Source organism: Sphingopyxis sp. EG6 (assembly GCF_003609815.1).
Classification (GTDB): Bacteria; Pseudomonadota; Alphaproteobacteria; order Sphingomonadales; family Sphingomonadaceae; genus Sphingopyxis.
In genome coordinates, this window is the sequence record NZ_AP017603.1 from 1356482 (window position 1) to 1814762 (window position 458281).

The following is a 458281-nucleotide window of genomic DNA, read 5'->3' on the forward strand; positions in this document are numbered from 1 at the left end:
GCCCGCCGATGGCGAGACGATCAACGAGCGCCGCAAGCTGGCGCTGCACGGGCATATCACCGTCGCGGTGATCTTTACCGGCAAGCGCTTCACCGACGTTGCGGTGAGCTATCGCGGCGTCCCGGTCGAGGATGAACGCGAGGCGTTCATCGACGAAATGCGCGAAGCGGCCGAACAGGCGGCACTGGCCCCCGCCAAGGAACAGGAAAAAATGCGCGAAGCGATCCGGCTGAGCGTGCGCCGCGTCGCGACCGACTGGACGAGCAAAAAGCCGGTCGTCGATGTCATGCTCTTGCAGCTCTGAATGGACGTAAAGCGATGAAATGGACCTCGGCGCTCGCTATCTATCTGCTCTTCCTCGCGCTCAGCGCCTTTTTTGTGTTGCCCTTCCACGGCCGCAAGGCGAGCGACGACGAAGCGCCGCTAGTCAAGGGACAGGACCGCGGCGCGCCTGCGGTGTTTCGGCCCGCGCGTATCTTGCTCCAGATGACGATCGTCGCGACGGTCGGCTTCGTCATCTACTACGTCGCTTATGTGAACGGCTGGGTCGATCCCGACGTGGTGAGCGGACGGGCCTGACCCACGGGGGATTAACAATCCCAAAGTTCAGGAAAGTTCAGTCTATTGCATTCGCCTATTTGGGCGTCTCGGCGTGTCGGACGCGTCATACAAGCATCGCCTTAGCCGCACCCGCAAACCGAGCCGTGACCGCTATTTGCCTACCAGATGAAAGAGCCGAATGAAGGCTGGCACAGCCCGAAAATGTAGGAAAGACTTATTTTGAAGGCTTCGTCTGCTTGGGGGTGGTGAGCTGCTCTCAGGTCGTCGTCACCCCGGACTTGATCCGGGGTCCATGCGGCCTCGCACCGCGCTATGCTGAGAGGGCGGATGGATCCCGGATCAAGTCCGGGATGACGAGAATGTAGGCCAGCTTCCGGTCGAAACGCCGCGCCGACCTGTTAACGCCCCTACCGCCTAGAGTCTTTCTGGCTTAGATTGAGGCATATCCGGCTCCACGGATGTAGTTGGCGCACTCGTTGGGCGGGAAGTGATCGAGCAGTTTTCCGATGCGCCGCCATGTGGTTTCGACGGTGCGCTCGTTGGCCTTTCGGAGCAGGCGTTTGAGCTTGGCGAACATTTCCTCGATGGGGTTCAGATCGGGCGAGTAGGGCGGCAGGAAGAACAGCCTGATGCCCGCCGTCTTGAGCAGTTTGCGCACCTGGCTGCCTTTGTGGCTGCCGAGGTTGTCGACCACGACGATGCAGCCCGGCTCCAGCTCGGGGATCAGGAACTGCTCGACCCAGGCGGTGAAGCTCTCGCCGTTGATCGGGCCGTCGATAACGCAAGGAGCGACGATGCCGTCATGGCGCAGCCCGGCAATGAAGGTCAGCGTCTTCCAATGCCCGTGCGGCACCTTGTCGATCAGCGCCTCACCCTTGGTATGCCAGCCATGGGTGCGAGTCATGTTGGTCTTCGCCCAGGTCTCGTCGATGAAGACCATCCGCTTGGGGTCTACCCAGCGCTGGACCCAGCGCCAGCGGGCACGGCGGCGAACGACGTCGGGCCGGTCTTGCTCCTTGGCGAAGAGCGTCTTTTTTTAAACGTCTTGCCGCACCGCCTGAGGAACCGCCACAGCGTGTCGCAGCACACCGTAACTCCCCGCTCGTCACGCAGCTCGGCCAGCAACTCGTGCAGGGTCAGATCCTTCTTCTGTTCGATCCGAGCCAGCAGCCACTCGCGCTCACCCGCCAGCAACGGCCGCATGTGACCGCCGACCTTGCCCGGCTCAACCGAACCTCGCGTCCGCCATGCCTGTGCCCAGCGAACCCCCGTGGCCGGGCTCACCTCCAGCAACCGGGCCGCCGCCCGCGCCGACATGCCCCGATCCAGAGCACGGCAAAATCGAACCCGCAAATCCTGCGATAATGGCCTCATCCATGCTGGCCTCCTCACCAGTGGCCAGCTTGAATCACACTTCTGAGCCCCTGGGAATCCCCCGCGATTCATTCAACATCGGAAAGACTCTAGCCCCGCAAGCGGTCGATCGCCTGCGCCAGCGCCACGTACAGCTTGCCGATGTCCGACGACAGCAAGGTCACACTGATCGCCGATCCGTCGCGCGCGCCGATCAGCAGGCGGAGCATCGCTTCGAAATCATGGATGAACTGGTTTACCGACGCGTGGAAGCCGTCGTCATTCTGGTAAAGCCGCAGGATTTCCTTGGCCTCGCTGTTTTCGATCAGCTTGACCGCGCGCCGCGCGAACACGCCGCGGTCGCCCTTCAGATACGCGTCCCAGGCGGTGTCGCTGACTTCGGTCGACAGGATCTTGGTGACGTCGATCGCGGTCGATTTCAGCGCTTCGGTGAGTAGCCCGACCTGTTTGGCAAGCGAATCGCGGCCCGATGTGGCGATTGCCTGTTCGGCCTCGGCTACACGCTGTTCGACGCTGGCGCTGGTGTCCATGATCGTGATGAGCTGGCGCATCAGGCGGTCGGCGGCGCCGTTCGCCGCCGCCACCGCGCGTGCGGAGGCTTCTTCGATTGCGGTCAGCTGGGCCATGATCTCGTTCTTGAACGCCGCGTCGATCGCCTCGGTCGCGGTGGCCTGCATCGCTTCGCGTGCGCCCGACACCAGCTTTTCGAGCGTCTCACGCGCCTCCTCGGCCGCTGAATCGGCGGTGGCGCGCACCTCGCCCAGCGTTGCGATCATCCGCGCGCCGCCCTGTTCGGCAAATTCATCGGCGCCGTCGCGCAGTTTCGCCAGCGCGGCCTCGGCGTCGGCGAGCGATCCGTTGATCCGGTCGACGAGCGCCTGCTGGCTGGTCGCATGCCCGGCCATCTGTTCCTCGTTCGACTTGAGCGTCGCCTGCACCGCATTGACGTGCGACATCGTCGATTGCGCGACAAGTTCGGACGCCTCGAGCATCGGGCGCAATTGCGCCAGCGCGGTTTGCGTTGCCTTGCCGTGCGATGCCATGCGGTCGAGCGCATGCGGCAGCGTTTCGTCGAGTTCGCGGGTCACCGCGTCGAGCGCCAGCAGCAGTGATTCGGCGTGCGTGATCAGCTGATGCGCCGACGCATTGCCGCTCTGCACTTCCTGCATGAAGGCGCTGAGCTGGGTCTTAGTGTCGTCGATCGAGCGACCGATGACCCCGGTGCTGGCCGTCACGCTGACATCGAGCACGTCGAGCTGCTGCGCGACTTCGGCGACATGCGCGGTGATCCGCATCGCAAGCGCGTCGCTGGCATCGGCGTGGGCGGACAATTGCGCGCCCATCGCATCGCCCGCATCGCGCGCGGCAACGAGCTTGGCATCCATTTGCGCGGCGGCTGCATCGACACCATCGCGGAACCGGCGCCAGCTTTCGTCGATCTGCGCGGTGATCGTGGCGACGGTCGATGCCATGTCGTCGCGCGCGGTAGCGCCGGCGCTGGTGATCCGCGCGAGCGCGGCGTCGTGCGCGCTGCTGACCTGGGTGGAGGCAGCGAGCAGGCCGGTTTCGGTCTCCTTGCTCTGTTCTTGGAGCGCGACGATCGCTTCTAGGACGCTGGCGGTCGCGCTTTCGCCGGTTTGGGCGGTTCTTGCGGCTGCTTCGCCAAGTTCGGCGAGCTTGGCCTCGAGGCTCGCGCCCTGTTGATGCGCGACGAGGCCCGCTTCGCGGAAATTGACCGCGAGCCGCTGCGCCACATCGTCGATCCGCGGCAGGCCAGCGAGCAGCCCGTCCATCCGCTGCAAGGCGACATCACCCGAACGCGCGAGCTGATCATGTGCATTGGCAATCACCGACGCGTTGCTGGCCAGCTTGTCGCTGCTTTCGCCCAGCCGCATCACGGTGTCGAGGCCGAGTTGCTGGACGATCTTCGCCTGTTCGCCGAGCTGCTTCTGGGCGTCGGCCAGGTGCAGGCCGAGCGAGTGCATCGATTGATTGAGCGCCAGATTTTCCTCGCGCAGCGCGGCAGCGACGCGCGCGAAACGCGCCTGTTCCGAACGACCCGACCGCAGCAGCACCATCCACAGCACCGCGAGCAGGGTCAGCGGCATGGCGATCGTCGCGATCAGCGTCGGCAGGGTAGCGAGCGCCGGTGTGCGCGCAAAATTGTCGGTCGCGACGGCCAGCGCGAATCCGGTCCAGCCAATCGCCAGCAGAACAAGCAGGGCAGGGGCAACTCGGTCGCGCCACGCCGACGCCGGCTGCGCCGCATCGTCAGCGGAGTCGTCAAGGTCGTCGTCCGCATCAAGCACCGACATGTCGAGCCATTCGCGTTCGATCGGGGCAGCCGCTTCGGGCGCGGGCACCGTTTCCGGCGGCGCGGCATCGGCCTGCGCTGTGCTGTCGGCTTCCTGGATTTTGGCGGAATCCCGCCATAATCCGACGATTTTCTTGTCCCCCGTCATCCCGCCATCTTAGCATCAAATGACCGTCTTGAAACGGAAACTTAACTACAAGCTGCCAACCCTGTGGAATGTCGTTCGATAGTGGCCCCCTTGACCGTTACCTCAGCGCCGCGATCGGTGACGATCCGGCGATCGCGATGGACCTGCGCACGGCCTTTGCCAGCAGCGCGCGCGACCTCGCCGACCTGATGCGCCGGGCGCGCTGCGACGCCAATTGGGAGGTTGCGGCGCTCCGCCTGAAAGGGCTGGCGGCGACCTTTGGCATCATCTCGCTCATCGAACTGGCCGAGCAGGCGATGGCCGGCGCGCCCGGCGACCCGCTGGTGCTGCGCCAGATCAACGCGGCGATCGACGAGCTCGGTTGACCGACGGGGCGCGGGCTGGGCGGGGTTCAATCGCCGTTCAGCCGCTTTCTTCCAAATAATATCGGTACGGGCCGTCTTGCCTTGGCAACGCGACGGGTTTAGCCGCGTTATGAACGCGCGCCGGAACCCTGTTTGCGTTGCCTGTTTTCGTTGGGCGAGCCGGCCGATTCTGAGGAGAGATTTCGATGTTCACCCGTTTCCGCTCGATGCCCGCGACGGCCATGGCCGCCGTGCTGGGCTGCGCGCTGATGGCGACCGCTACCCCGGCTGCCGCTCAGAAGAAGGAAAAGCCGAAAAAGGAAGAAGCCGCCAAGGGCAAGCAGCTGACCGCAAGCAAAGGTTTTGCGCCTGCGCTCAAGAAGATGACCGACGCCAACTCGGCCAAGGATGCCGCGGCCCTGCAGGCGGCGCTGACCGAGGCGCAGGCCAGCGCATCGACCCCCGATGACAAATACCTCGTCGGCTTTTACCAGCTCCAGCTTGGCATCCTGGGCAAGGACCAGGCGTTGCAGGGGCAGGGGCTGGACGTGATGCTCGAGTCGGGGCTGACCCCGGCGGAGAACATCGGCGTCTATAATTTCTATTCGGGCAACTTCGCCTATGGCGCGAAAAACTACACCAAGGCGATTCAGCGGCTGGAAGCGGCAAAGGCCGCGGGCTCGACCGAAGCCGCGCTGGCACCGATGCTGATGGACAGCTATCTGAATGCCGGTCAGATCGACAAGGGCTGGGAAATTGCACAGGCGGGGATCGCGAGCGCGCGCGCAGCCGGCACAAAGCCGTCTGAAGAGCTGTTCGTGCGCCCCGCGCAGGCTTTTCAGAAAGCCAACCGGACCAACGAGATGCTCGACGTGCTGACGATGCGCGTTCAGGATTATCCGACCCCGGCGACGTGGCGCAACACGCTGTACATCCTGTTGCAGCAGTCGGGCGGTGACAAGGAGCTCAACCTCGACATCCTGCGCTTGATGCGCGCGACCAATTCGATGACCCAGCGCCCCGAATATCTGGAATATGCGGGCTTGGCGACCGAAGCGGGTTATCCGGGCGAGGTTGTCGCGCTGATCAAGCATGGCCAGAACAGCGGCGCCATTCCCAAGACTGACGCGCATTTCGGCGGCATCCTCGAATCGCAGACCCCGCGCGCCACGGCTGACGCCGCGGCGGTTGCGGCCGATGCGACCAAGCCCGCCACGCTGAGCAACCCGAAGGCGGCGCGTGCGACCGCCGACGCGCTGGTCGGTAATGGCGACGCCGCAAAGGCGATTCCGCTGTATCAGGCCGCGCTGGCGGCCAGCCCGACCGATGCGGTCATCCAGTATCGCCTGGGCGTGGCGCAGGCGCTCGCCGGGCAGAGCGATGCGGCGGTGGCGAGTTTCGCGAAGGTGCAGGGCAATCGCCAGCGGTTGGCGCAGCTGTGGACCGTGCGTGCCAAGGCTGGCGCAGCGCCTGCTGCGGCTCCGGCGGCTACGCCTGCGAGCTGAGGCGCGGCTTCACGACATAAAAAAGGGCGCCGTTCCGATGGGAGCGGCGCCCTTTTTGATGGGCGGTCAGGCGTCGATAACGGTCACGAGTCGACCGGAATGCCCGCCAACTGCTTCGCGGTGCGGATGGTCAGCGACGTCTTGACGCTGGTGACATTGGGGGCCGAGGTCAGATGCGCGGTCAGGAACGACTGGAAACTCTGCAAATCGCGCGCGACGACTTTCAGCAGAAAATCGATTTCACCGTTGAGCATGTAGCATTCGCGCACTTCGGCAAGGCCGCCGATGTAATCCTCGAAGGCTTTCAAATCGGCTTCGGCCTGGCTGCGCAGGCTGACCATCGCGAACACGGTGATGCCATAACCCAGCTTCGCCGCGTCTAGATCGGCATGATAGGACCGGATGACCCCCGATTCCTCCAGGGCACGAACCCGGCGCAGGCACGGCGGCGCGGTGAGCCCAACCATTTGCGCCAGTTCGACGTTCGTCATCCGGCCATTTTTTTGCAGCTCACCCAATATCTGAAGGTCGATTTGATCGAATTTCTGACTCGCCATCGTTGAAACATCCGCTTTCCAAAACTGCGGTGACCATAATATTATTTCAGGCGATTGCAATTGTCCCACAATGTGACGAGCCCGGTTAAGGCACTTTCATGACCAAGGGATTCACGCTAGCCGGTAAGCGTAGGGTAACCAACGATAGAAGCTGTGGGGTTCGGTTCGCGTGATGGCTGACTCGATGATCGCGACCATCCTGCGCCAAGCGCCTTCGGACACGCGCGCGAGCATCGCGGCGTGGCGGCAACTGTCGGATATTCTGGCTCAGCGCGGCAATCAACTGGGTGATGACGATATTCGTCGCAGCCTGCATGCGCTCGCGGTTTTGCGGCCACGCGTCCCGGAGGCGGTACGTCGCGATTGTGCGCGAGCGATCGCGAAACATGGCAGATTCGCGCCGCTCGTTGCGCTTTACGCCAATGATGTCCCGGCGGTTGCCGCGATCATGCTCAGCAGCGCTCAGCTGCCCGAGGCGGATTGGCTGGCGATGCTGCCCGCGACCAGCGCGATGGCGCGATCGGTGCTGGCGGGGCGGAGCGATTTGCCGCGCGGCGTTTATCGCGCCCTGGCCAGCCTCGGCAGCGCCGCGGTAGCCTTGCCGCAACCGGCGGTATCGGTCGAAGCCGCCCCCGCGCCGGTGGTGGCGCTGCACGCCGCGCCCGATGCGGCGATTGGCAGCGGAACCAGCCAGATCAGCGAACTTGTGCGGCGAATCGACAAATATCAGTCGACCCGCGGCCAGCCCGCGACCGCCGCGGCTCCGCAACAGCAGCGTTCGGCCTTCCTGTTCGAAACCGGCCCCGATGGGGTGATCCATTGGGTCGACGGCGTCACCCGCGGCGCGGTGATCGGCCTGTCGATCGCCGAGGCGGCGTTTGGCGGCGAACCGGGAACGGATGGAGTGGCTGCGGGGGCATTTCGCCAGCGCGCCGAAATCCTCAATGCGCGGATGATGCTCGAAGGCACGCCTGCCGACGGCGGCGAGTGGCGCTTTTCGGCGCTGCCGTGGTTCGATCCGGCGACCGGGCAGTTTCGCGGCTATCGCGGCAGCGCGCGCCGTCCCAACCGCAACGAAACGCCCTATGGTCGGCCCGTTGGCGAAGATTCGGGCGATTCGATTCGCCAGCTGATCCACGAGCTGCGCAGCCCGCTCAACGCGATTTCGGGTTTTGCCCAGATCGTCGCAGGACAGATGTTCGGGCCGGTCAGCCAAGGTTATCGTACCATGGCCGACACGATCGTCGCCGACGCGCTGTCGGTGCAAACGATCATCGATGATCTGGAAACCGCGGCGCGCAGCAATGTTGCGACCGCGATCGACCCGTCCCCGGACGAAGTCGTCGATATGGGCACCGTGGTGACGCAGGTGGAAAGCGACCTTGCCCCGCTGCTAGCCGAACAGCATGTGGACCTCAGCATCTCGCGGGTTGGTGGCCCCTTCATGGGGCTCGCCAATGATGCCAACGCACGGCGAATGGTCGGCCGCCTGCTGACCGCGCTGATAGATGTATCCGAAACGGGTACAATTCTTGTCGGCCAGCTCGTCACCGAGACGCCGCACGACGATATGCTCCAGCTACGGATCGTTCGTCCGGCATCGATTCGCTTCGCGACCGCATCTGACCTGCTCGATCCGGGCTTCAGCCCCGAAGGCGAAGCCCCGGGGGCGGCGGTGCTCAGCCTCGGCTTTTCGCTCCGCCTCGTCGATAGCCTGGCCCGCGCTGCGGGCGGACGGCTCGACATCGGGCATAACGCCTTGACCTTGCACCTGCGCTCCGCCAACTCGAAGACCGAAGCCGGACTGGAGGCCCAGCAGGGCGAATAGCCCGAACGGTCTGGAAGCAAGGGGGAGCGTGGTGCAGCCTGCGGGCAATTTCTTTGCTGAGCCTGCGCCATCCGACCTGGTGGAACTCGCAGCGGACGAACGGCCGCGTTTCTGGGTCACGATCGATACCGAAGAGGATTTCGATTGGGAGGCGCCTTTTGCCCGCACCGGCTATGGCCTTTCGTCGATCCCCGCGCTCGCCGATTGCCAGCGCTACTTCGCCAGTGCGAAGGTGAAACCCATCTATCTGGTCGACTGGCCGGTCGTCGCGGATGACCGCGCCGTCGATATTCTGGGCGCGGCGCGAGCCGACGGCGCGTGCGAAATCGGCGCGCAGCTGCATCCCTGGGTGACCCCGCCCCACGACGAGGATGTCAGCGCGCAAAACAGCTATACCGGCAATCTGCCGCGCGATTTGCAACGTGCAAAGATGATCGCGCTGCGCGATGCGATCCGCGATCGTTTCGCGATGATGCCGACGGTCTATCGCGCGGGGCGCTATGGGCTTGGCGGGGAAACCGCCGCGATGCTCGCCGAACTTGGCTTTCGGTGCGACACTTCGGTGCGGTCGGGCTTCGATTATCGTTTCGGCCATGGTCCCGATTACCGCAATGCCCCGCTGCATCCCTGGTGGGTGCGCACCGTAGCCGGTGCCGTGCTTGAGGTGCCCGTGACCACGGTGTTTGGCGGGCTGCTGGGGAGGGCGGGTGAGCCGGTCTATCACCGCGTCGCGCGCAACGGCACCCACGCCGGGGCGGCACTCGCGCGGCTGGGGATCGTCGAACGCATTGCGCTGACGCCGGAAGGCATTCCTGCCGACCGGGCCTGCAAGGCGATCGATATCGCGGTGGACCTGCGCGTGCCCGTTCTCAACTTCTCCTTCCATTCGCCGTCGCTGCAACCGGGGAATACCCCCTATGTCCGCAGCCAGGCCGATCTCGACCTGTTCTACCAGTGGTGGGATGTCGTGCTGGATCATCTGGCGCGGCGCGGCGTCGAGGCGACGACCGCGGCGGACATCATGGCCATGGCGGCGCGCAGGCCGCCCGGCTGAGCCTTGGCGCTTGCCAATATGGCGCGTGCTCCGCTATCGCCCGCGCATCCCCTACCGGGTTTCGACGGGGGGCCTGTAGCTCAATGGTTAGAGCTGGCCGCTCATAACGGCTAGGTTGCGGGTTCGAGTCCTGCCGGGCCCACCACTTCCCAATTTGACGCGCTAGGGCGCCCTGGGCCGGAGCCGCTGCGCGGCGGTCAGGTCGCGCAAGACCTGCGCCCGCATCTCCAGTTCGCGCCGTTCGGAATCGGACAGGCCGTCACGCCCGTAACGATCGGCAAGCGTCGATATTTGCCCGGCCTCGCGGCGCAGCGCGCGGGCCTCGCGCTTCGACAATTGCCCGGCATCGCGCCCATCGCGGATCCGCGCGCGGGTTTCGCGAAGATCATGATCGACGGTCGATCGCTGGGCTGCTGTCGCCATATCGGATATTCCGGGCATCCGGTCGCTCGGCGGCGGCGTTCGCGGCACAAACTGCGCCTGTGCCGCGGTCGGCACCAGCAGGACGGCAAGGACGACAGACAATCGCATGGGCGGCCTCGATCGCAGGGGTGAACCAGAAATCGCGCTGCGGTGATGAATGTGCACTGAACCCGGGGGAGGCATGCATAATGCTTGCAAATCGAAACCGATAACGGTCCATTGGCGCGGGAGCAGGAGGGCGATATGGGGAAGCGGCGTGTAATATTGATCGGTGGTCTGGCGATCATTGCGGTGGTAGCGGGAACGGTGGCGGTACGCACTGCCAGCTTTGCGCCGAAAGACATCGCCGATGGCAGCGATGTCCGACTGGCGGCGGTGCCACCTTATGCGCTGGATGCCGCGGTTGCGAACCTGAGCGCAGCGGCACAGATCCGCACGATCTCGCACCAGGATCCCGCCGACGACGAGACGGCCGAATGGGACCGGTTGCACGCCTGGCTTGCCGCGACCTATCCTGCCGCGCACCGCGCGATGGCGCGCACGATCCTGCCTAACCGCACGCTGATCTACCATTGGCCGGGCAGCGATCCGGCGCTGGCACCCATAATCCTGATGGCGCATCAGGACGTGGTGCCGGTCACCGAAGGGACTGAGGGCGACTGGAAATATCCCCCCTTCGCCGGGACGATCGCCGAACAGGCGGTGTGGGGGCGCGGCACGGTCGACGACAAGGGCTCGCTGGTCGCGCTGTTCGAGGCACTCGAAGCGCTGAGCGGGCAGGGATTTCGGCCCAAGCGGGGCATTTATCTGGTGTCGGGGCATGACGAGGAGGTCGGTGGATCCGGCGCGGCCGCGGCCGCGGCGAAGCTGAAGGCCGACGGGGTGAGGGCGATCTTCACACTCGATGAAGGCAGCGTCGTGCTGACCGACACGCCCGTGATCAACGGCCCTGCGATCATGATCGGGATTGCCGAGAAAGGCTATGCGACGCTGAAGGTCACCGCCGACGCACCAGGCGGCCACAGTTCGATGCCGCCCGCCGAAACTGGCGTCGGGACGCTGGCGCGGGCGATCACCGCGATCACGGACAAGCCGTTTCCTTTGAGCATCCAGGGACCGGGCGCCGCGATGCTCGAAACGCTCGCCGCGAAAAAGGGCGGGACCACCAAAATGGCGGTGGCGAACCAGTGGCTGTTCGGCCCGATCCTGAAAGGCGAGGTCGCCGCGACGCCATCGACCGCGGCGGCATTTCACACGACGATTGCGCCGACGATGCTGGAGGGAAGTCCAAAGGAAAACGTCCTGCCGCAGACCGCGAACGCGCTGATCAACTATCGCATCGCGCCGTGGAACCGATCAGGCGATATCATCGCCCGCGCGAAGGGCGCTGTCGGCGATTTGCCGGTCAAACTGGCGTGGGTAAAACCGCCGCGCGAACCGTCGCGGGTGTCGTCGACCAGCTCGCAAGGCTGGAAATGGATCGCGGCGACGGCGCGGGCCGATGCGCCGAATGCAGTATTGTCACCGATCCTGGTCGTCGGCGGCACCGACAGCCGCAGCATGGAGCCGGTTTCGGACGATGTGTACCGATTTATGCCGATGCATTTTTCGCTGAAAGAAACAGCGATGATCCATGGCACCAACGAACATATGAAGATCGACAGCTTCAAACGCATGATCGATTTCTATGCGCGGCTGATCGCAACGTCGGCGGGGTAGCCGGGGCGGGCTCATTTTTTGGGGGGCAGTGGTCGGGGAGACAGGATTCGAACCTGCGACATCCTGCTCCCAAAGCAGGCGCGCTACCGGGCTGCGCTACTCCCCGACTACTGTTGGGCGCCTTAGACAGCGCGCGCACGCAAGTCTATCCCGGCTTTGCAAAAGGCAAAGAAAAAGGCGGCCTTCCCGAAGGAAGACCGCCCAATTCTAGTTTCGGTCAACGCCCCGAAGGGCTGTGACTTACTTCTTTTCTTCAGCCGGAGCGGCCGGAGCAGCAGCGGCGTCGGCCGGAGCAGCAGCGGTCGCAGCAGCGTCAGCCGGAGCAGCGGCAGCAGCGTCGGCACCAGCAGCGGCAGCTTCGGCACCAGCAGCAGCGGCGTCAGCGCCAGCAGCAGCGGCGTCAGCGCCTTCTTCAGCAACAGCTTCAGCAGCCGGGGCTTCCGTGGTGGCTTCTTCAGCAGCCTTTTCACCGCAAGCGGCGAGGGCGAACATGCTGGCAGCAACGGCGATAGCAGCAAATTTCTTCATGATGTGTGGGCTCCCTAAAATGCCTTACCGCGATGGGGAAACTTCCCGTCCCGCGAGCGGCGGGATTTAGCCGTTCCGTATGGATCGTCAACAAAAATAATTGAGATGCCGTGCGCTGGCGGAAAACTGTCATTTCCGCGCAACATTCACGGCAGCTCGGCGTCGCTGCTATTGGCGAGAATCGCCAGTGTCGCGCTCCAGACCGCGACATTTTGCCGCAATTGCACCGGATCGATCTTGTCGAGCGTGTCGTCGGGCGTGTGGTGCAGATCGAAATAGCGCGTCCCATCCTGGGCCAGGTCGATCGTGGGCACCCCCGCGGCGACCAGCGCGCCAATATCCGCACCGCCACTTGCGGGCTGGCGACCGCGCACGACGCCGAAGGGCGCTACGGCGGCGGTCAGCCGGTCGGCGAGCGGCTTTGCACTGTCGGGCAGCTTGAAATCGATGCGCCACACGCGATCGGCTCCAAAATCGGACTCGAGCGCTACCGCATGCTTCTGTTCGCCATGGCGCTCGAAATAGGCCTTGCCGCCGAACACGCCCACTTCCTCCGCTCCCGCCCACAAAATGCGGATCGTCCGGCGCGGCTGGCCCGCCGTCATCACATGGTTCGCCGCTGCGGTGATAATCCCGCACCCCGCGGCGTCATCGATCGCGCCGGTGCCCAGATCCCAGCTGTCGAGGTGACAGGCGATGATGACCGGGCTGGCGCCGCGATCGCTTCCGGGCACTTCGGCGATGACGTTCCCCGATTTGCGGATGCCGAGGTTCTGCGGAGTCAGGATGAGCTTCATCGTGAGCAGCGCCGCTTCATCGCTGCGCACCGGCTGCGCGCGTCGCCACTGCCGGACAAGTTGATCGGCATCGGGATTGGAGATCGCGCCCGCCGGGATCGGCTTCACTCCGGCGTCGAAATTGGTGACGCCGGTGTGCGGGTTCCGGTGGCTGTCGGTGCCGATCGAGCGGATCACGATCGCGATCGCGCCTTTTTGGGCGGCGACATTAGGGCCGGAAAACCGCCCACGGCCATAATAGCCGTAGCCGCTGCCGTCCTGTGCCGGCTTCATCTGATGATCGATGAAGACGATCTTGCCCTTCACGCTGGCGGCGGGTGCGGCGGCGAGCGCGTCGAAGCTCTCGAAATAGGCGATCTCGCCTTCGATGCCCTTGGCGCCCGTCGATGCGCTGTTGCCAAGCGCGGTGATCGCCAGCTTCTGCGGCACCAGCGGGCCGGTCAACCAAGCCTCTTCGGCACCGCGCACCCATACGGGCATGTCGAACGCCTCCTCGCGGACGTTCGCGAAGCCCATGGCCTGTAACCGCCGCGTCGCCCAGCGGCGTGCAGCGGCTTCGGACTCGGTTCCGGGCATGCGCGGGCCGATCTCGGTCGTCAGATCGCGGGTGATCGCCCATGCCGGATCGTTGCCCTGCTGCGCGAGCTCGGCAGCGCTGGGTACCGGTTGGGCAGTTACGGCAGAGGAGAGGAGAAGAGCGGTGATTCCGGCAAGGCGGATCGGTGTGCGGGGGTTTCTCATCCCGCTGTCGTAGCTGCGCGTCTCGCGGGCGCAAGCGCCGATCGCCCCGATGATTGCCAAGATGGCCCCCATTCGCTAACCGCGCCACGATTCCATTGTTACCAAGGCCGCGCCTGCGGCCCAGCCCACACCGGAGCATTTCCATGGCCGCCCAATATAGTTTCGTGATGAAGGGTCTGACCAAGACCTATCCCGGCGCGCAAAAGCCGACGCTCAACAATCTGAGCCTGCAATTCTATCCCGATGCCAAGATTGGCATCGTCGGTCCGAACGGCACCGGTAAATCGACGCTGATGAAGATCATGGCGGGCATGGATACCGAATTTTCGGGCGAAGCCTGGCCGGGTGAGGGGATCACTGTCGGTTATCTTGCGCAGGAGCCCGAGCTCGACCCGACCAAGACCGTCAAGGAAAATGTGATGGACGGCGTTCGCGGTGTCGCCGACATGATGGACCGCTTCAACGAGATCAGCACGCTGATGGCCGATCCGCCCGCCGACGCCGATTTCGACGCGCTGATGGAGGAAATGGGCACGCTGCAGGAAAAGATCGACGCGGTCGACGGCTGGACGCTCGACAACCAGCTCGAAATTGGGATGGAAGCGCTGCGTTGCCCGCCGGGCGACTGGAGCGTCGAGAATCTGTCGGGCGGCGAACGCCGCCGCATCGCGCTGACGCGTCTGCTGCTCGAAAAACCGTCGATCCTGCTGCTCGACGAACCGACCAACCATTTGGACGCCGAAAGCGTCGCCTGGCTCGAAAAGCATCTGGTGGACTATCCGGGCAACGTCATCCTCGTCACCCACGACCGCTACTTCCTCGACAATGTCGTGAATTGGATCCTCGAACTCGATCGCGGCCGCTATTTCGTCTATGAGGGCAATTATTCGACCTATCTGGAAAAGAAGGGCAAGCGCCTCGAGCAGGAAGCGCGCGAAGACGCCGGTCGGCAGAAGGCGATCAAGGACGAGCTCGAGTGGATCCGGCAGTCGCCGAAAGCGCGTCAGGCCAAGTCGAAGGCGCGTATCAAATCGTTCGATCAGCTCATCGAGGCGCAGGAAAACCGCGCGCCCGGCAAGGCGCAGATCGTCATTCAGGTGCCCGAACGCCTTGGCGGCAAGGTGATCGAGGTGTCGGGCATTTCCAAGGCTTATGGCGACAAACTGCTCTTTGAAGATCTGTCGTTCACGCTGCCGCCGGGCGGCATCGTCGGCGTGATCGGCCCGAACGGCGCCGGCAAATCGACGCTGTTCAAGCTGATTACCGGGCAGGAAACCCCCGACAGCGGCAGCGTCGCGATCGGCGATACCGTCCGCCTCGGCTATGTCGACCAGAGCCGCGATGCGCTCGACCCGAACAAGAATGTCTGGGAAGAGATTTCGGGCGGCCATGACATGATGAACATCGGCAAGCACGAAATGCAGACCCGCGCCTATGTTGGCGCCTTCAACTTCAAGGGCGTCGACCAGCAGAAAAAGGTCGGCCAGCTGTCGGGCGGTGAACGCAACCGCGTCCATATGGCAAAAATGCTGAAGCAGGGCGGCAACGTGCTGCTGCTCGACGAACCGACCAACGACCTCGACACCGAAACCCTCGCCGCGCTCGAAGAAGCGCTCGAAAATTTTGCGGGCTGCGCGGTGGTCATCAGCCACGACCGCTTCTTCCTCGATCGCCTCGCGACGCACATTCTGGCGTTCGAGGGCGACAGCCATGTCGAATGGTTCGAGGGCAATTTCGAAGCGTATGAAGAGGACAAGATCCGCCGCCTTGGTGAGGGCGCGACCCGTCCGCACGCGACGACTTACAAGAAGCTGTCGCGCTAAACGCGATGACGGGGAAGGCGGAGCCAATCTCGGAGCCGATCTCTTCAAGCGCGATTCGGCTGGACGCCGATGCGCTCAATGCGTTCATGGCCGAAGCCTTTCCCAATTCGGCGCCGGGTTCGCGCGGCACCGTCGTATCGGCGGCGCCCGGGCATATCCAGGCGCGGATGGACCCGAATGAAAACGCTTTGCGGCCCGGTGGCCTCATTTCCGGACCGACACAGATGGGGTTCGCCGATATGGCGGCCTACGCGCTCGTCCTCGCCCATATCGGTCCGGTCGCGATGGCGGTGACGAGCGCGCTCAACTATCAGTTCCTGCGTCCGTGCCGTCCGGGGCCGCTGTTCGCCGATGCGCATATGTTGCGGCTTGGGAAACGGCTCGCGGTGATGGACGTCCGGATCTGGACGGACGACCCTGACAAGCCTGTCGGGCAGGCGAATGTGACCTACGCCATTCCCTAAATCGGCGCTTGAACGCCTATTCTCCTCGGCCATGCGCTGTGTTATAGCGATAACACAATTGGGGAGGGACATCATGCGAATTGCTCTTGTTGCCGCAGCCTTGCTGTCGGCTGCCGTCTTGCCCGCGCAGGCGCAGATGCGGATCGATCCTGCGGTCGTCGCCGAACAAAAGGCCGCGATCGCTCGATTGGCGAAGCTGCACGGCGAGTGGCGCGGGACCGCGACGATCACGTCGCCGGGCGGCACGATCAAGCTGGTGCAGACCGAGCGCGCCGGGCCGATGCTGGACGGCACCGCGCTGGTGATCGAGGGGCGCGGCTATGACGAGGCGGGCAAGCTTGCGTTCAATGCTTTCGCGGTGATTTCGTACGACGCCGCGACCGATCAATATGCGATGAACAGCTGGACCGATGGCCGCACCGGAAAATTTCCCTTTGCGGTAACCGATACGGGCTTTGAATGGAGTATTCCGGTGCCGAACGGGGCGACCATCAAATATGTTGCGACGATCGCCGACGGCAAATGGACCGAGGTCGGCAGCTATGTCGGCGTCGGGATGCCGCCGGTTGAATTCGCCAAGCTGGAAGTCGCGCGGATCGGCGATAGCGATTGGCCGGCGGCGGGGTTTGTTCCCGCGAAACCGTGACGCGGGCCTTTCATTCTTTTCATTGCGAGGAGCGAAGCGACGCGGCAATCCAGAGCCTGCGTAAACCCGCACTGCATTGCTCCGCTTCGCTCGCAATGACGCCGAGAAGAAGGTCAGACGGGCGGCACCTCCCACAAGATTAATTTGGTCGCGTGGACATCTTCGCGCGCCTTGGCGGCGTCGAGGCGTTCGAGCTTGATGCTGCCCTTGAGCGCCCCCATTTCGATCATCGCGCCGATCACGACAACCCCGCCCGGGCCGACATCGATGTCGAATTCGGCGGGGTGCGCCAGCTTCGCCTTTGCCGTGGCGATATGTAAATGGTGCATTCCAGGCGCGACGTCCGCCATCAGCATCTGGCCTGACTTGATCTGCCCCTTCGCCACGCCGTCGAGCGTGACGTCCATCCCCTGCAGCGCCGCGACAAAGCCCCGGCGCACCACATAGAGTCGTGCCTTGCCGGCGGGCGCCTGCATCGTTCGCGCGTCGGCGGTCGCCGCGGTATCGGCCTTCGCGCCGCCCTTGTTGCTCGACAACGCCCAAAAGCAGAAGATGACAACGCCCCCGATCAGCAGCACCGACAGGATGAGCAGGGTTTCGGGCGCCAGCACGCTGGCCAGCGACGGTCCCATGAGCGCGCCAACGATGGCCGCCGCAAAAATCAGCGTCAACCATATCGCATTCTTGCTCATATCGCGCTCCCATTTCAGGCGGCGGGCTGAAACTCCCGCGTCGCGTCGTCCATAAGGTGCAGCACCCCGTCGCTGATCGCGAAAAAGGCGCCGCGCAGACGCAAGGTGCCGCGCCGTTCCTTCTCCTGGATGCAAGGGAAGGTCCGCAGATTGTCGATGCTGACGCGCACCGCGGCCAGCTCCATCGCGCGGCCCGCTTCGCGGTTGTCGATGTCGGTATGATCGTGGCGCACCTGTTCGCTGGCGTCGTCGAGCAGCGCGATCCAGTCGGCGATAAAGCCGCCGCGGCCCGGCTCGGCGCCCGCCATTGATTTGTGAAGCGCAGCATGGCACCCGCCGCAGAGGCCGTGGCCCATCACGACGATTTCCTCGACCCTCAGGAACTGGACGGCGAATTCGAGCGCCGCCGACACGCCGTGACGGCCCGGCGTCGTTTCGAAGGGCGGGACCAGAGCGGCGACGTTGCGCACGACAAATATTTCGCCCGGATTGGTATCGAAAATCTGCGACGGTTCGACGCGGCTGTCGGAGCAGGCGATCACCATCACCTTGGGCGACTGGCCTTCGGCCAGTTCGTCCCAGCGGTCGCGCTGTTGTTGCCAGCCGCCGTTACGGAAACGGCGGTATCCCTCGATCATATCGGTAAAGTGAGTCATGGACTCGCCTTAGCATAGGTAGAGAGGTTGAGAAGAGGCGCGCGCGCGACTATGTGGGCGGCATGACCGCTCCCGCATCGCCCGTACAGCCCGCGTCGACTCCCAGCCAGCGCGCGCGCAAGCCCGACTGGATCCGCGTCAAGGCGCCGACCAGCCCCGGCTATGCGGAAACGCGCAAGCTGATGCGCGAGCTCAACCTGCATACGGTGTGCGAAGAGGCGGCGTGCCCGAACATCGGCGAATGCTGGACCAAGAAGCATGCGACGGTGATGATCCTGGGCGATACCTGCACCCGCGCCTGCGCCTTTTGCAACGTCAAGACGGGGATGCCGCGGGCGGTTGATCCGTTCGAGCCCGAGCATACCGCGATCGCCGCGGCGAAGATGGGGCTCAGCCACATCGTCATCACCTCGGTCGACCGCGACGATTTGCCCGACGGCGGCGCGAGCCAGTTTGTGAAGGTGATCAATGCGCTGCGCCGCGAAACGCCGCAGACGACGATCGAGATCCTGACGCCGGACTTCCGCAACAAGCCCGAAAGCGCAGTTGCGGCGATCGTCGATGCGCGGCCCGACGTCTATAATCACAATCTCGAAACCGTGCCGCGGCTCTATCCGACGATCCGTCCCGGCGCGCGCTATTATGCGTCGCTTCGCCTGCTCGAAAGCGTCAAACGCCGGGATCCGTCGATCTTTACCAAGTCGGGCATCATGCTGGGGCTCGGCGAGCAGCGGATGGAAGTGCATCAGGTGATGGACGACATGCGCAGCGCCGACATCGATTTCATGACGATGGGTCAATATCTGCAACCGACGCCGAAGCACGCCAAGGTCATCGACTTCGTGACCCCGCAAGCGTTCGACGCCTATGCCCAGATCGCGCGCGCCAAGGGTTTCCTTCAGGTCGCCTCGTCGCCGCTGACGCGCTCCAGCTATCATGCCGGCGATGATTTCGAACGGATGCGCGCTGCCCGCGAAGCGCAATTGGCCCGGACCAAGGCGGACTGATTGCCAAGGCACCATGAAACCCGCGTTCTGCCGTATAGCGAAGAGCAGATGTTCGCGCTCGTCACCGACATCGAGCGCTATCCCGAGTTTCTGCCGTGGGTGATTGCGCTGCGCATCCGCAGCGACAGCGAACATGAAGCGGTCGCCGACATGATAGTCGGGTTCAAGGGACTGCGCGAAAGCTTCTCTTGCCGCGTCCACAAAGAACGGCCGCGCGAAGTGACGGTCAGCTATATCGACGGGCCGATGCGCCACCTGAATAATGAATGGCATTTCACGCCGACCGATGACGGCGGGTGCCGCGTCGATTTCATGGTCGACTTTGCTTTTCGCAGCCGCATGTTCGAAGCGCTGGCGGGGCAAATGTTCGACAAGGCGCTGCGCAAGATGATCGCGGCGTTCGAAACGCGCGCCGATGATCTTTACGGCGCGGGGAGGGCGATGTCCTCCGACGGGCGCAGCGCGTCCCTGTCGGGCTGAAGCAGGTCGAGCGCGAACAGCGTGGCCGCATGGCGGATCGCAGCGCGATCGGTCGACTCGAACTGTACTCGCTGGGTGAAATAATCGTCGGGATCCTGGCCGCGCAGCGCGCGGGCGAAAACGACCAGCCCGACGGGCTTTTTCTCCGATCCCCCGCCCGGGCCGGCGATTCCGGTGATCGCTACGGCAATATCGGCGTCGCTATTGGCGAGCGCTCCGGATGCCATCGCCCACGCCGTCGCCAGCGACACTTCGCCGAAGGTTTCGAGGATTTCGCTGCTGACGTCGAGCTGGCTTTGCTTGGCATGGCCCGAATAGGTGATGAAGCCGGCAGAAAACACGTCCGAACTGCCTGCGATATCGGTCAGCGCGGCGCTGACCATGCCGCCGGTGCAGCTTTCGGCCACTGCCACCTTGCGCCCCGCCGCGCGATTGTTTGCGAGCACGCTGGTCGCAAGCTCGTCGCGCGCGAAAAGGCGCGATTCAGGGTCTGGCAACACGGTATCAATTCTCCGGAAGTCGCAGGGTCGCGACGGCTTGGGCAGCTATCCCTTCGCGGCGACCGGTGAACCCCAGCCGCTCTGTCGTTGTGGCCTTCACACTAACCCGTTCGACCGGAATCGCAAGGATTTCGGCAATCCGTGCGCGCATTGCCGCACGGTGGGGGCCGATCTTCGGCGCTTCGGCGATGATGGCGAGATCGACATGGTCGATCCGGCCCGAACGCGCCGCAACGCGCGCCGCGGCAAAGGACAGGAAGCGGTGCGAGGCGGCGCCGCGCCATTGTGGGTCGCTGGGCGGGAAATGATCGCCGATGTCGCCGTCGCCGAGCGCGCCGAGGATCGCGTCGGTCAGCGCGTGAAGTCCGACGTCGGCATCGCTATGGCCTTCAAGCCCATGACTATGCGCGATTTCTATGCCGCCGATCCACAGCGGCTTACCGGCAACAAGCCTGTGGACGTCATATCCCATTCCGACGGCGGTTCTTGTCATGGTCTTAATCCCCAACAATCCTGACAGGATTGCCATATCTTCGGCATAAGTCAGTTTGTGGAGCCGCGCGTCGCCCGCGACGGTCGCGACGGAAAGCCCCTGGCGCCGTACTAGCTGCGCGTCGTCGGTTGCGGCTTCCTCGGCCGCCACGCCATGCGCGCGGCGCAATGTCCCAAGATGGAACGCCTGCGGGGTCTGAACGCGCGCCAGCGCCGCGCGGTCGACGACCTCGCCTGCTTCGCTCCCCGCGTGCTCGACGAGGGTATCGGGAACCGGCAGCGTCGGAATTGCAGCGTTGGCGACATCAAGCGCCGCAAGCAGCCGATCGATGACGTCGGCGGTCACGCCGGGCCGCGCCGCGTCGTGAACCAGCACCCGCACCGCGTCGTCGCAGTGGGCCAGCGCGGCGAGCGCGTTGGCGACCGATTGTTGCCGTTCTTCTCCGGGACCGGCGGAAATCCAGCCATCCGGCAGCGTACCGAGCGCCGCCATGACGTCATCATTGCCGACGACAACGCCGCCAGCGATCGCAGGGTGGCCAGCGAGGGCATCGAGGCTCCAGCGCAAGACCGGCTTGCCGCCGAGCATCGCAAGCTGCTTGGGCATCACGAAACCGGTGCGGCTCCCTCGACCGCCCGCGAGCAATATGGCCATCGCGCGCGGCGTGGCGAAGGGAGCGGACTCAGTCATGTTGCGCGCCGGTTAGCGCAGCGGCGGCTTGCGGGAAAGCGGCTTAGCGTGTACGGGCTGCTCAAATTTTAGGCAATTTCGAGAAAGCTCCCGCCATGGCGCCGCTGCGGCCCATCCAGATCGGCAACATCACCATCGCGGATCCCGTGATCCTCGCGCCGATGACGGGCGTCACCGACCTGCCGTTCCGCAAGCTGGTGCGCTATTATGGTTCGGGGCTCAACGTCACCGAGATGATCGCGAGTCAGGCCGCGATCCGCGAAACGCGCCAGTCGATCCAGAAAGCCGCCTGGGATCCGGTCGAAGAGCCGGTTTCGATGCAGCTTGTCGGGTGCACCCCCTATGAAATGGGCGAGGCGGCCAAGCTCAACGAGGATCGCGGCGCATCGATCATCGACATCAACATGGGCTGTCCGGTGCGCAAGGTCACCAACGGCGATGCCGGATCGGCGCTGATGCGCGACCTGAAGCTCGCCGCGGCGCTGATCGACAGTTGCGTGAAGGCGGTGTCGGTCCCGGTGACGGTCAAGATGCGCATGGGGTGGTGCCACGACAGCCTGAACGCGCCCGAACTGGCGCATATTGCCGAGGATCTGGGCGCGAAGTTGGTGACCGTGCACGGCCGCACTCGCAATCAGATGTATCGCGGCGAGGCCGACTGGGCTTTTGTCCGTTCGGTCAAGGATGCGGTGTCGATCCCGGTCATCGTCAATGGCGACATCTGTTCGGCGGACGACGCGAGGACCGCGCTGTCGCAAAGCGGCGCCGACGGGGTGATGATCGGTCGCGGCGCCTATGGCCGCCCGTGGCTGCTGGGTCAGGTGATGGCGGCGCTGCGCGGCGAGGGCGAGCGCCCCGACCCCAGCATCGACGAACAATATGACGTCATTACATCGCATTACCGTGCGATGATCGACCATTATGGCGAGATTACCGGGGTCAATATGGCGCGCAAGCACCTTGGCTGGTACGTCAAGGGGCTGCACGGATCGGCCGAGTTTCGCAACATGGTCAACCAGATCCCGAGCAGCCGTGACGTGCTCGAGGCGCTCGAACGCTTCTATGCGCCTTTCCTGACCAAGGCCGCCGCGTGACCACGCTCACGTCGAGCATCCCGCGTTTCGACCATGACGAGCTGATCCACTCGCACCCCGTTCCCACCCTGCTGATCGACAAGGGTGCCGTCGTTCTGTTCGTCAACGCCGCCGCCGAGCAAATGTGCAATATGAGCCGGTCGGCGATGATCGGCCGCGTGGTCTATGACGTGATCGACATGGACCGCAGCTATCGCCAGCGAATGAGCGACGCCGCGACGTCGGCGCTGTTCGCGCATCGCGCCGAAATTTCGGTGGGTGGGCGCAAGGCGATTTATGTCGACATGCAGATGGTGCCTTATGGCCAGAGCGGCCACCGCATCCTCGCGCTGATTCCGGCCCACAGTGATGCCGAACTGATGGGCGGCGCGATTGGACGGTCGGGACGCGCCGCCGGCGGCGCTGCATCGATGCTGGCGCACGAAATCAAGAACCCGCTCGCGGGGATAAAGGGCGCGGCGCAATTGCTGGCGCGCAAGACCGACGCCAGCGGCGAACGCTTTACGACATTGATCTGCGCCGAGGTCGACCGGATCGCGACGCTGATCGATCAGATGGAGCATTTTTCGCGCGGGCAGCCGATCGCCTGCGCCGCGATCAACCTGTACCAGCCGATCCACCAGGCGATGGAAACCGCGCGTGCGCGCCAGTTTCCGGGGGTGCGCTTTGCGGAGGATTTCGACCCGTCCTTGCCGCTCGTGCACGGCAACCATGACGCCATGGTGCAGATATTGCTCAACCTGGTCACCAATGGCTGCGAAGCGCTGGGTGGGCGCGACGACGGCGTGGTGCGGATCGCCACCGCCTATCGCCACGGGCTGTCGATCGACAATGGCGACGGGCGCGGGCGCATCGCGCTGCCGATCGAGGTCAGCGTCAGCGACAATGGCCCGGGGGTTCCAGCCGATATTCGCAGCGACCTGTTCGATCCGTTCGTGACAACGAAGCGCGAGGGGCGGGGACTCGGCCTCGCCCTCGTCGCCAAGCTGGCGCGCGATATGGGCGGCACCGTCCAGCATATGCGCGACGGCGACTGGACGCGCTTTCGCGTTCATTTGCCGGTCGCGCAAAAGGTCCGCCCCGCATGAGCACCGCCAAAACGATCCTGCTGGTCGAGGATGATCCCGCGATCGCGATGATCATTCGCGAAACGCTGCTTGGCGAATGCGGACATTTCGCATCGGTCGCCAGCATTGCCGAGCGCAACGCCTGGCTGACGGGCAACCGCCCCGATCTGGTCATCACCGACGTCGTCCTGCCCGATGGCGACGGCATCGATTCGCTTCGCATCGATGCGGCGATACCGGTCATCGTGCTGTCGGCGCAAAATACGCTCGACACGGCGGTGCGCGCGACCGGGATCGGCAGCTACGACTATCTGCCCAAGCCGTTCGACCTCGACGAATTGACCGCGAGCGTCCGCGCCGCGCTGCAACGCCGCGCCGAACCGGCGACGAGTGCAGACTCGGCGCAGGCCGACAGCCATGGGCTGGTCGGGCGCGCGCCCGCGATGCAGGCGGTGTACCGGACCATCGCGCGGCTCGCATCGAACGATCTCGCGGTGCTGATCCTCGGCGAATCGGGGACCGGCAAGGAAGTCGTGGCGCGCGCGATCCACGCCACGGGGCTGCGCCGGTCGGGTCCGTTCGTGGCGATCAACATGGCGGCCATCCCGCGCGAGTTGATCGAGGCCGAGCTGTTCGGACACGAAAAGGGCGCCTTCACCGGCGCGCACAGCCGCAATGCGGGGCGGTTCGAGCAAGCGGCGGGCGGTACGCTGTTCCTCGACGAAATCGGCGACATGCCGCTCGAGGCACAGACGCGGCTGCTTCGCGTCCTGCAAAGCAACGAATATTCGACCGTCGGCGGCAATCAGGCGCTGCGCGCCGATGTCCGCGTCATTGCCGCCACCCATCGCGACATGCGGACGCTGGTCGCCGATGGCCGGTTCCGCGAGGATCTCTTCTACCGCCTCAACGTCATCCCGGTGACGCTGCCGCCGCTGCGCGACCGGCGCAGCGACATCGCGGCGCTCGTCCGCCATTTTGTTGACGCGGGGCGCAGCTCCGGGCTGCCCGACCGCCAGTTTTCGCCCGCCGCGATGCAGTGGCTCGAACGCCACGACTGGCCGGGCAATGTCAGAGAACTTGGCAATGTCGTTCAGCGTCTGGCGGTGCTGTCGCGCGACACCGTCGTCACCGAACGTGACGTCGAAACGGTGCTGCACGAGAATGGCGAGAGCGGCGGCGTGGTGGCGCCCGCCGACCTGATCGCCCGCGCGGTCGACGACTGGGCGCGCGAGCAGATGACGAGCGGCGCCAGCGAAGGCGATCTGCACGGCCAGCTTGAGGCAATAGTCGAGGCCGCGCTGTTCCGCCGTATCTTGCGCGAGGTGCGCGGCAATCAGCTCGAGGCGGCGCGGCGGCTGGGGATCAACCGCAACACACTGCGCAAGCGCTTGGGTCAGCTCGATATCGACCCAAACCAGCTGTGATGACGCCGAACTAGTTCATAGTAGCGTCATTCAGTCTACCCGAGCGCAGTTTGTGTGTTTTCTATGCAACAGGTTTGTCGTAGCATGGCAACAATGGCGCATGCGGCACCCCTGACTCAAGATCATGATCTCGCCGAAGAGGAAGCGCGCTCGGGCTTCTGGCGCTTCGCCGCGCCCGAATATTACACGCTGGCGCTGATCGTCAGTATCGGCATCGCAACCTATGTCTTCGTCACCGGCGACGCGCAGAGCGAACGGCTGCTGACCCCGGCGCTGGTCGCGGCGATCATGGTCGCCAACCTGGTGCCCGCGATGGCGTTGATCGTGCTGATCGGCAGCCGCATCGCGCGGGCGCGCGCGGTGCGATCGATGGAGGGGGGCAATGGCCGCCTGCACGTCCGGCTCGTGGCCTTGTTTTCGCTGATCGCGGCTACTCCGACACTGCTTGTCGTGATTTTCGCGTCGCTACTTTTCCAGTTCGGCGTCGATTTCTGGTACTCCGACCGTTCGCGCGGCATGTTCGAAAACGCTGCAACGCTGGCTCAGTCGTTTTACGAGGAAAGTCAAAAGTCGGTCGCCGGACAAACGAAGGCAATGTCCACGGATTTGGGCAAATATCTGGACAGCCAGACGATCGATAGCATCAGTTTCCAAGACGCCTATGGATTTCAAGTTGTAGTTCGCGAACTGAATGAATCCGCCATTATCGAGATTGGGCGCGATGGAATCCCGCGGACTGCGGTGATGATCGACCCCGACAATAGGGCGGCGGAAGGGCGGATAACGCCATCCATTATCCAACGGCTCAACGCTGGTGAAGACGTAGTAGTCACGCGAAGCGCCAACAGGATTGAGGCGGTCACAAGACTTCCTGGCAGGCCCAACGCGTTCCTTTATGCGTCGCGTGCCGTGTCCAGCCTTGGGCAGCAGCAGTTTCAACTCGCTCGCACGGTACTTGCGGACTACAACGCGTTGTTCGAGCGCTCGCAGCTCTTGCAGCTGCAGTTCAACGGCGCCCTTTACCTCGGTTCGCTGCTCCTCCTCGCGTTGGCGGTCATCGCCGCAATCGTTGTCGCGGACCGCATCGTCCGCCCGCTCGGTACGCTCATCGGCGCGACGCGCACGGCGGCGGGGGGCGATCTGTCGGTTCGCGTGACGCCGCCTGCGCGCGATGACGAGATTTCGGTGCTGACCCGCGCCTTCAACCGCATGACCGAACAGCTGGAAGGCCAGACCGGCGCTCTGGTCAGCGTCAATGAACAGCTCGAGGCGCGCCGCAGCTTCATCGAAGCGGTGCTTAGCGGAGTGTCGTCGGCGGTGATTTCGGTCGATGCCGACCACCGGATCCAGCTCGCCAACGCCGCTGCGGAACGTCTGATCTGCCAGTCGACCGACTGTTTGACCGGACGGCCTTTGGCCGAGGTCGCGCCCGAACTCGCGCAATTGCTGACCGGCGACGAACATGAGGCGATTGTGCAACTCGCCCGTCCCGATGCCGAGCCCGCGACGCTGGCCGCCAAGGCGGTTGCGCAGGGCGACGGCTTTGTCCTGAGTTTTGAAGATATTACCCAGCAATTGCTCGATCAGCGCCGAGCTGCCTGGTCCGACGTTGCACGGCGCATCGCGCACGAGATCAAGAACCCGCTCACCCCCATCCAGCTCGCCGCGGAACGGCTGCAGCGGCGCTTCGGCGACAAGGTTGAAGGTGACAGCGCGACCTTCAAAAAGCTGACAGATACGGTGATCCGCCAGGTGCATGATATGCGGCGGATGGTCGACGAGTTTTCGAGCTTCGCCCGCATGCCCAAGCCGACCTTCGGGGTCGAGGACGTCCGCGATATTCTGCGCCAGTCGGTCTTTCTGTTCGAGGTCGCGAAGCCGGAGATTGCGTTCACGATCCAAACCCCGGACGAGATCGAACCGCTGGTGTGCGACCGCCGCCTGTTGTCGCAGGCAATGACGAATATAGTCAAAAATGCGGTGGAAGCCATTGAGGAAAGGCTGAAAAATTCCGCTTCTACGCCAAGCGGTCATATCGACGCGGCGCTCGACATGGGGCCGCGCGGGGAATTGATCATTCGGATATCGGACGACGGCATCGGGCTGCCGCAAGCGCGCGAGGCGATTGCCGAGCCCTATATGACGACCCGCCAGGGCGGGACCGGGTTGGGGCTAGCCATCGTCAAGAAGATCGTCGAGCAACATTATGGCGAACTGGAATTTTCCGACAATCCGGCAGGGCAGGGGACATGCGTCACGCTGACGCTCCATCCCGACCGCCTGCGCGGATTGGAAGGCAAGGGCGAAGAAACAAGCATGGGGTACGCAGAATCGGTTCCGGGGCGGATCCGCAACCGACAGGACAGAGAAGAACATGGCGCTTGATATTCTGATCGTCGACGACGAACGCGACATTTGCGATCTGGTCGCCGGCGTCATGGAAGACGAGGGTTATGAGGCGCGCATCGCCTCGGACAGCGACTCCGCGCTCGAAGCGATCCGCCAGCGACGCCCATCGCTCGCACTGATCGACGTGTGGTTGCAGGGCTCGCGGCTCGACGGCTTGGGCTTGGTCGAAGCGATCAAGGATTTCGACCCGACGCTGCCGATCATCGTCATTTCGGGCCATGGCGGGCTCGACACCGCCGTCGCAGCCATTCGCCGCGGCGCCTATGATTTCATCGAAAAGCCGTTCGAAGCATCGCGGCTGCTCCATCTGGTGGCGCGGGCGACCGAGAGCGAGCGGCTGAAGTTCGAATATGAGCAGCTGCGCGAAAAGGCGGGGCCGTCGGACGAGCTGACCGGAACCAGCGCGGCGATCAACAATGTCCGCGCGACGCTGAAGCGCGTGGCGGGCACCGGCAGCCGGGTGCTGATCACCGGCGCGGCAGGGGTCGGGAAAGAAGTCGCTGCGCGCGTGCTGCACGGGTGGAGCGGTCGCCACAATGCGCCCTTCCGTGTCATTTCATCGGCGCGCATGGACCCGGAAACCGTCGAAACCGAGCTGTTCGGCGCCGAAGGCGACGACGGGGCGATCCGTGTCGGGTTGCTCGAACAGGCGCATGGCGGAACCTTGTTCCTCGATGAGGTCGCCGACATGCCGCTGACGACGCAGGGCAAGATCCTGCGCGTCTTGACCGACCAGAGCTTTACGCGCGTGGGCGGCCGCACGATGATCCGCGTCGATGTGCGGATCATTTCCGGATCGGCGCGCGACCTGATGACCGAAATCGCCGAGAGCCGCTTTCGCGAGGATCTCTATTACCGGCTCAACGTCGTGCCGGTGCATATCCCGCCGCTGCGCGAACGGCGCGACGACATCGCCAGCCTGTGCGACCATTATATCCGCCGCTACGCCGCCGACCGCCGGGTGCCGCCGCCCGAGATCAGTTCGGAAGCGATGGCGGCGTTGCAAGCGCATGAATGGCCGGGCAACGTCCGCGAACTGCGCAATGTGATCGAGCGCGTGATGATCCTGGCGCCAAGCGACCGGTTGGCTCGGATCGACGCCGATATGCTGCCCGGCGAGCTGGTGCGCGGAGGCACCGACATCCTGCCCAATTCGGAATCGATCACCGCTATCCCGCTGAAAGAGGCGCGCGAGAATTTCGAGCGCGAATATCTGCGCATCCAGATCAATCGGTTTTCGGGGAATATTTCGCGCACCGCGACCTTTATCGGCATGGAAAGGTCGGCGCTGCACCGCAAACTGAAACTTTTGGGGCTCACCGAGAGTTCGGACGGCGAGGGGTAAAGGCTTTGCGCTAGACCTGAGGCAGGCTTTGCCGCATATTGACAGCAAGAAGAAGGTCTTAAAGCCGGAAAACCGGAGCATACCCGCGGTCGTACCGCCAAAAACAGGAGGCAAATGTGTCCGATAAGAGCCAGAATCTCCAGGATATTTTTCTGAACGCCCTGCGCAAGAGCAAGACGCCGGTGACGATGTTTCTCGTCAAGGGCGTGAAGCTTCAGGGCATCATCACCTGGTTTGACAATTTTTCCTTGTTGCTGCGCCGCGACGGTCAGTCGCAGCTTGTCTATAAGCATGCGATCTCGACAGTGATGCCGTCGCACGACTTTGACCTGTCGTTGCTTGGGGCGAGTTTGCGCGATGCGCCCGCAAGCAAGGGGAAGGCTTTGCAGGACGTATTCCTGAACGCGGTGCGCAAATCCGACGAATCGGTGACCATGTTCCTGGTCAATGGCGTGATGCTGCAGGGCGATATCGTCGCATTCGACCTGTTCTGCATGCTGCTCGAGCGCGAGCGCCAGGTGCAACTCGTGTACAAACACGCGATTTCGACGGTGCAGCCGAACGGCCCGATCAACCTGACCGATAGCGGCGAGGGTGACGGCGAAGCGGACGACGCCTGATCGCCTCGATTATCGACAGTCCGGAAGAGGTGACCCGCGGCGCGGCCGCGCTGTTGGTCGTGCCCGAATGGCATAGCCAGCGGCTAGCGCGCGATCTCGACGCGCGCGCCGAGGAGGCGCGGGGACTTGCGCTCGCGATCGGGCTCGACGTCGTTGCCGTCCACAGTTTGCGCCTGCGCCAGACGCGCGCAGCGACCTTGCTCGGCGTCGGGCAGATCGAAGCGATTACGCCCGACATCGAGAAATACGGCGTCCAACTGGTCGTGGTCGACGCCGCGCTTAGCCCGATCCAGCAGCGCAATCTGGAAACGGCCTTTGGCACCAAGGTGATCGACCGGACCGGGCTGATCCTCGAAATCTTTGGCGAACGCGCCGCAACTGCGGAGGGGCGGTTGCAGGTCGAACTGGCGCATCTCGATTATCAGGCGGGGCGGCTGGTGCGCAGCTGGACCCATCTCGAACGCCAGCGCGGCGGCTTCGGCTTCCTTGGCGGCCCCGGCGAAACGCAGATCGAAGCCGACCGCCGGATGATCCGCAACCGCATGGCCCGCATCCGCCGGTCGCTCGACGATGCGCGGCGCACGCGCCAGCTCCAGCGGTCAAAGCGCCAGCGCGCGCCTTGGCCGGTGGTCGCGCTGGTCGGCTATACCAACGCCGGTAAATCGACGTTTTTCAACCGCTTGACGGGAAGTGACGTCATGGCGGAAGACATGTTGTTCGCGACCCTCGATCCCACGATGCGCGAAATCCGGCTGCCCGGGATCGACAAGGCGATCCTGTCGGACACGGTGGGGTTTGTGTCGGACTTGCCGACCGAACTGGTCGCGGCCTTCCGCGCGACGCTCGAAGAGGTGACGACCGCCGACCTGATCGTGCACGTCCGCGACATCGTCCACCCCGACAGCGAAGCGCAATATGACGATGTCAGCGCGATTCTGGGCTCGCTGGGCGTCAACGGGCCGCAGGACGACGGCGAGGGCGATGCGCCACCGCCGATCCCCCAGATCGAAATCTGGAACAAGATCGACACCGCAGACGACGACAGCCGCACCGCGATCGAGGAGATGGCGGCGCGGCGCTCTGACGTCGCGGTCATCTCGGCCGTAACGGGCGAGGGTGTCGAAGACGCGCGCGGGCTGATGGCGTCGCAGCTAACCGCGCTTCACAAGATCCAGCGGATTTACCTGAGCTATCAGGACGGCGAAGCTGCGGCATGGCTTTACGCGCGCGGCGAAGTGCTCGCCGACGAGCCGCAGGGGGAAGGCCATGTGCTGACCGTGCGCCTTGATCCCGCCGACGGCGCGCGGTTCGCGCGGCTGTGGCCTATGGACGACGCTCCGACGCCTTGACCGCCTGCCAATGAGCTTCCTGCACGTCGAGCGACAGCCCGGCCAGGCTGCCGCCGGCGCGATCTTCCATGGCGGCAAAGCGGCGGGCGAATTTCGCGTTGGCATCGCGCAGCGCGGTTTCGGCATCGACGCGTAGATGGCTTGCATAATTGACGACGGCGAACAGCAGGTCGCCGATCTCTTCGTGGCGCGCGGCATCGTCGGAGGCGGTCGCGACCTCTTCCAATTCTTCGGCGATCTTGTCGCGCGGCCCTTCGGCATCGGGCCAGTCGAAACCGACGCGGGCGGCGCGCGACTGGAGCTTTTGGGCGCGCAGGAGTGCGGGAAGCGACAGCGCCACGCCCGACAGTGCGCCCTTCGGGCCGTCAGCGGCGCGTTCATCGGCCTTGATTTGTTCCCATTGCTGGCGGACGTCATCCGTCTTGCCGTCACCGAAGATATGCGGATGGCGGCGTTCCATCTTGTCGCTGATCGCGGTCGCGACGTCGTTGAAGTCGAACAGGCCTGCGTCGGCGGCAATCTGGCTATGGAACACGACCTGGAGCAACAGGTCGCCAAGCTCGTCGCAAATTGCCGCAGGATTGCCGCCAGCGATCGCATCAGCGACTTCATAGGCTTCTTCGATCGTGTAGGGTGCGATCGTCGCAAAAGTCTGCGCCAGATCCCATTCGCAACCGCCATCGGGATCGCGCAATTTGGCCATCACCGCCAGCAGGCGATCGATGGGGGACAGAAGCGACGTGTCAGGCATGCAATTATCCGATAATATATATTATGTTAAATACACATTGATGTGGTGAGGCAAGAAAGCCCCCTGCCGTTGGAATCAGGCAGCTTTCTCATCAACCGTCAGGCAACCTATTCGTCGCGGATCATGTGACGAGTTGCCACGTCCGAATGACCAGAAAGACCAAAGCGAAAATCGCGACCCACGCCAGCGCCATTTTGACCCAGTCGGTCATTGGCAAGCGCCGCGCGACCAGCGAGCTGATCACCAGCGCGAATGCCCCGACGAACCAGATCAGCTGGACGCCTGTGTCACCACTCATAGCTGCACCTCCAGCCCGTCATATCCCGGCTCGACACCCGGTGGCAATTCGGCCGCCAGATCGTCATAATCCATCGTGTTGTCCATGTGGGTGATGATCGCGCGTGGATTGCCGCATTTCTCAAGCGCCGCGAGCGTCATCGCCAGATGCGGATGCGTCGGGTGTGGATAGCGGCGCAGCGCATCGATCACGAACAGGTCGACGCCCTGGAAAAAGTCGACCATCTCGTCGGTAAATTTCGAAAAATCAGTGGCATATCCAATCTTGTGGACGCCATCGCTAAAGACCAGTCCGCTCGCCTTGATCGGCCCGTGCGGCATTTCGATCGCCGACACCTCGATGGGACCGATCGACTGATGATCCAGCAGATCGATCGGATCGACCAACGCCGGATAGCCGGCATTTCCTGCAAATGCGTAAGTGAAGCGCCATTTGAGGGTGTCGAGCACATGGCCGCGCGCATAGGCGGGCACCTGCGATCCGCGCAGGTGCATGATCTGGCGCAGGTCGTCGAGGCCATGGCAATGGTCGGCATGCTCATGCGTCCAGATGATGCCGTCGATGACACCGACCTTTGCATCGAGCAGTTGCAGCCGCATGTCGGGGCTGCTGTCGACCAGCAGGCGAAAACCGCCGAGCGAGATCAGGATCGATGCGCGACTGCGCAGGTTGCGCGGATTATCGGGGTCGCATTGCCCCCAGTCATTGCCGATCCGCGGTACGCCCGACGACGTTCCGCAGCCCAGGATGCGAACCTTCATAGCGCGCTTGACGTCACGGCGCCGCCTTTTTGAAAAGCTTGTAAAAATTGGCGCTGGTTGCCGCGGCCAGCGTTTCTTGGTCCTCGCCCCGCAGCGTTGCCAGAAACGCCAGCGTATCGGCGACAAACGCTGGTTCGCCTGTCTTGCCGCGGTGCGGGACGGGGGCGAGGAAAGGGGAGTCGGTTTCGATCAGCAGCCGGTCCTGCGGCAGCCATTTGGCGGTCGCCTGCAGATCGGCGGCATTCTTGAACGTCACGATGCCAGAGATCGAAATAATCAATCCCAGTTCGAGCGCCCTGCGCGCGAAATCGTCACTCGCGGTGAAGCAATGGATCACGCCGGTAAACGCCGCCCTGCCCATCTCTTCGCCCAGCAGCGCCAGCGTGTCCGCTTCGGCGTCACGGGTATGGACGATGATCGGCAGCCCCGTTGCCTGCGACGCGTGGATGTGGCGGCGGAAACTGTCCTGCTGCCGGACGCGGTCGCTCTTGTCGTAATAATAGTCGAGGCCGGTCTCGCCGATGCCAACCACGCGCGGGTGCGCCGCACGCTCGATCAGCTTGGCGGTATCGACATCGGGATGATGGTCGGCGTCGTGCGGGTGGATGCCGACACTGGCCCACACGTCAGGATTGGCTTCTGCCGCCGCCAGGACATCGTCCCATTCGCTCTCGCGCGTTGCGATGTTGAGCATCGCCGTCACGCCGCGGGCGCGGGCGCGGTCGAGCACCTCTCCCTGCTGTTCGGCGAGCCTCTTGTAATTGAGGTGGCAATGCGAATCGACGAGCATCACGCCTCCCCTTCCCCTTCCGGCACGTCGAGGCGCGGGAAGAGGGGGGTCGGCTGTCCGAGCGAAAAGCCGCTGTCAGCGAGCTTTGCGAACCAGTCCGGATCGGCCAGCGCGGCAAAATCGCGCTCGTCCGCCGCAATGCCCATCTGATCGAGCAGATTATCGACCGCTGTCGGCACGACAGGGCGAATTGCAATCGCGAGATCGCGCACGACCATGAACAACGTCATCAGCACCGCCGTCATACGATCGGGATCGGTCTTCTTGAGCGCCCAGGGGGCTTGTTCATCGACATATTGGTTACAGGCAAACACGGCGCGCAACCAAGCTTCGATCCCGACTGAAAAGTTGAGATTCTCAAATTCGCGCGGCAATTCGGTTTGCGTTGCGATCCTGACCTTGGCTGCCAGCTCATCATCGGGCGCAGCGGGACAAAACTTTTCCAGTTTGCCATCCAAGTTCTTGAAAATCATCGACAGGCTGCGCTGCGCCAGATTGCCAAAGCTGTTAGCGAGGTCGGCATTGGCGGTCCGCACGATCGCTTCCGCGGAATAGGTACCGTCCTGGCCAAAGCTGACTTCGCGCAGCAGATAATAGCGCAGCGGATCGACCCCGAAGGTGTCGGCGAGCGCCATGGGATCGACGACATTGCCCAGCGATTTGGACATCTTTTCGCCGCGGTTCAGCAGGAAGCCGTGGCCGAACACCTGTTTGGGGAGCGGCAGGCCGGCACTCATCAGGAAAGCCGGCCAGTAAACGGCATGAAAACGCACAATATCCTTGCCGATCATATGGACATTTGCGGGCCAGAATTTGCTAAAATCGCCATCCAGGTCTGGATAGCCCAAACCGGAAAGATAGGTGGTGAGCGCGTCGACCCACACATACATCACATGCCCCGGCGATCCCGGAACCGGAACGCCCCAGTCGAAGCTGGTGCGCGAGACGCTGAGATCCTTGAGTCCGCCCTCGACGAAGCGCATCACTTCGTTGCGGCGGCTTTCGGGGCGGATGAAATCGGGCCGCTCCTTGTACAGCGCGAGCAATTTGTCCTGATAGTTCGACAGGCGGAAGAACCAGCTTTCCTCGACCGTCCACTCAACGGGGGTGCCTTGCGGCGACAGGCGGGCATCCCCCTCCCCGTCGACCAGTTCGCTTTCGTCGTAGAAGGCTTCGTCACGAACCGAATACCAGCCCTCATAGCGGTCGAGATAAAGATCGCCATTGGCCTCCATCGCGCGCCAGATCGCTTGCGATGCGGCATGATGTGCTGGGTCCGACGTGCGCATGAAATCGTCATAGCTGATATTCAGTTTGGCATACATCTCACGGAAATAAGATGACATTTCATCTGCCAGGTCGATCGTTTCACGGCCCTGGTCACGCGCCGTCTGGAACATTTTCAGGCCATGTTCGTCGGTGCCGGTGATCAGCCGCACGTCGCGACCCTGGGCGCGCTGAAACCGCGCCATCACGTCGGTAGCAATCGCTTCATAAGCGTGGCCGATATGCGGACGACCATTGGGGTAGCTGATCGCGGTGGTGATGTAGAAAGGGGCGCTGTTTTCGGACATGGCCGCGCCTTAGCCGTTGGCGCGCGCGAGGGAAAGCGTCAGCGTGCCGGTCACGTCGAACGCGGCGCCAGTTCAGCGAGGCAGTTGCCGATTTCGAACCCGACCATCGTGCCGTCGTAGGAGCCGCGGATCGCGTCGCGAACGGTGCGCTGGACGCGGTCCCATTGCGCCAAGATGGGAGCGATCTCCGCCACTGACCGTTCGCGCGCCAGCCGCGCGAGCAGCCCGGGGACGATGTCGATCACCAGTTCGAGCCGAGGGCGATTGCTCGTGCCGCCGACCTCGCGCGCCAGCGCCTCGCGCAGCCGGTTTTCGGGGTCGCCGGTCGCGGCGATCGCGAGCAGTTTTTTCTCCATCGCGGCGACATCGCTGTCGATCAGTGCCAGCGCCTTGCCCGGCACGCCGCCCGATGCGGCGACGATCGCGCGCACCTCGGCGATCTCGAGCATCGGGCGCAGATCGTGCAGCCATGCGGTCATGACGTCACGATCAACCGGTTGAAAACGCAGCGTTCTACATCGTGAACGGATCGTCGGGAGCAAGCGCCCCGGTGAGTGACTGACGAGCAGGAACAATGTCTTTGCCGGCGGTTCCTCGAGCGTTTTGAGCAGCGCGTTGGCCGCGTCGGTTTCCAGATCGTCGATTGCGTCGACGATAATCACGCGCCAGTCGCCAAGCGACAGCGACAGATGCAGGCGGCGGATCATCGCCCGCACCTGATCGATTGTGATGTTGCGTGCGAGGTCCTTGCTCTTGTCTTTCAGCTGGCGCGTCAGTTGCAGGATCTCGGGGTGGTTGCCCGCATCGACCAGTCTCCCCGCGGCGCCGTCCCCCGGGTCGTCGAGCGCAATCGCCTGCCCGTCCCCGCCGCTGCCATGGGTTACCAGAAAGCGCGCGACGCGAGCGGCAAAAGCCCCCTTCCCCATTCCCTGCGGCCCGGCGAGGAGCCAGGCGTGATGCAGCCTGCCGCCCTGCCAGCCTTCGAGAAAGGCGGCCTCGGCTTCCCGATGACCGATCATAGCCATTCGGTCAGCCCCGCGAGGATCGCCGCGGTGACCCGTTCAGCGGGGGCATCGGCATCGACGATTCGCCAGCGCTCGGGCTCTGCCCCAGCCATTTCGACGAAGCGCTCGGCCAGGCGCGCCTGATATTCGGCGGGCTTGCTGCCCATGCGGTCGCTGCCACCACGGGCCGTCAGGCGGCGCGCGGCCTCGGCGGGGCTGACGGTGAGCAGGAAGGTGCGATCGGGCATCAGCCCTTCGGATCCGACACCGTGCAGCGCCAATATGTCGGCGTCGGTCAGGCCGCCGCCACCGCCCTGATAAGCGCGGCTCGAATCGACGAAACGGTCGCACAGTACCCATGCGCCGCGGGCCAGCGCCGGACGGATCGTCCGCGCGACATGGTCGGCGCGCGCGGCGGCGAACAGCAAGGCTTCGCTGCGCGCATCCCAGCGGTCGTCGCTACCTTCCATCAACAGCGACCGGATCGCTTCGGCACCTGCGCTGCCGCCGGGCTCGCGCGTTGCCACGACGTCGAGGCCGCGCGCCCTAATCGCCTCGGCCAGTGCGGCGATTTGCGTCGATTTGCCGACCCCCTCGCCGCCTTCAAGCGTGATAAAGCGCCCGCGTGTCATGCTGAAAGCCGACGAGGATCGAATGGGAGGCGCGCGTGCATTGCACCGCGGTAGCCGCCAGCACGGCGTTTGTCATCACGGCGCGGCGCGCGCGCCGCCGCTCGCGATCTTTTTGCCCTTGCCGCCTTCGTTGGTGGCCATCGATTTGGCGAAACCCCAAGTCATCAGCCGCTCGGCTTCGTCGCGGCGCGCTTTGTCGCTCGGCAGGCCGGCAACGACCATGATCAGGCGCCGACCATCGCGCTTGGCCGATCCCAGCAGGCAATAGCCGGCTTCCGAGGTGTGGCCGGTCTTCAATCCGTCGGCGCCCAGAACGCGCCCGAGGATGGGATTGCGGTTGGCCTGGATGATCGGTTTGCCTTCGGGCGAAGTACCATGCTGGAGCCTTGGCATCGAAAAATAGCGGGCGTAGCCAGCGGGATGATCGCGGATCAGCCGATCGGCAAGCGTGATGAGATCGGCGGCGCTGACCTTGGTCACTCCGCCGTCAGGCCAGCCGTTTGGCGTTCCGAAATTGCTCGACGCCATGCCAATCTTTGCCGCTACGGCGTTCATTCTTTTTACGAAAGCTTCCTCACTTCCATCGATACCGACGGCCAGTGCGGCGGCAGCGTCGTTGCCCGATACGGTGATCAGGCCTTTGAGCAGGTCGTCGACGGAGACTTTTTCGCCCGGGCGAAGGAACATCGTCGATCCGCCGTTGCTGCCCCGCCATTTCTTCCAGGTCGCTTCGCTGACCGTAAACTGTTTGTCGCGCGTCAGTTCGCCCTTTTTGATCAGGTCGAGCACGACATAGGCTGTCATGACTTTCGCCATCGACGCGGGCGCGAAGCGTTTGTCCGCACCGCGTGAAAACAATATTTCGCCTGAATCGAGATCCTTGAGCATCACGATCGGCGCCTGCGTGGTGTAGGCGGGGCGTGTTGCCGCTACGCTTTTGGGTCGCGACCCGTCGGCTGCCACCGCTGGCGTCGCCGAAGCCAGCAGAACGGCTGTGAAAATCGCGACGCTTTGCTTTATGGTCTTTCGCACGCGGCGCCCGTCAACGATCGCGCTGGACCACCGCGTCGCGGAAGCCTTTCGCCTTCGCCGTGCCGAGCGCGGTGCGCGCTTCGGCGTCGCTCGCAAAGGGGCCGATCCGTACGCGCCAGAGATTTCCGGCCTTGCTGACCGTCCCGCCCACCGACTTTGCGGCGGCATCGGCGCGGCTTTCGCTGCTGAAAGCGCCAACCTGGACGACGAATTTTCCGGACACCGCGGGAACGGTCTTGGCGGGTGTTGCCGGTTTGGCCGCAGGCTTTGGTTTTTCAACCGCAAGCCGGTCATCGCCGGGCTTGGCTTTTCCCGATGCAATGGGCGCCGCGGGCTGCGCTTCGACCGGCGGCGTGGCAGCCGACGCTTTCGGCACCGGCATGGCTTTGAGCTTGGTGCGCAGGATCGACAGCAATGAGTCGGGGGTCGCGATCCGCTCTGGAACCGCACGGCCCGTGCGCAGTTGCGCCCGCTCGGCGGCGGGCGGGTTGGTACGGCGGACCCGGACCGCGGATACACCGCCGGTTAGCCCCAGCTGTTCGGCGGCGCCGCGCGACAGGTCGATCAGCCGGTCGCCGACCATCGGCCCGCGATCGTTGACGCGCACCAGGATCGTGCGTCCGGTGTCGAGCGCGGTCACTTCGACATAGCTCGGCAGCGGCAACGTCTTGTGCGCGGCGCTGATCCCGGCGGGATCGAACGTCTCGCCATTGGCGGTCGGCCGTCCAGCGAGTTCGTCGCCATACCAGCTTGCGTAACCGACATCGTCATAATCGGCGATATCCGCGGGCGTGTAGGTGGTGCCTGCGATCGTATAGGGATCGCCGATCTTGACCGGCGTATCGCTCACGCCGCCGGCGGATTGGGCCGGTGCCGGGCTGGCGGTTGGACCGCCCTCGCGCTCGCCGCCAAAACTACCGCACCCGGCGAGCATCAGCATCGCCCCGGCCATCAGCGCCGTTTTTCTACCGATCGATTTCATCCGCCAGCAACCCCACTGATAGTGCGTAAAAATTGGAACAATTATAGTCCAATATCGCACGATAGTTACCGGTCAGCAAATATGCGGTTCGTCCCGGCCCATCGGGTTCGAGCAGAACCGCCTGAACCTGTCCATCGGGCCAGCGCCCACCGATCGGCTGGATCCCGTCGGCGCGCCATTCGGCCATCGAACGCCAGCGGCTGTGGCGGGCAAAGACGCGTGGGCAGCGGGTCGGCGTCAGGCGGCTGGCAAAACGATTGCGGTCAAAACTGCCTGGAACAGTCACGGCGACGCCCCACGGCTGCCCGGCGCGCCAGCCGGCGCGGCGCAGATAGGCCCCGATCGATTCGATCGCATCGGCCTCGCTCGACCAAATATTGGCGCGTCCGTCGCCGTCACCATCCTCGGCGACCGCCAGATAGACCGACGGCAGGAACTGCGGATAGCCGAAGGCGCCCGCCCAACTGCCCTTCAACACGTCGCGCGGCACCCCGCGCTGAACCATCTCCAGCGTCGCGAGGAACTCGGATTCGAACAGGCTGCGGCGCCGTCCTTCGTAGGCCAGCGTCGCGAGCGCTTCGGGAAGGTCGAAATTGCCCGTGACCTGGCCGTAAGCGGTCTCGTGGCCGTAAATCGCGATCATGATGCTGGTCGGCACCCCGGTGCGCGCCTCGATCCGCGACAGCAAAGGCAGCAGGCGGTCGTGGACCCGGCGCCCGCCGCCGATCCGCGCCGCATCGACATGTTTGGCCTTGTAGGGCGCGAAATTCGGGATCGGGGTGTCGTGGGTCGGCGGGCTGCCCAGATTGTCGCGGTCGAGGGCGATCACGCGCGGGTTATAGCGCAGACCGGCGGTGACGCGGTCGAACACCTGCCGCGATACCCCGCGCGCCTGCGCCTTGGGCCACAGCGACTGGACATAGGCACTGAAGCCGCTGTCGCCGCTCTGCGCGTGCAGCGGCGCCGATGCGGTGAGCAGCCATGCCGACAGAATGGCAGTGGTGACAGCGAAAAGGCGTCCGATTTTTAAACTGATAGCGTGCATGATGCTCCCACCCATAGGGCGTGTCTCGCACAGATGCGAGCGGCTTGGCTAGGCAAGGGCGGGACGAGCCGAGTCATTCGCGCGGCGGGACGAGCCGACAAGGTTTTTCTTGCCGCAGCGCATCCGCGCGCTATGGCGGCGGCCAAGCGGACAGGTGGCCGAGTGGTTTAAGGCAGCGGTCTTGAAAACCGCCGTGGGTGCAAGCTCACCGTGGGTTCGAATCCCACCCTGTCCGCCACGGCATGCACAAACAGCATGCAGCGTTTGGCAAATTACCGCGATGCCCGGTGCAGAGTGGACGCTACCCCAGGCCGACGTCCGAAACGGTCGCGGCGAAATGCCACGGCGACCTTATGTTTATGCCCCCCGTAGCGCGATCGGCCATATCAGGCGGGTTGCCTATGGTAAACCCGAAGTCCGGGCCGCTTTGATGCGCGCGATTTTTGTTCAAGGCTGTGCCGCATTCGCTCCGTCTTGTGGTTGTCGCCGGGAGGACATCCCGGCTCCGATCACAAGAGGAACCCGATGCGCAATACCTTGCTGGCCACCACCTGTCTGGCTGCCCTGCTTTCGACGGCAGCCCAAGCCGAAACGACGATCACCACCGCCACCACGGCGCCGGTGCGGACGTCGACGATCAAATCGGGCGCGCCCGACGATATCAAGGTCACCTCGACGGGTTCGGTAAAACCCGCGGGCGGCGCTGCGGTTACCATCGACAGCAATCACAAGGTGATCAACGAAGGCAGCATCGAGATTAGCAACGTCAACGGCGCGCGCGGCATTGTCGCCAATGCGGGAACGGTCGGCGCGATCACCAATGCCGCGACGGGCAAGATCATCCTCGACGAACCCTATGCGCCGACCGATATCGACAATGATGGCGACATCGATGGCGCTTTTGCGCTGGGCGGCAACCGCGTCGGCATTGCGACGCTCGGCGCCTTTACCGGGAATATCGTCAACAGCGGCGCGATCACGATCGAGGGCAATGATTCGGCAGGCATTCGCCTCGGCGGGCCGCTGACGGGCAATTTCACGAATGACGGCACCATCTCTGTGCTGGGCGACCGCGCGCTTGGCGTCGGCTTGCAGGATGTGACCGGCAACGTCCGGCTAGCCGGGACAATCACTGCGACCGGCCTCGACGCGACAGCGGCGCGGCTGGCGGGCAACATCACCGGCGCGCTCGTCGTTCAGGGCAACCTGACCGCGACCGGCTACCGCTTCACGACGCCGCCCGCCGACCCGTCGAAGCTCGACGCCGACGACCTGCTGATCGGCGGTCCGGCGCTCTCGGTCGAGGGAAATGTGACCGACGGCATAATTCTCGCCGTCCCGCCCAAGGATACGAGCACGACCGACAATGACGAGGACAAGGACGGCATCCCCGACGACAAGGAAGGCAGCGCCGCGGTGCGCTCCTTCGGTTCGGCGGCGGCGGTGCGCATCGGTTCGGCAACGCAAAGCGTAACGATCGGCCCGGTCGCGGGAACCGGCACCGGCTTTGGCCTGATCATCGATGGCGGCGTGATCGGCAACGGCCTTTATGCGGGCAAGGATGGCAACGGGATGCAGATCGGCGGCCTTGGCGGCGCCGTGACCATCGCGGGCGGGATCGGTATCGGCGCGACCGGCAGCGTCGCGGCGCTGTCAAAAGATGTCGCGGCAACCGCGATCCGGATCGGCAGCGGTGCGACGACCCCCGAGCTGCGTAATGCGGGCAAGATCGAGGCGACGACCGCGGGCAATGTCGCGGGTTCGGTCGCGACCGCGGTGCTGGTCGAAGCGGGCGGCAACGTCGCGTTGATCCGCAACAGCAGCTTGATCGCGGCCAAGACCGGCGGCGACAATGGCACAGCGCGGGCAATCGTCGACCTGTCGGGTACCGTCGCCACGGTCGAAAACAGCGGCACGATCAGCGCCACGGGCGCGCTAGCCACATCGGACCGCAATATCGCGATCGACCTTTCGGCCAACGCCGTAGGCGCAACCGTGAAGCAGACCGCGGTTGCGTCGGGCGTCACCGCCCCCAGCATCGTCGGCGACGTTCGCTTCGGCGGCGGCAACGACGTATTCGACATCGCCGACGGATCGGTGAAGGGGAACAGCTTCTTTGGCGGCGGCAACAACCGCCTCGCGCTGTCGGGTGACGCGATCTACACCGGCAACGCGCGCTTTGGCGCCGGGAACGACAGCATGGCGCTGGTCGGCACGTCGAAATTCACCGGTACGGTCGATTTCGGTGGTGGCGCCGATACGCTCAGCATCGGCGGTACCTCGGTCTTCTCGGGCTCGCTGGCCAATGCGCAGGGACTCGCCGTCTCGGTCGGCGGCGGCACCTTTGACGTCACGGGCGCAGCGCGGATTGCGTCGCTGGCGGTCACCGACAAGGGAACGCTGGGCGTCCTGCTCGACACCGGCAGCACCGGCACCGCGTTGCAGGTCACGGGCAACGCAAGCTTTGGCGCCGAATCCAAGCTGGCGCTGCGCCTGTCGAGCATCGAACAGGCCGAAGGTCGGCACATCGTCCTGACCGCCGGTACGCTGACCGGCGCGAACAACCTCACCGCGTCGCAGACGCTGCTGCCGTTCCTCTACAAAGGCACGTTGACGTCGAACGCGACGCAGCTGATCGTCGATGTGTCGCGCAAGAGCACAACCGAACTCGGGCTCAATCGGTCGGAAGCCGGCGCGTTCGACGCGGTGCTTGACGCGGTGGTCGCCGACCAGAAGATCGAGGACGTGTTCCTGGGGATCACCAGCGGCGACCAGTTCCGCAGCCAGCTGGGGCAGATGCTTCCCGAGCATGAGGGCGGCGTGTTCGAGACGGTGACCTCTGGCTCGCGCGCGCTGTCGCGGCATTTGCAAGACCCCAACGCGCCGTTCCAGGACGAGGGCAAATGGGGTTATTGGGTGAACCAGGCCGTCTGGGGCACATCGAAGAGCGTCGGCGATACCGCGAGCTACGACGTCAGCGGCTGGGGCATCGGGCTCGGCGCCGAGATAAAGAGCGACATCGGCAACTTCGGCGGCTCGATCGCATTTCTGAGCGGCAAGGACAGCAACGGCAGCAATGCGAACGAGGTCAGCACCAGCCAGTTCGAGGGCGCCCTGCATTGGCGCCTGCGGTCAAAGGGCTTCATGGCGAACGCCCGCGTCTCGGGCGCGCCGATCAAGATGAAGGGCACCCGCATCTTCAGCGCCGAGGCGGGCGCTGACGACATCGAGAAGACGATGAAGGGGAAATGGGACGGAACCCTGTGGTCGGCATCGGGCTCGCTCGCCTATGACGCCCGCGCCGGGGGGATCACGATCCGCCCAATGGTCGCGGTCGATTACTTCAAACTGACCGAAAAGGGCTATCAGGAAACCGGCGGCGGCGACGCGCTCGACCTGAAGGTGCTGGGGCGTGACAGCGATGAGCTGGCGGTGTCGGGTACCGTGGCGCTCGGCATGGATTTCGGCGGCCTTGACCAATATGACGGCTGGACGCGCTTCGAAATCGAAGGCGGCCGTCGCCAGATCGTCGGCGGCACGCTCGGCGCGACGACGGCGTCGTTCAAGGACGGCACGCCGTTCACCCTTATCCCTGATGATCGCACGAGCGGCTGGGTCGGCCGTCTCCGTGGCATCGCCGGCAATTCGGCCTTTCAGGTCGCTGGCGAAGTGTCCGCGGAGGAACAGCAAAGCCATATCGGCTGGGCGTTCCGTGCGAGTCTGCGGGTCGGCCTCTAGCCCCCCGGCCGGCCCCGCGTGCAAGGGGGAGGCACCTCCCTACCCCCGCCTCCCCCTTGCTTAGACAGAAATGAAACAAGACGCCGATGTTTGCACTGCCCCTTCACTCTCGTCCGGCACCGCGGTTGCGCGGTGGGACTTGGCCGCTATATGACGGCGGCATCAGGGGAAGCTATGGCGCGCGCCGGGGCGGCGCCGACCGGCAAAAGATGGCGTTCCAGAGCAAGCAATCGATGACCAGTTCGAACGACCGAACCGATGCTGCGCAAGGCATCGAAGGCGTATTGCTCGCCAACCGCGATCGGATCGTCCGTTTCTTGCTGGCGCGCGGCGCCGGTGATGCGGCTGAGGATCTGTTCCAGGATTTGTGGATGCGACTGACCGATCGTCCCATGGGGCCGGTCGCCGACCCCCTGCCCTATGTCATGCGCGCCGCCAACAATCTGATGCTCGACCGTTATCGTTCAGCGCGGCAAAGCGCGCTGCGCGATCAAGCCTGGGGGGAGACAGCGGCCACCCACGCCCCGTCGGCAGAGATCGCGCTGATCTCGCGCGAGCAGCTTGCGCTGGTCGAGGCGGCGATTGCGGGTAGCGGCGAACGCGCCGCCCATATCTTTCGCCGGTTCCGCGTCGACGGCGCCAATCAACGCGATATTGCCAGTGAAATGGGGGTCAGCCTGAGCACAGTCGAAGCCGATTTGCGCAAGGTGTATGCGACGCTTGCCGCGCTACGGAGACAGTTCGATGCGTCCTGATATCGACAGCATTGAAGCGCGCGCCATCGACTGGCTGATCCGCCAGCGCGACCCGGCGTTCGACGACTGGGAAGGCTTTACCGACTGGCTCGGCGAGGACCCCGACCATGCCGCCATCTACGATGCCGTTGCGAGCCTCGATCAGGATCTTGGCGCGCTGCCTCCGGCGGCAAAGCCGATGGCAGCGACCGTGCCTACCACGCCGCGCCGTGCGTCACGTCGTGGCTGGTTTGGCGGCGCCATGGCGGCAGCGCTGGTCGCGGTTGTCGGGCTATCGACCCTCAATCCCTTCGGTAGCGCCGATCGGATCGAAACCGCGGCGGGCGAGCAGCGCACGATCGAGCTTGCCGATGGATCGCGGATCGACATCAATGGCGGTTCGGTGGTCGAAATCGACAAGGATCGCCCGCGCTTCGCTCGTCTGGAAAGCGGTGAGGCGATGTTCCACGTCGTCCATCGCGACAAGGATCCCTTTGTCGTCGAAACGGGCAGCGACCGCATCGTCGATCTGGGAACCGCGTTCAACGTCGTTCGGCGCGAGCGCCAGACGTCGGTCGCCGTGTCGGAGGGTATCGTTCTTTACAACCCCGACCGCGACAAGGTTCGCCTGCTCGCGGGCAAGGCGATCGAGGTCCGCGATGGCGATCGAAAGGCGCCGGTCGTGCAGGACGTCGATGTGGCCAGCATCGGCGGCTGGCGCAGCGGGCTGCTGGTTTACAACGGCGCGCCGCTGGCGGTGGTGGCCGAAGATCTGAAGCGAACCGCGGGAATGGATGTTCGGATCGCGCCTGCGGCCGCTGACCTGTCGTTTCGCGGCGCGCTGATCATTGACAAGAACCGGGGCCGTACGATCGCCGATCTTGCCGCCTTGTCGGGAACAAGGGCGCAGCGACAGGGCGACGGCTGGATATTGACCCGCTGACCATGCACCCGCGCCTTGCCCTTGTCGCCGCTGCGACGCTGCTGGCCCTGCCCGCGCAGGCCTTGGCGGCGGAGGAACGCACGTTCGACGTACCGAAAGGGAGCCTGTCGACCGCCCTGCCGGTGATCAGTCGGCAGGCCGGGGTCAGCATCAGCGTCGTCGACGCAAAACTATGGCAGGCGCGGGCCAAACGCGTGCGCGGGCGGATGAGCGTCGAGGAAGCGATCCAGCGGCTGTTGAGCGGTTCCGACGCTCGTGCCGTCCGCGTCTCGGCCACCAGCTGGCGCATCGAACGCCGCCCCCACACACCGCGTGTCGCCCAACGCCCCGCCCCGCCGCGGCAGACGCCGCAGCCGCGCGCGCGCGCGCCTTCGCAGGATATGGTCGCCACGGCGCAGGACGAGATCATCGTCACCGCGTCGAAAACCGACCTGCCCTATTCGCATTTTGCCGGCGTCGTCACCCAATTGAGTGGCGGCGATTTGGCGTTTGGCGGCGAACGCGGGATGGAATCGATCCTGTCGCGCACCGCGACGGTGTCCTCGACCCATCTGGGTTCGGGGCGCAACAAGCTGTTCATTCGCGGCATCGCCGATTCCAGCTTCACCGGCCCGACGCAATCGACCGTCGGGCAATATCTGGGCGACATCCGGCTCAGCTATAATGCCCCCGATCCCGACCTGCGTCTTTATGACGTCGACAATGTCGAAATCCTCGAAGGACCGCAGGGCACGCTCTATGGTGCCGGATCGCTCGGCGGCATCATCCGCGTCGTCCCCAAATCGCCCGATCCGCGCGCGATGTCGGTGCAGGCGATCGCGGGCGTCTCGGTAACTCAGCATGGCGACCCGGGCGGCGACATCGCCGCGATCGCCAATCTGCCGGTGGGCGACAACGGCCATGCGCTCCGTCTCGTCGGCTATATGCTGACCGACGGCGGCTATATCGATAACCCGCTGCGCGGACAGAATGACGTCAACCGCGTCCATGTGCGCGGCGGACGCGCGGCCTTTCGTTTCGATGCGGGCGATGACTGGACCGTCGATCTGGGCGGTGTGTACCAGTCGATCAAATCAAACGATGCACAATATGCCGACAAGGCGGCCGACCCGCTGACGCGCAATTCGATGGTCGAGCAGAATGCCTCGGCGCGTTACGGGCTTGGTACGATTGTGGTGATGAAAGACTGGGACGGTCTGCATTTCCAGTCGTCGAACGCCTTTGTCGACCATCGCCTGTTCGAACGCTTCGACGCCAGCCTGCCCGAAGCGCCGCCCGGATCGGTCGTCTCGAGCGGCGCGGTCGATGTCGAGCGCCTGTTCGCACCGATCCAGATCGTCCTGCTCAGCACGGTGCCCCGCGTGCTCGACCAGCGCAACGCGACGCGAATGTTCGTCAGCGAAAACCGCTTGTCGCGTCCCTATCATGACGGGTTGGGCTGGGTGATCGGCGCGAGCTTCATCGACAATCGCGCGCAGCAGAACCGCGAATATCGCTATGGCGCGCTGCGCGCGGTCCTCCCCGGCGTCACCAACAAAATTACCGAAGTCACGGGCTATGCCGAGGCGACGGTCGAAGTGACGCCGAACCTGATCGCGGCGGGCGGCGTCCGCCTGTCGCACGCGCGGCTGGGCGGGATGGCGGAAGGCGTCTCGTTCGCGCTCGCCCAGGCGGGCCGCGCGACGACCGCGTCGCGAAGCGAAACCGACCTGCTGCCCTCCTTCTCCCTGCTCGCGACGCCGCTGCATAACCTGCGCCTCTATGCGCGCTATCAGGAAGGATTCCGGCCCGGCGGCCTCGCGGTCGATGGCAATTTTGTGCGGCGCTTCCTGAACGATCAGGTGCGGACGTGGGAGGCGGGTGTCCGCTTCGGCGACAAGCGGCAAAGCCTGTTCGATGCCAGCATTGCGGTGTCGCACAGTCGTTGGCGCAACATCCAGGCCGATTTCATCGACAGCACGGGCTTTCCGACCACCGCCAACATCGGCGATGGCCGGATCACCAGCGTTTCGGGCGCGCTCGCGATGCGCCCGACCGAGGCACTGACCTTTGAACTCGGCGCAGTCTATAACCACAGCCGCGTCGACGATCTGGCGCTGGAAATCCTGCCGGTATTTGCCGCAGCGCCCGCCCGACTGGGCCGCATTCCCAATGTCGCGAGCCACGCGGTGCGCGGATCGGTCAATTATGCGACCGTCGTCGGCGACGAGGATTTTCGTGTCAATGGCTGGGCCAACTATGTCGGACCGTCGCGGCTTGGGATCGGGCCGGTTCTGGGCGAAAGCCAGGGCGATTATATCGACACCGGACTGGCGATGCGCGTCGGCAATGAACGGCGCGGATTGTCGCTGACGCTGACCAACCTGTTCGATTCGCGCGGCAATCGCTTTTCGCTGGGGACGCCGTTTGTCGAGGGTAATGAGGGTTTCATGACCCCGCTGCGGCCAAGGACGCTGCGGATCGCGGTGGATGTAGCGTATTAGCGAATGTCGGCTTTGGGGTGGTGAGCGGACGTTCCGACTGACCGTCGCCCCCGCGAAGGCGGGGGCCGCTAGCTGCCTATCCCTGCGTCGCTGCGTAAACCGACAGCGGCCCCCGCCTTCGCGGGGGCGACGGCTAGTTTCGATCGGTAACCGCTACGCTCAATTCGTCATCCCGGCGCAGGCCGGGATGACGATGCTATAGATCCTCCCTGTGGCGAAGCCATGGGGAGGGGGACCGTTCGCGAAGCGAATGGTGGAGGGGCGGCGACGGTAGCGCCAAAGCCCCTCCGTCAGCGCTTCGCGCTGCCACCTCCCCATCGCTGCGCGACAGGGAGGATCAACGGCAGCTATCGGTCGATAACTGCCACTGCCGTCGTCGATGCCCCACTCCGCCCGAGAGGTGTTCGCTAGATCAATCCGCCAGCACAAGCCGTTCGTAACGGTCCATGTGATAATCATGGCTGCCGAACTGGCCCTCGATCATCGTAGCGCGCTTGAAATAATGGCCGATCGCCAATTCCTGCGTGATGCCGATGCCGCCATGCGTTTGAATCGCATTCTGTCCGACAAATTTGGCGCCGCGCGCGACCTTCGCCTTGGCCGCCGAGACCGCAGCCATGCGCTCGTTCGCGGGCAGGCCAAGCTTCAGCACCCCCATGATCGTCATCGAACGCGCCTGTTCGACTTCCATGAACATGTCGACCATGCGGTGCTGGAGCACTTGGAACTTGGCGATCGGAATGCCGAACTGCTTGCGCTGCTGGGTATATTCCAGCGTGCCTTCGTGTAGCTTCTGCATGACGCCGGTCGCTTCGGCGCACACCGCGACGGTCGCTTCATCGACGATCTGTTCGACCAGCGGCAGGCCGGTGCCTTCGCCGCCGAGCAGCGCGTCGCCGGGGATTGCGACATTTTCGAAATAGATTTCCGACGCGCGGCTGCCATCGACGGTCGGATAGTCGCGGCGGACGATGCCGGGCAGATTGGCGTCGATCAGGAACAGCGACACGCCCTCGCGGTCGCGCTGGCCGCCGCCGGTACGCGCGGTGACGAGCAGATGCGTCGCCCATGGTGCGGCGTAAACAACACCCTTGTGCCCGTTCAGCACATAGCCCGCGCCGTCCTTCTTCGCGGTGGTGCGCAGATTGGCAAGATCGTAGCGGCCCTGAGGCTCGGCATAGGCGAAAGCGATGATCGCGTTGCCGGCAATGATCTCGGGGATCATTGCGTCAGCCTGCGCCCCGCCGACGGCTTTCAGTGCGCCGCCTGCGATGACGACGGTGGGCAAGTAGGGCTCGATCCCGATGACCTTGCCCAATTCCTCCATCACGATCGCATTTTCGAGCGCACCGCCGCCAAGACCGCCATGGTCCTCGTCAAAGGCTGCGCCCAGCATGCCGAGTTCCTGCGCCAGGGCGGTCCAGATCGCCGGATCGCGACCGCTGTCCGAATTGATGAACTTCTGGCGCGTTTCAAAATCATAGGTGTCGCTGAGGAAGCGCGACAGCGTGTCGCGGATCATGTCCTGCGTTTCGGTATAGGTGAAATCCATTTTACATCCCCGTCGCCCCCGCGAAGGCGGGGGCCGCTATTGGTTTATACAGCGGCGCTGAGCCAGGCCGATTGCGGCCCCCGCCTGCGCGGGGGCGACGCATGCGTCAGAGGCCCAAAACCATCTTTGCGATGATGTTGCGCTGAATCTCGTTCGACCCGCCATAGATCGTCGTCTTGCGCATGTTGAAATAGGTCGGCGCGGCGCGGTGCGCGTAGTCGGGGCCAATCGGATGTTCGTTATCGCCCTCGCCGAATCCGCGGAAATAGGGCGCGCCATAATGGCCGACGGCCTCCAGCGACAATTCGGTCAAGCGCTGCTGGATTTCAGATCCCTTGATCTTGAGCAGGCTCGATTCCGGCCCCGGGCCACGCCCGGCGTTCGGGCCGGCGAGACTGCGCAGCTCGGTTAATTCGAGCGCCGCCAGATCGACTTCCAGCTCGGCGACCTTGCGCTTGAAGAACGCATTGGCGAGCAGCGGCTTGTCGCCATCGACTTCGGTGCGGGCGATGGCCTTGACCTTTTCGATCCCGCGCTTCGACGCCGCGACCCCGGCAATGCCGGTCCGTTCATGCGCGAGCAGAAATTTGGCGCAGGTCCAGCCTTTGTTTTCTTCGTAAACGCGGTTGGCGACGGGGACGCGGACATCCTCCAGCCACACCTCGTTGACCTCATGCTCGCCGCCCAAGGTGATGATCGGGCGCACGGTAATGCCGGGCGACTTCATGTCGATGAGGAGGAAGGAAATCCCCTCCTGTTGCTTGGCGTCCTTGTCGGTACGCACCAGGAAGAAGCCCCAGTCAGCGTGCTGCGCGAGCGTCGTCCAGGTCTTTTGCCCATTGACGATATAGTCGTCGCCGTCGCGGACGGCCGTCGTGCGCAGCGAGGCAAGATCGCTGCCCGAACCCGGCTCCGAATAGCCTTGGCACCACCAATCCTCACCCGACAGGATGCGGGGAAGGAAATGCGCCTTCTGTTCGGGCGTGCCGAAGGTGTAAATGACGGGTCCGACCATCGCGAGGCCAAAGGGCATCAGGCGGATGCAGTCGGCGCGCGCCGATTCTTCCGACCAGATGAAACGCTGCGTCGGCGTCCAGCCGGTGCCGCCATATTCGACCGGCCATGCGGGTGCGATCCAGCCCTTCTTGTGCAGGATCTTGTGCCAGACAAGGAAATCCTCCTTGGACATCTCCTCGCCCTCATCCTGCTTTTCACGCAGTTCGGCGGGGTAATTTTCGGCGATGAAGTCGCGCACTTCCTGCTGGAAGGCGAGATCTTCGGGGCTGAATTCCATGTCCATCACGAATCTCCCATTGGGTAATGGCGCGCTTATACTGCGCGCTCACCTTTACGTAAACGGCAAGTTGCTACTTGCAACTTTCCTTGGCCCAATGATTGGGCGTAACATCGCCGCTTGTCCAGCGCGTGCATTCGTCACGGGCGGACAAAGTTGGGGGATGGGAGATGACAAAAGGCAAGCGTACAGCGCTCTGGGTGGCGACGATCCTTGGCATCGCGCTTCTGTCGGCGTGGTTGTTTCAGCGGCCGATCGGCCTTTGGCTCTTCGAGCGCGCGGTCGAACGCGCGGCGGCGCGCGACACGCTCAAGGATCTGCCAGACGGATTGCACGTCGGTTTCTGCGGCACCGGCTCCCCCCTCCCCAGCCGCGAGCGTGCGGCGTCCTGCACCGTCGTGATCGCGGGCAAGGCGTTGTTCGTCGTCGATGCAGGAGAGGGTGCGGCGCGCAATATTGCACAGATGGGCCTGCCCAATGGCCGTATCAAGGCGATGTTCCTGACCCATTTTCATTCGGACCATATCGACGGGATGGGGCCAATGATGCTGCTGCGCTGGACCGCCAGCGGCAACAAAAGTCCTCTGCCCGTTTATGGGCCGTCGGGTGTCGAGCAGGTTATTGCCGGGTTCAACGCCGCCTACGCACTCGATAATGGCTATCGCACCGCGCACCATGGCGAGGCGATCACGCCTCCCGCGGCTGCCGGCGCGACGGCGATCGCCTTTGCGCTCCCGGCGGCACCGACGGTCATCTACGACGCGGGCGGCCTTCGCGTCACCGCTTTCGCCGTCGATCACCGCCCGGTCCAACCGTCAGTCGGCTATCGGTTCGACTATAAGGGACGCAGCCTCGTCGTCAGTGGCGACACGGCACCATCAAGCACGCTGGAAGTGGCTTCCAAAGGCGCTGACCTTCTGATTCACGAGGCACTGAACCCCGCGATGGTCAACACGCTCGCGGCAAAGCTCGACAAGGCGGGCCGCAACCAGACTGCACAGATCATGCGCGACATCATCGATTATCATGCCAGCCCGGCGCAAGCCGCCGACAGCGCGCGCGTCGCAGGGGTCCAGATGCTGGTGCTCAGCCACGTCGTGCCGTCGATGCCATCGCCCTACCTGAATGCGGCGTTCCTTGACGGCGCCGAAGATCGGTTCGACGGGCCGATTATCGTCGGCGAGGACGGCCAATACTTCTCGCTGCCCGCTGGCAGCAAGACAATCGACCGCGGCAGCTGGTTCTAGGCAGCGCGTCGGGTGACCAGAACAACCGCACCATCGCTGGCATAAGGTCCACGGACTTCGGCGATCGTCAGATCGACGTCGATGGCGTCGCCGTCGCGCGTCACCATTTGGGTCGCGATGCAGACGGGCTGACCCGATCGGAACAGCGCCTCCAGTCCCTCAGAAAAACCTGACCGATCACCGACCGCCAACAACGCCGAAAAACGCACCCGCCGGATCGCGGTGGCATCGACCCCGAGCATAACGAGTAGCGAGTCGTTCGCCGCCTCGACCGCTCCGCGCACCGATATGCGGGCGTGACTGATACTGCCCTGCGCTTCGATCGCGCTCAACAGGGCGGCGCGTGCGTCGGTGGCGGCAAAATTGTCGATGGCACCGCTGACGTCGCGCAGGATCATCGCACCGCCTGTCGGGGTCGGCACAAGATCGATCCGCAGCCATTGGCGCGGTCGCAAGATGTCCGGCAACTCGCCCGAAAAGCGCTCACGATGGTCGATCAGGCGGATGATATGCTGCGCCAGCATGCTGCGCTCGATCCGTGGCACCGCGGTCGTCAGGGGTACGCCGATCATCTCCGCGCATGATCGTTCCAGGATGTCGCAGGCCGCCGGGTTGGCGGCGACGATCCGCCATTGCCGATCGATCAGGATCACTCCGTCGCGGATCGATTCGACCAGCCCCGCCAGCGATTGTTGCAGGCGGTCTGCGGTCCCTGCAACATTGTTCGCCTGGCTATCGAGCCGACGATAATCGTCGAGCGAGATCAGCACATGGGCATCCTTGCCATGGTGCGTCACGACGACTGGCTCGCGCGCCGATTGCAGGCGCCAATTGGCAAAGCCGCGGATGAAATCGGCTGCCGATACTCGCTGCGGTTCCTGCGCCGTCGCCACACTGACCTCCCGAAATGTCGATGCTTCGCGAGTATATTGGGGCGTTTTCCCAAAGCTTGGCCGCGAATTGCGTCCGATCCGGCGCCGGTCTGGCGGATCAGACCAGCTTCGCTTTCCCGCAACGCAGCGCGTTGACCCGCGCGTCGGCCTGTCCGACGTGCACGCCGAGCAGTCCGGTGAGGTCGGCGATCACGGTATCGACCACGGGCGCGGCAAGCGCGACGCCGTCGGCGACGGCGGAGCGCAGCGCGTTGAGGTTGAGCCCGATGCCCAGCACATTGACGCGAAGTTCCATGCGGTCAGCAAGCGATCGGGCGGCACCCGCGACGATGCCGCTGCTCGACACGGTCTTGACTTGCCCATCGTCAATATCGCGGCGCGAAAAGGCGACCGGCTTTTCGGCGAGGTCGGACAGCACCAGTTCGGCCTCGGCGTCAACGCTGGCCAGCGGCAGTTTCACCACGCGCGCCGGAGCGGGATCGAGCGGGCGCTTCATATCCTGGAAATCGGCGGCGTCGACGGTGCCGATCGCCAGCATGGCGGGCGAGGTCACCACCGCGAGCGACACCGCCGCGCTGCTGTCGGGACCACAATCGATCTCAGAAATCCGCGCCGATGCCGAGCCCAGTTCGGCGAGCACCGGGACGTGGACGCTGGCAAGCAGGGTCTGGACCCTCGTGTCGATCTTCAGCCGTACCTGCGCGGTGCGGACGACGACCTGATTGGTGTCGGTCACCGCAATCAAAGGCGAATGGGCTGGCGGCTCGCCGACGAGCAGCGCGATGTCGATGCCGGACCCGCCAGGCAGCGCACTCGCGACCGAAAGGTCGACCTGGCGATTGGCGTTGCTCAGCAACAACATCGCGCGCAGCAGGCTGAGCGCATTGACCTTGACGGGGTTGGCGGGGTCGACGCGGATGCTCGACGAGCGCGGCCCCAGATCGATCGCGCGCGACGGCAGCAGGCTGCGCGGCAAGGCGCGTCCGGCGATATGTTCGAGCACCCCTGCGGCTTGGCCATCCGATGCGCTAGCCAGCGCTGATACGACCTGCGGCAGCGTGACATGGCTGTCGAGCGTCTGGCCAAAGGTCAGCACATCGGCATCGATCTCGGTCCGGAGCGCCTCGGAAAATGCGAGCAAGTCGATGTCGGTGCTGGCGAGAGCGTTATAGTCCATGAGCGACAGGCTGAGCACGCTGCCGGTCAACCCCGACAACAGCGCGTTGGGAAGGCCGCCGTGCACCGCAGCGACGCGCGACCCGAGCGAAAAGGCCGCGTAGCCGCGCCGCGCGCCGGTGGCCGTGGCGCGGATGACGGTGTCGCTCTTGCCGGTCAGGAAACGGCCGAAGTAGAGCGGGCGGTTGCGGGTCAGGCTGATCTGCACGGCGTTCGCTGACGCTCCTCCGGGCGCGAAACGCTGCTCGGCCGCCACGGTCCGTTCGGGCGTATAGGTGCCTGTGGTGAGCGCTGCGATCTGGATGCCGCAATCGCAATTGGCGGCAATGATCCGCTCGGCCGCCGCCCGCTCCTCGCCCGGTCGTCCGGCTGCCGCCATCGCAGCGGCGTCGGCGATACCCTGCAGTTTCCGCCGGTCGAGGTAAAGCGAGCCGACATCGACCGCGAGCGCCGCGGCACCGATCAGCATCGTCATCGCGAAGGCGGTCGCGATGCTGATTCCCGCGCGGCGGTCGCGGACCAAGCCGCAAAGGAACGGGAGCAGCGCCACGGTCAATCGACCGGCAATTCAAAGGTCGCGCGCGACCGAATGACATTGGTCGGCGACGGGACCAGCGCCGAACGCAGGAAGCTGTCCGGCGGAGCGGTAAAGGCGACCGCAACCGTGATGGCTTCGTTCGTTTCGGACACCGCGACGCTATGCGAGCCGCTCACCGATTGCAGGCTCCGCGCAACCGCGCGCGTCGCCACCGCCCTGCGATCGGCGGCATCGAGCCCGACGATGGCGGCGCGTGCACCGTCGTTCGCCGCCTGCTGGACGCTGTGCGCGAGCATGAAATATTGGCCATAGACCAGCATGCCCGTCAGCAGCATGAGGAGCAGCGGCAGCACCAGCGCCATTTCGACGATGGCAGCGCCGCGCTCCTCGCGCAGCAGAGTGGGGCCGGGCGGAGACGGACGGCGGGCGGGCCGCGGCAAGGCAGGGAAAGCTGTCATGGCCGCCAGCATGACGGTCCGAAATGAAAGCGGCGTCGAGATCGCCCGACGCCGCTTTTGCGTATTTTACATAGCATTTGCGTGCAGTGCAGCGGCCTTGTCGGCGGTTTGCGCCATTCCTTGACTCAGCGCTAACGACGGGCGGTCGTCGCCCGTCGCAAATTGCGCTTATTGAGCGGTCTCCAGCTTGTCCTGGGTCTTGAGGTCAAAGTCCGATGCGTCGTGGCGTTCGCGAAGCTGACTCGCCGGATCGCCGGTAACGCGATTGACCATCCGCCCGCGCTTGACCGCGGGGCGCGTGGCCAGTTGGTCGGTCCAGCGCTGTACATTCTTATATTCATGCACCTGCAGGAACTCGCCCGCGTCATAGACCAGCCCCTTGGCCAGCGCGCCGTACCAGGGCCAGATCGCCATGTCGGCGATGGTGTAGTCGGCGCCCGCGACATATTCGCTCTCCGCGAGGCGCCGGTCGAGCACGTCCATCTGGCGCTTCACTTCCATCGCATAGCGATTGATCGGATATTCCTGCTTCGTCGGCGCATAGGCGTAGAAATGGCCAAAGCCGCCGCCAAGGAACGGCGCGCTGCCCATCTGCCACATCAGCCACGACAAGGTCTCTGCACGCTTCGCGGTCTCGGTCGGCAGGAAGGCGCCAAATTTTTCGGCAAGATGAATCAGGATCGCCCCCGATTCGAACACGCGGTTGGGCTCGGCGCCGCTGCGATCGACGAGAACAGGGATCTTGCTGTTCGGGTTCGCCGCGACATAGCCGCTCGAAAACTGATCGCCCTCGCCGATGTTGATCAGCCACGCGTCATATTCGGCGCCGCTATGACCTGCCGCCAGCAGCTCTTCGAGCATCACCGTGACCTTCACCCCATTGGGGGTGCCGAGCGAATAGAGTTGCAGCGGATGCTTGCCGATGGGCAGATCCTTGTCGTGCGTCGGCCCGGCGATCGGGCGATTGATGTTGGCAAAGCGTCCACCGCTATCCTTGTCCCACGTCCACACTTTTGGCGGCACATATTCGGCTTGATCGGTCATCGCGGAGCTCCTGCACTGAATTTCATACTGAACGGTATTTAAAGATCGATGCCATCGCCGTCCACCCCTAGCCGGTCAAATAATAATTGCCGCACGTAAAGCTGCGACCTGAGTCGTGTCATAGCCGAGTTCGGCCAGGATCGCGTCGCTGTGTTCGCCGACTTGCGGCGCGCGCGTCGAAGCGACCTTGTCGCTGCCCGACAAACTGATCGGCGCCCGAATGATGGGCGCGCCGCCGGGCGTTCCCGGATAGTCGGCAGGCTCGACGAGCCCCATTGCGGCCACTTGCGGCTGCGCTAACGCTTCGGCTGCGCGCAGCACCGGCGCTGCCGGAACGCGGGCCGCGCCCAGTTCGGCGATGGCGTCAGCGCTGCTCCGGTCGATGCACCATGCCTGCATGATCGCGCTCAGCGCTTCGCCATTGTCGCCGCGCAAGATATCGCTGGCATAGCGCGGATCGTCGATCAGTTCGGGCCGCCCGACCAGATTGGCCCAGCGGGCAAAGATGCCGCCGCCGACGATCTGGGTAACGATCCACCCATCACACGTCCGAAAGATGTCGGTCGGCCCGGAGCTGTAACTCCGATTGCCGATCGGCTGACGCTCGACGCCGTTGAGCGCATGATCGATCGCCAACGCGTTCGAAAAGGCAAGCGCGGTGCCGAGCAGCGACCCCGAAACGCATTGCCCCTTCCCCGTCGTTTCGCGCTCACGCAGCGCCAGCATGACGCCAAAGGCGGTGTGCAGCGCGGTGCCGAAATCGACGTAATTGACCTGCGCGCGATAGGGCTGATCGGGCGTCCCGGTCAAATGTACCGCGCCCGACATCGCCTGTCCGACCGCATCGAAACCGACGTTCTGCGCCAGCGGCCCCTCGCTGCCGAATGCCGACGCGGTGGCAAGGATGATCCGCGGGTTGATCGCGGACAAGCTCGCGAAATCGAGCCCCAGCTTAGTCAGCGCGTCGTGCGGCAGGTTGGCGACGACGACATCGGCGGTTTCGACGAGCTGCCGGACAATTTTGCGTCCTTCGGGGCTGCCGGGCTTCAGCGTCAGGCAGCGCTTGCCGCGGTTCATCTGCAGGAACATCGCCCCCGATCCGTCGTCGGCCACCGGAACCGTGAACCGGTCGTCATTGCCGCCCGGCGCCTCGATCCGGATGACGTCGGCGCCATAGTCGGCGAGCAGGGCGGCGCAATAGGGACCGGCGATATAGCGCCCGAAATCGAGGACTCTTATTCCCTTGAGCGGCACGCTTCACTCTCCCCATTGCTGTCTTTGGGTCGGGCTAGCAGCCGCCTGTCGAGCGTGCCAGCGCCTTCGTCGAAACCTGTCGCTTGCATGTTCGTTACAGCATCATATGGTCGGCACATAATTTCAAACGGGGATAATTTCATGGCGCGCTTCGCTCTCGCCCTTGCGGCGACTTTGGCTTGTTCGACTTCGGTTTTTGCCCAGCAGGCGACACCAGCGCCCGCCGCGGATGCGAAGGCCGAGAAATGGGACGTCAACGCGCCGCCGGGGATGGCGACGCGCAAGGTGCCGATTGCCGTCGATGAAGGCAGCTGGATGAACGTCGATGTTTCACCCGACGGCCGCACCATCGCTTTCGACCTGCTTGGCGACATTTACACCATGCCGATCGAGGGGGGCACCCCGACGCGCATCGCCGAAGGTCTCGCGTTCGAGCATCAGCCGCGCTTTTCGCCCGACGGCAAGCGCATCGCCTTCGTCTCCGACCGGGGCGGCGGCGACAATATCTGGCTGATGAATCGCGACGGCAGCGGCAAGGTGCAATTGAGCAAAGAAGATTTCCGCTTACTCAACCAGCCAAGCTGGTCGCCCGACGGGCAGTTCATTGTCGCGAAGAAACATTTCACCACGGGCCGCTCGCTCGGCACCGGCGAGGTGTGGATGTACCATGTCTCGGGCGGCGCCGGCGTGCCGCTGGTCAAGAAACCCAATGAGCGCCACCAGAAGGAGCTCGGCGAACCGATCTTCGCCGCCGACGGCAAGAGCGTCTTTTACACGCGCAATGTCACCCCCGGCCCGATCTTTGAATATGCGCAGGACAGCAACACCGACCTGTTCCACATCGAACGCTATGATTTACAGGCAGCGAAGGTTACCACTGCGGCGTCGGGCGATGGCGGGGCGGTGCGCCCCACCCCTTCCCCCGATGGCAAGCGACTGGCGTTCGTGCGCCGTGAAGCGACCCAATCGAAGCTTTATGTGAAAGATCTCGCTTCGGGGATCGAGCGCAAGGTTTATGATGCGCTCGACCAGGATGTGCAGGAAACCTGGGCGGTCACCGGCGTCTATCCGAACATGGCGTGGACTCCCGACAGCAGCGATATCGTCTTTTGGTCGGGCGGAAAGCTGCGCCGCGTCAGCAGCCAGGGCGGCGACGCGCGGATCATTCCGTTCAGCATCAACGATGACCGCGTGATCATCGACGCCACCCACCCGGCGGTCGAGGTGGCACCGGACAGCTTTACGACACAGATGCCGCGCTGGGCCGAGGTGTCGCCCGATGGGCGTAGCGTCGTGTTCGAAACGCTCGGCAAGCTGTACATCAAGCCCGCCAGCGGCGGCACCGCGCGGCGACTGACCGCCGCGAGGGACGATGCGATGGAGGCATGGCCAAGCTGGTCGCGCGACGGCAAGTCGCTCGTCTTCGTCCGCTGGACCGACAGCGGGCTCGGCGAAATTCACATCGTCGGTGCAGGCGGCGGCGCATCGCGCAAGCTTACGACCGTTCCCGGCCATTATGCCGAACCGCGTTTTTCTCCGGACGGCAAGACAATCGTGTTCGAGCGGCGCGGCAGCGGCGGGCTGACCTCGGCGCGCTGGAGCGAGGACACCGGCGTCTATCGCATGGCGGCGAGCGGAGGCTCTGCCGAACTGGTCAGCCGCGACGGCGCAAAGCCGCAATATGGGGCGACCAACGACCGTATTTTCATGGTGACCGCGGGCGACGGCAAAAGCCAGCTCGTCAGCACCGACCTCAGCGGCCAGGACAAGCGCACCCATGCTAACGGCGAACTGGTCAGCGACTATGAAATCTCGCCCGACGGCGGGACGCTGGCATTCCGCCAGAACTACGACGCCTATGTCACCCCGCTGATGCCCGGCGGGCAGGACGTGTCGCTCGGCACCAAGAGCGGAGCCTTGCCCGTAACGCGGGTTAGCGGCAGCGGCGCCGAATATATCCATTGGTCCGACGGCGGTCGACGCCTTCACTGGAGCCGGGGGGCGACGCTGTTCAACGCCGACCTAGCGCGTTTGTTCACCAATGCGCCCGCCGACGACAAGGCACCCAAATTCACGCCGCCGACCGATGGCGTCTCGCTCGCCATGACACAAACGGCGGCCAAACGCCGCGGCACCGTCGTCATCACCGGTGCGCGCATCGTCACCATGGCGGGCGCCGACGGCGGCATCATCGACAATGGCGCGATCGTCATCGAGGGCGACCGTATCACTGCGGTCGGCCCGCTCGCGTCGATCAGCGTCCCGACGGGCGCCGTCACCGTCGATGCAACAGGCAAGACGATCGTCCCCGGCTTCGTCGATGCGCACGCCCATGGCAGTCACGGCGATGACGAACTGATCCCGCAGCAGAACTGGTCCGAAATCGTCAATCTGGCGATGGGGACCACGACCAGCCACAACCCCTCGTCGCGCGCCTCGGAAATCTTTGTGTCGTCCGAAATGCAGCGCGCCGGGCTGATCCTGGCGCCGCGGATCTTTTCGACCGGCGAGATCATTTATGGCGCCAAGGCGGCGGGGGTCTATGCCGAAATCAACGGCTATGACGACGCGCTGGCGCATGTCCGCCGCCTGAAGGCGCAGGGCGCGCATAGCGTCAAAAATTACAACCAGCCGCGCCGCGATCAGCGCCAGATGGTCGTCAAAGCGGCGCAGACCGAGGGGATGCTCGTCGTTCCCGAGGGCGGCTCGCTCTACACGATGGACGTGTCGTTGATCCAGGACGGCAATTCGACCGTCGAGCACAATATCCCGCTCCACACCTTCTACAAGGATCTGGTGCAGCTGTGGGGGCAGACGCAGGTCGATTACACCCCGACGCTGGTCGTCACCTACGGCGGCCCGGCAGGCGACCCCTATTGGCGCGCGCACACCAATGTATGGGAGCATCCGATCCTGACCAGGCACATCCCGCCTGCCCAGCTCGCCGCGAACAACAAGCGCCGCACGATCGCGCCCGAGGGCGACTATGTCGACGATGATTCGGCGCGCGAGGCAGGAAAGATCGCCGCCGCAGGACGAATGGTGTCCATCGGCGCGCATGGCCAGCAATCGGGGCTTGGCGCCCATTGGGAAATCTGGTCGTTCGTGCGCGGCGGGTGGAGCAATATCGACGCGCTACGCGCCGCGACGATCATGCCCGCGACCTCGCTCGGCTATGGCAAGGATGTCGGATCGCTCGAAGCGGGCAAGCTCGCCGATCTGCTGATCCTCGACGCCGATCCGACGCAGGACATTCGCAATACCGAAAAAATACACCGCGTGATGCTGGGCGGGCGGCTGTACGATCCGCTGACGATGAACGAGGTCGCGACGGGCAATCGCACGCGCGCGCCCTATTGGTGGGAAGCCGAAAAGCCCTGATTGGGACGCCATCGGGCGGCGGACGCGCGAAATTGTGACGAGAGGGTTGCAACTCGCGCGAGCCGCCGCTAGGGGCGTCACCTCTCAGCGAGGAGAGTTGGCTGAGTGGTCGAAAGCGTCGCACTCGAAATGCGAAGTGCCGGCAACGGTACCGAGGGTTCGAATCCCTCACTCTCCTCCATTTTTCCCTGATTTGACCACCAGCGGACATCCGCCCCGGCATCGCTGCCGGGACGGTCGAACGGACTACATGCGAATGTCGGGTAGCGAAGGTGCGGTCAGCGATGCGACGATCGCGCCAACGATCAGGAACAGGACGACCGCGACGATGATCACCACCATGGTGTAGCCCATCGCCTTGTCCTGCGGCACTTTCATCAGGATCGGTAATCCCAGATACAGAAGGTAGAGGCTGTAGAGGCCGAGCAGGCCCAGGATCGCAAGCGCCGGGATCAGGCCGAAAACTCCGGCGAGCCATCCCGCGGTTGCCGAATAGGCCGCGACCTTAAGCGCCTGCACCTGGTTCTTCTGCCCGCCGAAATTCGGCGCCAGCCCATCAATAACCAGCGCGAGGGCGAAGGTCGTCGCCAGCGCCAGGCCGTAAGACAAGATCGCCGAAACCAGCGCGGTCCCGATCGGCGGGTGGAAGCTGATCCCGAATGCGCCGTAACCGAACACCTGCCCGCCGATGAACTGGGCGATCGGTCCGATCGCCGCCAGCACCAGCACATAAGGCATATAGATCGACTGGGTCGTCGCGGGCTCGGCGTCGATGACCGCCCAAGTCTCTTTCGGTTTGAGGATGATGTTCTTGGCCCGCTCGATGATCCCCGCTGCGGGGCTCGGCGGTGGGTTGCTCGTCGGAATGTCGCTCATGCTCTGCCTTTCCCTGTTGCAATCAACACGGCCCGCAATCCAGCCCGGTATTACCGGCGGCCGAGCAGACAGCTTAGCTCGGCTCGCGCCAACATCTGTAACGCGTATCACAGCCGGGATTCGGCCCACCGGCGGGCAAGCGAGTGTAACAGGGTTGAAACGGCAGGGAATAGCCATAGATTAGGTCGTGTTGACAAAAGATTTCAGCCATAGTCGCATGGCGGCGAGGTTGAGGAAGCTCTCGAACGAGAGCAGGGTTTTGTCATAGCGTGTTGCAATGCGTCGTTGCTGTTTTAGCTTGCCGAACATGCGCTCGACGCGGTTGCGGTCCTTGTAGCGGCGATAGTCGGGATGCTCTGGCACCTTGCGGTTCGAGCGAGGCGGGATGATCGGCAGGATGCCCCGGACCAGCAGGCTTTCCCGGAAGCGATCACCATCATATCCCTTGTCCGCGAGCAGCGCCTTGGGTGTGGCGACGGGGATCGCCATCAGCGGTTCGGCAGCAGTGTAATCGGAAGCCTCGCCGCCGGTCAGGATGAAGCCGACAGGCAGTCCTTGATTGTCGCAGCGGGCGTGGATTTTGCTCGTAAAGCCGCCGCGTGATCGACCAAGAGCGTTCGCACAAGCCCCCCTTTTCCGCCCGCTGCCGAGACGTGGCCGCGAACGCTGGTGCTGTCGATCATGTGTTGCCAGTCGTCGGTTAGACCCAGATCGACCAGTGTTTGCAGCAGGGCATCCCAGACACCCTGTTCGGCCCAGCGCCGGAAGCGGACATAGACCGAGTTCCACTTGCCGTAGCGCTCGTGCATGTCGCGCCAGGGGCAGCCGACCCGCAGCACGTGAAGCATTCCATTGAGGAACCGCCGGTTATCGCCCGCCGGCCGCGCCCAACGACCGCGCTCAGGCGGCAGCAGCGGCCCAATCAGATCCCACTCCGCTTCCGACAAATCCCCGCGACCCATGACTGCTCCTCAAAAAGCAGTCTTGAATCAGAAGTCGACGCGATTGGGAATCCCTTTTGTCAACACGGCCTAGGCACATGATTTCCAAATCTTCCTCCGACCATCATGGGGCGGTAACGGCACCGCTGATCGGTGCTGCCAGCTTCGCGCCCGGCGACATCGTGCGGCACCGCATGTTCGATTTTCGCGGCGTCGTGTTCGACATCGACCCGGTCTTTGCGAACAGCGACGAATGGTATGAAGCGATCCCGGAGGAAATCCGTCCGGCGAAAGAGCAGCCCTATTACCATCTGCTCGCCGAGAATGGCGATTCATCCTATATCGCTTACGTCAGCCAGCAGAATCTGGTGCCCGACGCCGAAGGCGGGCCGATCGATCATCCGCAGATCGACGCGATGTTCGAAGGGCTGGACGACGGCCGTTACCGCGTCCGCGCCATCCATCGCCACTGATGGTCAGGCTTTGAGCTTCCAGCCCGAAGCAAGCAGGCGATAGGTCAGCAGTCCCAGCACGATATTGACCGCGATCAGCACCGCGATTGCGGTCAACACCGGGTTGCTGATCGTCGAATCGACCGTACCGATAAAGCCGTAGCGAAAGCCCATGATCGCGTAATAGACGGGATTGCCGTGCGCGACGGTCTGGAACCAGGGCGCCAGCCGGTCGACCGAGTAGAAGGTGCCCGAAAGCAGCGCGAGCGGGGTGACGACGAAATTGGTCACTGCGGCGGCATGATCGAATTTCTCTGCCCACACCGACGTAATAAGGCCCAGAAACCCGAGCATCGCGGCACCGAGAACCCCGAACACCGCGACCGCCCAAAAATGCTGAGGCGCCACGCTGACCCCCGGCCACAGCGTCATCGCGAGCCACAGTGCGATCCCGACAAGGATAGCCCGCGTGATCGCCGCGCCGATCAGCGCGATGATCAACTCACCCACCGCAAGCGGCGGCATCAGATAATCGACGATCGTGCCCTGGATCTTGCCGACGAGTAGCGAAAAGCTGGAATTGGCAAAGCTGTTCTGCAGCATCGCCATCATGATCAGCCCCGGCGCGATGAAATCGGCGAAGGGAACCCCGATCACTTCGCGGCCCGCGCCGCCCAGCGCCACGGTGAAAATGACCAGAAACAGTAGCGTCGTGATCGCGGGCGCCCAGATTGTTTGCAGCTGGACCTTGAAAAACCGCCGCACCTCCTTGACATATAGCGCCTGCATGCCGGGCACGTTGAGCGTCCGGATGTGCGGCACTCCCGGTTCGGCAAAGGGCGGGGTTGCCGCGAATTTGCTCGAGTCGGGTCGCGAAATTTGGGGCTGGTCGTTCATGGCGTTCTCGCCTATCGCCTCCCCGATCTTACCGCAAGCTGGGCAGTGGCGCCGATCCGCAGGGATCGCATCGATGACCGCGACATCACCCGCGGCGTGGAATGATAAGGATTTGAATATGTCTTGGACCGATGAGCGCATCGAAAGCCTGCGCACCATGTGGGAAAAAGGGCTGACTGCCAGCCAGATCGCCGACGAATTGGGCGGGGTCAGCCGCAACGCGGTGATCGGCAAGGCGCATCGCCTCGGTCTGAAATCGCGCCCCTCGCCGGTCAAGGCGACCGACAAGGTCAAGCCGGTGAAAACCGCTGCCCCTGCAGCGCCCAAGCCGGCGGCGCCCGTCGCCGCCCCGCGCGCCGCTGCACCGGTGGCGCCGCGGCCCGCCGCACCCGCGCCGCCCAAGTCCGAAGCACGACCGACGGTCGATACGCCGACCGCCGACGGATCGGTGGGGGAACAGCCGCCGAAGAGCGACCAGCCGCGTATCGTGTCGATCGGTCCTGGCGGCTTTATCCGCCAAGGACCTGGCGATCAGCAGGCGCCGATCCCGCCTGCGCCGCCGCGCCGTCTGGTGCCGGCCAAGCCAAGCCCGGAAATCGCGGACAAAACCAGCCTGCTTGACCTTAATGACCGTATCTGCCGCTGGCCGATGGGGCATCCGGGCGAGCCCGATTTCCATTTCTGCGGGCAGGCCGTGAACCCCGGCTTCCCCTATTGCGTCGAGCATTGCGGCCGCGCCTATCAGGCGCAGTTGCCGCGCGGCACGCGCCGTCCGCCCCCGCCGCCGCCGTTCGGAGGTCCGCGCGTACGATAGGGCGCGTTCGGTGAGGCCGTTCGCTCAGGAGTTCGAGTTCGCGCGCGCGCTTGGCCTGCAAATGGTCGAGCGCGGCGACGGGCGCTGCGTGATGGCGATCGACGTCAATCGCCATCAGCATTTCAGCCCGCAAGGTGCCGCGCACGGCGGTGTTGCCTATTCACTGGCGGACACTGCGATGGGGGGTGCGCTGACCAGCGTGCTCGACGCCGATCGATGGTGCGCGACGCTGGAGATCAAATTCAACTATCATGTCCGTGTCGGTGAAGGGCGGCTCACCTGCGAGGCGCAAGTGCTGCACCGCGGCAAACGTGTCGCCAATATCGACGCCAAACTATATCAGGGTGGCCGCCTGGTCAGCAGCGCGAACGGAAATTTCGCGATCTTCGCGGCACCGACGCCCGAATAGCCAAAAGGCGCCGGATATTTCGATCCGACGCCTTTCAACTACTTATTTTCAATAGTTTAGAAGCGGAAGCTCAGCGTCCCGCGCACGCTGTGGGTGCGGAAATGGTCGCTGCTGCGCTTCATGTCGGTCCCGCCACCATTGAGCAGGAACGGGTTGGTCGCGGGTGCCGTACCCTGGCCGACATTGACGACAAAATCATTGTCCTTGATGTCGGTGTACAGATATTCAAGCCCAACCGCGATGTTGTTGGTCACCATGATTTCGGCGCCGCCGCCTGCGGTATAGCCCCAGCCGTTGGTCTTGCCGTTGTCGGCAAAGCTGTTGGCGGTGTTGCTCGTGGTGAAGCGGTTATCGAGACGGGCATAGGCGCCGCCACCGGTCACATAGAACAACGCGCCGCCACCGGGGGTGTAACCGGCGCGCAGGCGGGCATTCGCCTGATAATCGGCTTCACGGCTGAAGGTGTAGCTCGCCGGCGTGGTCGAAAATGCGGTGACGCTGTCGCGCGCCACGCTGCGACCGCCCTCGATCACGGCGCCAAGGACGAAATTGCCCATGCGCTTGTCAAAGCCGAACCGGGCGAAATATTCGGGGCCGTCCTTGTCGTTGCGGCAATTGAGGTTGGCGGTACTGGTGGCCGCACCATTACAGAAGCCGGTCGAGAAGGCGTTGGCGCCGCCAACGGTCGTGACCTGGTCGCCATAGGTGCCATCGCGGTTGGTATCGAACAGCACGGTTTCGCCGCGATCGCTGCCTTGCAACGTGCCGCCGCCGCCAATGCTGATGTAGGGACCGTCAAAATCCTGTGACGGGTCGCGGTCCTGCGCGAAGGCCGGGACGGCGACGGTGCTGGCCGCCAGAACGGCGAGGAGAGAAAGAGCTTTCATGTTTTACTCCGCTTTTTGAATGACTTTTTAGTCACCCGCCAAACCCGTCCTGCTTGCCCAAAGTTCCGTCGACACACAAAAACGGGACGAATCGAGTGCCTGCGGTCCGGTTCGCATCGCCCGAAAACCGCGCTTGCCAGCGGGCTTTCCCGCCCCCTATAGCCAAGGCATGAGTCACGATTTGTTCGACGCCGCGACCCCGGCTACCGAGAGCTACAATGCTTCGCAGATCGAGGTGCTGGAGGGGCTGGAGCCCGTCCGGCGGCGCCCCGGCATGTACATCGGCGGCACCGACGAGCGCGCGCTGCACCACCTGGCCGCCGAGGTGATCGACAACAGCATGGACGAGGCGGTGGCGGGCCATGCCAGCCGCATTGAAATCACGCTCGATGTCGGGAACCGGCTGACCGTCACCGATAACGGCCGCGGCATCCCGATCGATCCGCATCCGAAATTTCCCGGCAAATCGGCGCTGGAGGTGATCCTGACGACGCTGCATTCGGGCGGCAAGTTCGAAGGCAAGGCCTATGCGACATCGGGCGGCCTGCACGGCGTCGGGATCAGCGTCGTCAACGCGCTGTCGATTGATACCGAGGTCGAAGTGGCGCGCGGCAAGCAGCTCTATCGCCAGCGCTTTGCGCGCGGCACTCCGGTCGGCGGGCTTGAGGAGCTCGGCCCGACCCCCAACCGGCGCGGGACAAGCGTGTCGTTCACACCCGACCCCGAAATCTTCGGCGACCATCAGCGTTTCAAGCCGCAGCGGCTGTATCGCATGGCGCGGTCAAAGGCCTATTTGTTCGCGGGCGTGGAAATTCGGTGGAAATGCGCCGCCGAGTTGATCGGTGACGACACCCCTGCCGAAGCCACCTTCCAATTTCCGGGTGGTCTCGCCGATCATTTGAAGGAGCAGATCGGCACGCGCGAATGTGCGACCGCCGAGCCGTTCATCGGCCGTCAGGATTTTCCGGGCGACCAGGGCCGCGCTGAATGGGCGATTGCCTGGCCGCTGTGGTCCGACGGCAGCTATAGCTGGTATTGCAACACCATTCCGACCCCCGCCGGCGGCACGCACGAGGCGGGGCTGCGCGCGGCGCTGACCAAGGGTTTGCGGGGTTTCGGCGAGCTGATCGGGCAGAAAAAGGCGGCGCAGATCACCGCCGAGGACGTGTTCAACGGCGGCGAGATGATGCTGTCGGTGTTCATTCGCGACCCGCAGTTCCAGAGCCAGACCAAGGACCGGCTGAGCAGCCCGGAAGCGGCGCGCCTGACCGAAAACGCCGTTCGCGACCATTTCGACCACTTCTTGTCGGACAATATGGACCGCGGCCGCGCGCTGCTCGGGCTTGTGCTCGATCGCATGGACGAGCGACTGAAGCGCAAGGCCGAGCGCGAGGTCAAGCGCAAGACGGCAACCAGCGGGCGAAAGCTTCGCCTGCCGGGCAAGCTGACCGATTGTGCGAATGATGGCCCCGAAGGCACGGAATTGTTTATCGTCGAAGGCGACAGTGCTGGCGGCAGCGCCAAGCAGGCGCGCGACCGCAAGACGCAGGCGATCCTGCCGATCCGCGGCAAGATATTGAATGTCGCGAGCGCGAGCGCCGACAAGATCCGCGCCAATCAGGAAATCGCCGACTTGGCGCTCGCGCTGGGCTGCGGCATGCGCAAGGATTGCGATGCCGACCGGCTGCGCTACGAAAAAATAGTGATCATGACCGATGCCGACGTCGACGGCGCGCATATCGCGACCTTGCTGATGACCTTTTTCTTTCAGGAAATGCCCGACATCGTGCGCCGCGGGCATGTCTATCTGGCGCAACCGCCGCTCTATCGCCTCACAGCGGGCAGCATGTCGGCCTATGCGCGCGACGACGCGCATCGCGCTGAGCTTGAAGCGACGCAATTCAAGGGCAAGAAAGTCGAGGTTGGTCGCTTCAAAGGGTTGGGAGAAATGAATCCTAACCAATTGAAAGAGACCACAATGGACCCCGCGACGCGCTCAATGCTGCGCGTTACGCTGCCACAGGAATATGAGGAGCGACATCTGGTCAAGGATCTGGTCGACCGGTTGATGGGCAAGCATCCCGAACATCGTTTCCAGTTCATTCAGGCCAATGCCGCGACGCTCGACGAGGCGGCGATCGACGCGTAGGATTGCCGCTGAATTTTCGCCGGAAACGGGGGTCGTCATGGTCCGAAAGGCTGCTTTACTGGCATTTGCGCTTGGGCTGACGCTGCCCGCCGGACCGAGCCTGGCGCAGTCGCCCGAAATGCAGGCCGCGGCTGACTCCGCTTTCGAGCGGCGCGCTGCGCAACTCGTCGATGTGCTGGGCGGCTCGGTTGCCTTCGCCGATTATTTCGACCCGACATTCCAATCCGCCCTGCCCGAGGCGCAGTTCAGGGCGATGACCGCCAGCCTGATCGCGCAATATGGCAAGCCGATCGCCGTCGAGAAGCTGGTGTCGAACGACGGCCGTTCAGGCTCGCTTGCGCTGCGGTTCGAGAAGGGCGTCGGGACGGTACTGCTCGACGTTGGCGCCGATCCCAATGCGCGCGTCATCGGCCTGCGTCTGACCGGCTTTGAAATGGCGAACGACAGTTTCGACACCGTCGCCGCCGAAATTGCCGCATTGCCGGGATCGACCGGTTTCCTCGTCGCCGAAATCACCGGCGACACCATTCGCCCGCTCGCCTCGGCCAACCCCGACCAGCAATTCGCCGTCGGATCGACCTTCAAGCTCTATATTCTCGATGAACTGGCGGCTCAGGTCGCCGCGAAGAAGCGCCGCTGGTCCGATGTCGTGCCGCTGTCACACCTCAGCTTTTCGTCGATGGGCACCGCGAACTGGCCGAAAGGCACGCCGGTGACGCTGCAAAGCCTGGCGAACTGGATGATTTCGGTCAGCGACAACAGCGCGACAGACACGCTGATCCACCAGCTCGGCCGCGAGGCGATTGAGGCGCGGATGCGGGCGGCAGGGCACAGCAATCCGTCGCGCAACGTCCCGTTCCTGACGACGGTCGAGGCCTTTGCTCTCAAGGGCAATAATTTCGGAAGCGAGCGTTCCACCTTTATTGCGGGTGACGATGCGGCGCAGCGCGAACTGATCAATGCCAACCAGCACCGATTGACCCTGTCCAATGTTGACGGCGTGAGCTTCGCCGGAAAACCGCGCTATATCGACAGTCTCGAATGGTTCGCCAGCCCCAACGACGTCGCAAAATTGATGATCGACCTGCGCAAGCGCAACTCGCCGACGGCGATGTCGGTGATGGCGATCAACCCCGGCGTAAATCCGGGCGCCACCAAGGATTGGAGCTGGCTCGGTTACAAGGGCGGGTCCGAACTGGGCGTAATATCGATGAGCCTGCTTGGCGAACGCAAGTCCGACGGCAAATGGTTCGTGGTCACCGCAAGCTGGAACAACCCCGACGCGCCGGTGGAAACCGAAACGATGGTCAGCCTGGTGACCCGGCTGTTGGCGCTGGCCGCCAAATAGCGACCCGATGCGCGATGTTTACGCCGTCAACGCGGAAACCAGCGCCTTGACCTTGGCTTGTCGCCATTGCGGCGTCGGCGCGACCAGCCAGTAACCGCGCTTCACTGTAACGGCCTCGCCAATCTGGCGAACGCGGCCCGCCGCAATATCGGCTTCGGCAAGCATTGCCGGGACATTGGCGTGGCCAAGTCCGTTGGCTGCCGCATCGATGGCGAGACCGGCGTCGCCCAAACGCAGCGCCGGTTCGCCATCGGCGACCGGGCAGCCCGGCCAAGCGATCCGCGTGTCGCTACTGCTGCCCGGGCCCGCAACAGTCACCATCAGCGGATCGGCGAGCGCCACGCCCTCATGATCACCCGCGCCGTCGGTCCAGAAAATCGCGAGATCGAGGTTGGCCTCGGTGAAGTCGATGCCGCTGTCGGCGGACACCAAGGTGAAACGCACGTCGGGCGCCTGCTGGCTATAGCGCGCGAGCCGCGGCGCCAGCCATTTGGCGGTCAGATCGCGCGGCGCGGCAATCGTCAGCGATTGCGACGATTGCCCCGCCTGCATCGCGCGGACCGACTCCTCGAACTGCAGAAAGCCTTGTCGCAACGCATCAAGGCCTGCCTCAGCCTCACCGGTCAGCTCCAAGCCCTTGGGCGTGCGGCGGAACAGCACGACGCCGAGCATATCCTCGAGCGCGCGTATTTGCTGTCCAACCGCAGCCGGGGTTACCGCCAGCTCGTCCGCAGCACGCGTGAAGCTCAAATGCCGGGCAGCGGCGTCGAACACGCGCAGGGCGTTGAGCGGCAGGTGCGTGCGCTTCATGCGGCGGTCGCAGGCGCCACGAGCGGGAAATGCGGGATCGCGACCAGCATCTGCGATCCGTCGCCGATTTCCATCGCATAACTGCCGACCATCGACCCTTCGGGGGTTGGTAGCGGGCAGCCCGACACATAGTCATAGGCGCCGCCGGGCGCGATCAGCGGCTGTTCGCCGACGACCCCTTCGCCTTCGACTTCGCTGATCTGGCCGCGCCCGTCGCTGATCCGCCAATGACGGCTGATCAGCTGGACCGCGACGTCGCCATGATTTTCGATCCGGACATGATAGGCCCAGAACCAGCGACCGAGCGCCGGGTGCGACTGTTCGGGCAGATAGCTGACCGACACGCGCACCGTGACGGGGCCGGTGGTCGCGGCAAAGGGGAAGAAGGAGTCGATCATCGCGCCCACAGCGTCGCTCAAAGCCCGACTTTGGTCAATGCCTGGTCCAGATCGGCGATCAGGTCGCGCGGGTCTTCGAGCCCGATATTGATCCGCAGCATGCCGTCAACGACCCCCATGTCGGCGCGCGCTTCGGCGCTGACGCTATAATGGGTGGTCGATGCGGGGTGGCAGCACAAGCTCCGCGAATCGCCGATGTTGTTCGAAATATCGACCAGTTCGAGCGCGTTGAGCAGCTCCATCGCCTGTTCGCGCCCTTCTAGGATGAAGGAAAAGATCGGCCCGCACGCCTCCATCTGGCTCATCGCCAGATTATGCTGCGGATGGCTGGCAAGGCCGGGGTGGAGGATCTTCGGCACCCGCTTTTCGACAAATTTGCCGACCGCCAGCGCGTTCTCCGACTGGCGCCGCGCGCGCAGGTCGAGCGTTTCAAGGCCTTTCAGCACCACCCACGCGTTGAACGGCGACAGGTTGGGGCCGGTATTGCGCTGGAACGGCAGCAGCACGTCGTTGATGAATTTCTCGGTCCCGCACACCGCACCCGCGAGCACGCGCCCCTGCCCCTCCATCAGCTTGGTCGCCGAATAGGCGACGACGTCGGCGCCGAAGTCCATCGGGCGCTGAAGCACGCTCGTGGCAAAAGCATTGTCGACCACCGTCGTGATGCCGTGCGCGCGCGCGACTCTGCACACATATTTCATGTCGACGATGTCCATCGTCGGGTTCGCAGGCGTTTCGAAGAAAAAGACCTTGGTGTTTGATTTGACGGCCTTTTCCCACGCGTCGTTGTCGCGCCCGTCGATCACAGTCGTTTCGATTCCGAAGCGCGGGCACAGCTGGTCGACCAGCCAGCGGCACGATCCGAACGCAGCTTTGGCAGCGATGATATGGTCGCCCGCCGACAGCTGGCAGAGCAAAGCGGTCGTCATCGCCGCCATGCCCGTCGCCTGCGTCCGGCACGCCTCGGCACCCTCCATCAGCGCGATGCGCTCCTCGAGCATCGCGACGGTCGGGTTCTGGAGCCGCGAATAGGTCATGCCCTGCGCCTCGCCCGCGAAACGCGCGGCGACCGTCTCGGCATCGTCATAGGTGTAGCCCGAGGTCAGGAACAGCGCCTCCGACGTTTCGCCATGTTCGCTGCGCCAGGTGCCGCCGCGCACCGCCTGGGTCGCCGGGTGCCAGTTGCGGGTGGTGCTGCGATCGAAGCCCGTGGTCTTTTTCATCTCAACCGTCCGTGTATTTCTAGCTGTCTAAACCGTAGCCCTGAGCTTGTCTAAGGGCGCTCCTCGCCGGGAGGCGCCTTCGACAAGCTCAGGGCTACGGTGAATAATGTGCGGCTTTCACGCGCTCAAAGCCGCAACGACCGCATCGCCCAGAGCAGAAGTGCCCATGTTTCCGCCCAGATCGGCGCCGCGGCAACCATCTGCGAGTATCTTGGCCACCGCCGCCTCGATCCGCGCCGCGCTCGCTTCGTCGCCGCCCGAATGGCGGAGCAGCATCGCGAGCGAGAGGATCATCGCCAGCGGATTGGCGACGCCCCTGCCCGCGATGTCGGGTGCGCTGCCGTGGATCGGTTCGTACAGGCCCAAGTGGCCTTCGCTGAGCGACGCGGATGCGAGCAGCCCGATCGACCCGACGCACATCGACGCCTGATCGGACAAGATGTCGCCGAACAGGTTCCCGGTGACGACGACATCGAACTGGCCCGGATTGCGCACGAGCTGCATCGCGGCATTGTCGACATACATATGCGTCAGCGCAACGTCGGGATATTCCGCCGCAACCTCGATCACCACGTCGCGCCACAGCTGCGACGTTTCGAGCACGTTCGCCTTGTCGACCGAGCAAAGCCGCTTCGCGCGGCCATGCGCCGCGCGGAACGCGACATGCGCGATGCGCCGCACCTCGCTCTCGCTGTACGACATGACGTCATAACCCTCGCGCTCTCCCCCCACGGTCGTACGCATGCCCTTTTCGCCGAAATAGACGTCGCCGTTGAGCTCGCGAACGATCAAGAGGTCGATCGCCGAGGCGACCTCGGGACGCAGCGCCGAGCTGTCCTCGAGCCCGGCGAACAGCTTAGCAGGGCGCAGATTGGCGAAAAGGCCGAGCTCCGCGCGCATTCCCAGGATCGCCTGTTCGGGGCGCAGATGCCGCTCGACATTGTCGAAGCGTGGATCGCCGACCGCACCGAACAGGATCGCATCGGCGGCTTTTGCCTTTTCGAGCGTTTCAGCCGGCAGCGGATGGCCGGTCGCTTCGAACGCCGCCCCGCCGACAAGCGCGCGGTCGAGCGTGACGGGAAGCGCGAGCGCGCCAAGAACCTTTTCGGCCTCCACCATGATCTCGGGACCGATACCGTCGCCAGCCAGCAGCAGGATTTTCAATGCGTCACCCTTTTCGTCCAGAAACACCGTTCGCCCTGAGCTTGTCGAAGGGCCGCTCTTCTCTTTGGCGCCGTCAAAGAAAGGACGGTGCTTCGACAAGCTCAGCACAAACGGAGTGGGCGGATAGTCCCGGTTCGACGCTGCTCCTCTAGGCAGCACGGCCGAGTCACGCAACCGCCCTCTTGAGCCGGTCGACCAATCTTTCCCTTGCCGTCAGCAAGTCCCGGTTGCGGCCATCGAGGACGTCACGGTCGAGGAAATGGCCGGTGATGTTCAGCCCGTCGAGCACATCGTCCATCGCCGGATTTGCATCGTGACCCGGCAGGAAGCCCGGCAGGCGAAACAACCTTTCCTCATAACCCGCCGCCGCCGCGACGCTCACCGCCCCGCCCGATTTCGGGCTGACGAAAGCAAGCTCGTTCGTCGAACCCGTCACCACGCATTCCTTGAGGTTCAGCCCGAAACCCAGTTCAGCGAGCAGCAGCAATTCGTAGCGCGCCAGCGCGGCCGCCCATTGCCGCGCCGCGGAGGCGGCGCCGATCGCGTCGAGCACCGCCGAAAGCGCGGCATATAGCGCGGGGTAGGGCTGGCTTTCGGGCAGCGTTGCCGCGGTCAGGCTGGTCACCCAGTCGATCGCCGCCGCCGCGAGCGGTTCGGCCAATAGCGGCGCGCGGCTGGCGAGCAACTCGGCGGTCGCACTCGCCAACTGCTCCTCGGTCCGCGCGCGCAGCTCGATCGCGACCAGATTGCCCGGGATAAGGATCGGGCGCAGCCGCGTCGACCGCCCGCCGCGCACATAGCCGCCAACAAGTCCCGCTTCCTCGGTCAACGCGCGCAGAATGGCACCATGTTCGCCATGCGCACGGACCGCGCAGACGATCGCGGTGGCGGTCAGGCTGGCCAAAGCACCATCTGCGTCTGCGTTACCAACGCCACGTCGGCGCCGTCCTCGGTGCGAATGCACGTCTGCCACACCGACAGCCGCTTGCCGATCTTCACTGGGGTCGCCTCTCCTACCAACACCGATCCGACCGGCCCGGCGCCAAGGAAATTGGTCTTGCTCTCGATCGTCGTCGTGCCCTGCGCGCCTTCGGGCAGCGTCAGGAACGCGCCGACAGCGCCAAGACAGTCGGCGAAGGCCATGATAGCGCCGCCATGGACGATATGGCCCGCGGTGCAAATCTCGGGACGCACGGGCAGTTTGCCCGCGACGCGATCCTTGCTTCCTTCGTGGATCGTAACGCCGAGCGTTCCCGCAAGCGGCATGGCGGCTGCAAAATCCATGTCCTGTCCCTTCCTAACCCAAACCCCTCCCCTGAAAGAGAGGGGCTCAATCTTCATCCCCCCGGGTTGTAAAAATCATAGACCGCCTGCGCCACACCGGCACTGACCCCAGGCGCTTTCTGCAGATCCTCCAGGCTCGCCCCCTTGATCGCGCGGGCGGTGCCGAAGTGCATCAACAGCGCCTTCTTGCGCGCCGGGCCGATGCCCGGCACCTCGTCGAGCGGCGAGCTGCCCATCGCCTTCGCGCGTTTCGCCCGGTGCGCGCCGATCGCAAAACGGTGCGCCTCGTCGCGAAGCCGCTGGATATAGAACAGCACCGCATTGTTGGTCGGCAGCGTGAATTCGCGCCCGTCGGGGTGATAGAAGGTCTCGCGCCCGGCGTTGCGATCCGGCCCCTTGGCGACCCCGACGAACGGCAGGTCGTCGATCCCGAGCTCGGCAAAAACCGATGCGACCGCCGAAACCTGCCCCTTGCCGCCGTCGATCAGTACTAGGTCGGGCCATTCGCCCTTCGTTCGTTCGGGATCTTCCTCGATCGCGCGTGCGAAGCGGCGCTGGAACACCTCGCGCATCATCGCGAAATCGTCGCCCGGCTGCGTTCCGGCGCGCTTGATGTTGAACTTGCGGTATGCGCCCTTGATCCAGCCCTCGGGGCCGGCGACGACCATCGCGCCAAGCGCATTGGTTCCCTGAATATGACTGTTGTCGTAGATTTCGATGCGCTGCGGCGGTTCGTCGAGGTCGAACAGATCGGCGAGCTCGCGTCCGAGCTTGGCCTGGCTGCTGCTTTCGGCGAGGCGTCGGTCGAGTTCCTCGCCCGCATTGCGTACCGCCTGATCGAGCAGACGCTTGCGGTTGCCGCGCTGCGGCACGCTAATCTCGACCTTGCGACCCGCTGCTTCGCCGAGCGCTTCGGCGAGCAACGCGCATTCGTCGGGTTCGCGATCGACGAGGATCAGCTTCGGCGGCGGCACGCCCTCGTAGAATTGCATAAGGAAGCTTTCGAGTACCTCGCCCTCGGGTACGCCTGCGACATGCGCGGGGAAAAAGCTGCGATGCCCCCAATTTTGCCCGCCGCGGATGAAGAAACCCGCGATGCAGAGCTGGCCGCCCTTCGCCGCGAGCGCGAAGACGTCGGCGTCGCCCAGCCCGTCGGCGTGGACCGACTGGCTGCCCTGAATGAAGGTCAGCGCCTTCAGCCGGTCGCGCAGCACCGCAGCCTGCTCATAATCCATCGCTTCGGCGGCCTTGGTCATCGCGTCGCCCAGCCGCTTCTGCACGGCGGTCGAGCGGCCTTCGAGGAAGTCCTGCGCGTCGCCGACCAGCGCCGCATAATCGGCCTTGGCGATGCGATCGACGCATGGCGCGCTGCACCGCTTGATCTGATAGAGCAGGCACGGCCGCGAGCGATTGGCGAAGAAACTGTCGGTGCAGCTGCGCAGCAGAAAGGTTTTTTGCAGCGCGTTGAGCGTGCGCCCCACCGACCCCGCGCTCGCGAACGGGCCATAGTAGCGCCCCTTGGCGCGCCTTGCGCCGCGATGCTTCTGCACCCGCGGGAAGTCATGATCGGTGCGCAGCAGGATGAAGGGGAAGCTTTTGTCGTCGCGGAGCAGCACATTGTACGGCGGGCGGTAGCGCTTGATCAGCTGCGCCTCGAGCAGCAGTGCCTCGGCCTCGCTGGTCGTCGTGACGATCTCCATCGCGCGCGTCTGCGACACCATCCGCTGCAGGCGCTGCGGCAGCCGCGCGACCTGCGTGTAGTTGGTGACCCGGTTCTTGAGCGCGCGCGCCTTCCCGACATAGAGCACGTCGCCGCGCGCATCGAGCATGCGGTAAACGCCCGGACGCACCGGCAATTTGCGCACGACGCTGCGGATCGCCTCGGCCCCGCGCTCGAGGTCGGGCTTGTCGCCCTCCTCGCCGCCGCCGCGCACGACATAGGTCGCCTTCTCTTCATTGAATCGGTCGGGAGCGTTTGGGCGGGCCATGATTTTGCATGTAGGCGAAGGTGATACGACCCGCCATAGTGTGTAGGGTAAATCATGGGAGGGGTCTTATGGAATTACGCGGCAAACTGGCGCTGGTCACCGGCGGGAGCGACGGCATCGGGCGCGAGATCGCGCTACAATTGCAGGGGCTCGGCGCTGATGTGATCGTCACGGGGCGCTCGACGGAAAAGCTTCAGGGGATGGCGGCGCAGGGATTCGGCACGATCACCGGCGATCTGTCGACCGCCGCAGGGGTCGACGCCGTCGTGACGAGCGTAGCGGGGAAACCGCTCGCCATACTCGTCAATAATGCCGGGATCGGCAGCGAATATGAGCTTGAGGACGCCGGGACGCTGGGCAGTGCGGAATTGTGCATCCGGACCAACCTCGACGCCCCAATCGCGCTTTGCACCCGCTTGCTCCCTGCGCTGCGCGCCCAGCGCGAGGCTACAATCGTCAACGTCACCTCGGGCCTTGCGATCGCGCCGCGCGCCGGCGGAGCGATCTATTGCGCGACAAAGGCCGGGCTCCGGAGTTACACCCAGGCGATCCGTCACTTGCTCAAGGACAGTAATGTCCGCGTTATCGAGGCGCTGCCGCCGGTCGTCGAAACCAACATGACCGCGGGCCGCAGCGGCAAGAAAATGAGCGCCCACGATTGTGCCGCTGAAATCGTCCACGGCATCCGCACCGGCAAGGCCGAGATCAACGTCGGCATGGTGAAGATTTTGCAGCTGGTCCACAGCATCTCACCGGCTCTGGCGCGGCGGATCATGATCAAGTTTTGAGGCAGGAAGGCGTTTGCCGAAGCATAGCTGTCGATGGACGGAATGTCGGGCGTGGGGTGGCTTCCCGATCATCCCCAACCTCCGTTCGTGTCGAGCGAAGTCGAGACATGCCGAAGGCCCACGCCAAGCCACGCGTATCTCGACTTCGCTCGATACGAACGGGGATTGGATTGAACGGCTGCTTCCAGTCGTCAGCAGCTGAGCCGTCCACATACAGCAAAACGCCCGCGGAAATCCGCGGGCGTTCTGTATTCGGCAATGTCCGGGTAATCAGCCCTTCGCGACGCTCGCAATGGCCTGATCGACCAGCGCCTTGTCGGCGTTGGCGTCATGCTTTTCGGCGATCAGCGCCGCTGCCGCGGCGGTCGCGGCTTTGGCGGTTGCTGAGCGGACTTCGGCGAGTGCGCCGGCTTCGGCCGCCGCGATGCGATCTTCGGCCATCTGCTTGCGGCGTCCGATCAGCGCGGTGGCGTCGGCTTTCGCCTTGGCGATCACCGCTTCGGCTTCGGCCTCGGCACGCGCGCGCATGTCGTCGGCTTCCTTCGTCGCCGTCGCCAGTTTCGCTTCATATTCGGCCTTCAGCGATTCGGCGTCGAGACGCAGCGCTTCGGCTTCGTTCAATTGCTTCGAAATCTCGGCAATCCGCTTGTCGAGCATTGCGCCGATCGCGCCCGGAACGCCCTTCCAGATCAGGATGCCCAGGAAAACGAGCATCGCGATCGAGACCCAGACCGTTGCGTCCATCCCGAACGCGGTCGGAGCGGCGCCTTCGGCAAAAATCAGCGTCAGATTAGCCATGGAGCACCGCCTTCACCGCTGCCTTGGCGTCCGCCGCAGCAACCTTTACGCCCGACAGCTTGGCGACCAGGTCGCCCGCTGCGTCGGCCGCGACCGATTCGATTTCCGCCATCGCCGATTTGCGCGCCGCTGCAACACCGGCTTCCGCTGCAGCCAGCTTCTCGCTGAGTTCGGCGTCGACCTTGGCCAGACGCTTTTCGGCGTCCTTTGCAGCCTTGTCCTTGGCGGCAGCCACCGCCTTTTGCGCAGCAGCACGGCTTGCGTCGCTCTGCTGACGATAGCTTTCTTCCAGATTGTCCGCGGCGGCATGCGCCGCCTTGGCGGCAGCCAGATCGTCGGCAACCTTGCGGTCACGGGCGTCCACCGTCGCTTCGATCTTGGGCAGCATGCCACGACCGATCACCAGGTAAATCCCGGCGAAGACGACCAGCAGCCAGAAAAGCTGCGAGGCAAGATACCAGTTGTCAGCGGTGAGCTGGGCTATTTGAGGCATGGAAGGCGAGCCTTAACTTACTGAAAAACCTGCATGGGAAGGCCGACCCCGCCGGGGTCGGCGCTACCCGATCGTCGGATCAGACGACGAACAGCAGGATCATCGCAACGACGAACGCCAGCAGGCCGAGAAGTTCGGCAGCGGCGAAGCCGATGAACAGGCGGCCCTGCTGGCCGTCCGCGGCTGCCGGGTTGCGCAGCGCGCTTTCGAGGAAGCTGCCGAACACGTTGCCCACGCCGATGGCGGCCATGCCGGCACCAATGGCTGCCAGACCGGCACCGATCAGCTTTGCTGCTTCTGCGTCCATTATATTACTCCTTGGTATAATCGTTTGAAAATAAACGTAACTTAGTGAAGGTTGACCGCGTCGTTGATGTACAGCGAGGTCAACAGGGCGAAAACATAAGCCTGGATGCCGGCCACCAGCAGCTCGAGCGCGCTGATCCCGATCATCAGGATGAAGCTGAGCACCGACACGATCGAACCGAGCCAGAGCGTTTCAGCGTTGAAACCGTTGATGACAAAGCCCGACAGCACTTTTAGCAGCACGTGACCCGCGGTCATCGCGACGAACAGGCGCAGGCCAAGGCTGAACGGGCGGACCATGAACGACACGAACTCGATCGGCGCAATGATGGGGATCATCGGCAGCGGCGTTCCGTGCGGCACGAAAAGCGAAAAGAAGTGGAGCCCATGGCGCCAGAAACCGACGACGAGGACGATCGCAAAGCTGATCAGCGCGAGCACGCCGGTGATCGCGATATGGCTGGTGACGGTGAAGGGATGCAGCCCCAGCACGCCCAGCGGCAACATGCCGAGCAGGTTGCAGAACAGGATGAACATGAACAGCGAGAAGACATAGGGCGTATATTTGCGCCCTTCGGTGCCGATATTCGCCATCATCATGTTCGAAATGAAGCCGGTGAAGCCTTCGACCGCGGCCTGCCAGCGGCCCGGAACGAGCTGGCGGCGCATGCCGCCCCACATGAACAGGCCCAGCGCAATCGCCGCGATCACCATCCACAGCGCGCTGTTGGTGAACAGGACTTCATGCCCGCCGAGGTTGAAACCGCCGCCGAGCGGGGTCACCTCGAACTGGTGCATCGGGTCGATCTTGCCGGATTCCGCCGCCACTCTTCACTCCACGCGTCTGGCGAGGCGGCGAATGCGCCGTCCCGCTGAAAATATCTGGCGCGCCCCGCTAGTTGCGCGGCGTCTTTGACAGGCGAATGATGTTCCGAAAGGCCACGATTATGCCCATGAACAACATCACCAACAGACCCCAGGGTGACGTTTCCGCGAAGCGGTCGATCAGCCAGCCAAACAAGGCGCCGCCGATCAAACCGCCCAGCAGTTCGGCCAGGACGCGGTTGCCGAGCCGATAGTTGGCATCGGATTCCGGTCCGGCGTTCACCGCGGTCCGCTTTGCCTCTGCGGCTTCGGCCCGGTCCAATCGCTCGTTGAGCGAGACCAGGCGCGAATCCTCTGAGCCAAGTTCCGGATCGCTGCCGTTCCCCGTCATTTTCCGCCATCCTCCTGAAACAGAACCGGAAAGCCCCGATTCCGCCTGCGAAAAAAGGCCCGAAAAATCGGGAGACCCCTAAGGCGCGGTCCGTTTAGGAATGACGCCCGATGAAGTCAATGCTTGTGCGCAAGTGCACAAAAATGCCGCCGCGTTTAGGGGCGCGGCGGCATGTGGCGCCCGCGGGCGCCCTTGAACGATATTGTGCCTCAGGGGCAGCTGGCGTTGCGCACCGGCGGGCTATCGTCGCGCGTCAGCCAGCGGCCGTCGGGCGCCTGATATTTCTCACCCGGCTTGGTGTTCGCGATCAGGTTGCAACCGCTGGTGAACGCAAATTGCTCGACGGTGCTGCCTGTCGCCTGCGCGCGTTCGGTGTAGGCGGCTTTGCGCTTGATATTGAGATCCTGCACCAACGCACGGATCGCCGGGGTCGGCGGGCTGGCAAAGCCGAGATAGCCGTCGGGCTGTTCGCCGATCTGGCCCGCGGCGCGAGCCGCTGCATAAGCGGGATCGCGCTGCGCCATCGCCGACGGCACCGCGAGGGCAACAGCGGCGGTCGCCGCGATCGCGGCCAGCGCCAGCCCGGTGGGTTTCCACATCTTCAAACGCATCTGTTCATTCCCTGTCATCAGAATATCTCGCTATTCTGCTCGATGAGCTTTTTGGCATCACCATCAAGCCTGTACACCACTTCCTGACGAATGTTGATGTTCAGGTTGATTTCGATCGGCTTGTCGGGCGTTTCGATCTGCACGCAACCGGTCAACGCTGCTGCACCGATCAGAACCGCCAGATTGCGTGCCGTTTTGGCCAGCCTCCTTGCTCCTGTCTTGGGTGTGTTCATCGCATGGGCTCGCTTTCTGGAGGCTGAACGGGGGCGGATCGGGCTTTTTCGGCCGCTTCGGCTTCTTCCTGGGCGCGCATCAGCGCCGGCAGATTCTGTTCGATCAATAGCGACGGATCGTAAAATCCCTTCGCTGAGGTCAGCAGCTGGCGGAACGGCGCGGTAATCTTCACGTTGAAGACCAGCGGGATTCTGGCAACCGCATTGGTCAGGAAATTGCGCGTCGCGCCCTCGCCCTGCCCCACGCCGCCAAAGCGGATGTCGGTCACCATTTCGCCGTCGAGATCCCCGTTGAGTATGATCGTCAAATCATCATATTTCAGGCTGCGAAGCGCGCCAAAGGCAAAATTGGCGATCGCGCCCAGATTGCGGTTCGACAATTCGCCGACATAGGCGAGCGTCCCGCCGCCGGCGCGCGAATCGATGCGTCCACCGACGATGCGTCCGCCCAGCCCGCTAAATTCTACGGGCAGCGTCCCGTCGAACTTGCCGGTGGCGTTGATATTCTCGAACCCGAAGCTTTGCAGGAATACCGCCGCATCGACCCCGACGATGTCGAATGACAGCCGCCGCGTCTGTTCGGCGCCGAAGTCGAGCGTCGTCGGGTGGAGCAACAACTGCCCCCCGGCAAAGGGCCAGCTGCCACCCTCGACCCGCACGCGATTGTCGCCGAGCAGCTGATATTCGATTTCGCCGTCGAGCACCGGGATGCCGGGATTGATTTCCTTGATCTTGGCGATCTGCCCGGGAGCCGAGCGCAGCCCGATCAGATCGTCGAAGGTCAGCGTCGACGTCAGCCCGCTCACCGGGCCGAACGCCGCCGCCAGGCTGGCGTCGGCGGTGGCAAAGGTGCCGCGGCTGGTTACGCCATCGGCGGTCCATTCGATCCGACCATCGCCGACGACCGACCCGCGCACATTGGCGACGACGCCCAGCGCAAGGTTGGTCAACTGGTCGGGCTGGAACCGTTCGTCGAACCGCAGTTCCTTGACGAGCAGATCCGCCGAACCGCTGCCATCGGCCAGCCGGTGACGAATGATCGCGTCCAGAATCTTCGTGCCGGTCGTAAGCTCGTTGAACGCGGCCTTGGCGTCGATCACCCCAGCGGCAAAGCGCAGGCTCGCATCGTTGCTGATCAGCGGCGCAAAGCGCGCTTCCGACGCCGCGTCGGTCAGCAGCAGCCCGCCGTCAAGCATCAGCGCGCCATCGGCCCAGCGCCATCCGCCAGCGATTTCACTCATGTTGAGCGGCACCGCGCCGATCTTGGCGCTGGCATCGCGCAGATCGCCCGCCATTCCCTGCGCGGTGGAACGCCCGCTTATCGCCTGAGCACTGAAGCGCGTGACGCTCTCGCCCTCGCCCAGCCGGAAATTGGCGAGCGCCAGCGACCAGCGCCTCGTGGTCAGGTCGATGCTTGCCGGTCCGCTGGTCACGGCAAACGGCGAATCGCCGCTTGTGCCACGCAGATTGATGCCCGGAATGCGAATTTGGCCGCGCAGGCCATCCGGCCCCGCACTCAGCAAGGGCGCACCGGGACGGCTGCACAGGTCGATCGCGCTGCGACCGATCTGGAAACCCGATATGGCGACGCGATCCGCGCTCACCCGGCTGCATCCGCCATCGAGCGCCAGCGCGCCGGTCGGCGCAAGAAAGCCGCTGAGCGGGACGCTCAACCGGTCGATACGCCCGCCCGCGAGCGGTCCCGACACATCGGCGCGCGTCGCAAACCGCAGCAGGCCGCTGCGATCGCCGGAAAAGCGCACCGGTGCCAGCGCGAGGCGGGCAGTGCCTGCCTGATAGGGGTCAAAGCTCGCCACACCGGTCATCGAACCGTCGCTACGGCGATCGAGGTTGACCGAACCCACGGGTAGATCGCCGCCGCCGAAACGCCAGCGCCCGGCAGCGACAACCGTCGGCTGCGGCGCGCCATAACCATAGCTGATGCGGCTGTCGGCGCTGCCGGTGAAGCGGGCGCCGCTCGCGCTCGTCAATTGCGGCGCGAGCAGGTCGATGCGGGCAAGATTGCCCTCCCCGGCCAGGGCGAACGCCGCGCCGCCCCCGACATCAGCGAGCATCCGGCTGACCGCCGCGGCTGCCTTGGCCGCCAGCGGGCCAAGCGGCGTTTGGGTTAAGTTGCGCGCGCCGTCGGTAAGCGCGCGCCGCATCGCCGCGCTGCCGCTCGCGCGGGCAAAGCGGATTTGACCGTCCAGTTTCGGCGCAGAGCGCCCGACCACACCCTGTGCATCGACGTTTACCGTCTGGGCGGTGAAATCCGAACCGCGGACGCGCGCCATGGCGGCGTCGATATCCAGCTTGGTTGCCGCCGCATTGCCGTCGAACCGGGCGAGCACGCCCACCCGGTCCGCTTCGAGCGCACCCGCGATCAGTTTCGCGACACTGGCGTCGGCTTCGCCCTTCCAGCTTTGCAGATCCTCCGACAACGAGAGGTCAAGCGCGATCTGCGGCGACGCCGCCGCGATGCCGCCCTCGGCGCACGACAGGCTTTGGCCGCGCAAGGGACCGACGAGTTGGGGGCGGACGTCGCGCACCAGCAGCGTGCCATAGAAGCTGACGTCCTCGCCATTGCACCCCGCGGCGGCGATGCGCGGCGCGACGAGCGCTAGTTTGCCAGTGAAATCGCGGCGGAGATTGCCGCCGCCGTTCAGCGCGGCGCCGACATTGCCCCACGGCGTGTCGACCCGCGCGCGCGCATCGCGCAGCACGATAGTGAGGTCGGGTAAGGCAAAGGGGTCGGTGCTCGTCGGGTCACGAAACTTGTCGAGCGCCCCGAACGAGAGGCGTCCGCCAGAAAAGCGGCCATGGAGCCGAACTCCCTCGGCGCGGATCTCGGTGACATAGGGGCCGGACCAGCCATAACCCAGCAATACCTCGACCTTTTTCGCGGTCAGGTCGGGATTTTCGGGATCGCCGATCACGACATTCGACAACCGCTCGCTGCGGAACCCGATCGTGTCGATGCGATATTGCGCCGGAACGCCCCTGCTGCCCAATTCATCACTGATGAAGCGGTCGGCGATCGGTTCGCGGGCAATCCATATCCCCGCGATCACGACGATGACCGCGCCCGCGGTCAGCCAGCGCTTTTTGAACAGCAGCGTGCGATGCCGCCACCTTGGCGGCCGGCTATGGTCGGCTTCGCTCACGGTGCGGACGACCTCAGCCAAGTCGTGTCAGCGGATGACGTCATGGCGTCCACTCGTCCTCCGGTCCGACCCATAATCCTGGCAGCAACGCCGGAAATCCCGTTTCGCTGCAACAAATTGGTCCGGATTGCCATCATCTGTGTCCTATGCCCGTTGAGTGCGGCTCACAAGGCGGTTATTCGGCGGACCGATGGCTAATGCCGACACGCCTGCGCCTGTGCCCGATCTGGCCCCCGACCATGCGGGCCATCGCTCGCGGCTCCGCGGGCGGCTGATCGGTGGCGACGCCGATGGGATGGCCGATTACGAGCTGGTCGAATATCTCCTCGCGCTGGCGATCCCGCGCCGCGATACCAAGCCACTGGCCAAGGCGTTGCTGCGCGAATTCGGCTCGCTGGCTCAGCTGATCAGCGCCGATCCCGAATCGCTGCGCCGCGTCGATGGGCTGGGCGAATCGGGCATCGCGGCGCTCAAGATTGTCCAGACCGCCAGCCTGCGGCTGTTGAAGGGCGGGTTTCGCGACAAGCCCCTGCTTTCCAGCTGGGACGCGCTGCTCGACTGGCTGCGCGCCGACATGGGGCCGATCGACATAGAACGTGTGCGCGTCCTCTACCTGAACGCCCGCAACATGCTGATCCGCGACGAACTCGCCAGCGAGGGTTCGATCGACCAATCGGCAATCTATGTTCGCGAGGTGATCAAGCGCGCGCTGGAACTCGGCGCGTCGGCGATCATCCTCGTCCACAACCATCCCACTTGGCCTTTTCGATCACGTTCAATCACGCCACATCACCTTGAAACACAACGTCTTTTAGGCTTGTCGTAGAGTCGGCCATTGTGGCATATTGGGGTCGGTTTTAAGGGGATCAAGGTCCCTTTTGACCCCAGTCGCCGACCCCACGAACCCGTCGAGCGACCCCAGTTGGAAGCCGACGGAGAACACCAGTGCCAAGCCTTACAGATGGAGAAATTCGCCGAGCCCTGAAGCAGGTGGAAACGACCGGCAAGCAGCTCAGCCTTGTCGATGGCGAAGGTCACGGAACGGGCCGACTGGTCCTGGTGATGAAGCCCATGCCTACCCGCGTGACCGCAGACTGGATGGCGCAGCAATGGCGCGACGAGAAGCGCCTCAAGAAGAAGCTCGGCTCGTATCCCTCGATGCCCCTCAGCAAGGCTCGCGAGATATTCAACCGCGACTTCGCGGAGCTGATCCAAAAAGGCCGTAGCATCAAGATCGCCGGCGACACCCGGCCGGGAACCGTAGCCGACCTCTTCGAGGCGTATGTCGCCTATCTCAAGGAGGGTGGGAAACCGTCTTGGAAGGAGGCGGAAAAGGGCCTCAACAAGATCGCCGATACGCTCGGGCGCAACCGTCCGGCCCGCGACGTCGAACCGGATGAGATCACAGCGATCATTCGCCCGATCTATGAGCGCGGCAAGCGTTCAATGGCCGATCATGTACGCAGCTACATTCGATCCGCCTTTAGCTGGGGCCTGAAATCCGAGCACGACTATCGCTCCACCGCCACGCGTCGCTTCCGGCTGACCTACAACCCCGCCGCCGGTATACCGACCGAACCCAAGACCATCGGAACACGCTGGTTGAGCGAAGAGGAGTTCGTTCGGCTCTATCGCTGGCTGGAATGCCCCGACACCCCGGTTCATCCCTCCTATCCCCGCGCCGTCCAGATCATCATGCTGACCGGCCAACGGGTTGAGGAAATCGCTCGTCTGCATGTCGATCAATGGGACGCCAGGGAACGGATCATCGACTGGACCAAAACTAAAAACCTCCAGCCGCACGCTGTTCCGGTGCCCTCGTTGGCTGCCGAACTGATCGAGTCGATTATCCCGAACGAACATGGCTGGTTCTTCCCCTCCGCCAAAGACCCGTCCAAGCCCGTCAGCCACGGCACGCTCTACAGCTTCGTCTGGCGCCAGCGAGATCGCGGCGTGATCCCCCATGCGACCAACCGTGACCTCCGTCGCACCTTCAAGACCCTGGCCGGCAAGGCGGGCATTCCGAAAGAGATCCGCGACCGCCTCCAGAACCACGCCTTGCAGGACGTCAGCTCCAAGCACTACGACCGCTGGAACTACATGGTGGAAAAGCGCGCAGGCATGGCGAAATGGGACAAGTTCGTCCGCGCCATGCTCGCCAAGAAGCGCCTGAAAGCGGCGGCATGAGCCTCCGGCGCACCATAAGGCGGAGGTGAGAACGATTATGCGCATCGTATTCGGGCTAGCGGTGCTGGCGGCGCTAACCACGGCGACAGCGGCCAAGGCCGATCCCTGCAAAGCCATTCCCGACCACGGCCCGATGCCGTCCTATCTCCACCGCGGCGCGCACTTCTCCGGTCCTGTGATCTATGTCGGTGACGGCGACTCCTTGTGCGTGGCCGTGGGTCAAGGGCCAGCCAACTGGGTAGAGATCCGACTGGAGGATTTCTACGCGCCCGAACTCCACTCACCCACCGGCCCTGCCGCCAAGGCCGCGCTGGAAAGACTTGCCATGGGCCGGAACACGGAGTGCATCGCCAACCATAGGTCCTACGACCGTGTGGTGGCCACCTGCCGGATCGGCAGACGCTCCATCGGGGATTTATTGAAGGCGGCCGGAAACACCGAGGGCGGCAACGGATACGATCAAAGCAAGCGTTAGCCCGCCTTTTGGCAGCGCTTAAATGCGATCTGAAAACCGATCATAGGCATCGATCCGCCGGATCGGTGGATCTGCCTCATACCGATAGATCTCCGTTCTCAAGAACCGCAGCTCGGCCTCGCGTTGAGCTTCGGGAACGTCGATGTACCAAGAGCGCGGCTCCGGGCCGGGATCGCCGTTCCAGCGGTATCCCCGCGCCTTGAGAACATCCTTGAGGTCGAAGGGCGAGTTCTCCGCCCAGATGCGCCAGGCGACAGTACGAGCGCCATCCAGAAGGCGACTAAGGCCCGTAACGCCAGATCGGGGCAGCCGCATCGCCAACAGCTCGATCGTCGCAAGACAGTCGTGCGTCGCGCGGTGGCGATCATAGAAGAAGCCGGCCGCCTGAGCGAGATAGGCGAGCTTCGCCCCCTCGAATCCTTCCGCCGCCCAGTCAACCTGGCTGAACGAGCAGGCCCAGGGCTTCGTCGAGAACACGTCGCTGAAGCGTTCGAGGAAGCGGCGATCGAACGCCGCGTTGTGCGCGATGATGAGCGAGGCCGGGGCCGCGAATTTGGCAACCTCGGCAGGATCGATGACCTGGCCGGCCACCATTTCATTCGTGATGCCGGTGATCGCGGTGATTTCCGGCGCGATCGGCTCGCTCGGCTGACGCAGCCCTTGGAAGCTGTCGCCCACGCTGAAAACGGTGCCATCCAGGCTGTAGTTGAATGGCGTCATGGCGAGTTCGATGATCTCGTCGCGCTGAGGATCGAGTCCCGTGGTCTCCACATCGACCACCAGGCCAAGGCGCAGCTGCATGCCGGGAGGCGGAATGGTGCGAGGGCGCGGCTTAAGACGCCGAATGACCCGGTAATCTCCCGTAGCCTCCAGTGTTTGCGCCAGGGTCTCCAGATTGTCAGAAGTCATCGTCCGCCGCTTCGTTTACCGCCATCGGCTCCACTTCATCCGCCGCAGCAGCGGCCTCGGCCGGGCGGAGCGCGAGGCGAATGTCAGCGGCTCGACCTTCCTCGTGGAACCACAAATCGACCACGGCGGTATCGTCGCTGCGCGGCCGCGGTGATGCCTCCCGCACTTTGAATGTCGTCGGGAGATTGACCGAGGTTCCGAACACCAGCGCGTGCTGCCGAGGCAATGATGGCAACCGTTTCAGGACCGATTCTGAAATGAACGGTGTCATCTGACGAATTTGGGAGAGATCGTCGGGATTCTGGATACGGTGAACCAGAAAGTTGGAGCACTGGCTGAGAACCGTCTTTGACAGCTCGCTCGGGCGCTGGGAGGCCAAGATCACGAACATGCCGTACTTGCGCCCTTCCTTTGCGATGCGCTCGAATATCTTTGTGGCGTCGATGGAAAAGCGGGATGGCGTAGAGGCGACATACCTGTGGGCCTCTTCGAGCAGCAGGTGTATCGGGAAGCGGTTTCTTGGTTCCGCATGGCGAAGGAACCGAAAAAGCATGCGTGCGATGACCGCACTGACCAGTTCAACGATTTCGTCTTCGACAGAATTCAGGTCAATAATAATGACCTGATTGCGTTTGGTGAACGCTTCACCAGCAGCCCTTTCCAGACCGACAATGTTGGTCAAGAACTCCAGATCGCTTACAGCCGCGCCAACGTCGGGGCCTTCGTGACGCAGAAAGGCATATTCCGTCCGCTCCTGGAGAGATCTGAGCCGAGTGACCATGGACGAGCAGTAGTCTCGGATTTGGCGGTTGCCGTGAGCCTCCTCATAGAGAATCGCGAAGTCGAGACACTCGTGCAGCTCATCAAAAGAAAATGGCGTCCGACTGTAGGCTGGTAAGGGTGCATCCTCCCGGAGCTTCTTCCTCACTTCGTCCAGAAATGCCGATTGGTTGTTCCCCGAAAAATTTCCGTACTGAAAATTCGGATTAAAGCGGTTCAGCAGCGCCATATTCAGATCGTTCGTCGGATATTTCTGAAGAAGAGAAACGACGCGCTGAAATTTCGACACTGGGGAGTCACCATCTGCACCTCGAAAGCACTCGATGATGCAAGTGGCGACAAAGTGCTCGCGCAACGCCAGGGCGTCTGGCGTGTTGGCGTGGAGGAGACTTGTCAGACCCAACGCCGTCCGAAGGACAGGCAGTTGCGTTCGCTCGCTGGCCTGCAAAAGCAGTTCCCATTCTGCCATTTCCAGGAACCAGTGCGGCATCCGAAAGCCGGCTGTCGTCCCATCAAGGATTACGCGATGGACGCCGATGCCGCCGTCTTTTGCCAAAGGCGCAAGCGCTTCGTGATACTCGCCGTTCACGTCGAAGACGATAAACGTCGCGCCGCGGGCGTGATGTTCGTCCGGCTTGTCGAAAAGAGACTGCAAGACCGACGCAACCGTGCATGACTTCCCGCTGCCGGTGTTACCCAGGACGGCAACGTGGCCACCGAAGAACTCGTTCAGACGGACTTTGACGTCATAGTCCTCGAACACCACCGACTTGCCGATGGGCAGAACCCGATAGCGCGTGGCCCCCTCGGGTTGGCAGGCGCCGCCATCCGGGCCGACTGACGGCTCAACGGCAGCCTCTGTCTCGAAGATGCGGTCGAGCTCGCCGTCCAACGCATAGAGGGCGTCCGCATAGAGGGACGGGAAAACGGACACGCCGAAACGGAACGCGCCGCCACGCATCGGCAGCATGCCGACAGGCACCACATCCAGATATTTGGAAGAACCGGCCCGGTCGAAATCACCCCGCTCGGACGGCGTGCTTGCATCGCGTTCACGCAGGCCAACAACCTCGACCACGACATATTCCGACTGCGCCGGGATCATCAAAAATGACCCCAGCCGCGCCACATAATGCACGTCATCGAAGCCGACGACCGTGAAATTGTCGGTGCCGGCGTGCATCTCGACGACGAAGCGGTCGGCCGCGACCGAGACCACCTTGCCGATCGCGCGCTTGCGATCGTCGTGGCTCATGCCCCGTCATCCTTCTTCTCGTCATCCCTGTTCGGCGCCAGATCGGATAACACCTTGCGAACGGCCTCATCGATCCTGTCGCTGGGGCGCTGTGGCATGAAGTGCTCGACGATCATGTCGAAGTAGTGCGCCCTGCTTCCCTCAGCAGGGCCGTCACCTCCAATGATCCAAATGCGCGGATCGCGCAGCGCTCGCAGCTTGGCGATCTCTCCGGCGGTATCCGGCGACGCGAAGACCACCAGACGGAAAGTCGGAATCGTTAGCGCCTGGTAGATGATGTTATTCAGGTGCTCATCGCCGAATGCGTAGCCGGCTGTGATGAGAACGCTCTGCTCTCGCACGATCCGGGACTGAAATTCCCGGAACAGGTCGGCATAGGGCGAGCCAAGCGAAGAGTTCTGCTTCGCCGGCGTCGGATAGATCAGCATCTGGTTCGTGGACTCTGGCGGCCAGACTTCCTTGATCGGGAACAGCCCATGATCGTCCTCGGTCCAAGTGACCGAACCATGCAATTTGCAGAGATAGACGAAGGCATCGACAGCGGTCCATTTGCGGCTGGCAACGTCGAGCTGCTCGGCCAGGGCATAGCGGAAGATCGCCGGGTTGAAGCGGCGTTCAACCACGCCGGAAAAGCCGTTGGCATATGGAATGCCCAAGCGATCCATCGCCAATTCGTTGAAATGATCGTAGTTGGTCGTGAACACCCACGGCCGGGGCAAGGACCGATCTCTCAGGACTAGCTTCTTGTAAAACCGCTCATAGAGATCGCGCACCGTGGTGTCGCCCTCCGTGGCGAAGGCCCCTTGGGTGACACGGATCCACAGGAAATCCTGAACCTTCTTGATGATACCATCGAGAATATCGCGATAGGGGTGAAGATCAGGATTCTTGCTCTGACGCAGCACGAACCGCTGCGCAAATAACACCTCCATCAAGCGTTCCAGGTTACGGCTGTAATCCTTCGCTAGGTCGATCCCGAGCGCATCAAGATAGTCAAGCTCCACCTTGGTCAGCCGCCATGGTGCCGGTGCAGCGCCGGCTACCGGCGGATCAGCGTAGAATCCTGCCGCGCGCGCCTCGAGGGTTTCCCCGCAAAACTCCTTGGCCAAGGGCTCCATGGTTGCAATGCCGAGTTCCTTTTTGTCCCTCATCAGAGAGGAACATCCGGCGCCGAGCAAAAACGCGATATTCTTGGCGTTCATGGTCTCGGAAATCGCCTGGCGGGCGCTCTCGATCCCCTTGCTCCAGTCAAGTTCCGATGGATCGGCATCGCCGTTCCGTAGAAACTGGAATTTTCGCTCCTCTGCGACTTGGCTCATATCCCCCCGATCCCCCAGCTTCCTATTTGGCTGCGTTGTTCGCGCGCGCGGCTATATCTGCGCATCGCGCCATGAGCGCCTCGAACGGCTCGGCGTCGTCGAAGAGCAGCCCATCCTCGACCATGCGGGCATAGTCGTCCTTTAGCGCCTTCGTGCCATCGCCGACCGGCACGAGCTGTAAGCCGCCGCTGACGGCCGCTGCATAGTCGATCGGCGTGCGGTCGGCGGCTTTCTCTGCGAAGAACATCGACTTGTGCCGGGAGACGGCGTTGGCCAGTTCGCGATCAGCGAAAGCTCCTTCCGCGAAGCCGGCTTCATCCAGCCGGACAACATCGTGCCAGTGGCGCGCAAAGCGGTCGCCGCGCAGCCGCTCCTGGAGGCAGAAGACGTGGATAGCGGTCGCCTTCTCCCAGAAGGTCCGCTCCGCGTGCATAACACGCGGCCGCGCCGTCGGAAATACCAGTCCGTCGATCAGGCCGGCGGCGTCGCAGGAAACATCGCGCAGGCTCGCCGGTTCGCCCGTCGAGCGGGCGCCGAACTCCAGCATGACGCTGGGCGCGACATAACCGGACCCGGTTGCGGTCGCCTCATAGTCGATGAAGAGCTTGTCATCCTCGACGCGGATGGCAGCCGCCAGACCTTCGGCGGCCAGTGCGTTCGCGATCACGGGCCGCACGGTTTCCGCGACCCATGCCGGCAACCGCCGACGGACCTCGCTCGACCAGCGTTTTTCCTCGCTTCGGGTTTTCGGCAACCCCTCGCCATTGTCCCCGACCAGATCGGGCGCAATCGCCCGAATGTCATAGGTCAGATCCACATCCTCCGAAAACCTGCGGATGACGTGATAGGCCTTCGACAGCGACGTGCCGCCCTTGAACACCAGGTGCTCGCCGAGCGGCGCGGCGTATAGGGTCGCAAGCGCCCACACTACCCACACATCCTTTTCGAGAAGATGGGTGGGACGGCCCGAGCGGTCGGCCGCGACACCCAGCGCGTCGCGCCGGTCCTCGGCCGAAAGCTGGAGAAAGACGTCAGCCATATGCCGCCTTTCCGACGCTCTGGGCGAGCCATGTCGGAAGCTGCGGCGCGGCGGCGACCAGTTCTCCGAACACGCCGGGCGGCATCTTGCGCTTCAACGTCTTGAGCGCCGTTTCTGCTTTCTCTGGGCCGAGCCACGCCAGCGCTCGCACGACCTCCCCTGCCGGCCGGTTAGCCAGCGCCAATTGCCAGCGCGGCGCGTGCCGCAATTCCACGACCTGCTTGCCAAGGTGCATCTTTCGGCTGCGCCCGGAGGTCAGATAGACCGAACGGACAGGCACCTGCGTCGTCAAGCCAAGGGCGTTCGCTGCGGCGGCGCCGTTCGAGACGATGATCTCTCCCTTTTGGGTTGCAAGGGCCTCGACGGCCTGCTCGACCGAAGGCGTGCGCGTGCCGAACCGGCTGGCGATGGGGCGCAGATAGACGCCGCGACCGGCGCGGATGAGCTGCCCGCGCTCCGTCAGGCGCGACAACGCCTGATCCACCGCGGCTCGATTTCCAAGGTGGAGTAATCCTTTGGCGGACACAGGTGCGCCTTCGGGCAAGCCCGTCGCATGCGACAGAATCTGTTCGGTCAGCCGTGTCATCGTCTTTCTCCTGTTGGAAACATATGCGAGTTTCTGACAGTTTTCAAGGAAACCCATGAGAACAGGCCTGATAAGGGGGAAAGCCTTCCCCTGCGGCCGAGCCAGGGTCTCTGCCGACCCCTTCTGCGGGGAGATCCCCGCAACGCCCCATTAGAGTGAGAGTGCGGACGGGTTTCCCGTGACGGGTTGAGGGCTGGAGAAGAGGTCTCCGGCGCCCGTCGCGGAGAACCGCGATGTTCAGGAAAAACCACAGCGCCGGTGCCAGCCGGACGAGCCTCTACGACGACATCACCGGCAAGATCATCGTCGAGCTGGAAGCTGGTCGTGCGCCTTGGGTCCAGCCATGGGGTTCGGCCGCGGCCAAGGCGCCGCTCGCCATGCCCCGAAATGCCGCGACCGGGCGGCGCTATTCCGGCATCAACGTGCTCATCCTCTGGGGCGCGGTCATCCAGCACGGCTTCCCCGGCCAGAGCTGGCTCACTTTCCGCCAGGCCCTGTCGCTGGGCGGCAACGTCCGCAAGGGCGAGCATGGCACGACCGTTGTCTATGCAGACCGTTTCACGCCGGAGGACGAAAAGCGCCGCGCCCGCGAGACCGGCGAGGACGCCGCTGCGATTCCCTTCCTCAAGCGCTTCACCGTCTTCAATGCCGCGCAATGCGACGGCCTGCCGGAGGATGTCGCCGTTGTGGCACCACCACCTCCGCTCGGCCTCATCGAGCCGCAGGTCGATGCCCTGATCCAGGCGACCGGAATCGACTTCCGCATCGGCGGCGACCGCGCCTTCTATGTGCCGGCACACGACTATGTGCAGGTTCCGCCGCCTCAGGCCTATTTCGAGCCGATCAACTGGCACCGCACGGCCCTGCACGAACTGGGGCACGCCACCGGCCATGCCTCCCGGCTCGGCCGCGACCTGACCGGCGGTTTTGGCACGAGGAAGTACGCCTTCGAGGAGTTGGTGGCCGAGATCAACGCGGCCTTCTGCTGCGCTTCCCTCGGCATCACGCCCACCGTCCGTCACGCCGACTATATCGGCTCCTGGCTGGAGGTGCTGCGCGAGGACAATCGCGCCATCGTTCGAGCCGCCTCCCAGGCGAGCAAGGCGGCCGATTGGCTGCTCGGCCTCCTGCCGGACGCCGATCTCTGCTCCGACGTCGGTTCGGCCGACGACGAACGGCAGGCGGCATGATCGACCTGAAAACCGGAAAGGCGGGGAATCGGGCTTACGGCTTCACGTCTTTCCGCTTCCGTGGCGCTGCCCTCCTTAGAGTGAGAGGGCGGCGCTTCGCTTCGTGACGGGTTGGAGGTCGAGAGAGAGGCTCTCGGCGCCCGTCGCGGAGTAAAGTCCATGGCAACTGCCGTTCAGAAGATCACCCTGTCGTCGGCGCGCGACATCCCCTTCAACAAGCTGGTGCTGAGCCAGTCCAACGTCCGCCGCGTCAAGGCCGGCGTCTCGATCGAGCAAATGGCCGAGTCCATCACCCGGCACGGCCTCATCCAGAGCCTGCATGTCCGCCCGGTCCTCGATGGCGATGGCAATGAGACCGGTATGTTCGAGGTGCCAGCTGGCGGCCGCCGCTATCGCGCGCTCGAATTGCTGGTGAAGCAGAAGCGCCTGGTCAAGAACGCTCCGGTCCCTTGCGTCATCGGCGACGCCAACAGCGACATCCTGATCGACGAAGTGTCGCTGGTCGAGAACATGGAACGCGCGCCGCTTCACCCACTCGACCAGTACCGCGCCTTTCAGGCCATGCGCGACAAGGGCATGACCGAGGAGGCCATCGCCGCCGCCTTCTTCGTCAGCGTCACCGTGGTGAAGCAGCGCTTGCGCCTCACCTCCGTCTCACCGACCCTGCTCGAGATCTATGCCGAAGACGGCATGACGCTCGAACAGCTCATGGCCTTCACCGTCAGCCCTGACCATGCCCGTCAGGAGCAGGTTTGGGACGCGATCAAGGATAGCTGGCAGAAGGAGCCCTACCACATCCGGCGGATGCTGACCGAGACCGCGGTTCGCGCCTCGGACAAACGGGCCGTCTTCGTCGGTGTCGACGCCTACGAGGCCGCCGGCGGCATCATGCTGCGTGATCTGTTCCAGTCCGACGATGGCGGCTGGCTGCAAGACCCGGTCCTGCTCGACCGCATGGTGGCCGAGAAGCTGAAGACAGCCGCCGACCAGGTCGCCGAGGAAGGCTGGAAGTGGATCGAGGTCGCGGTGAGCTTCCCCTATGGCCACGACCATGGTCTGCGTGAACTCTCCGGCAACACGGTCGATCTGACCGACGAGGAACGCGCGACCCGCGAGGCGTTACGCGAGGAATATGACCGGATCGAAGCGGAATATTCCGAAGCCGACGAACTGCCCGACGAGATCGATCAGCGCCTCGGTGAAATCGAACAGGCCCTGGAAGCCTTCGAGAACCGCCCGGTCAGCTACGATCCAGCCGTCATCGCGATCGCCGGCGCCTTCGTCAGCCTCGACGCCGACGGCTCACTGTCGATCGACCGCGGCTATGTCCGTGCCGAGGACGAGAGCCAGGCCGAGCCCGATGCCGAGGCGTCCGGCGGCGACCAGCCCGATACGCCGACCGTCCAGCGTGCAGTCATCACCATCGGCGGCAAGCCTGCCGAGCCCGAGGACGATGAGGAAGACGGCATCAAGCCGTTGCCTGAACGGCTCGTCATCGAGCTGACGGCCCATCGCACCCTGGCGCTGCGCAACGCGCTGGCGGAAAATCCGCACGTCGCGATGACCCTGTTGCTGCACAAGCTTCTCAGCGACACCTTCATCCACACCAACCCGACCGGCTGCCTCGAGGCCAATGTCCGCCACATCTTCTTCTCGGCCCAGTCCGAGGAATTGAAGGACAGCCCATCGGCGCAGGCGGTCAACGATCGCCACGAACGCTGGGGGGATCACGTCCCCGCTGACGATCGGGCGCTCTGGGAATGGCTGACCCATCTCGATGACGGCACGCGCATGGAGCTGCTGGCGCTTTGCGTCAGCTACGGCGTCAACGCGCTGTTCGAGCGTCCGAACCCCTATTCAGGCTCGGGCGTCAGCCAGCACGGTCTCGACGTGCGTCTGGCACAGGCAGATCGGCTCGCGCGGGCGACCGGGATGGACATGGTGGCCGCAGGCTGGAAGCCCACGGTCGGCAACTATCTCGGCCGCGTGACCAAACTCCGCATTCTCGAAGCCGTCCGTGAGGGCGCCGGCGAGCGGGCCGCCCAACTCATCGACCACATGAAGAAAGGCGACATGGCCAAGGAAGCCGAGCGCCTTCTGGCGGAAACCAACTGGCTACCCGAACCACTGCGCTTGGCGTCCCTCGATGGCGATCAGCTTGAGCCCGACGATCAGGCAGATACCGGCGAAGACACCGCCCTGCCGGACTTCCTCACCGAGGACGGCGAGGACGAAGACACCGCTGACGACGAGGATGAGTTCCAGCACGCCGTCGCCGCCGAATAGCGCGGGGCGGCTCCGTTCGCCCCGCGCATCCCACCCCAATCTTTCATCCGCCCGGTCCCGAGGTCGACAGCCTGAACGGCTGTGCCGAACGGGCCGGGCATTTTCGTTTCAGGAGCCTGTCATGGCCGACTATTTCACCCACTTCTCGTGCCTGCTCGATGTCGGCACGTCCGAGAACGCCGCCCGCGCGCTCGACCTCTACAACCGCCTGTCCGACGTTGGCGCCTCGGAGGAACCGCCCTCCGAGGGCTTCCTCCTCTCGATCCAGCCCGAACATGGCGGAACCCAGCTCTGGATGCGCGACGACATCACCGGTGATCCCGAGCGTCTGATCCAGTTCGTGAAGCACTGCGCCACGGAATTCGGTCTGACCGGCCGCTGGGGTTTCCAATATGCCAACACCTGCTCGAAGCCCCGGCTCGACGGCTTCGGCGGCGGCGCGCATGTCCTCGATCTCGCCTCAGGCGAGACCGTGGACTGGATCTACACCGATGGCTGGCTCGCCGAGACCATCGCCGACGCGGGAGACCGGATATGAGCATCCCCTCCTTCGCCCGAACCAATTTTCAGACCCTGCTGCGCGCCGCGGGCGACGGCAACCTCGCACTCATGGAATGCCTCGACGCCGTGACCGGCACTGCGCGTTACGTCATCTGTGCGGTGGGGCGGGATGATGGTGATTTCGTCTTCACACCCGTCGGCCATCTCGCCGACGGCAATCCTTATGACGTCTATCTGCCGCCCGATCCCGAAGACCCGAACGGCTTCGTACATCCCGATGCGCCGGGAGAGATGCCATGATGGACATCGACGCCATCTTCGCAGCCGATCACGAGCAGCCACCTTCCGAACGGTCGCTCCCCTGGCCAGAGACCAGAGACGGCATCACCGTCATCATAGAGCCCAAGCCCCATTGGGCCAGCGGCATGCGGGCATTCCGGGCCGAGACCCGTGAATATTGCTCCTATGCCGATTGGACCGCGAACGGTGCGCGCGCCAGGTTCTTCGGACACGTCGACACGAGCGGCGATGACCTGATCCGCAAAGCGCGCATGCTCGTCACCAGCGAGATCGTGGACGGATACTGGACCTGACACCTCAAAGCGCCCCGCCACTCGGCCGGGGCGCTTTTTTCGTGCCGGCAGCGAAGAGCATTTCGAGAGTGAGAGGGCTGCCGGGACGGGTTGAGTCCGGGCAGTCGAGAGAGAGCGCCGTTCGGACCCTCCCGTTCCTGCTCTCCCGAGGTTCCAACCCATGAACATCATGTCACCCGTCGCCGTTCCGGCTGCGCCGATCGTCCGTGCGTCCGCCATCATCGCCGCCGCCCATCGGCTTCTCGCCTTGCTCGAACGTGGACAGCGGGTCGACAGCGCCAGTCTCCGCACGGCTATGGAGACCGCCTTCGAGGCTTCCGACGCGACTGGCGTCTGGGACTGGAAGACGGCCTATGAAGCCTGCGAATGCGCGACCGTACTGTTCCTCCGCAAATACGGACGTGCGCTTTTCCGTAAAGCCGACACTCCGGTTGCACGGCTTTCCGCCCTGTCGAAAATCACCGGCCTCCTGCCGACGCACACCCGTCGCTCCGAGGAAAGCCAGGCGCTACAGCAATTCTCGACGCCGGTCCCGCTCGGTCTCGCAGCCATTGCCGCCGCCGCGATCACGCCGCGCGACATCGTGCTGGAGCCTTCGGCCGGCACGGGCCTTCTCGCCATCCTTGCCGAGATCATCGGCGGCTCGCTGCTCCTCAACGAGCTGGCGGAAACCCGTACCGATCTGCTTTCCGCTCTCTTCCCGGCCCTTGCCGTAACGCGCGTCGACGCCGCCCAGATCGACGATCACCTCCCGGCGAGCGCCATTCCCTCCGTCGTCCTGATGAATCCGCCGTTCTCGGTGATGGCGAATGTCTCCGGCCGCGTGGCCGACGCCGCCTATCGTCATGTCGCCTCGGCCCTGGCGCGGCTCGCCGACGGTGGGCGTCTTGTCGCGATCACCGGCGCGAACTTCGGTCCCGAGCAACCCGCATGGCGCGACGCCTTCATGCGGCTTCAGGAGCGCGGCCGTGTCGTCTTCACCGCGGCGATCGACGGCTCGGTCTTTGCCAAGCACGGCACGACCATCGAGACGCGGCTCACCGTCATCGACAAGCTGCCCGCCGAAGATCCGGCCCTGTTCCCGGGATCCGCTGGTATCGCACCCGACGTCGCCACGCTGCTCGCCTGGATCGAGGCGCAGGTTCCACCGCGCCTGCCGGTCACACTGCCCGAATCCGCGCAGCCCCTGTTCGGCTCAGCGCTCCGCACCGTGCGCGGCTATCTCGCGCGCACTACCACCGCACGCCCGGCCGCGCCGTCGTCCATCGACCCGGATGGCGTCGAACTCGCCTATGACACCGTGGACTGGACGCCGCCCGAGGGGGCACACCTCACAGATGCGATCTATGAAGAATACGGATTGCAGTCGATCCGCATTTCCGGCTCTCAGGCGCATCCCACCAAGCTCGTGCAATCGGCGGCCATGGCGAGCATCGCGCCGCCCAAGCCCGCCTATCGGCCGATGCTACCGACGGGCATCACCGATCTGCTGTCGGACGCCCAGCTCGAAACCGTCATCTATGCCGGCGAGGCCCATTCGGACTTTCTCGCCGGATCATGGACGGTCGATGCGACCTTCGATCTCGTCCAGGCCGCTCCGACCGACGCCGAGAAGAGCGTGCGTTTCCGGCGTGGCTTCATGCTCGGCGACGGCACCGGAGCGGGCAAAGGCCGCCAGTCTGCCGGCATCATCCTCGACAACTGGCTGCGCGGTCGCCGTAAGGCCGTCTGGATCTCCAAATCCGACAAGCTGATCGAGGACGCGCAACGCGACTGGTCCGCGCTCGGCATGGAACGCCTGCTGGTCACGCCGCTGTCGCGCTTTGCCCAGGGCAAGCCAATCACGCTGTCGGAAGGCGTCCTATTTGCAACCTACGCCACGCTGCGCTCCGACGACCGCGGCGAGAAGGTTTCGCGCGTCCGCCAGATCGTCGATTGGTTGGGCTCCGATTTCGACGGAGTGATCATTTTCGACGAGAGCCACGCCATGGCCAATGCCGCTGGCGGCAAGGGAGAACGCGGCGATGTCGCCGCTTCGCAGCAGGGACGCGCGGGTCTCCGGCTCCAGCACGCCCTGCCGAACGCACGCGTCGTCTATGTCTCCGCCACCGGCGCGACCACCGTTCACAATCTCGCCTATGCCCAGCGTCTCGGCCTGTGGGGCGGCGAGGATTTCCCCTTCGCCACCCGCGCCGAATTCGTCGAAGCCATCGAGGACGGCGGTGTTGCTGCCATGGAGGTGCTCGCCCGCGACCTTCGCTCGCTCGGCCTCTATACCGCGCGGTCGCTCTCTTATGATGGCGTCGAATATGAGCTGGTCGAGCACGCTCTGACCGACGAGCAACGCGGCATCTATGACGCCTATGCCGGGGCCTTCGCCGTCATCCATAACCATCTCGATGCCGCGATGCAGGCCGCCAACATCACCGGCGACGACGGCACGCTGAACCGGCAGGCCAAATCCGCCGCGCGCTCGGCCTTCGAATCCGCCAAGCAGCGCTTCTTCGGCCATCTGCTTACGTCGATGAAGACCCCGACGCTTATCCGCTCCATCAACCGCGATTTTGAGGATGGACACGTCGCCGTCGTGCAGATCGTCTCGACCGGCGAAGCGCTGATGGAACGCCGGCTGGCCGAGATCCCGACCGAGGAATGGAACGACGTTCGCGTCGACATTACGCCGCGCGAATATGTTCTGGACTATCTGGCCCACTCCTTTCCGGTCCAGCTCTACGAGCCGTTCACCGATGGCGAAGGCAATCTGTCCTCCCGCCCGGTCTATCGCGACGGCCAGCCCGTCGAGAGCCGCGAAGCCGTCGCGCGCCGTGACGAGCTGATCGAACGTCTCGCATCGCTCCCACCAGTCCCCGGCGCGCTCGACCAGATCGTGCAGCGCTTCGGCACCGATATAGTGGCCGAGGTGACGGGGCGCTCCCGGCGCATCGTCCGCAAGGGTGAGCGTCTGGCCGTGGAAAACCGGGCGCCATCGGCGAACCTCACCGAAACCGCCGCCTTCATGGACGACCTGAAACGCATCCTCGTGTTCAGCGAAGCGGGCGGCACAGGCCGCAGCTATCACGCAGAGCTGTCGGCGAAGAACCAACGCCTGCGGGTGCATTATCTGCTCGAGCCGGGATGGAAGGCCGATGCCGCCATTCAGGGCCTCGGTCGCACCAACCGCACCAACCAGGCACAGCCGCCGCTCTTCCGTCCTATCGCCACGAACGTCAAAGCCGAAAAGCGCTTCCTGTCCACGATCGCGCGCCGGCTCGATACGCTAGGCGCGATCACGCGCGGCCAGCGCCAGACCGGCGGCCAAGGCCTGTTCCGGCCCGAGGACAATCTGGAATCGAGCTACGCCCGCGCCGCGCTGCGCCAGCTCTATCTTCTGATCGTGCGCGGCAAGGTCGGTGGCTGCTCGCTGGGGCGTTTCGAGGCCGCGACTGGCCTGAAGCTGATGGACGCGGGCGGCATCAAGGACGAGTTGCCTCCGATCACCACGTTCCTGAACCGCCTCCTGGCGCTGACCATCGAGCTTCAGGGCATCCTCTTCACCGCGTTCGAGCAACTGCTCGACGCCAAGGTGGCCGGGGCCATCGCCAGCGGCGTCTATGACGTCGGCTTGGAAACGCTGACGGCGGAGAGCTTCGTCGTCACCCAGCGCACCACCATCTACACCCACCCGGCGACGTCTGCGCAAACGCGGTTGCTCGCCATAAGCGAGCGTCGCCGGAACCGGCCGACCACACTCGATACGGCGCTCGGTTGGCTCGACGATCCGCAGGCACGGCTGCTCGTCAACGCGCGTTCGGGACGAGCTGCTGTCCAGGTGCCAGCGCCATCCATCATGCTCGACGATGGCGAGATCGAACGCCGCGTCCGGCTGATCCGACCCATGGAACAACATCACGCAACCATCGCCATGATGGACGACAGCCATTGGCAGGAGGCGGATCGCGACACGTTCGCGTCCATCTGGCTGCGCGAAGTCGCCGAGGTGCCAGCTTACACCGAGGGCATGATCCACATGGTCAGCGGTTTGCTCCTGCCCGTGTGGAAGCGTCTGCCGAACGAGTCGACGCGGGTCTATCGGCTCCAGACCGACGATGGCGAGCGCATCATCGGGCGGCGGGTTTCGCCTGCCTGGGCCGCGAACGCCGCCTCTACCGGCACGAGCAATCTCACCAGCAACGAGGCTTACGCCGCTCTGGTGGACGGCCGCACCATCCTCGACCTTGCCGACGGGCTCCAGCTTCGTCGTGCACGCGTCATGGGCGCGAACCGGGTCGAATTGTCGGGCTTCACCGAGGCCATGCGGCATCGCCTGCGCGCCTATGGCCTCTTCAGCGAGATCATCTCATGGAAGCTGCGCTTCTTCGTTCCGGTCGACACCTCCGGTCCCGCCATCCTCGGCAAGCTGCTCGACACCTATCCAGTCGAGCGGATCAGCGAGCGCGAGGCAGCGTGATGGCACGGCAGAACGCTTCCGATTTGGCTCACCGTCTCGCCCATCAGGCCGAGGCGGTCTGCCGTCACTATCTCTCGAACGGCCAGCGCCAGGGCAATTATTGGCAGGTTGGCGACGTCCGCAACACCAAGGGCCGCTCAATGTTCGTCCGGCTCAAGGACAGCCCGAAGGGCCGCGCTGGGAAATGGACGGACGCCGCGACCGGGGAACATGGCGATCTTCTCGACGTGATCCGTGAATCGCTCGGCCTCATCGACTTCGCCGACGTAGCCGACGAGGCCCGCATCTTCCTCAGTCTGCCGCATACTAAGCCTGAGCCCGCAGCACCACGCCAAGGTGTTGCTCCAGCACCATCGGGATCGGCCGAAGCAGCACGGCGGCTATTTGCCATGTCGCAGTCCATCGCCGGCACCGTCGTAGAGACGTATTTGCGCCGACGCGGCATTACGCTTCTGCACGGAACCGGAAACCTGCGTTTCCACCCGCGCTGCTACTACAAGCCCGATGATGGCCCGACCGAGACGTGGCCCGCCATGATCGCCGCCGTCACCGACCTTACCGGCAAGATCACCGGCGCGCACCGCACCTGGCTCGCGCCAGACGGCTCGGACAAAGCCCCGATCGATACGCCGCGCAAGGCGATGGGCGATCTACTTGGGGCTGCCGTCCGCATCGGTGTGCCCGGCAGCGTGATGGCGGCAGGTGAAGGTGTCGAGACCATGCTGTCGCTCCGGCAAGTCCTGCCCGACATGGCGATGGCGCCGGCGCTCTCGGCGGCACATCTGGCCGCCATCCTGTTCCCGCCGAATTTGCGGCGGCTCTATATCGTCAGCGATGACGATCCGGCTGGTGACGGCGCGCGGGACATGCTGATCGAACGGGCGAAGGCTGAGGGAATCGAGGCCATTCCATTGTCGCCGGCATTCGGGGACTTCAACGAGGATCTGAGGCGGCTCGGCATCAATGCGCTCCGCGCAGGCGTTCGGGTGCAACTCGCCCCGGAGGACGTGGCGCGCTTCATGAGCCTGGCAGCGTAACCGGAAAGGGCTGAAGGGCGGCGCGCTGTCGCCATGCCCGCAAGGATGCGTCAGCTACGGCAAGAGGACCGCGCCTCGGCCTTCGAGAGGGCGATCGGCCGTCGGCCGGGCCGGATCTGCAATGGCTGCGGCCGACGATTTTCCGGCGGCGCATGCCGCGCCTTTCCATCGCGAAACAAAATCGCCGGCCTTCGCCATCCTCCGCTGGCGCTTCGGCCCTCTCGCTGCGCTCGGGGTGCAGGTCCGTCCCGTCCGACAGCTTCGTCGCCATGAAGGCCGCGACGGTCGCGGTCCAACCGATGGAGCATCCCATGAGCGAGCATGACGACTACGAGCCGCACCATGAATCATCCCCAACCGACCACCTGATCCAGGAATTGCAGCTTCACGGCTACCGCCCCTCCGAAGACGAACTCGACCAGCGCCCGCCACCGGAAGACCGCATCGTCGAAGGCGCCGTCGCCGACATCTTCGACGCCCTGGTCGCCACGATCACCGACACCAGCCTCGCTTACGACCTCCCCGATCTACTCTGGTCGACCGTCAATATGTTCCACCGTGCCGTGGACCGGATCGAACGGAATCTCGACGACAACGAACAGGCGCAAAAGCAGCTTCAGCGTGAACAGGATGGCTCGGAGGTGAAGTCCCTCCAGCTCGAGCGCCTGCTCGACATCGGCATGAACCTGATCGACCGGCGCGACGGCATGGAAACCTTCCGCGAAGCCGCTGCCGAACGCTACCGCATCGCCACCGGCTCACCCTGGTCACAGCGAGCCGGATCACGGGTCAACCATCGCCACCTCACCGCGGCGCTCATCGACAGTCGGGATTTCCTCGCCGCCAAGCGGCGCGCGGATACCGAGGTGCTCGTGCCCGCCGGCCCGAAGATCGCCTTTTCGGGTGGAGACACCGCCGACCACAAGCATATCTGGGCCAAGCTCGATCAGATTCACGCCAAGCATCCGGACATGGTGCTGCTGCACGGCGGCTCGCCGAAAGGCTCCGAAATGATCGCCTCCCGTTGGGCCGACAGCCGCAAGGTGCCGCAGGTTGCCTTCAAGCCAGATTGGACGAAGCATGCCAAGGCCGCACCGTTCAAACGCAACGACCAGATGCTCAGCGTCGTGCCGATCGGGGTCGTGATCTTCCCCGGCACGGGTATTCAGGACAATCTGGCCGACAAAGCCCGCAAGATGGGTATCCCGGTCTATCGGTTCGGCTCGGGCGGCGCATAAGCGCCGCCTAAACCCGCCAACTTGCACAATGATGGCATTTTCACTATATTGCTATCATTGCTATCAATCCCGACGGAGGCGCTATCATGCCCGCAGTCACGATCCGGAACCTGCCCGACGCGACGCACCGCGCCCTCAAGGTGCGGGCGGCGCAGCACGGCCGCAGCGCGGAGGCCGAAATGCGCGACATCCTCGAGACGGCTGTCCGCCCCGATACGCGCCTCCGGCTCGGCAGCGCTCTCGCGGAACGTAGCCGCCGCCTCGGGCTGACCAATGAGGATGTCGATGCGCTCGGCCAAGCGCGCGACAAGACGCCGACCAAGCCGATGAGCTTCGAATGATCCTCCTCGACACCAACTTCGTGTCCGAGGCGATGAAGCCCGCACCCGACGATACCGTGCGCGTTTGGCTCGACGAACAGGCGGCGGAAACGCTCTATCTCTCCAGCGTCACGATCGCGGAGTTGATGTTCAAGATCGGTGCGCTTCCTGACGGCAAGCGCAAGGAAAAGCTCGCCGACGCTCTGGACGGCGTGATGGAGCTGTTCGCGGATCGCGTCCTGCCGTTCGACGTCGGTGCTGCTCGACATTATGCCGAGCTTGCCGTCAAAGCTCGCGCGGCTGGGAAGGGATTTCCTACACCCGACGGCTACATCGCAGCGATCGCGGCCTCCAAGGGCTTTGCCGTCGCCACACGCGACACCACCGCATTCGATGCCGCCGGCGTTGAGGTCATCGACCCCTGGAGAGCAGAGCGCTGACGACCTGCCACAGGCAACGCGGGTTGGGCCGGGCAAACCGGCAGAAACGGCCCTCGCGGCAAACAGACAACACGGCCTCCTGACCGGACGACCACCCCCGCTGCAAGACGCTGATCCTTGGGTCCAGCCGATGGCCTGACGCCATCAACCCGTAAAGGGTCGGACTACGCATGCGCGTGCCGCCGCTGCGGCTTCGCCTCACGCGGTGATTGCGGCCGTCGGCCGGACTCTTCGGGCGCCTGTCAGCGGGGGATGGACCTCCGCTCAAGCAGGAGCCAGGTCGATGTCCTTCCAAACCGCTCACGCCTTCGCCTTCAGCCTCGCCACCACCCTGATGGCCGCCATCGTCATCTTCCGCGCCGGCGACGGCACGCTCTCAGTCACACCATTGGCCGAGTACGATGGCGACGAAGCCGCCATCGTCAGCGAAATCGACCCTTTCGCCTCATGAGGCGAACAGGATCGCACACACGGCGGACGCTGCGCGTTTCGCTCCCGCGGCCACACGATTTCTGCTAATCTCGCTGTCGCGCCATGGTGGTGGTGGAAGCGCATCCGTCTGACATTGTTCGGAGACACCACCATGATCTTCATCAGTATTCTGCTCAGCATCGCCGCCATCGGCTTCCTCTGCTGGCTCCTCTTCACGCTTGCGGTGTTCGCGCTCCCATTCTTTGCGGGCGTGACCGTTGGCATGTGGGCCTATGGCACCGGCGCGGGATGGCTCGGCGCTATCCTTGTCGGATTTGTCACCGCCGGTTTGACTTTCGGCCTCGGCCAGATCCTGCTCGTCACGGTGCGCCCGACCTGGGCGCGTCTGCTCGTCGCTGCCGCGTTCGTCGCCCCGGCCGTGGTCGCAGGTTTCCATGCCACCCACGGCATCGTGAAGCACACCATGCCGTCGGAGACATGGCAGCTCGCGTTTTCGGTCATCGGAGCCGTCGCGGTCGGCATCGCCGCTTTCGCGCGCCTCACCAAAATGGCGGCACCCGGCCCATCGGCCGGGCAAATGTCCCAGGCCTAACCCCACATCATCCGTCCCGCGGACGAGAGCGCAAATTGCATCGCCGTCCGGATCATCGGGTTGCCCCGGTACGGAGCGGGGATATGGAGCACCGGCTGTGCCCTCTGGTCTCGGCAAGTTGGAGCGCGTGGGGGGACGGCAACTGAGTTGCGGCCGAGAGATTCCCGGTGTCGAGGCATCCCGTCAGGGCCGGCGGGACAGGGAAATGAGCCCCTTGGCCTGGTTAAGGGCATCGTCCGCCTGTGATTGCCGGTCAGGTCTCTGTGCCAGGTATGATGGTCGCCACTGTCTCCGTCATCCATCCTCCCAGTGCCCGCTCCAAAACGGCCTCTTCAATGGCCTGATCTGACCGAAGGACGGCTTCGCCTCGAGCGCCTATGCCACAACGGCTGGTCTCGACTTTCTTCCCCTGACGGCAGAGCCGCCATTCCTCGCGAAACAACAAAGCCGCGCCTGCGCCATCCTCCGCTGCGCTGCGGTCGCAAGCGATGTGTCGGCGCTCGCCTCCGGCCGGTCGATCGCCATCGAGGCCGCAATGGCGCGGGCTCGAAACGGAAAACGGAGACTTATCATGGCGACCATCGGCACCTTCAAGAAGACCGGCTCGAACGAGTTCACCGGCGAAATCGTCACCCTCAACCTCCAGTCCAAGGGCGTCCGCATCGTCCCCGACCTGCGTGCCAGCGGCGAGAACGCCCCCAGCCATCGGATCCTGGTAGGCCGCGCCGAAATCGGCGCCGCCTGGTCCAAGCGCTCCAACGAGGGCCGCGACTATCTGGGCCTCAAGCTCGACGATCCGAGCTTCACCGCTCCGATCTACGCCAACCTCTTCGATGACGAAGACGGCGAGGGTTACTCGCTGATCTGGTCCCGCCCCAACGGTCGCCGCGGCGACTGAGGCGGCGAAACAAGGCCCCGGCCGGACGGCCGGGGCCGCCTTCCCAGGTATTGGTGCCTGCCCCCATAGTCCCGACACGACCGAAGGCGCACTACCCGGTTTTACTACGAAATCGACCAGCCGAATCTTGGGCGCACCAACAACTTCAGATCGATCCGGCGAATCAGCCTGTTCGAACTGGCGTGACACAGACCTCCAGCAAGGTCTTTAGGCTGGCGGAAAAGGGCAAGGACGACTAAAATAGCCGTAGTTCTGGAACTCGCGTCGGTTGCGATGGGAGGTGATCATGCATGATCACCGCCCGACAATCCCGGGCCGCACGCGCGCTACTGGGTTGGACGCAGGAGACGCTCGCTGACAAGGCCCGCCTATCGCTGACAGCACTCAAACGCCTCGAATCCGAAAGCGGGCTCGATGTGTACGAGACGACACGCGATCAAGCACGCAGGGCGTTGGAAGCCGCTGGCATCGTTTTCCTGTCGACCGACCGAGGGCAAGGAGTGCTGCTGGTCGATGATCGCGGAAACAGGCCAAACAGATCTACTGGTTAACGCTGACCTGTGGATAGAAAAGCCTGCTGGCGCTCAAAGTGCCTCCGCTTCGGACCAAACATGGTTAAGTGACAGACGTCGTGTATCCACCGAGTCTTCACCATGATCGAACCGTTCGAGGAAATCGCGCCGTCCGGGCAGGAGCTCACCGACTACGACAAATCGCATGCCAAACTCTACATGCGTTTGCTGGATGCGGCCGCTGACGGCGCCCATTGGGAGGAAGCTGTACAAGTGCTGTTCGGCCTCGATCCCGCTCACGAGCCGGAACGCTGCCGACGCCTCCATGACAGCCATCTGACACGCGCCCGCTGGATGACTCACACCGGTTATCGACACCTTCTTCGTCGGGCCGACGGCGGATAGGTTCGTAAACCGCGTGATGCCCTTTCGACATCACGCGATGCCATCCCTCAAACTTCCAACACCCCCTCGGTGCAGCAAAAAATATGCGCCCGACTTACGCGGACCATGCGGGGAGTTGATACGATGAGGCCCGATACATCAGACTGGCGAAACGACCGCTGCTACGATTTCTTCGATACACTGCCGATCGAAGGCCTCGCGTGGGAATGCCTTCGCAGACACATTCCCTATCAGAAACAATACGCCAGCCTGGTCGATGCCAGCGCCGAAACCTTGCCGCTGCCTCGCGAAGTGCAGCAGCATTGGGGGTTACGATTTCGCAGCAAGGCCAGGTCTTTCCGCAGCGGAGCAGCAGGTGATGTGGTCGCCATCAGTCGACCCAGCCATCATCTTCCTGACGCGCCGGCCAGGCTTTCTGCCCTCCGTCCAGACCGCACTCGCGGATAGGTACGCCGCGGAGCGTAACGGTCCCGAAGGATCATACACCAATCTTCCCGATTGCGGCCTCCAGGTCCTTTTTCTTCCCGACACATCCCCGAACGATCAACTCGCAGCAGTCATTCCGATTGATGACGATCTCCTTGATCGCATCGACGCAATCGCACGGTTTTCGCGTGCCTGGCTCAAACGTCCGTTGTCGCGTGACACCCGCATGACCGTCGATCAGCGTCGCCGCTTTCGATTGAGGCTGCGCGCCGCCGATGGTCGTATGAACGGCGCCACCTATCGCGAGATCGCCATTGCTATCTACGGCGCGGCGCGCGTTGATAGCGAACCTTGGAAGACATCGTCGCTGCGTGACGCCGCCATCGCCTTTGTCGAAGCCGGAATTGCGCTCATCGACGGCGGCTATCTGCGGCTGCTCCGACATCGCCGCCGTAGCTGACAGCCGGCAGGTATGCATGTTGCACATCTTTGACGGCAGGCTGACTGGTTTCCGCATCTCTGGAAGGGCGTCAAAAGGCGAATTGTGAGTGGATATCCGTCAGGCGCCTTCTGGAGCGGGGAACGCGAAAGCCGTTCTTCGCCAATGCCGCTTCGCGAATGACAGCTCACGCCAGAACACCCGCCATTCGCGGATTAAAAAGCTGCCCTGCGGCTCTGCGCCCCATTGCCGTGTCAGTTCGAGGTTCAGCCACACTTTGCTTCGGCACGGTCTGCAAGGTCGGTGACGACGTCGATTACGTCCAGAAGACGGACATAGACGTACTCCAAGAACAACCGCATTTCGGTGAGTTCGAGATTTTTGGAAGTCGTATAAAAGCTCGCCGGAGTCGCGTGGAGCAGGCGCGAGGTATACCGGTATATGTACTGATACTCCGGTTCCATACCGACGGCCTTCGCGGAATCGAACCAATTCCACTTCGATACGCCGCCAGCCTCGTCGATAAGCGACTGACTAAAACGATCGACGAAGTCCAGGCGTACCTGTCGCTTGGTCTCGAGATTCGCCTGAGCTGCTATCACCGCCTTCTTCCTGATCAGATGAGCTTGGAATCCATAGCCGTTGACCTTGGCGTCGGCCGCGTAGGCGATAAAATGCCGCCGAGCCTCGAAATCGATTACGTCCATCCGAGCCTTCTCAGCGTTGCGGACGATTTCAGCCGTCAGGTTCTCGCCATGCTCTTCTTGGAGCGCCATCATTCCCGGTATCGGATCGTCGCGCTCCGCGATGACGTCGAGGAACTGAGCTTCGGCTTCTAGGTGGGCGATATGTTGCGAGGTGTGATCCTCTCCGTCCTTCAGCGAAAGAATAAGAAAACGAAGAGATTTCAGGGGCGTCGCCTGGATAGTCCTGAGCCATACTAGCAACTCGAAGACGTACCGAGTCAGAGAGATGACACCGAGCGTTTCCAAGACAACGACGTTGTTCGCCACTAGGATCTGACAGCGACCAAGGGCTTCCGCTCCAATTTCGCAGGGCAATAGCGTCTCTGCCCGCTCCCGTCCTTCTAGGGTGGTGATCTGCGGTTCGGCCATGATCGCCCTGACCCGCTGCGTCAGTTCCGCGATGGTCGGTGCGAGATCCTGAATCTCAGCGGCGATCGTTGCCACCCTGCTTTCGGCGTTTTCCATCACTTCTCCAGATTCCGCTGCGGCTGCTTCCGTCATGCCAGCGCAATCGTGAGGGGCCGCAATCTTGCCTTGCTATTAGAAACCGCCAGTCGCCTCCCGCTCGTCGGAGCCTACCCGCTGGGAATCCCCAATCGGACTCTTTCGTTCCGGTCAATCTAGCGGGGCCTTGGCACAAGAATTAGGCTGTTAACGCATAAAGCCGGAACGAAATCGCTCCTCTGATGCACGGCCATATGCGCAGTAGGGAATCGACGAATATTCGAACGAACCCTAAACGGGATCGACTGGATACCAAACACGGGAAACATCATGGATGCGTACGCCGACAAACCGATCATCCGCGACATGCGCGTGCGTCAGGGAGAAACCATCAAGCTACCGAATGATGGGCCTACCATGCAGGAGATCACGTGCGACGACATAGCCAGATTGGCACTGGCCATGCATGATCACAGCTATTTCTTCTCACTTTGCCGAGGTCTTAGCATAAGATTCAGCCGGGACTTGAACGGCAGCGGGACGCAGGGCCTCTACATCACAAAGAAAAGCGACGAGACGAATCCTCCACATCTGATTCAAGTCTTTTTCGACTACACCTACGAGAAGGATGGCGAGTTCCTCTACGAAGCCGACCTCATTATGGATAAAGGCAAGGACTACGAGCCTACTGTAAACAGGGGCAAGCACCGGTTCGTGGCCAACTCGGCCGCCATCCAGATCGACTGGAACAGTGACGAAACCCAGCAGTGGCGATCGGATATCGAACGCCTTTCGAGGTCGCCCGACACTCTGAGCGGCTGGATAGAAGACGACTTGGAGATGCTAGGTCGTGTTGACAAAAGATTTCAGCCATAGTCGCATGGCGGCGAGGTTGAGGAAGCTCTCGAACGAGAGCAGGGTTTTGTCATAGCGTGTTGCAATGCGTCGTTGCTGTTTTAGCTTGCCGAACATGCGCTCGACGCGGTTGCGGTCCTTGTAGCGGCGATAGTCGGGATGCTCTGGCACCTTGCGGTTCGAGCGAGGCGGGATGATCGGCAGGATGCCCCGGACCAGCAGGCTTTCCCGGAAGCGATCACCATCATATCCCTTGTCCGCGAGCAGCGCCTTGGGTGTGGCGACGGGGATCGCCATCAGCGGTTCGGCAGCAGTGTAATCGGAAGCCTCGCCGCCGGTCAGGATGAAGCCGACAGGCAGTCCTTGATTGTCGCAGCGGGCGTGGATTTTGCTCGTAAAGCCGCCGCGTGATCGACCAAGAGCGTTCGCACAAGCCCCCCTTTTCCGCCCGCTGCCGAGACGTGGCCGCGAACGCTGGTGCTGTCGATCATGTGTTGCCAGTCGTCGGTTAGACCCAGATCGACCAGTGTTTGCAGCAGGGCATCCCAGACACCCTGTTCGGCCCAGCGCCGGAAGCGGACATAGACCGAGTTCCACTTGCCGTAGCGCTCGTGCATGTCGCGCCAGGGGCAGCCGACCCGCAGCACGTGAAGCATTCCATTGAGGAACCGCCGGTTATCGCCCGCCGGCCGCGCCCAACGACCGCGCTCAGGCGGCAGCAGCGGCCCAATCAGATCCCACTCCGCTTCCGACAAATCCCCGCGACCCATGACTGCTCCTCAAAAAGCAGTCTTGAATCAGAAGTCGACGCGATTGGGAATCCCTTTTGTCAACACGGCCTAGTAAGATGCGGCTCCGGATACTTCTGTCGTAAGCCCGCGATCCTCACCAAAAATGACCTTAAACGGTACGTCGCAGCGGGATTGAGCCTGGAAGACCTAAAGACTCGGCTCAAGTGCACGAAATGCGGCAAGCGCGGAGCCCGCGTCACGGTGTTCTGATGCCATATCTTGGCTGAGTTGGCCATTCAGATTTCGGGGAGGCCCAGCAAACACACGTTTCTAACCATCAGCGTGTAGATCGGCGCAACCTAGCTTTGTCTGGAATGACCGCTCTCTGTTGAATCTGCCGTTCGGCAAAATTTCTTTCGATGGCGGTTTTGTCCCAGCCCCGGTCAGTTGCATCAAATTGTGGTCGCCCGGGGAATGCCCGCCTCCAAGCACACGAAAAATTCAATTGAACGGCGAGAAGTGGCGCTCTGCCGCCGAGAGGGTTGCACGGCGAACGACCGGTTTCAGGATTAGCAGAGCTGCTCCCGAAGTGCGTGCATTGGCCGTTCCGGTGACCACTGACAATACCGGAGCCTCCAACGCCGGGCCATTTTTGTCCGGTCGGCTATCCCGGCGGTGACCAACATGCGTGCCGCTGACACCTAGCCGTCAGAATGGCAGGGGTGGGAAATTTAGCCACCCCAAGCTCCCCATCCCTCCCGCCGACGGTTCTCCGCCACCGTGGTCGTTGTCAGCCGCTGATCGCCAGCGGCCCCCAGCAACCCCACGGAGGCCCGCACCATGCGACCCGATATCGCCGCGATCCCGCCACGCTACCTGCGGACCAAGGAAGCCGCCGAGTTTCTCAGCCTGTCCGCCCGCACGCTCGAAAAGCATCGCACCTACGGGACCGGCCCCGCGTACCGCAAACTCGGCGGACGTGTCGTCTATTCGGTCGACGATCTCGAAACCTGGGCAGCACGCGGTGCTGTTACCTCGACCTCCGATCCGCGCGGCTCCGTTCTGCCTGCGAAGCGTCAGGCGCTACCGACCGGTCAGATCGCCGGCCGATACGCACGCTGATCGCGGTCGGCCCCTTTCATGGTGGTGCAGTGTCGCGACCCTTCGGAGCGTGGGCAACTCGATCTGTTTCGCGCGCTGCCTGGCGACTTCGCGCCACGAGATGCGCAGGATCTCATGGCCTATCCCTTCTTCTCCCTCTCCAAATCGCACCGCATCGCGCCGATCGACTTCGCCGCAGGCGGCATCTCGATCCGCGTCGAGGCAGTTCCCGATCATGGCATGGCCACGATCTGGGATGCCGACATCCTGATCTGGGCCGCCAGCCAGATCGTCGAAGCTCGCGATACAGGTCTGCGCACCTCTCGTCTCATGGCGGCGACGCCATACGAAATCCTCACCTATGTCGGACGCGGCACGTCCGTGCGCGATTATCAGCGCCTCAAAGCCGCATTGGACCGCCTGCAATCGACAACGATCTCGACCTCGATCCGTCAGCCTGCCGAGGGACGGCGACACCGCTTCTCGTGGATCAACGAATGGCAGGAACGCACCGACCGATACGGGCGGCCAGACGGCATTGAGCTGATCGTCCCCGACTGGTTCTACAAAGCCGTTCTCGACGACGCGCTCATCCTCACCATCGATCCGGCCTATTTCCAACTCACCGGCGGTCTCGACCGCTGGCTCTACCGCATCGTGCGCAAGCATGGCGGCCGCCAGCGCGACGGCTGGCGTTTCGAGCTGCGCCATCTCCACCTCAAATCCGGTAGCCTGTCCCCGTTCAAACGCTTCGCGTTCGAGCTGCGCGACATCGTGCGGCGTCAGCCGCTGCCCGGCTACGTCCTGTCGCTCGAGGTGGAGATCGGCGGTCGCACGCTTCTCGCCTTCGAGCCGCAGGCGGCCTGTGGAAAACCTGTGGATGGCCTCGTGCTATCGGGAACCAGGACTATCGTGCCATCGGGAACCCGATGCTCGTGCTATCAGGAACCCAAATCGGGCCTAAGCTCCAGAAATCACGGTCAAAATTGCGCCCCTAACTTAGAGTCTAACCAAGAATCTAACTCTGAAGAACGCGCGCGCGATGTGGAAAACCTCATTCGCGCCGCCGCGAGGAACCTCCGCGCCACCGGCAAAGCACCCGCTCTCGGCGCTTCTTCGGCCCAGGCAGGCCGGAAGGGAAGCGAGCCGCTCGCCACCGATCAGCTTCCGCTCTGTGCCCGGCCTGGAGGTGCGCGATGATCGTGGCGTTCCTCAATCAGAAAGGCGGCGTCGGTAAGACGACGTTGGCGCTCAACCTCGCCGGTGAACTCGCCGAACGCGGCAAGCGTGTCACCCTGATCGACGCGGACCCGCAGGGCTCGGCACTCGACTGGTCTGAGCAGCGCAGCCGTGAGGGCCTGCCGCGCCTCTTCGGTGTCATCGGCCTGGCGCGCGACACGCTCCACCGCGAAGCGCCCGAACTGGCCCGAGACGTCGATCACGTTGTCATAGACGGACCACCGCGCGTCGCCGGGCTCATGCGCTCCGCGTTGCTCGCCGCCGATCTCGTGCTGATCCCCGTGCAGCCATCGCCGCTCGACGGCTGGGCGTCGGCTGAGATGCTGGCACTGCTTTCGGAAGCGCGCATCTATCGCCCCGAGCTTGCCGCCCGCTTCGTCCTCAATCGCTGCGGCGCGCGTACCATCCTTGCGCGGGAGACGGCCGAGACCCTGGCCGATCACGACCCGCCGCTTCTTGCCGCCACCATCGGCCAGCGCATCGTCTTCGCCGCTGCGGCGCAGACCGGTCGCTTGGCCTTCGAACTCGACGACGCGACATCGGCCGCCCGCGAAATCGCGGCACTCGCCGACGAACTCCTCCGTCTTCGTCTCGACGGGAGCGCACCATGAACGATCGATCCCCCCGTCGCGGTTTCGCCTCGCGGCCGGCCGATGCCGATCAATGGATCAAGGCCGCTGAAAGCACGCCGCGCGCACCCGACGCCACAGGGTTCACCGCCAGACTCACCATCGACGTGACGCCCGAGTTGCGCGGCCGGATCAAGATCACCGCCTTCGGCCGCGGCGTCACCGTCGCCGACATGCTGCGCGAACTCCTCGCGCGCGAATTCTCACCGACCCAAGGAGACCCCTCGTGACCAGCGTCGCGCCCCTCCGCGAGCGCCGCGGCACGATGCCGTCAGCGCTCTCCCACGACGACATGACCGATGTCGAACTGACGTGGATCGAAAAGAAGATCGAATACTGGATCAGGTTCGGCCACGAGGCGCACGAGCAGGTCCTCGACCGCCGCCGGCGTGTCGTTTCCTTCCGGCCCAACACCGTCTTTGCCTTCGTGCGATGGGCAGGCAACGACTTCGGCACCATCATCTCGCGCATCGACATCGTGCGCGCAGTCGAACCGGGTGAGCCGCACCAGACGCTGCCCTTCGTGCGGCCGGGCGGCGAGATACTGCTCAAGATCGAGGGCTGGCCAAAGGTCGAAGACGTGCTGCGCCATGTCGACGCCATTGAAGCCATCGGCATCGATGCGGACGCCGTTTCGCCGGACCACTGGCGGCACGTCCATAACCAGATGGCGGTCGGACATCAGCCCCGCGCCTATACGCCAGAACAGCACCGCGCCTTCCTCCTACGCGGGAAGGTCCAACCGTGACGCGCCCCGGCCTCTTCCTCGTCACGGCGCTCGCCACGATGGGCGTCGGCTATCCGGCGCTCACGCCGATGCCGATCAAGCTCATGTGGAACGCATCAGCCAGCGCGCCGATCGGCTTCTACACGATCGACTTCGACGGGCCGTTCGAAGCCACCGATCTCGTCGCTGTCGATGTTCCCGAGCCACTCGCGACCTTTCTCGCGACACGCGGCTATCTGCCCAAGGGCGTGCCGCTCCTCAAGCGCGTCCTCGGCACCTCCGGGCAGACAGTTTGCCGCTCGAACCTCACCATCACCATCGATGGCATCGAGGTCGGCGCGGCGCTGGAGCAGGATCGCATCGGACGCGATCTGCCTGTCTGGCAGGGCTGCCGCCGCATCCACTCCGGCGAAGTCTTCCTCATGAACTGGGAGGTCCGCGACAGTCTCGACGGTCGCTACTTCGGCCAGACCTCCACTGACCAGATCATCGGCCGCGCGGTCCCGCTGTGGACCGACGAAGAAGGAAACGGCCGCTTCGAATGGCGCGCGCCGACGCGGTGAGCGCGCGACCAGCGGCGCTTGCACCGCCGCCGATCTCATCACCGCAGCACAATCGACAGGAGATCCGCATGACACAGATTGGAGAATTCACGAAGCTGAAGACCGGCTATTCCGGGCGCATACGCACGCTCAGCCTCGACATTGCCGTCGCTATCGTGACGGCGGAGGCGAGCGAAACCGAGAACGCGCCGGACTACCGCGTTCACGCCGAGAGCGAGGAAGGCCCAGAGATCGGCGCGGGCTGGAAACGCTCCAGCGACAAGGCCGGCGACTTCGTCTCGATCCAGCTCGACGATCCTACATTCCCGCAGCCGATCCGCGCCAATCTCTTCCAGAACGGCGACGACAAGACCTCCTGGTCGCTGCACTGGTCGCGTCCGCGCGACCGCGCCGAGAAGGACTGACCGATGCCCGCTCGCCGTCCATCGACGAGCCATCGGAGTGCGCATGGGCGGCATCACGCCGCCCGGCGCATGGCTCTCCTTCTCCTTTCCGGCCTGGCCCTCGCGGCCGGCGCGACCGGCACGGCTCTCGCGCAGTCAGCACCGGCGGCACGCACTGTCTCCCTCGATCCGCACGCAGCCTTCGTGGTCGAAGCCTCCCAGCGCTTCGGCATTCCCGAGCACTGGATCATCGCCGTCAAGCGCGCCGAAAGCGCGGGCGATGTGCGGGCGATATCGTCGGCCGGCGCACAGGGGCTGATGCAAGTCATGCCCGCCACATGGACCGAGCTTCGTGCGCGCTATGGCTTCGGCCGCGATCCTTATGACCCGCGCGATAACATTCACGCGGGCACGGCTTACCTGCGCGAAATGTACGACCGCTACGGCAACATCCCGGCGATGCTGGCCGCCTACAATGCAGGTCCGGCGCGCTACGACGACTACATTCAAAGGGGCCGTACACTTCCGGCCGAAACGCGCGCTTACGTCGCGCTGCTCGCTCCGCAGCTTGACGCGACGTCGCCATCGAGCGCTCCGTCCATTGCGCCGCCACCGCCACCCGATTGGCGCGAGGCGCCGCTTTTCGTCGTGCGTTCCACCGCCGCCGGTTCAGTCGTTTCACCGCCGGGCAACACGCATCCGGACGATAGCCGCGCCTCCGTCGCGGCGGGTTCGCCCGATGCCATCGACAGGTCGAATGCGCCCCTCGTCGTCGCTCGTTCCGACCAGGGAGCGCCACAATGAGCCCCGCAAGCGTCTTTCGCGCTCTATCGTGGCCCAGCGCAACATGGAGAGCGCAACGGAGGGAGGCAGGCAGAACAACCGTACGATGGCAGGATAAAAGGCCGCACATTGTGCGTCGGTCGGGCGGTTGTTTTTGCTCAGGTTTCCGGCGCGCTCCGCACGTTGCCACGCGCTGGCGCAATGTGCGCTGGACGCCCAACATCCTGTATCAGCGCGGATTTTCGCACATTGCGGGCTCGCGTCATGGCCGATGACCACGAGTTTCGCGTTCGGCCTGGGCGCATCCGCTCGAGACGCGCGCAATCGGCCCGCCCATTCATCGCGCAGGCGCTCGCCGCGGCGAAAAAGGCCGGCGGCGGCGTCTCGCGTTCCGGGCGCATCACCTCCGCCAGTCGCTCGCGCTTTGGCCGAGGACAGCGCGCCAGCATCCAGGCGAACCGCCTGATCACGGCGCGCACACGCGGCGCGGTCATCAAGGCCCGTGTCGTCCGGCACTCCGGCCGTGTTGCACCGCTCGGCACGCATCTCGATTATCTGCGCCGCGATGGCGTGACCCGGGATGGAGAAAAGGCGCGGCTGTTCGGGCCGGGCACGGAGGAAGCGGACGGGCGCAGTTTCGCCCAGCGGTGTGAGGACGACCGTCATCATTTCCGCTTCATCGTCTCGCCGGACGACGCCGTGGAGATGTCGGACCTGAAGTCCTTCACCCGCGATCTGGTCGGCCAGATCGAGAAGGACCTCGATACGCGGCTCGATTGGGTCGCGGTCGATCACTGGAACACCGAGCATCCTCACATCCACCTGATCGTGCGCGGCGTCCGCGACGACAGCCAGGACCTCGTGATTTCCCGCGACTACATCAAGGAAGGCATGCGCGACCGAGCGCGCGACTTCATCACCCAGGAACTGGGGCCACGCACCGATCTCGACATCCGCCGCGCTCTCGAGCGCCAGATCGAGGCGGAGCGCTGGACGCAGCTCGACCGGCAGCTCGTCCGCGACGCCGGCAAATCCGGCATCATCGATCTTGCTCCGCATGCCGACCGCCAGCCCGACGAATTCCATACCCTGAAAGTCGGGCGGCTGCGCAGGCTGGAAGTGTTTGGCATCGCCGGACAGGCCGGTCCTGGGCAATGGTTCATCAAACCCGAAGCCGAAACGGTCCTGCGCGAACTTGGCGAGCGCGGCGACATCATCAAGCGGCTGCACCGCGCGCTCACGGAACGCGGCATCGAACGCGGCTCGGCAAACTACGTCCTGGCTGGCGAAAGCCTCGATACTCCCGTCATCGGCCGCCTGGTCGAACGCGGCCTCGACGACGAGCTGAAGGGGACTGCCTATGCCGTGGTCGATGGCGTCGATGGCCGGACCCATCATATTCGCCTGCCGCATCTCGACGCGGCGGGCGACAGCGCGCCGGGTTCGATCGTCGAGTTGCGCACCTTCGAGGATGCGCGCGACGAACGCCGCGTGGCGCTCGCCGTCCGTTCAGATCTCGATCTCCAGCATCAAGTGAGCGCCACCGGCGCGACCTGGCTCGACCGACAATCCATCGCCCGCGAGCCCATCGCCATGGCGGATGGCGGCTTCGGCGCCGAGGTGCGGCAGGCGATGCAGCAACGCGCGGACCATCTGGTCGGCGAAGGTCTCGCCGAGCGACAGGGCCGGCGCGTCATCTTCACCCGCAACCTGATCGATACGCTTCGCCGCCGCGAGGTCGGTGCCGTGGCCGATAAGCTGGCGAAGGAAACGGGCCAACCGTTCAAGCCGGCCGGCAATGGCGAATACGTCGCCGGCGCCTATCGCCAGCGCCTGACCCTCGCATCCGGCCGCTTCGCCATGATCGATGACGGTCTTGGGTTCCAGCTCGTGCCCTGGTCGCCGTCCCTCGAAAGCCAGCTTGGCAAGCACGTCTCCGGCGTCGCCCGCGGCGACGGCGGCGTCGACTGGAGTTTCGGCCGCAAGCGGGGGCTCGGCCTCTAATCACCTGACAAGAAAGGACCGCCGCAATGTCCGCGACCAAAATCCTCTGGGGGCAGATCGCCGTCGTCTTCCTGATCGTGCTGCTCACCACCTGGGCGGCAACGCAATATGTGGCATGGAGCCTCGGCTTCCAGGCTCAGCTCGGTGCGCCTTGGTTCGTCCTCCTGGGCGTGCCGATCTACTATCCGCCGGCCTTCTTCTGGTGGTGGTATTTCTATGACGCCTATGCGCCGGAAGTTTTCGCCAAGGGCGGGATGATCGCGGCGTCGGGCGGCTTCATCGCCGTCGCCGTCGCCATCGGCATGTCAGTCTGGCGCGCACGCGAAGCGAAGAACGCCGCGACCTACGGCTCCGCGCGATGGGCTGAAAAGGAGGAAGTGAAGTCGGCGGGCTTGCTCAATCCCGATGGCGTCGTGCTCGGCCGCTATGACCGCGACTATCTGCGCCATGACGGACCCGAGCATGTCCTGTGTTTCGCGCCGACGCGGTCGGGCAAGGGCGTCGGCCTGGTCGTACCGTCACTGCTAACCTGGCCGGGCTCGGCCATCGTCCACGACATCAAAGGGGAAAACTGGCAGCTCACCGCAGGCTTTCGCGCCCGACATGGCCGCGTGCTGCTGTTCGATCCGACCAACCCGAAATCGTCAGCCTATAATCCGCTGCTCGAGGTGCGGCGCGGCGAGTGGGAAGTCCGCGACGTCCAGAACATCGCCGACATCCTCGTCGATCCCGAAGGGTCGCTCGAAAAGCGAAACCACTGGGAAAAGACCAGTCACGCCCTGCTGGTCGGCGCGATCCTGCACGTCCTCTATGCCGAGGACGACAAGACGCTCGCCGGTGTCGCCGCCTTCCTCTCCGATCCGAAGCGCCCGATCGAGTCGACCCTCGACGCGATGATGAAGACCAGCCACCTCGGCGAAGCGGGACCGCACCCGGTCATTGCCAGCGCCGCGCGTGAGTTGCTGAACAAATCCGACAACGAACGGTCCGGCGTGCTCAGCACCGCCATGTCGTTTCTCGGCCTCTACCGCGATCCTGTCGTGGCCGAGGTGACACGGCGCTGCGATTGGCGGATCAACGACATGGTGGGTGGCAAGCTTCCGACCACCCTCTACCTCGTCGTGCCGCCCTCCGACATCAACCGCACCAAGCCGCTCATCCGCCTGATCCTTAATCAGGTTGGTCGCCGGCTCACCGAGGATTTGCAGGCAAAGGCGGGGCGTCATCGGATACTGCTCATGCTCGACGAATTTCCCGCGCTCGGCCGTCTCGATTTCTTCGAGAGCGCGCTGGCGTTCATGGCAGGCTACGGCCTCAAAAGCTTCCTGATCGCGCAGTCGCTGAACCAGATCGAGAAGGCTTATGGCCCCAACAACTCGATCCTCGACAACTGCCATGTCCGCGTTTCGTTCGCCACCAACGACGAACGTACCGCCAAGCGTGTCTCCGATGCCCTCGGGACAGCGACCGAGATGAAGGCGATGAAGAATTACGCCGGCCATCGGCTTTCACCCTGGCTCGGCCACCTGATGGTGTCGCGCTCGGAGACCGCGCGCCAGTTGCTGACACCCGGCGAAATCATGCAACTGCCGCCGACCGACGAGATCGTCATGGTCGCCGGAACGCCGCCGATCCGGGCGAAGAAGGCGCGCTACTACGAGGATGTCCGCTTCAAGGAACGCATCCTGCCGCCACCTGAACTGGCACGGCCCGCCGAAGGTCGACCGGACGACTGGAGCAGGCTGCGGATCCCGGCTCGCCCGGACACGAGCGACAGCGCCGACCCAACGGTCATCTCCGACGAGGAAGAAGATTCGACTGAGTCCGAGCGTCGCCATCAGCCTGAACTCAGCCGGGTGAAGCCCGTCGAGAAGATGGCGCCGATCGACAACGAATTCGAGTTCGGTCTGCCCGATGACACTGAGGATGACGCCGCACGCAATCAGCGCCTGACTCGCGCGATGGGCGGCGTTGCCCGCCAGGTCTCGCTCGATCCCAATGACGGCATGGAACTGTAGCATCATGACTAGCCGCAAGAAAAAGGTGCAAATCTCCGTCTATCTCGACCCCGACATCATGGCGATGCTCACCGACTATGCCGCGCGGCGCGAACAATCGCTCTCCCTGATCGCCGAGGCGGCCATCGCGTCCTTCCTGTCGCCGGACGATGCGCAGCGGCGGGAGGCCGTCGTCGCCAAACGCCTCGACCAGATCGACCGCCGCCTCACGCGCATGGAGCGCGATGTCGGAATCTCCGTCGAGACCATGGCCGTGTTCATCCGGTTCTGGCTCACCACGACGCCGGCACTGCCCGAGACCGCCGCCCAGGCCGCGCGGGCCATGGTCGGGAAGCGCTACGAGGCTTTCATCACGGCGCTTGGACGTCGATTGGCGCAAGGGCCGAAGCTCCGGCAGGAGATCGTCGAAGATGTAGGCGAATCGCCGACGGGAGAGACGGCGAGCGGTTGATAGAATCCGCTGGCCCGGGATCAAGAGCAGCGCCTCACCGCCGTTCTCCTGTATTTGCACGCCACGCTACTACGACGACCGATACTTGTTGAACCGATCCGTTTCCGGGCTCTTTTAATCACCCCGATCCGGGGACCATCTGTTTTGCCCCGTCAGGAAGCGGGGCAGAAATGACCACAACCAGCCAGAAGCCGGAAGCTCTCGCGCGTGGTGCGCGAATGCTGCGCACGGCGCTCGGTTCGACCATCACCCATCTGCTCGAAGACCCATCCGTCGTCGAGGTGATGTTGAACCCGGACGGTCGCCTCTGGGTGGATCGACTGTCGGAGGGCCTTGCCGATACGGGAGAGCGGCTGTCCGCCGCCGATGGCGAACGCATCGTGCGCCTCGTCGCGCACCATGTCGGCGCCGAGGTCCACCCGCGCAGCCCGCGCGTCTCGGCCGAACTGCCCGAGACCGGCGAGCGGTTCGAGGGCCTGCTGCCGCCCGTTGTCGCCGCGCCAACCTTCGCCATCCGCAAGCCTGCCGTCGCGGTCTTCACGCTCGATAACTATGTGGCAGCCGGCATCATGAATGCCGACCAGGCCGCGACGCTGCGCACGGCGGTCGTCTCGCGCGCCAACATCCTTGTCGCGGGCGGCACCTCCACCGGCAAGACCACGCTCACCAATGCGCTCCTCGCCGAGGTCGCGAAATCATCCGATCGCGTCGTCATCATCGAGGACACGCGCGAGCTGCAATGTGCCGCACCCAACCTCGTCGCCATGCGGACCAAAGAGGGCGTCGCCACGCTCTCCGAGCTGGTCCGATCCTCGCTGCGTCTGCGCCCCGATCGCATCCCCATCGGCGAGGTGCGCGGGGCGGAAGCCCTCGACCTCCTCAAAGCCTGGGGCACCGGCCATCCGGGTGGAATCGGGACGATCCATGCCGGCACCGGAATCGGAGCGCTACGACGCCTCGAACAACTCATTCAAGAGGCCGTCGTCACCGTCCCGCGCGCGCTGATTGCCGAGACCATCGACATCGTGGCCGTCCTGTCGGGTCGCGGCTCCGCACGCCGGCTGGCCGAACTCACCCGCGTCGAAGGGCTCGGCCCCGACGGCGACTACCGCGTCGTCCCCGCACACCCCGCCAGCACAGGAGACCCTAAATGATCCTCACCACCCTGCGCGCTCGCCGCGTCATCGCGGCGGCGGTCGCCTTTACCTATATCAATCTCGTCCTCGTCCCCGCCGCCCATGCCTCCGGCTCGTCCATGCCATGGGAAGCCCCGCTTCAGAAAATTCTCGAATCCATCGAGGGGCCGGTCGCCAAGATCGTCGCCGTCATCATCATCATCGCCACCGGCCTGGCGTTGGCGTTCGGCGACACCTCGGGCGGCTTTCGCAAGCTGATCCAGATCGTCTTCGGCCTGTCGATCGCGTTTGCGGCCAGCTCGTTCTTCCTGTCGTTCTTCTCGTTCGGCGGCGGGGCGCTCGTCTGATGGCAACGAGCTTTGAGCAGCTCGACGCCGTGCCGGGTTTCACGATCCAGGTCCACCGGGCGCTAACCGAGCACATCCTGCTCGGCGGCGCACCGAGGAGCATTGCCATCCTGAATGGCACGCTGGCCGGGGCTGTGGGTCTCGGCCTGCGCCTTTGGCTCGTTGGCCTCGCCATCTGGGCCATCGGCCACTTCGCGGCAGTCTGGGCGGCGAAGCGCGATCCGCTCTTCGTAGAGGTCGGCCGCCGTCATCTGCGCATTCCCGCTCACCTGTCCGTCTGAGGAGGCACATCGCGATGATGAACCTTGCCGAATATCGCCGCACCGCAGCCCGTCTCTCGGACTATCTGCCCTGGGCTGCGCTCGTCGCCGAAGGCGTGGCCCTTAACAAGGACGGGAGCTTCCAGCGCACGGCGCGCTTCCGTGGTCCCGACCTGGATTCCGCCGTCGCGGCCGAGCTGGTCGCCGTCGCCGGGCGGCTCAACAACGCATTCCGCCGGCTCGGTTCGGGCTGGGCGATCTTCGTCGAGGCGCAGCGCCACGAAGCATCGACCTATCCGTCCAGCCTGTTTCCCGACGCCGCCGCGGCCCTCCTCGATGCCGAGCGCAAGGCCGATTTCGAGGAAGCCGGCGCGCACTACATCTCCGGCTACTACCTCACCGTCACCTATCTGCCGCCGGCCGAAGACGCCGCACGCACAGAGGCTTGGCTCTACGAGGGACGCGAGCGCGGCGGCATCGATCCGAAGGAGGTCCTCAACACATTCATCGATCGTACCGATCGCGTGCTCGCGCTGCTCGACGGCTTCATGCCCGAATGCGCCTGGCTCGATAGCAGCGAGACGCTGACCTATCTCCATTCGACAGTTTCGACCAAGCGGCACCGCGTCCGCGTGCCGGAAACCCCGATCTATCTCGATGCGCTGCTCGCCGATCAGCCGCTGACCGGCGGCCTCGAGCCGCGTCTCGGAACGGCCCATCTGCGCATTCTCACCATCGTCGGCTTTCCGACCGTGACCACGCCCGGCATCCTCGACGATCTCAATCGTCTCGCCTTTCCCTACCGCTGGTCGACACGCGCGATCCTGCTCGACAAGACCGACGCGACCAAGCTGCTGACCAAGATTCGGCGACAATGGTTCGCCAAGCGCAAATCGATCGCGGCGATCCTCAAGGAGGTAATGACCAACGAAGCGTCCGCGCTGGTCGATACCGACGCTTCCAACAAGGCTGCCGATGCAGACCTCGCTCTTCAGGAACTCGGCGCCGACTTTGCCGGCCAGGCTTATGTGACCGCCACGGTCGCGGTCTGGGACGACGATCCACGCATCGCCGACGAGAAACTGCGGCTCGTCGAGAAGGTCATTCAAGGCCGTGACTTCACGGCCATGACCGAAACCATCAATGCCGTCGATGCCTGGTTGGGGTCATTGCCAGGGCACGTTTACGCCAATGTGCGCCAGCCCCCCATCTCGACGCTGAATCTCGCCCACATGATCCCGCTTTCGGCGGTGTGGGCGGGGCCGGAACGGGACGAGCATTTCGGGTCGCCCCCCTTGCTGTTCGGCAAGACCGAGGGCTCTACCCCGTTCCGGTTTTCCCTGCATGTCGGCGACGTCGGCCATACGCTCGTCGTCGGCCCCACCGGCGCGGGCAAATCCGTACTGCTCGCCGTCATGGCCTTGCAATTCCGCCGCTACGTCAATTCGCAGGTCTTTGCCTTCGACTTCGGCGGCTCGATCCGCGCCGCCGTGCTCGCCATGGGCGGGGATTGGCATGATCTCGGCGGCGACCTCACCGATGGCGTGGAGTCCTCGATCTCGCTGCAACCGCTCGCGCGCATTCACGACACGCCGGAACGCGGCTGGGCGGCCGACTGGATCGCCGCGATCCTGATCCGCGAAGGCATCGCCATCACGCCGGATGTGAAAGAGCATCTCTGGACGGCGCTCACCTCACTGGCCTCGGCCCCGATCGAGGAGCGCACCATCACCGGCCTCACGGTGTTGCTGCAATCAAACGACCTGAAGCAGGCGCTGCGGCCCTATTGCGTCGGCGGCGCCTATGGCCGGCTGCTCGATGCGGAAGCCGAACATCTCGGCGCAGCATCGGTGCAGGCGTTCGAGATCGAGGGACTGGTCGGGACCGGCGCCGCGCCCGCCGTGCTCTCCTATCTCTTCCATCGCATTGGCGATCGCTTCGACGGGCGGCCGACCCTGCTCATCATCGACGAGGGCTGGCTCGCGCTCGATGACGACGCTTTCTCCGGGCAACTGCGCGAGTGGCTGAAGACCCTGCGCAAGAAGAACGCCAGTGTCATCTTCGCCACGCAGTCGCTGTCGGACATCGACAACAGCGGCATCGCCCCCGCCATCATCGAGAGCTGCCCGACGCGATTGCTGCTGCCGAACGAACGCGCGATCGAGCCGCAGATCACCGCGATCTATCGGCGCTTCGGGCTCAACGACCGCCAGATCGAGATCCTCGCCCGCGCCACGCCCAAGCGGGATTATTACTGCCAGTCGCGGCGCGGCAATCGCCTGTTCGAGCTGGGCCTGTCCGAAGTCGGCCTCGCCCTCGCGGCCGCCTCCTCCAAGACCGACCAGTCCGAGATCGGGCGCACCGTCGCCGAGCATGGCCGCGAGGGCTTCCTCTCCGCCTGGCTACGTCTGCGCGGCGCCGGGTGGGCCGCGGATCTCATCCCCGACCTGACGAACCTCATCCCCCAGCCTGAGAAGGAGTAGAGACCATGACGACCCAACGCTCACGTCGGCGCGCGCTTTCGCTCGCGGCAGTCATCCTGGCGATGCCACTCGCCGCGTCGCCCATGCTGACCGCGCCAGCACACGCGCAGTTCGGCTTCGGCGGTATCGTCTATGACCCTACCAACTACGCCCAGAACGTCCTGACGGCGGCGCGCTCCCTCGAGCAGATCAACAACCAGATCCGCTCGCTCCAGAACGAGGCGCAAAGCCTCATCAACCAGGCCAAGAATCTGGCGAACCTGCCCTATTCGGCGCTCCAGCAGATTCAGCAAAACGTCCAGCGCACGCAGCAGCTTCTCAGCCAAGCGCAGAACATCGCCTTCGACGTCCAGAACGTCGACCAGATGTTCCAGCAGCAATATGGTGGCGTCTCGCTTTCGGCCTCCGATGCCAAGCTCGTCACCGACGCCCGCTCGCGCTGGCAGAACACCGTGGGCGGCTTGCAGGACGCCATGCGGGTGCAGGCCGGCGTCGTCGGCAATATCGACAGCAACCGCACGCAGATGTCCAACCTCGTCAGCCAGAGCCAGGGCGCGCAAGGCGCATTGCAGGCGACCCAGGCCGGCAACCAACTTCTCGCGCTTCAATCTCAGCAGCTTTCCGATCTGGTTGCGCTGATCTCCGCCAATGGCCGCTCCGAGGCGCTCACCGAGGCCGAGCGTGCCGCTGCCGCCGACCAAGGCCGTGAGCAGCGGCGCCGCTTCCTGACGCCTGGTTCGGGCTACCAGCCCGGCAACGCGCAGATGTTCGGCAACGGCAACTGAGGGTGCAGCCATGGACGGCAAGATGCTGGCCCGGTTGGGCGCCGTCGTCTTCGTCGCCGTCGCCATCACGGCGACGGCGATCGAGATGACCCGGAATGAGACGCCTCCGGAGATGGGGCACGCCCGCGTTGTCGAACCCGCGCGTGATCCGCTGCGCGAAGAGCAGCGCCGGTGCCAGCAGCTTGGCCAGGCTGCGGCGAGCGATACCGACTGCATGCGCGTCTGGGCCGAGAGCCGTGATCGCTTCCTTGGCCGCCCTCCGGCACCTGCCGTCCCGACAACAGAAGGACGGTGAACCATGGGCGGCGCAGGCGTCATCGACAATTTCCTCGGGGTCTTCACCTCCTACATCAACAGCGGCTTCGGACTGCTCGGCGGCGAGGTCGCGTTCATCGCTACGACGCTGATCGTCATCGATGTGACGCTTGCCGCCCTGTTCTGGAGCTGGGGCGCGGAAGACGACATCATCGCCCGGCTCGTGAAGAAGACGCTCTTCGTCGGCGTCTTCGCCTATCTCATCGGCAACTGGAACAACCTCGCCAAGATCGTCTTCGACTCGTTCGCGGGATTGGGCCTCAAAGCTTCGGGCACCAGCTTCACCGCGCAGGATCTGATGCGTCCCGGCAAAGTGGCGCAGACCGGGCTGGACGCCGCGCGCCCCTTGCTCGAATCCATCTCCGACCTGATGGGTTGGATCGCGTTCTTCGAGAACTTCATCCAGATCGCCTGCCTGCTCTTCGCCTGGGCGTTGGTGCTGCTCGCCTTCTTCATCCTGGCGATCCAGCTCTTCGTTACCTTGATCGAATTCAAGCTGACGACGCTGGCGGGCTTCGTCCTCATCCCTTTCGGCCTTTTCGGCAAGACCGCTTTCATGGCTGAGCGTGTCCTCGGCAATGTCGTCTCGTCCGGTATCAAGGTCCTCGTTCTCGCGGTCATTATCGGCATCGGCTCGACGTTGTTCAGCCAGTTCACGGCCGGCTTCGGCGGTGCAACGCCCACGATCGACGACGCCATGGCGATTGTCCTCGCCGCGCTATCGCTGCTCGGTCTCGGCATCTTCGGTCCCGGCATCGCTGCCGGTCTGGTCAGCGGCGGACCGCAACTCGGCGCCGGTGCGGCTGTCGGCACCGGGCTTGCCGTCGGTGGGGCTGCGCTCGCAGCTGGTGGCGCGGCAGGCCTTGCCATGAAGGGAGGAGCGGCTGCGATGTCCGGCGGTGCTGCCGCCGTGCGGGGTGGAGCGGCTGCCGCAGGCGGAGCCGCCGCTGCCTACAGCGTCGGCTCGCTCGGCCAGTCCGGAGCCGCTGGCGTCGCCTCTGGTCTCGGCGGCGTCGCCCGCGCGACCGGAGCGGCCACAGTGTCACCCCTGAAGCGCGCGACGGCGCGCGCCGCCGAAGGCGTCAAGTCCAGCTTCTCGGAAGGCGCCAAGGCCGGTTTCGGCGCGACCGGTGGCTCTTCGACCATGGGCGCCATCCCTGGGTCCGGGACGACAGGCGAAGCCGCGGCAACGCCCCGCGACGGCCAGCCCGACTGGGCAAAGCGCATGAAGCGCGGCCAGTCCCTCAGCCACGGAGCCACCCTCGCCGCCCATGCCGTCCGCTCCGGTGACGGCCATGGCGGCGGCTCCTCCGTCAACCTCTCCGAAAGTGACCGCTCATGAACCTCTTCAAACGGCCCTCCGCTCACTATGGGAAATCGCCCGAACCCGAAACGCCCTATCAGAAGGCCGCCCAGGTCTGGGACGAACGGATTGGTTCGGCCCGCATACAGGCCAGAAACTGGCGCATCATGGCCTTCGGCTCGCTGTTCCTGTCGGCCGGTTTCGCCGCCGCACTGGTCTGGCAGTCGGCGCGCGGCACCGTCGTCCCCTGGGTCGTGCAGGTCGATCGTCTCGGCCAAGCGCAATCGGTGGCACCGGCGACGGCCGATTACCGGCCGACCGATCCGCAGGTAGCCTGGCATCTCGCCCGCTTCATCGAGCAGGTCAGAAGCATCCCCGCCGATCCGATCATCGTGCGGCAGAACTGGCTGCGCGCCTATGAATGGACCACCGACCGCGGCGCAGGCGCGCTGAACGACTATGCCCGCACCAACGACCCATTCACCAAGGTCGGCAAGCAACAAATCGCCGTCGAAGTATCGAGCGTCATCCGTGCCTCCCAGGATTCCTTCCGCGTCGCCTGGACGGAGAAGCGTTACGAGAACGGCCAGCTCGCCGAGACCGAACGCTGGACCGCGATTCTGACCATCGTCATCCAGACGCCGCGTGACGCCGAACGGCTGCGCGCCAATCCACTCGGGATCTACGTCAACGCTATCAACTGGTCGCGGGAGATGTCCCAATGAGCGGGCCTCGCCGTAGGCCCGGCTTTCCGGCTGTACGTAAATCCGCTTTGGCGATGGTGCTGCTTTCTGCCACCATGCTGGCGGGATGCGCGACGTTCAAGCCGCCCACCATCAGCTATGACAGTGACGTGCCACCTCTGCCGGCGGTGCCGACTCCAGTCACCGAGCAACCGCCGCGGCCGTTGCATACGCCGCCCGCCTGGACGCCCGCGCATGGCGGAACCGCCGCGAACACGCCAAGCGGCCGCGTCGAGAACGCCAACGCCGCCGCCCGCGTCGAACCGCGCCGCGAGGGCTACTACAATGCGATCCAGATCTATCCGTGGAGCGAAGGCGCGCTCTATCAGGTCTATGCGGCACCCGGTCAGATCACCAACATCGCGCTCGAACCCGGCGAAAGACTGACCGGCGCTGGCCCGATCGCCGCCGGCGACACCGCCCGCTGGATCATCGGCGATACCGAGAGCGGTTCCGGCCTCTCGCGCCGCGTCCACATCCTCGTCAAGCCGACGCGCCCCGACATCACCACGAACCTCGTCATCACGACCGACCGCCGCATCTACATGCTCGAACTCAGGGCGGAAGCGAAGCCGTACATGCCAGCCGTGGCATGGGCCTATCCCGTGCCCCCGGCATCGCAGCGCGCCAACACCCCGGCGACACCGATCATTCCCGCAGCCGCCGCACGTCACTATCGATACGGCATCACCGGCGACACACCGCCCTGGCGGCCGGTCTCCGTTTATGACGACGGCCGGCGGGTCTATGTCGAGTTTCCGCGCGGCATCGTCCAGGGCGAAATGCCGCCCATCTTCGTCCTCGGCGCCGACGGCGAACCCCAGCTCGTCAACAGCCGCATCTACCAGAACATCCTGATCGTGGACCGCATCTTCGGCGCCGCCGAGTTGCGTCTCGGCGGCGGCAACCGCCAGCAAACCGTCAGGATCGTGCGAACCGATGGGAAGCCTGCATCATGAGTGATACCGACAACGACACCCCCGAACCACGGCAGCCATCGGGGCCTTTTGTCGATTCAACATCGCCCATGCGCCTGCGCGCCGAGTCTCCGCGCGTCACGCGGCTGTCGCGCAAGGTGCTCGCTGGCGCGGCCGCCGTTGCCCTTGTCGGCATCGGCGGTTCCCTCATCTACGCGCTCCAGACCCGCGATCCCGGCAAGAGCGGCGATGAACTCTATTCGACCGATAATCGCGCCACGGCCGATGGCCTGGCCGGCCTGCCGCGCGATTATACCGGGCCTGTGCTTGGTCCGGCGCTACCGGGAGATCTCGGCCGCCCGATTGTCAGTGCACAGAACCAGGGCCAGCCTGTCGTACCGCCCGCCATGGCAACCCCGCAGGCTGACCCCGAGGAGCAACGCCGTCTCGCCGAGCTGGAAGCGGCGCGCACCAGCCAGGTGTTTTTCGATGCTGGCCCGGTCTCAACGTCGGCATCCGTCGGCATGACCAGCCCCGGCCTTGCCGGTGTGGGAACAGGTGCGCAACCAGGCACCCAGACCGCGCAGGATCGCCAGCTTGCCTTCCTCAACGCTCCCGTCGACCGCCGCACCATTGCCGCCGACCGCATCATGGCGCCGGCGTCGCCTTATGTCCTCCAGGCGGGCGCGGTCATCTCGGCCGCCCTCATCACCGGCATTCGTTCCGATCTGCCGGGGCAGATCACCGCCCAGGTGACTGAAAATATCTATGACAGCCCGACCGGGCGCATCCTCGTCGTTCCGCAAGGAACGCGCATCATCGGCGAATACAGCAACGACGTCGGCTTCGGACAGCGTCGTATCCTCTTGGTGTGGAGCCGCCTCATATTCCCCAACGGACGCTCGATCGTGCTCGAACGCCAGCCCGGCGCAGACACGCAGGGCTATGCCGGTCTGGAGGATGGGGTCGATTACCACTGGTGGGATCTCGCCAAGGCCGCTGGCCTCTCGACGCTTCTTTCGGTCGGGGCCGAACTCGCCGTCGACGACCAGGACCGACTTTTGCGCGCAATCCGCAACGGCGGACAGGACACCATCAACGACGCAGGCCAGCAGATCATCCGCCGCCAGCTCAATATTGCGCCGACGCTGACCATCCGGCCGGGTTTCCCGGTCAGGGTGATCGTCACCCGCGATCTCGTCCTCGAACCCTACGGAGGCTGACATGACGAAATTGAAGCTCGGTCCGATCATGGAGGAAAAGCCGGTCAAGGCGACGCTGGAGCTACCGGCATCGCTCCACCGCGATCTCACCGCCTACGCCGAAGTGCTCGGGCGCCAGACCGGCCAGCCTGTGCGCGATCCCGTCCAGCTGATCGTACCGATGCTGGAGCGCTTCATCGCAACCGATCGCGGGTTCGCCAAAGCCCGCAGAGCGAAACCCGTCGGCGGTCCTGGTTCATAGTTCCGCGCCTTGGCTGCGCGCCAACACCTTCGCCATGCTGACGAAGCGCCTGAGCGCCGGATTATCGTTCTTCGGCGACCATACGCCGCTAAAGGGAAGAACCTCGCCGACGATTGGCCTGTAGCAGATGCCCGGCACATGGGCTGCTGTCGTCGCCTCGCTTGTGACCGTGAGCCCGCTGCCGATCGCGACAAGCGTCAACAGATTATCGCGCCCGACAAACTGTGATTGTATTTTCGGATGGTGGCCGAGATCAGCGACCCGCTGCACCAGATAGTCATGAATTTCCTGACCCGGAGGCACGTCGCTGACGATGAACGGCTCATGCGCGAGGTCATGCCAATGCACCTCCTCTTTCTGAGCAAGCGCGTGCGATTCAGGCAGCACCACGAAAACACGCTCTGACCAGAGATAGTCGGTCTCGCATCGTGGCCAGTCCAAGGTCCCCGTCAGAAAGGCGATGTCCAATCGGAACTGCCGGATCGCTGCGACATGCTCTGCGGGGTTGCCGTCGGCGACCTCGATATGGACGCCAGGATGCTCCTCGGCAAAGCCACGCAGCAGGTCGGGGAGAAAGCCGGATGCCAGCGAGGTGAAAATACCTACCCGCAGATGGCCTTCCTCGCCGCGCCCGACCGCGTCCACGATCTCCGTGCCTTCGTTGACGTAGCGAAGGACCTTTCGCGCCTTCGACAACAGCCGCTGCCCTGCGACGGTCAGGCACACGCCGCCGCTATGGCGATGAAACAACGCTGAACCGAGCCCATCTTCCATGTCGCGAATCCGGCGACTGATCGTGGACTCCTGCACACCGAGCGCTGCACCCGCCTTTCGAAAGCTTCCATGCTCGAAAGCTGCAACGAAATAGCGCAGATGTCGAAAGTTCATACTCACACCTGGAAATTGTCCGGGGAGTCCCCTTATCCCGAATGCTTGACAGAGACGCTGCGAGGCTTGCCAAACCGATTTCCCAGCGTGACGACAAAGTTCGTCGGCGTTCCCCGGCCACACTGGGTAACGCCGACCGGCTGTCACTCTACGGATTTCTCTATGAATCCAAGTGTATTGGCATTCTCGACCAGCGTCCGAACCTTGGCGCGATCGAGACCGTCAGGCACTTCGGCGTCAATCTCAAGTCGGATCTTCACCTGGCTGCCCGGCAGCGTCGTCAGTTGTTCGACGATCGCTTCGACGATCTGATGGATGTCTCGAGCCGGTCGCTCCGGTGAGATCATCACGGCACCGGAAAAGCGCGTCGGCTTCTTGTCCGCTGGAGGTGCCGGCGGTTCACCGTCCGTCGATTGTCCATCTGGCGCTGGCGTACTGTCGCCGGGTCCTGAGGGCGTGTCACCGGTTCCCGGCCGCACCGGCACCGGACGGTGCGCTTCGGCTACCTCGGGTCTCACGATTACACTGTCGCTGTCGATCACCACCACGGCGCTGATCGCCCGCTCGATCGCCAGCCCCATATAAGTGTCCGACTTCTCGTCCCATCGTTCGGCATAGGCGAAGGGACCGGGCAACATCCCGCTCACGGCCGCCTGCACGGCTTTGACCAGAACGTCCTGTCCCTTGAGACGCGGCAAATAGATGTAGCGATTGAGATATTCCCGCAGATCCTTCAGCGACAGTCGCGGCTTGTCATTCCAGATGTATTTCTGGAGATCGCGGTCGAGGCGCGACGGCCCCAACTCCACGAGCAAGCCCTCTTCCGCCACCAGCTTTTTGCTGGCCCGCGCCAGCAGCCCATCCTGCGCCGGAATCTTACCCGATACCCACTCCCAATCGGCTTGGGCGCTTTCCTGGGCCGGGTAATGCAGATAGCACCACGCCTCTTTCAGGCGGGTTTTCATCGTCTCGTTCGCTTCAGTCAGCTTTGCCTTGGCCAGCGCGCTATCGCTCTGGGTGAGGTTCAGCCGCTCCGTATCCCGCACGATCTCGCCCCAGGCGAGCGACGCGCGCACGGCGTCTTTCAGATGATCAAGCTGGCGGGCTTCCGCGGCGATGAACACCAGCATATTGCGATAGACGCGCGGCGTGCTGCCACGCTGCGTGAGGATATCTTTGGCCTCGACCAGCGCCTCCGAACCATCACGTCCGTTATGCGGGTGTTTGACACCCAGCACGACGGCGCGGACGCCGCCCGCTTCATCGGGGACTTCTGCTGATGAGGCCGGCGCGACCTGCACGGCATCAAAATGGCCGCGATCCGTGAGCCCATTCACGTATTTTCCGAGTTCGGCGTCGATCGTCACGTCGACCAGCGCCGTCTCGATCTGCGCCGCCTTGTCCGCCGCGATGCGGTTGAGACTCGCCGACATGGAATACCAGTAGCGGCCGAGATCAGCGTGCATGAACTTGGCTTGGTTGGTCAGCCGGCGTAGTGCGTCGCCAAAGATCGCCGGACGCTCGCCGGGCTGCACGACCCCGAGATTGATCTGCTTGTCGTCGAGGCCGGTGTTCTGCTGCTGATGGGTGGGCGCTGTGCCCATGAAGACCGCGCGGGCGACGCGCCGAGTTGCCGAATACCGGTTCAGGTTGGGCGCCGACTGATCGATCTTATAGGGTGTGGACGTCGTGCCATCGACATCGCCAGCGATGATCGACTGCCAGGTCACATCGAGGTAGTGGAGCAATTCCGGCTCCACGCGCGGGGAACTCACGGCGACACTGCCCGGCATGATCATCACCGATGGATCGCCATTCATCCAAAGCTCATGGATGGCCTGCGCCATCAACCGCAGCACACCGCGCGTGCGCTGGAATTTTTCAAGCGATCCCCAGGTCGCATAGAGCTGGTCGAACAGCTCGGGATGGATCGGATAGGCTTTTTCCAGCTTGCGCCTGTAGTCCTCATCCGCGCAGCCCTGCGGGAAGTCGTTGGCGTTCTCGCGATACAGCTTCGCGAACTGCTTCAGCGTGTTGTCGCGGTGATGAAACTTATCGCCGGGGATGTCCTTGAACAGCCGCCGCCGAACAATCTCATAGCTTTCTTCCTGGCTCGCCGGCCGCCATGACGACTCGACACGGCTGAAGGTCTGCTTGAGCCGCGCCAATGCCTCCTGGCCGCCTTCGCCGCCAACCTCGATCTGTGATGCCGGCAAGGAGGCGACCAGCAGAGTGCCGGGGCTGGCCTTGACCGCCTCGGTCAGCGACTGGACGAAGGACAGGTTCGCGTCGAACGATCCCGACGGCAGCCCTTCGACTTTGTAGATTTGCCTCAGATAGGCGACCCATTCGTCGATCAGGATCAGGCACGGCGCGTATTTCTTGAAGATCGCCTCGAGAAGATGGGAGCCTGGCGCGATGCCGTTGGCATCATTCTCGGCGACCATGGCGAAGGCTTCTGCCCCGCCGAGTTGCCATGCCAGTTCGCCCCATGTGGTACGGATCTTCTGGCCGCTATCGGTATTGAGGACATCCTGTGGTCCTCGCGACGTGCCGACCAGCACCGCGCGATTGACCTTCTGAGGCACGCTCAGCTCGTGCTTGTCCAGCAAGCGGTCAAGTCCGGACAGGTCCTGTACCGGCGTTCCACCCGCCATGTGATAAAGGGCGAGCATCGAGTGGGTCTTACCGCCACCAAAATTGGTTTGCAGTTCGACCACCGGATCGCCGCCGCTGCCGGCAAGCCGTTTGGCGGCGCCAACCAGAAGCGTGCTCAAACCCTCGGTGAGATACGTCCGGCTGAAGAACTGACCAGGGTCACGATACTCGGCGGGCGCGCTGCCAGAATGGACTTTGGCAAGGTCCGCCGCGAACTCGGCCTGCTGGAATTCGCCAGTCGCGACGTCCGGATGCGGTTCGACCACTTCGCGCCACGGGAGCAATCCCGCCACGGTTTCGACCGAGATATCCAGCCGCTGGGTTTTTCGCCGCTCCTCGTTGCGCTGAAGCTCTGTGAATTTGGTCCGGAGGATCGTGTCACGCATCTTCGAGAGCTGCTCGGCAACCTCGCCAGCGCTGATCGACTCCATCAGCCGCCGCATCGTGTCCAACGCCCGCTCGGCATCGTCGTAGGTGAAGGTCTCGTTGTGCGAGAGCTTGTTGCGGACATCGAGCAGTTCGGAAACATAGGAGCGTTCGGGATGCCCAAGCACCGACGCGAAGGCATCCTTCCAGAATGCCATCATGGTCTTGAGCAGACCCTGCTGATCCCAGCCGACCTCTCCTGCCGAATTGGGCTTGAGACCCTGTACTCGCTGCACGACCTCGATCTGCCAATGTCCCTTGACGGAGGTCTCCAACCGCTTCTCGACGAATGGAATGAGCGCTGCGGGGAGCAGCTCCATTCCTTCGAAAACATATTGCCGCGTGCTTTTTGCCACGTCCCGTTCCCCCTCAAATATCCAGGCGGATCTGACGATCCCCGCTTGTGTCGTGGATGGCTGCTGCCGCCTTCGTCAGCTCGGTCCAGTCGGCGATCAGGGCGTTGTACGCCGTGGCCTCCTTCGCATCTTTCCGCTTGTTGGCGCTGATGTCGTAGAGACAATAGGCGAGATCCTTCACGGCCTCAGCCTGTGTACTGATCTTCTTCAACAAGACGGCGGTGTCGTGTGAGATACCGTCCTTCTCGTGCCGACCGACCAGATGCTGGAGGCATTCCCACACCGTCAGGTGGCGGTCCTCTTCCGGGTCCCAATCTTCGTCTAGCTCGTCGCGCGTCAGGATGCGCACCTTGCCGGCGGCACTTTCGACGATGCCGGCGTGCTTGACGCTATCGACCGAGATGCCCCGCGCGGTCGCGATACTGTTGGCTGTACCATAATCTCCCTTGCCCATGCCGTGCTGCTCGAACCAGGTGATGGCAAAGCGGGTGTCAGCATCGAACTCGCCTTGAATACCACCAAGATATTCGTCGAGTTCCCGGTTGATAAGCTGGAGCGCGGTCTTCACGCTCATCGGGCTGTCGTCAGATTCGAGGACGGTCTTGTAATGCGAAAATACCCCCATGCCGGGACCAATGGCCGATTGCGGCATGTCGGCTGGCGCAATGTTTGCGACTTGCAGTTTCGCAATTGCAGCAGGCAACTCACGCTTTAGAGCCCGCAAGAACTCTGCCCGACTAACGCTGATAGCGTTTTCGTCTCTCTTTCTACAGACTAGGACCACGGAACTGGCGAGCGCATTGCTTCCGATCCCTCTAATCCTAGATGTCTGCTCAGATCGAACTGGCCACGTTGCGCTTATATACATACCTGCATCGATTATGGCCTGAATGAATGTTGCCCATCCGGTAGAACTGATTCCATCTTTTTCGATCTCGCTCTGTTTGAACGCGTAGTATATTGAGAGCGGATATTCGGCGCTCGCCTGCAGCGCCATGCTCCGCATAGCTTTCGTCATACCATCCAGGAAGAATTGCTCTGCAGCTTTACCCCCACCGTGTCGAGCCGGCGTAGCTACCAGCTCTTCAGATTTTGGTGTCTGGATAAAAGAGAATAGGTCCGGATACACATCACTTATGCTTCTCTTGAGCCACACATAGAAGAAATCCGAAAGATCCGCATATCCAATATTGTCGTAATACGGCGGGTCGGTCGATATGACAGCGTCAGGTCCGTAAATAACCGACTGTGCATCATGCTGCCATGCGACGCCAGGAGTGTCCGTTATCAGGCGGGACAGGCATTTCGCTTGATATTCAGTCGCTGGCGCAAAGCCGCCCACGACGTCAGCAAGAATATTCGCCTCAGCGAAGTCCCAGACCATAGGTATAGCTTGCCGACCAAAAAGATTCATCGGCTTCTCGTTACTTGAACTCCAACGCACTAGAGAGTTATTGAAATCTGCCGCCCTATCGATCCCGAATGCCAAATATATGCTCACCGCCTCAGCATACGCCTTAGCACCTACACCGCCATCCCGTAAGGAAGGCTCACTATCAGCCATTCCTCCCGCGAGAGCCGCAACCTCTATCTCGCCGCGTACGTCCTTTATGATTTCGCCCAATGTATTTAACGCGACAATCTGTCTTTGAGTAAATAAATCACTCCATTTTGACATTCCGTAGTTGCCCACTCGGAATCCTAGTCCCTGCTGGAAAAACTCGGCTTCAGGCTTCCATTCCGAAACTTGCGAGAAGGCAACATCCTCATGATGTTGCGAAGGGGGAAGATATATGCGACCGCCCTTTCCATCGGCGACGATTGCCATAAGCGTTTGCCCTAGTTCACCCTTGAGGCCGCATTCCTTAATGTATTCTGGAGTGATTGCAGTCTCGGAAATAGGACAAACAAAGTTGGCCCTCCCAACCTTCGTTCCTTCCTTCGCCTTGTCGATTTCTGCCTTGGTGCCGCCCTTGCGGATCCGATATTGAATCGTCTTCGTCGCCTTATCGATTTCAAGAGATATCCAGCTCTCTTTTCCTTTCTTCGTGCTGAGGACGAAATTTGACGCTATCGGCACTCGCACGTTGGAGAAGGCGGGATCGGGGCTCGGTACCGTTCGCGCCCATATCCACGCGATTACGGTCGCTTTCTGGCCTCCCAGCTCTTTGGGCAAGTCAACCTTCGGATACAGTTGGCCAATACGCTCTACGGCGCGCTGTCGAACACGCTCACCGTAATATGTGACGTCCTCGGCCAAGCCTTCGGCATGACGGTAGTGATTCCGATCACTGGGTCCGGGATGGACGGGCTTCAGTCCTTGAAATCTAGGCGGTATTTCGATCATTGCCTTGCCGATCATGACAGCGACAGGGTTTAAGTCGCTGCCATGCGCGGGAAGACCAAGTCTTTGCGCCTCCGAAGTTATTGAAAAACCTCCAGAGAAGGGATCATAAACCGATGGAAGAGTTCCATTGCAGGATCTTAATATTTCTACCCTTGCCTCTCGGAACAACTCTTCATCGTGACTGTTTTTCCAATCGGACAATCTCTCTATAATATTGAACAATCGATTTCGTTCTACCTGTTGCGCCTCTTCCGTTGAAAATTGAGCAGGATCGCTCGAAGGGTCGTCAACGAGTTGCGCAAACAGGAATGAACGACACGCCACATGAGGGCGCCGTGCCCACCAATGGTGAATTCCCCGCGGGTGCGGGCCTATCCCTGGCATCTTCTCATAGGACGAACCCGCACTGATCGCCTCCAAAGGGATCGCGACCTCAATGAGCTTCTTCTTGATGTTATTCGTCGAGGTCATAAACGAGCCTGTAGGTTGCGGGGTGAATGGTAAGTTCGCCGCCGTCGCGCAGTGCGCGTAGGCGAACGCCCGTCATCTCGACGGGATCACCCTCCGGGTTGATGAGAATGAACGAATAGAGGTCCGGCTTCTGGTCAAGCAGCCCCCAGACGTCGGCCTCAAGCTGGAGCGGTTCATGCTCCAGGCAATGGTCCTTGGGATAGTAATAACGCAGGATCTCACCGCCTGCCGAGCGGCGCTCCCACGGAAAGCGCGTGCCGTTACCGCGGCCGATCCAGCTCCCGTCCGCATGGAAGAAGCGATCCTCGCCGTCAGCCTCGTAGCCCTGGCTCAACGCGAAGCGCGCCATGACACTCGGGCGTGGGGGCTTCGGCACGGCGCGGGGCTTGGTCACCACCTCTGTTTCGATCAGTTCGCGATCCGACTCCCCGGCCGGCGAGGCGGGTTCAGGCTGGTTTGCGGGCTCATCGTCCTCCGCCGGGTGGAGATCATCCGCATCAACCGGCTCGGCATCACCGTGAGCGTCTTCGGCAACCTGGTCGACGTCCTCGTCATCGCCGGGTTCGGCAGCGGGCTGTATCTCGGCAATCGGTAGGGCGACGATGAGCTCAGGGCCGAGTGTGAAATTCTCCTCGAGATATTCCCTGATGTCCTCGGGCGAACGTTCGAACGCATAGGCCAGTGCCGCGCGAATATCGGCGCTCAGGCTCCTGCCAATCTCCTCCGGCACACGCTTGGCGAGCTTGGCCTTCGATAGCGGGCTGACGAACAGCTTGCGGTCAAGCCACAGGATGTCGGTGAGCCGGGGCGTACCGGCCGGCACGCCATCAAGGTACGGGATGACCTCCAGCTTGGAGCTCTGGACCCAGCTCGTCGCCGCGATCGCATCAGACAACGTCCGCACACGCTCGGTCTCGGCGGCATCGGCCAGCTCGATCCGCCCAAGCTGCGTTCCGAACGCCGTTAGCCAGGCGCGGCGATCATCCACGCCGTCCAGCAACGACGGCTGGTTGAAGCGTTCCTCAACGAGTTCCGACAAGACCAGCAAGGCCGAGAATGGCGGCGCCTGCACGGTCTCCCCCGACAGCCGCTGAAAATCGGCGGTCTTGCGCTTGACCCATTCGTGCAGATGGCTCCACCGGAACAGCGTCTGCATACTCAGGCCATAGGCGAGCGTCTCAACCGGCGCCCACTCACCCACCAGATTCACCCAGTGCCCGCACTCTTCCCATATCCGGGTCGGGTATCGGATCAGCAACGTGCGAACACGCCGGACCTCATCGGCTGACAGCGCTTTCCCCGAGGCCAGCGTCCCAAGCCATTGCAGTGCCAGATCCGCGGACGGCCGATCGGCGACACCGATACGATGCCACAGACTGAGGTCGAGCACGGACGCGCGCACGACGGCGGCGCCGGGAACATCTTCCTCGTCTCCCGCCAGGAAAACGCCGCTGGTCGGCGCCCATGTCCCATCCTGGGCGAGGATCAGCTTCTCGGTCTTGAAGGCGTTCCTAATGTTCTGGGCATCGACGGTCGAGCAACCGTCAAGCATCTGATCCAAGCGGCGATACCACTTCTCGACTTCATGCGCTGGCGCCTTGTCGGATTTCGCCAGGGAACGCAGGCGGTCGAGCAGACGTCCCGGACCGCTGGGCGCGCTGCGAACGCTGAGAAGATCGAGCAGCGGGCGCGTCGTTTCCCGGTCGAGCAGCCCATGGACGAACGGCTCCACGTCGATCAGGGCTTCCGTCTCGGGTGTCCTGCGAACCAGGTCCGCTGGGAGCTGGATCATGTTGCGCGTGTCGGGCAGGCAGGGTTTGGCCCGCAGCTTCAGCAACCAATCCGCCAACAAAGGCTCCGACGTGACCGATCGCGTCGACCCCGTGGTCGCTACCTGCGACAGACGAGCGCCAGCGGTGCGCAACCAATAGGTATCGCGCTGATCTAGGATCTTGCCGACGATTTTGGTCCAGATGCCCGCGTCGACCTTCGACAGCGCCTCCCAATGCCTCCAGTAATCGGTAGAGAAATCCCAGTCTTCGATGACGAACTGGTTGGTAACATACGGATAATAGAGCGCACCGCGTGCTCCACGTGCCTGCGCTTCCGTCGTGAGCTGCTGTCGCCCATAGATATTCTGGCGCTTCTGGACGAACGGCACGAACGTCAGGAGACCGGAGCGGCCAGAGCCGATCCAGCGAAGCCAATCCTCCCGCGAGCAGGATTTGAAGCTCGCTACATAATCCCCGTGCAGGAGCTGGGTCTTCTGGACCGACTCAGGCAGCAGCTCCTCCAGCGCGCCATTCTCGTCGAACAACACTCCCTTGCCGATCGACCGAAGCGTTCGATCAACGCAGGCGTACCGGAAAGCGTCACCGATCGTGACGCCCAGCTTGGCCGCGATCTGGGCAAGCTGAATACACTCGGCGAGTTTCGGTTGGCCGGCGTTGAAATAGTCGGCAGCGACGCGCTCGATCACGGCATTGACGTCGCTCGTCCCATCGAGGCCGATCTCCTCCAGCACCGCGAAAGCCGCCTCGACCGTGTCGTTGCGGCTTTCCCCGTCCCCCTTGTCGCGGCGCTGCTCGGCGAGAAACCGGGTCCAGTTCTGGTTGAGGACGATCAGGTGGCCGGCGAGAAACTCCCAATCCTCTTCAGACTGAAGCAGCTTCTTCTCGCCGAGCCGCACGATCTCCGACGCCCCATAGAGCACGTCTTTGCCCTGCACAGGCACGATCCGCAGGGCGTCGGCGTCATGACATTGCCAGCCCGTCACTTCGGGCGCGATATAGGCCCATAGGTTCAATAGGTGTCGCCAGGTCGCGGGCCGAGGCAGGTGATTGCTACGCAGGCGCTCAAGTAAATCGGTCTTCGAGAACTCCTCGACCAAGCCCCAGTGAACGAGCTTGGTCCGGTTCTTGGCCGATACATGTTGGCACAGCGCCGACCGGGATTTGTCGTCGAGCAAGGCCATAGCCTGATCAGCCGGCCAGATGTCGAATATCTGCCGCGGAACAGTGATCGCGGCTTTGGCGCTGACGAGTTGCCCATCTTCGGTCAGCAGCATCGATCGGCCATCGATCGCCGCATCAAACGCCAGTTCGACGATCGCACCACACGATCCTTCGAGCGTGGACGCCTCACGATCAACATCAGGCAACAAGCCATAGGCATCCGAGCGATCCCGCGGGCTGGCCTTGGTCTGCTCCAGCCACTCAATCATCGCACTGGCGGCGAGTTCGCCGGCCCGGTTCAACAGCCAGCGATTGGTCGGCGAGGTCTCCGGATCCTTGATCTTGAGACGTGCCGGATCCTGGATAAAGGGTGCGTTGCAGGCGAAAGGTAGCGTCGTTTCCACGCCGGTCGGCAGCACGACATAGAGCCGGCCCTTGGCGCCGAGCACAATCTCCACCCGGCAGGGCGGGAAATCACCGCTATCCTCGGCCCCCAACATCCGCTCGTTGCGGATCTCGTCGAGCGCTTCGGCAGGAAAGGCTTCCTCGTCCGACCGCACGAGCAGGAAGGGATCGTTCGCCTTCTCGTCCAAAGCCATCCATTCGCTTTCGGCGATGGGGCCAGGTCCGAGACTCTGCCAATGCACCTCGCTGTCGCCGATCAGAAGGCGACGGATTTTCTTGAAGAACAGCAGCGACACCGGGCTTTTCAGCCACTCGTCGAGGTTCTTCTCGACTTCGCGGCGTAGCAGCGGGCCTGCAATTGCCACCTCGACGCGCGTGGTTCCAGACGTCAGGGAACGACTATCAATCCAGTGCGGCTGCGTGAACCGCGCGCGCTCGAACGCGACAGCCAGCGTCGGCGTGAACAGCTCGACCCGATCGCCCAAGCTGAATGTGCTCTTAAAGCCGATCCCTCGGAAGCCGATCGTGTGCAGCGCGCGCTTGTTGGAGTAGCCGAAGCGGCAGATCGATGCAAAGTGGGCCTCGATGAAGTCCTCGCCATTGTGCTCGAACACGAAGCGGTCGTTCTCGATCGATACCCGCGCCTCGCTAGCACCGGCGTCGTCAGCATTCTGGAGCAGCTCAGACAGAATATGGCGTGGGCTCTGCACCTGCTTGAAGAGCTGATGCCACGGCCCTGCAAGCTCCGGGTCCGCCTCAAGCTGGTCCCAGCGTTTGGTGGCGCGTTCCTGGATGGGCTGGAAATAGCCAGGAGGATCGTCGAGGATCGCTTCGATCTTGCGGCCCGCGCTCATAGCGGCAACTCCAGCGTCGAAGGCGTGGCGACCATTTCGGGTCCGCGCGGCGGGGCTGTCTTACGCCAGCCGCCCTTTACGGTCTGGATTGCAGAGATCGGCAATCGTCGCCCGGCCGGCAGTTCGTGCAGATCGCAAACGTGCCAGAACACCGCCCAGTGGCCCTGATTGTCGGACGTATATTGGCCCGTCGTCGGCGGGCGATGCATCATTTCCTTTGAATGCTTACCGTTTCCGCTTTCCTCGCAGCCCACATACCAACCCAGCCAGGACACGACAAAACTGAGCTTGGCCGGCACGTCCTCGTGGGATGGATAGATCAAGACCGGCACGCGAACGCCGCCGCGCAGTTCATCGACCTTGCGAAACAGCTCCCACTTCCGCGAGCCAAAGGCGACGAACCCGGCCTTGTGCGCGATGTCTGCGCCGGACTGAAGATGCTCCAGCGGCACCGGAGCGAGAATGGCAAAATCCTTCATCTCCATCACGCGCCCCTCCCTTGCGATCCGCACCGCATGAGACTGACGCGATAGCGATAGGCTGCAATTTCCTCGACCACGACGCGGTCCCCCGCTCGGGCGCAATACAATCGATAGAAAGCGCCGATCCAGCCACGGGCGCGGAAAAACTTCTTCTGGCCGTCGAGGTCGGTCTGGACCGGGTCCGTGCCGCCCCACTCGATCGTTAGATCGCGCTTCGCCCGCGTCGCCTTGTTTGACCCGCCAATGGCGTCGGCCGGGAAGCGGTCGAAGAAAGAACGGAGGTAGATGTGGTTGTTCGCGATGTTTCCGTCGGTGATCTCCACCTCGCCGATCACGCGCCCGGTCGTCGTCTGCAAGGTCGTCATGACCCGTGACGCCGGAGGTCGCACGGTCTGGGCGGTCGCGGTTGATGGCATCGTCTTCACCGGATCGATTACGTCCGGCTTGGCGTCATCCCACTCAATGTCGACATGCAGCTTACGACCGCGCTGGGAGACATCGACCTTCACCGTATCGGCGCTGCCGAACCGATCCTGCCGCGAAGCGCCAACCAAAGGCATCGCCACTTCCGGCTCGCCCATCGTGCCCCCGGCTCCGAGCTGGCTCGCGATACCATCGACGGCCGCATCGTCCAGTTCGACCCAGGTCACGGCGCCGCTCTTGTGCCGGTAAGCAACCGGTCGGTCGAGGCGGCGCACATCGGCAAGCTTCCAGGGCGTATTCCATTTCGCGACTTCGCCCGAACGGATCATATGCTCGGGAATACGGTGATGTTCGAACGTGGCGATCATCTCTTCTGGCGATAGCGGCGCGCCGGCCTCGATCAGTCTTGCCACGCCATAGACCGCCCCCGTGCCTTTGCGGATCAGTCCGAACCAATCGCGATGAGAAGCGCCGGTCGAGCGCATTTCCCAGTCCTTGGTCCCGCCAAGGATATAGCCAATCCAAGGATCGGCGATGATCAGACCCTTGGTGATCCTCATCGCGGCGCCTCCGCGCGCTCGAGCAGGCGCGGCAGATGAAATTGAATTGCCGTCTCGAGAAAGGACGGCTCGCGCTCGACAAGAGGGCCACGCACATAGCGCGGCTCATGGGCGAAGCCGCTGGCGACAGAGACGATCGCCAGAATGAACTTCTCCGGCTCGTGCAGCGAGGTGATGACCTCCTGCCGTGTGATCATCACGCTGTCGGCACCGTCGATGCGCCCCTTGACCTCGATGAAGCGTAGGTGCCCCGACTTCGGATCGTGCGAGGCGATGTCGTAGCCGACCTTCTGGGCCGATACGTCGACCGGCGCGTTCCCCAGTGCACGCTCGGCGGCCATGACGGCCTCCATCGCGGCAAGCTCGATCACTCTGCGTGCAGCGGGGTCTTCCGCAAAATGGTTCGGGACGCTTGGCGATTGACGCTCTTCGAGCAGGCCGCGCGGGATGACAACCATGCCACCACGGACACGCGGTGGCTGCGATGAGATGAAGCGCTCGCGCTCAAGCTGGTCCATTCGGCGCTTCTGCCGTTCGGCAAGGTCTTCAGCGCGGCGCTGGGCATTCTGCCAGTTCACCCGCGTCTTCTTGCCAGCCCGCTCCTCTTCCTTCAGCTCGAAGGCGCGCGAGTCCCAGTAGTTGATCTCCTTTTTGAGCCGGGCGCGAACTTCCTGCTCGACCTTTTCGATCTCGGGCAGGCGCCGCGCCTTGACCTCGGCGACATGACCCTGGGCAAGCTCGACTGTAGCGAACCGAATGGCTGCTTTTTCCAGCTCTGAGGTGAGCCAGCTCTCGTCCAGGAGGTCGCGCACGCTGGCAACCTCCTCCGTCGTCGCGGGCCGGAGATTCAAGTGCGGCGCAATGCCTGCATTGACGGTATTACCAGTCCTGTCGAGGGCCGCGAACTGGAGCCGTTGCGATATTACGTGCGGCTTGCCGGCGCTGGTAACACGACCGTCCTGGACAGTGTGCTCCAGTAAGAAGATCGCCGACAGCGCGTCGCCGGCATCAGTGTCATCCACCAGGATCGCACCCTGCCGCATGATCTGCTCGTATTGCTCGCGGATCATGCTGATCACGGCCTCGAGCAGCGGATGGCCGGGGCAGACGAAGGCTGCGACGGGCTGCTGGTTGATCTTGTCCTTCTCGAAGCAGATCCGCTCATACTGCGTCTGAATCGGCGCACCGGTCCCGATCTGACGATCCCGCTCGCGAATACGCACCGGGACGTGCGTGATCTCCCAGCGTCCTTCCTCGCGGCGCTTGATCCGGCCACCCAGATGCTGAAACGCCTCGACAAAGAAGCTCTGGATGTGGTGCGGCTGAAGGCGCTGCGCCTCGGCGCGCTCCATTTCAAGCCTCAATTCCTCGACCCTGGCCTCGGGCATGGTGTCGTTGGTCAGCGCGCGGCGCCGCAGCAGTTCGAGCAGGTTCGCCTGGTCGACCGCGCCATCGACCTGCTGGAAGAGACGCGCCTTGACCTCTTCCCTCTCGCCATACTGTATCGCCTCGAACAGCAGATCCTTGAGCGCCACGCCGTCGAAGAGTTCACCGAGCACGTCATAGACACGACCGCCCAACGCCTCGCGCGCTGCCTCCAGCTTTTCAAGAAGCCGGGCATAAACCTCGCCCTCGCGAGTATCGGCAGCGACAAGATTCCACAGATGGCAAACCTCAGTCTGACCAATGCGGTGGATGCGGCCGAACCGCTGTTCGATCTTGTTCGGGTTCCACGGCAGGTCGTAGTTGACCATGAGGTGGCCACGCTGAAGGTTCACGCCTTCACCGGCCGCATCATTGGCGATGAGGACAAGCATGTCCTTGTCCTGCATGAAGCGCTCGACGACCTTGCGTCGCTCCTCGCGTGACACGCCGCCGTGGATCACCTCTACGGCCTCAGGATTGCCAAGCCGCGACCGCACCTTGTCGAGCAGGTAGTGGAGCGTGTCCTTGGGTTCGGTAAAGATGATCAGCTTGCGTCGATTGCCGGCAGCATCGATCATGAGATCGTCGTCGAGAATACGATTGAGCTGAGTCCACTTCGTATCGACGCCGGAGCGAAGTACACCGAGCGCCATCGCCTCCAGGCCCTTCAGCGTCTCGACTTCGAGGGCGAGTTGTTCGACCGTCTCGGCCGTCGTCGCGCCCGTCGAGATCAGATCCTCAAGCTCGTCGATCTCATCCTGACCATATTCCTCGATGTTGCGCAGCATGTCGGCGTTGACTACCGATTCACCCATACCGGCCCGACGGCCTTTCGCGGCAAGGCGTGCCTCACCCAGCTCATTCTCCAGCCGCTCGCGGCGCCGCTTGAGTGACTGGTAGATGGCGGCCGGGGACGAGGCGAGGCGCCGCTGGAGAATCTGCAAGGCGAAGCCGACATTGTTGCGCTTCTTCCCGTCACCCTCGGCGAACCGCTGCACGCGGTTCATCTCGGTGCGCACATATTCAGTGACGGCGGTGTAGAGCGCAGCCTCCCCTTCCGAGAGCTGATATTTGACGGTGCGCGCGCGCCGCTCGGGGAAGAGTGGCCGGCCATCGAATCTCAGCAGTTCCTCTTTCGTCAGCCGCCGCATCATGTCTGCGGTGTCGGCGTAGTGGACGCCATCGCGGAACCGGCCTTCGAACCGATCTCCATCGAGCAGCGCCATGAAAAGCTGGAAATCCTCTTCCTTGCCATTGTGCGGCGTCGCCGACATCAAAAGCAGGTGCCGACATACTTGGCCAAGCTTCTGACCGACCTGATAGCGGCGGGTATATTTGACCTCGCCACCGAAATAGGTCGCTGACATGCGATGAGCTTCGTCGCAGATGATCAGGTCCCATTCGCGGGCACTCATGAGCTTCTCTTGAAGCTCCTCATTGCGCGCGAGCACATCGAGACGGACGATCAGCCGATCCCGGTCGCTGAACGGATTGCCCGACCGCGAGTTCTCGATCATGTCGCGAGAGAGGATATCGAATTCGAGATTGAACTTCTGGCCGAGTTCGTCCTGCCATTGCTCGACCAGACTGCCCGGCGCGACGACGAGACAACGCTCGAGATCGCTGCGCGCGATCAGCTCCTTCATCAGCAGACCGGCCATGATCGTTTTGCCGGCGCCGGGATCGTCGGCGAGGAGGAAGCGAAGCGGCTGCCGCGGCAGCATTTCGCCATAGACAGCAGAAATCTGGTGCGGCAGCGGCTCAACTAGACTCGTGTGAACCGCCAGATACGGATCGAAATAATGCGCCAGCTTGATACGGTTGGCTTCCGTCACCAGACGCAGCAGCGCGCCATCGGCGTCGAACGACCAGGGCCGCCCGTTCTGCTCGATCTCAAGACGGTGTTCGTCATCGCGATAAAGAACAGCCTCGGCCACCGCACCATTGTGATCGCGGAAAACGACATTGATCGCCTGGTCGCCGATCCAGTCCACCGAGATGACATGCACGGGCTGCGCGGAGGCCACCCCCCGCACAGACGCGCCGTTCTTTACATCTTCAAGCCGTGCCCCCATCAGTCAGCGCCCCCCCGATTCATTCATAGCTGAAGCCCCGATTTCTCTAGCGCGGCCTCCGTTTCCTTACGGTTTATCGTAACGATATGCTGCGTATGGGCGCTCTGCTTTGAGGCATCGCCAAGAAGCCCGAGGCGCTTCAAGACATAGAAGAGCATTGCGTAGCGCACCGAAAGCACGCTCTTGCCATGGTCCAGCCCATAATCCTTGGCGACGACTTTCTGTTGGCTCGCCGTAAGAGCCGGATGCGGCCCGACGATAACGTCGAAATAGTTATTCCAGAGCCAGTCCCGTTCACCAGTCTCGCCAGGCTCCCCATTCGCGCCGACGTCGAGGATGCGCGGCAGCAGGAAATCCTTGAACTTGTGTTCGAGGTGGCAATAGGCCCGCGTGTGCCAGCGGAAACCATCGTGACCGAAGGCGTGCGGCGTGATCCGTCGCCAGGTAGGTTCAGGCCGCAACTTGTTCATCGACTGGTAGAAGACGTCGATGGAGACGCCCTCGCGGCAGGCGTCGAGAATCTTCCTCAGAACCTTAATGTCGATGTCCCGCCTGGGGGTCAGCGCCACATCGGCGCTGGGGAGCGCCGCAATCCACGAGTCGTTCGCGGACACAGCCCCCTCGGCGACCGAGCGAAGCTGCGATAGATAGATGTACGGGTCCGGCTCCAGGAACCGCAGCACAAATTTCTCGGCAGCGACGTAGCGCTTGCCGCGGGTGTCATACTCCATGTTTCCGGGCGCACGCTCCTGATAGAGCGTCAAATCCTTGGAAGCCTGCGGCACCGACACACCAAACGCCTCGACAAGATCAGCCCGGTTGATCGAGCCCTCCCAAAACAGCCGAAACTCGATGAATTCGAGTCGGCGCCCCACCCCCCACTTCAGCGCCGTCGCGGCTTCTGCCATGTACCCTGCCTCGCCTAATGGGGATAAAAACTATATGGACAACTCGTCATAGTCCGTGTAATTATTATTCCCATTAGGGGGTTCCGTCAATGGTCGATCTGTCACAGTCAGCGAGGCAAAGAATGCCGCGGCACGGCTTTTTGGATCGGATCGATGGCGCGACGCACAGCCCCAAGCAAAACCCGGAAGGAGGACGACCATGACCATCGCACATCGATCCACCTTGGTCGTTCACGGCCGTCTCGCTATGCGGGAAAGCCGCCTTGCGGCGGGCCGTGCCTGCCAGCACGGCCTCCAGATCATGTCCTTCGAGCAGGCCGCCGTCCGGCTGGCCGGCGGTTTTGTTCGCCCGATCGATGACGAAAGTCTGCGCGCGGCCATCCAGACGGCCCTATCCGCCACGCCGATGGGCGAACTGGAGAGCATCAAAACGCTGCCCGGTATGATCGATGCGGCGGCTGACACGCTGCACAAAGCCTGGCGCGCGGGCATCAACCTTGCCGCACATGCGGCCGATGAACATCCCCGTCTCGCCGCCATCGCACGCCTGGAGGCGGGCGTCCTCGACCAGCTTCCGGCCGGCATGCTGCGGCCTCTCGACATCGCCGCCGCCGCGACTGAGCGCCTCGCCCACGCGCCAGCGGTCCTTGGTCCGATGGAGATCGTCGGGCTCACCGAACTCTCGCCCTGCTGGCGGCCGCTGCTCCAGGCACTCACCGCCCATATCCCCGTGCAGTGGACGGCCGGTCCCAGGAGCGTTCCCGCGTGGCTGGACGGCACGGGCGTCGCGATCTCTCGCGCACCGGCGCAAGCGCCGGGGATCAACGCCGTCAGCGCGGCGACGGCCTATCACGAGGCCATCGAGGCGATGCGCTGGGTGCGAGGCCTGCTCGCTTCGGGCGTCACCCCCTCGGAGATCGCCATCGCGACCGCCTCGCCGGCCGATTATGATGATCATTTCCTGGCTCTCCGCACCGATGCTAACATCGATCTGCACTTCGTCCACGGCGTCCGCACCGTCACCACCCGCGACGGCCAAGCCGCTGCGGCGCTGGCCGACATCGTGGTCCGCGGCATGTCGCAGTCGCGGTTGCGGCGGCTCACAGCGCTCTGTCGGGACAGCGGACCTTTCGAGTCGCTGCCCGAAGGCTGGCTGCGCGTCCTGCCGAGCGATGCGCCGCTCTCGACGCCGGGCGCTTGGAACCGACTGCTGGCGCGGTTGGCGCCGGAAGACTGGCCCGATGGCGCCGACCATACGCCGGCTTTGCGCGCGGCAGTCGAGACGCTGACGAAAGGGCCAGAGGCGGCCAGCGAGATTGGAGAAGCCTTCCTTAAGGGCCGAGCCCTCGCGATCTGGCGCAAGGCGCTGCTTGCCGGCCCCGCCGCCTCGGTCGATGCGACACTCGAGACCCTGAAGCAGGATGACGGACTGGAAGCCTGCATCTGCGTCGCCTGGATGCCGGCCAGCGCGCTGGCCGCGTCGCCCCGCCGCTTCGTGCGGCTGCTTAGCCTCAATTCGTCCCGCTGGCCGCGCGGGATCGCCGAAGACCGGCTGATCCCCGACCATATCATCGCGACCCCTGTGCTCGACCCGTTGCCGGTTAATCTCGCTGACCGGCGCGATTTCGAGACGATCCTCGCCACGACGGGCGATACCGTTGTCCTCTCGCGCGCGCGGCGTGACGCCGATGGACGTCTCCTGGGTCGCAGCCCTCTGCTCGCCGGACATGGCGACGAAACCTATCTGCGCCGCAACGCGACGCCAGCGCACGCCTTCAGCGAAACCGACCGCCTGATGGCCCGGCCCCAGGAATTCGCCGCCGATACGCAAGCCGTCAGCGCGCAAGGCTGCTGGCGCGACTGGCGACAGATCGAGATCACCTCCCACGATGGCTTGGTGCGGGCGGATCATCCGCTGATCCTCGCCATCCTCGGCCGGACCCAATCCGCCAGTTCGCTGCGCCGACTGTTGCGCAATCCACTCAGCTTTGTGTGGGTCTATGCCTTTGGATGGCGTGAACCGCAGAGCAGCGCCGAACCGCTCGTGCTCGACGCACTCGGAATTGGCGATCTTGTCCACCTGGTCCTCGACCAAGCCCTGCGCGATCTCGAAACCGGAGGTGGCCTTGCGGCCGCCGACGCGCAGACCCTCGAAGCCGCAGTGGCGCGGGCCGCGCAAGCCGTCGCCGCTGACTGGGAGAGCGAGCGCCCGGTTCCGCCGGCGGTCATCTGGGGGCGGACCCTCGACGACGCCCGCGTGCTGGCCAGCCGCGCTCTGTCCTATGGCGATGACCTTCTGCCAGGCGCGCGTTCCTACGGAGAGGTTCCCTTCGGTGGCTCGCAGCCGAAATCCGACGGGCAGACGCCTTGGGATACGAGCACGCCAGTCACGATCCCCGACACTGGCTTCAACATCGCCGGCTATATCGACCGGCTCGACATCGCGGGCGACGGCAAACGCGCCCTCGTGCGCGACTATAAGACCGGCCGCCCGCCGCGCGGCGACATCCGACTGAACGGCGGACGCGAGCTTCAGCGCTGCCTCTATGCGTTCGCGGTCAAGGCGCTGCTCGGCGATGACGTCGCGATCAGCGCCTCTCTGCTCTATCCACGCGATCCCGTCGATCTTCAACTCGACGATCCCGAGGCGGTGCTCGTGGAGATCACCGGCTATCTACGCGCGGCAAGGACGAGTCTCGCCGGCGGCGCGGCCCTGCCTGGACCGGATACCGGCGGCGACTACGACGACCTCGCCTTCGCCCTGCCGGCCAACGCCAGCGCCACCTACTGCAAACGCAAGATGCCGGCCGCCACGGAGCGGCTCGGCGAAGTCGCTCAGGTCTGGGAGGCGGAATGATGAGCAACGTGTCCAAAGTGCTGAAGGACGACGGCGCGCGCCGTCATGCGATCAGCCTTCATGATCGCTCCATCCTGGTCGAGGCGGGCGCGGGTTCGGGCAAGACCGCCGTCATGGCTGGGCGCATCGCCGCCATGCTCGCTGAAGGCGTTTCCCCGCGCGCCATCGCCGCCGTCACCTTCACCGAACTCGCCGCGAGCGAATTGCTCTCGCGCGTCCGCGAGTTCGTCGCGGACCTCTCGGCCGGCGTGATCGCGACCGAACTGCGCGTGGCGCTGCCCGATGGCTTGTCGGAGACCCATCGCCGCAATCTCACCGCCGCCAGCGCCGCGATCGACGAAATCACTTGCTCGACCATCCACGGATTTTGCCAGCGCCTGATAAAGCCCTACCCTGCGGAGGCCGACATCGACCCCGGCGCCAGCGTGATGGATCGCAACCGGGCCGATCTGACCTTCCTCGAGATTGTTGACGGCTGGTTGCGCGAGCGCCTGTCTGGCGGCCAAGGCGGCATCTTGGCCGAGATGGTGCTGCATAGCCCCGGCGAGACGGTGATCCTGATCCACAAGATCGCGGAGAACCTGCGCCGCCGCCCCACGCTGGCGGCCCAGTCCGTCTCTCCGCTTGACGGCCACCTGACAGCGTTCCGGCAGGCTGCGGCGGATTTCGCGGGCTTCATGGATGGCACGGCGGCAGCCGAGCCGGAAACGGTGACGATCGTCGAGCGGCTAGCCGAAATGGCGACCGCCCTGGCGACAGCTCCCGATCCGGGAACACCTACGGGCCTCGTCCAGCTCCTGACCTCGCGCCCCCACCCGGACCTTTGCACCAAGTCCGGCACCTTCGCTTCCTACCGCAAGAAAGGAAAATGGGCCGCCGCAGCCAAGCAAGCCGGTCTTTCCAAGGCCGACGGCGATCGGCTGAACGACGCGGCCGAGACCCACTACGCCGCCTGCTGCGATGCCTGGACTGTGCTTGTGCAGGTGGCCGCCGGCCATGCCCTCGCAGCGCTGATCGACGAGGCGCATCCCATCCTGCAACGCTATCGCGACCACAAGCGCGCCAGCGCCCAGCTCGATTTCGACGATCTGATTTTCGCCGCGCGCGCCTTGCTGCGTGACCACGATGCCGTGCGCTGGGCGCTGGGAGAGCGTTTCGCCCATGTCCTCGTTGATGAGTTCCAGGACACAGATCCCCTGCAAACCGAGATCTTCTGGCGTCTGTGCGGCGAACCGGTCGATGGCGATGACGACTGGACGCGGTACCAAATCCGGCCAGGCGCGCTCTTCCTGGTGGGCGACCCCAAGCAGGCGATCTATCGCTTCCGGGGCGCCGATGTCGGCGCCTATGTCCAAGCGCGCGATGCTTTCCGCGCCCAGGACGCCGACAGCCTCCTGTCGATCTCGACCAATTTCCGCTCCTGCGCCTCGATCCTTACCTTCGTCAACGAGCGCTTCGAGGCCGTGCTCTCGGCCGATGGACAGCCGGGGTTCACCGCGCTTGACCCGTTCCATGACGACCGGGGTGGCGTTTGCGTAGCGGCCCTCGACATCGCCGTGGCTGATGAAAACGGCAAGGCCAGCGCCGAACAGCAACGCGACGCCGAAGCCGACGCCATCGCCGAACTTTGCGCCCAGCTGATTGAAAGCCACCCCATCGTCGACCGACGCAGCGGCACGGAGCGCCCTTGCCAACCGGGCGACATCGCCTTGCTGGCGCCGACCGGCGCTGAACTGTGGCGCTACGAGGAAGCTCTGGAGCGGCGCGGCATCCCCGTGGCGACCCAAGCCGGCAAGGGGCTGTTCCGCCGCCAGGAAGTCCAGGACCTGATCGCGCTGACCCGTGTCCTGGCCGACCGCCGCGATACGCTCGCGCTCGGTGCGCTGCTGCGCGGGCCTCTGGTCGGTCTGTCCGAAGAAGAACTGCTCGACATCATCTGGGGGCTTCCCCGCTCGGAAAATCAGCCTGATCGGATTCCACGCCTGGATCTCGGCACCGACCCGGCCGTCATCACGCACCCGCTCGCGCGCGAGGTCATCGAACGGCTGCAATCGCTCTCCCGGCGTGGCAACAGCACGACCCCGCACGAACTGCTTTCACAGGCGGTGGACGTGATGCGCGTCCGTCCGCTTCTCCTCGAACGGCATCGCGGCCAGGCCGAGCGCGCGCTCGCCAACGTCGATCTCTATCTCAGCCTGTCGACCGGCTTCGCCGTGCGCGGTCTGCGCGCCTTCGCCGAGGCCATGGCGACGGCGTGGTCCGACGAGGTCCGCGCCGTCGAGGGGCGACCTGATGCACAGGAGGAAGCGGTCGCGCTCTTCACCATGCACGCGGCCAAGGGGTTGGAATGGCCGATCGTCATTCCGATCAATACTATGACCGGCGTGATGGCACCCGAAAGCGCCGTCCTCGACCGCCAGACCGAGACCTTCTATTGCCCGGTCCTGGGCGTCACGCCCGAAGGCTATGACGTCGCGCGCCAGACGGAAAAGGAGGAGCTGGACCGCGAACGCATCCGACTCTGGTATGTCGCGGCCACCCGCGCCCGTGAACTTCTCGTCCTCCCCCGGCTCGACATCACGCCGTCGAAATCGGCATGGATCGGTCTCGTCGATCTGTCGCTCACCGAACTGCCCTGCCTGGATGTCTCGCATCTGCCCGCCGGCCTCACGGCCGCGGGGACGGGAGCGAACAACGCCCAGACACGCGCGAACTTCGTCGCCGAAGCTGAAATCATCGCCGCTGCGCAGACGCGGCTGACCTGGCTTGCACCCAGCCGCGACGAAAACGCCGCCGGGGCGGTGCTCCGGGAAGAAGAGGCGTCTCTCTGGACCGGCTCGGCTGACGACCAGCCCCCCGAACTGGAAGCCGTTGCCCCGGTGCAGGGAGGCCGGGAGCGCGGGCTAATCCTCCACAAGCTCATCGAAGAGGTACTGACCGGGGAGATCCCGGAAGCCGAGGCGGCGCTGATCGAGCGGGCGGCCGACCTCATCCGCTCGCTTGGCCGATCGCCGGTCGCCGATCCAGCGACAGGGCTGTCGGCCGACGAACTGGCAGCCTGTGTCGCTCGCACTCTGGCTCTGCCTGACATCGCGGCCTTGCGACCCGGTCTCCTGGCCGAATTTCCCGTCTATGCCGCCCAAGCGAACGACGGCGTGGAAACCGCGACGGTCGGAATCGCCGACGCTCTGACAGTTGGCGCAGATGGCCGGCCAGTCGTGGTGGTCGACTGGAAGAGCGACGTGGACCCCGACGCTCAGACTCTCGATCATTATCATGCGCAGGTGCGCGCCTATCTCAACATGACCGGCGCCGAACGCGGACTGATCGTGCTGATGACGAGGGGAGCGGTAATTTCCGTCTCGCCTTCGCCGCAGACCGTGTCGGCCTGACGGAGGGCGACCCAATGGCCTCCCGCACGCGATCCACCGGCCCCAATCAGGACGATCTCTTTAATCCCGAGGTCGAACTGCTCTTGCCGGCCCGGCTTGCCATCGACGGCAAGGTGCTGGGAAGCCCCGTACGCCAGTTGGCCGTTCCTGCGCGCCGGGTACGTTGCCGACTGCGTCCATTCGCCATCCGCCGCGTCAATGGTTATGAGACGACCCTGGAATCCGGCGAAATCCTGAAGGTCATCAGCGCGAAGACGGCCACACCGTTGGAAGCTGATCTGGTCCTGCTAGTGCCCGGCGCAACGGAGCCGGAACGGATCGTCGAAACGCTCGAACTGGGCACCGGCCGGTGGATGAACGCGCTGCCGATCGGCATAGACACGCTGGATCGTTCCGCGCGCGTCGAGCGGCTTAAGGCCGTCTCCGCCTCCTGGATCGACGCCATTCATTTGCGCGAAGCCCGAGCCGCGGCCGATGGTGTGCCGGCGCAGCCTGGTTTGCGGCGCCCCCAGATCGGTGCGCTTCATGCCGCGCTTGCCCATGCGACACGATCGACGGACCCGGCCACCATCGTCATGCCGACGGGGACGGGTAAGACCGAGACAATGCTGGCACTCAATGCCAACCGGCGGTTCGAGCGCCTGCTGGTGGTGGTCCCTACCGACGCTCTGCGCGAGCAGATCGCGGGCAAATTCGAGACCTTCGGCGTCCTGAAACAGCAGAAATGTCTCGATGAAACCGCGGCCTTCCCTGTGGTCATACGGCTCTCACACATTCCGGTCAGCGAGGCCGAGGTCGATGAAATCTTCGACAGCGCCAATGTCGTCGTCACCACGATGCAGATCGCTGGCCGCGCCGAGGCGGCGGTACAGGAGCAGATGGCAGCCCGTGCCTCCGCACTCTTTATCGACGAGGCGCATCACATCGGCGCACGGACCTGGAAGTCCTTTCGCGGGCTCTTCGTCGAGCACGAGCCGCCCATTCCGGTGATCCAGTTCACAGCCACCCCGTTTCGTGAGGATGGCGGCCGCGTCGATGGGGAGTTCATCTACACCTACCCCCTGAAGAAGGCGCAGCAGGAAGGCTATTTCAAGCCGATCCGCTTCGAGGCCGTATTCGGGCTGGATCAACCCGACGCCGACCAAGCGATCATAGACAAGCTCGGCGAAGTGCTTGCCTCGGACCTGGACGCCGGCCTCAATCATCTGGCGATGGCCCGTTGCAGCACGATCGAACGCGCCAAGCACCTGCATAGCCTCTATACGGCGGCCTATCCGGACTGTCGGCCAGTCATCGTCCACAGCCAGCAATCGCTGAAGGAACGGCGTGAAAATCTGGCAGCGCTACGCCGCTTTGAGAGCCGGATTATCGTATGTGTCGACATGCTCGGCGAGGGCTTTGACCTGCCCGAGTTGAAGATCGCTGCATTGCACGATCATCACAAGAGCGTGGCGGTGACGATCCAGTTCGTCGGCCGCTTTACCCGCCAGGACCCGACCCTGGGTGATGCGACGGTGATCGCCAATACCGGCATCGACGATGTCGATCGTTCGCTGGCCAAGCTCTACGCCGAGGACGCCGACTGGAACGCGCTGGTGGAGGCGCTCAGTTCCGCCAAGATCGAACGCCAGGTTCGGCGCGCGGAGATGTTCAAGGGCTTTTCGGGGGACCTGAGCGACATTCCGCTCCAGACCCTCGAACCGAAAATGAACGCGGTTCTCTACCGGACGTCTTGTGATTCTTGGGATCCGTTCTGCGCGGAGGAACTCTACAATCCCGGCGTCTATCTCGGCATGAAGCTAAACCCGCATCAACGGGTCGCGATCTTCGTGACCCGGGCAGAGGAACAGGCGCGCTGGACCTCGGCGCAGCAGGCAGTGAACGTCACCTGGGATCTGCACATGCTCCACTGGGATCAGGCAAGTGGCCTGCTCTACATCAGCAGTTCCGCCAAGGGACCGTTCGACCGCCTGGCAAAGGCAGTTTGTGGCGATACGACGCGCCGCGTGGAAGGAGAGGAAGTGTTCCGCAGCCTCCACGGGTTCAAGCGACTCATCCTGCGCAACCTCGGCCTCACCCACCATCAGGGGCGCGGCGTCCGCTATTCAATGTACATGGGCGTGGACGTCGCCGACGGCCTTGATAGCGCGAAATCCCAGTCGAGGATCAAGAACAACATCTTCGCCACCGGCTTCCTCGACGGCGTGCCTGCCTCACGCGGATGCTCGGCCAAGGGCAAGTTCTGGTCCAGCGCCAAGGTCCATGACCTGACCGACTGGGTTGATTGGTGCCAGGATGTCGGCCGCACGGTGAACGATCCCAGCATTACGACCGACGGCGTCTTCAAGAGCGCGATGCGCCCCCACCAGATCAGCCAGCGCCCAGCTGTTCCGCCTGTGGCTATCCATTGGCCTGAATCTCTGATCACCCAGTTCGAGGAGCGGATCGAGATCTCGTTCGGCGATGAGCCCGTAACCTTCGCGGAATGCGATATCGAGTTGCTCGATAACGCTCGTACCGGGCCGCTGCGCTTCGCCGTGCGGAGCGATGATCACGCAGCGGAGTTCGAGATCGTCTTCAGCGACGGGCATGCCCGCTACCCCCAGCGCACCGGTGCCAAGGCGACGATCAAGATCGGCAGCAAGATGCAGACGCTTTCGGAATCCTTCGGCGAGGATTCGCCTCAGATCGACTTCGGTGATGGATCGCTGCTCATCTACAGCCATCTCTACACCCTTCCCGAGGGCGAAGCGATCGAGCCCTACCCGTCCGACAAGATCGAGGCCTGGGATTGGTCGAAGGCCAATATCCGCGTCGAGTCGCAAGGCACGAGTAAGCGCGCAGACTCAGTCCAGCGCCTTGTCATCGACACGCTGTTGGCGGACCCCGATCCCTATGATGTGATCTTCGACGATGATGGCAAAGGCGAGATCGCTGATGTCGTTGCGCTGCGCATAACCGACAGCGTCGTTTCCGTGACCCTTTACCACTGCAAATATTCGGGGGCGGATACGCCAGGTGCGCGTCTCGGCGACCTCTACGAGGTTTGCGGCCAGACTCAGAAATCCGCTCGGTGGCGCGACCGACCAGGCCGCATGCTTCAACATATGCTGAGGCGCGAAAAGATGCGCCGGGACCGCGGCCTCAGTTCTCGGATTGAGCAAGGCTCGGCCGCCGCGATCAAGAAACTCAAGGTCGGGTGGCAAGATCACCGCTTTGAGTTCGACGTCCGCATCGTGCAACCCGGGCTATCCCGGCAAGCAATCGGTGAAGAAGGCTTGCATCTTCTTGCCGGGGTTGAAACCTATTTACTCGAAACCCGCGCTATGAGGTTGAAAATTATTGGTAGTGAATGATGTCGTGAGGCATCTGAAATATTCTTAAGCTGTAAGTTTGATCACGCCTTGGGGGGCAGGCTTCGTGTCATCTTTTGGGTTCACCTTTTTGTCGCGCAAAGCGCTGGGCCAGGCCGAACAGATGATGTTCGGCGGCGCAGCGGGGGTGCGCGATGAGGTCGGGTTCCTCATCGTCCACCAGCGCTATGCCGATCACTTCTTCCCGGGCACATCGGTTCTGCACACACGGCTGCGCTACGCGCTTCTCATCCCCTGGCTTTACCAAAGCCTGCGGACGAAGCGCCCTGTCCCCAAGGATTTTGGCCAAGCCTTTTCCGATCTCGAACACGAGCTGACCGGCCGTCTCAAATATGTCGATGGAGCGGGCGGCGAGAAAGATGGCGTGATCGGAGGGGAAGTCTTCCCCCGAGTGATCAGCCAGCCACCAGCCTATGTTTATTGGACGGCCCTCGCCAAATGGGGACTGATCGGCACCCGCCCTGATGGCCGGCCATGGAGTCGCCCGGATATGGCGAAGCTCTTGGCGGCATCCAGCAGGCGCGCCCTCAATGACGATGACGGGAAACCCTTCGAGACGGTGGCCTGGCCAATCTCGGGATTGATCGATGCCCCCGGCGACTGGGATGGCGGAGGAAAACTCACGCTCGACCTTTCAGCGCCCGAGCAGATCTATCTCGCGACCAAGCTGCGCGCCGTTCGCTCGCCGACCGATCCAGGCGAGCCATCGCTCTTGTCGAAACTGGTCGGAAAGCCGCTCGGCGAGGCGGATCACTGCTGGGACAGCGAAATTCTCGCACTCGCCGGCAAGGAGGCCGCCATGCTGAAGCGGGCCGGCCAGGCGGCGGCGCTCTCGGGCATTGGCAGGGCGATTTATGCGGCCCAGGTCGAGACACTCAAGGAAACGCGCGACAAGCGGCCGCAGCCAAATTTGCATCGCACCGAACTGAAAGACGCGGTCGAGCAATGGGGCGGGCTGGCCGCTCGGTTGGATATGAATCTGTTTCTCGCCGAAATCGGCCACCTCCCGCCTGCGGTTGAGGGCGTGTTGAAAGAAACTTCGGCCTGGGTTCGGGCAAATAGCAAGGATCCGATGCCGCTGCTCGACGTGTATGCGCGAGCGGAGGTGAGCAGGAAGGATGATCGCGCGCGTCTTGCCAGCAACCAGTTCGGCGTCGATCGGCGCATGGAATGGCAAGGCGAGCGCCATGGTCGCGCCGAGCCGCTCCATTATCGCTGGGGGAATGTGAAGCGGCTCCTGCGTGATCTGGAAGCCGTCGCATGAGCGATCGGCAAGCTTGGCACGGCCAACCCTACCTCGACGAACTGCGGCCCGGGCGATTGGAGACAGTCAAGCTCGCGTTGTTCGCGACCTACTCGGTCGACCTGTCTGCGGTCGCCGCGGCGTTGCTCGCCCTGATTGGTCGTAACAATGACAAGGGCAGCGGAACGGCGGTCGATTTTGCCGAAGCGATCGACAGGCTGCGCGATCACGTCAGGATAATCATCCAGCGCGGGCGGATCGCGCGCCCGGTCGCTCTCCCCCGTATCGCGGGCATCCTAGATCAGTTCATCGTCGAGCAACCCTACGATGAACGTGAGCGCAGCTGGCATCCGAAGATTGCTTTGGTTGCCTATAACTGCCCCAAAGGGGAAACCCGCTGGAAACTCTGGATTGGCAGCCGGAACCTCACCCGATCTCAGGATCTCGACGCGGGCGTTTTGCTGGACGGCAGCGAAAAGCGCGCGAAGGGACGGGTTCGGCTCCCTGGCGTCGGCGCGCTCGCGAGCACTCTCGCACGCTCCGCAGCGCGCGAGGATGCCGATGACATCTCGAAGCAACTGGAGGCGATCTGGTGGGATGCGCCAGACGGGTTTCGCTTACGCGCCCTCCTCAATGGTCTGGACCAAGGCGCTCCCTTGCCAGCGGAGCCGCCATCCGGCGCGGTCGACGGCATAACGATCATCAGTCCGTTCTTATCGCCCGACTTTCTGAAAAAGGCAGGCCACTGGGGGGCGGCTGGATCCAGAACGCTGATTTCGTCGATGCCGGCTCTTGCCGATATGGTCACCCGGTCCAGGACATCGCTGACCGGCTTCTCGAAAATCCTGGCCTATGCGGCGCCGGACGTGCTCGCTGACGAGTCCACGCTCTCTCTTCCCGGCACCGAACCTGTGGCCGAAGATGATGTGGAGCCGGTGCCCCTTGCTCTCCATGCGAAGATTTTCTGCTTCCACTCGGGCGAGAAGACGATCTTGAGGGTCGGGAGCGCCAATGCGACCGAAAGGGCATGGTCCGGACGCAACTCGGAAGTCATGGTCGAACTCGAGGCCGGAGAAGCATTCGCATCCGGTCTGGCGTTCCTCGTCGGTAAAGCGACGCCTGTCACCCTAGAGGAACTCGCCGCCACAGACCTGCGCAGCATGAGTGCGGCCGATGCACTGGAAGAGTCGCGCAAGGCGCTGATCGCCTCTTGGGATCCGATTCTGCGCCGCGACGGGGAATGCTTCTCGATCAAAGCGCGGGCGGTTCCTTCGCTTGCCTACCTGGACCATGTGCTGCACGCCGGATCTGCAAATGGCGACCTGCTGGCTTGGCCAACCGACGCCGTCCGCCTCGGTCTTGGACCGATCCCCTTGTCACTTCAGTCTGCCTTCATTCAGGTCCGGATAAGCGGCCCAGACGGCGATTTGCGATGGATGCAGCGAGTCACCGTCGATCCGCCTCTCGAAGAGCAGCGGGATCTAGCCGCGCTGGCCAGCCACATGGGGCTTCGCGCATTTCATGACTGGATGCGTGCGATGCTCGGTGGCGACACGCTTCCGGTCGGTGGTGGCGCATGGGATGAAGATGCCGGATCGCGGGGGAACCGCCCCCAAGGCCGGGGTTATGACCGCCTGACGTTGGAGGATATTCTCACGGCTTGGGCACGCGATCGCAAAGCCTTCGGCCGGGTCGATCGCCATTTTGCGCCCTATGTGGATGCGCTCCTCGCCCACGGCGAAAACCTAAGCGAAACGGAGAGAGCTGACTTGAACGAACTCGCTCAGATCTGGGCCATCGTGCGGACCCGGCTTGCCCCATGAGCGCGAAATCAAAACCCTTCCAGGCCGCGACGGTCAAAGCTGCAACCGCCGCCCTGTCGGGAGGCAACCCACTGCGCCGGTTTCTCGTAGCGGACGAAGTCGGCCTCGGGAAAACCGTCGTCGGCCGAGATACGCTCGCGGCATTGGCGAGCAAAGCCCGTAAGTTCACGGTCTACTATATCACGAGCGGGCTCAAAGTCGCGGACCAGAACAAGGTCGAACTGCTGCGCTTCCTCGACAAGGACGACGCCAAGGACGCACTCTCCATCATCGACCGGGTCGGTCTCATTCCGTTCGAGGAAAAACGGAAGGGAAAGCTGCGGCTCTACGCCTTTACACCCACCACATCGTTCTCCAGCTCGCAGGGCCTCTACGGCGGAAAGGCTGTCGAGCGCGCGTTTATCAAGCTCCTGTTGGACGAACTATACCCGGGCCTGACCGCGGCCTTTCCGGAAGGCTATATCGAATATGGCGCAACGTCCGGCTGGCCATGGGCGTGCGAGGAAGCTCAAGGCAAGTTCGACAATGTCTCCGCCCTCTTCAAGACGGCTTATGGCCGAGCGTTACGCGCGGAATTTGGCAAGCCGGCCCGCGAAAACATTCTGCACGCGATCGATACGAGCAAACATGGCCAGAGCTTGGGCCGGATGCGGAAGGCGCTCGCTCAAGCCGCTTTGGATTCCGCCCCGCCCGATCTCGTCATTTTCGACGAGTTCCAATGCTATCGCGAGCTGCTCGACGCAGGCGCCGATAATCCCTTGGCGCGTCAATTGCTGGCAGGAATAGATGGAGGGACGCCGCCGCCGATCCTCCTCCTGTCCGCCACGCCCTATCGCTTCTATGCCGAGCGCTGGGAAAGCGGCGCTGGGGCTGCTCCTCATGTCGAATTTTTCGAGATTATCGAATTTCTGGGCGGGTCGGCTGTACGCGCTGAGGCTGAAACCCAATTTCGTCGTTTTGGCGATCTCCTGCATTTGATCGGCCACCTGCCACCCGATAGCCGAACGGCGGCGATCGAAGAGGCGCAAACGCTCAAGCATCATCTCGAGGCGCTCCTCACACCGCTCATGTCGCGGACCGAGCGTCCGGCTTCCGACCATGCCGGAGAGCCTGCGCCGCCGTCCGTAAGGATCGAGCCCCACGATCTCGACGTCTATCGCCATTTCACCGACCATGTGCCGCCCAAGCTCGCGGGCAGCGCGATCGGCTACTGGCTTTCAGTGCCTCTCCCTGCGCAAGCGTTGGGGGACCGATACCTGATTTCTCGCGACATAGATTTTCCAGCCACGCGCAGCGTCCCCCGGCTTGGAGTCACCAATTGCTTCAAGCCGCCCAAAGACGGTTGGGGAAGCGCCAAGCTCCGCGCCCTCAACGACCTTGTGCCGACGGAGGCCCTTGCGCTCCCATGGGTGTTGCCATCGCTGACTTGGTGGGCGCCTTCCGGCCCATGGGCGAAGGTGACGCAATCACCCAAGATGCTGATCTTCAGCCGGTTCAGGGCCACGCCGCAAAGCCTGGCAGCCCTTGTCAGCCTAGAGGTCGAGCGCAAATACGTTGGGAAAAGCAGTCTTCCCTACGCCGCCGCGTGGAAGAAACGCCACCTAAATCCGAAGCCCAACCAAGGGCCCACGCTCGCCCTGTTTCACCCGAGCCCCTTCCTGATCCGCGCTGTCGATCCGCTCGATGTGAAGGGAAAGGCGGCGATGAAGCAGATCAGGGACAGGGCACGGCAGCAGATTATTCAGGCGTTGCCCCCGACGATCGCGCCGGATGCTCCGAATGCGCGTAGCAACCGACGCCGCAAACCAGCATGGGCGATCCTCGCTGCCATCGAGCACGCGCAGAAGGCCCCGCTGGCGCGGGAGTTCGCGGTGGTCCAGAAGAACTGGGGCCGGGTCGCACAGAAGGATGCGACACTTCAAACATTGCTCAAACAGCGCCAAGAGGCAGAGGCGATCACCTGGCTAAGCCGGTGGGAGTTGGACGCCTTGGTGGATATGGCTCTCGGCGCCCCTGGCGTCGTGACTGGCCGAGCACTCTATCGCCACCTTCCGGACCTTTTCGATTTCCAGGAGCAGCATTTCGCGCGGCTCGTACGCTTCTGCTGGACACGGCTGCGCACCTATCTGGATCGCCCTGTTTTCTGGTCGGTCTTGCCCGGCGAGGACGCCACGCAGAAATATCAGAATGCGTGCGTTGATGGCTGCCTGGAGGCCGTCCTCGACGAACATTTTTGGCTGCGCAAATCCAAGGTCAACCCTGATGGGCTGATCGAGGATCTGTCGACGGCGCTCGCAGCGAACGTCGGCACCTTCGGGTTCAAGGGGGCGAAGAAGAAGGACAAAATTCGTATCCGTTGTCACGCTGCGGTGCCGTTTGGGGGCGCCGAGACAGAGGCGCATCGACAGGACCATGATGTCAATGAACCGCCACCGGCGCGCTCTGAGGAAATCCGCAGCGCGTTCAACACGCCGTTCTGGCCCCACGTCCTGGCAACAACCTCTGTCGGACAGGAAGGTCTCGACTTTCATAGTTGGTGCGACAGGCTCGGCCACTGGGATCTTTGTTCCAGCCCGGTTGACCTGGAGCAACGAGAAGGCCGCGTTCAGCGCTTCGGCGGACTGACTGTCCGACAACCGCTCGCCCGAAAACTAGGTGAACAAGCGCTTGCGCAAGCACGAGGCCAAGCATCGTCGCCGTGGGACATCATCGCACGCGACGCCGACAAGGCATTCGCGAATGATAAAACCGGCCTCAGCCCGTGGTGGGCGATGGAAGGCGCAGATCTAAAGCGACATTTGTTCGCGCTTCCCCAAAGTCGCGACATTGATCGATTTGCGAAATTGAGGACGCAGAGGCTGCTCTATCGCCTTGCTTTGGGACAGCCGAACCAAGAGGATCTTGTCGATCTCCTGACGCATCACGACGTGGAAACGACGCGATCACTGCAAGCATTGACCCTCGATCTGTCCGCATTTTCACGACAGAAGAACCTCGATAAATAGCGGGCTTGCCATTCGGCGCTCCCGGCTCGTCCATCCTGTTCATGCGGGACAAGCAGCCCCTCACGCGGCCTGATCATCCCAGTCGGCGTCGTGCAGTTTCCCGCCTATTTATATCCCTGACTAGCCGCGTTCCCTACGCCTGAAGATTGATACTTCCCTGGCCACTTGCGCGCGCTCATGTTCGGTCGTGCAGGAGCGTGCGCCATCGAAGCTCGGCCATCGCGTCGATGCCTCTCCAATGACAGACGCATTTCGGAATGCGTCTCGCGCTTGATCGTCAACAATGACCGCGGCAGGTTTTCTTGCTGAAGGAGGGCATATGTCACAGACCACATTCCTCACACCAGAAGAAGTAGCCGAACGCTATCGTGGCAGCGTTTCCGTTGGCACACTTCGGAATTGGCGTGTGATGAAAATAGGGCCGTCGTTCGTAAAAATCGGCAAAGCGGTTCTCTACCGGGTCGATGAGCTTGAGGCGTGGGACGACAAGAATCGTGTGCAGTGCCGCGCCCCAAGGCGAATTGAACAAAGCGCTATGGATCGTGCTTGATCGCTTAGAGTCCATCTGGGATCAATTCGTGTTTTTGCATAGCTTTCGGAGCATGAGGCGAACGGTGGCCCAGCGCAGGAAGGTGAGGCCGGTGCGGTTGAGGTACTCCCAGTCCTTTGCCAATCGGCGGCAACGGTTGAGCCAGGCGATGGTGCGCTCGACGATCCATCGTCGAGGCAGGATGACGAACCTGTGCACGTCCGAGCGTTTGACGACCTCGACGTTGACCTGGGCACCGGCGGCGGCGAGGCCGTCGCGGAATTTTGGTCCCTGCTAACCGCTGTCGGCGTAGAGCTTGAGCAGAAACGGATAGAGGCCGAACAGCGCGCCCATCAGCAACACACCGCCGTCGCGATCCTGCACGTCGGCGGCATGCACGATGGCCCGCATCGACAGGCCCTGTGTGTCGACCAGGACGTGCCACTTCTTACCTTTGATCTTCTTGCCGGCGTCGTAGCCTGGCGGATCGACCGAGCGCCCCCTTTTTTCGGCGCCCTTGACGGTCTGGCTGTCAATGATCGCCGCTGTGGGACTGGCCTCCCGGCCCGCTGCCTCACGACACGCAACATAGAGCGCGTGATGGATGCGCTCCAGCGCCCCGTCCCAGTCCCATCGCCGGAAGTAATCGTTGACCGTGCTCCGCGGCGACAGATCAACCGTTTTTTAGTTGCCTGCCAGGGACTTGAAGTGACGTACAAAATTCAGAACATCGGCGGGCATAAGGCGACCGATCGCGCGGGTCGAGTAGACAGCTGTCACGATCCGGCCCTCTGGATCGATGACGAACCCGGTCGCTTGGAGGGCTAGCGGATTCTCATTGACGAAGGCGCCGGTGGCTGCGGAAACTGCTCGTGCATCCGCGCTGTAGCCGACCGGAAACCCTAGCTTGTGCTTGTCGACGAGCGCCTCCGATTTTTCCCGATCGTCCGTCGATACTGAGACGACCCTGATCCCGTCCTCGGCGAACTTGTCCGCCGCTCGCGCAAATTCGGCGAGCTGGGCGTTGCAGTATGGACACCAGGAACCACGGTGGAACAGGATAACACCGAACCCGCCCGCCAGATCTCCGGGCAAGTGGATTTCGCCGCCGCCAGCGCGACCAAAGATGAATGAGGGAAAGACGTCGCCATTCTGCAGCATCACAATTGCACTCCTTGTTAAATTTTTTTGGCGCTCAAAGCGCCGAGTGGTCCTTCACCGCTTCTTCCAACGCCCGCTTCAACCCGAGAAAGCGTTCGTCGACTGCGGCCGGGTTTTCGCGGTTGAGCGCGATCATCTGCGCACGTGTCTCGCCGCCGCGGATTACTTCGAACGCCCGGGCTTCGATGCCGGCAACGATCGCATCGGCGACGGCGGAAGCCGGCTCGCGCGAAAAGCCTAGATCGGGTCCGGCGCGGTTCGATTTCATCATGGGCGTATCGGTGCCACCCGGATAGACGGTCATCACGTGGATGCCCTCACCCTTCAGTTCGCGCCGCAACGCCTCGCCGAAGTTGGCAAGCCCGGCTTTCACCGCGGCATAGGTCGTATAGAACGGTGCACCGACGAGCGCTATCCCGGAGGAGATGTTGACAATCACGGCATCGCCGCCTTCCCGCAGGACTGGCAGCGCCGCCCGGGTCAACATGATCGGCGCCACGAGATCGATATCGATCATCGCCTGCAGTTCGGCTTCGGGCGTGTTCTCAAGGCGTCCAGCCCGAACCCCACCTGCATTGTTGACGAGGATGTCCAGGCCGCCGAGCTTTTGCAACGCTCCTTCCAACGTTGTAGCGCGGCCCTCCGGCGTGGCAATGTCGGCGACGACGCCGTGAACCTCACTGTCCCCTGCCTTCAGCTCGGTGACAGCATCCGCGACCATTTTGGCGCGGCGGCCGGTTATAGCTACCCTCGCGCCCTTGGCCAGAAGCGCGTGGGCAAGGGCCAGTCCGATGCCGCTCGATCCGCCAGTGATCAGAATGCGTTTGCCATCAATGTTCACGAGCGTGCTCCTTCCAGCTTATCCTGTGTCCTGTTCTCGAAGTCGGACGCGTTGTGGCGTTCGTGGAGTTGGCTCGACGGCTCGCCCGAAGTCCGGTTGACCTTGCGGCCGCGCGTCACCGCCGGTCGGCCATAGATCTGTTCGGCCCAGCGATTCACGTGCGTGTATTCGTGCGTAGAGAGAAACTGCGCCGCGTCGCCATACTGCCAGCCCTTCACCAGACCGCCATACCAGGGCCAGATCGCGATATCGGCGATGGTATATTGCGAACCGGCAACATACTCGTTGTCGGCAAGACGCCGGTCGAGAACGTCGAGCTGGCGTTTCACCTCCATCGCGTACCGGTCGATGGCGTATTTGATCTTCTCCGGCGCATAGGCATAGAAATGGCCGAAGCCGCCGCCGAGGAACGGGGCCGAGCCCATCTGCCAGAACAGCCAGGATAGCGTTTCGGCGCGCATCGGCTGTTCCGTCGGCAGGAAGGCGCTGCCGAATTTTTCCGCCAGGTGCATCAGAATCGCGCCGGATTCGAAGATGCGGATCGGCGTCGGGCCGGAGCGGTCCATCAGCGCAGGGATCTTGGAGTTCGGATTGACCTCGACGAATCCGGAGCCGAACTGGTCGCCGTCGCCGATCTTGATCAGCCAGGCGTCATATTCGGCGCCCTTGTGACCGGCCTCGAGCAGTTCCTCGAACATGATAGTGACCTTCTGGCCGTTCGGCGTGCCCAGCGAATAGAGCTGGAAGGGATGCTTGCCGATGGGCAGCTCCTTATCATGGGTGGAACCGGAAATCGGGCGATTGATACTGGCGAACTGACCACCATTGCCCTTCTCCCAGGTCCAGACTTTCGGCGGCGTGTACTCTGCGGTATTCGTCATGGTCGCTCCTGTGACGTCTCAATGGCCAGCTTAGGCCGCCGGAGGATAATTCGACGGGAACAGCGCGCGCTTTGTCTCCTCGTCGTTCACTTTCTTGAAGGCGTGGTCCTTGCCGACTTCTCGCGCTCTGGAGGCGGCAGGCCGTGCATCGACAGCTTCGAATAGGCGCTTGAGGTTGGGAAAGGCCGCCAGCGGGTCTTCCGCCCCTTTGCGTACACGGGAGGCGCGATCGAGCCAGCCCCAGGCGGACATGTCGGCGATCGTGTAGCTGTCGCCTATGATCCAGTCCCTCCCCTCAAGATGATCGTTCAGGACCTGATAGTGGCGCTCGGCCTCGCGACGATAGCGGTTGGTCGCGTATTCCTGGCCCTCCGGCGCGGCGAACTGGAAATGCACGGCTTGTCCCGAAAAAGGCCCGAGACCCGTGCCAAGGAAAAGCAGCCAGGACAGCAGTTCGGGCCGATCCTCCGGCGTGCCGAGAAACTTAGCCGTTTTCTCGGCAAGGTAGATCAGGATCGCAGTGGAATCGAAAACCCGCGCTTGCCTGCCTCCCGGACCGTCCGTGTCAACAATGGCTGGTACCTTGCCGTTCGGATTGATCGCCCGGAACGCCGGAGCGTGCTGCTCGCCCTTGCTGGTGTCGACGGCCACGGTTTCATATGGAACCCCTGCCTCCTCAAGGAACAGGGCAATCTTGGCCGGGTTCGGCGTGGGATGGAAATAGAAGCGGATCATGGTGTCTCCTGCGGTTGAATTGACAGTGTTGCAGACGATGGCCGGCTGGCCGCCAGCAGGACGCCCACAACGATGACTGCTATTGCAATGCCTTCGACGAACGACGGCGTTTCGCCCAGGGCCGGGATGGCAAGCAGCGATGCCGCAGCGGGAACGAGAGCGATCATGGCCGTCGCCGCCGAGGCGCCCAACAGCGAAACCGCTCTATTGAAGGTGACGAGCGCAACCGCCCCCATCAACACACCCTGGTAAAACAACTGGAGCGCTATCTCGCTTGCGGACGCGCGGCCGAGATGGCTGAGACCGAAGAGGACATAGGCTGGCAGAAAGAGAGCTGCCGACCAGATGCAGATGAGCGCCGCCGCCTGGATCGACGACAGGCCGCTACGGCGGAACAGCAACGTATAGACCGCCCACATGCCACCTGCCGCGGCTAGGGCCGTAACGCCGGCTGGACTGGGCGGAGCCTGTGTCGTGACGGCTCCGGTGAGGCAGACCAGTCCGGCGAGGATCGCGGCATATCCAGTCCACCGGATCCACCCCTGCTGTTCCTTCAGGAAGACGAAGGAGAGTATTCCTGCGACGAGAGGCATCGTCGTTGGAGCAATGGAGGCGGCCTGAGCCGCCGAAGTCAGTTTGAGCCCGAGCGCCACGAGGAGCACGAAGGGTGCACCCCACAGCAATGCAAACAAAAGCCCCTCACCCCATGCAGACATGGGAAGGCGCGAACCGCGACGCAGGACAGCCGGGGCAAGGAGGACGGCGCCCACGCCGAAGCGAAGCGCGGTCACGTCCCAGACCTGCAATTCGCGCGTGACGCTGAACCGGGTCACCACGAACCAGCCTGAAAAGATCGCGATCGATAGAGCAGCCCAGAGCAGACCCTCAAGCCGCGTGCCCCGCCATGACGCCACGCGTTCCGCTCGTGTAACTTCAATCGCCTCCTGGGCAGCCATGATTCCAGCCTTTGGATCGTCCAAGGCTGCCGGCAGAGAAACGATGACGGCGGTCACACCTTGAGTTTTAGTTCACTTGTTCTAGAATGCATCGGCGCGGACAATATGGCAAGACGCGAAGCTGGAATTTTGCGAGAGCGCCGGATGGCAAGACCAAGAGAATTCGATGAGGAAGCCGTGCTCGACGCGGCAATGCAATGCTTCTGGCGCCATGGCTACGAGGCAACGAGGCAACGAGGCAACGTCAGTGCGCGACCTTATCGACAAGACCCGGATCACCGGCGCGAGCCTTTACAACGCATTCGGGGATGAGCGCACGCTCTTCGCCAAATCGTTGGACCGCTATGTGCAGAACAGCGTAGCCGACCGTATCCGACGTTGCCGTGCATTACCGCCCCGCGAAGCCATCGAAGCGTTCTTTTCCGATGTCTTGAAGCGATCGCTTGAGGATCCTGAGCGCAAGGAGTGCATGCTCGTGAACACCGCATCCTCGATCTATTGGGCAAGGGCGTAAGTGACGAAACTACAACCATTCCCGGATACAATGACCGAGCGCAATTGGGGCGGACTAGAGGATTGAAGCGCATGACATTTGGAGGGACTGCCGTGCGCTCGCTGTTCGAGCGGACTTTGGATGCGCTTCCGGACGGCGTCCTACTAACCGACTCCGAGCGTCGCGTAGTCTATGCGAATCGCTCTTTTGCTCAGCTCTGGAAGATTCCAGACGAATTGGTGAGCACGAAGAACGAGCTCGGCATGCTCACTTTCGTGACGGACCAACTGCTGGACCCGGAGGGTTTCCTTCGCGAGGTGGATCGGCTGCAGCTGGCCCAGGAGACCTCCGAGGACGAAATTCTGCTCAAGGACGGCCGCATTTTTTCGCGGCGCAGTGTGCCGTTCGATGAAGGTGGAAGGTTGGCTGCGCGAATCTGGATTTTTACGGATATCACCGAAGCACGCAGCGCCAGTATCGACGCGTTGACGGGAATACCGAACCGGCATGCCTACTCACGACAATTTCCAGAATATCTCAACACGGCCAACGATGGCCTATTCCGATCCGTCGCCATTCTCGATATCGACAATTTCAAAAGCTACAATGACAGGCATGGCCATGCGGCTGGAGACGACGTTCTGCGCCAAATAGGCACGGTTCTGCGCACGCATTTAACAAATGCCGACGATCTTTTTTTCCGGATCGGCGGCGAGGAGTTTCTCATGGCGTGTCGTACACGCGCCGCTCTGGACGCACACACTTTTTTTGAGGCATTGCGGAATCGAGTCGGTGCGTTGGCAATTACACACCCCGGGAACCAACCCTACGGTGTGGTGACGGTTTCGATGGGGCTTGGGATTTTTGAAGGGCCACAATCGCCGGCCGACGTCTTTCACCAGGTTGATGCGGCGTTGTATCAATCCAAGCATCTGGGCCGGAACAGGGTAACTATCTGGCGCCTCTAGTGCCAGTGTTATCATGGATGGACGACGCCCCGACACGCTATAGTTTCGCGGCAGAGGCGGCCGCGAGCGCGGACTTATCCTTCACAAGTTCATGGAGGAGGTGCTGCCGGGGAAATCGGAAAATCTCGAGCGGCTATCGACTGATCGACCGCCAGACTAGAGCCATCCCTTGCGACCACAATATGTGCATACATCTCGTGTTCCCTCAAGATCGAAAGTATAACGTCGCCTGCGACACTGCCTCAACTTTTTCGGTGGTCCGTGTTCTTTTTTCCATGCCTGTAGCCCAAAAATATGAGCGTAGGTCTCCACCGCCAAAGACCTCCGGCTATGGAATCGATGCATTCGGCGATGCATCCAAAAACCAATGGTGCGGCCGAAAGAATTGACGTTTAGAAGTACGATGCTGGTAGATTTATTCCCAGTGCGACCAAAATAGACATCAGCTACATTGCGCCACAGAGCTTGCCCTCAATAGAGCCCGGTCTGAATATCCGATCCGCGCACCATGGTCGGATCGACTGGACAGCGATCGGCTATCCCAAGAATCATCTGGCGCTGTCGTCATTGAGTGATTGAGTGGCCCTTCGAGTACAATCGTTCGTGTGAAAAGATCGGTGGGCATCATGTCGGAACGTTTCGAATGCACGACTGTCATTCGCGCTCGCTCAGGCGGGAGACTCTTGCGTTGTGCAGATAACCGCATGGCCATCGTCGTGCAGGCGGCAAGCCCTGCAGCAAATCGTAGGGTGAAGGACCATAGCCGAGACCGCCAAGGCTTATCAGCTCATCTGCGATACCTGCTCAATCTCGAACGGGGCCGCCACTTCATGCACGGGCGACGTCAACAATGACGATGTCTAGATCTCGCAGTGCGCGGCTACCTACTCCTCCATCGAGTTCCTGTCCTAAGGGATGTTGTATCTATCCTGGGTCGCGGCAAGAGCAATCGCGCCGGGATTTCGGGCCGAGGGCGTTGTTGATGATCAATGGTCGATCACTTGCGTATCCCGAGTCTGCGGACAGCCCGCGCCCGTTTCTCGAGCCACCACCCGAACTCCGGGTGCCACATCCCATGAACCCCGTCGGCGCCAAGTTCGCGGGCCGCCTGCAATGGCCAGTTCGGGTCCTCCAGCAGTTCGCGACCGAGTGCGACGAGGTCGATATCGCCTTGGTCGATCGAGCGGTCGACCAGCTTCGGGTCCCAAAGAAGTCCGACACCGATCGTCGCGATGCGTGCTGCCGTCTTCACCCGCGCGGCGAGGGCGAGCTGATAGCCGTGCTCGAGGGTCATGCCCTGCGGACGTTCCCGTCCTGAGATGCCGCCGCTTGAGCAGTCGATCGCGTCGACGCCGAGGTCCTTCAGTCGTTGTGCGAGGTAGATTGTGTCGTCCACTTGCCAGCCCTCGGGATGCCAGTCGGTGACCGATAGGCGGAAGACCAGTGGGTATTCGTCTGGCCAAACCTCGCGGATCGCTGCGGCGATCTCGAGTGCCAGACGGCATCGTCCTTCGAGGCTTCCGCCGTAGTCATCGCGCCGTTGGTTCGCGAGCGGCGAGTAAAACTGGTGGATGAGAAACCCATGCGCGGCGTAGACCTCGATCACCCGGAAGCCGGCCTCGCGTGCTCGCTCAGCGGCAATTCGGAACGACGCGATCACTTCCCTGATGTCCTCGATGCTCATCGCGGCCGGAGCAGGCCAGCCTTCCGCGTATGGGATCGCACTCGGCCCGAGTGCAGCCCACGGTTTTTCACCGCGCTGTGCGATGTCTTCCGAGTCGACCGGTGTCTCACCGTGCCAGGGGCGGCGTTCGCTCGCCTTGCGGCCCGCATGGGCGAGCTGGATGCCTGCAACTGCTCCCTCTTGCGAGAGGAAGCGAGTGACCGCCGCGAGCCGGTCGATGTGGGCGTCCGACCATATCCCGAGGTCGCCATGTGTACGCCGGCCATGCTCCTGCACCGCAGTAGCCTCGCAGAACACCAGCGCGGCGCCTCCGAGTGCGAACCGACCGAGGTGGACCAAGTGCCAGTCGTTCGCCACGCCGTGCTGCGCGCGGTACTGGCTCATCGGTGAGACGACCACCCGGTTCTTTAGCGTTACACCGCGCAGCAGGAATGGTTCAAACAGCGTCATCTGGTACGTCTCTCTTCGTTGTAATTGGCTTTGGTCTGCTTCGAGCGGTGTCGTCATTGGGGTTGCACGATCCGCCACGATGCCGACCCTCGCAGCGTCCAGCCACGCAGAATCTCGAGTCCTGACAAACCGTCCGATGACGGAGGTGCAGTCGGCGCAGCGCAGCATACAGGGCCGCGTACATACGCGGTTTCGCCCGCAAGCGGCTGGCTGCGATCGTGATCGCGCTGCCACGCGACGTCGCCGAGCTCACGATGCTCGCGAAGGAAGATTACATTTTTCCGCATGCCCAAAATACGCCGGACTGGTTTGCCTCACCGGAGCCGTCACGACGCAGGCTCCGAGCAGCCCAGAGCAGACCCTCAAGCCGCGTGCCCCGCCATGCGTTCCGCTCGTGTAACTTCAATCGCCTCCTGGGCAGCCATGATTCCAGCCTTTGGATCGTCCAAGGCTGCCGGCAGAGAAACGATGACGGCGGTCACACCTTGAGTTTTAGTCCATTTGTTCTAGAATGCATCGGCGCGGACAATATGGCAAGACGCGAAGCTGGAATTTGCGAGAGCGCCGGATGGCAAGACCAAGAGAATTCGATGAGGAAGCCGTGCTCGACGCAGCAATGCAGTGCTTCTGGCGCCGCGGATACGAGGCAACATCCGTGCGCGATCTTATCGACAAGACCCGGATCACCGGCGCGAGCCTTTACAACGCATTCGGGGATAAACGCGCGCTCTTCATCAAATCGCTGGACCGTTATGTCGAACACAGCGTTGCGGATCGGATCCGGCGTTGCGAGGCATTGCCGCCCCGCGAAGCCATCGAAGCGTTCTTTTCCGATGTCTTGAAGCGCTCGCTTGAGGATCCTGAGCGCAAGGGATGCATGCTCGTGAACACCGCGCTCGACGCGGCACCCCCCGACGAAGCGTTCCGGGAAAACGTCGCGGCCGTGCTCATGCGCATCGAGATGTTTTTCCTGGGCCGAATAGAGTCGGGTCAGGCCGATGCCACGATCGCATCACTGCTGCCGGCAGAGGATATGGCACGGCATCTCCTGAGCGTGCTGATGGGATTGCGCGTGCTCGCGCGCGTGCGACCCGAGCCAGCTTTGCTGAAGGGAATCGTAGCGTCGGCTCTCGGAATGCTCGATTGCGCAAGAAAGGAAAAGGCTTTGCCCGCGATCTGATCAGATAGCATAGAGCACCTGATGCGGGATCATCGAGGACAGGGCTCTCTCTCTCTCTCTCTCTCTCTCTCTCTCTCTCTCTCTCTCTCTCTCTTTCTCTTTCTCTTTCTCTTTCTCTTTCTCTGTCGGAATGCGTTGCGGAGATCATCTAGGGCTGCGCACGACTTCACCGGCCCGGGAATTATACCGCTGGGCCGCCGCGGCATCCAGGCTCCTTTTATCAGGCCGTGAGCGGCCGAAGTTTCTGGATGAGGCTCTCCGCGTCGAGCTGAAACCCGTTATACACGACGCGACCATCGGGTGCGATCACCACAAACCATGGGGTTCCGCCGGACCGGTAGGCCTCCATGATTGCTGGCGCAGCGTCTACTGAGCCCGAGCCCGCGACAGCATGACCAAATGGAAGACGCAGTCCATATCGGCGTTGGTTTTCCCGCAGACGATCGAAGGTATTGACTTCCGAACCCTCGAACACAGTCTGTATCGCCGCCAAGCCAACTCCCTTATCGCGAAATTCCTCGGCAAGGGTCACGAATGTGGGAAAACCATGTGCATGACAGCCTGCACACCAATCCTGAAAGAAGTACAATATTTTGAAACCTTGCCCCAACTCGGCCAAGGTCAAGGAGCTACGCTCGTCACCATTTTCATCGATCCACCGGATATTCTCCAGCGGAGGGGCAGGCAGACCCACAATTCCCGTTTCCATGAAGCCCTCCGATGGCGGCTCGCGGCGTTAAACCACGAGCCGCAGGTTTGCTAAGCGGCAGCACCGGCCCTGCGCGGCAACACCCAGTCCGGACGTGCAAAGTGGCAGGTGTACCCGTGGGGAATTCGCTCGAGATAATCCTGATGCTCGGGCTCTGCCTCCCAGAAATCACCGACTGGCTCGACCTCGGTGACGACCTTGCCTGGCCATAGGCCCGACGCTTCAACATCTGCAATCGTATCGAGCGCAACGGCCTTCTGCTGGTCGTTGGTAAAATAGATCGCGGAACGGTAGCTCGCGCCTCGGTCGTTCCCCTGACGGTTGAGCGTCGTCGGGTCGTGGATCTGGAAGAAGAACTCAAGCAATCGGCGATAGGTGGTCTGAGAGGGATCGAAGGTGATCTCGATCGCCTCGGCATGAGTGCCGTGATTGCGATATGTCGCATTCGGCACATCGCCGCCCGTGTAACCGACACGGGTGGAGATTACACCGGGCAGCTTGCGGATAAGATCCTGCATGCCCCAGAAGCAGCCGCCGGCGAGAACAGCGCGTTCAGTCGTCATCAGATATCCTCCACCTGGTTGAGATATTCACCGTAACCTTGGCTCTCCATCTCGCCGCGGGGTACGAAGCGCAGCGAAGCCGAATTGATACAGTAACGCAGGCCACCGCGATCGCTCGGCCCGTCGGGGAAAACGTGGCCGAGATGGCTATCGCCATACGTCGAACGCACTTCCGTCCGGATCATACCGTGGCTGTTGTCGCGTAGTTCATTCACGTTCGCAGGTTCGATCGGCTTGGTGAAGCTCGGCCATCCGCAGCCCGACTCGTATTTGTCGGACGATGCGAACAGGGGTTCGCCTGAGACGATATCGACATAAATGCCGGGTTCCTTATTATGGAGAAGCGCACCGGTTCCTGGTCGCTCGGTCGCACTCTGCTGCGTCACCCGATATTCCTCAGGTGACAGCTTGGCGATAGCAGCTTCTGTCTTCTTGTAGGCTGTCATGGATTCCTCCTTCGAACTCATACCCGAGAAAATGGATATTCGATCCGAAGGTGTCCAATACGCCGCAACTATAGTTTTGATGTTGTCACCGGCATGCACTGGGAACGCTTGTGTGGTCGCCGCACCATAAAGGCCCGCGCCTTCACGGAATTCACGACCACACATACCGCTCTATCAGTACACGGAGCTGCCGCAGCGCCGTTGCCGTTCCAGATCCCGAAATCGATTGGAATGCCACCGTGCGCGACAGGTCGAGCGTATCGACCGGGCGTAACGTCAAGCCCTCTACGATTGCCGAACGTTCAGGCAGCATGCAAACGCCCGCGCCCGATGCCACGGCTTGTTGAATCAAATCCTCCCGTTCGGATCTGAGCCGTGGGATCATGAAAATCGCGCGCTCGTTCAAATGGTTTTGCACGCGCGTGCGGAATTCGCACTGGAGGCGATCAAGGTAAGGCTGTTCCGATAGCTCGACAAGAGACACCGAGGCTTGGCTTGCCAGGCTGTGTCCATGCGCCATCGCCAGTAACAGTCGCTCACGGAACATTTCAACGGTGGCAATCTTGGTGTTTCCGGCCGCTGGATCCGTGCAGAAGCACCCGTCAATTTGACCGCCGAGCAGGCGCTCCATTCCCTCGTCGCGGGTGATCGGCTGAAGAACCAGTTCAAGCATCGGCATCTGTCGAAGGGCGTGTTTCAGAAATTCCGTAATCAGTGCTGGCGCGATGGTATTCACGATACCCAGCGTCAAGGTCTCGCGGCGGCCGCGAACCCGATTGAGGGATATTGCCCGAACCCGCTGTTCGCGGTCGGCGATCGCAGCGAATTCGGATCGTATGTCGCGGCCGAGCGTTGTCAGTCGACTGTCTTTTCCATCGCGATAGACCAACGTTCCGCCCAACTCCTGTTCGAGCCGCTGGATCGCGCGGGTGAGCGTGGGCTGAGACACCCCGCTGCGCATGGCTGCTTCGGTGAAGTTGAGGGTGTCTGCCAGGTTCAGGAAATATCGAATCTGGTTGAGTTCCATTGTTCTTCCTTCGTCGCCTACTCAAGCATCGACTTCAGACCGGACAAGCACCGTCGGCCGAAGGGATGCTTCCGTACAGAAACTATACACGCGGCGATGTCACGGTAATGACTTGTGAGGAGCCCCCCGCGATAGACGCTCTTGTGAGGTGATGTGGTGGACGGCCCTCCCACCCGGAACGGTGGCAAGGTAGGCCGGGAAGGAACCACCATAGGAGGCTTCGATGGGCGCGATGGCGACGATTGGGCTGGATCTGGCCAAGAGTGTCTTTCAGGTTCACGGAGTTGATGCCGACGGCAAAGTGCTGGTTCGGCGACAACTTCGCCGGGGCGATGTGCTGAAGTTCTTCAGGGGACTGCCAGCCTGCCTGGTCGGGATAGAAGCCTGCGCAACCGCTCACCATTGGGCTCGGGCGATATCGGCACTCGGGCATATGGTGAAGATGATGCCTCCCGCGTATGTCAAACCCTACGTTAAGCGCGGCAAGACCGACGCGGCCGACGCCGAGGCGATTTGCGAAGCGGTCACCCGCCCAACCATGCGCTTCGTGGCGATCAAGACCGTGGACCAGCAAGGCGCCCTGATGCTGCACAAAACCCGCGACCTGCTAGTTCGGCAACGAACCATGTTGATCAACGGGCTGCGCGGCCACTTGGCGGAGTTCGGCATCATCGCGGCGAAGGGGGCCGGTGGCGTGAAGGCTGCTATTGAAGCGCTGCACGAGGCGCAGGAGCAGTTGCCAGAAGCGGCACGGATGGCGCTGCATGGAATCGTTGATCAGCTCGGCCAACTGGCTACCGCGATCGAGCGGCTGGAGGCGCGCATCGTCGCATGGCACCGCACTAACGATGTCAGCCGACGGCTGGCGACCATCCCTGGCATCGGACCGATCACCGCCAGCGCGATCGCTGCCGCCGTTCCGGATGGATCGATGTTCCGATCCGGGCGCCAATTTGCCGCGTGGCTGGGCCTGACACCGAAGGCGCACAGTAGCGGGGGTAAGGACCGGCAGGTCGGCATCAGCAAGCAGGGCGACGGATATATTCGCAGGTTGCTTGTCGTCGGTGCCACCTCGGTCATGCGGCTGGCCCGCCAGGACAACGCCAGCCGACAGTGGGCCGCGAAACTGCTGGCCCGGAAATCGGCGAAGCTCGCCGCCGTCGCGTTGGCCAACAAGACAGCGCGCATCGCCTGGGCGGTGATGACGCGCGGTGAAATCTACGTGGCGCCGGCCATGTAGACCCATTCCTCGTCGGCTGTGACACCGCCGAACGAGGTCGTGCGCGAGGGTGGTGAGACGTGATGACGAACCGGTCAGACCGGGGATCGAACCACCCCACTGCCCCTGTTTCGATCACGTTCGATCACGTTTAATACTCTTGAAACATCAGGGAATTATCTGCTATTCTGTGATTGCATACAGGGGGCGGTTACGGCATATTAGGGGCGGTTGAAGGGGTAGAATACGGCTTTCCGCTCCCAGCAAACGATCCCCGTTTCTCCTCGACCGATCCCAGTTAGGGAAGAGGAGGAATGCCGTGCCCAGCTTGACCGACACTGCGATTCGTCACGCGCTGAAGCGCGTCGAAATCAGCCAAAAGCAAGAGAACCTCGCGGACGGCGAAGGACGAGGCACTGGCCGGCTCGTGCTGGTTCTGAAACCCATGCCCAAGCGGGTTACCGCTGACTGGATGGCGCAGCAGTGGCGTGACGGGAAGCGGACGAAGAAGAAACTCGGCGCCTATCCGTCGATATCGCTCGGCCAGGCGCGCGAGGTATTTAAGCGTGACTATGCGGACGTGATCCAAAAAGGTCGAAGCATCAAGATCGCCACCGACACGCGACCTGGAACCGTTGCCGATCTGTTCGAGGGCTACGTCGCCTCCCTCAAGTCGGCCGGCAAACCTTCTTGGAAGGAAACCGAAAAGGGTCTGAACAAGATCGCCAACACCTTGGGACGCAATCGCCTCGCCCGGGAGATCGAGTCAGAGGAAGTCGTCGAATTGATCCGCCCTATCTATGAGCGCGGCGCGCGATCGATGGCGGACCATGTCCGGTGCTACATCCATGCCGCCTTCAGCTGGGGCATGAAGTCGGACAATGACTATCGGAATGCGTCTCCCCGCCGCTTCCGCATTCCCTTCAACCCCGCGACCGGCATCCCGACCGAGCCCAAAGTCCAGGGAACGCGCTGGCTGAGCGAGGATGAGTTCGTACAGCTCTATCGCTGGCTGGAATGCCCGGACACGCCAGTGACGCCCTCCTATCTTCGCGCGGTCCAACTCCTCATGCTGACCGGCCAACGGGTCGAGGAAATCGCGCGCCTTCACGTCGATCAGTGGGAGGCCAAAGAGAAGATTATCGACTGGTCGAAGACCAAGAATCTTCAGCCGCACGCCGTCCCCGTGCCGTCGCTTGCCGCCGAACTGATCGAGTCGATTACGCCAAACGAGTTCGGATGGTATTTCCCGTCCGCGAAGGACCCGTCAAAGCCTGTCAGTCACGGAACGCTTTATAGCTTCGTCTGGCGTCAGCGGGACCGAGGCGTGATCCCCCACGCCACGAACCGCGACCTCCGCCGAACATTCAAGACGTTGGCCGGCAAGGCCGGGGTCCCGAAGGAAATCCGCGACCGCCTGCAGAACCACGCGCTCCAGGATGTCAGCTCGAAGCACTACGACCGCTGGAACTATATGGCGGAGAAGCGCGCCGGCATGGCGAAGTGGGACAAGTTCGTCCGTGCCATGCTCACCAAAAAGCGCGTGAAGCTGGCGGCATGATTTCAGTTTGGCGATTGTTCCGTGCGTCCCGCTTTCCCTTGGGCGCCCTCCTGCTGGCGGGGATGGCGACATCCGCGCGAGCTGACCCGTGTGAAGGCCGCCTGCCTTCGCAGCCCGGGCAGCAGATCTCCGGCACCGTGCGCTATGTGGGCGATGGGGACAGTCTCTGCGTCGGCACTTCCAACGACCCAGCGACGTGGATCGAAGTACGGTTGGCCGACTTCGACGCGCCTGAGCTAAACGCAGCGAACGGCCGCTTTTCGAAATCGCTTCTCCAACAGGTAGCCTCAGGGCAGACCGTGGCCTGCGAAGCCCGCCGCGGCCGCAGCGGCCGCGTGATCGTTTTCGACCGTGTCATCGCGGTGTGCCGCGTCGGCGGCCGCTCCATCGGCGACCTTTTGCGTGCGCGGCATGCGCCGGAAGGCGGAAACTGACGCCTGCCGATAGGGATTGAGGTGGCATGCCGGCCGGGTCTAGCTGCGCCCATGACCACTGCCGATGAAGCTCCCGCCCTGCAATCGGCGGCGAACGCCGCCGCCCGCTTGTTCCGCGCCTATGAAGCGCACAGCGTTACTCCAGGTCCGGACACCCTGTTCCACACGCTCACGGCGATGCACAGCCTCAACGAAAAGCTGAGGAAGGCTGAGGTTCGGGACTTCGAGCACTTGGACGAGTTCGCCGCCTTGAAGGCGCTCCGGAATTTCGCGCACCACCAAGACGAAATCGGCGCCAATGTGCGTGTGATCCCCTCGCCCGCCGTCAGCGACTTGGCCTTCCTCTGCCTCGTCCGACGCGATCAGGTCGAGCGGGCGATCGAGACCGTGGGCCAGAGGTGGCGCGCCGAGACAGGCGCCGCCTGCGAACGCCGCTTCCATTGGTACGGCGAGGCGGTGAACATCAATCCCTGCCTCTTCAACTTCATGGTCCACGCCTACGAGCAACTCATCGCAGCCGGCGTGAACGCGGATCCCGCCTCAATGGAAGCTTTCGAGGCCTCGTACCAATTCGAAACCCGCGAAGGTCACGCGCACCTCATCGACGGCCGCCTGGCGGGTCGGGCGGGCGAGATTGAACATATGCTCACGACCTTGGTCGCCGACCTGCCAAGCCGCTGAGACGAAAAGGTCTGAGTTCCGGCGGATGCACGGAGACGGCGCAGCATGGGTCGATCAGCGGCTACTCGCGCGTGCTGGCCTTCGGCCTAGCTTGGCTCACTCTTCGTCCCACCGGCCTAGGTTCACATCGATGAACCCGACCGGATAGCCCCGTGCAATGGCGCCGAAGTCTGGTTCCCCTTCGCTATGGATGGTGAGGATATGGGCAGGGCCGAGTGGCTGTTGGCTGTACAGGTCGAAGGCGTGCTTGTCCGGCTGGCAACCGAGCGTCCTGCCATAGGTGGCAACCACGGCCTCGGCTGCGGAGTAGGTATGCCGGGAATGGCTGAGCGGCGTGGCGACCTCCAGGACACGGGGCCGACCCATCTGCTTCAGCATGTCCTGAAGGCCTGCGTCCTGCTGCCAGAAATAAGCGGCCTCCCCGCCCCAACTCTCCATGAACACCGCCACTCCGCCGTCTTCGATGTCGACCGGGTGTGACGTCATCCAGAACTTGCCAGACCGGGCGTCAAACTGATCGCTCTGGTACGGGCTGTCGGCGAACAGGCGATCAGCGACTTCCTGACTGAAGGCGCCCGCGACGACCTGCGCGTCGAAGCGTGACCGGATGTTTTCGAGGCTAGACGGATAGATGCCCGTCTGTCGAACGGTGTCGAGCTCAGCGTCAGTCATGCGGGTATAGTGCCAGGCCCGGATCGTTCGGGCCTCCATCAACCGCATGATGTGCTCCTTCAACGCCAGGAACTCGCCCGCATGAGGGTTGTCGAGATAGGGCATCCGATGGTCAGAGGCCTCGTGCTCGCACGACTGGCGGCGGGAGGTGATCATGTAGTCGCGGATGAGGTCGGTGTGAGCGTCGAGATCGCCGCGCAACTCGTTATCGAACGTATCGATGTCCCAGACATCGATAACTCCGGCGTCCCTATCTGCACCGCTAGCGGAAATCATGCGGTCTCCGCTGCTTTTGCCACGATCCGCGCGCACGACGGACCGACCAGTCCCCAAACCTTGTCGATGATCGATTCCAGGGAAACGTTCTCGAGTTCGACCGATGCCGCATAGGCGCGCCATTGGCGCTTTTTGACCTCATCATCGACCATCTCGGCCGAAAGCCCGGGCGGCTTTTCCGTCGGGATCGCCGTCCGGCGGCGCTCGAAGGTCGCTGTGATCGCCGCGTCCAGATCAGCATCACTAGGTCGTGTTGACAAAAGATTTCAGCCATAGTCGCATGGCGGCGAGGTTGAGGAAGCTCTCGAACGAGAGCAGGGTTTTGTCATAGCGTGTTGCAATGCGTCGTTGCTGTTTTAGCTTGCCGAACATGCGCTCGACGCGGTTGCGGTCCTTGTAGCGGCGATAGTCGGGATGCTCTGGCACCTTGCGGTTCGAGCGAGGCGGGATGATCGGCAGGATGCCCCGGACCAGCAGGCTTTCCCGGAAGCGATCACCATCATATCCCTTGTCCGCGAGCAGCGCCTTGGGTGTGGCGACGGGGATCGCCATCAGCGGTTCGGCAGCAGTGTAATCGGAAGCCTCGCCGCCGGTCAGGATGAAGCCGACAGGCAGTCCTTGATTGTCGCAGCGGGCGTGGATTTTGCTCGTAAAGCCGCCGCGTGATCGACCAAGAGCGTTCGCACAAGCCCCCCTTTTCCGCCCGCTGCCGAGACGTGGCCGCGAACGCTGGTGCTGTCGATCATGTGTTGCCAGTCGTCGGTTAGACCCAGATCGACCAGTGTTTGCAGCAGGGCATCCCAGACACCCTGTTCGGCCCAGCGCCGGAAGCGGACATAGACCGAGTTCCACTTGCCGTAGCGCTCGTGCATGTCGCGCCAGGGGCAGCCGACCCGCAGCACGTGAAGCATTCCATTGAGGAACCGCCGGTTATCGCCCGCCGGCCGCGCCCAACGACCGCGCTCAGGCGGCAGCAGCGGCCCAATCAGATCCCACTCCGCTTCCGACAAATCCCCGCGACCCATGACTGCTCCTCAAAAAGCAGTCTTGAATCAGAAGTCGACGCGATTGGGAATCCCTTTTGTCAACACGGCCTAATCTCGAGCGCGCGCGGGATCGCCCACAGATCGTAGTAGTCCTTCATTCGTCCGTTCAGGACACCGAGCGCGACCATCGCCTGGAATTTCTCGGCGATCACCGTAGCGGGCGGATAGGCACGCACGCTGGGCGCGGGCAGATCCAGCAAGGTCGGATAGTCGAGTTGCTGGGTCGCATCGGCCATGGCGTCGCCAAAGCCGATATCGATCGTCACAGGGATTCGCGTCTTTTCGAGATAGGCTGAAGTCTTGAGGCGGGTGCCGCCATATTCCATCTCCTCGCGGATGGCTGTCGCAGCCAGGGCGTCGAGGTCGAAGACGAGGCCATCATCGCTCTCGATGGCCATGATCTCCCGGAAGTCCGCGGCCAGGCGTTCCGGGTCGGGGTCGCCGTGGCCCAGGAAGTCCGCGTCCCGGGTCACCCGGTTGTCGTCCTCGACCCAAACTGTGACCAACATCCCGCCCTTCAGGACGAAACGCTCGCGATGCTGGGAGACCGACAGCCGGTACAGCAGACGTTCCAAGGCGAACCGCACCAACAGAACGTCGAACACTCGGCCCTCCTGGCGGGCGATGTTGAGCAGCCGGTCCTTGACGGACTTGGCCATGTTGGTCGGTGTTTTAGCCATTCGACGTCAGGGCCTCGAGATAGGGTTGCATGATCTTCCACGCGCCGCCGGCTTTCGCGCCCTCGGCGATCGCGCTCGGGGTCGCCTTGCGTTGTTCGATGGTGGCGCGCAGGCCTTCCACCGCCACCGACCGATCAACCAGCTTCGAGTTGCGAAAGAGGTCGGCAAGGGTCTTGGGGACGGAATAGATCGGGACCTCAAGGCCAGCGATCATATGGTTTTCGACGCCCTGACGCAGATAGCGCTCGGTGAACCGCACCATGCGCGTCGGGGGATAGGACTGCACCGGCGCCCAGTCGCTAGCGCCGATGGCCATCCAGATGCGGCGCGGCATCTGATCGGTCAGGCCATGAAAGGCGAGCGCAGACACCAGAGCGATCACACCCTTGGGGACGCGTATCGCCGCCTCGGCGAGGATCTGGTTCTCCTCGATCTCGGATCCACGCTTCTGGTAGACCCCGCGCGAGATACGTTCGATTTCCCCGGTCTCGACGGCGCGCGCGATGGTCTGCGCGCTGATCCCAGCTTCACGCAGTTCCTGCGCGCGCATCATGCTCCGGCTGTCGAGCAGATTTCTGAGTTGGATCCTTTGCGAATCCGGAGCGGACGGCATGTGACAAATCCTCTGATCGATTGCGCGTTTATCAGAGGTTTTGTCACAAGTCATCTAGGCGATGAGCGAGCGCGCGCCTGCCTATCCGCCGTCTATAGGCAGCAGAAACTGACCATCGGCGTCGGCATGCAGGCTCGCTCGGACACTGGTCGGTCCCAGCCTTTCAAGCGCCTGCAGGGTCTCCTCTCGGCGGGCCCGGTTCAGGACCCACCGCCGTCGCCAGGCGGCGCCGATGTCAGGACAGGTCGCATAGGTGTCGGTCGCCGGCGTCAGACTCAGCAGCGCCGACCTCGATCCAGGGCTCAGCTCACAACCGTAAAATATCCGGGGCGTAGCGTGGTGCAGGATAGCGTCGCTCTTCAGCCCCAACGCATCGAGACCTTCCCGGATTTGCCGCAGCCTCGGGCTTGTTCCTTCCCCGAACCGGTTGTTCACCCGGCGCGAGTCATGACGGGACATCGCCATGCTTCTCAGTGCCTGAGCAGTCTCGCCGCCCAGGTGCAGGGTGCCGAATCCGCCCGTCAGGCTTTTGCCGATCGCGCCCCATTTGATGTCGTACGGAAGCCCGGGGTGGTCAGCGGCGCGAAGAACGAGACGGTTATACTGACTTGATCCCACCCCATAGAGGCTGGTTGTCGTCAGGATTTTGAGATCGGCAGGCTTCGATATGGCACGCCCCGCCATCTGGGAGGCGATGACACTCGTCTGTCCGCCATAGCGCCTAGAATAGGCGTCTCTGACTTCCTGAGACGTCAGGAGCAGCGCTACGAGCTTCCCTCCAAGCAGTTCATTGTAGGGGTGAACGGCGCCGCAAATGCTGACGTCGGCAACCTCGCTGGACAAGCCCGCCTTACGGAACTCGGCAAGGGCGATGTCCAAGGCCCGCTGTCCGCTGCGCGTTGCGAAGAGGCGCTCCAGCCCGGCCGCCGGCTCGCGGACCAAGTCCGCGCCCTTCAACATGCCCTTCGCGAAAAGCAGTTGGGCAAGGCTCTCGGCGCGTTTGCGGACGAACAGCAGATCTTCCGACGCGGCTCGCCAATCGGAGTCCGGCTGGGCGCTTTTCAGAACCCCGCGGTGCGGCTTTACCTGGCCGTCAGCGCCACGGTGGGCCTCGTAGTGGTCACGTAGCTGCTGATCCCGCGCGAAAGCGGCACCGGCAGCCCTCTGCTCCAACCGCAACGCGACCGTTTCCCCCGGATCGGCGATTTCATCGCGGCTCGCGAGGTCGTCCCAGCGCACGGCGTCTATGGACGAGTCGATCCGACGCATCAGCGAAGCGCCGAAGTCGCCCGCGCCCCAGACCTCTGAGCGCACACGCTCCTCAGCTGCGTCACGAAGCCATCCGATCCACGTGTCCCGGGCCGCCAACCGCATGACCGGGCTGGCCAGCATGGCGATCCCCATGACCGGACGCAGCGGCCGCGCGGCATTCCGGATCAGGACCATCATCTGACGGCCGGGAATCGAGCGGTATTCGTGGGCCCAGGTGTGTCGGAAGTACCGCCAGATATCGATCAGCGGCAGCCCCGTATCGGCGCACTTCGCGCCGGCCTCGGCTATCTCGATAACGGGGTCGATGATCCCTTTTAGGGCAATCTCGCGCTCGTCGTCAGGCAGATGTTCGATCGACCGTAACGCTTTGGCGAGCGACGCCCCGTCGTCGATCAGGTCGATTATCGAAGCGCGATGGCCGGATCGCAACGTGCGCCGTTCGACGCGGATGAGGAAATTGCGAACCGAGGGTTCCTGCAACTGCCGCCGGCGAGCACTTTGAAGGGTTGCCCGAACCCGAACCTTGATGTCGTCGACGGACTGTTCGTCCGTTCGGGAAATGCCCGGGGGCTGGAAGGTGATGCGATCCGACTCGACCGCCACTTGCCAGCCCTGCTCGCAAAGATCGGCGACGAGCAGGCAAACCGCTCTGAGTTTTATGCTGTCGCCGTCATCGATGTAGCGTCGGGCCAGGGTGCGCAATTCGTCGGCGAAACTGGCGGGAAGCGCGGCGCCGGGGTTGAGAAGGTCATGAAGTTGCTGGCGTTCACCCGGAGCCAAGTAGGGGGAAAACGCGCGCGAACGGCCTGGACCAAATAGCTTCTCGTCGGTGGACACTCAAACCCCAGAATCACGAGGGGCCGCGAAAGCGGCCCCTACGGACGATAGCGCAAGGGGGTCTTCTTCGCTAGAGAGGTTCGTCCGGCCAGGCCGCCACGCCGACATCCGTGCCGTCGCCGACGGTCAGGTGCTCGGCCAACATTCCCAAGGCGAGATCGAGGCGTTTTGACCAGGTCTGCAACTGGTCAGAGGCCCGTTGCCGGTCATCTTCCGGGCCTTCCAGCATAACGTCACCGAGCGAGAAAAGCAGGATCTCCAATGCTGAGCGCAGTTCCGGCGTCGACATCCGGCTATCGTAGATTTCTTCGAAAAAGCGATGCGCCGTGTTGAGGTGCAGCGTCCGCGCGCCGCGCTCACGGCCTACCCTGAAAAAGGGTTGCCCCACCAGATGTTCGTATTCGAGGCGGTAGGGAGACACCCGCAACGCCAGATTCCACTGGTGCTGATCTTTCCCCGCGACGCCCATCGCACCGGCGATTGTCATCGCCCGCTCAGACAGCCGCTGCTCCCCTTCGCAGGGCGACAACGCCTCCTGTCGGCGTTCGGCCTTCGCTTCCTTGACCTTGTTGCGCAGCTGCTCGATCGCCTTTGGAAGGCCCGCTTCCCGCAAGCGATCCCAGATGAACTGCGAGACCGTGACCTGCTGCTTGGACGTCGTGACGCCGAAGGCTTCGTCCAGGGTGGCCGAGAACTCGACCTCTACCTTGATGTAGCGGTCGTTGTTGATGAAGCTCGTCCACGGCGTGCGCGTCTGGACGTCAACGAGACGCCCGTTCCGGCTGAAGATCAGCCCGTGATAATCCTTCAGGATGGAGAACCGGGGATTTGCGTTCAGGCCAACCGCGTCGCGCCCCTTGTCGATCGAGCCGAAGCTCGGCGGGAACCAAGCATAGCGAAGGGTGACAGCGCCGAGATAGGTTCTGGACTCGGGATCGCGGATCTCGATGCGAACCGGATCGAAGGGATTAGACCTATCCGTATCGAGGTCGACCAGGTGGAACCCGGAGGTCAGAAACAAGGGGTCTATCGGCTCGACGAAGACGCCGTCCACGAACAGCGCCGCCTCCCCCCGTAGCTTGTGATAGGTGACGCCGAACTGCCGGCAAAGGTTGTCCCGTAGTCCCTGCGCCGTCGTCCATTCCAGCCGGTCCAGCTTTTCGATCAGGATGATCGTTCCCGACCGATAGCCGTCTGGATAGGCCTCTGCGATGTGACGGCGCACGAACGCGGGCGGTTCGCCCGGCACCGGTTCAGGCACGACGATGTCCCCCGAGGCGTCGGTATAGTCGCCAGCGGTGATTGCATCGAGGTCAAGGGTGACGCTGCGAAATGATCCATCGGCGATATGCGAAATGACGGTGAAGCGTCGCCCAAGGCTGACGGACGAAGACGGCAGGCCATAGCCGTATCGCCCCAAGCCCCGCCGGTCGTTTTCCCGGTGCGTGCCGCCCCACATCACCGCCATGCGGATCATCTCCGCTTCCATGCCGTGGCCGTTGTCAACGACGGCCAACTGCATGGGCTTCTTGGCTGAAGAGGTCCCCTCATAGGAGCAGCGTGCGCTCGTGAACGATGCCGCCGCAGCTGTAGACCACATTGGGCACATAGCCATCCCGTTCGCCTGCCTCGGGCATGAGGATGGGCTCGGGCGTACGCGCCAGAACGCGCGATGGGTCGTCGAGGTCGAGCAGGGCGGCGCCCACGCTGTAGTTGCGGACGGTACCGACGCCGTGGGTCAGCACCAGCCAGCCCTCGTCGAGCTCGATCGGCGGCCCGCAGTTTCCCATCTGAACCGTCTCCCACGGGTACAGCGGGCCGATCAGCGGATGGCCGCCTTCCCACGTCAAAAGGTCATCGGACAGGTGCAGCCAGATGTTCTCGCTGTCCTGGCGCCCCAGCATGGCGTAGCGGCCGTCGATCCGGCGCGGGAACAGCGCCATGCCCTTGGCCGACGCCGCAGACCCCGCCAGCGCCCGCATCTCGAACGAGCGGAAGTCGGTCCCCGACAGCAGTTCGGACCTCGCCTCCGCGCCGCCAAAGGCGGTAAAGGTGCCGTGATAGGTCACCGAGCCGTCGTCGTCGACGAAGCGGGTCAGCCGCACATCCTCGATACCCTGCCGCTGGCTGGGCAGCACGGGAAACAGCACGGTTTCGGATACGGTCAGGCTGCCACCACAGTGCAGGTGAATGTGGGTGTGGCCGCCGGGTCCGCCCTGCTCGACGATCGGCGCGACCGCGGTGGGACTTGGAGCATCGATACTGAGATCCCCGCTCGAGGGCGACCAGATGCCGGTGCGGAACGTCACGGACGAGACGTGCCCCTCGCCGATCGCGCGCAACGACATGATGAACCTGATTTCCCCGGGCGCGAGACTGGACTGGTCGGGGTGAAGCACCGCGCTCGGGTTGAACAGCGCAGCGGCTTCGAAGGCGTACTCCTCGCTCAGATAGGCGCCGATCAGGAGCCGTTGCAACTCGCCGATGCGGTCGGTTTCATCGAGCAGCGGCGCGACTTCGTCGAAGCGACGCAGCATCAGCGCATACGGGTCGCGGAAGCGGCCTTCCAACGAGATAAACGTTGTCTGGAGTGCCACATGAAGCACCGCTTCGTCGAACGCGAGCACGCGCTCGGCGATGCGACGCGCGCGAGGGCGGTCGGGAACGGCGAAAGCCGGAGGATCACCGGGGAGGAAAGGACGGATCACGGTACGCGCCGGATCCGGCTTCAGCACTAGGTCGGGGTGACGCATGACAGCGGCGAGGCTCAATAATCTTCTCCCGGGCAGAGCGCGCATGTCACGATATTCGCGCGATGGCTTTGCGCGGTTACAGCCTCGAGGCGCGAGGAGTGCCGCGGTGGGGCGGCGCATCGCGCTGCATACTCCTCGTTCGCGCCCAGCTTCCCGATTGTTACAGACGTCGTCCCTCCACTTTCGCCGCGGCGATGATCGGTCCGCCGGCCCCGTGCTGGAGCAGCACCGCCTGCGCCAGGCCGGGGCCCGGCGCGGCGGGCAGCGCGATGGAGAAGGCCGGTCCGGTCCAGCGTCCGATCGTGACCAGCTGGCGCACGATGTTGCGATGCGGTAGCGTCCGCCCACCATTCTCGCCGGCGCGGATCGGCACGGCGATCGCGCGCGGCTCGTAGCGGACGAGGAGGATGTCCGCACCGCCCTTGGGCGCAGCGCCCGCCGCCACCGCAACGCGGCCTTGCGCCACCCTCAGCGTCGCCGCCAGCGGCTTCGCACGCGCGACTGCGGCGGTGAGCTGCGCCGGATTTGCACCGACCACGTCGTCGCGCCCGTTCACGTACACCTGTGGCGTCCAGACGTTTCCTCGAGCCCTGGCGCGGGCATACGCCCACTGGCGTGCTGTGTATTCGGGCTTGGCGAACGTGTCTTTCCAGCCCAGCCTGTCCCAATAGGTCACGCCGTAGGACAGGGCGAGCACATCGTTCCGTGACTCGGCCAGCGCGTTCACATTGGCGTTGGCAGGCGGACAGGAGGAGCAACCCTGGCTTTGAAAGAGCTCGACCACGGTCAGTGGGCCGTTGCTGGGAGCGGCGACCTTCCGGGCGGGCGCCGCATGGACCGTCTCGGCGTGGCCGCGGTCCCGCCCGACGAACGCCGCCACCCCCGCGGTGCTGGCGAGCGACAGCGCCACGAGTGCGCGAGCAGTGTTTGGGAAACGCATGGCTGATCTCCTGAGAGGATACCAACTGGTTCGGCCGCGCTGCGCAGCGGGTTACGTTTCGGCGATCACTGCAAAAAGACTTTGGTGCGTGTAACCAGTCGATGCCGGCCTATGAATGGAAAGGACCGCCCGATGCAGGACCGTTCATGCTCGCGACCTCGCGTATCCTAGCCTTTCCTACCCGACGACCGGCGGTCGCGGACGCGGCTGATCAGGGCGCGCTGATGGCGGCCGCGCAGGGCGGCGACGCGGGCGCGTACCGCGTACTCCTGGAGCAGCTCCGGCCATGGCTCTTGGGCTATTTTCGCCGACGGCTACCGCCCGATCTGGTCGAGGACGCGGTGCAGGAGACCATGGCTGCGATCCACGCCAAGCGACACACCTACCAGTCCGACCGTCCGATTGGGCCTTGGATCGCCGCGATCGCGAAATACAAGTGGGTGGACCGGCTGCGCGAGATGAAGCGCAGCTCCACGGTCGAACTACCCGAGGATCTATGCGTCGAGGATCATGGCAGCGCGGTCACCAGCGCCACTCTGCTCGGACGACTGCTCAGCCAACTCCGTCCTGCCCAGGCCGATGCGATCCGACTGGTCAAGATCGACGGTTTGTCCATCGAGGAGGCCTCTACGAAGACCGGGCAATCGGCCTCTCTGGTGAAGGTCAACATTCATCGAGGGCTCGCCCGCCTCACCCGTATCGTCCAGGACCAAGACCATGCCGACTGACCTCATCGACCGGCTCACTGCCGACCTGGCGCCGGTACGGCCCCGCTCTCCCTGGCGGGACGGCGCGTTACTCGCCGCGGTGGCGGCAGCGCAGCTCGCCCTGTTCCTGTGGCTGGGCGCCGGGCGCGACGACATGCAACACGCGACCGCGCACCCCGGCTTCTGGTAGAAGCTTGCCAGCCTGGGCCTGCTCGCCGTGCTAGGCGCGGCCACGGCGCTCCGTTCGTTTGATCCGACCGCGAGCCCGAGGCCTGGTCTTCGTTACGCGGCAGGGCTGATCGGGGTCGTGCTTGTGACAGGCTGGGCTGTCGATATCGTCGCGAGCGACACGGGCACGCTCTGGGAGCGGCTCAACTGGCGCCTTGGAGTCGAGTGCGCGTTCGAGACGGTGGTGCTGACCCTGCCTGCATTGGTGACGCTGGGGCTACTGATGCGACGCGGCGCGCCTACCAACGCGCGAGGGACGGCCATCGCGGTCGGGCTGACCGGTGCGGCCTGGGGAGCGTTCGTGTTCGCCTTCGCTTGCCCAAGCGACGATCCGCTCTACATAGCCATCTGGTACGGCATGTCGATGGCCTGTGTCACCGTCGCGGCGCGGCTGATTCTGCCTCGGCTTGCGCGTTGGTGAGCGCTTTCAGAGGAATCTTGCGCAATCGCTGCCGCTGATACCGACCTCCCATTCCTCCAGGTCCGTTTGGCATTCACCACATCGTCGTTGACAGTGGGCCGACACGCTACAGCGCCTTCGCGGACGGCCGGTAAGTTCCCGCGCCTTGGGTGCGCGAACAGAGTGTAACCTGAGCGGATCCCGCGCCGAATGCAGCAGCGAGGAGAGCGGGGATGAACGATGCCGAACGACAAGATGTCGACGGGATGCCCGGAGTCGCGGCGGGAGGTCGCATCTACCGCCACCGCGTGTCGACCCGAGTGTGGCATTGGCTGAACGCGGTCCTGCTGATCGTAATGCTGATGAGCGGCCTCATGATCTTCAACGCGCACCCCCGGCTTTATTGGGGCGAGTATGGCGCGAACACGGACACGCCCTGGTTATGGATCGGGCCCACGCCACAAGGCGGACACGTCCTGCTCGGCTCGTCGATCGACATTCCGACCACAGGCGTGCTGGGACGATCGACCAATAAGGACGGCGGCGTTTCGACGCACGCCTTCCCGTGGTGGTCGACGATACCGTCCGGCTACAGCCTGGCGGCGGCCAGACGCTGGCATCTAAGCTTCGCCTGGCTCTTCGTGATCGCGACGCTCGCCTATGCCGTCATCAGCGTGTGGAACGGCCACGTCCGACGCGACCTTCTACCCAAGCGGCACGAGCTCAAGCCCGCGCACTTGTGGCAGGACGTCAAGGACCACCTGCGCCTGCGCTTCCACGGCGACGAGCCCGGGCAGTACAACATCCTCCAGAAACTTGCCTACGGGTTGGTCCTGTTTGTGCTGCTGCCGGTCGTCATCCTGACGGGGCTGACGATGTCGCCGGCGTTCGATGCCGCCTGGCCGTGGCTGCTCGACCTGTTCGGTGGGCGGCAGTCGGCCCGCTCGATCCACTTCATCTGCGCAGCGGGGTTTGTCGGCTTCATCGTGGTCCACGTGGTGCTGGTCGTCTTGGCGGGGCCGATTAACGAGATCAGGTCGATGATCACCGGCTGGTTTCATGTGCGCGAGATCAAGGGCCATGGGCCCGAGGGGGAACAGGCATGATCACGCGTCGCCGCCTCGTCGGCTCGCTCGCGCTGGGCGGGGGCGGGCTGCTGCTGTCGGGCTGCGACCGCGTCGCCGCTACGCCTGCTTTTCGCGGCTTCGTCGAGGGCACAGAGGGTCTGACGCGTGACTTCACCCGACTGGTCTCAGCGCGCGACGCACTCGCCCGCGAATTCACCACCGCCGACCTCTCGCCCGTGTTCCGGGCGAACGGAACAACCAATCCGGGCGCGGCAGATTATCAGGCGCTCGCCGCCGGCCAGTTCGCGGACTACCGACTGGCGATCGACGGTCTCGTCCGTCGTCCGCTGACGCTCTCCCTGGCCCAGCTTCGCGGCCTGCCGCAGCGGAGCCAGATCACGCGGCACGACTGCGTAGAAGGCTGGAGCGCGATCGGCGGTTGGACTGGCCCACAGCTCGGCCCACTGCTGCGACACGCGGGGCTGCTGCCGCAGGCCAAGTACATCGTCTTCCACTGCGCCGACGATTTCGGCTCGAGCAAATATTACGAAAGCATCGACTTGGTGGACGCGTTCCACCCTCAGACCATCCTCGCTCACGCGCTCAACGGACAGGCGCTGCCCATCGCTAACGGCGCGCCGATCCGTCTAAGGGTCGAGCGGCAGCTGGGATACAAGCACGCCAAATACGTGATGCGAGTCCAGGCTGTGGCGAGCCTCGCCGGCATCGGTGCCGGCAAGGGCGGCTATTGGGAGGATTCGAATGATTATGCCTGGTATGCCGGGATCTAGGGTAGCGGCTCGCATCGTTGATCAATCCGAACTGCGATGCGCCCCCTCCCAAGGCATCGGGCAACCGGCCGTGCTCGTGCTATCCCGCTCATCCTTCTTTTTTTGCGGGAAGGTCGTTGAGGCAGGTTACGATACTGTCATTGGAAATGTCTGCCACTCGCCTCGCCAATCATAGATCGCCGCCGTTGTGGCGTACTCACGTAGATACGAGAGTTTGCCGTCGTGCAGATTCGCGATTGTTGCACCGTCAAAGCTCTTTTCCTCTCCGCGCCACGTGTAGTGGAAAGTCCATTCCGCGATTTCACTCCCGGATGAGGATCGTAGATCGCGGACTGTCCAGTCGATTACGTGCCCGTCCTCAGCCAGCCACGTCGAGACCCATCGTGCTACCCAATCGTGCCCACGGTAGATCGGTCCGAAGCTCTCGATGACGACGCAATCTGGAGTAAGCGTTGCGAGGATCACAGCCCGAGTTCGCCGAGTTCCGCATGATCGGTCGGCCTGGAACCAAGCGGCCAGTGGAACAGACGTTCGTTATCGCGGATCGGGAGAACGCTGATGCTGGCGATCCGGCGCGCCATCAGGCCAGCGTGATCGAACTCCCAGAGTTCGTTGCCGTAGGATCGGGTCCATCGCCCCACGGCGTCGTGCGACTCATAGGCGAAGCGCACCGCCATGCGGTTCCCGCCAAAGCCCCACACCTCCTTGATCAGGCGGTAGTCGAGCTCGATTGCCCATTTGCGCGCGAGAAACGCCTCTATCTGTTCCCGTCCGACCAGGAACTCGGTCCGGTTCCGCCAGCGGCTGTCGGGCGTGTAGCCGAGTGCCACCCTGGCGGGTTCGCGGCTGTTCCAAGCATCCTCCGCCATCCTTGCCTTGCGCGCGGCGGTCTCCGGGGTGAAGGGCGGCAAGGGCGGGCGGGCGTGATCGTTCATTGCCTTTTCTCCTCGGCGCGCAGTCGCGCATTCTCGGCCTCCAGCGCGATGATCCGTTCCCGCAAGGGCGCGCTCGCCGCCTCGATTTCTGCTGCTGTGAAGCGCGGCGTGATGTGCTGCGGGCAGTTCCAGTCGAACGCTTCCAGCCGGAACATGAAGGCCCGCTCGGCCACGCCGCGATAGCCGGGCGTCGCCAGCCGGGCGGCGAGGTCGGGCTCCGCCGCCAAGTCGTGTGCGGTCATGTGCGCCAGGATTTTCAGCCGTCGGCGGCGAGGATAGTCCATGAGAAACAGCGCCACGCGGTCGTCGTCGGCGATAGCGCCCAATGTGAGATACTGCCGGTTGCCGCGATAGTCGGCGAACCCCAGGGTTCGCTCATCCAGCACCCGCAGGAAACCCGGCGGCCCGCCGCGGTGCTGGATGTACGGCCACCCGGTTTGCGACGTGCTCGCCAGATAGAAACTGTCGCGGGCCGAGAAGAACGCCGCCTCCTGGGCTGTGAGGGACGTCGATGCGCGATCACCCCCCACCCTCTCCCACAGTCCGCCCACGCCGTTCGCGACGCGCGCCGCCTCGACACCGGGCGTCGCGAGCCGATCAAGAAAGTCATAGGCCATGATCGCACTCCTTTGCGGTGTCGAGGTCGGAGCTGGGAAGCGGCTCAGGCCGCCTGGAGGGCCTGCGCGACCGGGAAGTCGATGTCGGTCTTGGCGACCTCGTTAAGGTAGTTGGTGAAGGTGCTGAGCGCGACGTGAAGCACGATCTCGATCACCTGCGCGTCGTCGTAGCCGGCGCTCTTGAGAGCGGCGACATCGGCCTCTTCGACATGCCCCCGTTCCCGCACGACCTTGGCGGCGAAGCGCACCGCGGCGTCGGCCTTGGCGTCGTTCGATCGGCCGGCGCGGTTCGCGGCGATCTCGGCGTCGTCGAGCTTTACCAGCTTTTGCGCGATATAGGTGTGTGCGGAGAGGCAGTAATTGCAGTCGTTGATCTCCGACACCGCCAGCGCGATCCGCTCGCCCAACGCGGCGGAAATGACGCCCTTTCCCAGTGCGGCCGACAGGCCGAGCAAACCTTCCAGTGCGGCGGGGCTGGTGCCGACCAGGCGATACAAGTTGGGCGCGACGCCCAATTTCTTCTTCACTCCCTCCAGCAGCGGCTGGGAGGCGGCGGGGGCGGCGTCAATCGTGGCGGGGATGGGCAGACGGGACATGACGGTTCCTTCTTTGGTGAGCCCGCAATTTACGCCTTTCAGCTATGTCGAGTAGCTGCGAGTATTGGGATGCAGCCTCTCGGATTCTGGAAGGATAATGGACGTGGACAGAATTGAAGCGATGAGGATCCTGCTCCGAGCGGTTGAAGCCGGAAGCCTATCCAAGGCGGGCCGGGAACTCGGCTTGCCGCTGGCCACGGTCAGTCGGAAGGTGTCCGAGTTGGAAGCCCACCTGGGAGCCGGTCTGCTGGTCCGCTCCTCCAAGGGCCTCGTTCCGACCCATGCCGGGCGCTGCTACGTAACAGCGGCTAGGGCCATTCTTGAGCAAGTGGACGAGGCAGAGCGAGCGGCGGCGGGCGAATATGTGGCGCCGCGCGGCGACCTCGTCATCTCTGCGCCGGTGATGTTCGGCCGCCTCCACGTGCTGCCGGTTGTTACCGACTTCCTGCGCATTTACCCGGAGGTGGGCGTGACGCTGACGCTGAGCGACAGGGTCGCCCACTTGATCGACGATCATATCGATGTCGCCCTTAGGATCGGCGAGTTGCCCGACAGCGGGTTGATTGCGAGCCGTCTGGGGTCGGTGCGCCGCGTCGTGTGCGCCAGCCCCGCTTACTTCGCCGAGCGCGGTGTACCGGAGACACCGCACGACCTGGAGGGGCATGCCGCAATCTCGCCCATTGGTGCGACATCGCCGGAAGTTTGGCATTTCGCCACGGCCGGCGGGGAAATCGCTGCGACCATGCGCTCGCGATTGGGCGTCAACACAATCGAGGGCGCGATCGACGCGGCGCTCGCGGGCATAGGTCTTATCAGGATCCTGTCCTATCAGGCCGTCGACCACCTGCGGCGCAATGCCTTGACGATCGCGCTGCAAGCCTTCGAGCCACCCCCTGCGCCAGTGCATCTGGTCCACGGCGGGCACGCACGCATTCCACTCAAGCTGCGCGCCTTCATCGATTTCGCGTCTCCGCGACTGCGTGACAGATTGGAGAGGGCCGTATTGTAGCGGTCAGCATCGCTGCTCCCCGCGCCTGATCCGGCAAAGCCTCAGCTCGCGTCTCCGACCCGCAGTCGCACGGTATCTCCCACTCTAGCCGTACCTCCCCTGATCACGCGGGCATAAGCACCGAGACACGCGAGCTTGCCCATGTCGAGTGCCTCAACGCGGTTGAGCGTGCCGATCACGTGCGTCACGCGAGGGGCGAGTGGCGTTTCGTCATGCTTCAAGGCAGGCACCGCGCAGCGCGGCGTGGGCGAAATGAAACGCAGGACGATTGCATCGCCCACGTGCAGGTCCCGGCCGATCCAGCCATTTTCCTGGAAGGGTTCAGCGTCGATCGTGTCGAGGACGATGTTGGGACGGAAACGGACCGGCTCCGGCCCCGGCGCGCCGATCGCCATTGCCACGCGACGGAGGCTAGCGCCCGCGATCATATGGACCGGCGCATAATCGACGAAGCCGCCATCCGGCGCGGCCATTCCCAGTTTGAGTATGTCGGGGGAGACCTCGCCGTCCGGACCGCGTTCGTCGACGTCCTCGGGTCGCGCCCGATCGATCTCCAGCGCAGCGCCCCGCGCGAACGCCAGCATGACCTCGCGCCCGAGCGCCGCCGACAGAAGCTGGTCGATGTCCCCCTGGTCCGACCGCAGCCGGAGGCCGCTGGGCAGCTCCAGTTCCACGAGCGGTCGCCCTTGGGCGTCCACGCCGCCCAATATACGCGACCTGAACTCCAGCAGCTTGCGCCAGCGGTGCGGGAGCTTGGCGCTCGCTACCTTGCCCGTCGCGCGGTCGATCAGCGCGCACACCCGGTCGCCCGTCGCACCCGACGCGCCAAAGTCGAGGCGGTCAACGACCTCGCCCAACATCGACTTGACGGGAAATCGCCAAAGCCCTGAAACCGCCCCGATTGCCGTCACCGCATTCGATCTCCTCGCATCCGCTTGCCGACTGGTTACACGAAAGCACCGGTCGCGTAACTTGCGCGCCGTCACCGCCGAATGACCGCGGTAGCTTGAAGTACCGAAGGAGCGCGCCTTGACCAAACTCGCCGTCGCCGTGGTGCAAGCGCCGCCGGTCTTTCTTAATCTGGCGGCCAGCCTGTCCCGTGCCGAGCAGCTAGTTCGAGAGGCCGTCCGCGATGGGGCCGAGATCGTCGTGTTTCCGGAAGCGTGGCTGCCCGGCTATCCGGTGTGGCTTGACGAGTCCGCGGGCGCAGCGCTGTGGGACCATCCGCCCGCCGGCGCGCTGTTCCGCCGCCTGTTCGAGAACGCGCCCGCGTTCGACGGCCCGGAGGTCGCGCGACTCGCCGAGCTCGCCGCAGAGCTCGGCGTAGATATCGTGATGGGCATGCACGAGCGGCGCGGCGCCAGCCTCTACAATAGCGTGCTGCGCGTTGCGCCAGATGCTGTCCCGTTCATCCACCGCAAGGTCATGCCGACGTACGGGGAGCGGCTGATCTGGGCCGGCGCCGACGGCAGCACGCTGCGCGCCTGGGACACCCCGCATGGGCCGATGGGCACGCTGATCTGCTGGGAGCATTGGATGCCCCTAGCGCGCGCCGCGATGCACGCGACGGGCGAGGCCGTGCATTTCGCGCTCTGGCCCGGGCTGGGCGAAATCCACCAGATTAACAGCCGCCACTATGCGTTCGAAGGGCAATGCTTCGTCGTCGGCGCCGGCTGCGTGCTGACGCGTGATGATGTGCTCGCTGGATTCGACTCCGGTCCTGCCGACCCTCTCGCGCGGGCGATGCTCGAGGCGATCCCCGAGGACCGGATGATGCTGAAGGGCGGCGGCAGCGCCGTGTTCGGCCCCGACGGCATGTTCGTCGCGGGACCGGCAGGCGACAGCCTGGAGACGCTGCACGCGACGATCGATCTCGACCGGCTACCGGAAGGGCGACTGCGTCTTGATACCAGCGGTCATTACAGCCGCCCCGACATTTTCGAGCTGCGCGTCAACCGTGCGCCGGCACGAGGCGTCACCTTCTCCGACCGGGACGGTGCCGCATGAGCGGAACGACAAGGCCGAGACCTTCAGGAGACGTCACCATGCGCCCATTCATTTCAATCACCGGCTTCATGCTGCTCGCCGCGTGCCAGCAGACCCCGGCTCCCGCCGCCGAGCCGGCAGAACAGGGCATAGCGCAGCCCCTCGCCGCCGCCGTCCCGGTCACATTGACCGCGGCGGACGGGGTTAAGGTCGCGGCTCTCCACTATCCTGCACCCAATCCCAAGGCGGTGATCCTGCTGTTCCACCAGGCGAACTCCAGCAAGGCGGAATATGCGACGATCGCCCCGCGCCTGGTCACAGCGGGGTACAGCGCGCTCGCCATCGACCAGCGGTCGGGCGGCGACCTGTTCGGTCCCAATCAGACTGTCGCTGCGATCGGCCGATCAGCCGATTATGCCGAGGCGCAGCGCGACCTGCAGGCAGCGCTCGCCTGGGGCAAGGAACAGGGCGCGCCGGTGATCCTGTGGGGCAGCAGCTATTCGGCGGCGCTCGTGTTCCGTGTCGCCGCCGACCCCGCGGTCAAAGCGGTGCTCGCCTTTTCGCCAGGGGAGTACCTCGGCGACGGCGCGCCCGTCGCCGAGGCCGCCGGGCGCGTGCAGGTGCCGACCTTCATCACCTCCGCGAGCGACCCGGCCGAGGTCGGGGCGGGCAAGGCAATCCTTACCGCCTCGCCCGCGACAGCCAAGCAGCAATACGTTCCCGCCAAAGGCGTTCACGGTTCCTCGACGTTGATCCCCAGCCGGAACCCGACCGGGGCTGCGGCGAACTGGGATGCGGTGCTCGTCTTCCTACGCGGCGCCACAGCGTAAGAGCCCAACTCTCGACATCACCAAAGGAGGTTTACTGATGAAATTTGCATCCACCAGGATCGTCACCGAGGATGTGACCGCCCTCGCCGGTTTCTACCAGCGGATCACCGGCGTTGCGCCCGTCAGCAACGAGGATTTCGTCGAGGTACGAACGGCGGGCGCGGTCCTTGCGATCTGTAGCCGCCGCTCGGTCGATCAGGACAATGCCGGGGCGGCAGTCGCCGGAGCCAACCGATCGGTGATCCTGGAATTCGAAGTGACGGACGTCGACGCCGAACGCGAGCGGCTAAGATCGGAAGACATCGAATGGGTGCTCGAGCCCACGACCCAGCCTTGGGGCAATCGGTCGACGCTGTTCCGCGATCCCGACGGCAACCTCGTCAACCTCTACACGCCGCCGGTGCGATAAGGTCAGTCCCCGCTGCCAGCAAAGGCCGGCGGAGATTCGGCTCAGCGACGCCAAATGCCCGGATACATCGCCTGCAACGCAGCCACTTTGGGACGATCGTGCGCCAGGATGTACGGGTGCCGTGGGTTCCGCGTCATGGGGTCCGCGATTGCAAGCGTGTAACCGGGTGCCATCGATGCACGAATTGAACGGCATGACCCAGCATGTCGATCGCCGCACCCTGCTTCGCGCCTCCGCGTTGGCGGGTGCATTCCTCGCCGTCTCGAGCGGCTTGCCGAGCCTCGCCGCCGGAGCCTCGCCCGCCAAGCTCAGGCTCTCCGACGCGGAGTGGCGCAAGCGGCTGTCTCCCGCGGCCTATCGCGTGCTGCGCCGAGACGGGACGGAACAGCCGGGATCAAGTCCGCTCGACGCCGAACACCGCGCGGGACGCTTCTCCTGTGCCGGCTGCGCGCTGCCGCTGTTCTCATCCAGGACCAAGTTCGACAGCGGTACCGGTTGGCCCAGCTTCTGGACGCACCTGCCCGACGCGATCACCAAGCGTGAGGACCGGGTGCTGCTGATGACCCGGACCGAGGTGCGCTGCGCACGGTGTGACGGGCATCTCGGCCATGTGTTCAACGACGGCCCACGACCCACAGGCCTGCGCTATTGCATGAACGGCGTTGCGATGCGCTTCACACCCGCACGGGCCTGACGCGGCGGACCCCTGTGACCAACAGGTGAACGAGACGGGGATAGAGAATGCGGTCGGAACCATTGCATTTCACCAGCGCGGGCGGGCACAAGATTGCAGCGCGTCTCGATCGACCGGTCGGTACCCCGCACGCCTTTGCCCTGTTCGCTCATTGCTTCACCTGCGACAAGAACAGCCTCGCCGCGGTGCGGATCGCCCGCGCGCTCACCGCAGAGGGCATCGCGGTCCTCCGCTTCGATTTCACCGGACTGGGTGAGAGCGAAGGTTCGTTCGGCCAGAGCGACTTCGGCACCAATGTCGAAGATCTGGTTGCGGCGGCCGACTTCATGCGGGCAGAGCTGATCGCGCCTTCTCTCTTGATCGGCCACAGTCTCGGCGGCGCGGCGGTGCTGGCGGCCGCGGGGTTGATCTCCGAGGTCAAAGCGGTGGCGGTGATCGGAGCGCCCTTCTCGGTCGCGCATGTCGCGCATCTGTTCGCCGCGCACCTCGACGATATCGCGCGCGACGGCCAGGCCGAGGTCCAGATCGGCGGGCGACCGTTCACCGTGTCGCAACAGCTCGTCGACGGGATTAAGAACCAGGATCAGGGCGGGCGGATCGCCGGGCTGCACCGCGCCTTACTGGTCATGCATTCGCCCGTCGACCAGATCGTCGGCGTTGAGAATGCCGCGGAGATCTTCACCGCCGCCAAGCACCCCAAGAGCTTCGTCTCGCTCGACGACGCCGACCATCTCCTGACTCGCGCCCGTGACGCGGACTATGTCGCCCAAGTCGTCGCCGGCTGGTCGTCCCGTTATGTCGGCACGGCAGCCGAGGCGATGCCAGCCGATGACGGCGCCGTGCGCGCCGTCGAGACTGGTGCCGGCAAGTTCCAGGTCGAGATCACCGCGGGCAGCACCCGCTTCTACGCCGACGAACCCGTCGACGTGGGCGGTCTCGACTCGGGTCCGACGCCGTACCAGCTGGTGTCGGCAGGCCTCGCCGCGTGCACGGCGATGACGCTGCGCCTTTACAGCGCGCGTAAGCAGCTGCCGCTGGAACGGGCCAGCGTCGCCGTGCGGCATGCCAAGCAGCCCGGCACTACTCCCGCCGACCTGTTCACGCGCGAGGTCACGCTCGAAGGTCCGCTCGACGACGCGCAACGCGCCAAGCTGCTCGAGATCGCCGACAAGTGCCCGGTCCACCGATCGCTTGAAGGTGGCGCCAGCGTCGAGACCGCTCTCGTCGCTGCTCCAAGCCTTATGGTCGCGGCAACGCCCGATGATGAGCATTACCGCGACATGGACGCTGCCTGTCGCGAAGAAGGCTGAGGTCCGGCGTCAGGCCGCGACCGCTCTGCGCAGAAGCACCCAACCCGGCCGGACGAAGTGGCAGGTGTAGCCGTTCGGCCGTCGTTCCAGATAGTCTTGATGCTCGGGCTCGGCTTCCCAGAAGTCGCCGGCCTGACTCACCTCGGTGACGACGGAGCCAGGCCACAGGCCTGAAGCGTTCACATCGGCGATCGTGTCCTCGGCGGTCGCGCGCTGCTCATCGCTCGTGTAGAAGATCGCGGATCGATAGCTCGCGCCGATGTCGCCGCCCTGACGGTCTCGGGTCGACGGGTCATGGATCTGAAAAAAGAGTTCGAGCACCTCTCGGTACGACGTGGCGTCGGGATCGAAGATGATCTCGATCGCCTCGGCATGGTTGCCGTGGTTGCGGTAGGTGGCGTTGGCTATCTTACCGCCAGAGTACCCGACCCGGGTCGAGAGGACTCCGGGCCGGCGGCGGATCAGATCCTGCATCCCCCAGAAGCAGCCGCCGGCGAGCAGGGCGCGTTCTTGTGCCATCATACTGTCTCCACCTGATCGAGGTATGCACCATAGCCTTCGTCTTCCATGTCGTCGCGATGGACGAAGCGGAGCGAGGCCGAGTTGATGCAGTAGCGCAGACCGCCCTTATCGGTCAGCCCGTCGGGAAAGACGTGCCCCAGGTGGCTGTCGCCATGGATCGAGCGCACCTCGGTGCGGGTCATGCCGTGCGTGTCGTCGCGCAGTTCAGTGACGAATACGGGATCGATCGGCTTGGTAAAGCTCGGCCAGCCGCAGCCGGACTCGTACTTGTCGGACGAGGCGAACAGCGGCTCGCCCGACACGATGTCGACATAGATGCCGGGCTCCTTGTTGCCGAGATGCTCGCCCGTCCCCGGGCGTTCGGTGCCGCTTTCCTGCGTCACGTGGCGCTGCTCGGCCGTCAACCGGGCTAGCGCCTCTTCGGTCTTGCGATAATCTGACATGTTGACCTCCTTCGGGTTCAAAGCTTCTCGCACGATGCGAGCCATGGTCGTCACCGGCTTAACTCAGCCGAACTTCGATCGTCCCCTGACGTGGCAGCTATGCCGCTGCGGCGCCCGCTGTGAATTTCAACCCGATGGCGCAGGCGATGATGCCCAGGATCAGGAGCCCGCGTACGGCCGTCGCGGGCTCGTTGAACCACAGCATCCCAATCACGACGGTGCCGGCAGCGCCCACGCCCGTCCAGATCGCATAGGCGGTTCCAAGCGGGATCGATCGGTTCGCCAGTTCGAGGAAGACGAGGCTGAGGCACACGCAGACGACGAAGGCAGCGACGGCCGGGATGTTCTTGAAATTGTCGGTGAAACGCAGCGTCGTCGTGAAGCCGACTTCGAAAACGCTCGCCAACACCAGAAATAGCCATCCCATGATGAAACTCCTCGATTCGGGCCTTCGCCCAGGAAGGTCGGCTCGCGACCAGTGACGCACTTCAATCGTGGCGCGGTCGCCGCGCGTTGAGTGCCGGTTCGGTTAGAGACCTCGGCGGGCGTGCATCGCCGTCAGCGAAACGCCAAGCAGCCACAGGCAGGCCGAGAAGAGGACGATGTCCTTGACCAGGAACGCGCCCAGCCCCGGCGACAATGCGAGCGTTCCCTCCCAACCGGGCTGGATAACGCCTGGCGTGGTGAACATGCAGGTGACGGTCACGAAGAACGAGAACACGCCAATCGCGCCGCCGATCGCGGATAGTCTGGGATCGACCAGTCGGCCCAGGATGAGGAGGCCGGCGGCGATCTCGACGACGCCGAGGAACATGGCGCCACCCGCCGGCTGTCCAAAAACCGGATAGAGCCAGGAGATCAGCGGATTGTTCGAGATGATCCCGACCAGTCCCTCCTGTTCGAACCCGATGAACTTCAGGCTCCCAAACCACAGAAAGATGACTGCCAGCGTTATGGTGATGGCGAAGCTTCCCAAGCGGGCGATGCTCTCGCCCTGCTCGGAGATCCTGTCGAGGATGCTGGTGGGGCGTCGGGCGGAGAGTGTGTCGGTGATTGCACGGGTGGCCATGTCGGCCTCCTTTGGATTCGAGGTGGGTTACGCGGACGAGAAAGGACTATCGCTGCTCGATGCTGGCGGCCCGCCATCGATCGGCGTTCGACAGATCTGCGATGGGCAGCAGCATGTTTTTGTCGAACTCCGGCAGCGCGCGTCCGGCGCTGACGCGGCCGGGCCAGTCGGCCGACGCGAGCGCGCCGCGACCGATCGAGACGAGATCCGCGCCGCCGGCCAGAAGCTCGCTCGCTCGTGCGGGATCGTGGAGCCCGCCATTTGCAATGACGGGCAGTCCCGAATGCGTCTTGGCGAGCGCGGCCAGGCTGTGCCCCTCGGGGGAGCATGCCGGTCGCCAAGCCTCGTATTCGGTCGTGTGGATGTAGTCGGCATGGGGTGACAACATTGAGAACAGGGCTTCCGCGTCTTCCTCCCGACCCGCCCAGCGATACTCGAAATCGTTGACCTTGCCCTGCGAGATGCGAACCCCGACCACGAAGCCCCGGCTGACAGAGGAGCGCACCGCGTCGAGAACCTGCAGGAGCAGCTTCGCGCGGGCCGCTATAGGTCCGCCGTAGCTGTCCGTCCGGATGTTGACACCCTCGGTCAAGAATTGGTCGAGAAGATAGCCATTCGCGCCATGCACCTCGACACCGTCGAAGCCGGCGGCCTGCGCATGCTCGGCAGCCTTAGCGAAACCCCGGACGGCGGCATTGATGTCCGCCTGCGTCATCGCAAACGGGGTCTGATACGGACCCTCACCGCGATAGAGGGTGAGCTGCGCGCCTTTCGGCGTCACGGCAGAGGGTCCAACGCTGAGCGCATGATGCGGGTTGCCCTGCGACAGCGCCCCGGCATGCATCAGCTGCGCGATGATTTTGCCGCCGCTCGCATGAACGCCGTCGACGACGGCGCGCCACGCCTCCGTCTGGTGGTCATCGGCAAGCCCCGGTTGGTTGAAATACCCCTGGGAGTAGACGCGGTCGGTATAGATGCCTTCGGTGATGACGAGACCAAAACCCCCCAAAGCGAAGGCGCTGTAGTAGTCGCGCATCTGCGCTGTGGCATGGCCTTCGTCGGTCGCACTGACCCGGGTCATCGGCGACACCACGGCGCGGTTGGCGAGGGACAGGCCCGCCAGATCGAACGGGCTGAACAATGCGGCGGCAGCACCGAGCTCCCCACTCGACAACGCAGGCGGCAAGGTCGTGCTCATCGTTCCGCTCCGACCGCGACAGCGGCGATCGCGTCGATCTCGATCATCACCTCGGGATTGTAGAGCGCCTTGACCTCGACGATCGTGTCGGCCGGGTAGGGCTCGCTCCAGAACTTGCGGCGCAGGGCAACCACGTTCTTGAATTGCGCCTGCATGTCGGTGACGAAGATCGTGACTTTGACGACATGCGCCAAATCGGACCCGCCGGCCTCAAGCGCGCGGCGCAGGTTCGCAAAAGCTTGTTCGCCCTGCGCGGTGAAATCGCCGTCGACGATCCGGCCATCGTCGGCATAGCCCGCTTGGCCGGAGACGAACAGCAGGTCGCCGAATTTGATCGCCTGCGACAGCAGATAGGGTTCGTAGGGGTCAGGGTCGGTGACGATGCGGCTCAACATGGGCTTGGCTTTCGTTGGTCGGCAGAACGTGCCGTGCCGGTCGCCACATCGTGTGGCTGGCATGACCAAGGTGGGCCTCGGCGAAAGTCCGGACAAACTCCAACTTCGCATCTGACGGGTGAGCAGAATTGATCTATGGCGTACGGGTGAGAAAACTTCCGCCCTTGGCTTCGCTACGCGCCTTCGAAGCAGCAGCGCGCCACCGCAGCTTCAAACTGGCGGCCGGCGAGCTCGGCGTGACGCCGACGGCGATCAGCCATCAAGTGAACGCGCTCGAGGCGCACCTTGGCATCCCATTGTTCGAGCGTCGCGTCCGGCAGGTCGTGCTCACTGCGGCCGCTGAGATCCTTTATCCTGTCCTTCGGGTCGGCTTCGATCACTTCGCCGAAGTGGTGGCGCGGCTTGAAGCAACGCGCCGACGCCCGATCGTGAAGATCTCGGCGACCACGGCATTCACCGCCAAGTGGCTGCTGCCCCGCGTACGGCATTTTCAAACGAAACACCCCGACATAGACCTGCAGCTCCACGCATCCGACGATCCCGTAGATATCAGCACGGCGCAGATCGATCTCGCGATCCGCTATGGCCACGGCCCGTATCCCGGCCTGCGGAGCGAGGCGATGTTCGCCGACAAATTCGCGCCCGTGGCGAACCCCAATCTCGCCTTACTGACGTCTGATGACTTATGCCGAGTGCCATTGATCCACTTCGCTTGGCGGCGGCCCGACGCTGGCAATCCAACGTGGGAAAACTGGTTTAAGGCGATGAGCCTTCCCATGGTCGATCCCACATCGCATCTTCATTTTTCCGAGGAGAGTCACGCCATTCAGGCGGCGGTGGCCGGCCAGGGCGCTGCGTTGCTCAGCCTCATTCTGGTTGCCGAAGAAATCAAAGCAGGCCAACTCGTTCAACCCTTCGGCCCCGAGGTGGATGCCTTCACCTATCATCTTGTTGAAGATGCCGCCCGGCCCAGCAGCGTTCCCGTTCAAGCGGCCAAAGCGTGGGTGTTGAACGAAGCCCGTCTTGGTTTCCCGAGCACTTGATGACGCTGTGCTAGCGTTCAAAAGCAGTGCTCGCTAGTCAAGCCTCGCCCTTGATGATCAGGAATGCGGCTAGAAATCCAATCACCGTGATCAAACCGATGAAGGGCTGCGCGTCCTCGAAGGCTTCGGGGATCATAGACTCGGCCAGCATGGCCAAAACGCCGCCCGCGGCGAATCCCAGAATCGCCGCCGGGAGCACTGGACCGGTCGAGCCAAGCGAGAGATTGCCGACCGCTGCCGCGAGCCCGCTGACCAGCATGATGCCCGCCCAGACCAGAAAGATGTACGTCCTGGAGCGGCCGGCCTTCCTCATGCCCGAAGCGCTGGAGAGTCCTTGTGGAACATTGGCGAGAAAAAAGCCGGCGACGAGGCCGATGCCAATCTTCCCGCCGCCAATCAGCGAAAGCCCGATGACCAGCGACTCCGGTATGCCGTCGAGGATGGCGCCTAAGGCGATCGCAACTCCGCTACCTTTATGCTCGGCCTCCGACGGCTGCTCCACGCATCCGCCACAACGATTGCGATGCTGTGCACCTCGGCGCGCTAGGCGCCAGTTCAACGCGCAGAATGTAAAGGCACCCAGCATCACACCGACCACAGCGCCGTAAGGCCCGCCTGCTGCAAACGACTTCTCCATCAAATCCACAGACAAGACGGCGATAAGCACACCGCCACCAAACCCCATCACCGCCGCAATGAAGCGATGCGACAAGCTGTCGTAGAAAACGAGTGCAATCACCGCCCCTATCATGAGGCCGGATGCCGACAACAATCCCCACAGACCCGCTTGCAAGACGATCGGCAACGTTAGTCTCCCTGGGCGGCAGATTGCCTGTTACAAAATTGATCCGGCCAGGATCATCGGAAGCTCCTCGCCGCCAACACCGTGCGCTGGATGACGGTAATCACGCAAAGAATGGCGAAACCGGTCGCAATCGCGGGAAACGCCCACGGCAGAAGGCACATGGCGCAGAACGCGACGATCGTCTCACCCCCTTCCGCAACGCCGGTGGAATAGAAGAAGACTTTTCGACCGTGCGCCTGCGTCTCTTGCCCTTGCTGCTCGGCGATGACGGCGAAGGCAAGAAAGCTGACGCCCGTGAGCACGAAAGTCGCGACGAGGATGAGAGCAAAAGGCAAGTTGTCCGGCGACGCGAACCCAAACCCGACTGGTACGGACACGTAGAACGCGAAGTCGGCGACGATATCGAGATACCCGCCGAGCGGCGTCGGACCGGCCGCCCGTGCGACCGCGCCGTCTAGGCCGTCCAGCAGGCGGTTTAGCAGGATCAGCGCCAACCCCCATCCGAATGCGCCCCACCCGGTCGCGACCGCGGCGCCCAAGCCGATTGCCAGACCGGCGAGCGTCAGCCAATTGGCGCGCACCCCGTGTGCCGCCAGGGCACCGCCCACGCGATGGAGCGGCGGATCGATCAGCGGGCGAAGGCGGGCGTCGAACATGCGGCGCGTCAGGCGAAGCTGATCAGGCCAACGATCGCGCCCGTCATGGCGGACGCGAAATTGCCCGCGATCCAGCTCTTGACGCCCAGCCCCGCCACCTCCGCGCGCCGCGACGGCGCCAGCGTGCCGATCGTCGAGACGAGCAGGCCGATGCTGGCGAGATTGGCGAAGCCGCACAGCGCGTAGGCGACGATCAGCTTGCTACGCGGATCGAAGGTCTCGACGGGCAGGCCCGCCAGATCGAGGTAGGCGACATACTCGTTCAGGATCGCCTTGGTGCCCATCAGCGCGCCCGCCTGGGGCGCTTGATCCCACGGCACGCCCAAGGTCCACATCAACGGGGCGAACAGCCAGCCGAACAGCCGCCGCACGGTGACGGCTTCGCCGTCGACGATCGGCAGCACGGTCAGCATCTGATCGGCCAGCGCGATCAGGGCGAACATGACGATGATGACGCCGATCACCGCCAGGAACAGTTGCACCCCGTCCATCGTACCCCGCACGATCGCATCCATGCTGCCGTCGTACCGCAGGGCAGGTTCTGTATCGTCATCATCGGTCGCGTCGTCGCCCGGCACCATTATTTTGGCGAGGAGGAGTGCCGCGGGCAGCGATATGATAGAGGCGGAGATCAAGTGCCCGGTGGCATCCGGTACCGTGCGTGACAACGTTGAGGCATAGAGCACCAGGACCGCGCCCGAGATGGTGGACATGGCCAGCACCATGATCGCGAAGAGCTCGCTGCGGCTCATGCGTTCCAGATAGGGCCGGACGATCAGCGGGCTTTCGACAACGCCGAGGAAGAGGTTTGCGCCGCCGCCCAGCCCGACGACGCCGCTGACGCCCATGCTCCGCTGCAGCAGCCAGGAAAGGCCCTGGACGAGGCGCGCAAGCACACCCCAATGCCAGAGCAACGCCGATAGCGCGGAGAAGACTATGATGATGGGCAGAATCTGGAAGGCGATGATGAGTGGCGGCGCGGTTCCGGGGGTAAGCGCGAACGGCAACGCCGCGCCACCCAAATACCCGAACATATAGCTCGACCCCGCCAGGCTGGCCTTCTCGATCGCGCCCACCCCCTGCTGGGCGAGCGTCACGATGTTCCACACAATCGGCACCCGCACGAGCAGGAGTGCGAGACCCAGCTGGATGAGCAGCGCCGCGCCGATCCAGCGCCAGGATGGCCGCCCCGACCGCTTCTCGGACAGGACCCAGGCGAACAGCAGCAGGAGCGCTATGCCGATCAGCCCCTGAAACTGTTGCAACAATGCCATTCCTACCCTTTGCTAGAACTTGAACGCCGCGCCGAACTGAAATTGCCTTGGCGGGCCAGCATTACGCTGCGTGAACGGAGCCCCGCCCCCGAACTGAACTTGGTTCGACGTAGTCGCCGCGTTTGGGAAACCCGACTCGTTGTTCGCATTGAAGACGTTGAAGACGTCGGCGGAGAGTTCAAGGTTTCCGAACCCGATGGGGATCGCGTAGCGGGCGCCGAGATCGATGCTCGCCGACCAGGGCAGGCGCCCCGAATTGCGCCGCGCGCCCGGATAACGATCCGAATTGCCAACGAAGTTCTCCCCGAAGGACTGGCCATCGCCGTTCAGGTCCTGCGTACCGAAGACGCGCGCATCAGGGACGAAATTGACGGGCTGGCCCGACTGAAAGAGGCCAGCGGCGGTGATGGTGAGCCCGTCGATCGGATAAAGATAGGTCACGGCCGAAATCACGTGGCGGCGATCGTTGGCGGAGGGTCCCCGATCCGCCGCGAAGTCGTTCGCGTTCGATGCGCGAAAGTTGATGTCGTCGGTGTCGTTGGTGAGCTTGGAAAGCGTGTAGACCAGGCTGAAGGCGTAATCGTCCGCCATGCGCGCCTTCTCCACGCGGAAGTTTAGCGCGCGGTACGTGGCGTTCCCCTCGGTCTCCGACACGGTGATCTGACGCGCGCCACCGGGTGCCAGGGCCACCGGCCGGGTCGCATCGGCGTCGGCCTGGCTCCGCACCAGCCCGAGAGTCTGCGCCAGCGCGAAACGGCTCGCATTGTCCGGCTGCGACCGGAGGAGCGCGATGTTGGCTTCGGTGAGCGCGGCCGTGTTGGGCGTGAACGATGCCGGCGCGTTCAGGTCGCGCAACCGCACGAGATTGCGCGAGCGGCTGTAGATCGCGTCGACGCCCAAGGTGAACGCATCGCCGAGCTGGCGTTGATAGCCCGCGCTCAACTGAAGGCTGTAGGGGCTGTCATAGCCGTCGGGATTCAGGATGCGGACCTCGTTGATCGTGGCAGTGTCGCGCAATGCTTGCACCGTTCCTGGCGCCGGGCACTCGCCGGCCGTGGAGCATGGGACCGATACGGCGAGGTTGCCATCGAACGTCAGCGGGCCGAGCGGCACGCCAGGCCTGACGATCCCGGCGGATTGGAGCTGGTCGAGCTGACCGCGCAGTCCGGCCGACGTCGTGTTGCGCTGAAGCGCGTCGGAGATCACCGAGTAGATGAGCTTTCCATGGAAGATGCCCGCACCGAAGCGGATGGAGGAACGCGCGTCGGGCCGATAGTTGAGCGAGAACCGGGGGGCGATATTGTCATAGTCGCCCCCGCCGCCGCCCCGGGCGGTCAAGCTGTCATAGTCCCACCGCAGCCCGAGGGTCGCGGTGAGCTTGGGCGACAGCCGCCATTCGTCCTCGAGGTAGAAGGCGATCTGGTCCTGGCTGGTCCCGAACGTGGCCGGCCTGAGTTCCACCGAATAGTCGATCACGCGCGGGTTCAACCCCAGCACGTCGCCGGCCGACAGGTCGAGCCCCCTGCCCTGCGCCGCCAACGCGGCGGTCTGGGCGGCCGTAAGCGCGACGGTGAAGTTGCCGTCAGGATTGCCGCCGCCGGCGAGCGCGAAGTTGGAGTGGAGCAGGTCGGCGCCGACGCTGATGCGATGGTCACCGATCCGCCGCTGGACGCGCTGAACGGTCTGCCAGCTTTCCTCCAGAGAATCGAACACGAAGCCGGGGTTGCCGACGACGCCGACGGTCAATCCGCTCTCGTCGCGGATCGAGACCTGGGGTCCGGGCCCGTCCTTTGCCTCGCCGTAATCCCAGCGGAAGCGGCTGAACTGCACGCTGCCGTCATAGCTCCAGTCATCTCCGGCATAGCTGAGCGAACCCGCGACGATCGTCGAGAAGCGATCCTGATCTGATCCCGCCGACGGAAAGGTGACGCCGCCGCCACCGAGCGCGCCGCCCGGACGATCGATGGTGACGCGGCCGATGTTGGCGCGCACGGTCGCGGTCCAGTCGTCCGACAAGCGGTGGTCGACGCGGATCGAGCCAAGCAGGAATTGGTTGTTGCCGGTGACGTTTTCCACCACGCCAAGCGCGGGCGCGTCCACGACCTGAACGTTGCGGTCGCGCGTATATTCGAGGTTGGCGTAGAAGAAGGTGCGGTCCGGGACGATCGCGCCGCCGAGCGCGCCGCCGGCCTGAAACCGCTCGAAACTCTCGCCAACCGGATTGCCGCTCAAGTCGCGCCGGGGGAATGGCGAGGACGCGTCCAACGGGCGTCCCGGACGGACCAGCGTATAGGCTTCGCCTCGCCATTCGTTCGAGCCCGAGGGCGTCGTGTAGTTCACCAGGCCATTCGGGGTCCGGCCGTACAAAACCGAGTAGCTGTTGGCGATTACCGTGACTTCGCGCGTGAAGCCGAGCGGCACCGGGAACTTGGGACCACCCAGGAAATTCTCGTTATTGTCCAGCCCGTCGATCAGGTAGTTGGTGTTGAGGGCGTTCGATCCGTTGATCGAGATCACGGGCGCTTCGGGAAAGAAACCGGTCGACGCGACCACGTTGGGCAGGCGCACGAGCGCGCCAATGACGTCGCGCCCTTCTACCGGCAGGTCGCGGAGTTCGCGCTCGGTCAGCGACCCGGAGACCTCGGCGTTCACCGTGTTGATTCCGGTCACGGCGCGCACGCCCGTGACGACGATCTCCGGGAGGTCAGCGGCGCGGACGCCGAGCCTCAGCGTAACAGAGCGCGTGAAGTTCGAGCGCAAGGCGATCGGCGCGCTTTGCACAGGAGCGAATTCGGCCGACCCTGAATATGCGACGGTGTAGGCCCCGCCGGTCGTCAGGCCCTCGAGGCGGACCTGGCCGCGATCGTCGGTAAGCGCCGTCCGCCGAACCGCCAGTTCCTGGTTCTCAATGACGAGCTCGGCGTCGGCGACCGGGGCGCCGGTGTCGGCACGGACCACGGCGACCTGGATCCCAGTCTGCTGCGCGTGGGCGGCGGTCGCCGCGAACATCGACGCAGTCGCTCCGACACACCACCCGGCTATTCGGTTGTTCACTCTTGTCCCCTTTCAGGCCGGGCAGCGCTGGTCGCGCCCGACGAATTGCAGATCGGCGAAGCCCGCGCGTGCGGACGAGCCGGTATTGTCGGTGTCCGACGCGATCGCGATCTGCGTCAGCTTGCCGGGGACGCCGCCGAACGCGCGCCCGAAATCGGCGGCCACGTCCGCCCGTTCGGAAACCCAGCGGCCCGCCTGGGTCGAGCCGGTTTCGGCCACAATCAGGCGGGCGCGATCGGTATACGCGCTCGGCAGCGTCGTGCCGACCGGATGGCGGTTATCCCAGACGTAATTGAGTGCGGCATCGGGCACATCGCTTCCGAACAGCCGCCGGGCGATGCCGAGCTTGAACCGGGTTCCGCGGCTCATCGCGCTGTCGGGAAGGTCGAACGCGACATAGATGCGGGCAGCATAATCGTCGCCGCGCTTGCTCCGCATGTCGGCGGCGGCGACGGGGGCGTCGATCCACCAGCGCCAGCAGAGCACCGGTGTGGCGGCGAGATCGACGGTCACCGGGCGCGCGAGCAGAGCCATGCTCTTGACGGCAACCGCCTCCATCGCCGTAACGCCGCCCAGCTTCGTCACACGAAAGCGCGTCGGCGGCGCCTTCTTGCCGATGCGCACGACGCGCCATGGCGCGGGCGGCGGACCCGGCGTCGTAAACCGGCCAACCCATCCTTGCGCGGCAGCCAGCAACAGCGCGGTTGCGATCATTTCCCCTCCGATGCTGATTTCATCCGACAGGCTTCAGCAAGCGCCACGACTGCGCGGCCACGGTAGCCCGCCGGCCCATACCCGTTCGCTCCGGCCTGCGTTGATCGGGCGTCGATCGTTTACGAGCGTGGTTCGAATTGCTTTTCCTTGTCGTTCGGCCAGGACGAACCAGCCGCGGCATCGACCGGCCACCGCTCCGACGCCGCTCATCGCCGGCAGCACTCCGCGCCACGTGCCGTACAGATGCCGCGCATCATCGCTCGTTCCCCCCTAAACCTATCAGACACATTCGGCCGAATGGCGGGTGAAGTTACATGCGGAACGTGGCAGGACGCATCGTGGATTTTCCCCCAGACCTCGAACCTTGGATTCGGCTCGGCGCGTTCGCTGGCGTGCTGGCTGCGCTCGCCTGCACGGAGGCGCTGGCGCCGCGGCGGCAGCAGGTCATCGGCCGCTGGCGGCGCTGGCCGGGCAATCTCGGGCTGGTCGCACTCGACACGCTGATCCTGCGCATCCTGTTTCCAGCTGCGGCGGTCGGCGTGGCGCTGCTGGCGGAGAAGCGCGGCTGGGGTTTGTTGGCCGCAGTCGATCTGCCCGCCTGGGCAGAGATCGTGATCGCGGTGGCGGTGCTCGACCTCGTCATCTACGCGCAGCACGTGCTGTTCCATGCGGTGCCCGCGCTGTGGCGCGTCCACCGTGTGCACCATGCCGACCTGGAATGCGACGTCACCACGGGGCTCCGCTTCCACCCCGTCGAGATCGTCGCGTCGATGGCGATCAAGTTCGCCGCTGTCGCCGCGCTGGGCGCTCCGGCGGTCGCCGTGCTGATCTTCGAGGTCGTGCTCAACGCCACCGCTATGTGGAGCCATGCCAACATCCGTCTCCCGGAACGCGTCGACCGCGTCCTCCGCCGCGTGCTGGTCACGCCCGACATGCACCGGACGCACCATTCGGCAGTGACGTGCGAGACCCACAGCAATTTCGGCTTCAATCTGGCCTGGTGGGACCGGCTGTTCGGCACTTACCGCGCGCAGCCCGCCGCAGGGCACGACGGCATGACGATCGGCGTGCCGCAATTCCGGTCGCCGGCCGAACTGCGGCTCGACCGCATGCTGCTGCAGCCGCTGAGGCGCGGCGATCTTGCAGAGAAGGGGTAGGCCCTGGTCGACGCGAAGGGCATCTGGACGCGGCGGCTTTCCCGGCTGGCGCTGGCGCTGAGCCTCGGCGGGGTGGCGGCTGCGCTGGTCGCCGCGCTCGGCACCGGCGCGGGTATATGGGATTACGGCGCGGGGCTGGGTACGCTCCGCTACGCGCTGTATGCGACGGTGGCGGGCGGCTTGCTGGCGATTATCGCGTTTCTCATGTCGCGGCGCCGCGGCGTACGGACGGGACGGCTCAACCTGCTCGCCCTGACCGTGTCGCTGCTATTTGTCTCCTATCTGGGCCACCAGATCGCGACCGCGCGCAGCGTTCCCGCGATCCATGACGCGGCGACGGACCTTGATGACTTGCCGCGGTTCGCCATGCTGACGGTGCGACCCGACAATCTCGACAACATCCCCGACAACGGTCGGCCGGAACTCGCGGCGATGGATCCGGAGAGCCGCTGGAAGGCGCTGCACCGCGAGGCTTATGGCGACTTGCGCCCGCTACACGTAGCGGCAAGCCCGGCCGCCACCGTGCGCCGCGTCGAACGGCGTGTGCGCGATAGGGGTTGGGCGATCGCCCTGGCGGATCCGCAGGCCGGGATCGTCGAGGCCACCGCCACCAGCCTGTTCTTCCGCTTCAAGGACGATGTCGTCATTCGCGTCCACCCCGATCCGGCGCGACCCGGCGGATCGGTCGTCGATATGCGATCGATCAGTCGCGTCGGTAGCAGCGACATCGGCGTCAACGCTGCGCGTATTCGAAGCTTTCTCGCGGATTTAGCGAGGGCTTGACGGAAGGCATTAAGCGCTGAGGCGCTACTTGCCCCACAAGGCCGCCAAGCGCGCATCGCGGCCGCAGTTGAAGCGGTAGAAACGGTAGCGGACCGGGTTCTTCTTGTAATAATCTTGGTGATACGCCTCGGCCGGGTAGAAGGTCGCAGCGGGGAGAACCAGCGTCGCCACCGGCTTTTTCAGGACGGCGGCAGCCCGCGCCTTGACCGCGTCGGCGATGCGGCGCTGCTCGGCGGTGGCGACGAAGAACGCGGAACGATAGCCATAGCCGCGGTCGCAGAAGCTGCCGCCCGCGTCGAGCGGATCGACCGTGCGTATGAAGCGCGATGCCAGCGTCGCATAGCTGATCTTGGCGGGATCATAAACGACGCGCACCGCCTCGATATGACCCGTCCCGCCGGCCGACACCTGCTCATAGGTCGGGTTGCGAAGCTTGCCGCCGATATAGCCGGACGTCGTCGACAGGACGCCCGGCATCTTGTCGAAATCGGACTCGGTGCACCAGAAGCAACCGCCCGCGAACACCGCCGCCTGAGTGCGAGGAGTCTGCGCGGGCGTGGCGCTGGCCCCGAACGACAAGACGGCTGTCAGGAGGAGAACGAAGCGCATAAAAGTCATTCCTTAACGGGATCAAACAAGGTGGAACGTCATCGCCGCGCGGTTCGTGCAGCAGCGCTAGGCGCGGCTCGTCAGCAAGAGGGCGGCCGCCACGGTCGGCCCGCCGTAAGAAGTCCGGTTTGTGATATCTCGCACCAAGCCGCACGGTCTCGATACCAAAGCTTGTTCGGCGGTCGCGGCGTCCAGGTTACATCGTGGGAGGGCCCGCTTTCCGCCAACGCGAGCGCCTGAGCGGCGTGTGCGCGCGTACCAGAAGGCGGTAACCTTTGCGGGGATTTCCGCGAAAGAATTGCGACGGCCCGTACGCGGGCGTTCGGAACTTGATCACAAAGGGGCTCGATAATGACGACAATCGACAGGGTCACGGTTGGAAATGCCCGGGCGGCATCGCTTCTGCTTCTGCGGATCGGGACGGGGCTACTCCTCGTGTTATGGGGCTCGCTTCGGGTCTTTTCGCCGGCGGCGGGGCCCGGCCTCGCGAAGAAATATTACAGCGGCCTGCTCGACTCGCCGCTGGTGCAGATCGGCTTCGGCACCGCGGAGGTGATCCTCGGCCTCCTAGTAGTGGCGGGTCTGTTCCGGCGTGTCGCTTATCCAGTGCAGGCGCTCATCCTCGTCCTGGGGGCGTTCGCCTTGTGGCGCTACCTTCTCGATCCGATGGGCCTCTACCTGCTCGACAAGGAAAGCAGCCAAATCCTGTTCTTTCCTTCCATCACAGTCGCCGCAGCGACCCTGGTCCTGCTGGCGTTCCGCGACGACGACCGCTGGTCGCTCGACCACAAATTTTTCGGGCGGAGGACGGCCGTTTGAAAAAGGGCCTCGCCGGCAAGCTCGGCCTCTTGGCGCTCCTGCTTGCCGCCGTTGCCGCCTTTTTCATCTTAGATCTGGGCGCTTACCTCACCTTGGAGAGCCTGAAGGCGCGTCAGACTGACCTCGCCGCCCTGCTGGAGGCGCGGCCGCTGCTTGTGATCGGCGGGTTCTTCCTGCTCTACGTCGCGGCCACCGCCTTGTCCCTGCCCGGCGCGGCGATCCTTACGCTGGCGGCAGGTGCGATCTTCGGGCTTTGGCTCGGCACGGCCATCGTCTCCTTCGCCTCGACGATCGGCGCCAGCCTTGCCTTCCTATCGTCGCGCTACCTCCTCCGCGATTGGGTCAAGGCGCATTTCGGCAAACGCGTCGCGACGATCGACAGGGGTATCGAAAAGGACGGCGCGTTTTACCTGCTGACCCTGCGCCTGATCCCCGCCTTCCCCTTCTTCCTCGTCAATCTGGCGATGGGGCTGACCGCGATGAGACTGCCGACCTTCTACGTCGTCAGTCAGATCGGAACCCTGCTGGGAACCCTCGTTTTCATCAACGCCGGAACGCAGCTTGCCGCCATAGAGAGCACGGGCGACATCCTGTCGGCCGGGCTAATCGGGTCGTTCGTTCTGCTCGGTCTGTTTCCGCTCCTCGCCAAATGGATCATCGGCGTCGTCAAGCGCCGCAAGGTCTATGAAGGGTTCAAACGCCCGCGCCGGTTCGACCGCAACCTCATCGTCATTGGCGCGGGTGCGGGCGGGCTGGTCACCGCCTACATCGGTGCCACCGTGCGCGCCAAGGTGACGCTGGTTGAAGCTCACAAGATGGGCGGCGACTGCCTAAACACCGGTTGCGTGCCCTCCAAGGCGCTGATCCGCAGCGCCCGGGTGGCGCACGAGATGCGGAGCGCGCGCGAATTCGGGATTGCCTCGACCGAGCCGCGCGTGGACTTTCCCGCGCTGATGCGACGTGTCCTGGAGGTCATCACGACCATCGAGCCCGCCGACAGCGTCGGGCGCTACACCGAGTTGGGCGTCGATGTCCGCCTTGGGTATGCGCGCATCGTCGATCCCTGGACGGTGGAGATTGCAAGCCGCGAGGGCGGCACGTCCCGGCTGACGACGCGTGCGATCGTCATCGCAGCGGGCGGAGAACCCTTCGTTCCCGACATCCCCGGCTTTCTTGAAGTCGGCGTGCTCACCAGTGACACAATGTGGGACGCGCTGTCGGAACGGGATGAGGTGCCCGCGCGGCTGGTGATCGTCGGCGGCGGGCCGATCGGCACGGAGATGGCCCAAGCGTTCGCGCGGTTGGGATCGCAGGTGACACTGGTGGAAGGCGGTTCGCGCATTCTGCCGAAGGAAGACGAGGAGGTGTCTGAATTCATCACCGCCGTGCTTCGGCGTGAAGGTGTTACGATCCTGACCGGGCACCAAGCGCTCTGCTGCGAGGGCAAGACGCTGGTGGCTCACTCGGCCGCTGGCGAGACGACGCTTCCCTTCGACGAGATCATCGTCGCAGTCGGCCGTAAGGCGCGCCTGACGGGCTACGGGCTCGAGGAACTCGGCATCGAGACCGACAAGACAGTTATCGTCGACGACGCGCTGCAGACTTTGTACCCGAACATCTTCGCGGTCGGCGACGTTGCCGGGCCGTATCAGTTTACCCACTTCGCCGCACACCAGGCCTGGTTTGCCGCCGTCAACGCCCTGTTCGGCGGCCTGAAGACATTCCGCGCCGACTATTCCGTTATCCCCTGGACGACGTTCACCGATCCGGAGGTCGCGCATGTTGGCCACACCGAGGCGACGGCGAAAGCGGAGGGAATTCCTTACGAGATCGTCCGCTATGATCTCAGCCATCTTGATCGCGCCGTGGCCGAGGGCGCCAATTCGGGGTTCGTCAAACTGCTCGTATCGCCGGGCAAGGACAAGATCCTGGGTGTCACGATCGTTGCGGCGGGCGCGGGCGAACTGCTCGCAGAATATGTGCTGGCCATGAAGCACGGTCTCGGCCTCAACAAGATCCTCGGTACGATTCACGCCTATCCGACGATGTCCGAAGCGAACAAATACGCGGCGGGTGAATGGAAAAAGGCCCACAAGCCCGAGGCGCTGCTGCGCTGGGTCGAGCGCTTCCATGCCTGGCAGCGGGGCTAGTGGCTCCAAAGAGACGGCGTGCACGAAAATCTGGTGCAGAATTACAGGCGACGATGGGGCTGGCGCACCCGTAAGGTTTGCCACCGCGATTCAAGGGCAACAGTCGTCTGATCGATGGTGCGGGTGGCCGGGGTCGAACCGGCACTCCTTTCGGAACTGGATTTTGAACGGCTAGCGTCTACTTTCAAGCCATTGTTTTCGTTCGGCCGACCTGGAGTGCGCTGGTCGGATTTCTCGTTTATTCCTCGTGTAAGATTCTTCGCCTTTCGCCTGCGGATATGATCGGTTCAGCTATGATGGAAGACGCACCGAACTCAAAAAGCGGTTTGGCTAGGAGCCACATAGGAGCCATGGCGCGCCTGTGGCGATCGTCAACGACGCGAGCTTTCGAGTTTTTCTCACGCTCGGGCGAACTCGGGCGCGGAGAGGCGAACCTGGTCGCGCCATCCGTTACTCATCTTGTTCTGGGAGCCTTTTTCACCTGCGGTCGACCGTCTACGTTTGCGTGAGCGAAGGTGACGTGAAGGGTCCGACGATGACCGAGCAAAAGTATTTAACAGCAGACGAGGTTTCAGAGCGTTACCGAGGCGAGATCAGTGTCGGTACGCTCCGCAATTGGAGAGCAATGCGCGTCGGCCCTGGGTTCGTTAAGATTGGCAAGGCGGTGCTCTACCCAGTTGACGCGCTCGACACCTGGGACGAGAAGAATCTCGTGACTTGTCGTGCGTCACGCAATGCGCTGCTGACCGAGTAGGATCAACGGTGATAATCACGGGGATGCACGCGCTGTCGATCCCAGTCGCAGCCCCCACCTGTCCGAGACAAGCCCGTTTTGTCAAGTAAAATCAATACGATAGTCGGCTTGAGTGTGTTGATCCATAATCACCCCAGCGGCAGCCCCGAACCAAGCCGACAGGACATCGCGATCACCCGCGAAATCGCCGATGCGGGCGCGCGCCTGGGGATCGTCCTGCACGATCATATCATCATCGGCGGTTCGGAATATCGCAGCTTCCGCGCGATGGGACTTCTCTAACCGCCGGGTCGTCGACGCGCCGTATTTGACTTCGCCCGTGCGCTGCGACATCATTCAGGCCATGCAGATCCGGCGCGGCCTTCTTCGCTTCCGTTTCCACGGGGGACAACTTCTCGCGGGCCTTTAGCCCCGGGTTCCGGCGCACTTGCCCCGAACCCGGGGCAACCTTCCTTTGCAACACTGCTGCGCGCGATTCCGATCGCCGCGCCTCAGCCGGAAAGCTCGTGCCATGTCAAATACCCAGGCCGCGAGGCCGCACATCCATATGATCGACAGCGAAGCCGACATATTGACCGAACTCACGCTGTTAAAGCAGCGCGATTCGCTCAACCTTTACGAAGGCTTGCTCGATGAAATCGATCGCGCGACGATTTGTAGCCGTTCCGACATTCCATCCGACGTCGTCACAATGGGGTCGGAGGTGACCTTTGTCGACGCGACGAACGGCGCCGAGCGATCGGTGCGCCTAGTCTACCCGGGTGACGCCGATATCGCCGCTGGCCGCATCTCGATCCTGACGCCGGTCGGCGCGGGCCTGATTGGCCTCAGCGTCGGCCAGTCGATCAGCTGGCCCGACCGCAGCGGCGACGATCATGAGCTGAGAATCGTTTCGGTGCGGCAGCCTTAGGCTTTCGCGCGCACAGCGATGCGGCCGCCGGAACGCTCCGACGGCCGCACCACCCCGCGGGAAGCCTGTTCAGGCGCCGCGCGAAAGGAAACCGGTCAGCTCGGTCTTGTTGACCGCGCCCGATTTGTCGCCATCGGCGGCGGCAAACGCCTGCCCGATCCACGTCTTCACCTCAGCCGACTCGGTGTCGACGGTCGGTTCGGTGGCTGCGCGCAGCTTTTTCATCCACGCCGAAAACTCGGCCTCGTTCAGATCGCCATTGGCATCGCCGTCATAGGTCGGAAATTCCTTGTCGACGATCTGCGCGATCTGGCTCGGCGTTGCCGGGGCGCCAGCGGCGGGTGCCGGTTCGGTCGCCGTCGGCGGCGCCGAAGCGTCGGGGGCCGGAGCCGGGGCTGGCTCAGTCGGCATCGTCGTGTCGGGCGTCGTTGCCGGTTCGGCAGCAGTCGTCGGGGCGGCAGGATCGGCCGCGGGCGGGGTCGTCTGCGCCAGCGCCGGGAAACTCACGGCGGCGGCACCGATCAAAAGCATCTGTTTCAACATGGTTATTCTCCTAATTTGTTCGTCGGGGGGATTATTCCGGGACCGGTTCGGGCGTCGGCTCGGGCTCCGGAGCGGGTTGGTCAGCCGGCGGGTTCGGCTCGGCTGCCGGGGGTGTGTCGGTCGGCATGGCGTCCTCAGTCGGCGCCGTGCCGTCGGTCGGCTTGGCATCATCGGCCGACTTTTCGTCCGGCGCGGGTGCCATGGTGTCGATCGGGGCAGGTTTCTCACTCGTCGGGGCAGTGGTCTGCGCCAGCGCGGGGAAGCTCACCGCCGCGGCGCCGATCAAAAGCATATGTTTCAGCATGAAATTCTCCTTTCGCGGCGACTTTTGAGGCTTGGGGCCGGTCGCCTGTTCTGATGGGGCACGAAAGCAACCGCCGGGTTTGGGCATGGTTGCCGGTCTGCGGCATTTGGCGAAACGCCCCGTCCCTGCTACGGGGCGCCCCGGCGCGGTTCCGCAGGGATTCCGCGATGGAGCGCCCTAAAAGGAAGGAAATTCAATGGTTCCGCGTTACGCCAGGCCGGAAATGACCGCGATCTGGTCAGCCGAGAATCGCTTTCGCATCTGGTTCGAGATCGAAGCGCACGCCACCGACGCACTTGCCGAGCTTGGAACCGTGCCGAAATCCGCTGCGAAGGCCTTGTGGGATTGGTGGGCGACAAATCCCGTCATCGACGTCGCCGCGATCGACGCGATCGAGGCCGTCACCAAACATGACGTCATCGCCTTTTTGACCTGGGTGTCCGAAAATGTAGGCGAAGAAGCACGCTTCATGCACCAGGGTATGACCAGCTCCGACGTCCTCGACACCTGCCTTGCGGTCCAGCTGGCGCAGGCCGCTGACCTGCTGATTGCCGACCTCGACGCGCTGCTCGCCGCAATCAAGCGCCGCGCCTTTGAACATAAGCTGACCCCGACGATCGGGCGCAGCCATGGCATTCACGCCGAGCCTGTTACCTTCGGGCTAAAACTGGCGCAGGCCTATGCCGAATTCGACCGCTGCAAGGCGCGTCTGATCGCCGCCCGCGCGGAAGTCGCCACTTGCGCCATCTCTGGCGCAGTCGGCACCTTCGCCAACATCGACCCGCGGGTCGAGGCGCATGTCGCAGCCAAGCTCGGCCTGTCGATCGAACCCGTCTCGACGCAGGTCATCCCGCGCGATCGCCATGCGATGTTCTTTGCCACGCTCGGCGTCGTTGCCGGATCGATCGAACGCCTCGCGACCGAAGTCCGCCATCTTCAGCGCACCGAAGTTCTCGAAGCCGAGGAATATTTCTCGCCGGGGCAAAAGGGTTCGTCGGCGATGCCGCACAAGCGCAACCCGGTGCTGACCGAAAATCTCACCGGCCTCGCGCGCATGGTGCGCAGCGCGGTCGTTCCGGCGCTGGAGAATGTCGCGCTCTGGCACGAACGCGACATCAGTCATTCGTCGGTCGAACGCTTCATCGGTCCCGATGCGACGATCACCCTCGACTTCGCGCTTGGTCGCCTAACCGGGGTTGTCGACAAGCTGCTCGTCTATCCCGAACGCATGCAGAAGAACCTCGACCGCATGGGCGGGCTCGTCCATTCGCAGCGCGTGCTGTTGGCACTGACGCAAGCTGGCGCGAGCCGCGAGGACAGTTACCATCTGGTCCAGCGCAACGCGATGCAGGTGTGGGAAAGCGACGGCCAATTGTCGCTTCTCGAACTGCTGAAAGCCGACGCGGACGTGACCGCGCGCCTGTCTGCCGACCAACTGACGGAACTTTTCGACCTCGGCTATCATATGAAGCATGTCGATACGATCTTCGACCGGGTGTTCGGCCCCGCGTAACGCGGGCTGGAAACCCGCCGGAAACTCGCATAGGGTCGTCTGACCCGAGCGTATGAGGAGCAGACGATAGTGGGAATCCTGCGAACGATCATCTGGGTGTTGCTGACCGCAGTGCTGGTTATTTTCGCGATGGCGAACTGGCTGCCGGTGACCGTCACCATCTGGCCCGGCCAGGTGCTCGACACCAAATTGCCGGTGCTGATCCTTGCCGCCTTCCTGATCGGCAGCGTGCCGATGTGGATCGCGCTGCGGACCACGCGCTGGTCGCTGAAACGGCGCCTCGATACCAGCGAACGCCAGCTGGCCGACTTGCGCGCACTGGCCAATCGCCCCGTGGAGCCCGCCCTCACCCCCGCCCCGGTGACGACAACCGCCCCTGCGTCGGGCACCGCATCGCCCACCTTGCCACTGGATGTTCCATGAGCTCGCCGCTTTATCTCGCCATCGATCACCCCCATCTCGACGCCGCGGTCACACTGGCGCAGAAGGTGCGGCATCATGTCGGCGGGCTGAAGCTCGGGCTCGAATTCTTCTGTGCCAACGGACATCATGGCGTGCATGAAATGGCCAAGCTGGGGCTGCCGATCTTTCTCGACCTCAAGCTGCACGACATTCCCAACACCGTCGCCAAGGCGATCCAGGCGCTTCGCCCCCTCGAACCCGCGATCCTGACCGTCCATGCGGCGGGCGGCCGTGCGATGCTGGAAGAAGCCAAGGCGGTGGCGGGACTGAACACCAAGGTCGTTGCGGTCACCGTGCTGACCAGCCTCGACGCCCCCGACCTCGACGACATCGGCGTCGGCGGCACCCCGCACGATCAGGTCGTCCGCCTCGCCGCGCTGGCGCGCGAAGCCGGGCTCGACGGCATCGTCTGTTCGGGGCATGAAGTGAAGGCGGCGCGCAAGGCCTGGCCCGGCGGCTTCTTCGTCGTTCCCGGCGTACGGCCCTCCAACGGCAAGGCGGGCGACCAGAAACGCGTCGTCACCCCGGCGCAGGCGATGGCCGACGGCGCGTCGATCCTGGTCGTCGGACGCCCGATCAGCCAGTCGCCCGATCCCGACCTTGCGGCGCGCGAAATCGAAGCGACGCTTTAGCCCCCCCAATTCCCGTTCGTGTCGAGCGAAGTCGAGACACCCATCGGTACGACGCTTGGTCGAGAGACATCTCGACTTCACTCGATGCGAACGGACAGCTTGAGTCTGAACCATGCCCCCTTTCGTCAAAATCTGCGGCCTTTCCACTCCCGAAGCCGTTGACGCCGCCATCGAGCTGGGCGCCACGCATATCGGGCTCGTTCATTACGAGCCCAGCCCGCGGCATGTCGATCTCAAGACGGCCGCTGAACTGCGCAAGCGCGCCGGACGTCATGTCGAGGTCGCGTTGCTGCTCGTCAACGCGTCGCAGCAGCTGACCGGTGAGGCGCTGGCGGCAGTGCGTCCCGACATCATCCAGTTCCACGGCAACGAAAGCCCCGAATGGCTCGCCGTGGTCAAGCGGATCGCGCCCGCGCAGGTCTGGAAGGCGGTCGGCCTGAAGGATGCGGGAACGCTGGAGCGGGTCCAGAAATATCAGGGGGCCGCCGACCGCATCCTGTTCGATGCCCCCGCAGCAGCGCTTCCCGGCGGGACCGGAACCCGTTTCGACTGGTCGCTGCTTCAAAATCATCGTCACACCATGGATTGGGGCGTTGCGGGCGGCCTGACCCCCGCGAACGTGGCCGAAGCGATCGCCGCGACCGGCGCGCCGCTGGTCGACGTGTCGTCGGGGGTCGAAAGCGCGCCCGGCGTGAAGGATGTGGACAAGATCGCCGCTTTCCTTAAAGCGGTCGCCGCATGTTAACGGCACGGCCTTTCACCATGCGCATCGGAAAACGATGGCGCTGATCGCTTCAAATCCCTGTTTGAGCGAGCGCCCACCCCATTGCCGATGGAATTGACCATGACCGATACGACGACCCTGCCCAACAGCCTGCGCACCGGCCCCGATGAACGCGGCCATTTCGGCCAGTTCGGCGGCCGCTATGTCGCCGAAACGCTGATGCCGCTGATCCTCGACCTCGAACGCCATTATCGCGCCACGCAGGCCGACCCGGCGTTCAAGGCCGAGTTCGACTATCTGCTCAAAAATTATGTCGGGCGTCCGAGCCCGCTGTGGTTCGCCGAGCGGCTGACGAACGATCTTGGCGGCGCGAAAATTTACCTGAAGCGCGAGGATTTGAACCACACCGGCGCGCACAAGATCAACAATTGCATCGGCCAGATCCTGCTCGCCAAGCGGATGGGCAAGACCAAGATCATCGCCGAGACCGGCGCCGGCCAGCACGGCGTCGCGACCGCGACCGTCGCCGCGCTGTTCGGCCTGCCCTGCACCATCTTCATGGGCGCGGTCGATGTTGCGCGACAGCAGCCCAATGTGTTCCGCATGAAGCTGCTCGGCGCCGAAGTCGTCGCGGTCGAAAGCGGCGCCAAGACGCTGAAGGATGCGATGAACGAGGCGCTGCGCCACTGGGTCGCGAACGTCCACGACACCTTCTACATCATCGGCACGGTCGCGGGGCCGCACCCCTATCCCGAGCTTGTCCGCGACTTCCAGTCGGTGATCGGCGACGAAGCGCGCGCGCAGATATTGGAGGCAGAAGGTCGCCTGCCCGACATGTTGATCGCGCCGGTTGGCGGCGGTTCGAACGCGATCGGGCTGTTCCACCCCTTCCTCGATGACCCGGACGTCGCGATCGTCGGCGTCGAAGCTGCGGGGGAAGGGCTGGACGGCAAGCACGCCGCGAGCCTGGCGGGCGGCAAACCCGGCATCCTCCACGGCAACAAAACCTATCTGCTGCAAGACGAAGACGGCCAGATCACCGAAGCGCACAGCATCTCGGCGGGCCTCGACTATCCGGGCATCGGCCCCGAACATAGCTGGCTCCACGACATCGGCCGCGTCCGCTACGAACCCGTCACCGACGCCGAGGCGCTGGCGAGCTTCCAGAAACTGACCAAGCTCGAAGGCATCATCCCCGCGCTCGAAAGTGCGCACGCAATCGCCGCCGCCGAGCGGATCGCGCCGACGCTGGGCAATGACAAGATCATCATCGTCAATTGCTCGGGCCGGGGGGATAAGGACATCTTCACCGTGGCGGATGCGTTGGGGGTGGCGCTGTGACACGCTTCGCTGCTGTCTTTGCCAAGCCCCGCCCCGCGCTCGTCGCCTTCATCACTGGCGGCGACGGCGACACCGCCGCCAATCTCGACGCGCTCGTCGCGGGGGGTGCCGATGTGATCGAGCTTGGCATGCCCTTCACCGATCCGATGGCCGACGGCCCCGCGATCCAGACTGCGAACTTGCGTAGCCTCGCCAGGGGTACGACGACCGCCGATCTGTTCGCGATCGCCGCCGCTTTTCGCCAGCGCCACCCCGACACCCCGCTGGTTCTGATGGGTTATGCCAACCCGATGACGATCCGCGGCGGCGACTGGTTCGCGGCTGAATGCGCCAAGGCTGGCGTCGACGGCGTCATCTGCGTCGATGTTCCCGCCGAGGAAGACCCCGAACTCGGCCCTGCGCTGCGCGCCGCCGGGGTCGACCTGATCCGCCTCGCAACGCCGACCACCGACACCGCGCGGCTGCCCGCGGTACTGAACGGCGCTGGTGGCTTCCTCTATTATGTCTCGGTCGCCGGTATCACCGGCCAGCAACAGGCTGCTCAGGCGAGCATCGACGAAGCCGTCGCACGTCTGAAGGCCGCAACCGACCTGCCCGTCGCAGTCGGCTTCGGCGTCCGCACCCCCGATCAGGCAGCGCAGATCGCGCGCGTCGCCGACGGCGTCGTCGTCGGATCGGCCTTCATCGACATCATCGCCGAGCATGGGGACTCCGCGGCGCCGCATGTCGAGGCTTTCACCCGCACCCTCGCCGATGCTATCCATAGCGCCAAGGAGATCGCCGCATGAGCTGGCTCGACCGCGTTCGCAACGCCCTGCCCTTCACTGCCAAGCGCGATACCGCCGATAATCTGTGGCACAAATGCCGCCAGTGTCAGCAGATGGTGTTCGTCAAGGAATGGGAAGACAATCTGAACGTCTGCCCGCGCTGCGACCATCATGACCGCATCGGCGCGAAGGAACGCTTCGCGCAACTCTTCGACGGCGGTATCCACGAGCTGATCGCCGCCCCGGCGGCGCCCGAAGATCCCCTCAAATTCCGCGACACCAAAAAATATGTCGACCGCATCAAGGCGGCGCGCGCGCAGACCGGCGACCGCGACGCCTATCAGAATGCCTTTGGCCGCATCTCGGGCCAGGGCGCAGTCATCGGCGTGCAGGATTTCGCTTTCATGGGCGGTTCGATGGGGGTCGCGGTCGGCGAGGCCTTTGTCGCGGGCGTCGAGAATGCGATCAAGCGCGGCGTCCCCTATGTCGCCATCACCGCCGCGGGAGGCGCGCGGATGCAGGAAGGCACGCTGTCGTTGATGCAGATGCCGCGCGCCACAGTAGCGCTCGCGCGCCTGCGCCGCGCCGGCCTCCCCTATATCGTACTGCTCACGGATCCGACGACCGGGGGCGTCACCGCCAGCTATGCGATGCTCGGCGACATCCAGATCAGCGAACCCAAGGCGCTGATCGGTTTTGCAGGCCAGCGCGTGATCGAGAATACGATCCGCGAAAAACTGCCCGAAGGCTTCCAGCGCGCCGAATATCTGCTCGATCACGGGATGATTGACATGGTGGTGCATCGCAAGGAGCTGCCCGAAACGCTGGGGCGCCTGATCGGTTATCTAGCGCCCGAAAAGGCGGCCTGACTTTAGACAATCAGCAGCGCCTATTTTTCCGTTCGCCCTGAGCTTGTCGAAGGGCCGTTCTTTCTACTGACGTCGCTAGAAGAACGGTGCTTCGACAAGCTCAGCACGAACGGATTTGGGATAGCTTCAGGTTCAATCGCACCATGCCCGACCACGCCCATTCGTCCGACCCCGCGGTCCAGACCCAGCTCGACCGCCTCGCCGCGCTGTCGCCGGGGCGCGACGTTCTCGGGCTCAAACGCATTGCCGAACTCTGCGCGCGTCTCGGCAATCCGCAGCTCCAGCTTCCGCGGACCTTCCACGTCGCGGGAACCAACGGCAAGGGATCGACCTGCGCTTATCTCCGCGCGATCCTCGAAGCAGAGGGGCGACGCGTCCACGCCTATACCAGCCCGCACCTCGTGCGCTTCAACGAACGCATCCGCCTCGCGGGAACGCTGATCGACGACGCGCTGCTTGCCGCGCTGCTTGAAGAAGTGCTCGACGAAGCCGCGGACCTTCACGCAAGTTTTTTCGAAATCACGACCGCCGCAGCCTTTCTTGCCTTCGCGCGCATCCCGGCGGACGACTGCATCATCGAGGTCGGGCTTGGCGGACGCCTTGATGCGACGAACATCATTCCGCCCCCGGCGGTCGCTGGCATCGCCTCGCTCGGCATTGATCATGAGGCGTTTCTGCTTGCGCCCGAAGCCGGGACGCCGGGGGAGCCCGCAATGCGCATCGCGTGGGAGAAGGCTGGGATCATCAAGCCGGGCACGCCCGTTGCCACCCTTGCCTATCCACCCCCCGTCCGCGACACCATCGCGGCGAGGGTCGCTGACGTCGGGGCGACACTCTTTCCCGAAGGCGACAGCTGGACGATCGAGGCCGAAGGCGACGCCTTTCACTGGCGCTCGGAGCTGGGTTCGGTCGACCGCCTGCTCCATCCACGTATGGCGGGCGCGCACCAGATGCGTAATGCCGGGCTCGCCATCGCGATGCTGCGCCTTGCGCCTGATCCGCAGCCGACCGACGTGGCGATCACGACCGGCGTCGCCAAGGCTTTCTGGCCGGGCCGGATGCAGCGCCTCGGCGCCGGGCCGCTCACCGCGCTGCTGCCCGCGAGAGCGCAAATCTGGCTCGACGGTGGGCATAATCCGGATGCCGGGGTCGCGCTTGCCAGGGCGCTCGAAGACCGTGCGCCGCTTCACATCGTCTGCGGACTCCTGCGCAACAAGGATGCCACGGGCTTTCTGCGCCCGTTCGCCGATCGAATCGCGTCGTTTCAGGCCGTCCCGTTCCCGGGCCACGAACATCACGATCCGAAGGACCTCTGCCACTGGGTCCAGACCGAACTTGGCATTGCCGATGCCCAGCCGTGCGACGACGTCGGGGTCGCGCTCCGCCATATCGCGGCGCATCGGCCAGCGGGCGATGTCCTGATCTGCGGGTCGCTTTATCTTGCGGGCGTGGTGCTGGGCGCGAACGGCGAGCTGCCGGTTTAGGGGATATCATGTGGGGGCGGTTCAACACCGCCGTCAGTTTCAGTTCGTGTCGAGCGTAGTCGAGACACGCGCAGGCACGCGCTCCCCATGGGTGTCTCGACTACGCTCGACACAAACGGGAAGAACATGCTGGTTTGTCCGCTCCCGCCCGAAACCCCTCATGCCACCTTCGCTGTCGGCCCCTTCCACGCCAGCAGCGCGCCAACGACCAGGGCGGCGAGCGATGCGTACATGACCTGCGACGCCAGCTCGAGCTGGTTGGCCAGCAACACGCCGACAACCCCCGCGACAATCAGCGCAAAGCCGGCGATGCGCGCGGCGCCGACGGGCTTGCGAAGCTTGCCTTCGTCGATCGCGCCGCTCTGGCGGATCGATTGCACGACATAGCCCTTGCGCCACATCATCCACAGCAGGATCATGCCCGGGATGGCGGCGAGGATCGTGAGCCCCCAAAACCCTGTCCATCCCAGCCTTTCCGCGGCAAACCCGGCAGGCCCGGCCATGAAGGTTCGCCCAATCACCGCAACCGACGACAACAGCGCGAACTGCGTTGCGGTATAGGCGATGTTCGACAGTCCCGAGAGATAGACGGCGACGACGGTCAGGCCGATCCCGCTGGTGACATTCTCGGTCACGATCGCCGCCACCAGCATCCAATAGTCGTTGCCCACGATCGACAGCGCCATGAACATGACGTTCGAGAACATCATGAGCAGCACCGAAACCAGCAGCGCGCGGCCCATGCCGAGCCACAGCACGAACGGCCCGCCCAGCGCAGACCCGATAATCAGTGCAGCGAAGCCCCAGATCTTGTTCGCCGAAATATAGTCGAGGTCGGCGAAGCCGAGATCGACGATCATCGGGCCGAGCATCGCCTGCCCCATCGCATCGCCGACTTTATAGACCAGGATGAACAGCAGGATCATCAGCGCGCCGTTACGGGTCAGGAACTCGCGGAAAGGGTTGACCACCGTTTCGACGAGCCACTGCCCCGGCTTCATGCCCGATGCGCTGCTGAAGCGGTCGACAAATTTGCCTTCACCCGCCCAGAAGGCGCCGAGGACCGCGGGAAGCACGCAGAGCGTCGTGAGCCCGTAGGCCATGGCCCAGCCAAGCCCCAGCCCTTCCTGCGAGGCGAAATAGATCGTCCCCGCGCCCGCGATCAGATTGCCGGTGCGATAACCGAACTGGTTGGTGGCGGTACCGTGGGCGAACTCGTCCTCTTCGAGGATTTCGATGCGATAGGCGTCGATGACGATGTCCTGCGTTGCCGAAAAGAAGGCCGTGACGACCGCCCAGAACAGGAACCAGCGATAATCGTCCGGCTGCGGGTTGCTCGCGCCCATCTGCCAGATCGAGATCACAAGGAAGAATTGGACCAGAAACAGCCAGCTCCGCCGCTGGCCGAGCGCCTTGGTCAAGACGGGCAAAGGAATTTTGTCGACCAGCGGGGCCCACAGGAATTTGATCGTGTAGGGGATGCCGACCATCACCGCAAAGCCGATGGTTGTCGGCGTGAAGCCGACCTTTGCCAGCCAGAAGGTCATGGTGGCGGCAACCAGCGTGAACGGGAACCCGCTCGAAATGCCGAGAAGGAAAGCGACGGCGGGATTCTTGCGCAGATAGGGCCGGAAGGCCGGGACCGCGAGCGCGACGACGACCAGCCCGCCGAGGATGCCGGCAAAAATGAGAAAACGGATAAGGTCGACGGACATTCGGTGCTCCCCGCGGGCCGCGGGCGAGCGGCTCTGTGCTTGGCGCCAAGGCCTAATGCCTTGGGGTCAAATTGGAAGCGGGTATTTGAGATGCACGCGGCCAGCCGTGCGGCTTACGCTGCCTCGGGGCGCCAATAGGTGGTGAGGCCGATGACCTTGCGCGGCATCTTGTTCTGGCAGCTTATTGATTCCACCGCGCGCAACGCGGCAACGAGGGCCGAGGCGCTGTGCGGCTTGCTGAGGCAGGCGACCGCGATATCGCCAGCGTCGTCGGGGCATTGCCCGGTCACGAGCAGGACCGCGATACCCCGGTCGCGTGCCAGCCGCGCCACTTCGCGGCCCGTCATATGGCCGGCCAGCCCCAAATCGAGCACCAGGGCATCGACCTGCTCAGCGGCGATGATCGGCACGGCCGCTTCGCCCGAATCGACCGTCGCGATGATATCGTAACCGCTGTGTTTCAGCGTCCGCTCGTTATCGAAGGCGACCAGCGGATCATCCTCGATGATCAGCAGCCGCTTGATGCAGGACGGGCGGGACGCAAACAGCATGGATACTCCCTTTAACGGCGCCATGACGCGCCCGTTGGCACTGTGCAAGATTGCTTCTGCTTCCCATCGACGAAGCGACACTTTTCCGGCTATGAGCGTGGCTCAAGGGCAACACTGTGCCCCACATAATGACAAAAGGCCGTATCCGTTCCAATGACCACTCGCCGACCTCCCCGTGCCGCCCCGCGGACCGCGTCCAAAGCCGCCGGCGACCGCGACGCGCCAAGGGGACGCCGCGCCGCGCGCGGCGCCGCCTCCGCCCTCAAAACCAAGCCGGCAGAGGGCGAGCGCGAAGAGGGGCCACAGCGGATCGCCAAGCTGCTGGCGCGCGCCGGCGTCGGATCGCGCCGCGACGTCGAACGGATGATCGAGGAAGGCTCCATCGCGCTCAACGGCGTCGTCGTTGTCCAGCCTGCGCCCCTGCTGACCTCGCTCGAAGGGCTGACGGTCGATGGCAACCCGGTCGCCAAGCCCGTCTCGACGCGGCTCTATCGCTTTCACAAGCCTGCGGGCTGCATCACCGCGGCGCGTGACCCGAAGGGCCGTAAGACCATCTATGATCTGCTCCCAAAGGATCTGCCGCGATTGATGCCCGTCGGCCGCCTCGACTATAATACCGAGGGACTCTTGCTGCTGACCAATGACGGCGAATTCAAGCGCCAGCTCGAGCTGCCCGCGAGCGGGGTCGAGCGCACCTATCGCGCGCGCGCTTTTGGCGACATCAGCCAGGCGCAGCTTGAGGAACTGGCGATGGGGATCGAGATCGACGGCGTTCGCTATGGCAAGATTGACGCGAACCTCGAGCGCCGCACGGGCCGCAATCAGTGGGTCGAAATGACGCTGACCGAAGGCAAGAACCGCGAAGTTCGAAAGGTGCTCGAACATTTCGGGCTTCAGGTGAGCCGCCTGATCCGGACCCGCTACGGCGCCTTTGAACTGGGCGGTATGCCGCTGGGCGCGGTCGATGTCGTTCCGCGCGACGAATTGTTCAAATTCCGTCGGCAGATGGGATGATGCGGGTCATTTCGGGCGAATGGCGCGGCCGCAAGCTGCTCGCGCCGAGGAATGACGCGACGCGCCCGACCGCCGACCGCACGCGCGAAACGCTGTTCTCGATGCTGACCAGCCGCGTCGGCAGTTTTGAGGGGCTGGTGGTCGCCGACCTGTTTGCGGGATCGGGCGCGCTCGGGATCGAGGCGCTGTCGCGCGGTGCCGAACAATGCCTGTTCGCCGAACAGGATCGCGACGCACTCGATGCGCTGCGCAAGAATCTGGCGACATTGGGCGCAACCGGGCGCGCCGATGTCCGCGCCGGGTCGGTGCTCGCTCTCGGTCCGGCGTCGCGCACATATGACCTGCTCATGCTCGATGCACCCTATGGCACCGGTGCGGGCGGCGTGGCGCTCGACAAACTCGCTCGCCTCGGCTGGATCGGGCCGGACAGCTGGATTTCGATCGAGACGGCGCACAACGAAGACGTCGATGCTGCGGGGTTTGAAATCGATGCGACGCGCAAGGTCGGCAAGGCGAAGCTGACGCTGCTCAGGCCTGCCTGATCATCTGCCGCCGCACCATCAGCAGCCCCAGCCAGCTCACCGCGCCCGCCAGCGCCAGATAAAGCCCGACCGTTTCGGTCCCGCCGCGTTCGGCGAGCGCCTGCGCGATGATCGGCGCCATCGCCCCGCCCAATATGCCGCCCGCGTTGAACGTCACCGACGCCCCGGTATAGCGGACGTGGACCGGAAACAGCGCGGTCAGCCAGCTGCCGAGCGGACCATAAACCAGTCCCATCACGAACAGCGCGCTGGCCAGCCCCACAAAGATCATCAGCCAGCTTCCCGACGCCAACGCAGGCCCAAAGACGAAGCCGACGAGGATCGTCGCGCCGCAGCCCCAGGTCAGCACACGCTGCGCACTCGACGCGTCGCTCGCGTAGCCTGCAAAGATGATCCCCGCCGCCATGAACAGGATCGCGCCAAGCTGGATCAGCAGGAACTGCTCCTTGGGATAACCGAGCTCTGTCGTCCCGTGCGCCAGCGCGAAACTGGTCGCGAGATAGAAGATCGCGAAGCAGGCGACGACCGCGAACGTGCCCGCGAGCGTAGACAACATATGATGCCGGAGTAATTCGCCGATCGGGACGCCCACCGGCTTGTCCTTCTCCAGCGCTTCCTGAAAATCGGGCGTCTCGCCGATCTTCAGCCGCACCCAGAGGCCAAGCCCGACGAGCAGCGCCGAAAAGAGGAAGGGAATCCGCCAGCCCCAGCTCGTAAATTCGGCATCGCTGAGGCCGAGCCCGAGCAGCAGGAAAAGCCCGTTCGCCGCGATAAATCCGACCGGTGCGCCCAATTGCGGAAACATGCCGAAGCGCGATTTCCAGCCCGGCGGCGCGTTTTCGACCGCCAGCAGCGCTGCCCCGCCCCACTCGCCGCCGAGCCCGAAGCCTTGCCCGAACCGAAGGACGCAAAGCAGAAGCGGCGCGACCCAGCCCACCATCGCGTAGGTCGGCAGGAAGGCGATCAGCAGCGTCGAGGCGCCCATCAGCATCAGCGAGGAGACGAGCGTCGATTTGCGCCCGATCCGGTCGCCATAATGACCGAATACGATCGCGCCGACGGGCCGCGCGAAAAAGGCAAGGCCAAAGCTCATGAAGCTCAGCATCAGCTGCGCCGACGGCGATTCGGACGGAAAGAAGAGCGGCCCGAACACGAGCGCTGCGGCCGTCCCGTAGATATAGAAATCGTAAAACTCGACCGCCGTGCCGACAAGGCTCGCGGTCAGGATGCGCCGATGCTGTCGATAGGGTGCCAGTTCCACGCCTAATGCCCCTTCCCGGATTGATGGCGCCGCCTTGGACGCGACGAGGCGATCGGTGCAAGGTCAAAATGCGCCTGCCCGCGCTGGACAGCCTGCCCTGCGTTCCCTAATCGTTCGCGCGTGAACATGCCCCCCATCTCGACCACCGACCTGACCCGCCCCGACCCGTCGGACCCGCCCTACCTGCAAGGCTTGAACGGGCCGCAGCGGCAGGCCGTGCTGACGACCGAGGGGCCGGTACTGATGCTCGCGGGCGCCGGCACGGGCAAGACCGCGGCGCTCACCGCGCGGCTGGCGCACATCATCGCGACGCGGCGCGCCTGGCCTTCCGAAATCCTCGCGGTGACCTTTACCAACAAGGCGGCGCGCGAGATGCGCGAGCGCATCGGGCGGATGATCGGCGACGCGGTTAAAGGGATGCCCTGGCTCGGCACCTTTCACAGCATCGCGGCAAAGATGCTCCGCCGCCACGCCGAACTGGTGGGTTTGCAGAGCAATTTCACCATCCTCGACACCGACGACCAGCTGCGCGTGCTCAAGCAGCTGATTCAGGCCGAAGGGCTCGACGAAAAGCGCTGGCCCGCGCGCCAGCTCGCGGGGCTGATCGACAAATGGAAGAACCGCGGACTGACCCCCGCCGATCTCGATGCCGCCGACAAGGAGGCTTATGCTGACGGTAAGGGCCAGCATTTCTACGCGCTCTATCAGGCGCGGCTGAAGACGCTCAACGCCTGCGATTTCGGCGACCTGTTGCTCCACATGCTCGTGATCCTGAAGACGCACCGCGATGTGCTCGAACAATATCAGGCACGCTTCAAATATGTGCTCGTCGACGAATATCAGGACACCAATGCCAGCCAGTATCTCTGGCTCCGCCTGCTCGCGCAGGCGCGCAAGAATATCTGCTGCGTCGGCGACGACGACCAGTCAATCTATTCGTGGCGCGGCGCCGAGGTCGCGAACATATTGCGCTTCGAAAAGGATTTTCCCGGCGCGACCGTCATCCGCCTCGAACAAAATTACCGCTCGACGCCGCAGATCCTTGCCGCCGCCTCGGCGCTGATCGCGCAGAACTCGGACCGGCTTGGCAAGACGCTGTGGACCGAGCTTGAACCCGGCGACAAGTTGCGCGTTGTCGGCGTCTGGGACGGGCCGGAGGAAGCGCGGCGGATCGGCGAGGAGCTCGAAACGCTACAGCATCGCGGGATCAGCCTCGACCGCGCCGCGATCCTCGTCCGCGCGCAGTTCCAGACGCGCGAGTTCGAGGACCGCTTCATCGCGATCGGCATGCCCTATCGAATCGTTGGCGGTTTCCGCTTCTACGAACGCGCCGAAATCCGCGACGCCCTCGCCTATCTCCGCCTCGTCCAGTCACCCGCCGATGACCTCGCCTTCGAGCGCATCGTCAATGTTCCGAAGCGCGGGCTCGGCGACAAGGCGTTGCAACGCATCCACCAGTTCGCGCGCGCTGAACGTGCCCCGCTGTTCCACGCCGCATCGCGCATCACCGAAACCGACGAGCTGACCCCACAGGCGCGTCGCCAGCTCGCCAATTTCGTCGCGCAAATGCGGGGCTGGCAAGCGAAGGCGAATGAGTTGTCGCACCCCGAGCTGACCCAACTGATCCTCGACGAATCGGGCTACACCGCGATGCTGCAGGCCGATCGCAGCGCCGAGGCCGCGGGGCGCCTCGAAAACCTCTCCGAACTCGTTCGCGCGATGGAGGAATATGAGACGCTCGAGGAATTTCTCGAGCATGTCAGCCTCGTCATGGACCGCGACAATGACGAACAGGTCGAGACGGTCACAATCATGACGATTCACGCCGCCAAGGGGCTCGAATTCGACCACGTCTTCCTTGCGGGCTGGGAAGACGGCGTGTTCCCGTCGCAGCGGTCGATGGACGAAGGCGGTATCGCCAGTCTCGAGGAGGAACGCCGCCTCGCCTATGTTGCGATCACCCGCGCCCGCCAGCGCGCGAGCATATATCACGCCGCGAACCGTCGCATCTACGGCCAGTGGATGAGCAGCATCCCAAGCCGCTTCATCGCCGAAATCCCACCCGAACATGTCGACAGCGAAAACAGCTTCGGCGGCGGACAGAGCCTGTGGCGCGCCAATTGGTCGGCGCAGGGCGATCCCTTCGCGCATGTTGCGGAACGGCAGCCGTCGCGGATCATGACACGCGGCCCGGCGTGGCAGCGCGCCACCGCGCAATCGTCGACGATCACGCGCGCTCCTGCCCCGAGCGAAAAAGGCCCGGCGGCGTCGGTCGGCGCCAAACCGCGCGCCGACCTCGCGATCGGGATGCGCGTGTTCCACGAAAAATTCGGCTATGGCGAAATCGCCGACATCGACGGCAACAAGCTGGAAGTCGCCTTTGAACAGGCGGGCAGCAAGCGCGTGCTTGACAGTTTCGTCCGCCTCGCCTGAGCCTATTGTCAACTAGAACAGTTATGTTATGTCATCCCACGCGACCATCGAGTCGCGCTTTGGGAGAATCCTCGATGAAAATGAAGCTCTTAGCGGGCGCGATGGCGCTCGCCCTGGTCGGCTGTTCGGAACAGTCTTCCGACGAAGCAAGCACCGGCACTGCCACCGACACCGAAGCCCCCGCGGTCGCCGAAGAAAGCGCCGATGCCGCAGCAGCCCCCCGCATCGGCATTGAGGCGGCTCCCGGCGTCGCCTTCGACTATGCCTACACCTTCCGCCTCGTTGACAAGCACATCGCCCGTGTACAGGAGGAACATGCCGCCGCCTGCGAAACATTGGGCGTCCAGCGTTGCCGCATCGTCAATGTCCGCTATCAGCTGAGCGATGAAAAGCTCGTCGAGGCGCAAACCCAGTTCAAACTCGAACCCGGCATCGCCCGCAGGTTCGGCGCCAATGCGATCGCCAGCGTCGAAAAGGCCGAGGGAGTGCTCGCCGACGCCAGCGTGGCCGGCGAAGATGTCGGCACCAATATCCTCGCCTCGCAGCAGCGCAGCGCCGGGTCGGAAGCCGAGATCGCGCGACTGGAGTCACGGCTCAAAGCGGGCGGGCTCGACAAGCGCGAGCGCGCAGAGCTGCTATCGCAAATCAGCCAGCTCCGCGGACAGCTCGGCGATGAACGCCAGAGCCGCCGCACGGGCGAAGCGCGGATCGCGTGGACGAGCGTGGCGTTCAATTACGTCAGCGACGGCGGCTTGCCCGGGATCGGCCACGAGAACCCCTTTGCCAATGCGGGCGAGACGCTGATGCGCAGCGGCAGCACCGCGCTGACCTTTGTCCTGACGCTCGGCGCCGCGGTCCTGCCGTGGGGCATATTGCTCGCGCTGCTCATCGCCTTCTGGCGCAGCCGCTTCGTCGGCGCCGTTCGCCAGCAATTGCGAAGCACGCAAAAGGCGGTTGATCCGGTGATACCGCCTGGCGTCTGACACGAAGCGGCGCGCCGTTTGCAAAGGGCGGTTGCTGCGTTATGGCGTGGTCGATGACGCAGCAATCGACATGGCTGGAACAAGCGCGCGACGCCGAACGCCGCGGCGATGTCGAGGCCGAAGCCGCTATTCTGCGGGCGGCGATCCAGGCCGATCGTGCCAACATCGCCGCGATCCTGGCGATGGCCGAATTGCAGCGCAGCTTGCAAGACGACCGCGCGGCGGGGACCTTCTATCGGCTGGCGCTCGGCACCGCGGCCCAGATGGGCAATGTGCCGACCTCGCTTCATCCGGGCCTTCAGCGCGCCGAACAGTTCATCGTGGCGTCCGAACGCGCCTTTGCCGACCATTTGCTGGGCCAATTGCGCGGCGCGGGTATCGATGCGCGAACCGCGGCACCGCGCGTTGCCGAAGCGCTGCGCCTGCTGGCGGGCGAACAGCAAGTCTATCTGCAGCAACCGAACATGTTTTATTTCCCCGGCCTTGCGCAGCGGCCTGTCTTCGACCGCGCCATGTTCGATTGGGTCCCGGCGATCGAGGCCGCGACCGATGCCATTCGGGCCGAGCTGCTGGCGTTGACCGACATCGCATCGGATCGCTTCGGTCCCTATGTCACCGCCGCACCCAATCGCCCGCCACCGAATAATCCGCTGCTCGATAAACCCGATTGGGGCGCGGCGTGGCTGTGGAAGGACGGCAAGGTCGCCGATGGGATGGACCTGCTTTGCCCCGCCACGCTTGCTGCGCTCGAATGCGCACCCCAACCGGTCATCCCGGGCCGCGCCCCGCTCGCGCTATTTTCGCGCCTGACCCCCGGCACGCACATCCAGCCGCATCACGGCATGCTCAATACGCGGCTGATCTGCCACCTTCCGCTCGTGGTACCCGATGGCTGCGGCCTGCGCGTCGGCCCCGAAACGCTTGGCTGGACCGAGGGCGAATTGCTGATTTTCGACGACAGTTTCGAACATGAAGCGTGGAATCGCGGCACCAGCGATCGTACCGTCCTGCTGTTCGAAATCTGGCGTCCCGACATCGATGCCGACGAGCGGGAACAGCTGACCCGCATTTTCTCGGCGATCGACAGCTATTCGGAATAATGGACCAAGGGACAGGAAAATAATGACCAATCCGGGAATGGACGCCGACATCTACGACGCCTTTATCGAGCAGTTGCAGCGCTATGTTCGCGAGCGACTGATCCCGGCGGAGGACCAGCTTGAAGAGCTGGGCCGCGTCCCCGACGACATCTTGGCCGAAATGCGCGACATGGGCCTGTTCGGGGTGACCATGCCCGAACAATATGGCGGTGCGGGCATGAATATCAGCCAATATGTCGGCTTCATCCGTGAAATCGCCTATGCCTCACCGGCCTATCGCTCGATCGTATCAATCAACATCGGCATGGTGTGCAAATCGCTGCTCGGCTTTGGTACCGAGCAACAGAAGGAATATTGGCTGCCCAAGCTGGCGACGGGCAGCATTGCAGCCTTTGGCCTGACCGAGCCCGACAGCGGATCGGACAGCGCAGCGATGAAGACCCGCGCGGTACGCGACGGCAATGGCTATGTGCTGAACGGCACCAAACGCTATATTACCAATGCGCCCTTTGCCGACATGATCCTTGTGATGGCGCGCACCAATGTCGAGCCGCTGCCCAAGAACGCGCACGTCAGCGCGTTCCTTGTCCCGCGCGATGCGCCCGGCGTCTCGATCGGCAAGCCCGATGGCAAAATGGGCCAGGCCGGATCACAGATCGCCGATGTCATCCTGGAAGACGTTCATGTCGACGGCGACGCGCTGCTCGGCGGCGAGGAAGGCATCGGCTTTCGCGCCGCGATGCAGAGCCTCGACAATGGGCGCCTGTCGGTTGCGGCCGCCAGCGTCGGCTATGCCAAGCGGATGCTCGACGCGGGGCTCAAATATGCGATGGAGCGCAAGGCATTTGGCGAACCGATCGCCAATTTCCAGCTGATCCAGGCGATGCTTGCCGACAGCAAGGCCGAAATCTATGCCGCCGACTGCATGCTGAACGACGCCTGCGCGCGCGCCGATCGCGGCGAGAAAATCCTGGTCGAGGCCGCCGCAACCAAGATGTTCGCCAGCGAAATGTGCGGCCGCGTCGCCGACCGGGTGGTCCAGATCCACGGCGGCGCCGGCTATCTGAAGGAATATCTGGCCGAGCGCTTCTATCGCGACTGCCGCATTTACCGCATTTATGAAGGAACGACGCAGATCCAACAGCTAGTCATCGCGAAGAACATGATCCGCGATTACGCGGGCTGACCGGACGTGGGGGCAGATTGGGTCGCTGGTGGAGCCGAGGGGAATCGAACCCCTGACCTCTGCAGTGCGATTGCAGCGCTCTCCCATCTGAGCTACGGCCCCGCGACCGCGGCGTCATAAACGCACCGCATCACAGTTGGCAACGGCTTTTCTGACCATCGCCGTCATTGCCGCGCAAATCAGGGAATGGGGATCCGATGAGCAAAGCCTGGCATTTGATCAGCCGCCCACAGGGGCTGCCGACGATGGACAATTTCGCGCTGCGCGAGATGCCCGATACGGCGCTGGAACCCGATCAGCTGCGCGTGCGCAACCTGTGGCTGTCGGTCGATCCCTATATGCGCGGGCGGATGAACGACGCCAAAAGCTATGCCGCGAGCTTCCAGCTCGACCAACCGATGACGGGCGGCGCCATCGGCGAGGTGACCGAGAGCCGAATGGACGGTTTCGCGCCCGGCGACCTGATCCTGCACATGGGCGGCTGGCGCGACGGCGGCGTCGTCGGACTCGACATGATGCCGAACAAGCTGCCGCGCGCGGCGCTGGACGCGGGGATGACGCCGCAGACCTTCCTGCACAATATGGGCCTGACCGGCGGCACCGCGTGGATCGGGCTGCTCCGCGTCGCCGCAGCGAAACCGGGCGATGTGGTGTTCGTGTCGGCCGCGGCGGGCGCGGTCGGGTCGGCGGTGGTCCAGATCGCCAAGGCGCGCGAGATGACGGTTATCGGTTCGGCTGGCGGAGCGGAAAAATGCGCATGGGTCAAGGAACTTGGGGCCGATGCGATGGTCGATTACAAGGCTGGCCCGGTGCTTGCGGGGCTGGCGCAGGCGCTCGGCGACCTCGGCAAACCGGGGATTGACGTCTATTTCGACAATGTCGGCGGCGAACATCTCGACGCCGCCTTTGCGACGGCCAATGATTTCGCACGTTTTGCGATCTGCGGGATGATCGACGTCTATAATGACGGCAAGGCGCAGGAGATGAAATATCTCATCCGTTCGATCCCGGCGCGGATCCGCATGGAAGGCTTTATTTACACCGACCAGTTCTTCGACTGCATGGAAGAATTTTACGCCGACATGGGCGGCCTGATCGCCAGCGGTGCGGTCACGATCCGCGAAACGGTGCACAACGGGATTGAATCAGCGCCTGACGCCTTCCTCGGCCTGTTTTCCGGCGCCAATATGGGGAAGATGCTGGTCAAGCTCTGACGGGCCTGACCTGCTTTATCCCTTAGCTTCCGAAACCGACTGACAGGAAGCTTGGGGTCGGGCCGTTCCAGCCGTCGTCGGGGCCATCCTGATCGTCGTGCCGCGGCGCAGGTTTCGACTTTGACGGCGCGGCCGACTTGCGATCGTCGCGCGACTTCGTCGCCTTGGCCGGGGCGGCTTTGGCTTCGTCGCGCGGCTGCTCTGCAACCTTGTCCGCCTTGGCACCGCGACCGCGGGCACCACGCTCCGAGCGCGCTCGGCGCGGCTTGTCGTCCGCTTCGCGGGGTGCCGCAGGGGCGCCGTCGGCTGAGACGGCATCACCACCATGGACCGGAATTTTATAGCCGGTCAGTTTCTGGATATTGTCGATCGCCTCGTCATCCGACGGGGTCGCCAGCGTGAATGCGCGGCCCTTGGCGCCAGCGCGCCCCGTGCGGCCGATGCGGTGGACATAATCGTCGGGGTGCCACGGGGCGTCGAAGTTGAAAACATGGCTGACGCCCTTGACGTCGAGGCCGCGCGCCGCGACGTCGGAGGCGACGAGGATGTTGATCGTGCCGTTCTTGAACCGGTCGAGTTCGGCGGTGCGGCTCGACTGGTCCATGTCGCCTTGGATCTCGCCCGCGCTATAGCCCGAACGCTGGAGCACCTTCGCCAATTCTCGCACCGTCGTCTTGCGGTTGCAAAAGATGATCGCGGTGTTGACGTCCTCCGCTTCGAGCAAGCCGCGCAGGGTATCGCGCTTGCCGCGTTCCGATGTCTTGACCAGAAACTGTTCGATATTCTCGTTTCGGCTTGCCGGGCGCGCGACTTCGACCGTTTTCGGGTTCGACAGGAATTTGTCGGCCAGCCGCTTGATCGGTGCGGGCATCGTCGCCGAGAACAGCAGGGTCTGACGGTTTGCCGGCAATTTGGTGCAGATATTCTCGATGTCGGGGATGAACCCCATGTCGAGCATGCGATCGGCTTCGTCGATCACCAGCAGGTTGCACCCGGTGAGCAGGATCTTGCCGCGTTCGAACAGGTCCATCAGGCGGCCCGGCGTCGCGATCAGCACGTCGACGCCCTTTTCCAGCGCCTTCACCTGATCGCCCATCTGGACCCCGCCGATCAACAGCGCCATCGAAAGCTTGTGATATTTGCCGTATTTTTCAAAATTTTCGGCCACCTGCGCCGCGAGTTCGCGCGTCGGCGCCAGGATCAGCGACCGCGGCATCCGCGCCCGCGCGCGACCGTGGGCCAGGATATCGATCATCGGCAAAACGAACGATGCGGTCTTTCCGGTACCCGTCTGGGCAATGCCGATAATGTCGCGCATCATCAGGACCGAGGGGATCACCCCCGCCTGAATCGGCGTCGCTTCGTCATAGCCCGACTCGTCGATGGCGCGTAACAGTTCGTCGGAAAGGCCGATCTCGGCAAATTTCATGAGGTATCATGTCCGGAAAAAGAGGTGACGCTCAGCCTTCCACGCAGGCGGCGCTGCGCGGGCCTTGGGCAAATGGCGATGAAAAGTCAAGAAATGGCGACGAATTGCGCAATCAATCGTCGTCGCGGACCGGAACCATCAATCGAAACTTGTCGATTTCGCATTTGGCGCCGGTTCGCGCGTGGATCTGATCGCGATCCTCGCACAAGTTACCGTCCTTGCTGCCCTGCATGTAGAAACCGGCATAAAAGTCGAGCGCCCGGCATCCCCGATTGAGCTGCGCACGCAGTCGCTGCTTCTGCCGGGTGATGATGTCGATGCTGTCGCGCTGGGTTGCCTGCATCCCCATGATGTTGCGCATGGCCACACATTTGGGCGCCTTTTTCTCTTTCCAGACGATCGGGATTTCGGTCGCACGCCGCGACGGCATCGGTCCAGCGGCGAAATTGTTGAGCTGCGAACGCTGCGCCGGAACGCGAATGATCAATTGCTGTTCGATCACCACCTGCCAGAACGCGCTGATCTGTTCGGGCGTCGGCGCGGTCAGCGCGACCAGCGGTTCGGGCGCGGCGACCGGCGGCAAAGCATCGCCCGCCGGGGCTGCCGCCGCAATCCACAGGGCCGCCGCCGTCAGCACCAGCGCGCTGCCGCTCCTTCGGCGTCCTGATCGAAATTGCTGGTCACTCTTTGCTCCCGCGTCCAAACCCTCTGGACGAAAATTCGGTATTCATCCAATCCCGCCTTAACAGCCATGATTGAACATCAAATGAACTATATTCGCCCGCGCGCCGCCGCAAGGTGGGAAAACAAGGCATGAGCCCGGCGCCATCGCCCGATCTGCTCGCTCGTCTGGCCGCGTTGCTGGGACCCAAGGGCTATACGGCCGACGCCGATAGCATGGCGCCCTGGCTGACCGACTGGCGCGGCAAATATACCGGACGCGCCGCGGCGATGTTGTCGCCGGGGTCGACCGAAGAGGTCGCGGCGGCCGTACGCCTGTGCGCCGCGGAACAGGCGGCGCTGGTGCCGCAGGGCGGCAATAGCGGCATGGTTGGCGGCGCTACCCCCGACCCCGGCGGCAACCAGCTGCTGCTGAGCCTACGCCGCATGAACCGGATCCGCAGCATCGATGCAGCGGCGCAGGTTGCGGTGGCCGAGGCGGGTGTCATTCTGGAGACCTTTCATCATGCCGCGCTTGCGCACGGGCTGCGCTTTCCGCTCACCTTGGGCGGCAAGGGGTCCGCGACGATCGGCGGCCTCGTGTCGACCAATGCCGGCGGCACCCAGGTGCTGCGTCACGGCACGATGCGCGCGCTGGTTGCGGGGATCGAGGCGGTCCTGCCCGACGGCAGCATCTTTGACGGCCTCGCACCGCTCAAGAAGGACAATCGCGGCTACGACCTGCGGCACCTGCTCTGCGGTGCGGAAGGGACGCTTGGCATCGTGACCGCCGCGACGCTGCACCTCGTTCCGGCGGCGATCGCTCGCTGCACCGCGTGGATCGCGATCGATTCGCCGGAGCAGGCGCTACGCCTCCTTCGCCAGCTCGACGCCAGCATCGGACGCGAACTTGAAGGATTCGAGATCATTCCGCACGCCTGCCTGGATGCGGTGCTGCGCCACATTCCGCAAACCCGCGCCCCGATCGCCGCGCCGCATCCCTGGTATGTGCTCGCCGAGCTCGCGGGCGACAATCAACAGGAATTGAGCGATGCGCTCGAACGCCAACTTGCCACGGCGCTCAATGCGGGGCTGATCCGCGACGTCGTGATCGCCAAGAACGATCGCGAAAGCGACGATTTCTGGCGCCTGCGCGACTCCATTTCAGAGGCGGAACGCGCCGAGGGTCCAGCGCTGCAGCATGACGTCAGCGTCCCGGTCGACCTGATGCCGACCTTCGTCGCTGACAATCCGGCGCGGCTGGCCGCGGCCTTCCCCGGCGCCCGCGCGTTGTCGTTCGGGCATCTCGGCGATGGCAATGTCCACCATCATGTCCAACCGCCGGTGGGGACCGACGGCGCGGCGTGGCTGGCAGAGCATGGCGCCGGGGTCAGCCGCCTCGTCTATGCGCATGTCATCGAACTCGGCGGTTCGCTGTCCGCCGAACATGGCATCGGCCAGCTGAAACGCGACGTCATGGCCGAACTCGACAGCCCTGCGCGACTGGCTGCGCTGCGCGCGATCAAGGCCGGTCTCGATCCGGCGGGGATTCTAAATCCCGGCAAGCTGATCGGCTGATGCCGTAACCGCCGCCTATCATCGCCCCCTTGCGCCGCGCGGCGCGGGTCAATAAGGCGCGCTGTTATCTTTTGCGTCCCGGCTGGTCGGGGCGTCCTACCGGAGTTTTGTCATGGCCACTGCGCCCGCCCCTTCCAACCTGCCGCTGTTCTACAAGGATCTGATGCCGCTTTCGAGCGTCGAGCATGCCGATTTCCACGCGCGTCCGATGGACAATGCCGATTTTCTGATCAATCAGCACGCGGTTCCGCTGACGTCGGACGAGTTTGTTTCGGCGTGCCGCTTTTTTCCCATCGTCTTTTCGGCGGGCGACAATCCTGTGCCGCTGGCGCTGATGGGCCTGAACGAAGGCGTGAACACCTTCGTCGACGACAATGGCAAGCTGATCAACCCGGTCTATGTCCCTGCCTATGTGCGCCGCTATCCATTCATGCTGGCCCGGCTGCAGCAGGGTTCGGAAGAATTGTCGCTGTGCTTTGATCCGACCTCGAACGCGATCGGCAAGTTCGACGAAGGCGATGCGCTGTTCGAAAACGGCCAGCCCACCCAGCCGGTCGAGGCGATCCTTGAATTCTGCAAGAATTTCGAAGAGGCCGGCCAGCGCACCGGTCTGTTCATGGAAGAATTGAAAAAGGCCGACCTGCTGATGGAAGGCGAAGTCAGCATCCAGCAGGAAGGCGTCGACAAGCCCTATATCTATCGCGGTTTCCAGATGGTCGACGAGAACAAGCTGCGCGAACTGCGCGGCGACGTGCTGCGCAAGATGATGCAGAACGGCATCCTCGGCCTGATCTTTGCGCATCTTTTCTCGCTGCAACTGATGCGCGAAGTCTTTGCCGAGCAGGTCAAAGCTGGCAAGGTGCCGGACATGCAGGAAATGCCGGCAATCTGAGGAGCATGAATCATATGGCTACCCTGGCAGAAACCACCGGCACCGCCGGTTCGCGTTACACCAGGGTGGCCATCTGGCTTCACTGGCTGATCGGACTGGCGGTGATCGCCAATATCGGCCTTGCCATGCTGACTGAAGACATGCCGCGCGAAACGCATCGTGCGGCGATGGATGTGCACAAGGCGCTGGGCATTGCCGTTCTGGGGCTGACGATTCTCCGCATCCTGTGGCGGCTAGGCCACAAGCCGCCGCCGCTGCCGGTGACGACGCCAGCCTGGCAACGACTGTTCGCCGGGGCGGTGCATTTCCTGTTCTACGCGCTGCTGATCCTGCTCCCGCTGTCGGGCTGGGTCTGGATGTCCGCCGCGGATCGACCAATCGACTTTTTCGGGGTGGCGACCATTCCGACGATCGTCGCGGCGAACGAGGGGCTGGCCGACGTCATGCACGACCGGCATGAGGTGTTGGGGCTCGCCATGCTTGGACTCGCCGCCGTGCACATCCTCGCGGCGCTGAAGCATCAGTTTGTCGATCGCAACGGGCTGATGGGGCGGATGAACCCTTTTTGACGCGCCCGGCTGCGGTCACGTCAGAAATCGACGGCGATCCCTTTCAGCTCCCAGTCGCCATAGCGCACCGGATTGCGGCCGCCGGGCTGATCCTCGGCCTTTTCCTCGCAGATCGGTTCGGGGCGTGGTACCGGGCTGGCCGTCCATTCGGCGGGCGCCTTCACATGCGCTGGACGCTGCACCGCGCGCGGCGTTCCGCCGATCGTGTCTGTTTCGCTGCGGTCAGTCATAACGCGCATCATATAGGATTTTTCATGCATCACGCCAGCCTCGCCGATTATCGTCATGGTTGATCGCTCGCGGCGCCCCAGGCAGCGCGGGGGACATGAGCCCGATCCCCCGGGCACCGCGCCGCGCCGCGCTGCGCTGCGGCTGGTCGACGCCATCCTGCGCCGCGGCGATTCACTCGACGTCGCGATGCATGCCGCGGCGCAGGGTCTGACCGGCGCCGACCGCGCCTTTGCCGTGGCGATCGCATCCGAAACCTTGCGGTGGATGGTCGATATCGATGCGCTGATCGACAGCGCGACCGCGCAGATATTGCCCGAAGACGTCAAATCGCGCGCCGTCTTGCGGATCGCCCTGGCGCAGTTGCTCGTGCTCAAAAGCCCTGCGCATGCGGTGGTGGCGACCGCGCTGCCGCTCGTCGCGGGCGGCCCGCGCCGACTGGTTCACGCGATCCTGTCGCGCGCGCAGCAGGACGATTGGCAGCTCCCCGACCGCGCCACCCTGCCGCTGCCCACCGCCGAACGATGGGCCGAGCAATGGAGCCTGGCGATCGTCGAAGCGGCGGAGGCCGGGTGGAGTTCGCCGCCGCCGATCGACCTGAGCTTCGCCGCGGAACCGGGCGCCGACGAATGGCCCGATGCCGTGTCGCTCGCACCGCGCCATCGCCGCCTGCCGCGCGGCCAGGCGGTCGAGGCGATGCCGGGATACCGCGAAGGCGGCTGGTGGATTCAGGATCTGGCCGCAACCCTGCCCGCGCGGCTGCTCGGTTCCGGCGACGGGCGCACCGTGCTCGACCTGTGCGCGGCTCCCGGTGGCAAGACGATGCAGCTGGCGGGCGCGGGCTGGCATGTCGTCGCGGTCGATGCCAGCGCCAAACGCCTAGAACGACTCGGTGCCAATATGGCGCGCACGGGGCTGGCGGCCGACATAGTGCAGGCCGACATCCGATCATGGGCGCCTGCCGAACCCGCCGACGCGGTGCTGCTCGACGCGCCCTGTTCGGCGACCGGCATCTTCCGCCGACACCCTGACGTGCTGCACCGGGTGGAGCAGCGCCAGATCGACGAGATGGCGGTGCTGCAAGGCGAATTGCTCGCGCGCGCCGCGGGCTGGGTCAAGCCCGGCGGCACGCTGGTCTACGCCACCTGTTCGCTTGAACGCACCGAGGGCGAGGAGCAGATCGAAGCCTTTCTCGCGCATCACCCGACATGGCGGATCGATCGCGTGCAGGCAGATGAACTGCCAGATGCGGTGACGCCCGACGCAAGCGGGTTCGCCCGCACCCTGCCCGGTATGCTGGGCGATGCTGGCGGGCTCGACGGTTTCTTTGTCGCCCGGCTGCGGGCACCAGCGGACTAAACGGCATGACCGCGTTGGCTTCTTGAGCTGTCATCCCGGCGAAGGCCGGGATGACGAGGAAGAGGAAACGTGGCTCGCTCAAGGGCGATCCTGGTCCCGTCGCATTGTCAGCCTCAGAAAACAGCCTTCGGCGCATCCTCTTTCATCATCGCCGCGCGTGCCATCGGGATCGGCGGGCCGCCGTAGGAGAGGAACTCGTCGTGGAAGGCCTTCCACTTGGTCCGGTCGCCTTTCGTCCAGTCCTCGCGAAGCTTGCGGATCATCAGCTTGCCCATCGTATAGTTGAGGTACAGCGGATCATAGGTGCCGCGCGCCGCCTGCTGTCGTGCATTGCCCTCATCCTGATAGCATTGCTCCTTGAACAGCTTTTCGGAGTCCGCGACGGTCATTCCCTTGGTGTGCAGGCCGATCGCCGACAGGTAACGGCAGTTGCGTAACAGCGCGTTCGACAGCTGGCCAATATGCGTTTCGGGATCGCCCTCGCCCAGCCCCGCTTCCCACATCATCTCCTCGGCATAATGCGCCCAGCCCTCTGCAAAGGCATAGCCGACGAAAAGCTTGCCAAAGATGCTCTCCGCACGGTTCGAATGGAGGAAGTTGAGGAAGTGGCCCGGCCACACTTCGTGGACCGATGTGAACATCAGATCCTTTCGTCCGGGGACGAACGCATCCTGCGTTGCCTTGTCCCACGCCGGGTCGGGCGGCGAGATGTAATAGACCGATGGCAGCCCTTTTTCAAAAGGCCCCGGAATGTCGATATAGGCGCTGTTCTGCCGATTATACGGCGGTGATTCCTCGACCTTGGCCTGTTCGGTACCCGGGATCGTCACCAGATCCTTCTCGATCAGGAACGCCCGCAGCGTCGGCAACTGGCGCCGCGCCTCGGCGACCGGGCCATCGGCGGCCTTGTCGGCGCCCATCTTCTTCATGCAGTCGCCGATCGTCATTCCCGCGGCATAGGTCGCACAGGCGGCCTTCAGCGCATCCTGATTGCGCTTGAGATCGGCCTGTCCGATGCGCTCCAACTCGTCCAGCGGGGTATCGACGCCCTCGTTGGTCAGGATCATCTTCGCAAATTTGTCGGCGCCCAGCGCATAGCCGTCGGGCGTACCCGGCTGCGATCCGACATATTTGGCCAGATCGCTCATCGCCGCACCGGCTTTGGCGGCGGCCTCGTCAAACTGCGTCTGCAGCGCCGCGTCCTTCACCTCGGCAAAAGCGGCCTTGGCGTCGCCGGTGTAATAATCGGCGAAGCCGCCGAACCCGGCGGTTCCATATTTGACGAAGGTTGCGGGCAGCGGCAGCTTCAAATTCGCCTTGATCTGCGCGGCGGCTGCCGGAACTTTCTCGGCATAGGCGATGAACGCCTTCATCCGCGTCGTCGCATCGGCATAGGGCCGCGCAATATAGACATTGGGGTCGAGCGCGCCGGTGTAGAAGGACGGGTTCTTCTGTGCGAAATCGGTGTCGCGCAGGAAGAACAGCTGGCCTTGCGCGACATGGACCAGATAGTCGCGCTCGAATTTTTCGGCGTCGGTCATCGCGCCGTCGAACGCCTTGGCGTCGGCAATCGCCTTTTCCAGATAGGCCGCCTGCTTCTCCAGCCCTTCGGGCGACCAGTCGGGCAGTTGCCCGTCAAACTCATGCTTGCCCTGATAGACCGCGAAATTCGGATTGAGCGGGAAATAACCGGCCAGGAACTGGTCGCGAAATTCGGTCCAGCTTGCTGCGCTCGGCGCGGTCGCGGACTTGTTGTCCGATGCGTTGCACGCGGTCAGCACCAACAGTGCACCGGCCATGGCCGCGCCGCCAAAACGGACAAAATTGCGTGTCATTCGGCTATCTCCCTGTATTCCCAGCAGCCTGTTACTGGCATTCCTGCTGGCCGTTGACATCCGATAATCGACGAACGGCACCAGCAACCCCTCTGGACAGCGACAAAAAGCCGTTTAGGGCAAAGCGCAATGGCGACGATCCCTCCCCCCGAAGGTGTAGAACCGGCCCTGCCGGACGCGACACCCAAAACGCCGTCCCCACTCAGCTTTCCCGACTATCGCTATTATTGGCTTGCGCGCTTCACGGCGGTGATGGCGACGATGGCGATGGTCGTGGTCATCGGGTACCAGCTTTATGACACCGCGCGCACCGATTACGGCATGTCGATCCGCGAGGCTTCGTTCCAGCTCGGCCTGCTCGGGCTGGTCCAGTTCATACCGTTGGCAATCCTGACCCCGGTAGCGGGCTGGGTCGCAGACCGGTTCGAGCGGCGCAAGGTTGCGATCTTTGCCAATATGATCGACCTCGCCATCGCCGTCCTGCTCGGCTGGTACACCTGGACGGACGGTCTTACCCTGCCGCTGCTCTTTGCCCTCGCCGCGCTGCACGGCGTCGCGCGCGTCTTTGTCGGTCCCGCGATGAGCGCAATCGCGCCGAACATCGTCCCGCCCGCCGTCCTGCCCCGCGCGATCGCGATGAGCAGCATCGCATGGCAGTCGGCATCGGTCGTGGGCCCTGCCGCGGGCGGGCTGATCTATGCCGCGCATCCCGCATCGGTCTATGTCTTTTCCGCCATTCTGCTCGCCCTCTCGGCCTTTACGATCAGCCGCGTGCGCCCGGTGCTGCCGCCTCCCAGCGAGGTCCGCCGCCACCCCTTGCGCGAGATGGCCGACGGGTTGCAATTCACTTGGCGCGAGCGCTTTCTCCTCGGCACGATCACCCTCGACCTGTTCGCAGTCATCCTGTCGGGTGCGACGGCGCTGCTGCCCGTGTTCGCGCGCGACATCTTGCAGACGGGTTCGGAAGGGCTCGGTTTCCTGCGCGCGGCCCCCGCGGTCGGCGCCGCAATCATCGCGCTCGGGCTCGCCGTCCGCCCGATCGAACGAAACGTTGGGGTCAAGATGCTGTGGGCGGTCGCCGCCTTCGGAGCGGGGACCGTCGCCTTCGGCTTTTCGACGAACTTCTTCCTCTCGCTCGGCCTGCTCGTGCTGATGGGCGCGGCTGACATGTTCTCGGTGTTCGTGCGCGGGACGCTGATTCAGCTCAACACCCCCGATCATATGCGCGGCCGTGTCAGCGCGGTGTCGGGGCTGGCGATTTCGGCGTCGAACGAGCTTGGCGAAATGCGCGCGGGATCGATGGCGGCGGCCTTCGGCCCGATCCCTGCGATCGTCGTCGGCGGCGTCGCAGCGATCGGCGTCACGGCGCTGTGGGCGTGGATATTTCCCGAGCTGCGGCGCGCCCGAACCTTTGAACCGCAATTCAAGCAGCCGACGGGTTAGCGCAATCGGTTCAACGCATTTGCCCGTCGGTCCATCTATCCGCTATTGTCAATTGGTTCGATTGAGTTAAATTTCCTCCACCCGTCACCGCGGTTTCCCCTCCCCCTTAAATGGAGCGACCGCCATGCATCCCCTGACTATCCAGCACAAAATCCTGACGATCCCCGGACTTAACAACAGCGGCCCGACCCACTGGCAAAGCTTGTGGGAACGCCGCTTCGCGCGATGCGAGCGCATCGAGCTTGGGCAATGGGATGCCCCCGACAAGGACCTATGGGTCGACCGGATCGCCGACGCGATCGACGTTGAACCCGATCCGGTCCTGATCGTCGCGCACAGCCTCGGCTGTCACGCTTTTGCCCACTGGTTCGCGGGGGCGAGCAGCGTCGCGCGCGACCGCATTGTCGGCGCACTGCTCGTCGCCCCGCCCGACCTGACGCAGCTGCGCCGCAATCATCGTATCGCGGGCTTTGCCGATTCGCCCGCGCTGTCGTCGCAGACGCCGATGATCGTCGTCGCCAGCGACGATGATCCCTACGCAAAAACCCCGCATGTCTGGCGCCTGTCGCGGCACTGGGACGCGCGGTTCGTCAACGCCGGTCCCTTCGGCCATATCAACGCCGACTCGGGTATCGGGGACTGGCCTTATGGACAGTATCTGCTCGCCTCGTTACAACCTGCGCCGACGCCGGTGCTGGCGGACGAGGCCCGCTGGCTCCGCGCCGGCGACTGGCCAAACCGCGTCCGCCGCGACCCGCGTTTCGAATTCAACGAAAGAGCGCACCGATCATGAAAGCCAATTCGATCCTCGATACCATCGGCAACACGCCGCACATCCGTCTGGCCAAGCTGTTTCCGGGCGCCGAAGTCTGGGTGAAGTCGGAACGCAGCAACCCCGGCGGATCGATCAAGGATCGCATCGGCCTCGCGATGATCGAGGCAGCCGAAAAGGATGGCAGCCTGACAGCCGGCGGCACCATCGTCGAGCCGACGTCGGGGAACACCGGCATCGGTCTCGCGATGGCCGCCGCGGTCAAGGGCTACAAGCTCGTCCTCGTTATGCCCGAAAGCATGTCGGTCGAGCGCCGCCGGTTGATGCTCGCCTATGGCGCGACCTTTGACCTGACCCCGCGCGAAAAGGGCATGAAGGGCGCGATCGAGCGCGCGATCGAGCTCGTCGAGACGACCCCCGGCGCGTGGATGCCGCAGCAGTTCGAAAATGAAGCCAATATCGACGTCCATGTCCGCACGACCGGCCCTGAAATCCTCGCCGATTTCAGGGACAGCCCGATCGACGTTCTGATCACCGGCGTCGGCACCGGCGGCCACATCACCGGCACCGCGCAGTTCCTCAAACAACATTGGCCGAACCTCAAGGTGTTCGCGGTCGAGCCCGAAGCTTCGCCGGTCATTTCGGGCGGCCAGCCTGCCCCGCACCCGATCCAGGGCATCGGCGCGGGCTTCATCCCGCGCAACCTCCACACCGACCTGCTCGACGGGGTGATCAAGGTCGACGCTGGCGCGGCGAAGGATTTCGCCCGCCGCGCCGCGACCGAGGAAGGCATGCTCGTCGGCATCTCGTCGGGCGCCACCCTCGCCGCAATCGCGCAGAAGCTCGGCGAGCTGCCGTCGGGCACGCGCGTGCTTGGCTTCAACTATGATACCGGCGAGCGCTACCTCTCGGTCCCCGATTTCCTGCCGGAGATCTGAGGCCGGTTCATGCGCCCCGATGGCGATCAAGCAGCGTGGCCAATATGGCGCGACTGGTCCGGTTGGCTGTTCGTGCTGCTGGCCGCGGCCGCGATCGCGCTCGTCCTTTATGCCAGCGGCCGAAACCCCGAGCGGGCCTTGACCGCGCGCCCGCACCCGGTCGCGCCGCCCGCCGACGTCGTCCCCGACGTGCTGCCGATGGAATTCGCCCCGGTCGCGGAGGATGACGCCCGCGCTGCCAACGCGCGCATCGCCCTCATTACAAAGGGCTTCATTGCCCCGCGTCCCTTCATCTACGCCGGAAATGGCGATGCCAAGGCGCGCGCACGCGACTGCCTCGCCGCCGCGATGCTGTATGAGGCGGGTGACGACGCGAGGGGCCAGCAGGCCGTCGGTCAGGTCGTCATCAATCGCGCCCGCCATCCCGCCTTCCCCAAATCGATCTGTGGCGTCGTCTTTCAGGGATCGGAGCGCGTCACCGGCTGCCAGTTCACCTTCACCTGCGATGGCGCGCTAAGCCGCCGCTATTCGGACGCCGCGTGGCAGCGCGCGCGCAATAATGCCGACCTGATGCTGTCGGGCGGCACCTACCCACCCGTCGGCCTCGCGACACATTATCACACCGACTGGGTGCGCCCCTATTGGAGCGACAGCCTCGAAAAGATCGCGATCGTCGACACGCATCTGTTCTTCCGCTGGCCGGGCTATTGGGGCACCCCCGGCGCATTCCGCGGCGCAGTATCGGGCGGCGACGGTCCGGTGGCCAAACTCGCCGCCATCTCGCCGCTCCACGCCATGGCGCTGGGCCTGCCGACCGAGCTCGCGACCGGCGTCGACGCCAACGCCGCGGTCGGCGAAGCGCGCGTCGTGGCGGGCGCAGGCGAAAGCGTGGGCCGCGACACCATCTACACCCAGCTCGACCGCAAGGCGGCGCCCGAGAGCTTCGTGACGACCGCGCTGCGGCTTTGCGGCGACAAGCCCTATTGCAAGTTCATGGGCTGGACCAACCCGACCCTCAAACCCGACAGCGACGCGATGAGCGACACGCAGCGCGCAGCGATGAGCTTTTCCTACCTCCGCGACGACAAGGCGGGGTTCGAAAAGGCGCTGTGGAATTGCAGCGAGTACGAGCGCGACGATGTGCGCCAGTGCATGAAGCGGTAGGGTGCGCTTTCGAAACGGTTGGCTGATTGGGAGAAAGGGCAGTCGGTCGGGTTCCCCCGCGCGAACGCACCCAGTCATTTTCCCGTCATCTCAAACCTACCGTCGCTTCGCCTTCCACGCGCGCACCGCCGCCATCGTCTTTTCGACATGTGCCTGCGGTTTGCTGTCGGTATAGCGCAGCAGGATCGTGCCGTTCGGCGCGATCACGAAGGACGTCCGGTTCGACAGCCGGGTGCCGTCGGGACGCTGCATCACGGCGTTGTAACGCGCCGCGACCGTGGCGCCGGGGTCCGCCGCCACGGCAAATTTGTCGCGGCATTCGGATTTCGAAAATTCGGCGACGCGTTCGATATTGCCCGCAGTGACGCCGACGACGCGCGCACCCAGCTTGGCGAAATCATCGCTCGCCTCGGCAAACAGATGCGCCTCCATCGTGCAGCCGGGCGTGAAAGCAGCGGGGAAGAAATAGAGGACGACCGGGCCCTTTTTCAGCATCTGGCCAAGCGACAGGCGGATGGGTTTTCCGGCCAGCGCCGCGCTCAGGGTAAAGTCGGGCGCCTTCGCGCCTTGCTGACGGGCCGCCGTGTCCTGCGCCGGAAGCGTTGCCAACGACAGGCCAGAGCCCAGCCCAATCGCCAGTTTGATCAGCATTTTCATCGGCGGCCTCCGTCCGGGTGGCGGGAAAATCACCCGCGGGGCCATAGTATCGCCTGCCGCGCAGACTGCAATCACCGGCGGTCAAGGGCTCTGAACGGAACCGTCGCGGCCAAGCGGCTCCGGTTCCGTTCAGTGACCGACGCCGATCAGCAGCGACGCCCGCCGCGATCTATTTCGCGGCCGATCAGCGCGCCTGCGGCGGCACCGATGATCGTGCCGGGAGCGCGATCGCCGTAACGATCGACTTCGCGGCCGAGCAACGCGCCCGCCGCGCCGCCGACGATCAACCCGGTGGTGCCGCTGCTGCGGCCGCAATAATAGCGCCGGTCGCGATAATGGCTGCGTCGGTAGTCACGCCGATAGTCGCGGCGATAATCGCGCCGGTAATCGCGATAGTCGCTGCGGTCACCATAATAGCCGTGGCGGTGATGCCGGTCGCGCGCGTCGGCTTCAGTCGGCAGCGCGGTGATCGTACCGGCGCCGATGAGCGCCGCGAGCGCGAGTTTCTTGAGCTGGAACATCTTCTTCTCCAAATTCGACCCCTTGGCCAAAATTAGGAAAGCAAAGATGGCGCTGGGCTGAACTGGGCGCGCCATTGCGCCGCGCCTGCATCGTTTCGGCGATGTTTCGGGGCAGTCCGCCGCGCCCGATTGACCGCACCGGCCAATCGGCGCAGCATGGCGCCATGACCCTGACCATCACCCCCAGCGGGCAGGCCTGCGGCGCGCGCGTCGCCGGCGTCGATTTGACCCAGCCGCTCGACCCTGCCACCGTGGCCGCCATCCGCGCCGCCTGGCTCGACCATCACGTCCTCGCCTTCCCCGACCAGAAAATGAGCGACGATGATCTGGAACGCTTCACCCGCTATTTCGGCGGCTTCGGCGACGATCCCTTCATCCGTCCGATCCCCGGCCGCCAGCATGTCATCGCGGTCCGGCGCCGCGCCGACGAGACCGCGCCGCTGTTTGCCGAAAACTGGCACAGCGACTGGAGCTTCCAGGCGCGGCCGCCCGCAGGCACCTGCCTTTTCGGCATCACCATCCCGCCCGTCGGTGGCAACACCGAATTTGCGAACCAGCACGCGGCGCTCGACGCGATGCCTGCCGCGCTACGTTCAAGGATCGAAGGCTTGCAGGCGATCCATAGCGCCCGCGCCGGCTATGCGCCGTCGGGCATGTACGGCGCGAATGACAAGGACCGCAGCATGGACATCCGCTCGGGCGACGAAGCGCTGGAAACCCAGCGCCATCCCTTCATTCGCGCGCACCCCGAAACCGGCCGTCCCGGCCTGTTCGGTTGCGCCGGTTACATCATCGGCTTCGATGGTCTGGACGATGCCGAGGCGCTGCCTTTGCTCTATGAACTCATCCAGTGGCAGGGGCGCGAGGAATTTCGTTACGCGCACCAGTGGGAGCCCGACATGCTGGTGATGTGGGACAACCGCTCGGTTCTGCACCGCGCCACCGGCGGCTACGACGGTTATGACCGGCTGCTGCATCGCACGACGATCGCGGCGTGGGAGGGGTGAGGGATCGACCTAAACTCCTCTCCCCATGAGGGAGAGGATAGCGCAGCTTGCTCCGAAAGGCGCTAGCGAAGCTTGGTGAGGGGTTGGATACCGGCGGGCGTACCCCCTCTCAACTGCGGCTAGGCAGCAAGCTGCCAAGCCTTCGTATCTCTCCCTCAAGGGGAGAGAGGATAAAGATGCTAGGGCAGTTTGTCCTTGGCCAGCGCGCTCACCACGCCCCAGGCAATCAGCGCCTGTCCGCCAAAATACAGCGGCCACACCAGCCACAAGGTCACATCCTTGCTCAGCGCCCCGCCCTCCCCGGCAAAGATGAACAGGTCGCTTGCCAGGAACATCATCGCGCCGATCCCGGTCCGATAGCGTGGAAAGCGGCTGGTCCAGGCGGTCGCCGCCATGATCGCCACCCCGCCGGTGTACGCAATCGCCGCGGCCATCAGCGCCGCCTCCGCGCCGCGCGTCAGTCCCCACGCGATCAGCAGCGCCAGCGGCACGAGCACCCACGCCAGCAGCTTCTGCGACGATGTCAGGCTGGGCCGCCGGTTGCGCAGATAGAGGATGATCGCGATCAGATGCCCGGTCGCGAACGCCGCTGCGCCCGCCAGCATCCCGACCGCATCGAGCAGCCAGTCGCCGAGCGCCCCGAACGCCAGCACCGCCGCGATCAGCTTTCCGTCCGTGCTCCGTGCGTTCATCGCGGCCCAGACCGCGAGCAGCCCGACCCCCGACGCCTTCCACGCCCAGATCATCGGCCCGTCGAGCCGCATATAGACCGCCGCGAAATAGCTGATCCCGCCGACCAGCGCTGCCAGCCACAGCCACCGCGCCCGGTCCCAAGCGTCGCCCGCACCCTGTTCCGTCATGCTCGCCCCTTTGCATCTTGTCCCCAACGCGCCTAGTGCGCGGCAGATTGGTCGCAAGTCAACGGATAGGGTAAATGGCGGAATACGACGTGCACATCATCGGCGGCGGCCTCGCCGGGTCCGAGGCCGCGTGGCAGCTCGCCGAGGCGGGGTATCGCGTCCGCCTCTCCGAAATGCGCGGCGGCGGCGACATGACCCCGGCGCACCAAGGCGACGCGCTCGCCGAAATGGTGTGCTCGAACAGCTTTCGCAGCGACGACGGTGACAGCAATGCCGTCGGCCTGCTCCACCGCGAGATGCGCGCGCTCGGCTCGATCATCATGCGCGAGGCCGATGCGACCAAGGTGCCCGCGGGATCGGCGCTGGCGGTCGACCGCGACCTGTTTGCGGGCGGCGTCACCCGCGCGCTCGAAGCGCATCCGAACGTCACCATCGTCCGCGAACGCATCGACACGCTGCCCAGCGCAGGCCTGACCATCGTCGCCACCGGCCCGCTCACCGCCGCCGCGCTTGCCGACAGCATCGGCACCGCGACGGGCAAGGACGCGCTTGCCTTTTTCGACGCCATCGCCCCCATCGTCTATCGCGACAGCATCGACATGGACATCGCGTGGATGGCCAGCCGCTGGGACAAGGTTGGGCCGATCGGTGACGGCAAGGATTATATCAACTGTCCGATGGACAAGGATCAATATCACGCCTTCGTCCAAGGGTTGATCGACGGCGACAAGACCGAGTTCAAGGACTGGGAAAAAGACACGTCCTATTTCGAAGGCTGCATGCCGATCGAGGTGATGGCCGAACGCGGCGTCGAAACGCTCCGCTTCGGCCCGATGAAGGGCGTCGGCCTTGACAATCCGCGCACCGGGCGCTGGCCCTATGCGGTCGTCCAGCTCCGCCAGGACAATGCGCTCGGCACGCTGTGGAACATGGTCGGGTTCCAGACCAAGCTCAAACATGCCGCACAGGTCGAACTGTTCCGCACCATCCCGGGGCTCGAAAAGGCCGAGTTCGCGCGCCTCGGCGGGCTTCACCGCAACAGCTTCATCCGCTCGCCCGAATTGCTCGACAGCCAGCTTCGTTTGAAATCGGCGCCGCACATCCGTTTCGCCGGGCAGATCACCGGCTGCGAGGGCTATGTCGAAAGCGCCGCGATCGGCCTCATCGCCGCCCGCTTTGCCGCCGCCGAACTCGCGGGCCGCACGCTGCCCCCGCCGCCGCCCCAGACCGCGCTTGGCGCACTGCTCGGCCATATCACCGGCGGCGCCGATGCCGCGAGCTACCAGCCGATGAACGTCAACTTCGGCCTGTTCCCGCCACTCGCCGACGAGGTTCGCAAGAAGGATCGCAAGCTCGGCTATACCCAGCGCGCGGGCGCCGCGCTGGCGGATTGGGTAAAGGTCGCCGACAGCGTCGCCGCCTAGCAGCTACACTTCGCCTTCGCCGCGCGCTTCGGCGCCGTCGTCGCAAACTCCGCGCGCGTCAGATCGCCCGACCTGTCGCCGTCGGCCCCGGCAAAGCGTGCGCCCGTCGCCGCCGCCCATTCCTCGAAGGTCAGCAGATTATTGCCGTCCTTGTCGAGCTTGCGGAACGCCGCCGTCCGCGACGACATCAGTTCGACGCGGCTGATCCGATCGTTGCGATCGCGGTCGAAGCGATTGAAGCGCCGTTCCTCGCGCGACGCCTCCTTCGCGGCGGGCAAGGCGGGCGGCGCCGGCCCGCGCGTCGGGGCATTCGGCCCGGCTACCGGGATCGCGGCCAAAGCAGGCGGCGGATCGGGCAGCAGTTCCTTCTCGGCAACCTGCGTATAGCCCGCCCACAGGAACAGGCCGCCGGTCAGCAGCAGCGCGCTGGCCACGCCGCCGATCAGAAAACGGGAAATTGCCATCCGCCCCTCCGCTTTGTCCGATCCTGTTGGCTATCACGGCGCCGCCGCTAGCGGCAACAATCGCCACCAATATGGCGACGAATAATTATCGACAAAACCATTCAAAACGACCTGGTTCATGGCTATATCCGATCAATGTCCAACTATCTCCCCACGCTGAAGCAGATGCAATATCTCGTCGCGTTGCACGAGCATGGCCATTTCGGCCGCGCCGCCGACGCGTGCAACGTCACCCAATCGACGCTGTCGGCGGGGATCCGCGAGCTGGAAACCCTGCTCGGCCAGACGCTGGTCGAGCGCACCCGCCGCGTCGTACGCTTTACCGGGCTGGGCAACGCGATCGTCGAAAAGGCGCACCGCGTGTTGCGCGAGGCCGAGGAGCTGTCCGACATGGCCGCCGCCGCCGCGGCGCCGCTGGTCGGCGAACTCCGGATGAGCGTCATCCCGACCATCGCGCCCTTCCTGCTCCCCGGCATGCTCCGCCTGCTGCGCAAGGAACGCCCCGCGCTCAAGCTGTTCCTGCGCGAAGAACCCAGCGCGCAGGCGTGCGAGTCGCTCCATCACGGTACCGTCGACTGCGTCCTCCTCGCGCTGCCCTATGCGTGCGGCGACGTCGAGAGCGAACCGCTGTTCGACGATGCACTGTTCGTCGCCTTCCCGGGCGACCAGTCCGAAGAGCTGCCCGCGATGGTCAGCGCCGACCAGATCGACCCGGCGCAGATGCTGATGCTCGAAGACGGTCATTGCCTGAAGGATCATGCGCTGGCCGCGTGCAATCGTCCCGAACTGCGCGCCGGGGCGCGGATGATGGGGACGTCGCTCCATACGTTGGTCCAGATGGTCGACAATGGCCTGGGCATCACCATGCTGCCGCAAATGGCGATCGAAGCCGGAATCCTCGACCACACCGACATCGACACCCGCCCGCTCGATTCGGATCATGACTGGCGCACGATCGCGCTGGTCTGGCGCAAGGGCAGCCCGCGCGCCGACGAGTTCAAAATGCTGGCCGATATTTTCCGGAAACATCGGGAGGGTTAGGCGCCTCCAAATCGTTCGTCATCCCGGCGAAGGCCGGGATCTCGCCAGTGCGTTATGGCGACGGGGTGAGATCCCGGCCTTCGCCGGGATGACGGATTGAGGTTACCCCCACCGCTCCGCCCGCACCACATCCCCCGCCCGCGCCTCGACCCACGCCACGCGCCCATCGCCAAACGTCTCACGCTTCCACAGCATCACGTCGGTCTTCAGCCGGTCGATCAGAAACTCGCACGCCGCCAGCGCCTCGCTGCGATGCGAACTGCTTGCCAGCACCAGCACGATCGTGTCGCCCGGCGCCATCGCGCCGACGCGGTGGATCAGCGTCAGCGCCGCGAGTCGCCACCGATCAGCCGCCGCATGCGCCAGATCGCCCAGCCCCGCTTCGGTCATCACCGGATGATGCTCCAGGAACAGTTCGACCAGCCCGTCATCACCGCGCACCCGGCCGATAAAGCTGGCACTCGCGCCATGGCCGCCCGCGTCGTGCAGGTCGAGTTCGGCACCGACGTCGATCGCCGCCGCCTGCATCGCGACGCGGATCATCCGCCCGTCACCGGCGGGAACAGTGCAACCTCGCGCGCACCGGCGAGCGGCGCGCCCGGTCCCATCATCACGCCATCGATTGCAGCGCGAATACGATGGGGTTCGGCAAAGGCCAACGCCCCGCGCGCATCGCGCGCCGCCAACCACGACAGCAGCGCGGTCAGGTCGGTTATGCCGACAGGCAGGTCGACGACCTCGTCGGCCGTCCCCATCCGCTCGCGCACCCAGGCGAAATAGGAAATGTTGAGCGCCATCGCGCTAGTCCATATGCTTTAGGCCGACGCGCAGATAATCCCAGCCGGTGATCAGCGTCAGTACCGCCGCGCCCCACAGCGTCGCCAGCCCGACCGTCTTGACCCACTCGAACGCGGGGAGCGCTCCGGCCAGGATCAGCGCGCCGAACGACACGAGCTGGAACGTCGTTTTCCATTTCGCCAGCTGGGTGACCGGCATCGAAACCTGCAACGTCGCCAGAAACTCGCGCAGCCCCGACACAATGATTTCGCGCAGCAGGATCATCAGCGCCGCAATGACATGGTAACCCGCGATGTCGCGGGTGAACACCAGCAACAGGATGACTGCCGCGATCATGATCTTGTCGGCGATCGGGTCGAGGAAAGCCCCCAACCGCGATACAATGCCGCGCGAGCGTGCCACATAACCGTCAAAATAATCGGTAATGCCCATCAGGCAGTATAAACCGAACGCCAGCGCATAATCGATCGGCTTGGGCTGGTGCGATCCTTCGACCACCCCCGGCCACAGCAGGAACAGCAGGATGGGCACCGCCAAAATGCGCGACAATGTCAGGATGTTCGGAAGACTCAGCATGACCCCTGATTCCCGCCGCTGCGGCGCGCTAAACCCAAAATGGGCTTTGACCCTGCCTGCCCTAACCGATAAGCCCCCCGCGCGACAACAATATTGCCGTGACGTCGCGGCGTTGTCCGAATGTCAGGCTGCAAAAGTGGATTTTCAATGACCGGTTCCTTTGCGCTGATGAAGCAACGCCGGTTCCTGCCCCTGTTCGCGACCCAGTTCCTCAACGCCTTCAACGACAATTTCTACAAGATGGCGATGGTGATCCTCGTCACCTTCACCATCTACAAGGATCCGGAGACCGAGGCGTGGTTCAACGCGCTGGCGGGCGGCCTGTTCATCCTGCCTTTTTTCCTGTTTTCGGCGCTCGCCGGGCAGCTCGCCGACAGCACCGACAAGACGCGGATGATCCGCCTGATCAAGACGGCCGAAATCTTTATCATGATCGTCGGCGCCATTGGCATCTGGTTGCATCTGGTGCCCGTCATGCTGCTCGCGCTGTTCGCAATGGGGACGCACTCGACCTTTTTCGGCCCGATCAAATATGCGATCCTGCCCCAGCATCTGGAGGAGGACGAGGTGCTTGCCGGCACCGGTTGGGTCGAAGCCGGCACCTATATTGCGATCCTCGGTGGCACCATCGTCGGCGGCCTCACCCCGCCACATATCGCGATCCCCGGGATCATCATCGTCGCCGTCATCGGCCGCCTGACCGCCAGCTACGTCCCCGCTGCGCCGCCCGAGGCCGAAGCGCAAGGGCTGGTCATCGACCATAATGTCTTTCGCTCGTCATGGCGGCTGGTCAATTCGACGATGCACATCCCGCGACTGTTCCTGGCGATCGTGTCGATCAGCTTCTTCTGGGCGATCGGCGCCATCCTCGCCGCGCAGTTTCCGCCATTGGTCAAGAATGCGCTCGGCGCCGACAACACCGTCGCGACGCTATTCACGGCGATCTTCTCGGTCGGCGTCGCCATCGGCTCGATCATCGTCAACCGGCTGCTGAAAGGCCATGTCTCGGCCCGCTATTCGCCCGGATCGGTGATCGTGATGGGGCTGTTCGTCCTCGACCTGTGGTGGAACGTGAAGGGCTGGGAGCATGTCGGCACCGAATTAATGAACTGGCGCGACTTTCTGGCCCTGACGACCGGCGACCGCATCATCCTCGACCTGCTCGGCATCGCGATCGCGGGCGGCATGTTCGTCGTCCCGCTCTATGCCTTCCTGACCACTACCGTCGCCAAATCCCAAACCGCGCGCACCGTGGCCGCGAACAATATCGTCAATTCGGGCTTCATGGTGGCGGCGACGTTGCTGCTCAGCCTGCTGATCGGCATCGGGCTGACGATCGACGACACGCTGCTGATGGTGGCGGCGATGTGCCTGGTATCCGCGGTGCTGGCGTGGAAGCTGCACAAGGCGTGCGATTAGAACGCTCGACAATGTCGGCGTTGGGGTGGGGAGCGGACGGTCAATTTTCGTTGTCACCTCGGCGAAGGCCGGAGTCTCACCCTATCATCGCAACGCAACGGCGAGATCGTGTTTCAGAGTCACGTGCCTCTGAACACCCTTCGCCGGGATGACGATGCTATAGATCCGCCCTGTGGCGAAGCCATGGGGAGGGGGACCGTTCGCGAAGCGAATGGTGGAGGGGCCGCAACGGTTGCGCCATGGCCCCTCCGTCAGCGCTTCGCGCTGCCACCTCCCCATCGCTGCGCGACAGGGAGGATCAACGGCAGCTTCCGGTCGAAATCAGCCGTGCGGCTTGATCAGATATTTCTCGCCCGTGCGCTTCGCATTAAAGGCCTGCGCCGTATCGACATCGAGCGCGCCGGTCAGCGAAACCTCGTGACTGTAGTGGCTCTTGAACGTCGTCGTCAGCTCGTCGACCACGCGCTTCCGCATCCGGCCCACGACCTCCGGCCCCGCCTTCGCCATGAAGGGGGTCAGCAGGAACCCGCCGAGCGCCCAGGTCAGGCCGAAGCTGCGCGCCGAGAAGGTCGTCGGCGACAGGTCGAGCGCACCGTAGATATAGACCTGCTTGAACGCATCGGAACCATAGCGGCTGTATGTCGTCATCTTCTTGACCGCGGCGGCTTCCATCGCGGTCAGGATCTGTCCCGCCAGTTTGCCGCCGCCCGTTGCGTCGAAGCCGATCGTCGCGCCCGTCTCGACGATCGCGTCGATCAGACGGTCCATGAAATCGTCGGCGCTGCTGTTGACGACATATTGCGCCCCGATGCCCTTCAATATGTCAACCTGCGCGTCGCTGCGCACGATGTTGACCAGCGGGATGCCGTCCTTCGCGCAAATCTTCACGAGCATCTGGCCAAGGTTCGACGCCGCTGCGCTGTGGACGATCGCGCTATGGCCTTCCATGCGCATCGTCTCGGTAAAGGCGAGGCTGGTCAGCGGGTTGACGAAGCATGACGCGCCGTCGGCGGGGTCGGTCCCGTCGGGCAGCGGCATGACCATCTGCACCGGCAGGCAGCGATATTCGGCGTACATCTCGCCGCCGAGCAGCGCGACGGTCTTGCCGACCAGCGCCTGCGCCTCGGGCGATGCGCCCGCCGCGACGACCGTGCCGCATCCTTCGTTGCCGATCGCCATTGCTTCGCCGACGCGTCCCGCCATCGCGCGCATGCCCGCGGGCGGCACATCGGCGGCGAGCACGGGCAGCCCGTCGCGCGTCGATGCGCGCGCGGTCGACATGTCGGCGCCGCCGAACAGCAGGCCAAGGTCCGACGGGTTGATCGGCGCGGCGAGCACCTTCACCAGCACCTCATGCGGCTTGGGCGTCGGCATCGGCCGCCGCGCCAGCGACACCTCGAGCTGGCCCTCGGGCTTCACGAGCGTCAGCATGGTGAGGTTGGTTTCAGGCAGGTCGGTCATCGCAGGTCTCCCGGGTTCGGTTTCTTGATGAAACGGATTACGGTGTTGCGCCGAGGCTGGCAACCTCTCCATAACCAGTCATCCCGGCAAAGGCCGGGATGACAATCATGAGGCTGGGCGATATTCCGCCGCGAGCCGCAGTACCTCGTCCGCGAGCCCGGCGCGGCAGATCAGCAGGTCGGGCAGGTAGGTATCCGCATTATTGTAGCGGATCGGCGCCCCATCGACGCGGCTGACGTGCAGCCCTGCCGCCTGCGCAACCGCGACCGGCGCGCAATTGTCCCATTCATACTGGCCACCGGTGTGGAGGTAGATGTCGGCCTCACCGCGCACGACGGCCATCGCTTTTGCCCCTGCCGACCCCATGCCGACCAGTTCGGCGCCGATCCTTTCGGCGACGAACACCGCTTCGGCTGCGGGCCGCGTGCGGCTGACCAGCATCCGTAGCGGACTATTCGCGGGGCGGAGCGGAACCGGCGCGCCGGACGTCAGCGTGATCCCCAGCCCCGGCAGCGCGACCGCGCCGACCGTCGCCACGCCATCGACAGCAAGCGCAACATGCACCGCCCAATCGTCGCGTCCCTCGCCATATTCGCGCGTACCGTCGAGCGGATCGATGATCCACACCCGGCGATGCGCCAACCGCGCGGCGCTATCCTTCTCCTCTTCGGACAGGATCGCATCGTCGGGGCGCCCAGCGCGCAGTTCGCGGCACAGCATCGCGTTGGCAGCTTCATCGCCCGCCTGCCCCAGCGCCTTGCCGTCCAAACCTTCGGCCCGCAGCGCCAGCAGGATCGCGCCCGCCGTCGTAGCGAGCCGTTCGGCCAGTTGGTCGTCGGTTTCGGTCATGTCAGCCAAGCAACCGGTCGATGATCAGGTCGGCTGCTTCCTCGGGCGTCATCGCGGTCGTATCGATACGAATTTCGGGATTCTCGGGCGCCTCATAGGGGCTGTCGATCCCGGTGAAATTCTTGAGCTGCCCCGCGCGCGCCTTTTTGTAGAGGCCTTTGACGTCGCGGCGTTCGGCTTCGGCGAGCGGCGTATCGATAAACACCTCGATGAACTCGCCCTCGGGCAGCATCGCGCGCACCATCTCTCGCTCGGCGCGGAAGGGCGAGATGAAGGCGGTGATGACGATCAGCCCGGCATCGGTCATCAGCTTCGCCACCTCGCCGACGCGGCGGATATTTTCAATCCGGTCGGCCTCGGTAAACCCCAGGTCGCGGTTCAGCCCGTGGCGGACATTGTCGCCATCGAGCAGGAAGCTGTGCCGGTTCATCCGGTGCAGCTTCTTCTCGACCAGATTGGCGATCGTCGACTTGCCCGATCCCGACAGGCCGGTGAACCAGAGCAGCGCGGGGCGCTGGTTTTTCAGGTTCGCGCGCATGTCGCGGTCGACGTCGCTTGCCTGCCAATGGACATTCTGCGCCCGCCGGAGGCTGAAGTGTAGCATCCCCGCGGCGACCGTTGCGTTGGTGAGCTTGTCGATCAGGATAAAGCCGCCAAGCGTCCGGTTGTCCCCATAGGCCTCGAACACAATCGGCTTGTCGGTCGAGATTTCGACAACGCCGATACCGTTGAGGTCGAGCGTCTTCGCCGCGAGATGGTCGAGCGTGTTGACGTTGATCTCGTACTTCGGCTGCTGGATCGTCGCCGACACCGTCTGCGTCGCGAGCTTCAGCCAATAAGCGCGCCCCGCGATCATTGCCTCGTCGGCCATCCAGACAAGCGTCGCCTCGAACTGGTCGGCGGCTTCCGGCGGCGCATCGGACGCCGCGATGACATCGCCGCGCGAGCAGTCGACCTCGTCGGCCAGCGTCAGCGTCACCGACTGACCCGCTACGGCCTCTTCGAGGTCGCCGTCGAGCGTGACAATGCGGTCGACCGTCGTCGTCTTGCCGCTCGGCAGGATGCGCACGGCATCGCCGGGGCGGACCGTGCCACTCGCAAGCTGGCCCGAGAAGCCGCGGAAATCGAGGTTCGGGCGGTTGACCCATTGCACCGGCAGGCGGAACGGCTTCGCTTCGTCGGCGGCGGCGCCGATCTCGACATTCTCGAGATGCTCGATCAGCGCGGGCCCCTTGAACCAAGGCATATTGTCCGACAGCGCGGTGATATTGTCGCCCTTGAAGCCCGAGATCGGGATCGCGGTGAAGTTGGTGATGCCGATCTCGCTCGCAAACGCCCGATAGCTCAGCAAAATGCGCTCGAACACGGTCTTGTCATAACCGACAAGGTCCATCTTGTTCACCGCGAGCACGATATGCTTGATGCCGATCAGATGCGCGAGAAAGCTGTGGCGGCGCGTCTGGGTGAGCACGCCTTTGCGCGCGTCGATCAGGATGACGGCGAGATCGGCGGTCGACGCGCCGGTGACCATGTTGCGCGTATATTGCTCATGCCCCGGTGTGTCGGCGACGATGAACTTGCGCTTCTCGGTTGTGAAAAAGCGATAGGCGACGTCGATCGTGATCCCCTGCTCGCGCTCGGCGGCGAGGCCATCGACGAGCAAGGCGAAGTCAATCTCCTGCCCCTGCGTGCCGACACGCTTGCTGTCGGCCTCGAGCGCCGCAAGCTGGTCCTCGAAGATCATCTTGCTGTCGTAGAGCAGCCGCCCGATCAGCGTTGATTTGCCGTCATCGACCGATCCGCAGGTGATGAAGCGCAGCAGCGATTTCTTTTCGTGGCCCGCGAGATAGGCGTCAATGTCCTCGGCAATGAGGGCATCGGTGACGTAGATGGGATCGGTCATCAGAAGTACCCCTCCTGCTTCTTCTTCTCCATCGAAGCGTCACCACCGTCCTTGTCGATGATGCGGCCTTGCCGCTCGCTGGTCGTCGTCAGCAGCATCTCCTGAATGACTTCACTGAGCGTTGCCGCCTCGCTTTCCACCGCGCCGGTGAGCGGATAACAGCCAAGCGTACGGAAGCGCACCGAACGCAGGGCAGGCGTCTCTCCCGGCAGCAGCGGAAAACGATCATCATCGACCATCAGCAACAGTCCGTCACGCTCCACCGTCTGCCGCGGCGCGGCAAAATAGAGCGGCACGATCGGGATATTTTCGCGCGCGATATATTGCCAGATGTCGAGCTCGGTCCAGTTCGAGATCGGGAAGACGCGGATGCTCTCCCCCTTCGCCTTGCGGGCGTTGTAGAGGTTCCACAGCTCGGGCCGCTGCTTCTTGGGATCCCAGCCATGGCTCGCGGTGCGGAACGAGAAAATCCGCTCCTTCGCCCGGCTCTTTTCCTCGTCGCGGCGCGCGCCGCCGAAAGCGACGTCGAAACCATAGAGATCAAGCGCCTGCTTGAGCCCCTCGGTCTTCCACATGTCGGTGTGCAGCGGGCCATGATCGAACGGATTGATCCCGCGCTCCTTCGCCTCGGGGTTCTGATAGACGATCAGCTCCATGCCCGATTCCGCGGCCATGCGGTCGCGCAATTCGTACATCGCCTGGAACTTCCACGTCGTATCGACGTGCAACAGCGGGAACGGCGGCGGCGAAGGATAAAAGGCCTTGCGCGCCAAATGCAGCATCACCGCGCTGTCCTTGCCCACGCTGTAGAGCATCACGGGCTTGGCCGCGTCGGCCATCACTTCGCGCATGATATGAATGCTCTCGGCCTCGAGCCGGTCGAGATGGGTCAGCGTATCGATCATGCCCCGCCCTTGCCTCTCCATCTCAGGACGATCAAGCTGTATGGCCTTTTGCCCGTGCAAGCCAGACTTGTGCGGGCGACGTCATGCCGCGGCGTCGACCCGGGTCCGGCGCCAATCGGCGGCAATGGCCCGCACGGTGTCGCGGGCATGCGCCAGCCGCGGATCGACATCGGGCAGCGAAGCCCATGCCGGATCGACGATCAACCCCAGCTCGCGCCGGAAATCATAACCGGTGACTTTCAGTGGGACGATGCCGTCGATCGCCAGCGACACCGGCGCGGTGGTGATGCCGATCCCCGCGGCCACCATGCGCAGGCAACGCTCGTCGCTCTCGCTGCGCAGGGCAAAGCGCGGGCGTACGCCGTGGCGCGTGAAGAAGCGGCTCGTCGCGCCTAGAAATTCGCACGAGCGGCGCGCGATCATCGTTTCGGCGGCCAATTCCTCGGGACCGACCGCGATACGCCCCGCCAGCGGATGATCCGCCGCGATGAACATGGCGAGCGGCTCGTCATAGAGCGGGACCACATGTGCGCCTTGCTCACCCGTTCGCAGCGGCACCAGCGCCATGTTGATCCGCCCGCTGCCGAGTGCGGCGCGCAGCTCGGAATCGCTGTTTTCAATGATCTCGATGGCAAAGCCGGGTCGCAAGGCGGCGATGATCGCTTGCAACAACTCGGCGGGCGCCGAGCGGATCACGCCGAATTTCAGCTCGGTCACCGACCGGTCGCTATCGCGGCCGAAATCATCGGCCGCCTTGAAACCGCGCTCCAGGTCGCGTGCGATTGGCAGGAAGCGCCCGCCCGCCTCGGTCAGGCGGATCTGGCGCCGGTTGCGGATGAACAGCGGCGCTCCGGTCAGCTTTTCCAGTTCGGCGACCCCGGCGGACAGCGCCGGTTGCGTCACGCGGATTCGCAGAGCGGCTTGGGTGAAGCTGCCGGCATCGACGACGGCCAGGAACTGACGGATATGCGCACGCTTTATCATAGATTTTACTTATGCGAAATCTATCGACCTTTCAATTTCCATATGCTGGACAAATCGGGCAGTATCGCGCCCGTCCTTCCTCAACCGATAGGTCCCCCATGCGCGCCACCCCCGATTTCGATTTCGCGCTCGGCGAAACCGCCGACATGATCCGCGATACCACCGCCCGCTTTGCCGACGAACAGATCGCACCGCTCGCCGCCAAGGCCGACGCCGACGACTGGTTCCCGCGCGACGAACTGTGGACGCAGATGGGCGAGCTCGGGCTCCACGGTATCACCGTTGAGGAAGAATTTGGCGGCCTCGGCCTCGGCTATCTCGAACATGTCATCGCGGTGGAGGAAGTCAGCCGCGCATCGGCCGCGATCGGTCTAAGCTACGGCGCGCACTCGAACCTCTGCGTCAACCAGATCCGGCGCTGGGGCAATGCCGAGCAAAAGGTGAAATACCTGCCCAAGCTGATCAGCGGCGAGCATGTCGGCAGCCTCGCGATGTCCGAAGCGGGCGCGGGCAGCGACGTCGTATCGATGAAGCTGAAGGCGGAGCGGGTTCAGGGCGGCTATGTCCTCAACGGCACCAAATTCTGGATCACCAACGCAAGCCATGCCGACACGCTGGTCGTCTATGCCAAGACGTCGCCTGACGCGGGATCGCGCGGCATCACCGCCTTCCTGATCGAAAAGGACATGCCGGGGTTCAGTATCGGGCAAAAGATCGACAAGGTCGGCATGCGCGGATCGCCGACCGCGGAGCTGGTTTTCACCGATTGCGAGGTCAGTGAAGAACAAGTGATGGGGCCGGAGAATGGCGGCGTTGGCGTCCTGATGTCGGGGCTCGACTATGAGCGCGTCGTACTCGCCGGGCTCCAGCTTGGCATCATGCAGGCCTGCCTCGACACCGTCATTCCCTATGTTCGCGAACGCAAGCAGTTCGGCAAGCCGATCGGGTCGTTCCAGCTTATGCAGGCCAAGGTCGCCGACATGTATGTGATGCTCCAGTCGGCGCGCTCCTATGTCTATAACGTCGCCAAGGCATGCGATGCGGGGCAGACCACACGCTTCGACGCCGCGGGTGCGATCCTGCTCGCAAGCGAGAATGCGGTGAAGGTCGCGGGCGAAGCAATTCAGGCATTGGGCGGCGCGGGCTATACCAAGGACTGGCCCGTCGAGCGTTACTGGCGCGACGCCAAGCTGCTCGACATCGGCGCGGGCACCAACGAGATTCGCCGTATGCTGATCGGCCGCGAACTGATCGGCGCCGGCGCGTGATCTGGCTCTGGCTGTCGGCGGCCTGCATGGCGGCAACAGCCCTTGTCCACGGCTATCTGGGTGAACGGCGGCTGGTCGGCCCGCTGATGATGCTCGATCAGGGGATCATGGGCGTCGATCTGGCGCGGCGGGTGTTCCGCTTGGCCTGGCACGCGCTGTCGCTGCTGATGCTCGTCTCGGCGGTGTCGGTCGTGTGGCCCGACACGCCGCGCGCATTGATCATGCTGATCGGTGCCGCCTGGCTTACCACCGGTCTGTTCGACGCGGCGTACACCCGCGGCAGGCACATCGGCTGGCCGATCCTGACCGCCGCGGGCGCGTTCGCCCTGATCGGAGCGGGGGCGTGAACGACACCTTGCTCGCCATCCTCCAATACTACGGCGCGGGCGCCTCAACGCTGGCGGCCTTGATCGTCTCGCTCAATCTCGGTCGCCGTCGCACCGGCTGGGCCTTTGTCATCTTCGTCACCAGCAGCATCGCGCTGATCGCGTGGGGCTTTCTGCAGCCCGACAGCGAAGGCATCGGCTGGCAGAATATCGCACTGCTGATCATCAATGCGATTGGCGTCTATCGTTACCTGATCCTGAAAGATACACCGGGCGATCCGGACGAAAAGCGGGGAGAGACTGAGCAGTGAGCGCACCGGTTCTTGGTACCAATGTCGATCCCGACAGCGACGAATTTCGCACCCGCGCCGCGCACAACCGCGCGCTGAAGGACGAGCTGTGCGCGCGCGTTGCCGAAGCCGCGCTGGGCGGCAATGAAAAGTCGCGCGAGCGGCACACGAGCCGCGGCAAGCTGCTCCCGCGTGAGCGCGTCGAGCGCCTGCTCGATCCGGGTTCGCCGTTTCTGGAAATCGGGCAGCTTGCCGCCAATGACCTTTATGACGGTGAAGTGCCGGGCGCCGGGCTGATCTGCGGGATCGGTCGCGTGTCGGGGCGTCAATGCATGATCGTGTGCAACGACGCGACGGTGAAGGGCGGTACTTATTATCCGCTGACCGTGAAGAAACATCTGCGGGCGCAGGAAATCGCGCTCGAGAACCGCCTGCCGTGCATCTATCTGGTCGACAGCGGCGGCGCGAACCTGCCGCATCAGGACCAGGTCTTTCCCGACCGCGACCATTTCGGGCGCATCTTTTTCAATCAGGCGAATATGTCGGCGAAGCGCATCCCGCAGATCGCCTGCGTGATGGGCAGCTGCACCGCGGGCGGCGCCTATGTCCCCGCAATGTCCGACGAGACCGTCATCGTGCGCAAGCAGGGCACGATCTTCCTCGCCGGGCCGCCGCTGGTAAAGGCCGCGACGGGCGAGGAAATCAGCGCCGAGGATCTGGGCGGCGGCGATTTGCACGCGAAGAAATCGGGCGTCGTCGATCATCTCGCCGAAAATGACGAGCATGCGCTGACGATCGTGCGCGACATTGTCAGCCATCTAGGCGCCGACGCCGGCTTCGATGTCGCCCTGAAAGACCCGCGCCCGCCCAAATATGATCCCGAGCAGCTCTACGGTGCCGTCCCTGACGATGTCCGCGCGCCATATGACGTGCACGAAGTCATCGCGCGCATCGTCGACGGCAGCGAGTTCCACGAGTTCAAGGCGAATTATGGCGCCACCCTGGTTTGTGGCTTCGCCCACATCTGGGGCATCCCGGTCGCGATCCTCGCGAACAATGGCGTGCTGTTCAGCGAATCTGCGGTCAAGGGCGCGCATTTCATCGAGCTGGCGCAGCAACGCCGCATTCCCCTGCTCTTCCTCCAGAATATCAGCGGCTTCATGGTCGGCGGCAAATATGAGGCCGAGGGGATCGCCAAGCATGGCGCGAAGCTGGTGACCGCGGTGGCGACGGCGACGGTGCCGAAGATCACCGTGCTGATCGGCGGCAGCTTCGGCGCGGGCAATTACGGCATGTGCGGGCGCGCCTATAGCCCGCGTTTCCTGTTCACCTGGCCCAATGCGCGGATCAGCGTGATGGGCGGCGAACAGGCGGCATCGGTGCTGGCGACCGTTCACCGCGACGCCGACAAATGGACCCCCGAAGAGGCCGAAGCCTTCAAGGCACCGATCCGCCAGAAATATGAGGATGAGGGCAATCCGTACCACGCCACCGCGCGCCTGTGGGACGATGGCATCATCGACCCCGCGCAGACGCGCGACGTGCTGGGGCTGGCCTTCGCGGCAACGCTGAATGCCCCGGTCGAGGACCGCGGGTTCGGCGTGTTCCGGATGTGATGATGACGGTGACCGTAAATCTCGATGGCAATATCATCGATAGCGAGGCCCTCTTCCACACCGCATTTCGCGAAGCCTCGGGCGTCGAATGGTATGGCGGTAACCTCGACGCGCTCTTCGACCTGATGATTGGCGTTGTGCCGGAGCCCATCGAAATTATTTGGGTCAACGCCGCTCAATCGCGCTCCGCCATCGGTGAACGCTTCGATCGCCTTCTCACTGTCATTTTCGACGCCATCGCCAATCGCGGCGACGGATCGATCAAACTACGGCTCGAATCATGATCAACTCCCTCCTCATCGCCAATCGCGGCGAAATCGCCTGCCGCATCATCCGTACCGCGCGCGAGATGGGCATTCGCACCGTTGCGGTCTATTCGGACGCCGATGCCAAGGCGCTGCATGTGCGGCAGGCCGACGAGGCGGTTCATATCGGGCCGTCGCCGGCACGCGAATCCTATCTGGTCGGCGAGAAGATCATCGCCGCCGCGAAGGCCACCGGCGCCGAGGCGATTCATCCGGGTTATGGCTTCCTGTCCGAGAATGCGGAGTTCGCGCAGGCGGTCGCCGATGCCGGGCTCGTCTGGGTCGGGCCGAAGCCCTCATCGATCACCGCGATGGGCCTCAAGGACGCCGCGAAGAAGCTGATGGCCGACGCGGGGGTGCCGGTGACGCCGGGCTATATGGGCAAAAATCAGGACCCTGCTTTCCTCGCCGAACAGGCGGGGCAGATCGGCTATCCCGTGCTGATAAAGGCGGTCGCGGGTGGCGGCGGCAAGGGGATGCGCAAGGTCGACGCAGCAGCCGATTTCGCCGATGCGCTCGCCTCGTGCCAGCGCGAGGCCGCCGCTTCGTTCGGCAATGACCATGTCCTGATCGAGAAATATATCCTGACCCCCCGCCATATCGAGGTGCAGGTGTTCGGCGACACGCACGGCAATGTCGTCCACCTTTTCGAGCGTGACTGCTCGCTCCAGCGCCGCCACCAGAAGGTGATCGAGGAAGCCCCCGCCCCCGGCATGGACGAAGCGACGCGTGCCGAGCTTTGCGCCGCCGCCGTCCGCGCCGCAAAGGCGGTCGACTATGTTGGTGCCGGCACGATCGAGTTCATCGCCGACGCCAGCGAAGGCCTACGCGCCGACCGCATCTGGTTCATGGAAATGAACACGCGGCTGCAGGTCGAGCATCCAGTGACCGAAGAGATCACCGGGGTCGACCTCGTCGAATGGCAGCTCCGCGTCGCATCGGGCGAACCGGTCCCGCTGACGCAGGACGAACTCGCGATCAACGGCTGGGCGATGGAAGCGCGGCTTTATGCGGAAGACCCCGCCAAGGGTTTCCTGCCCTCGATCGGCACGCTCGAACTGTTCCAGCTTCCCGAGCAAATGGGCCGCGTCGACACCGGCGTCTACGAGGGTGCCGAGGTATCGCCCTTCTACGATCCGATGATCGCGAAAGTCATAGCTTGGGGCGAAGATCGCGAGGAAGCCCGCGAGCTCTTGTCGGAGATGCTCGAAGACAGCGCGATCTGGCCGGTAAAGACCAACTCGGCCTTCCTGATCCATGCCCTCGATCACCCCGATTTTGTCGCGGGCACGGTGGATACCGGACTGATCGGCCGCGACGGCGACGCGATGACTGCCGAGCCGGTCCCGACTGCGCAGGCGCTTACCAATGCCGCCATGGCGATGACGCCGCGCTCGCTGCAATCGGGCTTCCGCCTCAACGCCCCCGATGTCCGCAGCGCGCCTTTCCTGCTCGACGGCAAGCGCGTCGAGGTCGACCTGCACGGCCCCGGCGCCGACGAGCCCGCACCCGCGATGCTCGTCGCCGAGGGCGGTTCGGTGTGGCAGCTCGCCCCTTGGCGTGCCGCGGGCGGCGCGGGCGGAGTAGCTGGCGACGGCGCGATCCTCTCCCCCATGCCCGGCAAGGTCATTGCAGTCGATGTCGCCGCGGGCGACAGGGTGACCAAGGGGCAAAAACTGCTCACGCTCGAAGCGATGAAGATGGAACACAGCCTGACCGCACCGTTTGACGGCGTGGTGGCCGAACTCAATGCGACTGCGGGCGCGCAGGTGCAGGTCGAGGCGCTGCTGGCAAAAATCGAAAAGGAAGACGCATAATGGCAGGCCGTTTTTTCGACGAATGGACCATCGGCGACACGCTGACCCACGACATCCGCCGCACCGTCACCGAGACCGACAATCTGCTGTTCACGGTGATGACGCACAACCCGCAGCCGCTGCACCTCGACATCGAGGCAGCGAAGGCGTCGGAGTTCGGCCAGATCCTCGTCAATGGCACCTTCACCTTCAGCCTGATGGTCGGGCTGTCGGTCGGCGACACGACGCTCGGCACGCTCGTTGCGAACCTCGGCTATGACAAGCTGGTGATGCCCAAGCCCGTGTTCATCGGCGACACGCTGCGCGCGGAAAGCGAGGTGATCGGGCTCAAGGAATCGAAATCGCGGCCCAACGCCGGGATCGTTACCTTCCTCCACCGCTGCCTCAACCAGCGCGATGAACTTGTGTGTCAGTGCGAGCGTTCTACGCTGGTCAAGAAACGCACCGACTGACGCAGATACCGAAGCCCTGAGCTTGTCGAAGGGCGGCTCACGGCCGATAAGCGTCCTTCGACAGGCTCAGGACTACGGATAGACCGCATGCGATTACGTTCCCTCCTCTTCGTCCCCGGCGACCGCCCCGAACGCTTTGCCAAGGCGGCGGCATCGGGCGCCGATGCCATCATCCTCGACCTCGAGGATTCGGTTTCGCTCGCCAACAAGGACGCGGCGCGGCACGCCATTGCCGACTATCTTGTCGCCGAACGCGAAGTCATCACGCTGGTGCGCGTCAATCCGCTCGACGGGCATCTCACCGCCGCCGACGTCGCCGCGATCATCACCGCGCGTCCCGACGCGATCATGCTGCCCAAGGCCGAAGGTGCGCCGAGCATCGCGCAGCTCGACACGATACTGCGCAGCGAATCGGCGTCCGACGCCTCGCTGCCGCCGATCCTGCCGATCGCCACCGAAACCGCTGCGGCGATCTTCACCCTCGGCAGCTACCGCGAGGCGAAGGACCGCCTGCTCGGGCTGACCTGGGGCGCCGAAGACCTGCCCGCCGCGATCGGCGCCACGACCAGCCGCGAGGCCGATGGCGGCTACACCCCGCCTTATGATGTCGCCCGCGCGCTGACCCTGTTTGCCGCGCACGCCGCGGGGGCCGCCGCGATCGATACGGTATTCCCGGCGATCAAGGATGAGGCGGGGCTTGCCGCCTACGCCGCCCGCGCGCGCCGCGACGGCTTTACCGGGATGATGGCGATCCATCCGTCACAGGTCGCCGCGATCAACGCCGCCTTCACCCCCAGCGCCGACGAGGTTGCCCGCGCGCAGGCGATCGTCGACGCCTTTGCGGCGCAGCCGGGCGTCGGTGTGCTCCAGGTCGACGGCAAGATGGTCGATGCCCCGCACCTCAAACAGGCGAAGCATATTTTGTCGCTGGCGGATTGAGGCTTCCGAAATCACCGTATCCCTGAGCTTGTCGAAGGGCGCTTCTCGGTGAAGCGCCCTTCGACAAGCTCAGGGCTACGGCTAAGAGGCCGACGCCTTCGACCGCCCAAACGGCCGATGCCGCTTCATCCAGCTTCGCCCGCGGTGCCAGCTCTTTTTCAGCCCGCGCTCGGCGATGCTTTCGAACATCGCATCGGGGCTGGTCGGATCGAGCACTTCATTGTCGGCGATAAACTCATCCAGCGGACCGGGCGGAACCAGGTCGAGCAGTTCAAGCGACCGCCCTGTCCCCCGTAGCGCCTCGATGGTCTCGATCAACGACCCGCTGCGCTCGAACGTCGCCGCCACATCCGCCTCCGCCACCCCCAGATGCTCGGCCATCAGTGACTCGCGAAGCCGCGCTATCACCGGCTCGACGCCCTTGTTCGCCGCCAATGCCGCATCGATCGTGACGTCGCACTCGCTGTCGAGCCCCATCGACCGATTGTTGAGGTTCGACGATCCGATCCGGATCAACCGGTCGTCGACGATCGCGGTCTTGGCATGGACATAGATCGGCTCGCCGACCTTGGTGTGCGGAACATAGACTTTCAGCCGGTCGCCATGCCGAGACTTCGCAATCGAGCGGACCAGTTGCACCCGCGCCGCATCCATCGCCATCTGCTCCAGCCACCCGTCGGCGGTCTTGGGCATCACCATCACAAATTCGGGCGGGTCGTCCTCGTCGAGCCGCGCCGCAATCGCCGCGGCAATCGCGCCGCTGGTGAAATATTGATTCTCGAAATAGATGAAGCGCCGCGCCGCCGCGATCATGTCGAGATAGAGCTGCTCATTCTCGCGCACCTCGGCGCGGCCATCATATTCTGCGCTGGTGCGCGAGATCGCGACATCGACGTCTGTGAAATCGGGTTCAAGATCGTCAGGCCAATTCTCGCCAGCGCCGCTCAGGTCGCGCAGCGGCTTCTTCGTCGCGCGCTGCCAACGCTCGTTGCCGAGATCGGCGAGCGCCTCGCCGATCGGTCCCGACAGGATCATCGTCGAATCGTGCCACGGCATATAGGGTTTGCCGTTGGGGCCGGTACGCCGCCGGTCGTCGTCGACATGATCGCGCGTGTCCCAGCGCGCCGAGCTGACGTCGATGCCGCCGCACACCGCCAGATGATCGTCGAAGACGGCAACCTTTTGATGGTGGCTGCACCCCACGGGATGCGCGCTGTCGAGCCGGAAGCTGATCGACCGGGTCATTTTCCAGCGCAGCACCATCGCGACGATCGACGGCACGAACAGATGCTTCAGCCCGCCGAAGTTCCAGCGCAAAATGTCGATGTCGCGCTTCGGCTGATCCTTGGCGAGGCGGAGGAGATAGTGGCCGAGCGATTCGCCTTTGCCCCACTCATCCGGAATAAGCGGAATACGCGGATCGAAATCCCACCCGATCAGCAGGATACGCTCCTTCGCGCCCGCCATCAGCCGTTCGAGCAGCGCATAATAGTCGGCTGCATCGACAATCATTCGCGCCTTGTTCGCCCGTTCGATACGCCAGCAGTTCCGTCCGGTGGCGACGATCGGAGCCAAAGTGCGCGGGCGTTCGGTATCGCTCATCGCCGACGCCACGCATGGCGTCGGCGATCGTTCCATGGGGCGCAATCAGGCGGCGTAAAATTGTTCCGGGGTCAGCGCCATCATCGCTTCGCTCCCGGCCTCGATCTTGCGGCGCAGCGATCCCGCATCGGGCAGGAAGCGTTCGGCGAAATGGCGCGCCGTGACCAGCTTGGCCTCAAGAAACGCCTTGTTGCCGCGACCTTCCGCGAGCGCCTTCCCTGCCGCTTCGGCCATCATCAGCCACATCGATCCCAGCGCGACGATGCCCATGATATGCATATAATGATGCGCGCCGGCGCCGATATTGTTGGGGTTCGCCATGCCATTCTGCATGAACCACATCGTCGCGGCCTTGAGTTCGCCGTTCGCCTTTTCAAGCCGCCCGGCAAAGTCGGCCAGCGCCTCATTGTCCTTGGCGCGCGCGCATTCGCCGTCGATGACCGCGAAGAAGGCCTGGATCGCGCGCCCGCCATTCTGCGCGAGCTTGCGTCCGACCAGATCCATCGCCTGGACGCCATTGGCGCCTTCGTAAATCATCGTGATGCGGGCATCGCGGACATATTGGCTCATGCCCCATTCCTCGATGTAGCCATGGCCGCCGAACACCTGTTGCGCGTTGGTCGCGACGTCATAGCCCTTGTCGGTGCCATAGCCCTTGATCACCGGGGTCAGCAGGCTAACGAGGTCGTCGGCGCGCTGGCGCTCCTCCTCGGTCTCCGCGACATGCGCCAGATCGACCTGCAACGCACCCCACAGGCACAGCGCGCGCAATCCTTCTACGGTCGCCTTGGCGTCCATCAACATGCGGCGCACGTCGGGGTGGACGAACAGCGGGTCGGCCTTTTCCTGCGGGTCTTGCGGTCCGGTCAGCGCGCGGCCCTGACGGCGGTCCTGCGCGTAGGCAACCGCATTCTGAAACGCGATGTCGGCTTGCCCCAGCCCCTGGATACCGACGCCAAGCCGCGCCGCGTTCATCATCACGAACATCGCGGCGAGGCCTTTATTCTCCTCGCCGACCATCCAGCCCTTGGCGCCGTCATAGTTCATGACGCAGGTCGAATTGGCGTGGATGCCCATCTTGTGTTCGATCGAGCCGCATTGCAGCGCGTTGCGGTCGCCGAGCGAGCCGTCGTCATTGACCAGGAACTTCGGCACGATGAACAGCGAGATGCCCTTGACGCTGTCGGGGGCATCAGGGGTCTTGGCGAGGACAAGGTGGACGATATTCTCGGTCAGGTCATGTTCACCCGACGAGATGAAAATCTTGGTACCGGTGATCGCATAGCTGCCGTCGCCGTTGGGCACGGCGCGGGTGCGGATCAGCCCCAGGTCGGTGCCGCAATGCGGTTCGGTCAGGTTCATCGTCCCGCCCCACTCGCCCGAGATCATCTTGGGGCAATAGGTCGCCTTCTGCTCGTCCGATCCCTTGACCAGGATCGCCGCGACCGCGGCCTGGGTCAGCCCCGGATACATCGCAAAGGCTTGGTTCGCCGCCATGCGATATTCCTCGACCGGAAATCCGACGACATGCGGCAGCGCCTGCCCGCCAAATTCCTCGGGCTGGGTCAGCAAGGTCCAGCCGGCGTCGCAATAGGCCTTGTAGGCTTCCTTGAACCCCTTCGGCGTGGTCACCGATCCGTCGTCGTGGCGCGTGCAACCCTCGAGGTCGCCCGACTGGTTGATCGGGAACAGCACTTCCTCACAGAATTTGCCGGCTTCGGTCAGCACCGCCTCGATCATGTCCGGGGAGGCGTTGGCGAAACCGGGCAGGTTGGCGTAGCGCTCAACCGCCAGCACATCGTTGAGGAGGAACAGGCTGTCCTGCACAGGCGCGCGATAGACGGGCATGGGAAATCCTTCTGAAAATCAGGTTGGCAATGGTAGCTTGCCTGGGGAGAGGCTCAACCGGCCTTTTGGCTCGCGTCGACTTTTTTCACCATATCGATGAACCGCGACAATTCCTCGACAGCACTGTCGATGTCGTCGCGCTGGCGCTGCAACAGGCCGATGCGCTGTTCGCATTTTTCGATCGTGACCTGCCGCTGCAACTTGCGACCATCGCCGACGTCGTAGAGGTCGATCATCTCGCGAATGTCGGCGAGGCTGAACCCCGTACGCTTTGCGCGCAGGATCCACGCCAGCCGCGCCCGATCGCGTTTCGAATAGATGCGCGACAATCCCTTGCGCGACGGGCTGATCAGCCCTTCATCTTCGTAAAAGCGAAGCGCACGCGCGGTCACGCCGAACTCGGTCGACAAGTCGGTGATGCTGAATTGTTCGCGCCCCAGATGGTCGGGGGTATCGATATGGGAGTGGCCGTAGGCTTCGGTCATGCCGAGGAAACTAGTTTCCGTTGACGTGAACGTCAAGACCGGCAAATCGGCGCATATCGGGACCGTTCAGCCCCCGCACGGTTGCAGCATATTGCCCTGCCCGTCGCGGATCTGCAAGCCCCGCGCATCGTCGGCGGACCAGCTCGCGCGCGGCAATCGCAAACCCGACAGCGACGCGCGGGCTGGACAGAGCGCGGCGCATTGTGGCGGCAAGCTTCCCGGGAGGCGAAGCTCGTCCTCCTCTTCGCGCACGAGTGCCTCGCAGCCGTCCGCTCCGGCAAAACGCATGCGCCAGCCGTCCCCGTCGCGCACGATCGTGCCGGTCGCCGAACAGGACAAAGTCGTCCCGAATGCTGCGGTCACCGCAAAACGCCACTGACCCGCTCCGTCGGGAACGACGCACATCGCGTCGCGGCCGAGATCGTGCGAACGCTCGAACACACCAACCGGCGTCGTCGCGTCGGGACTGACGACGCCGCGTTCGCGCGCGGCGATCTCCAGCGGGTTGTCGGCGTCGATCCCCTGCTCGCTCCGATCCGGCGCATGCCGCTCGCACGCGGCGACGAGCAATATGCCGAATGCCAGTGCGAGCTTAGCCTTGCGCATCATCGTCCAGGAACGTCAGTGCCCCGTCCGCCTCGATACGGCGATAAAAGCACGACCGGCGCCCGGTGTGACAAGCCGGGCCGACGGGCTTCACGCGCAGCAGCAGCGCGTCCTGGTCGCAATCGACCCGCATTTCGACCATCGTCAGTCCGTTGCCCGACGTCTCGCCCTTGCGCCACAGCGCCGCGCGCGACCGCGACCAGAAATGCGCCTGCCCCGTCGCCTGTGTCCGCTCGATCGCCTCCGCGTTCATATGCGCGACCATCAACAGCACCCCGGTGTCGGCATCGGTAACGATGGCGGTCACCAATCCGGCAGCGTCAAAACGCGGGAGAAATCGGTCGGCGGTGTCGCGTTGCTGGTCCATGTTTCGGGGCTTTAGAGCACAAGCCCGACCCCTGTCATCCCGTCGTTTGAACATGCCGTGACAATATCGTGAATAGGGGGGCGACATTTGCGATAACCGTCCCTATATGCGCGCCAGTCACTGCCCTCGTTGCTGGACCATCATGCTCACCACCAACCCTTTCGATGACGACAAGCTCCGCGAGGAGTGCGGCGTCTTTGGTATTCATGGCGCCGACAGCGCCGCCGCGGTCGTTGCGCTCGGCCTGCACGCGCTGCAGCATCGCGGCCAGGAGGCCGCGGGCATCACCGCGTTCGACGGCAAGGAATTCCACACCCACCGCGCGATGGGCCATGTCGCGGGCAATTTCGACCGCGACGACATCATGCGTCAGTTGCAGGGCGGATCGTCGGTGGGGCATGTCCGCTATTCGACGACCGGCGAAACCGCGCTGCGCAATGTCCAGCCGCTGTTCGCCGACCTCGCGACGGGCGGCTTCGCCGTGGCGCACAATGGCAATATTTCCAATGCCGCCGCGCTGCGCAAGCTGCTCGTTCGCCGCGGTTCGATCTTTCAGTCGACCAGCGATACCGAGGTGATCATTCACCTCGTCGCGACGTCAAACTATCGCTCGCTGCTCGACCGGTTCATCGACGCGCTGAAACAGGTCGAGGGCGCCTATTCGCTGATTTGCCTCACCGCCGAGGGGATGATCGGCTGCCGCGATCCGCTCGGCATCCGTCCGCTTGTCATCGGCAAATTGGGCGACGCGCATATCCTGGCATCGGAAACCGTCGCGCTCGACGTCGTCGGCGCCGAATTTGTCCGCTCGGTTGAACCGGGCGAACTGGTGATCATCCGCGATGGCCAACTGACCTCGCACCGGCCTTTCGCGACGCAGTCGGCGCGCCCGTGCATCTTCGAATATGTCTATTTCTCGCGCCCCGATTCGATCGTCGACGGCACCAGCGTCTATTCGGTGCGCAAGGCGATCGGCGCCGAGCTAGCGCGCGAAAACCCCGTCGATGCCGACCTGATCATTCCCGTCCCCGACTCGGGGACGCCAGCGGCAATCGGCTATGCGCAGGAATCGGGCATCCCGTTCGAACTCGGGATCATCCGCTCGCACTATGTCGGTCGCACCTTCATCCAGCCGGGCGACAAGGTCCGTCATCTCGGCGTAAAGCTGAAGCATAATGCCAATCGCGCGCTGATCGCCGGCAAACGCATCGTGCTGATCGACGATTCGATCGTGCGCGGCACGACCAGCCTGAAAATCGTGCAGATGATGCGCGATGCGGGTGCCGCTGAGGTCCATATGCGGATCGCCAGCCCGCCGACCCAGCACAGCTGCTTCTACGGCGTCGACACCCCCGAACGGGCCAAGCTACTCGCGGCGCAGATGACGGTCGGGCAAATGGCGAACTTCATCAACGCCGACAGCCTGTCGTTCGTCACCATCGACGGGCTTTATCGCGCGCTGGGCGAAGCCAAGCGCACCGACGATGCGCCGCAATATTGCGATGCCTGCTTTACCGGCGATTATCCGACCACGCTGACCGATTTCGACGAGCATGGGCTGGAAGATCAATTTTCGCTGCTTGCCGAACGGGTTGTCTGACACCATGACTATAAGGACTGAAGAATTGGCGGGCCAGGTCGCGCTCGTCACCGGGGCGAGCCGTGGCATCGGCGAAGCGATCGCCGAAGCGCTGGCGGCGCGCGGCGCGCATGTCGTGATCACGGCGCGCACCGCGGGCGGGCTCGAAGCGCTCGAAGACCGTATTCACGAGGCAGGCGGCGCCGCGACGATCGCGCCGCTCGACCTGACCGACGGCGACAGCATCGCGCGGCTCGCCAGCGCCATGGCCGAACGCTGGCAACAGCTCGACATGCTGGTGCTCAACGCCGCCATGCTCGGCACGCTTACCCCGGTGGCGGCGATCGACGGCAAGGAATTCAACAAGCTGCTGACGCTCAACCTGATCGCGCAGCAGGCGCTGATCGCCAATTTCGACCCGCTGCTGCGCCGCGCCGCGAACGGCCGCCTGCTCGCGCTGTCGAGTGGCGTCGCGCGCGAACCCCGTGCCTATTGGGGCGCTTATGCCGCATCGAAGGCTGCGCTTGAGACGCTCGTGACCAGCTATGGTGCCGAGATGCGCAATATTTCGACGGTGCGGACCGCGATCCTCGACCCCGGCGGGACGCGCACCCAGATGCGCGCGCGCGCTTATCCGGGCGAAGATGCGAACAGCATCAAGGAGCCCGCAGCGGTCGGGACCTTCGTTGCCGATCTGATGGTCAAGGGCTTTGACAGCACCGCATTCCACGCGCTGCCCAAGGTCATGGAAAAGGCTTAACGCCATCTTTGTTTTCCGGCACTAAGGCAGCCCGACAAGACGGGTTTGCAAGGGCGCAGCTATGACCAAGGATATTTTGCGATCGGCGATCGCGGCGGTAATCGGGATTGTCGTTGCCTTCGGGCTCATCTGGCTGGCGCAATATGCAGGCAGCGAAATTTCGCCGTCCGAATATGATGTCGAGAGTGGCGAAATTCTGATTCCGCTCGGCTCGACCATCGCGCTTATCGTCGGTTGGTTCATCGGCAGCTTCGCCGGGGGATGGCTTGCGATGCGGATATCGGCGGGAACCGGCGCGGGCTGGATCGTCGCCGGGTCGGTGATCGGCGCAGCGCTCTATCGTGCGGTAACGCTTGCTGACACATGGTGGATCATGGCGCTGGGTGTTGCAGTGCCGCTCACGGCAGTATGGCTGGCGCAGCGCGCGACGGCGATGATTGCCGACTAAATGACCGTCGGCCCCCGCCTTCGCGGGGGCTGCGAACCCTATTTCGCTTCCCGATCCACCGCCGCCTGCACGCTCTTGTAGAACGCCTCGCGCGCCGCGCCGACACCTTCGGGATCGGTCGCGGTCGGCCAGTTGCCGTTCGACGCGATCACCAGCTTGCGCTTCGGATCGATGAAGATGCCCTGACCAAAGATCCCCTGCGCGGCGAAGCTGCCATCGTCATTGGTCCACCACTGATAGCCATAACCGCGGCCCGGCAGGCCGATATCGGCCTGTTTCGTCGTCGCGTTGCCGAACCAGTCATCCGGCACGATCCTGACCCCGTCCACAACGCCGTCATTGAGCACAAACTGGCCAAGCCGCGCATAATCCTTCAGGCTTGCGGAGATGCAGCAACCGCTGATCTCATGCCCGGTTGCCCCAAGCATCCAGACCGCATCCTGCTCCATCCCGAACGGTTTCCAGATTTTTTCGGAAAGATAGGCCGACAAGCTTTTGCCCGTCGCACTCGACACCAGCACGCCGATCAAATTGGTTTCGCCCGTGCTGTATAGCCATTTCGATCCTGCCGGAACGTCGCGCGGCAAAGTCTTCATATAGCTGACGGTTACATCTTCGCCTGCAATGGGCTTTTGCATATTGAACAGCGCGACGTCGGATTTCGGATCAGTATAATCCTCGTTCCATTTGACGCCGGATGTCATGGTCAGCAATTGGCGCACCGACACGTCGTCATAGGCCGATCCCTTGAGCCCGGGGATATAGACGGTGACCTTGTCGTCGAGGCTTTTGATATAGCCGTCCTTCACCGCCGCCCCGACGAGGGTCGAGGTGAAACTCTTTGCGACCGAAAAGCTGGTCCAGCGCCCCGCGGCGCCATAGCCGAGCGCATATTTCTCGAGCCGGATCTTGCCATCATGGACGATGATCAGCCCGGCATGGCGCTGCTTGGCCATATAGGCATCGACGTCGGTACCCAGATCGATCGGTCGACCCTGTGGCAACGGATAGACGACATCACCCGCTTCGACAGTATTGACCACCACTTTCGGGACGGTCTCCATCGTCCGGAAAGCAAGGTCGCGTTGATCCTGGGTCCAGAACAGCACATTCATATCCTTTGGCAGCGTGTCGGTGGTTTGGGTGGACGCGGGTGCCGTGCAGGCGGTCGCCGCCGCGCACAACAACGCCGCTGCCAGATATCGTCGCATAGCTTGCCTTTCCCCTGTTTTCAGGCTGTTTTTTCCAGCGTCACTTGCGCAACGTCGATGCCGCCGCCGCGAAATCCGCCCTCGCAATATTGCAGATAATAACGCCAGAGCCGCACGAAACGGTCGTCGAAACCGGACGGCAGCTGGTTGGCAGCGACCGCCGCGTCGAAACGCTCGCGCCACTGGCGGAGCGTTTCGGCATAATCCTCGCCAAAATGGTGAACGTCGCGCCACGCCAGACCGCGGGCCTCAGCCAACGCGCGGAACCGGCTTTCGGAGATCAGGCACCCGCCCGGAAAGATATAGGCCTGGATGAAATCGCTGCTCGCCGCATAGCGTTCGAACAGCGCGTCATTGATCAGGATATATTGGATCGCGGCCTTACCGCCGGGCCGCAGCAATCGCGCGACCGCGTCGAGATAGGCGGGCCAATAGGCCTGCCCTACCGCTTCGACCATTTCGACGCTGGCGATCGCGTCATAGGGACCCTGCGCGTCGCGATAGTCGCAAAGCTCGATCCGCGACCGCCCCGACAGGTCCACTGCGGCCAGCCGCGCGTCGGCAATCTCGGCCTGCGCCGGCGACAGCGTGATGCCTGTGTAGATGACGTCGTGCCGTTCGACCGCCCGCTCCGCCAGCGCACCCCAGCCGCAGCCGATTTCGAGCAAGCGGCTGCCCGACCGCAAGTTGAGCCGGTCAAGGATCGCGTCGACCTTGCTGGTCTGAGCCTCTTCCAGCGAATGCGCGGGATCCGCAAACAGCGCACTGGAATAATTCATCGCATGGTCAAGCCACAAGCGATAGAAATCATTGCCCAAATCATAATGGGCATGGATATTGCGCTTCGCACCGCGGCGATTGTTGCGGTTAAGGATATGGGCGATCTTGTTGAGCCAGCGCAGCGGCCCACGCGCGCGCGCCACGTCGCCCAGCGATTCGCCGTTGCGCATGAACAGGTCGAACAGCGGCACCGGATCGGGCGATGTCCACTCCCCCGCGTCCCAGGCGCGGTACCAGCCCACCGATCCCGACATTGCGAGGCGTGCCAACGCGGCCCAGCTGTGCAGATGTACGACGGCTGCCGGCCCCTTTCCGCGGCCGCCAAGCAAACGGACGCTGCCATCGGGCGTATGCGCTTCGATCGTACCCAGCGCGAGGCCTGCGTCGATCCGGTCGAGGAGGCGATGAAACAGACCCGCGGGCGCCAGTGCCAGCAGCCGCGCCAGCGCGCCGCCGCTGCGGTAGGCGCGGTCGGCGCGAAGCAATTGCTTGCCGCGGCGCGGGCTGACATGCGTGTTCATAACGTCTTCCTGCCCCAAAGTCGGGCGCCTGACAATCAGTTGCCGCGCGCCTTCATGACGTCATAAGCAGCCAGCGCGCGTTCGCGTGCTTCACGGTGACCAATGAGCTTGGCCGGGTAGGATTGCGGACGCTGGCCGAAGGCTTCGGGATCGTGGATCGCGGGCTCGGTGAGTTCGGCAAGTTCCGGCACCCACTCGCGAATATAGCCCGCCGCATCGAATTTTTCCGATTGGGTGAGCGGCGCCATGATCCGCGGAAACATATTGCTGTCGACCCCGCTCCCCGCGACCCATTGCCAGTTCACCGCATTCGAAGCGTAATCGGCATCGACCAGCGTGTCCCAGAACCATTGCTCGCCCTGCCGCCAGTCGATCAGCAGATGCTTGATCAGGAAGCTGGCGGCGATCATCCGGACGCGGTTGTGCATCCATCCCGTCGTCCACAGCTGGCGCATCCCGGCATCGACAATTGGATAGCCGGTGCGACCCTGCTGCCAGGCGGCGAGGTCGGCATCGGCCTCGCTGCCGCTGCGCCACGGCAAATGATCGTCAAACGCCGCGCGCGCGCTGCGGCTGCCATAGTCCGGAAACTGCAGGATGATGTTCTGCGCATAATCGCGCCAGCCAATCTCGCCGAGAAAGACATCGACCGAGCCCCCGGCATCGGCGGTCCGGTGCCAGATCGTCGCGGGCGACACTTCGCCGAAATGCAGGTGCGGCGACAGGCGCGAACTGCCCTCGCGCGACGGCAGGTTGCGTTGGCGGTCGTAATAGGCGGCCTCATCAATGAACGCCGCGATCCGCTTGCGCGCACCCGCTTCGCCCGGCTCCCATTCGGCCGCAAAACCGGTAGCCCAGTCGGGCTTGGTCGGCAGCAGCCCCCAGTCCGCCAGCGCATCCGAATTGGGCCACGCGCCCGGCGCCGCGATTTCGCGCGGGCGGTTCGACGGCTCCGGCGGGGGCATATGGTCTTTGAGGGCGCGCCAATATGGCGTGTAGATCTTGTATGGCGTCCCACCCCCGGTCGTCAGCGATCCGGGCGGAAGCAGGTAATTGCCATCGTGGCAGACGAGGTCGAGCCGCTTCGCGACGGCTTTTTCGGCGTTGCGCCACCAAGGCTCATAGTGGCGCAGGCAATGGACCGACGTTGCGCCCGCTTCTTCGGCAATCATCGCGAGTTGCTCGTCACAGCGCCCGCGCCGCAACACCAATCGCGATCCCTTTTCGCGCAAGCTGGCGTCGAGGCTGGCAAGGCTATGGTGCAACCACCAGCGCGAGGCCGCGCCCATGCGACGATGCTTGGGCATTTCATCGTCGAGGATATACACCGGGATCACCGGTCCAGCCGCTGCGGCCGCGATGACCGCCGCCTGATCGGAAAGGCGCAGATCGCGGCGAAACCAGATTATGATCGGCGCGGTCATTCGTCGCGCGTAGCCGTGTCGGGTGCGGTCAGCCGGACCTGAAAACGATCCTGCGCCAGAGGATGCATAAACCGCTGGTCACGTAGCAGAATCGCGTCGCCGTCCGCCTGCGCAACGGGCATCCGCGCCCAGAACAGGAAAGCGCGGGCACCGGGATCGCCCATCAGCCAGGTTTTCAGGCGGGGATCATCCATTCCGGTCGGCTGACCGGCGATGTCCAGATTGCCGCCCACGCCGGGGGTAAAGCTACCGCTCCCATAACGGTCCGCGGTGCGCCAAAAGATGTCGCGTTGCCAGAAGGCAAGAGGCGGCGGACTCGCTACGACCAGCGCGTCGGGGTGTCCGCCCGCGGCCAGCGCGCTCGCCGTTGTCTGTTCGGCGGCGCCGGTGATCAGGCCGTTGGCAAAGATGTAGGCGCAGACCGCGGTGAAGCCGACCCACGCGGGCCGCTGCCAATTCGCCGCTCCGCCCCGTTCGCGACGCAGCGACAGCCAGATCGACAGACCCAGCGCAATCCACATCCACAGGTCGATGATAAAGATCGTATCGCCGTAAAACCATTGCGACGAAAAGGGTTCGAGCAAGCGGATGCCGTAATTGTTGAGCCAGTCGAGTGCCGGGTGGCTCAGGCAGCCGATATAGGCGAGCACCAGCAACCAGCCCTTGTCGATCGGCAGCCGTGCCGCCGGGCGCTTGCCGCGCTTCGTCTGCCAGCGATCGAATGCCAGCATCGCCGCCCACAACAATATCGGCAGAACGAGCAGCGCGATCGGACCATGGGTAATCCCGCGCCGAAACCCCAGATGCTGAACCCCGTCGAGCCACGCCAGACACGCTGCGTCGACGTCGGGCAGGTTCGCCGCCAGGATCAGTGTCGGGATCGCCAGCCCCGTCTTTTTCTTGAGCCCCATCTGGCCGAGAAGCGCGCCAACAAGGCTGTGCGTCAGATTATCCATCGCCGCTTGGTGGCGCGGATCGGGCGGCATTGCAATGCGTTATGCGGACCGGTTCATCCGCCCGTTGGTGAACACCACCTGCGCGGCGATTACAGCTCCGGGCCGCCTTCGGTCACCGTCCACGTCTGGCCCTTTTTCAGCAGACCTTGGAGATCGGCGGTCTTGCCTTCGCGCGCCGCTGCATTCTGGCGCCAGACATCGGCTTCAAAGGTCGGGCGCGGATCGTCGTAGAGTACGCCGAGCGCCATCGGAAATTCGCCGAAACGCATCTCGACGAGCATGTGCGCGACGCTGCGGTTGGTGACGTCATGGACGATCACGCCAGCGGCTTCCCAGTCGCCATCGACCACATCGACGGTCTTGAGATGCAGTTCATCGGCATCGAGCGCGATGCCTTTGGTACCTTTGGCATAGAGCATCGGTTCGCCCTGCTTCAGCCACAGCTGGCGATCCTCGGCGCCCTTCGGTGCCGCGAAATCCTCGAACACATCTTTGTTATAGACGATACAGTTCTGGAAAATCTCGATAAAGGCGGCACCCTTGTGAGCATGTGCGGCCTTGAGCACGTTTGGCAGTTCCTTCGACACGTCGAAGCCGCGTGCGACGAAACGCGCGCCGGCGCCGAGCGCGAAGGCGGCCGGCTGCGCGGGGCGATCGACCGAGCCGTAAGGGGTCGATGGGCTGGTGGTGCCAACGCGGCTGGTTGGCGAATATTGCCCCTTGGTCAGCCCGTAAATCTCGTTGTTGAACAGCATGATCTGGCAATCGAGATTGCGGCGAATGAGGTGCATCGTGTGGTTGCCGCCGATCGACAGTCCGTCGCCGTCGCCGGTGACGATCCAGATATCGAGGTTCGGGTTGGCAAGCTTCAACCCCGTCGCGAATGCCGGCGCGCGGCCGTGGATCGTGTGGAAGCCATAGGTTTCCATATAATAGGGAAAACGCGACGAGCAGCCGATGCCGCTGATGAATACGGTGTTCTCGGGCGCCGTGCCGATTTCGGGCATCGTGCGCTGCACCGCTTTCAGGATCGCATAGTCGCCGCAACCGGGGCACCAGCGGACTTCCTGATCGGTTTCCCAATCCTTGAGCGTGGTGGCGCGGGTGATCGGAGTAACCTGGTTCACTTCAATGCCTCCTCGATGGCGGCTTCGATTTCGGCGATGGTGAAGGGCTGACCCGACACCTTGTTCACCGGCTTCGCATCGACCAGATATTGGTCGCGCAGCACGGTCTTGAGCTGCCCCGTGTTCATCTCGGGCACGATCACCTTGTCAAAACTCTTGAGCAATTCGCCAAGGTTGGCGGCCAGCGGCCAGATATGACGGATGTGAACGTGGCTGACGTCAAGACCCTCGGCGCGCTTACGGCGCACGGCCTGGTGGATCGGACCGAAGGTCGAGCCCCAGCCGACAACCGCAAGCTTGCCGCCCTCGGCGCCCAGCTCGACGATCTGATCGGGCACCTTGATGCCGTCGATCTTGTCCTTGCGGATGTCGGTCATCGCCTGATGGTTGCCCGGCGCATAATTGATGTGGCCGGTATCGACTTCCTTCTCGATCCCGCCGATGCGGTGGAGCAGACCCGGCGTACCGGGCTTGACCCACGGACGCGCGAGCTTGTCGTCACGGCCATAGGGTTTGAAGCCACCCTCGGGCACCTCGGTCAGAAACTCGACCGGGAAAGCCTCGTAAGTCGTCAGATCGGGCACCGCCCATGGCTCGGCGGCGTTCGCGATATAGCCGTCGGTGAGCAGCATCACCGGGGTCATATATTGCACCGCGATGCGCACCGCCTCGATCGCGCAATCGAACGCGTCGCCGGGCGAGCGCGCCGAAATGACGGGCATCGGGGCGTCGCCGTTGCGGCCATAGACCGCCTGGTAAAGGTCCGACTGTTCGGTTTTGGTCGGCAGGCCGGTCGAGGGACCGCCGCGCTGCGAATTGACGATGACGAGCGGCAACTCGGTCATGATCGCCAGGCCCATCGCCTCGCCCTTCAGCGCGATACCGGGTCCTGACGATGACGTCACACCGAGCGCACCGCCGTAGCTCGCACCGATTGCCGAGCAGATGGCGGCGATTTCGTCCTCGGCCTGAAAGGTCGTGACATCATATTCCTTGAGCCGCGACAAATGATGCAGGATCGCCGAAGCCGGGGTGATCGGATAGCCGCCAAAGAACATCGGCAGCTTGGCGAGCTGCGCGCCCGCAACCAGCCCGAGCGCGATCCCCTCGGCGCCGGTCAGCGTGCGATAGAGGCCCGGTGCAACGGGCGCCGGGTCGACATGATGCTGCTTCAGCGGCCCCGCGAGCTCGGCGGTCTCGCCATAGGCGTGGCCCGCGTTGAGCGCCGCGATGTTGGCCGCCGCAAGATCGGGTGCCTTCGCAAACTTGCCATTCAGCCAGTCGATCAGCGGCTGGCGATCACGATCGAACATCCAGAGCGCCAGCCCCAGCGTCCACATATTTTTGCAGCGCAGCGCCTCCTTGTTGCCAAGCCCGAAGGGTTTGACGGCGTCCATGGTGAGTTGGCTGATGTTGAGCTTGAGCAGCTGCCACTTGGCCAGGCTGCCGTCATCGAGCGGGTTGGCGTCATATTTCGCCTTGGCAAGGTTGCGATCGTTGAACTCGCCCTCGTCGGCAATGATCAGTCCGCCGGGTTTGAGCGACGGCACATTGGTCTTGAGCGCCGCGGGGTTCATCGCGACGAGCACGTCGGGCGCATCGCCCGCGGTATCGATCGCCGACGAACCGAAGTTGATCTGGAAGGCCGACACGCCGAAAAGCGTCCCCTGCGGGGCGCGGATCTCGGCGGGGAAATCGGGGAAGGTCGCAAAGTCGTTGCCCGCGAGCGCCGACGACAAAGTGAACTGACCACCGGTCAGCTGCATCCCGTCGCCGCTATCGCCTGCAAATCTGACTACCACCGCATCCGAAAGGGGGGACTGCCGCTTGTCGGCTTCGTCCACTACCGCTGTCGCCATTTTTTCTTCTGCCTTGAATCTTGCGAACCTGTGACGCTGGCCTAGGCCTGTGGGCGCGATGCCGCAATTCAGAAAAAATTGTGCGCTGCAAACTTCAAACGTCCGAATGGGTTGCGAATTGCGATTGAATTATCCGCGGTGATGCCGAATAGCTGCGCAAACAACAGGCCGCACAAGCGGAACGAGGGGATTACAGGATGACCGACGGCACCACGCATTTTACGCGCCCTGACGTGGCGACTTTCCTGGCGTTTCTGAACGCGCAGGAAGGTCCGAAGATGGAAGAGATGCCGCCCGAGGGCGCGCGCGAGATGTTCCGCGTGATGGCCCAGATGGCCGACGCTCCCCGCGGAGAGATTGCGCAGGTCGAGGACCGGACCATCCCCGGCCCTGCTGGCGAGATTCCCGTCCGAATCTATGACAATCGTCCGGGTCGCGAACCCGGCCCGGTGATGGTTTTCTTCCATGGCGGCGGCTGGGTCATTGGCGACCTCGATACCCACGATGGCTATTGCGCCGAAGCCGCACGCCTGCTCGACATGCCGGTAATCGCGGTCGATTATCGCCTCGCGCCCGAACACCCCTTCCCCGCCGCGCCTGAGGATTGCGAGGCGGCGGCGCGCTGGGTTGCCAACAATTACCCCTGCACTGGGCTGGTCCTGTCGGGGGAAAGCGCGGGCGGCAACCTGACCATTGCGACAGCACTCACCCTTCGCGACAAGCCCGCGTCAAAGCCGGTGATTGCAATGCACCCCATCTATCCTGCCGTTACGACGCACGATGACTGGCAAAGCTATCGCGATTTTGGCGAAGGCCATCTGCTGACCACCGGCAGCATGACGTATTTCGGCAACCATTATGCGCCAGATCCCGCCGACTATCGCGCGGCGCCGCTTGATTTTCCGGCAGCCGGCCTGCCGCCGACGCTGCTTACCACCGCTGGCCTCGACCCGCTGCGCGATCAGGGCCGCGCCTATGCCGCCAAGCTGATCGAGGCAGGTGTCCCGACGACGTATCGCGAAGCGACGGGCAGCATTCATGGATATATCAATTTGGCGCAAGGCATCCCAAGCGCCAAGGAGGACATCCGCGGCGCCTTGTTGGTCTTGAAAGCGATCGTCGCCGAAGCTAGCGGAGCGGCATGATCGATCACAACGCCCTTCCCTATCGGCCCTGTGCCGGCGTCATGCTCGCCAATCGCGACGGCAAGGTGTTCGTCGGCCAGCGACTCGATACCTCGAGTGAAGCCTGGCAGATGCCACAGGGCGGGATCGACGACGGCGAAGATGCCGAGGAGGCGGCGATCCGCGAGCTTGGCGAGGAAACCGGCGTCCATGGCGGGCTGGTCGAAATCATCGCGCGCAGCCGCGCGGAATATTTCTACGACCTGCCCGACCATCTGATCGGCAAGATGTGGGGCGGCAAATATCGCGGCCAGCGCCAGCACTGGTTCCTGATGCGCTTCATGGGTGAGGATAGGGACATCAACATCGCCACCAAACACCAGGAATTTCGCGCCTGGAGGTGGGCCGAACTGCACGAGATCGAAAAGCTGATTGTGCCGTTCAAGCGTGTGCTTTACCGCGGATTGATCGAGGAATTCGGCCCGCTCGTCTGATCACGTAGCGCCAGCGCTACGCGAAAGACATTGGCGAACATTTCAGGGGTCAGGCGCCCGGTGTTCGTGTTGTAACGCGAGCAATGATAGCTATCGACAAGGTACCGCTCCTCTGCCAGCCGGTGAACTGCGCCATGACCGAACGGATGCGCCACCAGCCGCGCGCCCGCTGCTCTTAGCACCGCGTCATGCGCGATCCGTCCCAGCGCGACGATCACGCGGACGCGGGGCAAGGCCGCCAGTTGCTGTTCGAAATACGGGCGACAATTCGCAATCTCGGCAGGCGTCGGCTTGTTCTGTGGCGGCAGGCATTTGACGCTGTTGACGATGATCGCGCCTTCGAGAGTCAAACCGTCGTCGATCCGCGCATCATACCGACCTTTGCTCAGCCCGAATTTGGCGAGCGTCGCGAACAGCAGGTCGCCCGCATAATCGCCCGTGAAAGGCCGTCCGGTCCGGTTCGCACCATGCTTGCCCGGCGCCAGTCCCGCAAGTGCCAGCCAGGCGTCAGGGTCGCCGAACGCATCGACCGGCGCGTTCCACCAGTCCGGATATTCGGCCTGACATTCGCGCCGCAACGCGACCAATCGCGGACAGCGCGGGCAATCTCGCGGCGGTTCGGTACCGGGCAATGGGCTGTCAATCTCCACACAACTGCGATAGGCGCGAGAGCATGAGCAACGCAACGCCGCTTCCCCTTTATGCCATCGGCCTCGGTTCGAATCGCCGCCATGCGCGCTTCGGCGATCCGCGCGCGGTGTTGATGGCGGCGCTTGCGGCGCTCGAAAGCAACGATATCGAAGCGGTCGATGCCAGCCCGATCATCGCAAGCGATCCGATCGGCCCTTCGCGCCGCCGCTATGCGAATGCGGTGGCCTTGGTCGCATCGACGCTGACCCCGCCGCAGATGCTCGCAAGACTTCACGCGATCGAAGCCGCCTTTGGCCGCCGCGTCGGGCAGCGCTGGAGCGCGCGGACGCTGGACCTCGATATTCTCCTCTGGTCGGGCGGCATCTGGTCCGACAGCGCGCTCACCATCCCCCACCCCGCGATCGACCAGCGCGCCTTCGTCCTCGGCCCGCTCCGCGCGATCGTTCCCAATTGGCAGCATCCGCTCCACCGCCGCAGCGTCCGCCAGCTCGCCGCGCGCCTCGGACGTCCAAAGCCGGTTGACCGGGGCGCAGCAGCGCACTAGGGCGACGGCTCACTTCGCGCACCGCCTTTGCGGCGCCGCGATGGGCCCTTAGCTCAGTCGGTAGAGCAACTGACTTTTAATCAGTAGGTCGCTGGTTCGAACCCAGCAGGGCTCACCATCCCCATATATTCTGACGACTGCAGCGTCGCGCACGCGCGCGCGCGCTCCGCGGCGGTTGGCCAACGGCCGTCAATATTCCTGCCGTCGTTACCTCTGAATTTACCGATTGGCGTGATAAGAGCGGCATCGGGAGCCAAGCATTATCGCGGCAGCCAATTTTGCGGATGGGCTGCGCGCAGTTTGACGGCCAAGGCAGGGACAGAATTTGACGACACTCATCACCGGTGCGGCGGGCTTTATCGGCATGCATGTTGCGGCGGCGCTGCTTGCGCGAGGCGAGCGCGTAGTCGGTATCGACAATTTCACGCCCTATTATTCGCTCGATCTCAAACGCGCGCGTGTCGCGCATCTTGCAGCGCGCTATGGCGACCTGTTCGCGTTCAAGGATGTTGATTTTGGCGATGCCGGGGCGCTTGCCGCGGCGCTGACCGATGTGGCGATCGACCGCATCGTGCATCTGGGGGCGCAGCCGGGAGTGCGCTACTCGCTCGAAAACCCGGCGGCCTACATTCACTCGAATGTCGCCGGCCATGTGAATATCCTTGAACTGGCGCGCCACCGGACAATTGCGCACCTGGTTTATGCATCATCGTCGTCGGTTTACGGCATGCGTGCCGATACGCCCTTTCGCGTGGCCGACCGCGCCGACGCACCGATCTCGCTCTATGCGGCGACCAAGCGCGCTGACGAGCTGATGAGCGAAACCTATGCGCATCTGTTCCGGATTCCGCAGACCGGACTGCGGTTTTTCACCGTTTACGGCCCCTGGGGGCGGCCCGACATGGCGGTGTGGAAATTCACCGAAGCGGTGCTGCAAGGGAGCCCGATCGACGTCTATAATCACGGCGACATGCTGCGCGATTTCACGTTCATCGACGATATCGTGAGCGGTGTCGTTCTGGCACTCGACCGCCCACCCAGCGATGACAAGCAGATGAAGCCCGGCGGCTTCACCACGCCGCATCGGCTTTACAATATCGGCAACAACCGGCCCGAACAGCTGACCGACCTGATCCGCGCGATCGAAACCGCCTGCGATCGCAAGGCCGAAATAAATTTGCTGCCGATGCAGGACGGCGACGTCTATCAGACCTTCGCCGATATCGAAGATATCAGCCGCGACCTGGGCTTTGCCCCGAGCACCCCGATGGCGGTCGGCATTCCGGCGTTTGTCGATTGGTATCGCAAAGACTGGTCCAAGCGCGGGTAACGTCGCCCTTACCAGCCCTATGGCGCAATAGGGCGTACCCGGTGGCTTGGTCGCAGGCGCGGGATCGAATAGGGCGGATTCGTTGACGGCAAAATTTCCGTTTGGAGGCAAGGCAATCCGATGAATATCCTGTTGACCGGCGGCACCGGCTATATCGGCAGCCATGTTGCGACCGCTTTGATTTCAGCAGGCCATCAGGTCGCCTGCTTCGACAATCTTGCGAATAGCGATGCCGCGGTGATCGAACGGCTCGAAGCGATCACCGGTACGGCGGTTCCCCTGGTCGTCGGTGATATTCGTGATGGCGATGCGTTGCGCGGCGCGATGGCGGACCACGATGCCGAAGCCGTCATCCATTTCGCGGGGCTGAAAGCCGTCGGCGAATCGGTCGCCGAACCGATGAAATATTACGACAATAATGTGCGCGGGACGCTGTCGCTGGTCCAGGCCATGGCCGATTGCAGCGTCAAGACGATGGTCTTTTCGTCAAGCGCAACGGTCTATGGCCAACCGCAATATCTGCCGCTCGATGAAAAACACCCGACATCGGCGACCAATCCCTATGGCCGCACCAAGTTGATGATCGAGGAGATGCTAGCGGACATTGCGGCGTCCGACCCCGAATGGCGCATCGCCACCCTGCGCTATTTCAACCCGGTCGGCGCGCATGACAGCGGCCTGATTGGCGAGAATCCGAACGGCATTCCGAACAATCTGATGCCCTTTATCAGCCGCGTCGCTGCCGGACGGCTCAATGAGCTGTCCGTATTCGGCAGCGATTATGACACCCCCGACGGCACCGGGGTGCGCGATTACATCCATGTCGTCGACCTGGCCGATGGTCATGTTGCGGCGCTCGACGCGATCGTCCAGGCCGCTCCCGGCCTTTCGACTTGGAACCTTGGCACCGGGCAAGGCTATTCGGTGCTGGATATGGTTCGGGCGTTTGAACGGGTGAACGGCGTCAGCATTCCCTATCGCCTCGCGCCGCGCCGCGACGGCGACGTGGCAAGCTGCTACGCCAGCCCCGAACGCGCGGCGCAAGAGCTTGGCTGGACCGCGCAGCGCGACCTCGACGCCATGTGTGCGTCAAGCTGGAGCTTCGAGCGGACGCTGGCGATGCGCAACACGGGTTAGCCGAGCCAACCCGCCGTCTGGGCAAGCACCCACAGGCCGATCAGCAGGAACAATCCTGCCGCGATCATGCGCACCTTCGCCAGATCGACCCGTTTGAGCAGTTCATGCCCCAGGAAGATCGCCGGCACATTGGCGATCATCATGCCGAGCGTCGTTCCCGCGGTGACGGCCACGACGTCATGATATTGCGCGCCGAGCGCGATCGTGGCGATTTGCGTCTTGTCGCCCATTTCGACGAGGAAGAAGGCGACGAGCGTCGTCAGGAAGGCACCGAACCGCGGCTTCGGCGCATCCTCATCCTCGAACTTGTCCGGGATCAGCGTCCACGCCGCCATCGCAATAAACGACAGGCCGATTGCATAGCGAAAAATCGCGCTATCAAGAAAACTGGCCGCCGACGCGCCGAGCAGCGCCGCGAGCGCATGATTGGCAAACGTCGCCACCAGGATACCGAGAATGATCGGCAGCGGGCGGTTGAACCGCGTCGCGAGCAAAATCGCGAGCAACTGCGTCTTGTCGCCGATTTCGGCGAGCGCAACGACGGCGGTCGAGGTGAACAAGGCTTCCATGAACAAGCTCCGGGGCCGAGCGGCTTCGCGATTCCAACGGACATCGAACCCGCCGCCCGGCCCGGACGAAGGTCGATGCCATTGGTCTCGCCCAAGCGGTATCCCGCTTCCACCGCACCACGGCCTCTCGGCCGAGTATGTTGACACGGTGGCCCGTCCGGCTGGACGGCTGGCTACTCCCCAGATGACGGGGGCGGGTTAGTCGGATTGACCGTTTCTGGCAAGGGCTCGGGCGACACGCGCGGAATTTTCCCGCCCCGTTCCGCCTGCGGCGCTCGCGTCGCCGCCGTCTCCCCCGCAGCAGCCGCAGCAGCCTCGGATTCGGCGATCGCCGCGTCCATCGCCTCGGCGCGCGCTTCAATCTCCGCCGCCGCCTTGTCGTAACGCGCCTCGAAGTCGGGTTCGTCCTTGCACCCCGCGAGCAGCAGCAACGGCAACAGCGTCATCGCGCCGCGCATCAATAATCCTTGCGGTAACGGATGCTGAGGTTCGACTGGCCCGAACCGCCCGCCTGACTGAGCAGCGACAGCGCCCGGGTCAGGCTGATCTCCAGCTGCGTCGCGGTGTAGCCGCGCGCGTCGGTGATGACCTCGAGATAGATGTCCTTGGTGATATACTGCCCTGCGGCAAGTGCTGTTCCCCGTCCGACGGTGTCGTCGGGGCCAAGCACGCGCAGCCGGTCGATTCCCGTCGCCGACTGCAACGCGCCGAGCGGGCTCAATCCGCCGCCCCCACTGCTGAGCGTGTTGAGCGACGAGGCCAGCTGCACCGCCTGCAATGGCGACAGCGTCGTGATCGAATCGCCAAACAGGATCCGCGACACGATTTCGTCCTGCGGCAGCCCCGGAACGCTGGAGAAGGCGATTTGCGGATTGCTGGCGCGGCCCGACACCGCGACGTTCACCGTCACCGTCTCGATCGTATCGCTCGCCAGCAGCCGGATAGCCGGGTCGTAAGCGTCGCCGGTCGGGAAGGTCACGCGGCCTTCCTGCAATTCGAACGAACGTCCTGCAAAGCCCAGCGTCCCGCGCACCAACTCGATCTCACCCGTCACGCGCGGCGCGAGGGTGGTTCCGCGCAGGACGATATCGGCCATCCATTCTGATTCCAGCCCCATGCCGCTGACGTAGATTTCGTCCGACGCCTTCAACGCAATATCCAGACGGATAAGGTCGAACAGGCTGCCGCCGACCGCAGCCAGCCCGTCGCCGCTGATCCGTTGCCGTCCCGCTGCCGGTTTGCGCCTGATCCCGGTCAGCACTGGCACTTGCGCCGCCCCCTCGCGCACAATCCGATAGCGCGTTTCGGGCAGGCGCAGGCTGCCCGACAGCAGCGCCGCTTGCCCCGCCACTTTTTCCAGCACCAGATTGCCGGTGGCGCGCGCCGCGATATTCTCGCTGCGCGCGAGCCGTGCGTTGTCGAGCGTCATCGCGATGTTCATGGGATAGCCATCGGCCTGCGCCAGACTGATATAGCCCTTCGCTTCGACCTTGCCGTCGCCAGCCGTCGCCGTCAGTTGGTCGATTTCCAGCCGGTTGCCGTCAAAGCGGCCGTTGACGACCATGTTGGTCAGGCGGGTGCCATAGGTCTGGTTTTCATAGACCATGTCCTTGCCGCGCACGACACCCGAAAGGCAGGGGTCGGCAACGCTACAGCTGAAATCGGCAGCGACCGCGATCGGTCCCGACACGCCCTGATCCGCGGGACCGAAGAAGGAATAGAGCGTGTCCGACGGACCATTATAGCGGATGCCGCCGCCCAATGGCGCCGCACGCAGCCGCGTCATCCAGTCGCCCGCACCCGGGCCAAGCGGGCGGAGCGATGCCTGCATGCGCCCGATCACGCTGCCGCGTTTGCGCATCACCGCGCGCGCCTCGCCACCGTCGCTGAGCAGCTTGCCGACAAAATTGACATCGACCGGTTGGCTGACCGACGCTGCCGTCGTCCGGGTAAAGCCGGTGATCGAGAGGCGCGCATCGGCGCGCGGGAAACTCTCTGCGCCAGCCTGCTCGAAATCGAGGCTGCCGGTTGCGCGCCCGCCTAGCCCCATGTCGGGGTAAACGGCGTTCAGGATAGCCATATTGACCCGCTCGAGCCGGCTCTGGATCACGATCCCCTCGCCAAACCGCCCGGCCACGCGCGCACTGCTGCCGCGGCCCAGATTGACCATCGTCGGCAGCAGTTCATAACCGTCGGCGCCGGGGATGATCCGCGCGGGCGAGGTGGTGCGGAAATTGATCCCCGTTGCGCGGCCCTGGACCGAGGCACGCCACAGTGCAGGGGTCAGATCGGCGTTGGCGGCGACGCGGAACGGAACCCCGCTGGTGCCTTCGACGAGCGCCTGCGCCTTGCCGCGTCCGTCGCGATAATCGATCTTCACCCGTCCGACCGCGATGTCATATTCGCGGATACGCGTTTCGGCGATCTGGATGTCGGCAACGACGTGCGGGGTGTCATAGAGCGTGACGTCGGCATCGACGATCGCCGATCCGACAGCCAGCTTGGCCGGTCCGGGCAGCACGACGTTGTTGGCGCGGACGTTGATCGCCGCCGCCTGATGTTGCCCCGCAGCGCTCAGTCGGACGAGCCCGCCCAGCCCCTGCCCCGACGCGTTGAGCTGACCAACGAACGGCCCCGCCTGACTGCGCACCAGGCGCCCATTGAAACCGATGCCGGACAAATCGCCGCGCTCGACGTCGATGGTCAATGGTCCCGCTGCGGTCAGCAGCACGACGTCGGCTGCCAACGGACCATAATCGGTGTCGCCGGTGGCGGCGAGACGATACCCGTTCGGCGCGCCGTTGATCCGCGCGACCAGATTGGCAAGCCCTATGCCAAGCCCCGGACGCTCCGCCGTCACGACGGCACGCGGATCGCTGATCGTCCCGGCCAACTGAACGCCAACGGGCCCGTAGTCGGTCGAATTAGCGCGCGCACTGATCTCGATCTGGCCGTTGGGCGCATAACTCCCCTGCCCGCCGGTGACGCGCAAGCGCGGCGCCGCCAGCCGCAGATTGGCGAAGCGCACGACGCCATCGGTGCCGTAGCGGACGTCGCCCGACGCCGTCGCATTACCACCCAGGAAATCGCGCACGCCCGAGTTGAACAGACGCGTCGAACGGGCGCGCACGCGCCCGGCGATTTCGAAACCACCGCGCGGCGCGGTCTTCACATCAGCGTCGGTATCGATATCGAAGATGCCCACGCTTTCGACCCGATAGTCGTAGATCCGTCCGTCGATCGCGCCGGTGTAAAAGCCGCGATTGAGGTCGGCGATGACGATCGCCTTCGCGTCAATGCGCGGCGAGCGCAGGCGCAAATTGTCGCTGAGCACCCGTCCATTGCTGTAAGCGAGATCGCCGTCGAGTCGCACTTGGACCAGTGTGCCGCCCGCAACCGTATCAAGCCCGCGAATCCGCGCTGCGCGCCCGGCGACCGGGATGACAATCTGATCGGCGTCGACGCGCGCTTTACCCGCGAGTGCAAGCGTTTCGACGACGATGTCGTTGACCGCGAGGGTCGTGGCGTTCGCCTGATATTCGACCGTCGGCACGTCGAATGCGCCATCCAGCGTCGCGATCGCCCGCACGCCATTGGCCCGCACCGCGGGCGCCACCGCACTCGGACGAAGCAGCACGAATGCCAGTTGCAGCGCCTCATACCGGCTGTTGCCGAGGTCGACCCCGCCGCTCACGCCCAGTCGGAAGGCGTCGGACGACAATCGACCGTCGAGGTCGGCCTTGCGGTCGGCGAGCCGGGCCGTCACATCCACCGCGGTTTCCGGCCCGAGCAGCGCCGCGGTCGGGCCGTCGAACAGTCGCGACGCCTGCGCGGCGCCTTTCACGGCAAATGTGCCATTGCGTGCCGTCAGCGCCAGTCGCGCGAGCGGTGCGGCGCCAAGATTGGCGGTCAGATTGCCGTTCCAGACTTTCCAGTCGCCGCGCCCTGCCAACTTGGCAGTCATTGGTTGGTCAAAGCCGCCCATCGCTGCTAGTACGCCCCCCTGCGGCGCGCTAACGTCCACCCCTACGTCAAAACGGTTCGCTTCTGGCACGGCATCGAGCCGCAGCGCCAACGTGTCACCCTTGGCATTGGCGCCGATCGTGGCGGCATTGGCGGTGATCTGTGCCCGCCGGTCGGCGATCGCGATCTTGCCATTCAAGCGCGCCTCCTGCCGCTCGCCGGCGACAGCAGGCTCAAAAATGAAGCGATCGACGCGCAGGTTGCCGACGTCGATGTTGAGATCGGGGAGCAGCGGCTCGCCCGTGTCGGGCACGACCTTGAACGCGGGTATTTTCCGCATCGTCATCGTCGCCGCGGTCGCCGAACGAATATCGACATGGTTGGCGAAATAGCGAATCGGCCGCCAGTCGACCCGGACCTCGGGCGATTCGAGGAACACTCCCGTCGGATCGGACAGCGTGAAGTTAAGGATGACCATCCGGCCATAGAGCGACCCGTCGAGCCGACCGATGCCGATCTTCATCCCATTTTCAAATTCATATTTTTCGATCTGGGTGACAACGAAGCGCCGCCCGGCATCGCTGTTGAGTCCGACCAGGAACAGCGCGAACAACAGGACCAGCCCCAGCAGCGACAGGCCGATCCAGCGCAGAATCGCCATGGGCCAGTTCCGCGGCTTCGCCGCCGTCGCCGTGTCGGCGGCCACGGGCGCCTCGTCGGCCATCAGAACGCCTGTCCGATCGACACATAGACGCTGACCAATGCCTCTCCCGGCTTGCGCCCGATCGGCGTCGCGACGTCCAGTCGCATCGGCCCGAAGTTGGTATAATAGCGCGCGCCGATCCCGGCGCCGAAGCGAAGGTCGGAGAATGTCGGCGCCGACCCGCGATAAACCTGTCCGGCATCGACGAACCCGACGACGCCGAAATTGCCGAAGCGATAGCGCCCCTCAAACGCCGCTTCAGCGACGCTGCGGCCACCGATCGGGTCGTCATTGGGATCCTTGGGCCCCAGTTCCTGATAGCCAAAGCCGCGCACCGACCCGCCACCGCCGGCATAGAAACGCCGCGATGGCGCCAGCCGCTCACGCGCCGCGCCCAGGATCGATCCGACCCGCACCCGCCCGGCCAAAACGATGTTGTCGGTGACCGGATAATAGCCGCTGACGTCGAGACGCGTCCGCGCGTAGGGCGAAAACTGCCCGGCGAGCGAGCCTTCGGGCTGGATCAGCGCGGTCGCGCGAAATCCCCTGGTCGGATCGAGCAGGCTGTCGGTACGATCCATCCCGACCTGCCCCGTCAGCCCAAAGATCGTGTAGAAATCGCGATCGCGCGTGCCGCGGGTGAAATCATAATCATCTTCGCTCGTCGCGATCAGTTCGGCCCCGAACGCATAGGTGAATTTCTTCTGCCAGATCGGCGTCGAATCATAGCTGACTCGCGCCGCAACGCGGCCGGTGATCGCCTCGAACGCGTTGTAATTGCTTCGCGTCGCTTCAGCGACCAGCTCAAAAGTGCGGTCGCGGCGGCCAGCGTTCGACCGGCGCAGCGTCGCGCCGAGCCCCTGCTCCTGCGTCCCGACGACCCCGCGAAAGATCAGCGCGCCCTCGGGCGGCAACAGGTTGCGATGCGTCCAGCTGCCTTCGAGGCGGATTCCCTCGCCCGTCCCATAACCAGCGCTCGCCGCCAAAGTCCTCGGCGGCCCCGCTTGCTGCGTCACCAGCATCGTCACATATTCGGTATCGTCGCCCGCGCTTTCGCCCGTTGGCTGCGGCTCGGCGGCAACCGTGGCGAACAGGCCGGTCGCGACCAGCGCCTGCCGCAGGTCGTCGACCTTGCGGCTGTCGTAGAGCTCGCCGCGCTTGAAGCGCGCCAGCACCGCAACATGTTCGGCGTCGAACGCCAGATCGCCCGTCGTCTCGATCCCGCCGAACCGCGATCGTTTTCCGATGTCGATGGGCAGCGTATAAACGCCGTCACCGGTCGCTCCGTCGAGCAGGATGTCACGCTGTCCGACCTCGGCAAAGGGATAGCCCTCTTCGGGCAGCTTCAGCGCGATCGCCGCCTCGGCGCCTTGCACCCGCTGGGCGACGATCGGTTCGCCGACACTCAGCGGGAAATTGTCGGCGATCAGGTTTGGCGGCACGGTTGGATCGGCCTTCAGGATGATCTCCGCCAGCCGATATTGCGTCCCGGGCGTCACATCGATCACCGCGGTGATTGGTCGGCGCTGACGCGGCTGCCCCTCCTGCCGCTCTTCGCGCTCGCCGCGATCGATCCGTGTCTCGACGACGGCATCGTAATAGCCTTCGGAAGCCAGGATGCGCTGCATCAACTCGCCGTCGGCGGTCAGTCGCGCCCGCACCATGGCGGCATTGTCCGCCTTGCCATCGCCGTCGTAGAGCGCCGACAAATCGCCAAACAGGTCGGCAAGATCGACGTCGGTACTGTCATCGGCGGGCGCGAGCCCGTTGACCTGGACGGCATATGCGACGCTGACATCATCATCGTCGGCCTCAGCCTCGGCAAATTCGACAGGCTCGACATCGAAATTTTCAAGCGGCGGCAAAGGTGCCGCAAGTTCGCTGTCGGTGATCGGGGCATCGCCGATCACCTCCACCGCATCGCCGTCGGCCAGCGCCGGGATCGGGACGCCATCGACTGCGGGTGTCGGCGCATCAGCCTCCGAATCGCTCGCGGCGGTCGGCGCGGCGGCTTGACGCTTTTCAAACTCGGCGATCGTTTCGAGCGGCCGATCGAGTTCGGGGTCATCCTCAACCGGGATCGGCGGGATCGCCTTCTCAAACTCTTCGTCGCTGATAATCGGCGCCACCTCGGGAAATGCCACGCCGGGCGGTGGCGGGGTCGGCGCCGCGATCGCCGGATCGGATGTTGGTGCCACCGTCGGCACGACCTCTGGCGGTGCAACCGGCTGCGCGCTCGCAGAAGCCGTCCCGGCCAGTCCGACGATCGAGGCCGACACAATCAATACCGGTCGCAACCGCATCAGGCGCGCCGGGTGATAATCACTGGAGGTTTCAGGGTTTTGCATCTGTCAGCCGTCGATACGGCATCTCTGGCTGGCACGCTGCCGCGGCGCAACCGGATTCTACGCGGCCAAAGCCCTGTTTCCCCTTCGCTTCGTCGCATTTTCGTACGCCGTCGTCCGGGACGCGGACGTCCCGCGCAGCTGCTAGGAATCGACGCCAAACAGATCGCGGCTGTAAACCTTGTCCGTGACATCGGCCAGTTCGTCGGTGAACCTGTTGGCGATAATGACGTCCGCCTCGGCCTTGAACGCGGCCAGGTCGCGCACGACGCGCGAGTTGAACAGGCGCTCGTCGTCGATCAATGGCTCATAGACGATCACCTCGATCCCCTTGGCCTTGATCCGCTTCATCACCCCGAGGATGCTGCTGGCGCGGAAATTATCCGACCCGGCCTTCATTGCCAGGCGGTGGATGCCCACGACGCGCGGACCGCGCTTGAGGATTTCCGAGGCTACAAAATCCTTGCGCGTCGTGTTCGACGCCACGATCGCCTGGATCAAATTTTGCGGCACTTCGCGATAATTGGCGAGCATCTGCTTGGTATCCTTGGGCAGGCAGTAGCCGCCATAGCCGAAGGAAGGATTGTTATAGAAACTGCCGATCCTGGGGTCGAGGCAGACGCCTTCGATGATCTGACGCGAATCGGCATCGTGCATCGCGGCATAGGTGTCGAGTTCGTTGAAAAATGCGACGCGCATCGCGAGATAGGTGTTGGCAAACAGCTTGATCGCCTCGGCCTCAGTATTGCCCGTTTGCAATACGGTCGCATCAGGTTTCAATGAGGCGGAAAGCAAAAGCTGGGCGAACTCCGCGGCACGCGGATGCGTATTGCCGACGATGATCCGCGAGGGATGCAGATTGTCGAACAATGCGCGCCCCTCGCGAAGAAATTCGGGCGAAAAGACGATCGCGTCGCTGCCATGTTTGGCGCGCATCCTGTCGGTGAACCCGACGGGAACGGTCGATTTGACGATAATCAGCGCGCCCGGCGCCAACTCCCGCGCATCCGCGATCACCGATTCGACCGAGCTCGTGTCGAAATAGTTGGTGTCAGGATCATAATCGGTCGGCGTCGCGACGACGACGAAATCGACACCGTCATAAGCCGTCGCCTTGTCGATGGTCGCGGTCAGGTCAAGCGCGCGCGTTGCAAGATACTCCTCGATCTCCGGATCGGCGATCGGCGATCGGCGCGCGTTGATTTCGTCCACTTTGCGGCGGTCGATATCGAGTGCCACCACGCGATTATGCTGCGCGAGCAGCACCGCGTTCGAAATCCCGACATAACCTGTGCCGACGACTGTGACTTTGACCGAAGCATTCGGCACTGGCGCTGTTCTCCTGTGATGGTGGTACAGCGCGCTCTAACAGCCGCGACCAGATCGCTCAACTACAGCAGAACGACCGACCGCTGGTTGCGCCATTAAGTGCCGCAAAAGGTTACATGGGGCGCCGCATCTTCGGGTGCAGGGTGCGCATAAACGTCCCATTCCGGGCGATGAACATAGGGGTGCTGCACGACCTCCAGCAACGCATGCCAAGGCGCCATATCCCCTTCCTCTGCCGCAACCAGCGCAGCCTCGACGAGATGATTGCGCGGGATATAGAGCGGATTTACCGCGTCCATGGCATCGGCGCGTTCAAGCGGCGCGATCGCTTCGCGCTCCAGCTGTGCCCACCAGTCGGCGATCCACGGCGCCATCGCCTCGGCATCGGGCAAAAGCGATTGCAGCATATCGCCATCGCCGCGGAGCAGCTGCGCCAGCCCGCGAAAGAAGGAAGTGAAGTCGACGGAATGTTGTTCCAACTCGCCAAACAGCGAATCGATCAGCTTCTCATCATCCTTGTGCGGCTTCCCCAGGCCCAGCTTTGCGCGCATTTCGCTGAGCCATATTGCCCGGAACCGTACGGGAATCGCGTCGACCAGCGCCTTGGCCGCGTCGACGTCGGCCGGTTCGACAGCATGGATCGCGGGCAACATCGCCTCGGCAAAACGCGCCATGTTCCAATGCGTGATCTGCGGCTGGCGGCCATAGGCATAGCGCCCGTTGGTGTCGATCGAGCTGAACGCGGCGTTCACCGCAAAGCGGTCCATAAAGGCGCACGGGCCATAATCGAGTGTCTCGCCGCAGATCGCGACATTGTCGGTGTTCATTACGCCGTGGACGAACCCGACGCCCATCCAGCGCGCGACAAGCTCACATTGCAGGCCAATGACGCGGTCGAGCAGGGCGAGGTGCGGGTTGGCGGCAGCGGCCAGTTCGGGCCAGTGGCGCCAGATAGTGTAGTCGGACAGTTTGACCACATGATCGACACCGAAATGCGCCGCAAAAAACTGAAAAGTCCCAACCCGAATATGGCTGCTCGCAACCCGCGTGAGCACCGCGCCCGGATGCGACCGCTCGCGCTGCACACGGTCGCCCGTTGCCACAGCGGCAAGTGAGCGCGTGGTGGGCACCCCCATTGCCGCCATCGCCTCCGACACGAGATATTCGCGTAGGACCGGGCCGAGCGCTGCTTTGCCGTCGCCGTTACGCGAAAAAGGGGTAGGACCCGATCCTTTGAGCTGGATATCGAAACGAGCGCCGTCGGGCGCGATGATTTCACCGAGGAGTAGCGCACGACCGTCGCCGAGCTGGGGCGAGAATTGGCCGAATTGATGGCCAGCATAGGCCAAGGCGAGCGGGCTGGCTCCGGCGGGAAGCGCGAACCCCGAAAACAGTTGAGCCAGCATTTCGTTAGATGCGCAAGCACTCTTCAGTCCCAATTTCACCGCCAGCGCGTGGTTGATAGCGAGGGACATCGCCTTCGACGGCCTTGCTGCGTCGGCAGGGGCGTAGAACCCCTCCATCTGATCGCAAAAAGTGTTATCGAAAAGGAAATTCATGCCGCGCTCCTGCCGGATTTCTATGTCGATCCTCGACGCAGCTATTGCAAGGCTCGCGGAACCTGCGGGCGCACGGAACAGGCGGCAGGTATCGTGAGATGACCTTGACGATTATCCGCATGATTGAATTTATTGTCCCTTTCTGCCATCCGGCGTCCGCATCATCGGTAATTCGCGGGCGCATGTCCGTGGCGGGTTATGATCTAATGGAAAAAGGCCGGGACATTTCTATGGTTGACGAAACTGCGTGGCAGACCGTCCCGGCGCGAGTGCTTCGTCTTTTGGTTAATCAAACGCGCGACATGCGTCGCTTCGTTGCGGCGATCATGGATGGTGTTCTCTGCATCATGGCGGTCTGGATTGCCTACTCGCTTCGTCTCGGCACGTGGAACCTCTTTTCGGCGCCGGTAATCAGCTTCGCCGGCGTGGCGTTGCTATTCTGGTATCCGATCGCCAGCCTGCTTGGAATTTATCGTTCGCTGATACGTTTTTCGGGTGCGCGCACGGTAGCCGGACTTGCCATCGCATGCGCCACGCTTGCTATACCGCTACTGATCGTATTCGTTGTCTTCCGCTGGCCAGTAGTCCCGCGGACGCTGGCGATTCTTCATCCGATCATCTTTCTGATGCTGCTCGCATCAAGCCGGATCACCATACGTTTCATTTTGCTCGACCTGCTCAACATCATTTCCACCAAGGCACGCCGTGTATTGGTCTATGGCGCCGGGCGTGCAGGACAGCAGCTCGCGCTTTCATTGCGCCACGAAACACAGGTTTACCTGGTCGGCTTCGTGGATGACGACGTCCGTCTGGATGGCCAGAGGCTAGACGGCATCCCGGTGTTTCACACAAACAGGCTCGAAACGCTTCTGTCAGATACCGATGTTGATGAAGTTCTGCTTGCCATACCAAGCGCATCGCGAGGGCGACGCCGCGAGATCATTGAAAGGCTTCAAAAGACTGACGTCTATGTTCGCTCACTTCCAAGTCTAACCCACATTATCGAGGGTTCGGTAACCGTGAACGATCTCCGCGAAATCCAGATCGACGAACTTTTGGGTCGTGAAGCTGTGGCGCCGAACCAAGTTTTGATGGGGAAGACCATCGCCGGAAAGACCGTGTTGGTATCAGGGTCCGGAGGTTCGATTGGCAGCGAACTTTGCCGCCAGATAGTACTGTGCCATCCCAAGAAATTGATCCTGCTGGAGCAATCAGAGTATGCTCTATACTCGATCGAGCAGGAACTGCGGAACATGATGAAGTCCGTCGGCTATGACGTACCGCTGACCATCGAGCTCGCAACCGTTGCCGAGCGATCAACAATGATACGGATTTACCGTCATCATCGTCCCGATACGGTTTTCCACGCCGCAGCGTACAAGCACGTTCCACTGGTAGAAGCCAATCCGATTTCCGGCGTCCGCAACAATGTTATGGGTACACTCCACAGCGTCGAAGCCGCTGAAGCCGTCGGCGTCGCCAATTTCACGTTGATCAGCACCGACAAAGCTGTCCGGCCGACGAACGTAATGGGCGCATCGAAACGAATCTGCGAGCTCATTCTTCAGGCGTATGCAGAAAAGCCGGACGTTTCGACGATTTTCAGCATGGTACGTTTCGGAAACGTCTTGGGTTCCAGCGGATCGGTCGTACCTCTATTCAAGGCGCAGATCGCCTCCGGTGGCCCGATCACAATCACGCACCGCGAGATCACCCGCTATTTTATGACCATTCCGGAGGCGGCTCAACTGGTCATTCAAGCCACCGCAATGGCAAAGGGAGGCGAGGTGTTCGTTCTCGATATGGGCCAGCCGGTCCGTATCGTAGATCTCGCGCGCAGCATGGTTCGGCTGTCGGGCCTTACCGTGCGTGATCGCGAGCAACCCGATGGCGATATCGAAATCATTGAAACTGGACTGCGTCCCGGAGAAAAACTCTATGAGGAACTGTTAATCGGCGACAATCCCGAACCAACTAATCACCCGCGCATTCTGCGGGCACAGGAAAAGCTATGGCCCTGGTCGACGATTACCCAAGCATTGCATGAAATCGACGAGGTCATCCGAGGTAGCGGAAACCCGGTCTTGATGATGGAGATCATCCACCGGCTGGTTCCAGAGTATACACCCGATGCGATTTGGGTTGCACAGTTGACGAAGCGAATCTCATGAATCAACGAGAGCGTTGGCGATACTGCGGATATCAAATGCTGGCTGCGCGCAACACCTCGTTTGTCACCGTGGCGGTGAGCGCCACCTGTTCCTCTGTCAGGCCCGGGTGGACCAGCCACATCAGGCTCGTGTCACCAAGCTCACGCGCCGCTGGCAGTCGCTGAGCCGGTCGAAAACTGGTGTCGTCGAACGCCTTTTCCAGATATACTTCGGAACAACTGCCTTGGAAGCAGGGAACTCCTCGCGCTCCGATTTCGGTTACGATGCGATCGCGATCCCAGCCCTCTGCCAATCGCTCCGGTCGTACATAGGCATAATGCTTGTACTGGGCATGCATACATCCAGGGATTTGGAGCCTCGGAGCGCGAACCGGCCCGTTGCTCCCCGAAAACGGTGCGGTGGCTGCCCGGATAGCATCGGCGTTCTTCTGCCTTTCCGCCGTCCATGCGGGCATGCGACGGAGCTGAATCCGGCCGATGGCAGCCTGCATCTCGATCATCCGCCAATTGGTACCGAAACCCTCGTGCAACCAGCGGAAGCCAGGCGAATGCGACCGTTCATAAACCGCTTCCCACCTCTTGCCGTGATCCTTGAACGACCACATCCTCGACCATAAGTCCCGATCATTCGTGGTGACCATGCCGCCTTCACCGCCCGTGGTCATGATCTTGTCCTGGCAAAAGGACCAGGCGCCGACATGCCCGATCGACCCGACGCTCCGCCCTTTGTAGCGCGCGCCGTGCGCCTGTGCGCAGTCCTCGATCACCTTTAATCCGCTCGATTCGGCAAGCTCCATGATCGGGTCCATGTCACACGGCCAACCACCGAGGTGAACCAGAATAACAGCGCGGGTTTCAGGTGTCAGCACGGCTGCAATTGTCTCGGCCGAAAGATTACCGCTCTCCCGATCGACATCGGCAAAGACCGGACGAGCTCCCGCATTCACGACGCAAGAGACCGACGCAAGAAAAGTCCTCGGTGTGACGATCACCTCATCGCCCGCCCGCCCGCCGTTCACTGCGCCAATACCCAGCCCGTGCAGCGCCAGGTCGAGCGCGACGGTTCCGTTCGCAAGCGCGATCGCGTGTTTGGTTGCCGCCCAGTCTGCAAACTCGCGTTCGAACGCCCGGCATTCTTCGCCCGTCCAGTAATTGACACGGTTCGACCGCAGCACCGCCGCGACCGCCTCGATCTCTTCGTCCGAAAAGTTGGGCCAAGGAGAGAACGGAGTATTCAGCATGGATCGACCTCCCGCAACCCAGCCCTATAGGCAGGGAAAAATTGCGTGCTTTCGCGACTGACTCCATGCGCCACACAAAGAGCCGTATAGCGATCTTCATCCAAGACATGACGCGCGACATGAAACGGGAACAGTAGCGAAGAAAAACCTCTTTTGAACGCGAAGAGCGCATCTTGGCGGGAGCCTACTCCACCACCCAGAACGATCTGTTCTGCACCGAGCTTTAGAGCCAGCGCATGGGCTTTCGCAATGATCGCCTTGGATGCAGCGAGTTGGCGAAACTCAAAAATGCTTCCACTCAGATAATATTGCATGATCTTGCCGGTGACCATGAACATGGACGCCGCGATTTTCCTTCCTTCATATGTTGCGAACAGAAAAAATGTTCTGAAATCATCCGATTCAGCGAGCCGCTTCAGGTAATCCAAATCGAAGAAATAAAAATTGTCCGCATCCAATTTGTTCATGGCTTGGATGTAGATCGCGTGAAAATCACCGACAGCTGATGGGCCGGCCTCGACCAACACTGCGACGCCTTTGGCGTGCGCTTTGGCAATCTCGCGGCGATGACTTCCGCGATAGCCGTTCGTCACGTCAGGATCGGTGCCGACATCAATCACCACGATGTCGCCGAGTACGGTGCCTCTGAAATCCGGGTCCAATTGGCTGGAGAACAAGGGGTGCATGCGGGAAAACAGTGACACGGCTCCGTAGTGCCGCATCGCCTCGATAATCGCCGCAAGCGCCGCGCAGCCATCTGCCCCGGCGGCAACAAGTGGGCCTGCATAACTGTACACGCTCGTGAAATCGAACAGATCGCTATCGCCGATCCTGCGCTTGAGCACCGGCCATATCGCAACCGCTGCCCCTTTATCGTCACGGACTACGAACGCGAGTGGCTCGCCTTCTCCGCGAGCCATGCTGATCTGATGAAAATCGAAGCTATGCGCAAAATCATAGTGGCCAATATTCTCTAAAACACTGCGCCATTCATGACCTCCACCTATTATATCAACCAGCAACTATCTACGCCTCAGGAATATTATTTATCAGATTGTAGTAATCTTCTTTCATTACACCAACCACTACCTTATCCCATCGCCTCCCGCTGCGATAATACCAATTCTTCTTCACGCCCTCTATTTTCCATCCGCATTTCTCTGTATAGAGCCGAATTGATGGCACGTTATACTCGATCATGTCTCCGTCGAGCCTCTCCAGACCAAGCTCATCGAACGAGTACCTCATTATCGTCTTTATAACTTCCTGCGCATATCCTTTACCATGCGCGGATTTTTCACCTAGAAGCATACCATGGAACGCCGTTCTGTTTTGCCAATCGATCGACACAATATTGGCAGTTCCAATCAGTCCCTCACTCTCTGTTTCTATCGAAAAACGCTGGTTCGTGGAGTTAAACGCCAAAGTCTCGAACCATTTCCTTTGATCTCTCTCGCCGATCGGGAAATGCCATCCGCCAAGCATGGATTGAATATCTGGATCGTTCGCCCAACGTTGCAGATAGGGCAAATCTCGCTCCTCAATTGCCCGGAGCGTTATTCTGTCGCCAATTATATTCATCTACATCACCCTATAAATATACAGATAAAATATCGCAGATATACTTTATATCTTGCGCATCGTATCTATGATCTATTGGCAAAAATACAGTATTATTCGAAATAAGGAATTCAAATTCGTTGGTCGAGTCAAGGCCAGGCCAGTAGGTTGGCGTAAACACTTTTTTTTCGATGAGGGATGAACGCACCTCTCTACCATTTTTCAACAGAAGGGGATATGTGAGGGGTACCTGATTTCCAAGATCGAAACCAAGCTCATTGATCCCTAGCGTCTCGGCAAATGCCCGAAAATTTTCGCTCCGTCGCCTGACAATGAATTCTTGGTCGGTCGCACGTGCCAGCGCATGGGTCAAGGCAGACATCGCACGCAATGTCGGTTCTTCAAGGCTATTCTCGGCAGCGAGATAGTCTGACCGCGATCTTTGGGGCTCGCTTCCTACACGTTTCAACAGAAATCGAATGCGACGAAATGAAGCGTCTTCGTCCGCCGGTTCCTGCGAAAGCGTGACAGCCGTTTCTATAAATCCTCCATCCGGAACGGGCAGAAACTTACGCGGCGAATATATGTTGGCAAGGCAGGCGAACGGCGACTGAAAATAGGCTTGTGAATTATCAACGACAACCGCGTCGTGCGGCAATTTGGCCAACTGTCTCTCGATCGAAGCGGCGCATAATCCATAATAGTTGACGAGCAGGATCAGGTCACCATCCTGGAAATCGATCTTCCCGGCCATCTCGAAATCGCGACCAATGGCATAAGGTTCAATCGCACAATCCGCTTTCGCGATGGCCTTGGGAACAGCGTCACATATGTAATTGGGTATGTGGACGCGCCGCGCCCCCACCGCCCTGATTAGCGCGTAAAGACAGGAGCGCGCCGATTCATATCCATATCGTCCGGGCGGCGGAAAATCATGCTCATCAACGATAGCTGAGAAATGCCCGCCGATCGTCTGGAGATCTGCCTGCTGCTCTTCAGTTTGTGCCATCGAACGATTCGACTTCCGCTTGCCCTCCGGCCGCTACCCCGATCCGCATCCCGACAACCTTTGTCGTCATTAGCAGTATCCTTATGTCGAGCCACAGGCTCCGATTGTCGACATACCAAACATCATAGGAAAATTTTTGGCTCCAGGTAAGCGCATTGCGCCCATTCACTTGAGCCCAGCCGGTTAAGCCAGGCCTCACTTCGTGGCGGCGCGCCTGCTCCGGCGAGTAGAGCGGCAAGTATGCCATGGCCAATGGTCGGGGACCGACCAAACTCATCTCCCCTTTCAAGACATTCCACAGTTCAGGCAATTCGTCGAGGCTGGTCGCGCGCAGAAATTGCCCCAATGGGGTAATTCGATCTGCGTCGGACAGGAGATTGCCATCCCCATCATAGGCGTCTCGCATGGAACGGAACTTCACCATACCAAACGGTCTGCCACCAAAGCCGGGCCTGACCTGCCTGAATAGAACGGGACTTCCCATGTTGACCCGGACGAGAATGGCAAGCGCCACCAAAACGGGCGAAACGACGCTGAGAATCGCAAGCGCGGCAACGAAATCAAATGCTCTTTTCATATCCATTGAAACTATACGGCAACCTGCGTCGGCAGCGCAATTTCAAGATAATCCTGCGACAAGCGATTATATGCCCGATTGTCCAACAGCCAGTCACGCCCAGCAGCGCCGAGCGCAGCGCGCTCGGTCGGGCTCATTTCGGCATAGCGGAGGATTTCCATCCGAAGCGCCTCGACGTTTCCGGCAGGCACGTAGGAGCCCCCGCCCGACTCATCGATCATCGACGGATAGCCGGTATATGAGGCAAGGATGGGCCGACCGGCCAGCATATAGTCGATCACCTTGTTAAGCGACTGGCCAAACCTCCACACTGCAGACGCATGGACCGAAAAATAGAGCAGATCGCACCGCTTCAGCACGTCCTGAACCATGGCCTTCGGCACCGCGGGCGCGAAACCGACATTGGGCAGGTCGGCACATAACGTCCGATAATGATCCTTGAGATCGCCGTCGCCGACAATGAGGAAGTAAATCCGGGGATCGTCACGCATGATACGCGCGCAATCGAACAAGGTATCGAGCGCATTGGTGGCACCGATCGTGCCCGCATGGCAAACGACGAACTTGTCCTTCGGAATATGGACGGCGACATAGTCGAGCGGCAGCGTTTCGGCGGCATAAATCCGTGCCGTATCGATTCCCATAGGCACGCAGTGAACCGGCGGCGAAGAGCCGATCTGTTCGGCTACATGCTCCTTCAGGTTCGGCATCGTGCCGACGATGGCGTCGCTGCACCGGTAGGCAAGGCGCTCGACGATCCCTAACGCGGCGACGAACGGATTGCGCGGAGAGAACCCCCCTTCCTCAATCAGCGTGAGTGGCCAGATATCGCGAACCTCGAAGATCAAGCGGCAACCGTATCGACGACGCAGGAGAAACCCGTTGAATATCGTCAGCAGCGACAGACTGGAGACGATCACAGCGTCGGGCTTGCGAAACGCTTGCTTGGGCAACCGCCACAGCAGCCATTCGAAATGAAGCCAACTGAGGATACGCCCCAGCGATTTAGCTCCCCTGTATTTGAGGGTTTGAATCCGACAAACCTCCACGCCGTCCATTTGTTCGGTCTTGTGGAAACCTTCGAAGCCAGGCCGTTCCAGCATATGGCTGGAGTTAGATGTTACGATGATGCAATGATGGCCCTTGCGCGCGATCTCGCGGAGTAGCATGAATGCCCGTTCGCCGACCCGATCGGCGGGGAAACCCACATATTTCGAAATATACCAAAGGCATGCGCTCACTGGCGCGCGTCCCGGTAAAGGCGGGGAATGGCGTTCACGATGCCGATCGTCTCTGCGAAATCGAGTCCGACCGCGTCCAGATACCATTTGACGTTTGCATAGCGCGGCCGATTCTCGTCCTCGATGAGCACCATCGCTTCCTGCCGGGTCATCTGCCCTTCGCGGATCTGGTTGCTGCGGAAAGTGTCGTGCTCGGTAAAGCCCGCTACGGTGTGATACACATAGTTGTAGAAAGCGGCGGTGCCATCGCCTATTCGCCAGGTCGTCGCCGTATCCGGGGCCTTTTCCCAATCATACATTGCCAGGCACTGATCGACGAGCGGCTCTTCCCATGTCCAATAGTCAAACACGTGAAAATAGTCGGTCTTCGCGTGGAAGCTACGATAATACTCGCCCAGCAGCGTGTCTCCTAGCGAGCTGTTGAAGTAGCCCGGGCTGCGGATCATCGCCTTGAAACGCAGATATTGATAGCGCAGTTGCTTCATCGTCCCGCTGCTATAGACCTTGTCTTCCTCGAAATCGGGAGGAACATTCAGGAATCCTGTCTTGAAGTGGGTCGTCTCGAGCGAATTGACGCCCCATAGGTTGAGCGAAATGCCGGTCTGCTTTTTGACCGTCTCGACATGGCGGAAGAAGTGCTTGTCCCCCGCCATTAGGATGTTGATCATTCCTAGATCGGGGGCCTTTAGCCATGCAGTCAGATTCTTACGAATATTGTCGCGTTTCTTCGCAATGTCGGCGGCGACGATGATATTCTCAACGCCGAGTTCCGCACACATCCTGCTGATGTTGCGGCGGCCAAGGTCCGTCACCATTCCCCAGTCATAGGTATAGGTGATCGGCTTCATCTCGAGCTCGTTGACGATCAGGTGCAGAGCATAGCAACTGTCGCGCCCGCCCGAGAAGGGAACGACGCAGTCCGCGCCGACAGCGCGACGATACGGCGCCACCAGATCGAAGAGTTCCTGCTTGGGCTTCGGTGCATTGCGCAGCCTGTAGTTGGTGCAATAATTGCACACGCCCTGTTCGTCAAACCGGATGAACGGCATCGTCTCCGGCAGGACGCAGCGCGTGCATCGGCGCACGTCGGGCTTCGTATCAACGAGGAGTTTTTCCTCTGAAGAAGACAGGATCAAATCGGGTATGAGGTTCGTCCCCCGCCCCTCCTTGTCAGACACAATATAGGCGCCATCGGACACCGGAATGTCGATGACCCGCCCTTCTTCACGAACCTGCTCGATATCGAGGCATCCGACCTGCGTGAGGGGATAGGATTCCGAAGCAAAATAGACCGCATCGCCTTTGCTACCTACATAGAGACTTCCATTGTTGGAGAAGAGACACAGTTTTCCTAGCCGGGGAAGCGTCAGCGCGCATGCGACGACCCCCTTGCACAAGCCGAGGACAGCGGCCGCGATGCCCCCTACCGTGCCGCCCTGCCGCAGATGCCGCGCGGCGATCGCCGGAATCACCTCCGTGTCGATCTGCAGATGACGCTGCTCGCCGATTTCCTCCCAGATCGCTTCGTGATTGACCACGATACCATTGTGGAGAACGCATATATCCTCGCGCAGCACGGGCTGGTTGTCGCCAAGCCCGTTGGTGATCAACCTGCTATGTCCCATGACAACCGGCGTACCGTACGGACGAGATTCAGTCAGAAGCCGAGAGATCGGGAAGTCGGCGCGATGCACATGATAGGTGTCGTCGCGAAGGAACAGCAAGCCGCTGGAGTCGCGGCCCCGCTGCTGCGCGTAGCGGGTCAGTTCAACCAGATCGCCTTTGGGCCATGAAGCAGCCGAGATGATTCCAAAAATACCGCACATGAAATAATTTCTCCGTTGGGGCGCAAAGCCGCCATATGTTCGGCAAGCCCCGACCTGTTTTCCGTGAAGCCTTACGAGATGCCGCCAACTCCGAGTTGCCGACGATAGAAACCGATGAGTGTGGCCGATTCCCGGTCCCAGTTATACTCCGCCTCCACCGCAAATCGCCCGCGCTCTCCCATCGCCTGGGCATCCTCGGGATGTTCGATGATCCAAGTCATCGCCGCCGCCATTGCATCGACATCGAGCGGATCAACAAGAAGTCCGCACCCGGCGCTCTCTACGATTGATCGCCAAAGTGGGCAATCGGTCGCGATCACGGGCAAGCCCGCGGCCATGTACTCGAAGAGCTTGATCGGTAATGTGAGCATCTCGTACGCGATCGGCTTAATAACGACCAAGCCGCCCCGTACGTTACCTAAAACATCAGCGACTTCCTGCCGGGAAGCCCAACCATCGAACCGCACCGATTGCCATTCGGGCATGGCGCGTGCACTCTGCTCCATTTCTGCAATCGCGAACTCGCCAACAAGCCGGAGCCGCGCCTCCGGATAAGGCAATCGCGCGGCAGCTTTCATCATGCCAGAGATGTTTCGCCCCTCCGAAATATAGCCAACGTAGGCAATCTCCAGAGGGCGTTCGCGCATCGGAGTGGCGTTTGGAGTATGCAACTCCTCCAGCATTGGATAATTGCGGACCAAGGCAGTTTTGCTGGGCGGAAAACGGTTCATGATCGTCGTCGTCGGCACTATAAGCCCGTTGATCAGCCGCGCCCCGATCCATTCGGCGAGACTGACGAAGGGTGGGAGAAACCGCCGCGCAATGACAGGCAGAGTGGGATTGAACCTTACCTGTCGAGGCACATCTTCATGAACGTCGTAAACGACCTTGATCCCATATAGCCGAAGCAGGATCGCCCAGGGGAGAAGCTCAGGATCGTGAAAATGCGCAACCTTTGGCCGCGCGCGCGCGACCGCGCGGAACATCCGCCAGCCGCCGAGCGTCATCCGGGCGATGCGACGCAGTCGAGGACCGGTGTCCACGATCCGATAGCCGTCGGCGACATCGATTTCATCGCCCAGCCCATCCTGCACATACAAGCTTACGTCGCCGAATTGACGTGCCAGCGAGGACACTTCCTTCGACCGAATCCGGGAGTCGTCACGCGGATGCACGGTGGTAAAATGGATGATCATTGCGGCATAGCTACCTTAATTGGCTGTTTGGCCGCATCGGCCGGGTCCGATAGCGTGTTGTTGTCGAGAAATCGACACCCAACCCAGAGAAGCGCGATCGCGAATTGAATCGATGATGCGGACAAGGGGTTGCTGCCCGACGAAAGCAATAGTGGCATTGCAATAGTCATGCCCGCCACAAATGCGGTTGTCCGGTTCACAACACGTGCCGAACTGATCGCAATCGCCGGCCCGACAAGCAAGAAACCGAACAAGGCAATCCCGATAATACCGTTCTCTGCCAGAATTCTGGCCAACGCGTTATGCGGATTGGCGAAGCCATAGGTCGCGCCGAAAAAACCACCTGTCCACATCTCCGCTTCAAAGCCGCCAGTTCCGATGCCCAACATAAAGGTTTGGAAAAACATAACGATCCCGCTCCAGATAAGCTGGAGACGGATAAAGCCCGATACGTCCAGGCTCTCAACTTGCGCGGACAGCGCCAAAGCTAGCACCATCATCAAGCCGCTGCCGATTAGGACTACTTTAACGAGCAGCCCCACAGCCATTGGCCTCCGCATCTTGCCGATGGCAAGACACACAACGACAAACAAAATGATTGAGAATAAAATAATTCGAGATTCAAGCAAATCGCATACATACAAGACAGTTAAAAAGTATGCCACGTACAAAAACTTCGATATTATCGATTTACCTTCCCAAATAACGAGAGAGAAGAAGCATATCGCAAGATGAACAGTAAGATCGTTTGGATTATCAAATGTAAACCACGCGATCCCTTCTTGTATGTATAGCTTCGACATGTCGAAATCGGCAGAATCCTGTATGGAAGATCTAAAAAAGTGATTACCAGTCTGGCTTTCATATATCGAAAGAACTGTAATAATTGCACCAAAAATTGAAATTATTTTACAGAAAGCGGTAAAGTCTTCTCGATCCTTTACAACATTTTCTATAACATATATAAGCAATAGGAGCGTAATGAGATATGACGTTTGCTTTATACCAGTTAGCAGATCCGGCGTCCAAGCTAGGGAGACCATCATCCACACGCTCAGCGTGGCCGCGACGGCGATCGATCGCCCTGGCCAGCGACTGACCGACGAAAAACCGACCGTAAGGAAGAGGCCGATCGCCATAAGAAGGACCAGGACGCGAAAGACGCTCGCGCCCAAACCCTCTCCTCCCGGAACCACGAGGACGGAAGAGAATATCTGCGTTACCGCGATCAACCCCAATGCGAACCGCCGGTATATAGGGACCAGGTTCATTGATACGTCTTCCTGATGGCGGAAGTCACACTCGATTCGTGGAAGTGGTCATGTGCATATTGGGCGATCGTTCCAGCTCGCCCGGTCCACAAATCGGGGTGATCCAGAACATCCTGTACCGCAATCCGCAGCGCCTCAATGTCTCCGACAGGGACCAGTTTACCCGTTTCGGGGGTCACGAATGTCTCGGGGCCCCCGCACAGCGTAGTTACAACAGGCACCCCGAGCGCCATTGCTTCGGCCAGCACAACCCCGAAGGTTTCATAGGATGACGGGTGAAGAAACAGGCGAGCGTCGGCTAGAGCCCGCATCGCTTCAACATGAGTCAAGTTACCGTAAAATTTGGTCCGCACCCCGCCGCGCGCGGCTAGGGCTTCAAGCCTTGCCCGCTCTGGACCATCACCGATAATTCGATGCTCGATCCGCCCCTTCATATCTATAGGCAACTGAGACAAAGCCATGATCGCGTCATCAAACCGTTTGTGAGAAGCCAATACACCGATAGAAACAACAATTATTCCGTCCAGCATATTCCTATTCGGTTTTCGTAGCGAAAAAACGGAATCGCGCACCACGTTTGCGATCACCCGCACATTAGCGTCAGGGCATATATCCAAAATACGGTCAGACAATACTTTTGATACAGCAATAACGCAGTGAGCATCACGGTAGACCGCCCTTGCTACGGCAAGCTGCGTGCCTGTTTGCCCCCCGTTCAGGATAGCCGTGGAGTGTTCCGTAACGACGTACCGTAAGCCGAATTCCGCTGCGATCTTACGCGCGGCAGGGCCGGACTCCAGCGCCACATGTGCGTGCAGTATGTCGGGTCGCCCTCTGGCTTTCACATAAGCAGCAAATCGATTGCGAAGCATAACCATGGCCAGACGAGGCAAAAGCGCATTCATGCCAGGGACGTTCCAGCTCTTGAAGCCGAACGCCGGGATCGGGAGATCCAGCTTCACAAAACCGGGAAGGCCGCGAAGGGCCCGATCGCTTTTGAAACTGCGCAACCCCTGAATTCGCGAGAAGATCAGCCCCACATCCAGACCCGCAGCACGCAGCGCGGCACACTGTTCGACCACGAATATCCCCGACATTCCGTCAATATAGGGATGCCAGGTCGAGAGATGAAGAACATGAGTCATCCGCCGGTACGCTGGGGGATAGAGGCTTTCAGCGCCCATAGCCGGCGCAAGGCCACAAGATTGTAAATAAAGATCGCAGATACCTCCACAGCGACATGAAGCATGAGAATCGTAGCAATGTCGATTTCGAAAGTGGCGAGGCTATAGATCGCGGTCCTGTAGCATGCCGCCGCCACAACAAAACGCCATTGCTCGCGTTGCATCGCCAGTTTTAGGTACACAGTACTCGTCGGCGCGCTCACAAACCGAACAAACAACAGAATCGATAGATAACTTGCTATTCGCCCAGCTTCGTTCCAGCCCGCTCCGAACGCTACTCCGAAAATGACATCGCCACCAAATAAAATGGCCCCGAACGGAATGATTCCAATCAACGCCATGGCCATCCATATCCGGATCATCATCGATTGCAATGCCGTGGGATCATCCCCGTAGCGCCCCATATATTGCATGAACACCTGGGCGACCGCCTGCCCTGCCACGGCGGCAGGGGCTGACAGCATCATTAGAGCAAGCCCGTAGTGACCGGCCACCGTCAACGACATGAAGGTTCCAATCAGGAATACCGGGGCTTGGTTGGACAGATTGTCCAGCACTTCGTTAGGCATGATATACCGCGGATAACGCCAATGACGCCGACCAAAAGCGCGCAGAGTTCTGGGTTGCAGATCGCGCCGCAACGAACCGCCCAACAAGCGCCAACGAAGACCGGCTGTGAAAAGCAGAAGCCAGCCAAGGATGGTTCCGATGATCAGGCCCGGTACGGCCTTCAGACTAGCCATGCCGACCTGGATCGTGCCCGTCAGTAGGCTCTGACCGACCTTGAAACCGGCATATCCCCGAATTCGATCTTCCCGAAGACTCGAATAGAGAAATACTTGCGCACCAGCGCCACAAATCATGAAAGTCGGCAGGAACAGTATCAGGTCAGAACCCGTCAGCGGCAAAAGAGTTGAAAGCCCCGCTAGAACCGCCAACATGCCTGCGACCGAAACGACGATGGCCATGCCGAATGCAAGGACGAACACCATCACTGCGGCCTGTCGCGCCTCACGATCTGTTTTCTCGAGAATGATGACGCGGTCGAAAGCCCCGGTGGAAGCCGCAGCGAGCACCGAGGCGCATCCCATAAAGATAGAGTAATGACCATATTCGGCCGGCGCATACAGCCTGGTAAGGGCAAACGAAAACCCCAGGGTGATGGCCTGAGCCACGACCGTGCCCGACATCAACATGGATACATTGGCCAGGAACCGACGTTTGATCGACATATGAGATGTTACTATTTTAATATGGCTTTTTCAGTATGAGGCAAATGATGTCGCCTTTTGCTTTCCCACCTGCGAACGGACGAAACAGCGATCCCAGTATCGACCCTAGCGTTGTCGATAGACGTTTCGAAACAATGATCCACGGAAGCGGGCAGACCGACTGTGCATCCAGTATTTCGGCACCCGCACCTTTGCTAATCAGGAAAAGCTCGTGGAACGTCAACGGGTTGATATGACCGGACCCTTCATAATCCCCCTTTTGGAAATGCGCAAAAAAGCCCGTGAAAAGAAATTCGACTCGTGACTGTACAGATTCAGCATTGGGTGTCGTGATCATGACGACACCGCCGGGTTTCACGAGTGACAGAAGAAACCTGGTGTATTCCCATGGATTTTCGACATGCTCTATGACTTCCATCCCAATAGCTACATCGTAGCGGGCTTCGTGCTCCGTCCGAAACGCCTCGATGTCACTTGCACTGTCAAAATCAACACAGACGAAATCAATATCCTTTGCCCGGAAGTCATCATGGTTCTTATCGATGGAGGTTACGTGATAACCCGCGTCGCGGAGGCGAGCGGCGAAGGCGCCTTGCCCAGATCCGACATCGACGACTTTCGCGCTAGGAGGGATTCGAGTGCGCAACAGGTCGAAGGCTTCGCGATGCAGCGTCGGATTGGCACGCATCAGGATGCCGTCATAATAGGCGAGCGGAGGGGTACCGAACTGGATCATCCCTAACAACCGGCCTTTGCGATGGCAGCACACACCAACTCCTGCTGTTCCGCCGTCAGATAGGGGTGCATCGGCAGGCTGAACACCGTTTTCGCAAGATCGGTACAGGTCGACAAACCGGCGGGATCGGCCGGATAGTTCTTGTAAGCGCCTTGCTGATGAAGCGGCATCGGATAGTAGACGACGCTAGGAATATTCTGCGCCTTCAGCGCCGACATCGCAGCATCGCGCTGTTCGGTCGACGCGGCGCGAAGCGTATATTGCGCCCAGACCGACCGCATCTCGTTAGGGATGTACGGAACTTGGAACCGCCCGGAAAGCAAAGCCGAATAGCGGCGCGCCACCACCTGCCGTGCGTCGAGCTCGTCGGCGTAGATCGCCAGCTTTTCGAGAAGGATCGCGGCTTGCAGCGTATCGAGACGGCTGTTCACGCCGATGCGGACATTGTCATATTTGTCGCTGCCCTTGCCGTGGACACGAAACGATCCGATCAACGCCGCCAGCTCGTCGTTGCTCGTGAACACCGCGCCGCCGTCGCCGTAACAGCCGAGGGGCTTCGCCGGGAAGAAGGACGTCGTGGCGATGTCGCCGATGCTACCCGTCGTGCGATCCTTGTAAGTCGCGCCGAAACCCTGCGCGCTGTCGGCGATGATCCACATGCCGTTTTCGCGGGCGATCGTCTCGATCGGCTCATAGTCAGCAGGAAGGCCGAACAGGTCCACCGGGATGATGCCCGCCGGACGCAAACCCAGCTCCTTGGCATGGACGATCGCGCGCTTCAGACTTTTCACGCACATATTGAAAGTCCGGCCATCGACATCGACGAACACCGGCGTCGCGCCGACGTGCGGGACGATTTCCGCCGTTGCCGCGAAGGTGAAGGAAGGACAGAAGATCGCGTCGCCTGCCTTCGCGCCAAGCGCCATCAGCGCCAGATGCAGAGCATCAGTACCATTGGCGCAGGTCAGCGCGTGCTTCGCACCACAAAATTCCGCCAGCTTGCCTTCCAGTTCGCGCACTTCGGGACCCATGATATAGGCGCCGCCCGCAAGCACAGCTTGGATACGTACGTCGAGCTTGTCCTTGATCCGCGCCTGCTGCGCTTTGAGGTCGATAAATTCGATCGTCATGATAGTTCAACCTTCAACGAGGCGCAGCGCGCCATCGATTTCTTCATATTTCTCGCCCGTACGCGGGCACACCAGCGTCTCGTCGAGGCGCTCGCCCGTGCGCGACACCCAGCCGATGCGACGTGCCGGAACACCTGCGACCAGCGCGAAAGGTGGCACGTCGTGTGTGACCACCGCGCCAGCAGCAACCATACAATATTCCCCTAGCCGGTTTCCGCAGACAATGGTGGCATTGGCGCCGATCGTCGCCCCCTTTCCCACCGGGGTGTTGCGAAACTCGTCTTTGCGCTCCACAAAAGCGCGCGGGGTCAGCACGTTAGTAAATACGCAAGACGGCCCGCAGAACACGTCGTCGGCCAGCGTAACTCCCTTGTAGAGCGCGACATTATTCTGGATCTTGCAATTGTCGCCGATCGTGACGTGCGGTCCGGCCATCACATTCTGGCCCAGCGAACAGCGCGCGCCGATCTTGGTATACGGTAGCACATGGACGAAATGCCAGATGCGCGTGCCCTCGCCGACCGAGACGTTTTCGTCGACGAAGGCGCTCTCGTGTATGGCGGCTTTGGGATGGATCGTCATGGTCGGCCTTTTCTACGATGCAGAAGTCAGCGCATCGGAGGCGCGGCGCAATACGTTCAGCACCGCAAGGCCCTCGACCCCATCGGTCAGCGGCGGCGTCCCGTTCGCGATGCTATCGAGGAAATGCTGGCACTCGTTGCGAAGCGGCTCTGATTTTTCTACGATGATCGCCTCGGCTGCGGCCGGATGCGGCGTCGGCACGGCGCCATCGCGATCAATAAAGTGGCGATAGAGCCGCAGCTTGCTATCCCAGTCGGACGCCGAATCCTCGAACACCAACATCCCTTCGCTGCCGATGGCGACGAGGCGCTGTTCCTTGAACGGATGCAACCAGCTTGTCTGGATATGGCCTTTGAGCCCGTTGGCAAAACGGAGCTGAAGCAGCGCCCAATCTTCGATACCTGGGGTCACGATCGCCGCGCCCTGCGCCGTCACGCCGGTGCATTCGGCATCGACGAGCGACAGGATCATCGACACGTCATGCGGGGCAAAAGACCAGAGGACATTTTCTTCAGTCCGGAATTTGCCCAGCGACATGCGGTTCGAATAGACATAGCTGAGGTCGCCGATGGCGCCCGAACGCACCATTTCGCGCATCTTTCGAAAGATCGGATGATATTGCAGCAGATGCCCGACCATCAGTCGCCGGTCATGCCGCGCCGCGACGTCGATCAGCTTTTGGGCGTCGTCCAGCGAGAGGGCGACCGGCTTTTCCACATAGACGTGCTTGCCGCTTTCCAGCGCGCGGAGCGCGAGCGCCGCATGTGTTTCGGCGGGCGTAGCGAACGACAGGCCGTCGATCGCCGAATCGGCGAGCACTTCGTCGAGCGTCGCGATCCGCGCGCCCGTCGCCCCTGCGATTCGCTCGGCGGTCTCGCGATGATCATCGACGATCGCATCCAGAGCGCCAAGCTCGGCGAAATTGCGCGCGAGATTCTTGCCCCAATAGCCGCAACCAACGTGGGCGATACGAAGCTCCCTCATGCACGCACGACATTCGGCAGGGAAAAGTCGAGCTTTCCGCGCGTATCGATCACCAGACGCGCTTCACGCGCGACGAAATCATAGTCGACATCACTGTGGTCGGTTAGCAACAGTACTGCATCCTGCGCGCGAATATTTTCCGCGGTCAGCGCCATCGACGATAGATCGAAAACATGTTCCCGCATCTCTGGGAAATGCGGAAGATTCGAATCGCTATATGCTACGTCCGCACCTAGGTCGCGCAGCAATTCCATAATGAACACCGAGGGGCTTTCACGCATATCATCAACGTCGCGCTTGTAGGCGATACCCAGCGCGAGAATCTTAGCGCCTTTCACGGCCTTCCCGTGTGTGTTCAGCGCACCGATGGTCTTGTCCACGACATATTGTGGCATCGCGGCATTCACTTCGCCAGCGAGTTCGATAAAACGCGTATGCAGTCCGAACTCGCGCGCCTTCCAAGTCAAGTAGAAGGGGTCGATCGGGATGCAATGCCCACCTATCCCTGGCCCGGGATAGTAGGGGGTGAAACCAAATGGTTTGGTTGCTGCGGCATCAATGACCTCGAAAATATTCAGGCCCATCTTGTCGGCCACAACCTTCATCTCATTGACGAGACCAATATTCACCGAACGATGAATGTTTTCGAGCAGCTTGACCATCTCAGCTACCTTCGTCGAACTCACGGGTACGACACGGTCGATGAATGCGGCGTACAGCGCCATGCCTAACTCGAGACAGGTCGGGGTATGGCCGCCTATAACCTTGGGAATCGTCTGCGTATCAAAGGAGGCGTTGCCAGGATCCTCGCGTTCGGGGGAATAGACAAGGAAGAAATCCTCACCAACGCTGAACCCAGCTTTTCCGATGTACGGCAGCAATACTTCTTCGGTAGTACCGGGCCAAGTCGTACTTTCAAGCGACAATAACTGCCCTTGGCGAAAATAAGGCAGCAGATTCTCCATCGTCGAAGTGACGAAGCTGAGGTCCGGCTCTCGATAAAGGTTGAGCGGCGTCGGAACACAGATAATCAGCGCGTCGCACTCGGCCGATCGACTGAAGTCAGTCGTCGCTTCAAACCCCGCAGCAAGCATCTGAGCGATGTCTTCGTCGCTGAAATGCTTGATCGGGCTGATACCTGCGTTCAGTTCATCGACCCGCTCTGGCAGGATGTCGAAACCCAGCACGGACAAGCCTACCGCCGAAATTCTTTTCGCTAGCGGAATGCCAACGTACCCAAGACCAAGGATGCCGACGCGCAGACGCTTTGCCGCAACGCCATCGAGAAAATTTTGCATGAGGAGAGTCATCGAGACCTTTCGATTGGAGAGCCCCCCCTATGGAAGGAAGGACTGATTCGCAATCCTTTCCCGGCCCAGCACATAATTCAGCAACGGGCTCCCAGTTGGGCCGCGTCTGGTCTTTGGACAGCTTGTGTGGCATCATTACGGTCGGGAACGAAACGAGGTGACTTGCGAAAAATCCGCAGCGCTTATTGCAACGCTATTTGGCGGTCGTAACTCTCATTCATCGGCTTGCTATCAGCGATTTTTTCCATCGCCAAGCGCTGTCGCCTGAGAAGTGCAACACATCACGCGGATGCTGCTACGTAGGCCTATCGTAACCGTGGTGTGAAGGCCGCCTTGCGGGACGGCGTTCCGGGGTGCTGATAGCCGCTCTTTGCGAGGAGCGGTGATGAGCGAGGATATCGGAGCGGCGGGAGCGAGTGCTCTTGTGACTGGTCATATGAGTGATCGTATGAGCAGTCGGATCGCGGTCGTTGGCGGCCGTCGCCGTTGGTCGGTGGATCAGAAGCTGTCGATCCTGCGCGAGGCATTTGGCCCCGACGGCTCGGTCTCGGCGACATGCCAGCGGCACGCGGTCGGCAGCGGGCTGCTCTATACGTGGCGCCGACAGGCCCTGGCTGGCGATCTGACGGGAGCGAAGCGCACGCCGGCACCCTCGTTCGCCGAGGTGGAGGTGTCCGTTCCGGCCCCGGCAACGGCAGGCAGCGGCCAGATCGGGATCGAGCTGCCGTCAGGCGTGCGGCTCACCGTCGACGCGGCGGTCGATGCCGATGCGCTGGCACGGGTGATGTCCGTCCTTGCCCGATGATCCCGTTACCGCCGACGACACGGATATATCTGGCCTGCGGCGCCACCGATATGCGCAAGGGGTTCGACGGCCTCGCGGTGCTAGTGCAGCAGGTGCTGGAGAAGAGTCCGCACTCGGGCGCGCTGTTCGCGTTCCGCGGCAAGCGCGGCGATCTGGTCAAGCTGCTCTGGTATGATGGCCAGGGCCTGTGCCTCTTCTCGAAGCGCATGGACCGTGGCCGGTTCGTCTGGCCGATCACCAAGGCGGGCAAGGTCAGCCTCACCGCGGCGCAGCTTTCGATGCTGCTCGAAGGCATTGACTGGCGGCGTCCCGAACGCACCGCGGCGCCCTTGCTCGCAGGGTAAAAAGTGGCGGATTAGTGAGGGTTTTACTGGCATCGCGGAGCCACTTTTGCTAGATGTTCCGCGTGTCGGAACCAGCCTCTTCCAGCATCGACAAGGACGCCCGGATCGCCGAGCTCGAAGCCGCTTTGGCGGCGCGCGATACGCTGATCGACACCCTCCGCCACCAGCTCGCGCAGCTTCGCCGCATGACCTTCGGCCAGTCCTCGGAGAAGCTCGCGCTCCAGATCGAGCAGCTCGAGCTGGCCCTCGAAGAACTCGAAGGCGAGGCTGAGGTCGCCGACAGCCGAACGAGTGAGCGGGCACCCGCCGAACGGGTATCGCCGGTGCGCGCATTGCCCGATCATCTGCCGCGCGCGGAACGGCGGATCGAGCCCGAGGCCGGCAGCTGCACCTGTCCCGATTGCGGCGGCGCGCTGCGCCCGCTTGGCGACGACAGTGATGAGCAGCTCGATATTGCCCCGGTCCAGTGGCGCGTCATCCGCACCGTGCGGCCCAAGTATAGCTGCCGCGCCTGCGACAGGATTGTCCAGGCACCGGCGCCGGTGAAGGCCATAGCGCGTGGCAAGGCCAGCTTCGCGACGCTCGCCCATGTCGTCGTCCACAAGTTCGATCACCATCTCCCCCTCTATCGCCAGGCAGAGATGATGGCGGCGCAGGGCATCGACATCGATCGTTCAACCCTCGCCGGCTGGGCGGGCCAGGCCGCGCATCTGCTCGATCCCATCGTGAGCCGCATCCGCGAGGAAGGACTGAAGGCCGCCAAGCTCCACACCGACGACACGCCGGTGCCGATGCTCGTGCCCGGCAAGGGCCGCACCGCGCAGGCGCGGCTCTGGGCCTATGTCGTCGATGACCGCGCATCGGGCGCCGCCACCCCGGCGCTCGCCTGGTATCGGTTCACCCCCGATCGCAGCGGCATCCATCCGCAGAGCGAGCTGGGGTCGTTCACCGGCCTTCTTCAGGCCGACGGTTATGCCGGATATGACAAGCTCTACCAGGGCAACGGCATCCAGGAGGTCGCCTGCTGGGCGCACTTCCGCCGCAAGATCTTCGAGTGCCACCAGACGAGCCCGACGCCGCTAACCACCGACCTGCTCGATCGCATCGCCGGGCTCTACCGGATCGAAGAGGACGTCCGCGGCCAGCCGCCTGATGTCCGGCGCCGACACCGGCAAGAGCAAGCAATGCCAAAGATCGACGCGCTTCGTGGCGTGATCGACGACGCCCTGCGCCGCCTATCGCCCAAGTCGGCGATGGCAAAGGCGCTCGCCTATGGTCGCAAGCGCTGGGACGCGCTGACCCGCTACATCGACGAGGGCATGGCGGAGATCGACAACAATATCGCCGAGCGCGCCATCCGAGCGATCGCGATCGGGCGCAAGAACTGGCTGTTCGCCGGATCGAAGGCCGGCGGCGAACGCGCCGCCGCCATCTACTCCGTCATCGAGACGGCCAAGCTCAATGGCGTCGAGCCGCAGGCCTATATTGCCGATGTCATCGAGAAGATCGCCTCAGGCTGGCCCGCCTCCCGCTGGGACGAGCTCATGCCGTGGAACTGGACAGCACAGACCGCACCCGTATGCATGGCGGCATGACCGATCAGATCGCCCGGATTCGCATAACGCTCGAAGACATGAAGCCCGCCATCTGGCGCCGTGTCGAACTTCCCGTCACCAACAGCCTCAAGACCCTGCACCTCGCGATCCAGGCCTGCATGCTCTTCGAGAACTACCATCTGTTCCAGTTCGACATTGGCGATGCCGCCTATGGCATCCGCTTCGATGATGACGATGCTTTCATGGTCCGTACCCGTGACGCTGCCAATATGCGCATCAGCAAGCTCGCCGAGCGCGGCATCACCAGCTTCACCTACACCTATGATTTCGGGGACAACTGGCGACATCGTATCGAGATCGAAGAGATCTCATCCACCATTCCCGGCACCAATTACCCCCGCTTCGTCGATGGCGAACGGCGAGCCCCGCCCGAAGATGTCGGTGGCACACCAGGGTTCGAAGAGTTCCTTGAGGCCATGTCCAAGCCGCGTCATCCCGAACGCAAATCCATGATCGAATGGTATGGCCGACCCTTCGACCCCGCCGATATCAGCCCCGACGAGATCAGCGCACGCATGGCAAAGCTCGCCAAGCGAAGGGCGCAGGGAAAAGCCGCCTACGCCGACGCTAAATCCCGCGACAGCTAATCGATGGCGGTTTCCTGACCACGCTTACGGCCTATCGCCAGTTAGCGATAGAATAACGCCATTCGATTTCCGTTTGCACGAATACGAACAATCGATCCGGCAGATCGCGGTTCCTTCGGACCGTCAGTCGTCGACCATTGCGCGGAAGTTGAATATCAGCCCCAGCATCAAGGGTATTTGCCGAGATCGTGAGGCGCAGGAGGAGACCGAAGACCGACGCTAGACTAGGGAACGGCCGAAGATCAACGAACCCGTCAGGAGACCGGCGCGAGCGAGAGGTCCGAAATCATAGCGTCGATGCCCAAAGCATCGTCTGGCAGGGCGACGTCAATCGAAACCCAATGCCAGCGACACCCCCTGTCGGCGATCTGAATATTCTTGCTACGTTTGCCAGCAAGCAGCGGGGTCAAAATCCCGATCGGCGACTCCACATCAGGTTCAGCGCAAAAAATGCGAACCTTCATTGCATCGGCGGACATCGGCGCATTGCTCGACATCGTCCAAGCGAGCCGATATTTGCCAGGTACAAGTTGCACGAGTTGCTGCGCCGCCGAACCGTTAGCTCCGCCAACTGCCGAAACCACCAACTGCCCGTTGCGCACGTCGATCGACGCGCCGAGATTGCCGAGCGCCGCCAAACGCCAGTCGAACGGGGCGAGAGCTGCATCTCCTGCAAAGCTGCCATTGACAAGCAGATTGCCTTTTTCTCTTTCCGCCGGCCGCAGGGCTTTCGCCAACTGTCGGGCTTCATTGAACTTGCCGATGCCCGCCAACCCCAACACCAAGGCTTCGTCAGTCGGTTGGACTTCCGTCTGGCGCCAGCGCTTCTGTGCCAGTGCGATCCGGATTCTTGCTGCATTGCCCAGGCTCTCAGGGCGACGAATGACCAACTCCCAGTAAACATCGGCCCAGCGCGGTTTCGGGCCGAGAACATCGGTCAACGCCTCTACAGCACCATCCTGCGCAGTAGCGGTCGCCATCGCGGCGCCGTAGGCTTGCGAAGCTTCACTATTGGTCAGCATCGCCCGCGAGAGCCAGGCGAAAAATGCGCGCCGATCATCGCGCTTTGCCGCGGCTTCGACCAGACTCATATTGACCAAGACGCTACGACGCGAGAGCTTTCCCGCGAGTTCTAGCAGCGCCTGCGCCCTCTCGGAATCCGCATTTCGGGTCAGCGAAAGCGCCTGGAGCGCCACCGCCGATGCGGCAAGGGGTTCGGATCGATAGGCCCGCCTTGCCATTCTGATTTCGCGTGCGTTGACCGTTGCGCTTCCTACTCGTGCGCGGCGCGCGCCCAGAGATTGAAGCGCAAGGTTGCCGCTCGCAACGGCGCTCGGCGGCACGCCCACCGCCAGCGTCCTCCTGGGGGCACGGGTTTCATTAGAGACCGCGTAGCTCGACAAGCCGACACCGATCCCCAATGCCAATGCCATCAGCCATCCCAGTGCCCGAAAGACAGTCACAATCCAGTTCCGATACTATCCAGTCGACGCCCAGCTATTTTTTGACTTCATCCTGCCCATAGCTGAAACCATAGCCATAGCCATAGCCATAGCCATAGCCATGGTTCTTGGTGTTAACCTTGGTAACGATCGCACCAAACAGTCTGGCCCCCGACATTCTCAACCGCATCAGGGATGTCGCAATGATACGATTTTTTGTCGAATTGGCTTCAATTGTGAACAACACCCCTTCGACGCGGCGTGCGATTAGGGGGGCATCAGCCAGACCCAGAAGCGGAGCCGAGTCGATCAGTACATGATCATAGCGCGTTAGAAGCGTCTCGATCAGCAAGGAAAGACGATCGCTACCGAGCAATTCGGCGGCATTTGGCGGTGTCTTGCCGGCCGTCATCAAAGAAAAGCCGAAGTTCGGAAGGGTCGCAATCATGTCGTTCAAATTGTCGTCGCCCGACAGATAGTGACTGAGTCCGCTCTTGTTCGGCATTTCGAGATAACGATTCAACGAAGGGTTCCGGAGATCCGCATCGACCAGAATTACCGATTTCCCGGTCGCAACCAGCACCGAGGCGAGCGACAAGGACGAACTACTCTTGCCCTCTTTCGGTCGTGACGACGTCAGCATCAGCGAACGCGGCGCACCATGTTCGGTTAGGAAGCTGAGGTTGGTCATTACCGAGAAATAGGCTTCGTATATCGTCGATTTCTTATCGAGAATATCCTGTGCAACCGCCTGTTCCGTTTCTGGGATAGCGCCCAGAAGAGGCAGGTTGAAGCGCTTCGCCACGTCTTGCGGGTCGCGGATAGAGCTGTCCATCTTTTCCAAAAGGAAGATCAGTCCCGCGGCTAGGCTGATACCGGCGATCAGCGACAGGGCCACGTTCAAGAGCAGCCGTGGACTCGACGGTCGTTCCGCCGCCTTCGCGATATCTACCACCGCGATATTGTTGGTTCCGACACCTGCAACCCCGATCTCCTTGTACCGCTGAAGCAAACCGTCATAGATTTGTCGGTTGGAATCAACCTCGCGCTGCAAAATCGCCATTTCGATCGATTCACGCTGCTGCACATTATATTTTGCAGTCAAGCGATCGAGTTCAACCTGCATGTCGCGCTCGCGCCTCACCGCGGCATTATAAGCTTCACGGTTCCCCTGGGTCGATCGCGACACTTCGCTCGCAATGCTGCGGTCGAGTGTCTGTATCTGGCCGCGAAGCGAAACGACCGCAGGGTAATCCTCGGCAAAGGTCGTCCGCAATTTGGTCAACTCGGTCTCCAGCTCCGCGCGTCGTTCACGCAGTCTGCCGATCGTAGGCGCAACAACAGCCGCGCTCCCGGTAAGAGTGTTCGCGATTTCTGCCTCCGCGGCAATCCGCAGCTCACGCGCTTTCGTAAGAGCCTTACCGACCTCGGCAATGTCGGCACCAACCAATGTTTCGGACTGAGTTCGCCCATTGATATCTCGCTGCGACGAGATCGTCACGATACCCTTCGTCATCCCATAGTTGATCAACGCCCGCTCAGACGTCTCCAGATTCTGACGTAAAGTGTCCAGCCGACTCTCCAAATACTGGCGCGCGTCGGTTGTCGCCGCGAACCGGCGATCGATGCTAGCCTGCAAGAACTGCTGCGCCCAAAGATTTGCCAGCTTGGACGATAGATTTGGTGAAGGCGTTGCAAAGCTTACGTCCACGAGACTGGAATTGCGTACCGGCAACACCGACAAGCGATCAAGCAGTATCTCTGCCGCTTTCTTTGCCAGGCCTTGTCGCTGAACGCTCGTCATCGATGCATCGGCAGCGCCATCCAACTCGAACGCGCTCAGAAAATCCTTGTCGACCGTCAAGTTTCCTGCACGCACGACGCGCTCTGCCAACGCTTCCGACCGCAACAGCGAATATTGCGTGTTATAGAAGGAAAGCTCATTGATGAGCGCTTTGTCGCGCTGCCCCTCGACCGACGTGGCGACAGGCGCATCCGGCAAAATCTCAAGGCGAGTCGTCGATGTGTACTGCGGCGTCGCGAGAAATGTTGCGAGCAGACCCAGAAGGAAAACACCCGCAACCACGCCAAGAGCAAGATTGCGATGATTCAGAATCGCTGCCCAAATACGCTCCAGAACCGATAGACCCGATTCCGCTCGGCTATCGTCGGCCAGCGGGGTGTCTGCATAGTGAGTGAATGCAGGATCACCAAGATAGTTAGTCAACTGGTTCATTTCGCGATCAATTCCTGTTCAGGATGTAAGGTAAGCGGCGTCATTTGCGAAAACGGTCCGCCAACAGGATGACAGGCGAAAGGAGCGTAGGCACAATCTGCAATAGTTCCTTGAATTGACGGCGAGCCGGCGAATCGCCAACGATGACAACATCGTTCGGGAAAATCTCCGGATCGGCATAGTTGCCGCGTCGAATGGCTTCGAGATTGTAGATGCCCACATAGCTCTTCGCGCCCACATCCCGCATTACGACCACATCTTCGAGTTTAGCGAACTCGGTGGGACCGCCGGCCAACGCGACCGCCCGCATCAACGTGACCCGTCCGACCACCGGATAGGCTCCCGCATTGGCGACCTGGCCGTCAACCGTCACGAGCATCGCCTGAGTCGCAAGGGGGCTAACGGACGACTTAAAATTCACCGTCACATGGGGATCGCGAACATAGCGACCTACCAGGCGCGAACGTATCTCGTCCGAGACCTTGTCGGGCGTTTTACCCGCCGCAGCGACCGTGCCGATCAACGGAAAGCCGAAATTCCCTTCGCCATCAGTAAGGACGTCGCGTTGCATCTCGGGCACGCCGAACACTTCAACGCGCAACTCGCTGAAAGGACCGATATAGGCCAGCCGCGTAGCACGAACGGCATCCGTTGATTCTGGAACTGGCAGTTCAGAGATCAGCGTTGTCGGCGCATTAGGTACGCTCGAAACGGGCGCCGGTTTACCGGCGCACCCGGCAAGAAGTACTGTCGCGATAGCGGTGCAGAGCGAAAATCGATTCATGAGGTAAGCTTTGATCCGGTCAGATAATGGCTTGCGCGCTATAAACATATTGCTCTTGTCTGCAAACCAATCTCAGCGTGATCTGCCCGGTTTTGGGCAGCACAAAAAAACGATCAGGAAAACGGCCAGAGCCTGAAGGGACGGAACCCGCAATGGGTAATCAATCAGGCTTGTGGCCGCAAACAGCGCGATAACGGTCAAAATGGGTAACCGCAGATCACCACGATAACCTTTAACCAAGTTACGACCGCCTAGCGCCCAAGACGACCGCATGATCCAGATAATCGTCCCAATCAAGATCAATCCGAAGGGCAGTCCACCCGTAAGGATTACTTCGGCCCAGTCGTTGTGCGCGTGATTGAAATAAGCATCCCGCAAAAGGCTGTCAGCTTCGAACATTTTGTAAACGCTCGCAAAAGAGCCAAGACCGCTGCCGGTGAGCCAATAGGTTTCAATCATCGATTGGACCGCAGGCCAGGCCAAAACCCGCAAATCATCCCCCGCGCTCTGGGTCATCAAGCGCGTGAAGGCGGTAGTACGATCCGAAAGCATCAGCGCGGCACCGACAAAAAGCGCGAACAAAGCCGGCGGCGTATAAAAAAGCCAGCGCGCGAATTTTGATCGCGACAAATCCGGGCCGCGCGACGCATCGGTTCCAAGCCACGAGGCGGTTATGACCGCATAGCTGACGGACGCAGCGAATGCCCCCGCGACAAGACCTCCGCGAGACCCAATCAATATGGTCAGGATCGTCAGCATGACGCCCGCCAACACAAGCCCCACCCGAATGAGCGGACGCTTGCGCTTGCGCATCAATTCATCGCGGAACAATGCGGCAATGAGCAGGAGGGTACCGGCCAGGAAAATCGCATGATGATTGCGGTTGGAAAAAAGCCCTACGATCGAGTCATTATTGGAGATGCGGTAGAGGTAAGCGGGACTCGAAGGACCCGACAATATCTGAACCAATCCCAACAGAGCACTGGCACATGCAATAAGGACCATCGCGACTATCAAAGATGAATAGTCATCACGATCCGTTTGCGCGGCAAGCAGCAGCGCGGCCAACGGCACGCACATCCCCAACATCGCATTCCATGTCTGCGACGGGGCCAATGAAATCGGACGCCAAAGTTCAGACTGTCCAATTAAGCCGTCGATCGCAACGATCGTGCCACGACCGGGCATGTTGTGCCAAAGGTCGGGCGGGAGCGGCACGAGTTGGAGTGCCATCCACAGAAGCAATGCCAGCATAAGCGCCAACGGAACACGAATGCGCCGCCAATCTTCGCGTTGCATTTGAAGGGCAGCCCAGAAGGCAAACAAAACCGCCGCGCCGCGCAAAAGTGGCAACGAGACAATGTCGCTGCGAGATCCACCGCCCAAGAGGAAAACAAAAATCAGAAATAGGATCGGCACCCACTTCGGAAGTGCCAGATCAGCGAACCGAGCGCTAGAACGCCGCGATGGGCCTTTAGCAGATTTAATTCCATGCTTCATCGAATGATCTGGTTTCAAAACTCATTTCAGGCGGCCACGCTCCGCCGCCGCAAGCGTCGGACCAACTATACGCCGCCACTGTCAGTGGCAAGCGGGACAAAAAGGACAAAGTGCAAAATATATGCCGAAAGCGAGAAAGCGAACCCAAACTTAGGGTCCAGACTCAATCACAGCCAGAAGGCGACGGCTGCAGCGAGGCTTACGGCTGACAGGAAGTTCCTGGCGAGCTTGTCGTAGTGGGTGGCAATGCGGCGGAAGTCCTTCAGGCGACAGAACATGGCCTCGACCCGCCAGCGGTCCTTGTAGCGGCGTTGGTCAAACTGGATCGGGCGCTTGCGGTTGCGCCGTCCGGGGATCACCGGGATGGTGCCCTGCTCACGCAAGGCAGCCCTGATGCGGTTCGCATCGTAGCCCCGGTCTGCGATCACCCGCTTCATGCCGACAGTCTCGCCGATCAGCAGGTCTGCGCCCTTCACATCCGACGTGTTGCCGGGCGTCAGGACGAGGCGGAGCGGCCGTCCGAGGACATCGACGAGCGCGTGGCTCTTCGTTGTCCTGCCGCCACGCGAGATGCCAATGGCATTGGCCCGCGCCCCCCTTTTGCGCCACCGGCAGAGCGGTGGGCCTTGATGTAGCTGCTGTCGATCTGGCCGGTCTCCGCGATCCAGCCTTCCTCGGTCAGCGCCGCCAGGATGCGGGTCCAGATGCCCCGGCGGCTCCAACGGTTCCAGCCATTATAGACCGTCGTCGAAGGGCCGTATTCGGGCGGGCAATCCGCCCAGCGGCCACCGCACTTGAGCATGTGAATGATGCCCGAGATCACCCTGCGATCATCGACCCGCCGCGCTCCGGGCTGGTTCTTTGGCAAGTGCGGCTCGATCGCAGCCCACGCTTCATCCGACAGCCAGAACAACGAACGCGACATTCTCAACAGCCTCCTGCTACAGCGGAGACTCCCTGAATCAATGGGCGCGCAGATTTTCAAGAGGCTGATCGGGTTTGGGCCCTAGGCAGCGCACTCCGCCCTTTCCTCGTTAGCGAAGAGAAACCAACGCGTAACGCCTTCCAAGCCCAAAGCAACGAGAGAGCCGCTGCGAAAAGCTCCGATGTCGATACCAATCCGATTTGCCTGTTCATCGGGTTCATTGGTGATGCTGTGTCCATGCACAATCATCTTGCCGTGGTCGCCGAGATTGTCCAAAAAATCATCGCGAATCCAGCGCAGGTCAGCCAATGACTGCTTTTCGAGCGGCACGCCTGGCCGGATACCCGCGTGGACAAACGCATAATCGCCGATTTCAATTACATCTTCGCCCATTCCAAGGAACGTGACATGCTCGGCCGGCACCCGTTGCTGGAGTTGCTCGGCGACCTCCTCAAAACTTGCGCTGGCCAGACTGGCATCATCTTTCCAATAGCTCCGGACGGTCGCGTCACCGCCGATCCGCATGAAATAGCGAAGGCGACGCGTGTCTCCGCCAAGCGCCGCCAGAAAACACTCCTCATGGTTACCGATCAATAGCCGCGTGTCCGGAAACTCCGCGCGCAGAGAAATCGCGCGATTGATCACTTCAGCCGAATCCGGGCCACGATCGATCAAGTCACCAAGCAGGATAATCGTGATCCTCGCAGGAGCTCGCGCCGCGTGGTCGGCGCGAATCATATCGATAAGCTGTGCAAAAAGGTCGTCGCGGCCGTGGATATCGCCGACAGCATAGACACGCTGTCCGTCGGGGATCGCAAAACCGCCGCGTGCCGCTTGAACGGGCTTACTTTTCCGCTTCCAGAACATCAAAACAAAATCATCCTATTGAAAATGCGTGTATTTCTATCAGCCATTGGACGGTGTACCGAGGGGATTCCGCTCCTAGCTCCGCGAGGCGCACGTTGCAAGCTACGCCCGAGAGACCGGAATGTTCAGTGCGTCGTCGCAATTTTCCGCTCTCCCATCGCGGCACGATCCGCTTAAGGGTGTCGCAAGCTCTTTCAACTAAACCGCGGTTCAGTCTCCGCCCAAACAAGCCCTGAGGAGTTATTGAATGAAAGCGATGATGGTTTTCGGAACGCGGCCGGAAGCGATCAAGATGTTTCCTGTCATCCACGCGTTAAGCGCCCAGATGGGAATCCAGGCTCGCGTCTGCGTCACCGCCCAGCATCGCGAAATGCTCGATCAGGTGCTCGAAATTGCGCGTATCACGCCCGACGTCGATCTCGACGTCATGACTCCCAACCAGTCACTCGACGGCCTTCTCGCGCGCCTCGTTACAGGCCTCGGCGAATCCTTCGATGCCGAAAAACCCGATCGCATCCTCGTCCATGGCGATACACTCACTACCATGGCGGCCACCCTCGCCGCCTATTTCCGTAAGATCCCGGTTGGCCATGTTGAAGCGGGCCTGCGCAGCGGCGACATTTATCACCCTTGGCCCGAAGAGGTGAACCGCAAGGTTGCCGGCGCCGTTGCCGACCTTCATTTTGCGCCCACCGAGACCGCGGCGGCGGCGCTGCGTGCCGAAAATGTCCCTGCGGACCGCATTCACGTCACGGGCAATACCGTGATCGACGCCCTGCTCGCGACCAAAGCGCGAATCGATGAAGAACCCATGCTCGCCGCCGGGCTCGATCCGCTGCTCGCGCGTTTTGCGGGCAAGCGGATCATCGCAGTCACCTCGCACCGCCGCGAGAATTTCGGCGACGGGATGAAAGCGATCGCCGATGCCATCGCGGGGCTCGCTGCGCGGCCCGACGTCGCGGTGATCTTTCCAGTGCATCCGAACCCGCATGTTCGCAGCGCGATGGAGCCCATTCTCGGCGCGCTGGACAATGTCGCGCTGATCGACCCACTCGACTATCCACATTTTGTCCGGTTGCTTGCGCTCAGCACTATCGTGCTCACCGACAGCGGCGGGGTGCAGGAAGAGGCGCCTTCGCTGGGCAAGCCCGTGCTCGTCATGCGCGAGACAACCGAGCGCCCAGAAGGCATCGAGGCGGGTACCGCGCGCCTTGTCGGCACCGACAAAAATCGCATCGTTTCTGAAATTTTCAGCCTTTTGGACGATGAAGGCGCGTATAATGCCATGGCGCGCGCCCATAATCCCTTTGGCGACGGCAAGGCGGCGACACGAATTGCGGAGATTATTGCGCGTGCCCATCGATAGCGAACAGACCGTCACCGTCCTCGGCCTCGGCTATATCGGCCTGCCGACTGCGGCGCTGATTGCGCGATCGGGCTGCAAGGTCACTGGCGTCGATGTCAGCCAGCATGTTGTCGACACCGTCAACAACGGCAAGGTGCATATCGAAGAAGTCGATCTCGACGGCTTGGTCCAGGGGGTGGTTTCGCGCGGCGCGCTAGTCGCATCGACCGAGGTCGCGGCGGCCGACGTCTTCGTCATCGCGGTCCCGACTCCGCATGACGACGAGCATCGGCCTGACATTGCCTATGTCCTGTCCGCGGCGCGCGCGATTGCGCCGAAGCTTATGGCAGGCAATCTCGTCATTCTCGAATCGACCTCGCCCGTCGGCACGACCGAAAAGGTCGCCGCGCTGCTCGCCGAGCTCCGCCCCGACCTCAAGGTGCCGGGCGCCTGCACCGGCGCTGCCGACATCTTCGTCGCTTATTGTCCCGAGCGCGTGCTGCCGGGGCGCATCCTCGTCGAACTGGTCGACAACGACCGCTGCATCGGCGGCATCACTCCGCGCTGCGCGCGCCGCGCGATGACTTTCTATCGCCAGTTCGTGCGCGGCGCCTGCGTCACCACTTCGGCGCGCGCCGCCGAAATGGTGAAGCTGGTCGAGAACAGCTACCGCGACGTCAACATCGCCTTTGCCAACGAGCTGTCGATGATGGCCGAACAAATGGGTGTCGATGTGTGGGAGGTGATCCGCCTCGCCAACCGGCACCCGCGCGTCAACATCCTGCAACCCGGCCCCGGCGTCGGCGGTCACTGCATCGCGGTCGATCCGTGGTTCCTCGTCCACGGCGCGCCCGAGCACAGCCGCCTGATCCGGACCGCGCGCGAGGTCAATCTGGCCAAGACCGCGCATGTCATCGGCGCCGCCGAAATGCTGGTGTCACAGCATCCGCAGGCGCGCGTCGCCTGCCTCGGCCTCGCCTTCAAACCCAATATTGACGATTTCCGCGAAAGCCCGGCGGTCGAAATCGCCGCTGCACTTGCCCAGCGCTTTGGCAAGCAGATCCAAATCGTCGAACCCTATGCGCGCGGCCTGCCGATGGAGTTCGCGGGAACGGGCGCCGAGCTCATTGATCTCGACAGCGCGCTCGCCGATTGCGACCTGCTGATCGTGCTGGTCGACCATGACCTGTTCAAATCGATCCCGCTCGAAGAACGCGGTGACAAGATCGTCTATGACACGCGCGGGCTGTGGCTCGACCAGCCGAACGGGTCGGGCGCGAGCCCGCTCCACCGCGCGGCCTGACCGCTTTTGTACATGGCGCCCCGTCATCGTCCTCAAAGCAGCGCCGGGTCACTCCGGCGGCTGGCGCGGCTTGTGGTCGAAAAGCCGTGGGGCCGCGATGATATCCCCCGCGAATATGGTGATTTCGAAGGGCGGCGGATCGGCGAAATCTGGTTCGCGCATCCCGACGGCGACGCGGCGCCGCTGATGGTCAAATTCCTGTTCACCTCCGAACGCCTGTCGATCCAGGTTCATCCCGACGATCCGGCGGCCAAGGCCGCGGGGCTCGCACGCGGCAAGGATGAATGCTGGCTGGTGCTTGCGGCGGACTCGGACGCGCGACTGGGTGTCGGATTGACCGATGATGCGGACCGCGACGCGCTCCGGGCGGCCGCGCTCGATGGGTCGATCGTCGATCGGGTCGACTGGCGCGCCGCGGCGAAGGACGACTTCGTCTATAACCCCGCGGGAACGATCCATGCGATCGGCGGCGGGCTGACGATCGTCGAGGTTCAGCAGAATGTCGACCGCACCTATCGCCTGTATGACTATGGTCGCCCGCGCGCGCTTCATCTCGACGAAGGGCTGGCGATCGCACGGCTGACGCCGACCGCCGATCCGCGCGATCGGCACGTCGATCCGACGCGCGCGACCAAGCTGGTGAGCGGCCCCTTTTTCCACGTGCTCCACCTGACCGGGCCAGTCGATCCCGCGATGACCGGCGGCATCGCGGCCGAACTGACCTTTGTCCCCCTGTCCGCCGGCTGCTTCGCCGCAGGCGAGACCGTCGCGCTCGGCGAAGCGGTGTTGCTCGACGACCCCTCGCTCATCAGCATCGAACGCGGCGGCCGCGCGCTCCTCTGCTGGCCTGCCTGACCGCCTGCCCCTCGCCCCTTGCGGCGCATCGACCGATCTCCCATATCGCACCGCATGACCAATCCTCATGCGCAAAGTGCCGCGCCTTGGCACGGAACCACCATTCTTTCCGCCCGTACCGCCAACAAGGTCGTCGTGATCGGCGACGGTCAGGTGTCGATGGGCCAGACGGTGATGAAACCCAATGCGCGCAAGGTCCGCCGCCTCCACGACGGCAGCGTCATCGGCGGCTTCGCCGGAGCAACCGCCGACGCCTTCACCCTCTTTGAACGGCTCGAAGCTAAGCTCGAGCGCCATAGCGGCCAGCTGCTGCGCGCTGCGGTCGAGCTCGCCAAGGACTGGCGCACCGACAAATATCTCCGCAATCTGGAAGCGATGATGATCGTCGCCGACAAGGAAGTGACGCTCGTCATCACCGGCAACGGCGACGTGCTCGAGCCCAAGGGCGGCATTGCCGCGATCGGCTCGGGCGGCAACTACGCGCTCGCCGCCGCCACCGCCCTCGCCGATTATGAACAGGACGCCGAGGTGCTGGTGAAGAAGGCGATGCAGGTCGCCGCCGACATCTGTGTCTATACCAACGACCAGTTCACCCAAGAAACCATCGAAATCCAGGCGTAAGACAGATGAACAAGGACCTGACTCCCAAGGCGATCGTCGCTGCGCTCGACACGCACATCATCGGCCAGAACGCCGCCAAGCGCGCCGTCGCGGTGGCGCTGCGCAATCGCTGGCGCCGCCAGCAATTGTCGCCTGACCTGCGCGACGAGGTGACGCCGAAGAACATCCTGATGATTGGCCCGACCGGGTGTGGCAAGACCGAGATTTCGCGCCGCCTCGCCAAGCTCGCCGACGCGCCCTTCATCAAGGTCGAGGCGACCAAATTCACCGAGGTCGGCTATGTCGGCCGCGACGTCGAACAGATCGCGCGCGACCTCGTCGAAGAGGCCGTCCGGCTCGAGAAGGACCGCCGCCGCGAAGCGGTGCGCGCCGCCGCCGAGGAAGCCGCGATGGAGCGGCTGCTCGACGCGCTGACCGGAAAGGGCGCCAGCGAGGCGACGCGCCAGAGCTTTCGCCAGCGCATTCGCGAAGGCCATCTCGACGACAGCGAGGTCGAGATAGAGATCGCCGACGCGCCGTCGATGCCCTTCGAGCTGCCGGGCCAGCCCGGGCAGATGAGCATGATCAACCTGTCCGAAATGCTCGGCAAGGCGATGGGCGGCCCGCCCAAAAAGCGCCGCAAGCTCAAGGTGATCGAGGCCGCGACGCGGCTGATCGAGGAGGAACAGGAAAAGCGGCTCGACCAGGATGACGTCGCGCGCATCGCGCTTGCCGATGCCGAGGCCAATGGCATCGTGTTTCTCGATGAAATCGACAAGATTGCCGTCAGCGACGTGCGCGGCGGATCGGTCAGCCGCGAGGGCGTCCAGCGCGACCTGCTGCCGCTGATCGAGGGGACCACGGTCGCCACCAAATATGGTCCGATGAAGACCGACCATATCCTGTTCATCGCCTCGGGCGCCTTCCATGTCGCCAAGCCGAGCGACCTGCTGCCCGAACTGCAGGGCCGCCTGCCGATCCGCGTCGAGCTGAACGCGCTGACCGAAGCTGATTTCGTCCGCATCCTCAGCGAGACCAAGGCGGGCCTGCCGGAACAATATGCGGCGTTGCTCGGCACCGAAGACGTGGCCTTGTCGTTCACCGACGATGCCATCGCCCGCGTCGCCAAGCTCGCTGCCGAGGTCAATGAGCGGGTCGAGAACATTGGCGCGCGGCGACTGCAGACGATCATGGAACGGCTGGTCGAGGAGGTCAGTTTTGACGCCGAAGATCGGGCCGGGACGACGCTTACCGTCGACGCCGCCTATGTCGACAGCCAGCTGGCCGAAGTGGTCGGCGACACCGACCTCAGCAAATATGTGCTTTGAGGGATGATGGCTCGTTTTGACCGCAGTAAGCCGTCGCCCCCGCGAAGGCGGGGGCCGCTGTCGGTTTACGCAGCAGCGTAAGAGTAAGCAGATAGCGGCCCCCGCCTTCGCGGGGGCGACGTTGTTGGTACGCCCGCGCGTCACCCCAAAGCCGCCATTCCCGCAAATGCAGCCGTTTCTGCCCCTTTCGGTGGCGGCACTCCGATCATGCCAACCGCCGCAAATTACGACGCCGGCGCATCACGCACGTCGCACCGACAATATCGCTCCAACGGTCTCAAATCTGCATCTTTTCAGCCGGTCGTTCGCCGAACTTCATTTGACTTTTTCCGCCCGTCAATGCGATGAACGGTGCGACACGGTCGACCTGGGTTGCAACCGACCGGCGCGGAGACAGTAATGACGGACGAGGATGTCGCCCCGGAGCAGGGCGAGCTGGCGATCACGCGCACCGGCGATCGGCTTCGGCTGGCGCGGGAAGCGGCGGGATTGTCGCTTGCTGATGTCGCGACGCGGACGCGGATCACGCAGCGGCATCTGTCGGCGATCGAAAAGTCAGATTTTTCGGAGCTTCCAGGTCGTACTTATGTCACCGGCTTTGCCCGCGCCTATGCCCGCGCCGTCGATTTGCCGGAAGCTGAAGTCGGGGCCGCGGTGCGCCGCGAGCTTGAAGAAGACGCCTATGGCGCGCGCCCGCTGTACGAAGCGTATGAACCGACCGATCCGGCCCGGCTGCCCACCGCGCGGATGACCTGGACGCTGGTGATCGTCGCGCTGCTCCTCGCGTCGGCCTATGGCGTGTGGCGGTTCCTGTCGGTCGAACCCGGCGAAGCGCTGGTGGCGGCGCAGAACCGGGCCGCAGAGGAATCGGAAGCACCGCAGAGCGATGTGGTCGCGTTACCCGCCAACAAGGCGGGAACGACGCCGTCGGCGGTTGCCGCCAACGCGCCGGTGGTGCTGACCGGCATTTCGGAAGTCTGGATCGGGTTCGACGATGCGGCGGGCAAGACCGAAAACTGGCGGACGCTCGATCCGGGCGAGACCTATCAGGTGCCGCCCGAATATATTCAGCAATTCACGCTGCGCACCAGTATTCCGCAAGCGCTGAAGGTCACCGTCGGTGGCCGCGACGTTGGCGCGATCGGCCCCGCCGATACGCTGGTCAAGGGCGTTTCGCTGAAGCCCGCCGACCTGTTGGCGCGCACCGAAGGAAACAGCGCGCCCGGTGCCGCGGCGCCCGCGACCCGCGCGCTTCCCAAGGGCTGAAGCGTCCATCTTTTGGGTCGGCACGATCGGCAGCGCACCGAATTGGGTTTGCGCTGCCGCACTTTGCCGCGTTATGAACGACAAAATGGTTAATTGGTGGGGGCCGAACGGCAAATGAAAATGCGTCAGATCACTTTCCTTGGAGCTGCGACGCTTGCGCTTGCGGCGACCATGCCCGCGCAGGCGCAGGACGGCGCGATCGACAAGCGCGTCGAACGGCTCGAAAAGGAAATGCGGGCGGTCCAGCGCTCGGTGTTCCCCGGCGGCAGTCCGACCTTTTTCGAAGGCGAGATCGCGCCCGACAACACCCCCGGTGAACGCGCGCGCAGCAACGCACCGGTGATCGACCTGACGGCGCGCGTCGATGCCTTGGAAAGCCAGCTCCAGGCGCTGACCGGCCAGACCGAGCAGAATGCGTTTCAGCTACGCGAGCTCGAAAAGCGGTTCACTGCTTACAAGGCGGAGATGGACAAGCGCTTTGCCGAGCCCGAGCCCGCCGCAACGCCCGCCAGCCTCTCCCCGGCCCCGACCGTGAAGCCGCCGGCGACGACATCGACCGCCGCCGCCACGCCCGCGAAGAAGCCCGCGACGCCTGCCGCGAAACCGGCGGCAACGACGCCCAACGCGGCGCGCCTGGCGCTGGTCAAGAAGGTCGAGATCCCCGCGACCGGAAACGAAACCAAAGACGCCTATGATTACGGCTATCGGCTGTGGGAAGCGAAGCTGTATCCCGAGGCGCAGGCGCAACTGAAGCAGGTCGTGACCAAATGGCCCAGCAGCAGCCACGCGAGCTTTGCCCAGAATCTGCTCGGCCGCGCCTATCTCGATGAAGGCAAGCCCAGCCTTGCGGCGGTGGCTTTCTACAACAATTACAAGGACCGCCCCAGCGGCGCCCGCGCGCCGCACAGCCTGATGTACATGGGGGTCGCGCTCGACAAGCTCGGCCGCAAGGCCGACGCCTGCAAGGCGTTTCGCGAACTCGAAGAAGTCTATGGCGACAAGGCGCCACAGGATGTCCGGACCGATGCAGCCGCCGCAAAAACAAAAGCAGGCTGCTGACCGCGACAGCGCCGAACGGCTGGCGGGCGACCTGCGCGCGCTCGTCGGGCCCGAATGGCACCGCTTGCATTATGGCATTGCCGTGTCGGGCGGCCCCGACAGCATGGCGCTGCTGTGGCTGATGGCGACGCTGCTGCCCGGACAGGTCTGGGCCGCGACCGTCGATCATGGCCTGCGCAAAGGGTCGGACGAGGAAGCGCGCATGGTCGCGAGCTTCTGCAACCGCGAACATATCCCCCATTCGACCCTGCGCCCCGCCGCACCGATCAAGGGATCGTTGCAGGCCGCGGCGCGCGCCGAGCGTTACCATCTGCTCGACCAGTGGCGGGGCGCCAATGCGCTCGACCATATCCTGACCGCGCATCATGCCGACGATCAGCTGGAAACGGTCGTGATGCGGCTGAATCGCAGCAGCGGCGTTGGCGGCCTCGCAGCGATTCGATCGCGCAACGGCGTCGTGATGCGGCCCTTGCTCCATTGGCGACGCGACGATCTCGTCGCGCTGGCGCTCGACAATGACCTGCCCTTTGTCGACGACCCGTCGAACAGCAACAACCGCTTCGATCGCGCCCGTTTGCGCAAAGCATTGAAGTCGCAGACGATTCTCGATCCCGCCGCCGCGGCGCGATCGGCGGACTGGCTCGCCGAAGCCGACGAGGCGCTCGATTGGGCGGTCGAGCGGCTGGTCGCATCCTGGCCAGACGCGTCGGACATCGCGGTGATCCGGAACGAATCCTACCCGCCCGAAATGTTTCGCCGCATCGTCGCGCTACGGCTGCGCGCCAATGCGGCGCAACTGGCGATCCGCGGCGCCTCGCTCGACGGCGTGATCGCCGCGATGCACAAGGGCAAGCGCGCGATGGTCGGCTCGCTGCTGATCGACCCGGTTCGCGGTTTCGAAGGGACGATTTGGCGTATTTCTGCGGCACCGCGCCGGAAACCGCCAAAAAAGGGCTGACTGGCTCATTGTCATTTAACGCTACCGCCCTATCTTGGTGGCAGTGGGCGCGGCGCCGCGCCGATTAGGAAAGTACTCGCATGCAGGACGACAAGGAACCACAGGGCAACCCCTGGATGAAGAGCGTGATGATCTGGAGCGGCATCTTGCTTGCCATGCTCCTCGTCGCCTCGATGTTCGGTGGCGCCGCGCAGCCCGCGGGCAGCGCGCTGGCCTATTCCGAGTTCCGCCAAAAGGTCGAGGAAGGCGCCGTCAAGGACGTCGTGCTGTCCGAAGACAAGGTGACGGGTACGCTGTCGAACGGCGACCGCTTCACCGCCAATGTCGTGCGCGACCCCGACCTGCTCAAGATGCTCAACGACAATGGCGTCAAATATGACGGCAAGGCGACCGAAGCGCCGAATTTCTGGATGTATATGCTCATCCAGTCGCTGCCGTTCATCCTGATCCTGGGCATCGCTTTCTTCGTGTTCCGCCAAGTTCAGAAAAACAATGGATCGGGTGCGATGGGCTTTGGCAAGTCGCGCGCCAAGATGCTCACCGAAAAACAGGGCAAGGTGACCTTTGACGACGTTGCGGGCATCGACGAGGCGCGCGAGGAACTCGAAGAAATCGTCGAATTCCTGCGCGATCCGACCAAATTTTCACGCCTCGGCGGCCAGATCCCGAAGGGCGCATTGCTCGTTGGCTCGCCCGGCACCGGCAAGACGCTGCTCGCCCGGGCGATCGCGGGCGAAGCGGGCGTTCCCTTCTTCACCATTTCGGGCTCGGACTTCGTCGAAATGTTCGTCGGCGTCGGCGCCAGCCGCGTCCGCGACATGTTCGAACAGGCGAAGCGCAATGCGCCGTGCATCGTGTTCATCGACGAAATCGACGCGGTCGGTCGTCATCGCGGCGCAGGCCTTGGCAACGGCAATGACGAGCGCGAACAGACGCTCAACCAGCTGCTCGTCGAAATGGACGGGTTCGAGGCCAATGAAGGCATCATCATCGTCGCAGCGACCAACCGCCCCGACGTGCTCGACCCTGCCCTCCTCCGCCCGGGCCGTTTCGACCGCCAGGTCGTCGTGCCGCGCCCCGACATCGAGGGCCGCCAGAAAATTCTCGAGGTCCACACGCGCAAGAAGCCGATCGCGCCCGACGTCGATCTGCGCCGCGTGGCGCGTGGCACGCCGGGCTTCTCCGGCGCCGATCTGGCTAATCTTTGCAACGAAGCGGCGCTGCTCGCGGCGCGCAAGGGCAAGCGCCTGATCGCGAATGACGAGTTCGAAGAGGCAAAGGACAAGGTCATGATGGGCGCCGAGCGGCGTTCGATGGTGATGACCGAGGACGAGAAGAAATCGACTGCCTATCATGAAGCCGGTCACGCGCTCGTTTCGCTGCACGTCGACGGCTGCGATCCGCTCCACAAGGTGACGATCATCCCGCGCGGCCGCGCGCTGGGCGTGACGTGGAACCTGCCCGAACGCGATCGTTATTCGATGAGCATGAAGCAGATGAAGGCGCGGCTCGCGCTCTGCTTTGGCGGGCGCATCGCCGAACAGCTGATCTATGGCAAGGACGAGCTCAACACGGGCGCGTCGAACGACATCCAGCAGGCGACCGACATGGCCCGATCGATGGTCATGGAATATGGCATGTCGGAAAAGCTCGGCTGGCTGCGTTATCGCGACAATCAGGACGAAGTGTTCCTGGGCCATAGCGTGTCCCGCGCGCAGAATATGTCGGAAGAAACCGCCAAGCTGATCGACGCCGAAGTCCGCCGCCTGGTCGAGGAAGGCGAAAAGACCGCGCGCAAAGTGCTGACCGACCATCTCGACGAGCTCCACCTGCTCGCCGCCGCGCTGCTTGAGTATGAAACGCTGTCGGGCGACGAATCGCGCCGCGCGATCAAGGGCGAGGACATCGGGCGCGAGGACGATGCCGACAAGCGTGGCACGCCGGTGTCGGGCCACGCGGGTTCCCTGCCTCAGATCAAGCGCAAGCCGCGCGGACCGTTCGGCGATCCGAAGCCCCAAGGCGCATAAGCCTTTGGCGCCTGGCGCGTTCGATTCAGGGGTTATTCATTGGCTGACGGCAAGTTGCGGCGCATGACCTTCCGGAAACGCGCGCGCATCTTGCCCATCCTGCTCGCCGCGCCGTTGCTGTGCGCGATGGCGCCGGGCGACATGAGCGTCGCCGCGTTTCTGGTGCGCGCCGACGCGCTCGAGCGGCTTGGCCCGCTCGCGCTTGCAACGCCGCAGGGAAACCAGCTGAAGGGCGAAGTGATCGCGGCGGGCAAACGCTATAAGGCCCGCATCGACGCCGACCGCCGCGCCGGGCGTAAAACGACGAGTTGCCCGCCCGAATCGGGAACGCTCACCCCCGATCAATGGCTCAGCCATCTGCGTTCCTATCCCGCCGCCGCGCGCAAGAAGGTCAGCGTTTATTGGGCCTTCGACGCGCTGATGAAGAAACGCTATCCCTGCCCCGCCTGATACGCCAAAGGTGCGGACACGGATCAGGAGAGAGACAGCGATGACTGGAAAACGGTGGGGCATTTGGGCTGCGGCAGGGCTTCTGATGATCGGCGCCCAACCGGCGCTGGCACAAAGCACCAGCGCGCTGACGACCAAGGTCGAAGTGGAAAAATCCGTCGCAGGCCCGGACGGCCAGCCCGCCGCCAAAAGTTACCACACGCCCGACGTCGTCGTCCCCGGCGACCGGGTGCGCATCTCGCTCAATTTCACCAACAATGGCGCGCAGCTCGCTTCGGGTGTCGTGATCTCCAATCCGATCCCGGCGGCGCTGCTGTTCGACGGCACGGACGATCCAGCGGGCTTTGGCGTTTCGGTCGATGGCGGCAAGCAGTTCGCGCCGCTGGGCGCGCTGAGCGTGCCGGTCGAAGGCGCGGCGCCGCGGCCTGCGACCTTGGCCGATGTTACCCACGTCCGCTGGACATGGGCTGACGCGATCGCGCCCGGACAAAGCCGCTCGGTCGCGTTCTTCGGGCGCGTCCGGTAAACGGACGGCGACCTGGCCGGTGACGATCTATTGCGACGAATCGGGCGGGCTTAACGCAGGGGCGATGACCTTTGCCGCGGTGATGCTGACGCCCGATGCGGCCGCTGACATCCATGAGCGGTTTCGCAGCGTCACGGGACTGCGCGGGGAACTGAAAGGCAGCCGGATCAGCATCGTCGAGCGCGCCTATCTGCTCGAACTCTTCGATCGCGCCGGCGGACGCGCGTGGGTCGCGGTGGCGAAGCGCGATGCGCTCGCCAAAAATCCGGGCGGAACATTGCCCAGCGACCTCGCACTCTACGCGGCGCTGCTCGATCTCGCGGTCGGGCGCTGGCTGCCCGAAACCGGCGGCGTGTGCACCGATGTGGTCATCGACGAAGGTCGCTACGATCCAACGATTCTCGCGAAGGTGCGCGCGGACATTCAGTCGGGGCTTGGCCAGTGGGGCCGCGCCTCGCTGGCCGACAGTCGCCGCAGCGACGGGGTGCAGATCGCCGATGTGATCGCCAACAGCCTGTTCAACATCGCCGTCGCCTCACCGCGCGCACGGCGTATCCAGCGGATCATCGATCCCATGCTGGCATCGAGGGCGATCCGCGTCGCGGAGTTGACGCAGATTGCGTAGCTGAGCGCTAGATTGGGGTAGATCCCCGACCGTCTCCTATTTCCGTTCGTGTCGAGCGAAGTCGAGACACGCCGACCGCCCACGCCAAGCCACGCGTATCTCGACTTCGCTCGATACGAACGGGGACTGGATTGCGCGGCGGCTTATCGTCGATAGCCGACATCACACGTACACCTGGCCCCAACAAAAAGGGCCGCAGTTTTCCGCGGCCCCTTCGTATCGCTATTAGCAGTGCTTATTCAAAGTCGCTGCCACCGCCCGCGGGGCTGCGCGGCGGCGCGGCGGCGGTCAGGCGGAGGGCTTCAGCCGAGCGGCTGATCGAGCTGATTTCGTCCGGCGTATCATCGTCGTCGATCACAACCTTCTGCAGCGTCGAAACCAGCATTTCCTTGAGGTCCTTCGGACGCACGGTCTGTTCGGCGATTTCGCGCAGCGCCACGACGGGGTTCTTGTCGCGGTCGCGATCGACGGTCAGTTCCGAACCGCCCGAAATCTCGCGCGCGCGGTGCGCGGAGAGCAGGACCAGGTCGAAACGGTTGGGAATCTTGTCGACGCAATCCTCGACGGTAACGCGGGCCATGTTGTTTCCTTAAAGATACAGGAGAGGCCAGCCCTTTATGGAGGCGTGGCGGCAAGCGCTGCGCGCTAGCAGGACGGCCCGCCGCTGTCAATAAAAGCGCTGGCCTTGCGGGGCTCGCGCCGCGACGCCTATGAGCGGAGGATGAGCGACGCGCCCTGCCCCGCCAGCGATTCCGCCACGCTGACCGCCGACGTCGCGGGCCATCGGCTGGAGGTCATCGTCGATGGCGACCAGCGGCTCGACCATATCCTGACGCTGTTGAACGGTGCGATCCGCAGCATCGACATCATCATGTATATTTTCGAACATGACGGCGCCGGAACGCGGGTGCTCGATGCGATGACCATCGCAGCGCGGCGCGGCGTGCGCGTCCGCGCGGTGATCGACAGCTTCGGATCGTCTGATATTTCCGACAGCATCTTTACCCCCCTGCGCGAAGCGGGCGGCAGCGTGACCTTTTTCTCGCGGCGCTGGCGGTCGAGCTATTTGATCCGCAACCACCAGAAATTGCTGCTGATCGACGAGACGGTGGCGATAACCGGCGGCTTCAACATCGCCGCACCCTATTTGGGGACACAGCCCGACAATTGCTGGTTCGACCTGGGGATCGTGGTTCGCGGTCCATCGGTGACGCGGATGGTCGCCTGGTTCGAGGCGATCCACGACTATACGGTGAACCACGACGGCAAGCTGTTGATGCTGCGCCGCCTGATCCGCGAATGGCCGGTCGAGGCAGGGCCGGTCACCTGGCTCGTCGGCGGCCCGACGCAGCGGCTGTCGCCGTGGGCGCGGGCGGTGCGCACCGACCTAACCGGCGCGCGGCAACTCGACATGGCGATGGCCTATTTCTCGCCCGGGCAGGGCATGTTGCGGCGACTGGGACGGGTTGCGCGCGACGGGCGCGCGCGCTTCATCATGGCGGCGAAATCCGACAATGCCGCAACAATCGGCGCCTCGCGCCTGCTCTATGGCTATCTGCTGCGCAAAGGCGCGCAGATCTGGGAATATCAGCCGTGCAAGCTGCACATGAAGCTGATCGTGATCGACGATGCCGTCTATATCGGCACCGCAAATTTCGACATGCGCAGCCTGTTCGTGAATGTCGAAGTGATGCTGCGCGTCGCCGACGCCGGTTTTGCGGCGCAAATGCGCGGCTTCATCGCGGCGCAGCAGCCGGAGTGCGAGAATATCACGCGTGCTTCGCACAAGGCCCGCGCGGGCTGGCTCACCCGGCTACGCTGGACGTTGGCGTGGTTCGTGGTGGGTGCCGCGGATTATACCGTGTCGCGGCGGCTGAACTTCGGTCTCGGTGAGCCCGATCCCGATCTGGAAGTTTAGTCTTTCCAGCCCCAGAACAGGAAGCATGGGGGCACGTTCACCCATTCGAACGCATTGTCGATGCGGGCGAAGTGCGGCGCCAGAAAATCGCGCGCTCGGGCGCGGAATTGATAGACGAGGAACGCGCCGCCGGGGCGCAGGACGCGGTGCGTTGCGGCAGCGATCGCCGGACCGACGCCGGCGGGCAAAGTCGAAAAGGGTAGCCCGGACAGCACATAGTCGGCCTTTTCAAAGCCATGCGCCGCGATGATGTCTTCCACCTCGGCTGCCGACCCATGGACCGCGATAAAGCGGCTGTCGCGGATGTCCTTCCGCAGATAATCGATGAAATCCTCGTTGGTGTCGATCGCGATCAGCGTCGCATCGCCCGCCATGCGTTCGAGTACCGGACGGCAAAAGGTGCCGACCCCGGGGCCATATTCGACGAACAGTTTCGTGTTCTTCCAATCGACGGGGCGCAGCATGTGACGGATCAGCGTCGGCGACGACGGCACGATCGATCCCACCATGACCGGATGCTTGATGAAGCCGCGGACGAACATGCCCCACGGCCCGAAAAAGCGTTTGAAGCCCTCGCGCAGCCGACGGGCCAGCGGGGCTTTCGTTTCTTGGGCCTGCGCCCGCGGATTGGTCATGGTGGCTTTCGCGTTGTTGCGGTTGCCGTGGGCGTGGCAAAAACAGCGCGCGGGCGCAAGGAAAGAGTCTGTCTTGACTCTGGACAGTGGGGCGCCCGCGTGTAGGGAAAGGCCGGGTTGCGCAGGTTGAACAGCAAAGGGGATTTCCGGCATGGCGACTCTATCGCGCTCGATCCCCGCCGACCGCATGGCGGTGCTGTTCGCCGTGATGCTGGTCGCCGCCGCGGGCAATACCGCAATGCAGTCGATCCTGCCTGCGATCGGCGCCAAATTGCATATTCCCGATGTGTGGGTCAGCCTGGCGTTCAGCTGGTCGGCGCTGCTGTGGGTGATGACCGCACCCTATTGGGCGCGTCAGTCGGACCGGCGCGGGCGCAAGGCGCTGATGGCGCTGGGGGTCGTTGGTTTCATGCTGTCGATGGCGTTTTGCGGGCTGGCGCTGTGGGCGGGGCTGGCGGGCTATCTCGCCGCCGGAACCACCTTCATCATCTTTGCCCTGTTCCGCAGCCTGTACGGCGGGCTGGGGTCGGCCGCGCCGCCCGCGGTCCAGGCCTATGTCGCATCGCGCACCGATCCGGAGGAGCGCACGCAGGCGCTGTCACTCGTTTCCTCGTCGTTCGGGCTGGGAACAGTCATCGGCCCGGCAATCGGACCGCTGTTCATCCTCCCCTTCGTCGGACTCTCCGGGCCGCTGCTCGTGTTTGCACTGATCGGCCTGATCGTGCTCATCATGCTGCGCTGGCGGCTGCCCGACGATGTGCCAAGGTTCGCCGCGCGCGGCGCGATCGCGGCCTATCCGACCGCGGCAGGATCGCCCGCATCGGCCAGTAACGACAGTGACGACGGCATGGTCGACAGCGACGCCCCCGCCCCGACCCCGCTGCGCTGGACCGACAAACGCGTGCGGCCGTGGATGCTCGCCGGCCTCTATGGCGGGCAAGCGCAGGCGATGATGCTGGGCGTGATCGGCTTTCTGATCCTCGACCGGCTCGAGCTTCGTCCGCGCCCCGACGAGGGCGCCGCCATGACCGGCATCGTGCTGATGGCGGGCGCCTTTGCCACGCTGTTGTCGCAATGGGGCCTGATCCCGTTGCTCAAGCCTTCGGCGCGCACCGCGGTGCTGATCGGCGCCGCGCTGGGCGCCAGCGGTTTGATCATCACCGGGGTCGCGCAGGATCTACACGGCATCGTGATCGGCTTCGCGCTCGCCTCGCTCGGCTTCGGACTTTTCCGCCCCGGCTTTACCGCGGGCGCCTCGCTATCGGTGCCGCGCCGCGATCAAGGCAGCGTTGCAGGGATGACCGCATCGATCAACGGATCGGCCTATATCGTCTCCCCGGCGATCGGGGTGCTGCTCTATAACTGGCACCCGATGGTAGCTTATGGCCTGATGGCGGGGTTCTGCGGCTGGCTGGTGCTGTGGGGCTGGTCCGCGCTGCGCTTGGACCAGCCCGAAACCAAATCGCCGTAGCCCTGAACCTGTCGAAGGGCGCCTATCCGGATAAGCGCCCTTCGACAGGCTCAGGGCTACGGTTTGACTTCGACGCTAATCCTTCACCACGTCGTCCGAATGCTTCTGCTCGCGCACCGGCTTGAGCATGCCGGGCGCAAAAAAGCCGATCGGATTGACGCTCATCGCCGCCTGCTTGATCTCGCCCTGAATCTTTTCATAATCCTTTTCCATCGCTTCGGTGACCGAGGCGCGGGTATCCTTCAGCGCCGTTTCGAAATCCGCCATCGTCACCGCGTCGCTGTTGATTGACCGCTTGAGCGCAGCGAGACCGGCGCGGCGGGTCAGGTCTTCCAGATCGGCGCCGGTAAAGCGGTCGGCCTTCTCCGCCAGCGCCGCCAGATCGACGTCGCCCGCCAGCGGCATCTTGGCGGTCTGGATTTCGAGGATGCGGCGGCGCCCGTCCTTGTCCGGCACCGAAACATAGATCAGCTCGTCGAGCCGACCGGGCCGCAGGAGCGCCGGGTCGATCAGGTTCGGGCGGTTGGTCGCACCGATGACGACCACCGACTGCATCTCCTCGATCCCGTCCATCTCCGCCAGGATCGTGTTGACGACACGTTCGGTCACCTGCGGCTCGCCCGATGTGCCGCTGCCGCGGGCGGGGACCAGGCTGTCGAGCTCGTCGATAAAGATTATCGTCGGCGCCACAGCGCGCGCACGGGCGAACAGCCGGGCAATCTGCTGCTCGCTCTCGCCATACCATTTCGACAGCAAGTCGGACGACTTGATCGAGATGAAATTGGCGTCGGACTCGCGCGCCGCCGCCTTGGCCAGCAGGGTCTTTCCGGTCCCGGGCGGGCCGTAGAGCAGAAAGCCCTTGGCGGCCCGGATGCCCAGCCGCCGAAAGGCTTCGGGATGCTTGAGCGGCAGCTCGACCCCTTCGATCAACTTTTCACGCGCCGCATCCAGCCCGCCGATGTCGCTCCATCGCGTCGTCGGCGCCTGCACCATCACCTCGCGCATCGCGGACGGCTGCACGCGTTTCAGCGCATTGCTGAAATCATCGCGCGTGACACGCAATTCCTCCAGCACCTCCGGCGGGATCGTCCCTTCGGCGAGGTCGAGCTTCGGCATGATTCGCCGCACCGCCTCGATCGCCGCTTCGCGGGTCAGCGACGCCATGTCGGCGCCAACAAAACCAAAGGTGGTCCGCGCGAGTTCCGCAAGGTCCACGTCAGCCGACAGCGGCATCCCGCGCGTGTGGATACCCAATATTTCCCGCCGTCCGCTTTCGTCGGGAACCCCAATCACGATCTCACGATCGAAGCGGCCCGGACGGCGCAGCGCCTCGTCGATCGCGTCGGGGCGGTTCGTCGCAGCGATGACGACCAGGTTGGTGCGCGGCTCCAACCCGTCCATCAAGGTCAGCAACTGCGCGACGAGGCGTTTTTCGGCCTCGCCCGTCACCTGCCCGCGCTTCGGCGCGATCGAATCGATCTCATCGATGAACAGGATCGACGGCGCGGCCTTTGCCGCCTGTTCAAAAATATCGCGCAGCCGCTTTTCGGATTCGCCATAGGCCGAACCCATGATTTCGGGGCCGTTGATCAGGAAAAACTGCGCCTCGCTCTCGTTGGCGACCGCGCGCGCCAGCCGCGTCTTGCCGGTCCCCGGCGGGCCATGGAGCAGCACCCCCCGCGGCGGGTCGACGCCCAGGCGGCGGAACAATTCGGGATAGCGTAGCGGCAGTTCGACCATCTCGCGCAGCTGGTCGATCGTTTCGCCCAGCCCGCCCAGATCGTCGTACGTAACATCGGTGCGGCGCGCATCCTGCGGCTCCTGATATTCGGGCAGCAGTTCGATTTCGGTGTTTTCGTCGATGAACACGACCCCCTTGGGCGCCGCGGAGACGACGACCAACCGCACTTCGGCGAGCGCATAGGCGGGCGCATTGAGCATCTCGCGCAGCTGCTGCGGCATATCGCCCGATTCGAGCCGCTGCTGGCCCGCGGTCGCGACGGTATCGCCGGTGACCACCGGGCGGCCAAAAAAGCTGCGCTTCAGTGCGTTCGCCGATCCCTGCAAACGCAGATTTTCCTGCGCGGGGGCGAACACGACGCGCGTCGCCGGGCGGGCTTCGACGCGGCTCAGCACCACCATATCGCCCGCACCCGCGCCGGCATTCGCGCGCTGCAACCCGTCGAGGCGGATAACCTCCAGCCCCTCATCCTCGGCATAGGGGGCGACGACGCGCGAGGCAGTCTGGCGCTTGCCGCTGATCTCGACGATATCGCCCTCGGTCACGCCCAACTGGGCCATCGCCGAGCGCGGGATGCGCGCTATGCCGCCACCGCTTTCTTCGGCGCGCGAATTCGCCACCTGCAGTTTCACCTGTTTTTCTTTTACCGCGGCGTCGGCCAAGGCGCGTCTCCCTCAAAAAGGTCAGAATGCCGAAGATAGGGAGGTCGTTCCCGATTTGCGACCCCTCGCCCGCGTCGCGCCGTTCGCAATCCTATGACGCACTGCACAAAATTGTGGCACATCGCGCGGCGGCATGTATCATCGGCGCCCGATATGCCCCGCCTTCCTCCCCTCAGCAGCATGGAAGCCTTTCTGGAGGTCGCGCGCCACGGCACCGTCAAGGCCGCCGCGATCGAGCTTGGCCTGTCGATGCCCGCGCTGTCGCGGCGCATCCAGACGCTCGAACATGCCGTCGGGCGGCCGCTGTTCAACCGCCATCACCATGGGCTCAGCCTGACCGAGGCGGGGCGCGCGCTGCAGGGCCAGCTGGCGCCGATCCTCGACGAATTGCGCACCGTGATCGGCCAGGTCGGCAGCCCCGACGCATCGCTGCGCCTGCACCTCAATGTGCTGCCGCTCTTTGCCCAGCAACGTCTGTTCCCGCGCCTGCCCGAACTGCGCCGCGAACATCCCGAACTGCACATTGATATCGACACGATGTCGCATGCCGAAGCACGGCTGGGCGACGGCATCGACGCCGCGATCGCGCTGGCACGCTCGATCGACCCCGCGCTTTATGCGGCGCGGCTCGATCAGGACAAGGTGTTCCCGATTGCGGCGCGCACGCTCACCGACGGAAATCGCGCCATCGCTGTTCCCGAACAATTGCAGCGCATGACGGTGCTGCTCCACCGCGAAATGCCGGAAACCTTCACCGAATGGAAAAAGGCGATCGGCATGCCGTATCTGGAGCCTGCGGGAATCGACTATTTCGATTCGGGACCGCTGATGCTCGAGGCGGCGGCGCAGGGCATCGGCATCGCGTTCATGCACGGCCATCATCTCGACGATGCCAACGATCCGCGGCTGGTCCGCCTGTTCGATTTCGACGTCGACAGCCCGTACAGCTATTGGTTCGTCTGCCGCCCGCGCGCGCTGCGCCAGCCCGCGGTAAAGCTGTTTCACGACTGGTTGCTTGCGGCGAAGATATAGGGAAATGCCGTTGCCCCTTACGACGTTCGCAAGGGGCAATCAGTATATCAAGGAGTTATGGCCCAATCTGCTACTTAAGCGAAGTGGGATTTTCAGCACCCTTGCCACTTATCAAGTTCGCTAGGTCGTGTTGACAAAAGATTTCAGCCATAGTCGCATGGCGGCGAGGTTGAGGAAGCTCTCGAACGAGAGCAGGGTTTTGTCATAGCGTGTTGCAATGCGTCGTTGCTGTTTTAGCTTGCCGAACATGCGCTCGACGCGGTTGCGGTCCTTGTAGCGGCGATAGTCGGGATGCTCTGGCACCTTGCGGTTCGAGCGAGGCGGGATGATCGGCAGGATGCCCCGGACCAGCAGGCTTTCCCGGAAGCGATCACCATCATATCCCTTGTCCGCGAGCAGCGCCTTGGGTGTGGCGACGGGGATCGCCATCAGCGGTTCGGCAGCAGTGTAATCGGAAGCCTCGCCGCCGGTCAGGATGAAGCCGACAGGCAGTCCTTGATTGTCGCAGCGGGCGTGGATTTTGCTCGTAAAGCCGCCGCGTGATCGACCAAGAGCGTTCGCACAAGCCCCCCTTTTCCGCCCGCTGCCGAGACGTGGCCGCGAACGCTGGTGCTGTCGATCATGTGTTGCCAGTCGTCGGTTAGACCCAGATCGACCAGTGTTTGCAGCAGGGCATCCCAGACACCCTGTTCGGCCCAGCGCCGGAAGCGGACATAGACCGAGTTCCACTTGCCGTAGCGCTCGTGCATGTCGCGCCAGGGGCAGCCGACCCGCAGCACGTGAAGCATTCCATTGAGGAACCGCCGGTTATCGCCCGCCGGCCGCGCCCAACGACCGCGCTCAGGCGGCAGCAGCGGCCCAATCAGATCCCACTCCGCTTCCGACAAATCCCCGCGACCCATGACTGCTCCTCAAAAAGCAGTCTTGAATCAGAAGTCGACGCGATTGGGAATCCCTTTTGTCAACACGGCCTAATTTAAACACAATAAGCGATCATGCTGGTTGGCATGGGGCTGGCTGATTACGCCAGTCAGCATACGCAATGCGTTGTTTATTTGGGTATAGTGCGCGTGGTTTAGCGTCCCTGCTAAACAATACCAGCACGAGCGCGCCCTCAATTGCGAAGGCGAACCAGACGTCATTGCGATGAACTGTCCCGCCATTGAGACAAGAATGCCAGTTCATCAGGACGGAGTATTTCCACGCCAGATTATTGGGCTGCGCCTCGCCGAAGCGGCGCCTACCCCACCGTGCGGAGTCACCGAGCCAGGCCGCCCGCTCCGACGATGACGGACAACAAATGGCTTGTCAGCGCAGACGCACCCCTTCGGTAGGCGATTTCACCCCAATCATCCCATCTGTGCACTCGCTCGGCGAGCCAGGCGAAGAGATCATCGCGCGATTTTGCATCGGCGAAGGACTGCGACCACGCGATATTGCGCGTCGGCATCCGCGCGCCAACCTTAAGTCCGGTCAACGTCACCAGGTATCGCCTTCCCAGATGTTCGCGCGCGAACAGATGGCGACGAAATCCAACCTGCTGCTCAAAGGTGTTTAGTGCCCGCTCCCGTGCCGCGGCGTCGAGCCCCACGCTCGCACTTATCGCGGCGACAACCCCCGCCATTGGCAAGCGCTCGAATTCCGGCTCGCGCGTGGCCTGCAGCATCATGAGGACGGACCTGCCCAATGAGCTCAGCCCCCCACCGAAGAGGTCCCTCACCGCCGATGTCTCGACCATACCGATGCTGGCGAGCCAGCACAGATAGAATCGCCAGAACATCATGTCGCCGCCGAAAACATCGTGGTTGCTCTCCGTGCCAAACCAGCGCGCATTGATCGCGGTCATGACCCTCAGCATCAGTTCATGCTGTTCGGGTGCGAAGTGGACCGGCGGGAATCCAAGTTCTCCCTCCCAGAAGGCGTCCCTGACGCTCGCCCAATTTCGTCCCGACGCATCCTCGTAGCCGCGCGGATTGGCTCGAAGCCACCAGCCCCACGGGAGTTCGCCGACGTGACGCTCAAAGTCAGCCACGGCCACCCCCGCGACGAGGGTCGAGGCCGAGCGGCGGCGGCGCGCCATCGCGCGCGGGCGCCGCGCCTCCTTCAGCGATTGCTCGCAGCTGAGCTGCGAGGGCGACCGTTTCCCTGACAACATATGCGTCGTCGCGATATATCCGTCCAAGCTCCGAGGACTTCGATCCGGAGGAATTCGGCCTGGCGTTCGGAATAAGATCGTAGGCATGATCGCAACTGAAGCCGAACCACCACGCATGCGAATCTTCGACCCGGTGGTCGGTTGCGTGTTCTACCGGATGGTAGACCGCCGATCGTAATGTCACGTGGCAGATGCGGCGCGCCTCGACGGCTAACCGACGCGTCGGACTCGGCCCTTCTTCGCACAGTCTTGAATAAGTCAAACCGCCATGCACATCGATTCCTATGTCCGGCGGAACTGCGTTTGCATCCCAGCCCCAGAGAGGGTGATCCTGTGGAATGCCGACATATCCGCAGAGAAAGCCATTGTCCGTGTTACGCAACATGATGCAGTCATAGCCACTCACCTCGTCGCGCCAGCTGACCTTGTCCGCCTCTCCGAGCCACGCGCCCTTGCCACCGGGCCGCGCGGCCCGATCGTAGAATATTTCTTCCGCGGGAACGACGCATTCGCGGGTTGCATAGGCTCGGCCGGTGACGACACCGACGCCGTCTTCTCGCGCGACTTCGCCCCCAACGCCGATTAGTTTTGCCAGAGCGAGTTCGGAGTCGACGATCGGCAGCAGCGTGTCGTCCGTGGCGGGCGCGACCGCAAGCATGGCGGCCTTTCGCTTGACAGGCACCTTATGCCTGCCGGTCGGGACGAGCGCGGTCGCCTTGGTGGACCTTTTGGTCATGCCTTTTCTCCAGTCTAATAAGGTGTCGATGCGCATAGTTTCGGACTGAGCGTTCATGGCGGTCGGTTGGATGGCGCTGTTGGTGCGTAGCGTTCCCGCCACGTCAGCCGCTCGATTATCGGACCAAGAGCTCGGGGATTGGCCTCCATCGAGTAGACATGGCTGGCAAGCCACCATTCCTCCTCGGCGCGACGGGCGTCGGGCACTTCTCGCCACCAGCATTTCGGATTGCTCGCAGCGTCCCAGCGGTAGCCCCGCAGTCGCAGCAAGTCCTTCACCTCAAAGGAGGCGCCGACCGCGCGGAATCGCCAGCTGGGCGCGCGGGCGGTGGTGAGCATCTGCGCGAGCGCAGTCGTGCCATCAGGCATGTTCTGTCGTAGAATTTGGATCACCGCGTCGACATCGTCCACAGCGCGGTGCGCACCGTGGAAGTATCCGCTCTGCGCCAGAAGCCACCCCAGCGACCGGCCGTCAAAACCATTGGCGCGCCAGTCGATGTCATTGCAGCTGCAGCACCAAGCGAGCCCTGCAGCTTCTGGTAGTCGGCGTTCTACATGACGACGATCGAAGGAAGCATTGTGCGCGCAGACAAATGTAGCGGATTTGAGAAGTCGCAGGGCCACCCCGTCGTCGATGGATTTACCGGCCAGGTCGGCGTTGGTAATGCCAGTTAGGCGCACAATGTCCTCGGGCAGTTCGCATCCCGGATCCTCTAACCACGAGTATGGCCGGTCGATCTTGACGATCACGCCAGCGGGGTCGACGCGGAATCGCCGCAACGCGAGTTCGATGATCGCGTCCTCATCACCGATGCCGGTTGTCTCGCAGTCGACGGCAACGCCGATAAAGGTATCGACCCGGCCGCCGACGCCGGTCTCGCCCTCGCGGACATCGAGCCGGCGCAGCAGGCGCACATCGTCATCGCCGTTCGGCACGCACAGCGCACCCGGATCAGGAACCTCGTCCTGCATGGTTGTCTCCGATCGTTGAAGGAACTTTGCCTGGGCCGAACGCCCCCGTGATGGGCGGCGGACGTGGTCAGGAATATTGTCAGGCCGCGAAGCGCTGCCTGAGGCTAACGTTTAAACGACGCGTGACGACATAGACGCGACGTCGACCATCCTCATTTTGGATCAGACGTCGATGCGCTGCTCGATGGTCACGGCGAAATCATTGTGTAATGGATGATCCGCTTCAGGCGCTACACGGCGGATAAGTTCCGCGACGGGCTCCTGCACCAACGCCATCGCCACTGGGGTTGATTGGTGGAAACCTTCGCGAATGTCGGCGACATTGGCGGCAGAATGCCCAAAGCGTTCACACAAACGGGCCGAGATCTCGGACGGCTCATGCGCGATGGAGGCATGGAATGCCTGAAGCATCAGTTTTCGGTTAGAATAGATGATGGTCGCCGTGAACAAGCGGGGCGCTGCCAAAGGAAGATTGCCGGAACGGTAATACTTCTTTCCCGCCTTCCTTTTGGACGACATATGTTGCCGTGATCGCCGGCGCTTGTCCTCATCATCCTCCGAAAGAAGAGTATCGACCGCCGTGGGCGCAAGGTCGAGCCCCAAGGACAGGCCGTGGACCAGAATGCTTCGCAGGCAGTGCTCACGCTCGAGGCAGGCATCGATCGCCGCGCGACCGTTGAACAGCCGTCGCGGAGCGAGCATCCATGACATAGGGTCATACTCAATACCCTCGCGCTGAAACCTGCTTCCGGTCTCGACTGCAACCAAAGCAACGCGTGTGATTGCGCGCCGCGTGGTGATGATGGCGGCGTCGTCGTGAAGGCAGTCTTCCGCGAGAGGATCGAGCACGATCGGATCCGCCTTGATCGACGCAGCGCTGCCGGGAATGCTTTTGGGGGCAATGGTCATCAGGTCCATTGAACGTCTCCTGGTCGCCAAAGTGGCAATTTTGCAAGTGCAGAGGCGGGGCGACACCGCCGGCAAATGACCATATGGAAACTTAGATAGATAATTCAATAGTTCGCGAATGATTGAATGTTAATTTCTGTTAACCGAGATCTCTGGAAACTGCAGTTCATGGGAATGCGGGAGGGCGCGCCGCAAAACGATTGTCCGATGGCGAACAATCCTAGTCGCCGATCGCGTCCTGTTTCTCGGTTGTCCTCGACGTCTGTAACTACGGCAACCATTTCTCAAGATTGTTGATGCATCCCATATAGGCACCAACGGGAGAGAGCTTGAGCATGCCGTCTGAATTCCTCGCTGAACAAGCTAAAAAATTCTCCCGCCTTCACAGTCTCGACGAAGAAGGGCGGGTCAAAGATCGTCAAGAAGGCGCGGCGATCTTCTTGCGGCTCAACGATCGCGAGCGTTTGGATCTTATCGCTTCAATGATCGAAGCTTGGGCATGCTATCTGCCCTTGAACAGGCCGATGATCAGTGGAGCGTTGCGCCATGCTTGGGACAGCGAGCCTTACATAAATGGCGGCCGGCTTGGATCATATGTCAGTGCTGTTGCACATTGTCCTGGCGGAGAAGAATGGACGATGCAGGATTTCGTGGAAGACTGGGGTCCGGATCTCATGACGGCGGACGAACATGATCAGCTCAACGCGATGGAATTCCCCCTAACAGTATACCGCGGCGGCGCGGGCGACTTCGACGAGCTCGCGGACGGCGTAAGCTGGACCTTAAATTTCGAAATCGCTTCATTCTATGCAACCACGTGGCCAAAATCATGGGGAAACTTGGGTCAGCCATTGATCTTGTCGATGACAATTGAATCGGAAGATGTCGCTGCCTTTCTGAACGATCGGAAAGAAGAAGAATTGCTAATCCCCGACGTAGGTCGCATGCGAGAGTCCATACGGATCGTGGACCAAGAACAGACGTCTGCCGCAACCGCGTGATTGCGGCTTTTCGTCTAAGCTTCGGCTGACTTTGCAGCCTCTGGCGGCTTTTTAAAGCGTCGATGCGCTCACGAATGTCCCGATCGGTAGGAAGCTCATGCAACGTTGTCTCTCAGAGTTCCACTCCGCGCGACGGGCGCCCGCGAGTAAACAAGATATCTGATCTTCAGGTAGAGACGCGGTGACGCGCCCGACCGTCGCTTCGAAGTCGGAGCGATCGGCAGGGCTGTGGCTTCGCGCCCACCGAGCGCGTGACAAAAATACTACTCCTGCGACGCTTTTTGCAATAAAGTGGCGGAAATAATGGTGACACATCGGAGTGACGACGATGGAGCCGAATTTAGAGGATGTTTGGGAACAGGCGCTTGCGGCGGAACGGCGCTATGGCGACCAAGCTGTCGAAAAGATCACGGTGCGTATGATCGAGTGCCTGAAGCTTAGAGATTATCTGGGAGCAGGATTCTGGTCAGCAGTTGCAAATCGGTTAGGCGATCTGCACGCGATCAGAACCAACTTTTGCCCGATTTTCTTTTCAAACGACCATAGCGCGCCTTAGAGCATGGATATTGACAACGCCTCCGCCAGCGTAACCAAAATCGGCGTTTAGTTTTTTGAAAGGCTGCTGCACCTTGTAGTGGAACCACCCTTGGCTGGTCGATCTGCGCGGCGCCGCGATATCCGAGAGGAGAATATGCTCGGCTTTATAACGTATATTCGAGGTGCCACCCTGACCTCGATAGACGCATCGAAATAACGAGCAGAACCATGCGATAAGGCAAGCCACGGAACGGACAGTCTTTGTGGTAGTGTATAAATTGCACGCTGTGCGATCATGCGAGTTGGCGATCTCTGTCATCTGACCATCGGCGAGCCACTCACCCTTCCCAATTCCGTCATTGGGTCTGCACGATGCAAAGCCTTCATTAACTAACTTGGTCTACGCAGTGAATTGCGTCGAAACTGGTGACGTCTCTCGACCAAGCGTTTCCAAATTCGGCCACAGAGGTTCCCACTGGGTGGGGCCAGCCGGGAACCCCGATCTGTGTGTCAAATTGCAATGCCATTGATCGACGGTGGTGGTTGCCATGGTATGCACGGTTCGGACCCCACTCAGAAAAGCTGTCCATGTGAAGCAGCGCTTTGATGGCAATAGATGTAAGCGGAGGCGTGACCCCACCTTGCGGGAGTGACGCGCAGCGCCGAGTGTCCGCGCGCTGATCGTGGGGTAGGAAGCTGGTGCTATGACGATGCCATATGATGATGCTGGCACCAGCGGGGTTCAGCGCTTCGAGGTTTTCACCGGTAGGGGCAAGCGGCGGGATTGGCCGCCAGAGTTGAAGGCCTCGATCGTTGCGGAGAGCTTTTCGGGTCAAGAGACGGTCTGTGCGGTGGCGCGTCGGCATGGCTTGAGCCCCACGCAGTTGTTCAACTGGCGCCGCGATCTGCGCAAGCGCCTGGAAGGCCAGGGCCTGACGTTGCCGACGGCGGCTCCCGCCTTCGTCCCTGCTGTGATCGATCCGCTGCCCGCGAGCGATCCACATCCAGCTGTCAAGCATTCCGCGAAGCGGCGGCGTCTCCAGGCAAGTGCGGTCGAGCTGGAGATCGACGGCGTGGCGGTGAGGATCGGCCGAGGCGCCGATGTCGGCGTGATTGCCGCGGTAATCGAAGCACTCAAGGCCACGCGATGATCGGCCCCGGTGCCGGCGCGCGCGTGATGGTCGCAACGCGTCCCGTGGATTTCCGCAAGGGGCCCGACGCGCTCGCCGCGCTGGTCGCCGCCGAGTATGGCGGCGATCCCTGGTCGGGCGTGATCTATGTGTTCCGGGCGAAGCGCAGCGACCGGATCAAGCTGGTCTGGTGGGACGGCACGGGACTCTGCCTGATGGCCAAGAAGCTGGAGTCCGGCGGCTTCAAGTGGCCGGGCATCCAGGACGGTGTCATGCGCCTCACGGCCGCGCAGCTCGGGGCTCTTCTGGAGGGACTGGACTGGCGCCGCGTCCATGGCGGGCGCCGGCCACAGGCACCGCAGATTGCTGGTTGACGGGGCGTTCTTCCGCTGATTCACTGCTCCCATGCTCGTGGAAGCGGACCTGCCGGATGATGTTGACGCGCTCCGCGCGCTCGTCCTCGAACAGGCCCGCAAGCTCGAGAGTGCCGATGCGGAAGTCGAACGTCTGAGGACGATCCTCGAGGCGTTTCGGCGCCACCGGTTCGGCCGCCGTTCCGAACAGCTCGATCCCGATCAGCTGCAACTGGGTCTCGAGGATGTCGAGGCGGCGCTCGCCGAGGCCGAGGTCGCCGCCGAAGCGAAGGCCGGAAGGCCTCACAGCGATCGGGTGCGCAAGACCAACCGCGGTTCGCTGCCGTCGCATCTCGAACGGATCGAGCAGGTCGTGGATATCGAGGATAAGGCCTGCCCCTGCTGCGGCGGTGCGCTCCACCAGATCGGCGAGGATGTCGCCGAGCGTCTCGATGTCGTGCCGACCACCTTCCGCGTCCTGGTTACGCGCCGACCGCGCTACGGCTGCCGCGCGTGCGAGGGCACGGTCGTGCAGGCTCCCGCACCGCCGCGTATCGTCGAAGGCGGCATTCCGACTGAGGCGCTGATCGCCCAAGTGCTGGTATCCAAGTATGCCGATCATCTGCCGCTTTACCGGCAAGCCCAGATCTACGCCCGACAGGGCATCCGGCTCGATCGATCCACCCTGGCCGATTGGGTCGGCCGAGCAGCATGGTATCTACGCCCCTTGCGTGACCATATCCTCGAACAGCTTCGCCGGTCCGAGCGGCTGTTCGCCGACGAGACGACGGCGCCGGTGCTCGATCCCGGGCGCGGGCGGACCAAGACCGGGCAACTCTGGGCCTATGCCCGCGATGACCGGCCATGGGGCGGCAGCGATCCACCGATCGTCGCCTATGTCTATGCTCCGGATCGCAAGGCCGAGCGTCCTCACGCGCATCTTGGCGATTTCGCGGGCATCCTGCAGGTCGACGGCTATGGCGGCTACACCGCGCTCGCCCGGCGGCGACAGCAGATCCGGCTCGCTTTCTGCTGGGCGCACGTGCGCCGCAAGTTCTACGATCTCGCCGACACGTCGCCGGTCTCCACCGAGGCGCTGCGCCGCATCGCCTTGCTCTATGCCATCGAGGACGACGTACGCGGTTCATCCGCCGAGCGGCGCCGCGCCGTCCGGGCCGAGCGCAGCCGCGCCATCGTCGACGATCTTCACCAGTATCTTGTCGCCCGCGGCCGCCAGGTCAGCGCCAAAAGCAAGCTTGGCGAGGCGATCCGCTATGCACTCACCCGCTGGGACGGCCTCGTGCGTTTCCTCGACGATGGACGCATCGACCTCGATTCCAATACCGTCGAACGGTCGATCAGGCCGCTGGCTCTCAATCGCAAAAACGCCCTGTTTGCCGGCTCCGACGAGGGCGGAGATAACTGGGCCGTCATCGCGACCCTCATCGAATGCTGCAAGCTGGGCGCCATCAACCCCCACGCGTGGCTGACCGACACGCTCACCAGCCTTGCCAACGGTCATCCCATCCAAAGCGTCGGCGATCTCATGCCCTGGTTCGACGTGGCCTGAAAACACCGGTTACCAATAGATATTGCAGACGTGAGGCTAAGGTTGAGCCGTTAATCGGCAGCTATGCCGACGGTTTTACGCTGCAATTCCTGAGGGAATTGAATAGGCGTTCCGGCCACCCCTTTCGGCAATATCGAACTGTTCGTCCGCTCGCCGCAAAATTTGGCCAACGGTTTCCGCGCGGCTTCCGATCGCAGCGCCTGTGCTGACAGTCAGCGGAATTAAAGTTCCTTGATGGCCGCATCCGATGCCTTCGCTACCGCAATCGAGTCAATTACTGGATTAACCGTCGCAGGTCCTTCGCCGCCGGATTAGGGTGCCGAGTTGTAGAATTCGGAGGTGCGAGCGATGTTGTGGAAGGCCGCCGGCGCAGTGATGATTGCATTCATATTATCCATGTTCAGCTTGCAAATCCGTCCCACCACAAGTGAATATGCAGAATATGGTAATGTAGGTTCACCCGCTGAAAATTGGCGACCGCGTTTGGTGGCAGGCTGGCCTGCTCCGTTCGTTGCAGATGTCCCTTCGATTTCTGTGCCTCGACAGATCGGCCCGGAGGACGAATTCCGCTTCGGAGCATTTTTAGGAACCTTCAGTTTCTGGCTTTTGGTGACCCTATTTTTTGGCTCGCTAGTTCGATTGTTTAACCGCCATTAGGTGGATTAGATAAATCGAATTTTTCATATATTTCGCGCTGATCCGCGGCTTCCATTGGCTGGGCTTCTGAAACCGCCAAGGAGTTCGTAGCAATCGATAAGATAGCAGTCGGTAAGAAGGCGCATCAGAGCCGAGCAGGCGTAAGCTCTATAGCAATGGGAACCGCGAGCGGACGCCATCCATGATGGGCCAGAACAGCGTTGCTTTCGATGGCCCGCCGTCCTCTGTCGCGATCGAGAGACCAGGTGATGTGGAAAATACTGCCGTCAGGTCGGCTGCAATTCCCAGCTATCGAAACCACGAGTGCTTCAAGCCCGTCACCGTCATCGGCATGGCCGATGACGGCGGCTTCCGGTTTGGGGGGCACGGGGTCCCTCAACGAAGCCTGCGTATCGAACGTGATATGATCGGCGACAAGATCACGCCACCGTGGCGGAAAGATATCGACTAGAAACTCCCGACTAGCGCGATCAAGCTTCCACCCTGTAACCGCCATGGTCCAGAACCTCAGACGCGTATCGTCGCCAGCTGCGCTGGCGGCAGCCCGGTGCTTTCGGCCTGCGCTTTCAACTCTTCCTTGCGTGCCAACATAGCCTGACCGAGCGCTTCAAGATCGACGTCGGCGGCGCGCGCCTGCTGGAACATATTGTCTTGCTGCTTTTCTTCTTCCTTGACGTGATGCTTGATCTCTTCCGACAGCACGGTGACCTTGGCGTCAAAGAACTCGTCTTCGGGGCCCGATGCTTCGATGTCGTTGATCAACACCTTGGCGCCGTCATGCTCGACCCAGGCTTCCTTCAGCAAATCCTCGTCGATCTTGCCCTTCAAAGCGGGATAGAAAACCTCTTCTTCAATCTGCGCATGGATTTTGAGTTTAGTGCAGATTTGCTTGGCTAGCTTCGCCTTGCGGTCGCTGCTCGTTGCCTTCTCGAACTCTTCGAAGAGGCCTTCGACGGTGCGATGGTCGGCAGCCAAAATGTGGGTGGCATCCAAATCGACGGATTTCATTGCAGTCTCCTGTTTTCAAACTCCCGTAAGTGCCATTCGAACGATTCGACAATGCGATGGTTGCGCCATCTTCTGCCTGCAGGCTGAGAACCGCATGCATCGATCGCGCCCAAGTTTCAGTCGAAAGGAGGAAGTGCTGCACCAGCGCCAATAATGATCCCCATGATGATTGAATGCCGCATTCGCTTTGTTTAGCAAATTCACCATCACAGACGATTACCTCAATCACGCAAATTGACGATAACCACTTGGCATGGACGCATATGAAACCCTACACGTCCTGTGCGAACTTGGAGGAAGCAGAGCCATGTCGATCGAAGAAAAGGTCTGGGAAGAAATGGTCAAGAACATATTGCGCGCAGAGATGATGCGCAGAGGCGTGTCTTACGCTGGCCTCGTCGCGCGGCTCCGTGAGCAGGGCATCGAGGACAATGAGCTAAATCTACGTAACAAGGTCAGCCGGGGCCGTTTCACTGCCGTCTTCTTCATGCAGTGCATGCAGGCGCTCGGCGTCGATCTTCTTCAGATCCCCCAAGCAACCGAGGAGGCGGCCCGAAGAGGTGGAGCCCAGAAACTTGCTAGAGGTCGGCCGGCTACAGATTCCTGATCCCTGATCGAGTATAAGTATAAAACTCTAATCAAACGCAGAAAGGATTGAGACATGAAAATCGTCGAACAGCTTCAAAAGCTGCGTGATGAACTATCGGCCATGCGCCCCCTCCCGCCTTCGCTTTTGGCGACCTTGCGTGAGCCGATCGACCTTGAACTGACCTACAGCTCGAACGCAATCGAGGGGAATACGCTGACGCTGCGTGAGACAGCTGAGGTCATTGCACATGGCATTACGATCGGCGGCAAGCCATTGGGAGATCACCTGGAAGCCATAGATCATCATCATGCTCTGGCGTGGATGTATGAAATGGCCAAACAGGATCATTCGCTGACCGCCTTCGAGATGCGTCAGTTGCACCAACTTGTCCTGCAACGAAGCAAGCCAGATCTCGCCGGACAGTATGCCGTGGCGCAACGAGGAATCACAGGATCCCCCGTCGTCTTTCCATCGCCATCTGAGGTGCCACATCTTATGGAAGACTTCGCGGGTTGGCTTAAAGATGCGCCTCTCAATCCTGAAAACGCTTTCGAAGCACATTATAAGCTGGTTACCATCCATCCATTCCAGGACGGAAACGGCAGGACCTCGCGTCTGGTCATGAACCTTCAACTGGTGCGCGGAGGGTATTGTCCGGTCGCGGTAAGGCCAAAAGATCGCATGGAGTATGTGAACTCACTGGAGGATGCACAGCTCAACGGGAACAAGACTCGTTTTCAAACTTTCATGCACCAGAGACTGCTCGAAACCATGGAGAGTTATCTGAGCATCATTCGCGAAGCGACGACCAACCTCGCAAAACGGGAAATCGAATCAAGGCCTGAGGACGATCGACGAAAACCCACCGCAGCAGAGATCGCGAGGATGCGCGCAGACCGGGGCATCACCTGAGATTCGCTGAAAGAAAAGACAGAGAAACCCACCCCGGCAATCGCTCGCAAACCCGAGAACTCTGCGCGCGACCGTTGGCATTTTGACAATCTATATGTCTTTAGTTTGGCGCACGTCAGACGATGTCGTCCGCAACATGTTTCGGCGTCGCCGTGCTGTCCTTGCTGATAAAGCTGATCTTGCCTTGCGGCTCGAGAATAGCCCACTCGACATTGGCAAGCCGGCCGATTCCGGCAAGGCGCATCTCGGACAATATCTCGTCGCGCGTCAGTCGGTCACGCCGAAGATTCGCCTCGATAATCTTCCCATATTTGACGATGACGCGCGGCTCGCCTTCGAGAGCATTTTTGAGTTTAGGAAAGAGATAAGTCGCCCAGCTCAGCGTCAGCGCCCAGAAAGCGAAGGTGCCGATTGCAAGCATTCCGCCCGTCAGGCTTGTGTTCAGGCGATCCTGAAACGGCCCGATCCGCGGCAGCGGCTGAACCTTGCGCTGATAGTCGAATGCGCCTTCCGGCGCCCGGATCGCCTTGCGGATCACCTTCCGCGACACATGCAAATCCCGCGCGATCGCCTTGATCGCCTTACCACCGGCATACTCGCGCCGAATCCGAACCACTGTCTCCAAAACCAACATCCCGATCTCGCCGCCTGAAAATCCAGCCGGCTGCTTAAACCATCGAAATGAGGGGTCCCTTTTAGACGCCGATCACCCCGCTAACGGGGTCCTTTTTGCACGCCGATCCACAAGGTGTTAGCGATCGAGAGATCGAGGGGCTTGTAAACACGCTTGGGAAGATTGTCGCCAATCTCAACAAGCTGGCAATCGAATGACGTAATACCTCGCCGGGGTTGCCGACGGACTGCAACGCCTCAATGTCCGCTTGAGAACGGCCCGCCATGAAAGGATTCCGCACAGCTTGCGGCATCCGAACGCGACGCCGACCATGGTTTCGGAGACGTCGAGGCCCTGCGCCACGAATTACGAATGTCATTGGACTTCACGGAATTTGGGAGCACGCAAAATGCGCGCCGACCGGAGCGGCCACAAGCCCGCTTCGGGCCGGCCTCTTGGTCGATGATCGCATAAAACACTGAACTACCAGCGCGAATGCGAAGATTTTTTGGCGATGATAGAAATCGCCAATAGCTGAATGGCTCTTTGCCAGAGCATGATCCCACCCCGAGCCGAAAGCGTTTTCGGCCGGAAGCATCAGGATTTCCGAGTGAAAGAATGGTGCCGCTTGGTGACTCGAACACCTGACCCCATCATTACGAATGATGTGCTCTACCAACTGAGCTAAAGCGGCAACGAGGGGCGCCTCTATCAGCGTGTCGGCGCGAAGACAAGCATCGTCGCGCACTTTCCTGGCGCTTGGGGCGAGAGGCTATCCGCACTGTTAATTCCGCAGCAGTCCGCTTGGCTGACTGATCCGCGGCATAGCTGCGGATTTCGTTACCGAGCCGGTGCTGTACGGAATAAAGCAGGGGCAAAAGCAACGGGAATGCCTGGTCTGCACTGAAGGAGATTTTGGTCATTGGAAAGCTCCTGACGGCGTTGGTCCGGAACCCTTGTTGTCCGGTGCGAGCGAGGGCAGGCCAGCGATCAGCCGCCCGGCCCACAGTCGATGCATCGCAGCGGGGGGTTGGGGCCAAAGCCGAGTTCATGATTGAGATGGCGAAGCGCGGTGCGCAGCCCTTCCTCAATGACGGGGTGATAGAATGGTCGATCGAGCAATTCGGGGACCGTGAGGCGGCTTTCGATCGACCAGGCGATCAGATGGGCCAGATGCTCGGCGCTCGGCCCGATGAGTTCCGCACCCAAGAGCAGGCCGCTCGGGCGGTCGCCATAGACGCGCAGGATACCGCGGTTCAGACCCATGACGCGCGACCGTCCCTGATCTTCGAAGGAGACCTCGCCGATCACGAAGTCCATCCGGTCGCGGACGAGTTCGGCATGGCTGCGACCGGCGATGGCGATCTGAGGGTCGGAAAAGACGATTGAAAGCGGCGTACGGCGCTTGCGACGATAGCTGTGCGGGAAGCGGGCTGCATTCTCCCCGGCGACCCGTCCCTCGTCGGCTGCTTCGTGGAGGAGCGCCACATCGATCGCAGAATCGCCGGCGACGAAAATGTCACTATATCCTGCCCGCATCGACAGGCGGTCGTACGTTGGAACGCCTCGCGCATCGAGTTTGAGCGTTGTGTTTTCGAGGCCGATATTATCGACATTGGCCTGCCGGCCAGTTGCCGCGAGCAGAAAGTCGAAGCGCTCCTCGCCTGCGTTCGAACGGACGACCACCTGGTCACCGTCTCGCTCGATGTCCACGTCAGCCGTCCAATCTACCGGAAATTCGCTAGCAAACTGCGTCGCAGCATAATTGATGACCGCGGGGTCGGTCAAAGGACCGATGCTCCCGCCCCTGCCGTAAAGATGGGTGCGCACGCCAAGGCGGTGGAGAGCCTGACCGAGTTCGAGCCCGATCACGCCTGTCCCGAACACCGCAACCGATGACGGAAGGTCTGTCCAGTCAAACACATCGTCGTTGAAGATCAGACGGTCGCCCGCCTTTTCAAGCAACGCAGGTACGATCGGTCGCGATCCGGTTGCGATGACGATGCTGCGCGCGCTGATCATCCTGCCGCTGGAGAGGAGCAGGCTCTGGTCGTCGGCAAAGCGAGCAAACTCCCTGATCAGGCTGCCGGGGTCAAATCCCTCAATTGCGTCGTTCACGAAGCCGACGAACCGATCGCGCTCGGCGCGCACACGATTCATCACGCGCACGCCGTCCACCAGAACCGGGCCTGTCTCGAGCCCGAAAAGGCCAATCCCTTCGGCGCGGTGGCGCGCTTCTGCCGCGGCGATAAGCAGCTTCGAGGGCATGCAACCGACGCGGGCACAGGTTGTGCCGAGCGGTCCGCCGTCGATCATAACGACCCGGTCGGTGTATTTGCGCGCCTCGCGGTAAGCCGACATTCCAGCCGTGCCTGCACCGAGGATCGCGACGTCAAAATCAAAGTCGGCCATCTTGGTTCCCTCCGTTGGTCTGCTCGTTGTGAGCTTATCGGGAGGAGGAAAAAAGATTGGCCGAAAGCATTGTTTCTATTCCCTACGGGAATACTTCATGACAGCAAAAATCACAGCGAGGGTTGCGGTCATTCCCAGATAAGCGGAAATCGCATGCGGGGCGATGGACGGAATTCCATAGACAATGATTACCCCGTTGCCGCCCGGGATGAGCTGAACGGCCGCGCCCATCATCGTGCCTCCGACCGCGTGGCGGAGGGCGTGGACCGGCGTCGTTCCACGCAGGCGAAATCCGCCGGAGCGGACCGCCGCAGTCACGCCGCCCAATATCATCATCATGGTCCCAACAAGCGCAGGCAAGGGAGAGTTCGAGGAAACATCCCGTGTCACCAACTGCGATGCATATGATGACAGGAGGCCCATGTAGGTCCAGTTGCCTGCCGAGGCGTAAAGAACGCCGCCTCCTATGCCGATGACGAGCATTGCCTCAAACGGGCGCATCCGCGCCCGGCCGAGGAGCATGTTGCGCCAGCGTGAGCGATAGCCGAGCAAGCGAAGACGCGATCGGCTCCACCAACATATCGCGGCGAAGAAGACCCATGCCAGCACCGCGGCGACCGCGGAACGCTCAAGGATCGATGGCGAAGGAACGGGCTCCGGCATGTAGATTTCCGAGACGAGAAGCGCACCTGCGACCCAGCCGACAAGCGTCAGGACAAACCCAAGTCGGCCGCCCGTCAGATGCGCAAGAGTGCCGAGGCCGCAAGCCTGATTGATCCACGCCCCTACGGCAAAAAGCGCCCCGAACAGCAGCGCCTGTCCCAATTGCGCATAGCCCGGAGATAGATGAAAGAGGGAAGCGGAGCCCCACGCCAGCGGGATCAGGACAAGGCCGGACCAGCAGGCTGCGGTCGCAAAGGCGATAAATTTGTCAGGACGTCGGCGGACCACCAGATCTTGCGTCGCAGCGACAACGCAGACCGTTCCACGGCGTATGGCGAATCCCATCGCAAAGCAGAGGAACGCAGCGAGCAGCGCAATGGCAAGCCCACTCACTTGCCTTCCCTTTGCTGACCCTCTGCGAACAGGGTGCCAAGCTGCTGACGGAGCCATTCGAGAAAAGCTCTGACGCGCGCCGTCTGGTCACGGCCGGCCGGAAGCACCGCCCATACATCGATATCGTCGATCATATTTTCGGGGAGCAGTTCGACGAGGGCGCCCTCTTCGATCAGGTCGACCACGAAGGGCCGTGGCAGCATCGCATGACCAAGGTCGGCGAGCGCCGCCGCGCGCGCCGCCTCGTCGCTGTCCACGATAAGGGCCGGGCGGACCATGATTGCGATGCGCGCGCTTCCTTCGCGGAAAATCCAGCTGTTCTTCACGTGATGAATGCGCGAGACGATCGCCGGGCGGCCCATGAATCTGTGCGGGGCGTCCAGACCGGCCAGCGGCTTGCGCGCGACAAGCGCCATGCGGGTTCGCCCCATTCGCGATGCAACGAGCGCGCTGTCGGCGAGCGGGCCGATACGAAGCGCGATATCGGCTCCAGACGCCACGACGTCGGTATCGTGATCGGTCGTTTCGAGATCGATCGTAATCTCGGGATAGAGATCCCGGAATCCCGGGAGCCACGGCAAAAGATACAGGCGCGCGAGGCAGGTCGGAACCACGACGCGCAACGGGCCTGCGAGCCGCCCGCCATCTTCCCTGGCCGAAGCCTCTGCTTCGGCTGCAGCCGCTAGGGCGCGCTCGGCGCCTTCGCGGTAACGCCTGCCCGCTTCGGTCAATGTCAGGCTGCGGGTCGAGCGAAGGAACAGCTTGACCCCGAGATAAGCCTCGAGCTGTGCCACCGCTTTCGAGATCGACGGCTGACCGATATTGAGCCGGCGAGCCGCTGCCGAAAAGGAACCCGCCTCAGCAACGGCGAGAAATTGCTCCATGACAGCTAGTCGGTCCATTTCATTCCCCTGCGGAATAGGCACTATCGATTCGACCTGCCTGCCGCAAGCTTTCGCGACCTCCTAAATGGCGTTCATCCCGGCAACGGGACGAGCGAAAAGCCTCCAGGAGTTTTGATATGCAGATGTTCGAATGGAAATCGGAACGTCCGTCGGACAAACGGCGCTGGAGCACCCCATCGACTTCATCGAAGGTTGCGGCACCCCAAATGTACCGCCGCAATTCTTCGTTGAACCGGAGCGGCGGATCCACCGGGTTTATCTCCCCCCGCCTCCACCGCTCCAATCGCCGCGTCGCAGCGGGCCTTGCGTGACTCCCAGCACGTGCCCGACGCCAACGCAGCCGGGAAAGGCTGGCGTCCCCCACACCAGCCTTTCCCCCCACCCGATTTCGATGCAGAATGATCGAATGAGCTTCCGAACGGACATGGATATGATCGAGCAGGCCTATTTCACGGCTGCCGGCGATGATGGCCGGATGGCCATCGAGGAGGCGGACCGTCAGATACAGGCGCTCGGTCTCGAGATCAGCGCGATCCAGGCAGGCGATGCCGCGCCCGATTTTCTTCTCGACAATGCGCTCGGTGGATCGGTCTCGCTGCGTGGCCGACTTCTCGAGGGTCCTGCTGTCCTGAGCTTCTTTCGCGGAAACTGGTGTCCCTTCTGCCGCGCGGAGTTGAATGCCCTCGCACGAGCAGCGGAGGCCGTCGCCGCCAAAGGCGCGAGTTTGCTGGCAATCTCGCCGCAGCCGGCATCGGAGAGCCTCAAGCTTGCGAGGTCGGAGGCTTTGGAATTCCCTCTCCTCGTGGATGAGGGTGTCGGGGTGGCCAGCCAATATGGCCTCGTGTTCGCCCTTCCCGTGTCGATGCGACCTTCGGCAGAGGCGGACGGCATGGTAGCGGGCAATGCGGGTGACGACTGGCGTATTCCCGTGCCGGCAACCTATGTGATCGGACAGGACGGGATCGTCCAATATAGTTTTCTCGATCCCAATTACCGCAACCGGCTCGATCCGGCGGCCATCGTGGACATCCTCGACCGCCTCTGAGCCGCAAATTCAATTCAGAGCGTAACTGGCCGGCGCGCATCCCGCGTTCCGGAGACAAGAGTTGCGCGTCCAGAAGGAGCAGAAAATGATCTACGCAAAAACCGAAGAAGCGATCGCCAGGCTTACCCCCCAGCAGCGCCATGTGACGCAGGATGGCGGCACCGAACGCGCGGGGACCGGCGAACTTTTGCACAACAAGGAACCGGGCATCTATGTCGATATCGTCAGCGGTGAACCTCTGTTCGCATCGGCCGACAAATATGAGTCCGGCTGCGGATGGCCGAGCTTCACCAAGCCGATCGTACCCGCGAACGTCGATGAATTGCGCGACGACAGCTACGGCATGATCCGCACCGAAGTACGCTCGGCGCATGGTGACAGTCACCTGGGCCATGTGTTTCCCGACGGTCCGAGCGACCGTGGCGGCCTGCGCTACTGCATCAACTCGGCGGCGCTGCGTTTCATCCATCGCGATGACATGGAAGCCGAGGGCTATGGCGAATATCTCAACCAGATCGAGGAGAATTGACCATGAAAACCGAGACCTCCATTCTCGCCGGCGGCTGCTTCTGGGGTATGCAGGACCTGATCCGCAAGATGCCGGGCGTCGTCAGCACGCGCGTCGGCTATAGCGGCGGCGACGTGCCCAATGCGACCTACCGCAATCATGGCACGCACGCCGAGGCGATCGAAATCATCTTCGACCCCGACCGGATCAGCTATCGCCGGATCCTGGAATATTTCTTCCAGATCCACGATCCCTCGACGCGCAACCGCCAGGGCAATGACCGCGGCACGAGCTATCGTTCGGCGATCTACTATGCGGACGAGGCCCAGCGGCAGACCGCGCTGCAGACGATTGCCGATGTCAACGCATCGGGCCTGTGGCCCGGGCCGGCCGTGACCGAAGTCGAACCGATCGGTCCCTTCTGGGAAGCCGAGCCCGAGCACCAGGATTATCTGGAACTCCGGCCCAACGGCTACACCTGCCACTTTCCGCGCGCCGACTGGGTTCTTCCGTCGGCAAGCGAGGCAGCCTGACCCTTCCTCCTACCGGGAGAAATGAAATGAAACCCGAAGTCATTCTCTACACCATGGGCCATTGCCCCTTCTGCCACCGCGCGAAGGCGGATCTGCGCGCCAAGGGCGTAACCGCCTGGACCGAAATCGACGTCGAGGCCGACCCCTCGCATCGCAGCGCGATGCGGATCGCCTCGGGCGGGCGCAATACCGTGCCCCAGATCTTCATCAACGGCACCCATGTCGGGGGTTCGGACGATCTGCGCGCCCTTGATGCGAGCGGCGGCCTCGACCAACTTCTGAACGAAGCCATTCTCGTCTGAATGATCCGGTTGCCCGCCACCGAGTGGGCAACCGGTCTCTTCCCACAGAAATAGCGCCCCAACGAGAATTCGCGGCGCATCGCAACGCGAGATCGCAATGTGATCGTTGCTTTCCCGCGACGATAGCCCAGTCGCACACCTTCCGAAAGACAGCAGAAAGATGCAAAAGAAACCGACGTCTTTTCGCGAACATCCCGAGCTTGGCCAAATAGAATGGCTGCGCGATCTCGATCACGGCCTCCTGTTGGCGGCAAGGGAAAATAAGCCCGTCCTGCTTCTGTTCCAGGAAGTTCCGGGCTGCTCAACATGCGTAGATTTTGGTCAGGATGTTCTCGCCCATCCCCTCATGACGGAGGTGATCGCCGGCCAGTTCGTTCCGGTCGCGATCTTCAACAATCGTCCCGGCAGCGATGCCGATGTTCTGCAGCGCTACGGTGAACGCCCGTGGAACAATCCAGTGGTGCGATTCCTTGCAGCAGACGGCGAGGACCTGTTGCCCAAGCTCGCCAATCGCTATGACGCCGGCGCAATGTTTGAGAAAATCGCGGCCGTCCTCGAAATGACGGGACAGGAGGTACCTGGGTATTTCCGCTTGTTGGGACGCGACCTGTTGATCGAACAGGGAATGAGCGAAACGGTAACCTACACCACGCCCTGTTTTTGGTCCGGAGAAACGAGCCTCGCGCAACATCCAGCCGTGATCACGACCGATGCCGGCTGGATCGATGGTGAAGAGGTGGTCCGAACAAGTTTCGACCCAGGGACTGCCGCGCGGTCCGAACTTGACGATTATGCCCGTGCAGAGGGCTTCTTGCCGTTGGCTTGCGGCCATTTCAAAATTGATGACGAACCGCAGTTTTATCTGCGCAAGCATCCGGCGCGTTATCTGCCTTTGACGCCGGCGCAGCGGACGCAGATCAATTTGGCGCTCCCCTATCGGGCCTCGATCGTCGATCTGCTCAGCCCGCAGCAGCGTGTCTGGCTTACAGCACCGCACTTGCAGCGCCCAGCCTGGGGAGAAACATATCGCGCCGACATTCGGCAAAGCTGGCCGCTCGTTGCTGCGCGATTTGAAATGGCGGCCGACAAATATCGGGAGGAGAAAGAAGGATGAGAGTGGAAGCTAGCTGGAACGGCGCGACGCTCGCCGTCAGCGGAAATATCATCGTCATCGACGGCCGCACATATTTTCCACCCGAAACGGTGGATCAGGCCCTGTTGGTGCCGAGCGATCATCGGACTGTCTGTCCCAAGAAAGGCACTGCGCGCTACTTCCACATAGATGTTGACGGCACGGTCAATGAAAACGCCGCATGGACCTATGCCGATCCAGCCCCCGCGGCCGCGATGGTCAGCGGATATATCGCGTTCTGGAAGGGCGTTGAAATTGGCTAGGTCCGGAATGGTCAGGGCGCCAGGCTGATGGCGACGTCTTCCTTCGATACGATCCTCTCGGCACTGTCGGTGGAAATTGAGGCATTTGCTATTTGCGACATCACCGCCGATGTCGGCCTCATATTTCCGCCAGCTGATGCGATAGAGGTCCACCATATCCTTGAGGGTACGCTCTATCTGTCGGTAGACAAAAGTGACCCGATCGAACTGGGCGCAGGCTCGATGGTCATCGTGCCGCCGGGCAGACAGCAACGACTGGCCGCCTCGCCAAACCCCGAGAGCAGCAAGATTGCTGCGGACGTCTGCATTCCGGCCCGCGATGGCCTCATGCGGCTTAAAGCAGCATCGACCGACAGGGCGGTGCTGCGCCTTGCCTGCGGCACGGTCCACGCCGACCCGAGTGGCTTCTATGGTCCGCTCGAAGGATTGTCGCGACCCATTGCCGAAGACCTTTCCGATCTCCCTCTCGTTTCGGCCGCTTTCGCAGCGATGCTCGAGGAAGCTGCGATGCCGTCAGATGGCGCAATGGCCCTGACAAGCGCGCTCATGAAGGCCTGTCTCGTACTGCTGCTGCGACGACATATCCGATCGGGCGACGCCGCCGTGGCAAACCCCGGACTATTCCGGGACCCGCGACTGGCACGAACGCTAGCGATCATTCTCGACCGGCCGGCGGCAAGGCACAGCGTGACCAGTATGGCCAAGGAGGCGGGAATGAGCCGATCGGCTTTCTCCCGGGAGTTTAAACTCAGGCTTGGAATGACGCCGATGGAATTCGTGGCGGGAGTCCGTCTCGACCTCTCGCGGCGGCTGCTTGTCGCCACCAGCCAGTCGGTCGAGAGGGTGGCGGCCCATGTCGGGTTTCGAAGCCGAAGCCATTTCAGTCAGCAGTTTCGGAACCGCTACGGTAGCGATCCGACAAGTTTCCGAAGCCGGAAAAGCCCCGACGGCCGTTAGACGAATTCGCCTCGCCTCATTCCGCTGGAGCCAATTCGGGCCGACCGACCTCGAAGAGGAACCACGCCCGTCGCTCGGCCTCGTCGGTCCAGGTATCGATCAGGCCCGAGGTTCCATTGTCTCTCGCAGTATCGGCCACATCTTTCGCGCGCCGCAGCGATTCCACCATGTGGAGATTGTCGGCGCGCAATTCGGCGAGCATGTCGCGCGGCGAAACAAAGTCCGCGTCATTGTCCTTGATCGTCTGGTGGCGCGCGATGTCACCGATCGAGCGCAGCGTGGTGTTGCCGGTCTTGCGGGCACGTTCTGCAATCGCATCGGTCACTGCCAAAATTTCATTGGCCTGCTCGTCGAGCAGAAGATGATAGTCCCTGAAATAGGGACCCGAGACATGCCAGTGAAAGTTCTTGGTTTTGAGATAGATGGCATAGCTGTCCGCGAGGATGATCTTGAGGGCATCGGCAACCGTCATAGCCGCGCTTTCATCAAGGTCAGAAGGGGTCGGAAGCGGATTGTCCATCATTGAAGCTCCTCGGGTAAGAGATGGCGAATGCCTGCGCGGCATCGGCCTGCCATTTTCGCTACTTCGTTTCCGCCGCATCGCCCGATGCCAGGGCGGACAATGTTTGCGCCAGAATATCGGCATGAAGCTCGAAGCCGTCATGAACGACGGCGCCGTCCGGAGCGATGACGACGAACCAGGGGGTCCCACCGGTTCTATAGGCTTCCATCACCGCCGGCACATGCTTGCCCGGAGTTGCGGCCGCATGACCGAAGGGAATGTTGAGCTCATATTTGACCTGGTTTTCCCGAAGGCGTTCGAAGCCATTCTCGTCCGCTCGTTCGAACACGGTTTGAACCGCCGCAAAGCCGACCGGACTTCGGGCGAGGGACCGCGTCAGCGCAACGAGCGTGGGGAAGCCGTGCGCATGACAGCCCCTGCACCAATGCTGGAAGAAGAAGAGAAGCTTGAACCCGGCGCCCAGTTCGGAAAGGGCGAGCGGTGCTCGCTCGCTGCCGTCGGCATCGATCCAGCGAATATCATCGAGCGAGGGTGCCGACAGGCCGGCGATGCCCCTGATCATGGCACGCTTTCGCGCCATCTAGCCGATGCAAGGCGGAACGCCTTGCAGGCGCCAGACAAGTCGTTCGGCATCATAGTCCCCCTTGGTCGCCGCCAAGGAGAAGATGAATTTCCTGAGCGACGAAGTCCAATAGTGGAGAGCTATAGTTTTCATAGCCAGTGGCCTCGATTCAGGGGCTCCGCTTCCCGGTGTTGTCCAGAATTGGACCGCAAAGGTGCGGTGGCGTCCATAAGTCGCGAACAGCCAAGTGCCGTCCTTGCGCGTTGATCGACGGCCTGCTCGTATCACGCCAACGGACACCCAGCGGACCGATGATCTCGCAATCCCCGCGATGATCAACGCGTCTCCCCTGTCCCGGCCGGACCTTAGGGGTCGCAGCCGGTCGGGACAGGGAATTTTGTGATGGCCGACATTTCGACGTCAGGCATTTCATACATCGTTCCCGACCATTCCACCATGCAGCCTCCAGAACTTACACAATGAATTTTGGACGGAAGCGCACTCCAGGTGGATGATCCCGCACGGGCCTTGGGCGCGCGACCTAGACAGGTCGCCAACCCGAAAACATATGCGCGATGCATATAGACAAGTCGAGGCGGGTGAACTATATGCGCGATGCATATTATTTGCTGCTCTAGCGACGCTTCGAGGGCCTTCGAACTGCAACTCACCGACCGGCGAGCGGGACATTATGGAACTCAACCAGCTTACCTATTTCATCCATCTCGCCGAGACGTTGAACTTCACCGCGGCAGCGAAGCTCAGCGGCATTTCGCAGCCGAGCCTTACGCGCTCGATCCGCCGGCTTGAGGAGGAACTCGGCGGCCCGCTGATCTACCGTGATGGCAAGAACAGCCGCCTCACGGGCCTTGGCCATGACGTCGAGATCGAGTTCCGAAAAATGATGGCCGCGCTCCAAAGCGTGCGGCATCATTCGGACAATTGGTCGGCCGGTCGGCATCGCACGATCGATGTGGCCGTCGCCCCGACCGTGGGGCCCGGCGCCTTCACCGATTTTGTCAGCAGCGCCCTCGAACATGTGCCGTCGGTCGAAATCAAACTCCACTCGCTCTTGCCCGGTGAAGACGCGGCCGAACTCCTCTCCGGCAAATATCACGCCTGCATCTTGCCGCGCGAGCCAAGGCCCGATCGAAAGCTCGACCTGAGGCCGCTTTTCCGCGAGCGCTTCGTGCTCGGATGCGCCGCCGATCATCCACTGGCGAGGGCTGAGGTCGTTCGCTGCGAAGACTTGCGCCACTTTCCCTATGTGGATCGGCTGTGATGCGAATATCGCGAGCAGATCCATGAACATCTTGCACAGCGCGATGTTCTGTTGCGCCCGCGATTTCGCACCGACCGGGAAGATTGGGTTCAGCGCGTTGTCGCGGACGGGAAATCGATCTGCATCATTCCCGAGCGATCGGCCATTGCGCTGGACCTGGTCACCCGGCCGGTCGACGACCTCCCCCTCGAGCGCGAACTCGTGATGGCCACCGTGTCGGGTTCGACCGCACCTGTTGAAATCCGCAAGATCGCCCAGCTTGCCTCTCGCTACCAATGGGGCCGAGACGCTGCCCAAAGCGAGGCGTAGCTATTGAAACTATGCCTGCAGCCTATTGGATAAATCGCTGTCTCGCTGCGATAGTTTCCGGAGCACAGCTGTAGCTAAGCGCGATGAGACTGTCGCCCGACGCGGAGCTTATCGGAGGCTCAAATGACGCATAAAAGGCGGGCGCATGGCCGATGACCTCTTATCATTCGGCATAACGCGGCGTTGGCCGCCGGCCTTCCCCGATCGACTGCAGCTCTATTCGCACCCGACGCCCAACGGCGTGAAAATATCGATCATGCTCGAGGAGATCGGTCTTCCTTACGAGCCTCATCTTGTCGACATTTCGCAAGAGGAATCGAAGGATCCCGCATTCGTGGCGCTCAACCCCAATGGGCGCATACCGGCGATCATCGACCCGGACGGTCCCGATGGCCGGCCGGTCGGGGTATGGGAATCCGGGGCGATCCTCATTTATCTGGCCGAGAAGACAGGCGAATTCCTCTCGGCGGACCCCGTCAAACGCTACGAGACGCTGAGCTGGCTATTCTTCCAGATGTCCGCCATCGGCCCGATGTTCGGCCAATTCGGCTTCTTCCACCGCATGGGTGGACGCGACTATGAGGACAAGCGCCCCCGCGACCGTTTTGCAGCGGAATCGCGGCGCCTCCTGAGTGTGCTTGATCGCCGGCTCGACGGCCGGGAGTGGATCGTAGACGCTTATTCCATTGCCGACATCGCTACGCTTGGCTGGGTCCGCGCGCTCGGGGGCGGCTATGATGCCGCCGATCACCTGCGACTTGCCGAATTTCGAAATGTCCACACCTGGCTCGACCAGGGCTTGGCCCGTCCGGCCGTCCAGCGGGGGCTTTATATTCCGAACCGTCCTTGAAGCGTAACCCTCTGCTATTCGATGAGATGTTCATGACCGTTGCGGCCGCATTTTTCTATGATCAGGGCAAGCGCGTCAGGGAGGTGACCCTTGAAGAGGCCGTGCCATCCAAAGGTCTCAGATCCTCATTTTGCTGGATCGGCCTGACCGACCCGGATGACGCCGAGATGGCAGCGCTGGCGAAAACCTACCGCCTCCATCCCCTCGCCGTTGCAAGCGCGCTCGATCGCGAGCGCCCTCCCAAGCTCGACATCTATAACAGCGAGCTGTTCGTCGTCGCGCGCACGGCCGAACTCGCAGGCGAACGTATCCGCTATGGAATGACGGCAATCTTCGTGGGGCATAATCATCTGATCAGTGTTCGCCATGGTGACGTGGGGGCTTATGGAGGGCTGCGAGACCAGCTGGAAGCTGCCCCTTCGCTGCTGGGTCAGGGCGCGGATTATGTGTTGCACGCCATCCTGCATCACGTCGTCGATCAGTATCTGCCGATCTTCGAAACAATCGAAGATCGCGTCCTCGAGATGGAGCGGCGCTCGCTGGATAGCTTTTTGGGCCGCGAGGAGGTTACCCGGATATTCGGTATCCGGTGTGAACTGACGAAATTTCAGCGCACGCTTGCTGCTATGGCGGAACTCGTGCGCAAGCTTGCTCGGGGTCACTTTCCGTGCATCAGCGCTGCCGTTCAGCCCTATTTCAACGATGTGCTCGATCATGTGAACCGGGTGCAGATGATGGTGGAAAGCCTGCTCCAGGTCCTGACTTCGGTGTTCGAATTCAGTAGCCTGCTCGAACAGCAACGCGTCGGGGTCATCACCAGGCTGCTGGCGGCATGGGCGGCCATATTGGCGGCACCGACGGCGATCTCGAGTATCTACGGCATGAATTTCAGGCGGATGCCAGGGCTATATTCCGAATATGGATATCTGCTGGTGATCGGGGCGATGCTGCTTTTGTGCGTAGCACTTTATATGCGATTCAGGAAACTGAATTGGCTCTAGCGCGGCGAAGCCCGCGCGGCCCTCCGGGGGATCCAGCGCCGCCGAAGCGAGGCGTCGCGCGCCGCAAGAGCATGGCGCCGAACAAGAGTGGATGGGACGCGATTTCCCGTCCCGGGTCGCGAATAAGGCGAGCGGCCGGTAGCACTGTGAAGGAGCTTCAGATGGTCACGCGGGGTTTTACAGGGCGAAGGTCGCACCGCGAAGCCAGGACTTTGCCCGTCGTATCGACAATGAAATGGTCGCCGCGGTCATCAGCCGGCTCCCCGATCGACCCCGGCATGTCTTCCTCTGCGGATCGAACGGCTTCGTGAATGCCGCCGTCGACGGTGCGCTTGCGGCGGGCATCGAAGCCGCCGCGATCAAGACCGAACGCTATGGCGGCTAAGTTGCACCCGGCCCGAGCGCCAAACGCCAGATTTCAACCGACTGTGAAGGAGATGAACCAATGCCCCGCTTTTCCGAGCCCGTCTTCATCGCCGCAGGCCTCCGCACCCCGTTCGGACGCGGCGGCGGCGCATTGGCGTCCTATACGGCTATCTCGCTGTCGGTTCCGCTCGTGCAAGCAATGGCGCATCAGGCCGAACCCGACCTCGTCGTTTGGGGCAGCGTGATTCCCAATCTCGGTTGGAGCAATATCGCGCGCGAAATCTGGCTCGACGCCGGTCTCAATCCGAACGTCCCGGCCTATTCGGTCGTCCTCGCCTGTTCGACCAGCATGACCGCGGCCTTCGCTGCCGCCGGCATGCTGGGAGGCGGAACCGATCTCGCGATGGTCGGCGGCGCCGAGGTGATGAGCCGCGCGTCGATCGCGCTGACTGCCGATGCCGCCAAGCGGGTCACCGATCTGTTCTCGAAAGATCCGTCGGCCGCTCTCGCCGCGCTGCAGAATATGACACAAGAGGACTATGTGTTGCCGACCAAGGGATGGGCCAACCGCATCACCGGACGGACGATGGGCGACCATATGGAGGAGACTGCCAAGACTTGGTCGATCTCGCGCGAGGCGCAGGATGATTGGGCGCTCAAGAGCCACCATAGGTCGATCGCCGGTTGGAACAGCGGCTTTTTCGGCGACCTCGTCATCGCGCTTCCGGAGCTCGAGCGCGACGCCAATCCACGCGCGGACACGTCGGCGGCGAAGCTCGCAGCCCTTCCGCCGGCGTTTGACCGGACGAGCGGCAAGGGAAGCCTGACGGCAGGGAACAGCTCGCCGATCACCGACGGCGCGGCGGGTTGCTGGATCGCGAACGAGGCGGGACTTACAAGGCTGCCCAAGGCAACGCCCTATGCCCGCCTCGTCGATTATGAGGTTTCAGCGGTCGATCACGCGAGCGAAGGCCTTTTGATGGCGCCTTCCTACGCGATCCCTCGGCTGCTGGCGCGCCACGGCCTTGGATATGCCGACATCGATCTGTGGGAAATTCACGAAGCGTTCGCGGCGCAGGTTCTCGCCAACGTCGCTGCGATCGACGATGCTGCGTGGGTCCGTAGCAAGACGGGTGTGAATGCAGAACTTGGCGCCTTCGACTGGGACCGGGTCAATCCGAACGGCGGCTCAGTTGCGATCGGGCATCCCTTCGGTGCGACCGGTGCGCGCGACCTCAGCCAAGCCGTGAAGGAACTTTGGCCGATGCCGGCAGGATCGCGCGCGATCGTCAGCATTTGTGCCGACGGAGGCCAGGGAACGGTCGCGCTGCTGGAGCGCGGCGATTTTTCTCCAGGGCAGTAAAGCGGGAGGTGGCGTTGAGGCTCGACGCAGCGGATATTCTGGACGCGATCAGGAAGCTTTTCGGAAAGGGCTTCGATCGACGTTACGGGGCGGGGCCCGCCGGCCTCGTCGATCTCGCGCGAGGCTCGGCGCTGAAGCCGAGCGAAACTTGTGTCGAGGCCGCGCTCCGTTTCGAGAGTGCGCATGATGTCGGCGACGCGTCGAACATATATGCCATACGGAATCTCGCGACCGGAGAAAAAGGGATCCTGATCGACGAGTTCGATGTGTTCGACGAGCTTTGCGCGCGGGCGCTGGCAAAGCAGCTTGCCGAGAAGCGCGAGACGACAAGCGTCGATGACGGCGGCATCCCGAGCAAGCACGGTCTTCGCAAGGTGCTCAAGAGCGATTTCGATCGAGACCCAACGCGCTACGTGCTGCGCGAGGGATTTCCAGACTTTCCGCCCTGCCCATTCGGCGGTGCGTTCTCGATCCTCGGATTTGATCTCGCCAGCGGGGAATATGTTTGGCTCGTGACGAGCATCATCAGGGATCCGAGGCTCGCGCGCATCCCCTATCGACGCGCGGCGCACGAATAGGGCCGGGCCTATGGCGGAGGTCTGAGACACCGAAATCGATGGAAGTTTCAGGGTATCGACCATGAATAAGGACGACATCAGGGCGGCGATGCTCGCGCTCGAAGCTCCGGCAAGGCCGGCGAGACGGTGGCGTATAACGCGCGCGAGCTGTTACCGAAAACATATCCGAGCAAGCGCCGGATCCGGCGCTCAGGTCGCAGGCGTGAAATCTGCGACGAACGCCCTCACCTTCGCTTCGGGCATTTCGCAGGGCTTCAACAATGTGCGCCCCGCCTGAAGCCGATAGAGATTGAAGCTGATGAAATCGGTGCCCGCCAACTCACGGGCAAAGAGACTGTTCCTCTTGCCATCGTCCGAAGATTGTCTGGTCACCCCATAGCGGCGGCCGAGATACAGGCCTTCGCTATAACCTTCTGGAATAGCCTCGAGCGCGGCTTCAAAATCGGAGATCGACATGGCGCACCCTATATAGGGATGGCGATGACGACGGACCATCCGGTGCCAAATGGCCGGATGCGGGATGCGCTCAAGCCCGGCCCGGGAAACCCGATGGCGGCGCTGTATCCAGCGCACGGCGCGCCAGTTCCGCATCGACCGGACATTGCTTGCAATCAGCATAAGAGCAAAGGCGGCACACATGGAAGGAATGTTCGCGGTCCTTGAGACGCGACTGCAGCACGCGCTCGGAAATCCGGGCGAGGGTGTCGATTTCCTCGCTGGTGAGTACCGACAGCCCGTCCGAGATGATCTGATCGCGTTCGCGAAGCACCTCTTTGCTGACGGATTTGCCATTGCTGGTCAGGAAAAGCGAGCGCGTTCGCCCATCGGTCCTATGCCCGCGCCGCTCGATCAGCCCATCGGCAACGAGGCGATCGACCAGTCGAACCGTGCCCGCGTGCGACAGTCCCACCCCTGCCGCCAATGACCGGATCGACAGCCCCGGCTCGTGCGCGAGCAAGGCCAAGGCCGACGCTGTGGGACCCGCTTCAGGCGCTCGGAGCGCCGTAGCGCGTTGGATATCGTCGCTGATCATGAGCGCAAACGCGCCAAATATATTTCGCTCTCGAGCACCACTCATGCAGCGGCTATATGTGCGTGGAACATAGACAGCAAGCCGGAGCGTCCGTTCTAAAACCAGCCCGCCCATCTCAGATGCATCCCCCTTCCCCAAAATCTGCCGGTTTTGGGCCAAATCTCGAAAGCATCGACCTCAGCAATCGCAATCTGCGCGAGCGGATCTCCATAGCCGCCAGCTATGAAATCACCCGCCACCGGTGCAGCCACCGATGGGTGCGGACGCGGCTTCAGGGACTGGCAGCGGCATCCCCGCGGTGCATGACCTCGACCTCATGGCCGCGGGCCACAACGACCGACTCAATTTCGGTCAGAAACAGACCGTGACCAGCAATCCCCGGGATCGAGGCGAGAGTCGCCGCCAACTCGTCGGGATCCAGGATCGAGCCCAAGGCGACATCGAATATGATGTTGCCCTGATCGGTCTGGAAGGGAGCGCCGCTGTTTGATCGCAAGGCAACCGGGACATCGAGCATCCTAAGTCGGCGTTCGACAAAGGCCGCGGCGAACGGCACGACCTCCACCGGCAACGGAAATCGGCCCAACATCGTGACCGTCTTGCTGGAATCGACCGCAACGATGACACGATCCGAGGCCTCTGCCACGATCTTCTCGCGCAAGAGAGCGCCGCCGCCGCCTTTGATCGCTCTGAAATGTCGATCGACCTCGTCAGCGCCGTCGATCGTGAGATCGACCCTGTCCACCCGATCGAACGGGACGAGCGGGACGCCGAGCGTTCGCGCGAGATTCTCCGTCGCCTGCGATGTCGCCGTCGCTTTGATCCGAAGCCCGCCCGCAATTTTTTCCGACAGGATATGAATGACGTGCGCGGCAGTGCTGCCCGTGCCCAGCCCTACCAGCATATCCGGTTGCACTTCGGCGACGGCGCGCGCCGCCGCGAGCTGCTTCTCGCGATCCAGGTCGCTCATCCCAATATCCTTCGAAAGGCTGCGAGAATTGACCTTGCGCAAATCCAATCAAATTTCGCCACCAGATGCCCTGCCTCCTTCGGACTTGATCTCCAACGCGGCCAGTTCTTGATATATGCTCCGTGCACATATATCAAACGCCCATGCGTGCTGACGGGTTTTCTCAAGAGGTGGTTATATGGCGATACGGGTGGCGATCAACGGTTTCGGACGCATCGGACGGCTCGTGCTGCGTTCCATCATCGAATATGACCGGCGCGATATCGAGGTCGTTGCGATCAACGACCTCGGCCCGGTGTCGACCCTGGCGCACCTCCTGCAATATGACTCGGTCCACGGGCGCTTCCCGCGCACCGTCGAGTTCGGCGCGGATTGGATCGACGTCGGCTTGGGCAAGATCGAGGTCACAGCTGAGCGCGATCCCAGCGGCCTTCCGCACGGGAGACTGGGTGTCGACATAGCTCTGGAGTGCACCGGGATATTCACAGCCCGCGGGCAGGCGAACGCGCATTTGGAGGCAGGCGCGAAGCGCGTCCTGATATCGGCTCCAGGCGAAGGCGCGGACAAGACCATTGTCTACAAGGTCAATCACGACACATTGACGCGCGAGGACCTGGTCGTCTCGAACGGATCCTGCACGACGAATGTATTGGCGCCCGTCGCCAAGGTTCTGCACGAGCTTTTCGGGATCGAGCGCGGTTACATGACAACGGTGCATGCCTATACCGGCGACCAGCCGACGCTCGATACCGTCCATAAGGACCTCTACCGCGGTCGCGCTGCCGCCTTGTCGATGATCCCGACGTCGACCGGAGCCGCAAGTGCGATCGGCCTTGTTCTCCCCGAGCTGAAAGGCAAATTGCACGGATCATCGATCCGGGTGCCGACCCCCAATGTCTCGGTTGTCGATCTCACCGTCGTTGCGGGCCGCGACGTCACGAGCGAGGAGATCAATGCGGCCCTTTGCGACGCGGCGCAGGGCCCGATGGAGGGCGTCTTGGCGGTGGTGACTGCCCCGCTGGTATCGGTCGATCTGAATCATAGCCCTGCCTCTTCCAACGTCGCGTTGCCGCAGACCCACGTAGTGGACAAAAGTCTCGCCCGCATCCTCACCTGGTATGACAATGAATGGAGCTTCGCGACGCGAATGGGTGACACGGCGCTGGCGATGGCAAAGCTGATCTGACGAGGCACACCATCGACGACTGGACTCCTGCGCCGCCGCACTTTATATGCACCACGCATATTTATGGCGGGATCTTGTCATGGGACAGTCTGGCGACCGTTTGATCAACCTGTTCGGCGCGGTTTCCCAAGGCGTTTCAGATCGGGTTCGTGTCGCAATTTCGGATGCCTTTCCAGTGGGCGGTGAAGCGGCGGCGGCGCTCATCGTTATCGGCCACAATCCTGGAATGTCGATTGAGCAGATCAGCCGGATATTGCGGCTGTCGCATGCGGGCACGGTCAGGCTCGTGAAGCGCCTCGCCAGCCAGAATCTTGTGGCAAAGACTCCGTCATCCTCGGATCGAAGGATGGCCTGCGTCATCCTGACGCCGGCTGGGGAAGTGCAGTGCGCCGAGCTGCTGACGGTGCGAAACAGGGCCGTCGCCGAGCTGTTGGAAGGCGTTCCGGGCCCCGACTGTGCCGCACTCGAGCGCATAGCCCAAAGCGTTTTGATCTCACTTTTCGAGCAGATTGCACCTGGAGAGCTGTCGGCATGCCGGTTCTGCGACCAACGGCACTGCAAAGATTGTCCGATGAAGCCGCGGCGAGGAAGTTTCCCATCGCATCCATCGGGCCGCAATCCCATCCACCACAGGTAAGGAACAACAGTGATGCGTTTTCTCGATAACTATGAATTTCTCGTCCCTGAAAGAAGCCGCGGCGAACTGGCTCTCTTGCGCTGGACGCTTGTCATCGTCTTTCTCTGGTTCGGCGGCATGAAGTTTACCGCCTATGAAGCCGAGGGTATCGCGCCGTTCATATCAAACAGCCCAATTATGAGCTGGCTCAATATGTTCGGAGTGCGCGGTCAGAGCTATTTCATCGGGATTATCGAGCTGGCTACGGCGCTCGCGCTGAGCATCGGCGCCTTCAGGCCCTTCTTCTCAGCGCTGGGTTCTGCAATGTCGGTTTCGACCTACCTCATCACTCTCACCTTTTTCGCCTCCACCCCCGGTGTCGCTGAGCAAACCGCGGGGGGTTTTCCGGCAATCTCGGCCGCGCCCGGGCAGTTCCTGCTCAAGGACGCGGTGCTGCTGGCTGCCTCGCTGGTGCTGCTTTTCGGCTCCGTCCGCTCGCACGCGCGGCAAGCGGGACGTTGAGCCGCGCCAGACCCCAGTAAAAGCCCGGAGCGACGCTGACGGTCGGCTCATAGTCGATGACCTTGTAGACCACGTTCGGCTGCGGCTCGATCCGCGAAAAGCCGAGATCGATTTCGCCGCGCTGGACTGCGGCACCGATCGCCGGCGAGAAGTCGCTCGTGACGCGAAAATCGGTCGCCTGGAGTTCGTCGCGCAGCAAGCTCGTGACATGTCGCAGCCACTCGACCTCGTGACCGGTGAGAAATCCGACGGCGAAACTCGCCTTGGCAGGTCGTGCCGCGCGCCGCGCCGCGGCAATGGCTGTCAATCGGCGTGCAAACGGGACCCCCTATCGGCGCGCAAAAGGGACCCCCTTACACGATGGCGCAAGGTTGATCGGACACGCGCCTTTGCGCTGCGCGCGGCGTAGGGAGGGCGGAGCCCGACCGGAGGCGCGCGCAGCGCAAAGCATCTTTTAATCGGAGGTCGGCGGGGGTGATCAGCTGCGGTTTTTGAAGCGCCAGCTGTCATTGCCGGTCTCGACGATGTCGCAATGATGGGTGACGCGATCGAGCAGCGCGGTGGTCATCTTGGGATCGCCGAACACGGTGGGCCATTCACCGAACGCGAGGTTGGTGGTGATGATGACGCTAGTCTGCTCGTAGAGCTTGCTGACCAGATGGAACAGCAGTTGGCCGCCTGAGCGGGCGAACGGCAGATATCCCAGTTCGTCGAGCACGATCAGGTCGAGGCGGGATAGCTGGGCGGCGAGAGCGCCGCTCTTGCCGATCCTGGCCTCCTCTTCGAGGCGGGTCACCAGATCGACGGTGTTGAAGTAGCGGCCTCGGGCACCCGAGCGAACGACATTGGCGGCGATGGCGATGGCAAGGTGGGTCTTCCCGGTGCCCGTGCCGCCGACCAGGACGATGTTGCGCCGAGCGGGCAGGAACGAGCCGCTGTGCAATGAACGCACCAGCCCCTCGTTGATCGGTGTGCCCTCGAACCGGAACGCATCGATATCCTTCACGACCGGCAGCCGGGCGGCCGCCATCCGGTATCGGATCGAGGCGGCATGGCGATGTGTTGCTTCCGCCCGCAGAAGGTCGGTCAGTATCTCCATAGTGGTGCGCTGGCGCTGAAGGCCGGTGGTGACCGCATCGTCGAACGCGCCCGCCATGCCCTTGAGCCCAAGCCCGCGCATCGCCTCGATCATGTCATGCCGCTGCATCGAAGGTCCTCAGCTGGTCGTAACGGGCGCAGTCGGCGATCGGCGGATGGCGCAAGGCGCTGTCCTCGGAGGTGATGATGGTGAGCGGTCGCGGCGGTTCGCGGCGCCGCGCCAGGATGTTGAGGATCAGGTCGTCGCTCGCCGTGCCGGTCGCCAACGCCTCGCGCACGGCCGCTTCGATCGGCTCCAGGCCATCGGTCAGCACGGCCGATAGCACACGGACGAACCGGCGGTCGGCATCGTCGCCATTGCCAAGCTTGCGGCGCAGGCGCGCCAGCGCCGGCGGCAGATCCCAGTCCTGGAAGGGCGCGCCGTTCCGCAGCGCACCGGGCTTGCGGGCCAGCACCGGCAGATAATGCCAGGGGTCATAGATCGTGCGGTTGCGCCCGAAGTAGCGGGGATGCTCGGCGACAACCTCCTCGCCGCAGCGCACGACAATGCGGTCGGCATAGGCGCGGACCTGCACCGTCCGCCGCGCCACCGTCGAGAGAACCGAGTAGCGGTTGCGATCGAAGCTGATCAGGCAGGTGCCCGTCACCGCATGCTCGCTCTCGTTAAAGCCGTCGAACGGTCCCAGCATCGGCTGCAGTGCCGATCGCTCGATCTCCAGCGCCTGCGCCACGGTCAGCTCGCCCTGTTCCGGGTGTGCCTGTCGTTCCGCCCAGCGCTGGCACTCGGCCTCCAGCCAGCCATTGAGCTCGTCGAGGCTGGCGAACCGCAACCGGGGTTGGAAGAAGCGGCCCCGGATCGTCTGCACCTGGTTCTCGACCTGGCCCTTCTCCCATCCCGCCGCAGGCGAGCAGGCGGTGGGCTCGACCATATAATGGTCGGTCATGATCAGGAACCGCCGGTTGAAGACCCGCTCCTTGCCGGTGAACACGCTCGTCACCGCCGTCTTCATATTATCGTAGATGCCGCGGCCCGGCACGCCGCCGAAGAAAGCAAAGCCGCGCGCATGCGCGTCGAACAGCATCTCCTGACTCTCGCGCGGATAGGCCCGGACATAGACCGCCCGCGATGCACACAGCCGCATATGCGCAACCTTCACGCGCATCGGCTTGCCGGCGATCTCCACATCCTCATGGCTCCAGTCGAACTGGTAGGCCTCGCCCGGCTTGAACATCAGCGGGATGAAGGCGGTGACACCATCGCCGGCATCCTTGCGCCGGTCGGCCTTCCAGCGCGCCGCGTAGCGCCGAACGGCATCGTAGGAACCCTCAAAACCTTCGCGCTCCAGCAGATCATGTATCCGCGTCATCCGCAGTCGCTCGCGCCTGCCGCGCACCTCGTTCTCTTCCAGCAGTGTGTTCAGGCGATCCTGAAACGGCCCGATCCACGGCAGCGGCTGAACCTTGCGCTGATAGTCGAATGCGCCTTCCGGCGCCCGGATCGCCTTGCGGATCACCTTCCGCGACACATGCAAATCCCGCGCGATCGCCTTGATCGCCTTACCACCGGCATACTCGCGCCGAATCCGAACCACTGTCTCCAAAACCAACATCCCGATCTCGCCGCCTGAAAATCCAGCCGGCTGCTTAAACCATCGAAATGAGGGGTCCCTTTTAGACGCCGATCACCCCGCTAACGGGGTCCTTTTTGCACGCCGATCCACACATTGCCGTTGTAGAGAGCAGGACTGCACCAGCAGCGGCGCCTAGGATGAAAAAGCTTTTCATGGGACTGGACCTTCATCGAAAAAGCGGGTGGCTCTTGAGCCGGAGATTTGGTGGGCAAATCCGCCGCTATCGCTCAGGGAAGTTCATTCTTCGCAAGCGGTGCGGATATCCCGGCCCACCATTTAACGCTCGGGGGGTGCCTCGGTTGCTAAGATCGCATGAAATAGGGGGTATTCGGATTTACTGTGGAAATATATCCAGCACGAAACATCTTGGTGCACATGTCCGGCGGCGGTTAGGCTGCAAGCCACGACAAGCTTTGCGAGGCGCCTCGCCGCATCGAGCGCGATAAGGCTGCGCTTCCGCAAGTTGATCGCGGCATTGTGATCCCCACGCCGATCAGCGGCATGCCGACATGATGACTGCTCAAAAAGCGTTGATCGTCCATTCAGGCTTGTTGCGGGCGAATTTCAAAGCTGGTGACGTTTGGGTCACCCGACAGGCTGGCGGCCAGCTGCTCGGCGCGGTTTTCGCTATAGCCTTGCGCGATGGCGCCATATTCTACGACATCATCGTTCATCGACTGGTCGATGGTGATGGATCGGAGCTTGTGGTCAGCGAGCAGCGTGCCGAAATCGCTCAGTGCGATGGCCTTTGACCGCCGATAGCGAGCTTTAAGATGCACGATGCGCTGTTGCGGAGCGCGCCGGTCGGTGATCGTGACGGCGGCCAGCACCAGAACCGTCGCGGTCGCCGCGAAGATCGCCAGCTCATAAAAGCCGATGCCGAACAATATGCCCAGCGTCGCGGTCATCCACAGCGAAGCGGCGGTCGTGAGCCCGTGGACGTTAAACCCTTCGCGGAAGATTGCCCCGCCGCACAGAAAGCCGATGCCGGTCAAGATACCATGCGCCATGCGCACCGGATCGATGCGGACCACCTCGACCGGGGCGTCGTTGAGCCATGCCATCTGATGCACCGCCGACAGCATCAACAGGCAGCAGGACAGGCCCACCAGGATATGCGTCCGCAGTCCAGCGGGGCTGGCCCGATATTCGCGTTCGGCGCCGACAATCGCGCTCGCCACAATCGCGCCGATGATCGGCCAGAACAAGTCGGCGTCGAGCAGCTCCAACTATTTTGTCCAATTAATGGCGCCGGCGAGACAGCGGATACGGAATGCTACGCAGCGGGATGGCAAGGAAGATGTCACAAATTTGTAACGCGCGCTGGCTGCGGCGGTTGCAACGCGCGTTTTCGCCGCCGTTTTTTTCGCAAATCTTTGAATCATGAAGAAACGGCGCTGCTGAAACAAGCGGTTGGAAACCGGAAGACTGACGGGAAGATGACGGGCGATGCCATGTGTCGTCGAGACACGGATTGACTTAGCGCAGCCTAGGACTGTTGGTTTTGCGCGCGATCGCTGAGGACGATAAATCGTTTCATAATTTCGCGAATTGTAATAGGTTAACGCTTCTTAAGGATAGAAAGTGAATTTCTGACGCTTGTCGGCGCTGCGCTTTCGTTTGAGGAGGCGGAATGGAAAAGAAAAAAGCCCGGATGGTGATGAGCGCTCTGAGCCAGGAAACGCGGCTCGCGGTATTCACGCTGCTTCGCTCAGCAGACGATGAGGGTATGCCGGCAGGAGCGATTTCGGACGCGACGAAGACATCACCCACGGCAATGAGCGCGCACCTTGCCATATTGTCACAGGCGGGACTGGTAAAATCTAAGAAAATCGGCAGGAGCGTAATTTACCGCGCAGTGCCTCGGGTTATCGATGACTTGGCGGAATTTCTGAAAAGCATTTAGTATCGTTCGAAATGACCACACAGGCCGAACGGCTGGCGCTAGAGATGACGAACGGCGCGCAATTGTGCGAGGAGAAGTTGGACCCACGTCCGGGCATTACCGTTCGTTATTGTCATCCTCGTATGCTGCCCATTCATCTTCCTCGGGGGCGTAGAACTGGGCGGCGTCATATTCCTGAGTGTTGGTGAAGCGGTCCGCGATGCCGACGACGGCGAGCCGCGACAGGTTGTTGATGCGCAGACCGCAGGCCACGCATTCAAAGTGCGTCGGCAGATGTTCCTGCCGATCGATGATGATGTCGTCGGCCAAAGTGCGTGTGGCGGCAGCCACCGGCTCACCGAACACAAGTGAGGGCGAACCGCAGGCGGGGCATTCAACCCGGTGGCCTGTGTGTCGACTGGCCCATAGTTCAGACTGGGCGATAAGCTTAGCACGCTCAGCATCACCCTTTGCCTCCCACACTTTGCGGTGAGCCTCGACCTCACCCTTTACCGCCATCGCGCTTTTGTCCGCTGCAGCAGCGATCAAGGCGTCGGCGGCTTTTGCCTCGGCCGCGCCGACAAAATCGGTGAGAGACAACCCCATTGATTCCAGCAATACCGAACAAGTGTCGTAATACCGCGGCTGCCAACTCGAGCCCTTGATGCCGTCAAACGCAAGGTCCCCCGAATGCAGCTCCATGTTACGCCGACCAGTGTGCAGCACGCCAAAGCTCTCATGCTCCGGCTGGAAATTCGGCAGCAGCGTCCTGAGACGCCTGAACACCTCGCTGATCTGGATCGATTTCGGCGAGAACTTGTCGACCGGCTCGAAGCCAAGGGCGCTGATCAGGTTGGAAGCATTGCGGTCCGCCTCAGCCAGCAACGCCGGATGCACGTTGGATAAAGCCGCGCGCGCCAGAAGTTCGAGCGACAGGCTCGTCCAAAGGGCGTAGTCCCAACTGTCCTTGGCGAGTTCGTGCGCCTGCTGAACAAAACGCTCGGCCTTATCATAGAGCGCTTGGGCATCCCATGTGAGCGGAAGATCGCCCGGCTCCAATGTCTGCTTCATCCAACGGTCTCCAGGTAAACGCGTTCAAGGTGTCTATCATGATGCTGGGGCGACGCCGCAGTCCGGGCGTGAAGCATGCGCCAGTTGTCCACGACCATAGTGTCGCCCTGGTCGACGAGCGCAACCGATTCCGGAGTCAGAGAACCGATGACGTCGCGCATAGCCTCAAAGGCTTTCCTCCCCACGTCGCTTGCAGGCTTCAAGAAGACATCATCCCATCGGATAGCAGCCACAGCGTTGCGCCGATCCAGAAGTCGAAGAAGTCGCATCTTTCCGGCCAGGGGACGCCTGGGAATGACCACGGCTCTGCTCAACACATCATCGCCGATCGTGGCTGCGATGACCGTCCCGTCGAGAAGCAACGTGGGCATCTCGGCGTATCCCTTGCGGCATCGCAACAGAAGGAAGCGCGGCGGAACGGGCCAATGTGCGAGGTCGGTATGAAAGGGAAACGAACGTAACCCAAATATCCCGCTGTAAGTGTTCGGCGTCGAAGTAGCCTGCGGAACTAGATGCTGCAAGACGGCACCCGGCCAAGCTTCGGTTGGCTTTCCGACACTGGCTGCCAACTGCTCGGTGCTAATACCGGGAGCGCACCGGCGAACGACGGCGTAACCTTTGGCTAGGACATGATCTCTCAGTCCGCCGATGTTATCTAAAATCATGCCAAAGACATAAACGGGCGACCTCGTTGGCGAAAGATCCGCGACCGAATTTAATAAATTTAGAAAAAGCGCTTGGTCGAAAGGCTCCTTCTTCCTAGAACCACGGAAGCATGGGGGAAAACGGTAATCTGGAACTGCTGCGCCTTGTTGGCGAGGCCCTTTACGGTGATCGGTGGCAAGCACCGATTGCTGTGGATCTCGGCGTGTCCGATCGCGCGGTGCGCTACTGGCTGTCCAAAGCAACCCCCTGCCCCGACGACACCGGGAGCCGGCTGCTTGAGATCGTAGCGCGGAAGCGAGACGCGCTCGCACATCTCGAAGAGCAGGTTCGCTCCCGCACCGTGAATAGCGGGGCCACGTCATGATCGACCACGTGATGGCCGCTGCCGAGGCGAGCCGCATGCTTGAAGCCACGGGCGCCGCGAGCGGCAAGCCGATCCTGCTTGTCGGCGACGAGGCTAACCGTAGCGCAACCTTGGCGGCGATGTCAGTGCAGACGTCTACGACACCGCTTAATCTCGGCATCGAACTATCCCAGGCGTTGATTGATGCGACGGGCGCCCGGTTGAGTCTGTCCGCCGCAATCCTCAGCATGCGACCGTCGGATCCGATCCTGCTCCTCGATCGCATCCAAATACTGATGCTCCCGCAGCTCAAAGTGAATGTGCTCGACACGCTCGTCCGCGTCGCACGTCGAAGGCCTGTATCCGCTCGAATGGTTTGGGCTAAGGGGTTTTCGGTGCGGGAGCGGGCAGACGTTAAAGTCGACGATACCGTCAACTTTCGGGAATACGTCAACGCCGCCGCGGGCTTCCTACTCGCGCCCCACTTTGAGGAAGTCTATCCGGAATATAAGCGTAATAGCTTCCAGGTATCCTCGAGCAGGGCGACTTGATCGCCGATGCAACGGTCGCCTCGGACCACTTCCGCAAATCGCGACCACACCGCTCGCGGCCCAGTCCCACGACAAGGATCTCGGGGAAACCGGCAATGAGCATTTCCCCGAGATTTCAACCCGCGGTCACCCGATACTGCATTCTTGGTAGATCGCGTTTCAGGCATACGGCACGACCTCACGACGACTTGTGAGGTAGTCGGCGGGACCGCGTGGTCGGTCTGCCAGCTTCGGCCGGCTGCGCACTGAGTCTGCCAACGCGGCAAGATGCCTAAGGCACCCAGTCAACACGGCGGTGCATCTCAAAAAATTCACCATGAAGAACGGATGTGCGGCTCACGCCCACAATCCTGCCGACGGCATTCTCGCTCGTGCTCGGCTCTAGGTGGCGCCGGCCCACAACTTCAGACACTCGCGCCGCGACGCGGGCGCGAAATCGAGCCCGACCCAACTTTTAGCGGTGACATGATTCAAAATAGGAGAAAAATAATGGCGGACACTGGTTCCGGCGACAATTCGTCGCGCCCTGGTGAGATCGACCTTAGCGGAGTCGCGCCACTACGCCGTGCAGAGACGCGACGCAGAATAGAGGCAATCCGAGCGTATCTCAACATTCCCTCACCGAGCCGCGCCGATCGCGCGGTGCATGCTCAAAGCTTGGGGATTGGCACCCAGCAATTCATGTTGCTGGTCAAAGCTTGGGCGGCGCATGGCGAGGCGGTGGCGATCGGAAAGGCTGGTGCATATGCCGGTGCCGCTCGTGGTGTTCGACGTCGGGGGTTGCCGCCGGCGACGCGCGCCGCCGCGGAGAGCGCTTTGCGCGCACTCCCGACTTCCGCGAGTCACCGCGAGGCGATCGCAGCGGTGCAGGCAGCTTGCCGCAGACTGAAGACCAGGCCGCCATCCAACAGCATGGTTTCCTACCTCCGCATGGGACTACGGGGCACCGCGGATGGTGGACCCAGACTGCTTGTAGGCCGCGCTACCGCATTAATGCCTGTCATCACCGGCGATGCGCTCGCGCTCCCAGAAGTCGCATTGGCGGTGGAAGAACGTAGCGGGACTATTCATGCTGCCGCGATCATCGATTGCACGACCGGCTGCCCTCCAGAATGGTTTGAAGCGGAGGTAAAGCGCGCTGCTAGGAAGGTTGATGGCCCCGTCACCATAGGAATTGATGACGACCTCATCCTCGGCGCCGTCAAGGACCCCCGCGTGGTATCGCGCTTCAAGGCGGGGCGGATGCTGGCCAAGGCGATCGGCCGCGGCGTCGGCGGCGTTCGCTTGACATACGGGCCCCTTGCTTCGCGCGATCCGAAGCGCGCCCTGCGTGCGAAGGATGACGAGCCGCTTGATTTGGCTGAGGCGGTAACAGTGCTGTCGGCAGAAGTTGCGGCGCATAACGCTTCCCGAACTAGCTTACCGGTTACAGGCGACACGAGCAAGCAGCCCTGACCTAGTTCGCCAATGCCTTCAAAAGATGTTCCAGCTCTGGTGGCGGAACACTTTCCCCGGCCGTATCAAGGCCCTCGAGCAGGCTAGAATTGTAATCCTCTACGGCGATCGCGATTCTGGCACGAGCTCGCTCCAAGTCGAGAACGGGCACACGCTCTGACGCCCATGGTGGGAGGGTGGTGGCGCCAACGCGCGCGGGCCAGATAGGCAGGACGCCTATGGCACGGCCGGCCAAGCGCTCTAGATACCTTCCCGCCTTCCGCTCAGCGGTCAGGTTCAGACCAACGCCGATTGACCTAGCCTCGGTGGCGATGGGATCGAACACGTCGTTTACCTCGGTGCCCGGAACCAACTGAACCCTAGCCAAGCGTTCTGCCCAAGCCACCTTTGAGAAACTGGGATCGCCAATCCTGCGGGCAGCGTCGCTAGCGGCATCGGCATAGCCGCGCCGGACAGCCTCTGCCCGGCCTGGCGCGGCACCTAAAATCAGCTGCGACGCTGAGTCGGCAATTACAAATACGATCCACGGTGCGCCATCTTCCCGCAAAATTCCGCACGCCGCTTGGTCAAAAAGCAGCTCGTTTCCAACCTCAAGCCGACGTCGCCGATCTCGACGGGCACGCTCCACCACGCTGCGCAAAGTGTTGTGACCGGGAATTTGATCATCGGGCAGACCGCGCGCGCGCGCGATGTCAGCTAGACGCAAGGCGAGTGATCGCACTGATGCCTTCTCGTCTCGGACGATATCGGCCACGGCCGATTGCAAAACGGCGTTGACCTCGGGTGCAAACTGGCTTTTGCGACCGCGTTCGGGTTGTGCGCCGACACCCAGTGCACCGAGCGATTGCTTTTCACGCCAACGTGCATTCATCTGGTAGAACCGAACGAGCGTAACGCCGGCGTCGGCGGCCGCCGAGCGGGCTGGGACGCCCCCCTCCCCGTCATCATACCGAACCAGCGCATCGGCGCGCTGCAGCGCGCGCGCGCGCTGGGCCGCGTCCATCAGCGACCACATCGCTATCTCGCGCTTGGGCAGCGGGTCGCCAAACAGCTCTTCCAACCGCTTTGGTGGCATCGACCTATTTATCGTTCCTCGCGAGCGGCCGCCCCCGCTCCCTTGCTTAACTTCAACGTCGATCGGCTTCGTCATGCCGACCATTAACCAGAAATGAGATGATCCGGCAAGTCTCCAAACAGTCGTTATTGACATTGCCCATTGGCCACCCTAAATCCGTATAGCAACTGTTTGGAGATTTTGATGATTGATTCTACGTCCTCGCGCGCCGCCCAGATCCGCCGTGACACATGGCAACGTCGCCATGACCGCAGCAGAATCGGAAACGGTAGCTATTCCCTGATGGCGTCCAAGCCGCCGGCAATGCTCCCAGAAACGTTCGTCACGCGGGCGTGCGATCTCATTTGCATGGAAGCTATCCGCGACAACGCGAAAATTTCCAAGTTGGACACCTCCACCATCAAGATGGTCTTCACCGGCAAAACCCCCGTGACCGAAAGCTGGTCCATAACAATCGGCCAGCCGTCGCCTGAAGGCGGCGCGCGCGCCGCCACCACTCCCGCCTCGATCAGCCGGCGCACAGCCCGCTTCGACAAGTAGCGCCACGGCAAATGAATACGATCGCGCAATCACGGACTGACGGATTTTATCAACCGTCGCCGACCCTTGTCGAAGGCCAAGCGCTCAGACTTGTTCATTCCGACAGTGTCGAAGCGGAGGGCGTCCGCTTCGCCGCGATCATGCACGTTGCTTCCGACGGCGGTCCTATTCGGACAATCGTAGGAGGGGGGCACGCGCACTTCATTGGTGAGGAGCCATCGCAGAAGACAGGGCTCTCCAATCCCTACGAGGGCCCAGCCGAGCATGCCCTAATCGTTGATAGCGAGATCCGCGCTGCGGTGCTCGACTTCCGCACACAAGCCTTCCGCCTGCGCCTCCTCGCGGGCGGCGCGATACGTGAATGGATCTGCGATCATCTCCGTTTCTTGCGCATCGATGGTGTCGATGTCGTTGAGGCCATCGAATGTAAGCCGAACCTGTCTTTTCTCGACGCCGAGGCGCGCATCGTCCAGCGTGCCGTTCGCACTGTGCTGGAAGGCATGGGCTGGCGGCACCGCATCCTCTATCTGCGCGACATTATCGGTGGGGGGGAGCGCCAGCTGAACTTCGGCGAGATTTTCGCGCGCAGAACGAAGCACGTGCCAAATGACGCACTCGATCGCTTTGAGCGTATGTGCGCCAGCACGCCGGTTGCAACCTTTCGTGATCTCAGGCTCGCGCTCCATGACGACCGCTTAGAAGGGACCGCACTTGCGCAAGCCATGATTTGCGCCGGTCGCGTTGAGGTCAATCTCGATCGCTACCTTTTCGATCCTATGCCGGTGCGGCTCCTGCCCCCCGCAGACTTTCATTCGCCGATCCGGTTCTAATCGCGGTGAGCTGCGAACTCCCCTTTGCCGTTGGCTCCAAGATGTCCTTCCACGGGCGTGAGTGCAATTATCGCGGTCTAGCCGTCAACGGCAGGTGCCAGATCTCGGACGACAGCGGATGGATACTCGAGATACCTGACGAGAACGGCTTTCCTATTTGGCCATCACCTGAGGAAACGCTCAACCTCATGGCGGACAGACGGCTCGTTTTGCGCGCAGACCCCCTTTCCGACCCCACGCGATGCCGGGCCCGCCGTCAAGAGCCGACCCGATCGGAACTTGCGGACGCGAAGTGTAAAAGCAAAGGCAAGACCGATCAGTTGCGCGACCCATGGTATTATTTGCGAGAGATGACGCTCAAAACGTGGGATGATCCCGACGTCGAACGTTGTTCGCTCACTAAAGCTGGTGTTTCGGCCTGGTATGCCGATAATTTCGATATCGACGATCTGATCGCTCGTTTCGGTCGCCTGCCAAGCGAGACGACCTTTCGCAAGTGGATCCAGACGCGCGGCACTGAGAACGATCGTCGCCCTGCCGATTGCGCTTCCTACAAGAGCATCGGCGCCCGCCGCCGCAAGATTGATACCGTCGTCCTCCAGATCATAAAGGTCTGGGTCAATCGGTTCCACGCCAAGGACCGGCAATCGGTCCACGGTTTTTGGAAAAAGGCATCGAGAGACGTCGAACGCTACATCCGCGGTGAAAAGCTCGAAATATTGGACTTCGAGCGGGCGCTGGAAGTTCCTAAGAATCCGGACGACGTTAAGATGTGCTCGCGGCGCATCTTCGCGAAGGAGATTGAGCGCGCTCGTGGCGGTAAGGCCCTCAGCATTGCATTCGGAATGCGTGCTCGCAAGCAGCGCTATGGCGGTGGCGGCGTCGCGCAGGAGCCTGTGCGCTTTTTGCAATACGTTCAGGTGGACGACACACCGTGGCCCATGGTCTTCGTCATCGATGCGGTGCGCGGCGTTCCGGTCGGTATCCCGACAGTGACGATCGCGATCGATGTCTTCACCCGCGTCATTCTCGGGTGGGATATCACCTTCGAGCCGCCCAGCTATGCGAGTTACATGCGCACAATGCTTCACACGGCATTGCCAAAACGAGTGCCTAAGGAGTTGGTCTGCGCGCCTGAGATCGCAAGAGCGCTAATGGAAACGTGCGGACACGTGGTTGGCCACGTTGTAGTCGATAATGCCAAGCCCCTCACAGGTCGGTCGCCGCAGGATGCTGGCGGCGATGTCGGCTATGGCCTGCGCTGGGCCGGCGATCGGGAACCCACTCATAAAGGACATGTCGAGAGCTGCATCGGCAAGCTTCAAGAAATTATCAAAAACGAACTCCCTGCAGCAACCTGGGACATTCCGTTGATGCGGGAGTTCAACTACGACCCATCGACGCAGGCGATTGTCACGATCGAGCGGTTCCGCGAGATATTTGCCATTGTCGTTGCTCGCTATCATACCAGTAAGCATTCAGGTCTGCTCGACCGTTATCCCATCGATGTATGGATCGAACAGCGCGCCCAGCATGGGCTCGACATGGTCCGAGACGTCGACCACCTCCGCCGTGCTATTGGTCAACTCGTCTATGCCGAGTTCCGGGGCGAGGGTGCGATCATAGAAGGTCTGCGCTACGGTTCTGATGGCTCTGATGATCGATATCCGGTCACCAACGAAGATTTGTTATTCAATATTGGGATGGCGCGCGGCGTCGCAGCCGACACCAAGAAGCGCACCTTCCACAAGGTGAAGTTCAAATATGATCCAAACGACATGAGTATCGCTTGGGTGTTCGATGAACTTCGCGGTGAATATGTCGAGATTCCATGCGCTATGCGCCGGTATTCCGAAAACCTGCCACTCTGGTTGCACAGGCGTCTCAAGGACTACGCATCCGACAAAAGAATGAAGTTCGAGTCCGAACATGATATGCTTGAAGTCCACACTGCCTACAGCCAAGCGATGCGGCGCGTAATCCCTGACGCCTTCGTCGCCGAACGTCGCGCAGCAGCCCGCCTAGCCGACTCCTCGCAGGGTCGCGCATATCTCGGCGACGCCATAAAGCTGCTGCCCGTTGATAGTTCGCCCACCGGCATGGAAAATGTAATCGCACACGACACGCGCGTCGAAACGCGTGGCGATCCCAACCGCATCGCACCCCGCAGTTCCAATCGCAAGAACAGTAAGCGGCGGCGTGACCGGCGTGACGCTCCGAGCGTCACGAAGTCCGCCTCGGCCGAAATGGCACAGCAGGACATGGCGCAGACCGCCCGCCGCCTCGACATCGCGTCGGACACGGGAAGCTACATCTAACATCCCGAACGTGGAGTAAACGCATGCTGAAGCCAAAACCGACATCGAAAACTGACGCCGTTGGACCAACGCCCCGCGCAACGCCGCGGCGCCAAAAGCGCGAATCCACCATCTCCTCGCATCCGCCAGCAATGATTGCGCCGATCACTCCTGTCGCGCTGAAGCCATCCGATCTCGCGGATCACGTTGGTGAAGGTCTTGCATCCTTCGAGGGCATCGTCATGCCTACCCGAGCACAGCTCACCGCAGTTCGACAGATGCATTCCTTGCTCAAGATGGGTGAGAAGCAGCCAGAGGGACAGCAACGCCGGGCGTTTCGTTACCTTAACCAATCCGGCGCAGGAAAGAGCACCTGTGGGAAAATTCTGCAGGCTTTCGTGGAAGGCGAGCCGGGACATGATCCTGCGAACAAACCGGTGCTGCACGTTACCCTTTCAACCACAGGCACTCCTAAAAGCCTCGCGAGTTCGATCCTCTCCGCGATGGGAGATAATTACTCCACCCGGGGCGAGGCCGAACTGCTCCTCCGCCGAGTCCAGCAGGGCATCAAGGATTTCCAAGTCAAGTTGCTCATCATCGACGAGCTCAACCATTTCAGGCAGAAGAGCCTCGCCACCGACGCGGCCAACACCATCAAGAATATTCTCTCGCTCGGCTGGGTCCCGATAGTGCTGATGGGCACTAGCGACGCGCAGTCACTCTTCGCCAACAATCGCGAACTTAAGAACCGTTGTGCGCCGCAGGTCGTCCTTGCCCCCTACGGGGACAACCCCGACGATAAACTGCAATGGGCCGATCTCCTGCGGCGGATCGATAGCGAAATAGTCGCCCGCGGAATTCTGAGTCGTCACTCGGGTTTGTGCCAGCCCGAGATCGCCGAGAAACTTCGCCTCTGTAGCAACGGTCTCATTGGCGAGTTGCACAATATTCTGCTGGCCGCGCTCGAAACCACCCTGCTCGCTGGCGACGACTTTATCAGCCTCATAAGCCTGATCGACGCGGTCGACGCCTGGTGCATCGCCGATGGGACCATCGACCGCAACTTCCTCAGAGACGCTTAACATGGGACCGGTGCTTTGGGGCGTGCCCGCAATTCCCACCGAAGGGTTGATGAGCCTTGTTGCCCGCACGGTGGCCAGGAATATTTTGCCTTCGTCCCACGTCATCTTGAGCCAAGTCGGAGCACCACACGCACATAATCCGACCGCATCTCTTATCCATGATCTGGACGAGGCGGGGCTAGCGGAGATTCTTCGCCAGCCCGTTGCTGAGATACAACGGCGTAGACATCCACCTCGCACGGATGTGGGCTACGTTGACTTCTTCGGTTGCGCGGTTCGGTCAGACGAGATTTTGTTTCGACGCAGGCGCTTCGCCCCAACTGCCGTTGCACGATCCGCCCACGCACGTGCCCTATGGTCTCTTAAGATGATCCCGTGCTGCACCGAAACCTGGGAATATCTCGTGGACACTTGCGCGTGCGGAGCGGTGCAAAGGTGGCAGGCGGCCGATCGGCTCGACCGATGCGACCTATGCAATGCCGCACTTGCGGATACCCCAACCACAACAGTCGAAGCCGAACAGCGCGATGACATCTCATTTATCATCGGCCTAATCGACCCCGACGAATGCCGCCGTGCAGCTGCGCGCTCGAAGCTGCCGTCCACGCTGGCGACGTGGGACGGTGGGATGGTCTTCAATCTAGCCCTGATCGTCATGCCGCTGACGGCCGCTGGCTTCATCCCTTCTAGGAGGGCCGAACCCGCCATTGCAGATCTGAGACAATATACAGCATCGCTCGCGCAAGCTGCAAACATCGTGCGTCGCTGGCCGGAGGGGCTCATTGATGCGCTGGCCGATGCGGTTCAGCGCAGATCTATTTCCAAAAATAATGTTCGTCACAAGGGGGCAGGTCACTATCTTGCCGGCATCGACAGCGAGGTGCTACCACCCGTTGTCCGTTCTGCGATTACCGATGTAATGGCGTCAATCACTTCCACGGCGGATGGCGTGCCGTCGGATCAGATCGACATGCGCCAAGCCGCAACTCTAACGGGGCAACACGAGAATAAGCTCGCCCAAGCTCGTCGCAGCGGACATCTAATCACGCGGATATGCTTTCGCGCCAACCGCGTTTTCCCAACTCTTGATCGCGCCGAAATAGAGACTCTCGACGACTTCTTAGCCAACCGCCTAGGCCCAGAAAGATTCACGCATCTCCTTGGCCTCCCGCAATATGCGATGGCGCAACTGGTGGATGAGAATCTCGTCGTCAGTTGCACTCACCCCTATATTCTCGCTCATTATGGTCCGCTTCAGGCGCACAATGCCGAGCTCCTGTTGTTTCGTCGTGCGCTCATGCACGCCGCCAGCCCCACCGCATCCATTGCCGATCCTAGGCCGCTTCACCGAGTTGCGAGAGGGATGGGTGGCGGAGCGAAACCCTGGGGTGAAATTATGCGCGATCTACTTAGCGGAAAGATCCTCTACTCTTGCGAGGGCGAAACAATTGGTCAGATTTTTATTTCGTCAGATGACGCCGCGAGGCTGCAGACGCGGAACCTCGCCGCCATGTCGACCGGCGTAGGGTCTTGGTTCGTGTCTCAGCGTGATGCTGCCGAAATCTTAAATTTGCGGCTGAAACATGCGCATGTCCTCCCATCAATTGCTAAGCGGGGCGGCGGCGCGCATCGGATTTCATGGAGTTGGCTGCGCCGAATGGCACGGGACCGCATTACGCTAGGCGAACTTAGCGCGCGAAGCGGAATACATGGCACTCGACTGGAATGGATGCTCGAGCGCGACGGATGCCCACGCCATGACACGCTCGGCTGGATCCGCCGCAAGGCTCTGGCGACGATCGCCAAATACTAAAAACTGAAAAGCTGCCTAGGTGCTTGCGTGTTGCGCGAGCCTCGAAAAGTTCGCCAAAGTAGCAATCGCGAACGTCGTAAGTGCCAATGGCAGGAAAATGGTGCTGCTGGACAGGATTGAACTGTCGACCTCGTCATTACCAATGACGCGCTCTACCACTGAGCTACAGCAGCAACCGGGCGCCCGGCGAACCTCTGTTCGGTGGGCAGGCGCGGCCTATGGCGGGGCGTCCGGCGCCTGTCAAGGTGCGAGGGTTGACGATGGGGCAATTTCGGGGGCATGGCCGTGAAGGTGAACAAAGCACCCTCCCCCGCCGACATCGAACGCGAACGCCGTCTGGCCGAGGCGCTGCGCGACAACTTGCGCAAGCGCAAGGCGCAGGCGCGCGAAACGAAAGCGGACACCCAGGCTAGAGTCTTTCCGATGTTGAATGAATCGCGGGGGATTCCCAGGGGCTCAGAAGTGTGATTCAAGCTGGCCACTGGTGAGGAGGCCAGCATGGATGAGGCCATTATCGCAGGATTTGCGGGTTCGATTTTGCCGTGCTCTGGATCGGGGCATGTCGGCGCGGGCGGCGGCCCGGTTGCTGGAGGTGAGCCCGGCCACGGGGGTTCGCTGGGCACAGGCATGGCGGACGCGAGGTTCGGTTGAGCCGGGCAAGGTCGGCGGTCACATGCGGCCGTTGCTGGCGGGTGAGCGCGAGTGGCTGCTGGCTCGGATCGAACAGAAGAAGGATCTGACCCTGCACGAGTTGCTGGCCGAGCTGCGTGACGAGCGGGGAGTTACGGTGTGCTGCGACACGCTGTGGCGGTTCCTCAGGCGGTGCGGCAAGACGTTTAAAAAAAGACGCTCTTCGCCAAGGAGCAAGACCGGCCCGACGTCGTTCGCCGCCGTGCCCGCTGGCGCTGGGTCCAGCGCTGGGTAGACCCCAAGCGGATGGTCTTCATCGACGAGACCTGGGCGAAGACCAACATGACTCGCACCCATGGCTGGCATACCAAGGGTGAGGCGCTGATCGACAAGGTGCCGCACGGGCATTGGAAGACGCTGACCTTCATTGCCGGGCTGCGCCATGACGGCATCGTCGCTCCTTGCGTTATCGACGGCCCGATCAACGGCGAGAGCTTCACCGCCTGGGTCGAGCAGTTCCTGATCCCCGAGCTGGAGCCGGGCTGCATCGTCGTGGTCGACAACCTCGGCAGCCACAAAGGCAGCCAGGTGCGCAAACTGCTCAAGACGGCGGGCATCAGGCTGTTCTTCCTGCCGCCCTACTCGCCCGATCTGAACCCCATCGAGGAAATGTTCGCCAAGCTCAAACGCCTGCTCCGAAAGGCCAACGAGCGCACCGTCGAAACCACATGGCGGCGCATCGGAAAACTGCTCGATCACTTCCCGCCCAACGAGTGCGCCAACTACATCCGTGGAGCCGGATATGCCTCAATCTAAGCCAGAAAGACTCTAAAGACTGACCGTCACCCGCACCAAATCGCCCTCGGCCAATCCCTCCGCCTTGCGCACCGCGGCCTTGACGGGGAGCAGCCAGCCGCCGCTTTCCTTGTGCGGAAACACCGATGTCTGCCAGCTTGTGTCGCCGATCGTCACATCGACCCGCGCCGATCCGAATCCCTTGCGCCCATCCAGCCACTGGCCGCTGATCGCCGCGATCCGGATGCCATCGGCGGCATCGCCCGTGATGGTGACAAAGAACCACGCCGCGGGGGCGGTCGCGGACTGCCAGCGCCAGAGTGGGGTGGTGACAGTGAAACTTTCCATCACCGCAGCCCTGAGCCTGTCGAAGGGCGACTATCGGCCAGAGACCGGCATGTCGCCAACTCCGAGATTCGGTTCCAATCGCCAGCGATCAGCGCTCCCTTCTTGGCTCTGCTCCAACCTTTGATCTGACGCTCGGCCGCTTTCGCGTCGTCTCGCGTCTGAAAAGCGTCGCTCCAGACCGCCTCGACTGGCCGCCGCTTATAAGTGTACCCCGCAAAGAACCCGGACTGATGCTCGCCAATCCGTCGCGGCAGGTCATCGGTGCGGCCGGTGTAATAGGAACCGTCCGCGCAGCGCAGCAGATAGCAGTGGAACATCCAGTCCATCGCACAACCCTATGCTTTTGGACGACAAGCGTGCTTCGACAAGCTCAGCACTACGGTAACAAAATGAGTCCTCACGCTTCCAACACCGTAGCCCTGAGCCTGTCGAAGGGCGTCTATCGATCATGCACTAACGTCATTTCCCTTCGCCGACCGCGCGAACCGGCACCGGGATATTGCAGATGTCGGCCCCGCCCGCGGGCTTGATAAAAAACGGATCGCGGCGATTGGCGCGGGCGTCGGCATAGCGCGCGAAGCTGTCGCTCTCGGTCGACAGATATTCGAAGCGCGGCTGATCGGCCTCGGGCAGTTCGGTGGCGATCCGGACTGAGGCGATCGGCACGCGCTCAACTTCCGATTCATAAAAACCCAGCGCACCGGTGCCGCGTGGCAGGCTCGACAGATGCTCGATCCCGCTGATCACGCGACCGACGAGCGCTATATTCTGGTCGAGATGGCGCGGGGCGTGGCCGATGACGGTGTAGAGTTCGGCGCCCGTGCCCGTGTCGGGCGACAGGTTGCGGCCTACACCGACCATGCCGTAGCAATGAAGAGGCCAACGGCTATCTGGCACGGACGCATTGGAATAGCCGATCGGCCATCCGGATTCGAACATCACGGTCGGCGCATAGGCGTCAGCCATCGACGCGCCGTCAAAAATATCTACCGACCGTTCAAAGTGCTTCGCCCTCCGTTCCGCCTCGGCCCTCGATAGGCGGATCGCCGGCTTGCCATCCACGGTGCTAAGCCCGCTTGCTGGATCGGAAGTCACATATGCGCTCTCCGCCACCATCACCAACCCCTCCGGCAGCGGCTTCTTTTCAGTCGCATCGCCCCATTGCACGACATAATTGTCTTGCACCCGGTTGACGCTCGTGCCGTCCCACCAATGCGCTGCGGCGAGCTTGCGGATATTGCCGATCCATCCCTGGCTGAACGGCGCGGGCATCAACTGGATGACGACACGGCGCGGCTTGCCCTTGGTGTCGGGCGCCAAGTCCATCACCAACAGGTCGGAAGGCGCGATCGCGATCCAGTCGCCCGCGCGCGCCGCCGCCGCAATCTCTCCAGGCGACGGGATTGGGGCAGGCTCCTGCGCAGTGACCGGAAGGGCGAGCGAAGCGGCAGCGGCGGCCAGAAGCAGATGTTTCATGCCACCTGTGTGCCATGCTCAACCGACTTGCGAAAGCCCTGCCCAGCGACTAGGGCGCCCGTTCCAAGCATGCGGAGCGGTGGCCGAGTGGTCGAAGGCGCTCGCCTGGAAAGTGAGTATGGGTCAAAAGCCCATCGAGGGTTCGAATCCCTCCCGCTCCGCCACCGACTGTCCGGTCCGACCATCAACCTCAAGCGAAATGCAGGCGGCGGTATTTGCCGCGGAAATAGAGCAACGGATCGCGGTGCGGTTCGAACTGCGCGCGCACCACGCGGCCGACCAGGATGAAATGATCGCCCGCCTCGTGCAGCGATTCGCGCTGGCATTCGAATGACACCAGCGAGCTGCCGAGCAGCGGGACGCCGGTCTGCCCCGGCGCCCACGGCAGATTGGCAAAGCGATCCTCGCCGCGGGTGGCAAAGCGGTTCGATGCTGGCTGCTGGCCGATCTGGAGGACGTTGACCCCGAAATGTCCCGCCTCGCGCAACGCCGGCGCCGTACCTGCCGAATTGGCGATGCACACGAGCAAAAGCGGCGGGTCGAGCGATACCGAGGTGAAGCTGTTCGCGGTCAATCCGACCGGCGCCCCGTCCGCATCGAGCGCGGTGACGATCGTCACGCCGGTGGCAAAGCAGCCCATCGCATCGCGCAGCGTCCGCGGGTCCGATCCTGCCTGAAACTCGGTCGCCTCACGTGGCTGGCGGCGTTCGAGAAAATCGAGCAACTGGCCGAGCAGCGCCTCGGTCCGGTCGGTGCCCAGCGCCAGGTCGCTATCGTCGATATCGGCCCGTTCGCCGATCGGCAGCGCGGCTTGGAACGCGTCGTCCCCGGCGCCCCTCGGCACCGCGGCAAAGCCGCCGCGCACCGTCAGTGTCGGCAGCGCCTGCCGCGCCGCGATACCGCTGGCGACCGCATCGGCATCGTCGGGCATATCGACGAGCACCAGCCCGCCCGCGAGCAAAATGCCGTCGGTTGCCAGCGCGCGCGTCGCGATCCAGCCGCCATGCCGCGCGGCAACCACCACCGGACGCGACCCCATTTGCGCGAGGACCAGCCGCAAATCTTCGACATGGGCGGCGAGCTGGTCGACGCCGCCGGGCGCGCGCAGGTCGAGATTGACCACCCGGCGCCCCGACAGCACCAGGCCTTCGGCGACCGCACGCCACGCGCTGCGCGGCTGCCCGATGTCGGGGATCAGCAGAACCGCAGGGTCGTTGTCGTCGCCCAGCACATCGGCAGACAGCGGGACGCCGCCAAAACCCTTATATTCGATGAGGCTCAAACATCCCCCCTGGCGCACCGGCGGGTGAAAACGCCGTGGGCAACAAAATGATCAGATTGCGAAGAATCGGATCATATCGAAAGCCCGCGCGGCGCGCCAGCATATCGGCCTAACGCCGCATCGATGCCAGTCGCTGATCGACGATCGCGTCGGCCTCGGCGATGATGCGGTCGATCAGTTGCTGACAGGTCGGGATGTCGTGGATCAGCCCCTGCACCATCCCGGCCCAGAACACACCTTTCGACAGGTCGCCGGTTTCGAGCAGTTCGCGCCCCGCCTTGCCGTTCACCAGTTCGGCGACATCGGCAAAGGTCGCATCGGGCTGGGCGAGACGGCGCACCACCTCTTCGCTCACCGCGCTCTTGCCGACGCGCGCGGTGTTCTTGAGGCTGCGGAAGATCAGGAAGCTGCCGCGCTCGTCATTGTCGATATAGGCTTGCTTCACATTGTCGTGGATCGGCGCCTCGACTGTCGCGCAGAAGCGCGTGCCCATGTTGATCCCCTCGGCGCCCAGCGACAGCGCAGCGACCAAGCCGCGGCCGTCGCCAAAGCCGCCCGAGGCCAGCATCGGGATCTTCACCTTGTCGGCGGCGGCGGGGATCAGGATCAGCCCCGGAATATCGTCCTCGCCAGGATGCCCCGCGCATTCGAACCCGTCGATCGAGATGATGTCGCATCCGGCGCGCTCGGCCGACAGCGCATGGCGCACCGCGGTGCATTTGTGGAGGATGGCGACCCCGTGGGGTTTCAGCATCTCCCATATCTCGCGTACCGCCTGCGTTCCCGCGGTCTCGACGATCTTGACCCCGCCATCAATGATCGCCTGCGCATAGGCCTTGTAATCGGGGGCGTTGATCGTCGGGAACACGGTCATGTTCACGCCGAACGGTTTGGCGGTCATCGCGCGGCAGCGTTCGATTTCGTCGCGCAGCGCTTCGGGGCTGGGCTGGGTCAGCGCCGTGATAATCCCGAGCCCCCCGGCATTCGAAACCGCGCTGGCGAGTTCGGCGTAGCCGACGCTCTGCATGCCTCCCTGAACGATCGGATGTTCGATCCCCAGCATGTCGGTGATGCGTGTCTTGAAAGCCATGGCCTGTCCTTCCCCATTTTGGTCGCGGCAAATGACGCTACGTCGACGCCGCGCCGGAATTGACTTGACGTTTACGTCAACGTCCGGTTCATTGGCAAGACAAGATATACGGGAGCGGGACAAATGCGGTCATGACGATCCTTTACGACGAAGGCCAACAGGCCATCGCGACCGAATCACGGCGGGTACTCGAAGCGCGCGTCAGCAAGGACGACTTGCTGCCACTGCTCGAATCGGTCGGCGATTATCATCGCCCCTTCTGGGACACGGCGAAGGAACAGGGCTGGACCGCGCTGGCGCTTCCCGAAGCACAGGGCGGCCTGGGGCTTGGATTGGTCGAGCTTGGGCTGATCGCGCATCAGGCGGGCCGGTCGCTTAGCGGCGCACCTTTTCTGACTTCGAATTTCGGGGCCGCCAAGGCGATCGAAATCTATGGCACCGACGCGCAAAAGGCCCGGTGGCTGCCCGGGCTGGCGTCGGGTGAGACGATCGGCGCGATCGCCTTTGCCGCTGGCCCCGATGCGCTGCCCGCTCAGCCTGACGTGACGCTGACCGGCGATTTGCTCGCCGGGGTCGCCAGCGCCGTTTCGGGTGGACTGGCCGCCGACATCGCGATCGTGCTGGCCAACGGTCCCGGAATGCCTGCGCTGACGCTGGTCGAGCTTGCGGGGGTCGAACGATCGACGGTTGCAAGCTTCGACAACAGCCGTTGCCTCGCCGACCTGCACTTTGCGGGCACACCCGCGGAAACCTTGGCGGTCGGCCATGCGGCGCGCGACGCCGCGCTCCACATCCTCGCCCTGCAAGCCGTGGTGACGGCGCATGAGCAAACCGGCGGCGCCGAAGTGCTGATGGAAATCGCCCGCGACTATGCGCTCACGCGCCGCGCCTTTGGCCAGCCGATCGGTGCGTTCCAGTCGGTGAAGCACCGTATCGCCGAGCTTTACGGCGTGGTCGAGCTGGCGCGCGCCAATTGCATCCACGCCGCCGCGCGCGAGGGCGAATCCGATTTCATCACCGCCGCCGCCGCCGCGCGGCTGTCGGCGACCGAAGCCTATGACACTGCGGCGCGCGACTGCATCCAGATCCACGGCGGCATCGGCGTGACGTGGGAGCTCGGCCTCCACCTTCATATGCGCCGCGCGCGCAGCCTCGCTATCGAACAGGGCAGCAGCCTGTTCTGGGAGGATGTGCTGGTCGACCGTCTGGCAGGAGAAGCGGCATGAGCGATCTCGAAACCTATCGCGCCAAGGCCGCCGCCTGGCTCGAATCGATGGCGCCGACCTATGGCCGCGCGGCGCGCAAAGGGTTGTCGGAAGCCGAAGACCTGGCGCTCGGGCGCCGCTATCAAAAGGCGAAATTCGATGCGGGCTATGCGGGTATCAACTGGCCGACCGAATATGGCGGCCAGGGGCTGACCCATCTGGAAAAGGTGACCTTCGACGCCGAGGAAATGAAGCACGGCTTCCCGAACTTCTATTTCGGCATCTCTCTCGGCATGCCGGTGCCGGTGTTGATGCAGTTCGGCAGCGACAAGGAGTTCGTCAAGGAACGCGTCCTGAAGGCGCTGCAGGGCGAGGAAATCTGGTGCCAGCTGTTTTCCGAGCCCTCGGGCGGCTCGGACCTCGCGGGCCTGCGCACCCGCGCCGAACCCGATGGCAATGGTTGGAAGATCAACGGCCAGAAAGTCTGGACCAGCTGGGCGCATTACAGCGACTATGGCGTCATCGTCGTGCGCACCGACCCGACCGTGCCCAAGCACAAGGGGCTGACCTATTTCTGGGTCGACATGAAAGCGCCGGGGGTGACGGTGCGGCCGATCAAGCTTGCCGGCGGCGACAGCCACGTCAACGAAGTGTTCTTCGATGATGTGAAGATCAGCGACGATCATCGCATGTCGCCCGTCGGCGGCGGCTTTGCGGTCGCGATCACCACGCTGATGATCGAACGCTATGTCGCGACCGACAGCGCGGGGTTCGGCCCGCACCTCGACCTGTTCGTCGACCTCGCTAAAGAGACGTCGCTGGGCGGCAAGCCCGCGATCGAGGACGGCCGTATCCGGCAACAGATCGCGCGCAACTATGCGATGCGGTCGGGGCTCGATTCGATCAACGTCCGCGCGCGGCTGATGATGCAGGCGGGGATGATCCCGGGCGCCGAAGGTTCGCTCAACAAGCTGGTCGCGGTGCGTTCGCGCCAGAAATTGTCCGAGCTCGCAATCGACCTGCAAGGCACCGGCGGCTTTGCCTTCGACGAACATGCCTCGCAAAAGGAGGATTGGGCATCAAGCTGGATCAACGCCCCGACGGGCCGCATCGCGGGCGGGTCGGACGAGACGTTGCTCAACACGATCGCCGAAAAGGTGCTCGGCCTGCCGCAGGATCATCGCCCCGACAAGGGCGTCCCGTTCAACCAGATTCCGGCTTGAGGAGGCGCGCATGAAATTCGATTCCACCACATCGGCCATTGTTACCGGCGGCGCTTCGGGACTTGGCCGCGCCACCGCCGAAGCGCTGGCGACGGCAGGGGTCAAGGTCACAGTCTTCGACATCAACGACCCGCTCGGTGAAGAGGTCGCACAGTCGATCGGCGGGCTGTTCGTCCATGTCGACATCACTGATGAGCAATCGGTGCTCGACGGTTATGCGAAAGCGCGCGCGGCGCATGGGCAGGAGCGCATCTGCGTCCACTGCGCGATGACGTCGCGGCGCGGCAAGACGCTCGCCTACGATAAACAAAAGGGCGGCTATCGCCGGACGCCGACCGAGGATTACGCCTTTGGCGTCGAGGGCATCCTCACCGCCAGTTACCGCGTGGCATCGATCGCCGCCGAAGGCATGGCCACCTTGCCCGAACTGGAGGATGGCGAGCGCGGCGCGATCATCCTCACCGCCTCGGTTGCCGCGCAGGACGGCCAGATCGGGCAGGTCATCTATGGTTCGGCCAAGGCCGGAGTGAACGGCCTTGTCCTGCCGATGGCGCGCGACCTGATGGACCTTGGCATCCGCGTCAATTCGATCATGCCGGGCGTGTTCGGCACACCGCTGCTGAACAATATGAACCCCAAGGTGAAGGAAAGCCTCGAAGCGTCCGTCCCCTTCCCCAAGCGGCTCGGCAAGGCCGAGGAATATGCCAGCCTCGCGATGGAAATGATCCGCAACACCTATTTCAACGGCCAGGCCGTCCGCCTCGACGGCGCGATCCGCATGGCCCCCCGCTGAGCTATGACATCGTCCCCTTTCCGTTCGTGTCGAGCGAAGTCGAGACACGTGAAGGCACGCACGAACTCGGCGTGTCTCGACTTCGCTCGACACGAACGGGGTAGAGGTCAGCAAATCCCTAAATCATGATCTTCCAATAATATCCTTCTGAAAGGACACTTCCATGCCCGAAGCCTATATCATCGACGCCGTCCGCACCCCGCGGGGGGTTGGCAAGCCCGGCAAGGGCGCGCTGTCGCACCTCCACCCGCAACATCTCGCCGCCACGGTGCTGAAAGCGATCAAGGAGCGCAACAACCTCGACACCGCGACGGTCGATGACATCATCTGGTCGACGTCGTCACAGAATGGCAAGCAGGGCGGCGACCTTGGCCGCATGGCGGCGCTGTCGGCGGGTTATGACACCCAGGCTTCGGGGACGACACTCGACCGTTTCTGCGGCGGGGGCATCACGTCGGTCAACCTGGCCGCCGCCACCGTCATGAGCGGCATGGAAGATTGCGTCATCGCGGGCGGTACCGAAATGATGAGCTACACCACCGCCTATGCCGCCGAACAAGCCAACGCCGGGCTGCCGCCGCGGCTGATGGGGTCGGGTCACGAAGCGCTCGACGAACTCCACCCGCAGTCGCACCAAGGCGTCTGCGGCGACGCGATCGCGACGATCGAAGGGATCAGCCGCGAAGATCTCGACGCGCTCGCGCTGGTCAGCCAGCAGCGCGCCGATCGCGCAATCAAGGAAGGCCGTTTTGCCAAATCGGTCGTCCCAGTGCTCAACCCCGACGGCAGCGTGGCGCTCGACCATGAAGAATTCCCGCGCCCCGAAACCACCGCCGAAGGACTGGCGTCGCTCAAGCCCGCCTTCACTGGCCTGGCTGATTTTGACCTGGGCGGCGGCTTCAGCTTCCGCAAGCAGATCAACCGCCGCTATCCCGATGTCGAAATCCAACACTTCCATCATGCCGGCAACTCGTCGGGCGTTGTCGATGGCGCCGCCGCGATCCTGCTGGCGTCCAAAGACTATGCCGACAAGCACGGCCTGAAACCCCGCGCACGCGTCGTCGCCTATGCCAATATCGGCGACGATCCGACGCTCATGCTCAACGCTCCCGTCCCCGCAGCGAAAAAAGTGCTCGAAAAGGCCGGACTGAGCAAGGACGACATTGACGTCTGGGAAATCAACGAAGCCTTTGCGGTCGTCGCCGAAAAGTTCATCCGCGACCTCGATCTCGACCGCGATAAGGTGAACATCAACGGCGGAGCGATGGCGCTTGGTCACCCGATTGGCGCTACCGGTTCGATCCTGATCGGCACCGCGCTCGACGAGCTTGAGCGCTCGGGGGGTCGCTACGGCTTGGTTACGATGTGCGCCGCGGGCGGCATGGCGCCCGCGATCATCATCGAACGCATATAATCAACCTTTGTCATTGCGAATGGAGCGAAGCAATCCAGAGCGGATTACGCGCGCACTGGATTGCTGCGTCGCTTCGCTCCGCGCAATGACGAGCTGATATAAATCTGGGAGACACGACATGGCTGGGCCGCTGAAGGGCATCCGCATCATCGAATTTGCCGGGATCGGCCCCGGTCCCTTCTGCGGCATGATGCTCGCCGATCATGGCGCCGAGGTGATCCGCATCGACCGCCCAGGCGGCTTCATGGACCCGCGCGATCCGCTCAGTCGCAACCGCACCTCGATCGCGCTCGACATGAAAAACCCGGAAGCGGTCGCGATCGCCCGCGAGCTTTGCAAAAGCGCCGACGGGATCATCGAGGGATATCGTCCCGGCGTGATGGAGCGGCTCGGGCTTGGCCCCGATGTGCTGCTCGCGGATAACCCCAAGCTGATCTACGGCCGCATGACCGGCTGGGGGCAGTTCGGGCCCTACTCCCAGGCCGCGGGTCACGACATCAACTATATTGCGTTGTCAGGCGTACTCCACGGCATCGGTCGTGCGGGCGAAAAGCCGGTGCCACCGGTCAATTATGTCGGCGATTTCGGCGGCGGCGGGATGATGCTCGCCTTCGGCATGGCGAGCGCGCTCGTCCATGCCGCGCGCACCGGCGAGGGTCAGGTGATCGACTGCGCGATGACCGACGGCTCGGCGCTGCTCGCGGGCATGACCTGGGGTTTCAAGGCGATGGGACGGCTAAAAGACGAGGCGGGCGTCAACCTGCTCGACGGCGCGGCGCATTTCTATGACAGCTATGTTTGCGCCGATGGCAAGTTCATCTCGATTGGGTCGATCGAACCGCAATTCTATGCGCTGCTGCGCGAAAAGACCGGGCTGACCAACGATCCCGATTTCGATGCGCAAATGGACCCCTCGAAATGGGGGACGCTGAAGGACAAGCTGACCGCGCTGTTCCTCACGAAGACCCGCGACGAATGGTGCGCGATCATGGAGATGACCGACGTCTGCTTTGCGCCGATCCTGTCACTGGGCGAAGCGCCTCAGCATCCGCACAATGTCGCACGCGAGACGTTTCTGGAGGTCGGCGGCGCGGTCCAGCCCGCTCCCGCGCCGCGCTATTCGGCAACGGTCAACGACACGCCGCGCGCGGCTCCGGCGGTCGGCGCCAATGGCGATGCGGTGCTGGCGGGGCTCGGTTATGACGCGCCCAAGATCACGGCGCTGCGCGAAGGCGGCGCGGTGCGGTAGTGGATGCTCGTTCAATCTGAACCGTAGCCCTGAGCCTGTCGAAGGGCGCTTCTCGGATAAGCGCCCTTCGACAGGCTCAGGGCTGCGGTGATGACCGCGTGGTACAGATCAGGCTTACCGCGCGGTCAGCGCTTCCCACAGCCCCTGTCCACCAAGCCCGGACACCTGCCGCCCCAGCTTCGCCGCCCAATAAGCATCATTGCCATGCTCGCTGCGCCAGCGCATCAGCGGGATCGTCACGCGGTTCAGCACATATTCGGCGGTAAAGCCGATCGCGCCATGCACCTGATGCGCGATTGCGGTCACCACCCCGACCGCGCGGTTGGCGCGCAACTTCGCCGCCGCCATCTCGAAATTCGCCGCGGCAGGATCGAACCCCACCGCATCCAGCCGCGCTGCCAGCGCCGCAGCCGCTGCTTCGACCGCGCGCACTTCGCACGCCATCACCGCCAGCGATTGCTGCACGGCCTGGAATTTGCCTAGCGGCCGCCCGAATTGCTGCCGCGTGTTCACATGCGCGATCGACAGCGCCAGCGCCTGCCCCATCGCGCCCGCCATCAGGCTGACCGTAGCGGCAGGCTGCACAGCGTCCGGCGCGATCAGCGCGGCAATCGCCAGATCAGGGACCGCGACGCCCGCGATCTGCAACACCGCATTCACGTCGCCCCAGTCGCCGCCGAAACCGCCATCGGCTTCGGGCACGAGCAGCAGGCCGAATCCGGCCTCTTCAATCGGCGCCATCCCCGCCGTCGCCGCCTCCGCAAACACCGCGCGCGCGGTGTCGCACAGCATGTCGCGCGCCGCGCTCATCTGAGGCCCAATCCGCGCGCGATGATTCCGCGGATCACTTCGCGCGTCCCGCCGCGCAGCGAAAAGCTGGGCGATGCGATCAGCAGCGCACGGAGCAATCGGCCAAGGTCGCCCGGATCGTCCCACGGACAATCGACGATGGCCTGCACCCGGCGCGGCATGTCCTGTTCGAACGCGTTGCCCAATTCCTTGACCACCGACGCTTCGACCATCGGATCCTCACCCGCCGCCAGCTTCGCCGCGGTCGACATCGACAATTGGCGCAGCGTCCACATCTCGGCGGTGAGTTCGCCGATCAGCACCGCGACCGCCGGGTCGGGATCGGCGCCTGCCGCATCGATCAGCGCGGCGAGCAGCGCGTGGCTCGACAGATAGCGTTCCGGCCCCGACCGTTCGAGCCCGAGCTCGGCGGTCACCTGCTGCCACCCCTGCCCCCGCGTCCCGACCAGCGCGCCATGCGACACCAGCACATCGTCGAAAAACACCTCGTTGAAGTCGTGGTTACCCGCCATGTCGATGATCGGGCGGATCGTGATGCCGGGAGTGTCGAGATCGATCAGCAGCTGGCTCAATCCCGCGTTGCGCTCGCTGCCCTCCTCGGTGCGGACAAGCGCCAACATGATGTGCGAGAATTGCGCGCCGGTGGTCCAGATTTTCTGGCCGTTGATCCGCCAACCCTCCGCGGTTTCGCGCGCCGTGGTCCGCACCGCCGCCAGGTCGGACCCTGCCCCCGGTTCAGACAGCCCGATGCACGCATAAAGCTCACCCTTCGCAATCCCCGGCAAATAGCGCTGGCGCTGTTCCTCGCTGCCATAACGCACGATCAGCGGCCCGGTCTGCCGGTCCGCGATCCAGTGCGCCCCGACCGGCGCGCCCGCCGCCAGCAATTCCTCGATCACGACATAGCGTTCCAGCGGATGGCGGTCGCCGCCGCCATATCGCGTCGGCAAGGTCATCCCGATGTACCCCGCCGTCCCCAGCGCGCGGCTGAAATCAGCATCGAAGCTCGCCCAGCAATTGGCACGCGCGACGACATCGCCCTGCGGCTGGTTCACCGCGAGCCATGCCCGCAATTCGGCGCGCAGTGCTGCGATGTCGCCGGGTGGATCGAAGGGATAGAGCGCAAAGCCTTGCATGTCCCGACAGCCATGCAATAGCCTTTGCCAACAGGAAAGGAATTTTGATCATGGGCGAGTTTTTGAGTGTCGAGCGGCGGGGGAAGATCGCGATCCTGACCATGATCAAACCCGAAAGCATGAATGCGATCGGTACCCATGAGGATTGCCAGGACATCATCGACACGCTCAGCACCCTTGGCGACGATCGCGGCGTCAGCGCGATCATCCTGACCGGCAGCGGCAAGGCGTTCAGCGCCGGCGGCAATTTGAAGGGCATGCAGGATCGCACCGGCATCGGCGTGCTCGACCAGCCCGACTCCACCCGCGCCAATTATCGCAAGGGGGTACAGGCAGTGATCCGCGCCCTGATGGACTGCGAAGTGCCGATGATCGCCGCGGTCAACGGCCATGCCATCGGCCTGGGCGCCGACCTGGCCTGCACCTGCGACATTCGCATTGCGGCGGAAAGCGCGAAGTTCGCGTGCAGCTTCATCAAGGTCGGCATCGTCCCCGGCGACGGCGGCGCATGGCTGCTGCAAAAGATTCTCGGCTATCCGCGCGCGGCCGAACTGTTCCTGACCGGCGACCGCTTTGACGCGCAGCAGGCAAAGGAATATGGTCTGGTCACGGACGTCGTCCCCGACGCGGAACTGCTCGATCGCGCCGTGGCGATTGCCGAACGGATCGTGTGCAATCCGCCCCGCGCGCTGCGCCTCACCAAAAGGTTGCTGCGCGAGGCGCAGCATAGCCGGATGAGCGACATCTTGGAGCTCAGCGCCGCCTATCAGGCGATCGTGCACGAAACGGCCGATAACCGCGAGGCGATCAACGCCTTCGTCGAAAAACGCCCGCCGGTGTTTACAGGAGAATGACCATGATTGCCGAGCGCGTCCTGCCCCTGAGCGGCGTCCATAATTTCCGCGATTATGGCGGCTATGCGGTCGAGGGTGGCGGGCGGCTTCGCGACGGCATGCTGTGGCGATCGGCGCATCACGAAGCGGCCACCGACGCGGATCTGGCGGCGCTCGACGCGCTGGGGCTGGAAACCATCATCGACCTGCGCGGCGACGACGAGCGCGAATTGCATCCGTGCCGCCGGTCGGAGAATTTCTCGGCGCGCGTCTTGTTCGCGGGCGGCGTGACTGCAGGGTTGGCGCCGCATCTTCAGGCGGCAGGCGGGACGATCGATGTCGAAACCGCGCGGGCGCGGATGATCGACACCTATGCCGGCATGCCCTATCGCCCCGCGCTCGTCGCGACGCTGCGCCTCTATCTCGCGGCGCTTGCCGAATATGACGCGCCAAGTCTCGTCCACTGCGTCGCGGGCAAGGACCGCACCGGCTTTGCCGTCGCGATCGTCCATCGTCTGCTCGGCGTGCATGAGGACGATCTGATGCACGATTATCTGCTCACCAACACCGCGGGCAAGATCGAGGAACGGATCGCGCAGGGCGCGGCGCATATCCGCGCGCGCTATGGCGCCGAAATCCATGACGACGCGATCCGCGCGCTGATGTCGGTGAACCCCGCCTATCTCGACGCCGCACTCGCCATCGTGCGCCGCGATCATGGCGACGTGCCGAGCTATGCCGAAGCGGTGCTGAACTTCACCCCCGACATGCGCGATGCGATCGTCGACAAGCTGGTGGTTTACTGAACCATCCCAAAAATCGTAGCCCTGAGCCTGTCGAATGGCGCTTCTCGGGTAGGCGCCCTTCGACAGGCTCAGGGCTCCGGTGAGACTCTTACTCCCCCTTCACCAGCAACCCGCCCTTGACCACCGCATCGACGCTTTCCAGCTGCCGCACATCGGCCAGCGGATCGCCATCGACTGCGACGATGTCGGCATAACGCCCCACCGCAATCGCCCCGACGTCCTTTGCGCGGCCCAGCGCCTCGGCCGCATTCTTCGTCGCCGCTTGGATCGCCTGCAGCGAGGTCATCCCATATTCGACCATGACGCGGAACTGGCCGCCGACCTGGCTGTGCGGCATCACCCCGGCGTCCGACGCGAACACCATCCGCACCCCGGCGCGGTGCGCTTTCCTGAAATTGTCGCGCTGGATCTGCGCGATCTCGCGATCCTTGCGCAGATTGTCCTCGAGCACGCCGTTCTTCGCGCCCTCGGCCTGCGTATATTCGGTGTTGAAGATGTCCATTGCGAACCACACCGGCTGCTTGCGGGCCACCGCCATGCGGATGCCCTCGTCGTCGACCAGGCTCGCATGTTCGATCGTGTCGATCCCCGCAGCGATGGCGGCGCGGATGCCCGCGGCACCATGCGCGTGGGCGGCGACGCGCAGCCCCCATTGGTGCGCCTCGTCGGCAATCGCGCGCAGTTCGTTCTCGGGCACCTGCAACTGGCCCGGTTCGGTGTTGCGCGAGAAAACGCCGCCGGTCGCGCACACCTTGATCACCTCGGCGCCATATTTGCGCTGGCGCCGCACCTGATAGCGCAGCTCGTCGGGCGTATCTCCGATCCCCTCTTCCTTGCCGTCCTTCTTTTCCAGGCTGGGCGGCAGGAAGGTACTGTCGCAATGGCCGCCGGTGGCGCCGAGCGCATAGCTCGCGGGCACGATCCGCGGTCCCACCGCATAACCCGCGTCGATCGCCTGCTTCAGTCCGATGTCGTTGCGATCGCCCGACCCGACGTTGCGCACCGTCGTGAACCCGGCATCGAGCATGTCGCGCGCGTTCTTGACCGCGGTCATGCCCCAGAAACTGTCGGTAAACTCCAGCCCGCGATAGCCGCCGATGTCGGCAGGTCCGTCGAGATGGACGTGCATGTCGATCAGCCCGGGAAGGAGCGTCTTTTGCCCCAGGTCGATATGCTTGACGTCGCTGCCCCAGCGCACCGTGCGCGCATCGGCGATATTGGTGATCCGCCCGTCGGCGCCGACGAAGATCGCGGGATATTCGACCGTCTTGCCGGACAGCACATCGACATAGCGGGCAGCGGTTATGACGGTCTGCCCCGCGGGCGCCTGCGCCGCCGTGGAGAACGCAAAAAGCGCCGCCGAGCCCAACGTGATTCCCCGCAGAAAACTGCCGAACTTTACTCGCGATTCCATAGTTTGATCCGCCTGCTTCTGTTGCCCGGTACGTTGATGGCAAAGGCAATAAAATTAGGACAGCGAAATCTTGTGCTGCGCAAGATACTGATAATCGGGACGGCAGGCGTCGGCGACGTTTTGCGCCTCCGCGGTCAGTTCGGGCTGCGGTTTGTCGGGCGCACCAAAACTGGTACTCGCCGCGACCGCATCATACCAATGGCTTGCCCAAATGCCGTCGGTGGCGTGAAGCCCCGGCTTCCACGACAACATTGCCGGATCCCATGCGATGCCCAGCGCCGCGCACAATTTCTGCAGCATCGTTGCCGGATCGCGCAAGATGTCGGCGCTGTCGATCACCGGCGGCGCGTGGCCCAGACGATCGGCCTCGCGATCGAAAAATTCGACCTGCTTGTCGGTGCCGAGATGGTCGGGACGCACCGCGACGCGCTTGGCGGCATAGCTCGCCACGACGCGCGCCGGGTCGCGGATCAGGAAAGCGTGGCGCAGGCCCGGCAGGTCGTGATGCGCGATCGGTCCGACCATGTGGTGCGCCATATGCTTCTGGTACCAGATTGGCGCGCCGGTCGGGCACGCGCCGGTCATGCTGCGCGCCACGCCGTGCCAGTCGCAGTCCATCGACGCCATAACCTCGTCGGCCATCGGCTGCGGGTCGCCGGTTGCCTTCAGATAGGCGCCGTAAAAGGGCTCGTCGGTGACGAAGCTGTCGGCGCGGCTGCCGAAGCTGCGCATCATGGCGGTCGACAGGTTGCGCGGTCCCGACCACATTGCGATCTTGAGCGGCTCCCCGCTCGGGGCGATGCGGATCGTCATCGCGCCGCTTTCCTTCTTCCGTTCGTGTCGAGCGAAGTCGAGACACGTTGGCGCCAGACGTGTCTCGACTTCGCTCGACACGAACGGGATTGGGAGGGCCGCCTATCCATCGAGCGCGCCCGCAATATCCCGCTCGATCAACGCCTTGTACAGCCCCTGCAGCCGCTCGACCATCGGCCCGCGACCGTCGGTGAGCTTGCGGCCGTCGATCGTATGCGCCGGAACCACTCCCGCAAAGGTGCCGGTCACAAAGGCCTCGTCGGCGCCGTGAACCTCGGTCAGCGAGAAATTCTTCTCGAACACGGGAATATCATTCTCGCGGCAGATGCGGATGACATTGCTGCGCGTGATCCCGGCAAGGCAATAGTCGCCGCTCGATGTCCACACCTCGCCCTTGCGGACGATGAAGAAGTGCGTCGAATTGCACGTCGCGACAAAGCCGTGCGGATCGAGCATCAACGCCTCGTCGGCGCCCGCCTGTGCCGCCTGGATGCACGCGGTGATGCAGTTGAGCTTGCTGTGCGAGTTGAGCTTGGGATCCTGCACCGCCGGATCGCCGCGGCGCACATGCACGGTGAACAGCGACAGGCCTTTTTCGACCGTCGAGGGGAGTGGATCCTTATGCTCGGCGATGATGACGATCGTCGCGGGCGAGATGACGACGCGGGGGTCCTGATACGGAGTCGAGCGGATACCGCGCGTGACCATCAGCCGGATGTGACAGGCGTCCATGCTGTTGGCGTCGATCGTGTCGTAGAGCCGCTGCACCAACGCGTCGCGGCTGATCCCGATGTCCATCGCGATCGCCTTGGCCCCTTCCCACAAGCGGTCCAGATGCTGGTCGAGGAACGCCATGCGTCCCTTGTGGACGCGAATCCCTTCCCACACGCCGTCGCCCAGCATGAAGCCGCTGTCGAACACCGACACGCTGGCCTGTGCACGTGGCACCAGCGTGCCGTTGATGTTGATCAGGATCGCGTCGTTGCGCGGATCGGGAACGAAGTCATGCGTACCTTGGGCCATGCCCCCTTGGTAGCCGCTCGCGCGCGGCTGTCGAGAGCGAAGCGGCTGCTAAATTGCCTTGCGGCCAAAGCTGGCGGGATGCGTCGACACGTGGGACGCCGCGTCGTCGGGATCGACCGACACGTCGCCGACCAGCCCGGCCTCGCGCTTGCGCATATAGTTGGCAAAGGCGGCATCGGGATCGAACTCCGGTTCGACCAGAACCTCGCCCGGTTTCAGCCTGGCCTCGAAAGCCATATCCGTACCATTTTGGGCGCCAGCAGCCGTGCCCAGATTCTTGATGATCAAGGGCAGCGCGATCAATAACCCGCCGACCACGACCAAAATGATCCAAGGGGAAATGTCCATGCCGAAGCTCCCACTATTCAGCGGAGCGCTATAGCAGCGACAGTTTACGATTCCCTTAGTGCGCCGCCGCCGTTCAGGCGGCCAAGCGCGACCCACCACGCCGCCGTCAGCGCAAACGCCGTGCCGAGCAACGTCCCGCCGACGATGTCGCTCGCCCAATGGACGCCGAGCATGATGCGCGAAAAAGCGTTGAGAAAAATCATCGCGACCGCCAGCGTCCAGGCCGCGGTGCGCCAATGCGGCGGCGCCAGCCAGGCAAGCAGCAGATAAACCACGGCCGCGCTCGTCGCATGCCCGCTGGGGTAGGCAAAGCTCGTCTGATGATCGAGGTGATCGATCACATCGGGCCGCGCGCGACCGAAGCCGAGCTTGAGCAGGCTCGACGCCAGGTTGGCGAGCAGCGACGCCCCGCCCAGCGCCACCGCGCAGCGCGGCCCGCACCAATGCCAGACGAGCCCGCACAGCAGGATGACGATGACCCAGCGCGGAATGCCGCCGCCGATCCAGCTCACCGCCTGCATGAACGTCACCAGCGCCGGATCGACCGCCTCGACGCGCAGCGCGAGCGCGGCGGAAACCGCCAGATCGACGCCTTCGGTCCATCCCGCGCCGACCGCAAAGCCCAGCAGGATCATCGCCACCAGCATCAGCGCCGCCATCGTCGGCACCTGCCGTCCCGTCATGCTCACCGGCCCGTCTCCCTTGTCATGCGCGCGCCCGACCGGCGCCATGCGTCCAGCTGTCCGGCAAAGCGCCGCAATTGATCAACCCCGCCTTCGACATCATTGTCGAACAATCGCACCTCCCGGTCGCCGCCTTCGCTGCGGTAGCGAAGGTACAGCCCGTGCCGCAAACGCGCGCCGATCCGCGCCGCTCCCCCGCCACCCTCGCCCGGCAGGCGATCGGCGCGGTCGACAATCACCTCGGCAATATCGGCCACCGGCACCGGGCTCGCCGCGCCGTAGCTTGCATGAAGATAGAGCGCATGCCCCTCGATCCGCGCCGCAACCCCGCCGCGCACGACGCGCGCGCCGAACCGCCCGACATAGAACAGGCTGGCGCTGCCCAGCAGCAACAGGAACGGGATTTGCAGCGATCCCAGCAGGTCGTCGTCCCGATGGGCGGGCGCGGGAAATTGCAGCCCCGGCAGCCCGATCGTCGGCGGCGGCGCGATACGCTCGGCATGTTCGATCCACGCCAGCGCGAACGCCGCGGCCGCGAACACCGCAAACAGCAGCGCCTTCCCCAAATTGCCCGCGCGGGAAAAATGCAGGATCGACGGGTTCACGCGGTGGTGCCGGATCGCGGCGCGCGATCAGATGTGCAGCGGCCGCCCGAACGCCGCCAGCACGCCCTCGTGCATCGTTTCGCTGAGCGTCGGATGCGGGAAGACGGTGCCGATGAAATCATCCTCGACCAGCTCGGCGGTCTTGCCGATCGTATAGCCCTGGATCAGCTCGGTCACCTCGGCGCCGATCATATGGGCGCCGAGCAGTTCGCCGGTCTTGGCGTCGAACACGGTCTTGGTGAAGCCTTCGGACTCACCCAGCGCGATCGCCTTGCCGTTGCCGATGAAAGGGAAAGTGCCGGCCTTGACCTCGTAACCGAGTTCCTTGGCCTTTGCCTCGGTCAGCCCGACGCTGGCGATCTGCGGGCGGCAATAGGTGCAGCCGGGGATGTTGCGCGGGTCCATCGCGTGCGGGTGATTGCCCGCAATCGCCTCGACCGAAATCACCGATTCGTGCATTGCCTTGTGCGCGAGCCACGGCGGCGCGGTGACGTCGCCGATCGCCCAGATGCCGGGCACGTTGGTGCGGCACATCGCGTCGGTGTCGATATGCCCCTTGGTGGTCTTCACGCCAAGCGCTTCCAGCCCGATATTCTCGGTGTTTGGAACGATGCCGATCGCGACGATCGCATGACTGAACTCGGCGCTTTCGACCTTGCCGTCCTTGCCCTTGATCTTCGCCGAGACGCCGGTCGCGGTCGCCTTCAGTTCCTCGACCCCGGCGCCGGTGTGGATCGTCATACCCTGCTTCTTAAGCTGCTTTTCGAGGAACGCCGACACATCGGCATCCTCGACGGGAACGAGCCGGTCGAGCATTTCGACGACAGTGACCTCGGCGCCCATGTCGCTGTAGAAGCTTGCAAATTCGATCCCGATCGCGCCCGAACCGATGACGAGCAATTTCTTGGGCATTTCGGGCGGGACGAGCGCGTGGCGATAGGTCCAGATGCGCTTGCCGTCGGCGGGCGCGAACGGCAGGTCGCGGGCGCGGGCGCCGGTGGCGACGATGATGTTCTTGGCGGAGAGGGTTTCGCTACCCTTCTCGCCTTTGACTTCCAATTTGCCCGGCGCGGTCAGCTTGCCCTCGCCCATATGGACGGTGATCTTGTGCTTCTTCATCAGGAAGGCGACGCCCTGGCTGAGCTGTTTCGCGACCCCGCGGCTGCGCTTCACCACCGCGTCGATGTCGGCGCTGATCTGCTGCGCGATCAGACCATAATCGCCCGCATGCTGCATATAATGATAGATTTCGGCCGAGCGCAGCAGCGCCTTGGTCGGGATGCAGCCCCAGTTGAGGCAGATGCCGCCCAGATTCTCGCGCTCGACGATCGCGGTTTTCAGGCCCAGTTGAGCCGCGCGGATCGCCGCGACATAGCCGCCGGGCCCGGAGCCGAGAACGATGAGGTCGTAGTTGGTGTCAGCCATTATGGGCTCCTTCAAAAGCCCCTCTCCCCTTGCGGGAGAGGGGTTGGGGTGTGGGGTCGGCGCGCGTCTGCGCGCCCGAGAATTCGATGGCGTGCAATATGGCTTCGGCAGTACCGTCGCTATTGGTCAGCACGTCGTTGTTCCAGAAGCGCAGAACACGAAAGCCTTGCGCTGCCAGATAGGAATCGCGGTCGGCATCATAGGGGCTTTCTGAATGCTGCCCACCGTCCGCCTCCACAATCAATCGATGCTCGAAACAAACAAAGTCGGCGATGTAGAGATCGTCGATGATGACCTGCCGCCGCCATCGCAGGTCGGCCAATCGCTTCGCGCGCAGGATTGACCAGAGCCGACGTTCGGCGTCGGTCGGGCTCGACCGCATCGCGCGGGCGTGTTCCAGCAAAAGTGCCTTGCGGGCGAGAACGTCGGTTACTGTCTTATGCGCCGCAGACGCGGCGCGGACCCCACTCCCCAACCCCTCTCCCGCAAGGGGAGAGGGGCTTTGGCCCCTCGCGGGCATATTACGCCACGAGCCCCAGAGGGTTCTCCACCAGTTCCTTGAAGGTCTTCATCAAGAGCGCGCCGTCGGCGCCGTCGATCGCGCGGTGGTCGAAGCTGCCGGTCGCCGACATGACCGTCGCGATCGCGAGCGCGTCGTCGACGATATAGGGCCGCTTCTCGCCCGCGCCGATCGCCATGATCATCGCCTGCGGCGGGTTGATCACCGCGGTGAACTGCTTGATCCCCATCATGCCCATGTTGGAGATGCTGGCGGTGCCGCCCTGATATTCCTCGGGCTTCAGCTTGCCTTCCTTGGCCTTCGCGGCGAGTTCAGCCATTTCGGTCGAGATTTTCGACATCGACTTGCCGCCCGCATCGACGATGATCGGGGTGATCAGCCCGCCGGGGATGCTGACCGCGACCGAAATGTCGGCGCGACTGTACTGGCGCATCACATCGCCGCCGAAGCTGACGTTGCACGCCGGCACGCGTTCGAGCGCCACCGCGAGCGCCTTGATCAGCATGTCGTTGACGCTGAGCTTGACGCCGCGGCTTTCGAGGCTGGCGTTGAGCTCGCCGCGCAGCTTGAGCAGCGCGTCGAGGCGGATGTCGACGGTCAGGTAGATGTGCGGCGCTTCCTGCATCGACTGCGTCAGGCGGCGCGCGATCGTCTTGCGCATGCCGCTGAGCTTGGTGTCCTCGTGCGGGATGCCGAAATCGGGGATCGGGCCTGCCGTGGCAGGAGCCGAAGTCGCAGCAGGCGCTGCTGCCGCAGGTGCGGCTGTGCTGGCGGCGGCAGCGGGCGCAGCGACACCTGCCGGAGCGCCGTCGAGGTCGTCCTTGACGATGCGGCCGCCCGGGCCGGTGCCGGTGATCGTCGCAAGGTCGATGCCGCGTTCGGCGGCAAGCCGCTTGGCGAGCGGGCTGGCTTTGATGCGGTCGCCTTTTTCCGTCGTCCCAGCGGAAGTTGGGACCGCTGGGGTGGGTTCGCTGACGGGAGCGGCCCCAGCTTCCGCTGGGGCGACGTCTTTGGCTGGCGCGGGCGCTTCGGCCTTCGCCTCAGCTGCGGCAGACGCAGCAGCAGGTGCCGGAGCAGGTGCCGGAGCCGCCTTCACGTTCCCCGCATCCTCGCCCTCACCCGCGATCACCGCAATCACGGTGCCAACCTTCACCCCATCGGTCCCCTCGGCGACCAGAATCTGGCTGACCACACCCTCGTCGACCGCTTCGAACTCCATCGTTGCCTTGTCGGTCTCGATCTCGGCCAGCAGGTCACCAGATTTGACGCTGTCACCTTCCTTGACCAGCCATTTGGCCAGCGTGCCTTCCTCCATCGTCGGCGAGAGGGCGGGCATCTTGAGTTCGATTGGCATGTCTAGGCGTGTCCCTGTCAGTCTTGCAGGCCATGCCTGCCGCTACGGATTCGTCCCTCGTCATAAGAGCATCGTTCGTCAACGTCCATTGGCGCAAACTTGCGTTTCATACGAATGTGACGCACTCTCTACGCACAAAAAGCATAGGGGGTCGGGGCGATGCGGACATATCTGGTGGTGATCGACGACAGCCCCGAGGCGTCGCTGGCGCTGCGTTTTGCGGCGCGCCGCGCCGCGCGGACCGGCGGCGGGGTCGCGGTGCTGGCGATCGTGACGCCGCAGGATTTCGTCGCCTTTGGCAGCGTGCAGGCGACGATTGAGGCCGAAGCGCGCGAACATGCCGAGGAACTGGTCGCTGCCGCCGCCGACGCGGTGGTGCAGGAAGCGGGGGTGACGCCGCAGATCCTGGTCAAATCGGGCAAACCCGCCGACGTCGTGCGCGAGGTGATCAATGCGAGCGACGAGATTGCAGCGCTGGTGCTGGCCACCGCGGCGAACGGCGCACCGGGGCCGCTGGTGGCACACTTCACCGGGCAGGACGCCGGAACGCTGCCCTGTCCGGTGATGATCGTGCCGGGCGGGATCGACCTCGCCCGGCTCGATGCATTGAGTTAGACGGTAATCGTGCGCGGCAATGCCGCCGCGCCCTTCGCTTCGTAAATCGCAAAAAACAGCACGCCGATCGCCTGCACAAAAACAACTGCGATGCCGATCGCGGTCATCTGGGCCGCGAACATCGCCAGCACCACAAAGCTTGCGATGACCCAGCCAAGATTGCCGACCGCGATCAGGTTGGCGAGCCCCTTGTTCGGCGCCTTCTGGCTTGCGACGAACAGCATCAGCAACGCTGACGGCAACCCGATCCAGCCTGCGACGGTCACCAGTTCGGAGGGGAGGCCAAGCAGGGTGGCGACCGTCGCAGTTGCAAAGACGCAAAAGACGAACAATCCGGTGCAGGTGATGGCATCGATAATCAGCGTGTTCTTGAGATTGAAAAGCGACATTGGGGTTCTCCTTTCGGGATGACCCCTTCCATCTGCCGCGCCGAACGCCGCCAGTCGATTACGCGCAAGGTAATGGAAAAGCAGAAAGCCGGGGTATAGCTCTCGCGGCAAAGGAGACGATGATGCAACCCGCACCGCTCGGCACCCAACTCCGCGAATGGCGCAGCCGCCGCCGGATGAGCCAGATGGACCTGGCGCTCGACACCGACATATCGACCCGGCATTTGAGCTTTATCGAAACGGGGCGGTCAAAACCGAGCGCGCAGATGTTGCAGCGGATCGCCGATCGTCTGGAAGTCCCGCACCGCGCACGCAACGCGCTGCTGCTGGCGGCAGGCTACGCGCCTGACTATCAGGAACGCCCGCTCGATAGCCCGGAGATGGCCGGGGTGCGCGCGATCGTCGAGCATGTGCTCAAGGGCCATGAACCCTATCCGGCGCTGGCGGTCGATCGCCACTGGAACATGATCGCGGCGAACGAGGCGATCGCGATCTTGATCGCCCGGGTGTCCCCTGCCCTGCTGGCGCCCCCCGTCAATGTCCTGCGCATCGCGCTGCATCCGGAAGGGCTGGCGCCGCAGATCGTCAACTATGGCGAATGGCGCGCGCATATCCTCGAGCGGATGGACGTCCAGATTGCGGCGAGCGCCGACGCCGGATTGATCGCGCTGCGGGACGAGCTGGCGGGCTATGCGGTGCGAAGCGACGACCATAGCGCTGACCATCGTGACAGCCATGCCAGCAGCATCGCGGTCCCGCTGATCCTGAATACCGATGCCGGGCGCATCTCGTTCGTGTCGACGGTGACGATTTTCGGCACGCCCGTCGACATCACATTGTCGGAACTGGCGATCGAAGCGTTTTTTCCGGCGGATGCAGAGAGTGCAGCGTTGTTGCAGAAATTGGCGGGCAAGTGATCTCCCCTCCCTGCAAGGGAGGGGCTGGGGGTGGGTCAGCGACGGCAGTGCGGCTCGCTTCGCTCGCACCCACCCCTAACCCCTCCCTTGCAGGGAGGGAGAGTTAGCGCCGCCGCCCCTTGTGCTTGATGTTCGCCGGCCGCCCGCGCTTGCCGACCATATGCTTGCCCGCCTTCCCCTTCCCGGTCGCCTTCCCCTTCACCTCGTCGCGGCGCGGCGGGCGATTGCGGAAACCGCCTTCGGGCGCGTCGGGCAGTTCAAAGCGCAGCGCGCCGCTCACCGGGTTTGCGTCCATCAACCGCAGGCCCAGCCGCTGGCCGACGCTGTAGCTGACGCGGCCATGCTCGCTGTCGAGGCTGCGCGCCGCTTCGTCGTAGAAGAAGCGTTCGCTGCCCAGCGTCGACACCGGCACCAGCCCGTCGCCGCCGAGCCCGTCAACCGTCGCGAAAAAGCCGAAGGGCTGGACCCCGGTGATCCGCGCCGCGACGATCTCGCCGGTCTTGCCCGCCAGATAGGCCGCGACATAGCGATCGACCGTCTCGCGCTCGGCCTCCATCGCGCGGCGCTCCAATGCGCTGATCGCCTCGCCGATGCGCGACAGCCCCTTGGCATCGGCCTCGCCCAGTCCGGTGCGCGCGGGCAGGTTCCTGGGTTTGCCCGGGACTTCCAGCCGGTAACTGTCGACGAGCGCGCGGTGCACGATCAGGTCGGCGTAGCGCCGGATCGGTGAGGTGAAATGCGCATAACTGCCGAGCGCGAGGCCGAAATGGCCTGCATTGGCGGGGCCGTAATAGGCCTGCGTCTGGCTGCGCAGGATCGCCTGCATGATCTCGGGCAGCCGGTCGTCCTCCGAAAAGCCGTCGATCAGCCGGTTGAACACCGCGGGCGTGATCACCTGCCCCAGCGCGAAGCTCTGTTCAAAGGTTTCGAGATAATCCTTGAGGCTGACCAGCTTCTCGCGGCTCGGCGGTTCGTGGATGCGGTACATGACCGGTGATTTCTTCGCCTCGAGCGCTTTTGCCGCCGCGACGTTCGCCGCGATCATATAATCCTCGATCAGCCGCATCGAATCGAGCCGGTCGCGCACGCGGATTTCGGCGATGCCGCCCGCCTCGTCGAGGATCACCTGACGTTCGGGCAGGTCGAGGTCGAGCGGCGCGCGGGCGGCGCGCGCTTTCGCGAGCAAAGCCCAGCAAGCCCACAGGCTCCGCAGCGTCGGGAGCACATCGGCATCCCAATCATCCCGCGGCGTATCGGCATCATAGGCCGCTTGCGCATGTTCATAGGCGATGTTGGCGCGCAGCCGCACGAGCGCGCGGTTAAAGCGCCATGACGTCACCTTGCCATGCTTGTCGATAACCAGGTGGCACGCCATCGCGGCGCGGTCTTCGCGCGCTTTCAGCGAACAAACCCCCGCCGACAGCGTTTCGGGGAGCATCGGCACGACGCGGTCGGGGAAATAGACGCTGTTGCCGCGCCGCCGTGCCTCGCGGTCGAGGTCGCCGTCGGGGCGGACATAAAAACTGACGTCGGCGATTGCGACGATCGCCCTATAGCCGCCCTTGTTGCCCGGATCCTCGTCGGCGATCGCCCAGACGGCGTCGTCATGGTCGCGCGCGTCGATGGGGTCGATCGCGACGATCGGCAGGTCGCGCAAATCCTCGCGCCCGTCGGCCGTAAGCGGCAGCCTGGCCGCGCGCTCGGCCTCGGCGATCGTTTCGCCGTCGAAAATATGCGGGATTTCGTGCCGCGCGATCGCGATCATGCTCAGCGACTTCGGCGCAAAGGGGTCGCCGATCCGGTCGATGACCTTCGCCTTGATCGCCGCGCCGCGTCCGGTAAGCTCGGCACGGACGAGGTCGCCGATGTCGGCATCACCCTTGTCGGCAACCGCGAAGTCGAACCGCGCGCGCTTGTCGGCGGGACGCAGCCAGATCAGCGGTTTGCCGCCCGGGCCAGTGTCCTCGACCAGCACGCCGATCACCGTCTCGGCGCTCGCCGCGAGCCGTTTCATCGGATGCGCGACGTGGCCGTTGCCGCGCTCCTCGGTGCGCGCAAGGATGCGGTCGCCGACGCCGAGTGCGCCCTTTCGCCCCTGCTCCATCACGCGCAGCCGCGGCGGCGGCGCGGTTCCTTCCCAGCGGTCGGGAACCGCCCAGAGGTTGCTGCCCTCGATCGCGACGACGCGCAGCACCGTCACCCGCGGCAGGCCGCCATGCTTGTGGAACGCCCGGCCCGGCGCCATGTCAACCAGCCCCTCGTCGGTCATGTCCTTCAGCAGCGCCTTCAATGCGATCTTGTCGTTGCCGTGCAGCGCAAAATGCTTGGCGATCTCGCGCTTGCCGACCGCATCCTTGCTCGCTTCGATAAAGCGCAGGATCTGCTCGCGCGTCGGGAGTCCGGGCTGTGGCTTGGGCTTTTTCATCCGACGTCGCGCAGTTTGTTCGCACGAAGACACGAAGACACGAAGAGCGTCGGGTCATTCAGCAGGCGCCGGACGCCTTCTTTAAATGTCGGGGTACCGAAGTTCATGACAAATCCGTGGGTCAAACCCATTAATCTCAAATAAGTAATAACCTGCTTCGCATGAACCGGGGCGGTTGTCTCGCTCGACTTGAGCTCTATCAAGACCCTATCATCGACCAGCAAATCGATCCGAAAGGCGTTGGGAATGGCAATGCCGTCGGAGGTCAAGTCGATCGGCACCTGCCGATCGACTTTTAATCCCAATGCACACAGTTTGGCCGCCAACATCGCTTCGTAGGCCGACTCCAGTAAGCCGGGGCCAATATCCTGATGAAGTTTGAAGCCGCAATCGACGACGATAGTGCAGAGCTGTTCGATATCCATGCCCTGCCCCCTTCGTGTATTTGTGTCTTTGTGCGAACCAAATCTCGCAACGCCTAAATCAGTAGGTCCGCCCGATCAGCACCCGCTCGACCGCCGGTTCGCCGGTGAAGAAGCAGGCACCGTCGGCGGGCGCGGCGTCCATTGGCGTGTTGCGCATCGTGAGCTTCAGCGACTTGAGTTGCTCGACGATCTTGTCGAGCGCCGCGCCGGTCGGCCGCGACCATTGGACTTCGGCCCAGCCGACGAATTTGTCCTCGCCCTTGAAATGCGCGGCGAGGTCGGTGACGTCGCGGCGGATATTCGCGTCGAGGCGCTGTTTCGCCTCGGCGTGGAGGCTCGTCTGGATGTCGAGGAGCGTCGCGACGGCATCGGCGACGAAATCGCCCTTCGCGATGAACGCCGAATTGAGCTTGCCGTCATCCTTGTACAGCCGGTCGCGGCGGATCACCGCGACATTGCCGCCCGCGACGTCGCGCGGGCCGACCTCGACGATGATCGGTGCGCCCTTCTTGACCCAGCCCCAGCGCTTGGTCTGCGCCTTGTTCGCGCCGGTATCGAGCAGTACCCGCACCGGTTCGCGGAACGCGTCGAGCGCTTTCAGCTGCGCCTCGAGGTCGCGGCAATAATCGAGGATCGCGGCGTCCTCGTCATTGTCGCGCAGCATCGGCACGATCACGATCTGGTGCGGCGCGATGCGCGGCGGACAGCGCAGGCCATCATCGTCGCCGTGCGTCATGATCACGCCGCCGATCATGCGCGTCGACACGCCCCAGCTCGTCGTGTGGCACAGCGAATGACCGCCGTCCTTGTCCTGATACCGAATGCCCGCGGCCTCGGCGAAGCCGGTGCCGAGATAATGCGAGGTGCCCGCCTGCAAGGCCTTGCCGTCCTGCATCATCGCCTCGATCGAATAGGTCGCGACCGCGCCCGGGAAGCGCTCATTCTCGGGCTTTTCGCCCGCGACGACCGGCATCGCCAGCACATCCTCGGCAAAGGCACGGTACATTTCGAGCGCGCGCAGCGTTTCCGCCATCGCGTCGTCGCGGTCGGCATGCGCCGTATGGCCTTCCTGCCACAGGAATTCGCTGGTGCGCAGGAACATGCGCGTGCGCATTTCCCAGCGCACCACATTGGCCCACTGATTGACCTTCAGCGGCAGGTCGCGCCAGCTCTGCACCCAGCGGCTCATCGCGGCGCCGATTACCGTCTCCGACGTCGGACGAACGATCAACGGCTCTTCGAGCTTTGCCTCGGGATCAGGGACCAGCTTGCCCTTGCCGTCACCGATCAGGCGGTGATGGGTAACGACCGCCATTTCCTTCGCAAAACCATCGACATGGTCAGCTTCTTTCTCAAAGAAGCTCAAGGGAATGAACAAGGGGAAATAGCAGTTCTGAACCCCGGCATCCTTGATCGCGGCATCCATGACCGTCTGAATGCGTTCCCAGATGCCATAACCCCACGGCTTGATCACCATGCAACCGCGCACGCCCGATTCCTCGGCGAGATCGGCTTCGGCAATGACGTCCTGATACCAGGCCGCAAAGTCGGCCTGCCGGGTTACGCTGAGCGCATGTTTGACCATGAAATATCCGATTTTTCTGTCGTTGAGGGCGCCGCGGCACCCATCTGTCACTTTTTCGCGAGTTCGGCCTTCAGCGCCGCCACCTCGGCCTTCAGCGCCGCGATTTCGGCGTCCTTGGCCTTCGCGCCGCCTGCGCCCGGGATAAATGCCCCGGCGGCCTGCTGGAACATTTCCATGTTGCGCCGCGTCAGCTCGGCCAGCGGGTTCGAACCCAGCGCGCCTTCGAACGCCGCACGGACATCCTGCTGATTCTTACGAAAGGCGGTCATCGATGCTTCCAGATATTGCGGTACCATCGACTGCATCTTGTCGCCATACATGCCGATCAGGTGGCGCAGGAAATTGACGGGCAGCAGCGTCTCACCGCGCGTTTCCTCGTCCATGATGATCTGGGTCAGCACATTATGCGTGATGTCCTCGCCGCTTTTGGCATCGACGACGCGGAATTCGCGCCCGTCGCGGACCATCGTCCCCAGATCTTCGAGCGTGATGTAACAGCTGCGTTCCGTGTCATAGAGCCGCCGGTTGGCATATTTCTTGATCGTGACGACGCCATCGTCCGCCGCCGCCTTGGACTTCGCCATCTTGACCCGCGCTCCTTGTTGTACCGCATCCTGGCGACTGCGCCGCGCGGGATAAATGTTTGATCGGTGCATTAGCACCAAATTATGATGCATCGCAACATGCGCGACCTACGGTCCGGCGATGCGGGCAGCGGTCGATTCGGCGTCCGCGACATGCGCGTACGTGATGGTTGTACATTGCAGCGTCGGCAACCGGCCAAGCCTCCGCGACCGCTTGCAACCACGCCACCAAAGGCGCGTCAGGCAACTTGCGTAATTTAGTTTCTTCTGAAATTACAATTTTGGCATAAACGGCGTGAAAAATCCCATCCGACGGAACTTCATTACCGCACCTTCGACTGGCCGCATGAACGCCCTATCGGAGGCCCGTCTGCCGACCTGTTGCGAAAATGGCACAACCCTCGACCGAGTTGAACCGGTGCCACAAAAATCACATCAAAATTTCATCAAAAGCTTGTGCCGCTCGAATTTTTTGTCTTTTTAGAGCGCAACCCGTTCACTCTCATCTTTTGAACGGCAACCGGGGAATAACATTATGAAGAAGACTAGCCTGCTAGTGCGGGGCTCGGCCCTGACTCTCGCTTTGTTCAGCGCCATGCCGGCGATGGCCCAGGATCCCGTCGCGCCTGCCGACGAAGCAGCGACCGCCGATGAAGGCACCATCGTCGTCACCGGGTCGCGCATCCGCCGTCCGAACCTTGAATCGACCGTGCCGATCACGTCGATCACGGGCGAGAGCTTTTTCCAGCAGGGTCAGACCAATATTGGTGACACGCTGAACGATCTTCCCCAGCTGCGCAGCACCTTCGCCCAGCAGAACCCGGGCCTCGGCATCGGCATCGCCGGTCTGAACCTCCTCGACCTTCGCGGTCTCGGCACGCAGCGCACGCTGGTTCTGGTCAACGGCCGCCGTCACGTCCCGGCCGACATCCTCAACAACGCCGTGTCGCCCGACATCAACACCATTCCGAACGACCTCATCGAGCGCGTCGACATCGTTACCGGCGGTAACTCGGCGATTTACGGTTCGGACGCCATCGCCGGCGTCGTCAATTTCGTGCTCCGCCGCGACTATGAAGGCATCCAGCTGCGCGCCCAGGCCGGTGTGGCCGATTCGGGCTTCGGCGGGAACCAGTATATCTCGGGCATGGTCGGCAAGAACTTTGCCGAAGATCGCGGCAACATCACGCTGCACGCCGAATATGCGCGCAATGACCGCGTTTTTGCGTCGGACATTCCGGAATTCCGCTTGAACAACGGCTTTGGCGTTATCGATGCCGATGCCGGCGCCGGTATCGTCAACGGCGGCGACGGTTTCCCCGATCGCACCTTTTTCCGTGGCCTGAGCAGCGCCAGCATCCACTTCAACGGCCTGATCCCCGTCAACCAGCAGAATACGCCTGCCGCAGCCTGCGGCCGCGGTACGGCAGCGAATAACGGTGGCCCGAACAGCAACGGCACGCCGTATAACTGCACCTATATCTTCACCAACGATGGCCGTCTGGTTCAGCAGACCGGCACGCGCTTCGGCTCGGGCATCATTGGTGGGATCGTCGGCGGCAATGGCCAGACCGGTCGCGAAGGCAAGACCCTGTCGGTTTTGCCGTTCACCGAACGCTACAACTTCAACATGCTGTCGCGCTACGAGTTCAGCGAAGCCGCTGAAGTCTTCCTTGAAGCCAAGTGGAACCGTGTGAACGCACTCGGCAACAACGCCGGTCCGTCGTTCTTCCAGGGCGTGCAGTCGGCGTTCGACTTCCGCGAACGTCCGCGCATCGACAACCCGTTCCTGAACCCGGCCGATCGCACGACGCTCGCCAACGCGATCCTCGCGTCGGGGTGCCGCACCGACCTTCAGGTAACCTGCCCCGCCGGCGGCAACCTGACCGCAACGGACATCGCCAACATCAACAACGGCAGCTACCGCTTCGTTCTGGCGCGTAACCTGCTTGACGTCGGGCTTCGTGACGAAGCGTTCCAGCGCGACACGTGGCGCGTGGTTGGCGGCCTTCGCGGCACGTTCAACGAAGACTGGAGCTACGAAATCTCGGCGAACTATGGCAAGTTCAAGGAAGCCATCACCACCGACGGCTACCTCGATCGCCAGCGTTTCATGCTGTCGATGGACGCGGGTCGCAACCCGCTGACCGGCCAGATCCAGTGCCGTTCGCAGTTCGACCCGACCGCGGCGCTGCCGATCCAGCGGACCGACGCTGTTTCGACTGCAATCGCGGCGCGCAATGCTGCTCGCCTCGCCGCCGATATTGCTGCCTGCGTTCCCTACAATCCGTTCGGATCGCAGGACAACACGGCCGCCAAGAACTATTTCGCCCGCACCTTCACGGCGCGTTCGGGCCTCGACCAGCTCGTGCTGTCGGGCTTCGTCTCGGGTGATACCAGCGGCTTCTTCAACCTGCCGGGCGGCCCGGTCCGCTTCGCAATCGGTGCCGAGTATCGCGAAGAAAACGCTTTCTATCAGCAGGATGCGTTCGTGACCGACGGCTTCACCAATGGCGTCTCGATCCCGAGCTTTGAACCGAATACGTTCAAGGTGAAGGAATTGTACGGCGAACTTCAGCTGCCGCTGCTCAAGGAAGTGCCGTTTGCGCACGAACTGACGATCAGCGGTGCGGGTCGCGTTGCCAAATATCAGGGTAACGTCGGCACGGTGTATTCGTACAACGCCGGTCTCGACTGGGCGCCGGTCGAAGACATCCGCTTCCGCGGCAACTACAGCCGCGCCGTTCGCGCACCGAACGTGTCGGAAACCGCATTCCCGCTGGTTCCGAACTTCGCGCCGAACTTCGTCGATCCCTGTAACCCCGCGCAGCGCGGTTCGGGCGTTCGTCTGGCCAACTGTACGGCGGCCTTGGGTGCGTTCCTCAACAATCTGACCGACATCACCCAGTCATTGGCGATCGTCAGCGGTTCGAACCCGAACCTGACCGCGGAAACATCGGACAGCTACACCTATGGTGTGGTCATCCAGCCGCGCTTCATCCCGGGCCTGAACCTGTCGGTCGACTATTACGACATCAAGGTGAACGGTATCATCGTGGCGCTGACCGCACAGCAAATCGTGAACAGCTGTTACGACTCGGCGGATCTGAACAACGTGTTCTGCGGCCAGTTCACGCGTAACCTGAGCGGCGGGCCGAACAGTGCGGGTGACGCATCGGGCCGTATCGTCAGCAACTCGCTGATCGTGGCGCCGGTGAACTTCGCCAAGCGCGTTCGCGAAGGTATCGACGTCAACCTGTCGTATCGCACCGATCTGGGTTCGGTGAAGTTCAACACGAACCTCATCTACACCCACAACCTGACGGTCAGCAACTTCCAGGACTCGGTCAATCCGGACTTCGAAAACCGGATCCTGGGCGAGCTGGGCGACCCGAAGGACGAATTCCGTTGGGACTTCGACTTCGAAAAGGGTCCGTTCACGCTGGGCTACCGTCTGCGCTACATCGGCCCGATGCTCCTCACCACCTATGAAGATCTGAACGAGCTGAACGGTCTGCCGCCGGCGAACATCGACTTTGCCGACCGCGAAAAATATCCGGCCGTTTTCTATCACGACCTTCGCTTCGAATGGGACGTGAACAAGGAAGCGGGCGGCCCGAACCTGAACTTCTACGTCGGGATGGACAACATCCTCGACAAGATGCCGCCGCTGGGTACCACGGCAACTGGTGCGGGTAGCGCGATCTACAGCTTCCGCGGCCGTACGGTTTACGCTGGCGCTCGCGCCCGCTTCTAATCGCGACGCGATCGGAATAGATTGGGGGTCGGGACGTTGTTCCGGCCCCTTTTCTTTGCTCAAAAGGACAGGTTTTGCAGCTGAGCAATCACGATGCCGAACGCCTCGCAAAAGAAGGCGTCGATGCACTCCAGCGTGGGCAATCGGCCATCGCCCGCGCGCGCTTCGAAACGATCACGCAGAGCGGCCGCGCCAATGCGCAGATTTGGCTGCTCCTCGCGGTCGCCTGCCGGTCGGATGGCGATCGCGTTGCTGAAGAAGCCGCGCTCGACCAATTGCTCGCCCTCGAACCGCAAGCGGTCCGTGGGCACATCATGAAGGGTGACTGCCGCGCCCATGCTGGCGACGATCGCAATGCGCTGCAACGCTATGAAATCGCCCTTCTTGTTGCCCAGCACCAGGAGCTGCCACCCGACCTGCACAGCGAAGTGCAGCGCGCGGAAACATGGGTCGCGACGTTCAAGGCGCGCATTGTCGAGCAGCGCGAAGCCAAACTCATCGATGCCGGGCTGTCCCCCGATGCCCGCAGTCCCCGCTTCCAGCAGTCGCTCGACATACTCGCGGGCCGCAAGCGCATCTTTGTGCAGGAACCCACGGGCTATTACGTCCCCGAGCTGCCGCAGATCCAGTTTTACGACCCTGCCGCGTTCGCCTGGACTCCGGCACTTGAGGCTGCGACCGGTGCCATCCGCGACGAGCTTGTGGCGCTGCTCGCGGCGGGGGGCGACGGATTCCGGCCCTATATGACGTCGCACGTCGATCGGGCGCGCGCCGACGCCAATCCATTGCTCGACAATAGCGACTGGAGCACCTTGTTCTTTGCCGAAAATGGTGCGCTGTCGGACGATGTCATCGCCCGCTGCCCCAGGACCTGGGAGGCGGTGAATGCCGTTCCGCTGCCCTGGATCGCGAGCTCGCCGACGGTGATGTTCTCTTTGCTCCGCCCCGGCGCGCGGATTGCCCCGCACAACGGGATGCACAACGCCCGGCTGATCTGCCACCTGCCGCTTATCGTGCCCCCGGATTGCGGCTTTCGCGTCGGTAATGACGTGCGGCAGTGGGAAGAAGGCAAGCTGCTGATCTTTGACGACACGATCGAGCATGAGGCGTGGAACAACAGCCACGAGGATCGCGTCGTGCTGATCTTCGACATCTGGCGCCCCGAACTTAGCGACCGAGAGCGTCAGGAAATTGCTACCTTCTTTGCCAATCCAGCGCTGGATTGAAGCGCGTGCAGCCGTCGAACATCGTCGAACGCGCCAATGCGTTGCTGGATGCCGGGCGCGCGCAGGCGGCGGTCGACCTCCTCATCGACGCGGCGAAACGCGGGTATCGTGACGCGCTTTACGAGCTCGCGCTGTGGCACGTCTATGGCACCCCGGTGCCGCGCAGCTTTGCCGCGGCGCGGGCGCTGTTCGAAAAGGCCGGCGCGGCGGGGCATCGCGGCGGGGCGCTGACCCATGCGGTGTTTGTCGCCATCGGCGCAGGCGGCCCTGCGGACTGGGGCGCGGCGCTGAACCTGCTCGACAAGGCGGCTAAGCATGATCCCGACGCGGCGCGCCAGCGCGAACTGCTCGCGGCGATGGCGCTGACCCCGACGGGCGATCCGGCCTCGACATCGCCGGTCGAAACGCTGGCGACGTCGCCGACGCTCGGTGTCGTGCGCAGCCTGCTCACGCCCGATGAATGCGCGCACGTCATGGCGCTTTCGGCGCCCAGACTGGTGCCGTCGATCGTCGTTGATTCGACCACAGGCCGTGAAATTCCGCACCCGATCCGGACCTCCGAGGGTGCCGTGCTGGGCCCCATCCAGCAGGATCTGGTCATCCACGCGATCGACCGGCGGATTGCAGCGGCGACGCGCACGCGCGCCGAGCAGGGCGAACCGCTCACCATGCTGCGCTATGCGCCCGGTCAGCAATATCGGCTGCATCATGATTGCCTGCCCGGCGAAAGCAATCAGCGCGTGATGACGGCCATCGCCTATCTCAACGACGATTATGACGGCGGTGCGACGCAGTTTCCGTCGGTCGGCGTCGAGTTTCGCGGTCAAACCGGCGACATGATCCTCTTCGCCAACACGCTCTCCGACGGCCAAGTCGACGAGCGCAGCCGCCATGCCGGGCTACCCGTTACCCGCGGCGAAAAATGGATCAGTACCCGCTGGATCCGCAGCCACGACTTCGACCCGTGGGGGATGCGTCCGGTTTAGCCCCAGACGCGCTCGAACCGGCGGCCGAGCCCGGTGAGCAACTCATATTGCGACAGTCCGCTCTGCGCCGACACGGCGGGCAGGTCGTAGTCGAGGCTCAGCCATTCGCCCTCACCCAGGCCTGCCGCATCGCTGGCATCGAACGCGGTGAGGTCCATCGACACACGGCCGACCAGCGGCAGTGCCCGCCCCTGCCACGTCGCGCGCCCGCTGCCCGCGTGACAGCGCAGATAGCCGTCGGCATAGCCGAGGTTGACCACCGCGATGCGGCTGTCGCGCGCTGCCGTCCACGACGCGCCATAGCCGACCGTCTCACCCGTGGGTACCGCGCGCACTTGCAGCACGCGCGCTTCGGGAAACGCCACCTGACCGATATGGCCCGCCGCCTCGCCGCGCGGGATGCCTCCATAAAGCGCGATCCCCGGACGCGTCAGGTCGAACGCATAGTCGGCGCCCAGGCAAATCCCGGCGCTGTTCGCGAGGCTGTATCGCCGCGCCGCGATCCGTTCGCGCAGCGCCCGAAACGCGGCGAGCTGCCGCGCATTCTGCGCGCTGTCCTCGTCCGCCGACGCCAAATGGCTCATCAGCGTGTCGATCGCCAGTCCGTCGAGCGCACCGCCCAGCGCTTCCTCGACCCGCAGCCCCAGCCGGTTCATGCCCGTGTCGACCATGACGTCGCACGGTCGCGCTTCACCGGCGTCGCGCCAGCGCCGCACCTGTTCGACGCTGTTCAGCACCGGACGCGCCGGGAGCAGGCGCGCGGCGACCATGTCGCTTGCGCCGACCCCGTGCAGGACCGAGAGCGACACGCCCGCGGACAGCGGCATGAGCGCCGCCGCTTCGGACCAGGTGGCAACGAAAAAATCGCGGCACCCCGCGGCGGCAAGATGCTGCATCACGGCGCGCCCACCGAGGCCGTAGCCGTCGGCCTTGAGCGCCGCGCCGGACGCAGCGCCGCCGCCGCTTTGCGCCGCCAGCCAGCGCCAGTTGGCAACCAGCGCGTCGCGGTCGAGACACAGGCGGAGGGGCGAAGGCACGGCGATCATCGGCGTGCCCTATACGGGTTGGCGGGCTACGCCAATGGGTTGATCAGGCCTCCGCCGCCCCGGATGGCTGTTTGTCCCACTGGCCCTCCACCGGATCCTTCAGCATGAAGGCGGTCACCAGAAACGCCACCAGCACGACGACCCAGGTGTACCACAGCCCCGAATAGGCATTGCCGGTCTTGGCGATGATGAAACTCGCGATCAGCGGCAGGAAGCCGCCGAAATAGCCGGTCCCGACATGATAGGGAATCGACAGCGACGAATAGCGGACATGCGGCGGGAACATTTCCGACAACAGCGCCGCGACCGGGCCATAGGTAAAGCCCGACAAGGCACTGAGCCCGAGCAGCGCGAGAAAAATGATCGCGATGCCACCCCAGCCCGGTACCTGCTTGGCGAAATCATAGCCGCTCGCTTCCAGCGCCGGTTTCAGCAGCGCAGGATCCTCGCTCGCCACCTCGCGCTCACCGATACGGATGGTGACGCTGTCGAAGCCGCTGTCGGTCGCCACGACGCTGTAGGGGACGCCAAGCTTGGTGAGTTCACCCAGCGTCTTGCCGCACGCGGTTTGCTGGACCTGCGCAAAGGGATCAAAGCTGCACTGCGACCCGGTCACGGTCACCGGCGCTCGCTCGGCCGCCGCCGACAGGGCGGGATTGCCGACGCTGCCCATCCACCAGAACAGCGGGAACAACAGCAACAGCGTGGCGCCATAACCCCATACGATCGGCTTCTTGCGTCCGATCCGGTCCGACAAATGCCCCGCCCAGATGAAAAAGCCCATGCCGACCGCCGCCGCGACGCCGACGATGATCTCGGCGGCGGTATCTTCGACCTTCATCGGCCCTTTCAGGAACGACAGGCCCGAAAACATCGCGGTGTACCAGATCACGGTCAGACCCGCCGCGATCCCGAACAGAGCGATGAAGATGCGGCGCGGGTTGCCGGGATAGGTGAAGCTTTCCTTCAGCGGATTCTTCGCCAGCTCGCCCTGCGCCTTCATCGCCTTGAACACCGGACTTTCGGACAGTTTCAGGCGCATCCACAACGAGATCGCGAGCAGGATCAGCGACAGCAGGAACGGCACCCGCCAGCCCCAGCTTTCCCAGACCGCATCCGGCATCAACGCCTTGCATCCCAGCACCACCACCAGGCTGAGCACAAATCCGCCGACGACGCTGGCCTGGATGAAACTGGTGTAGAACCCACGCTTTCCGGGCGGCGAATGTTCGGCGACATAGACCGCCGCGCCGCCATATTCGCCGCCGAGCGCCAGTCCCTGCAACACGCGGAGCAGGATGACGATGATCGGCGCCGCGATGCCAATCGTCGCCGCCGACGGGATCATGCCGACACCCGCGGTCGCCACGCCCATCAGCGTCACGGTGACTAAGAATGTATATTTGCGCCCCAGCCGATCGCCGAGGAAACCGAACAGCACGGCGCCGAGCGGGCGAAAGCCGAAGCCGACCGCAAAGCCAGCCCAAACGAGCAGCGTTTCCAGCGTCGCATTGTCACTCGGGAAAAATGCCTTGCCGATGATCGCGGCGAGTGTGCCGTAGATGAAGAAATCATACCATTCGAACACGGTGCCTGCCGACGAGGCGGCGATGACCATGCGGATTTCTTTCTGCGTCGGTTCGTAAACGGCGCCCGCGGCACTGGCACTGGCTTCGGTCATATATTTCTGGCTCCCCCACCCCGTCGGGCTTGTCACTTTTCCGTTCGCATCGAGCGAAGTCGAGATGCCTCGCGCGCATCGCCGAAGCGGCGTGTCTCGACTTCGCTCGACACAAACGGTTACGCTACGTCTAGTTGCACCGCGGCGTGGTGCAAGCCTTCTTGGCGCGAGCCGCTGTTCGTGTCAGACTGCGATCATGCAGTTCATTGACCTGTCTATCCCGATCACCAACGATGTCGTTTCGGACCCGCCGGTGATGCGCCCCAACATCACCTATATGACCCATGAAAATACGTGGGAGCAGATCGCGATGTTCTTTCCCGGGCTGACCCGCGAAGACCTGCCTGACGGCGAAGGCTGGGCAGTCGAGATGCTGTCGCTGAGCACGCACAACGGCACGCACATGGATGCGCCGTGGCATTATCATTCGACGACCGACAGCGGCGCGTCGCCCGCGCCGTCGATCGACGAAGCCCCGCTCGACCTGTTCTTTCGTCCCGGAGTCAAACTCGACTTTTCGGACCGCCCGCACGGCCATGTCGTCAGCGGCGCCGAGGTCGAGGCCGAACTCGCGCGGATCGGGCATAATCTCCAGCCGCTCGACATCGTGCTCGTGCAGTCGGGTGCCATCTATGGCACCGACAATTTTACCGATCAGGGCTGCGGCATGGGTGCCGAGGCGACGCTGTACCTGACGGAGCGCGGCGTGCAGGTCGTCGGCACCGACGCATGGAGCTGGGACGCGCCGTTCAGCCATACCGCGCGGCGCTGGGCCGAAACGCGCGACCCGTCGATCATCTGGGAAGGCCATAAGGCGGGGCGCATCCGGCCGTACTACCAGATCGAAAAACTCACCAACCTTGCCGCGATCCCCGCGACCGGGTTCACCTTCAGCTGCTTTCCGGTGAAAATCGAACGCGCGAGCGCAGGGTGGATCCGGGCGGTAGCGTTGGTCGACGATTGAGGTTGGCTTGCCTTAGCAGCGTATCCCAATGACCATTATCGACCGATTGTGGACGTCACGACGAGCCAGCCCCTCTCCTTCAGGGGAGGGGCAACGAAGACTTGGCAGCTTGCTGCCTAGTCGTAGTGGGGTGGGGGCCAGCAGCGTAGCGCTAGGCCGCTGGCCCCCACCCGCTGCGACTAACGAACAAGTTCGCAAGTCTCGCTGCCCTCCCCTAAAGGGGAGGGCGTGTCTTTGCCGCGACGTCCGCTCCCCACCCCAAAGCCGTTACGCTCAGCTACAAATTTACCGTCACCAGCATCCACAACGTCCACCCTCCGAGCGCCAACAGCGTGATCCACGTCGCTGCAACCCCGATCTGGCGCGTCACCGGCGGCTTGCCGGGCTCGACCGGTGCATGCAGCCCGGCAATATGCGCCACGCGGCCAATCAGGAACAGCGCGCCGATGACCATCAGCGCCATGTGATTGGCGCGCGCGGTCTCTAGCAAGCCGAGCAGGATGACGACGATCGGCGCATGTTCGGCAAGATTGCCGTGGCTGCGGCTCGCCGCGATCAGTTTCGCGTCGCCCTGATCGCCGAACGCGGCTTTCAGGCGCAGCCGCTGGCGCACCGTCAGCATCGCGGTGAACAGCAGCAGCAGCGCGCAGATCGCGCCGACGAAGGCGGTAACCGGTAATGTCATGATCGTGTCTCCCCCGAATGCCGGTGCAACCTAGCCGGTCACCGGCGACTTGGCACGAGCAATCGCGCACCGCGCGCTATTCGTTATTCAGATTGGCGTCGAGAAAGGCGACGATCCGCGCCGCGACGGGCGCGCGGCTGACCTTGTCGCCCAGCCCCACTGCCCCCATCGGATAGAAGTGCCCGAAACCTGGCACCCATACGGTTTCGCTCGCGATGCCCTTGTTGCCGAGCGCCGCGGCGGTATGGCGCGTGCCATTGAGCACCCCCACATAATCATTCTGACCGAGGATCAAGAGCGCGGGCGGCATGCCGTTCTTCGCCGTCTCATAAGGAATATAGCCGCTGATCCCGCCCGACAACGACACCACGGCTTTTGCGCGAACACCCAGACCATAAGCGGTGTTGAGCGCAGTGATCGCCCCCGCCGAAAAGCCGCCGATCGCGAGCCGGTCGCCGTCGACCCCGAATTCCTCCGCCCGCGCGCGGGCAAAACCGACCGCCATCGCCATGTCGTCGGCGGCGGCAAAGGTCGCATACCAATAGTGCGTCAGCGTCGTCTCGTCGAACGGCGGCAGCTTCATCTGGTGGCGCACTTCGGCGATCCGCTCGAGCTTTTCGGGCGACAGGTTGACCGCGCGCGGCACGATGCGCTTTTCATCGAGTGGGCGGACGAGCCCCGGCTGCTCCTGCACGATGCGATATTCGATCGAGAAACAGGCGTAGCCCGCGCGCGCAAAACTGCGGCAATAATACGCCATTGAGCTGTCCTGCGCGCCCTCGACGGTGAAGTTGAAATCGCCCTTGTCGCCGCGATGAAAGGCGCCGCCGAACGCCATGACGACCGCGGGGCGGCCCGTCAGCGGCTTGCCGTCGGCGGCAACCGGGCGATAGACGTCGAGCAGCAGATCGCGCGCCTTGGCGCCGTCGGCCGATACGCCGACCGGCGCGCGGCCATAAACAACGTCGCGCGTCTCGATCACGCCATAGCTGCGCTTCCCGACCTCATTCGCGCTACTGGTTGCCGCCGTCGCCAACGCCATACCCATCGCCGCCACGACCATAGCTGCACGCCGGACCATCGGCCCCTCTCCCGTTGATTGTTGCTTTGCCGACGCCACCTAATCGCGCCGCCGACGGAACGCTGCGATCGAAATGAGCTAGTGCGCCGCGGGGATCAGAACAGCCGCGAGCCGTTGGGGACCGGCACGTCGGGCGCGAACAGGATCACCGCGCCATTTTCATCGGCGAACCCCAATGTCAGCACTTCGGACATGAATTTGCCGATCTGGCGCGGCGGGAAGTTGACCACCGCGGCGACCTGCCGACCGACCAGATCGTCCAGCGCATAGCGATCGACGATCTGGGCGCTGCTTTTCTTCACCCCGATCGCCGGACCGAAATCGATTGTCAGCTTGAACGCGGGTTTGCGCGCTTCGGGAAAGGGCTCGGCCGCGACGATCGTGCCGATGCGGATGTCGATGCGGAGGAAGTCGTCGAAGGTGATTTCGGACGCGGCACCCGCATCGGTGTCGTGATTGACGTGCATCCCTCAAACTCCGGTCCAGCCGTGTCCCTGCGAAGGCAGGGACCCATCTCCGATCGGTGCCAGATAGCACGGACCGGAGATGGGCTCGTGCTTTTGCAGGAGCACAGTCAGAATCACTCCATCTCCAAAATCACCGCATCGACCGCCAGGCTGTCGCCCTGCGCCGCGTTGACGCTTTTCACGACCCCCGATTTTTCGGCGCGCAGGATATTCTCCAGGGCACCTCGAAGAATGCGGCTTTAGACCGGCGCTGACCGCATAGCAGGTATCCGGCGGTAGATGGTGCCAATTTTATCTCGTTCGCTGCCCTGATTGGGCGTCATTTCCTCTTAGATCCGACTGATTTCGGCTCGGATCTTGGATTTCAGGCACTATGCGGCCCTGAGCGTGCCTCTCTCGAGAACGACCAGACGGCGCATATTATAAGCCAGGTTCTGCATGCCGATCTTCGCCGTTGCGCGGACGATGCCGATGGTCCGCACCAGCTTGCCGCCCATGCTGGTATGCTGGTTGCCGAACACATGCTCGACCCGTGCCCGTACCGATGAACGGGTTTTATTCGCCGCTTCCTGCCGCGCGGTGAGCGGCTTGCCGCGGTGCCCCCGGTGATGGATCCGGCTCTTAAACCCGCGCGCGGCAAGCTTCTCCTCGGTTTCCTTGCTGCGATAGGCGCTGTCGGCCCATACGGTGCTGGCGGTGTTGGCGGGATCGAGCAGGTCATCGAGCTTCTGGCTGTCGTGAACCGAAGCGCTCGTCACGCCATAGCGGCGCACCAGCTTGTGCCGCCGATCGATGCAAACATGGTTCTTGTAGCCGAAGTGCGAGCGCCCGTGTTTCTTCGTCCAGCGCGCATCCTTGTCCTTCTGCCGGTTCTTCGCGGGCTGCTTTTCCCAATCCTCGGGAGTTTCGCCCGCCTTCACCTTCGCGTTGTCATCGCGCGAGTTGCGCTGGCGTGGTGCCGCAACGATGGTCGCGTCGATGATCTGCCCGCCCATTGCCAGGTAGCCTTTGGCCTTGAGGTAGCCGTCGAACAGGTCGAACAGCTCCTCCACCGCGCCCGCCTTCGCCAACGCCTCACGATAAAGCCATAGCGTCTTGGCATCGGGCACCGCGTCCGCCAGGCCCAGCCCAACAAAGCGCATGAACGACAGCCGGTCGCGCAACTGGTACTCCATCGCCTCGTCCGACAGGTTGTACAGCGCCTGGAGCACCAGCACCTTGAAGATCAGCACCTCGTCCCACGGCTTGCGGCCCGCCGCACTCTTGCGCTCCGCATCCGTGCGCCGCAGCCCGCCCTTGATCAGCGCGGCCTTCAGCTTCAGGCGGAACAGCTCGAACGGCACCGCCGCCCCCAACGCCACCAGCGGATCACCATGGGCGTCCAGGCCCGCATACCGGTTCTCAAGGTCGAAAAATCCAGGCTGACCCATCTCAAAATCCCCTCGTCACCGCGCTCCCCGCGCGACAAACTCTGAATCCGATTTCAGGCCACGAGGGAAGCCCCATTTTTCGAGGTGCCCTCCATCTTCATCGCCTCGACCGTCGCGAGCGGCTGGCCCGCCTCGACGGCGTCGCCTTCGCCGACATGCAGCGCGACGAGCAGGCCCGGCATGGGGCAGATCAGGAATTTCGAAAGATCGGGCGGGATCTTCTCGATCATATGGCTCGCGAGCGGCGCGACATGCCAGAGCAGCACGCGCACGTCATGGATATGCCCGCGCGTCGTCATGCGCCAGCCGGTGCGCGTCTTGGCGACCTTCACCGCCAGCTCGCTGTCGTCGATCTCCGCCACCACCAGCCGGTCGCCGGGCGTATATTCCAGTGCGATGTCGACCTTGTCGCCATCGACCTTGATATGTTTGTGGCCCAGCTTCACCTTGTGCTCCACGCCGCCCACAGTGACCTGCCATTTGGCGGGCGGGTCGAGCCGGTCGCCGAGCTGGCCGTCGGTCCGGCGTGCGCGGTCGGCCTCGGCCGACGCCATGAAGCCTGCGATCGCGGCGAGCGCGCGGACGATATGATCCTCGGTCGCGGCGCCATGGAAGCCTTCGGGATATTCCTCGGCGATGAACCCCGTCGTCAGCTCGCCCGAGCGGAAGCGCGGATGCTGCATGATCGCCGAGACGAAATCGATATTGTGGCCGAGCCCCTCGATCTCGAACCGGTCGAGCGCCGCGATCTGCAGGTCCGCTGCCTCGTCGCGCGTCTTGCCCCATGTCACCAGCTTGGCGATCATCGGGTCGTAGAAGATCGACACCTCGCCGCCCTCTTCCACGCCAGCGTCGACGCGCACGCCGTCGACGCCGCGCTCGTCGCCCTTCCACGCCGGCACCGGGGTACGATAGCGCACAAGCCGCCCGGTCGAGGGCAGGAAACCGCGATAGGGGTCCTCGGCATAGACGCGGTTCTCGATCGCCCAGCCATCGATCTTGATGTCGTCCTGCGTCATCTCCAGCTTCTCGCCGGCCGCGACGCGGATCATCTGTTCGACCAGGTCGATGCCGGTGATCGCCTCGGTCACCGGATGCTCGACCTGCAGGCGCGTGTTCATTTCAAGGAAATAGAAGCTCTCCCCGGTCGGGTCGGCGCCCGACACGATCAGTTCGACCGTACCGGCGCTATAATAGCCGACCGCGCGCGCCAGCGCGACGCACTGCTCGCCCATCGCTTTCCGCATCTTCTCGGTCACGAACGGCGACGGTGCTTCCTCGACCACCTTCTGGTGCCGCCGCTGGATCGAACATTCGCGCTCGTTGAGATAGAGGATGTTGCCATGCTGGTCGCCGAGGATCTGGATCTCGATATGGCGCGGGTTCAGGATGAACTTCTCGATGAACACCCGGTCGTCGCCAAAGCTGTTGAGCCCCTCGCGCTTGGTCGCCTCGAAGCTTTCGCGGACGTCCTTTTCGTCATAGGCGAGCCGCATGCCCTTGCCGCCGCCGCCGGCGGACGCCTTCATCATCACAGGATAGCCGATCTCGTTCGAAATCTCGACCGCATGCTCGGTGTCGCGGATCTCGCCGACGAAGCCGGGGACGACGTTGACCCCCGCTTCTTTCGCGAGCTTCTTCGACTCGATCTTGTCGCCCATCGCGGCGATCGCGTTCACCGGCGGGCCGATGAAGGCGATATTTTCCTTGGCCAGCGCCTCGGCAAAGCTGGTGCGCTCCGACAGGAAGCCATAGCCCGGATGCACCGCCTCGGCGCCCGTCGCCTTGCACGCGGCGATGATCTTGTCGGCGATCAGATAGGATTCGGACGCGGGCGACGGCCCGATATGCACCGCCTCGTCGGCCATCTGGACGAAGGGCGCGCGTGCGTCGGCGTCCGAATAGACGGCGACGGTCGCAATGCCCATCCGCCGCGCAGTCTTGATAACGCGGCAGGCGATTTCACCGCGGTTGGCGATCAGGATTTTTTTGAACACGATCGATTCCTACCTAAAAAGTCGAACCAGAATATATAGACAGATCAATATGATGATGGCCGGTACCGCGTAGGTGAGAGCGTAATGGGCAATCCAGTTGCCGCGCGTCGGGCCATTGGCCGACGTCAGCATCAGCGCACCAAAAATCGCCGAACCGACGACGAGCAGTCCGCCGCAGCCGATCGTCAATAATGCCCCCACAATTTTCATCGGTGTTACTCCGCCGCCTCCATCCGCATCGGCTCTTCACCCTCCATCGGCTTCAGCCCCAGCTTCGCGAACAGCGCCGCATCCTTGCTGTCGCCCGCGTTCGCCGTCGTCAGCAGCTTGTCGCCGGTGAAGATGCTGTTCGCGCCCGCCATGAAGCAGAGCGCCTGCGTCGCCTCCGACATGCTCTCGCGCCCCGCCGACAGCCGCACCATGCTCATCGGCATCGTGATGCGCGCGACCGCGACGGTGCGGACGAACTCGATATCGTCGATCTTCGCCAGCGGCGTGTCCGCCAGCATGTCGCCCAGCACGGTGCCCTTCACCGGCACCAGCGCATTGATCGGCACGCTGCCCGGATGTTCGGGCAGGGTCGCGAGCGCGTGAATAAATCCGACGCGGTCGGCGCGTGTCTCGCCCATGCCGACGATGCCGCCGCTGCACACATTGATCCCGGCGCTGCGCACTTCCTCCAGCGTGTCCAGACGCTCCTGAAACGTCCGCGTCGTGATGACATTGCCGTAATTTTCCGGCGAGGTGTCGATATTGTGGTTGTAATAATCGAGCCCCGCGACCGCGAGCGTCTGCGCCTGCTCCTTGCTGAGCATCCCCAGCGTCATGCAGGTTTCCATGCCCATCGCGCGCACGCCCTCGACCATCTCGACGATCGCGGGCATGTCGCGGTCCTTGGGGTTGCGCCACGCGGCGCCCATGCAGAAGCGCTTCGATCCCGAATCCTTCGCCTGCGCCGCCGCTTGCAGCACCGCGCGCACGTCCATCAGCTTGGTCGCCTTCAGGCCGCTGTCGGCGTGCTTCGACTGCGAGCAATAGCCGCAATCCTCGACGCAGCCGCCGGTCTTGATGCTGAGCAGGGTGCAAAGCTGGATCTCGCCGCGCGCATGGCGGCGGCGATGAACCCCCTGCGCTTCCCACATCAGTTCGTCGAACGGCAGGTCGAACAGCGCGGCGATTTCTTCGCGGGTCCAGTTGCGACGAACTTCATCGTCGCACCCCGGCGAAAGCCGGGGCCTAGGGCGGTCCAGAACCGCCGGTGCCATATCGCTCTGGACCCCGGCTTTCGCCGGGGAACGGTCAATGTTCAAATTCACGCAGCTTCTCCAATCGGCGGCATATTATGCCCCAGCAAGCGCAGCACATCGGCGGCGCATTCGACAACATTCGAGCCGGGGCCGTAAATCCCCTGCACCCCTGCATCGCGCAAAAACTGATAGTCCTGCGGCGGGATCACCCCGCCCGCGATCACCTTGATGTCACCGCGTCCCGCTTCCTTCAGCTTGTGGATAAGTTCGGGGATAAGTGTCTTGTGCCCCGCCGCCAGGCTCGACGCGCCGACGACATCGACCCCGCTGTCGAGCGCCAGCACCACCGTCTCGTCGGGGGTCTGGAACAGCGGTCCCGACACGATGTCGAACCCCATATCGCCGAACGCCGACGCGATGACATTGGCGCCGCGATCATGGCCATCCTGCCCCATCTTGGCGACCAGCAATTTCGGCTTGCGCCCCAGCCGCCGCGTCACCGCCTCGACCCCGTCGAGCACCTGCGCCCAGCGCGCGTCTCCTTCATAAGGCGCGGCATAGACCCCCTTCACCGGGGTCGGCTGGGTGCCGTAGCGGTCGAAACTTTCCTCCATCGCCGACGAAATCTCGCCGAGCGTTGCGCGCGCCCGCGCCGCCTCAACCGCGAGCGCGAGCAGGTTGTTCTCGATGCTCGACGGCTTGGCCGCCCCATCGCGCAGCGCCGCCAGCGCCGCCTGGCACGTAGCCTCGTCACGCTCGGCCTTGGTCTTCTTGATCCGCGCAATCTGCCCCTCGCGCACCTTGGCGTTATCGACCTCGAGCGTTTCGAGCAGGTCTTCGTCCTGCAGGCGATATTTGTTCACCCCGACGATGACATCGTCGCCGCGATCGACCCGCGCCTGTCGCGCCGCCGCAGCGGTCTCGATCATCGCCTTGGGCCAGCCCGCCGCGACCGCCTTTGCCATGCCGCCCTCGGCCTCGACGCGGTCGATGATCTCCTGCGCCTTGTCGACCAGCTCCTGCGTCAGCGCCTCGACATAATAGGAACCGCCGAGCGGATCGACGACCTTGGTCATCCCCGTCTCTTCCTGAATGACGATTTGCGTGTTGCGCGCGATGCGGGCCGAGAAATCCGTCGGCAGCGCGATCGCCTCGTCGAGCGCGTTGGTGTGCAGCGACTGGGTGCCGCCCAGCATTGCCGCCATCGCCTCGATCGTCGTGCGCATGACATTGTTGTACGGGTCCTGCTCGGTGAGTGAGACCCCCGACGTCTGGCAGTGGGTGCGCAACATCTTCGACCGCTCGTCCTGAGCGCCGAGCTTGGTCATCGCGCGATGCCACAGCACCCGCGCCGCGCGCAGCTTCGCAATCTCCATGAAGAAATTCATGCCGATCGCGAAAAAGAAGCTCAGCCGCCCGGCAAACTTGTCGATGTCCAGCCCCGACGCGACGCCATATTTCACATATTCCATGCCGTCGGCGATGGTGAAGGCCAGCTCCTGCGCCTGCGTCGCGCCGGCTTCCTGCATATGATAGCCCGAGATCGAGATGCTGTTGAACTTGGGCATTTCGCGCGACGTATAGCCAAAGATGTCGCTGATGATCCGCATGCTCGGTTCGGGCGGATAGATATAGGTGTTGCGGACCATGAACTCCTTGAGGATGTCGTTCTGGATCGTCCCGTCGAGCAATTTGCGATCGACCCCCTGCTCCTCACCCGCGATGATGAAGAAGGCGAGGATCGGGATCACCGCGCCGTTCATCGTCATGCTGACCGACATCTGGTCGAGCGGGATGCCGTCGAACAGGATCTTCATATCCTCGACGCTGTCGATCGCGACCCCCGCCTTGCCGACGTCGCCGACGACGCGCGGATGGTCGCTGTCATAGCCGCGGTGCGTCGCAAGGTCGAAGGCGACCGACAGCCCCTTCTGCCCCGCCGCGAGGTTGCGGCGATAAAAAGCGTTCGATTCCTCGGCGGTAGAAAAGCCCGCATATTGCCGGATCGTCCACGGCCGCCCCGCATACATCGACGCCCGCACCCCGCGCGTGAAGGGCGCAAAGCCGGGCAGGCCGGGGTCTTCGCGCACATCCTCCGCCGTATAGAGCGGCTTGACGTCGATTCCCTCGGGCGTGTGCCAGGTGAGGTCTTTGCCCTTCACCTCTTTCTCGGCGGCGGCTTTCCAGTCGTTCAAATCGGCCATTCGTCGTTCCGTTCATACTCCCCTCTCCCCTTGTGGGAGAGGGTTGCGAAAACTTGGCACTTGCTGCCTAGTTGAAGCTGGGTGAGGGGTATGGGGTCCAAAGGACCGCGCGAGCTTCGCTCGCAACCCCTCATCCAACTGCGGCTAGCAGCTATCGCGGCAAGCCTTCGTATCCTTCTCCCACAAGGGGAGAAGGGTTCTAGTGCCCGCCCTTCGGCGTCTCCATAATCTCGGTCAGCACCCCGCCCATATCCTTGGGGTGCAGGAAGAAGATCAGCGTCCCATGCGCCCCGATCCGCGGCTCGCCCAGCACCCGCTTGCCCATCGCCTCGAACGCGGCTTTCGCAGCATGAATATCGGGCACTTCGTAACAAACATGATGCTGTCCCCCCACCGGGTTTTTCTCCAGAAACCCCGCGATCGAGGCATTGCCGGGCAGCGGCTCGATCAGCTCGATCTGCGTCCCGTTCAGCGCACCATCGGCGCCCGGCGTATCGACAAAGCACACCTTCACCCCCTGCTCGGGCAGATCGAACGGCTCATGAATCTTCGTCGCGCCCATCACGTCGCGGTAAAAGACGATGCTGTCGGCGATCGACGGCGTCGCAACGCCGATATGGTTGAGGCGGCCTAGTTTCATTTCAAACTCTCCAATTCCGTCATGCCGGACTTGATCCGGCATCCCGCTTTTCAAACGCCAATTAGCGGGACCCCGGATCAAGTCCGGGGTGACGAAGAAAACTCAAAGCGGAATATTATCGTGCTTCTTCCACGGATTTTCGAGCTGCTTGTTCCTGAGCTTCCGTAACCCCAGCGCGATCCGCCGCCGCGTCGAGTGCGGATAGATCACCTCGTCGATATACCCTCGCTGCGCCGCAACGAAGGGGTTCGCGAAGCGGTCCTCATATTCCTTCGTCCGCTGCGCGATCTTCTCGGGGTCGCCCATGTCGGCGCGGAAGATGATCTCGACCGCCCCCTTGGCGCCCATCACCGCGATCTCGGCGGTCGGCCAGGCATAGTTGAGGTCCCCGCGCAGATGCTTTGACGCCATCACGTCATAGGCACCGCCATAGGCCTTGCGCGTGATCACCGTGATCTTGGGCACCGTCGCCTCGGCATAGGCGAACAGCAGCTTCGCGCCATGCTTGATGATGCCATTATATTCCTGCGCGGTGCCGGGCAGGAAGCCGGGGACATCGACGAAGGTAATGATCGGAATCTCGAACGCGTCGCAAAAGCGCACGAAGCGCGCCGCCTTTTTCGACGAATTGATGTCCAGCACGCCCGCGAGCACCAAAGGCTGGTTCGCGACGATGCCAATCGTGCGCCCCTCAATCCGCCCGAAGCCGCAGATGATGTTGCCCGCATGCGCCGGCTGCACCTCGAAGAAATCGCCCTCGTCGACCGTTTTGCGGATCAGTTCGTGCATGTCGTACGGCTGGTTCGCATTGGGCGGGATCAGCGTATCGAGGCTCATCTCGGCGCGATCGAACGGATCGCTCGTCGGGCGTACCGGAACCCCGGCGCGGTTGTTTTCGGGCAGGTAATCGAAGAAATCGCGCGCCGCGAGCAGCGCCTCGATGTCATTCTCGAACGCCAGATCGGCGACCGAGCTCTTGGTCGTGTGCGTGATCGCGCCGCCCAGTTCCTCTTGCGTCACCACCTCGTTCGTCACCGTCTTGACCACATCGGGGCCGGTGACGAACATATAGCTGCTGTCTTTCACCATGAAGATGAAGTCGGTCATCGCGGGGCTGTAAACCGCGCCGCCGGCGCATGGCCCCATGATGAGCGAAATCTGCGGCACCACGCCCGACGCCAGCACATTCTTCTGGAACACATCGGCGTAGCCGCCCAATGACGCGACGCCCTCCTGGATGCGCGCGCCGCCGCTGTCGTTCAGGCCGATCACCGGCGCGCCGACCAGCATCGCCTTGTCCATCACCTTGCAGATTTTTTCGGCATGGCGTTTCGACAGCGAGCCGCCGAACACGGTGAAATCCTGGCTAAACACATAAACCAGACGGCCGTTGATCGTCCCCGATCCGGTGACGACGCCATCGCCGGGGATTTTCTGATCCTGCATCCCGAAATCGACGCAGTCATGCTCGACATAGGTGTCGAGTTCCTCGAACGATCCCTCGTCGAGCAGCACGTCGAGCCGCTCGCGCGCCGTCAGCTTGCCTTTGCTGTGCTGCGCGTCGATGCGCTTCTGCCCGCCGCCCAGCGCGGCGGCGGCGCGGCGGCGTTCCATTTCGGCGATATTGGCGGACATCCGGCTCTCCCAAACAGGTTAAACTGTCGCTTGCCCGCTTAAAGCGCGGCACGCAAATGCGAATTTGCAAAGTTGCAAAGTCGTTGTTTGCAAATTATGGTGCCACCGATGGTTCCGAACCGACTCTATGCTGGGCGGCAACTTCGCCAACTTCGGGAAGCCCGCAACCTCCGCCAGTCGGACTTCGCGACAAAGCTCGGCATCTCGGCCTCCTACCTCAGCCAGATCGAGCATGACGACCGCCCGCTGACCCCCGCCCTCCTCGACCGGCTGCAAAAACTGTTCCCGCTCGAATGGGAAGAAGTCGCCGCCGATGCCGGCGACCGCCGCGCCGGGGCGCTGCGCGAGGCCGCGGCCGACCCCCTGTTCGCCGCCGCGCCGCTCCCTCCCGAACAGCTCGAACGCGCAGCGCTGCAACAGCCGCAGCTGACCGACCAGTTCGTCGCCCTCCACGCCGCCTATCGCCGCGCCGGACAGCGGCTTCAGATCATCGACGAGGCGCTCACCGGCGGCACCGCCGAGGGCAGTCGCCTGCCGTGGGAGGAAGTGCGCGACTGGTTCCACGATGCGGGCAATTATGTCGACAGTATCGATCGCGCCGCCGAGGCGCTGGCAGGGCAATTGCGCGGCAAGGATGCCTCGCCCGCGATCGAGACGATCGAGCGGCGGTTGCGCGACGCGCTCGGCATTTCGATCGTCTATACGCAGACGCAAAGCCTGCGCGATTTCGACGCGACGATGCGCCACCTCGTCATCGACCCGTCGCAGCCCGCCGAAAGCCGTCGCTTCCAGCTTGCGCACCAGCTTGCGGCGCTGGCGCTGGCGCGCGAGATCGCCGCCGTTGTCGAAGCGAGCCCGCTGCGCACCGCAGCGGCACGGCAGCTGCTTCACGTCGGCCTTGCCAACTATGCCGCAGGCGCGGTGCTGATGCCCTACGCCCCCTTCCGCGCCAGCGCGCGCGCCGTGCGCCACGACATTGACCGGCTGCGGCTCGAATATGGGGTGAGTTTCGAGCAGGCGTGCCACCGCCTCTCGACCCTCCAGCGCCCCGGCGCGCGCGGCATTCCGATGTTCTTCTGCCGGGTCGATATGGCGGGCAATATCACCAAGCGGCATTCAGCGACGCGGCTCCAGTTCGCGCGCTTCGGCGGCGCCTGCCCTTTGTGGATCGTTCATGAGGCCGCAGCGATCCCCGACCGCATCCTGTTCCAGCTGGCCGAGACCCCCGACGGGTTGCGCTATGTGTCGATGGCGAAGGGGTTGGTCAAACCGTCGGGCAGCTATGCGCGATCGCCACGCCGCTACGCCGTCGCGCTCGGGTGCGAGGCGCAATATGCCGGGGACTTCGTCTATGCCGACGGGGTGGATGTCGGCGCCCCACAAGCGGCATCACGCATCGGCCTGTCATGCCGCATCTGCCCGCGTGACGATTGCGACCAACGCGCCTTTCCGCCCAACGATCGGCCGATCTTGGTCGATCCGGATCGCAGGGATGTGGTGCCGTATCGGATTGGCTAGCGCGTCGCCCCCGCGAAGGCGGGGGCCGTTGAAGAGCTTGCGTAGCACGGAAGGGTAAGGCCGACAGCGGCCCCCGCCTTCGCGGGGGCGACGATATTCGTTACTTCAGCAAAACCAACTCTTCCGCCATGCTCGGATGCAAAGCCACCGTCGCGTC

430 protein-coding genes, 9 tRNA genes, 9 pseudogenes and 1 riboswitch (2 of these 449 cut by a window edge) are annotated in these 458281 nt (G+C 63.2%); of the genes and pseudogenes, 226 read left to right on the forward strand and 222 right to left on the reverse strand.

Annotation, left to right across the window (positions count from 1 at the left end):
- Together SPYCW_RS06735 and SPYCW_RS06740 are read left to right on the forward strand one after the other, a co-directional pair.
- Positions 1–304, forward strand: partial view of a ribonuclease J gene (locus tag SPYCW_RS06735; RefSeq protein WP_120216149.1) — the end only. The gene continues 1331 nt to the left of window position 1, outside the view; the window shows 304 of its 1635 coding nt (coding positions 1332–1635); its start codon lies beyond the left edge, outside the window; its stop codon occupies positions 302–304.
- A gap of 14 nt (positions 305–318) precedes the next feature.
- A complete protein-coding gene (locus SPYCW_RS06740; protein WP_120216150.1) occupies positions 319–579 on the forward strand; it encodes a DUF1467 family protein in 261 nt (86 codons plus the stop codon).
- Between the two features lie 412 nt (positions 580–991).
- Here the strand turns inward: SPYCW_RS06740 and SPYCW_RS06745 are convergent.
- Positions 992–1935 (reverse strand): IS630 family transposase gene (locus SPYCW_RS06745; protein ID WP_120216151.1). Its coding sequence is split into 2 segments (ribosomal slippage): positions 992–1597 and positions 1600–1935, totalling 942 coding nucleotides; the frame shifts between segments, so codons are not numbered across the junction.
- 89 nt (positions 1936–2024) lie between these two features.
- Positions 2025–4397, reverse strand: a complete 2373-nt coding sequence (locus tag SPYCW_RS06750) for a hypothetical protein (RefSeq protein WP_120216152.1) — start codon at positions 4395–4397, stop codon at positions 2025–2027.
- Positions 4398–4465: 68 nt separating this feature from the next.
- Here SPYCW_RS06750 and SPYCW_RS06755 point away from each other — a divergent pair, with 68 nt between their 5' ends.
- Positions 4466–4762, forward strand: a complete 297-nt coding sequence (locus tag SPYCW_RS06755; RefSeq protein ID WP_120216153.1) for an Hpt domain-containing protein — start codon at positions 4466–4468, stop codon at positions 4760–4762.
- Between the two features lie 185 nt (positions 4763–4947).
- Positions 4948–6246: a tetratricopeptide repeat protein gene (locus SPYCW_RS06760; RefSeq protein WP_120216154.1), complete on the forward strand. Its 1299-nt coding sequence runs from the start codon at positions 4948–4950 to the stop codon at positions 6244–6246.
- Between the two features lie 83 nt (positions 6247–6329).
- Here the strand turns inward: SPYCW_RS06760 and SPYCW_RS06765 are convergent, their stop codons facing one another.
- Complete coding sequence (locus tag SPYCW_RS06765; RefSeq protein WP_120216155.1) at positions 6330–6803, reverse strand: Lrp/AsnC family transcriptional regulator; 474 nt, start codon at positions 6801–6803, stop codon at positions 6330–6332.
- Positions 6804–6987: 184 nt separating this feature from the next.
- Here SPYCW_RS06765 and SPYCW_RS06770 point away from each other — a divergent pair, with 184 nt between their 5' ends.
- The 3 genes from SPYCW_RS06770 (at position 6988) to SPYCW_RS06780 (ending at position 9830) form a co-directional block, all read left to right on the forward strand.
- Complete coding sequence (locus SPYCW_RS06770; RefSeq protein ID WP_120218155.1) at positions 6988–8631, forward strand: histidine kinase dimerization/phospho-acceptor domain-containing protein; 1644 nt, start codon at positions 6988–6990, stop codon at positions 8629–8631.
- Between the two features lie 28 nt (positions 8632–8659).
- Positions 8660–9685, forward strand: coding sequence for a polysaccharide deacetylase family protein (locus SPYCW_RS06775; protein ID WP_232014861.1), 1026 nt, complete (start codon positions 8660–8662; stop codon positions 9683–9685).
- Between the two features lie 69 nt (positions 9686–9754).
- A tRNA-Ile gene (locus tag SPYCW_RS06780) sits at positions 9755–9830 on the forward strand.
- A 17-nt stretch (positions 9831–9847) separates the two neighbouring features.
- On the opposite strand, the gene SPYCW_RS06785 is transcribed toward SPYCW_RS06780, so the two are convergent.
- A complete protein-coding gene (locus tag SPYCW_RS06785) occupies positions 9848–10216 on the reverse strand; it encodes a hypothetical protein (RefSeq protein ID WP_120216157.1) in 369 nt (122 codons plus the stop codon).
- A 135-nt stretch (positions 10217–10351) separates the two neighbouring features.
- Here SPYCW_RS06785 and SPYCW_RS06790 point away from each other — a divergent pair, with 135 nt between their 5' ends.
- Positions 10352–11827, forward strand: a complete 1476-nt coding sequence (locus SPYCW_RS06790) for a M20 family peptidase (protein ID WP_120216158.1) — start codon at positions 10352–10354, stop codon at positions 11825–11827.
- Between the two features lie 29 nt (positions 11828–11856).
- On the opposite strand, the gene SPYCW_RS06795 is transcribed toward SPYCW_RS06790, so the two are convergent.
- From SPYCW_RS06795 to SPYCW_RS06805, 3 genes are all read right to left on the reverse strand, one after another.
- A tRNA-Pro gene (locus SPYCW_RS06795) sits at positions 11857–11933 on the reverse strand.
- Between the two features lie 16 nt (positions 11934–11949).
- Complete coding sequence (locus SPYCW_RS06800; protein ID WP_172595438.1) at positions 11950–12297, reverse strand: hypothetical protein; 348 nt, start codon at positions 12295–12297, stop codon at positions 11950–11952.
- 204 nt (positions 12298–12501) lie between these two features.
- Positions 12502–13893 carry a M20/M25/M40 family metallo-hydrolase gene (locus SPYCW_RS06805; RefSeq protein WP_120218156.1) on the reverse strand — a complete coding sequence of 464 codons (1392 nt, stop codon included), beginning with the start codon at positions 13891–13893 and terminating at the stop codon, positions 12502–12504.
- 143 nt (positions 13894–14036) lie between these two features.
- Between SPYCW_RS06805 and ettA the strand changes: the two genes are divergently transcribed.
- The 3 genes from ettA (at position 14037) to SPYCW_RS06820 (ending at position 16826) form a co-directional block, all read left to right on the forward strand.
- Entirely contained in the window at positions 14037–15716 is a 1680-nt protein-coding gene (gene ettA / locus SPYCW_RS06810) for an energy-dependent translational throttle protein EttA (RefSeq protein ID WP_120216160.1), read from the forward strand.
- Positions 15717–15721: 5 nt separating this feature from the next.
- Positions 15722–16180: a PaaI family thioesterase gene (locus tag SPYCW_RS06815; protein ID WP_120216161.1), complete on the forward strand. Its 459-nt coding sequence runs from the start codon at positions 15722–15724 to the stop codon at positions 16178–16180.
- Between the two features lie 73 nt (positions 16181–16253).
- A complete protein-coding gene (locus tag SPYCW_RS06820; protein WP_145985951.1) occupies positions 16254–16826 on the forward strand; it encodes a DUF1579 domain-containing protein in 573 nt (190 codons plus the stop codon).
- A 113-nt stretch (positions 16827–16939) separates the two neighbouring features.
- On the opposite strand, the gene SPYCW_RS06825 is transcribed toward SPYCW_RS06820, so the two are convergent.
- Complete coding sequence (locus SPYCW_RS06825; protein ID WP_120216163.1) at positions 16940–17518, reverse strand: hypothetical protein; 579 nt, start codon at positions 17516–17518, stop codon at positions 16940–16942.
- A gap of 14 nt (positions 17519–17532) precedes the next feature.
- Positions 17533–18174 carry a carbonic anhydrase gene (locus SPYCW_RS06830; RefSeq protein ID WP_120216164.1) on the reverse strand — a complete coding sequence of 214 codons (642 nt, stop codon included), beginning with the start codon at positions 18172–18174 and terminating at the stop codon, positions 17533–17535.
- Positions 18175–18236: 62 nt separating this feature from the next.
- Here SPYCW_RS06830 and lipA point away from each other — a divergent pair, with 62 nt between their 5' ends.
- A complete protein-coding gene (gene lipA / locus SPYCW_RS06835; RefSeq protein ID WP_120216165.1) occupies positions 18237–19181 on the forward strand; it encodes a lipoyl synthase in 945 nt (314 codons plus the stop codon).
- Entirely contained in the window at positions 19182–19661 is a 480-nt protein-coding gene (locus SPYCW_RS06840) for a type II toxin-antitoxin system RatA family toxin (protein ID WP_120216166.1), read from the forward strand.
- Here SPYCW_RS06840 and SPYCW_RS06845 read toward each other — a convergent pair.
- Together SPYCW_RS06845 and SPYCW_RS06850 are read right to left on the reverse strand one after the other, a co-directional pair.
- Entirely contained in the window at positions 19604–20161 is a 558-nt protein-coding gene (locus SPYCW_RS06845) for a CinA family protein (protein ID WP_120216167.1), read from the reverse strand. The two genes, SPYCW_RS06840 and SPYCW_RS06845, sit on opposite strands and share 58 nt — an antisense overlap.
- 4 nt (positions 20162–20165) lie before the next feature.
- Positions 20166–21344 (reverse strand): bifunctional 2-C-methyl-D-erythritol 4-phosphate cytidylyltransferase/2-C-methyl-D-erythritol 2,4-cyclodiphosphate synthase, encoded by a 1179-nt coding sequence (locus SPYCW_RS06850; protein ID WP_120216168.1) that lies wholly within the window; start codon positions 21342–21344, stop codon positions 20166–20168.
- A 95-nt stretch (positions 21345–21439) separates the two neighbouring features.
- Here SPYCW_RS06850 and dusB point away from each other — a divergent pair, with 95 nt between their 5' ends.
- From dusB to hflX, 7 genes are all read left to right on the forward strand, one after another.
- Positions 21440–22438, forward strand: coding sequence for a tRNA dihydrouridine synthase DusB (gene dusB / locus SPYCW_RS06855; RefSeq protein WP_120216169.1), 999 nt, complete (start codon positions 21440–21442; stop codon positions 22436–22438).
- Positions 22435–23526: a two-component system sensor histidine kinase NtrB gene (locus SPYCW_RS06860; RefSeq protein WP_120216170.1), complete on the forward strand. Its 1092-nt coding sequence runs from the start codon at positions 22435–22437 to the stop codon at positions 23524–23526. The genes dusB and SPYCW_RS06860 overlap by 4 nt, the downstream gene beginning before the upstream one ends.
- On the forward strand, positions 23523–24932 hold the full coding sequence (locus SPYCW_RS06865) for a sigma-54-dependent transcriptional regulator (RefSeq protein WP_120216171.1): 1410 nt from the start codon (positions 23523–23525) through the stop codon (positions 24930–24932). The genes SPYCW_RS06860 and SPYCW_RS06865 overlap by 4 nt, the downstream gene beginning before the upstream one ends.
- 84 nt (positions 24933–25016) lie before the next feature.
- A complete protein-coding gene (locus SPYCW_RS06870; RefSeq protein ID WP_232014862.1) occupies positions 25017–27317 on the forward strand; it encodes a sensor histidine kinase in 2301 nt (766 codons plus the stop codon).
- Positions 27307–28686 carry a nitrogen assimilation response regulator NtrX gene (gene ntrX, locus SPYCW_RS06875; protein WP_120216173.1) on the forward strand — a complete coding sequence of 460 codons (1380 nt, stop codon included), beginning with the start codon at positions 27307–27309 and terminating at the stop codon, positions 28684–28686. Before SPYCW_RS06870 ends, ntrX begins: the two co-directional genes overlap by 11 nt.
- Before the next feature lie 116 nt (positions 28687–28802).
- Complete coding sequence (gene hfq, locus SPYCW_RS06880; RefSeq protein ID WP_120216174.1) at positions 28803–29306, forward strand: RNA chaperone Hfq; 504 nt, start codon at positions 28803–28805, stop codon at positions 29304–29306.
- A gap of 8 nt (positions 29307–29314) precedes the next feature.
- Positions 29315–30655, forward strand: a complete 1341-nt coding sequence (gene hflX / locus SPYCW_RS06885; protein ID WP_120216175.1) for a GTPase HflX — start codon at positions 29315–29317, stop codon at positions 30653–30655.
- Here the strand turns inward: hflX and mazG are convergent.
- The 10 genes from mazG to SPYCW_RS06930 form a co-directional block, all read right to left on the reverse strand.
- Entirely contained in the window at positions 30630–31406 is a 777-nt protein-coding gene (mazG, locus tag SPYCW_RS06890; RefSeq protein WP_120216176.1) for a nucleoside triphosphate pyrophosphohydrolase, read from the reverse strand. The two genes, hflX and mazG, sit on opposite strands and share 26 nt — an antisense overlap.
- Positions 31407–31527: 121 nt before the next feature.
- On the reverse strand, positions 31528–31704 hold the full coding sequence (locus SPYCW_RS18950) for a hypothetical protein (protein WP_168452868.1): 177 nt from the start codon (positions 31702–31704) through the stop codon (positions 31528–31530).
- Positions 31701–32465: an MBL fold metallo-hydrolase gene (locus SPYCW_RS06895; RefSeq protein WP_120216177.1), complete on the reverse strand. Its 765-nt coding sequence runs from the start codon at positions 32463–32465 to the stop codon at positions 31701–31703. Before SPYCW_RS06895 ends, SPYCW_RS18950 begins: the two co-directional genes overlap by 4 nt.
- 13 nt (positions 32466–32478) lie before the next feature.
- Positions 32479–33255: a TatD family hydrolase gene (locus tag SPYCW_RS06900; RefSeq protein WP_120216178.1), complete on the reverse strand. Its 777-nt coding sequence runs from the start codon at positions 33253–33255 to the stop codon at positions 32479–32481.
- Positions 33255–34829: a methionine--tRNA ligase gene (gene metG / locus SPYCW_RS06905; protein WP_120216179.1), complete on the reverse strand. Its 1575-nt coding sequence runs from the start codon at positions 34827–34829 to the stop codon at positions 33255–33257. Before metG ends, SPYCW_RS06900 begins: the two co-directional genes overlap by 1 nt.
- Positions 34830–34879: 50 nt before the next feature.
- Positions 34880–35854 carry a DNA polymerase III subunit delta' gene (locus SPYCW_RS06910; protein ID WP_232014863.1) on the reverse strand — a complete coding sequence of 325 codons (975 nt, stop codon included), beginning with the start codon at positions 35852–35854 and terminating at the stop codon, positions 34880–34882.
- Positions 35845–36465 carry a dTMP kinase gene (gene tmk / locus SPYCW_RS06915; protein ID WP_120216181.1) on the reverse strand — a complete coding sequence of 207 codons (621 nt, stop codon included), beginning with the start codon at positions 36463–36465 and terminating at the stop codon, positions 35845–35847. Before tmk ends, SPYCW_RS06910 begins: the two co-directional genes overlap by 10 nt.
- 75 nt (positions 36466–36540) lie before the next feature.
- Complete coding sequence (locus SPYCW_RS06920; protein ID WP_145985952.1) at positions 36541–37497, reverse strand: D-alanyl-D-alanine carboxypeptidase family protein; 957 nt, start codon at positions 37495–37497, stop codon at positions 36541–36543.
- Between the two features lie 10 nt (positions 37498–37507).
- On the reverse strand, positions 37508–38479 hold the full coding sequence (locus tag SPYCW_RS06925; RefSeq protein WP_120216183.1) for a septal ring lytic transglycosylase RlpA family protein: 972 nt from the start codon (positions 38477–38479) through the stop codon (positions 37508–37510).
- The gene (locus SPYCW_RS06930) at positions 38463–39524 is read right to left on the reverse strand and encodes a lytic murein transglycosylase (protein WP_443029458.1); all 1062 of its coding nucleotides are present in this window, start codon (positions 39522–39524) and stop codon (positions 38463–38465) included. Before SPYCW_RS06930 ends, SPYCW_RS06925 begins: the two co-directional genes overlap by 17 nt.
- A 148-nt stretch (positions 39525–39672) precedes the next feature.
- On the opposite strand from SPYCW_RS06930, the gene SPYCW_RS06935 reads away from it, so the two are divergent.
- The 5 genes from SPYCW_RS06935 (at position 39673) to SPYCW_RS06955 (ending at position 47422) form a co-directional block, all read left to right on the forward strand.
- Positions 39673–39762: transfer RNA gene (locus SPYCW_RS06935), tRNA-Ser, on the forward strand.
- Between the two features lie 287 nt (positions 39763–40049).
- On the forward strand, positions 40050–43262 hold the full coding sequence (locus SPYCW_RS06940) for an autotransporter outer membrane beta-barrel domain-containing protein (RefSeq protein ID WP_120216185.1): 3213 nt from the start codon (positions 40050–40052) through the stop codon (positions 43260–43262).
- Positions 43263–43348: 86 nt separating this feature from the next.
- Positions 43349–44017 carry an RNA polymerase sigma factor gene (locus SPYCW_RS06945; RefSeq protein WP_331852390.1) on the forward strand — a complete coding sequence of 223 codons (669 nt, stop codon included), beginning with the start codon at positions 43349–43351 and terminating at the stop codon, positions 44015–44017.
- Entirely contained in the window at positions 44007–44939 is a 933-nt protein-coding gene (locus SPYCW_RS06950; RefSeq protein WP_120216186.1) for a FecR family protein, read from the forward strand. Before SPYCW_RS06945 ends, SPYCW_RS06950 begins: the two co-directional genes overlap by 11 nt.
- Positions 44940–44941: 2 nt before the next feature.
- Positions 44942–47422, forward strand: a complete 2481-nt coding sequence (locus SPYCW_RS06955; protein ID WP_120216187.1) for a TonB-dependent receptor domain-containing protein — start codon at positions 44942–44944, stop codon at positions 47420–47422.
- Positions 47423–47834: 412 nt separating this feature from the next.
- Here SPYCW_RS06955 and SPYCW_RS06960 read toward each other — a convergent pair whose 3' ends face one another.
- Positions 47835–48974 carry an acyl-CoA dehydrogenase family protein gene (locus SPYCW_RS06960; protein WP_120216188.1) on the reverse strand — a complete coding sequence of 380 codons (1140 nt, stop codon included), beginning with the start codon at positions 48972–48974 and terminating at the stop codon, positions 47835–47837.
- Between the two features lie 106 nt (positions 48975–49080).
- Entirely contained in the window at positions 49081–50274 is a 1194-nt protein-coding gene (locus SPYCW_RS06965; RefSeq protein WP_120216189.1) for an acyl-CoA dehydrogenase family protein, read from the reverse strand.
- A 164-nt stretch (positions 50275–50438) separates the two neighbouring features.
- On the opposite strand from SPYCW_RS06965, the gene SPYCW_RS06970 reads away from it, so the two are divergent.
- The gene (locus SPYCW_RS06970; RefSeq protein WP_120216190.1) at positions 50439–51515 is read left to right on the forward strand and encodes an MBL fold metallo-hydrolase; all 1077 of its coding nucleotides are present in this window, start codon (positions 50439–50441) and stop codon (positions 51513–51515) included.
- On the opposite strand, the gene SPYCW_RS06975 is transcribed toward SPYCW_RS06970, so the two are convergent.
- From SPYCW_RS06975 to SPYCW_RS06995, 5 genes are all read right to left on the reverse strand, one after another.
- Positions 51512–52408, reverse strand: coding sequence for a type II toxin-antitoxin system prevent-host-death family antitoxin (locus tag SPYCW_RS06975; RefSeq protein ID WP_120216191.1), 897 nt, complete (start codon positions 52406–52408; stop codon positions 51512–51514). The two genes, SPYCW_RS06970 and SPYCW_RS06975, sit on opposite strands and share 4 nt — an antisense overlap.
- A gap of 97 nt (positions 52409–52505) precedes the next feature.
- On the reverse strand, positions 52506–54134 hold the full coding sequence (locus SPYCW_RS06980) for a TadG family pilus assembly protein (RefSeq protein WP_120216192.1): 1629 nt from the start codon (positions 54132–54134) through the stop codon (positions 52506–52508).
- Positions 54135–54136: 2 nt separating this feature from the next.
- The gene (locus SPYCW_RS06985) at positions 54137–54580 is read right to left on the reverse strand and encodes a TadE/TadG family type IV pilus assembly protein (RefSeq protein WP_120218158.1); all 444 of its coding nucleotides are present in this window, start codon (positions 54578–54580) and stop codon (positions 54137–54139) included.
- A 168-nt stretch (positions 54581–54748) separates the two neighbouring features.
- Entirely contained in the window at positions 54749–55624 is an 876-nt protein-coding gene (yghU, locus tag SPYCW_RS06990) for a glutathione-dependent disulfide-bond oxidoreductase (protein WP_120216193.1), read from the reverse strand.
- A 75-nt stretch (positions 55625–55699) separates the two neighbouring features.
- Entirely contained in the window at positions 55700–56878 is a 1179-nt protein-coding gene (locus SPYCW_RS06995) for a CaiB/BaiF CoA transferase family protein (RefSeq protein ID WP_120216194.1), read from the reverse strand.
- 141 nt (positions 56879–57019) lie between these two features.
- On the opposite strand from SPYCW_RS06995, the gene SPYCW_RS07000 reads away from it, so the two are divergent.
- Together SPYCW_RS07000 and SPYCW_RS07005 are read left to right on the forward strand one after the other, a co-directional pair.
- Entirely contained in the window at positions 57020–60259 is a 3240-nt protein-coding gene (locus SPYCW_RS07000) for an amidohydrolase family protein (protein ID WP_120216195.1), read from the forward strand.
- Between the two features lie 91 nt (positions 60260–60350).
- A tRNA-Ser gene (locus tag SPYCW_RS07005) sits at positions 60351–60440 on the forward strand.
- A 65-nt stretch (positions 60441–60505) separates the two neighbouring features.
- On the opposite strand, the gene SPYCW_RS07010 is transcribed toward SPYCW_RS07005, so the two are convergent.
- A complete protein-coding gene (locus tag SPYCW_RS07010) occupies positions 60506–61135 on the reverse strand; it encodes a Yip1 family protein (RefSeq protein WP_120216196.1) in 630 nt (209 codons plus the stop codon).
- 180 nt (positions 61136–61315) lie between these two features.
- Positions 61316–62097 (reverse strand): annotated as a pseudogene (locus SPYCW_RS07015) (IS5 family transposase).
- A gap of 77 nt (positions 62098–62174) precedes the next feature.
- Between SPYCW_RS07015 and hspQ the strand changes: the two are divergent.
- Positions 62175–62549 carry a heat shock protein HspQ gene (hspQ, locus tag SPYCW_RS07020; protein WP_120216197.1) on the forward strand — a complete coding sequence of 125 codons (375 nt, stop codon included), beginning with the start codon at positions 62175–62177 and terminating at the stop codon, positions 62547–62549.
- Positions 62550–62552: 3 nt separating this feature from the next.
- Here hspQ and SPYCW_RS07025 read toward each other — a convergent pair whose 3' ends face one another.
- The gene (locus SPYCW_RS07025) at positions 62553–63425 is read right to left on the reverse strand and encodes an ABC transporter permease (RefSeq protein WP_120216198.1); all 873 of its coding nucleotides are present in this window, start codon (positions 63423–63425) and stop codon (positions 62553–62555) included.
- A gap of 118 nt (positions 63426–63543) precedes the next feature.
- Between SPYCW_RS07025 and SPYCW_RS07030 the strand changes: the two genes are divergently transcribed.
- A complete protein-coding gene (locus SPYCW_RS07030; protein ID WP_120218159.1) occupies positions 63544–64239 on the forward strand; it encodes a GcrA family cell cycle regulator in 696 nt (231 codons plus the stop codon).
- 10 nt (positions 64240–64249) lie between these two features.
- Entirely contained in the window at positions 64250–64648 is a 399-nt protein-coding gene (locus tag SPYCW_RS07035; protein WP_120216199.1) for a PaaI family thioesterase, read from the forward strand.
- A gap of 56 nt (positions 64649–64704) precedes the next feature.
- Here the strand turns inward: SPYCW_RS07035 and SPYCW_RS07040 are convergent, their stop codons facing one another.
- Positions 64705–65535, reverse strand: coding sequence for an outer membrane protein (locus SPYCW_RS07040; protein ID WP_120216200.1), 831 nt, complete (start codon positions 65533–65535; stop codon positions 64705–64707).
- 169 nt (positions 65536–65704) lie between these two features.
- Between SPYCW_RS07040 and parE the strand changes: the two genes are divergently transcribed.
- Positions 65705–67684, forward strand: a complete 1980-nt coding sequence (gene parE, locus SPYCW_RS07045; RefSeq protein WP_120216201.1) for a DNA topoisomerase IV subunit B — start codon at positions 65705–65707, stop codon at positions 67682–67684.
- 37 nt (positions 67685–67721) lie between these two features.
- A complete protein-coding gene (locus SPYCW_RS07050) occupies positions 67722–69032 on the forward strand; it encodes a serine hydrolase (protein ID WP_120216202.1) in 1311 nt (436 codons plus the stop codon).
- An 18-nt stretch (positions 69033–69050) separates the two neighbouring features.
- Here SPYCW_RS07050 and SPYCW_RS07055 read toward each other — a convergent pair whose 3' ends face one another.
- The 7 genes from SPYCW_RS07055 to uvrC form a co-directional block, all read right to left on the reverse strand.
- Complete coding sequence (locus SPYCW_RS07055; RefSeq protein ID WP_120216203.1) at positions 69051–69842, reverse strand: LysR family transcriptional regulator; 792 nt, start codon at positions 69840–69842, stop codon at positions 69051–69053.
- Positions 69839–70240, reverse strand: a complete 402-nt coding sequence (gene apaG, locus SPYCW_RS07060) for a Co2+/Mg2+ efflux protein ApaG (protein WP_120218160.1) — start codon at positions 70238–70240, stop codon at positions 69839–69841. The genes SPYCW_RS07055 and apaG overlap by 4 nt, the downstream gene beginning before the upstream one ends.
- 17 nt (positions 70241–70257) lie before the next feature.
- Positions 70258–71463, reverse strand: coding sequence for a trans-sulfuration enzyme family protein (locus SPYCW_RS07065; protein ID WP_120216204.1), 1206 nt, complete (start codon positions 71461–71463; stop codon positions 70258–70260).
- 117 nt (positions 71464–71580) lie between these two features.
- Positions 71581–72627 (reverse strand): 3-isopropylmalate dehydrogenase, encoded by a 1047-nt coding sequence (gene leuB, locus SPYCW_RS07070; RefSeq protein ID WP_120218161.1) that lies wholly within the window; start codon positions 72625–72627, stop codon positions 71581–71583.
- Between the two features lie 166 nt (positions 72628–72793).
- Entirely contained in the window at positions 72794–73531 is a 738-nt protein-coding gene (recO, locus tag SPYCW_RS07075; RefSeq protein ID WP_120216205.1) for a DNA repair protein RecO, read from the reverse strand.
- Complete coding sequence (locus SPYCW_RS07080) at positions 73519–73911, reverse strand: PaaI family thioesterase (RefSeq protein WP_120216206.1); 393 nt, start codon at positions 73909–73911, stop codon at positions 73519–73521. Before SPYCW_RS07080 ends, recO begins: the two co-directional genes overlap by 13 nt.
- Positions 73912–73964: 53 nt before the next feature.
- Positions 73965–75899, reverse strand: a complete 1935-nt coding sequence (uvrC, locus tag SPYCW_RS07085; RefSeq protein WP_120216207.1) for an excinuclease ABC subunit UvrC — start codon at positions 75897–75899, stop codon at positions 73965–73967.
- Positions 75900–75967: 68 nt separating this feature from the next.
- Here uvrC and SPYCW_RS07090 point away from each other — a divergent pair, with 68 nt between their 5' ends.
- Complete coding sequence (locus SPYCW_RS07090; protein ID WP_120216208.1) at positions 75968–76687, forward strand: SDR family oxidoreductase; 720 nt, start codon at positions 75968–75970, stop codon at positions 76685–76687.
- Positions 76688–76957: 270 nt separating this feature from the next.
- On the opposite strand, the gene SPYCW_RS07095 is transcribed toward SPYCW_RS07090, so the two are convergent.
- The 8 genes from SPYCW_RS07095 to SPYCW_RS07130 all read right to left on the reverse strand — a co-directional run bounded on the left by SPYCW_RS07095 (position 76958) and on the right by SPYCW_RS07130 (position 83508).
- On the reverse strand, positions 76958–77485 hold the full coding sequence (locus SPYCW_RS07095; protein ID WP_120216209.1) for a F0F1 ATP synthase subunit B family protein: 528 nt from the start codon (positions 77483–77485) through the stop codon (positions 76958–76960).
- Entirely contained in the window at positions 77478–77978 is a 501-nt protein-coding gene (locus SPYCW_RS07100; protein WP_120216210.1) for a F0F1 ATP synthase subunit B family protein, read from the reverse strand. The genes SPYCW_RS07095 and SPYCW_RS07100 overlap by 8 nt, the downstream gene beginning before the upstream one ends.
- A gap of 79 nt (positions 77979–78057) precedes the next feature.
- A complete protein-coding gene (locus tag SPYCW_RS07105; RefSeq protein ID WP_003044110.1) occupies positions 78058–78285 on the reverse strand; it encodes a F0F1 ATP synthase subunit C in 228 nt (75 codons plus the stop codon).
- Between the two features lie 41 nt (positions 78286–78326).
- On the reverse strand, positions 78327–79112 hold the full coding sequence (locus SPYCW_RS07110) for a F0F1 ATP synthase subunit A (protein ID WP_120216211.1): 786 nt from the start codon (positions 79110–79112) through the stop codon (positions 78327–78329).
- A gap of 67 nt (positions 79113–79179) precedes the next feature.
- On the reverse strand, positions 79180–79500 hold the full coding sequence (locus tag SPYCW_RS07115; protein ID WP_120216212.1) for an AtpZ/AtpI family protein: 321 nt from the start codon (positions 79498–79500) through the stop codon (positions 79180–79182).
- A 209-nt stretch (positions 79501–79709) separates the two neighbouring features.
- Complete coding sequence (locus SPYCW_RS07120; RefSeq protein ID WP_120218162.1) at positions 79710–80111, reverse strand: YdbL family protein; 402 nt, start codon at positions 80109–80111, stop codon at positions 79710–79712.
- Positions 80112–80128: 17 nt separating this feature from the next.
- Positions 80129–80344, reverse strand: coding sequence for a YnbE family lipoprotein (locus tag SPYCW_RS07125; protein ID WP_120216213.1), 216 nt, complete (start codon positions 80342–80344; stop codon positions 80129–80131).
- The gene (locus SPYCW_RS07130; RefSeq protein ID WP_232014864.1) at positions 80341–83508 is read right to left on the reverse strand and encodes a YdbH domain-containing protein; all 3168 of its coding nucleotides are present in this window, start codon (positions 83506–83508) and stop codon (positions 80341–80343) included. Before SPYCW_RS07130 ends, SPYCW_RS07125 begins: the two co-directional genes overlap by 4 nt.
- A 190-nt stretch (positions 83509–83698) precedes the next feature.
- Between SPYCW_RS07130 and SPYCW_RS07135 the strand changes: the two genes are divergently transcribed.
- The 3 genes from SPYCW_RS07135 to SPYCW_RS07145 all read left to right on the forward strand — a co-directional run bounded on the left by SPYCW_RS07135 (position 83699) and on the right by SPYCW_RS07145 (position 86170).
- A complete protein-coding gene (locus SPYCW_RS07135; RefSeq protein ID WP_120216214.1) occupies positions 83699–84334 on the forward strand; it encodes a JAB domain-containing protein in 636 nt (211 codons plus the stop codon).
- Positions 84335–84453: 119 nt separating this feature from the next.
- Positions 84454–85695 (forward strand): tyrosine-type recombinase/integrase, encoded by a 1242-nt coding sequence (locus SPYCW_RS07140; protein ID WP_120216215.1) that lies wholly within the window; start codon positions 84454–84456, stop codon positions 85693–85695.
- 37 nt (positions 85696–85732) lie between these two features.
- Positions 85733–86170 (forward strand): thermonuclease family protein, encoded by a 438-nt coding sequence (locus tag SPYCW_RS07145; RefSeq protein WP_120216216.1) that lies wholly within the window; start codon positions 85733–85735, stop codon positions 86168–86170.
- Positions 86171–86188: 18 nt separating this feature from the next.
- On the opposite strand, the gene SPYCW_RS07150 is transcribed toward SPYCW_RS07145, so the two are convergent.
- The 5 genes from SPYCW_RS07150 to SPYCW_RS07170 all read right to left on the reverse strand — a co-directional run bounded on the left by SPYCW_RS07150 (position 86189) and on the right by SPYCW_RS07170 (position 92058).
- Complete coding sequence (locus SPYCW_RS07150) at positions 86189–87079, reverse strand: 3'-5' exonuclease (protein ID WP_120216217.1); 891 nt, start codon at positions 87077–87079, stop codon at positions 86189–86191.
- Complete coding sequence (locus tag SPYCW_RS07155; RefSeq protein WP_120216218.1) at positions 87069–89114, reverse strand: ATP-binding protein; 2046 nt, start codon at positions 89112–89114, stop codon at positions 87069–87071. The genes SPYCW_RS07150 and SPYCW_RS07155 overlap by 11 nt, the downstream gene beginning before the upstream one ends.
- Positions 89111–90433 carry an SIR2 family protein gene (locus SPYCW_RS07160; RefSeq protein WP_120216219.1) on the reverse strand — a complete coding sequence of 441 codons (1323 nt, stop codon included), beginning with the start codon at positions 90431–90433 and terminating at the stop codon, positions 89111–89113. The genes SPYCW_RS07155 and SPYCW_RS07160 overlap by 4 nt, the downstream gene beginning before the upstream one ends.
- Before the next feature lie 22 nt (positions 90434–90455).
- The gene (locus SPYCW_RS07165; protein ID WP_232014865.1) at positions 90456–91361 is read right to left on the reverse strand and encodes a nucleotidyl transferase AbiEii/AbiGii toxin family protein; all 906 of its coding nucleotides are present in this window, start codon (positions 91359–91361) and stop codon (positions 90456–90458) included.
- A gap of 103 nt (positions 91362–91464) precedes the next feature.
- Positions 91465–92058, reverse strand: a complete 594-nt coding sequence (locus SPYCW_RS07170) for a DUF6088 family protein (RefSeq protein ID WP_113480769.1) — start codon at positions 92056–92058, stop codon at positions 91465–91467.
- Positions 92059–92291: 233 nt separating this feature from the next.
- Here SPYCW_RS07170 and SPYCW_RS07175 point away from each other — a divergent pair, with 233 nt between their 5' ends.
- From SPYCW_RS07175 to SPYCW_RS07250, 17 genes are all read left to right on the forward strand, one after another.
- A complete protein-coding gene (locus tag SPYCW_RS07175) occupies positions 92292–93248 on the forward strand; it encodes an ArdC family protein (RefSeq protein WP_120216221.1) in 957 nt (318 codons plus the stop codon).
- 159 nt (positions 93249–93407) lie between these two features.
- Positions 93408–95534, forward strand: coding sequence for a ParB/RepB/Spo0J family partition protein (locus tag SPYCW_RS07180; RefSeq protein ID WP_120216222.1), 2127 nt, complete (start codon positions 93408–93410; stop codon positions 95532–95534).
- Positions 95535–95655: 121 nt separating this feature from the next.
- The gene (locus tag SPYCW_RS07185) at positions 95656–96072 is read left to right on the forward strand and encodes a hypothetical protein (RefSeq protein WP_120216223.1); all 417 of its coding nucleotides are present in this window, start codon (positions 95656–95658) and stop codon (positions 96070–96072) included.
- Positions 96069–96335, forward strand: a complete 267-nt coding sequence (locus tag SPYCW_RS07190; RefSeq protein ID WP_120216224.1) for a DUF6117 family protein — start codon at positions 96069–96071, stop codon at positions 96333–96335. The genes SPYCW_RS07185 and SPYCW_RS07190 overlap by 4 nt, the downstream gene beginning before the upstream one ends.
- Positions 96332–96628: a hypothetical protein gene (locus tag SPYCW_RS07195; protein ID WP_120216225.1), complete on the forward strand. Its 297-nt coding sequence runs from the start codon at positions 96332–96334 to the stop codon at positions 96626–96628. The genes SPYCW_RS07190 and SPYCW_RS07195 overlap by 4 nt, the downstream gene beginning before the upstream one ends.
- A gap of 160 nt (positions 96629–96788) precedes the next feature.
- Positions 96789–101096 (forward strand): strawberry notch family protein, encoded by a 4308-nt coding sequence (locus SPYCW_RS07200; RefSeq protein ID WP_120216226.1) that lies wholly within the window; start codon positions 96789–96791, stop codon positions 101094–101096.
- The gene (locus SPYCW_RS07205) at positions 101096–102133 is read left to right on the forward strand and encodes a DUF7146 domain-containing protein (protein WP_120216227.1); all 1038 of its coding nucleotides are present in this window, start codon (positions 101096–101098) and stop codon (positions 102131–102133) included. Before SPYCW_RS07200 ends, SPYCW_RS07205 begins: the two co-directional genes overlap by 1 nt.
- Positions 102134–102444: 311 nt before the next feature.
- A complete protein-coding gene (locus SPYCW_RS07210) occupies positions 102445–103371 on the forward strand; it encodes a DUF2493 domain-containing protein (RefSeq protein ID WP_120218164.1) in 927 nt (308 codons plus the stop codon).
- An 86-nt stretch (positions 103372–103457) separates the two neighbouring features.
- On the forward strand, positions 103458–103712 hold the full coding sequence (locus SPYCW_RS07215; protein WP_120216228.1) for a FitA-like ribbon-helix-helix domain-containing protein: 255 nt from the start codon (positions 103458–103460) through the stop codon (positions 103710–103712).
- On the forward strand, positions 103709–104131 hold the full coding sequence (locus tag SPYCW_RS07220) for a type II toxin-antitoxin system VapC family toxin (RefSeq protein ID WP_120216229.1): 423 nt from the start codon (positions 103709–103711) through the stop codon (positions 104129–104131). Before SPYCW_RS07215 ends, SPYCW_RS07220 begins: the two co-directional genes overlap by 4 nt.
- Positions 104132–104414: 283 nt before the next feature.
- A complete protein-coding gene (locus SPYCW_RS18955) occupies positions 104415–104582 on the forward strand; it encodes a hypothetical protein (RefSeq protein WP_172595439.1) in 168 nt (55 codons plus the stop codon).
- A 132-nt stretch (positions 104583–104714) separates the two neighbouring features.
- Positions 104715–105155 carry a hypothetical protein gene (locus SPYCW_RS07225; RefSeq protein ID WP_120216230.1) on the forward strand — a complete coding sequence of 147 codons (441 nt, stop codon included), beginning with the start codon at positions 104715–104717 and terminating at the stop codon, positions 105153–105155.
- Between the two features lie 571 nt (positions 105156–105726).
- On the forward strand, positions 105727–106053 hold the full coding sequence (locus SPYCW_RS07230; protein ID WP_113480781.1) for a DUF736 domain-containing protein: 327 nt from the start codon (positions 105727–105729) through the stop codon (positions 106051–106053).
- Positions 106054–106343: 290 nt separating this feature from the next.
- Positions 106344–106604, forward strand: a complete 261-nt coding sequence (locus SPYCW_RS07235; RefSeq protein ID WP_120216231.1) for a helix-turn-helix transcriptional regulator — start codon at positions 106344–106346, stop codon at positions 106602–106604.
- Positions 106605–106706: 102 nt separating this feature from the next.
- Positions 106707–106970: a DNA -binding domain-containing protein gene (locus tag SPYCW_RS07240; RefSeq protein WP_120216232.1), complete on the forward strand. Its 264-nt coding sequence runs from the start codon at positions 106707–106709 to the stop codon at positions 106968–106970.
- Positions 106971–107093: 123 nt separating this feature from the next.
- Positions 107094–107417 carry a transcriptional regulator domain-containing protein gene (locus SPYCW_RS19505; protein WP_443029459.1) on the forward strand — a complete coding sequence of 108 codons (324 nt, stop codon included), beginning with the start codon at positions 107094–107096 and terminating at the stop codon, positions 107415–107417.
- The gene (locus SPYCW_RS07250) at positions 107329–107856 is read left to right on the forward strand and encodes a DUF2285 domain-containing protein (protein WP_197715663.1); all 528 of its coding nucleotides are present in this window, start codon (positions 107329–107331) and stop codon (positions 107854–107856) included. Before SPYCW_RS19505 ends, SPYCW_RS07250 begins: the two co-directional genes overlap by 89 nt.
- 245 nt (positions 107857–108101) lie before the next feature.
- Here the strand turns inward: SPYCW_RS07250 and SPYCW_RS07255 are convergent, their stop codons facing one another.
- A complete protein-coding gene (locus SPYCW_RS07255) occupies positions 108102–109082 on the reverse strand; it encodes a hypothetical protein (RefSeq protein ID WP_120216234.1) in 981 nt (326 codons plus the stop codon).
- 273 nt (positions 109083–109355) lie between these two features.
- Between SPYCW_RS07255 and SPYCW_RS07260 the strand changes: the two genes are divergently transcribed.
- Positions 109356–109901 (forward strand): hypothetical protein, encoded by a 546-nt coding sequence (locus SPYCW_RS07260; RefSeq protein WP_197715664.1) that lies wholly within the window; start codon positions 109356–109358, stop codon positions 109899–109901.
- Here SPYCW_RS07260 and SPYCW_RS07265 read toward each other — a convergent pair.
- Positions 109869–110650, reverse strand: a pseudogene (locus tag SPYCW_RS07265) (IS5 family transposase). The gene SPYCW_RS07260 and the pseudogene SPYCW_RS07265 sit on opposite strands and share 33 nt — an antisense overlap.
- A gap of 801 nt (positions 110651–111451) precedes the next feature.
- Between SPYCW_RS07265 and SPYCW_RS07270 the strand changes: the two are divergent.
- The 22 genes from SPYCW_RS07270 to SPYCW_RS07375 all read left to right on the forward strand — a co-directional run bounded on the left by SPYCW_RS07270 (position 111452) and on the right by SPYCW_RS07375 (position 130262).
- Positions 111452–111733: a helix-turn-helix transcriptional regulator gene (locus SPYCW_RS07270; RefSeq protein ID WP_113480787.1), complete on the forward strand. Its 282-nt coding sequence runs from the start codon at positions 111452–111454 to the stop codon at positions 111731–111733.
- Between the two features lie 114 nt (positions 111734–111847).
- Complete coding sequence (locus SPYCW_RS07275; protein WP_232014866.1) at positions 111848–112912, forward strand: replication initiator protein A; 1065 nt, start codon at positions 111848–111850, stop codon at positions 112910–112912.
- Positions 112909–113562: a ParA family partition ATPase gene (parA, locus tag SPYCW_RS07280; protein ID WP_120216236.1), complete on the forward strand. Its 654-nt coding sequence runs from the start codon at positions 112909–112911 to the stop codon at positions 113560–113562. Before SPYCW_RS07275 ends, parA begins: the two co-directional genes overlap by 4 nt.
- Positions 113559–113810 (forward strand): hypothetical protein, encoded by a 252-nt coding sequence (locus SPYCW_RS07285; RefSeq protein WP_120216237.1) that lies wholly within the window; start codon positions 113559–113561, stop codon positions 113808–113810. Before parA ends, SPYCW_RS07285 begins: the two co-directional genes overlap by 4 nt.
- Before the next feature lie 35 nt (positions 113811–113845).
- Entirely contained in the window at positions 113846–114328 is a 483-nt protein-coding gene (locus SPYCW_RS07290) for a DUF2840 domain-containing protein (RefSeq protein WP_120218165.1), read from the forward strand.
- Positions 114325–114870, forward strand: coding sequence for a S26 family signal peptidase (locus SPYCW_RS07295; RefSeq protein ID WP_120216238.1), 546 nt, complete (start codon positions 114325–114327; stop codon positions 114868–114870). The genes SPYCW_RS07290 and SPYCW_RS07295 overlap by 4 nt, the downstream gene beginning before the upstream one ends.
- Positions 114849–115274 carry a DUF736 domain-containing protein gene (locus SPYCW_RS07300; protein WP_443029460.1) on the forward strand — a complete coding sequence of 142 codons (426 nt, stop codon included), beginning with the start codon at positions 114849–114851 and terminating at the stop codon, positions 115272–115274. Before SPYCW_RS07295 ends, SPYCW_RS07300 begins: the two co-directional genes overlap by 22 nt.
- A 69-nt stretch (positions 115275–115343) precedes the next feature.
- Positions 115344–116057 carry a lytic transglycosylase domain-containing protein gene (locus SPYCW_RS07305; RefSeq protein ID WP_232014867.1) on the forward strand — a complete coding sequence of 238 codons (714 nt, stop codon included), beginning with the start codon at positions 115344–115346 and terminating at the stop codon, positions 116055–116057.
- A gap of 243 nt (positions 116058–116300) precedes the next feature.
- Positions 116301–118040, forward strand: coding sequence for a relaxase/mobilization nuclease domain-containing protein (locus SPYCW_RS07310; protein ID WP_120216240.1), 1740 nt, complete (start codon positions 116301–116303; stop codon positions 118038–118040).
- Between the two features lie 26 nt (positions 118041–118066).
- Entirely contained in the window at positions 118067–120058 is a 1992-nt protein-coding gene (locus SPYCW_RS07315) for a conjugal transfer protein TraG (protein ID WP_120216241.1), read from the forward strand.
- 4 nt (positions 120059–120062) lie between these two features.
- Positions 120063–120509, forward strand: coding sequence for a CopG family transcriptional regulator (locus tag SPYCW_RS07320; protein WP_120216242.1), 447 nt, complete (start codon positions 120063–120065; stop codon positions 120507–120509).
- Between the two features lie 170 nt (positions 120510–120679).
- Complete coding sequence (trbB, locus tag SPYCW_RS07325; protein ID WP_120216243.1) at positions 120680–121663, forward strand: P-type conjugative transfer ATPase TrbB; 984 nt, start codon at positions 120680–120682, stop codon at positions 121661–121663.
- Positions 121660–121992, forward strand: a complete 333-nt coding sequence (locus SPYCW_RS07330) for a TrbC/VirB2 family protein (RefSeq protein ID WP_120216244.1) — start codon at positions 121660–121662, stop codon at positions 121990–121992. The genes trbB and SPYCW_RS07330 overlap by 4 nt, the downstream gene beginning before the upstream one ends.
- Complete coding sequence (locus SPYCW_RS07335) at positions 121992–122273, forward strand: VirB3 family type IV secretion system protein (RefSeq protein ID WP_113480799.1); 282 nt, start codon at positions 121992–121994, stop codon at positions 122271–122273. Before SPYCW_RS07330 ends, SPYCW_RS07335 begins: the two co-directional genes overlap by 1 nt.
- A gap of 14 nt (positions 122274–122287) precedes the next feature.
- Positions 122288–124735, forward strand: a complete 2448-nt coding sequence (gene trbE / locus SPYCW_RS07340) for a conjugal transfer protein TrbE (protein ID WP_120216245.1) — start codon at positions 122288–122290, stop codon at positions 124733–124735.
- A gap of 5 nt (positions 124736–124740) precedes the next feature.
- Positions 124741–125520 carry a P-type conjugative transfer protein TrbJ gene (trbJ, locus tag SPYCW_RS07345; RefSeq protein ID WP_120216246.1) on the forward strand — a complete coding sequence of 260 codons (780 nt, stop codon included), beginning with the start codon at positions 124741–124743 and terminating at the stop codon, positions 125518–125520.
- Between the two features lie 10 nt (positions 125521–125530).
- Positions 125531–125815, forward strand: a complete 285-nt coding sequence (trbK-alt, locus tag SPYCW_RS07350; RefSeq protein WP_120216247.1) for a putative entry exclusion protein TrbK-alt — start codon at positions 125531–125533, stop codon at positions 125813–125815.
- Between the two features lie 3 nt (positions 125816–125818).
- A complete protein-coding gene (gene trbL, locus SPYCW_RS07355) occupies positions 125819–127177 on the forward strand; it encodes a P-type conjugative transfer protein TrbL (RefSeq protein WP_120216248.1) in 1359 nt (452 codons plus the stop codon).
- Positions 127174–127863, forward strand: coding sequence for a conjugal transfer protein TrbF (gene trbF, locus SPYCW_RS07360; RefSeq protein ID WP_120216249.1), 690 nt, complete (start codon positions 127174–127176; stop codon positions 127861–127863). Before trbL ends, trbF begins: the two co-directional genes overlap by 4 nt.
- Positions 127864–127916: 53 nt before the next feature.
- Complete coding sequence (trbG, locus tag SPYCW_RS07365; protein ID WP_443029461.1) at positions 127917–128840, forward strand: TrbG/VirB9 family P-type conjugative transfer protein; 924 nt, start codon at positions 127917–127919, stop codon at positions 128838–128840.
- A 68-nt stretch (positions 128841–128908) separates the two neighbouring features.
- Positions 128909–130021 (forward strand): TrbI/VirB10 family protein, encoded by a 1113-nt coding sequence (locus SPYCW_RS07370; protein ID WP_197715665.1) that lies wholly within the window; start codon positions 128909–128911, stop codon positions 130019–130021.
- Between the two features lies 1 nt (position 130022).
- The gene (locus SPYCW_RS07375) at positions 130023–130262 is read left to right on the forward strand and encodes a DUF2274 domain-containing protein (protein ID WP_120216252.1); all 240 of its coding nucleotides are present in this window, start codon (positions 130023–130025) and stop codon (positions 130260–130262) included.
- Here SPYCW_RS07375 and SPYCW_RS07380 read toward each other — a convergent pair.
- From SPYCW_RS07380 to SPYCW_RS07415, 8 genes are all read right to left on the reverse strand, one after another.
- The gene (locus tag SPYCW_RS07380; RefSeq protein ID WP_120216253.1) at positions 130257–131150 is read right to left on the reverse strand and encodes a LysR family transcriptional regulator; all 894 of its coding nucleotides are present in this window, start codon (positions 131148–131150) and stop codon (positions 130257–130259) included. The genes SPYCW_RS07375 and SPYCW_RS07380 overlap by 6 nt on opposite strands.
- 143 nt (positions 131151–131293) lie before the next feature.
- Entirely contained in the window at positions 131294–134590 is a 3297-nt protein-coding gene (locus SPYCW_RS07385) for a DUF499 domain-containing protein (protein ID WP_120216254.1), read from the reverse strand.
- A 13-nt stretch (positions 134591–134603) separates the two neighbouring features.
- A complete protein-coding gene (locus SPYCW_RS07390; RefSeq protein WP_120216255.1) occupies positions 134604–137408 on the reverse strand; it encodes a DUF1156 domain-containing protein in 2805 nt (934 codons plus the stop codon).
- Positions 137392–141621 (reverse strand): sacsin N-terminal ATP-binding-like domain-containing protein, encoded by a 4230-nt coding sequence (locus SPYCW_RS07395; protein WP_120216256.1) that lies wholly within the window; start codon positions 141619–141621, stop codon positions 137392–137394. Before SPYCW_RS07395 ends, SPYCW_RS07390 begins: the two co-directional genes overlap by 17 nt.
- Complete coding sequence (locus tag SPYCW_RS07400) at positions 141618–142106, reverse strand: hypothetical protein (RefSeq protein ID WP_172595570.1); 489 nt, start codon at positions 142104–142106, stop codon at positions 141618–141620. The genes SPYCW_RS07395 and SPYCW_RS07400 overlap by 4 nt, the downstream gene beginning before the upstream one ends.
- Complete coding sequence (locus SPYCW_RS07405; protein WP_120216257.1) at positions 142106–143086, reverse strand: hypothetical protein; 981 nt, start codon at positions 143084–143086, stop codon at positions 142106–142108. The genes SPYCW_RS07400 and SPYCW_RS07405 overlap by 1 nt, the downstream gene beginning before the upstream one ends.
- Complete coding sequence (locus SPYCW_RS07410) at positions 143083–146586, reverse strand: protein NO VEIN domain-containing protein (protein ID WP_113480814.1); 3504 nt, start codon at positions 146584–146586, stop codon at positions 143083–143085. Before SPYCW_RS07410 ends, SPYCW_RS07405 begins: the two co-directional genes overlap by 4 nt.
- 23 nt (positions 146587–146609) lie before the next feature.
- Entirely contained in the window at positions 146610–147494 is an 885-nt protein-coding gene (locus SPYCW_RS07415) for a WYL domain-containing protein (protein ID WP_120216258.1), read from the reverse strand.
- Positions 147495–147693: 199 nt separating this feature from the next.
- Between SPYCW_RS07415 and SPYCW_RS07420 the strand changes: the two genes are divergently transcribed.
- The 7 genes from SPYCW_RS07420 to SPYCW_RS07450 all read left to right on the forward strand — a co-directional run bounded on the left by SPYCW_RS07420 (position 147694) and on the right by SPYCW_RS07450 (position 163738).
- Positions 147694–150351 (forward strand): PD-(D/E)XK nuclease family protein, encoded by a 2658-nt coding sequence (locus SPYCW_RS07420; protein ID WP_120216259.1) that lies wholly within the window; start codon positions 147694–147696, stop codon positions 150349–150351.
- Positions 150348–153743 carry a UvrD-helicase domain-containing protein gene (locus SPYCW_RS07425; protein ID WP_232014868.1) on the forward strand — a complete coding sequence of 1132 codons (3396 nt, stop codon included), beginning with the start codon at positions 150348–150350 and terminating at the stop codon, positions 153741–153743. The genes SPYCW_RS07420 and SPYCW_RS07425 overlap by 4 nt, the downstream gene beginning before the upstream one ends.
- A 14-nt stretch (positions 153744–153757) precedes the next feature.
- On the forward strand, positions 153758–157099 hold the full coding sequence (locus tag SPYCW_RS07430) for a DEAD/DEAH box helicase (protein WP_120216261.1): 3342 nt from the start codon (positions 153758–153760) through the stop codon (positions 157097–157099).
- 37 nt (positions 157100–157136) lie between these two features.
- Positions 157137–158381 (forward strand): DUF6361 family protein, encoded by a 1245-nt coding sequence (locus SPYCW_RS07435; protein WP_232014869.1) that lies wholly within the window; start codon positions 157137–157139, stop codon positions 158379–158381.
- Positions 158378–160183: a phospholipase D family protein gene (locus SPYCW_RS07440; protein ID WP_120216262.1), complete on the forward strand. Its 1806-nt coding sequence runs from the start codon at positions 158378–158380 to the stop codon at positions 160181–160183. Before SPYCW_RS07435 ends, SPYCW_RS07440 begins: the two co-directional genes overlap by 4 nt.
- Positions 160180–163188, forward strand: a complete 3009-nt coding sequence (locus tag SPYCW_RS07445) for a helicase (RefSeq protein WP_120216263.1) — start codon at positions 160180–160182, stop codon at positions 163186–163188. Before SPYCW_RS07440 ends, SPYCW_RS07445 begins: the two co-directional genes overlap by 4 nt.
- A 319-nt stretch (positions 163189–163507) precedes the next feature.
- Complete coding sequence (locus SPYCW_RS07450; RefSeq protein WP_012114961.1) at positions 163508–163738, forward strand: helix-turn-helix transcriptional regulator; 231 nt, start codon at positions 163508–163510, stop codon at positions 163736–163738.
- A gap of 21 nt (positions 163739–163759) precedes the next feature.
- Here the strand turns inward: SPYCW_RS07450 and SPYCW_RS07455 are convergent.
- The 6 genes and pseudogenes from SPYCW_RS07455 to SPYCW_RS07480 form a co-directional block, all read right to left on the reverse strand.
- Positions 163760–164392 (reverse strand): annotated as a pseudogene (locus SPYCW_RS07455) (IS5 family transposase); the annotation flags it as partial.
- A gap of 9 nt (positions 164393–164401) precedes the next feature.
- Positions 164402–164878 carry a peroxiredoxin family protein gene (locus SPYCW_RS07460; protein WP_012114960.1) on the reverse strand — a complete coding sequence of 159 codons (477 nt, stop codon included), beginning with the start codon at positions 164876–164878 and terminating at the stop codon, positions 164402–164404.
- 34 nt (positions 164879–164912) lie between these two features.
- Positions 164913–165719: an SDR family NAD(P)-dependent oxidoreductase gene (locus SPYCW_RS07465; RefSeq protein WP_120216264.1), complete on the reverse strand. Its 807-nt coding sequence runs from the start codon at positions 165717–165719 to the stop codon at positions 164913–164915.
- Positions 165716–166600, reverse strand: coding sequence for a glutathione-dependent disulfide-bond oxidoreductase (gene yghU / locus SPYCW_RS07470; protein WP_120216265.1), 885 nt, complete (start codon positions 166598–166600; stop codon positions 165716–165718). The genes SPYCW_RS07465 and yghU (SPYCW_RS07470) overlap by 4 nt, the downstream gene beginning before the upstream one ends.
- Positions 166601–166630: 30 nt before the next feature.
- Positions 166631–167335 carry a glutathione S-transferase family protein gene (locus tag SPYCW_RS07475; protein WP_012114957.1) on the reverse strand — a complete coding sequence of 235 codons (705 nt, stop codon included), beginning with the start codon at positions 167333–167335 and terminating at the stop codon, positions 166631–166633.
- Entirely contained in the window at positions 167332–168291 is a 960-nt protein-coding gene (locus tag SPYCW_RS07480; RefSeq protein ID WP_012114956.1) for a DMT family transporter, read from the reverse strand. Before SPYCW_RS07480 ends, SPYCW_RS07475 begins: the two co-directional genes overlap by 4 nt.
- Positions 168292–168538: 247 nt before the next feature.
- Here SPYCW_RS07480 and SPYCW_RS07485 point away from each other — a divergent pair, with 247 nt between their 5' ends.
- Both SPYCW_RS07485 and SPYCW_RS07490 read left to right on the forward strand, forming a co-directional pair.
- Complete coding sequence (locus SPYCW_RS07485) at positions 168539–168805, forward strand: hypothetical protein (protein WP_120216266.1); 267 nt, start codon at positions 168539–168541, stop codon at positions 168803–168805.
- A 92-nt stretch (positions 168806–168897) separates the two neighbouring features.
- A complete protein-coding gene (locus tag SPYCW_RS07490) occupies positions 168898–169752 on the forward strand; it encodes a sensor domain-containing diguanylate cyclase (protein ID WP_041575655.1) in 855 nt (284 codons plus the stop codon).
- Positions 169753–170749: 997 nt separating this feature from the next.
- On the opposite strand, the gene SPYCW_RS07495 is transcribed toward SPYCW_RS07490, so the two are convergent.
- A complete protein-coding gene (locus tag SPYCW_RS07495) occupies positions 170750–171943 on the reverse strand; it encodes an NADH:flavin oxidoreductase/NADH oxidase (RefSeq protein ID WP_197715666.1) in 1194 nt (397 codons plus the stop codon).
- 544 nt (positions 171944–172487) lie between these two features.
- Here SPYCW_RS07495 and SPYCW_RS07500 point away from each other — a divergent pair.
- Complete coding sequence (locus tag SPYCW_RS07500) at positions 172488–173066, forward strand: TetR/AcrR family transcriptional regulator (protein WP_232014870.1); 579 nt, start codon at positions 172488–172490, stop codon at positions 173064–173066.
- 22 nt (positions 173067–173088) lie between these two features.
- On the opposite strand, the pseudogene SPYCW_RS19510 reads toward SPYCW_RS07500, so the two are convergent.
- The 5 genes and pseudogenes from SPYCW_RS19510 to SPYCW_RS07525 all read right to left on the reverse strand — a co-directional run.
- Positions 173089–173214, reverse strand: a pseudogene (locus SPYCW_RS19510) (hypothetical protein); the annotation flags it as partial.
- 72 nt (positions 173215–173286) lie between these two features.
- Positions 173287–173775 (reverse strand): peroxiredoxin family protein, encoded by a 489-nt coding sequence (locus SPYCW_RS07510; protein WP_012114951.1) that lies wholly within the window; start codon positions 173773–173775, stop codon positions 173287–173289.
- Between the two features lie 50 nt (positions 173776–173825).
- Positions 173826–174338: a peptide-methionine (S)-S-oxide reductase MsrA gene (msrA, locus tag SPYCW_RS07515; protein ID WP_012114950.1), complete on the reverse strand. Its 513-nt coding sequence runs from the start codon at positions 174336–174338 to the stop codon at positions 173826–173828.
- Complete coding sequence (gene msrB, locus SPYCW_RS07520; protein WP_120216267.1) at positions 174338–174784, reverse strand: peptide-methionine (R)-S-oxide reductase MsrB; 447 nt, start codon at positions 174782–174784, stop codon at positions 174338–174340. Before msrB (SPYCW_RS07520) ends, msrA (SPYCW_RS07515) begins: the two co-directional genes overlap by 1 nt.
- Before the next feature lie 151 nt (positions 174785–174935).
- Complete coding sequence (locus tag SPYCW_RS07525) at positions 174936–175811, reverse strand: LysR family transcriptional regulator (RefSeq protein ID WP_012114948.1); 876 nt, start codon at positions 175809–175811, stop codon at positions 174936–174938.
- 223 nt (positions 175812–176034) lie between these two features.
- Here SPYCW_RS07525 and SPYCW_RS07530 point away from each other — a divergent pair, with 223 nt between their 5' ends.
- From SPYCW_RS07530 to SPYCW_RS07545, 4 genes are all read left to right on the forward strand, one after another.
- The gene (locus SPYCW_RS07530) at positions 176035–177051 is read left to right on the forward strand and encodes an IS110 family transposase (protein WP_120216268.1); all 1017 of its coding nucleotides are present in this window, start codon (positions 176035–176037) and stop codon (positions 177049–177051) included.
- Positions 177052–177349: 298 nt separating this feature from the next.
- Positions 177350–178591 carry a tyrosine-type recombinase/integrase gene (locus SPYCW_RS07535; protein ID WP_120216269.1) on the forward strand — a complete coding sequence of 414 codons (1242 nt, stop codon included), beginning with the start codon at positions 177350–177352 and terminating at the stop codon, positions 178589–178591.
- Positions 178588–179025, forward strand: a complete 438-nt coding sequence (locus SPYCW_RS07540) for a thermonuclease family protein (RefSeq protein WP_197715667.1) — start codon at positions 178588–178590, stop codon at positions 179023–179025. The genes SPYCW_RS07535 and SPYCW_RS07540 overlap by 4 nt, the downstream gene beginning before the upstream one ends.
- 51 nt (positions 179026–179076) lie before the next feature.
- Entirely contained in the window at positions 179077–179706 is a 630-nt protein-coding gene (locus SPYCW_RS07545) for a hypothetical protein (protein ID WP_120216270.1), read from the forward strand.
- A 96-nt stretch (positions 179707–179802) separates the two neighbouring features.
- Here the strand turns inward: SPYCW_RS07545 and SPYCW_RS07550 are convergent, their stop codons facing one another.
- The 9 genes and pseudogenes from SPYCW_RS07550 to SPYCW_RS07590 all read right to left on the reverse strand — a co-directional run bounded on the left by SPYCW_RS07550 (position 179803) and on the right by SPYCW_RS07590 (position 188795).
- Positions 179803–180654, reverse strand: coding sequence for a hypothetical protein (locus SPYCW_RS07550; RefSeq protein ID WP_172595441.1), 852 nt, complete (start codon positions 180652–180654; stop codon positions 179803–179805).
- The gene (locus SPYCW_RS18960; RefSeq protein ID WP_172595442.1) at positions 180651–180914 is read right to left on the reverse strand and encodes a hypothetical protein; all 264 of its coding nucleotides are present in this window, start codon (positions 180912–180914) and stop codon (positions 180651–180653) included. Before SPYCW_RS18960 ends, SPYCW_RS07550 begins: the two co-directional genes overlap by 4 nt.
- Positions 180898–181679: pseudogene (locus SPYCW_RS07560) on the reverse strand (IS5 family transposase). The gene SPYCW_RS18960 and the pseudogene SPYCW_RS07560 overlap by 17 nt, the downstream one beginning before the upstream one ends.
- 59 nt (positions 181680–181738) lie before the next feature.
- Positions 181739–182359, reverse strand: coding sequence for a nucleotidyl transferase AbiEii/AbiGii toxin family protein (locus SPYCW_RS07565; RefSeq protein ID WP_197715668.1), 621 nt, complete (start codon positions 182357–182359; stop codon positions 181739–181741).
- A 13-nt stretch (positions 182360–182372) separates the two neighbouring features.
- Positions 182373–182993, reverse strand: coding sequence for a type IV toxin-antitoxin system AbiEi family antitoxin domain-containing protein (locus SPYCW_RS07570; RefSeq protein ID WP_120216274.1), 621 nt, complete (start codon positions 182991–182993; stop codon positions 182373–182375).
- An 81-nt stretch (positions 182994–183074) separates the two neighbouring features.
- Positions 183075–185102: a Druantia anti-phage system protein DruA gene (locus tag SPYCW_RS07575; RefSeq protein WP_172595443.1), complete on the reverse strand. Its 2028-nt coding sequence runs from the start codon at positions 185100–185102 to the stop codon at positions 183075–183077.
- A gap of 70 nt (positions 185103–185172) precedes the next feature.
- Complete coding sequence (locus SPYCW_RS07580) at positions 185173–186624, reverse strand: ATP-binding protein (RefSeq protein ID WP_197715669.1); 1452 nt, start codon at positions 186622–186624, stop codon at positions 185173–185175.
- 25 nt (positions 186625–186649) lie between these two features.
- Positions 186650–187873: a glycoside hydrolase family 130 protein gene (locus SPYCW_RS07585; protein ID WP_120216276.1), complete on the reverse strand. Its 1224-nt coding sequence runs from the start codon at positions 187871–187873 to the stop codon at positions 186650–186652.
- A 142-nt stretch (positions 187874–188015) separates the two neighbouring features.
- Positions 188016–188795: a DUF1223 domain-containing protein gene (locus SPYCW_RS07590; protein WP_120216277.1), complete on the reverse strand. Its 780-nt coding sequence runs from the start codon at positions 188793–188795 to the stop codon at positions 188016–188018.
- 224 nt (positions 188796–189019) lie between these two features.
- Here SPYCW_RS07590 and SPYCW_RS07595 point away from each other — a divergent pair, with 224 nt between their 5' ends.
- The 5 genes from SPYCW_RS07595 (at position 189020) to SPYCW_RS07615 (ending at position 191988) form a co-directional block, all read left to right on the forward strand.
- Positions 189020–189523, forward strand: a complete 504-nt coding sequence (locus SPYCW_RS07595; RefSeq protein ID WP_120218171.1) for a sigma-70 family RNA polymerase sigma factor — start codon at positions 189020–189022, stop codon at positions 189521–189523.
- Positions 189513–189692 carry a DUF1109 family protein gene (locus SPYCW_RS07600; protein ID WP_120216278.1) on the forward strand — a complete coding sequence of 60 codons (180 nt, stop codon included), beginning with the start codon at positions 189513–189515 and terminating at the stop codon, positions 189690–189692. Before SPYCW_RS07595 ends, SPYCW_RS07600 begins: the two co-directional genes overlap by 11 nt.
- A gap of 12 nt (positions 189693–189704) precedes the next feature.
- Positions 189705–190151, forward strand: a complete 447-nt coding sequence (locus SPYCW_RS07605) for an NrsF family protein (RefSeq protein ID WP_120216279.1) — start codon at positions 189705–189707, stop codon at positions 190149–190151.
- A gap of 212 nt (positions 190152–190363) precedes the next feature.
- A complete protein-coding gene (locus tag SPYCW_RS07610; protein WP_232014871.1) occupies positions 190364–191236 on the forward strand; it encodes a cytochrome b/b6 domain-containing protein in 873 nt (290 codons plus the stop codon).
- Entirely contained in the window at positions 191233–191988 is a 756-nt protein-coding gene (locus tag SPYCW_RS07615) for a molybdopterin-binding protein (protein ID WP_120216280.1), read from the forward strand. The genes SPYCW_RS07610 and SPYCW_RS07615 overlap by 4 nt, the downstream gene beginning before the upstream one ends.
- Positions 191989–192114: 126 nt before the next feature.
- Here the strand turns inward: SPYCW_RS07615 and SPYCW_RS19515 are convergent, their stop codons facing one another.
- The 4 genes from SPYCW_RS19515 to SPYCW_RS07635 are packed head-to-tail and all read right to left on the reverse strand — an operon-like array spanning position 192115 to position 194136.
- Complete coding sequence (locus SPYCW_RS19515) at positions 192115–192453, reverse strand: nuclear transport factor 2 family protein (protein ID WP_172595445.1); 339 nt, start codon at positions 192451–192453, stop codon at positions 192115–192117.
- Positions 192450–192923, reverse strand: a complete 474-nt coding sequence (locus SPYCW_RS07625; protein ID WP_120216282.1) for a nuclear transport factor 2 family protein — start codon at positions 192921–192923, stop codon at positions 192450–192452. Before SPYCW_RS07625 ends, SPYCW_RS19515 begins: the two co-directional genes overlap by 4 nt.
- Complete coding sequence (locus SPYCW_RS07630; protein WP_120216283.1) at positions 192920–193540, reverse strand: pyridoxamine 5'-phosphate oxidase family protein; 621 nt, start codon at positions 193538–193540, stop codon at positions 192920–192922. The genes SPYCW_RS07625 and SPYCW_RS07630 overlap by 4 nt, the downstream gene beginning before the upstream one ends.
- 44 nt (positions 193541–193584) lie before the next feature.
- Positions 193585–194136: a carboxymuconolactone decarboxylase family protein gene (locus SPYCW_RS07635; protein ID WP_120216284.1), complete on the reverse strand. Its 552-nt coding sequence runs from the start codon at positions 194134–194136 to the stop codon at positions 193585–193587.
- A 103-nt stretch (positions 194137–194239) separates the two neighbouring features.
- On the opposite strand from SPYCW_RS07635, the gene SPYCW_RS07640 reads away from it, so the two are divergent.
- Positions 194240–195145 (forward strand): LysR family transcriptional regulator, encoded by a 906-nt coding sequence (locus tag SPYCW_RS07640; RefSeq protein ID WP_232014872.1) that lies wholly within the window; start codon positions 194240–194242, stop codon positions 195143–195145.
- Positions 195146–195186: 41 nt separating this feature from the next.
- Here the strand turns inward: SPYCW_RS07640 and SPYCW_RS07645 are convergent, their stop codons facing one another.
- Positions 195187–196056, reverse strand: a complete 870-nt coding sequence (locus SPYCW_RS07645; protein ID WP_145985953.1) for an MOSC domain-containing protein — start codon at positions 196054–196056, stop codon at positions 195187–195189.
- A gap of 118 nt (positions 196057–196174) precedes the next feature.
- On the opposite strand from SPYCW_RS07645, the gene SPYCW_RS07650 reads away from it, so the two are divergent.
- The 5 genes from SPYCW_RS07650 to SPYCW_RS07670 all read left to right on the forward strand — a co-directional run bounded on the left by SPYCW_RS07650 (position 196175) and on the right by SPYCW_RS07670 (position 200374).
- The gene (locus SPYCW_RS07650; protein ID WP_120216286.1) at positions 196175–197152 is read left to right on the forward strand and encodes a carbon-nitrogen hydrolase family protein; all 978 of its coding nucleotides are present in this window, start codon (positions 196175–196177) and stop codon (positions 197150–197152) included.
- Positions 197153–197190: 38 nt separating this feature from the next.
- Positions 197191–197961, forward strand: coding sequence for an alpha/beta hydrolase (locus SPYCW_RS07655; protein ID WP_232014873.1), 771 nt, complete (start codon positions 197191–197193; stop codon positions 197959–197961).
- Positions 197962–197998: 37 nt separating this feature from the next.
- The gene (locus SPYCW_RS07660; RefSeq protein WP_120216288.1) at positions 197999–198370 is read left to right on the forward strand and encodes a VOC family protein; all 372 of its coding nucleotides are present in this window, start codon (positions 197999–198001) and stop codon (positions 198368–198370) included.
- Between the two features lie 175 nt (positions 198371–198545).
- On the forward strand, positions 198546–199064 hold the full coding sequence (msrB, locus tag SPYCW_RS07665) for a peptide-methionine (R)-S-oxide reductase MsrB (RefSeq protein WP_232014874.1): 519 nt from the start codon (positions 198546–198548) through the stop codon (positions 199062–199064).
- A gap of 47 nt (positions 199065–199111) precedes the next feature.
- Positions 199112–200374, forward strand: a complete 1263-nt coding sequence (locus tag SPYCW_RS07670; RefSeq protein ID WP_120216289.1) for a bifunctional alpha/beta hydrolase/OsmC family protein — start codon at positions 199112–199114, stop codon at positions 200372–200374.
- A 9-nt stretch (positions 200375–200383) separates the two neighbouring features.
- Here SPYCW_RS07670 and msrA (SPYCW_RS07675) read toward each other — a convergent pair whose 3' ends face one another.
- From msrA (SPYCW_RS07675) to SPYCW_RS07700, 6 genes are all read right to left on the reverse strand, one after another.
- Positions 200384–200896 carry a peptide-methionine (S)-S-oxide reductase MsrA gene (gene msrA / locus SPYCW_RS07675; RefSeq protein ID WP_120216290.1) on the reverse strand — a complete coding sequence of 171 codons (513 nt, stop codon included), beginning with the start codon at positions 200894–200896 and terminating at the stop codon, positions 200384–200386.
- Complete coding sequence (gene msrB, locus SPYCW_RS07680; protein ID WP_120218175.1) at positions 200893–201339, reverse strand: peptide-methionine (R)-S-oxide reductase MsrB; 447 nt, start codon at positions 201337–201339, stop codon at positions 200893–200895. Before msrB (SPYCW_RS07680) ends, msrA (SPYCW_RS07675) begins: the two co-directional genes overlap by 4 nt.
- Positions 201340–201436: 97 nt before the next feature.
- Complete coding sequence (locus SPYCW_RS07685; RefSeq protein ID WP_120216291.1) at positions 201437–201766, reverse strand: DMT family transporter; 330 nt, start codon at positions 201764–201766, stop codon at positions 201437–201439.
- Between the two features lie 102 nt (positions 201767–201868).
- Positions 201869–202408 (reverse strand): DUF417 family protein, encoded by a 540-nt coding sequence (locus SPYCW_RS07690; protein WP_120216292.1) that lies wholly within the window; start codon positions 202406–202408, stop codon positions 201869–201871.
- Between the two features lie 46 nt (positions 202409–202454).
- Positions 202455–203606: an oxidoreductase gene (locus SPYCW_RS07695; protein WP_120216293.1), complete on the reverse strand. Its 1152-nt coding sequence runs from the start codon at positions 203604–203606 to the stop codon at positions 202455–202457.
- On the reverse strand, positions 203603–204001 hold the full coding sequence (locus tag SPYCW_RS07700; protein WP_120216294.1) for a RidA family protein: 399 nt from the start codon (positions 203999–204001) through the stop codon (positions 203603–203605). Before SPYCW_RS07700 ends, SPYCW_RS07695 begins: the two co-directional genes overlap by 4 nt.
- Positions 204002–204129: 128 nt before the next feature.
- Here SPYCW_RS07700 and SPYCW_RS07705 point away from each other — a divergent pair, with 128 nt between their 5' ends.
- Complete coding sequence (locus tag SPYCW_RS07705; protein WP_120216295.1) at positions 204130–205044, forward strand: LysR substrate-binding domain-containing protein; 915 nt, start codon at positions 204130–204132, stop codon at positions 205042–205044.
- 37 nt (positions 205045–205081) lie between these two features.
- Here SPYCW_RS07705 and SPYCW_RS07710 read toward each other — a convergent pair whose 3' ends face one another.
- From SPYCW_RS07710 to SPYCW_RS07730, 5 genes are read right to left on the reverse strand one after another with little or no spacing between them, the layout of a single operon-like run.
- Positions 205082–205849: a ZIP family metal transporter gene (locus SPYCW_RS07710; RefSeq protein ID WP_172595447.1), complete on the reverse strand. Its 768-nt coding sequence runs from the start codon at positions 205847–205849 to the stop codon at positions 205082–205084.
- A 53-nt stretch (positions 205850–205902) separates the two neighbouring features.
- Entirely contained in the window at positions 205903–206505 is a 603-nt protein-coding gene (locus SPYCW_RS07715; RefSeq protein WP_120216296.1) for a CDP-alcohol phosphatidyltransferase family protein, read from the reverse strand.
- 8 nt (positions 206506–206513) lie between these two features.
- Positions 206514–207779 carry a NupC/NupG family nucleoside CNT transporter gene (locus tag SPYCW_RS07720; RefSeq protein WP_120216297.1) on the reverse strand — a complete coding sequence of 422 codons (1266 nt, stop codon included), beginning with the start codon at positions 207777–207779 and terminating at the stop codon, positions 206514–206516.
- Between the two features lie 12 nt (positions 207780–207791).
- Complete coding sequence (locus tag SPYCW_RS07725; RefSeq protein WP_120216298.1) at positions 207792–210788, reverse strand: TonB-dependent receptor; 2997 nt, start codon at positions 210786–210788, stop codon at positions 207792–207794.
- A gap of 57 nt (positions 210789–210845) precedes the next feature.
- On the reverse strand, positions 210846–211547 hold the full coding sequence (locus tag SPYCW_RS07730; RefSeq protein ID WP_120216299.1) for a DUF3047 domain-containing protein: 702 nt from the start codon (positions 211545–211547) through the stop codon (positions 210846–210848).
- A 338-nt stretch (positions 211548–211885) separates the two neighbouring features.
- On the opposite strand from SPYCW_RS07730, the gene SPYCW_RS07735 reads away from it, so the two are divergent.
- Together SPYCW_RS07735 and SPYCW_RS07740 are read left to right on the forward strand one after the other, a co-directional pair.
- Positions 211886–212704, forward strand: a complete 819-nt coding sequence (locus SPYCW_RS07735; RefSeq protein WP_232014875.1) for a sterol desaturase family protein — start codon at positions 211886–211888, stop codon at positions 212702–212704.
- A gap of 72 nt (positions 212705–212776) precedes the next feature.
- A complete protein-coding gene (locus SPYCW_RS07740) occupies positions 212777–213487 on the forward strand; it encodes a DUF1499 domain-containing protein (RefSeq protein WP_120216301.1) in 711 nt (236 codons plus the stop codon).
- 24 nt (positions 213488–213511) lie between these two features.
- Here the strand turns inward: SPYCW_RS07740 and msrA (SPYCW_RS07745) are convergent, their stop codons facing one another.
- Positions 213512–214096 (reverse strand): peptide-methionine (S)-S-oxide reductase MsrA, encoded by a 585-nt coding sequence (gene msrA, locus SPYCW_RS07745; RefSeq protein WP_120216302.1) that lies wholly within the window; start codon positions 214094–214096, stop codon positions 213512–213514.
- 351 nt (positions 214097–214447) lie between these two features.
- Here msrA (SPYCW_RS07745) and SPYCW_RS19240 point away from each other — a divergent pair, with 351 nt between their 5' ends.
- The 5 genes and pseudogenes from SPYCW_RS19240 to rnk all read left to right on the forward strand — a co-directional run bounded on the left by SPYCW_RS19240 (position 214448) and on the right by rnk (position 218729).
- Positions 214448–214915 (forward strand): DoxX family protein, encoded by a 468-nt coding sequence (locus SPYCW_RS19240; protein WP_232014876.1) that lies wholly within the window; start codon positions 214448–214450, stop codon positions 214913–214915.
- On the forward strand, positions 214912–217065 hold the full coding sequence (locus SPYCW_RS07750; protein ID WP_232014877.1) for an FAD-dependent oxidoreductase: 2154 nt from the start codon (positions 214912–214914) through the stop codon (positions 217063–217065). Before SPYCW_RS19240 ends, SPYCW_RS07750 begins: the two co-directional genes overlap by 4 nt.
- 535 nt (positions 217066–217600) lie before the next feature.
- Positions 217601–217819 (forward strand): helix-turn-helix domain-containing protein, encoded by a 219-nt coding sequence (locus SPYCW_RS07755; protein WP_120218177.1) that lies wholly within the window; start codon positions 217601–217603, stop codon positions 217817–217819.
- 114 nt (positions 217820–217933) lie between these two features.
- Positions 217934–218101, forward strand: a pseudogene (locus SPYCW_RS07760) (JAB domain-containing protein); the annotation flags it as partial.
- 229 nt (positions 218102–218330) lie between these two features.
- The gene (gene rnk / locus SPYCW_RS07765; protein ID WP_120216304.1) at positions 218331–218729 is read left to right on the forward strand and encodes a nucleoside diphosphate kinase regulator; all 399 of its coding nucleotides are present in this window, start codon (positions 218331–218333) and stop codon (positions 218727–218729) included.
- Between the two features lie 69 nt (positions 218730–218798).
- Here the strand turns inward: rnk and SPYCW_RS07770 are convergent, their stop codons facing one another.
- Positions 218799–219272, reverse strand: a complete 474-nt coding sequence (locus SPYCW_RS07770) for a calcium-binding protein (protein WP_120216305.1) — start codon at positions 219270–219272, stop codon at positions 218799–218801.
- A gap of 31 nt (positions 219273–219303) precedes the next feature.
- A complete protein-coding gene (locus SPYCW_RS19130; RefSeq protein WP_197715670.1) occupies positions 219304–219576 on the reverse strand; it encodes a hypothetical protein in 273 nt (90 codons plus the stop codon).
- 196 nt (positions 219577–219772) lie between these two features.
- Here SPYCW_RS19130 and purB point away from each other — a divergent pair, with 196 nt between their 5' ends.
- The 8 genes from purB (at position 219773) to SPYCW_RS07815 (ending at position 227368) form a co-directional block, all read left to right on the forward strand.
- Positions 219773–221089 (forward strand): adenylosuccinate lyase, encoded by a 1317-nt coding sequence (purB, locus tag SPYCW_RS07780; RefSeq protein ID WP_120216306.1) that lies wholly within the window; start codon positions 219773–219775, stop codon positions 221087–221089.
- A 69-nt stretch (positions 221090–221158) separates the two neighbouring features.
- A complete protein-coding gene (locus tag SPYCW_RS07785; protein ID WP_120216307.1) occupies positions 221159–221512 on the forward strand; it encodes a lipopolysaccharide assembly protein LapA domain-containing protein in 354 nt (117 codons plus the stop codon).
- A complete protein-coding gene (gene pyrF / locus SPYCW_RS07790) occupies positions 221509–222183 on the forward strand; it encodes an orotidine-5'-phosphate decarboxylase (RefSeq protein WP_120216308.1) in 675 nt (224 codons plus the stop codon). The genes SPYCW_RS07785 and pyrF overlap by 4 nt, the downstream gene beginning before the upstream one ends.
- Positions 222184–222295: 112 nt before the next feature.
- On the forward strand, positions 222296–222928 hold the full coding sequence (locus tag SPYCW_RS07795) for a phosphoribosylanthranilate isomerase (RefSeq protein ID WP_120216309.1): 633 nt from the start codon (positions 222296–222298) through the stop codon (positions 222926–222928).
- 99 nt (positions 222929–223027) lie between these two features.
- The gene (trpB, locus tag SPYCW_RS07800) at positions 223028–224248 is read left to right on the forward strand and encodes a tryptophan synthase subunit beta (protein ID WP_120218178.1); all 1221 of its coding nucleotides are present in this window, start codon (positions 223028–223030) and stop codon (positions 224246–224248) included.
- Entirely contained in the window at positions 224245–225036 is a 792-nt protein-coding gene (gene trpA / locus SPYCW_RS07805; protein WP_120216310.1) for a tryptophan synthase subunit alpha, read from the forward strand. Before trpB ends, trpA begins: the two co-directional genes overlap by 4 nt.
- Positions 225033–225884, forward strand: a complete 852-nt coding sequence (accD, locus tag SPYCW_RS07810) for an acetyl-CoA carboxylase, carboxyltransferase subunit beta (RefSeq protein ID WP_120216311.1) — start codon at positions 225033–225035, stop codon at positions 225882–225884. The genes trpA and accD overlap by 4 nt, the downstream gene beginning before the upstream one ends.
- A gap of 143 nt (positions 225885–226027) precedes the next feature.
- Positions 226028–227368, forward strand: a complete 1341-nt coding sequence (locus SPYCW_RS07815) for a bifunctional folylpolyglutamate synthase/dihydrofolate synthase (RefSeq protein WP_120216312.1) — start codon at positions 226028–226030, stop codon at positions 227366–227368.
- A gap of 158 nt (positions 227369–227526) precedes the next feature.
- On the opposite strand, the gene SPYCW_RS07820 is transcribed toward SPYCW_RS07815, so the two are convergent.
- On the reverse strand, positions 227527–229083 hold the full coding sequence (locus tag SPYCW_RS07820; protein WP_120216313.1) for an AmpG family muropeptide MFS transporter: 1557 nt from the start codon (positions 229081–229083) through the stop codon (positions 227527–227529).
- Between the two features lie 113 nt (positions 229084–229196).
- Positions 229197–229634, reverse strand: a complete 438-nt coding sequence (locus SPYCW_RS07825) for a response regulator (RefSeq protein WP_120216314.1) — start codon at positions 229632–229634, stop codon at positions 229197–229199.
- Positions 229635–229787: 153 nt separating this feature from the next.
- On the opposite strand from SPYCW_RS07825, the gene SPYCW_RS07830 reads away from it, so the two are divergent.
- Together SPYCW_RS07830 and rsmD are read left to right on the forward strand one after the other, a co-directional pair.
- A complete protein-coding gene (locus SPYCW_RS07830) occupies positions 229788–230648 on the forward strand; it encodes a pseudouridine synthase (protein WP_120216315.1) in 861 nt (286 codons plus the stop codon).
- Positions 230648–231190 (forward strand): 16S rRNA (guanine(966)-N(2))-methyltransferase RsmD, encoded by a 543-nt coding sequence (rsmD, locus tag SPYCW_RS07835; RefSeq protein WP_120218179.1) that lies wholly within the window; start codon positions 230648–230650, stop codon positions 231188–231190. Before SPYCW_RS07830 ends, rsmD begins: the two co-directional genes overlap by 1 nt.
- Here the strand turns inward: rsmD and SPYCW_RS07840 are convergent.
- A complete protein-coding gene (locus tag SPYCW_RS07840) occupies positions 231177–232445 on the reverse strand; it encodes an MFS transporter (protein WP_120218180.1) in 1269 nt (422 codons plus the stop codon). The two genes, rsmD and SPYCW_RS07840, sit on opposite strands and share 14 nt — an antisense overlap.
- 132 nt (positions 232446–232577) lie before the next feature.
- Here SPYCW_RS07840 and SPYCW_RS07845 point away from each other — a divergent pair, with 132 nt between their 5' ends.
- The 4 genes from SPYCW_RS07845 to SPYCW_RS07860 all read left to right on the forward strand — a co-directional run bounded on the left by SPYCW_RS07845 (position 232578) and on the right by SPYCW_RS07860 (position 238153).
- Complete coding sequence (locus SPYCW_RS07845) at positions 232578–234884, forward strand: ATP-dependent helicase (RefSeq protein WP_120216316.1); 2307 nt, start codon at positions 232578–232580, stop codon at positions 234882–234884.
- A 74-nt stretch (positions 234885–234958) separates the two neighbouring features.
- Positions 234959–235867 (forward strand): DUF4349 domain-containing protein, encoded by a 909-nt coding sequence (locus tag SPYCW_RS07850; protein ID WP_172595448.1) that lies wholly within the window; start codon positions 234959–234961, stop codon positions 235865–235867.
- 53 nt (positions 235868–235920) lie between these two features.
- A complete protein-coding gene (locus SPYCW_RS07855) occupies positions 235921–236967 on the forward strand; it encodes an aspartyl/asparaginyl beta-hydroxylase domain-containing protein (protein ID WP_232014878.1) in 1047 nt (348 codons plus the stop codon).
- Positions 236968–236989: 22 nt separating this feature from the next.
- Complete coding sequence (locus SPYCW_RS07860; RefSeq protein WP_120216319.1) at positions 236990–238153, forward strand: acyl-CoA dehydrogenase family protein; 1164 nt, start codon at positions 236990–236992, stop codon at positions 238151–238153.
- A 26-nt stretch (positions 238154–238179) separates the two neighbouring features.
- On the opposite strand, the gene SPYCW_RS07865 is transcribed toward SPYCW_RS07860, so the two are convergent.
- Positions 238180–238255 (reverse strand) — tRNA-Ala (locus SPYCW_RS07865).
- A gap of 95 nt (positions 238256–238350) precedes the next feature.
- Between SPYCW_RS07865 and SPYCW_RS07870 the strand changes: the two genes are divergently transcribed.
- Positions 238351–239367: an NADP-dependent oxidoreductase gene (locus SPYCW_RS07870; protein WP_120216320.1), complete on the forward strand. Its 1017-nt coding sequence runs from the start codon at positions 238351–238353 to the stop codon at positions 239365–239367.
- Between the two features lie 22 nt (positions 239368–239389).
- On the opposite strand, the gene SPYCW_RS07875 is transcribed toward SPYCW_RS07870, so the two are convergent.
- Together SPYCW_RS07875 and SPYCW_RS07880 are read right to left on the reverse strand one after the other, a co-directional pair.
- Positions 239390–240796, reverse strand: coding sequence for a DEAD/DEAH box helicase (locus SPYCW_RS07875; protein ID WP_120216321.1), 1407 nt, complete (start codon positions 240794–240796; stop codon positions 239390–239392).
- Positions 240797–240908: 112 nt separating this feature from the next.
- Positions 240909–241433, reverse strand: a complete 525-nt coding sequence (locus SPYCW_RS07880; RefSeq protein WP_120216322.1) for a hypothetical protein — start codon at positions 241431–241433, stop codon at positions 240909–240911.
- A 176-nt stretch (positions 241434–241609) separates the two neighbouring features.
- On the opposite strand from SPYCW_RS07880, the gene SPYCW_RS07885 reads away from it, so the two are divergent.
- From SPYCW_RS07885 to SPYCW_RS07895, 3 genes are all read left to right on the forward strand, one after another.
- Entirely contained in the window at positions 241610–243034 is a 1425-nt protein-coding gene (locus SPYCW_RS07885) for an FAD-binding oxidoreductase (RefSeq protein ID WP_120216323.1), read from the forward strand.
- Positions 243035–243146: 112 nt separating this feature from the next.
- Positions 243147–243926: a SapC family protein gene (locus SPYCW_RS07890; RefSeq protein ID WP_120216324.1), complete on the forward strand. Its 780-nt coding sequence runs from the start codon at positions 243147–243149 to the stop codon at positions 243924–243926.
- Positions 243927–243940: 14 nt separating this feature from the next.
- Positions 243941–244495, forward strand: a complete 555-nt coding sequence (locus SPYCW_RS07895) for a cytochrome b (RefSeq protein ID WP_172595449.1) — start codon at positions 243941–243943, stop codon at positions 244493–244495.
- Between the two features lie 20 nt (positions 244496–244515).
- Here the strand turns inward: SPYCW_RS07895 and SPYCW_RS07900 are convergent, their stop codons facing one another.
- Positions 244516–244782 (reverse strand): DUF1674 domain-containing protein, encoded by a 267-nt coding sequence (locus SPYCW_RS07900; protein ID WP_331852392.1) that lies wholly within the window; start codon positions 244780–244782, stop codon positions 244516–244518.
- On the opposite strand from SPYCW_RS07900, the gene SPYCW_RS07905 reads away from it, so the two are divergent.
- Positions 244781–246082, forward strand: coding sequence for an RsmB/NOP family class I SAM-dependent RNA methyltransferase (locus SPYCW_RS07905; protein WP_120216326.1), 1302 nt, complete (start codon positions 244781–244783; stop codon positions 246080–246082). The genes SPYCW_RS07900 and SPYCW_RS07905 overlap by 2 nt on opposite strands.
- Before the next feature lie 113 nt (positions 246083–246195).
- On the opposite strand, the gene SPYCW_RS07910 is transcribed toward SPYCW_RS07905, so the two are convergent.
- The gene (locus SPYCW_RS07910) at positions 246196–247917 is read right to left on the reverse strand and encodes a DUF885 domain-containing protein (protein ID WP_120216327.1); all 1722 of its coding nucleotides are present in this window, start codon (positions 247915–247917) and stop codon (positions 246196–246198) included.
- 129 nt (positions 247918–248046) lie between these two features.
- Between SPYCW_RS07910 and SPYCW_RS07915 the strand changes: the two genes are divergently transcribed.
- From SPYCW_RS07915 to SPYCW_RS07930, 4 genes are all read left to right on the forward strand, one after another.
- Positions 248047–249360 carry an MFS transporter gene (locus SPYCW_RS07915; RefSeq protein WP_120216328.1) on the forward strand — a complete coding sequence of 438 codons (1314 nt, stop codon included), beginning with the start codon at positions 248047–248049 and terminating at the stop codon, positions 249358–249360.
- 124 nt (positions 249361–249484) lie between these two features.
- Complete coding sequence (locus tag SPYCW_RS07920; RefSeq protein WP_120216329.1) at positions 249485–250153, forward strand: RBBP9/YdeN family alpha/beta hydrolase; 669 nt, start codon at positions 249485–249487, stop codon at positions 250151–250153.
- On the forward strand, positions 250150–251070 hold the full coding sequence (gene cysK / locus SPYCW_RS07925) for a cysteine synthase A (RefSeq protein ID WP_120216330.1): 921 nt from the start codon (positions 250150–250152) through the stop codon (positions 251068–251070). Before SPYCW_RS07920 ends, cysK begins: the two co-directional genes overlap by 4 nt.
- Positions 251071–251079: 9 nt before the next feature.
- A complete protein-coding gene (locus tag SPYCW_RS07930; protein ID WP_120216331.1) occupies positions 251080–252234 on the forward strand; it encodes a cell wall hydrolase in 1155 nt (384 codons plus the stop codon).
- A 96-nt stretch (positions 252235–252330) separates the two neighbouring features.
- Here the strand turns inward: SPYCW_RS07930 and SPYCW_RS07935 are convergent, their stop codons facing one another.
- Positions 252331–252891, reverse strand: a complete 561-nt coding sequence (locus tag SPYCW_RS07935; RefSeq protein WP_120216332.1) for a peroxiredoxin — start codon at positions 252889–252891, stop codon at positions 252331–252333.
- Positions 252892–253037: 146 nt separating this feature from the next.
- Complete coding sequence (locus SPYCW_RS07940; protein WP_232014879.1) at positions 253038–253424, reverse strand: glycine zipper 2TM domain-containing protein; 387 nt, start codon at positions 253422–253424, stop codon at positions 253038–253040.
- Between the two features lie 152 nt (positions 253425–253576).
- On the opposite strand from SPYCW_RS07940, the gene SPYCW_RS07945 reads away from it, so the two are divergent.
- Entirely contained in the window at positions 253577–254419 is an 843-nt protein-coding gene (locus tag SPYCW_RS07945) for a TauD/TfdA dioxygenase family protein (protein WP_120218183.1), read from the forward strand.
- 179 nt (positions 254420–254598) lie between these two features.
- Here the strand turns inward: SPYCW_RS07945 and SPYCW_RS07950 are convergent, their stop codons facing one another.
- Complete coding sequence (locus tag SPYCW_RS07950; protein ID WP_120216333.1) at positions 254599–255279, reverse strand: lysoplasmalogenase; 681 nt, start codon at positions 255277–255279, stop codon at positions 254599–254601.
- A 74-nt stretch (positions 255280–255353) separates the two neighbouring features.
- Between SPYCW_RS07950 and trmFO the strand changes: the two genes are divergently transcribed.
- Positions 255354–256703, forward strand: a complete 1350-nt coding sequence (gene trmFO, locus SPYCW_RS07955; RefSeq protein ID WP_120216334.1) for a methylenetetrahydrofolate--tRNA-(uracil(54)-C(5))-methyltransferase (FADH(2)-oxidizing) TrmFO — start codon at positions 255354–255356, stop codon at positions 256701–256703.
- Here trmFO and SPYCW_RS07960 read toward each other — a convergent pair.
- Complete coding sequence (locus SPYCW_RS07960; RefSeq protein WP_172595450.1) at positions 256700–257167, reverse strand: EF-hand domain-containing protein; 468 nt, start codon at positions 257165–257167, stop codon at positions 256700–256702. The genes trmFO and SPYCW_RS07960 overlap by 4 nt on opposite strands.
- A 135-nt stretch (positions 257168–257302) precedes the next feature.
- Here SPYCW_RS07960 and SPYCW_RS07965 point away from each other — a divergent pair, with 135 nt between their 5' ends.
- Positions 257303–258208 (forward strand): hydrogen peroxide-inducible genes activator, encoded by a 906-nt coding sequence (locus SPYCW_RS07965; RefSeq protein WP_120216335.1) that lies wholly within the window; start codon positions 257303–257305, stop codon positions 258206–258208.
- A gap of 102 nt (positions 258209–258310) precedes the next feature.
- Here SPYCW_RS07965 and SPYCW_RS07970 read toward each other — a convergent pair whose 3' ends face one another.
- The 3 genes from SPYCW_RS07970 to pgsA are packed head-to-tail and all read right to left on the reverse strand — an operon-like array spanning position 258311 to position 259582.
- Positions 258311–258751 (reverse strand): molybdenum cofactor biosynthesis protein MoaE, encoded by a 441-nt coding sequence (locus SPYCW_RS07970; protein ID WP_120216336.1) that lies wholly within the window; start codon positions 258749–258751, stop codon positions 258311–258313.
- Positions 258748–259005 carry a MoaD/ThiS family protein gene (locus SPYCW_RS07975; protein ID WP_120216337.1) on the reverse strand — a complete coding sequence of 86 codons (258 nt, stop codon included), beginning with the start codon at positions 259003–259005 and terminating at the stop codon, positions 258748–258750. Before SPYCW_RS07975 ends, SPYCW_RS07970 begins: the two co-directional genes overlap by 4 nt.
- A gap of 4 nt (positions 259006–259009) precedes the next feature.
- Positions 259010–259582: a CDP-diacylglycerol--glycerol-3-phosphate 3-phosphatidyltransferase gene (gene pgsA, locus SPYCW_RS07980; RefSeq protein WP_120216338.1), complete on the reverse strand. Its 573-nt coding sequence runs from the start codon at positions 259580–259582 to the stop codon at positions 259010–259012.
- A gap of 147 nt (positions 259583–259729) precedes the next feature.
- Between pgsA and SPYCW_RS07985 the strand changes: the two genes are divergently transcribed.
- Entirely contained in the window at positions 259730–261001 is a 1272-nt protein-coding gene (locus SPYCW_RS07985) for an MFS transporter (RefSeq protein ID WP_120216339.1), read from the forward strand.
- Positions 261002–261322: 321 nt separating this feature from the next.
- Here the strand turns inward: SPYCW_RS07985 and SPYCW_RS07990 are convergent, their stop codons facing one another.
- From SPYCW_RS07990 to SPYCW_RS08010, 5 genes are all read right to left on the reverse strand, one after another.
- Complete coding sequence (locus SPYCW_RS07990) at positions 261323–262462, reverse strand: zinc-binding dehydrogenase (protein WP_120216340.1); 1140 nt, start codon at positions 262460–262462, stop codon at positions 261323–261325.
- Between the two features lie 105 nt (positions 262463–262567).
- The gene (locus SPYCW_RS07995; RefSeq protein ID WP_120216341.1) at positions 262568–263311 is read right to left on the reverse strand and encodes a 3'(2'),5'-bisphosphate nucleotidase CysQ; all 744 of its coding nucleotides are present in this window, start codon (positions 263309–263311) and stop codon (positions 262568–262570) included.
- A 1-nt stretch (position 263312) separates the two neighbouring features.
- Positions 263313–265214 (reverse strand): sulfate adenylyltransferase subunit CysN, encoded by a 1902-nt coding sequence (gene cysN / locus SPYCW_RS08000; protein ID WP_120216342.1) that lies wholly within the window; start codon positions 265212–265214, stop codon positions 263313–263315.
- Positions 265214–266119, reverse strand: coding sequence for a sulfate adenylyltransferase subunit CysD (gene cysD, locus SPYCW_RS08005; RefSeq protein WP_120216343.1), 906 nt, complete (start codon positions 266117–266119; stop codon positions 265214–265216). Before cysD ends, cysN begins: the two co-directional genes overlap by 1 nt.
- An 81-nt stretch (positions 266120–266200) precedes the next feature.
- A complete protein-coding gene (locus tag SPYCW_RS08010) occupies positions 266201–267103 on the reverse strand; it encodes a LysR family transcriptional regulator (protein ID WP_120216344.1) in 903 nt (300 codons plus the stop codon).
- Between the two features lie 98 nt (positions 267104–267201).
- On the opposite strand from SPYCW_RS08010, the gene SPYCW_RS08015 reads away from it, so the two are divergent.
- The 8 genes from SPYCW_RS08015 to SPYCW_RS08050 all read left to right on the forward strand — a co-directional run bounded on the left by SPYCW_RS08015 (position 267202) and on the right by SPYCW_RS08050 (position 274116).
- Positions 267202–268371, forward strand: coding sequence for an isovaleryl-CoA dehydrogenase (locus SPYCW_RS08015; protein ID WP_120216345.1), 1170 nt, complete (start codon positions 267202–267204; stop codon positions 268369–268371).
- Positions 268368–268718, forward strand: coding sequence for a hypothetical protein (locus SPYCW_RS08020; protein WP_120216346.1), 351 nt, complete (start codon positions 268368–268370; stop codon positions 268716–268718). Before SPYCW_RS08015 ends, SPYCW_RS08020 begins: the two co-directional genes overlap by 4 nt.
- Positions 268715–269008 carry a hypothetical protein gene (locus SPYCW_RS08025; protein WP_120216347.1) on the forward strand — a complete coding sequence of 98 codons (294 nt, stop codon included), beginning with the start codon at positions 268715–268717 and terminating at the stop codon, positions 269006–269008. The genes SPYCW_RS08020 and SPYCW_RS08025 overlap by 4 nt, the downstream gene beginning before the upstream one ends.
- Entirely contained in the window at positions 269005–270603 is a 1599-nt protein-coding gene (locus SPYCW_RS08030; protein ID WP_120216348.1) for a carboxyl transferase domain-containing protein, read from the forward strand. The genes SPYCW_RS08025 and SPYCW_RS08030 overlap by 4 nt, the downstream gene beginning before the upstream one ends.
- A gap of 2 nt (positions 270604–270605) precedes the next feature.
- Entirely contained in the window at positions 270606–270887 is a 282-nt protein-coding gene (locus SPYCW_RS08035; RefSeq protein WP_172595451.1) for a barstar family protein, read from the forward strand.
- Complete coding sequence (locus SPYCW_RS08040; protein WP_120216350.1) at positions 270884–272725, forward strand: acetyl/propionyl/methylcrotonyl-CoA carboxylase subunit alpha; 1842 nt, start codon at positions 270884–270886, stop codon at positions 272723–272725. The genes SPYCW_RS08035 and SPYCW_RS08040 overlap by 4 nt, the downstream gene beginning before the upstream one ends.
- Positions 272725–273177: a MaoC family dehydratase gene (locus SPYCW_RS08045; protein ID WP_120216351.1), complete on the forward strand. Its 453-nt coding sequence runs from the start codon at positions 272725–272727 to the stop codon at positions 273175–273177. Before SPYCW_RS08040 ends, SPYCW_RS08045 begins: the two co-directional genes overlap by 1 nt.
- An 87-nt stretch (positions 273178–273264) precedes the next feature.
- Positions 273265–274116, forward strand: coding sequence for an HpcH/HpaI aldolase/citrate lyase family protein (locus SPYCW_RS08050; protein WP_120216352.1), 852 nt, complete (start codon positions 273265–273267; stop codon positions 274114–274116).
- Between the two features lie 81 nt (positions 274117–274197).
- Here the strand turns inward: SPYCW_RS08050 and SPYCW_RS08055 are convergent, their stop codons facing one another.
- The 5 genes from SPYCW_RS08055 to hisI all read right to left on the reverse strand — a co-directional run bounded on the left by SPYCW_RS08055 (position 274198) and on the right by hisI (position 279024).
- Positions 274198–275718 carry a phospholipase D-like domain-containing protein gene (locus tag SPYCW_RS08055; protein ID WP_120218185.1) on the reverse strand — a complete coding sequence of 507 codons (1521 nt, stop codon included), beginning with the start codon at positions 275716–275718 and terminating at the stop codon, positions 274198–274200.
- A 45-nt stretch (positions 275719–275763) separates the two neighbouring features.
- Positions 275764–277566, reverse strand: a complete 1803-nt coding sequence (locus SPYCW_RS08060) for an acyl-CoA dehydrogenase C-terminal domain-containing protein (RefSeq protein ID WP_120216353.1) — start codon at positions 277564–277566, stop codon at positions 275764–275766.
- A gap of 53 nt (positions 277567–277619) precedes the next feature.
- A complete protein-coding gene (locus SPYCW_RS08065; protein ID WP_120216354.1) occupies positions 277620–278051 on the reverse strand; it encodes a MerR family transcriptional regulator in 432 nt (143 codons plus the stop codon).
- 66 nt (positions 278052–278117) lie between these two features.
- Complete coding sequence (locus tag SPYCW_RS08070; protein ID WP_232014880.1) at positions 278118–278660, reverse strand: hypothetical protein; 543 nt, start codon at positions 278658–278660, stop codon at positions 278118–278120.
- The gene (gene hisI / locus SPYCW_RS08075; RefSeq protein WP_120216355.1) at positions 278644–279024 is read right to left on the reverse strand and encodes a phosphoribosyl-AMP cyclohydrolase; all 381 of its coding nucleotides are present in this window, start codon (positions 279022–279024) and stop codon (positions 278644–278646) included. The genes SPYCW_RS08070 and hisI overlap by 17 nt, the downstream gene beginning before the upstream one ends.
- 142 nt (positions 279025–279166) lie before the next feature.
- Here hisI and purF point away from each other — a divergent pair, with 142 nt between their 5' ends.
- From purF to SPYCW_RS08090, 3 genes are all read left to right on the forward strand, one after another.
- The gene (gene purF / locus SPYCW_RS08080) at positions 279167–280624 is read left to right on the forward strand and encodes an amidophosphoribosyltransferase (RefSeq protein ID WP_120216356.1); all 1458 of its coding nucleotides are present in this window, start codon (positions 279167–279169) and stop codon (positions 280622–280624) included.
- Positions 280625–280628: 4 nt separating this feature from the next.
- Positions 280629–281363, forward strand: a complete 735-nt coding sequence (locus SPYCW_RS08085) for an SDR family NAD(P)-dependent oxidoreductase (protein WP_120216357.1) — start codon at positions 280629–280631, stop codon at positions 281361–281363.
- 61 nt (positions 281364–281424) lie between these two features.
- Positions 281425–281811: a hypothetical protein gene (locus SPYCW_RS08090; RefSeq protein ID WP_120216358.1), complete on the forward strand. Its 387-nt coding sequence runs from the start codon at positions 281425–281427 to the stop codon at positions 281809–281811.
- Positions 281812–281849: 38 nt separating this feature from the next.
- On the opposite strand, the gene SPYCW_RS08095 is transcribed toward SPYCW_RS08090, so the two are convergent.
- Genes SPYCW_RS08095 through SPYCW_RS08120 form a run of 6 tightly spaced genes read right to left on the reverse strand, consistent with a single transcriptional unit; the run spans position 281850 to position 289689 of the window.
- The gene (locus tag SPYCW_RS08095) at positions 281850–283022 is read right to left on the reverse strand and encodes a serine hydrolase domain-containing protein (RefSeq protein WP_120216359.1); all 1173 of its coding nucleotides are present in this window, start codon (positions 283020–283022) and stop codon (positions 281850–281852) included.
- 20 nt (positions 283023–283042) lie between these two features.
- Entirely contained in the window at positions 283043–284323 is a 1281-nt protein-coding gene (locus SPYCW_RS08100) for an SAM-dependent methyltransferase (protein WP_120216360.1), read from the reverse strand.
- 35 nt (positions 284324–284358) lie between these two features.
- Positions 284359–285747 carry a cryptochrome/photolyase family protein gene (locus tag SPYCW_RS08105; protein ID WP_120216361.1) on the reverse strand — a complete coding sequence of 463 codons (1389 nt, stop codon included), beginning with the start codon at positions 285745–285747 and terminating at the stop codon, positions 284359–284361.
- A complete protein-coding gene (locus SPYCW_RS08110; protein WP_232014881.1) occupies positions 285744–286733 on the reverse strand; it encodes a metal-dependent hydrolase in 990 nt (329 codons plus the stop codon). The genes SPYCW_RS08105 and SPYCW_RS08110 overlap by 4 nt, the downstream gene beginning before the upstream one ends.
- A gap of 59 nt (positions 286734–286792) precedes the next feature.
- A complete protein-coding gene (locus SPYCW_RS08115; protein WP_120216362.1) occupies positions 286793–287830 on the reverse strand; it encodes a 2-oxoacid:ferredoxin oxidoreductase subunit beta in 1038 nt (345 codons plus the stop codon).
- On the reverse strand, positions 287827–289689 hold the full coding sequence (locus tag SPYCW_RS08120; protein ID WP_120216363.1) for a 2-oxoacid:acceptor oxidoreductase subunit alpha: 1863 nt from the start codon (positions 289687–289689) through the stop codon (positions 287827–287829). Before SPYCW_RS08120 ends, SPYCW_RS08115 begins: the two co-directional genes overlap by 4 nt.
- Positions 289690–289886: 197 nt before the next feature.
- Here SPYCW_RS08120 and SPYCW_RS08125 point away from each other — a divergent pair, with 197 nt between their 5' ends.
- Both SPYCW_RS08125 and SPYCW_RS08130 read left to right on the forward strand, forming a co-directional pair.
- A complete protein-coding gene (locus SPYCW_RS08125) occupies positions 289887–290834 on the forward strand; it encodes an alpha/beta hydrolase (RefSeq protein WP_120216364.1) in 948 nt (315 codons plus the stop codon).
- Entirely contained in the window at positions 290831–291307 is a 477-nt protein-coding gene (locus SPYCW_RS08130) for an RNA pyrophosphohydrolase (protein ID WP_120216365.1), read from the forward strand. The genes SPYCW_RS08125 and SPYCW_RS08130 overlap by 4 nt, the downstream gene beginning before the upstream one ends.
- On the opposite strand, the gene SPYCW_RS08135 is transcribed toward SPYCW_RS08130, so the two are convergent.
- The gene (locus SPYCW_RS08135; protein WP_120216366.1) at positions 291268–291957 is read right to left on the reverse strand and encodes a uracil-DNA glycosylase; all 690 of its coding nucleotides are present in this window, start codon (positions 291955–291957) and stop codon (positions 291268–291270) included. The genes SPYCW_RS08130 and SPYCW_RS08135 overlap by 40 nt on opposite strands.
- A 23-nt stretch (positions 291958–291980) precedes the next feature.
- On the opposite strand from SPYCW_RS08135, the gene folK reads away from it, so the two are divergent.
- The 4 genes from folK (at position 291981) to galE (ending at position 294969) form a co-directional block, all read left to right on the forward strand.
- Positions 291981–292502: a 2-amino-4-hydroxy-6-hydroxymethyldihydropteridine diphosphokinase gene (gene folK, locus SPYCW_RS08140; RefSeq protein WP_120216367.1), complete on the forward strand. Its 522-nt coding sequence runs from the start codon at positions 291981–291983 to the stop codon at positions 292500–292502.
- 42 nt (positions 292503–292544) lie between these two features.
- Positions 292545–292620: transfer RNA gene (locus SPYCW_RS08145), tRNA-Lys, on the forward strand.
- 207 nt (positions 292621–292827) lie between these two features.
- Positions 292828–293832, forward strand: a complete 1005-nt coding sequence (locus SPYCW_RS08150) for an NAD-dependent epimerase/dehydratase family protein (protein ID WP_120216368.1) — start codon at positions 292828–292830, stop codon at positions 293830–293832.
- Positions 293833–293952: 120 nt separating this feature from the next.
- Positions 293953–294969, forward strand: coding sequence for a UDP-glucose 4-epimerase GalE (galE, locus tag SPYCW_RS08155; protein ID WP_120216369.1), 1017 nt, complete (start codon positions 293953–293955; stop codon positions 294967–294969).
- Here the strand turns inward: galE and SPYCW_RS08160 are convergent.
- The 6 genes from SPYCW_RS08160 to SPYCW_RS08185 all read right to left on the reverse strand — a co-directional run bounded on the left by SPYCW_RS08160 (position 294966) and on the right by SPYCW_RS08185 (position 305437).
- On the reverse strand, positions 294966–295538 hold the full coding sequence (locus SPYCW_RS08160) for a TMEM165/GDT1 family protein (protein WP_120216370.1): 573 nt from the start codon (positions 295536–295538) through the stop codon (positions 294966–294968). The two genes, galE and SPYCW_RS08160, sit on opposite strands and share 4 nt — an antisense overlap.
- Positions 295539–295555: 17 nt before the next feature.
- A riboswitch (yybP-ykoY riboswitch) is annotated at positions 295556–295733 on the reverse strand.
- Positions 295712–295996 carry a hypothetical protein gene (locus SPYCW_RS08165; protein WP_120216371.1) on the reverse strand — a complete coding sequence of 95 codons (285 nt, stop codon included), beginning with the start codon at positions 295994–295996 and terminating at the stop codon, positions 295712–295714. (Overlaps the previous riboswitch by 22 nt.)
- The gene (locus SPYCW_RS08170; protein ID WP_120216372.1) at positions 295996–300225 is read right to left on the reverse strand and encodes a translocation/assembly module TamB domain-containing protein; all 4230 of its coding nucleotides are present in this window, start codon (positions 300223–300225) and stop codon (positions 295996–295998) included. The genes SPYCW_RS08165 and SPYCW_RS08170 overlap by 1 nt, the downstream gene beginning before the upstream one ends.
- Positions 300225–302552: an autotransporter assembly complex protein TamA gene (locus tag SPYCW_RS08175; RefSeq protein WP_232014882.1), complete on the reverse strand. Its 2328-nt coding sequence runs from the start codon at positions 302550–302552 to the stop codon at positions 300225–300227. The genes SPYCW_RS08170 and SPYCW_RS08175 overlap by 1 nt, the downstream gene beginning before the upstream one ends.
- 141 nt (positions 302553–302693) lie before the next feature.
- Positions 302694–303878, reverse strand: coding sequence for a nucleotide sugar dehydrogenase (locus SPYCW_RS08180; protein WP_120216374.1), 1185 nt, complete (start codon positions 303876–303878; stop codon positions 302694–302696).
- Positions 303879–303973: 95 nt separating this feature from the next.
- Complete coding sequence (locus SPYCW_RS08185) at positions 303974–305437, reverse strand: protein adenylyltransferase SelO (protein ID WP_120216375.1); 1464 nt, start codon at positions 305435–305437, stop codon at positions 303974–303976.
- Positions 305438–305535: 98 nt separating this feature from the next.
- Between SPYCW_RS08185 and SPYCW_RS08190 the strand changes: the two genes are divergently transcribed.
- Complete coding sequence (locus tag SPYCW_RS08190; protein ID WP_232014883.1) at positions 305536–307608, forward strand: polysaccharide biosynthesis protein; 2073 nt, start codon at positions 305536–305538, stop codon at positions 307606–307608.
- 31 nt (positions 307609–307639) lie between these two features.
- Here the strand turns inward: SPYCW_RS08190 and SPYCW_RS08195 are convergent, their stop codons facing one another.
- The 16 genes from SPYCW_RS08195 to SPYCW_RS08260 form a co-directional block, all read right to left on the reverse strand.
- Positions 307640–308848 carry a DegT/DnrJ/EryC1/StrS family aminotransferase gene (locus SPYCW_RS08195; RefSeq protein ID WP_120216376.1) on the reverse strand — a complete coding sequence of 403 codons (1209 nt, stop codon included), beginning with the start codon at positions 308846–308848 and terminating at the stop codon, positions 307640–307642.
- Positions 308842–309870 carry a GNAT family N-acetyltransferase gene (locus SPYCW_RS08200; RefSeq protein ID WP_145985954.1) on the reverse strand — a complete coding sequence of 343 codons (1029 nt, stop codon included), beginning with the start codon at positions 309868–309870 and terminating at the stop codon, positions 308842–308844. Before SPYCW_RS08200 ends, SPYCW_RS08195 begins: the two co-directional genes overlap by 7 nt.
- 4 nt (positions 309871–309874) lie before the next feature.
- Positions 309875–310429 carry a GNAT family N-acetyltransferase gene (locus SPYCW_RS08205; protein ID WP_120216378.1) on the reverse strand — a complete coding sequence of 185 codons (555 nt, stop codon included), beginning with the start codon at positions 310427–310429 and terminating at the stop codon, positions 309875–309877.
- A gap of 10 nt (positions 310430–310439) precedes the next feature.
- On the reverse strand, positions 310440–311417 hold the full coding sequence (locus SPYCW_RS18795; RefSeq protein WP_145985955.1) for a hypothetical protein: 978 nt from the start codon (positions 311415–311417) through the stop codon (positions 310440–310442).
- Complete coding sequence (locus SPYCW_RS08210) at positions 311404–311994, reverse strand: sugar transferase (protein WP_120218189.1); 591 nt, start codon at positions 311992–311994, stop codon at positions 311404–311406. Before SPYCW_RS08210 ends, SPYCW_RS18795 begins: the two co-directional genes overlap by 14 nt.
- An 11-nt stretch (positions 311995–312005) precedes the next feature.
- A complete protein-coding gene (locus tag SPYCW_RS08215) occupies positions 312006–313235 on the reverse strand; it encodes a glycosyltransferase family 4 protein (RefSeq protein WP_172595453.1) in 1230 nt (409 codons plus the stop codon).
- Complete coding sequence (locus tag SPYCW_RS08220; protein ID WP_120216380.1) at positions 313232–315061, reverse strand: glucosamine 6-phosphate synthetase; 1830 nt, start codon at positions 315059–315061, stop codon at positions 313232–313234. Before SPYCW_RS08220 ends, SPYCW_RS08215 begins: the two co-directional genes overlap by 4 nt.
- 71 nt (positions 315062–315132) lie before the next feature.
- Positions 315133–316257 (reverse strand): glycosyltransferase family 4 protein, encoded by a 1125-nt coding sequence (locus tag SPYCW_RS08225; RefSeq protein WP_120216381.1) that lies wholly within the window; start codon positions 316255–316257, stop codon positions 315133–315135.
- The gene (locus SPYCW_RS08230; protein WP_120216382.1) at positions 316254–317528 is read right to left on the reverse strand and encodes an O-antigen ligase family protein; all 1275 of its coding nucleotides are present in this window, start codon (positions 317526–317528) and stop codon (positions 316254–316256) included. Before SPYCW_RS08230 ends, SPYCW_RS08225 begins: the two co-directional genes overlap by 4 nt.
- Positions 317525–318673 carry a glycosyltransferase gene (locus tag SPYCW_RS08235; RefSeq protein WP_172595454.1) on the reverse strand — a complete coding sequence of 383 codons (1149 nt, stop codon included), beginning with the start codon at positions 318671–318673 and terminating at the stop codon, positions 317525–317527. Before SPYCW_RS08235 ends, SPYCW_RS08230 begins: the two co-directional genes overlap by 4 nt.
- Entirely contained in the window at positions 318670–319944 is a 1275-nt protein-coding gene (locus tag SPYCW_RS08240; RefSeq protein ID WP_120216384.1) for a lipopolysaccharide biosynthesis protein, read from the reverse strand. Before SPYCW_RS08240 ends, SPYCW_RS08235 begins: the two co-directional genes overlap by 4 nt.
- 16 nt (positions 319945–319960) lie before the next feature.
- Positions 319961–320680: a class I SAM-dependent methyltransferase gene (locus SPYCW_RS08245; protein ID WP_120216385.1), complete on the reverse strand. Its 720-nt coding sequence runs from the start codon at positions 320678–320680 to the stop codon at positions 319961–319963.
- Between the two features lie 2 nt (positions 320681–320682).
- Positions 320683–321810 (reverse strand): DegT/DnrJ/EryC1/StrS family aminotransferase, encoded by a 1128-nt coding sequence (locus SPYCW_RS08250; RefSeq protein WP_120216386.1) that lies wholly within the window; start codon positions 321808–321810, stop codon positions 320683–320685.
- 6 nt (positions 321811–321816) lie between these two features.
- The gene (locus SPYCW_RS19135; RefSeq protein WP_197715671.1) at positions 321817–322392 is read right to left on the reverse strand and encodes an acyltransferase; all 576 of its coding nucleotides are present in this window, start codon (positions 322390–322392) and stop codon (positions 321817–321819) included.
- Positions 322393–322404: 12 nt separating this feature from the next.
- The gene (locus tag SPYCW_RS19140) at positions 322405–323376 is read right to left on the reverse strand and encodes a Gfo/Idh/MocA family protein (protein ID WP_197715672.1); all 972 of its coding nucleotides are present in this window, start codon (positions 323374–323376) and stop codon (positions 322405–322407) included.
- Positions 323373–324686, reverse strand: a complete 1314-nt coding sequence (locus tag SPYCW_RS08260; RefSeq protein ID WP_172595455.1) for a nucleotide sugar dehydrogenase — start codon at positions 324684–324686, stop codon at positions 323373–323375. Before SPYCW_RS08260 ends, SPYCW_RS19140 begins: the two co-directional genes overlap by 4 nt.
- A 448-nt stretch (positions 324687–325134) precedes the next feature.
- On the opposite strand from SPYCW_RS08260, the gene tnpA (SPYCW_RS08265) reads away from it, so the two are divergent.
- From tnpA (SPYCW_RS08265) to SPYCW_RS08280, 4 genes are read left to right on the forward strand one after another with little or no spacing between them, the layout of a single operon-like run.
- Complete coding sequence (tnpA, locus tag SPYCW_RS08265; protein ID WP_052182212.1) at positions 325135–325491, forward strand: IS66-like element accessory protein TnpA; 357 nt, start codon at positions 325135–325137, stop codon at positions 325489–325491.
- The gene (gene tnpB / locus SPYCW_RS08270) at positions 325488–325835 is read left to right on the forward strand and encodes an IS66 family insertion sequence element accessory protein TnpB (protein WP_006963110.1); all 348 of its coding nucleotides are present in this window, start codon (positions 325488–325490) and stop codon (positions 325833–325835) included. The genes tnpA (SPYCW_RS08265) and tnpB (SPYCW_RS08270) overlap by 4 nt, the downstream gene beginning before the upstream one ends.
- 53 nt (positions 325836–325888) lie before the next feature.
- A complete protein-coding gene (gene tnpC / locus SPYCW_RS08275) occupies positions 325889–327430 on the forward strand; it encodes an IS66 family transposase (protein ID WP_120216388.1) in 1542 nt (513 codons plus the stop codon).
- Complete coding sequence (locus tag SPYCW_RS08280; RefSeq protein ID WP_120218190.1) at positions 327427–328038, forward strand: plasmid pRiA4b ORF-3 family protein; 612 nt, start codon at positions 327427–327429, stop codon at positions 328036–328038. The genes tnpC (SPYCW_RS08275) and SPYCW_RS08280 overlap by 4 nt, the downstream gene beginning before the upstream one ends.
- 254 nt (positions 328039–328292) lie before the next feature.
- Here the strand turns inward: SPYCW_RS08280 and SPYCW_RS08285 are convergent, their stop codons facing one another.
- The 6 genes from SPYCW_RS08285 to SPYCW_RS08310 form a co-directional block, all read right to left on the reverse strand.
- Complete coding sequence (locus tag SPYCW_RS08285; RefSeq protein ID WP_145985956.1) at positions 328293–329471, reverse strand: hypothetical protein; 1179 nt, start codon at positions 329469–329471, stop codon at positions 328293–328295.
- A 64-nt stretch (positions 329472–329535) separates the two neighbouring features.
- On the reverse strand, positions 329536–331716 hold the full coding sequence (locus tag SPYCW_RS08290) for a GumC family protein (protein WP_120216390.1): 2181 nt from the start codon (positions 331714–331716) through the stop codon (positions 329536–329538).
- Between the two features lie 40 nt (positions 331717–331756).
- Positions 331757–332500: a polysaccharide biosynthesis/export family protein gene (locus tag SPYCW_RS08295; RefSeq protein ID WP_120216391.1), complete on the reverse strand. Its 744-nt coding sequence runs from the start codon at positions 332498–332500 to the stop codon at positions 331757–331759.
- A 72-nt stretch (positions 332501–332572) separates the two neighbouring features.
- Positions 332573–334000, reverse strand: coding sequence for an O-antigen ligase family protein (locus tag SPYCW_RS08300; RefSeq protein ID WP_120216392.1), 1428 nt, complete (start codon positions 333998–334000; stop codon positions 332573–332575).
- A gap of 167 nt (positions 334001–334167) precedes the next feature.
- A protein-coding gene (locus SPYCW_RS08305) for an IS5 family transposase (RefSeq protein ID WP_120216393.1) occupies positions 334168–334925 on the reverse strand; the annotation gives its coding sequence in 2 pieces (ribosomal slippage) (positions 334168–334592 and positions 334592–334925; 759 coding nt in all).
- A gap of 81 nt (positions 334926–335006) precedes the next feature.
- A complete protein-coding gene (locus SPYCW_RS08310) occupies positions 335007–335792 on the reverse strand; it encodes a metallophosphoesterase (protein WP_120216394.1) in 786 nt (261 codons plus the stop codon).
- 247 nt (positions 335793–336039) lie between these two features.
- Here SPYCW_RS08310 and wecB point away from each other — a divergent pair, with 247 nt between their 5' ends.
- The 12 genes from wecB (at position 336040) to SPYCW_RS08370 (ending at position 348134) form a co-directional block, all read left to right on the forward strand.
- Positions 336040–337158: a non-hydrolyzing UDP-N-acetylglucosamine 2-epimerase gene (gene wecB, locus SPYCW_RS08315; protein ID WP_120216395.1), complete on the forward strand. Its 1119-nt coding sequence runs from the start codon at positions 336040–336042 to the stop codon at positions 337156–337158.
- Entirely contained in the window at positions 337145–338440 is a 1296-nt protein-coding gene (gene wecC, locus SPYCW_RS08320; protein ID WP_120218191.1) for a UDP-N-acetyl-D-mannosamine dehydrogenase, read from the forward strand. The genes wecB and wecC overlap by 14 nt, the downstream gene beginning before the upstream one ends.
- Positions 338441–338512: 72 nt before the next feature.
- Complete coding sequence (locus SPYCW_RS08325; RefSeq protein WP_232014884.1) at positions 338513–339295, forward strand: class I mannose-6-phosphate isomerase; 783 nt, start codon at positions 338513–338515, stop codon at positions 339293–339295.
- A gap of 54 nt (positions 339296–339349) precedes the next feature.
- A complete protein-coding gene (gene hslV / locus SPYCW_RS08330) occupies positions 339350–339916 on the forward strand; it encodes an ATP-dependent protease subunit HslV (protein ID WP_120216396.1) in 567 nt (188 codons plus the stop codon).
- A 5-nt stretch (positions 339917–339921) separates the two neighbouring features.
- A complete protein-coding gene (gene hslU / locus SPYCW_RS08335) occupies positions 339922–341223 on the forward strand; it encodes an ATP-dependent protease ATPase subunit HslU (RefSeq protein ID WP_120216397.1) in 1302 nt (433 codons plus the stop codon).
- A 399-nt stretch (positions 341224–341622) separates the two neighbouring features.
- Positions 341623–342489: a helix-turn-helix domain-containing protein gene (locus SPYCW_RS08340; RefSeq protein WP_120216398.1), complete on the forward strand. Its 867-nt coding sequence runs from the start codon at positions 341623–341625 to the stop codon at positions 342487–342489.
- A 114-nt stretch (positions 342490–342603) separates the two neighbouring features.
- The gene (locus tag SPYCW_RS08345; RefSeq protein ID WP_120216399.1) at positions 342604–343548 is read left to right on the forward strand and encodes a YbgF trimerization domain-containing protein; all 945 of its coding nucleotides are present in this window, start codon (positions 342604–342606) and stop codon (positions 343546–343548) included.
- The gene (gene tilS, locus SPYCW_RS08350) at positions 343502–344506 is read left to right on the forward strand and encodes a tRNA lysidine(34) synthetase TilS (RefSeq protein ID WP_120216400.1); all 1005 of its coding nucleotides are present in this window, start codon (positions 343502–343504) and stop codon (positions 344504–344506) included. The genes SPYCW_RS08345 and tilS overlap by 47 nt, the downstream gene beginning before the upstream one ends.
- Positions 344507–344586: 80 nt before the next feature.
- Positions 344587–346533, forward strand: coding sequence for an ATP-dependent zinc metalloprotease FtsH (ftsH, locus tag SPYCW_RS08355; RefSeq protein ID WP_120216401.1), 1947 nt, complete (start codon positions 344587–344589; stop codon positions 346531–346533).
- A 63-nt stretch (positions 346534–346596) separates the two neighbouring features.
- A complete protein-coding gene (locus SPYCW_RS08360) occupies positions 346597–346983 on the forward strand; it encodes a hypothetical protein (RefSeq protein WP_232014886.1) in 387 nt (128 codons plus the stop codon).
- 40 nt (positions 346984–347023) lie between these two features.
- Positions 347024–347509: a hypothetical protein gene (locus SPYCW_RS08365; RefSeq protein ID WP_120216402.1), complete on the forward strand. Its 486-nt coding sequence runs from the start codon at positions 347024–347026 to the stop codon at positions 347507–347509.
- 19 nt (positions 347510–347528) lie between these two features.
- A complete protein-coding gene (locus tag SPYCW_RS08370; protein ID WP_120216403.1) occupies positions 347529–348134 on the forward strand; it encodes a DUF3800 domain-containing protein in 606 nt (201 codons plus the stop codon).
- A gap of 235 nt (positions 348135–348369) precedes the next feature.
- On the opposite strand, the gene rpoZ is transcribed toward SPYCW_RS08370, so the two are convergent.
- Positions 348370–348714 carry a DNA-directed RNA polymerase subunit omega gene (gene rpoZ, locus SPYCW_RS08375; protein ID WP_120216404.1) on the reverse strand — a complete coding sequence of 115 codons (345 nt, stop codon included), beginning with the start codon at positions 348712–348714 and terminating at the stop codon, positions 348370–348372.
- Between the two features lie 141 nt (positions 348715–348855).
- Between rpoZ and SPYCW_RS08380 the strand changes: the two genes are divergently transcribed.
- The gene (locus SPYCW_RS08380) at positions 348856–350052 is read left to right on the forward strand and encodes a phospholipase D-like domain-containing protein (RefSeq protein ID WP_120216405.1); all 1197 of its coding nucleotides are present in this window, start codon (positions 348856–348858) and stop codon (positions 350050–350052) included.
- Here SPYCW_RS08380 and SPYCW_RS08385 read toward each other — a convergent pair.
- Positions 350049–350687, reverse strand: coding sequence for a class I SAM-dependent methyltransferase (locus SPYCW_RS08385; protein WP_120216406.1), 639 nt, complete (start codon positions 350685–350687; stop codon positions 350049–350051). The two genes, SPYCW_RS08380 and SPYCW_RS08385, sit on opposite strands and share 4 nt — an antisense overlap.
- A gap of 151 nt (positions 350688–350838) precedes the next feature.
- On the opposite strand from SPYCW_RS08385, the gene SPYCW_RS08390 reads away from it, so the two are divergent.
- Positions 350839–352158 (forward strand): MFS transporter, encoded by a 1320-nt coding sequence (locus SPYCW_RS08390; RefSeq protein ID WP_120216407.1) that lies wholly within the window; start codon positions 350839–350841, stop codon positions 352156–352158.
- 75 nt (positions 352159–352233) lie between these two features.
- Here SPYCW_RS08390 and SPYCW_RS08395 read toward each other — a convergent pair whose 3' ends face one another.
- Positions 352234–354561 carry a CDC48 family AAA ATPase gene (locus SPYCW_RS08395; RefSeq protein WP_232014887.1) on the reverse strand — a complete coding sequence of 776 codons (2328 nt, stop codon included), beginning with the start codon at positions 354559–354561 and terminating at the stop codon, positions 352234–352236.
- Between the two features lie 153 nt (positions 354562–354714).
- Here SPYCW_RS08395 and SPYCW_RS08400 point away from each other — a divergent pair, with 153 nt between their 5' ends.
- The gene (locus SPYCW_RS08400) at positions 354715–355593 is read left to right on the forward strand and encodes a LysR substrate-binding domain-containing protein (RefSeq protein WP_120216408.1); all 879 of its coding nucleotides are present in this window, start codon (positions 354715–354717) and stop codon (positions 355591–355593) included.
- Between the two features lie 120 nt (positions 355594–355713).
- Here the strand turns inward: SPYCW_RS08400 and SPYCW_RS08405 are convergent.
- The 5 genes and pseudogenes from SPYCW_RS08405 to SPYCW_RS19145 all read right to left on the reverse strand — a co-directional run bounded on the left by SPYCW_RS08405 (position 355714) and on the right by SPYCW_RS19145 (position 360373).
- Positions 355714–356495: pseudogene (locus SPYCW_RS08405) on the reverse strand (IS5 family transposase).
- A 356-nt stretch (positions 356496–356851) separates the two neighbouring features.
- Positions 356852–357625 carry a hypothetical protein gene (locus SPYCW_RS08410; RefSeq protein WP_232014888.1) on the reverse strand — a complete coding sequence of 258 codons (774 nt, stop codon included), beginning with the start codon at positions 357623–357625 and terminating at the stop codon, positions 356852–356854.
- On the reverse strand, positions 357618–358484 hold the full coding sequence (locus SPYCW_RS08415) for a hypothetical protein (protein ID WP_120216410.1): 867 nt from the start codon (positions 358482–358484) through the stop codon (positions 357618–357620). The genes SPYCW_RS08410 and SPYCW_RS08415 overlap by 8 nt, the downstream gene beginning before the upstream one ends.
- A gap of 53 nt (positions 358485–358537) precedes the next feature.
- Entirely contained in the window at positions 358538–359455 is a 918-nt protein-coding gene (locus tag SPYCW_RS08420) for a 3'-5' exonuclease (RefSeq protein WP_120216411.1), read from the reverse strand.
- Positions 359456–359617: 162 nt separating this feature from the next.
- Complete coding sequence (locus SPYCW_RS19145) at positions 359618–360373, reverse strand: hypothetical protein (protein ID WP_197715674.1); 756 nt, start codon at positions 360371–360373, stop codon at positions 359618–359620.
- A 326-nt stretch (positions 360374–360699) separates the two neighbouring features.
- Between SPYCW_RS19145 and SPYCW_RS19250 the strand changes: the two genes are divergently transcribed.
- From SPYCW_RS19250 to SPYCW_RS18965, 7 genes are all read left to right on the forward strand, one after another.
- A complete protein-coding gene (locus SPYCW_RS19250) occupies positions 360700–361365 on the forward strand; it encodes a hypothetical protein (protein WP_232014889.1) in 666 nt (221 codons plus the stop codon).
- 319 nt (positions 361366–361684) lie between these two features.
- Positions 361685–361921: a hypothetical protein gene (locus tag SPYCW_RS18800; protein ID WP_172595456.1), complete on the forward strand. Its 237-nt coding sequence runs from the start codon at positions 361685–361687 to the stop codon at positions 361919–361921.
- 685 nt (positions 361922–362606) lie between these two features.
- Entirely contained in the window at positions 362607–363053 is a 447-nt protein-coding gene (gene tnpA / locus SPYCW_RS08435) for an IS66-like element accessory protein TnpA (protein WP_120216413.1), read from the forward strand.
- Positions 363050–363406, forward strand: a complete 357-nt coding sequence (tnpB, locus tag SPYCW_RS08440) for an IS66 family insertion sequence element accessory protein TnpB (RefSeq protein WP_067182658.1) — start codon at positions 363050–363052, stop codon at positions 363404–363406. The genes tnpA (SPYCW_RS08435) and tnpB (SPYCW_RS08440) overlap by 4 nt, the downstream gene beginning before the upstream one ends.
- 31 nt (positions 363407–363437) lie before the next feature.
- Positions 363438–364955, forward strand: coding sequence for an IS66 family transposase (tnpC, locus tag SPYCW_RS08445; RefSeq protein ID WP_120216414.1), 1518 nt, complete (start codon positions 363438–363440; stop codon positions 364953–364955).
- A gap of 348 nt (positions 364956–365303) precedes the next feature.
- Positions 365304–365612, forward strand: a complete 309-nt coding sequence (locus tag SPYCW_RS18805; RefSeq protein ID WP_145985958.1) for a hypothetical protein — start codon at positions 365304–365306, stop codon at positions 365610–365612.
- 181 nt (positions 365613–365793) lie between these two features.
- Entirely contained in the window at positions 365794–366063 is a 270-nt protein-coding gene (locus tag SPYCW_RS18965; RefSeq protein ID WP_172595457.1) for a hypothetical protein, read from the forward strand.
- A gap of 56 nt (positions 366064–366119) precedes the next feature.
- On the opposite strand, the gene SPYCW_RS08455 is transcribed toward SPYCW_RS18965, so the two are convergent.
- Positions 366120–366620 (reverse strand): hemerythrin domain-containing protein, encoded by a 501-nt coding sequence (locus SPYCW_RS08455; protein WP_120216416.1) that lies wholly within the window; start codon positions 366618–366620, stop codon positions 366120–366122.
- Positions 366621–366927: 307 nt separating this feature from the next.
- On the opposite strand from SPYCW_RS08455, the gene SPYCW_RS08460 reads away from it, so the two are divergent.
- Both SPYCW_RS08460 and SPYCW_RS08465 read left to right on the forward strand, forming a co-directional pair.
- On the forward strand, positions 366928–367227 hold the full coding sequence (locus SPYCW_RS08460) for a DUF6471 domain-containing protein (protein ID WP_145985959.1): 300 nt from the start codon (positions 366928–366930) through the stop codon (positions 367225–367227).
- Between the two features lie 54 nt (positions 367228–367281).
- On the forward strand, positions 367282–368121 hold the full coding sequence (locus SPYCW_RS08465; RefSeq protein ID WP_120216418.1) for a Fic family protein: 840 nt from the start codon (positions 367282–367284) through the stop codon (positions 368119–368121).
- Positions 368122–368236: 115 nt separating this feature from the next.
- Here SPYCW_RS08465 and SPYCW_RS19255 read toward each other — a convergent pair whose 3' ends face one another.
- The 5 genes from SPYCW_RS19255 to SPYCW_RS08490 all read right to left on the reverse strand — a co-directional run bounded on the left by SPYCW_RS19255 (position 368237) and on the right by SPYCW_RS08490 (position 373104).
- On the reverse strand, positions 368237–368671 hold the full coding sequence (locus SPYCW_RS19255; RefSeq protein ID WP_443029462.1) for a DUF421 domain-containing protein: 435 nt from the start codon (positions 368669–368671) through the stop codon (positions 368237–368239).
- A gap of 682 nt (positions 368672–369353) precedes the next feature.
- A tRNA-Thr gene (locus SPYCW_RS08475) sits at positions 369354–369428 on the reverse strand.
- A gap of 296 nt (positions 369429–369724) precedes the next feature.
- Positions 369725–371146, reverse strand: coding sequence for a dihydrolipoyl dehydrogenase (locus tag SPYCW_RS08480; protein ID WP_120216420.1), 1422 nt, complete (start codon positions 371144–371146; stop codon positions 369725–369727).
- A gap of 75 nt (positions 371147–371221) precedes the next feature.
- Complete coding sequence (locus SPYCW_RS08485) at positions 371222–372202, reverse strand: YeeE/YedE thiosulfate transporter family protein (RefSeq protein WP_120216421.1); 981 nt, start codon at positions 372200–372202, stop codon at positions 371222–371224.
- Positions 372199–373104 carry a LysR family transcriptional regulator gene (locus SPYCW_RS08490; protein ID WP_120216422.1) on the reverse strand — a complete coding sequence of 302 codons (906 nt, stop codon included), beginning with the start codon at positions 373102–373104 and terminating at the stop codon, positions 372199–372201. Before SPYCW_RS08490 ends, SPYCW_RS08485 begins: the two co-directional genes overlap by 4 nt.
- 433 nt (positions 373105–373537) lie before the next feature.
- Here SPYCW_RS08490 and SPYCW_RS08495 point away from each other — a divergent pair, with 433 nt between their 5' ends.
- The 7 genes from SPYCW_RS08495 (at position 373538) to SPYCW_RS08525 (ending at position 377847) form a co-directional block, all read left to right on the forward strand.
- Positions 373538–374152, forward strand: a complete 615-nt coding sequence (locus SPYCW_RS08495; protein WP_232014890.1) for a peroxiredoxin-like family protein — start codon at positions 373538–373540, stop codon at positions 374150–374152.
- Positions 374153–374237: 85 nt separating this feature from the next.
- The gene (gene msrB / locus SPYCW_RS08500) at positions 374238–374681 is read left to right on the forward strand and encodes a peptide-methionine (R)-S-oxide reductase MsrB (protein WP_120218195.1); all 444 of its coding nucleotides are present in this window, start codon (positions 374238–374240) and stop codon (positions 374679–374681) included.
- A gap of 2 nt (positions 374682–374683) precedes the next feature.
- The gene (gene msrA, locus SPYCW_RS08505; protein WP_120216424.1) at positions 374684–375193 is read left to right on the forward strand and encodes a peptide-methionine (S)-S-oxide reductase MsrA; all 510 of its coding nucleotides are present in this window, start codon (positions 374684–374686) and stop codon (positions 375191–375193) included.
- A 26-nt stretch (positions 375194–375219) separates the two neighbouring features.
- Entirely contained in the window at positions 375220–375495 is a 276-nt protein-coding gene (gene grxC, locus SPYCW_RS08510) for a glutaredoxin 3 (RefSeq protein WP_120216425.1), read from the forward strand.
- Positions 375496–375655: 160 nt separating this feature from the next.
- A complete protein-coding gene (locus SPYCW_RS08515) occupies positions 375656–376609 on the forward strand; it encodes a VPGUxxT family thioredoxin-like (seleno)protein, type 2 (protein ID WP_120216426.1) in 954 nt (317 codons plus the stop codon).
- Positions 376606–376890 carry a DUF427 domain-containing protein gene (locus SPYCW_RS08520; RefSeq protein ID WP_120216427.1) on the forward strand — a complete coding sequence of 95 codons (285 nt, stop codon included), beginning with the start codon at positions 376606–376608 and terminating at the stop codon, positions 376888–376890. Before SPYCW_RS08515 ends, SPYCW_RS08520 begins: the two co-directional genes overlap by 4 nt.
- A 27-nt stretch (positions 376891–376917) precedes the next feature.
- Complete coding sequence (locus tag SPYCW_RS08525) at positions 376918–377847, forward strand: AraC family transcriptional regulator (RefSeq protein WP_120216428.1); 930 nt, start codon at positions 376918–376920, stop codon at positions 377845–377847.
- 16 nt (positions 377848–377863) lie between these two features.
- Here SPYCW_RS08525 and SPYCW_RS08530 read toward each other — a convergent pair whose 3' ends face one another.
- Both SPYCW_RS08530 and SPYCW_RS08535 read right to left on the reverse strand, forming a co-directional pair.
- Positions 377864–378370: a Dps family protein gene (locus tag SPYCW_RS08530; RefSeq protein WP_120216429.1), complete on the reverse strand. Its 507-nt coding sequence runs from the start codon at positions 378368–378370 to the stop codon at positions 377864–377866.
- A gap of 58 nt (positions 378371–378428) precedes the next feature.
- Entirely contained in the window at positions 378429–378932 is a 504-nt protein-coding gene (locus tag SPYCW_RS08535; RefSeq protein ID WP_120216430.1) for a peroxiredoxin family protein, read from the reverse strand.
- Between the two features lie 568 nt (positions 378933–379500).
- On the opposite strand from SPYCW_RS08535, the gene SPYCW_RS19265 reads away from it, so the two are divergent.
- The 7 genes from SPYCW_RS19265 to SPYCW_RS08560 all read left to right on the forward strand — a co-directional run bounded on the left by SPYCW_RS19265 (position 379501) and on the right by SPYCW_RS08560 (position 384681).
- On the forward strand, positions 379501–380214 hold the full coding sequence (locus SPYCW_RS19265; protein ID WP_232014891.1) for a LysR family transcriptional regulator: 714 nt from the start codon (positions 379501–379503) through the stop codon (positions 380212–380214).
- Positions 380215–380265: 51 nt separating this feature from the next.
- Entirely contained in the window at positions 380266–380523 is a 258-nt protein-coding gene (locus SPYCW_RS19270; protein ID WP_232014892.1) for a hypothetical protein, read from the forward strand.
- A 145-nt stretch (positions 380524–380668) separates the two neighbouring features.
- Complete coding sequence (locus SPYCW_RS08545; protein WP_120216431.1) at positions 380669–381373, forward strand: glutathione S-transferase N-terminal domain-containing protein; 705 nt, start codon at positions 380669–380671, stop codon at positions 381371–381373.
- Positions 381374–381405: 32 nt separating this feature from the next.
- Positions 381406–382374 (forward strand): magnesium and cobalt transport protein CorA, encoded by a 969-nt coding sequence (locus SPYCW_RS08550; RefSeq protein ID WP_120218196.1) that lies wholly within the window; start codon positions 381406–381408, stop codon positions 382372–382374.
- A gap of 235 nt (positions 382375–382609) precedes the next feature.
- Positions 382610–382759: a hypothetical protein gene (locus SPYCW_RS18970; RefSeq protein WP_172595458.1), complete on the forward strand. Its 150-nt coding sequence runs from the start codon at positions 382610–382612 to the stop codon at positions 382757–382759.
- A 60-nt stretch (positions 382760–382819) separates the two neighbouring features.
- On the forward strand, positions 382820–384103 hold the full coding sequence (locus SPYCW_RS08555) for a thiolase family protein (RefSeq protein WP_120216432.1): 1284 nt from the start codon (positions 382820–382822) through the stop codon (positions 384101–384103).
- A gap of 14 nt (positions 384104–384117) precedes the next feature.
- Complete coding sequence (locus SPYCW_RS08560) at positions 384118–384681, forward strand: hypothetical protein (protein WP_120216433.1); 564 nt, start codon at positions 384118–384120, stop codon at positions 384679–384681.
- 189 nt (positions 384682–384870) lie between these two features.
- On the opposite strand, the gene SPYCW_RS08565 is transcribed toward SPYCW_RS08560, so the two are convergent.
- From SPYCW_RS08565 to rpiA, 3 genes are all read right to left on the reverse strand, one after another.
- Positions 384871–385137, reverse strand: a complete 267-nt coding sequence (locus tag SPYCW_RS08565) for a hypothetical protein (protein WP_120216434.1) — start codon at positions 385135–385137, stop codon at positions 384871–384873.
- 70 nt (positions 385138–385207) lie between these two features.
- Positions 385208–385645: a MarR family winged helix-turn-helix transcriptional regulator gene (locus SPYCW_RS08570; protein WP_232014893.1), complete on the reverse strand. Its 438-nt coding sequence runs from the start codon at positions 385643–385645 to the stop codon at positions 385208–385210.
- A gap of 340 nt (positions 385646–385985) precedes the next feature.
- Positions 385986–386684 carry a ribose-5-phosphate isomerase RpiA gene (gene rpiA, locus SPYCW_RS08575; RefSeq protein ID WP_120218197.1) on the reverse strand — a complete coding sequence of 233 codons (699 nt, stop codon included), beginning with the start codon at positions 386682–386684 and terminating at the stop codon, positions 385986–385988.
- A 178-nt stretch (positions 386685–386862) separates the two neighbouring features.
- On the opposite strand from rpiA, the gene gap reads away from it, so the two are divergent.
- From gap to SPYCW_RS08590, 3 genes are all read left to right on the forward strand, one after another.
- Positions 386863–387870 (forward strand): type I glyceraldehyde-3-phosphate dehydrogenase, encoded by a 1008-nt coding sequence (gene gap / locus SPYCW_RS08580; protein ID WP_120216436.1) that lies wholly within the window; start codon positions 386863–386865, stop codon positions 387868–387870.
- A 79-nt stretch (positions 387871–387949) separates the two neighbouring features.
- On the forward strand, positions 387950–388507 hold the full coding sequence (locus tag SPYCW_RS08585; protein ID WP_120216437.1) for a MarR family winged helix-turn-helix transcriptional regulator: 558 nt from the start codon (positions 387950–387952) through the stop codon (positions 388505–388507).
- 12 nt (positions 388508–388519) lie between these two features.
- Positions 388520–389008, forward strand: coding sequence for a YkgB family protein (locus SPYCW_RS08590; RefSeq protein ID WP_120216438.1), 489 nt, complete (start codon positions 388520–388522; stop codon positions 389006–389008).
- Positions 389009–389486: 478 nt separating this feature from the next.
- Here the strand turns inward: SPYCW_RS08590 and istB are convergent, their stop codons facing one another.
- The 3 genes from istB to SPYCW_RS08610 all read right to left on the reverse strand — a co-directional run bounded on the left by istB (position 389487) and on the right by SPYCW_RS08610 (position 392966).
- A complete protein-coding gene (istB, locus tag SPYCW_RS08600; protein WP_120216440.1) occupies positions 389487–390215 on the reverse strand; it encodes an IS21-like element helper ATPase IstB in 729 nt (242 codons plus the stop codon).
- A complete protein-coding gene (istA, locus tag SPYCW_RS08605) occupies positions 390202–391716 on the reverse strand; it encodes an IS21 family transposase (RefSeq protein WP_120216441.1) in 1515 nt (504 codons plus the stop codon). Before istA ends, istB begins: the two co-directional genes overlap by 14 nt.
- 563 nt (positions 391717–392279) lie before the next feature.
- Positions 392280–392966, reverse strand: coding sequence for an MgtC/SapB family protein (locus SPYCW_RS08610; RefSeq protein ID WP_120216442.1), 687 nt, complete (start codon positions 392964–392966; stop codon positions 392280–392282).
- Between the two features lie 404 nt (positions 392967–393370).
- Here SPYCW_RS08610 and SPYCW_RS08615 point away from each other — a divergent pair, with 404 nt between their 5' ends.
- A complete protein-coding gene (locus SPYCW_RS08615; protein ID WP_120216443.1) occupies positions 393371–393643 on the forward strand; it encodes an ArsR/SmtB family transcription factor in 273 nt (90 codons plus the stop codon).
- A gap of 96 nt (positions 393644–393739) precedes the next feature.
- On the opposite strand, the gene SPYCW_RS08620 is transcribed toward SPYCW_RS08615, so the two are convergent.
- Positions 393740–394693, reverse strand: coding sequence for a hypothetical protein (locus SPYCW_RS08620; protein WP_120216444.1), 954 nt, complete (start codon positions 394691–394693; stop codon positions 393740–393742).
- Complete coding sequence (locus SPYCW_RS18975; protein ID WP_172595459.1) at positions 394690–395064, reverse strand: TauD/TfdA family dioxygenase; 375 nt, start codon at positions 395062–395064, stop codon at positions 394690–394692. The genes SPYCW_RS08620 and SPYCW_RS18975 overlap by 4 nt, the downstream gene beginning before the upstream one ends.
- Positions 395065–395719: 655 nt before the next feature.
- Between SPYCW_RS18975 and SPYCW_RS08635 the strand changes: the two genes are divergently transcribed.
- Together SPYCW_RS08635 and SPYCW_RS18980 are read left to right on the forward strand one after the other, a co-directional pair.
- The gene (locus SPYCW_RS08635) at positions 395720–396253 is read left to right on the forward strand and encodes a DUF6079 family protein (RefSeq protein WP_120216447.1); all 534 of its coding nucleotides are present in this window, start codon (positions 395720–395722) and stop codon (positions 396251–396253) included.
- 993 nt (positions 396254–397246) lie between these two features.
- Positions 397247–397708 (forward strand): hypothetical protein, encoded by a 462-nt coding sequence (locus SPYCW_RS18980; protein WP_120216448.1) that lies wholly within the window; start codon positions 397247–397249, stop codon positions 397706–397708.
- Position 397709: 1 nt separating this feature from the next.
- On the opposite strand, the gene SPYCW_RS08645 is transcribed toward SPYCW_RS18980, so the two are convergent.
- Positions 397710–398858 (reverse strand): hypothetical protein, encoded by a 1149-nt coding sequence (locus SPYCW_RS08645; RefSeq protein ID WP_145985961.1) that lies wholly within the window; start codon positions 398856–398858, stop codon positions 397710–397712.
- Between the two features lie 108 nt (positions 398859–398966).
- Here SPYCW_RS08645 and SPYCW_RS18815 point away from each other — a divergent pair, with 108 nt between their 5' ends.
- The 5 genes from SPYCW_RS18815 to SPYCW_RS08670 all read left to right on the forward strand — a co-directional run bounded on the left by SPYCW_RS18815 (position 398967) and on the right by SPYCW_RS08670 (position 405345).
- On the forward strand, positions 398967–399323 hold the full coding sequence (locus tag SPYCW_RS18815; protein ID WP_145985962.1) for a hypothetical protein: 357 nt from the start codon (positions 398967–398969) through the stop codon (positions 399321–399323).
- An 11-nt stretch (positions 399324–399334) separates the two neighbouring features.
- Positions 399335–400153, forward strand: a complete 819-nt coding sequence (locus SPYCW_RS08655) for a hypothetical protein (RefSeq protein ID WP_120216451.1) — start codon at positions 399335–399337, stop codon at positions 400151–400153.
- Positions 400154–400503: 350 nt separating this feature from the next.
- Positions 400504–402471: a hypothetical protein gene (locus SPYCW_RS08660; protein WP_120216452.1), complete on the forward strand. Its 1968-nt coding sequence runs from the start codon at positions 400504–400506 to the stop codon at positions 402469–402471.
- A gap of 23 nt (positions 402472–402494) precedes the next feature.
- Positions 402495–403532 carry an ATP-binding protein gene (locus tag SPYCW_RS08665; protein ID WP_120216453.1) on the forward strand — a complete coding sequence of 346 codons (1038 nt, stop codon included), beginning with the start codon at positions 402495–402497 and terminating at the stop codon, positions 403530–403532.
- Between the two features lies 1 nt (position 403533).
- Positions 403534–405345, forward strand: a complete 1812-nt coding sequence (locus SPYCW_RS08670; protein WP_145985963.1) for a hypothetical protein — start codon at positions 403534–403536, stop codon at positions 405343–405345.
- A 98-nt stretch (positions 405346–405443) separates the two neighbouring features.
- On the opposite strand, the gene SPYCW_RS08675 is transcribed toward SPYCW_RS08670, so the two are convergent.
- Positions 405444–405518: transfer RNA gene (locus tag SPYCW_RS08675), tRNA-Thr, on the reverse strand.
- Between the two features lie 106 nt (positions 405519–405624).
- Here SPYCW_RS08675 and SPYCW_RS08680 point away from each other — a divergent pair.
- On the forward strand, positions 405625–405813 hold the full coding sequence (locus SPYCW_RS08680; protein ID WP_120216455.1) for a hypothetical protein: 189 nt from the start codon (positions 405625–405627) through the stop codon (positions 405811–405813).
- Positions 405814–405847: 34 nt separating this feature from the next.
- Positions 405848–406791, forward strand: a protein-coding gene (locus tag SPYCW_RS08685) for an IS630 family transposase (RefSeq protein WP_120216151.1) whose coding sequence is annotated in 2 segments (ribosomal slippage) — positions 405848–406183 and positions 406186–406791 — 942 coding nt in all. Because the reading frame shifts where the segments join, the coding sequence is not laid out codon by codon here.
- A 12-nt stretch (positions 406792–406803) separates the two neighbouring features.
- Here the strand turns inward: SPYCW_RS08685 and SPYCW_RS08690 are convergent.
- From SPYCW_RS08690 to SPYCW_RS08700, 3 genes are all read right to left on the reverse strand, one after another.
- The gene (locus SPYCW_RS08690) at positions 406804–407118 is read right to left on the reverse strand and encodes a DUF1905 domain-containing protein (RefSeq protein WP_120216456.1); all 315 of its coding nucleotides are present in this window, start codon (positions 407116–407118) and stop codon (positions 406804–406806) included.
- Positions 407118–407444 (reverse strand): GIY-YIG nuclease family protein, encoded by a 327-nt coding sequence (locus SPYCW_RS08695; RefSeq protein ID WP_232014894.1) that lies wholly within the window; start codon positions 407442–407444, stop codon positions 407118–407120. The genes SPYCW_RS08690 and SPYCW_RS08695 overlap by 1 nt, the downstream gene beginning before the upstream one ends.
- A gap of 133 nt (positions 407445–407577) precedes the next feature.
- Positions 407578–408594, reverse strand: a complete 1017-nt coding sequence (locus SPYCW_RS08700; RefSeq protein ID WP_120216457.1) for a peptidylprolyl isomerase — start codon at positions 408592–408594, stop codon at positions 407578–407580.
- Positions 408595–408667: 73 nt separating this feature from the next.
- Between SPYCW_RS08700 and SPYCW_RS08705 the strand changes: the two genes are divergently transcribed.
- Positions 408668–408758, forward strand: a tRNA-Ser gene (locus SPYCW_RS08705).
- 26 nt (positions 408759–408784) lie between these two features.
- Here SPYCW_RS08705 and SPYCW_RS08710 read toward each other — a convergent pair.
- Entirely contained in the window at positions 408785–409876 is a 1092-nt protein-coding gene (locus SPYCW_RS08710; RefSeq protein ID WP_120216458.1) for a flavin reductase, read from the reverse strand.
- 109 nt (positions 409877–409985) lie between these two features.
- Positions 409986–410966 carry an NAD(P)H-dependent flavin oxidoreductase gene (locus SPYCW_RS08715; RefSeq protein WP_120216459.1) on the reverse strand — a complete coding sequence of 327 codons (981 nt, stop codon included), beginning with the start codon at positions 410964–410966 and terminating at the stop codon, positions 409986–409988.
- 131 nt (positions 410967–411097) lie between these two features.
- On the opposite strand from SPYCW_RS08715, the gene SPYCW_RS08720 reads away from it, so the two are divergent.
- The 5 genes from SPYCW_RS08720 to SPYCW_RS08740 all read left to right on the forward strand — a co-directional run bounded on the left by SPYCW_RS08720 (position 411098) and on the right by SPYCW_RS08740 (position 416850).
- The gene (locus SPYCW_RS08720) at positions 411098–412192 is read left to right on the forward strand and encodes an acyl-CoA dehydrogenase family protein (protein WP_120216460.1); all 1095 of its coding nucleotides are present in this window, start codon (positions 411098–411100) and stop codon (positions 412190–412192) included.
- Complete coding sequence (locus tag SPYCW_RS08725) at positions 412189–413394, forward strand: acyl-CoA dehydrogenase family protein (protein WP_120216461.1); 1206 nt, start codon at positions 412189–412191, stop codon at positions 413392–413394. Before SPYCW_RS08720 ends, SPYCW_RS08725 begins: the two co-directional genes overlap by 4 nt.
- A gap of 10 nt (positions 413395–413404) precedes the next feature.
- Positions 413405–414187, forward strand: a complete 783-nt coding sequence (locus SPYCW_RS08730) for an SDR family NAD(P)-dependent oxidoreductase (protein WP_120216462.1) — start codon at positions 413405–413407, stop codon at positions 414185–414187.
- 163 nt (positions 414188–414350) lie between these two features.
- Positions 414351–415601 (forward strand): acetyl-CoA C-acetyltransferase, encoded by a 1251-nt coding sequence (locus SPYCW_RS08735; protein ID WP_120216463.1) that lies wholly within the window; start codon positions 414351–414353, stop codon positions 415599–415601.
- Positions 415602–415719: 118 nt separating this feature from the next.
- The gene (locus tag SPYCW_RS08740) at positions 415720–416850 is read left to right on the forward strand and encodes a CaiB/BaiF CoA transferase family protein (RefSeq protein WP_120216464.1); all 1131 of its coding nucleotides are present in this window, start codon (positions 415720–415722) and stop codon (positions 416848–416850) included.
- A gap of 114 nt (positions 416851–416964) precedes the next feature.
- Here SPYCW_RS08740 and SPYCW_RS08745 read toward each other — a convergent pair whose 3' ends face one another.
- Both SPYCW_RS08745 and SPYCW_RS08750 read right to left on the reverse strand, forming a co-directional pair.
- Complete coding sequence (locus SPYCW_RS08745; protein ID WP_120216465.1) at positions 416965–417660, reverse strand: acyl-CoA dehydrogenase family protein; 696 nt, start codon at positions 417658–417660, stop codon at positions 416965–416967.
- Positions 417657–418796, reverse strand: a complete 1140-nt coding sequence (locus SPYCW_RS08750; RefSeq protein ID WP_120216466.1) for an acyl-CoA dehydrogenase family protein — start codon at positions 418794–418796, stop codon at positions 417657–417659. The genes SPYCW_RS08745 and SPYCW_RS08750 overlap by 4 nt, the downstream gene beginning before the upstream one ends.
- 50 nt (positions 418797–418846) lie before the next feature.
- Between SPYCW_RS08750 and SPYCW_RS08755 the strand changes: the two genes are divergently transcribed.
- Complete coding sequence (locus SPYCW_RS08755; protein WP_120216467.1) at positions 418847–419650, forward strand: crotonase/enoyl-CoA hydratase family protein; 804 nt, start codon at positions 418847–418849, stop codon at positions 419648–419650.
- A gap of 2 nt (positions 419651–419652) precedes the next feature.
- Entirely contained in the window at positions 419653–420435 is a 783-nt protein-coding gene (locus SPYCW_RS08760) for a tyrosine-protein phosphatase (protein ID WP_172595460.1), read from the forward strand.
- Between the two features lie 88 nt (positions 420436–420523).
- On the opposite strand, the gene SPYCW_RS08765 is transcribed toward SPYCW_RS08760, so the two are convergent.
- The 9 genes from SPYCW_RS08765 to SPYCW_RS08805 all read right to left on the reverse strand — a co-directional run bounded on the left by SPYCW_RS08765 (position 420524) and on the right by SPYCW_RS08805 (position 428620).
- Positions 420524–421849 (reverse strand): Xaa-Pro dipeptidase, encoded by a 1326-nt coding sequence (locus SPYCW_RS08765; protein ID WP_120216469.1) that lies wholly within the window; start codon positions 421847–421849, stop codon positions 420524–420526.
- A 54-nt stretch (positions 421850–421903) separates the two neighbouring features.
- Positions 421904–422662, reverse strand: coding sequence for an HAD family hydrolase (locus SPYCW_RS08770; RefSeq protein ID WP_120216470.1), 759 nt, complete (start codon positions 422660–422662; stop codon positions 421904–421906).
- Positions 422663–422764: 102 nt separating this feature from the next.
- Positions 422765–423685 carry an aminotransferase class IV gene (locus SPYCW_RS08775; protein ID WP_120216471.1) on the reverse strand — a complete coding sequence of 307 codons (921 nt, stop codon included), beginning with the start codon at positions 423683–423685 and terminating at the stop codon, positions 422765–422767.
- A gap of 48 nt (positions 423686–423733) precedes the next feature.
- The gene (locus SPYCW_RS08780) at positions 423734–424033 is read right to left on the reverse strand and encodes a hypothetical protein (RefSeq protein ID WP_145985964.1); all 300 of its coding nucleotides are present in this window, start codon (positions 424031–424033) and stop codon (positions 423734–423736) included.
- Positions 424034–424077: 44 nt separating this feature from the next.
- Entirely contained in the window at positions 424078–424716 is a 639-nt protein-coding gene (locus SPYCW_RS08785; protein WP_232014926.1) for a phosphatase PAP2 family protein, read from the reverse strand.
- Between the two features lie 2 nt (positions 424717–424718).
- Positions 424719–425321, reverse strand: a complete 603-nt coding sequence (locus SPYCW_RS08790) for a hypothetical protein (protein ID WP_120216474.1) — start codon at positions 425319–425321, stop codon at positions 424719–424721.
- A gap of 27 nt (positions 425322–425348) precedes the next feature.
- Complete coding sequence (lpdA, locus tag SPYCW_RS08795; RefSeq protein WP_120216475.1) at positions 425349–426746, reverse strand: dihydrolipoyl dehydrogenase; 1398 nt, start codon at positions 426744–426746, stop codon at positions 425349–425351.
- Entirely contained in the window at positions 426739–427149 is a 411-nt protein-coding gene (locus tag SPYCW_RS08800) for an endonuclease domain-containing protein (protein WP_269461343.1), read from the reverse strand. The genes lpdA and SPYCW_RS08800 overlap by 8 nt, the downstream gene beginning before the upstream one ends.
- Before the next feature lie 118 nt (positions 427150–427267).
- Positions 427268–428620 carry a pyruvate dehydrogenase complex dihydrolipoamide acetyltransferase gene (locus tag SPYCW_RS08805; protein WP_120216477.1) on the reverse strand — a complete coding sequence of 451 codons (1353 nt, stop codon included), beginning with the start codon at positions 428618–428620 and terminating at the stop codon, positions 427268–427270.
- A 159-nt stretch (positions 428621–428779) separates the two neighbouring features.
- Here SPYCW_RS08805 and SPYCW_RS08810 point away from each other — a divergent pair, with 159 nt between their 5' ends.
- A complete protein-coding gene (locus SPYCW_RS08810) occupies positions 428780–429235 on the forward strand; it encodes a universal stress protein (protein ID WP_120216478.1) in 456 nt (151 codons plus the stop codon).
- On the opposite strand, the gene SPYCW_RS08815 is transcribed toward SPYCW_RS08810, so the two are convergent.
- A complete protein-coding gene (locus tag SPYCW_RS08815) occupies positions 429232–429624 on the reverse strand; it encodes a hypothetical protein (RefSeq protein WP_120216479.1) in 393 nt (130 codons plus the stop codon). The two genes, SPYCW_RS08810 and SPYCW_RS08815, sit on opposite strands and share 4 nt — an antisense overlap.
- 122 nt (positions 429625–429746) lie before the next feature.
- Here SPYCW_RS08815 and SPYCW_RS08820 point away from each other — a divergent pair, with 122 nt between their 5' ends.
- On the forward strand, positions 429747–430541 hold the full coding sequence (locus SPYCW_RS08820) for a helix-turn-helix domain-containing protein (protein ID WP_120218199.1): 795 nt from the start codon (positions 429747–429749) through the stop codon (positions 430539–430541).
- A 103-nt stretch (positions 430542–430644) separates the two neighbouring features.
- On the opposite strand, the gene SPYCW_RS08825 is transcribed toward SPYCW_RS08820, so the two are convergent.
- Genes SPYCW_RS08825 through phaR form a run of 4 tightly spaced genes read right to left on the reverse strand, consistent with a single transcriptional unit; the run spans position 430645 to position 435560 of the window.
- Entirely contained in the window at positions 430645–432966 is a 2322-nt protein-coding gene (locus SPYCW_RS08825; RefSeq protein ID WP_120216480.1) for a ribonuclease R family protein, read from the reverse strand.
- Entirely contained in the window at positions 432963–433391 is a 429-nt protein-coding gene (locus SPYCW_RS08830) for a GxxExxY protein (RefSeq protein WP_120216481.1), read from the reverse strand. Before SPYCW_RS08830 ends, SPYCW_RS08825 begins: the two co-directional genes overlap by 4 nt.
- Before the next feature lie 58 nt (positions 433392–433449).
- Positions 433450–434976, reverse strand: coding sequence for an aminoacyl--tRNA ligase-related protein (locus SPYCW_RS08835; RefSeq protein ID WP_120216482.1), 1527 nt, complete (start codon positions 434974–434976; stop codon positions 433450–433452).
- A gap of 47 nt (positions 434977–435023) precedes the next feature.
- Positions 435024–435560: a polyhydroxyalkanoate synthesis repressor PhaR gene (gene phaR, locus SPYCW_RS08840; RefSeq protein ID WP_120218200.1), complete on the reverse strand. Its 537-nt coding sequence runs from the start codon at positions 435558–435560 to the stop codon at positions 435024–435026.
- Positions 435561–436095: 535 nt separating this feature from the next.
- Between phaR and SPYCW_RS08845 the strand changes: the two genes are divergently transcribed.
- The 4 genes and pseudogenes from SPYCW_RS08845 (at position 436096) to SPYCW_RS08855 (ending at position 441529) form a co-directional block, all read left to right on the forward strand.
- The gene (locus SPYCW_RS08845) at positions 436096–439317 is read left to right on the forward strand and encodes a TonB-dependent receptor domain-containing protein (protein ID WP_120216483.1); all 3222 of its coding nucleotides are present in this window, start codon (positions 436096–436098) and stop codon (positions 439315–439317) included.
- Between the two features lie 74 nt (positions 439318–439391).
- Positions 439392–439520: pseudogene (locus tag SPYCW_RS19520) on the forward strand (hypothetical protein); the annotation flags it as partial.
- A 225-nt stretch (positions 439521–439745) separates the two neighbouring features.
- Positions 439746–440543 carry an aspartyl/asparaginyl beta-hydroxylase domain-containing protein gene (locus SPYCW_RS08850; protein ID WP_172595463.1) on the forward strand — a complete coding sequence of 266 codons (798 nt, stop codon included), beginning with the start codon at positions 439746–439748 and terminating at the stop codon, positions 440541–440543.
- Positions 440544–440548: 5 nt separating this feature from the next.
- Positions 440549–441529 carry a 2OG-Fe(II) oxygenase gene (locus SPYCW_RS08855; protein WP_145985965.1) on the forward strand — a complete coding sequence of 327 codons (981 nt, stop codon included), beginning with the start codon at positions 440549–440551 and terminating at the stop codon, positions 441527–441529.
- Here SPYCW_RS08855 and alr read toward each other — a convergent pair.
- Positions 441526–442575, reverse strand: a complete 1050-nt coding sequence (gene alr / locus SPYCW_RS08860) for an alanine racemase (RefSeq protein ID WP_120216486.1) — start codon at positions 442573–442575, stop codon at positions 441526–441528. The genes SPYCW_RS08855 and alr overlap by 4 nt on opposite strands.
- Before the next feature lie 43 nt (positions 442576–442618).
- Complete coding sequence (locus SPYCW_RS08865; protein WP_120216487.1) at positions 442619–444256, reverse strand: MFS transporter; 1638 nt, start codon at positions 444254–444256, stop codon at positions 442619–442621.
- Between the two features lie 196 nt (positions 444257–444452).
- Here SPYCW_RS08865 and SPYCW_RS08870 point away from each other — a divergent pair, with 196 nt between their 5' ends.
- Entirely contained in the window at positions 444453–445220 is a 768-nt protein-coding gene (locus SPYCW_RS08870; protein WP_120216488.1) for a cyclase family protein, read from the forward strand.
- 277 nt (positions 445221–445497) lie between these two features.
- Here SPYCW_RS08870 and SPYCW_RS08875 read toward each other — a convergent pair whose 3' ends face one another.
- The 10 genes and pseudogenes from SPYCW_RS08875 to SPYCW_RS08920 form a co-directional block, all read right to left on the reverse strand.
- Complete coding sequence (locus SPYCW_RS08875) at positions 445498–445905, reverse strand: MAPEG family protein (RefSeq protein ID WP_120216489.1); 408 nt, start codon at positions 445903–445905, stop codon at positions 445498–445500.
- A gap of 76 nt (positions 445906–445981) precedes the next feature.
- The gene (locus tag SPYCW_RS08880; RefSeq protein WP_120216490.1) at positions 445982–446986 is read right to left on the reverse strand and encodes an alpha/beta hydrolase; all 1005 of its coding nucleotides are present in this window, start codon (positions 446984–446986) and stop codon (positions 445982–445984) included.
- 95 nt (positions 446987–447081) lie between these two features.
- A complete protein-coding gene (locus tag SPYCW_RS08885) occupies positions 447082–447453 on the reverse strand; it encodes a tRNA-binding protein (RefSeq protein WP_120216491.1) in 372 nt (123 codons plus the stop codon).
- Positions 447454–447824: 371 nt separating this feature from the next.
- A complete protein-coding gene (locus SPYCW_RS08890; protein WP_120216113.1) occupies positions 447825–448883 on the reverse strand; it encodes an IS5 family transposase in 1059 nt (352 codons plus the stop codon).
- An 89-nt stretch (positions 448884–448972) separates the two neighbouring features.
- Positions 448973–450880 (reverse strand): annotated as a pseudogene (locus SPYCW_RS08895) (ATP-binding protein); the annotation flags it as partial.
- A gap of 9 nt (positions 450881–450889) precedes the next feature.
- Complete coding sequence (locus SPYCW_RS08900; RefSeq protein WP_145985966.1) at positions 450890–451090, reverse strand: hypothetical protein; 201 nt, start codon at positions 451088–451090, stop codon at positions 450890–450892.
- Positions 451091–451095: 5 nt separating this feature from the next.
- Complete coding sequence (gene bioB, locus SPYCW_RS08905) at positions 451096–452145, reverse strand: biotin synthase BioB (RefSeq protein ID WP_120218201.1); 1050 nt, start codon at positions 452143–452145, stop codon at positions 451096–451098.
- Positions 452146–452192: 47 nt separating this feature from the next.
- Positions 452193–454331: a methylmalonyl-CoA mutase gene (scpA, locus tag SPYCW_RS08910; protein WP_120216493.1), complete on the reverse strand. Its 2139-nt coding sequence runs from the start codon at positions 454329–454331 to the stop codon at positions 452193–452195.
- Positions 454332–454530: 199 nt separating this feature from the next.
- Positions 454531–454971 (reverse strand): methylmalonyl-CoA epimerase, encoded by a 441-nt coding sequence (gene mce / locus SPYCW_RS08915; RefSeq protein WP_120216494.1) that lies wholly within the window; start codon positions 454969–454971, stop codon positions 454531–454533.
- 102 nt (positions 454972–455073) lie between these two features.
- Positions 455074–456606, reverse strand: coding sequence for an acyl-CoA carboxylase subunit beta (locus SPYCW_RS08920; RefSeq protein WP_058815661.1), 1533 nt, complete (start codon positions 456604–456606; stop codon positions 455074–455076).
- 108 nt (positions 456607–456714) lie between these two features.
- Here SPYCW_RS08920 and SPYCW_RS08925 point away from each other — a divergent pair, with 108 nt between their 5' ends.
- A complete protein-coding gene (locus tag SPYCW_RS08925) occupies positions 456715–458124 on the forward strand; it encodes a helix-turn-helix domain-containing protein (protein ID WP_120218202.1) in 1410 nt (469 codons plus the stop codon).
- Between the two features lie 100 nt (positions 458125–458224).
- Here the strand turns inward: SPYCW_RS08925 and gor are convergent, their stop codons facing one another.
- Positions 458225–458281, reverse strand: partial view of a glutathione-disulfide reductase gene (gor, locus tag SPYCW_RS08930; RefSeq protein ID WP_120216495.1) — the 3' portion only. 1290 nt of this gene lie beyond the right edge of the window; only the last 57 of its 1347 coding nucleotides appear in the window; the start codon falls outside the window, past its right edge; it ends in the stop codon at positions 458225–458227.

Bases quoted from the DNA above. Each gene is read 5' to 3' on its own strand.
- SPYCW_RS06740 (WP_120216150.1), top strand. From the start codon at position 319: ATGAAATGGACCTCGGCGCTCGCTATCTATCTGCTCTTCCTCGCGCTC.
- SPYCW_RS06750 (WP_120216152.1), bottom strand. From the start codon at position 4,397: ATGACGGGGGACAAGAAAATCGTCGGATTATGGCGGGATTCCGCCAAA.
- SPYCW_RS06755 (WP_120216153.1), top strand. From the start codon at position 4,466: ATGTCGTTCGATAGTGGCCCCCTTGACCGTTACCTCAGCGCCGCGATC.
- SPYCW_RS06760 (WP_120216154.1), top strand. From the start codon at position 4,948: ATGTTCACCCGTTTCCGCTCGATGCCCGCGACGGCCATGGCCGCCGTG.
- SPYCW_RS06765 (WP_120216155.1), bottom strand. From the start codon at position 6,803: ATGGCGAGTCAGAAATTCGATCAAATCGACCTTCAGATATTGGGTGAG.
- SPYCW_RS06770 (WP_120218155.1), top strand. From the start codon at position 6,988: ATGATCGCGACCATCCTGCGCCAAGCGCCTTCGGACACGCGCGCGAGC.
- SPYCW_RS06785 (WP_120216157.1), bottom strand. From the start codon at position 10,216: ATGCGATTGTCTGTCGTCCTTGCCGTCCTGCTGGTGCCGACCGCGGCA.
- SPYCW_RS06790 (WP_120216158.1), top strand. From the start codon at position 10,352: ATGGGGAAGCGGCGTGTAATATTGATCGGTGGTCTGGCGATCATTGCG.
- SPYCW_RS06805 (WP_120218156.1), bottom strand. From the start codon at position 13,893: ATGAGAAACCCCCGCACACCGATCCGCCTTGCCGGAATCACCGCTCTT.
- ettA (WP_120216160.1), top strand. From the start codon at position 14,037: ATGGCCGCCCAATATAGTTTCGTGATGAAGGGTCTGACCAAGACCTAT.
- SPYCW_RS06815 (WP_120216161.1), top strand. From the start codon at position 15,722: ATGACGGGGAAGGCGGAGCCAATCTCGGAGCCGATCTCTTCAAGCGCG.
- SPYCW_RS06820 (WP_145985951.1), top strand. From the start codon at position 16,254: ATGCGAATTGCTCTTGTTGCCGCAGCCTTGCTGTCGGCTGCCGTCTTG.
- SPYCW_RS06825 (WP_120216163.1), bottom strand. From the start codon at position 17,518: ATGAGCAAGAATGCGATATGGTTGACGCTGATTTTTGCGGCGGCCATC.
- SPYCW_RS06830 (WP_120216164.1), bottom strand. From the start codon at position 18,174: ATGACTCACTTTACCGATATGATCGAGGGATACCGCCGTTTCCGTAAC.
- lipA (WP_120216165.1), top strand. From the start codon at position 18,237: ATGACCGCTCCCGCATCGCCCGTACAGCCCGCGTCGACTCCCAGCCAG.
- SPYCW_RS06850 (WP_120216168.1), bottom strand. From the start codon at position 21,344: ATGACTGAGTCCGCTCCCTTCGCCACGCCGCGCGCGATGGCCATATTG.
- dusB (WP_120216169.1), top strand. From the start codon at position 21,440: ATGGCGCCGCTGCGGCCCATCCAGATCGGCAACATCACCATCGCGGAT.
- SPYCW_RS06865 (WP_120216171.1), top strand. From the start codon at position 23,523: ATGAGCACCGCCAAAACGATCCTGCTGGTCGAGGATGATCCCGCGATC.
- SPYCW_RS06870 (WP_232014862.1), top strand. From the start codon at position 25,017: ATGGCAACAATGGCGCATGCGGCACCCCTGACTCAAGATCATGATCTC.
- ntrX (WP_120216173.1), top strand. From the start codon at position 27,307: ATGGCGCTTGATATTCTGATCGTCGACGACGAACGCGACATTTGCGAT.
- mazG (WP_120216176.1), bottom strand. From the start codon at position 31,406: ATGCCTGACACGTCGCTTCTGTCCCCCATCGATCGCCTGCTGGCGGTG.
- SPYCW_RS18950 (WP_168452868.1), bottom strand. From the start codon at position 31,704: ATGAGTGGTGACACAGGCGTCCAGCTGATCTGGTTCGTCGGGGCATTC.
- SPYCW_RS06895 (WP_120216177.1), bottom strand. From the start codon at position 32,465: ATGAAGGTTCGCATCCTGGGCTGCGGAACGTCGTCGGGCGTACCGCGG.
- SPYCW_RS06900 (WP_120216178.1), bottom strand. From the start codon at position 33,255: ATGCTCGTCGATTCGCATTGCCACCTCAATTACAAGAGGCTCGCCGAA.
- metG (WP_120216179.1), bottom strand. From the start codon at position 34,829: ATGTCCGAAAACAGCGCCCCTTTCTACATCACCACCGCGATCAGCTAC.
- SPYCW_RS06910 (WP_232014863.1), bottom strand. From the start codon at position 35,854: ATGGCTATGATCGGTCATCGGGAAGCCGAGGCCGCCTTTCTCGAAGGC.
- tmk (WP_120216181.1), bottom strand. From the start codon at position 36,465: ATGACACGCGGGCGCTTTATCACGCTTGAAGGCGGCGAGGGGGTCGGC.
- SPYCW_RS06925 (WP_120216183.1), bottom strand. From the start codon at position 38,479: ATGAAATCGATCGGTAGAAAAACGGCGCTGATGGCCGGGGCGATGCTG.
- SPYCW_RS06930 (WP_443029458.1), bottom strand. From the start codon at position 39,524: ATGCACGCTATCAGTTTAAAAATCGGACGCCTTTTCGCTGTCACCACT.
- SPYCW_RS06940 (WP_120216185.1), top strand. From the start codon at position 40,050: ATGCGCAATACCTTGCTGGCCACCACCTGTCTGGCTGCCCTGCTTTCG.
- SPYCW_RS06945 (WP_331852390.1), top strand. From the start codon at position 43,349: ATGTTTGCACTGCCCCTTCACTCTCGTCCGGCACCGCGGTTGCGCGGT.
- SPYCW_RS06950 (WP_120216186.1), top strand. From the start codon at position 44,007: ATGCGTCCTGATATCGACAGCATTGAAGCGCGCGCCATCGACTGGCTG.
- SPYCW_RS06955 (WP_120216187.1), top strand. From the start codon at position 44,942: ATGCACCCGCGCCTTGCCCTTGTCGCCGCTGCGACGCTGCTGGCCCTG.
- SPYCW_RS06960 (WP_120216188.1), bottom strand. From the start codon at position 48,974: ATGGATTTCACCTATACCGAAACGCAGGACATGATCCGCGACACGCTG.
- SPYCW_RS06965 (WP_120216189.1), bottom strand. From the start codon at position 50,274: ATGGACATGGAATTCAGCCCCGAAGATCTCGCCTTCCAGCAGGAAGTG.
- SPYCW_RS06970 (WP_120216190.1), top strand. From the start codon at position 50,439: ATGACAAAAGGCAAGCGTACAGCGCTCTGGGTGGCGACGATCCTTGGC.
- SPYCW_RS06985 (WP_120218158.1), bottom strand. From the start codon at position 54,580: ATGACAGCTTTCCCTGCCTTGCCGCGGCCCGCCCGCCGTCCGTCTCCG.
- yghU (WP_120216193.1), bottom strand. From the start codon at position 55,624: ATGACCGATCAAGCCGAATATGTGCCGCCAAAAGTGTGGACGTGGGAC.
- SPYCW_RS07000 (WP_120216195.1), top strand. From the start codon at position 57,020: ATGGCGCGCTTCGCTCTCGCCCTTGCGGCGACTTTGGCTTGTTCGACT.
- SPYCW_RS07010 (WP_120216196.1), bottom strand. From the start codon at position 61,135: ATGAGCGACATTCCGACGAGCAACCCACCGCCGAGCCCCGCAGCGGGG.
- hspQ (WP_120216197.1), top strand. From the start codon at position 62,175: ATGATTTCCAAATCTTCCTCCGACCATCATGGGGCGGTAACGGCACCG.
- SPYCW_RS07025 (WP_120216198.1), bottom strand. From the start codon at position 63,425: ATGAACGACCAGCCCCAAATTTCGCGACCCGACTCGAGCAAATTCGCG.
- SPYCW_RS07030 (WP_120218159.1), top strand. From the start codon at position 63,544: ATGTCTTGGACCGATGAGCGCATCGAAAGCCTGCGCACCATGTGGGAA.
- SPYCW_RS07040 (WP_120216200.1), bottom strand. From the start codon at position 65,535: ATGAAAGCTCTTTCTCTCCTCGCCGTTCTGGCGGCCAGCACCGTCGCC.
- parE (WP_120216201.1), top strand. From the start codon at position 65,705: ATGAGTCACGATTTGTTCGACGCCGCGACCCCGGCTACCGAGAGCTAC.
- SPYCW_RS07050 (WP_120216202.1), top strand. From the start codon at position 67,722: ATGGTCCGAAAGGCTGCTTTACTGGCATTTGCGCTTGGGCTGACGCTG.
- SPYCW_RS07055 (WP_120216203.1), bottom strand. From the start codon at position 69,842: ATGAAGCGCACGCACCTGCCGCTCAACGCCCTGCGCGTGTTCGACGCC.
- apaG (WP_120218160.1), bottom strand. From the start codon at position 70,240: ATGATCGACTCCTTCTTCCCCTTTGCCGCGACCACCGGCCCCGTCACG.
- SPYCW_RS07065 (WP_120216204.1), bottom strand. From the start codon at position 71,463: ATGAAAAAGACCACGGGCTTCGATCGCAGCACCACCCGCAACTGGCAC.
- SPYCW_RS07080 (WP_120216206.1), bottom strand. From the start codon at position 73,911: ATGGATTTTGCAGCCGCCATGCCGCTTGCGGGAACGCTCGGCGTTACG.
- uvrC (WP_120216207.1), bottom strand. From the start codon at position 75,899: ATGGCCCGCCCAAACGCTCCCGACCGATTCAATGAAGAGAAGGCGACC.
- SPYCW_RS07090 (WP_120216208.1), top strand. From the start codon at position 75,968: ATGGAATTACGCGGCAAACTGGCGCTGGTCACCGGCGGGAGCGACGGC.
- SPYCW_RS07095 (WP_120216209.1), bottom strand. From the start codon at position 77,485: ATGGCTAATCTGACGCTGATTTTTGCCGAAGGCGCCGCTCCGACCGCG.
- SPYCW_RS07100 (WP_120216210.1), bottom strand. From the start codon at position 77,978: ATGCCTCAAATAGCCCAGCTCACCGCTGACAACTGGTATCTTGCCTCG.
- SPYCW_RS07105 (WP_003044110.1), bottom strand. From the start codon at position 78,285: ATGGACGCAGAAGCAGCAAAGCTGATCGGTGCCGGTCTGGCAGCCATT.
- SPYCW_RS07115 (WP_120216212.1), bottom strand. From the start codon at position 79,500: ATGACGGGGAACGGCAGCGATCCGGAACTTGGCTCAGAGGATTCGCGC.
- SPYCW_RS07120 (WP_120218162.1), bottom strand. From the start codon at position 80,111: ATGCGTTTGAAGATGTGGAAACCCACCGGGCTGGCGCTGGCCGCGATC.
- SPYCW_RS07125 (WP_120216213.1), bottom strand. From the start codon at position 80,344: ATGAACACACCCAAGACAGGAGCAAGGAGGCTGGCCAAAACGGCACGC.
- SPYCW_RS07135 (WP_120216214.1), top strand. From the start codon at position 83,699: ATGGCTAATGCCGACACGCCTGCGCCTGTGCCCGATCTGGCCCCCGAC.
- SPYCW_RS07145 (WP_120216216.1), top strand. From the start codon at position 85,733: ATGCGCATCGTATTCGGGCTAGCGGTGCTGGCGGCGCTAACCACGGCG.
- SPYCW_RS07150 (WP_120216217.1), bottom strand. From the start codon at position 87,079: ATGACTTCTGACAATCTGGAGACCCTGGCGCAAACACTGGAGGCTACG.
- SPYCW_RS07155 (WP_120216218.1), bottom strand. From the start codon at position 89,114: ATGAGCCACGACGATCGCAAGCGCGCGATCGGCAAGGTGGTCTCGGTC.
- SPYCW_RS07160 (WP_120216219.1), bottom strand. From the start codon at position 90,433: ATGAGCCAAGTCGCAGAGGAGCGAAAATTCCAGTTTCTACGGAACGGC.
- SPYCW_RS07170 (WP_113480769.1), bottom strand. From the start codon at position 92,058: ATGACACGGCTGACCGAACAGATTCTGTCGCATGCGACGGGCTTGCCC.
- SPYCW_RS07175 (WP_120216221.1), top strand. From the start codon at position 92,292: ATGTTCAGGAAAAACCACAGCGCCGGTGCCAGCCGGACGAGCCTCTAC.
- SPYCW_RS07180 (WP_120216222.1), top strand. From the start codon at position 93,408: ATGGCAACTGCCGTTCAGAAGATCACCCTGTCGTCGGCGCGCGACATC.
- SPYCW_RS07185 (WP_120216223.1), top strand. From the start codon at position 95,656: ATGGCCGACTATTTCACCCACTTCTCGTGCCTGCTCGATGTCGGCACG.
- SPYCW_RS07190 (WP_120216224.1), top strand. From the start codon at position 96,069: ATGAGCATCCCCTCCTTCGCCCGAACCAATTTTCAGACCCTGCTGCGC.
- SPYCW_RS07195 (WP_120216225.1), top strand. From the start codon at position 96,332: ATGATGGACATCGACGCCATCTTCGCAGCCGATCACGAGCAGCCACCT.
- SPYCW_RS07200 (WP_120216226.1), top strand. From the start codon at position 96,789: ATGAACATCATGTCACCCGTCGCCGTTCCGGCTGCGCCGATCGTCCGT.
- SPYCW_RS07205 (WP_120216227.1), top strand. From the start codon at position 101,096: ATGGCACGGCAGAACGCTTCCGATTTGGCTCACCGTCTCGCCCATCAG.
- SPYCW_RS07210 (WP_120218164.1), top strand. From the start codon at position 102,445: ATGAGCGAGCATGACGACTACGAGCCGCACCATGAATCATCCCCAACC.
- SPYCW_RS07215 (WP_120216228.1), top strand. From the start codon at position 103,458: ATGCCCGCAGTCACGATCCGGAACCTGCCCGACGCGACGCACCGCGCC.
- SPYCW_RS07220 (WP_120216229.1), top strand. From the start codon at position 103,709: ATGATCCTCCTCGACACCAACTTCGTGTCCGAGGCGATGAAGCCCGCA.
- SPYCW_RS18955 (WP_172595439.1), top strand. From the start codon at position 104,415: ATGTCCTTCCAAACCGCTCACGCCTTCGCCTTCAGCCTCGCCACCACC.
- SPYCW_RS07225 (WP_120216230.1), top strand. From the start codon at position 104,715: ATGATCTTCATCAGTATTCTGCTCAGCATCGCCGCCATCGGCTTCCTC.
- SPYCW_RS07230 (WP_113480781.1), top strand. From the start codon at position 105,727: ATGGCGACCATCGGCACCTTCAAGAAGACCGGCTCGAACGAGTTCACC.
- SPYCW_RS07235 (WP_120216231.1), top strand. From the start codon at position 106,344: ATGATCACCGCCCGACAATCCCGGGCCGCACGCGCGCTACTGGGTTGG.
- SPYCW_RS07240 (WP_120216232.1), top strand. From the start codon at position 106,707: ATGATCGAACCGTTCGAGGAAATCGCGCCGTCCGGGCAGGAGCTCACC.
- SPYCW_RS19505 (WP_443029459.1), top strand. From the start codon at position 107,094: ATGAGGCCCGATACATCAGACTGGCGAAACGACCGCTGCTACGATTTC.
- SPYCW_RS07250 (WP_197715663.1), top strand. From the start codon at position 107,329: ATGTGGTCGCCATCAGTCGACCCAGCCATCATCTTCCTGACGCGCCGG.
- SPYCW_RS07255 (WP_120216234.1), bottom strand. From the start codon at position 109,082: ATGACGGAAGCAGCCGCAGCGGAATCTGGAGAAGTGATGGAAAACGCC.
- SPYCW_RS07260 (WP_197715664.1), top strand. From the start codon at position 109,356: ATGGATGCGTACGCCGACAAACCGATCATCCGCGACATGCGCGTGCGT.
- SPYCW_RS07270 (WP_113480787.1), top strand. From the start codon at position 111,452: ATGCGACCCGATATCGCCGCGATCCCGCCACGCTACCTGCGGACCAAG.
- SPYCW_RS07275 (WP_232014866.1), top strand. From the start codon at position 111,848: ATGGCCTATCCCTTCTTCTCCCTCTCCAAATCGCACCGCATCGCGCCG.
- parA (WP_120216236.1), top strand. From the start codon at position 112,909: ATGATCGTGGCGTTCCTCAATCAGAAAGGCGGCGTCGGTAAGACGACG.
- SPYCW_RS07285 (WP_120216237.1), top strand. From the start codon at position 113,559: ATGAACGATCGATCCCCCCGTCGCGGTTTCGCCTCGCGGCCGGCCGAT.
- SPYCW_RS07290 (WP_120218165.1), top strand. From the start codon at position 113,846: ATGCCGTCAGCGCTCTCCCACGACGACATGACCGATGTCGAACTGACG.
- SPYCW_RS07300 (WP_443029460.1), top strand. From the start codon at position 114,849: ATGGCGCGCGCCGACGCGGTGAGCGCGCGACCAGCGGCGCTTGCACCG.
- SPYCW_RS07305 (WP_232014867.1), top strand. From the start codon at position 115,344: ATGGCTCTCCTTCTCCTTTCCGGCCTGGCCCTCGCGGCCGGCGCGACC.
- SPYCW_RS07310 (WP_120216240.1), top strand. From the start codon at position 116,301: ATGGCCGATGACCACGAGTTTCGCGTTCGGCCTGGGCGCATCCGCTCG.
- SPYCW_RS07315 (WP_120216241.1), top strand. From the start codon at position 118,067: ATGTCCGCGACCAAAATCCTCTGGGGGCAGATCGCCGTCGTCTTCCTG.
- SPYCW_RS07320 (WP_120216242.1), top strand. From the start codon at position 120,063: ATGACTAGCCGCAAGAAAAAGGTGCAAATCTCCGTCTATCTCGACCCC.
- trbB (WP_120216243.1), top strand. From the start codon at position 120,680: ATGACCACAACCAGCCAGAAGCCGGAAGCTCTCGCGCGTGGTGCGCGA.
- SPYCW_RS07330 (WP_120216244.1), top strand. From the start codon at position 121,660: ATGATCCTCACCACCCTGCGCGCTCGCCGCGTCATCGCGGCGGCGGTC.
- SPYCW_RS07335 (WP_113480799.1), top strand. From the start codon at position 121,992: ATGGCAACGAGCTTTGAGCAGCTCGACGCCGTGCCGGGTTTCACGATC.
- trbE (WP_120216245.1), top strand. From the start codon at position 122,288: ATGATGAACCTTGCCGAATATCGCCGCACCGCAGCCCGTCTCTCGGAC.
- trbJ (WP_120216246.1), top strand. From the start codon at position 124,741: ATGACGACCCAACGCTCACGTCGGCGCGCGCTTTCGCTCGCGGCAGTC.
- trbK-alt (WP_120216247.1), top strand. From the start codon at position 125,531: ATGGACGGCAAGATGCTGGCCCGGTTGGGCGCCGTCGTCTTCGTCGCC.
- trbL (WP_120216248.1), top strand. From the start codon at position 125,819: ATGGGCGGCGCAGGCGTCATCGACAATTTCCTCGGGGTCTTCACCTCC.
- trbF (WP_120216249.1), top strand. From the start codon at position 127,174: ATGAACCTCTTCAAACGGCCCTCCGCTCACTATGGGAAATCGCCCGAA.
- trbG (WP_443029461.1), top strand. From the start codon at position 127,917: ATGGTGCTGCTTTCTGCCACCATGCTGGCGGGATGCGCGACGTTCAAG.
- SPYCW_RS07370 (WP_197715665.1), top strand. From the start codon at position 128,909: ATGCGCCTGCGCGCCGAGTCTCCGCGCGTCACGCGGCTGTCGCGCAAG.
- SPYCW_RS07375 (WP_120216252.1), top strand. From the start codon at position 130,023: ATGACGAAATTGAAGCTCGGTCCGATCATGGAGGAAAAGCCGGTCAAG.
- SPYCW_RS07380 (WP_120216253.1), bottom strand. From the start codon at position 131,150: ATGAACTTTCGACATCTGCGCTATTTCGTTGCAGCTTTCGAGCATGGA.
- SPYCW_RS07390 (WP_120216255.1), bottom strand. From the start codon at position 137,408: ATGACCTCGACGAATAACATCAAGAAGAAGCTCATTGAGGTCGCGATC.
- SPYCW_RS07395 (WP_120216256.1), bottom strand. From the start codon at position 141,621: ATGAGCGCGGGCCGCAAGATCGAAGCGATCCTCGACGATCCTCCTGGC.
- SPYCW_RS07400 (WP_172595570.1), bottom strand. From the start codon at position 142,106: ATGGAGATGAAGGATTTTGCCATTCTCGCTCCGGTGCCGCTGGAGCAT.
- SPYCW_RS07405 (WP_120216257.1), bottom strand. From the start codon at position 143,086: ATGAGGATCACCAAGGGTCTGATCATCGCCGATCCTTGGATTGGCTAT.
- SPYCW_RS07410 (WP_113480814.1), bottom strand. From the start codon at position 146,586: ATGGGGGCACGGCTTGAAGATGTAAAGAACGGCGCGTCTGTGCGGGGG.
- SPYCW_RS07415 (WP_120216258.1), bottom strand. From the start codon at position 147,494: ATGGCAGAAGCCGCGACGGCGCTGAAGTGGGGGGTGGGGCGCCGACTC.
- SPYCW_RS07420 (WP_120216259.1), top strand. From the start codon at position 147,694: ATGACCATCGCACATCGATCCACCTTGGTCGTTCACGGCCGTCTCGCT.
- SPYCW_RS07425 (WP_232014868.1), top strand. From the start codon at position 150,348: ATGATGAGCAACGTGTCCAAAGTGCTGAAGGACGACGGCGCGCGCCGT.
- SPYCW_RS07430 (WP_120216261.1), top strand. From the start codon at position 153,758: ATGGCCTCCCGCACGCGATCCACCGGCCCCAATCAGGACGATCTCTTT.
- SPYCW_RS07440 (WP_120216262.1), top strand. From the start codon at position 158,378: ATGAGCGATCGGCAAGCTTGGCACGGCCAACCCTACCTCGACGAACTG.
- SPYCW_RS07445 (WP_120216263.1), top strand. From the start codon at position 160,180: ATGAGCGCGAAATCAAAACCCTTCCAGGCCGCGACGGTCAAAGCTGCA.
- SPYCW_RS07450 (WP_012114961.1), top strand. From the start codon at position 163,508: ATGTCACAGACCACATTCCTCACACCAGAAGAAGTAGCCGAACGCTAT.
- SPYCW_RS07460 (WP_012114960.1), bottom strand. From the start codon at position 164,878: ATGCTGCAGAATGGCGACGTCTTTCCCTCATTCATCTTTGGTCGCGCT.
- yghU (WP_120216265.1), bottom strand. From the start codon at position 166,600: ATGACGAATACCGCAGAGTACACGCCGCCGAAAGTCTGGACCTGGGAG.
- SPYCW_RS07475 (WP_012114957.1), bottom strand. From the start codon at position 167,335: ATGATCCGCTTCTATTTCCATCCCACGCCGAACCCGGCCAAGATTGCC.
- SPYCW_RS07480 (WP_012114956.1), bottom strand. From the start codon at position 168,291: ATGGCTGCCCAGGAGGCGATTGAAGTTACACGAGCGGAACGCGTGGCG.
- SPYCW_RS07495 (WP_197715666.1), bottom strand. From the start codon at position 171,943: ATGACGACACCGCTCGAAGCAGACCAAAGCCAATTACAACGAAGAGAG.
- SPYCW_RS07510 (WP_012114951.1), bottom strand. From the start codon at position 173,775: ATGGAAACGGGAATTGTGGGTCTGCCTGCCCCTCCGCTGGAGAATATC.
- msrA (WP_012114950.1), bottom strand. From the start codon at position 174,338: ATGACGACTGAACGCGCTGTTCTCGCCGGCGGCTGCTTCTGGGGCATG.
- msrB (WP_120216267.1), bottom strand. From the start codon at position 174,784: ATGACAGCCTACAAGAAGACAGAAGCTGCTATCGCCAAGCTGTCACCT.
- SPYCW_RS07525 (WP_012114948.1), bottom strand. From the start codon at position 175,811: ATGGAACTCAACCAGATTCGATATTTCCTGAACCTGGCAGACACCCTC.
- SPYCW_RS07530 (WP_120216268.1), top strand. From the start codon at position 176,035: ATGGGCGCGATGGCGACGATTGGGCTGGATCTGGCCAAGAGTGTCTTT.
- SPYCW_RS07540 (WP_197715667.1), top strand. From the start codon at position 178,588: ATGATTTCAGTTTGGCGATTGTTCCGTGCGTCCCGCTTTCCCTTGGGC.
- SPYCW_RS07545 (WP_120216270.1), top strand. From the start codon at position 179,077: ATGACCACTGCCGATGAAGCTCCCGCCCTGCAATCGGCGGCGAACGCC.
- SPYCW_RS07550 (WP_172595441.1), bottom strand. From the start codon at position 180,654: ATGATTTCCGCTAGCGGTGCAGATAGGGACGCCGGAGTTATCGATGTC.
- SPYCW_RS07565 (WP_197715668.1), bottom strand. From the start codon at position 182,359: ATGGCCAAGTCCGTCAAGGACCGGCTGCTCAACATCGCCCGCCAGGAG.
- SPYCW_RS07570 (WP_120216274.1), bottom strand. From the start codon at position 182,993: ATGCCGTCCGCTCCGGATTCGCAAAGGATCCAACTCAGAAATCTGCTC.
- SPYCW_RS07580 (WP_197715669.1), bottom strand. From the start codon at position 186,624: ATGCAGTTGGCCGTCGTTGACAACGGCCACGGCATGGAAGCGGAGATG.
- SPYCW_RS07590 (WP_120216277.1), bottom strand. From the start codon at position 188,795: ATGCGTTTCCCAAACACTGCTCGCGCACTCGTGGCGCTGTCGCTCGCC.
- SPYCW_RS07595 (WP_120218171.1), top strand. From the start codon at position 189,020: ATGGCGGCCGCGCAGGGCGGCGACGCGGGCGCGTACCGCGTACTCCTG.
- SPYCW_RS07600 (WP_120216278.1), top strand. From the start codon at position 189,513: ATGCCGACTGACCTCATCGACCGGCTCACTGCCGACCTGGCGCCGGTA.
- SPYCW_RS07610 (WP_232014871.1), top strand. From the start codon at position 190,364: ATGAACGATGCCGAACGACAAGATGTCGACGGGATGCCCGGAGTCGCG.
- SPYCW_RS07615 (WP_120216280.1), top strand. From the start codon at position 191,233: ATGATCACGCGTCGCCGCCTCGTCGGCTCGCTCGCGCTGGGCGGGGGC.
- SPYCW_RS07625 (WP_120216282.1), bottom strand. From the start codon at position 192,923: ATGAACGATCACGCCCGCCCGCCCTTGCCGCCCTTCACCCCGGAGACC.
- SPYCW_RS07630 (WP_120216283.1), bottom strand. From the start codon at position 193,540: ATGGCCTATGACTTTCTTGATCGGCTCGCGACGCCCGGTGTCGAGGCG.
- SPYCW_RS07635 (WP_120216284.1), bottom strand. From the start codon at position 194,136: ATGTCCCGTCTGCCCATCCCCGCCACGATTGACGCCGCCCCCGCCGCC.
- SPYCW_RS07655 (WP_232014873.1), top strand. From the start codon at position 197,191: ATGCGCCCATTCATTTCAATCACCGGCTTCATGCTGCTCGCCGCGTGC.
- SPYCW_RS07660 (WP_120216288.1), top strand. From the start codon at position 197,999: ATGAAATTTGCATCCACCAGGATCGTCACCGAGGATGTGACCGCCCTC.
- msrB (WP_232014874.1), top strand. From the start codon at position 198,546: ATGCACGAATTGAACGGCATGACCCAGCATGTCGATCGCCGCACCCTG.
- SPYCW_RS07670 (WP_120216289.1), top strand. From the start codon at position 199,112: ATGCGGTCGGAACCATTGCATTTCACCAGCGCGGGCGGGCACAAGATT.
- msrA (WP_120216290.1), bottom strand. From the start codon at position 200,896: ATGATGGCACAAGAACGCGCCCTGCTCGCCGGCGGCTGCTTCTGGGGG.
- msrB (WP_120218175.1), bottom strand. From the start codon at position 201,339: ATGTCAGATTATCGCAAGACCGAAGAGGCGCTAGCCCGGTTGACGGCC.
- SPYCW_RS07685 (WP_120216291.1), bottom strand. From the start codon at position 201,766: ATGGGATGGCTATTTCTGGTGTTGGCGAGCGTTTTCGAAGTCGGCTTC.
- SPYCW_RS07690 (WP_120216292.1), bottom strand. From the start codon at position 202,408: ATGGCCACCCGTGCAATCACCGACACACTCTCCGCCCGACGCCCCACC.
- SPYCW_RS07695 (WP_120216293.1), bottom strand. From the start codon at position 203,606: ATGAGCACGACCTTGCCGCCTGCGTTGTCGAGTGGGGAGCTCGGTGCT.
- SPYCW_RS07700 (WP_120216294.1), bottom strand. From the start codon at position 204,001: ATGTTGAGCCGCATCGTCACCGACCCTGACCCCTACGAACCCTATCTG.
- SPYCW_RS07715 (WP_120216296.1), bottom strand. From the start codon at position 206,505: ATGTTCGACGCCCGCCTTCGCCCGCTGATCGATCCGCCGCTCCATCGC.
- SPYCW_RS07720 (WP_120216297.1), bottom strand. From the start codon at position 207,779: ATGGCATTGTTGCAACAGTTTCAGGGGCTGATCGGCATAGCGCTCCTG.
- SPYCW_RS07725 (WP_120216298.1), bottom strand. From the start codon at position 210,788: ATGTTCGCGGCGACCGCCGCCCACGCGCAGCAGACTGGGATCCAGGTC.
- SPYCW_RS07730 (WP_120216299.1), bottom strand. From the start codon at position 211,547: ATGATCGCAACCGCGCTGTTGCTGGCTGCCGCGCAAGGATGGGTTGGC.
- msrA (WP_120216302.1), bottom strand. From the start codon at position 214,096: ATGCGCTTCGTTCTCCTCCTGACAGCCGTCTTGTCGTTCGGGGCCAGC.
- SPYCW_RS19240 (WP_232014876.1), top strand. From the start codon at position 214,448: ATGACGACAATCGACAGGGTCACGGTTGGAAATGCCCGGGCGGCATCG.
- SPYCW_RS07755 (WP_120218177.1), top strand. From the start codon at position 217,601: ATGACCGAGCAAAAGTATTTAACAGCAGACGAGGTTTCAGAGCGTTAC.
- rnk (WP_120216304.1), top strand. From the start codon at position 218,331: ATGTCAAATACCCAGGCCGCGAGGCCGCACATCCATATGATCGACAGC.
- SPYCW_RS07770 (WP_120216305.1), bottom strand. From the start codon at position 219,272: ATGTTGAAACAGATGCTTTTGATCGGTGCCGCCGCCGTGAGTTTCCCG.
- SPYCW_RS19130 (WP_197715670.1), bottom strand. From the start codon at position 219,576: ATGCTGAAACATATGCTTTTGATCGGCGCCGCGGCGGTGAGCTTCCCC.
- purB (WP_120216306.1), top strand. From the start codon at position 219,773: ATGGTTCCGCGTTACGCCAGGCCGGAAATGACCGCGATCTGGTCAGCC.
- pyrF (WP_120216308.1), top strand. From the start codon at position 221,509: ATGAGCTCGCCGCTTTATCTCGCCATCGATCACCCCCATCTCGACGCC.
- SPYCW_RS07795 (WP_120216309.1), top strand. From the start codon at position 222,296: ATGCCCCCTTTCGTCAAAATCTGCGGCCTTTCCACTCCCGAAGCCGTT.
- trpB (WP_120218178.1), top strand. From the start codon at position 223,028: ATGACCGATACGACGACCCTGCCCAACAGCCTGCGCACCGGCCCCGAT.
- accD (WP_120216311.1), top strand. From the start codon at position 225,033: ATGAGCTGGCTCGACCGCGTTCGCAACGCCCTGCCCTTCACTGCCAAG.
- SPYCW_RS07815 (WP_120216312.1), top strand. From the start codon at position 226,028: ATGCCCGACCACGCCCATTCGTCCGACCCCGCGGTCCAGACCCAGCTC.
- SPYCW_RS07820 (WP_120216313.1), bottom strand. From the start codon at position 229,083: ATGTCCGTCGACCTTATCCGTTTTCTCATTTTTGCCGGCATCCTCGGC.
- SPYCW_RS07825 (WP_120216314.1), bottom strand. From the start codon at position 229,634: ATGCTGTTTGCGTCCCGCCCGTCCTGCATCAAGCGGCTGCTGATCATC.
- SPYCW_RS07830 (WP_120216315.1), top strand. From the start codon at position 229,788: ATGACCACTCGCCGACCTCCCCGTGCCGCCCCGCGGACCGCGTCCAAA.
- rsmD (WP_120218179.1), top strand. From the start codon at position 230,648: ATGCGGGTCATTTCGGGCGAATGGCGCGGCCGCAAGCTGCTCGCGCCG.
- SPYCW_RS07845 (WP_120216316.1), top strand. From the start codon at position 232,578: ATGCCCCCCATCTCGACCACCGACCTGACCCGCCCCGACCCGTCGGAC.
- SPYCW_RS07850 (WP_172595448.1), top strand. From the start codon at position 234,959: ATGAAAATGAAGCTCTTAGCGGGCGCGATGGCGCTCGCCCTGGTCGGC.
- SPYCW_RS07855 (WP_232014878.1), top strand. From the start codon at position 235,921: ATGACGCAGCAATCGACATGGCTGGAACAAGCGCGCGACGCCGAACGC.
- SPYCW_RS07860 (WP_120216319.1), top strand. From the start codon at position 236,990: ATGACCAATCCGGGAATGGACGCCGACATCTACGACGCCTTTATCGAG.
- SPYCW_RS07870 (WP_120216320.1), top strand. From the start codon at position 238,351: ATGAGCAAAGCCTGGCATTTGATCAGCCGCCCACAGGGGCTGCCGACG.
- SPYCW_RS07875 (WP_120216321.1), bottom strand. From the start codon at position 240,796: ATGAAATTTGCCGAGATCGGCCTTTCCGACGAACTGTTACGCGCCATC.
- SPYCW_RS07885 (WP_120216323.1), top strand. From the start codon at position 241,610: ATGAGCCCGGCGCCATCGCCCGATCTGCTCGCTCGTCTGGCCGCGTTG.
- SPYCW_RS07890 (WP_120216324.1), top strand. From the start codon at position 243,147: ATGGCCACTGCGCCCGCCCCTTCCAACCTGCCGCTGTTCTACAAGGAT.
- SPYCW_RS07895 (WP_172595449.1), top strand. From the start codon at position 243,941: ATGGCTACCCTGGCAGAAACCACCGGCACCGCCGGTTCGCGTTACACC.
- SPYCW_RS07905 (WP_120216326.1), top strand. From the start codon at position 244,781: ATGGTTGATCGCTCGCGGCGCCCCAGGCAGCGCGGGGGACATGAGCCC.
- SPYCW_RS07900 (WP_331852392.1), bottom strand. From the start codon at position 244,782: ATGACGATAATCGGCGAGGCTGGCGTGATGCATGAAAAATCCTATATG.
- SPYCW_RS07910 (WP_120216327.1), bottom strand. From the start codon at position 247,917: ATGACACGCAATTTTGTCCGTTTTGGCGGCGCGGCCATGGCCGGTGCA.
- SPYCW_RS07915 (WP_120216328.1), top strand. From the start codon at position 248,047: ATGGCGACGATCCCTCCCCCCGAAGGTGTAGAACCGGCCCTGCCGGAC.
- SPYCW_RS07920 (WP_120216329.1), top strand. From the start codon at position 249,485: ATGCATCCCCTGACTATCCAGCACAAAATCCTGACGATCCCCGGACTT.
- cysK (WP_120216330.1), top strand. From the start codon at position 250,150: ATGAAAGCCAATTCGATCCTCGATACCATCGGCAACACGCCGCACATC.
- SPYCW_RS07930 (WP_120216331.1), top strand. From the start codon at position 251,080: ATGCGCCCCGATGGCGATCAAGCAGCGTGGCCAATATGGCGCGACTGG.
- SPYCW_RS07935 (WP_120216332.1), bottom strand. From the start codon at position 252,891: ATGAAAATGCTGATCAAACTGGCGATTGGGCTGGGCTCTGGCCTGTCG.
- SPYCW_RS07945 (WP_120218183.1), top strand. From the start codon at position 253,577: ATGACCCTGACCATCACCCCCAGCGGGCAGGCCTGCGGCGCGCGCGTC.
- SPYCW_RS07950 (WP_120216333.1), bottom strand. From the start codon at position 255,279: ATGACGGAACAGGGTGCGGGCGACGCTTGGGACCGGGCGCGGTGGCTG.
- trmFO (WP_120216334.1), top strand. From the start codon at position 255,354: ATGGCGGAATACGACGTGCACATCATCGGCGGCGGCCTCGCCGGGTCC.
- SPYCW_RS07960 (WP_172595450.1), bottom strand. From the start codon at position 257,167: ATGGCAATTTCCCGTTTTCTGATCGGCGGCGTGGCCAGCGCGCTGCTG.
- SPYCW_RS07965 (WP_120216335.1), top strand. From the start codon at position 257,303: ATGTCCAACTATCTCCCCACGCTGAAGCAGATGCAATATCTCGTCGCG.
- SPYCW_RS07970 (WP_120216336.1), bottom strand. From the start codon at position 258,751: ATGATCCGCGTCGCGATGCAGGCGGCGGCGATCGACGTCGGTGCCGAA.
- SPYCW_RS07975 (WP_120216337.1), bottom strand. From the start codon at position 259,005: ATGGCGCTCAACATTTCCTATTTCGCCTGGGTGCGCGAGCGGATGGGG.
- pgsA (WP_120216338.1), bottom strand. From the start codon at position 259,582: ATGCTGAGTCTTCCGAACATCCTGACATTGTCGCGCATTTTGGCGGTG.
- SPYCW_RS07985 (WP_120216339.1), top strand. From the start codon at position 259,730: ATGACCGGTTCCTTTGCGCTGATGAAGCAACGCCGGTTCCTGCCCCTG.
- SPYCW_RS07990 (WP_120216340.1), bottom strand. From the start codon at position 262,462: ATGACCGACCTGCCTGAAACCAACCTCACCATGCTGACGCTCGTGAAG.
- SPYCW_RS07995 (WP_120216341.1), bottom strand. From the start codon at position 263,311: ATGACCGAAACCGACGACCAACTGGCCGAACGGCTCGCTACGACGGCG.
- cysN (WP_120216342.1), bottom strand. From the start codon at position 265,214: ATGACCGATCCCATCTACGTCACCGATGCCCTCATTGCCGAGGACATT.
- cysD (WP_120216343.1), bottom strand. From the start codon at position 266,119: ATGATCGATACGCTGACCCATCTCGACCGGCTCGAGGCCGAGAGCATT.
- SPYCW_RS08010 (WP_120216344.1), bottom strand. From the start codon at position 267,103: ATGATAAAGCGTGCGCATATCCGTCAGTTCCTGGCCGTCGTCGATGCC.
- SPYCW_RS08015 (WP_120216345.1), top strand. From the start codon at position 267,202: ATGCGCGCCACCCCCGATTTCGATTTCGCGCTCGGCGAAACCGCCGAC.
- SPYCW_RS08035 (WP_172595451.1), top strand. From the start codon at position 270,606: ATGACGGTGACCGTAAATCTCGATGGCAATATCATCGATAGCGAGGCC.
- SPYCW_RS08040 (WP_120216350.1), top strand. From the start codon at position 270,884: ATGATCAACTCCCTCCTCATCGCCAATCGCGGCGAAATCGCCTGCCGC.
- SPYCW_RS08045 (WP_120216351.1), top strand. From the start codon at position 272,725: ATGGCAGGCCGTTTTTTCGACGAATGGACCATCGGCGACACGCTGACC.
- SPYCW_RS08050 (WP_120216352.1), top strand. From the start codon at position 273,265: ATGCGATTACGTTCCCTCCTCTTCGTCCCCGGCGACCGCCCCGAACGC.
- SPYCW_RS08055 (WP_120218185.1), bottom strand. From the start codon at position 275,718: ATGAGCGATACCGAACGCCCGCGCACTTTGGCTCCGATCGTCGCCACC.
- SPYCW_RS08060 (WP_120216353.1), bottom strand. From the start codon at position 277,566: ATGCCCGTCTATCGCGCGCCTGTGCAGGACAGCCTGTTCCTCCTCAAC.
- SPYCW_RS08065 (WP_120216354.1), bottom strand. From the start codon at position 278,051: ATGACCGAAGCCTACGGCCACTCCCATATCGATACCCCCGACCATCTG.
- SPYCW_RS08070 (WP_232014880.1), bottom strand. From the start codon at position 278,660: ATGATGCGCAAGGCTAAGCTCGCACTGGCATTCGGCATATTGCTCGTC.
- hisI (WP_120216355.1), bottom strand. From the start codon at position 279,024: ATGGACCAGCAACGCGACACCGCCGACCGATTTCTCCCGCGTTTTGAC.
- purF (WP_120216356.1), top strand. From the start codon at position 279,167: ATGCTCACCACCAACCCTTTCGATGACGACAAGCTCCGCGAGGAGTGC.
- SPYCW_RS08085 (WP_120216357.1), top strand. From the start codon at position 280,629: ATGACTATAAGGACTGAAGAATTGGCGGGCCAGGTCGCGCTCGTCACC.
- SPYCW_RS08090 (WP_120216358.1), top strand. From the start codon at position 281,425: ATGACCAAGGATATTTTGCGATCGGCGATCGCGGCGGTAATCGGGATT.
- SPYCW_RS08095 (WP_120216359.1), bottom strand. From the start codon at position 283,022: ATGCGACGATATCTGGCAGCGGCGTTGTTGTGCGCGGCGGCGACCGCC.
- SPYCW_RS08100 (WP_120216360.1), bottom strand. From the start codon at position 284,323: ATGAACACGCATGTCAGCCCGCGCCGCGGCAAGCAATTGCTTCGCGCC.
- SPYCW_RS08105 (WP_120216361.1), bottom strand. From the start codon at position 285,747: ATGACCGCGCCGATCATAATCTGGTTTCGCCGCGATCTGCGCCTTTCC.
- SPYCW_RS08110 (WP_232014881.1), bottom strand. From the start codon at position 286,733: ATGCCGCCCGATCCGCGCCACCAAGCGGCGATGGATAATCTGACGCAC.
- SPYCW_RS08120 (WP_120216363.1), bottom strand. From the start codon at position 289,689: ATGGCGACAGCGGTAGTGGACGAAGCCGACAAGCGGCAGTCCCCCCTT.
- SPYCW_RS08125 (WP_120216364.1), top strand. From the start codon at position 289,887: ATGACCGACGGCACCACGCATTTTACGCGCCCTGACGTGGCGACTTTC.
- SPYCW_RS08130 (WP_120216365.1), top strand. From the start codon at position 290,831: ATGATCGATCACAACGCCCTTCCCTATCGGCCCTGTGCCGGCGTCATG.
- folK (WP_120216367.1), top strand. From the start codon at position 291,981: ATGAGCAACGCAACGCCGCTTCCCCTTTATGCCATCGGCCTCGGTTCG.
- galE (WP_120216369.1), top strand. From the start codon at position 293,953: ATGAATATCCTGTTGACCGGCGGCACCGGCTATATCGGCAGCCATGTT.
- SPYCW_RS08160 (WP_120216370.1), bottom strand. From the start codon at position 295,538: ATGGAAGCCTTGTTCACCTCGACCGCCGTCGTTGCGCTCGCCGAAATC.
- SPYCW_RS08165 (WP_120216371.1), bottom strand. From the start codon at position 295,996: ATGCGCGGCGCGATGACGCTGTTGCCGTTGCTGCTGCTCGCGGGGTGC.
- SPYCW_RS08170 (WP_120216372.1), bottom strand. From the start codon at position 300,225: ATGGCCGACGAGGCGCCCGTGGCCGCCGACACGGCGACGGCGGCGAAG.
- SPYCW_RS08175 (WP_232014882.1), bottom strand. From the start codon at position 302,552: ATGCAAAACCCTGAAACCTCCAGTGATTATCACCCGGCGCGCCTGATG.
- SPYCW_RS08185 (WP_120216375.1), bottom strand. From the start codon at position 305,437: ATGAATTTCCTTTTCGATAACACTTTTTGCGATCAGATGGAGGGGTTC.
- SPYCW_RS08190 (WP_232014883.1), top strand. From the start codon at position 305,536: ATGACCTTGACGATTATCCGCATGATTGAATTTATTGTCCCTTTCTGC.
- SPYCW_RS08195 (WP_120216376.1), bottom strand. From the start codon at position 308,848: ATGCTGAATACTCCGTTCTCTCCTTGGCCCAACTTTTCGGACGAAGAG.
- SPYCW_RS08205 (WP_120216378.1), bottom strand. From the start codon at position 310,429: ATGAATATAATTGGCGACAGAATAACGCTCCGGGCAATTGAGGAGCGA.
- SPYCW_RS18795 (WP_145985955.1), bottom strand. From the start codon at position 311,417: ATGGCACAAACTGAAGAGCAGCAGGCAGATCTCCAGACGATCGGCGGG.
- SPYCW_RS08210 (WP_120218189.1), bottom strand. From the start codon at position 311,994: ATGAAAAGAGCATTTGATTTCGTTGCCGCGCTTGCGATTCTCAGCGTC.
- SPYCW_RS08220 (WP_120216380.1), bottom strand. From the start codon at position 315,061: ATGTGCGGTATTTTTGGAATCATCTCGGCTGCTTCATGGCCCAAAGGC.
- SPYCW_RS08225 (WP_120216381.1), bottom strand. From the start codon at position 316,257: ATGATCATCCATTTTACCACCGTGCATCCGCGTGACGACTCCCGGATT.
- SPYCW_RS08230 (WP_120216382.1), bottom strand. From the start codon at position 317,528: ATGAACCTGGTCCCTATATACCGGCGGTTCGCATTGGGGTTGATCGCG.
- SPYCW_RS08235 (WP_172595454.1), bottom strand. From the start codon at position 318,673: ATGACTCATGTTCTTCATCTCTCGACCTGGCATCCCTATATTGACGGA.
- SPYCW_RS08240 (WP_120216384.1), bottom strand. From the start codon at position 319,944: ATGTCGATCAAACGTCGGTTCCTGGCCAATGTATCCATGTTGATGTCG.
- SPYCW_RS08245 (WP_120216385.1), bottom strand. From the start codon at position 320,680: ATGATCCAGTTCGGTACCCCTCCGCTCGCCTATTATGACGGCATCCTG.
- SPYCW_RS08250 (WP_120216386.1), bottom strand. From the start codon at position 321,810: ATGACGATCGAATTTATCGACCTCAAAGCGCAGCAGGCGCGGATCAAG.
- SPYCW_RS19135 (WP_197715671.1), bottom strand. From the start codon at position 322,392: ATGACGATCCATCCCAAAGCCGCCATACACGAGAGCGCCTTCGTCGAC.
- SPYCW_RS19140 (WP_197715672.1), bottom strand. From the start codon at position 323,376: ATGAGGGAGCTTCGTATCGCCCACGTTGGTTGCGGCTATTGGGGCAAG.
- SPYCW_RS08260 (WP_172595455.1), bottom strand. From the start codon at position 324,686: ATGACTCTCCTCATGCAAAATTTTCTCGATGGCGTTGCGGCAAAGCGT.
- tnpA (WP_052182212.1), top strand. From the start codon at position 325,135: ATGAGCAGTCGGATCGCGGTCGTTGGCGGCCGTCGCCGTTGGTCGGTG.
- tnpB (WP_006963110.1), top strand. From the start codon at position 325,488: ATGATCCCGTTACCGCCGACGACACGGATATATCTGGCCTGCGGCGCC.
- tnpC (WP_120216388.1), top strand. From the start codon at position 325,889: ATGTTCCGCGTGTCGGAACCAGCCTCTTCCAGCATCGACAAGGACGCC.
- SPYCW_RS08280 (WP_120218190.1), top strand. From the start codon at position 327,427: ATGACCGATCAGATCGCCCGGATTCGCATAACGCTCGAAGACATGAAG.
- SPYCW_RS08285 (WP_145985956.1), bottom strand. From the start codon at position 329,471: ATGGCATTGGCATTGGGGATCGGTGTCGGCTTGTCGAGCTACGCGGTC.
- SPYCW_RS08290 (WP_120216390.1), bottom strand. From the start codon at position 331,716: ATGAACCAGTTGACTAACTATCTTGGTGATCCTGCATTCACTCACTAT.
- SPYCW_RS08295 (WP_120216391.1), bottom strand. From the start codon at position 332,500: ATGAATCGATTTTCGCTCTGCACCGCTATCGCGACAGTACTTCTTGCC.
- SPYCW_RS08300 (WP_120216392.1), bottom strand. From the start codon at position 334,000: ATGAAGCATGGAATTAAATCTGCTAAAGGCCCATCGCGGCGTTCTAGC.
- SPYCW_RS08310 (WP_120216394.1), bottom strand. From the start codon at position 335,792: ATGTTCTGGAAGCGGAAAAGTAAGCCCGTTCAAGCGGCACGCGGCGGT.
- wecB (WP_120216395.1), top strand. From the start codon at position 336,040: ATGAAAGCGATGATGGTTTTCGGAACGCGGCCGGAAGCGATCAAGATG.
- hslV (WP_120216396.1), top strand. From the start codon at position 339,350: ATGACCAATCCTCATGCGCAAAGTGCCGCGCCTTGGCACGGAACCACC.
- hslU (WP_120216397.1), top strand. From the start codon at position 339,922: ATGAACAAGGACCTGACTCCCAAGGCGATCGTCGCTGCGCTCGACACG.
- SPYCW_RS08340 (WP_120216398.1), top strand. From the start codon at position 341,623: ATGACGGACGAGGATGTCGCCCCGGAGCAGGGCGAGCTGGCGATCACG.
- SPYCW_RS08345 (WP_120216399.1), top strand. From the start codon at position 342,604: ATGAAAATGCGTCAGATCACTTTCCTTGGAGCTGCGACGCTTGCGCTT.
- tilS (WP_120216400.1), top strand. From the start codon at position 343,502: ATGTCCGGACCGATGCAGCCGCCGCAAAAACAAAAGCAGGCTGCTGAC.
- ftsH (WP_120216401.1), top strand. From the start codon at position 344,587: ATGCAGGACGACAAGGAACCACAGGGCAACCCCTGGATGAAGAGCGTG.
- SPYCW_RS08360 (WP_232014886.1), top strand. From the start codon at position 346,597: ATGACCTTCCGGAAACGCGCGCGCATCTTGCCCATCCTGCTCGCCGCG.
- SPYCW_RS08365 (WP_120216402.1), top strand. From the start codon at position 347,024: ATGACTGGAAAACGGTGGGGCATTTGGGCTGCGGCAGGGCTTCTGATG.
- rpoZ (WP_120216404.1), bottom strand. From the start codon at position 348,714: ATGGCCCGCGTTACCGTCGAGGATTGCGTCGACAAGATTCCCAACCGT.
- SPYCW_RS08380 (WP_120216405.1), top strand. From the start codon at position 348,856: ATGAGCGACGCGCCCTGCCCCGCCAGCGATTCCGCCACGCTGACCGCC.
- SPYCW_RS08385 (WP_120216406.1), bottom strand. From the start codon at position 350,687: ATGACCAATCCGCGGGCGCAGGCCCAAGAAACGAAAGCCCCGCTGGCC.
- SPYCW_RS08390 (WP_120216407.1), top strand. From the start codon at position 350,839: ATGGCGACTCTATCGCGCTCGATCCCCGCCGACCGCATGGCGGTGCTG.
- SPYCW_RS08400 (WP_120216408.1), top strand. From the start codon at position 354,715: ATGCCCCGCCTTCCTCCCCTCAGCAGCATGGAAGCCTTTCTGGAGGTC.
- SPYCW_RS08415 (WP_120216410.1), bottom strand. From the start codon at position 358,484: ATGACCAAAAGGTCCACCAAGGCGACCGCGCTCGTCCCGACCGGCAGG.
- SPYCW_RS08420 (WP_120216411.1), bottom strand. From the start codon at position 359,455: ATGCAGGACGAGGTTCCTGATCCGGGTGCGCTGTGCGTGCCGAACGGC.
- SPYCW_RS19145 (WP_197715674.1), bottom strand. From the start codon at position 360,373: ATGGACCTGATGACCATTGCCCCCAAAAGCATTCCCGGCAGCGCTGCG.
- SPYCW_RS19250 (WP_232014889.1), top strand. From the start codon at position 360,700: ATGCCGTCTGAATTCCTCGCTGAACAAGCTAAAAAATTCTCCCGCCTT.
- tnpA (WP_120216413.1), top strand. From the start codon at position 362,607: ATGACGATGCCATATGATGATGCTGGCACCAGCGGGGTTCAGCGCTTC.
- tnpB (WP_067182658.1), top strand. From the start codon at position 363,050: ATGATCGGCCCCGGTGCCGGCGCGCGCGTGATGGTCGCAACGCGTCCC.
- tnpC (WP_120216414.1), top strand. From the start codon at position 363,438: ATGCTCGTGGAAGCGGACCTGCCGGATGATGTTGACGCGCTCCGCGCG.
- SPYCW_RS18805 (WP_145985958.1), top strand. From the start codon at position 365,304: ATGTTGTGGAAGGCCGCCGGCGCAGTGATGATTGCATTCATATTATCC.
- SPYCW_RS18965 (WP_172595457.1), top strand. From the start codon at position 365,794: ATGATGGGCCAGAACAGCGTTGCTTTCGATGGCCCGCCGTCCTCTGTC.
- SPYCW_RS08455 (WP_120216416.1), bottom strand. From the start codon at position 366,620: ATGAAATCCGTCGATTTGGATGCCACCCACATTTTGGCTGCCGACCAT.
- SPYCW_RS08460 (WP_145985959.1), top strand. From the start codon at position 366,928: ATGTCGATCGAAGAAAAGGTCTGGGAAGAAATGGTCAAGAACATATTG.
- SPYCW_RS08465 (WP_120216418.1), top strand. From the start codon at position 367,282: ATGAAAATCGTCGAACAGCTTCAAAAGCTGCGTGATGAACTATCGGCC.
- SPYCW_RS08480 (WP_120216420.1), bottom strand. From the start codon at position 371,146: ATGGCCGACTTTGATTTTGACGTCGCGATCCTCGGTGCAGGCACGGCT.
- SPYCW_RS08490 (WP_120216422.1), bottom strand. From the start codon at position 373,104: ATGGACCGACTAGCTGTCATGGAGCAATTTCTCGCCGTTGCTGAGGCG.
- SPYCW_RS08495 (WP_232014890.1), top strand. From the start codon at position 373,538: ATGATCGAGCAGGCCTATTTCACGGCTGCCGGCGATGATGGCCGGATG.
- msrB (WP_120218195.1), top strand. From the start codon at position 374,238: ATGATCTACGCAAAAACCGAAGAAGCGATCGCCAGGCTTACCCCCCAG.
- msrA (WP_120216424.1), top strand. From the start codon at position 374,684: ATGAAAACCGAGACCTCCATTCTCGCCGGCGGCTGCTTCTGGGGTATG.
- grxC (WP_120216425.1), top strand. From the start codon at position 375,220: ATGAAACCCGAAGTCATTCTCTACACCATGGGCCATTGCCCCTTCTGC.
- SPYCW_RS08515 (WP_120216426.1), top strand. From the start codon at position 375,656: ATGCAAAAGAAACCGACGTCTTTTCGCGAACATCCCGAGCTTGGCCAA.
- SPYCW_RS08520 (WP_120216427.1), top strand. From the start codon at position 376,606: ATGAGAGTGGAAGCTAGCTGGAACGGCGCGACGCTCGCCGTCAGCGGA.
- SPYCW_RS08525 (WP_120216428.1), top strand. From the start codon at position 376,918: ATGGCGACGTCTTCCTTCGATACGATCCTCTCGGCACTGTCGGTGGAA.
- SPYCW_RS08530 (WP_120216429.1), bottom strand. From the start codon at position 378,370: ATGATGGACAATCCGCTTCCGACCCCTTCTGACCTTGATGAAAGCGCG.
- SPYCW_RS08535 (WP_120216430.1), bottom strand. From the start codon at position 378,932: ATGATCAGGGGCATCGCCGGCCTGTCGGCACCCTCGCTCGATGATATT.
- SPYCW_RS19265 (WP_232014891.1), top strand. From the start codon at position 379,501: ATGCGCGATGCATATAGACAAGTCGAGGCGGGTGAACTATATGCGCGA.
- SPYCW_RS08545 (WP_120216431.1), top strand. From the start codon at position 380,669: ATGGCCGATGACCTCTTATCATTCGGCATAACGCGGCGTTGGCCGCCG.
- SPYCW_RS08550 (WP_120218196.1), top strand. From the start codon at position 381,406: ATGACCGTTGCGGCCGCATTTTTCTATGATCAGGGCAAGCGCGTCAGG.
- SPYCW_RS18970 (WP_172595458.1), top strand. From the start codon at position 382,610: ATGGTCGCCGCGGTCATCAGCCGGCTCCCCGATCGACCCCGGCATGTC.
- SPYCW_RS08555 (WP_120216432.1), top strand. From the start codon at position 382,820: ATGCCCCGCTTTTCCGAGCCCGTCTTCATCGCCGCAGGCCTCCGCACC.
- SPYCW_RS08565 (WP_120216434.1), bottom strand. From the start codon at position 385,137: ATGTCGATCTCCGATTTTGAAGCCGCGCTCGAGGCTATTCCAGAAGGT.
- rpiA (WP_120218197.1), bottom strand. From the start codon at position 386,684: ATGAGCGACCTGGATCGCGAGAAGCAGCTCGCGGCGGCGCGCGCCGTC.
- gap (WP_120216436.1), top strand. From the start codon at position 386,863: ATGGCGATACGGGTGGCGATCAACGGTTTCGGACGCATCGGACGGCTC.
- SPYCW_RS08585 (WP_120216437.1), top strand. From the start codon at position 387,950: ATGGGACAGTCTGGCGACCGTTTGATCAACCTGTTCGGCGCGGTTTCC.
- SPYCW_RS08590 (WP_120216438.1), top strand. From the start codon at position 388,520: ATGCGTTTTCTCGATAACTATGAATTTCTCGTCCCTGAAAGAAGCCGC.
- istB (WP_120216440.1), bottom strand. From the start codon at position 390,215: ATGCAGCGGCATGACATGATCGAGGCGATGCGCGGGCTTGGGCTCAAG.
- istA (WP_120216441.1), bottom strand. From the start codon at position 391,716: ATGTTGGTTTTGGAGACAGTGGTTCGGATTCGGCGCGAGTATGCCGGT.
- SPYCW_RS08615 (WP_120216443.1), top strand. From the start codon at position 393,371: ATGGAAAAGAAAAAAGCCCGGATGGTGATGAGCGCTCTGAGCCAGGAA.
- SPYCW_RS08620 (WP_120216444.1), bottom strand. From the start codon at position 394,693: ATGAAGCAGACATTGGAGCCGGGCGATCTTCCGCTCACATGGGATGCC.
- SPYCW_RS18975 (WP_172595459.1), bottom strand. From the start codon at position 395,064: ATGCCCACGTTGCTTCTCGACGGGACGGTCATCGCAGCCACGATCGGC.
- SPYCW_RS08635 (WP_120216447.1), top strand. From the start codon at position 395,720: ATGATCGACCACGTGATGGCCGCTGCCGAGGCGAGCCGCATGCTTGAA.
- SPYCW_RS18980 (WP_120216448.1), top strand. From the start codon at position 397,247: ATGCCTGTCATCACCGGCGATGCGCTCGCGCTCCCAGAAGTCGCATTG.
- SPYCW_RS08645 (WP_145985961.1), bottom strand. From the start codon at position 398,858: ATGACGAAGCCGATCGACGTTGAAGTTAAGCAAGGGAGCGGGGGCGGC.
- SPYCW_RS18815 (WP_145985962.1), top strand. From the start codon at position 398,967: ATGATTGATTCTACGTCCTCGCGCGCCGCCCAGATCCGCCGTGACACA.
- SPYCW_RS08655 (WP_120216451.1), top strand. From the start codon at position 399,335: ATGAATACGATCGCGCAATCACGGACTGACGGATTTTATCAACCGTCG.
- SPYCW_RS08660 (WP_120216452.1), top strand. From the start codon at position 400,504: ATGACGCTCAAAACGTGGGATGATCCCGACGTCGAACGTTGTTCGCTC.
- SPYCW_RS08665 (WP_120216453.1), top strand. From the start codon at position 402,495: ATGCTGAAGCCAAAACCGACATCGAAAACTGACGCCGTTGGACCAACG.
- SPYCW_RS08670 (WP_145985963.1), top strand. From the start codon at position 403,534: ATGGGACCGGTGCTTTGGGGCGTGCCCGCAATTCCCACCGAAGGGTTG.
- SPYCW_RS08680 (WP_120216455.1), top strand. From the start codon at position 405,625: ATGGCCGTGAAGGTGAACAAAGCACCCTCCCCCGCCGACATCGAACGC.
- SPYCW_RS08690 (WP_120216456.1), bottom strand. From the start codon at position 407,118: ATGGAAAGTTTCACTGTCACCACCCCACTCTGGCGCTGGCAGTCCGCG.
- SPYCW_RS08695 (WP_232014894.1), bottom strand. From the start codon at position 407,444: ATGGACTGGATGTTCCACTGCTATCTGCTGCGCTGCGCGGACGGTTCC.
- SPYCW_RS08700 (WP_120216457.1), bottom strand. From the start codon at position 408,594: ATGAAACATCTGCTTCTGGCCGCCGCTGCCGCTTCGCTCGCCCTTCCG.
- SPYCW_RS08715 (WP_120216459.1), bottom strand. From the start codon at position 410,966: ATGGCTTTCAAGACACGCATCACCGACATGCTGGGGATCGAACATCCG.
- SPYCW_RS08720 (WP_120216460.1), top strand. From the start codon at position 411,098: ATGACGATCCTTTACGACGAAGGCCAACAGGCCATCGCGACCGAATCA.
- SPYCW_RS08725 (WP_120216461.1), top strand. From the start codon at position 412,189: ATGAGCGATCTCGAAACCTATCGCGCCAAGGCCGCCGCCTGGCTCGAA.
- SPYCW_RS08730 (WP_120216462.1), top strand. From the start codon at position 413,405: ATGAAATTCGATTCCACCACATCGGCCATTGTTACCGGCGGCGCTTCG.
- SPYCW_RS08735 (WP_120216463.1), top strand. From the start codon at position 414,351: ATGCCCGAAGCCTATATCATCGACGCCGTCCGCACCCCGCGGGGGGTT.
- SPYCW_RS08740 (WP_120216464.1), top strand. From the start codon at position 415,720: ATGGCTGGGCCGCTGAAGGGCATCCGCATCATCGAATTTGCCGGGATC.
- SPYCW_RS08745 (WP_120216465.1), bottom strand. From the start codon at position 417,660: ATGAGCGCGGCGCGCGACATGCTGTGCGACACCGCGCGCGCGGTGTTT.
- SPYCW_RS08750 (WP_120216466.1), bottom strand. From the start codon at position 418,796: ATGCAAGGCTTTGCGCTCTATCCCTTCGATCCACCCGGCGACATCGCA.
- SPYCW_RS08755 (WP_120216467.1), top strand. From the start codon at position 418,847: ATGGGCGAGTTTTTGAGTGTCGAGCGGCGGGGGAAGATCGCGATCCTG.
- SPYCW_RS08760 (WP_172595460.1), top strand. From the start codon at position 419,653: ATGATTGCCGAGCGCGTCCTGCCCCTGAGCGGCGTCCATAATTTCCGC.
- SPYCW_RS08765 (WP_120216469.1), bottom strand. From the start codon at position 421,849: ATGGAATCGCGAGTAAAGTTCGGCAGTTTTCTGCGGGGAATCACGTTG.
- SPYCW_RS08770 (WP_120216470.1), bottom strand. From the start codon at position 422,662: ATGACGATCCGCATCGCCCCGAGCGGGGAGCCGCTCAAGATCGCAATG.
- SPYCW_RS08775 (WP_120216471.1), bottom strand. From the start codon at position 423,685: ATGGCCCAAGGTACGCATGACTTCGTTCCCGATCCGCGCAACGACGCG.
- SPYCW_RS08780 (WP_145985964.1), bottom strand. From the start codon at position 424,033: ATGGACATTTCCCCTTGGATCATTTTGGTCGTGGTCGGCGGGTTATTG.
- SPYCW_RS08785 (WP_232014926.1), bottom strand. From the start codon at position 424,716: ATGACGGGACGGCAGGTGCCGACGATGGCGGCGCTGATGCTGGTGGCG.
- lpdA (WP_120216475.1), bottom strand. From the start codon at position 426,746: ATGGCTGACACCAACTACGACCTCATCGTTCTCGGCTCCGGGCCCGGC.
- SPYCW_RS08805 (WP_120216477.1), bottom strand. From the start codon at position 428,620: ATGCCAATCGAACTCAAGATGCCCGCCCTCTCGCCGACGATGGAGGAA.
- SPYCW_RS08810 (WP_120216478.1), top strand. From the start codon at position 428,780: ATGCGGACATATCTGGTGGTGATCGACGACAGCCCCGAGGCGTCGCTG.
- SPYCW_RS08815 (WP_120216479.1), bottom strand. From the start codon at position 429,624: ATGTCGCTTTTCAATCTCAAGAACACGCTGATTATCGATGCCATCACC.
- SPYCW_RS08820 (WP_120218199.1), top strand. From the start codon at position 429,747: ATGCAACCCGCACCGCTCGGCACCCAACTCCGCGAATGGCGCAGCCGC.
- SPYCW_RS08825 (WP_120216480.1), bottom strand. From the start codon at position 432,966: ATGAAAAAGCCCAAGCCACAGCCCGGACTCCCGACGCGCGAGCAGATC.
- SPYCW_RS08830 (WP_120216481.1), bottom strand. From the start codon at position 433,391: ATGGATATCGAACAGCTCTGCACTATCGTCGTCGATTGCGGCTTCAAA.
- SPYCW_RS08835 (WP_120216482.1), bottom strand. From the start codon at position 434,976: ATGGTCAAACATGCGCTCAGCGTAACCCGGCAGGCCGACTTTGCGGCC.
- phaR (WP_120218200.1), bottom strand. From the start codon at position 435,560: ATGGCGAAGTCCAAGGCGGCGGCGGACGATGGCGTCGTCACGATCAAG.
- SPYCW_RS08845 (WP_120216483.1), top strand. From the start codon at position 436,096: ATGAAGAAGACTAGCCTGCTAGTGCGGGGCTCGGCCCTGACTCTCGCT.
- alr (WP_120216486.1), bottom strand. From the start codon at position 442,575: ATGATCGCCGTGCCTTCGCCCCTCCGCCTGTGTCTCGACCGCGACGCG.
- SPYCW_RS08865 (WP_120216487.1), bottom strand. From the start codon at position 444,256: ATGACCGAAGCCAGTGCCAGTGCCGCGGGCGCCGTTTACGAACCGACG.
- SPYCW_RS08870 (WP_120216488.1), top strand. From the start codon at position 444,453: ATGCAGTTCATTGACCTGTCTATCCCGATCACCAACGATGTCGTTTCG.
- SPYCW_RS08875 (WP_120216489.1), bottom strand. From the start codon at position 445,905: ATGACATTACCGGTTACCGCCTTCGTCGGCGCGATCTGCGCGCTGCTG.
- SPYCW_RS08880 (WP_120216490.1), bottom strand. From the start codon at position 446,986: ATGGTCCGGCGTGCAGCTATGGTCGTGGCGGCGATGGGTATGGCGTTG.
- SPYCW_RS08885 (WP_120216491.1), bottom strand. From the start codon at position 447,453: ATGCACGTCAATCACGACACCGATGCGGGTGCCGCGTCCGAAATCACC.
- SPYCW_RS08890 (WP_120216113.1), bottom strand. From the start codon at position 448,883: ATGGGTCAGCCTGGATTTTTCGACCTTGAGAACCGGTATGCGGGCCTG.
- SPYCW_RS08900 (WP_145985966.1), bottom strand. From the start codon at position 451,090: ATGAAAATTGTGGGGGCATTATTGACGATCGGCTGCGGCGGACTGCTC.
- bioB (WP_120218201.1), bottom strand. From the start codon at position 452,145: ATGGCACCGGCGGTTCTGGACCGCCCTAGGCCCCGGCTTTCGCCGGGG.
- scpA (WP_120216493.1), bottom strand. From the start codon at position 454,331: ATGGCCGATTTGAACGACTGGAAAGCCGCCGCCGAGAAAGAGGTGAAG.
- mce (WP_120216494.1), bottom strand. From the start codon at position 454,971: ATGAAACTAGGCCGCCTCAACCATATCGGCGTTGCGACGCCGTCGATC.
- SPYCW_RS08920 (WP_058815661.1), bottom strand. From the start codon at position 456,606: ATGTCCGCCAATATCGCCGAAATGGAACGCCGCCGCGCCGCCGCCGCG.
- SPYCW_RS08925 (WP_120218202.1), top strand. From the start codon at position 456,715: ATGGTTCCGAACCGACTCTATGCTGGGCGGCAACTTCGCCAACTTCGG.